We start from the raw sequence: 443,684 nt of genomic DNA, 5'->3' as shown, positions 1-443,684 counted from the left end.
GTCACCATTCTGGGTTTCGTCAAAAACGGCATGGGCTTCTTGGGCCTGTTCTGGGTTTCGTCCGCACCGCTGGCGCTGCGCCCCATTCTGGCATTGATCGAGGTCATCAGCTATTTCGTGAGGCCCGTCAGCCACTCCATTCGTTTGGCAGGCAACATGATGGCCGGTCACGCCGTTATCAAAGTATTCGCGGGCTTCGCAGCCATCGCGGCAATCTCACCCCTGTCCATTCTGGCAATCACCGCCATGTATGGTTTGGAAATTCTCGTAAGCGGTATCCAAGCTTACGTGTTCGCAATTCTAACCTGCGTGTATCTGAAAGATGCGCTGCATCCTTCGCACTAAGGTTACGAAGACTAATCACCTCAATTCCATCGTAAGGAGAAAAGACATGGAAGGCGATATCGCACAAATGGGTCAATTCATCGGCGCAGGCCTGGCTTCTGTTGGCATGGGCGGCGCAGCCGTCGGTGTGGGCAACGTGGCTGGCAGCTATCTGTCCGGCGCGCTGCGCAACCCATCCGCAGCTGCTTCGCAGACTGCAACACTGTTCATCGGCATCGCATTTGCGGAAGCTCTGGGGATCTTCTCGTTCCTCGTAGCCCTTCTGCTGATGTTCGCTGTTTAAGAACCAAGCTATACCATCCTTACGGTCGGGCGGGCCTGAAACGGGCCCGTCCGATGTAAGATCCAAGAATTCAGACACATCTGGGGGCCATCATGGCAACTGAAACCGGTGAAGTAGCGAAAGAAAGCGCGGGCATGCCCCAGCTTGATTTCTCGACCTTTGATAACCAGATCGTCTGGTTGCTGATCACGCTCGTGGTCATTTACTTCGTGCTGTCGCGCGTTGCGCTGCCGCGCATCGGATCGGTTCTGGCAGAGCGTGCCGGCACCATCACCAACGACATTGCTGCCGCCGAAGACCTGAAGCAACAGGCCATCGACGCGGAAGCTGCCTATGAGAAAGCCCTTGTCGACGCACGCGCCGAAGCCGGCCGGATCGTCGGCGAAACCAAAGCTGCCATTCAGGTGGATTTGGACAAGGCCATCGCCAAAGCGGACGCAGAGATTGCGGCACGCGCGGCGGAAGGCGAAAAAGCAATTGCGGCCATCCGTGACAGCGCCGCGACCAGCGCTGCGACTGTGGCCAAGGACATTGCAAAAGACATCGTGTCTGCTGTGGCTCCGGGCAAGATTGACGCCAAGTCGATCACGGCTGCCGTCACCGCTAAGATGAAAGGATAAGAGATGAAGAAACTCCTCGCTCTTACGGCATTGCTGCCCGCACCTGCGCTGGCCGCAAGTGGCCCTTTCTTCTCGCTGCACAACACCAACTTCGTCGTGCTGCTCGCGTTCATCTTGTTCATTGCGGTGCTGTTCTACTTCAAGGTTCCCGGCATGTTGGGCGGTATGCTCGACAAGCGTGCCCAGACCATTCAGGCCGAGCTTGATGAAGCCAAAGCCCTGCGCGAAGAAGCCCAAACATTGCTGGCGTCCTATGAGCGCAAGCAAAAGGAAGTGGCCGAGCAAGCAGACCGTATTGTCGCCGAAGCCAAGCGTGAAGCCGAAGCTGCTGCCACGCAGGCCAAGGAAGATCTGAAGCTGTCGATTGCCCGTCGCCTGAAAGGTGCCGAGGACCAGATCGCTAGCGCTGAAGCCGGTGCTGTACGCGAAATACGTGACCGCGCGATCAACGTCGCCATTGCTGCTGCCGCTGAAGTTGTGGCGTCCAAGACGACTGCTGCGGATCAAAACGGCCTGATCGACGATGCAATTGCGCAGGTTAAAGACAAACTGCACTAAGCGCAGACCGAGATTGTTTAAAAGCCCCGACGCCGTATTGGCCTCGGGGCTTTTTGCTTTTTTGGGGGGCTAGTTGGGTGACAAGCTCTGCGCCAATCGCATCAGTTTCACGGCTTCGGCGCGATAGCCGAATGCGTCATCGCCCTTGTTGGCATTGGCCAGCGCAATGGCATCGGAATACCCCCAGTCGCCAAGTGCCGTGTTGCCGCGTAGCAGTTGCCCGAAGCCCGCGATAGCAGCGCTGAACGCAGCCTCGGAGCCTGCGTCGCGCGTGCCGACCGGCACCACCTCCTCCAGCAGTTTGCTTTGCGTCGCGCCGGGTTCCTTGTAGCGCAGGCGCAAGAAGGCCAGGTCGGAGGTGTTGCCCTCCGCCGCGACGGTGCCAAAGCGCAGCGGGTCGGTCAGCACGGCGTCAGAGCCGACGGGCGTCACCTCGTAGAGGGCGGTCACGGTGTGGCCTGCGCCGATCTCTCCGGCGTCAACTTTGTCGTTGTTGAAATCCTCGCGTTTCAGCGCGCGGGTCTCGTAGCCGATCAACCGGTATTCGGCGACGGTCGCGGGGTTGAACTCCACCTGAATTTTGACGTCTTGAGCGATGGTGAACATCGCGCCGGACAACTGATCCACCAGCACCTTCTGCGCTTCGGCCAGCGTGTCGATATAGGCGGCCTGACCGTTGCCGTTCTGTGCCAGCGTTTGCATTAAGGCGTCGTTTACGTTGCCACGTCCGAAGCCGAACACCGACAGGTAGGTGCCGGATTTACGCTTCTGCTCCACGAAACCTTTCAACTCTGCGTCGGATTGCATCCCGACGTTGAAATCCCCGTCGGTGGCGAGCAGGACGCGGGACACCTCGCCGTCGCGGCTCATCTGGCCTGCCAAGGCATAGGCCGCGCGCAGCCCTTCACCGCCAGCGGTAGAGCCACCTGCGTGCAAGCGCAGTAGCGCGTCTTCAATCTTGCGCCGCTCGGACGCTTTGGTCGGTTCCAGAACCGTGCCAGCGGAGCCCGCATAGGTCACGATCGCCACCTCATCTTCGGGGCGCAGTTGGCCCAGCATCAGGCGGAAACTTTGGACTAACAAGGGCAGCTTGTTCGCGTCCTGCATGGAGCCGGAGGTGTCCAGCAGGAACACCAGATTAAGCGGTGGGCGCTCGGTCACCTGTGCACCTTGGATGGCGATATGCATCAGCTGGGTGTCGGGGTTCCATGGCGTTTCGCTCACCGTCACGGTTTGCTGGAACGGCACGTCGCCCTCGGGGGCGGGGTAGGCGTAGGGGAAGTAATTCACCAACTCCTCGACGCGCACGGATTTGGGGTCGGGCAGCTGGCCGCGCGACAGGCTGGAGCGCAGCCACGCGTAACTGGCGGTGTCCACGTCGATGGAGAAGGTTGAGACCGGCTCCTCGGAGGTGACCTTGAGTGGGTTGGCCGTGGCGTCAGGGAACTGGTCGTTGGATTGGGCGACTTGTGGTTGGGGTAGGCGGTCGCGCATTGAAGAGGCTTGGGATTTGGCCAACCGTTTAGGAGAAGGCGACAGTGGCTCCATTCCTCCGTCTGAATCGCCCATCATTACCGAACCAAAGTCGCCAGAAATGAAGCTAGTTGCGCCGATCTCACTCTGAGCGTCATCAGAACTAAAGTTCTCTCGAGAGAAGATTGCGCCCTCAGCGGGGCCAGAAGGGTCAACTCCTCCAGAAACCTGTTTTGAAGAATTGGACGTTTGGTCACTTCTTAACTGTGCCGTGGAGGCAGGTTGACGAGACTGATCAACTTCAGAGGCAATGGCTTCTGCGACTGGCTCTGTTTTGGCAGTAGGGATGGGCTCTGTACGCATAAGTGGTGTGGTCAACACAACGCCGATGCCCACGATCACCAGCGAGGTGGTCGCCAACATCATCGGCTTCAAATTCGGTTTCATAAACATCTGTCCAAGTCCTTTCAGAAAGCCCGTCCGTTGCGGGCTGGTATCTGTAGGACGTGCGGCGGTGGCCGATCCTTGGAGGTTGGCGAAGTTTTCTTCGGCCACACGTAATGCCGCCTCCTTCGAAGCCTCATCCGGCGCGGGGGTTGCGTCGCGCAGGGCGGCGCGGAGCTTGTCTAGTTCATCTTTAAATTCGGGCATCTATCCGGCCTCCTCTGTGGCCATTTCGCGCAAGTGGCGCTTCACTTCCGACATGCGCCACGCGATTGTTCCTTCTGACAGGCCCATGACTTCGGCGGCTTGGGCTTGGGTCAAATCCTCGCCAAGTGTCAGCGCCACGGTTTCGCGCAGCTCCGCCGGCAAGGCGCGCATCGCATTGGTTAACCAGTCCTGAGCCTGCGCGGCGTCCGCTGCCTCGGCTGCGCGGCGGGTGTAGTCCTGCCCCCAGCCGTCGCGGGCTTTTACGCGCCGTTGCGCCTTGCGGGCGCGGTCGGTGGCGGCGTTCAGCGTGACGCGGTAGAGCCACGTCGTAAATTTGGCGTCCGCGCGGAAGGCGCGTAGCTTGGCGGGTAGGGCGGCGAGGATGTCATGGGTCAGGTCCTCGGCATCGGCTTTATGCCCCGTTAACCGCCATGACAGGCGGAACAACCGGTCGTAGTGACGGCGGACCAGCAGGCCAAAAGCCTCACTGTCCCCGTCGCTGGCGGCTTGCGCCAAGGCCTCGTCGCTGGTTTTCATACGCATAGTGATGGTAGGACGCACGGGCGGCGTCAATCCTTGGAAAAAAGTTGAGAAAAATGACGAAAACCCGACAAGAGCTTGATTTGGAATATGAAAACGGTGGATTTATTCCTGATGCCCAAAGCTATGCAGATGCGTGGGAAGCAGCTTCAGCGGTGTTTCGGGCGGCCCATGCGGGTGAGTATGACGTCGCTTATGGGGAAAATCCGCGAGCGAAGTTTGACTTGATCCGACCTGAGGGCACCCCAAAAGGCCTGTTCGTGTTCGTGCATGGCGGCTACTGGCTTCAGCGGCACAAGGACGACTGGACTTGCTTTGGCGAGGGCGCGTTTCAGGCGGACTGGGCGATTGCGCATCCGGGCTATCCTTTGGCGCCTGAGGCTCGGATCAGCGAGATCACCGCCCATATCGCGCAGGCGATCACGGCGTTGGCGGCAAAAGTCGACGGCCCGATCGTGCTGGCAGGACACTCCGCAGGCGGGCATTTGGTTGCACGTATGGCGATGGCGGGGGTGTTGCCCGACGCGGTGGCGGCGCGGTTGTCTCATGTGCTGTCGATCTCGCCCGTCTCGGACCTGCGCCCGTTGCTGGAGTTGACCATGAACGACACGCTGCGCCTTGATGCGGCAGAGGCCGAGGCGGAAAGCCCCGCCTTGGACAAGCCGCTGGACGTGCCGGTGACGGTCGTGGTCGGATCGCAGGAACGGCCCGCGTTTCTGGATCAGGCGCGCTGGCTGTCGGAGGCATGGGACACAAAGCAGATGGTCCTGCCCGGCCGGCACCATTTTGATGTGATAGACGGGTTGCGGAACGCGGATAGCCCAATGATGAAGGCGGCACTCGGCTAATTTGCCCGCCGCACCCTTTTTCCTATGGCGCGGGGCGGGTTTGGCGTGGCAAACTCTTTAAAACCGCAATTCTTGCCATTATGTAAATGGTAATAACATTTGAACGAGGGGATATTATCTATGGCCAATTTTGACGCGCAAGTCCGTGAAAGCCAAGAGCAAGTAGCTGAAGCGCAAGCGAAAATTGCTGAAATGACAAGCAAGATCGAAAGCGCGCGCGCCAAGATTGAAGCGGGCGACGTGCTGGAATTGGACATCGAGAACGCCTCGCTGGAGGATGTTCACGCGCACACGGCGGCCATGGACGCCAATATCGCCGAGTTGATTATGGGGCTGGACGACGTGACCTCCGGTTTTTCCGAAGACTTTTCCGCCATGCGCGACAAGACGGGCTGGGAAAGCTTTGTCGGTATCTTCTCGCAAGGCAAGTCGGAGAGCCTGCGTCAGGAACGCATGCGCACTGCGTCGATTGACGACAAGCTGCAAGATCTGATTGGCAAATCCGACACCATCGTGGCCTTGCTGCAGGGGCAGTTAGCTGTGCTGAACGAGCAGAAGGAAAAGGTTGAAACCAACTTGACCGCGACCCTTGATGATCGTGAATTTACCGTGGGCGAGTTGGAAACCTTGCGTGCGGAAGTCGTTGCGATGGACCCTGCGATTATCGAGCTAGAGAACAAAATCTCCGTCGAGCAGGACGCTGCCGCACGCACCAAGCTGGAAACCAAGCTGGCCGAGTTGAACACGCTTTATAACGAGAAGGTGCAGGCGGAGCAGGTGAAGCTCGCCAAGTCACAAACTTTGGAGCGCTACATCGAGCAGGGCAAAACCTGGATCGACTCGCTGCAAAACCAGGCGGCGACGCAGATGGTGCTGATCAACAAGCTGGAGACCGACACCAAGCAGCGCGTGGTGCTCTATGATGCGCTGACCAAGTCGTTGAAGACGGCGCAGCAGCAGGACGTGGCGCACAAGATCAATGAGATTGGCGTGAAAACCGACCAAGAGGCGCAATCCGCCATGGCCGGCATTGGTGCCGCCACCAACGCGCGTATGTCCGAGATGATGGAAGCCCACGAGGACCAGATGGTCTTCGCCCGAAAGGTTTTGGAGCAGAAGGCGAAGGCGGATGAGCGCTTCGCGCGACGGTTTGAGAAGATCGTCGAGAAGCACGACAAGAATTTGTATGGGGCTTGATGTTTTGGTTCGTAGTTTATTCTCCGGACCTGTACTGGCCGGGCTGCTCGCACTTGGCACGATGTCTTCCGCTTTTGCGCTAGAGGTGAGCAAGGGAGGGGTACTTGACTGCAGTGCACTGATTCATCTGTACGTCGGTGAAGTCGAAAATCTGAATGGGGGCCTGACTGCGGTCCATGTCCAGATGTTCGAGAACGCTCGCCGCGTGGCAGGGCATCTACCATTCGCTCCAAGCGCGCTGCGAACTTGTAAGGTATCGAAAGTTCCAGAAGCGGTTGATTTTGATCCGGTACGTTTCGATGAAGGCGTATCTACCTGGCGGGCGGAAGAAGGCGGCGTCTTTACCGTTTCACCGAAAAAAGTGCGCCAAATGATCAGGGAGATGACTGGTGGATAAATTCTATATGGCGATATGACTGAAGACCTCAACCTCACCGCCGACCATTCCGGCTTGACCGATGACCTTGCCGCACGGCGGTATTTCTCCAAGTTCGAGCGGATCACCGGCCATCTGGCCCGCGTGGCGGCCGAGATGGAGGTGGAGCGGACGTTCTCCAAATCCGATGTTGGCATCATCTCGGAATATGTGGCGCGGATTGCGCAGACGTTTCGGGCGCTCAGCCACAAGTATTTGCTGACGGGGCGCGATACCGGCGTGTTCTTCGGCTCGCTGTCGATTGACCGCCACGAGAGCGGGTTTCCCGTGTTCGCGGAACTGATGAAGATGGCCAATGACGCGCAGCAGGCCAAGGCGCATCTGTCGGGAATGCGCTCGGTCGAGGAGTTGAAAGACGAGATGGTGCGCCAGATCGTGGGAGACCTGACCGTGCCGACCAAGCTGCAATACGCCATGTCGCAGCGGCTGTATTACGAGGCGCTGGCCAAAGGCGGTTTGTTCTGGGCGACCAATGATCCGCAGGCGCTGTGGACGGGTAACACGGACGACCGACGCAGTTACCTGTTGCATTGGGCGGTCTATGACAGCCAGCAAAATGTGCCGACGATCTATATGATGGATGTTGAGGACACGGGCGAGGTGGCCCTGCCCAAAGACGCGCGGCGCTGGCCGTCTGCACAGGCACATCTGACGGCGCAAGGCTCGGCTGGGTTGAAGCTGTTGACGATTGCCCAAGGGTTTGACCGCGACTTTGATGACCTGCACCCCAAGCGGCTGCGGCGCATCCATGTGGGGCCGATGTATTCGTCGGCCTTCACCCAGCAGTCCGGCCCGATCCGCGAGGTGCTGGAAGAGGCGCAAGGCCCTGTGGGTGAGGACTGGACGCTGGCGTGGACGGTCGAGGACCTGCATTCCGAGCGCACGGAGATGGAGAAGAAGGGCTGGTTCGGCTCGGTCGAGCGCGAGATTTTCAAGCTCGACCCGTTTGGTGGGCGCGGGGCGGAGACGGGGACGACGAGCATCGAACGCTCGATCATTTTGCCACAACGCCCGTTTCAGGTGCTGGCCGAGAAGAACCCCGCCGGATTTCATGACGTGCGCAAGTTCGTTGTTAGCCCTGCGGGGCGTGTAGTTTCTTACAGATAGGTCGGGGGTTTACCCGCCAACGGAGATAGAATGAGCCAATCAGCCGATTTGATGGAATTGACCGAAGACGACATCCGCAAGCATTACGCGGCGGCGGTGGCGATGCTGGAAGGCGTGGACCACACGCCGCGCATCGCAAAGGCGAAAGAGGCCCCGCAGGCGGAGAAATCCGCAGGGCTGGGGACGCGCCGCCGGTTCCGGTCGACCACGCCGGGTCTGGTGACCCGCTCCACCGCGCGGCCCGAGGGCGTGCGTTTGATCGAGCGCGTTGAAGGCGTGGGCGAGGATGTGTTGCCGTCTGCCGTTCAGGCCAGCGTGCTGCGCGGCATCCGCCGCGCCTTGGCGATTGCCTTGGCGGCGGGGGAGGCGTTTTCGGAAGCCACCGGATTGGCGGAGTTGAAGAAGGAGAACCTTGCCGGTCGCGTCGCGGAAGCGCGTCGCGCGGAGTTTGGCGAATTGCTGGCGGCGGAAGCGCTGGCGGTGCTGTTCACTTTCGCCAATGCCACGTCGTTCCTGTTGGCCTCGCAGGCCAGCGAGGCATCGGTAGAGATCGGCGCGGTCGAGGAAATCCTGTCAGACAACGCGCAACTGGCCCTGCACGGCGCGTTGTGGGAGCTGGACCAAGACCTGACCCTGTTCGCCAGCGACGACGCCAAGCTGGTCGCGACCGTGCTGGCCTATGCCGAGCAGGTGATGGAAAAGGTCGCCTTGCGCGCCCAGAACACGCCGCGACTGGCGGCATTCAACTCGGCCTCCTACCGCGTCGAGGCGGACAATCTGACGATCAACGGCTTCACGCCCGCCCACGCGGCCAAGGGCACCAAGCTGACGATGACCTTCAAGAAACCGAACGAGGTCGTCGGCAACCACATCGCCAAATACCAGTCGATGAAATTGGCCAAAATGCTGATGGCCTATGATTTCGACCGCAAGCTGAACCCGTTTGCGGAGCTTGGCGGCTTCATCTTCACCTTTATGGGCGACGGCGCGCCGGGGACGGGGAAAACCACGCTGATCCAGATGATGGCGGGGCTGGTTTCAGGCTATTGCGAGACGGCGGGCTATCCGTTCCGCTACCAGAACCTCTCGACCGACAATATCGACAGCTATCAGGGCAAATCCGGCCAGAACGCCAAGGCGTTTATCAACAATGTGATCGACCCGAATGTGATCGGGTTTGGCACTATTGACGACATTGACCAGTTGGCGGGCAAGCGCGGTGACCGGCAGTCGAGCGCGGGCCAGTTGGAGATCACCGCCGTGCTGATGGAAAGTTTCGCAGGGGCCAACACCGTGGTGCGCGGGAATTGCACGTTTGGGATGTTCTCGAACTACCCCGAAAATGTCGACGACGCCCTGCGCCAGCGTGCGGGCGCTCGGTTCCTTGTGGACGGGCCGATCACGCGGGACGACTATATCGACATTCTGGCGCTGCTGATGGGCAAGAACCACGACATCCCCTTGGGGGACCACACGGTCTTCGCCGCGCAAGAGATCAAGAAAGCCGTCGCCGCGTCGTTCGAGGGACACTCGAAGCCGCATGAGGACGGGCTGCTCAGGGTCTATGAGCGGGTGTCGAAAGACATCGGTAGCTTGGACACGATTGCCAAGCTGGGGACGTATCTCAAGGGCATCCAGGAGGCCGACCACCGCTTCACCGGCCGCGCGATCAAGAATATCACCGACGCCGTGAAGGTGCGGGCGATGGACTTCGAGCTGCCGGACGAATGGATGGAGGAGCCGGACCTGTTCCTGTTCAAACCCTATGATGAGAAGAAGGGTATGATCGAGGAGCTACGCCAGCCGATCACGGTCGACATGGTGATCCAGGAAATCAACCGCTACGCCGACAGCGAGTTCCGCTATGCGGATAAGTCCGATGAGGTGGCGATTGCCAATATGGTGCGGGAGTTTGGTTTGAGCGAAGAGGCGAAGCGGCGGTATTTGGAGAGTAAGGGGTGAGTAACGACTTCACGGGAGTTTTTCTTGGAGTGGTCCCCATAATTTCTGGGTTTCTTGGTGGGTACCTCTCAAGGCTGGTCGTTCTGGAACCGGATGAACGCAACGTGCGATTGCTCATTGGCGGGTTTTTTTCTGGCGTTTGTTGCACGGTCATTTTCTTCTTCGCTACTGTTTACATAGTGTTGACGGGCCACTTTCCTGCAGAGAACTCTTGGGTAACAGTTTTCTTCGGGCTTCCGGTTGCACTCTATTTGAGTGCAGCATTTGCAATTCCTGTCGGAGTGATTTGGCTGCCGGTGGGAGTAATAACTAGTCTAGCTTGCTTGCCGGACATGGAAGCGGTCGACGCCGAAAAGGCTTTGAATGACTGACACCAATCCAATCAACTCCATCGCTGCGCTTGCCACAATGACCATCCTCTCGGCGGCCATTGCGGCAGGGTTTACCCCGCAGAACATGGGGCTGTTCGGCTTAACCCCACCGGATTTCTCGGATCCCGATGCAATAGGTCTCGAGGTGTCGCTGGGCCTGTCTGCCTTCACCGCTTGGGCCAGCGTAATGTTGCTGATTCCTGCGTATGTGGCCGTGTGGTTTCGCAATCGCTCCGCTCGCGCGTGGCAGGCTTGGATGGCCTTTTGGCCGATTGACCTATGGCTCGCCCGCCGACCCGAAACCACGCCTGTCATAGTTCAATGCGTGGTGCTCCATATCGGGGCGCTTGTCTTGCTCTTCGGCGGCTCTGCCTTCAAAGGTGAACTGGGGGCGATCCGTTCCATCGGCTATGCGCTGTTGGTTGCGCCCCTCGTCGGGCTAGCAAAGTGGGTAATATCCCGCCGGGCGTCCGAGTGATCTGGCTGGCCATCACAACATGGATTGCTCCGGTGTTGATCGCCGGTGCCACTGGCTATTGGCATGGTCGCCGTCCTGCGCATTCGCTTCGCGAATTTGCCATTGATGCTGGATACATGGCGATGCTGGCGACCCCGCTGGTGTTCGTATTCCACATGATCTGGCTGCGCGCGATTATGGAGGCGGATGGTGGGGTGCAAGCGCTTGGGTATTGGTCGCTGTATTGGACTGGCCTCACTGCGATAACCTGGGCGCCGTTCATGCTGATCTGTTATATCGTACGCTCAAAACGGAGTGCAGCGTGATCAAGTTAGTGATCCCCATCCTCGTCGCCCCCATCCTGCTGGCATGGGCGGTCACCGCCTACCTGTTCGGCGCACTCACCCCCACTGGGGCGAATTACGCGGGGCATACGGAGGGGTTCGGAGAGATGTTCCTGAGCTTGTCGATCATGTTCTGCATCGCCATATGGGTAGGGGCGCTGTTTAGTTATTTGTTAATCTATCGCCGCGGCGATGGGACGGAGGGTCCAGACACATGATGCGTTTGATCGAAAAAGGCCTGATGTACGGCAATCTGTTCCACGTGAGCGGGCAAGCGATGGCGGACCGCTACAACCGAGCGCTCAAGCATCTGACGGGCAAGGAGACCACGCTGACGGATTTCCACGTCGATATCTCGGGCTATGCGCCGGAGGTCGGCGAAGAGTTGGACGATCATCTGTATCTGAACCCACAGGGGTGTAATCGGCAGTTCATCTTGCTTTCGACAGAGCAGAAAACTGCGCCTTTACTTGAGACAAAGTTTTCGACCTCGCGCGGGATACTTCGGCAGTTCATCGAGGCCAATGAAGCACAGCTGTTTGCCCTGACCGCACGGGATGCGATTGCGGGGGAATTGGTGAACTCGGTCTACAGCGTGACGAAGGCCGCGCATTTGTTCGATATCCGCAAAATCCGCGTTGAGGCTGACACCACGTCGGGCGTTGTTGCAGACGCTGGCAAGCTCGACGATATGATCACCGAATTTCGTACTCGTGATGACGCGTGGTGGGACGATGTGTTGATCGCGGACATGATCACACTGGCCCATAAGACTGGTGACGTGACACGAGTGCCGATCAAGCTGGGCCATGCGGAGTATGAGCAGGGCAACTTCTGGACCGCGCATTTTGGCGGTCTCTACGCCTTCCGTGAGGTGGAAAAGCCCGCGGTGATTTCAACCTCGGATGAGGATTTAGGTAAGCTGCCAGTGGGCAAGGGTGCGGCGGCCATTGGGCTGTCTGATCGTACCAAGATCGCTAAGTTTTTGGATGCCAATGATTTGGTAGAACCGATTGTAAAGGCGCGTGGCGTCGATGCTGTCGCGATCCTTCGTCAGAAACTAGATTTCATCATCGTAGATGTGGCGGCAACAATGGAAGCAGATTTGAGCAAGTTCCGTCGGAAGGATCTACGCGCATTGGGGCGCCGATTTTCAGACCTTTTGCCACCCGAGTTTCATACGCTCGCCAAGCTGTTGCGCTGGGCTGAGGGCGGCGGGGCGTGGCCTCGGATTTCGTCGAATGATCCAGCCTATTTCTACACATTGCGTGCCAAGCCCCACGCGGACCGCGACTTGGTGAACATGTTGTTGTCCGAGCTATCACTTTTGGATGTGCGCCAGCTGTTTATCTGCCACAAGGAGTTATTCTACGCCCGCTATAGAACTTGGCCTGACCAGAAGAAGGCTTTTGTGGCAGATTTCCTCGCAAGGGAGTATCAGATCGACAAAGCTGGAGCGCGCGAGGCCTTGTTTGGTGGTGGCGACGCGCCTATGGAGGAGCCGCTCCAATCCGAACCGCGCGACGTTGTTGCTAAGGTCGGGCCATGGGGCGCAGTGAGGAGAACGCGATGATTTTTGCGGTACTACGTCTGGGGGCGATGGCGTTCATCGTAATGCTTATCGTCTATTTTGTCTTGTCGGCATGGTCGCGTTCAGTGCGGCGCGGCAAGCTGGCCGAGGAATGGGACGAAGAAATCCGCACAGGCGACCGTGAAGCGTTCATCGAGACGGGGCTTGCGGACTATGACGGCTCGTTGCGGCGGAAACTGATTTTGGGTGTCTTCGTGGTGCCATACCTCGTGATCGGCGTGCTGGTCTACGTGGTCAACTTTCAATAAGGAGCCTTGGCTGATGTTGCGTTGGGTCAAATACACAATCGTCGTGCTGTTCTGGCTGCTGGTGGCCACAGTGCTGCATTACACGCTGCCTCAGCGCGACATTGTGCGGGTGGTTGGCACGTTCGAGCAACGGATCGACTATGGCGAGAACTCGTGGTTCTGGGCCTCCGGCGACTCCGGCAGCGACGTGAGCGGCACCAACCGCGACGTGCTGTTCATCCAGACGATCCGTCAAAATGGCAAACCGATGGTTTACCGCAATGAGGATACAAGCTGGGGCTGGCCGCCCTATTTCAAGTTCGACACCAAGAACTTGCAAACCGAGGCGGCGGACCTGATCTCGACCAAGGCGGATCCGCAATGGGCCGTGCTGACACATTACGGCTGGCGCAATGAGTTCTATAGCATTTTTCCAAACGCGGTTGGCATTCGGCCAACAGATAATCCTGATGCAACTCTGATCCCTTGGTTGAATATCATCATTTTGGTCATCCTTGCGGGGATTTGCCTTGGCCTATTCCGAATGTCTCAGTGGTTCAAAAGGTCAAAAATTGATCCCATTACGGATAGCGTAAGTGAGACTTGGGAAGCAGTGGATGACTATGCCGACGATCAACGCTCTGGCTTCCGCGCATGGCTTGACACTTGGAAGGGTAAACCCCGTAGATAGGTCGGAGCCACACGTTACGGGGAACCTTTGTTGTATTCTCCCTCTGTGTTGCACGTGCCAAAACACTACCCGTTAGCGACAGAGCGCGACCTAGATCGCGCCTGAACAATAGGGAAGTGGTCAATGAATAAATATGTAGCTGAAGCCTTCGGCACGTTTGTGTTGGTTTTCTTCGGTGTCGGTTCTGCCGTTCTGGCAGGAGGAGATATCGGATTCACCGGGATTAGTTTCGCGTTCGGTATCTCGGTAATCGCGATGGCGTATTCGATTGGTCAGGTTTCCGGTGCGCATCTTAATCCGGCAGTCTCCATGGGCGCTTTGGTTGCTGGGCGGATAGATATGAAAGATTTCATCGGCTACAGCGTGTCGCAAACTATCGGCGCAATAGTAGCCGCTGCCTTTATTTATATCATCGCAACCGGCAAGACCGCTGGCTACGATGTTGCAGCGAGCGGCTTGGGGCAGAACGGGTGGGGTGCAGACTACCTTGGTGGCTTCGGCATGATGGCCGCATTTACCTTTGAAGTTGTCGCCACGGCTGTATTCTTGGTCGTTATCCTTGGCGTTACTGCCGAGACTGGCAATTCCGCGATGGCGGGCCTCGTCATTGGTTTGACCTTGGTCATGATCCATCTGATCGGCATCCCTGTGACGGGGACGTCCGTGAACCCAGCCCGTTCTATCGGACCTGCATTGTTCGCTGGCCCAACGGCGCTGTCTCAACTTTGGCTGTTCATCGTCGCACCACTTCTTGGCGGTGCACTGGGCGGATTCCTACACAAAGCGCGCATAACCTCGCCATAAGTTAATACACCACTGCGTAGATGCGCCTCGGCAAGCAATTGCCGAGGCGTTTTTCGCTGACCTATTCGCCGTATGGAATCCAGATGTTTTTGACCTCTGTCGCGGCTTCTAGCATTGCCTTGGGTGTGCTTGGCGCGGGGGCTACCAATGTACGCTTAATGTTGCCGGCAGAGCCCGCTTCAATCGCAGCGGCATGGCTTGGGTCCGAGAAGCTCCAGACCGCGTCAATGTCCATATGCGCACCCATGTGAGACGCCACATCGGCATGATGTCCCGTCAGGATGTTCACAACACCGGCAGGAACATCTGAGGTCTCAAGGACTTGAATGAAGTCAGTGGCCACTAGTGGAAAGGCTTCGGATGCCAAGGTGATCACACGGTTACCCATGGCGATGGCTGGGGCCATGACTTCGACCAGACCCGCCAAGGGACGCGGGTCGCACAGGGCGGCGATAACGCCCACCGGCTCCTTCATTGCCAAGGCCACACCACGGATTGGAACGCCGTGCACTTGCCCGTCGTATTTGTCGGCCCACGCGGCATAGGTGAACAGCGTCTGGATCGCGCTCTCAATCTCATCCTTGCCTTGCTTTCCGGTCATCGCTTTTATGCGGTCGGCAAATTCTGCGCTGCGTGCGGCGAGGTTTTCTGCAAGATAATACAGAATTTGCGCGCGCAAGTGGCCGGTGGTTTTGCCCCAACCTTTGGCTTTGTGCGCGGCTTCCACGGCGTTGCGCAGGTCCTTGCGGTTGGCCAGCGAGACCTCGCCCAAGGCATCTCCTTTGGGGCCGTAAACCACACGGGAATAGCCCCCATCGGGTCGTGACTGCTTGCCGCCGATATAGAGCTTCGCAGTGCGGTCGATCGGGTCTGACAGGCCGCCTTTACCCTCAAATGCGGTGACAGGTTTTGCGGGTTTGGGGGCGTCTTTGACCTTGGTATAGCCGGACAGACCCTCCCAGCCCCCTTCGCGGCCAAAGCCGCTCTCGCGCACGCCACCAAAGCCGGCAGCGGCGTCCATCAGGTTGGTGGAGTTCACCCAGACGATACCCGCAACGAGCTGCGGTGCGATGTCGAGCGCCAGATTTATGTTTTCAGTCCAGACAGTTGCGGCCAACCCGTAGCGGGTGTCGTTGGCCATAGCGACGGCCTCGGCAGGGGTGCGGAAGGTGGTGGAGACCAACACGGGGCCGAAGATTTCTTCCTGCATGAGTTTGGAGGAAGTGGTCAGGCCGGTGATCAGGGTCGGCGGGTAGAAGCAGCCTTCGGGGGCGCTGGTTTGATAGGTTTCGCCCTCGTCATTGCTGGCAACCATATCCGCGATGGTGGCGCGCTGGATCGGGTCGACGATGGCGCCGACGTCGATGCATTTGTCCAGTGGGTCGCCGATGCGCAGCCCGTCCATGCGGGACTTGAGTTTGCGGTAGAAACTGTCAGCGATACCCTCCTGCACCAGCAGACGCGAACCTGCACAGCAGACCTGACCTTGGTTGAACCAGATGGCGTCGACCAGACCCTCGACCGCGCTGTCCAGATCGGCGTCGTCGAAGACGATGTAGGGGGACTTGCCGCCAAGCTCTAGAGATAGCGCTTTACCGGAGCCTGCGGTGGCCTTGCGGATGATGCGACCCACCTCGGTGGAGCCTGTGAAGGCCAATTTGTCGACATCTGATGCGGTGATCATTTCGCCCACTGCGCCGTCACCCGTCACGATGTTCACGACGCCTTTCGGCAGGCCCACCTGATCGCAAATCTCTGCAAAGAGCAGCGCTGTTAGCGAGGTGTATTCGGCTGGCTTCAGCACCACGGTGTTGCCCATCGCCAAGGCGGGGGCGATTTTCCACGACAACATGAGAAGGGGGAAATTCCACGGGATGATCTGGCCGCATACACCCAACGCTCCGCGATCGGGGAGTTCATCTTCCATCAGTTGGGCGAAACCTGCGTGGTGGTAGAAATGGCGTTGGGCGAGCGGCACGTCTATGTCGCGGGACTCGCGGATGGGTTTGCCGTTGTCGAGGGTCTCCAGCACGGCGAACAGCCGCGAGTGTTTCTGCAAGGCACGGGCCAACGCGTAGAGGTATTTTGCGCGGGTGTGGCCGGACTTTGCCCATGATTTCTGCGCCTTACGGGCCGCGCTCACGGCAGCATCCACATCGTCTTGACGGGCTTGCGACAGGCTTGCCAGCACCTCGCCATTGGCGGGATTCTTGGAGGTGAAGTCCTGCGTGGGCGCGGTGAAAGTGCCGTCAATGAAATGACCGAACTGGCGGTCCTTGCTGTCGAGCCATGCCATCGCCTCGGCAGCGCTTTCGGGGGCGGGGCCATAGTCCATCGTCTCTAGAATGTTTTTTACGGTCATGTTTTTAGCCCATTGGGTGACGGTAGGAGGCGGAGTAGGCGCCGGTGATGTGATGTTCGAGCTGACGCTCTATGTCGTTCAGAAGCGAGGACGCGCCGAAGCGGAACAGGTTGGGTTGCAGCCAGCGGTTGCCAAGCTCGTCCTTCATCAGGGCCAGATAGGTGATCGCGTCCTTGGCCTTGGAGATGCCGCCCGCAGGCTTGTAGCCGACATGGTAGCCGGTGGCGTCAAAATAGTCACGGATGGCGCGGATCATCACGAGGCTGACGGGCAGGGTCGCGTTGACGCTTTCCTTACCAGTTGATGTCTTGATGAAGTCCGCACCGGCCATCATGCAAATCAGCGACGCGCGCGCCACATTTCGAAGGGAGCCCAGCTCACCCGTTGCCAGAATAGCCTTCACATGGGCGTCGCCGCAGGCTGTGCGGAACGCTTTCATTTCGTCATAGAGTGCCTGCCAGTTTTGCGTCAGCACATGGCGGCGGGAGATGACGATGTCGATCTCGCGCGCGCCAGCTTTCACGCTTTCCTCGATCTCGGCCACGCGCAGGTGGAAAGGAGAGAGGCCAGCAGGGAAACCTGTCGACACGGCGGCGACGGGAATGCCGGAGCCTCTCAGCGCGTCCACGGCGGTCTCGATCATGTCGTGGTAGACGCAGATCGCACCTGTCTGGATGCCGCTGACGCCCAGTGCCTTTTGCATGTCAGCGCGGATCGGTTGGCGGGCCTTGGCGCACAGGCGGCGGACACGGCCCTCTGTGTCGTCGCCCGACAGGGTGGTCAGGTCGATGCAGGTCACGGCCTTCAACAGCCACGCAGCCTGATAGTCCTTCTTGACGCTGCGCCTGCCGGGCAGGGTCGCGGCGCGGCGTTCGATTGCGGAGGTGTTCGCCTGAACCCGCGCGACCCAGTCAAGGTCTAGCGCCATGCCGGGGTTTCGGGGCAGGTGCACTTGCGGCAACTGCGTTTTGGTTTGTGTCAGGGTGCTCACGTCAGGCGTCCTTCGGGTGGAGAAGCACGAAAGGTGGCACGGGCGGGCGTTCGTTGCAAGCCGCAGCCTGCCTTCCCAAGCGAGACCCTGCGCGTTAGGAGAGGACTGTAAACGCATCAGGGGATTCTGCCATGACCATCGACCGTTCCGTAAAAATCGCGCCGTCCATTCTGGCGGCGGATTTCGCCAATTTTGGTGCCGAGATTGACGCAGTCGAGGCGCAAGGTGCGGACTGGATCCACGTGGATGTGATGGACGGGCATTTCGTGCCGAACCTGAGCTTTGGCCCGATGACCTGTGCGGCGATCCGACCCCATATCAAGACGGTGATGGACGTGCATTTGATGATCTCTCCGGTTGACGCCTATATCGACGATTTTGCCAAGGCGGGCGCGGATATTATCACGGCACATGTCGAGGCGGGGCCACATATTCACCGCACGTTGCAAGCGATCCGCGGGGCGGGGGCCAAAGCGGGCGTGGCGCTGAACCCCGGCACGCCGGCTTCGGCTGTAGCGCATCTGCTGGACGTGGCGGATATGGTCTGCGTGATGACCGTGAACCCCGGGTTTGGCGGGCAAAGCTTCATCCCGCTGGAAGGCAAAGTGGCGGAGTTGCGCGCGATGATCGGCGACCGTCCGGTGCATATCGAGATCGACGGCGGCGTGACACCAGCGACAGCACCCGGTCTGGTGAAGGCAGGCGCTGATGTGTTGGTGGCGGGATCGGCAGTGTTCAAGGGCGGCTCTGTCAGCGATCCTGCACCTTATGGCGAGAACATCCGCGCGATCCGCGCGTCTTACGCTTAAAGTTCGAGGAAGAAAGGGTCGCTTTCGCGCCAATAGGCCGTCAAGTCGCGGCTCGACAGGGCGAAGTTTCCGCGTTGCTGCACGTCGTTCGTGGCTCGGGAACACTTCGGACATCTTTTCGACCGCGCGATGGTCGTCGGACGTGTCAGACACTTGCGCTATTGCGAAGTCGATCATCGTTTCGATCTGCTGAAGGCTCGCCTGAACACTGCCCCCACTCATGACATGCTTGATAATGACGCATTATCAATCTGTTGCTCCGCCTAAGGGGAATGCGGCGAACTTGCCGAAAACTGAAAGAAAATCAACGCGGATAGAGGCTTTGCACACCCTATCGCAGCTGTTGCACAGAACTGCGGGTTTTCCTTGGCGGCCGCGCCGCCTACAAGTGCGGCAGGTTTCAAGCGGGGGGCGTATGTCTGCAATCGTATCTGCCAAGGATGTCACGAAGATTTATGAAGGCGGGTTCCACGCGCTCAAGGCCGTGTCGCTGGATATTGAACAGGGAGAGATTTTGGCGCTGCTTGGGCCGAACGGCGCGGGCAAGACCACGCTGATTTCGGTGATCTGCGGAATGGTGAACGCGACGTCGGGTTCGATCAGCGTGGGCGGGCATGACATCGTGGACGACTTCCGTGGCGCACGGAGTCTGATCGGGCTGGTGCCGCAAGAGCTGTCACTGGAGCCGTTCGAGAAAGTCATCAACTCTGTCAGCTTCTCGCGCGGATTGTTCGGCAAGCCCCGTGATGACGCACATATCGAGAAGATTTTGCGCCAGCTTTCGCTGTGGGACAAAAAGGACGCGCGCGTTAAGGAACTGTCCGGCGGCATGAAGCGGCGGGTGCTGATCGCCAAGGCGTTGAGCCACGAGCCGCGGGTGCTGTTTCTGGACGAGCCGACGGCGGGGGTGGACGTGGAGCTGCGAAAAGACATGTGGGAGATCGTGCGCGGGCTGCGTGCGGACGGCGTGACGATCATCCTGACCACGCATTACATTGAGGAAGCGGAGGCGATTGCAGATCGGGTCGGAGTCATCAACGACGGCGAGATTTTGCTGGTGAAAGATAAGGCCGAGCTGATGGCCCAGATGGGGCGCAAGGAGCTGATTATCGAATTGCAGGACCCGATTACGGAGGTTCCAGCCGCTTTGGGCGCGTATGATCTGGTGATCGGTAAGGACGGGCAGAGCCTTGAATACGCCTATGACACACGGGGCGAGCGGACCGGCATCACGGCGCTGCTGAGCGATCTGGCGGCGCAGGGGTTGGTGCTGAAAGACGTCTCGACCTCGCAATCCTCGCTGGAGGACATTTTCGTAGGCCTGGTGGGAGACGCTGCATGAACCTTACAGCAATCAAGGCGATCTACATCTTCGAGATGACGCGTTTTTTCCGCACATTGTTGCAGAGCTTCGTGTCTCCGGTGCTGTCGACCTCGCTGTATTTCGTGGTCTTTGGGGCCGCCATCGGCTCGCGGATCGAAACGGTTGAAGGGGTCAGTTACGGGGCGTTCATTGTGCCGGGGTTGATTATGCTGTCGGTGATGACCCAGAGCACGGCAAATGCCAGCTTCGGGATATATTTCCCCAAGTTTATCGGCACGATTTACGAGCTGCTGTCCGCGCCTGTGTCCTTTGTGGAGATCATGATCGGCTATGTAGGCGCCGCCGCGTCCAAGGCGTTATTGGTCGGGTTGATCATTCTGGGGACGGCGTTTGTGTTCGTCGACCTGAATATTGCGCATCCTGTGGCAATGATCGCGTTTCTGCTGATGACGTGTTTCAGCTTTTCGCTGCTGGGGTTTATCATTGGCATCTGGGCCAAGAATTTCGAACAGTTGCAGCTGATCCCGCTGTTGGTGATTACGCCGTTGGTGTTCCTCGGGGGCTCATTCTATTCGATCTCGATGCTGCCGCCGGTGTGGCAGACGATCACCATGTTCAACCCCGTCGTTTACCTGATTTCTGGGTTCCGCTGGGCATTCTTCGGCGAGGCCGAAGTGTCCATCGGGCTGAGCTTGCTGGCAATCGCGCTGTTCACGGGGGCCTGCATTGCGGTGATTGGCTGGATATTCAAGACCGGCTACCGGCTGAAATCCTAGGAGGCGGGGGCAAGCAGATCGTCCAGTTGCCGCGCGAACCAGCCGCGCGGGATGAAATGCCCGCGCGCGTGAACGTCCAGACGGACCTCGCCTGCCGCGCAATCGGCCCAGATTACCCGCTCGAAATGATCCTTCGCGGTGGTCGAATACGCCTCTGAGCCGGTGGGGTCTGCACAGCCCATGCGTTGGCGCCATAGAGCTACCGGATAGGTCGTGTCGCCATTCTGACCAAAGGGAAAGTCCATGACGTTGTCGCGGGTTCCGTGCACGTGGCGCACCTGCTCCGGGGCGGTCTCGCAGGTCTCGAATTGGTCAAGCGTACCCGACACGGCGAGCAGTGCGCGGACTTCGGCACCGTTTTCGCAGGCATAGCGCCACGCCATCGCGGAGCCGTAGGAATAGCCGGAGATGAAGATATTCGCGCGGTCTATGGGGTAGCGTTTCGCGGCATCTTCGATCACCGCCGCTGCAAACTCTGTGTCGGCGCTTCCTTCGCTCCAGAAGTCCCAACTGCCACCGCGCCCGTTGGGCGCCAACAGCAAGACACCGCGCGGGCGTGTCGCCCCGGCGATGCGGGAATGCTTTACGATGAGGGTGCCCTGACGGCCCCAGCCGTGGAAGTGGAGCAGTACGGGCAAAGGCGTGGTGCCATCCCAATTGTCGGGCGGGAGCAAATGGTATGACCGCGCGCCCATCGGGCGGGGGATATCGGCTGCACAGGGTGGGTTGGAGGCGGCTGCCTTTAGGGATCCCGTCGACATGGTAAAAGAGAGCACGGCGGCGAACGCGGATACCAGTGCGCGAGGACTCATATATGTGCTCCTAACGAGGTCGAATTTCGTAATCAGGTTAGTGATCTGTTCTGGAATTGGCACTGCACAAAGGCGTCAGATTCGAAAGATTCTGGTCCGTATGAGGTGGATGAGTAGCTTACGTGGCGTCGTGCGCCGGCCGTATAGGAGTGACGGGCGTAGAGATGGCGTGTAAGTAATAATTTATTAACTATCTGTAATAAATATATAAAAAAAGAACTCGTGAGGGCGATTTGCACGCTTCAATACTGCTTGCGACCTCCATACCAAGAGGCCGTAAAGGTTTTGTTAATCATTTGAGCGCAATCTTAACAAAGCAATAATGGAATTTTCGCCGACTTAACCAGTTTACTTTTGGTACTCTTACCAAAGATCGAGGTAACCCATGTCTACGGCACTATCCCTTGGCGTTTCGTCGAGTGACAGCTTTATCGTTTATCTATCACCTGAGGGTGCGCGCTCTTACAGTGTTCGCTCTGTTTGGCTGGTTTCCGGCGATATGAGCAACAGCTATTGTTTTCGTGCTGGTCGACCGATCGAAACCATTTTCGTCCCGGAGTTTTACCAAAGTTTCCTTGTGGCACTGAATGCGCAAGCTTTGGATGACCAAACTATCGAGCTTCCAGATTTTGAAGTCTCCCTACCGGGCGTTGGCGTGTCAGGGCTGCGCATTGAGCGCCAGCCCGACGGGGACGAACCCGACGCCCTTAGGTTGAGTTTTCATCGCTACGTGGGTGACGTTACGAGAGTACTTCGGTTCATTCCATCAGCGGAATTGAAACCCGCAACAGTGCGCGAGCGCATAGCGGTGGAAGTCCTTCGCGATATCGTGTCGCCGATTTTTGACATGATGTCTTTGTCCGAACCCAGTTCCCGCGACATTTTAAAAAGCCACAGTGGAGCGATTGAAGCGCGGCTCACCCGTTTGACCGCACAGCAGGAAGAGATCAAGTTTTATACCGGATTGCTGAAACGGTATGTGGCGGGTTGCCAACAAGATGCTGCCGATCTGGGGGGCGGCTCCAGTGACGACATGTGGCCCCCAATGCGTCACAGCGCAGGGCGTTAGTCACGGGCTGGACAGGTGACGCCGGTGAATGGATCTCTGGGATAACCTACCCCTGCCAAATACAATCCGCTTGCCGGACAAACCGGCCCGCAGGCCGCGCGATCAACAGCTTCCAACGCATGCTTCATCTGGATTGGCTCCCAAGAGCCGCAGCCAACACGTTCCAACGAGCCAACAAAGCTGCGCACCTGATTGTGCAGGAAGCTGCGGGCGCGGATGGAGAAGCGGTATTCGGCGCCATAGGGAACGGCAACTTCTTCAATTTCAAGCGCGTCGAGGGTTTTTACCGGTGACAGTGCCTGACAGGTCGACGAGCGGAAAGTGGTGAAGTCGTGCTGCCCGATGAGGTGTTGCGCGGCCTCACGCATCAAGGTGATGTCGAGCGGGTAGTTGATCTGCCAGACAAGCCCCTTGTCATGGGTCGCGGGGGCGCGGCGGGAGAGCAGGCGGAACCAATAGCGCCGCTCGGTGGCGTCGAAGCGGGCGTGCCAGTCGCCGGGGACTTTCGCGATCTCAAGGATCGAGATCGGATGCGGCTTTAGATGGTAGTTCAGCGCCTCGTTCAGGCGAAAGACCTCCCAGTCGCGGGTCATGTCCGCATGGGCGACTTGTGCCAAGCCATGCACGCCCGTGTCAGTACGCCCCGCGGCGGCAATTTTCTCGAAATCGGGCTGCAATTTGCGCAGGGCGTCTTCGATGGCCCCTTGCACGGTGGGTTGGCCATCCTGACGTTGCCAGCCATTGTAAGGCTGGCCGTTGTATTCGATTTTGAACGCGTAACGGGGCATGGCCGACAGGTAGCCTGACTGCGGCGCGGTGCCAAGGGCCTACACATAGCGCAATGCGCCCCTTATGTAGGGATCAACAATCCGAGGGGCAGACTTGATACTTTACGATATTGTTGACGGCATAGGCCGCACGGTGGAAGGCGCTACGCAGTCTGTGACGGGGGTGTTCGAGCCCACGATCAGGCTGGGCGTGACGGGGTTAAGCCGAGCTGGCAAGACAGTGTTCATTACCTCGCTGATCGCCAACCTGATGGACCGCGCTCGCATGGGGCAGCTTCGGGCCGCGGCGGATGGGGGTATCCAGACGGCGTATCTGCACCCGCAGCCGGACGACACGATCCCGAGGTTTGATTTCGAGACGCATCTGGCCGCGCTTACGGGGGCTGATCCGCATTGGCCTGTGTCGACACGCTCGATTTCGGAGTTGCGCCTGTCGATGCGCGTGCAGCCGACGGGGCTTATGGGCATGGTGTCCGGTCCGCGCACGGTGCATTTGGATATCGTGGACTACCCCGGCGAATGGCTGCTGGATTTGGGCCTGATGGACAAGAGTTATGCGCAGTGGTCGGAGGAAGCTCTGACGCGCGCCGATGGGCGCGATGCGGGGGCCGCGTTCGTGGCATTGGCGCGATCGACTGATGGTGGCGTGAAGCTGGATGAGCCGCAGGCGAAGCGGTTTGCTGAAGCTTATACCGCGTATTTGAAGGCCATTCGGGAAGCGGGGTATTCGGACTATACTCCGGGGCGGTTCCTGTTGCCGGGTGATCTGGAAGGCTCGCCCGTTTTGACCTTTGCACCTATGCCGGTGCCGGAGGCCTCGAAGCGTGGCTCGCTTTACCGCGAGTTCGAGCGGCGGTTCGAGGCGTATAAATCCAAGGTGGTGAAGCCGTTTTTCCGCGACCATTTCTCGCGGATCGACAGGCAGGTTGTATTGGTGGACGCGCTAGGCGCGATCCATGCGGGGCCGCAGGCCGTGGATGACTTGCGCAACGCGATGGCTGATATTTTGGGCGCGTTTCGACCCGGTGCGAACGCTTGGTTGTCTCAGTTGTTGTTTGGCAAGCGGGTGGAGAAAATCCTGTTCGCGGCGACCAAAGCCGACCATTTGCACCATTCGCAACACGCGAGACTGACAGCTATCATGGAAGCGCTGTTGCGCGACGCGCGGGATCGTGCGGATTTTGCGGGAGCCAAAACACAGGCGATGTCGATCGCCGCTTTAAGGGCAACGACGGAGGACCATTTGCAAGGGCTTGACGTGGTGCGCGGGCGCTTGGTGGACACGGGCAAGCAGGCGGCGTTCTATCCCGGAGAGTTGCCGTCGGACCCTGGCAAGATCATCGGGGCTGCGCGTGATGGGGCGCAAGGCTGGCTGGAGGGGGAATACTCGGTGATGAATTTTGCGCCTGCCAAGTTGAATTTGGCACCGGGTGAAGGGCCGCCGCATATCCGGTTGGACCGCGCTGCAGAATTCCTGATTGGAGACCGCTTGAGATGAGCAAACGCCCCGTATTGATTGAACTGGATGAACCCGCAGAGATGACGCCCGCGACCGCGCCGGTGATTGCCGACGAGATGCCGCAAGGGCGCGCTATGCAATCGGTGGCAGCCTTGGCTGCGCGCAAGCCGTCGCGGCTGGCAAAGTTCTTCTGGTCGGCGCTGGTGGCGTTGGTGAGCTTTGTGGCGAGCGTTGCGGCTTGGGATTTTGTCAGCGGGTTGATCGAGCGAAGCCCTGTTCTTGGCGCGATTGCGCTTGGCCTGACGGGGCTGTTCGTCTTTGCGTTATTGTTGATCGCTGGCAAGGAATGGCTGGCCATCGGCCGTTTGAAAAAGATCGATGGGCTGCGCAAGGACGCGGAGGCAGCGTTGGCGACAGGCGATTTGAAGGTGTCCCGCGCGGTGTCGGGGCGGCTGATGACTCTTTACGCCAACCGCCCCGAGTTGGAGGCTGGCCGCGCTGCGGTAAAGGCGCGCGACGGAGACGGGTTTGACGCGGATGCGGTGCTGGGCGAGGCGGAGACGCAATTGCTTGCCCCGCTCGATGCGTTGGCGCGTCGGGAAGTCGAGGCGGCGGCGCGGCAAGTGGCCACGGTGACGGCGATTGTCCCGCTGGCGCTGGCCGATCTGGTGGCGGCTTTGACATCGAACCTGCGAATGATCCGGCGGATTGCGGAGATATATGGCGGGCGCTCTGGCACGCTGGGAAGCTGGCGGCTGACGCGCGCCGTGCTGACGCATCTGGTGGCCACGGGGGCAGTTGCTGTGGGCGACGATCTGATCGGCTCTGTCGCGGGCGGGGGCGTGTTGTCGAAACTGTCGCGCCGCTTTGGTGAGGGGGTGATCAATGGCGCGTTGACCGCCCGTGTCGGGGTGGCTGCGATGGATGTGTGCCGTCCGCTACCGTATTCCACGCAAGACCGTCCGTCAGTAACGGGGCTGGTGCGCCGCGCGTTGACGGGACTTTTCCCGACGGGTTAATCGCGCGGGGTGAGCGATGCCATGGGCGGGATCATGTCGCCTCGCACAAGGCGGGTGAGCACCCGTGGTACCGGACCAATCTGGCTAATCGGAAACAGCAGGTGATCCCGAAACGCGGGCAGGATACGGCTGTCTGACTGATATTGTGGCGTGAAGGCCCATGACATCGCCTGATAAATGCGCACATGCCAGCGCCGCGCCATGGCGTAGGCGGGCAGGGCGTCTTGAAGCGGATGCTGCGCGATGGCCTTCGCCAAAGCCGACGCGTCAAGCATTGCCATATTCGCCCCTTGTCCCAACTGCGGAGACGCTTTGTGCGCGGCGTCGCCGATGATCGCGAGGTTGTCCGCATAGGGTTTGCGTAACGTGCCGTGGGCATAGCGGGCCATGGTCATTTGTTCGTGGCTGGTGATCTGCTTGAAGATCGGAACGGCCTCGGGCCAGAGACGTGCTATCTCGGCCTGCCATTCGTTGAGTGGCATGGCTTTCCATGCGTCATAAGCATTGCGTGGCATGGACCAAAAGATGGCGGCTTGCTGCACATCGGAGTCAGGCAAAGTGCCGGAGGGCATGATGCCAATCATCCGATCGGCTCGACGATACACCTGAGTGAGTTGGTCGTTGGGGAGGCCGCACTCGTGCCAACGAACGGTACCCCAGATGGCCCCGTAAGGCAGCGATTTTGCACGAATAGGCGAGAGCGGTGACGACACTCCCGAGCTGTCGATCACCAAATCAAATGGGCCTTGCGGGTCTTTTGAGATGAAGTTGAGGTGACGGTCTTGCAACGCTGTGACCTCGTGCGACGGCATGATTGTGACGCCTGTCGCGACGGCTGCTTGGTAGATCACGTCGAACAACGACGCGCGGTGGATGGCGAGGCCGAAATTTGCGCCTGCAGGATCGTGATCATAGGTGACGTCAAGGACCGCGCGACCGCTGTCGGCCTCGTGACCGAGCATCCGGCGCAGGGGATTGCCCTTGGCACGGGCGGCGTCACCTGCACCGATTTCATCTAGCACCGCTTGGCCGACGGGTTGGATCACCAGGCCGGAGCCCACGGGACGGGGAGCGTCGAACTGGTCGAAAACGGTGATGGTGTGACCCTGTTTGGCCAAAAGCACTGCAGCGGTCAGGCCGCCGATGCCAGCACCGGCGATAGCGATATTGTAACTCATGAACGCAACTTATGCGGTTAAGATGCGGGCGTCATGGGATAAATGAACGCAGCTACAGGCTGGGTGGTGCGCCTATTGGCGCGCGCAAATCCTCGACCCCCATGCGCAAGCCTCGGGCAATGCGGTGCGCAAGGGTCGAGAAGGCAAGCGCGGTTGCCGGAGGGAGTTCCGACGAGAGAACCGTATCGAACAACGACAACCAGCGGGGGAAGTGTTCGCCTTCTACGTCTCGAGCCGCCATGTGCTTTTGCATGGGATTTCCATCGTAGCTGCGCTCCGACAGGATAGCATTGCGCCAAAAGCTGGCGATCTTGGCCTCGTGGGCGGGCCAGCCGTCATCAGGGACATGCGCCGCAAACACTGGGCCAAGCACGGAATCGGCCCGGACCTTTGCGTAGAATTTGGTGACCACTTGGTCGATCTGGTGAGGCGTGATGTCGAAACGGGGTGGCTGAGCGTTCAAAGAACGATCCATACGATTGGAAGCAGAATGCATAGGTACACCAGCATATTGAACATGGAGCGGATCAGGCCCGCGTCATCGGTGGGTTGAATGCCGAAAAACTGACAAATCTTGGTGCCCGGCCAAAGCAGGATTTCGGCGATCTTCTCGGCGGTGGTGGCTACGGACATCGTATATTCCCCTTAATGGGCATTTAAGATGCGCAATATCTAACGCTTTTAATTGCGCATTACAAATGCTAATTATGTCGCATGCAACTGGACAAGTTCACCGACTACGGGCTGCGCGCCTTGATTTACCTGCGGCTATGCGGCGCGCGCAGGGCGTCGGTCGCGGAAATTGCAGCGAAGTTTTCGCTGTCGGAGCATCATCTCTCCAAGGTGGCGACGGCATTGGTTGCGGAAGGATATGTGCACTCTACCCGCGGGCGCACTGGCGGTTTGAGTCTGGCAAAACCGGCGGGTGAAATTCGCGTCGGTGCGGTGGTACGCAGCCTGACGCGGAACCTGTCTGTCGCGGAGTGTTTTGCGGGCAACGGGGCTTGCGCCATCACGCCAGCATGCGGGCTGCGCGGGCCATTGGCCGAAGCGCAGGAGGCGTTCTTTACCGTGCTGGACGGCTACAGTCTGGAAGATGTCAGCGGGCAGGGAGCCGCATTGACGCGATTGCTGGGCTTGGAGGCCGCAAACGCGCTGGACGAACCCGCCTAGCGGGGCGCAAAAGCCTGACGGGCAGTCTGCCAAGGGATGCCCGCCGGGAGAGCGCGACACGCGGTTACTCGAAAGCGCAGCGCAATGTCAGACGTCCATAATAGTCGGTCGTGGGCAACTGGCTATTAACACAACTGCCCGATACCCGCACGGGGCTGCTGCGTGGAACCTGTGTGGTTGCGTCATAAGAGAACGTCTCCTCGAAGTCGCATCCGACCCCTGGCTCGAATGGCCAGCCGCATTGCGCGATCATGGCTTTCGCCCAGCGGATACACACACGGTCTACCGCCTCCACATCAAAGCTTTGGATATTGCTGCGGCCCGCGATCGCATTGCGGCTTCCGTTGATGGTTTGCACGGAGGTGCCTCCGGGGCCTGCCGAGCGCAATTGCTGGATGCCTGCGCTACAACTGGCTTGGGCATACCAGTTGATCTTCAACTCATCCGCCAGCGCAGAGGTGCCGGGATTGATGCGTTCGATCTCGGATGGAAAAGCCTGCCCGGCGACCGGTCGAATGGTCAGCGTGACATCAGCCCCTTCACGAGGGGATTTGAGAAACAGGTAGTCGTTGGAGCCGCCAGAGACGGTCCCTATCTCTGTGTCGTTTGGCGAAAGGTGCTGCCCTGCAACCAATTGGCCTGTTGCGATCAAGGTGGTCAGACCTGCGAAAAGAACTGTCTTAAACATTGTGACCTCCGGGTAGGTGAGGGGTGAAAAGGGATATTGGGGAGTGACGACACTCTAGCGGTCCCCGCCAGATCAGCGTGTGAGAAACCCGTTCAAAAGACGTGAAGCCCGCGCTGGCGGGCGGTCACCTGCTCTGCAATAAGGCGATGGACCAGCGCGCGCAGCGGCGCTATAGAAAGCCCATGACCTATCTTCGCGTCATTATTCGAATTATATCCCCGGCGCTCTGATTCAGATGAGACGCCGGGCAAAGGTGTTTGAGATGCTCGCACCGACCCCACTCCGATTTGCAAATTCGACGACAAAGGACGCCTGACATGTGCGCCGACACCCCTGAGACCATTTCCTACAAAGACACGCTGAACCTGCCGAAAACCGACTTCCCGATGCGCGCGGGCCTGCCCAAGCGCGAGCCGGGCTGGCTGGAGCGTTGGGCCAAGATCGGCGTTTATGAGCGGCTGCGCGAGAAGGCACGGACCGAGACCCGCGAACCCTTCACGCTGCATGACGGCCCGCCCTATGCCAACGGGCATTTGCATATCGGCCACGCGTTGAACAAGATCCTGAAGGACATGGTCGTCCGCTCTCAGCAGATGATGGGCCGCGACGCGCGCTACATCCCCGGCTGGGATTGCCACGGGCTGCCAATCGAGTGGAAGATCGAGGAGAAATACCGCGCCAAGGGCAAAGACAAAGACGCCGTGGACGTTGTGGAGTTCCGTCAGGAATGCCGTGAGTTTGCCGCCGGCTGGGTCGATATACAGCGCGAGGAGTTCAAGCGTCTGGGCGTCACGGGCAACTGGGATGATCCGTATTTGACGATGAACTTCCATGCGGAACGCGTGATTGCCGAGGAGTTCCAGAAGTTCCTGATGACGGGAACGCTGTATCAAGGCTCCAAACCTGTGATGTGGTCGCCGGTTGAGAAGACCGCGTTGGCCGAGGCGGAGGTCGAGTATCACGACCACAAGTCGGATATGATCTGGGTGAAATTCCCTGTCGTGGGTGTTGCTGGAACCGAAAGTTTGGTGGCGGAGATCACTGGCGGCGACGAAAGCAAGACGGCTGCGGCGGCGCAAGAGATCGGCTCGGAATTTACTAACACCAACGTGGTGATCTGGACCACGACCCCGTGGACCATCCCGCAAAATCGCGCGGTGTGTTTCGGGCCGAAGATCAGCTACGGCCTCTATAAAATCACCGAGGCCGCCGAAGACAACTGGGCCAAGGTCGGCGAGAAGTATCTGGTGGCGGATGCGTTGGCGGAAGGCATCTTCGCCCAAGCCCGCGTTGACGGGTTTGAGCGCATGCGCGACGCGTCGCCAGCGGTGCTAGAGGCGTTGACGTTGAAGCACCCGCTGCGCGGCGTGCCGGACGGGCAGGGCGAATGGGACTACGACGTGCCAATGTTGCCCGGCGATCACGTGACCGAGGAAGCGGGTACGGGCTTTGTGCACACGGCCCCTTCGCACGGGGATGACGACTATCAGATCGGCCAGAAATTTGGCTTGCCGATGACGTATAACGTCATGGAAGACGGCTCTTATCGTGCTGACCTGCCGCTGTTTGGCGGCAAGCGCATCCTCAAGCCGAACGGCAAAGAGGGGGACGCGAACAAGGCGGTGATCGACGTGCTGGCATCCGGCAACCTGTTGATGGCTCGCGGGCGGCTGACGCATAGTTATCCGCATTCGTGGCGCTCCAAGGCTCCGGTGATCTACCGCAACACGCCCCAATGGTTTGCGGCGGTCGACAAGGAGGTCGGTGACGGTCAGGACACCTATGGCAAGACGATCCGTGAGCGTGCGCTGCGCAGCATCGACGAGCTGGTAACATGGACGCCACAGACGGGCCGCAACCGCCTGTTCTCGATGATCGAGGCGCGCCCTGATTGGGTGCTGTCGCGTCAACGGGCGTGGGGCGTGCCGCTGACCTGCTTCACCAAGAACGGCGCCTTGCCGGACGCCGACGACTTCCTGCTGCGTAACGAAGAGGTCAACGCCCGCGTGCTGGAGGCCTTCGAGGTCGAGGGCGCGGATGCTTGGTACAAGGATGGCGCGAAAGAGCGGTTCTTGGGCGGCATCGTGAACCCTGACGACTACAATCAGGTGATGGACATTTTGGATGTGTGGTTCGATTCCGGCTCCACCCACGCGTTCACGTTGCGCGACCGTGAGGACGGTAGCGAGGACGGCATGGCCGACCTGTATCTGGAAGGCACGGATCAGCACCGCGGGTGGTTCCACTCGTCGATGTTGCAGGCCTGTGGGACCATCGGGCATGCGCCGTATCGCGGCGTGCTAACCCACGGGTTCACGCTGGACGAGAAGGGCATGAAGATGTCCAAATCCATCGGCAACACCATCGTGCCCGAGAAGATCGTGCAGCAATATGGCGCTGATATTTTGCGTCTTTGGGTAGCACAAACCGACTTCACTTTGGACCAGCGCATCGGGGACGAAATCCTCAAAGGTGTGGCCGACAGTTACCGCCGCCTGCGCAACACGATGCGCTATATGCTGGGGTCATTGAATGACTTTAGCGAGGCGGATCGGGTGGAACCTGCGGATATGCCGGAGCTGGAACGCTGGGTGCTGCACCGCTTGTCCGAGTTGGACGAAGTGGTGCGCGAAGGTTACGCCAAGTACGATTTTCAAGGCGTGTTCCAAGCAATCTTCACCTTCGCGACGGTCGACCTGTCGGCGTTCTACTTCGACATCCGCAAGGACGCTTTGTATTGCGACGGCGACACCGCCCGCCGTCGGGCAGCGCGAACGGTGCTGGACATCTTGTTCCACCGTCTGACCACGTGGCTTGCGCCGGTGCTGGTGTTCACTTGCGAGGAAATCTGGCTGGAACGCTTCCCGGGCGATGAATCGTCAGTGCACCTGACAGACATTCCGGAAACGCCCGTCGCGTGGCGTGATGCAGAACTGGCCGCCAAATGGGCCACCGTGCGCAAAGTGCGCCGCGTCGTGACGGGTGCTTTGGAAGTCGAACGGACAGCGAAGGTTATCGGATCGTCGCTGGAAGCGGCTCCGACCGTGTTTGTCGGTGCAGAGGCCGCCGAGGTGCTGAAAACTGTGAACTTCGACGATATGTGCATCACCTCCGGCATCACGGTGACCACTGATGCGGCACCGGACGGTGCGTTCGCTTTGGAGGATACTGACGGCGTGGCGGTGGTGTTCGACAAAGCGGATGGTGACAAATGCCAACGCTGCTGGAAGATTCTGCCGGATGTGGGCAGCCACACCCATGCAGGTGTCTGCCAGCGCTGCGACACGGCGTTGGAGTAAGCAATGAGCGACGGGGCGCGAGCACGGCTTGAAAGCCCCGTCGGACCGATCACTCTAATTGAGCGGGACGGTGCGATTGTGGAGCTGGAGTGGGATAACTCGGGCGACATAGCACAGACGGGTGTACTGGGACACGCGGTCACCCAGCTGCACGAATACTTCGCCGGAAGTAGGCAGCAGTTTGACCTGCCACTAAAGCCGCGCGGGTCTGCGTTTCAACAGAAATTCTACGCGGCCCTTAGCGCGATCCCGTATGGCGAAACGCGCACCTATGGCGATTTGGCCGCGGACTTGGGCGTGTCGGCTCAGGCGATCGGGCAGGCCTGCGGCGCGAACCCGATTGCCATTTTGATCCCTTGTCACCGTGTTTTGGGTGCCACGGGTTTGGGTGGCTTTTCAGGTGCGGGCGGGGTCGAGGCGAAGGTCGAGTTGTTGAAGCTTGAGGGCGCGGCGTCGCTGCTGATCTAGCCGTCTTTGCCGAACAGAACCTGCTGCGCTACGCCCGCAAAAAGCAGGTATATGGAGGTCACGATCAGTCCCCAATGCGCCCAGCTTTGCGGGTCGAAATCCACCCAAGCGGCCCAGCCAGCGAAGAACGTCCACGCGAGGGCCATGGGCAGGGTGACTGCGCGCCAACGCTCTGTGCGAACCGGATGGACGAATTTAAGCGGTAAGAACATGGCAATGGCCAGAACTGTAACCAACACCAGAATGATCCAGAAATTCGGCTGTAAGGCGAAGACAACAAGGGCCACCATGTTCCAGCACCCGGGGAAACCGGAGAACGAATTATCCTTAGTTTTCATGCGTGTATCGGCAAAGTATAGGGCCGATGTGAAGGTGATCACGATGATGACAAACCAGCCTGTCCAACCTTCGAACAGGCCTGATTGGAATAGCGCGAAAGCGGGGATGAATACGTAGGTGAGGTAGTCAATGATCAGATCAAGCAGCACGCCGTCAAATTGCGGGGCGTATTGTTTGACGTCATATTTGCGCGCCATCGGCCCGTCGATGCCGTCCACGGCAAAGGCCACAACCAACCAGACGAACATCAATGCCCATTCTTCCTCCACGGCCGCGAGCATCGCCAACATGGCGAATACGGCTCCGGTGGCGGTCAGAAAATGGACGGAGAGGGCTTTGATCTGAGGTGTCATGGCCCCTCATGGCCCAAAGTGACGTAAATTGTAAAGTGTAACGAGCGGTCAAATCGCATAAGAAAAGGCGCACCCGATGGGACGCGCCTTTCCAAAAGTTTGTGTGTTAAGGCCTAGTTGCCGACCCGCACCTCTTCGAGGGGGTAGGCGAGCATGTCCTGATCAGGGTAGTTTGCGTGGCAATCATGGCAGAAGCTTTGCTTGATCTTCATCACTTTGCCATTGGGCTGGATGCCGGCATAAAGCCAGTCTGCGGTCTCGGGGATCGCGCCAGCCTCCATTTTGGTCATGATGAAAAGCGGGCCGGTGACGGCCTTCTTTTTCTTCTTTGAAATCTTGATGGATTCTTTTGCGAGCACGGACCCGACTGGCATCACCACGCCCTCTTCGGCGAATTTCAGATACTGCTCGGCGGCGATGTCATTGGCGAAGGTCTGCAACAGGCGGTTGCCATGCGGCCCCGCAACGGCGGGGCGAGTGGAGCTGACCGTCCACGACCGGAAGTTCGACGCGATCTCATCACCTTGCTTTGCGTAGCCTTCGGCCATTGCGTCTTTGAGGCAGTCGTAGATTTCATTGATCTGAGCGGCTTCAAGGTCGAACGGATCTTCAACGTCGACAGCGCAATCGGCAGCACTCGCTGCTGTCGACGTCAAGGCGGTTGCGATGGTCGCGGCTGCGACGAAGGTGCGGATGGTCATGTAACTGTGTCTCCAAAAAAACAAAACTTGGACAGTTTGTCGCAGGGTTGAGCTGGTTCTGCCAATACAAGTTTCCAAACGATTGGACACAATGGCGTGAGGCTTTGAAGGGTTTACCCGTGTTTGCGTCCTTTGGGGTGGGCGTTGTCGTAGACTTCCATCAAGCGCGCGGTATCGACGGCGGTGTAGGCTTGGGTCGTAGAAAGGGACGCGTGACCGAGCAGTTCCTGAATCGCACGCAAATCGCCGCCGGCTTCCAACAAGTGGGTCGCGAAGGAGTGGCGCATAGCATGTGGCGTGGCCGTTGCGGGCAGGCCGAGTTGCATCCGCGCGCTTTCCATTGCTTTGGCGATTTGGCGCGGACTAAGGGCGCCGCCACGTACCCCGCGGAAAAGCGGATCACCGGGTTGCATCGGGAAGGGCTGCGCGGCCAAATAGCGATCCACGGCGACCCGTGCCGGTGCGATGACAGGCACAACGCGTTCTTTGCCGCCTTTACCGATGATGCGTATGACGTCCGGCAGTGGAGCGTCCGCGAAGGTGAGGCCCAAGGCCTCGGATATCCGTAGGCCGCAACCATAAAGCAATGTCAGGACAGCGGCATCGCGGGCGGCGATCCAATCTTTGTTGGCTTGGGTGTCAACGGTGTCGATCATGGCGCGGGCGGCATCAACCGCCAGCGGACGTGGGAGTTTTTTCTGAAACTTAGGCGAGCGGGTGGCGAGGACTGCGGTGGGTTCGAACCCCTCTCGCTCGGCCAGCCAGCGGTAAAAGCTTTTGACCGAGGACAGTTCACGGGCGAGCGACCGCGCGGCAACACCGCGTTTCCGTTCATGAGCCATCCACGCGCGCATGTCGGTGGGTTTGACGCGGGCCAGAGGTTTCAGGCCGGTACTGTCGCCAAAATGCGCTGTAATGAAGTTGAGAAAGCCCAACACATCACTGCGATAGGCCTCAATGGTGTTTGCAGCCACGCCGTCGAGCGATTTGCGGTGGATAAGCCAACCTTCCAGAGCGTCGCGGCAGGCCGGCGAGATTAGCATTACGCCAGCCAGCGTTTGATCGCCCGCTCGAAGGCTCCGCCGAAGAATGTCAGGAGGTCAGTTCCTTGATTGGGGCGGAACTGGTGTGGGTCTTCAGAGCCTAGAACCAGAAGACCCGGCAGCCGACCTTCGCCAAGATCGAGACGTAGCAGAGCTTCGGATTTGATGTAGGAGGCGTTATCGCCGTAAACGTCTTCGGACGCGGGCGAGACTTGACGCAAGCTGACAGGACGCACGGGAATGTCGCGACCTGCGGTGATGTAGTGATCGACTACGCCGGGCTCCACGATAGACAAGACGTCCTCAAACCCGATGGACGGGCTGTCATGCTCTTTGGACTCGAGGATCAAACGCAGGCGCGAAACTCGAAGGGATTCCAGTAGGTCGCCAGACAAGGCGGTTAGGAAGGAAGGGAAGTCTGTCGGCTCCAAAACCTTCAAAATGGCGTTGTGAATGAGATTGGTGCCAGCCAGATTTTCGTAGGCGGCGGCAATCACCGAACGATGGGTGTCTTCTAGCCGGTCAAGACGGCTTTCAAGACGCTCCATCGCGACTCCACGCAGGTCCACGATGTTCCCGCCCAGAGACCGTTCGTTCGCATCGATCAAGGCCCGCATAAGGTCTTGATCTTCCAGAATAACCTCTGGGTCGGTTAGTATTTTGGTGCGCAGCGCGTCCAGCACTTCGGCCTGCTTTATCATGCTCGTTGCCTTTGATTATGGCTTTGTTTTGCGGAACTATAGACCAAGGACCGCGCTTTTTCCACGCTCAGATTGCGCGAAGCGTGTGGTGTCACAAATCTGAATCACCCAGTGCCTACTAGCCCTGACGTTTAGGCGTTTGCCGCTTGGCGAGCTGATTTTCGCGCCAGACTGTGTAAAGGCCGGAGCCGAGGATCAGGGCGATGCCTATCCATGCCACAGTGTCCGGCCATTCGTCGAAAATCAGCATCCCAAGAACGATTGATAGCGGCAGGGCAAGATATTCAAACGGCGCGACCAGGGCCGCCTCGCCCATGCGGTAGGCCAGCGAGATGAAGTAGCCACCGACCGATGCGAACAGGCCAAGGATCAGGATGTAAGGCAGGTCGCTTGGCTCGGGCCAGACCCATGGGCGGAACAGGAATTCCAGCGAGGCGTTATCCGTCGTGGCGAACTTGCCGTCCCCCATGAGCAGACCCAAGGCACAGGTGGCGAGGATGAACATCAGCTGGATATAGAACACCATGGAGACTGTGGTCTCGGTATTGCGCAGGTACCGCGTCATGATGTGCAGGCCGCCGTAGCCAAAAGCGGCAGCGATGGGCAGCAGCGACGCGGGTTGGAAGGCAGAGGTGCCCGGCCGCAGAATGATGAGCACGCCGATCAAGCCAAAGGCGACAGCGCCCCACCTGCGGGCGCCGACGGTTTCGCCCAAGAACAACACTGAGAAGATGGTGATGACGAAGGGCGACACGAAGAACAGCGCCACGGCATCGGCGAGTGGCAGGGCGGCAAGCCCCAGAAAGAACGTCATGTTAGCGAAGAATACCATGCCCGCGCGCGCCATCTGCGCCCCGATGCGTTGTGTTTTGATCGCCGCAAATCCACCTTGAAACGGCACCATGAACAGCATCACCACAGCCATGCCGACGATCGAGCGGATCAGCACGATCTGATGCAGCGCATAGCCGCCCGACAGGAACTTCATAGTGACGTCGTTCAACGAGAACAGCGTCACAGCGATGGCGGCAAACAGCGGGCCAAGGGTCGTGGGAGAGAGCTTCATTCGGGCGACGCTAGGGCAGGGCGCAGGCATGGTCCAGCGGCAAAGCACCTAACGGTTATTTCCCGCGTATGGCCCCCCAAGTCGGGATCAGAATTTTGGTTGCGATGGGGATCAGCACCAAACCAAGCGCAAGGCCGAAAACGCCATCCACCGCGGCTTTGGTGATCCATTGCACCGCACCTTTGGCGGCACCAACAGTATCGGCGGCAGCGTAGGAAATGTCGTGGATTATATGCTCGGGCCAACTGAACCCGAGGCTGTCCAAACCGTGGATCACGATGGAACCGCCGACCCAAAGCATCGCGGCGGTGCCCACGACAAGCAGCATTTGCAGGAAGCCCGGCATAGCCTTTACGATACCGCGCCCCAGAGAGCGGGTTGCCGAGAGGCGTCCGCGCTCCGCCATGGTCAGGCCGATATCGTCGGCCTTAACGATCAACCCCACGGACCCGTAGACCAACGCAGTAATGCCGACAGCGACGGTAAACAGGGTTGCGGCCTCCATGACCAGCGAGCTTGGCGGAATTTCGGCCAGCGCGATTGTCATGATCTCGGCGGACAGGATGAAATCGGTCTTGATCGCTCCGGCGGCTTTTTCTTCCTCCAGATGAGCTGGGTCTTCCGGCAGGTTTTCGGGTTGGTCCGCGTGGTGATCGTCATGGGTGAACAGGTGGGCGATCTTCTCGGCACCCTCGAAACACAAATACCCACCGCCCAGCATAAGCAGCGGCGTGATCGACCACGGGGCAAAGTTCGATAACAGCAACCCGATGGGCAGCAGGTAGAGCAGCTTGTTCTTCAGCGATCCCTTGGCGATGCGCCAGACAAGGGGCAGTTCGCGTGACGCCTCGAAACCGTGCAGATACTTGGGCGTCACCGCCGCATCGTCGATCAACGCACCGGCGGCTTTGGCCCCCGCCTTGGCGGCTTGCCCCATGACATCGTCAACCGAGGCCGCCGCGACTTTGGCGATGCCCGCGACGTCGTCGAGTAGTGCAAGTAGTCCGCTCATAAATGCTCCTAAAGGAAAGGCCGCGTGTTCGGGGTGAACACACGGCCTTTTAGCATAGGATTTCGGTGGCGTTTAGACGATTTTGATGTTCGCCTTGGCGACGTCTTTCATAAAGCCTTCCAGGCCTTTTTCAGTCAGCACATGATCTGCCATTTTCTTGATCACGCCCGGAGGCGCGGTGGCCACGTCCGCGCCAACGGCTGCGCAGTCCGACATGTGGTTGGCGGAACGGATGGAGGCGGCAAGGATCTGCGTCTCGAAGCCGTAGTTGTCGTAGATGTTGCGGATGTCCGCGATCAGCTCCATGCCGTCGAGGTTCAGGTCATCGAGGCGACCGATGAAGGGCGAGATGAAGGTCGCGCCGACTTTGGCGGCCAGCAGGGCTTGGTTGGCCGAGAAGCAGAGCGTGACGTTGACCATGTGGCCTTCGTTCGTCAGCACGTTACAGGCTTTCAGCCCGTCCCATGTCAATGGCACTTTCACGGCAATGTTGTCCGCGATCTTGGCCAGCTTGCGCCCCTCGGCGATCATGTCGTCGGCGTTCAGCGCAACCACTTCTGCGGAAACGGGGCCATCAACAATCGAGCAAATTTCCTTGGTGACTTCCAGAATATCACGGCCGGATTTCGCGATCAACGACGGGTTGGTGGTGACCCCGTCCACGATGCCCAAGGCGTTCAGTTCTTTGATGTCGTCGATTTCGGCGGTGTCTACGAAGAATTTCATGGGAATACCTTTCAGTGGGCGGTTGCTCTGGTTAAGTGTGGCTTTACCTCAGTTCTGTAGGTGAGGGCAAACGGTGAAAGGGCAGTCGTGAGCGGGTTTTTCCATGAAGGCGATTTGGTGGGGGTCGTGACCACCCAGCCTCTGGACCGCATGCTGGACTACAAAGCGCCCGAAGGTGGTTGCCATCTGGGCGCTTTCGTCGAGGTGCCGCTTGGCCCGCGCAAAGTGCTTGGTGTCGTTTGGGGGCCGGGCAAGGGGGATTTCGATTACGCCAAAACCCGCTCGGTCATACGGGTGCTGGACGTGCCGCCCATGCGCGACGAGATGAAGGAATTTCTGACCCGCGCGGGGTTGTACACGCTGACGCCTCTGCACGCGATGGTCCGGCTAGCGACACGCTCGCCGGGACTGGGCGACCCGCCCGCGATGCGCAAAGTATTCCGCATGGGCTCAGGCGAGGTCGACCGCATGACCCCCGCCCGCGAAAAAGTACTGGCGGTGCTGGAAGAGTTCGGCGGGTTGTCGTTCACGTTGAAAGAGCTGGCCGAGCAGGCGGGTGTTGGGACGTCTGTCGTTAAAGGCTTGGCCGCGCAAGGCGCGGTGCGCGAGGAAGACAGCCCGCGCGATTTGCCCTTCATGAAGCTTGACCCGTCGCGCCCCAGTAAGGAGTTGACCGAAGATCAGGCGGCTGCGGTCGCCGCTTTGGACCGTGACGGTTATTCGACGACATTGCTCAAAGGCGTGACAGGGTCGGGTAAAACAGAAGTTTATCTGGAAGCAGTGGCGGCGTGCCTGCGTCGTGGGCGGCAGGCCTTGGTGCTGCTGCCGGAAATTGCCCTGACCTCGGAATTCCTGACCCGCGTGGAGGAACGCTTCGGCGCACGGCCTGCGGAATGGCATTCGGGCGTGACCATGACCGAGCGCCGCCGCGTCTGGCGCATGGTCGCGGATGGCGGGGCGGAATTGATTGTCGGCGCGCGCTCCGCGCTGTTTTTGCCCTATCGCGACCTTGGCTTGATTGTCGTGGATGAGGAGCATGACAGCTCCTACAAACAAGAAGACGGTGTGCTCTACAATGCACGCGACATGACGGTTTTGCGGGCATCCTTATGCGGGGCACAAGTGGTGCTGGCCTCGGCCACGCCGTCGCTGGAAACTTGGGCCAACGCGGAGGCTGGCAAATACGCGCGGGTCGAGCTGACGTCGCGGTTTGGCGATGCCGTCCTGCCGGAGATGCGCGCGATCGACATGCGGCGCGAAGACCTGCCCGGATCGCGCTGGGTGTCGCCGACCTTGCAGCGCGAGATCGCCAAGCGGATCGAGTTGGGCGAGCAGTCGCTGGTGTTCCTGAACCGCCGAGGCTACGCGCCGATGACGTTGTGTCGGGCGTGCGGGCATCAGATCGTGTGTGAACATTGCGACGCGCGGATGGTAGAGCATAGGTTTTTGAAACGCCTGATGTGCCACCAATGCGGCGAGACGAAACCGATGCCGACCGCCTGTCCGTCCTGCGAGGCGGAGGATCGGTTGGCCCCCATCGGCCCCGGCGTGGAGCGGATGGGGGAGGAGTTGGCAGAGCTGTTTCCTAACGCGCGTGTGGTGGTGCTGTCGTCGGATCTTTACGGCACCTCACGCGAGTTGAAGGCGCATATCGAGGATATTGCCGAAGGTGGGGCCGATATCATTATCGGCACGCAACTGGTGGCAAAGGGGCACAACTTCCCGCATCTGACGCTGGTGGGCGTGATTGACGCGGACCTTGGCTTGCAAGGCTCCGACCTGCGGGCCGCGGAAAAGACTTTCCAGCTTATGCGCCAAGTGGCAGGGCGGGCCGGACGCGCGGAAAAGCGCGGGGTGGCGTTGCTGCAGACCTTCCAGCCGGAGCATCCGGTGATCACCTCGATCCTGAACGGCGACGAGGAAGCATTCTGGCGCGCCGAAGCGGCGGAACGGGAACAAGCGGGGATGCCGCCTTACGGGCGCATGGCAGGGGTGATCCTGTCAGGGCCGGAAGTCGGGCCGGTGTTCGATTTGGGCAACGCGTTGGCGCGCAATGACGGGGCGTTGAAGCGCGTGGGTGCGCAAGTCTACGGCCCTGCACCTGCCCCCATCGCGCGGATACGCGGACGGCACCGCGTGCGGTTACTGGTGAAGGCGCCCAAGGGCGTGGCCTTGCAAAGCGCATTGTCGGAATGGATCCGGCCTGTGCGGCTTAAAGGTGACCTGCGATTGCAGATTGATATCGACCCCCAAAGCTTCTTTTAAAGCGGTCCTTTCCAAGCCCGTTCGGGCTGGTTAAAACGGGCGGAACTTTGGGGACAACTGACATGACGATCACGCCGCAGCCGGGGATCATGGAGATCGAGCTATACCAGTCGGGGGCCTCGAAAATCGAGGGCGTCACCGAGGTGGTGAAGCTGTCTTCGAACGAGAATCCCCACGGGCCTTCGAAGCGTGCTTTGGATGCGTTCCGGCAAGCGTCGGGCGAGCTGCATTTGTACCCGTCTACCGACCACGCTGAACTGCGCGAAGCGATCGGCGAGGTGCAGGGAATGGACCCTGCGCGGATCACTTGCGGCGTTGGCTCGGACGAGATCATCTCGTTCCTGTGCTACGCCTTTGCAGGGCCGGGGGATGAAGTCCTCTACACCGAACACGGTTTCTCCATGTACCGCATTTCCGCACTGGCGGCGGGGGCCACGCCCGTGGTCGCGCCGGAAACCGAGCGGCGCACGGATGTTGATAAATTGCTGGCGGCGGTGACGGAGCACACGAAGCTGGTGTTTATCGCAAACCCGAACAACCCGACCGGCACGATGATCGACGAGGCAGAAGTCGCGCGATTGGCGGATGGCTTACCGGAGGGCTGCCTGCTGGTGCTGGACGGGGCTTACGCGGAATTTGTCGACGGCTTTGACGCGGGAAAGGCGGTGATCGACGCACGGGACAACGTGTTCATGACGCGGACCTTTTCGAAAATATACGGGCTTGGCGGGTTGCGCATCGGCTATGGCTATGGCCCGCAAGAGATCATCGACACGCTGAACCGCGTGCGCGGACCGTTCAACCTGAGCGTGCCCGCGTTGAAAGCCGCCGAGATGGCGATGCGCGATGTGGGGTACACCGAGTGGTGCCGCGTTGAGAACGCGCGGATGCGCGACTGGATGACTGCACAGCTGGACGCGATGGGCGTTGCCGTTGACCCGTCCGAAGCGAATTTCGTGCTGGCGCGGTTCGAGGATCAGGCCAAGGCCGAGTCCGTGGACGCCCACCTGAAAACCAAAGGGCTGATCGTGCGGTTGGTGGCAGGCTACGGCCTGCCGAGTTGCCTGCGCATTACTGTCGGGACGGAAGCCGCCTGCAAGCGGGTTGTCGCGGCCATCAAGGAGGTGCTCTGAATGGCACAACTGTACGACCGCGTGGCCCTGATCGGGCTGGGGCTGATTGCGGGATCAATGTTTCATGCCATCAAACGCGCCGGTTTGGCTGGGGAGGTCGTGGGCTACGCCCGCTCCGCCGAGACCCGCGATGTGGCGCGCGAAATTGGTCTCTGCGACAGAGTGGTGGACAGCGCTGCGGAAGCCGTCGAGGGCGCCGATCTGGTGATGCTTTGCGTGCCGGTTGGGGCGATGGGGGCTGTCGCTGCAGAAGTTGCGCCTGCGTTGAAGCAGGGGGCGTTGGTGTCAGATGTCGGCTCCACCAAGGTCGCGGTGATCGAAGCTGTCGCGCCACATTTGCCCGAAGGTGTGCATTTCATTCCTGCGCACCCGTTGGCGGGGACGGAACAATCCGGACCTCGTTCTGGCTTTGCCGAGTTGTTTGATAACCTGTGGTGCCTGTTCACCCCGTTGGAGGGGACCGATCCTGATGTCCTTGCCCGCTACAAATCCTTGTGGAACGGGATGGGGGCGAATGTCGATGAGATGGATGCGCCGCACCATGATTTGGTGCTGGCCGTGACGTCCCATACGCCGCATTTGATTGCCTACACGATGGTTGGCGTCGCCGATGATTTGCAGCGCGTCACCGATAGCGAGGTGGTGAAATACTCCGCCGCCGGTTTCCGTGATTTCACGCGGATCGCAGCGTCGGACCCGACGATGTGGCGTGATGTGTTCTTATCCAACAAAGAGGCGACGTTGGAAATCCTTGGCCGCTTTACCGAGGAATTGTTCGCGTTGCAGCGCGCCATTCGCACGGGCGACGGCGACCATCTGCACGACTATTTCACCCGCACACGCGCCGTGCGTCGCGGCATTATTGACGCGGGGCAGGATACCGACATGCCGAACTTCGGGCGGAACGCCAAATGAGGTGGCTTGCAGTTGCCTTTCTTTTGATCTCCGGGATCGCGCAGGCGAATACGACGACTTCCGTGCGGCCTGCTCCGCGAGTACCGATTGAAACTGCACAAGACCGGGTGGTGATCGTAGAAGTATCCAGTTCTCAACTGGCCCCGCGGCGATCTTTACGACCGTCGGAGCGAGGCGGAGGGACTGTCAGAAAGAGCACGCGACGGAACACGTTTGGCCAACAGCTCAAGCAAGCATTCAAGAAGAAGCCCAATGCGCGCACGCGTTCAGGGACGAAGACAACCAAGATGTCCAAGCGTGTGGCGAAAGGGCTGCAAGGCTCGGTCTGTGGCAATCCGAATATTCGGGGCGAAAAGATCAGCCGTATTCCTGCGAAGCTACGGGGATGTGGGCTGGATAACGGGGTAAAAGTAACCGAAGTGTCCGGTGTGGCGCTGACCCAGCACGCCAAAATTGACTGCAACACGGCCAAGGCGTTGAATGCTTGGGTCGAGAAGGGCGTGAAACCCGCCGTTGGGCGTCGCGGAGGTGGGGTAAAATCGCTGAAAGTTGTGGCGCACTACGCCTGCCGTACCCGTAACAACAAACGAGGCGGTAAGATTTCCGAACATGGTCGCGGCCGTGCGGTAGATATTGCCGCGATCAACCTTAAGGATGGCTCCTCTATGACGGTGCTCAAGGGGTGGCGCAGCGCGAAGAACGGGCCAGCGTTAAAGAAGATGCACAAGGCGGCCTGCGGGCCGTTCGGCACAGTTCTCGGGCCGAATGCCAATCGCTACCATCAAGATCACTTCCACTTTGACACTGCGCGCTACCGCTCCGGCACCTATTGCCGTTAGCGTAGGTTGAGCGTCGGAGCGGTTCCAATGGGGATCGGTCCAAGAAAGATGCGACCGTTCGAGAAACTCAGCGGAGCATCTAGTGAGTTTTCTGCGCCCGATAGTTTTGCCAGAAACCCCAAGCCCAGTTCGGCGGCAGATGCTGCCTCGGTCGGCACTGCACCGGCACTGACGGCAAGGGCTAACATTTCACGCCAATTGCGCGCGTTCAAGGCGACCTCGCCAGTCGGATAGCCCTCGGCGTCTATGGCCAGATCGCCTTTGGCACGGAGTTGTAGTTCGCCCCATGCGCCGCGTGCGTCTTTGATATTGAAGGTGGTCATGTCGGGCCGGTTCTCCTCGATCACGCGAATATCGAGTGGGCGGGCGAAACCGATCTCGGTGTCGAAGTTGATCGCCTCGATAACATCGGGCAGCGTGCCACCCGCATCTAACATGCTGCGAAGGGCATCCCCGGGGATCACTGTGTCGGCCTGCGCAGCGATGTCATAGGTCATTTCCTTTCCAGCTGTTCTGCGGATCGCGGCGTTGACTTTATCTGCACCAGCTTTCCAACCTTCAGAAGACGCAAGCGTTGCGCCTTCGATCACAACCGTCGCGCTGTCGAGTTCCAGCGTGCTGTTTGGCAAAACTTTAAGGGAGGCAGTCATCTTGCTGGTTTCAATATCAATTTTCTGGAAAGGCGTGGCCAGAGTTTGCGTATTCGGCCACGCCGCGATCAAATGGTTAGGCTGGTAGCTAAGTGAAAACAGTTGAAAGAATGGCGCGGACCAGCTTAGGCCGGTCTCGGGGTCGGTTAACTGAACACCGGTAATCGTAGTGTCGAACCGGTTCGGGAAGCCCCGCACTTTGAGGTCGGAATACTCGACTTGCCAGCCTTCGGCGCGGCGCGCCTCCAGCCAGCCCTCGGTTGCTTTTTGCGACGCGGTGGCGCCTACCACCCAGTAGGCTGCCCATGCGGTGGCTGCCACCAATACGACGATCAAAAGCTTGCGCATGTGGAATGTCCTTTTCCCGAAACCCGTGATGCTGTTTACAGGGCCGACGATAGAAGGACCAGATGATGACTGATACGCCACTTTGGGTTTTTGGCTACGGCTCTTTGATGTGGAATCCGGGCTTCGAGCCCGCAGAGCAAGTGCTTGCGCGATTGGGCGGGTTTCACCGGTCATTCTGCATGTGGTCTATCCATCATCGAGGGTCAGAAGAAGATCCCGGTCTTGTGCTGGCGCTCGACGAGTCTGATGCCGTTTGCGAAGGTGTGGCCATGCGCGTGGACGATTCAGAGCGCGACCGCGTTCTCGATTACTTGCGCGAACGCGAGCTGATCTCCGCGGCCTATGTCGAGCAGGTTCATGATCTGGAATTGCGTGACGGGCGGAGGGTGCCAGCACTTTGCTATGTGATCGAGCGCGACCACATCCAGTATTGTGGTGGGTTGGAGCTGGAACGGCAGGCGCAAGTGATCGCCAAGGCCGTTGGCGGGCGGGGTCCGAATACGGAATATCTATACAACACCGCCCAGCAACTGGACGCGTTCGGGATCGAAGATGCCGATATGGATTGGCTTGTGGCACGGGTGCGGCAGCTGGTGGGGTAGTTTCCCCTTTGAAAAGCACCTTTTCGCCCGTATCATGACCACAATAAAAAGAAGTCCGAGCATGACAGAGGCCCCTACCTGATGGACACCCCAGTCGAGCGGGAACGCACGCCGCAATTCACTCAGCCGGTGCGGCAGATCATCGTGATGCTGATCATCCTTGGCCTTGTGGTGGCGGGCGGCTATTTCATTTATCCGGCAGTTTCGTCGGTGTTCATATCCAGCCCGTATCTGAATGGCGTGATCTTTACGGTCTTTGTGGTCGGCGTTCTGGCCTGCTTTTGGCAAGTGTTGCAGCTGACATCCTCGGTGTCATGGATCGAAAGTTTCGCCCAAGATCGCGCTGATCATGACGAGTTTCGTGCGCCGCGCTTGCTCGCGGGGCTCGCGGGGTTGTTGCGCTCGCGTGGGGCGCGGATGCAAATCAGTTCCGGTTCCTCCCGCACGATATTGGATTCGGTAGCATCCCGTATGGATGAGGCGCGTGATATTACGCGCTATATTGTTAACCTACTGATTTTTCTTGGCCTGTTAGGCACGTTCTATGGCTTGGCAACAACGATCCCCGGCGTGGTCGACACCATCCGGTCGTTGAACGTCGAAGAAGGTGAAAGCGGCGCGAAGGTGTTCGGGCAGTTGATGACCGGGCTGGAAGGCCAGCTTGCGGGCATGGGTACCGCGTTCGCGTCTTCGTTGCTGGGTCTTGCCGGATCGCTGGTTGTCGGCCTGCTAGAGCTGTTTGCGGGCCATGGCCAGAACCGTTTTTATCGCGAGATGGAAGAGTGGTTATCCACGATCACCCGCGTCGGTTTCTCGTCAGGAGAAGGCGAGAGCGGCGGCGCGTTTGATCAAGGCGTCGTGGCGACTGTTCTGGATCATATGGTTGAGCAGATTGACAGCCTGCAGGGCCTTTTTGTGCAAGGCGAGGCGAGCCGCGTAGCCACGGCCGAAAAGCTAGATGGGTTGACGGGATCACTGCGGCACCTGACCGAGCGGCTGGATTTGACCATTGACCCGACGGACGCGCTGAACCGCGTCGCCGACGGACAGGAGCGTTTGCTGGCAAAACTGTCTGAGACGAACGAAGACGGTGTCGATCCGGAAAGCCGTATGCGTTTGCGCTCTATTGATGTGCAATTGCTGAAAATTCTCGAAGAGATGTCGTCGGGGCGGCAGGAAAGCCTAGCGCAGCTGCACGGTGATCTGTCACAGGTCACGCAAGCCGTTCGGCAATTGACCCGCGACCGGCGTCCTTCAAATACTCGCAGACTGCCGGACCGCGAGCAGGGGGAGTAGCCGCATGGCGCTGTCCCGACGTAACGGCAAACGGTTCGAAGCCAATATCTGGCCGGGTTTCGTGGATGCGATGACGGCGCTGTTGTTGGTTTTGGTCTTCGTATTGTCGATCTTTATGATCGTGCAGTTCATGTTGAGTGAAACCATCACCTCTCAAGATAGCGAGCTGGACCAACTTACCGGCGAAGTGGCGTCTTTAGCTGAGGCGTTGGGGCTGGAGCAACAGCGCAGCTTCGGGCTTGAGCAAAATATCGAACAATTGGACGTCGAGGCCGCGCAGCAAGCGGCGCTGATCGCTTCGTTATCGGCGCAGAACAACACGCAAGCGGGCCGCATCTCAAGCTTTGAGGAGCAGGTAGCCGGGCTGTTGCGAGACCGTGAAGGATTGCGGGGCCAAGTGGCCTCGCTACGCGGTGATTTGGATGCCTCGCAAGAGCAAGTTGTTGGTCTGAGTGCGCGTATTGAGGATATCGAGGCCGGATTGGCGCGCGAGATTTCGGAGAAAGAAGCGGCGCAACTGGCGTTAGCTGCCGCTCGTGAGGAAATCAGCGAGGGCGAGGAAGCCGCGCGATTGGCTGCGGCGCGGCGCGAAGCGTTGCAGGCCATGGTTGCCGATCTTGAGACGAAGTCTGCTGAACTTGAAACAAAGACCGCGCAACAAGCTGAAGCATTGAGTGCCGCTGAAGCCGCGAAGCTGGTTGATGCGGCAGCGGCGCAGGCTTTGCGGGATCGCTTGCAAAACGCGGATGCTGAATTGACAGCCATGACCTTGGCGTTGGAGGCGCAACGCAAGGAAGCTGAGGATACGTTGACCTTGCTGGCAGCGGCCCGCGTAGCGGAGAAGACGCTGGCCGACGAGTTGTCATCAACCCGTGCGTCGGAGGAAAGCCTAGATAACAAATTGGCGGCGGCGTTGGCCGCACAGGTGCAGGCGAGCGCTAATCTGGAGGCATCGACCGCCGCCGAGGACGCGTTGCGGGCGGAGCTAGAGGCGGCTTTGGCGGCGAAGGCCACGACGGGAGCCAGCCTGGAGGAAACGAAAGCCGCGCAAGAGGAACTGCGCCGCCAATTGGTTGCTGCACTGGCGGCAAAGGTTGCCGCGGAGACCGGCGCCGGGGAAGCGCTGAGTACGGCTGAGCAACGCGCCGCTTTGTTGGCTGCGGCGCGCTCCGAATTAGCGGATGAGAAAGCGATCAGCCTCGAAAGTCAGCGAAGGGTCGAGGCCTTGAACCAACAGGTTGCCGCTTTGCGCACCCAGTTGGGGTCGTTGCAGTCAATCCTAGATGAGACAGATGCGCGCCGCGAGGCGTCGGATGTTCAAGTACAAAACCTAGGATCAGAGTTGAACTCGGCACTGGCACTGGTTGCATCCGAGCAACGCGCACGTGCCAAGCTGGAAGAGGCCGAGCGTTTGAGGCTGGAAGCCGAGGCCAAAGAGCTGAAGAACTATCGTTCGGAATTCTTCGGTCAGTTGCGCGCGCTATTGGGCAATCAAGACGGAATCCGTATCGAGGGCGACCGCTTCGTGTTCTCGTCAGAGGTGTTGTTCCAACCGGGGCAAGCGGTCCTGTCTCCAGCCGGCAAAGGCGAGGTTGCCAAAGTGGCCGCGATATTGTCGCGGGTAGCGGACGATATTCCGGATTCGCTTGATTGGGTGATCCGCGTGGATGGGCACACCGACGATGTGCCGCTGTCTGGCTTTGGCGAATTCAAAGATAACTGGGAGCTCAGTCAAGCGCGCGCTTTGTCTGTGGTCCGTTTCATGAGTGCTGATCTTGGTATTCCACCCGGCCGATTGGCTGCGAACGGGTTCGGAGAGTATCAGCCGATCAATTCGGACGACACGCCAGAGGCGCGGGCGCAGAACCGCCGGATCGAGCTGAAACTCACCGAGAAATAATTACGCTGAGCCGCAGGGAGCTGAGGACGGTGCCGTCTCGAGAGAACGTAACACTTCCCTCATAGTTGCCTTCTGGCCATCCATTTGCCGGGCGCTTGCGCCCCGATGCACGGAAAACTTGGGCTTGGGGTTTGGTGAACTCTACGATTTGATCATGGCGCCAGTCTTCCGGCCCTGCGATCTTGAACTCCATCGTGTCACCAGCGCGAGTGCCAAACGCGTAGCCCCACAACACCAGGCCAGCGGCATCGGGACTTAGCGACGTTGGGTCGAGTAGCCCTGCCTTGATATTCGAAAATTCAGGAACGCCGTCGGCAAAGCCCGCATCCAGAAGGGCGCCGGCCTGATAGGATACATCTTCTTCCCAAAGGGTGTTTTCCGAAGGGCCGCAGGTGCCGTTGGCGTCAGGCGCGAAGGGGTCTACGACCTTGCCATTGTGGCGCAGAGACATGTGGATATGTGGAAACACCGTTTTGCCGCTTAGGCCTACCAGTCCGAGTTTCGCGCCTTTTGCGACACGCGCGCCTTTCTCGACAACAAGTGAGCCGTTTCGCATGTGGCAGTATTGGGTTTCCCATCCACCACCGTGGTCGATGACCAGCCCGTTGCCGCAATTTTTGCCATCAAGGTGAGGCGCATTGGGCGCGTTTGAGGGGATGTCGGCCATGCCATCTCGGGTGGCGCGTATCGTGCCGGAGGCAGAGGCGAGAACGGTGACGCCTACGTCCATCTCGGCCAACGTTGCGACGCGAATGTCGGTTCCCTTGTGGCCATCATAGGTGAGTGGTCCGCAGGTGTGATCGCGTGCCCCCGTGCTTGGGTCGCTGTCCACGTAGTTCTGGATGAAGCAGGTTTTGCCCAGATCGCAATCAATGGGCAGGGAAAACAAAGGGTCTTTCGCGGCCGCAGGGGCCGCGAAAGTTGTAAGTGTTAGAGCCAGCAGCGCCGCGCGCATTACTCGGCAGTGAGCAGTGGCGGCTTCTTCTTCGATGTGATCCGCGCATTTTCCGGCTCAAGGATCGTCAGGTCAATCTTGCCCTTCTTGACGCCTACTTTGACCACACCGCCTTTGGCGAGCTTGCCGAACAACAACTCCTCCGCCAGTGGCTTCTTGATGTGCTCCTGGATAACGCGGCCCAGAGGGCGCGCGCCCATCTTGTCGTCATAGCCTTTATCGCCCAGCCAGTCAGCCGCTGCAGGTGTCAGCTCGATGGTCACGTTGCGGTCCATCAGTTGTGCTTCGAGTTGCAGCACAAACTTCTCAACCACGCGGGTGATGATCTCTTTGCCAAGGGATGCGAAGCTGATCACGGCGTCCAGACGGTTACGGAACTCCGGCGTGAACGTGCGCTCGATCGCGGCGGTGTCTTCGCCCTCGCGACGGTCACGGCCAAAGCCGATGGCTGACTTGGACATCTCCATGGCACCCGCGTTGGAAGTCATGATCAAGATCACGTTGCGGAAGTCCACTGTCCGGCCATTGTGGTCGGTCAGCTTGCCGTTATCCATCACCTGCAACAAGATGTTGTAGACGTCGGGGTGGGCTTTCTCCATTTCGTCAAGCAGCAGGACGCAATGCGGATGCTGGTCGACTTGATCCGTCAACATGCCGCCTTGGTCAAAGCCCACATAACCGGGAGGGGCGCCGATCAGGCGTGAAACGGCGTGCTTCTCCATGTATTCCGACATATCGAAACGCAGCAGTTCCACACCAAGGGTGCTGGCCAGCTGTTTGGCGACCTCTGTTTTACCCACACCAGTTGGGCCTGCGAACAGGTAGTTGCCGATGGGCTTTTCAGGTTCGCGCAGGCCGGCACGGGCCAGCTTGATCGCCGAGGACAGTGCGTCGATGGCGGTATCCTGGCCGAAGACCACCCGTTTCAGAGCTTTCTCCAAATCCTTCAGAACCGCCGCATCGTCTTTGGACACGTTTTTCGGCGGGATGCGGGCAATCTTGGCCACGACAGCCTCGATTTCCTTGGCCCCAATGGTCTTACGGCGTTTGCTTTCCGCAACGAGATGCTGAGCAGCCCCCGCCTCGTCGATCACGTCGATGGCTTTGTCCGGCAGTTTGCGGTCGTGGATATAGCGTGCAGACAGTTCAACCGCCGACTTGATCGCGTCGGTTGTATATTTGATGTCGTGATGCTCTTCGAAATAGGGTTTCAGACCTTTGAGGATTTTGATCGCGTCATCCACTGACGGCTCGTTCACGTCGATCTTTTGGAAGCGGCGCGCCAAAGCGCGGTCTTTCTCGAAGTGCTGGCGGAATTCCTTGTAGGTGGTGGAACCCATGCAACGCAATTTGCCGCCCTGAAGCGCGGGCTTCAGCAGGTTGGACGCATCCATTGCCCCGCCAGAAGTCGCACCAGCGCCGATAACGGTGTGAATTTCGTCGATGAACAGCACCGCGTCGGGGTGATCTTCCATCTCTGTCATCACCGCTTTCAGACGTTCTTCGAAGTCACCGCGGTAACGGGTGCCTGCCAGCAACGCGCCCATGTCGAGCGAGAAGATTGTGGCGCCTGCCAGAACGTCGGGGGTCTCGCCTGCGACGATCTTGTGGGCTAAGCCTTCGGCGATGGCGGTTTTGCCGACGCCCGGGTCGCCCACCAACAGAGGGTTGTTCTTGCGGCGACGGCAAAGCACCTGGATGCAGCGCTCGACTTCTTCCGAACGACCAATCAGCGGGTCGACATCGCCTTTCACGGCTTTGGCATTCAGGTCCACGCAATATTTGGCCAGAGCGGATTCTTTACCTTCGCTCTCGACTTCGCTCGCGTCCGCCGTGGCGTCGTCGTCAAAATCAGATGAGCCGGTGATCGGGCGTGCTTCGCCGAAGGTCGGGTCTTTCGCCACGCCATGCGCGATGAAGTTCACGGCATCATAGCGGGTCATGTCCTGCTCTTGCAGGAAAAACGCTGCATTGCTTTCGCGCTCTGCGAAGATAGCGACCAGCACGTTGGCGCCGGTCACTTCGGTGCGGCCGGATGATTGCACGTGTATGGCGGCGCGCTGGATAACGCGTTGGAAGGCGGCAGTCGGAACAGCCTCAGAGCCTTCGACATCGGTGACCAACGTGGAAAGTTCGTCTTCGATGAATTCGACGAGGGTTGCCCGCAATATATCGAGATCAACACCACAAGCATTCATCACCTTGGCAGCATCTGGCTCGTCGATGAGCGCAAGCAGCAAATGTTCCAACGTCGCAAGCTCGTGGCGGTGGGTATTGGCCTGCGCCAGCGCCGAATGAATTGCCTTTTCGAGAGTGTCTGAGAATGACGGCACCCTATGCTCCTTTATTATCGAGGGCAGATTTCGGGTCGAGGACCCGGTCGCTACCATTGCCTCTTAGACCTTACACTTCGGTTTATATTGCCGATCTTCAAGTCTTTTCTTTTCACAATGAGCGTGATTGGCCCGAAAAGAAAGAGGGGATTGCGCCGGACGGGGCTCCGACGGGTGATGTTCAGGTAAGACGCCCTGACACCTTTGCAAGTGTCTAAAAGAGATGCAGAGTGTGCTCGACGCGCAAAGGGGCTGTTGATGCATCTCGATGTTCAGGATTTGAAGAAGTTCTACTACCGGACGGGGCTAGGCCGCGTTGCGCAACGCGCGGTGCGTGATCAAGTGCGCGCCCTGTGGCCTGACACGAAGGGGCAAACTGTTGTGGGGTATGGGTTTGCGGCGCCTTTGCTGCGCCCGTTTGTCGGTGAGGCACGCCGCGTCGTCGCCTTGATGCCGGGGCCGCAGGGGGTCATGCATTGGCCCGCAGGGCAGGACAATGTGTCGGTGTTGTGCGAGGAAGCGCTTTGGCCACTGCAAACAGGGCAGGCGGACCGGTTGGTAATTATGCACGGGTTGGAGACTACCGAGAATCCGACGGCGTTGCTCGACGAGTGTTACAGGGTTCTAGGGCCAGGCGGGCGGGCAATCTTTGTGGTTCCAAACCGCGCAGGGCTTTGGTCTAGTCGGGATGCGACGCCGTTCGGATTTGGACGGCCATACTCTCTGACGCAACTGGAGACGCAGCTGAAACGCCACTCATTCACCCCAGAAAGTCACCGTGCGGCATTGTTTGCACCGCCGAGCCAGCGAAAGTTCTGGCTGAAATGGGCCAGCACCTTCGAGCGATATGGGCGCAAAATGTCGAGCTATTACGCAGGTGGGGTGTTGATCGTCGAAGCAAGCAAACAGGTTTACGCGCCAAAGAAGCAGGGACTAAAGGTAGACGTTCGGGCACCTTTGCGCATTTTGGACGGTGCCGCGAATCCTGTTGCAGGACGCGAGTTGAACTGCCCCAACTGAATGAACGGCAACGTGAATCGGCGTCGAAAATCGCTCGAAATCTAACGCATGTGCTCAATTATTGTGGCTTCATTCGGTCGCACCTTCGGGTACAACGGCCTGTTCCCCAATAAAAGAAGGGAATACGACAGTATGACGGCGCACTATTATATTAGCCTTCCCTGTTGCGGTAAGCACACCGCTTTGCTAGATCAACTTTGATTTTGAAGGCTGCGGGTTGCGCGGCCTTTCTTGCAACGGCCGTGACAGACTTCGCGAAAAGTTTGCCGGCCTCGTTACGGAAGGGTGGACGTGTCCGAACCAGTCTCGATCTCCACAGGCATTGCCGGTCGCTATGCGACCGCCGTGTTTGAACTGGCCAAGGAAGGCAAGAAGCTGAAGGCGTTGGAAACCGACGTCGACATGCTGGATGCCGCATTGGCCGAAAGTGCTGATTTCCGCGATTTGATCGCATCGCCGCTTTACTCTCGTGAGCAGCAGGCGAATGCGGTGGCGGCAATTGCCAAGAAAATGAAGCTGTCGCCAACAATGACCAACACGCTGAGCGTGATGGCCGGCAAGCGCCGCCTCTTCGTTCTGCCCCAACTGGCCACTGCGCTGCGCGGGCTGATCGCCGACGAAAAGGGCGAAATTACCGCTGATGTCACCGCCGCCAAGGCGCTGACCAAGGCGCAACAGGACAAACTTGCCAAGACGCTGACTGCGACTGTGGGCAAAGATGTGAAAATCAATATGGCCGTCGATGAAAGCCTCATTGGCGGTCTTGTCGTAAAAGTGGGTTCCAAGATGATCGACACCTCGATCCGCTCGAAACTCGCTTCCCTCCAGAATTCCATGAAAGAGGTCGGATAAAATGGCGATCCAAGCTGCAGAAATCTCTGCGATCCTGAAAGACCAGATCAAGAACTTCGGCAAAGAAATCGAAGTTGCTGAAGTCGGTCGCGTATTGAGCGTTGGTGACGGTATCGCCCGCGTTTACGGTCTCGACAATTGCCAAGCTGGCGAAATGGTCGAATTCCCCGGTGGCATTCAAGGCATGGCCCTGAACCTCGAGAGCGACAACGTCGGTGTTGTTATCTTCGGGTCGGACAGCGAAATCAAAGAGGGCGACGTTGTAAAACGGACGAACTCCATCGTGGACGTTCCTGTCGGTGACGAGCTGCTGGGTCGCGTTGTTGACGGTCTGGGTAACCCGATCGACGGCAAGGGTCCGATCAAAACCAAGAAGCGCGCAGTTGCCGAGCAAAAAGCTCCGGGCATCATCCCGCGTAAATCGGTTCACGAGCCAATGGCCACCGGCCTGAAGTCTGTGGATGCGATGATCCCCGTTGGCCGTGGCCAGCGCGAGCTGATCATTGGTGACCGTCAGATCGGTAAAACAGCCATCGCGCTGGATACCATCCTGAACCAGAAATCCTACAACGACGCCGCAGGCGACGACGAGGGCAAGAAGCTCTATTGCGTTTACGTAGCTATCGGCCAGAAGCGCTCCACAGTGGCGCAGCTGGTTAAGAAACTCGAAGAGTCCGGCGCGATCGAATATTCGATCGTTGTGGCTGCGACGGCTTCCGATCCTGCTCCTATGCAGTTCTTGGCACCCTACGCCGCGACAACAATGGCCGAGCACTTCCGCGACAATGGCCGCCACGCCCTGATCATCTATGATGACTTGACCAAACAGGCCGTGTCTTACCGTCAGATGTCGCTGTTGCTGCGTCGCCCACCAGGGCGTGAAGCCTATCCGGGTGACGTTTTCTATCTCCACTCCCGCCTGCTAGAGCGTTCTTGCAAACTGAACGAAGACAATGGCTCCGGCTCGCTGACGGCTCTGCCGATCATCGAGACCCAAGGCGGCGACGTGTCTGCGTTTATTCCGACCAACGTGATTTCGATCACCGACGGTCAGATCTTCCTTGAAACCGAATTGTTCTACCAGGGCATCCGCCCTGCGGTGAACACCGGTCTGTCGGTGTCTCGTGTTGGCTCGTCCGCTCAGACAAACTCGATGAAGTCTGTTGCTGGTCCGGTTAAGCTCGAGCTTGCTCAGTATCGCGAGATGGCAGCGTTTGCTCAGTTCGGCTCCGATCTGGACGCCGCGACCCAGCAGTTGCTGAACCGTGGTGCGCGCCTGACCGAGTTGATGAAACAGCCACAATACTCGCCGCTGACCAATGCTGAAATCGTTTGCGTCATCTATGCAGGCACAAAAGGCTACCTCGACAAGATCGCCGTCTCTGACGTTGGTCGCTTCGAGGCTGGTTTGCTGTCGCACCTGCGTGGCAAGGGCAAAGCGGTTCTGGACATGATCACCAAGGATGACCCGAAAATTAAGGGTGATGCCGAGGCCGCCGTTAAGGCCGAGATCGACGCGTTCGCAGCTGACTTCGCATAAGGGGGGCTTAGGCAGATGCCAAACCTCAAGGTTCTAAAAAATCGGATCGCGTCGGTCAAATCGACCCGCAAGATCACGAAGGCGATGCAAATGGTCGCCGCCGCGAAACTGCGCCGTGCGCAGGAAGCGGCGGAGGCTGGCCGCCCCTACGCTGAACGGTTTAACGCCGTTATGGCGCAGTTGGCCGGTGGCGTGTCTGGCGACAGTGGCCCCAAGCTGCTGGTCGGCAACGGCTCCAATCAAACGCATCTGCTGGTTGTCATGACTGCAGAACGCGGCTTGTGCGGCGGCTTTAACGGCAACATCGCCAAGCTGGCCCGTGTTGCTGCAAACAAACTGCTGGCTGAAGGCAAGACGGTGAAAATTCTCACCGTTGGCAAGAAAGGTCGCGAGGCGCTGAAACGCGAGCTTGGGTCCCATTTCATTGGCCATGTCGATTTGTCGGAAGTCAAAAAGCTTGGCTATGACAACGCGGCGACGATTGCTCAGGATTTGCTGACACGCTTTGATGCTGGCGAATTTGACGTGGCGAAGATCTTCTACTCGACCTTCCAGTCCGTCATCAGCCAGACCCCGACCGAGCAGCAGATCATCCCCGCCGACTTCAGCCACGTTGAAGTAGGCGAGCAAAGCACGGTCTATGACTACGAGCCCGGCGAGGAAGCCATCTTGGCCGACTTGCTGCCGCGCGCAGTTGCCACGCAAATCTTCTCGGCCCTTTTGGAAAATGGTGCCTCGGAGCAGGGTGCTCGGATGTCCGCAATGGACAACGCGACCCGCAACGCAGGCGATATGATCGACAAACTGACCATCCAGTACAACCGGTCGCGTCAGGCTGTCATCACCAACGAGCTTATCGAAATCATTTCGGGCGCGGAAGCGCTCTAGACCCCGGAGAACCTCAACATGGCCAATGTTAAAGGCAAAATTACACAGGTTATCGGCGCGGTCGTCGACGTCCATTTCGACGATGACCTGCCTGCGATCCTCAACGCGCTGACAACAGACAACAACGGCAAGACGCTGGTGTTGGAAGTTGCGCAGCACCTTGGCGAAAACACCGTTCGTGCGATTGCTATGGACGCCACCGAAGGTTTGGTGCGCGGTCAAGAAGTGATCAACACCGAAGGTCAGATCACCGTTCCAGTGGGCCCCGGCACGCTGGGTCGCATCCTGAACGTGACTGGCGATCCGGTGGACGAGCAGGGTCCGGTTAAAGCAACCAGCCGCCGCCCGATCCATGGCGACGCGCCTGCGTTCGAAGACCAGTCCACTGCAACTGAAATTCTGGTAACAGGCATCAAGGTTATCGACCTGCTGGCCCCTTACACCAAAGGCGGCAAAATTGGCCTCTTCGGTGGTGCGGGTGTTGGTAAAACAGTTTTGATCATGGAGCTGATCAACAACATCGCGAAGGTGCACTCCGGTGTGTCCGTGTTCGCGGGGGTTGGCGAGCGGACCCGTGAAGGCAACGACCTTTACCACGAGATGATCGAGTCCGGCGTTATCGTTCCAGACAACCTCGAAGAGTCGAAAATCGCGCTGGTCTACGGCCAGATGAACGAGCCTCCAGGTGCGCGTATGCGGATCGCTTTGACCGGTCTGTCCTTGGCAGAGCAGTTCCGCGATGACACCGGCTCCGACGTTCTGTTCTTCGTGGACAACATCTTCCGCTTTACACAAGCGGGCTCCGAAGTGTCAGCGCTTCTGGGTCGTATCCCGTCTGCTGTGGGCTACCAGCCAACGCTGGCCACCGACATGGGTGCAATGCAGGAACGGATCGCGTCGACCAAAGCTGGCTCCATTACATCGGTGCAAGCCGTGTACGTGCCTGCGGATGACCTTACCGACCCGGCCCCTGCTACGTCCTTTGCCCACCTTGACGCTACAACGGTTCTTGACCGTGCGATCTCGGAAAAAGGCATCTACCCTGCGGTTGACCCGCTCGACTCCACGTCGCGCCTGATGGACCCTGCCGTTGTTGGCGAGGAGCACTACGGTGTAGCTCGTAGCGTTCAAGGCATCCTGCAGCGCTACAAGTCGCTGCAAGACATCATCGCCATCCTTGGCATGGACGAATTGTCCGAGGACGACAAGCTGGCCGTGGCGCGTGCCCGTAAGATCGAGCGCTTCCTGTCGCAGCCATTCGACGTTGCGAAAGTGTTCACCGGGTCCGACGGTAAGCAGGTTTCCTTGGAAGACACGATCGCGTCGTTCAAGGCAGTTGTCGCTGGCGAGTATGATCACCTTCCGGAAGGCGCCTTCTACATGGTTGGCGGCATCGACGAAGTGATCGCCAAAGCCGAGAAAATGGCTGCTGACGCAGCCTAAGTTCAAGGAGGCCATCACATGGCTGAGATGATGCAATTCGACCTGGTCTCGCCCGAGCGGCGGCTGACCTCTGTGCAGGCCTCCGAGGTGCAAATCCCCGGGGCCGAGGGTGACTTCACCGCTATGGCGCAACATGCGCCGGTGATCACTACCCTGCGCCCCGGCGTCCTGAAGGTTGTGACGACGTCTGGCACCGAGGAATATCTGGTGACCGGCGGTTTCGCCGAAGTGGGCGCTGCCGGCACATCTGTGTTGGCGGAACGTGCTTTTGCCAAAGCGGATGTCACACCCGAGCTGCTGGAGGACCTTATCAAAGAGGCGAACCTGCAGCGTGATGCAAGCAATACGGATATGGCGGCGAAATATGCCGATGATCTGGTCGCAGCAAGCACCCAGATTGCAGGTTAATCTTGTGGTCTAGCGCCGTTTGCGCAACGAGTTTGAAGAAAGCCCCGCTTTGTCGGGGCTTTTTTTTGGATTTGCCGGCACGTAGAGCTTACCCTAAGGAATATCGTCATAGTGTCGCCGAAATTAATGAGTATCACCGCCGCGTAAGGGTAGTTTATGCAACGTTTAACCAGCAACAATATTGGAATTACGCAGGGCTCGCGTGTCTTGTTTTCCGACTACATCGACGGCGGTCCTATGTGGACTGGCACCGGCCCGCGAGAGCACCGTTTTAGTGTGGAATTCGCCGAGACCTACGCTGCTGTCCCGAATGTTATGGTGTCGATTGCCATGTGGGATAGCGACACGAAGACCAACCAGCGTATGGATATCTCTGCCGAGAACATCACAGAGACCGGTTTTGATTTGGTCTATCGCACTTGGGCTGACAGCCGCGTAGCGCGTGTGCGCGCCAATTGGATGGTAATCGGACCGTTGCCAAATCAAGATGATTGGGAACTTTACTAGGCGAGAAGTGACCAGCGACAACCGCCCCCGGCCCGAAGAATTTTAGGCGCTCGGGTAAAGGCTTTCGTAAATTGGCTCCAACGTCGTGTTGTCGAACAGGGACGACACCGACATTCCCCCTGAAATATTCAAGATCGCTTGCGCGAACATTGGCGCAGTTGGCACGATGCGGATGTTTTTGCACCCTTTCACGGCGTCCGTCGGTTCGATGCTGTCCGTGATCACGAGGCTTTTCATCACAGAATTGGTGATACGTTCCACTGCGGGGCCAGACAGAACGCCGTGCGTAATATAGCTATGCACCTCGGTCGCGCCCGCATCCATCAAAACTTCGGCGGCTTTGCATAAGGTGCCAGCCGTGTCGCAGATGTCGTCCACGATAATGCAGCGCTTGCCTTTGACGTCCCCGATAACGGTCATCTCGGCTATTTCGCCCGCTTTTTCGCGGCGTTTGTCCACAATCGACAGCGGCGCCTTGATCCGTTGTGCCAATTCACGTGCACGCGCCACACCGCCGACGTCGGGGGAGACGACCATGACGTCTTCCATGTCTTTGAAATAGTGCAAGATATCGAGCGCAAATATTGGCGAAGCGTAGAGGTTGTCCACCGGCAGGTCGAAGAAGCCTTGGATTTGGGCCGCGTGCAGGTCCATGGTCAAAACCCGCTCCACTCCAGCTTCGGCGATCAGGTTAGCCACCAGCTTGGCAGAGATCGGCGTGCGGGCCTTGGTGCGGCGATCCTGGCGGGCGTAGCCAAAGTACGGGATCACAGCAGTAATACGTTGCGCAGATGAGCGACGCAGCGCGTCGGTCATGATCAAAAGCTCCATCAGGTTGTCATTGGCGGGGTTCGACGTGCTCTGGATGATGAACATGTCCTCGCCACGGACATTCTCGAACACCTCTACGAAAATCTCGCCGTCATTGAACCGCTCCACCCGCGTGTCGATGGGTTTGACCGCCTGCCCGCGATGCATCGACATGCGCTTGGCGATGGCGTTGGCCAGCGGCTTGTTCGAATTACCGGCAATGAGTTTTGGATCGGTGTTGACTGGCATGTGGTGTCCCCGTTTGGCAGCTATCACGGCTCGGTGTTCCCCAACCGGACCGCGTTGCGATCCCCGTAACACCCGACTAGGATTCGCGCAAAGACTTAACCCCCAAAGGACGTCCAAATGCCACATGTAGACTATTATTTCGCGACTTTGTCCCCCTACACCTACATGGTGGGGTCGCGGCTAGAGGCCGTGCTGGCCAAACACGATGCCACGGTCACCTATAAGCCGATGGATATTATGGCGCTGTTTGCGCGTACCGGCGGCACGCCGCCGCCGCAACGGCACCCGAACCGGCAAGAATGGCGGCTGCAAGAACTGCGCCGCTCGGCCAAGAAGTTGGACATGCCGATCAATCTGAAACCCGCCCATTGGCCGACCAATCCTGCGCCCTCATCCTACGCGATTATCGCAGCGCAGGAAGCCGGTGGCGATATCGGCGGCTTGGTTCACGCCTTCACCCGTGCCTGCTGGGCCGAGGATCGCGACATCGCCGATGACGCAGTTGTGCGTGACGTGCTGGAGAAATGCGGCTTTGATCCTGCGCTGGCAGATAAGGGGCTTTTGGCAGGAGCAGAGCAATATGGCCGCAATCTAGAGGATGCTGTGAACTCGGGTGTTTTTGGCGCGCCAACCTTTGTCACCGACACGGACGAGCGGTTCTGGGGGCAAGACAAGATCGAGGACTTGGACCTGTTCTTGTCCGGCAAGCTGTAAGCGCCAAAGGCCCCGTTTCTTTAGCCGCGTAGGAGGTCAACCAGCTGGTCGATCTCCGCGTCGGTTTTATTCCAGTCGCACACCATGCGGCAGCGGATCAGCTCGTCATCGGGGCCATCCAATGGGGCGTCGGAGGGAAACAGGTAATACTGCGCACCGGCGCCTATGGCGCGGCGGTGAGCCGCGCGAGGCAGATGGGCGAAGACCATGTTGGCCTCGGGCATATCGGGGATTTCAGCGCCTACGATGGTTTCCAACCCACGAACGAGGCGTGCGCAATTGGCGTTGGCCTTGGCGCCAAGTTCCAGCCACAGGTCATCGGTCAGATAGGCCTCCATCTGCGCCGACAGATAGCGGTGCTTGGAAAACAGATGCGCGCCGCGTTTGCGGCGCAACTCGAATTCCCACGCCTTTTCGGGATCAAAGAAGATCACCGCCTCAACGCCTGCGCATCCGTTCTTGGTGCCGCCGAAGGACACCATGTCGATGCCCGCTTTCCACGTCATTTCTGCCGCAGTGCAGCCGAGCGCTGCGCACGCATTGGCAAAGCGTGCACCGTCAAGGTGGGTCTTCAACCCGTATTCCTTGGCGATGGAGGTGATTTGCGCGATCTCTTCCAAGCTGTAGAGCGTGCCAACTTCGGTGGCTTGCGTGATCGTCACAGGCCCGCGCTGAACGCAATGCACATCTTTCTGGCCTGTGCCTGCTATCGCTTGGCGTAGCGCATAGGGGTCCATTTTGGCACCTGCGCCCTCGACCAAAGTCAGCTTTGCACCGCCCGCGTAGAATTCCGGCGCGCCGCATTCGTCTTCTTCCACGTGGGCCACGCGGTGGGCAAAGATCGTGTCCCACGGGTTGGTGTAGGTGGCGAGGGCAAGCGCATTGGCCGCTGTGCCAGTGGCCACGAGGTAGACGGTGGCCTCGGGTGCTTCGAAAGTGGCGCGGATCTTGTCGCGGACGCGGGCCATGATCGTGTCGTTGCCATAGGGCATCTCGTAGCCGGTATTGGCTTTTACGATGGCGTCCAGCACGCTTGGGTGCATCGGGCCGGCATTGTCAGAGGCAAAATTCATGTCACTGGTCCTCGATTATATAGTTTTCCCACTCGTCCTCTGACACTTCGAATTCCGGCACGCTCCAGCCCTGCACGGAAATACCTGCGTCATGGACGGTTTGGGCGGTGCCGGAAATCAGCGGGTGCCAGTCGTACAATGCTTTGCCCTCGTTGAGCAGCCGATAGGCACAGGTGGGGGGCATCCAGTAGCCGATTTCGTCGATGTTCTTTGGCGTCAGCATCACGCAATCGGGCACGAACTGCTTGCGGATGTCATATTGCGCGCAGCGGCAGGTGTCGCCGTCCAACAGTCGGCAGGCAACGCGGGTGAAGGCAATCTCGAACGTGTCTTCGTCTTCAAGCTTGTTCAGGCAGCAGCGCCCGCAGCCGTCGCACAGCGCCTCCCATTCCTTTGGGGCCATGTTCTTTAGCGGGACTTTTTCCCAGAACTTGTGGCGCAATCCGTCGCGCTCGATCGGGTCTTTCATAGTGCGGCCAGAATGGCGCGCGCGCGGGTGCAATCCGCATCCATTTGGGTGATCAGCGCGTCGAGGCTGTCGAACTTCTCCTCACCGCGCAGGTAGTCGACCAAGGCCACCGACAGCGTTTCGCCATAGAGATCGCCTTTGAAGTCGAACAGGAAACTTTCGCAATTGGGCCTGTTCACGCCAAACATGGGGCGTACCCCGATGGAAGCCGCGCCGTGATAGTTGCCCTTGTGCGGTCCCGTCAGCACGTCCACCAGAACGGCATAAACGCCGAACTTTGGCGGGTGCAGGCGGTCAATCGACATGTTCGCGGTAGGGTAGCCCAGCTCGCGGCCCCGTTGATCGCCCTGGATCACTTCGCCCTCGATGCGGTGCCAATGGCTGAGCATTTCGGCGGCGTCACGGGGGCGACCTTCGGACAGCGCTGTGCGGATATTGGTCGAAGACACCTGCGCCGTGTCCTGGGTTACCAACTCGGCAATGGTCACGCCAAACCCGTATGTCTCGCCAAATGCCTTGAGCATCTCCACATTGCCCGCGCGCCCTTTGCCAAAGCAGAAATCGGCGCCAACGACGACATGTTTCAGGCCAAGGCCTTTGGCGATCACGTCACGGGCGAATTCCTCGGCGGTCAGGCTCGACAGAGTGGTGTTGAAGTTCAACTGGTACAGTCGTTCGACACCCAGTTTTTCAAGGCGGTTGGCCTTGGCCTCGGCGTTCATCAGGCGGAAGGGCGGTGCATCCTTGGCGAAAAACTCGCGTGGATGCGGCTCGAAGGTCACGATGCCCAATGGTGCATCGGGGGCCGCTTGGCGCGCAATGTCGATCACCGCGCGATGGCCAATATGAACCCCGTCGAAATTGCCAATGGCCGCGGTCGCCCCGCGGTCCTCTGGTCGCACAAACTGGTAGTCTCGGATAATCCTCATGGCGTTTGGGTAAACGCCGTGCGGCAGGGGTGCAAGGGCTAGTCGAACTTGCGCGAGGGGGCCAAAACCACGGCCTCGCCTTTCAGCACGTTCTTGCCATCCACTTCGCAGCGGGTGTGCATAGTCACGCGACGTTTGGCGTGGTCGATCTCGATCACTTCGACCTCGGCCATGACCATGTCACCGGGGCGCACAGGGGCAAGGAACTTCAGTGACTGGCCCAGATAGACCGTGCCGTGGCCGGGCAATTGTTCGCCAATCACGGCAGAGATCAGGCCCGCCGTCAGCATCCCGTGCGCGATGCGGCCTTCAAAGATAGTGTCTTGGGCGTAGTCATCGTCCAGATGCACAGGGTTGTGGTCGGTCGAGACCTCAGCAAACAATTCGATGTCGCGGTCGGTCACCTGTTTGCGCAGATGCCGTTTCATGCCGATTTCGATATCCTCGATGCAGATGGTGCCGCGGGGAAGGTTGTCTGTGCGATGAACGTCGAGCATGGCGCGTAACTTTCAAACAAGTAAATGGACAGGTTTGAAAGATAATTACTTTGCACTTGCAGCAAAGTCCAGCTTTTTCTGCCCTAGCGCAGGTAGCCAATAGTATAGGTTGGCGACGACATTTCCGTTTCCAAATAGGCTTTTAGAGCCTCCGGATCAGGCTGGTGCGTGGTTTTCGTCTCGGCTGCGGCAAGGCCGCCCGAGATGAACAGGGAATCAATATCCTCCCCCATCGCGCCACGGATATCCGTCAACACACCGTCGCCGATGCATAAAATCCGGTCATCCGGAACGGCTAGGCCCAATGCCGCGAGCCTGCGGCGAGCAAGGTCATAGATCGGTGGATGCGGCTTGCCAAAATACAGGCTTTCGCCGCCCATCTCGGTGTAAAGCTTGGCCAAAGCGCCAGCGCACCATTCGCGGGTCTCGCCGCGATCCACCACGATATCGGGGTTCGCGCAAAGCAGCTTCATGCCTTTCTGTTTGGCGTAAAGAAATTCCGGTCGCATGACGTCAGGATCGGCCAGCGGATCGAAAGGGCCGCAACAAATGATGCCTTCGGCCTCTTCCAGTGGCACCTGTTCAATCGCGACAGGGTTCTCGACGATTTCCAACGGATCAAAGAAGGTCTGATCATGCGGTTGGCCAATGAAATAGACCTTAGAGCCGACCGCACCGTTGAACATCGCAAAGCGGGCGCTGTCGCCAGAGGTGGCGATGGCGTCCCAGCTGTCCTCGGCTACGCCGATTTTGCCAAGCTGCAAAGCGACGGAGCCACGGTGGCGCGGGGCGTTGGTCACGAAGATTACCTTGCCGCCTTTGGCGCGGTAGCTTTGCATGGCCGTGACGGCCTCGGCAAAGGGCTCCAGCCCGTTATGGATGCACCCCCAAAGGTCCACGAACAGCGCGTCGTAGCGGTCGGATATTTCGGACAGTTGGGTGATGATCTGGGACATTTTGGCCTCGAAATTGGGTGTCGGATACTTGTCGGCTTTCCGTCTGCATTCCGTCGGGCGCCGCAGGTCGGAAATTGCAGCGCCCGAGGGTGGGTGTGTGGAGGCGGGATCAGACCTTCAGGGAAGGAATGATCTGCTTCTTTCGGCTCATGATACCGGGCAGCACAACCGTGTTGCCAGTGACATTCGCGCCGAATGACTTTTCCGCCACGCGCTTGGACAGGTCGTTGGGGATCAACATCGTTGCTTCTTCGTTCAGGATATCCACGACGAAGAGCAGGACCTCGTTCACCTTGTCCTCACCGGCGACGGCTGGCATCGCTTCCATGATTTCAGCCGTGCGGTCCAGAACCATCTTGGGGCTGGTGGTCTCCAGCACCGAGACGCGGAACTTCACGCCTTCGACCTCGTATTCCTTGCTGTCCATGCGTAGCAACTCGGCGGCAGAGAACGCGGAGACGTCAGATTTGGCCGCGAACATTTCGGACGCATATTCAGGGATGTTGATGCCCAGTTCGCCCGCCAGCTTTTCGGCCAAGGCACGGTCGGTGTCAGTGGTGGTCGGGGAACGGAATTCAAGCGTGTCCGACAAGATGCAAGACAGCATGGCACCTTTGATGGCTTCGGGCATGTCGGCGGCGTGCTCACCCATCAGGTCGTGCATGATGGTGGCAGTGCAGGCCAGCGGACGAATGGTGATGTCGATCGGGCCAGCCGTTTCCAAGCCGCCGACCAGCTTGTGGTGGTCGATGATGGCTTGGACGTCCGCGCCGTTGATGTTTTCAGGCAACTCGGCAGGGTTGTTGGTATCGACGATCACGCAAGGTTGGCCGTCGGCGATGTTGTCGATAATCTCCGGCTTGGGCAGGCTCCAGCGTTCCAGCATGAAGGCGGCTTCGGTGTTCGGCTCGCCCAGCAGCTTGGCGGATGCACGGCCGCCGGTGTGGTTGATAAACCATTCCCAGATCAACGGCGATCCGGTGCTGTCAGTGTCGGGGGATTTGTGGCCAAAAACAAAAGTGGTCATTGCGGATGTGTCCTCGTGATATGTGCGATCTTTGCGCGCCTTATAGGAGCCGTCACGCGGGTTGTCACGTCAGCACGGATGCGGCGAATTGGGCGACGATGGATGGATCTTCTAGAGGCGCTTTTGTTACGTTGATGATACACCAAGGTTCTGGCACTTGGCAAAACCTTGTTGCATGTGACGTAGCCCGTGTAGCGTCTACGTTATGACCAAAGAGACAGAGCTATACGGTCCTGTAAAATCCTTTCTAGAGGGGCAGGGTTACGAGGTGAAAGGCGAGATCGGTGCATGCGACGTCGTTGGCGTGCGCACGGGTGATGATCCGGTCATTGTTGAGCTGAAAACCGCGTTCTCCCTAAGCCTGTTTCATCAAGGTGTTGCACGCCTGTCCGTAGCGGATGATGTGTATCTCGCGGTGCCGCGCAAGTCGGGAAAGCTTTTTCAAAAAGCACTGAAGGAAAACACTGCACTCTGTCGCAGGCTGGGGCTTGGACTGATCACGGTGCGCCTGTCTGACAAGCTGGTGGAAGTGCACACTGACCCAGGGCCCTACGCCCCGCGCAAATCGAAAAAGCGCAAGGGTCGGTTATTGAAAGAATTTGCGCGACGGGTCGGTGACCCCAATGAAGGCGGAGCCACTCGGCACGGGCTTATTACGGCCTACCGGCAAGACGCCATCCGCTGCGCGCGATTTCTGGCGGTGCATGGGGCCTCTAAGGGGGCAAAGGTCGCGGCATGGGCCGAGGTGCCCACTGCGACGCGGTTAATGCGCGATAACCATTACGGCTGGTTTGATAAGGTGGAGAAGGGGATCTACGCCTTATCCGCACAGGGCCATAAAGGCCTAACCGACTATGGCGATCTGTCAGTCTGAAATCATGCAAATTTCTTGCAAGCAGCGGTTGACTCACCTGAGGCGCATCCTTAGCTAACCGTCGTTGGCACTCGCATTGGATGAGTGCTAACGGCTCCGGTCAAACGGGGCCTTGGGAGTAACATTGGAGCTAAGGAGCACCAAAAGATGGCATTAACACCGCTTCACGACCGCGTTCTTGTAGAACGTGTTGAAGGAGAAGAGAAAACCTCAGGTGGTTTGATCATCCCTGAGAGCGCAAAGGAAAAACCAGCAGAAGGCATAATCGTTGCCGTTGGTGAAGGCGCGCGCAAAGACTCGGGCGAACTGATCCCGATGGCCGTCAAAAAGGGCGACAAAATCCTGTTCGGAAAATGGTCCGGCACAGAAGTCACTGTCGACGGCAAAGAGCTGCTGATGATGAAAGAAAGCGACGTTCTGGGCATCATTTCCTAAAGGAAATGGCGGGGTCAAACCTGTCCTAAGAATATCTCGCACACGTAACGAAATTCAAAGGAGCACATGCAAATGGCTGCTAAAGACGTCAATTTCGGCACCGAAGCCCGGAACAAGATGCTTAAAGGTGTCAACATTCTCGCTGACGCCGTAAAAGTTACCCTCGGCCCTAAAGGCCGCAATGTGGTACTCGATAAATCCTTCGGCGCACCGCGCATCACCAAAGACGGTGTATCCGTGGCCAAGGAAATCGAACTGGAAGACAAGTTCGAGAACATGGGCGCCCAGATGGTAAAGGAAGTTGCTTCCCGTACCAATGACGAAGCCGGCGACGGCACCACCACTGCCACCGTTCTGGCCCAAGCGATTGTTCGCGAAGGTCTGAAGTCGGTTGCTGCTGGCATGAACCCGATGGATCTGAAACGTGGTATCGACATGGCGACAACCACTGTCGTTGAAGCGATCAAAGCGGCTGCTCGTCCAGTCAACGACAGCGACGAAGTTGCGCAAGTTGGCACCATCTCCGCCAACGGCGAAGCAGAAATCGGCCAGCAAATTGCTGACGCGATGCAAAAAGTCGGCAACGAGGGTGTTATCACCGTCGAAGAAAACAAAGGCCTGGAAACAGAGACCGATGTTGTCGAAGGCATGCAGTTCGATCGCGGCTACCTGTCGCCTTACTTCGTGACCAACCCAGAGAAGATGACCACCGAGCTGGAAGACTGCCTGATCCTGCTGCACGAGAAGAAGCTTTCTTCCCTGCAGCCAATGGTTCCGCTGTTGGAAACTGTCATTCAATCCGGCAAACCACTGCTGATTATCGCTGAAGATGTTGAGGGCGAAGCCCTTGCAACTCTGGTTGTGAACAAACTGCGTGGCGGTCTGAAAATCGCAGCTGTTAAAGCACCTGGTTTCGGTGATCGCCGCAAATCCATGCTGCAAGACATCGCGATCCTGACCGGTGGCCAAGTCATCGCCGAAGATCTGGGCATGAAGCTTGAGTCCGTGACAATCGACATGCTTGGTACTGCCAAGAAGGTTCAGATCACCAAGGACGAGACCACCATCATTGATGGCGCTGGCGAGAAAGCTGAAATCGAGGCACGCGTGTCCCAGATCCGTCAGCAGATCGAAGAAACCACGTCTGACTATGACCGTGAAAAGCTGCAAGAACGTGTTGCCAAACTGGCAGGCGGCGTTGCTGTGATCCGCGTTGGTGGCATGACCGAAGTGGAAGTCAAAGAGCGTAAAGACCGCGTTGACGATGCTTTGAACGCGACCCGTGCGGCCGTGCAAGAAGGTATCGTTGTCGGTGGTGGCGTTGCTCTGGTTCAGGCTGCTAAAAAGCTGGCTGAGTTGGCTGGTGCGAATAACGACCAGACGGTTGGCATCAATATCGTGCGCAAGGCTCTTGAAGCTCCGCTGCGTCAAATCGCCGAGAACTCCGGTGTTGATGGCTCGGTCGTAGCTGGCAAAATCCGCGAGTCCGACGATGCGACTTTCGGCTTCAACGCACAGACCGAAGAATATGGCGACATGTTCAAGTTCGGCGTGATCGACCCTGCCAAAGTGGTACGCACTGCGTTGCAAGACGCGGCCTCCATCGCTGGCCTGTTGATCACCACCGAAGCTATGGTCGCTGACAAACCGTCGAAAGACGGCGGCGGTGCTGGCGGCGGCATGCCTGACATGGGCGGCATGGGCGGCATGATGTAAGCTGATTTTGCTTCTGCAAAATCTGCCGATCCGGCAACAGGCGCATTTCTGTTAGAAAAGCTGCCGAAAGCCGAACCGCCTGACATAATCAGGGCCGCCCAGCCGGGCGGCCCTTTTTTGTTTTCTTGATTTCCCATTGCTCCCAATTCGGCCTAAGCATCCCTCATGCGTCTTTTCCTTTTGACTGCCCTCACCATGGTGGCGTTCGCCGCCAATTCAGTCTTGAACAAGCTAGGTGTCTCTCAGGGCGGAATGGAGCCGTTGGGTTTTGCCATGCTCCGCCTTTGGAGTGGTGCATTCATGTTGATGCTATTGGTGTGGGTCCGACATAATCCTGTTCCTGAGACCGGCAGCATGATCGGCGCTGCATCGCTGCTCGTTTATATGCTCGGCTTCTCACTAGCCTATGCGACGTTGGAGGCTGGTGTCGGCGCATTGATCCTGTTCGGAGTCGTCCAGATTACCATGTTCGCGGCCGCCGCGATCGCGGGGGAGCGGATTCCGTTCCTGCGCTATCTAGGCTGCGGTGTCGCGTTTGCGGGCCTTGTCGCGTTGCTTTGGCCGGTTGGAGGGGCTGTGCCCGACATCTGGGGAGCTTTACTGATGGCAGCTGCCGGTGTGGGCTGGGGTGTCTATACATTGCTGGGGCGCGGTGCGGTTGCTCCGTTGTTGCGAACTGAACGTAACTTTCGATACGCGGCGCTGTTCATGCTCGCCGTCGCGGTGGTGCTCGGTCCGCCAACCGGGGCACCCTTGGGGTATGTCGCGGCGGTGGCGTCTGGTGCTATCACTTCGGCGCTGGGGTATGCATTGTGGTATCGCGTGTTGCCACTGTTGCCGACCACCACGGCGGCGACAGCGCAACTGACGGTGCCTGTTATTGCTTTGGCAGGTGGCATGGCGTTTCTGGAAGAGGCGCTTACACTGCGCTTTGCCCTCGCCAGCGTGTTGGTGCTTGGCGGGGTCACCATGGCGTTACGCAGACCCCGCTAATTCAGCCGCGCCAGCAATCCGCCCGGTTGACGCTCGATCTTGCCTTCCAGCTCCAGCAAAGTCAGCTGTGGGGCAAGCGCGCCTGCATCGACGTTCAGATCGCGAAGCAATTGGTCTTCCGCCACAGGTGCCGGCCCGAGCAGCCCGAGAATTTGGGCATGGGCCGGCCCATGAGGGTGGACGGGTGTATTGGCCAACTGTTCGGCAGCCCGAGGGGCTTCGCGCATGTGCGGCGCGCCGACCCCCGCCAGCACATCCTGCGGTGAGCGTACCAAACTGGCCCCATCGCGGATCAACATGTTGCACCCCGCGGCGCGGGCATCCAGCGGGTGGCCCGGCACCGCCATGACGTCGCGCCCTTGGTCCAGCGCGTTGCGCGCGGTGATCAGGCTGCCGGACTTGGCAGCGGCTTCCACCACGACGACGGCACGCGCGAGGCCTGAGATGATCCGGTTGCGGCGCGGAAAGTCCCGCGCTTGTGGTTGCAGTCCCAACGGGCGCTCCGACAGGATCAGGCCCTGTTTGGCAATGTCGTCATGCAGTTTGGCATTTTCGCGCGGATACACCACGTCGAGTCCCCCCGCGACGACGGCGATGGTTCCGTGGGGCAGGGCGGCGACATGTGCGGCGGTGTCGATGCCGCGTGCCAGACCTGAACTGATGGCGTAGCCCGCATTGCCCAGATCGTTGGCCAAGCCTTGCGCCATGCGTGTCCCGAGCGAGGACGCGTTGCGCGCGCCGACCATCGCGATGCAGGCGCGGTTTGGCAGTGACACATTCCCCAACGCCCAAAGCAGGGGCGGGGCGTCATCCAAATCCATCAAAGCCTGCGGGTAGTCCGGCGCACCGTGCAGCAAAAGCTTCGCGCCAAGCTTTGCCCCCTGATCCAACTCACGTTGGGCGACCTCGGGCAAGCAGGGGGTGTAGCGCGCCACACCTGCGGCGGAGGCGATGTCGGGCAAAGCCTCAAGTGCTGCTTCGGCGGTGCCGTGTTCATCCAGAAGCCGGAAAAAAGTGCTCACGCCAACGCGGTGAGACCTGATCAGACGGAGCCAAGCGGACACATCGCCCTGTAGTCTTGGGGGTGCGAGGGGGGGTGGGGTAGACAGCAGGTCGCTGGCCATACTTCGCTCCGTCTAATCAGTGGCCTCACTTTGACGCGACGGAGTTAAAGGAAAATGAATGCGGGCAATAAGATGAGATATTTCTGATAAGCTGTTGAGTACAGTTAATTTAAAATTCTAGAGAAGCCGTATCGGACAGGTTGCAGGGATTGCAAATCCCTGCCTCAAGCCGACTCGCTTAGGTGGCCGAGCCACCCACTGTCAGCCCGCCGATTTTCAGCGTGGGTTGGCCCACACCCACCGGCACCCACTGGCCCGCCTTGCCGCAATTGCCCATGCCTGGGTCCAGCGCCATGTCGTCGCCTATGGCTTGGATGTGCTTCAGCGCAGTCGCCCCGTCACCGATCAGCGTCGCACCGTTCACCGGCTCGCCCACAACGCCATTTCTGACGCGGTAGGCCTCTGTGCAACTGAACACGAACTTGCCGTTGGTGATATCCACCTGCCCGCCGCCAAAGCCCACGGCGTAAATCCCGTCTTTCAGGTCACGCACAATCGCCTCCGGTTCCGCATCGCCGCCGAGCATATAGGTGTTGGTCATGCGCGGCATCGGTGTGTGGGCATAGCTTTCGCGGCGTCCATTGCCCGTTGGCTCCACCCCCATCAGGCGGGCATTCTGGCGGTCCTGCATGTAGCCGACAAGCACCCCGTCCTCGATCAAAGTGTTCTTGGCCGAAGGCGTGCCTTCGTCATCCACGGTGATCGAGCCACGGCGGTCGGGGATCGTGCCGTCATCCAGCACGGTGACGCCCTTGGCGGCAATCTGTTGCCCCATCAACCCCGCAAAGGCGGAGGTTTTCTTGCGGTTGAAGTCACCCTCCAACCCATGCCCAATGGCCTCGTGCAGCAAAATTCCGGGCCAGCCGGGGCCAAGCACTACGTCCATGACACCCGCAGGAGCTGGAACCGCGTCGAGGTTAACCAGCGCGATGCGCAAAGCCTCGCGGATCAGGCCCTGCCAATGCGCTGGCTCCAGCAACCCGTCCAGCATGGTGCGCCCGCCGCCGCCTGCCGTGCCGCTTTCGCGCCGCCCGTCTTTTTCTGCGATCACCGAGACATTGATGCGGGTCATCGGGCGGTCATCGGTGACCAAGGTGCCGTCGGGCCGCAAAATCGCGACCTCCTGATGGGACGCGGCCAGCGAGGCGGACACTTGCACCACGCGCGGGTCCAATGCGCGGGCAAAGGCGTCGATTTCGCGCAGGGTGTCGACCTTGGCGGTGAACGCGATGCCCTCCATCGGGTCCATGTCGGAATAGAGCTTGCGGTTGGTGCGTGCGGGGGCAGGGGCCAGCGTGCCGCCGCCTGCGCCGACCGCAAGGCGGGCGGTCTCAGAGGCGCGGATCATCGCGTGTTCGGAAATCTCGGTGGCGTGGGCGTATCCGGCGGTCTCGCCGCGCACCGCGCGCAGGCCGAACCCTTCGGAGGCGTCGTAGCTGGCGGTTTTCAGGCGGCAGTCGTCAAAAGCGAAAACCTCGCCGCGTTTGCGCTCCAGATACAGCTCGCCATCGTCGGCTCCGGCGGTCGCAGCACGGAGAATCTCTAAGGCGCGGTCTTGGTCCAACATGGTCTCGAACGGGCGGAACGGGGCGGCGTTAGCGGAGGTCATTGGTGATTCCCTTGATTTGGCGCAAAATTGTGTGCGGCATCGTGGCGCTTTCAACGTGTCTGCGCTTGCCCCTTGCATGGTAATATGGTTTCTCACAGGCCAGACGCAAGCGGGGGAGCCGTGCCGAAAGTGCATGGCCCTGACAACGACGGGAACAACAGATGAGAATTGCAAAACTTTTTGCTGGCTTTGCGGGCCTTTTTGCCGCCACTGGCGCATATGCGCAAGCAGCACTCGAGAACTTGAACTTGGAGATTGTCGGCAAGCCGAACGCCGAGACGACATTGAGTTTTCAACCTGCAGTCACCGAGCTGGCTCGCGACCTGCATTGGCTGGACCATTTTGTCTTCGTGATCATTACCGTGATTACTGTGTTCGTAACCGCTTTGCTGCTTTGGTGCGCCTATCGCTTCAACGCCAAGCGGAACCCGAACGCGGCGACGTTTACCCACCATTCCACCCTAGAGGTGGCTTGGACCATGGTTCCCGTGATCATTCTGGTCATCATCGGCGCGTTCTCGGTTCCGGTCCTGTTCAAGCAACAGCGCATTCCTGAAGGCGACATCGTGATCAAGGCCACTGGCTACCAGTGGTATTGGGGCTACGAGTATGTTGACCACGGCTTTGGCTTTGACAGCATCATGATTGGCGCTGGCGAAAACCGCCTGACACCGGACGTCGAGGCCGAGCTGGTCGAAGCGGGCTACAGCAAGGATGAGTTCCTGCTGGCCACCGACACTTCCGTCGTCGTTCCAGTGAACAAAACCATCGTGATGCAGGTCACCGGCGCGGACGTGATCCACTCTTGGACAATCCCCGCCTTTGGTGTGAAGCAAGACGCCGTTCCTGGCCGTCTGGCAGCGCTTTGGTTCAAGGCCGAGAAAGAGGGCATCTATTTCGGTCAATGCTCCGAGCTGTGCGGCCAAGCCCACGCCTACATGCCGATCACCGTGAAAGTGGTCAGCCAAGAGGTGTATGATGCATGGCTGGAAGGCGCGATCGAAGAATTTGCAGGGACACCCCTGTCCGTGCAGGTTGCTTCCGCTAACTAATTTAGGTGTGGCGGGGTGAACCCCGCCCTACCGCTTCCTCTCTTTCTTGGGTGTAACGCCACATGACTGACGCGACACAAAACATCGGGACGACTGCTGGCGAAGGCCAGTTCGGCGACTATTGGGCGTTGCTCAAGCCGCGCGTGATGTCGTTGGTGGTGTTTACCGCCGCCGTTGGTGTGTTCGTGGCCCCCGTCAGCGTGCACCCCTTCATCGCCATGGTGTCGATCCTGTTCATCGCCTTGGGTGGCGGCGCGTCCGGCGCGCTGAACATGTGGTACGACCACGACATCGACACCATCATGAAGCGCACGGCCAACCGTCCCGTCCCGTCGGGCAAGGTGGCCCCGGGCGAGGCGCTGACCTTGGGTCTGTGGCTGTCGTTCATCTCGGTCACCATGTTGGGGCTGGCCTCCAACTGGGTCGCCGCTGGCTTGCTGGCTTTTACGATTTTTTTCTACGCCGTTGTTTACACCATGTGGCTGAAACGCTGGACCCCGCAAAATATCGTGATCGGTGGCGCGGCTGGTGCGTTCCCGCCGATGATCGGCTGGGCCGTGGCTACGGGCGGCGTTTCGCTTGAGAGTGTCTTGCTGTTCTGCCTCGTGTTCATGTGGACGCCGCCCCATTTCTGGGCCTTGGCGCTGTTCATGAACAACGACTACACCAATGCGGGCGTGCCGATGCTGACCGTGACCCACGGCAAGCGCGAAACCCGCAAGCAAATCTTCATCTACGCCGTGCTTCTGGCCCCGCTGGCCATCGGAGCGGCCTTCACCTCCATCGGTGGCTGGATTTACTTGACCGCGGCTCTCTACTTGAACGCAAAATTCGTGTGGGGTGCGTGGAAGTTGTGGCAACGCGAGGAAGCCGACGCCGAGGCTGATATCTATACCGCCGAGAAAGCCTATTTCCGCTTCTCGCTCGTCTATCTGTTCGCCAGCTTCAGCGCCCTGCTGCTGCAAGCGGTTTGGGTTAAAGCCGGCATGGGGGCTTGGTAGAAATCATGGCACTCAGAGTTGAACATGAGCTGCACAAGCGCCGCTTCGGCCGCAACCTTGGTGTGGGCCTGCTGCTGGTTGGCTTTGTCGCCATCGTCTTCGGGCTGACCGTGGTGAAGGTGCAAAACACCGGCTTCGTCGAGGGCTATGACCACGTGGCCCGTCCGGCGCTGATCCCTGACGAGGGCGGCAACTGATGGCGCGCAAGCTCGATCCCAAGCAACGCACCATGGCGGTGCTGGTCGGTGTTGTGCTGACCATGGGCGCGCTCGGTTTCGCCTCCGTGCCGCTTTACGATCTGTTCTGCCGTGTCACAGGCTATGGCGGAACGACGGCGCAGGCGGATGCAGACTCCGACGTCATTCTGGACCGCACCATCAACGTGCGCTTCGACGGGTCACTGTCGTCCAACATGGCGTGGGAGTTCAAACCGGTGCAGCGCGAAATGACCGTGCGCATCGGCGAGACCGGTCTGGCCTTCTACGAGGCCTACAATCCGACTGATCGCCCGATTGCAGGTCAGGCCAGCTACAACGTCTTCCCGTTCACCGCGGGCGGCTACTTCAACAAGATCGCGTGTTTCTGCTTCACCGAGCAGGTTTTACAACCCGGTGAGCGCATCCAGATGCCCGTGACTTTCTTTGTCGATCCGGAAATCGTCGACGATCCTGACGCAAAGTTTGTCGAGGAAATAACCCTCAGCTATACCTTCTACGAGATCGACCTGCCGGACGGGGGCGCGCAAGCGGCCCTGACACCCGAGCAGCCCGCAAAAACAACTGAATATAACTAAGCCCACCACGAGGGAGCCCAACAAAATGGCACATGCCAAGAACCACGATTACCACATTCTGCCGCCGTCGATTAATCCGTTCCTCGGTGCACTCGCGGCGTTCGTTATGCTCACCGGCGCTGTGCTGTGGATGCATGACGGCGGCCCATGGCTGTTCGCGATTGGCTTCGCCACCGTGCTGTATACCATGTTCAGCTGGTGGTCCGAGATGGTCGACGAAGGCCAGCAAGGCGATCACACCCCGGTGGTGCGTATCGGCCTGCGGTATGGCTTCATCTTCTTCATCATGTCCGAGGTCATGTTCTTCGTGGCTTGGTTCTGGTCCTTCTTCAAACACGCCATGTACCCGATGGGCCCCCTAAGCCCTGCGGTCGATGGCCAATGGCCACCCGCAGGCATCGAGACGTTCGACCCTTGGCACCTGCCATTGATCAACACGTTGATCCTGCTCTGCTCCGGTGCCGCCGCGACTTGGGCGCACCACGCGCTGGCCCACGAGAACAACCGCAAAGACCTGAAAAACGGTCTGATCCTCGCGATTGCATTGGGCGCGTTGTTCACCGCGTTCCAAGCCTATGAGTATAGCCACGCAGCCTTCGGCTTCTCGGGCAACATCTATGGCGCCAACTTCTTCATGGCGACAGGCTTTCACGGCTTCCACGTTCTGGTCGGGACCATCTTCCTGCTAGTCTGTCTGATCCGTGCTTACAAAGGTCACTTCACGCCGGAACAACATGTCGGCTTCGAGGCTGCCGCTTGGTACTGGCACTTCGTGGACGTGGTCTGGCTGTTCCTGTTCGCAGCGGTCTACATCTGGGGCGGCTAATTTTCTGCCCCAGAAAATTGACAAAAGTTTGCAGACAAACTTTTTGGCGCGAGGGGAAACCCTCGCGCTTCTTCATTGAGGTGACATGACCAAACGAATGATCCTGCCTTTGCTGTTCGGCCTGATCGGTTGCGCTATTCTGGTGAGCCTCGGGACATGGCAAGTGAAGCGCCTTGCGTGGAAAGAGGCGATGCTGTCCGAAATCGACGCACGGATCACGGCGCAGGCCGTGGCCTTGCCCGCAAGTCTGGGCAAGCAGGACGACCTGTATCTACCAGTGCAAGCAACAGGCACATTCGGTGCGGATCGCATCCGCGTGTTGGTCAGCCAGAAGAAGGTCGGTGCGGGCTACCGGATCATCAGTCCCTTCACGACACAAGGCCGCACGATCATGGTGGATCGTGGCGTCATCCCGATTGCCGACATGTTGCCAGAGCCCCCGACGGGCGAGGTGACGGTGACCGGCAATATCCATTGGCCGCAAGAGGTCGATAGCTACACGCCGGACCCCGACGAAGCGCGTGACATTTGGTTCGCCCGCGACGTCGCCCGCATGGCCGCCAAGCTGGGCTCTGAGCCTGTCTTGCTCATCTTGCGCTCTGCAACGCCGGCCACCCCCGAAATCACCCCGCTCCCCGTCAGCCGCGCTGGCATCCCCAATGACCACCTGTCTTATGCGATCACATGGTTTTCGCTCGCAGTGATATGGTTTGGGATGACAGTCTTTTTGCTTTGGCGTATCAGGCAGCGGACCGTTTGAAGGAACACCCCATGCGTTACATCTCGACCCGCGGCAAAGCTCCTGTCCTGACATTCGAGCAGGCCATGCTCACCGGCCTTGCCCGCGACGGTGGATTATACCTGCCGGAGAGCATTCCGACGCTGGACCATGACGCCATCCGCGCCATGCGCGGGGCTTCTTACGAGGATGTGGCCTTCACCGTGATGCGCCCCTTCATTGGCGACACCTTCACCGATACCGAGTTCCGCGAGATCATCGCCAAAGCATACGCTGGCTTCGGCCACGACGCCCGCGCGCCTTTGGTGCAGTTGGGGTCAAACCACTACCTGCTGGAACTGTTCCACGGCCCGACCTTGGCGTTCAAAGACTTCGCCATGCAGATGATCGGCCAGATGTTTCAGGCCGCATTGAAACGTTCCGGCGAGCGGGTAACCATCGTGGGGGCGACCTCCGGTGACACGGGCTCCGCCGCGATCGAGGCGTTCCGTGGTCTGGATGCGGTCGATGTGTTCATCCTGTTTCCGCAAGGCCGCGTCTCGGATGTGCAGCGCCGCCAGATGACGACGCCGTCCGAGGACAACGTGCACGCCTTGGCTATCGAAGGTGACTTCGACACCTGCCAAGCCGCCGTGAAGGACATGTTCAACGATTTCGATTTCCGCGACGGGGTGCGCCTTGCGGGGGTCAACTCGATCAACTGGGCGCGGGTGTTGGCGCAGGTGGTGTATTACTTCACCTCTGCCGTGAGCCTCGGCGCGCCCGACCGCGAGATCAACTTCACCGTGCCGACAGGCAATTTTGGCGACATCTTCGCGGGCTATATCGCCAAGCAAATGGGATTGCCTATCGGCGATCTGGTGATCGCCACCAACCAGAACGACATCCTACACCGCACGCTGGAAACGGGCGCTTATACGACCGATGGCGTGAAGCCGTCGATCAGCCCGTCGATGGACATTCAGGTGTCGTCAAACTTCGAGCGGGCGCTGTTCTACGCCTATGGCCAAGATGGTGCTGCGGTGTCGGACCAGATGGACGAACTCAAAGCCAGCGGCGAATTCAAGGTCAGCCAAGGCGCCTACGAGGCGTTGAAGGAAACCTATGCGTCGGGTCGTGTCAGCGAGCAGGAAACCTCCGCCATGATCACCCGTGCCAATGCGACGATGGGCGAGCTGCTTTGCCCGCACTCCGCCGTGGGCGTGAAAGTGGCGATGGACCATCTGGGCGCAACCCCGATGATCACGCTGGCCACTGCGCATCCCGCGAAATTCCCGGCCGCCGTGGAAGCCGCGTCCGGCCACCATCCAGGCTTGCCCGACCGTATGTCGGACCTGTTCGAGCGCGAGGAGCGCATGACCGAATTGCCAAATGACATCGAGAAGATCAAAGCGCTGATCCGCGAGCGTATCAACGCATGACGCAGCAACTGACAGCCCTGTCCAACGGGTTTCGCATCGTCACCGAACATATGCCCTCGCTGGAAAGCGCCAGCGTGGGGATTTGGGTCAATGCAGGCGGACGCCATGAGCGGATCGAGCAAAACGGCATCGCGCATTTTCTGGAACATATGGCGTTCAAAGGCACCAAGCGGCGTAGCGCGTTGCAGATTGCCGAGGCGATTGAGGACGTGGGCGGCTACATCAACGCCTACACCTCGCGCGAGGTGACGGCTTACTATGCCCGCGTGCTGAAAGACGACGTGCCGCTGGCGATGGATGTGATCGGTGACATCGTGCGCCATCCGGTGTTCGACCCGCGCGAGATCGAGGTCGAGCGCGGCGTGATTTTGCAGGAAATCGGCATGTCGCTGGACACGCCCGACGATGTGATTTTCGACTGGCTGCAAGAAGCGGCTTACCCCGAACAGCCCATCGGGCGCACCATTTTGGGGCCGACGGAGCGGGTCTCGAACTTCTCCCGCGCCGACCTGTCTGCCTTTGTGGCGGAGCATTACGGCCCGCAAAACCTGATCCTGTCGGCGGCAGGCGCGGTGGATCACGACGAGATCGTGCGCATGGCTGAAGACATGTTCGGGGACATGCCGGCAGGGGCCGCATTGACCGCGGAACATGCCAGTTTTGCCGCGGGCGAGCGGCGCGAAGTAAAAGCGCTGGAGCAGGCGCATTTCACCTTGGCGCTCGAAGCGCCGGGGTATCGTGATGATGATTTCTATACAGCGCAGGTTTTTGCTTCTGCTTTCGGTGGCGGCATGTCCTCGCGCCTGTTCCAAGAGGTGCGCGAAAAGCGCGGGCTGTGCTACTCGATCTACAGCTCTATCGGCAGCTATTCCGATACCGGTATGATGACCGTCTATGCTGGCACCTCCGGCGACGATATCGCCGGGTTGGCCGATATCACGGTGGACGAGTTGAAACGCGCCGCGGGGGATATGTCCGAGGCGGAAGTGAACCGCGCGCGTGTGCAGATGAAAGCAGGCATGCTGATGGGGCTGGAAAGCCCGTCGTCGCGGGCGGAACGTCTGGCGCGGCTGGTCGGCATCTGGGGCCGCGTGCCGCCCTTATCCGAGACCATTGCCAAGATCGACGCGGTCGATGTCGCACAGGTACGCGGTTTCGCGGAGAAACTGGCCGGAGCCGAGGCGGCGATGGCCCTGTATGGTCCGGTGGAAAAAGCCCGCGATCTGGCCCATGTCGCCCGTAGGCTTGCCGCGTGATGCTTGGGCGCAAACGTAAAGTCCGTATCGAGACGGAGCGGATGGCGTTGCGCTTGCCCCAGCACGGTGACTTTCGCGAATGGGCGGCGCTTCGGTCGTCGTCGATCGAATTTCTGACCCCTTGGGAGCCATCTTGGGCATCCGATCATCTGACCCGGAAAAGCTTTACCAACCGCGTCTACTGGGCGCAGCGCTCCGTGAATAATGGCAATGCCATTCCGGTGTTTCTGGAGAGACGCGAAGACAAGGCGTTGCTGGGCGCAATTACCCTGGACAATATCCGCCGTGGCCCTGCGCAGGCGGGGACGTTGGGCTACTGGATGGGCCAGCACTTTGCGCGCCACGGGTATATGCAGGAAGCCATCCTCGGGCTGGTACATTATGCGTTTACGACGCTGGATTTGAGCCGCGTCGAGGCGGCGTGCCTGCCGGAAAACACCGCGTCGCGCGGGGTGCTGGAGAAATCGGGTTTCAAATACGAGGGTGTGGCGCAGAGCTATTTGCAAATCAACGGGCGCTGGCGCAATCACGTGTTGTTCGCCAATTTGCGCGGCGACCGTCGGGGTAAAACGGATGTTGGCTAGCGGCGCTGGCGTGGGCTCTTTGAATATTTTTACCAAGATGAAGACCATTTGATTTTGCACTGAGCCCCGTATGACCTAGCTTTGAGCTATGCGTTGGGTGTTTCTCTTTTTGATGATGCCGCTTGCGGCACTGGCTCAGGACCGCAGACCGAGCCATTGTATTGCCTTGGCCGACGCGCCGGGGGTCGAATATATAAAGCGCGCAGCGTTCGGGGAGGCGCTGGACGACTACACCGTTCGGCTCAGCTACATTGCCCATGCCACGTTCATTCTGGAGACCTCAGGCGGGCTGACGGCGGCCACCGACTATACCGGATTTTTCGGCGTGCGGGATTTTGTGCCGGATGTCGTCACGATGAACCACGCCCATTCGAGCCATTGGACGCCAAGCCCTGATCCGCGTATCAAGCATGTGCTGCGCGGCTGGCAGCAGGATCATCATCTGGACCTTGGCGAGATGCTGGTGCGCAATGTGTCGACGGATATCCGTGGGCAGTTTTCCGGCGATGTGGAGAAGAATGGCAATTCCATCTTCGTGTTCGAGGTGGCGGGGCTGTGCATCGGGCATCTGGGGCATTTGCATCACGAGCCGGATCAGGCGCAATACGCAGCACTCGGGCGGCTCGATGTCGTGATGGCCCCCGTGGATGGCGGGCTGACGCTGGATTTGCCGACCATGGTGAAGGTGCTGAAGCGGCTGAAATCCTCGGTGGTGATCCCGATGCATTGGTGGGCGGATGGATCGCTGGGGCGGTTCGTGGCGGGCATGTCGGATGAGTTCGCCATTGACCGGCGCCGCGACAGTTCGCTTGAGGTATCGCTGCGCACGCTGCCGAAGCGGCCCACCGTGATCACCTTGCGGCCAGCCTATTTGCGAGCCGCGATTGAATGAGCTTTCCCTTGCCGAATAGCCGCGCAATAAAGACCCCATGCTGAATTCTGTGACTGACGCCCTTCGGGCAGAGCTGACCTCGAAACTTCCCGCAGCCGCGTTTCGCGAGCTGACCGATGCCTACCTGCACGAGCCGCGCGGGCGCTATCACGGGGGCGACGGCTTCCTGATTGCGCCCGATTGCACGCAGGATGTCGCATTGGTGGTGCGCGCTTGCGCTGCGGCAGGGGTCGGGATCATTCCTTATGGCGGTGGCACTGGTCTTGTCGGCGGGCAGGTGCTGGAGAGCGGCCCGGTGCCGGTGATCCTGTCGCTGGAGCGGATGACCAAAATCCGCGACGTGTTTCCGAACGAGAATGTGCTGGTGGCCGAGGCGGGAACGATCCTCGCGTCGGTTCAGGACGCCGCCGAGGCGGTTAATCGCGTGTTTCCGTTATCATTGGCCTCCGAAGGGTCTGCGCGGATTGGCGGCAACCTGTCGACCAATGCGGGCGGGGTGAATGTGCTGCGCTACGGCAATGCACGGGATTTATGCGTGGGGCTGGAGGCGGTGCTGCCGGACGGCGCGATCCTGAACGGGCTGTCGCGGCTGAAAAAGAACAATACCGGCTATGACCTGCGCCATCTGATGATCGGGGCGGAGGGGACGCTGGGGATTATCACCGCAGCATCGCTGAAACTGTTCCCGAAACCCGCAGGTGAAGGGGCCGCTTTGATGGTTGTGCTGGACCCGCAGGCCGCCCTCGACCTGCTGTCTTTGGCGGGGGATTTGCTGGGGCATCAGGTCTCGGCCTTCGAGTTGATCAACCATATGGGGCTGGATTTCCTGCGAGAGGTCGGGCCTGACGTCCGAATACCTTTCGCGCAGGCACCGGAGTGGATGGTTCTGATTGATGTCGGCTGTGTCGCGGGGGTGGAGCCGTCGCAGGCGCTGGAGCGATTGTTTGAAGCCGGAGCGGAACGGGGGTTGGTGAGCGACGGAGTGATTGCGCAATCCGGCGCGCAGCGGGAGGCGTTCTGGACCATCCGTGAAAGCATTCCGGAGGCGAACCGCCGGATCGGCTCGGTCTCGTCGCATGACACGTCGGTTCCGGTGGGACGCATCCCCGAGTTCATCGACCGCGCTGGCGCGGCGCTGGCGCGGGTCGACGATTTCCGGATCAATTGCTTTGGCCATGTGGGGGACGGCAATCTGCATTACAACGTATTTCCACAAAAGGGGAAGTCGCGGGCGGACCATGACCACCAGCGCGCCGAGGTGAAGCGGATCGTGCATGATCTGGCGGTAGACATGGGAGGCTCGTTTTCGGCAGAGCACGGGATCGGGCGGCTCAAGGTTGATGACTTGAACCGGTATGGCGACCCGACAAAGCTGGCGGCGATGCGGGCGATCAAGGCGGCGCTGGACCCGAAGGGTATTATGAACCCCGGCGCGGTGGTTGCAGGGTAGGGAGATTAGTGGGGTTCTGCGCCACGCGCGGCGAATTCAGTGGGGCTCTGCCCCACACCCCGAGGTATTTTTGAAGCAATGATGGGGGAAGCTGTGGGTTAGTCGCCTTCGAACTCGCACAGCACATGGACATCTTGCCCCATGGCTTCCAGCTTGGCGCGCCCGCCCAGATCGGGCAGATCGATGATGAAGCTACACCCGATGACCTCTGCCCCGAGTTTTTCGATTAGTTTGATACCTGCCTCGGCGGTGCCGCCGGTGGCCAGAAGGTCGTCGATCAGCAGGACCTTCTCACCGGGTTGCAGGCTGTCATCATGCAGCTCCATCGTCGCCTCGCCATATTCGAGCTTGTAGCTTTGCTCGATGGTTTTGCCAGGCAGTTTGCCCTTCTTGCGGATCGGGACGAAGCCCACGGACAATTGGTGCGCGATGGCACCGCCCATGATGAAGCCGCGCGCCTCAAGACCTGCCACTTTGTCGAAGCGTTGCCCTGCATAGGGGTGCAGCAACTGGTCGACCGCCATGCGAAAGCCGCGGGCGTCCAGAAACAGGGTGGTGACATCGCGGAACATGATCCCCTCATGAGGGAAGTTCGGGATGGTGCGAATGTAGTCTTTGACCTGTTTGGTGTTTGGCATGACCGGCTCCGGAGATTGCGTACATCTCCGGATACCGCAGGGCTGCCGTGGTTAAAAGCCTTTAACCCAAGCGCGCGGCTTGCACATGCATCCAGTCGAAATTCTTGATGCGACCAAGCGAGGTCCAGCCTTGCCGCTCCCAGATTTCCCAGAAGTCGGCGCAGTCGGGATGCGCGAAGCTGGCGCGGCCACGGCCCCATTTCAGGCGATTGCGTTCGGGGTCGAAGTCGATGGCGATGCCCCAGCTATGGGTGGACCAGCTGCTGCCGCCGCGCATTTTACGCGGGTTGTAGTCGCCGCCGAACAGATCGAAGCCGAGGCGTTCGATTTCCTTGAGGCCATAGTGGTCGTGCACCCGCTCAACGACCTCGCCCAGACTGTCGGCCACTTTGCGGTGGACCCTGAAGCCGGAGCGGCGTTGCGCCTTGTTCCACGCGATTTTGAGCGGCCAGGGGCAGGGGACCGACACCAGATCGGGAGAGCGCCCGCCGGGGACACCGTGCGGTCCGTAGAAATTTGTCATCTGGGACTGCTTGGGGAACTGGTGCGGGTTGGCGTCGATTGGCTCCACGTCGCGCCACGCATGAATGAAGCCATTCTGCAGCTTTTCCTCCAATGCGTCGGCGGCCCATGCGGTTTGCGGGCCCCAGAAGCCGTCAATCGCGCCGGCATTCACGTCGTTGGCGTGGCAATAGAGTTGTAAGAAGATGAGGGTTTGTCGCTTGCCGCTCAGGGTTTTCCATCCCGCAGGTGGCGTGCCGTCGATCTGCGGGATGCCCTTCTTGACGGCCGCATGGGTTTTGGCGCCACGATCCCCGTCAACGCGACCCGAGTAGTGACCCATTTCCTTGAGCTTGGACTGCACAAGTTTGATGGCTGCTGTGTCCATGCGAAAATCCTCCTGTCCAATATTAGAATGGTTGAAATGAGCCTAGTTTACGTCAGGGCAATCTTTCACGTGAGTGAAATCGTAAGCGATTGTAATAAAATAGAAAATACTTAACTGCGCAAGCCTTTGGTCACAGTTTTCTCACGGCTGAGGCGCAGGTGGGTTGTGGTATACTTTGGCCACTTTCTTTCGTTTTTGCCAAAAAGGAGTTTGTCTTATGCGCGTATTGTTAGCCGTCATTCTGGGCCTGTGCTTGGCCCTTCCTGCCGCCGCCAAGGAGTGTCCTGATGGATACTACAACTGCGGTGGCGACCTATGCTGCCCGAAGTAAGGGGGTCGCCATGAAACTGAAGCTTTTGCTTTGGCCGCTCGGGTTATTCCTGACCGGTGTGCTGGTGGCTTTCGCAACCACCCTATTTCTAACAGTGACCTTCGAGGATGTGCTCTACCAGAAAAAGCGTATCCACGCGGGCCAGTTGAACCAGCCTTGGCCGGGTAAGGCCTATGCCTATTACAAACCCACCCGCCAATTCGTCCCCACGCCGTTATGTTCGAAGGAGCTAACCGAGGTGTCTGTCTCCAAGCTTTCTGAGACTCTAGAGGCGCATAACAAACTGGGCCTTCAATTCGCCGAGGCGATGGCCTTCGTCATGGGCAGCGTCGGCATGAAGGGCGACGGTGGGTTTGAGGTGAAGGCCGTGTCGCTGGTGATGCCGCTCGAGAAGCAATTCTCCACCACCAGCCAAACCGCCTATCTTGAGTATTGTATTCAGGACGTGGTGGATATGGCGGCCGACCCCGACTTTCTGGTGCTCATGGTCGAGAATGCTTATTTTGCCAAGAACGAGACCACTGGTCAGCACGAGGGCAAGATGGTGGCGTTCAATCCTAAGCCGATTACCTTTACCTTTTGCGATCCCGCCACCAATGCGGTGGAGTGCGATTTTGAAGAGCTGTCGGTGGACTATTTCGACGCGCGGTGGGTGACACGGGTGAAATACGTTCTGAACCTGATCTCGATCTCCTAAAGCACCCGACCTGCAACCGCGTCGAGCTTGGATGCAATTTTCGCGTCTCGGGCGTCCGGCGCGGTGAGGATCGCATATTCCAGCGCGCGGTCGCAGCCATGGGGGCAGGGCGCGCGCTCTGATCCCAGCAGCGCGGGCAGCTTGGCCACCATGCCCCGTGCCTTGTCGGCATTGCCCATCAGTGTGGCGATAATCTGCGTGACGTCCACCTCGCCATGGTCGGGGTGCCAGCTGTCGTAATCGGTGATCATGGCGACGGAGGCGTAGCACAGCTCCGCCTCGCGGGCCAGTTTGGCCTCGGGCATGTTGGTCATGCCGATCACGTCCGCGCCCCAGCTATCGCGGTACATTTTGCTTTCGGCCAGTGTCGAGAATTGCGGGCCTTCCATCGCCAGATAGGTGCCGCCGTTGTGGACATTGATGCCGGTGTCTTTGGCTGCCTCCAGACAGGCCGCGCCCAAGCGCGGGCAGGTCGGATGCGCGACCGAGACATGGGCGACGCAGCCCGTGCCGAAGAAGGACTTTTCGCGGGCAAAGGTGCGGTCGATGAACTGGTCGACGATGACGAAATCACCCGGCGCCATTTCCTCGCGAAACGAGCCGCAGGCGGAGACGGAGATCACATCCGTCACGCCGATACGTTTCAAGGCGTCGATATTGGCGCGGTAAGGAACCGTGGTCGGCGAATGCACATGGCCGCGCCCGTGGCGGGGCAGGAACGCCATTTTGACGCCGTACAGGGTGCCGGTCAGGATCGCGTCAGACGGCGCGCCCCATGGGGTTTCCACGGTTTGCCATTCAGCGCCGTCAAGCCCGTCGATCTCGTAGAGGCCGGAGCCGCCGATCACACCGATCATCGTATCTGCCATTTTGGTGTCCTTCATTCGTGAAATGCATCATTTGGCGGCATATTGGCGGAAGGTTAACCGGATGGAAATGCACCGGACCGCACTTCACGCAAGTGTTGGGGCAACTAATCCGTGCATTCCGCGACTGTGTGCGCTAACAGGCCCGCAACTCAAAGACATATGTGACCTGAACAAGAGGCAGCAGCGTGACCAACAAGCTGATGGCGTCCCTCGCCAACAATCCGATTTTGAACGAACTGAGCCTTGCGCCCTCCGGCCCGATGGGGGCTGCGCGCTGGCGTATCGAAATTTTGTCCGGCCTGACCGTGGCGCTGGCCTTGGTGCCGGAAGCCGTGGCCTTTGCCTTCGTCGCGGGGGTTCACCCGCTGGTGGGGCTCTATGCGGCCTTCATCGTGGGCCTGATCACGGCGTGTATCGGCGGGCGTCCGGGGATGATCTCCGGTGCGACGGGTGCTTTGGCCGTGGTCATGGTCGCTTTGGTGGCAGCGCACGGGGTCGAGTACCTGTTTGCCACGGTGATCCTCATGGGCCTGATGCAGATCGCGGCGGGCATCTTCAAGCTGGGCAAGTTCATCCGGCTGGTGCCGCATCCGGTGATGCTGGGCTTCGTGAACGGCCTCGCGATCGTTATTTTCCTCGCGCAAATGAGCCAGTTTCAGGTGCCCGGCACCGCCACGAGCGGCGGTCACGGCATTGCAAGCGGCCAATGGATGACGGGGTGGCCTCTGGCTATCATGCTCGGGCTGACGGTGCTGACCATGGCTATTATCTGGGCGACGCCCAAGGTGACCTCGCTGATCCCTGCGCCGCTTGCGGGCATTGGTATCGTGGCGTTGCTGGTCATCGGCTTCGGTATCGACGTCCCTCGGGTCGGTGATCTGGCCTCCATCAAGGGCGGCTTGCCGCCGTTCCACATCCCGTTCAGCTTCGGCGGTGAAGGTGGCACGGGCCTCTATGGCGACATGCTGGCGCCGTTCAACCTGAAGACCCTGTGGATCATCTTCCCTTACGCCCTGATCCTTGCGGCCATCGGTCTGATCGAAAGCCTGCTGACGCTGAACCTTGTGGGCGAGATCGTCAACAAACGCGGTGGTGCATCTCAGGAATGCGTGGCTCAAGGCGTGGCCAACACCGTGACCGGCTTCTTCGGCGGCATGGGCGGTTGCGCGATGATCGGGCAATCCATGATCAACGTGAAATCCGGCGGTCGCACCCGTGCAGCGGGTATCGCGGCGGCGCTGTTCCTGCTGGCGTTTATTCTGGTGGCCTCGCCGCTGATCGAGCAGATCCCGCTGGCCGCCTTGGTTGGCGTGATGTTCATGGTCGTGATCGGCACCTTCGCGTGGAACTCGTTCAACATCATGCGCAAGGTGCCACGTCTGGACGCCTTCGTGATCGTCTTGGTGACCATCACGACCGTGATGTATGACCTCGCCATCGCGGTGGTTGTGGGCGTGATCGTCTCGGCGCTGGCCTATGCGTGGCAGAACGCCCGCCGCATCCATGCCGAGACCGAAATCATGGATGACGGCACGAAGGTTTATAAGGTCGAAGGCCCGTTGTTCTTCGGCTCTGCCGAGGGTTTCTCCGAGCTGTTCACCCCGAAGGATGACCCCGACGAAGTCATCATCGACTTCGCACGCAGCCGTGTCGCGGACCAATCTGCGTTGCAAGCTATCGAGGCGGTTGCTGGCAAATACGAGACCGAGGGCAAGTCTGTGCACCTGCGCCACCTCAGCCGCGACTGCCACGAGTTGCTGACCAAGGCTGGCCAGTTGATGATCGACAGTGACGACGACCCTGATTACGAGATTGCTGTGAACTACTCGGTCAAAACCGGTGTCATGGCGGGCGGGCATTAGGCAACGCACGCTGACGTAGCGAAAGATTAACGGGGGGCGGCTAGAACCTGCCCCTCGACGTCGAACATAGCTCGTGGAATTCAGGGCCTCTGTTATGGGGCAATCTGCATGACGCATGCGTTTAAGATGCAGGGGGTAACGCCCCTGTCTGGCTCACCCCGCGACAGGCGGCGCCGCCATTTATGTATCCAGCGACCCGATTTGAGGGCGCTTTTTCCCAGATAGAGATGCCTCACCACCCCGCGCCGCATTCCGGCGGCTCGGGGCTTTTGGCGTGGCTACTCACCACGTTATTCGCCAGGGCGGGTCAGGCTGAACACGTCTTTGACATGGGTGTAATCCTTGTATCCCAGTCGTGCCAAAGGCTGGAAGGTGGTCACGTCGAACACGCCGTCCACGATGCAATCGTCGCGCATATGCACGCCGATGACTTCCCCGAACACGGCGAAATTCGCCTCGCCCGGAAGCTGCACGATTTGCGTCAGCTTGCATTCCAGATTGGCGGGGGCATTCACCACGCGCGAGCAGGCGATGGTGTCACAGTCGACCCGCTCGATCCCTGCCTTGGCGAACTCGTCCACCTCTTTGTCCCAAGGGCCGGATGTCACATTCATCACATCGCGCGCCGCGTATTCCACCACGTTGACGCAGAACACGCCCGTGTCACGGATGTTGGCGACGCTGTCCTTGGTGCCGTCGCGGTCCGGCTTGGCGGAGGTGGAGGCGAACATGACCTGAGGCGGCACATACGCCACCGCGTTGAAAAACGAATAGGGCGCAAGGTTCTCCGAGCCGTCAGACCCACGGGTGGAAATCCAACCAATAGGGCGCGGCGTCACAATCGCGTTGAACGGGTTATGGGGCAGCCCGTGGCCGTCTTCGGGGCGGTAGAACATCGGGGGCGTCTCCTTCTTGGTTGCCCAAGGGGTAGCGCCATGTAGACTGCACCGAAAGGGTAAAAACGGGCAGGGCAATTGGAACTCAGGGTCGAGACTCCGCAAGACTGGTGGGCAGTCGAGGCGCTTTACGATCTGTCGTTTGCGCCCGGACGTACCGCGCTGTCGTCCTACCGTTTGCGTGACGGGGTCGATCCGGTGCCGGACCTGTCCTTGGTGGCAAGCGACGAGGCGGGCATCATCGGTGGCGCGATCCGCTATTGGCCGATCCGTGTGGGCGCGCATGACGCGCTGCTTCTGGGACCGGTCGCCGTTCACCCGACCCGTCAGGGCGAGGGGCTTGGCGGGGCCTTGGTGCGCGACAGTCTGGCCCGCGCCGAGGCGCTTGGCTGGAAACGGGTGCTGCTGGTGGGCGACGCGCCATATTATGGGAAATTCGGCTTTCAAAAGCTCAACGGGATTGAAATGCCGCCGCCTACCAACCCTGACCGCGTGCTGGGTCTTTGGGACTGGAGCGGGGTCAGGGGGCAGGTGACCTCCTTGAAAAAATAGCCAACTGGCAGCATTTAACACATATGAACCAGTCAATTTTACCCCCGACCAAACCTGCCGTTCCCCCTTTGGAGGTGCAGATAAAGGCGCTCGCTGTTCGTTATCGCAATGCACGAGGGGTGGGGCTCAAGGTGTTGGGCGCGCTTGGCGCGCAGGCGGACGGGTTGCTGGACAAGCTTCCGGCACCCGCACGTGACGGCTTGGACGGTGCCACACTCAAGGCGCTTGAGTTCAGTTTCGAGGCCGCCGCGAAGACCCGCGCGACTGTACCGGATTCCGGTCAGTGGATGACCCGTGCCCTGACTATGGGGACGGGCGCGGCGGGCGGTTTTGGTGGCCTGCCGTCTGCGTTGGCAGAATTGCCGGTCACAACCACGGTGATCCTACGGGCAATCCAGACCATTTCGGAAGAGCACGGGTTCGACCCGTCTCATCCGGACACACGGGCGGAATGTTTGCAGGTCTTCGCCTCCGCCGGTCCGTTGGCCGAGGATGACAGCACTGATCTCAGTTTTTTGACGTTAAGGGTTAGCGTCACTGGCGCGACACTTCATACGCTGATCAAGCAGATAGCCCCCAAACTGGCCGTAGTGCTGGGCCAAAAGCTGGCGGCGCAGATGGTGCCGGTTCTGGGTGCGGTGACAGGTGCTGCAATCAACTACAGCTTCACCAGCTATTATCAGGAAATGGCGCATGTGAGCTTTGGCCTTCGTAAGCTGGCAGAGGAAACCGGATCTGACCGCGCGGCTTTGGTCGAGCTGTTCAGGCAAGAAATTTCCGGCGGCGAGGTGCCGCGTTAACCATATCGTAATGCCAAGGCTGTTATCTGCTCTGGCAACAGGCTGACAGTCGTTCAGAACAAATGCCTAAGGCACGCGTATGTAACCAGTTTCCTTCCAGTAGGTTTTCCCTTCTACTGTTGCGGCCTGCCTCTTGGATAGCTCTGGGTGGCAGGTCGCCGCAGATCAGGCCTTCCCGTTACGCCCCGTCAACCAATCCATGACCGCCGTGCGTACAGATTGTGCGCCAGACGCCCTCGCCGCATCAATAACCTGCTTGGCCTCCCCCAGATCACAGCGACGCAGCAGGCTTTTGACCGGCCCGATCGAGGCGGGACGCATGGACAGCGACCGCATGCCGATGGCGGCAAAGCACAGCGCCTCGACAGGGCGGCCCGCGTCCTCTCCACAGAAACTCATTGGGGTGTTGGTCTCTTTGCAGCGTTCGGAAATCTGTTCCAGAAAGGTCAGGAAGCTGACATTCAGCGTGTCATAACGTTTGCGCACGCGCTCGTTCTCGCGGTCGGCGGCGAAGAAGAATTGTTTCAGGTCGTTGCCGCCAATAGAGATAAAATCAGCCATCTCGAAGAACTGCTTCGGCGCAAACGCCAGTGACGGGGTCTCCAGCATGGCACCAATTTTCACGTCCGATGGTAAGGCGTGGCCCAGCTTTTTTTCGCGCTCCAGCTCATCCAGAAGGTGTTGCCGTGCTTCGCGGAATTCATCGAATTGAGCGACAAAGGGGAACATCACGGACAAGGGGCGCCCATTAGCCGCGCGGATCAGGGCTTGCAGCTGCATCCGCATCACGCCCTTCTTGTCCAGACCAACACGGATCGCCCGCCAGCCCATCGCCGGGTTCGGCTCCTCGGTGGGTTTCATGTAGGGCAGCACCTTGTCGGACCCGATGTCGAGCGTGCGGAAGACCACCTGTTTGCCTTTGGCCGCATCCATAACAGAGCCGTAAATCGAGGCCAGCTCCGAGCGGCGCGGCACCCGTGCACGGGTCAGAAATTGAAGCTCGGTTCGGAACAGGCCAACGCCTTCTGCACCAGAGCTGACCAGCGACGGTAGGTCCGCCATCAAACCCGCATTCATGTGCAGTGAAACCGTATGGCCATCCAGCGTTGTGGCGGGTTTTTCGCGGATCGACGCATAGCGTTGCTGCGCCTGCGTTTGCATAGCAATTTTGTCGCGAAATGCGGTGGCCACGGTGTCTTCAGGGCGCAGATGGACCACACCCTGATCGCCATCCACCAAGATGTGGTCGCCGTTCAGGGCCTCGGTCAGGATGCGCTTGGCGTTAATCACCAACGGAATAGCCCATGCGCGCGCGACGATCGCCGCGTGTGAGCCGACCGAGCCTTCTTCAAGCACGATGCCCTTCAGCTTCTTGCCGTAGTCTAGCAATTCGCCCGGTCCGATGTTCTTAGCCACAAGAATGGGGTTTTCGGGCATCTCGGCACCCGTGTCGCTGCCTTGGCCGGTCAACAAACGTAGCAGGCGGTTGGATAGGTCGTCGAGGTCATGCAGCCGGTCCCGCAGATAGGCGTCGGGCACGCTTTCCATACGGGCGCGGGTGGAGGATTGCTCTTTCTCGACGGCGGCTTCGGCGGATAGGCCCAGCCCTACGTTTTCTTGCATCCGCCGCACCCAGGAACGGGAATTGGCGAACATGCGGTAGGCTTCAAGAACTTTGACCTGCTCTTTATCGGTATTCTTGCTCATAGCGCCCAGCATCTCGTCTACCGAGCCGCGCAAGGTTTCCATGGCATCTTCGAGCCGTTTTAATTCCACATGGGGGTCGTCTGCGATCGGATTGGTCACGACAACGCGGGGCTCGTGCAAATAGACATGGCCCTCCGCCGCGCCTTCTTGGGCGGTGCCACCGCGGAATAGCGCTTGTTGGGTGTGACGCGCGCCCATCGCGGCGCCTTCGCCCTGAAACGCGCCAAGTTCGGTCATTTCGGCCAGCACCATCGCCACGACTTCCAGCGCGTAAACTTCATCCTCGGTGTAGCCGCGCGCGTCTTTGGATTGAACAACCAGAACGCCCAGCGTCTCGCCAAGCCTTTGGATCGGCAGGCCAAGGAACGATGAAAAAATCTCCTCCCCCGTCTCCGGCATAAACCTGAACCCTTTGGCGGATGGGGCGTCGGGCGTATTTACTGGCGTCTTGGTGCGGGCAACGCGTCCCACTAGACCTTCGCCAATGCGCATCCGCGTTTGGTGGACGGCCTCTTTGTTCAAACCTTCCGTGGCGCAGAGTTCAAGGGTGTCTGCGTCACGGAACAGATAGATCGAGCACACATCAGTGCCCATGGATCCCGCGATGATGCTGGTGATCCGGTCAAGCCTTTCCTGCCCTGCGCCTTCCTCGGCGAGGGTATCGCGCAAGCGGCCTAGCAGCTTGCGGCTTTCACTTTCATATCTCTCGGGCAAATTCGTCGCCCTCCCTGGTGGTCTCAGTATTTGCTATACGGGGTTTTGGTGGGGAAGTGGAGAGGAGAGAACTGCGCCGAGGCGGGAAAATCGCCTATGTCCAGCTGGCAATTGGGATGGCGCTCTTATTGAGTAAATAAGTCTCATTCAGGCTCCAAATCGTGCAAAAACCAATCAGATTGTCGCCAAAGCCAGCAAGCCAAAAGCAAACGCCCGCGGCACGGCGCGGGCGTAACAAATCATGACCTATTCAGGCGCGTTTCTGCGTCGTTAGGCAGCCTTGTCCAGATCAAAGGCGTCATGGAGGGCTTGAACGGCCAGCTCCATGTATTTGCGGTCGATCAGCACCGAGATTTTGATCTCCGAGGTGGTGATAACCTTGATATTCACGCCTTCGGCCTGAAGGGCGGCGAACATCTTGGCGGCCACGCCCGCATGGCTGCGCATGCCAATGCCCACCACCGAGACTTTGGCCACATCCGTGTCGGCCACCAGATCGTGGTAGTTAATAGAACCCGATGCTTTGGCTTCCGCCATCGCGTGCTCTGCACGGGGCACTTCGTTGACGGGGCACGAGAAGGTCATGTCGGTGCGACCCTCTTCAGAGATGTTCTGCACGATCATGTCCACATTCACACCTGCCTCGGACAAAGGCCCGAATATGGCGGCCGCGATGCCCGGACGGTCAGCGACCGAGATAAGGGTCATTTTGGCTTCGTCTCTCACGAAGGCCACGCCTGCGACTACGTTGCTTTCCACGATATCCTCCTCGGCACACACAAGCGTGCCCGCGTTGTCGTCCATTTCTTCAAAGCTTGATAGAACCCGCAGCTTCACGCCAAAGCGCATGGCCAGTTCGACCGAGCGGGTTTGCAGCACTTTGGCGCCCAGCGACGCCAGCTCCAGCATTTCCTCATAGGCGATGCGGTCCAGCTTGCGGGCCTTGTCCTCGATGCGCGGGTCGGTGGTGTAGACCCCGTCTACGTCGGTATAAATATCGCAGCGCTCCGCATCGAAGGCAGCGGCAAACGCCACGGCTGTTGTGTCGGACCCGCCACGACCCAGCGTGGTGATGCGGCCCTCGTGGCTGATGCCTTGGAAGCCCGCGACCACGGCAACTTTCATGCCTTCGGCGAACTTTGCGTCCAGATTGGCGGTCGGAATTTCCTCGATACGGGCGGAGCCATGGGCGTCCGTCGTCATCAACGGCACCTGCCAGCCCTGCCAGCTGCGCGCAGGCACGTCCATCTGCTGCAAGGTCAGCGCCATCAGGCCAGCGGTCACGTTCTCGCCGGACGAGACAATCGCGTCGTATTCGCGGGCGTCATACAGCGGCGAGACATCCTCGACCCAGCCGACCAACTCATTGGTCTTGCCGGACATAGCCGACACGATGACGATCACTTCGTAGCCTTTGGCCACCTCGACGCCCACGCGCTTTGCAGCGCGGCGGATGCGGTCCGGATTGGCGACGGACGTGCCGCCAAATTTCATTACCAGTCTTGGCATGGTGTTTGCCCTTTGTCGTATCGTGCTGCGTCTTATGACGCAGCGACACGAAGGGCAAGGGGGACGGGGTCAGTAAGGCATCGCCTCGCCGTTCCACATCTCGAAACAGCCGGTGGTTTTCGGCCCAAGCGCGTCGAAGCGCTGGATCAGGCCGGTGGCGGATTGGTCGACCGTGATCGCGGCGGTTTTCCCGCCCATATCGGTCTGTACCCAGCCGGGGTGGTAGATGCCCACGGCCACGTTAGGGGCAAGCTCCTTGGCCAGATTGCGCCCGAGGTTCAGCGCCGCCGCCTTGGAGGCGCGGTAGACGAACGCATTGCCACCCGCCCGCTTGCTGGACCCCATCTGTGACGAGATGATCGCAACTTTGCCGCCCGCCGCGCGCAGGTTCGGCAAAAGCGCCTCGATGGTCAGGAACACGCCGGTCACATTGGCGGCGAAAGTGTCGGCCCAGACGTCTGCGCCGTATCCTGCGCCAAGCTCGTGGCCTTTGTCCAAGTAGACGCCCGCGTTGCAGACCAGCAGATCAAGTGGCTGACCGTTCAGCCGGCCCGCCATCGCAGAGACCGACGCGGGGTCCGTGACATCCAGTTGCAGCCAACCGTTCGATGCGGCCCCACGGGTTGTGCCGGTAACATCGTCACCACGCGCTGCGTAGCCGTCAAATAGCGCGCGCCCGATGCCCCGGTTCGCGCCTGTGATCAGAACTTTCATGGTGGCGATCCTTTAGTTGTTCTTGCGGCTTGGGCCGAACGGCAATGGCACCACGGGAACCCCGTCTTCAACCAGTGCCTTGGCGTCTTCGATCTTGGCCTCGCCATAGATCGAGCGCTCCGGTGCTGTGCCGTCATGCATGGCGCGGGCTTCCTTGGCGAAATTGGTGCCGACATGTTCGGAGTTGGCCTCCACCTTGGCGCGCAACTCCTTCAACGCCTGCTCGGCAGGGGAGGCGGGGGCGGAGAGCGGTTTGTCTTCCGATGTGCGCACGCGCGGTGCCATGATGGATTTCTTGACCTCCTGCGTGCCGCAGACCGCGCAGGTGATCATGCCCGACGACAACAGCTTGTCGAACGCGTCTGCCGACTGAAACCAGCTGTCGAAGCTATGGTCTTTGGCACAGGTAAGGGCGTAGCGGATCATCGGGGTTTGTGGTCCTTATTGCGTCCTATAAATCTAAGCACGCGCGGGACGAAGGCAAGCCTCAATCGGGTTAGGCCTTCAACAGGGACGCGTCGAAATTTTTGATAATCTTGCGCAATTCCGGCTCGCGCACGCGGGCGGCGGCCTTTTTTATGCTGAACCACTTGCGGGTGCGTTCCTTGCTTTCAGGCCAGACCTTATGGGTTTTCTGCACCTTCAGCGGGAACACCGAGACCGCGCAGGGCAGGTCATCGGACTTGTCCATGACCTTGGTGTAGGAATAGAGGCCCAGACAGATGTTGTAAGCCTTACCCTCGACGCCCGCTTCCTCGAAAGCCTCGATGGCGGCGGCCTGGGCGGGGGACTGGTCTTCCATCGGCCAGCCCTTGGGAATGATCCAGCGCCGTGAATTGCGTGACGTCACCAAAAGCACCTGCGTCTCATCGCCCTGCACGCGGAAACACAGTGCCCCGAACTGGGTGCGCACGTCCCGCTTTTGGGACCCCTCCATCCGGAGGGCGGGGTGTTTCATTTTGATCAGCGACATGCTCTGCTCCGACGGCGCGATTACACGCCCTTTTCCCTAAGTTAGCCCGCAAATGTGGATAATTAAAGAGTCTTGCGCCGAAACGTCTGTTCCTTCAGCGCAGAGCCGCTAGGTATATGCCCCATGTTGACACACCCGCTTTTCATCGGCTCCGAGATTTATCGCGGCTCCTCCTATGGCAAGAAACACCCGCTTCGGGTGCCGCGCGTCTCGACCGTGATGGACCTCAGCCGCGCTTTGGGCTGGCTGCCGCCCGCGCAGTTCATCACCTCGCCCCGCGCCAAGCCCAAGGCGTTGGAACTCTGGCACAGCCCCGATTACATCGCCGCGTTGCAGGCGGCGGAGGAGGCGCAGCATGTCAGCGCGGAAACCCGTACCCGTCACCGCATCGGCACGCTGGACAATCCGGTCTTCCCCGAGATGTTCCGCCGTCCTGCCACCTCGGCCGGAGGTGCCATGTTGGCGGGGGAGTTACTGGCAGATGGCGGCGTGGTCTACAGCCCCGCAGGTGGCACGCATCACGGGTTTCCCGACCGTGCGGGGGGCTTTTGCTACCTCAACGATCCGGTGCTGGCGATGCTGTCCCTGCGCCGCCAAGGCGTCCGCCGCATCGCCTATGTGGATATCGATGCCCATCACCCCGACGGGGTGGAGCATGGTTTCGCAGGCGATCCCGACACTGTCATGGTGTCGGTGCATGAGGAAGGCCTCTGGCCCCGCACCGGCGCGGTGGAGGACACGGCAGGCGGCTCGGCCTTGAACCTGCCGGTGCCGAGGGGGCTGAACGATACCGAAATGGCGCTGATCCTCGACCGCCTGATCCTGCCCGTTGTGACCGCGCATCGGCCCGACGCCGTAGTGCTGCAATGCGGGGCGGATGCGGTGGAGGAAGACCCGCTATCGCATCTGAGCCTGTCGAATAACGCGCATCTGCGCGTGCTGCGGGCGTTGCGACCGCTCGCACCGCGCCTGCTGGTGCTGGGCGGGGGTGGCTATAACCCGTGGAGCGTCGGGCGCTTGTGGACTTCTGTTTGGGGCGAGTTGGCGGGGCATGAAGCCCCCGACCGTCTACCACCCGAGGCCGAAGCAGTCCTGCGGGCGCTAAGTTTCGAGGGCAACCGCCATGGCCGCAATCCGCCGGAACATTGGTTCACCACCCTGACAGACGCCCCACATGAAGGCCCGATACAGGACGAGCTGCGCACGCGGCTGGATGTGCTGAGCGCGCGGTTGAAGGCGTCGTATTAACCGCCGCTAAACCTTCGGCGTCTTGCCTGCCATGACCTGCAAGAACCAGTCCGTGTCGATATTGCCGCCGCACAGGATCACCGCGCAGTCCTTGCCGGCCATGCGCTCTTTCTCCTGCAACAGCCCCGCCAGCGGGGCCGCGCCCGCGCCTTCGGCCAGATTGTGGGTGCAGGTGTAGTAGGCGCGGATCGCCTCGGCGACCTCGTCATCGCTGACGGTGATGATCCGCTCCGCCCCTTTGGAATAGATGTCGTAGGCCTCCTGCACCGGCAGGCGGACGGCCATGCCGTCGGCGAAAGTGTTGGCGCTGTCGGTCTCGACCATGCGGCCCGCCTCGACCGATAGCTTGGCGGTGGGGGCATTCTCTGACACCACGCCCACCACCTTGGTTTTCAGCCCCAAAGCATCGCGCGCCAGAATGGTGCCGCAGATGCCGGAGCCGCAGCCGATGGGGACATAGATCGTGTCCAGATCGGGTTGAGCGGACAGCAACTCGAAGGCGTAAGTCGCCACGCCGCGCACCAGTTCCTTGTGGAATGGCGGCACGATGAACAGGCCTTGTTCCTCGGCCACGCGGAAGGCTTCGGTCTTGGCCTCGTCGAAATCCTGCCCGTATTCGACCAGTTCCGCCCCGAAGGCCCGCATGGCGGCGTTCTTCTCGACCGAGTTGCCGTGGGGGACGTAGATCAGCGCCCGCAACCCCGCCGCAGTCGCCATCCGCGCCTGTCCCTGCCCGTGGTTGCCCTTGGTCGCCGTGCAGATGCCCGGCACGTCGGGATGCGTGCGGGTCAGCCAGTTCATAAATGTGATCGCCCCGCGCATCTTGAACGCGCCGGTGGGGCCATGGTTTTCGTGCTTCACCCAAGTGGGTGTGCCGGTGCGGGCGTTCAGCATGGGCCAGCTATGTTGCGCCGTGGCGGGCATGTGGCGGTAGACGAGGGCGCAGGCGTCCTCAAGCTCGGATTTGGTGAATGTCATCATAGGGGCCAGCCTAACGCGCTTATGCGCCGCTGCAAGAAGCATTTGGCCTTGCGCCTGCGCGCGCATTGCCCACAATCGGCGGCCATGATCCGTCGTGTTTTCATAGCCTTGGCGTTTTGCCTTACCGCGTTGCCCGCAGTGGCGGAAGACGTGGTGATCTTTGCCGCGTCCAGCCTGAAGACGGCGTTGGACGAGGTGACCGAAGGCCTGCCCGTGCGCATCTCCTACGGTGGCAGCGGACTGTTGGCGCGGCAGATTATTCTGGGCGCTCCTGCGGATATTTTCTTTTCGGCCAATGAAGTGTGGATGGACGCGGCGCAGGACGCGGGCGCGATCCGGCCCGAGAGCCGCGTGGAGTTGTTGTCCAACGCGTTGGTGATCGTCGGCCATAAGGTGGTGCCGTTCGAAGACCTGCTCGCAAGCGATGGCCGGGTCGCGACGGGGTTGATTGCCTCGGTGCCGGTGGGGATTTACGCGAAAGCTTATCTGGAACGCGCGGGCCACTGGGACGCCATGGCGCCGCGCATTGTCGAGACCGACAGCGCCCGCGCGGCGCTGGCTTTGGCGGCGCGTGGCGAGGTGCCGTTCGCGGTGGTTTACGCAAGTGATGCGGCTGCGGAGCCTGCGGTCCATGTGATCCACGTCTTGCCCGAATTGCCCGATCAGCCGATCCGCTACCCCGTGGCTTTGACAGCCAGCGCGGGGCCTGCGGCGGACGTGGTGATGGAGGTGCTGCAAAGCGATGCGGCGAGCGCTGATTACGCGGCGCATGGGTTTGGGCTGCCGTGATGCTGGGGCTGGGGCCAGAGGAATGGGCGGCGGTCTGGCTATCGTTGCGGGTGTCCATTGTGGCGACGCTGGCGATCCTGCCCTTGGCGATCTGGGTGGCGCATCTGCTGGCGCGGCGTGAGTTTGTGGGCAAGGGCGTGGTGAACGCGCTGGTGTTGCTGCCGCTGGTGTTGCCGCCCGTGGTCACCGGCTACCTGCTGCTTTTGACCTTCGGCACGCAAGGGGCGGTCGGCGGGTTCCTCAGCAATCTTGGCATCGTCTTCGCCTTCCGCTGGACGGGGGCGGCCTTGGCGGCGGCGATCATGGCGTTTCCGCTGATGGTGCGCGCGATCCGGCTTGGCTTCGAGGCGAGCGACCCGAAACTGGAACAAGCGGCCACGACGCTGGGCGCGTCACCATGGCGGGTGTTTCGGACGATCACTTTGCCCGCCGCGTTGCCGTCGGTCATCGCTGGCGCAGTTTTGGGGTTTGCCAAGGCCATGGGGGAGTTCGGGGCCACGATCACCTTCGTCGCTGCCATTCCGGGGCAGACGCAGACCATCCCCTCGGCCATTTACGCGTTCTTGCAGGTGCCCGGCGGCGAAAGCCAAGCGGGCAAACTGGTGTTGGTGTCGCTGGTCATCGCGCTGGGCGCGGTCGCTGTGTCCGAATGGGTTGCGCGTAAAGTGGCGGGGCGGCGGGTATGAGCGTTTCTGTCCAGATCACGCAGCGCCTTGGGGATTTCGCGCTGGATGCGTCGTTTGAGAGCGCAGGCGGGGTGACCGCGCTGTTCGGGCCGTCGGGCTGTGGCAAAACCTCGGTCATTAACGCGATTGCTGGGCTGAGCAAGCCTGACGCGGGGCATATTCGCCTCGGGGATCAGGTGCTGTTTGACAGCGAGACGGATGTTTTCGTGCCGCCACACAAGCGCCGGATCGGCTATGTATTCCAAGAGCCGCGCTTGTTCCCGCATATGAGCGTCGGACAAAATATCGGCTACGGGCGTCCAAACCAGCTGTATTCCACGCGGGGCGATGGGGGATTGGCCGTGCTGGGTATCGAGCACCTGTTGGAGCGGTATCCGCGTGACCTGTCAGGTGGTGAAGCGCAACGTGTGGCGATTGGGCGGGCGCTGACGAGCCAGCCCAAAGTGCTGTTGATGGACGAGCCGCTAGCGGCGCTGGACGATGCGCGAAAGGCGGAGTTCCTGCCGTATTTGCAAGCGCTTGTCGCCAAGACCAGCGTGCCGGTGTTTTATGTCAGCCACGCCATGTCGGAGGTGGCGCAATTGGCGGATCATCTGGTGGTGATGCGGGACGGGCGGGTGGCGCGGTCTGGTGAGCTGGCACAAATTTTGTCCGATCCGGCGGCAATCTCGGACATCGGGGTGCGCGAGGCGGGGGCCATTTTGAACGTCACCGTGGCGCAGGCCGACGCCAGCGACGGGTTGAGCGTTTTAGCAACCAGCGCGGGCCGCCTGTTTCTGCCAAGGGTGCAAGCCGAGGATGGACGGGCCATGCGGGTGCGTATTCGTGCCAGCGATGTGATTTTGTCGAAGGACAAGCCGGACGGCTTGTCGGCGCTAAACATCCTGCCTTGCACCGTGACGCAGTTGCATGAGGGGCAAGGACCGGGGGTGGCGGTTGCGTTGCGCTCGGGCGAGGATGCGTTGATGGCGCGGATCACCCGACGCTCTGCCAGAACGATGGGGCTGAAGGCGGGCTTGAGCTGCTATGCGGTGATCAAATCGGTCTCGGTCGCGCCATCGGATATGGGCGAACGCGGGGCGGGCTAGTTCTGTTGCGTAGAAGTCGTGCTGCGGCAATCCCCATATGGTGCGCCTTGTGCCAGAAGGTCGGTTTGCGGATAACGACCTGAGTTCTGTCAATGAGGCTTCATATGAACATTCCGCGCGTCTTTTGCATGACCCTTACGTCGCTTGCTCTGGCTGGTGCGGCCTGTGCCGAGGGAAGTCACTCTTTAGGGTGGGGAAGCTTGTTCAACAATGATGCTCTTGGCGACAACAAAGACCGTTGGCGCAGTGCATCGCTGGTGGTGTCGCATCTGCGTGGGGCGGAGTGGTTGGGGCACAGGCCGGAGCGTGTGGGCGCGTTGATCGAATACCGGTTCCGCACCGAGATGATTACACAAGCGAACGTGGCCAACCCGAGGGTGGCGGACCGGCGGTATGTGGGCGCTCTGTCCGTCGGTGCGCATACGCATTTCCAAAAAGGCGCAACAGAGATGAGCCTTGGGCTGGACCTGATATTTGTTGGCCCGCAAACCAAAGTGGACCAGCTTCAGGACGAACTGCATGGGGTGTTTGCATCGTCGGGTGTCAACGTGGACGGGTTTCAAGTGGCTAGCGCCGTTTACCCGACGGTGACATTCGAAGCGGGCCGCGCGTTCGAGCTTGGGACATCGGGGCAGGTGCGTCCCTTCGTAGAGGTTCAGGCAGGCGCCGAAACGCTCGCGCGTATCGGGACCGACATTACGTTCGGCGGATTCGGGAAAGGGGCGCTGCTGGTGCGCGACAGCACGACGGGGCTGCTTTACACGGGTATTCAGGGAGATCGCTCCACCGGTTTGTCGCTTTTGCTGGGTGGCGACGTCGCCTATGTGGCGGATAGCAGATATCTGGATACGCCGGGTATTGTGAAAAAGGACATGCGAGCGCGGGTTCGTGCAGGGCTGCATCAGCAGTTCCGGCGCGGGGCGCTATTTTACGGCGCGACCTATCTGAGCGAGGAATTTGAGGGCCAGCTGGAAGGCCAAGTTGTCGGCTCGCTGAGTGCCAGCTTCCAATTTTGATCTCGAAATCCCCCGGCGAAGCGAGTCCTTGGCGCAACAGGTGAGGTGCGCGTCTTAACGAGTTGTTAACGCACGCTATCCAGACGTTACGGTTCGTGGTAGGGCTTCAACAAAAGACGACCAAAAAAATAAAAATTGAGCAGGTAACGGACATGAAAACGGGCTTTACAGGCACGTATGTCCTCACGTCAGACCAAATTCAGCTGGATGGGGCCGCGGGTGGCCTTGGGCAGCTGCCGCAGGCCGGTCAGGTCTGGTCATGGCATGGGGACGCAGTGCGTCTAGACGGGGCGGATTCTCCTTTGCTCCTGACAGATGAGATAGGCCGCGAGGAATTTCGCCGCCGCGTCGTGCGTGTTGTGCAACGGAAATTCGACCTTCCCGAGGGCGAAGACATGCGCATCGGCGACAACACCCATTCCGGGCCCGAGGGCTATGTGCTGTCCGATGGCGAGATGCGGTTTACACTTGTGCCGATCCGCCCCTCCCGAACGGCAACTGTTTTGTGGTGGTGCGCGGACGGTGTGCCACTTGCGGGGCGGGACTATCGAGTGATCTCGGTTCCCGAGACGCCTACCGTACAACGTCGCTCCAGTGATTTTGGGGGTGATGTGATTTGCTTTACGGAAGGCACGCGCATCCGCACCCCTGACGGCGAGGAGCATGTCGAACACCTGAGCGTGGGCGATGTGGTGCAAACCAAAGACGATGGTCCGCAGGAAATCTTGTGGGTGGGCCGCCGCCGCATGTCGGGTGCGCGGCTATATGCGATGCCGGAGCTGCGCCCTGTGCGTCTGCGCGCTGCCGCACTGGATCAAGACGTGCCAGACGAGGACCTGCTGGTTTCCCCTCATCACCGGATTTTGTTCTCTGGCCCGAATGCGCAAGCGCTGTTCAATCAGTCGGAAGTACTGGTCGCGGCGTCGGATCTGATCAATGATACGACTGTATTCGTGGATCATTCCATCAAAGAGGTGACCTACGTCCACCTGCTGCTGTCGTGCCATCAAGTGCTGTGGGCCAACGGGGTCGCGACGGAAAGCTACCATCCGGCGAATACCACGCTGAAGACTGTTGATGCAGTACAGCGCGCCGGGTTGCTGGAACTGTTCCCCGAGTTGCGACGTGACCTGCACAGCTACGGCCCCTTTGCGCGGCGCAATCTGGACCGCTCCGAAGCTGCGATCCTGATGCACGACATGGTGTGAGCCCGTGGCCTTTGTGAAAGGCCATTGGCAGTTGCTTGCGCTGGTAGCGGTGATCTTCGCGCTTTGGTCAACGCCGATTATGGTTCCGTTGAAAATTGTGGTCGTGTTGCTGCACGAATTGTCCCACGGGTTGGCGGCGATGCTGACAGGTGGCTCGATCGAGCAAATCACCATCTCCCCGGAACAAGGTGGGCAGGCTTTGACCCGTGGAGGGTCTCGCTTCGCGACCTTGACCGCGGGCTATCTTGGCTCGCTGCTGCTTGGAATGGCGCTGCTTTTCGCGGCCTTGCGCAGCACCGCTGACCGCGCGGTCGTTGCGGGATTGGGACTGCTGTTGCTGTTGGTCTCGGCGCTGTACCTGCGCGACCTGTTTGCTTTGGCTTTCTGCGTCGGGTTGGCTGTGGTGCTATTGGCCGTGGCGCGTTGGCTGGATCACAGCGCCAATGATCTTGTTCTCAGGGTGATAGGGCTGACCTCGATGATCTACGTGCCGTTCGACATCTTCTCCGACACCATCGCGCGGTCGCATTTGCAGTCTGACGCGTGGATGATGGCCAACGAGTTCGGCGGGGCCACCGTGCTGTGGGGTGGGCTTTGGTTGGTAGTAAGCTTGTTGGCGATTGCCGCTAGCCTTCGGTATGGCTTGGGCGCGTCGAGCAATATCGTGTTCGACAAATCTACACCGCCGTCTGTCTAAAGAGGTTTCTGTTATGAAAACACTTCTTGCGCTCGCCCTTGCCTTGACCATCGCCAATGTAGGATGGGCCGCTACTCTGAGTTACGACGGCGTTACTGTCACGGTTCCGACCCCGCGTGGATATAAGGACGTGTCCGCGGCGAAGGGCGCGCCGGAAGATGTCGCCGTGTTTGAGACCCGTGCTGTGGAAGAATTGGAACGGGCCGGAGAATTCAATGACACGATTGTCGCCTATGTTGCGCGTGCAGACGCGCAGGCGGGCAGTGGGACTGAAGCCGAGTTTGACGAGATGTTCCGCCTGTTCTTTGGCAAAGCGCAGGCGCATGTCAAGGGACAGAGGTTTACGGTTCCCAAGCAGGCAAAGTCGGCCAGATGGGTTCAGGCGGTGTTCGGCTATTCCAGCGGCATGAAGAACGTACGTACGATCACGGCTACGGAGAATGGACCCAGATCGAAGGCTTTGCAGCTGGTGACGGGCCTGGTGATGCCCGGTGTCACGACTATTCCAGTGGTCGAAGAAATCTCGTTTGTGCTGGTTGGCGATGCGCTTGTGACGTTCCATACTGTTCGCGCTGATCTGGACGGACGAATGGGAAAACGGGTGCGCCAATCGAGTGCTCGTTTGCGTCGTGAAATTGCAAAGGCTGCGCGGTAGCGCGGGGCCTGTTGACTCTGCCCCGAAGCCCTCTATAAGCGCGGCTTCATTGGTGTTGGTGGCCCTCGCAAGAGGAACCCTGTCACTCCGGCAAAATCCGGGGGAAGGACAACGCCCTTCTGAAAATGCAAGAAGGAGATCAGACGGTGACTAAACGTACCTCTGCCAAATACAAAATTGACCGCCGGATGGGTGAAAACATCTGGGGTCGTCCAAAATCCCCAGTAAACCGTCGTGAATATGGCCCCGGTCAGCACGGTCAGCGCCGCAAGGGCAAACTGTCGGACTTCGGTCTGCAGCTGCGCGCCAAGCAGAAGCTGAAAGGCTATTACGGCGATCTGACCGAGAAACAGTTCAAGCGTACTTACGTTGAAGCTGCTCGTGTCAAAGGTGACACTGGTGAAAACCTGATCGGCCTGCTGGAGCGTCGTCTGGACGCCGTTGTGTACCGCGCCAAGTTCGTTCCAACCGTCTTTGCTGCACGCCAGTTCGTGAACCACGGCCATGTCACAGTGAACGGCAAGCGGGTTAACATCCCGTCTTACCGTGTCAAAGAAGGCGACGTTGTTGAAGTGCGCCAGAAGTCCAAGCAAATGGCGCTGGTTCTGGAAGCATCGCAACTGCCAGAGCGTGACGTTCCTGACTATCTTGACGTTGATCACTCCAAAATGGTTGCGACCTTCGTGCGCACACCGGGTCTTGGCGATGTGCCATACCCCGTCATGATGGAACCAAACCTCGTGATCGAATATTACGCGCAGAACTAAGGTTCTTTGCCTCTCAGCTACAAAGGCCGCCCCTCGGGGCGGTCTTTTTCGTTGGAGGTCGTGCGATGGCCTGCGATTGCGACGTCGAGAATCGCGGTAAAGCCAGTTGTGGCACGCTGCCTTCCGTTACGGCACTCCGCGCCAACTTGTCGCGCGACTAAGGTCTGGTATGGCCCTGACGGCAAGTCGAATTAGTCCCGTTTTGCGGGTGCTGCCACGTGTTGCTGCATTGCGGCAAGTTGATGGGCTGACAATAAATTTACCAAATTTACAGTTTTGATTTTAGATTTATGCCCCGGAAGACAAACAAATTTACAAAATTATCTTTCAATACCCGATGCTTGGCGGCAATTATCAAACTTGCGTGCTATAAGCTCGGGCGAGGGAGCGTTTTCTATATGTTAGAGCGCGGGGCTGGGATGCCCTTGCGTCATGCTCCTTACACAGATTTTGCGGAGGACCACTATGACGACCCCATCCAATCCAGACACGACCTATGCCCCGGATCCAGCCTTCGCCAAGGCCGCCCATGTGGACGCGGCGGGCTATGAGAAAATGTACGCAGCCTCCATGGCCGACCCTGACGCCTTCTGGGCAGAGCAGGGCAAGCGGCTGGACTGGATCAAGCCGTTCAGCCAAGTGTCGGACGTGGATTTCACCTTGGGCAATGTCCATATCAACTGGTTCGCCGATGGCACCCTGAACGTCGCCGCCAACTGCATCGACCGCCATTTGGCGACCCGCGGTGACCAGACCGCGATCATCTGGGAGCCGGATGATCCCACCAAGGAAGACGCCAAGCACATCACCTATAAGCAGCTGCACAAATCCGTGTGCAAAATGGCCAATGTGCTGGAAAGCCTTGGCGTGCGCAAAGGCGACCGCGTTGTCATTTATCTGCCAATGATCCCCGAAGCGGCCTACGCCATGCTGGCCTGCGCGCGCATCGGGGCGATCCACTCCATCGTGTTCGCAGGTTTCTCGCCTGACGCGTTGGGTGCGCGGATCAACGGCTGTGACGCCAAGGTGGTGATCACGGCGGATCACGCGCCACGGGGCGGGCGCTCCACACCGTTGAAATCAAACACCGACCAAGCATTGCTGCACTGCAAGGACAGCGTCAAATGTCTGGTGGTTAAGCGCACGGGCGCGCAGACCACATGGACGGACCATGACTACGACTACAACGAGATGGCGATGGAGGCGGATGACAGCTGCCACCCCGCCGAGATGAGCGCCGAAGATCCGTTGTTCATCCTCTACACCTCCGGCTCGACCGGCCAGCCCAAGGGCGTGGTCCACACTTCCGGCGGCTATCTGGCATATGCGGCCATGACGCATGAGATCGTCTTCGACTACCATGATGGCGACGTGTTCTGGTGTACCGCGGATGTGGGCTGGGTTACCGGCCACAGCTACATCGTCTATGGCCCACTGGCCAATGGCGCGACGACGATCATGTTCGAGGGCGTGCCGACCTTCCCCGACGCAGGCCGGTTCTGGGACGTGTGCGAAAAGCACAAGGTAAACCAGTTCTACACCGCACCCACCGCGCTGCGCGCGTTGATGGGGCAGGGCGACAGCTTTGTCGAAGGACGCGATCTGAGCGATCTGAAAGTGCTGGGCACTGTGGGCGAGCCGATCAACCCTGAGGCGTGGACGTGGTATTACAACATCGTCGGCAAGGGCAAAGTGCCGATCGTGGACACATGGTGGCAGACTGAAACCGGCGGCCACCTGATGACCCCGCTGCCCGGTGCGACGAATTTGAAGCCGGGATCGGCGCAGCAGCCGTTCTTCGGGATCAAGCCGCTGGTTCTGGACCCGCAATCTGCCGAGGTGATCGAAGGCAATGACGTGGACGGCGTGCTGGTTATCGCCAACTCGTGGCCCGGCCAGATGCGTACCGTTTGGGGCGATCATGAGCGGTTCGAGAAGACCTATTTCAGCGACTACCCCGGCTACTACTTCACCGGTGACGGCTGCAAGCGCGATGCGGATGGGGACTACTGGATTACGGGGCGCGTGGATGACGTGATCAACGTGTCCGGTCACCGTATGGGGACGGCCGAAGTCGAAAGCGCGCTTGTGGCACATGCCCAAGTCGCCGAGGCCGCAGTTGTGGGCTACCCGCATGACATCAAAGGCCAAGGCATCTACGCCTATGTCACCTTGATGAACGATGTGGAGCCGACCGAGGAGCTGCGCAAGGAGCTGGAGAAATGGGTTCGCACCGAGATTGGCCCGATTGCCAAACCGGACCTTATCCAATGGTCGCCGGGCCTGCCGAAAACGCGCTCCGGCAAGATCATGCGCCGTATCCTGCGCAAGATTGCCGAGGATGATTTTGGCGCTTTGGGCGACACCTCCACGCTGGCGGAACCTGCGGTGGTCGATGACTTGATCGCCAACCGCATGAACCGGAAGGACGCGTGATGGATGGGTCCAACATTTCCGATGCGGCACCTGTTCTGATCCTGCTTGGACCTCCGGGTGCGGGTAAGGGCACGCAGGCGCGTAAACTGGAAGAGGACTTCGGCCTTGTACAGCTGTCGACGGGTGATTTGCTGCGCGCCGCAGTTGCCGCTGGCACCGAGGCGGGCAAGCAAGCGAAGGCGGTGATGGAATCCGGTGGGCTGGTCAGCGACGAGATCGTGCTGGCGATCCTCAAGGATCGCTTGGCGGAGTCTGACTGCGCCAAGGGCGTGATCCTCGACGGCTTCCCGCGCACCACGGTGCAGGCGGAGGCGTTGGATGATCTGCTGAAGGCGTCAAGCCAACGTATCAACGCGGCTATTTCGCTGGATGTGGATGATGCGGAGATGGTCACGCGTATTGCGGGCCGCTTCACCTGCAAGGGGTGTGGCGAAGGCTATCACGATACCTTCAAAGCCCCTGTTGTGGCCGACACCTGTGACAAGTGCGGCAGCACGCAGATGGTGCGCCGCGCGGATGACAATGCGGAAACGGTCGCCTCGCGTCTAGAGGCTTACCACGCGCAAACCGCGCCGTTGATTGACTATTATGACGGCAAGGGCGCTTTGGTGCGGGTGGATGCCATGGGTGACATTGACGCCATCGCGTCGGACCTTGGGGCCATCGTGAGCCGCGTGTCGGCCTAAGCCTAATCCCGCCTAAGGGCGGTCACAATAAATATGAAGGGCGCGCCTCGGTGCGCCCTTTGCTACGCTCGGGGCATTGTTTAGTCATTTCGAGGTGCTCTGATGTTGAAATTTCTGCCGCTGACCTTGTCCCTTCTGGCCGCCCCTGCCGCAGCCCAAGACGTGGAGGCTTGGTTCGTGATCATCAACCAGAACGACGGGCGGGTTGTTGATGAAGCCGCTTGGAACGCGGCTGTGGCCCAAGAGGGGCTGGAGGCAAGCACCCGCACGGTGATCGACACGGACTTCTATGCCATCGACCGCACCATCGAGACGGCGAAGACCGAAGGTGGCACGGTGGCTTTCTTTCTTGCGACCAATGTGCCGACGACCGACCCGGCCAAATTCGATCAGGTCGTGAAAAGCTTCCTCAGCTCGAGCGCGCAACAGCCGCTTCTGGAAGGGTTGGAAGTACTGTTGGACCAGCCCGAATGCAGATTGATCCGCAAGCCGTTGACGGGCCGTGAGTTCATCTACACCGACACGATTGTCACCATGGACAGCCCGCAGTTGCGGCAGGACTGCTATGCGATGTCGATGCGCTACATGATGAACAACCTTGAGCAGTTTGGCCCCCGCACACCGTTTGACCAGCAAGTCGACGAAAACGCCGCTGTACAGCAAAAGGCGTTGCCGCCGATGGCGATCAAGTCGAAAGCGTTAGTGGATGAGGCCGCGCGGCAACCGGATGGCCCACCCGTGCGCAGGGCGAGCAACGTGTACAAGGCTGGTGAAAAGATGTCGTTTCACGCCAATTTGCTCAATGTTGGACGTTTCGATCCGGGCACATCCAAAGCGCGGTTCGAGATTAATATGGATTTGGTGGTGACCCGGCTCGACGAGCCTGGAGAACAGCGGCTGCCCTCTGCCTACGTCTACAAAGGTCAAAGCACGCACCGGATTCCGGTTGCAGACAACTACTTTGACAACTTCATCACCGCCGGGTTCTCGTTGCCGCAAGCTGGAAAATACCGCGTAGAGCTGGTTTTGACCGATTTGTCGCGACCGAAGGCGGCTGGGACGTCCGTGACCGTACCCTACGAAGTTGAAGTGGTGGAGTAACGCCGCGCGGCGGGTTGGGTTGCGCAATACGCGATTTCTGCTCGCCATCCACGGCGGACAGGCGTAAGCCTTCGCCATGTTTGGGGACAAGATAAGACGTATGGATTTGGACGAGGCGAAGGCGCTGCCCTTCCTACGTCAGCCCGTGTTCTTGCTGTTCCTTATGGCTTTTGCCATGCCCGTTGCGTTTGCCACATGGTCCGCATTGCTCAATAACTTCGTGATTGAGGTGGCCGGATTTACTGGCGTCGAGATTGGCTGGCTGCATACGGTGCGTGAGATTCCGGGGTTTTTGGCAATCGGGGTGATCTTCCTGATCATCTTCATCCGCGAGCAGGTGCTGGGGTTGATTTCGCTGATCCTTTTGGGCGCCGCCACGGCGATGACGTCCTATTTCCCGCAGTTCGGCGGCATTTTGATGCTGACGCTGCTATCTTCCATCGGGTTCCATTATTACGAGACGGTCAACCAGTCGCTGCAATTGCAGTGGATCGACAAGGCCAAAGCCCCGCAAACGCTGGGCTGGCTGACTGCGGCGGGCAGTTTCGCGTCGCTGATCGCTTATGGCTTGCTGGTGCTGACGTGGAAAACCTTCGATCTGAGTTATGAAGTCGTTTACCTGATGGCTGGCGGCATCACCGTTCTTATTGCGGCCTTTTGCTTGCTCTATTTCCCGCAGTTCGAGACCCCCCACCCGCAAAACAAAACCATGGTCTTGCGCAAACGCTACTGGCTGTACTACGCGCTGCAATTCGTGTCTGGCGCGCGACGTCAGATATTTGTGGTGTTCGCGGCCTTCATGATGGTCGAGCGGTTTGGCTTCGAAGTGCATGAAGTGACGGCGCTGTTTTTGATCAACTACGTCGCCAACATGATCTTCGCCCCGCTGATCGGGCGGGCGATTGGCGTCTACGGCGAGCGCCGGATGCTGATCTTCGAATATGTCGGCCTGACGATTGTGTTCCTTGCCTATGGCGGCATTTACTATTTCGGTTGGGGCGTGGTGCTGGCGGCTGGGCTTTATGTGGTGAACCACCTGTTCTTCTCCATGGCGTTCGCGTTGAAGACTTATTTCCAGAAGATCGCTGACCCCGCCGACATCGCACCCACCGCCGCCGTGGCGTTTACCATTAACCATATCGCCGCCGTGTTCCTGCCGGTGGTGCTGGGGTATATGTGGATCAACTCGCCCGCGTCTGTGTTTGTGGCGGCGGCAGGCATGGCGGTCACGTCGCTGGTGCTGTCGATGCTGATCCCGCGCCATCCTGAACCGGGCCGTGAGACCATCTTCGCCCGAGGCAAAACCGCAGCGGCAGAGTGATCGGCGGGGGTTGCGCCGGGGCCGGCAGCGGCCTAATCGAACGGCGAACCCAAGGAGAGCCAGCCCATGCCAACATATACCGCCCTGACGACCCTTATGGGGGAACCTGCCGCCCAAGCCTTGGGTGAGGCGCTGGAGGCACTGGAGCCCGCACCGACCGGTGTGGGTGTGTTCGAGGTTGAGGATGGCTCGGGGCTTTGGGAAGTGGGCGGCTATTTTCTGGACGAACCGAACGATATCGAGCTGGCATTGCTGACCGCGGCGCATGAGGCGAAGCCGTTTGTCGTGTCTGAAATACCTGAAACGGACTGGGTGGCCCATGTGCGCCGCGAACTTGCTCCCGTGGAGGCGGGGCGTTTCTTCGTCTACGGTGCCCATGATGCCGACAAAGTTCCTTCCGACAAGGTATCGCTGTTGATCGAGGCCGCGATGGCGTTCGGAACGGGGCATCACGGGACAACGCAGGGCTGCCTTTTGTCGCTGGAAGACTACCTGAGCGAAGGCGGTCGCGCTGAAAATGTAATCGATGTGGGCTGTGGCACAGCGGTTTTGGCTATGGCTGCGGCTGCAGTTTGGGATCAGGTGGTGATTGCGTCTGATATTGATCCGATTGCGGTCGAGGTCGCGCAGGTCAATGCGCAGGCCAACGGCATGGCCGACAAGATCACCTGCCGAGAGGCGATTGGCTTCGGGCATGATGATATTGCCGTAAAGGTGCCATTTGACTTGATTTTTGCCAATATTTTGAAGGGGCCGCTGATCGACTTGGCGCCGGATATGGCCGCGCATTGTGCCGATGACGGTACGGTTATTTTGTCGGGATTGCTGACAGATCAGGCCGATGAAGTGCAGTCAGTTTACGTGCAAAACGGTTTCCAACTGTCGCAAAGACGTGACATTGGTGAATGGACTGCGTTGCGAATGTGCAAGAAATAGCAATTTTTGTAGGAGATTGTTCACGAACCTGCTACCGAAGATCGGAAATGTGCAATACATAAGCACTGGGATCAGGTTTTGGCAGACGTTAACAAAGATCGCTTTATTGAGCGGTTGAATGCGATTCAGCAAAAAGGCGACCCGAATAAAAAGGTCGTTCGCAAGGTTAGCAAAGATGGCCTTGTCGTTGAGGTCGTGAAGCCTCGCCGCAAGAAGCTTGTGCCAGTCAAAAGCATTCTCACCACCGGACTAATCCTCATCATGTTCAAGGGCTTTCTTTTTGCGCAATTGGGTGGCACCGAGTATGAGCGCCGGATTGATACGCTTAAAAAAGGTCATAGTGGCGAGGTTTTGGCGGCCTTTCTTTTGTATGCGGATCCTGCAACGCAAACCATGGCGCGCGGGATCGACGTCGTTCTACGCAACAACTAAACACCTTGAGAAACGAAAAAAGCCACCCCGAAGGGCGGCTTAGCATTTCGCAACCTAAGGCTTTAGGGCTTAGACGTTGAAGATGTCACCACGGTTCAAGCCGATGTCTTCCAGCTCGCGAGCGGTCAAAGCGGAAAGAGCGTTGCGGGTTGCGCGGCGATCATTCCATGCCACAACGGCACCGATGAAAGAGGCGAGAAAGCCAGAAGCATTGGCGCGGACGCCTTCGTTCAGCGAGCGGGAGGTTTCATATACAGCCATGCGAGTCGTCCTTTTTTGAGAGTGCCCAATTTCGAGCAGTGAGTGTCTGTCTGAGCCGCATCTAGGGTTCGGCCACGAGTCCCACAAGAATGATTTTTGCATGTCCCCTATGCATTTTTTGCATATGTCCTAACGTCACCTAAATCCCTAAAAAATATGGCAAAATAAGGCATTTCGGTGTGTCGCAAACAGAGCTTGGGGCGGCGATTTTGAACCCCAGATACGGCGTTTTCGGGGGAACTGGGTGAAAGCTGGTCAAAACGGCCCTGCACGTATCATCTTGGCAAATGTTCTTGTTTCGTGCTACTTGTGGCGAAAGAACAACAAAAAATGAGCAGGACATGCGCGTCATAGGGATTGACCCGGGATTGAGAAACCTTGGTTGGGGGGTGATCGACACCGACGGATCGCGGATTTCGCATGTTGCCAACGGCACGTGCCATTCCTCAACAGGAACTGAACTTGGCGCGCGGCTTCTAAGCCTGCATGCGCAACTTACCGAGATATTCACCCGCTTCGCGCCCGATACAGCCGGGGTAGAGCAGACCTTTGTCAACAAGGACGGAGCCGGCACCTTGAAGCTGGGACAAGCGCGTGGGATCGCGATGCTGGTGCCCGCGCAAGCAGGGCTGAGCATTGGCGAATATGCCCCGAACAAGATCAAGAAGACTGTTGTGGGTGTTGGCCACGCCGACAAGACCCAAGTGGCGCATATGGTGAAGATGCAGCTGCCGGGGGTGATTTTGACGGGACCGGACGCGACGGACGCTTTGGCGATAGCGCTATGTCACGCGTTTCATGCGCGGGCCGGAAACAGATTAGACGAAGCATTGGCGAGGGCAGGGGCATGATCGGCAAGCTTACAGGGCGATTGGATTACCGCGCTGCGGATCACGTTCTGATCGACGTGGGCGGGGTGGGCTATATGGTCTACTGCTCTGAGCGCACGATGGCGGTGCTTCCCGGGCCGGGGGAGGCGGTATCGCTGTTTACCGAGCTTTTGGTGCGCGAAGACCTGTTGCAGCTTTTCGGCTTCACTTCACTTGTCGAGAAAGAATGGCATCGTCTTTTGATGACAGTGCAGGGCGTCGGCGCAAAGGCGTCGATGGCTATTTTGTCGACCTTGGGGCCGGATGGCGTGTCGCGTGCAGTAACCTTGGGCGACTGGAACACCATCAAAGCAGCCAAGGGTATTGGTCCCAAAACAGCGCAAAAGGTTGTGCTTGAGTTGAAAGACAAAGCACCAAACGTCATGGCAATGGGCGGCAGTTTAGCCGCGGCGCAAGGCTTGGTCGGGACGGGGTCAGATAGTGATGCCGTGATCGAGCCGATCTCTGCCCCAACCGCTTCGGCGCAGGCGGAGGCTTTGTCGGCGTTGGTGAACCTTGGTTACGCCCATGGAGATGCGGCCGGAGCGGTGGCGCAGGCCGCAGGTGATGGTGCAGCGGAAACTCCTGCACTGATCCGTGCGGCGTTGAAACTGTTGGCGCCGAAGGAGTAAGGTGTGAACCTTCCTCTGGAAGAACGACCTGCCCTGCGGCATAGAGATGTATATGAACGAACCTGATCCAACATTGCGCCCCGAGAAGCGTCCGGAAGATACGGACCGCGCGTTGCGTCCTCAGGGGCTGGACGAGTTTATTGGTCAGGCCGAGGCGCGGGCGAACCTGAGGGTGTTTATCGAGAGCGCCAAGACACGTGGCGAGGCGATGGACCACACGCTGTTCCACGGACCTCCGGGCTTGGGGAAAACCACGCTGGCGCAGATTATGGCCCGCGAGTTGGGTGTTAACTTTCGCATGACCTCCGGTCCGGTGCTTGCCAAGGCGGGCGATCTGGCGGCAATCCTGACCAATCTGGAAGCCCGTGACGTGTTGTTCATCGACGAAATCCACCGGCTCAACCCCGTGGTTGAAGAAATCCTGTATCCCGCGCTGGAAGATTTCGAGCTGGATTTGGTGATTGGCGAAGGGCCTGCGGCGCGAACCGTGCGTATCGAGTTGCAACCGTTCACGCTGGTGGGTGCGACCACACGGCTTGGGTTGTTGACGACGCCCTTACGCGACCGCTTCGGTATTCCGACACGACTGCAATTCTACACCGAGAGCGAGCTGCACGAGATCGTGCGCCGTGGCGCGCGGCTGTTGGGTATTCCCACAGAAGATGATGGCGCGCTAGAGATTGCGCGGCGGGCGCGGGGGACGCCGCGGATTGCGGGTCGTTTGCTGCGGCGGGTTGTGGACTTTGCCGTGGTCGAAGGCGGCGGAAAGATTACGCGAGCCTTGGCGGATAGCGCTTTGACGCGTCTGGGTGTCGATCATCTTGGCCTCGATGGCGCGGACCGGCGTTATCTTCGGTTGATTGCTGAAAACTACCAAGGCGGGCCGGTGGGGATTGAAACGATGTCTGCCGCCCTGTCGGAGAGCCGCGACGCAGTAGAAGAGGTAATCGAGCCGTATCTGCTGCAACAAGGCCTGATCCAGCGCACCCCGCGCGGGCGGATGTTGGCGCAAAAAGCGTGGACGCATCTGGGGCTGGACGCACCTCAGCGTAGCACGGACCTGTTCGGAGACTGAGACCATGTGGCGTGTGCTTGTTATACTCTTCGCACTTTGGGGCAGCGCCGCGTCGGCGGACTACACGGCGGGCGGCTATACTCAGGCGCAGACCCGGTTCGGGGTGTTGCAGGTGGTAGGGCAGTTGGGCCAGCAGCGGGTGTTGTTTAACGGCTCTGATCTGGGAATAGAAAATCACGCGTATTCCATTGACGGCGTCTGGGCTGTGCAAGGCGGCACGCAGGATTGGGCGGTTCTGACCTCGCGCCATGGTGGCAATATGTGCGGCGGGGCCTCGCAGATCGCGATCATGCTGACAGCGGGGGCCGCGGCACGTACGGATGAATTCGGGGTTTGTCAGGGTGGGCCCATTGATTTGCGGGTGACACCAGAGGCGTTGGAGGTTGATATTTCCGACCCTACGCCACGAGTGGCGCATCAGACCTTCCGCTTTGACGGGGCGCAGTTGAGCCAAGTCGCAGTGGCCGAGGCGACCGCGCCCGCCGCTGGGGCGGGGCAAGCGGTCACGCGCTGGCTGGGCCAGCATCCGCAACGCCTGACCCAAGACCCCAGCGAGCAGGCGCGGTTTGCCCGTGTGCTGACACCGCTGCAAATGGACGAGCTGAGCCGCAGGATGTCGGGGCCGGGCGACACACGGCAGGAGGGTGGCTGGATTGTCGGCCGCGCCTGTCAGGCGCACCAATGCAACACAGCGGCAGCGGCTTGGGCGGTACGGATCCGCGACGGCGCGCCATTTGCGGTGTTCTATAATCGCGGTGGACCTATCGTCTTCGCGGGCGATCAGCAGTTTGCTGACCCCGTTATCACGTCGCTATTGAGATGGAGTTTGCCATGATGCACGACGCTTCGCCCGAAGCGGTGACCAAGCTGTTCACCCGCTCCGACGGGTCCTACCTATTTGCCCGCTGGGGGAGGCCGATTGCACCCGTGGCATTTGGCGTTGAAGATAGCACGGTCGGCATCATCAAGGGCGCTATCGAAGCAGTGTGCAGATTGGCGGGCCACGAGGTGGCCGAGACAGACCCGGAGTTGGGCTCCAACCTCATGGTGTTTTTCCTGCGCGAGTGGCAAGAGCTGATCGACACGCCGAACCTTGACCGGATGATTCCGGAACTGGGGCCATTGGTCGAACGGCTGAAAGCGGCGGACGCCAACCAGTATAGACTGTTCCGGTTCGAGCCTGATGGCGGAATCAAGGCGTGCTTCGTTTTTGTGCGCATGGATGACGTCATGTCGGATATTCCCGCCGAGACCATCTGTCTGGGTCAAGCTGTGCAGTCCATCCTGCTTTGGTCCGATGAGGCGTTTTTGGGGTCGTCTCCGCTGGCGTTGACCGGTGACAACGTGGCGATTTTGAAACCAGACGTGGCGAATGTAATCCGTGCTGCCTACGATCCTGTGATGCCGGTGGCCGCCGATGATGCGTCCCATGCGCTGCGTCTGGCAGCGCGGATCGGGGCATTGGTATCTTGAGGCCGAGATGAGAGACAGTTTGCGACGCCACGCCATTGCGATTTGCACAGATAAGATTGCCAAGAAGGGTGACGGGGTGGGGCTGTCTTTCTACGCCTTCTTCGCCAACAAGAACGACACACCCGACGCGCTAATGGAGGCTGCAAGATGGTGGATCGAGACCCACAAGCTTGACCATTTCGAGAAAGCCGTGAAAATTCGCGCGATGATTGAGGCGGGGGAGTAATATGACACATAGTTTCTCACTGCGCGTCTACTACGAAGACACCGACCTTGCGGGCATCGTCTATTACGCCAACTACCTGAAGTTCATCGAGCGCGCCCGCAGCGAATGGGTGCGCGAGATTGGCGTGGATCAAGTGGCGCTGAAAGCCGAGCAGGGGATTGTTTTTGCCGTGCGGCGGGTCGAGGCGGACTACCTGTCGCCCGCGAAGTTTGACGACGTCTTGAGCGTGACAACGGACGTGCAGGACATTTCGGCGGCGCGGATCACGCTCACGCAAGATGTCAGTCGCGGCAATGATGTGCTGTTCAAATCGGTGGTGACGCTTGTTTGCTTGGGCGTGGATGGCCGCCCGCAGCGGCTTCCGGCGGATATTCGCCAACAGATGCAACGGTAACGGGAATTTTTATGCCCTTGCGACGTGATATGTAGCAAAGCAGTTCCGTTGCGGCTATTCTATGGCCAATCAAGCCGCACAAAGCGGTAAAAACAAGGCGAGCAGGTTTTATGGAAGCTGAGGCAATCGGCCTAGCCAGCGACGTGGACTTTTCAGTCACGGCGCTTTTCTGGCGGGCAACACCAACTGTTAAAATAGTCATGCTGATGCTGATCGGGGCCTCGTTCTGGGGCTGGGCGATCATCGTTCAGAAGTTCATCAACTACCGCGCGGCACGCCGCGAGGCGGAAGAGTTCGACCGTCTGTTCTGGTCGGGCGAACCGCTGGACGAGCTGTTCGACAAGGTGGGCGCTGATCCGGACGGGGCGGCGCAGAAAATTTTTGCCGCAGGCATGAGCGAATGGCGACGGTCGCACCGCGACGACGGCCAGCTGATCGCGGGGGCCACCGCGCGGATTGACCGCTCGATGGATGTGGCTATTTCCAAGCAGGAAGAAAAGCTGAACTACGGTTTGGGTTTCTTGGCAACGACAGGTGCGACAGCCCCGTTCATCGGGCTGTTTGGCACGGTTTGGGGTATCAAACACGCGTTCGAGCAAATCGCGATCTCGCAAAGCACCAATTTGGCGGTTGTGGCCCCTGGTATTGCGGAGGCGCTGGTCGCCACGGCACTGGGTCTGGTCGCGGCTATTCCGGCAGTTATTTTCTACAACAAGCTGAGCGCTGACTCGGACCGCATCATGTCGGGCTACGAGGCGTTTGCCGACGAGTTTACCACCATCCTGTCACGTCAACTGGACGCTTGAGCCATGGGTGCAAGTGTTCAACAAGGCGCGTCTTCGGGCGGGCGTCGGGGCAAGCGGCGTAAGAGCGGCTCCAAGCCGATGTCGGAGATCAACGTCACGCCCTTCGTCGATGTGATGCTGGTGTTGCTGATCATCTTCATGGTGGCGGCCCCGTTGTTGACGGTCGGTGTGCCGGTGGAGTTGCCGAAGACCGCAGCCTCTGCCCTGCCGACCGAGCAGGAGGAACCGCTGACCATTACCGTCGAGGCGGACGGGCAGTTGTCGATCCAGAATACACCGATCGAGGATGATGCGTTGATTGGCCGACTGCGTGCCATTGCCGCCGAGCGGAATGACGACAAGGTTTTCCTGCGCGCCGATGGCTCGATCCCTTACGAGCGGGTCGTGCAGGTGATGGGAGCGCTCAACAAGGGTGGCTTTTCCAACATTGGTTTGGTGACGGACATCGGCGGCCCTTCGCTTGACGGGCAGGGCGGGTAGGCGCGCATGCGCATGTCCCCAAATACCGGCACCTATGTTTCCGGCGCAGGCCACGCGGCCTTCATCCTCTACCTGATCGTAGGGGGGCTTTTTGTTGCGCGGGACACGGATTTTGAAGTGAAGGTCAGCAACGTCTCGATTATCTCGGGCGAAGAATTTGCGTCCATGCAGGCCCAATCCCCGGGTGAAGGGGAATTGCCGCCCGCGCCGGAAGTGCCCGCTGACGTGGACCAACCCGCCCCCGCCGTGGAGCCGGAAACACCAAGCGCGCCGCCGCCAACCCCGCGTCCGGTGGAAGAGGTTGCACCTGAGCCCGAGCCTGTGATCCCCGAACCAGCGGAGCCTGTCGAGGCACCCGTGGTGCCGGAGCAACCAGAAGCACCCGATGTCGATGGCGATCCGGGGGCGACTTTGATCGTGCCCGATGCTGTGGCTGTTCCGCGCCCTGCGGAGCGGATTGCCGAAGAGGTGGTCGAGCAGCCTGACCCGGAGGTTGCGGTTGGCGACACCGATCAAGCGGCGACTGCGCCTGCGGCTGATCCAACCCCCGTGCAAGAGGCGCAGGACGAGACCGCCCGCGAAGAGGCCACGACCGAGATCGTGACCGAAGCGGACGAGCCGTCGACCTCTGCGCCGACCAAATCGACGCGGCCCGGCCGCAAGCCAAAGCCGCCCGCGCCCCCTGCGCCGCAGGTTGCAGAAACACCGACCGAGACCCCCAGCGAAGCACCGAGCCTTGCGGATAGCATTGCGAATGCGGTGGCCGAAGCCAACACATCGACCGCAGTGGCAGACAACGCCAATCCCGGTGGCGGCACGTCCTCCCCGATTACGCGGTCCGAAAAGGGTACCTTTATTCTGGGTATTCAGAAGTGCTGGAATGTCGGCGCGTTGGGCACGGATGCCTTGGCGGTTTCCGTGGTTGTCGGCTTCCAGATGGAGCAAAATGCCAAGCCGATTGTGGGCTCGATTCGGATGATCTCGTCTACAGGTGGCAGCGGCGATGCGGTGACGCGGGCCTACGAGGCGGCACGCCGCGCGATTATCCGTTGCGGGGCAAGCGGGTACAACCTTCCCCTCGACAAATATGACCAATGGCGTGAAGTGGAAGTAAGCTTCAACGCGACGAAGAAAGAAATCAGATGACCAAAATGGCGCAAATACGCCGAAGTGCGGCCACGCAGGGCGAGAACGCCTTGCAATGTACCGTCTGCGTGAAAGGATAAGACCATGATGAAGATGCTTCTCACCTGTCTTGCGTTTGTGATGGCGGTCTCCGCCGCGCAGGCCGAACCTTTGCGCATCGAGTTGGACAGCCCCAATATCGAGCCGTTGCCATTTGCGGCCCCTGCGTTCATCGCGGAAACTGCGGGTGCAGACCAATATGCCCGCGATCTGGCGGCTGTTGTGTCGTCGGACTTGCAAGGCTCCGGCCTGTTTCGCGCGATCAGCCAAGATGCGTTCATCAGCCAGATCACCAGCTTTGACAGCCCCGTCCAATATGCGGATTGGAAGGCGATAAATGCGCAGGCGCTGATTACCGGCGCTGTCTCCACAACAGGTGACGGGCAGATCATCGTGAAATTCCGCCTGTTTGATGTGTTTTCCGAAGACCAGTTGGGCGAGGGGCTGCAATTTGTTGGCTCCACCAATGGATGGCGCCGCATGGCCCACAAGGTGGCGGACGCCGTGTATTCGCGGATCACCGGAGAGGGCGGATACTTTGACAGCCGCGTCGTGTATGTGTCGGAAACCGGCCCGAAGAACGCCCGCCTGAAACGCCTCGGCATCATGGATTATGACGGAGCCAACCAGCAATTCCTGACCGATGCGCAGGCGATTGTGCTGGCACCGCGTTTCTCGCCCAATGGCGACCGGGTGATCTACACCTCGTACGAGAGCGGGTTCCCGAAGATTTACGTGTTGGACGTGGCCTCGGTCGGGCGTCGTGTGCTGCAAGACCAGCCGGGCACGATGAGCTTTGCGCCGCGTTTCGCGCCGAACGGGCAGGATGTCGTGTTCTCGCTGACCACAGGGTCAAACACGGATATCTACAAGCTTAATCTGGATAGCGGGCAGCGCACGCAGCTGACCTCCAGCCCCGCAATCGAGACTGCACCCAGCTATTCACCAGACGGCACTCAGATCGTGTTCGAGAGCGACCGCTCCGGCACCCAGCAGCTTTATGTAATGAGCGCGGGGGGTGGCGAGGCGACGCGGATTTCCTTCGGGCAGGGCCGCTATGGTACGCCCGTCTGGTCACCGCGTGGCGACCTGATCGCGTTCACCAAGCAAAACCGTGGCCGGTTTCACATCGGCGTGATGCGCACCGACGGGTCGGGTGAGCGGCTGCTGACGGCCTCGTTCCTGGATGAAGGCCCGACATGGTCGCCGAATGGCCGTGTGATCATGTTCACCCGCGAAACGGCAGGCTCTGGCGGGTCGTCAACGCTGTATTCGGTGGATATTTCAGGGCGGAACCTGAAGGCCGTGCAAGCGCAGGCGTCGGACCCGAGCTGGTCACCGTTGCTGAAATAAACCGTGAGATTCCCTTTGCGCCGCGCACATGCTAAGTTCGGCGCAATCGAGCTAACATATAATGACCCATAAGGATCAAACCCCATGAAGACGTTTACCAAGGTTGTAGTGCTGACCACCACGCTGGCGCTTGCCGCTTGCGCCAAAAGCCCGTTTGACCGCAGCGGCAATGGTGCCGGTGCAGGTGCTGGCAGTCTAGATAACGGCGGAATTTCCAGCTCCGCACTGGACGCGAACAGCCCAGCCTATTTTAACCAAACCATTGGGGACACAGTGCTGTTTGCCGTGGACCAATCCACGATCAACGACACAGCCCGCGCCACGTTGAGCCAACAAGCCAACTGGTTGAACAACAACACGACCTATAGCGCGATCGTTGAAGGCCACGCCGACGAGCAGGGCACGCGCGAGTATAACCTTGCACTGGGCGCGCGTCGTGCCGCCGCCGCCCGTGACTACCTTGTGGCGAACGGTGTCGCCGACAACCGTCTGCGCACGGTGACCTTCGGCAAGGAGCGCCCGCTTGCGGTCTGTTCAACGGAAGAATGTTATGCGAAGAACCGCCGTGCGGTGACAGTGATCTCCGCAGGTGTTGGCAGCTGATAGGCTAAGATTATGCGCAAGGTTCTGATGTGTTTGAGTTTCGCTCTGAGTGTGGGGCCGCTGGCCGCGCAGGACTCGAGCCTTGCGGATATTCGCGCGGAGTTGGGGCAGCTGAATGCTGCTCTGGTTCAACTGCGCTCTGAGGTGTCGAGCGGCAATACTGGTGGTTTGACGATCACCGGTGACACATTGCAACGCATCGACATTATCGAGGCATCCTTGGCAAAACTGACCTCCAAGGCCGAAGACCTTGAGAACCGTATCAACCGTGTGGTGACCGACGGCACCAACCGCGTGGGAGATCTGGAATTCCGCCTGTGCGAGTTGGAAGAAGGCTGCGATCTTGGGTCGCTTGGGGAAACCCCGACTTTGGGTGGAGACACTGGTAACGCGCCCGTTGCTGTTGCGCCGACCGCTTCGCCTGATACGGGCGGGGCAGAACTGGCCATTTCCGAGAAAGCCGACTTCGAGCGGGCGCAGGAGGCGCTCGCAGCCGGTGACTTTCGCAGCGCCGCGGAGCAGTTTGCGGCCTTTAATGAATCCTACCCGGGGGGGCCTCTAGCCTCCGACGCCTATTTCTTGCGCGGCCAGGCGCTGGCGCAATCGGGCGACTGGAACAACGCAGCGCGGTCTTATCTGGAAAGCTTTTCCGGCTCACCTGATGCCCCGCGCGCGCCGGAAGCGCTATTGAGGCTGGGGTTGGCGTTGTATGAGCTGGGTCAAGCAGAAGAAGCCTGCCTGATGCTGCAAGAAGTTGGCGTGCGCTATCCCGGATCGGATCAAGTGCTTCCGGCGAACTCGTCGATGCGCAATCTTGGCTGCCAGTGACCGCCTCGGCGCTTCCTGAAGATTTTTTAACCTCATTGAAGCCGGACAGCGTTCTGGGCGTTGCCGTCTCTGGCGGCGGCGACAGCATGGCGTTGTTGCATATGCTGTTGCAAGCCGGAGTGCTGGTTCGGGTCGCCACCGTGAACCACAATCTTCGCGATGAAGCCCAAGCAGAAGCGCAGGTGGTCTCCGCGTTTTGTGTGACGCATGGTGTTTCGCACGATGTGTTGCACTGGCACTGGGACGGCACGGGCAACCTGCAAGATCAGGCGCGGCGAGGGCGCTACCGGTTGCTGTCGGATTGGGCCGCCGAGGCCGGACTGGACTGCGTGGCGCTTGGGCATACCGCCGACGACAATATCGAGACATTTCTGATGGGCTTGTCGCGGGGGGCGGGCTTGGACGGGTTGTCCGGAATGCAGGCTTCGTTCTCGCGTGGTGGGATCGCGTTCCATCGCCCCTTGCTTCACGCCCGCCGGTCGGAATTGCGCGATATCTTGCAAGGCGCGGGGATCACTTGGCGTGATGATCCGAGCAATGACGACCCCGGCTACCAGCGCATTCAGGTGCGCCAGAGTATGAGCGCGCTGGAGACCGCAGGTATCTCTGCCGAGCAAATCCTGATGTCTCTAAGCAACCTGCAAGCGACTCGCCGCGACTTGAATGCTGAGCTAGCAGCGGAGGTGGAAGACCATGTCCGGCTGGATCGGGGTGATCTGTGCTTTGACCTTCACTGGCTGGAGGCAAAGTCAGCTGAGTCGCAGCGCAGATTGCTCAATTCGGCTTTGCAATTCGTCGCGGGGCAGGATTATCCGCCGCGTGGCGTGAAGATGATGCGGGTACTGGCGGATTTGCGCCAGAAATCCGTGCTGCATGGTTGCTTGATCACGTCCGACGACGCGGAGCTTCGCGTCGGGCGGGAATTGAACGCGGTCGCGGAGCTTCGCGTGCCGTCAACCGAGGTTTGGGACCAGCGATGGAGCGTGGCTGGTACGCATAGCAAAACCACTGAAATACGGGCTTTGGGAGAGGCAGGATTGTCCCAATGTGCGGTCAATTGGCGTGATACCGGATTGCCCCACGCTTCGGTGCTTGCCTCGCCTTCGGTGTGGGAGGGTGACAGGTTGCTGGCGGCCCCATTGGCCGGATGGGCCAATAATTGGAGCCTGACGCTGCGACAACATGACTGTGAGTACCTAGAGTTCGTTTTATCGCATTGAACATGCGCCACTTATCCCTATTTTAACACCAACGGCTGTAAGTGGCGTAAGTGTCTGCGTCAAAGCCGAGCTGATTTAGGAGAACTCCCTTGGGCAACGCGAGAAACATCGCTTTCTGGGTCGTATTGTTTTTATTGATCCTCGCTCTTTTCAATCTGTTTAACGGCGGTCAGACCGCTGCAGACTCCCGCGTGATTCCTTATTCGGACTTCATTTCGCGGGTTGAGTCGGGCGATGTAAGCCAAGTGACGCTGGATGGTGAGAATATCATCATCCGTTCCGGCAATGAGCAGTTCGCGACGATTAAGCCGGAGGGTGTAGATGTAACCCCTGTGCTGCTTGAGAATAAGGTCGCAATCGAGGCCAAGCGTCAGGAACAAAACGGAATTTTGGCTTATGTCGGGACGTTGCTGCCATTCCTTGTGATCATCGGCATCTGGATTTTCTTTATGAACCGGATGCAGGGCGGCGGCAAAGGCGGGGCTATGGGCTTCGGCAAATCGAAGGCCAAACTGCTGACCGAAAAGCAAGGCCGTGTGACCTTTGACGACGTGGCTGGCATCGACGAGGCGAAGGATGATCTGGAAGAGATCGTAGAGTTCCTGCGCAACCCGCAGAAATTCTCGCGCCTTGGTGGCAAGATACCCAAAGGTGCATTGCTGGTGGGCCCTCCCGGGACCGGTAAAACGCTTCTGGCACGCGCTGTTGCTGGCGAAGCCGGCGTGCCTTTCTTCACCATTTCCGGCTCCGATTTTGTCGAAATGTTCGTTGGTGTCGGTGCATCACGCGTTCGTGATATGTTTGAGCAAGCCAAAAAGAACGCGCCTTGCATCGTGTTTATTGACGAGATCGACGCTGTTGGCCGCTCCCGCGGGGCTGGCTATGGCGGAGGCAATGACGAACGTGAACAGACGTTGAACCAGCTTTTGGTCGAGATGGACGGTTTTGAAGCCAACGAGGGCATCATCATCGTTGCTGCAACCAACCGTCCTGATGTGCTGGACCCTGCGCTGCTGCGCCCCGGTCGTTTCGACCGTCAGGTTCAGGTGCCAAACCCAGATATCAAAGGACGTGAAAAAATCCTGCGGGTTCATGCGCGCAAGGTGCCGCTTGGACCAGATGTAGATCTGCGGATCATCGCGCGTGGCTCGCCTGGGTTTTCTGGTGCGGATTTGGCTAACCTTGTGAACGAGTCCGCGTTGACGGCGGCCCGGGTTGGACGTCGCTTCGTGACGATGGAAGATTTCGAGAACGCCAAGGACAAGGTCATGATGGGTGCGGAGCGCCGCTCTATGGTAATGACCGAAGACGAGAAAAAACTGACCGCCTACCATGAAGCAGGGCACGCGATTGTGGGGCTAAATGTTCCGCAGCATGATCCAATTCACAAAGCGACAATCATCCCCCGTGGCCGTGCCTTGGGTCTGGTGATGAGCTTGCCCGAGCGTGATCAGTTGTCTGTGTCGCGTACCAAATACACCTCCAAAATCGCTATGGCGATGGGCGGCAAGGTTGCGGAAGAACTGAAGTTTGGACCTGAAAACGTAACCTCGGGTGCAACCTCGGACATTCAACAAGTCTCCAAGATCGCGCGTGCAATGGTGACCCAGTTCGGTTTCTCCGAAGAGTTGGGTCATGTCGACTACGCCAATGAGCAGCAATCCCATCTGGGGGCTTATGGTGGTGGTACCAGCCATTCGCAGGAAACTCAGAAAATCATTGATCAGAAGGTTAAGGAGCTGATTGATGACGGCTATGAGACCGCCAAGCGCGTCCTGACCGAGAAGAACGAGGAATGGGAACGTCTGGCGCAGGGCCTGTTGGAATACGAGACCTTGACCGGCTCGGAAATTGCTAAGGTGATTGCGGGTCAGCCGCTGAACCGTGGTGATGACGAAGAAGACGACACGCCTGATAGTGGCACGACGTCAGTTGCCGCGATCCCGAAGACACGTAAGCCCAAAACGCCGAAATCTGATGGCGGTATGGAGCCGGAACCTTCTGCTTAACGGCGTGAGATTGACGTTTAAGATATAAAACGCCCTGCCAATTGGTGGGGCGTTTGCATGTTACGTGCCATGTCACAGAGTTTGATTGGACGGCGTTGGCATTGTTGCCCATTGTCTCCGAGCACTATGATTGGAGACCAACTCTATGCCCGCTTTGAAGAAGACAGAATACACCGGTACGATCGTGTGGTTGGGACGGGTGGCGAATAGGGCGGCAGCCTTGCGGTCGGCTCCTTTGAACGAGGTCGCCGCCAGGTTCGACGGCATCGAGTGCGAAGACCATGGTGGGCTGACGCGCGAGTCTTGCAGCCGCGTAATTTCTCAATATCCCAGAGGGACACCAATTAAAAATACGCGCCAGATTTGCATCGTTTCAATGGAAGAGATGGCGGCAGTCGCGTCTGCCATTGGTGTTGAGGAATTTAACCCCGAATGGTGCGGAGCCGGTATTGTGATTGAAGGCATTCCAGATTTTACACATATTCCCCCGTCCTCTCGGTTGCAGACCCAAGACGGCACCACGATGACTGTCGATATGGAAAACCGCCCGTGCCATTTGCCAGCCCCCGTCATTGAAGAAGATGCGCCAGGGCATGGCCGCGCCTTCAAGGAGGCGGCGAAGGGACGCCGTGGCGTGACCGCATGGGTAGAAAGAGAGGGCATGTTGCGTGTTGGTGATATGGTCACGCTGCATATCCCCGATCAACGTCCATGGTCCGAGATCGCGGGCTAATCGCAGTGGGCAGTCCCATTTTTGGCGGCTGTTCTCCATCTGAAACTCATAACGGGATAGAGGCCGATTCCGGGGCCATAAATGTCGGAAACGCAGGATGCGATCAGCCGTATCCCCGATATAGGCGATGGTACACAATCGTGCCGATGCGCATGTGCGCGGGCCAAGGGGAGACAAGCCATGAGTTTCAAGACCGATATCGAGATTGCCCGCGAGGCCAAAAAGCGCCCGATCCAAGAGATTGGTGCCAAGTTGGGCATTCCGGAAGCGGACCTTCTGCCCTTCGGCCACGATAAGGCAAAGGTGTCGGCAGATTTCATCGCCGCACAGCGCGGTAAGAAAGACGGTAAGCTGATCCTTGTGACTGCAATCAACCCGACCCCTGCGGGCGAGGGCAAGACGACGACAACCGTTGGTCTTGGCGATGGCTTGAACGCGATTGGCAAGAAAGCTGCGATTTGTATTCGCGAAGCGTCGTTGGGCCCGTGTTTCGGGATGAAGGGCGGGGCCGCTGGTGGCGGATACGCGCAAGTCGTGCCGATGGAAGAGATGAACCTGCATTTCACGGGCGACTTCCATGCGATTACCTCCGCGCATAACCTGCTGTCGGCGATGATCGACAATCACATCTATTGGGGCAACGAGCTGGAAATCGACGAGCGCCGGGTGGTTTGGAAGCGGGTTCTGGACATGAACGACCGTGCGTTGCGCGATTGCGTGACTTCTCTGGGCGGGGTTGCCAACGGCTTCCCGCGTCAGACGGGGTTCGACATCACTGTGGCCTCCGAAGTTATGGCGATCCTGTGTCTGGCGCTTGATCTGGACGATCTGCAAAAACGCCTTGGCGACATCATTGTGGCGTATCGCCGTGACCGCTCTCCAATCTATTGCCGTGATATTAAGGCCGACGGTGCGATGACGGTGCTGCTGCAACAAGCGATGCAGCCAAACCTTGTGCAGACGCTGGAAAACAATCCGGCTTTCGTACATGGCGGCCCGTTTGCCAATATCGCCCATGGCTGTAACTCGGTTGTGGCAACCACGACGGCGCTGAAATTGGCCGATTTCGTGGTCACCGAAGCGGGTTTCGGGGCTGACTTAGGCGCCGAAAAATTCATGAACATCAAGTGCCGCAAAGCCGGGCTGGCGCCTGACTGCGTGGTTCTGGTTGCGACCGTCCGTGCGATGAAAATGAACGGTGGTGTGCTGAAAGCCGATCTGGCGGAAGAAAACGTAGATGCGGTGAATGCCGGTTGTTCCAACCTTGGTCGCCATATCGAAAACGTTAAATCATTTGGCGTGCCGGTTGTTGTGGGCATCAATCACTTCTCTGGTGACACGGACGCGGAAGTTGCCGCGGTTATCAACTATGTCGAGGCGCAGGGATCTGAAGCTATTCTGTGCAAACACTGGGCACACGGCTCGGAAGGCATCAAGGAGATGGCGACACGCGTAGCGGAAATCGCTGAAAGCGGCGCGTCGCAATTCGCTCCGCTTTACGCCGATGATTTGAGCTTGATGGAAAAAATCGAAACTGTCGCCAAGCGAATCTACCGCGCTGACGAAGTTCTGGCGGATAAGAAAATCCGCGACCAACTGCGTCAATGGGAAGAAGCGGGCTACGGCCATCTGCCAGTGTGTATGGCCAAGACACAATATTCGTTCTCGACGGACCCTAATTTGCGTGGTGCGCCAGTTGGTCACTCGTTGCCAGTGCGCGAAGTGCGACTGTCAGCTGGGGCAGGGTTCGTGGTTGTCGTCTGCGGCGAGATCATGACCATGCCGGGCCTGCCACGGGTTCCGTCCGCAGAAGCGATTATGCTAAACGACGCGGGCGAAATCGAAGGCTTGTTCTAAGACATGGTGCGGGCGTAGCGGCCATCGAGGCCGCCACGCCCGCGTCGCAGCTTTGGCTGCTTCCCGCGCGTGTTGCGGGTTTTGAAATCAATAAGGAGACTGCGGGCATGAGCGCACAGGTAATTGACGGAAAGGCCTTTGCGGCCAAGGTGCGCGGGCAAGTCGCGGAAGGCGTGAGCAAGTTGAAAACGGATCACGACCTTGTGCCGGGGTTGGCTGTCGTTCTGGTGGGTGAAGACCCGGCAAGCGAAGTTTACGTGCGCTCCAAAGGCAAGATGACCGTTGAAGTCGGCATGAAGTCGGTCGAGCACCGGCTGGACGCAGATACCTCCGAGGCGGACCTTCTGGCGATCATCAAATCCTTGAATGAAGACGCAACGATCCATGGCATTCTGGTACAACTTCCATTGCCGAAGCATTTGAATGAAGATTTGGTGATCAACTCGATTGATCCGGCCAAGGATGTGGACGGGTTTCATATCTCCAATGTCGGGCTTTTGGGCACCGGACAGAAGTCGATGGTGCCTTGTACGCCCTTGGGCTGTCTGATGATGCTGCGTGACCACCACGGGTCTCTTTCCGGGTTGGACGCGGTGGTTGTCGGGCGCTCGAACATCGTTGGCAAGCCTATGGCACAGCTACTGTTGGGCGATAGCTGCACGGTGACGATTGCGCATTCCCGCACCAAGGATTTGCCAGATGTCGTGCGCCGTGCCGACATTGTCGTGGCCGCTGTCGGGCGTCCTGAAATGGTGCCGGGTGACTGGATCAAACCGGGCGCGACGGTGATCGACGTGGGCATCAACCGGTTGGACGCACCCGAGAAAGGCGAGGGTAAGACCCGCCTTGTCGGGGACGTGCATTATGAAAGCGCGGCGGCTGTTGCCGGCGCGATCACACCGGTTCCAGGCGGCGTCGGACCAATGACGATTGCTTGTCTGCTTGCCAACACCCTGACCGCGTGTTGCCGTGCCAACGGGTTGCCGGAGCCGGAAGGCCTGACCGCTTAAACCGGCACCATGGTGCCCTGCAGGGCGGCGATGTGGGTCTCCACTTCGCCGTCGATTGCGTAGACATCCGACTGCACCACAACCAACCGACGCCCCGCCTTCAGGACCCGCCCGACCGCTTTGAGGTGCTCGCCCTTGGCCGGTGCGAGCAGGTTTATCTTCATCTCGGAGGTCAGAACTTCTTGCCCCTTTTCCATGAGCGTGAGGGCGGCATAACCCGCCGCACTGTCGCCCAATGCGAAGGTTAAAGCTGCGTGGCCGAACCCGTGTTGCTGCGTCAACGATGCGCGGATCGGGGCGGAGATTATGCACTGCCCAGCGGACACTTCGGTGAGTGTTGCCCCGGCTGTGGCCATCATCGCCTGACGCGCGAAGCTGTCCTTCACCGTGGTTTCATAATCTGGGTTGCGCGGGAATGACGGCATGGGGGCTCCGGGATTTTTCGAAAGCCTAGCTGCGTGGCATCGGGATTTCCACCGCTGATGCACCGGTGAGAATGGCGCGGGCATCTTGTGCCATCAGCGATTGCAGGGTGGCCGCATTCGTGCGCAAGCCGCCAGTGTAGGTGCCGTAAGCGGGCAGGATCAGGCGGGTCTGATCATACAGAAAACAGGGCCGCGTGACAGTGCGCCCGCGTGTGCGCAAGCTGGCTTTGGGGTGGTAGTGGCCTGAGACCTCGCCCGATGTTGGGGCTGGTTGGGCTATATGGCGGAAGGTCAGGCGTGCGATGGATTGTTGCGCACGGTGGCTGCCACCAAGGTTTAATGGCCCCGGATCGTGGTTGCCTTCGATCCATGTCCAGCTTCGGCCAGCCATTAGCCGCGTGATCCAGTCGGTGATATTTTCGGGCATATGCGCGCCGGCTTCCAGATCGTCAAAGCTGTCACCAAGGCAGATGACATGTTCGGGCGTATGGGCGTCCAGATCGGTCTGTAGACGCGTCAACGTGTCTAACGTCTCGTAGGGGGGGAGCATTTGGCCGCTTCGGCGCGCGATACGTTCTGATTTGCCAAGGTGTAGATCGGAGACGGTCAGTAGATTTTGCGCGGGCCAGAGAAGCGCGCCAGAGGGCAGGGCCACAAGGTCGGCCCCGCAAAATGAAAACGGCTTCATTCCAGGCCAGCCTTTGCCATCAATAGCGACGCTTCTTCGGCCACAAGCCGCTCTTCCGCCGCGCCTTTGATCGGGACACGCCCGATTTCCAGAAAGAGAGGGGCTGCCAGCGGCGTGACGCGATCCAGCTGCAGATGATCAATTGCGCCGCGGGTTCTGGTGATCATTTCCTCAATGCGGCCAAAGTCGATGAGGCCCTTCATCGCCTCTTCCCGCGTGATGTCGAGCATGAGGTGATCGGGATCGTATTTACGCAGCGTGTCGTACAGGATGTCAGAGGAAAACGTCGCCTGCCTGCCGGATTTGCGCTTGCCTCGTGTCATGCGGTCAATGAGGCCGGAGATGATGGCGGAGGCGCGAAAGGTTCGCTTCATCACGGCGTTTCCAGCCAACCAGTCCTCCAAGCCCTGCCGCAGGTTGTCCATTTTAAACAATGGCGTCGCGTCGGATACAGGCTGCAAGCTCCAGATCATGGTGGCGTAATCGGTCGCCAGAAACCCGAGCGGGCCGAGGCCCTGTTCTTCCATCCGTTGGGTCAGAAGCAGCCCCAGTGTCTGCATCGCGTTGCGACCAGCGAAGCCGTAGATGACAGTATACTCGCGGCTGTCTTGCGGGAAGCTTTCGATGAGTAGTCGTGAAGGCTCGGGCAATTTCGAGCGCTCGCGTTGCAGGGTCAGCCATTGGGCCGTGTGGGCGGGCAGGTCAGGCCAGCTGTCTTGCTGCAAAAGCCGCATGATGCGCTGGCTGAGTTGCGTGGTGTTGGCGAATTTGGTGCCGGAGAAGACTGCAACCTTCGGGTTGTCGGATGCGCGGCGGGTGACCTCGACCGTCATCTCGTTCAGGCCTTCGTAGCGCACGATCTGTCCGCCGATCAGGAACGTGTCACCTTGGCTTAATGTCGAGGCAAAGGCTTCTTCAACCTCGCCCAGAGCCGACCCGCCGCGCCGTCCTTTGAGCCGGACTTTCAGCATTTCAGTGTCGATGATCGTGCCGATATTCATGCGGATTTGAGCCGCGGATCGCGGGTCGCGGAGTTGCCATTTTCCGTCTCGTTCCACGATGCGCTGATAGCGGTCATAAGCGCGCAACGCGTAGCCGCCGGTTGCGCAGAAATCGAGACAGCGGTCGAAATCGTCGCGGGTCAGCTTGGCGTAAGGGCCTGCGGTGATGACTTCCCCGTAAAGATCATCGGCAGCAAACGGGCCGGACGCGGCGCTGGCCAGAATGTGCTGGCACAAGACGTCGCGCGGGCCTTTGCTTCGCGGCTCCTCCCCGTCTAGGTCATGTTCCTTCACCGCATCCAGGGCAGCTTTGCATTCGACGATTTCGAAGCGGTTTGCGGGCACGAGCAACGCTTTGGACGGTGCGTTGTAGCGGTGATTGGCGCGACCGATGCGCTGCACGAGGCGTTTGACGTTTTTCGGAGCACCAATTTGGATCACGAGATCGACGTCGCCCCAATCAATGCCCAGATCAAGGCTACCAGTGCACACGATGGCCTTGAGGCTGCCTTCGACCATTGCCTGTTCCACTTTCATGCGCTGTTCGCGGGCGAGGGAGCCGTGGTGGATGCCGATGGGCAACTGGTCTTCATTGGCGAGCCAGAGGTGGTGGAAGAAAATCTCTGCCTGCGCGCGGGTGTTGTGGAAAATCAGCGTCGTGTTGTGCTGTTTCACCTGCTCCAGCACGGCGGGGATAGCGTATCGCCCCCCACCGCCAGACCATGGCGGGGCCACGTCTGTTTCCAGCATGGAGATGTCGGGGGCAGGACCGGGGTCCGCGTGGATGATCTTGGTGGGTTGCGGATGATACGCGAGGAATCTGGCGATAGCTTCGGGGTCCTCGACGGTGGCGCTAAGTCCGACGCGGCGCAGGTCCGGTGCAAGGGCTTGCAGGCGGCTGAGACCAAGCATGAGCTGGTCGCCGCGTTTGCTTTCGGCAAGGGCGTGGATTTCGTCGACCACCACACGCTGCAACCCGTTGAAGATGCGCGGCGCATCTTCGTAGCTGAGGAGCAATGCCAGACTTTCAGGGGTGGTGAGCAGGATGTGCGGCGGGTCCGCGCGTTGCTTTCGCTTCTGGGTATAGGTGGTGTCGCCGCTGCGATCCTCGATGCGGATGTCCATGCCGATCTCCTCCACGGGCGTGCGGAGATTCCGTTTGATATCAGCGGCTAAGGCTTTGAGTGGCGAGATGTAGAGCGTATGAAGCCCTGCGCGGGGCGACATATGCAAGTCGGCGAGCGTGGGCAGGAAACCCGCCATGGTTTTGCCGCCCCCCGTGGGGGCGATAAGCAAGGTTGACGGCGCGTGTGCGGCATCGAGCATCGCTTGCTGATGCGGGTGAATCTCCCAGCCTCTGGCGGCGAACCAATCGTGCAGGGGCTGGGGCAGTTGAGTCATGCACCAGATATAGCCCGACCGGTGGTCTTGGTCAGTGCTTAATCTCTTCGTCTTTCACATACATGTTCGCCCATGCGCGATCGACCAGCTCTGGCGTCATTTGGTTGGGGATGCCCTCGTATTCACATACGGCGATCATCTGGTCGATCAGGAAGTTCGCATGGTAGTTGGCGTAGACGTTGTCGATGGTCGGATATCTGACCTTCAACAAGTGGATCAATGCGGCCTCATTCAGCGGCATTTTCTTCTTCTTGGCGACCATGGCGAACACTTTCAGGAAATCTTCCTGAGTGGGGCCGTCAATTTTGATCTTGAAGAAGATACGACGCAAGGCCGCGCCGTCGAACATCTCGTTGGGGTGGAAGTTGGTCGAGAAGATGACGAGCGTGTCAAATGGCACTTCGAACTTCTCGCCCGATTGCAGGTTCAAGATATCGTACTCGGCTTCCATTGGAACAATCCAACGGTTGATCAGTGCCTGCGGTGGTTCTTCCTGACGACCAAGGTCATCCACGATGAACACGCCGCCAGTCGACTTTAGCTGAAGCGAGGCTTGATAGGTGCGCGAGGTCGCGTTGTAATTCAGGTCGAGCATGTTCAACATAAGCTCACCACCCGTCATAACCGTAGGCCGTTCGCACATCAGGTAACGTTTGTCATATTTGTTGTCGGTGCGGCGCAGCGAGGACGTTTGCTCGGCAACTTCTTCGATGGGAGTGTGCACGATCGGATCAAACAAAGTCACAACTTGCCCTGCATATTCAATGCATTGTGGGATATAGATCATATCACCAAGCGCGTCGCGGATGCCGTTGGAGATTGCCGATTTCCCGTTGCCGGGAGGGCCATAAAGCAGAATGGAGCGGCCTGAACTGACGGCGGGGCCGAGGTCGTTGAGCAAGTTGTCCGGCAGGATCAGGTGACCCATGTTGCCCAGCAGCTTTTCGCGGGTGATCTGGATGTTGCGAACGGATTGCTTCTTCACTTGTTGTTTGTACAACTCCAAAGGAACGGGCAATGCGCCATAGTATTCGGATTGTGCCAAAGCATCGAGCGCGCGCGCTTTACCTGCGTCCGACAGCTGGAATGCCATTTCTGAACCGGAACCTGCATGAAGCGTACCTTGTGCTTCGATCAGCTTTTGTTCCCGCGCGATCTCAACCAATTGTTGGGTCAACGGCAAAGACAAGCAAATGGCCTGAGACATGTCCGACACGTGTTCCAGGTTTTTGCGAAAAACGGTTTTCAACAGGATATCCCGCATCAGCACGATGCTAAGGCCCGTTTCTTTCAATGTTTTAGGGGGCGCAGGCGCTTGAACGCCCGTGGTTGTGTGCATATTCATGTGCTCTGCCTTGCGTGCCGATTTTTCGGCATCCTTCCACCTGATTGATCGGCTTTGCCGCGTCCGGACAACAAGACCGATCTTGCTTCAAAAAGCAGGCCAGCTGCGCTAGCCTTCCCAAATAATGAACACCGCCAATTAGGGCGGGACATGGGGACAATGGGCATGGACGACGGTATGGATAAGGCCGGAGCAAGGCTTTTTCTTGTTTATCTGCTAGGCTTGGTCGCACTTATGGGCGGTCTGGCCTTGGCAAAGGGCGGTCTTTATGTGGACCGCCATGAGGGCGATACCCTTCATTTGATTGAAATTGTGCTGCGGATGGCCGAGGGGCAATGGCCCCATCTGGACTTCGTTACACCGCTTGGCGTCCTCTGTTTTATTCCGATTGTTGCCTTTATTTGGATGGGTTTCGGTATCGGAACAGCGATACTACTGGCGCAAATCACCGTGGCACTGATGCTTGTTCCGATGGTCTGGTGGCTTGGACGGAGTCGCCTGACCCGCGGCATGGCTTACGGCGTCGGTGCTTTGGTGATGGTACTGGCATTGGCCATGATCCACGGCGAGGCATCTGCGTCGCTATCGCTTTCGATGCACTACAACCGCTGGGCGTGGGCCTTCGCGTTCGTGGCAATTCTGATTGCAGTGTTGGAGCCGAAGCAAGGTGCGAACCAATTGGTGGACGGTATCATTTTGGGCGTGGCGTTCAGCTTCTTTATGTTCGGAAAAATCACCTATGGCGTGGCCTTTGCTCCCGGGGTTGCGCTGGCCCTTGTTCTTCGTGGCCAGTGGCGGGTGATTGCGGTGACGCTGGTGGTTGTGGCCTTGTTTGCCGCGGCTCTTACCGTCATGGCAGGGCCAGCACTATGGCCTGCCTATCTTGGCGACCTTGCATTGGTGGCAAGCACAGACATCCGCCCACGAGCAGGCGTCGATTTGGGCACGCTGCTTACTGCGCCGCAATATGTGCTTGGGAATGCAGTTTTGGTGCTGTCGGTGGTGGTCCTGCGGCGCGGAATTGATCCGCGCTTGGGGCTGGTGCTGATGCTTCTTGGCCCAGGGATGATTTACGTCACATATCAGAATTACGGAAATGATCCCAAATGGTTGGCATTGCTAGCGGTGATGATTTTAGGCGTGTCGCGAGCCCCGCAGATTATCGCCTTGGCTGTGGTGTCTTGCACATTGATAGCCCCGTCCTTCTTTAACATGGCCACCAGCCCGGCGCGGCACTTTGTGGCCAAAGAGGGCACATATAGCGCGCTATTCGCGGGCACGCCCTATGCTGACGCCCACGGAGATTTCTACACCAAAGCGGAGAGAGTGAACCGTATCCTAATGCGCAAGCCAATGCTGTTTGAGAGCGAAGAACTCGCCTATATGAACGCGCTCGCGGGGCATCTACCTCCAGCGGAATTTCAAGGTGAGATTCTGCCGTCTTGTGGACAACAGCTGGGATTGATCGGAGTGTCGCGTGCGATGGCGCGCGATCTGGATCAGGCGGGGATGTCAGCGGGCAAATCCGTGTTTGTTGCGGACACGTTCGGAAATCTGTGGATGTTTGGCGATCTAGAGCCCACTCGGGGCGCGGCCCCTTGGTATTATGGGCGGCTGACCGGTTACGACAATGCGGATTACCTCTTGATTCCGACTTGTCCGACGACACCCCATGCGTATCGTTCAATCCTAGAGGACGTTCAGGCGCGGGGCGAGGTGCTTAAGGAAGTGCGGCGTACCGAACTCTATATTCTGTTTGCGCGGCCCTAGATGAAGGCGGCGCGGGCCAGATAGATGATCAGGGTTACTGCCAGTGGCAGTCCCATCGGAAAGTCTCGTGTCCGCTCCCAGCTTTCCCAGTTTGGCGCAAGTTTGCGCAACGGGGAGACGCGTGCCAATCGGTGCAGGATGAATGCCAAAATGGTCGTTACGGCGAAGATAGCCGCGACTGCCGTGCTATCAATTGCAGCAACAAACGGGGCCATCGCCGCGGCGAACTTGGCGTCGCCCGCACCGACCACGCCCGTGATCGTCATGAGGAATCCCACGGCAAGAACAATCGCAAAATGGGCGTAACGCCACGCATAGACTTCTAGCGGAAGGGTTAGGACCCCGACAACGGCGAATACCGCGAGCAAGGCCAAGACGGCCTTGTTAGGGATTTTCATGCGGGCGAGGTCGCTCCAAGCGACCCACATCGCAATGATAGTCGCCAAGGGCAGGGACCATAACGCAAAAGTCGTCACAATCTTAGCTTTCGAGCGTGCGCAAGGAACGGATGGCCGCTTCGAAGTGCTGAGGGTGCGTTTCGATCGCTTCTTCCAGCAAGGTTTTACCGGTTTGAGTATCGCCCTGCTTGATGGCCGTCAGGGCCATTGTGTGCAGTAGTTGTGCGCGTTCGACCTGCGTGATTTGAATGATCGGCAGCGTGTAGTTTTTGCGCGCGCCACGGGCAAGTACCAGATTGTTCTTCGCGGTAAACAGGCTTGGATCATAGGTGATTGCTTCGCCGAACAGCCGCTCTGCTTCGTCATAGTCACCGCGGGTCAGTTTCGAGAAGCCCCAATTGTTTAGAACGGAGCCGGGAGTGGTGGTCAATCCAACCGCAGTTTGGTAGAAACTATCGGCTTTTTTCCACTCTTTGTTGGTGTCGGCGATGATTGCTTCGAGCCGATAGCGCTCAAACGTCTCATAAGTCGGTGGAACCTCATCGAGCGCTTTTTCGGCCTTCTTCCATTCGCCCTGGCGAACCAAAGAGTTGGCGTAGAAGACTTTATCGTCGTTGTTTGCTTCCGGGTGCTTGACGATCTTTGCCCAGATCACGCTTGCTTCGGTCGCGCGTTTCGCGCGCAGAAGCGATTGGCCAAGGCCGCGTTGCAGGTCAAGCCTCTCAGGATCCTCGAGACTTGCCTTTTGGAAGTAGGTTACCGCTTCGTTCGGGTCTGCGACCGTCAACATGATGTCGTTGAGATTGCTCTCATCGATTACATTGACGTTTTTGAGGGTTCTACTGTATTCACCCTTGCCGCCTTTATCGCACGCGGTTAGGGCTACAACGCTGATAAAACACAGCATTCCTGTCTTGATATGGCGCATGGGGCGTCCTCTACTCTGCTCTCAATGGCCGTTGATCAGGGCGCCTGAAGGATCAGGTAGCGGCCGTTACCGCGTCTCACCAAGTCAAAAGCTCTTTCGTCTTTTTCTAAACTATAGGCAGGGTTTTCAATTTTTGCGAGCGCGCGGCGCAGGTTTTCCCTGATTTCGTCAGATTTGCCACTATCGAGCGCGAAGGCGGTTTTGAAAATACGGCTTGCTTCTCCCACGCGCCCCGTTTCCATCAGCACGACGCCAAGATTATTCCATGCTGGGACAAAGGTCTGGTCGACCTTAATTGCGCGGCGCAGCTGCTTTTCGGATTGACCAAGACGGCCAAGGCGCAAATTCGCGGACCCCAATGCACTAAGGACGTCCACGGTGGTTCCCTGTTCTCCAGCAGCGCGCAGGTAGGCTTTTAGAGCTAGTTCAAACTGGCCTTCAGCCATCAGGCGGTGTCCGACGCTTAGTCCGTCGACAGATTGCAGGCGGGAGACATCACCGGTGGGTGGAAAAGGACCAGCCCCCTCGTCAAACGGGGGGGCCTTTTCCTCGCATCCCGCGAGGGTAAGTCCAATTGCTATTGCGCCCACCCAAATTCGCATGTTTATCCGCCGCCACCGTTTAGGTTCTTATAGATGTCATAGATCGAAGGGCCGATCAAAATAATCAAAAGCGGGGGCAAACAGAACAACATGGTGCCAAGGGTGAGTTTGGTCGGCAACACGTTTGCCTTCTCTTCCGCACGCATCACACGTTTGTCGCGCATTTCGGAGGCGTAAACCCGTAGGGCGTCAGCGATGGATGTACCGAAGCTTGTCGACTGGATCAGCACGGTTACGAAGCTGGACACGTCGGGCACGCCCGCCCGCTCAGCCATGTCGCGCAGAACCGTGATCCTGTCTTTACCGGCTTTCATTTCGTTGGCGACCATTTGAAACTCGTCCGCCAGCGCCGGATAGCCCGCGCGAATTTCTGCGGCCACGCGGATGATCGACTGGTCCAATGCTTGGCCGGCTTCAACGCATACCAGCATAAGGTCGAGACTGTCGGGAAAGCCGCTTTCGATTTCGTCTTGGCGTTCCTGACGGCGGCGCTCGATCCAGTATTTGGGCAGATAGTAACCAGCGCCACCAGGGATCACGATTGCAAGGATCAGATCGCGGGTCGACATATCGTCGGCCGCAAGGATCAGCACATAGAGCAAGCCAAGAGTCAGGAAGAGTAGGCCAAGCGCAAATTGCGCAAAGTGGAACGTGCGTACCGCAGTTTTCTGTTTGTAGCCCGCTTGAAGCAATTTGAGCTTCATGCCTGCCAGTTCTTCATCGTCCTGCGGCTCGAGGAAGTTGGCGAACTTGTCCAGCTTGTCGGTGCCGTTTGCCGTCCGAAGGGCACCTTCGCCGTTTTTTGACGACCGGTTACTGGCGCGTTCCTTTTCTTCGCGGATGCGGTCCAGGGGGTCTTTTTGTTTCTTGAGCATGGTGGGCAATGTGACCAACACCATGATGAAGCCCAGCATGCCGACTGCAAGCAGGGGGCCTAACTCTCCAAAGTTGTCGACCAGCAAGGCGTTGATTGTTTCAATAAACTGCATCTCATTACACCTTGATGTTGACCATGATGCGCATGAAAACCATGTTCACCACAAGGAACACGCCCACCACGATACACGCGGGAATGAAGAATTCGGTTTCTTTGACCTCGGTGTAGTAGTCCGGCTCCATGATGTTGATGCCGACCAGTGCCAGAAGGGGGAAGACCGACAGGAACATGCCTGACCACTTGGCTTCTGCCGTGATGGCCTTCACGCGACGGAACAGTTTGAAGCGTGCGCGGATCACCTGAGACAGTCCGTGCAAGATCTCTGCCAAGTTACCACCGGAGGTTTGTTGAATGGTCACCGCCACCGCGAGGAAACGCAAATCCTGCATATCCATGCGTTCTGCCAAATGCTTGAGGCTCTCGGAGACGTCACGGCCATAAGCGGATTCGTCTGCAATAACGCCAAATTCTGTACCCAGCGGATCAGCGACTTCTTTCGCAACGATATTGATGGCGGAGGCAAACGGGTGTCCAACACGAAGGGACCGTACCATCAACTCAATAGCATCAGGCAATTGCTCTTCCATCAGGGCGAGGCGTTTTTTGCATTTGTTGTTCACCCAGACAAAAACTGCACCAATCCCCATCGCAAGCGCTATGAGGCCACGCACCGGGGCAGCGGCTTCGGTCATTTGGCTCAAAATCGCAAAAATGACGCCTGCGAGGACGAACATCATTCCGATCAACGCCATGGGTGTGAAGGCGATATTGGCGCGCAACGCCTTGTCGGCCAGCATGGAATAGAGCGGAATACCGCCCGAATTCATGTGCTGGTTCATCTCTTTGCGGAGCTGCTCAAGAACCTTTTCGCGCGACCCGCCCTTCGAGATCATATCGAGTCGGCGGTTGACCTTGCTGTTAAGGCTGATCGATTTGCCGAATACGACAAGGTAAATCCCCTCGATCAACATCAGAACGGCAACAAAGATTATGCCGTACAGGAGTGGCTCAAAACTGATTTCCATAACTGGTTACTCCGCTGCGACTGGTTCGTAAATCGACGCAGGCAGGTCGTAACCCCACTGCTTGAACCGGTCGGAATAGTGCGAGCGCACGCCCGTTGGCGTAAACTGGCCGATGATCTTCCCATCAGGTTGGAGACCCAAGCGCTGATAGCGAAAGACCTCCTGCATGGAGATAACATCGCCTTCCATGCCAGTAATCTCTGTGATCGACACCATGCGACGCGAACCGTCTTGCAGGCGCGACGCCTGCACAATGAGGTTCACAGCCGAAGAGATTTGCGCGCGGACGGCCTTGATCGGCATCTCGATACCAGCCATGGCGATCATATTTTCTAGACGGGACACCCCGTCACGCGCCGAGTTGGCGTGAATTGTCGTCATTGAGCCGTCGTGACCCGTGTTCATGGCTTGCAACATGTCGATAACTTCTTCGCCACGCGTCTCACCCACGATGATGCGGTCAGGGCGCATACGAAGGGCGTTTTTAAGACAATCGCGCTGGGATACAGCACCCTTGCCTTCGACGTTGGCAGGGCGGCTTTCCATCCGGCCGACATGAACCTGCTGAAGTTGAAGTTCCGCCGTATCCTCGATCGTCAGGATGCGTTCTGAATTGTCGATAAAGGATGACAATGCGTTCAGCGTGGTCGTTTTACCCGACCCCGTACCGCCTGAGACGATGACGTTTAACCGACATGCAACTGCGGCTTGTAGATAGGCGGCCATTTCTTCGGAAAAAGCGCCAAACTTGACGAGATCGTCGATCGCCAGCTTCTCTTTTTTGAATTTCCGGATCGAGACGAGCGAGCCATCTACGGCAATCGGTGGCACCATAGCGTTGAAACGCGAGCCATCTTTCAGGCGCGCATCCACGTAAGGGTTCGATTCATCAACGCGACGACCAACGGCGGACACGATCTTGTCGATGATCCTTAGCAGGTGTTTTTCGTCTTTGAAGCGGGTGTTGGTCAGCGACAGCTTGCCGTCGACTTCCACGAATACGCGATTTGGGCCATTGACCAGAATGTCGTTGACGGAATCATCTTTGAGAAGCGGCTCAAGCGGACCAAGGCCCGTAACTTCGTCGAAAAGCTCCGAATGAAGTGTCTGACGCTCTTCCTTGGTCAGGATGATGGCTTGTTCTTCAAGTCCCTCGGCGCAGATGGAAACAATCTCCGCTTTGAGATCTGCTTCAGGCGCGTTTTCCAACGCGGCAAGGTTCAAGTTGTCGAGCAAGCGATGGTGCAGTAACGAGCGGACCTCTTCTAAACGCTGGCGGCGCTTAAGCTCTTTGTCTTGTGCAATGGCCTCAGCGGGGGCGACAGGCGCTTTGATCTCGGCCTTGCGCATAGATTTGGGCGCTTTGATCTTTGGGGCCGCAGCTTGCTGTAGGGCGGCTGGGTCGGCTTGCGCCTTAGGATCGGCACCTGGTTTTTTGTAGCGCGAAAACATGGTGGTAACCTCTTGTTATCCTGTGGCTTCCGCCAAGTTTGTTTCGTGCAGAGATTGCGCCAGCTTGGCGATCTCCTTGCGCAATGGATTTTTGGCGGCGGTGTCCACAAGGGGCAGGCCATGATCGCAGCTTTGTGCGACCTGCTTGCCACCATCAGGCATGTGCAGCTCGATAGAGATATCAAGACTTTCCGCCATGCGTTTAGCGCGGCTTTTGCCGGACAAATCGGTGAACTTGGGCGCTCGGTTGAGCACGTAGCGGATTTTCTCGTATGGCAGGTCTTCGGATTTGAGAGCGCGGATCATACGCAGCGTGTTTTGGGCGGAGCGCAAATCAAGCTCCAGCAAACCGAAATACACATCAGACATGCCCAGAACCGTTTCGGTCCATTGAACAAGCGTCGACGGCATGTCGATGATGACGTAGTCGAAGTTGCGACGGGCGGTATTGACCAGCTTTTCGATTTCTTCCGGTCCGATCATGTCCAACGGGATCATGTCAGCGGGCGCCGTTAGGACCTGAAGCTTGTCGTTGAACGTCAATAGCGTTGAGCGGAATACAGCATCGTCCATGCTTTCGATGTCGGACAGCATTTCCAGAACCGCGTCACGTCGTGGCAGATCCAGATAGGTGGAGCTTGAGCCGAACTGGAAGTCCAGATCTAGCAAGCACACAGTTACCTCTGATTTTTTTTCAACTGTCGCCAATTCCCAAGCCAGATTTACCGCGAACGTGGAGGCACCTGCGCCGCCAGCAAGGCCGTGAACAGGTAGAACAACACCATCATTCGTGCCAATGGGGCCTGCAGTTACGATCGGTGCTTCGACTGTTTCTGGCAGTTGGACTGCTTCGGCGATTTCGGCTGGCTTATTAATGCGCTCGATAGAATCGTGCAACGCACCTTCTGGAAGAGGGTAGGGGACAAAGTCATCCGCGCCCAACTTCAGCAATTGGTGAAGCGCTATAGGCGATACGTCTTCGGCAATCAGGATGACCTTAACACCGGCGTCTTTGGCGCGACCTATTACGTCGCCCACAAGTGTCAGGTTGCTTTCGTCTGAGTTATCAACGGCGACGGCGATAAACTGCAAATCCGAAGCGTCAGGCTGAGACAGGTAAGCGTTGGCGTCTTCGAAGCTCAGGTCCCCCCATGCTTCGCCAAGTTCTGTTTCCATGTCCTCAATCAGTAGATCGAAGTTCTGTACGTCGCGAGCGACGGTACAGGCGGAAATCGGTGCCGGTTCGGTTTGTAAAGCTACACTGCTCGTCATGCCTAAGAATCCCATTTGGCCAAAACAGGGCCGGGTTCGTGTTAACGAGGGCACCTTTGTTAAGGGTTAGCGCCCCCGCCAACTGTTTGCGGTATTTAAACCAACACGCCGTTTTAACGCGGATTGTGGCTTAACTCATGACAAGGAATGCTTAGGAAAAGGGGCGAGAATGGGGCTAAATTAGCGAAAAACTGAGGTATTATTTCCGTTATTGCACTATTCGTTCCCGTGCGAGCGTTTCTGCGCTCTTTGCGGTCTGAACATACTCGCGTTGGACAATGATACCGTACTTGCCGTTCAGCAACATCGGATTGTTAGGCACGAACCCACTTACCTCGGTCACAGTGCGACGATTGCGGCGTTCCCGGTTTTCTGTCGCGATGATTGGCTTGGTTTCGCCAAACGAAGCGACGGCCTCGAGACGGGAGCGGCTGATACCCTGTGACGTCAGAAAGCGAACGACCGCATTTGCCCGGCGCAATCCAAGAGATTTGTTCGAGGCATTTGAACCAACGAGATCGGTATGACCATAGACGCGGAAGCGAACTTCCGGGAACTGGCTGATCCAATTTGCTTGCTCAAGCAATGCCGCGCGTGCGTTTGCATCCAGCTCGGACGAGTTGAATTCGAAATTCACCTGCGTATTGACGTCGCTGGCAAAGCGATGGCCAAGCGTTTCGGCGACCGAGATCGAGCCATTGGCAATCAACGTGTTGGTCATTGTGGGATTGCCGAAGCCACCTTCATCAAGTTCACCGCCAGCCTCACGCTCAAAAACTGAGCGAGAGTTGGAACATGCGGAGAGACCAACCGTCAGAGCGGCGATCAGAGCGATGGAAGAAGAAGTTTTAAGCATCTGATATTACTCCAAAACATAGCCATAGGAGCCAGAAAAGTCCTGGCGGGCCACTTCACCTGTCGATGTGCGGCGTGTCCGAACTTCGCGTGCGACTTTCCCGTTCAGGAAGAACTCACGCTCGGTAGGGGGGCGAATGCGGTCGGTCGACACCACGAGGCTGTTGCCGCGTGTTGGTGACACAAGGTGAGCGGTCACGATAACGACCAGCTCGGATTGACGGCGCTCGAAGTTTGCGCTGCGGAACAAAGCACCCAGAACCGGGATATCCCCAAGCCATGGAACCTGTCCGGCAAGATCCTTGAAATCGTCCTCGAGAAGGCCAGCGATCGCGAAGCTCTCACCATCCCGCATTTCGACAACCGTCGAGGATGCGCGTTTGGAGAAAGCGTTAACCGAGAAACCTTGGTTTTGGACAACGACCGTTGGGTCAATACCAGAAACTGCCGTATCAAGTTTAAGATTGATGATGTCTTCATCCAACACGGTTGGCGTAAACTTCAGCTCAACACCAAACGGCTTGTAGCTAATGCTGACTGTGCCATCGTCCACGACTGGAATCGGATATTCACCGCCAGCAAGGAAGGTTGCTTCCTGACCGGAGAGGGCGGTCAGGTTTGGCTCGGCCAATGTGCGCACGAGACCCTTGTTTTCAAGGGCTTCCAGAACAACAAGAGCGCGAAGGCTGCCACTGCCGAAGCCGAAAGAGAACACACCGTTTCGTTCACGTGTCGATATAGATGAACCCGCGCCGCCACCGACGGGGAAGGTTGTGACTGGATTGTTGCCGGCTTGGAGTGTGTTGGTAAAGCCGTTGGCGCCAAACCTGCCACCACCAGTCTGAAAGCCTAAGCTGGCAGACAGATCCTTGGACACAGACCGGCGCATCTCAGCAAAACGGACTTTCAGCATGACTTGCTGAGTTCCACCAACGCTCATGAGGTTTGATACAGCGGACGGCGCGTAGCGCTCCGCCAAATCAAGAGCGCGATCAAGCTTGGCGATGCTTGAGACCGTGCCAGACAGGACGAGACCGTCATTTGCGGTGCGTACTTCGATTTTCTCACCTGGGAGGATTTCGCGCAGGCGCTCTTTGAATTCCGACAAATCCGGCGATACCCGCACGGACACGTTAGTGATCAAGCGACCATCCGGTCCAAGAAGCGTCAAAGTTGTACGCCCGGGCGATTTGCCCAAAACGTATATTGTACGATCCGACAATGTCGCGATGTCCGCGATAGCCGGATTTGCAACGGAAAGCTCGGCAAAGGGGACGTCGCTTTCGACGACCACCGCGCTGTTGATTGCAACATTAAGTTTGCGTGCCGTTGACTGGTTGGTCACCTTCAGGTTCTGCGCGAACCCTGTCTCAGGTACAATTGTAGTAAGTGCGAGGCCGAATAAGCCTGCGCAGAAAAACTGCTTCATTTTCATGTGATCCTGCCTCTCTGATCACTAAGTGGAACGGGTCTTTTGCCCATTTTCACCGGAACCATGCGCGAATTCCGTTTTTATTGCAAGAATCAGGTGTTTACCACGCGTCGTTTATGTGGGCCTGTCGCAACACAACGCAAATTGTGGTAGCTAAATATGAAGCGGCACCCAATATAGGGTGCCGCAAGGTCATTCTTACATTGATGTTTTTTAGTCGGCGCAGGGAATTGGGATTTCCACAACCTCTGCACCTTTGCGGGTTTTGATCGTGCAAACCCGCGCTGCTTGGGCTTCGACAGCCTTTTCTTCGAGAATGCCCAAAAGCTGGTTTTGGTCGATCTCTACAGCGGCCACTTCTGTGTCGTCTCCTGCCCCGACAAGGGACAAGGACAGTCGACCGGAGGACTGGGCTTGGGCCAAGGCACCGACTTCAGCAGGTGAGGCCGCAACAGTTACAGTCCGCGCGATGGTTGGCGCGGAGCGGTCGCCGTCAGCGATCTGGTCAACTGCAAGAAGTTGTAGGCGGGTGTCGATCAGCTTCGTAACTTCGCGACCTTGGCTGTCGCCAGTCCAATATACGTCTACGTGGTCGCCCGGGCGCAGGAAGCCGGACACGCCGGAGGACACGTCAACGCGTAACGCGAAAGCGCGCATCCCTTTGGCCAATCGAGAGGAGACGCCTGCATCTTCGCCGGGCGCGGTCACTTTTGACGCCATAACGGCTTCGTCTTTTTCCATCACACGCAGAACCGTACGAAGTGCGCCATTGACAGGAAACAAATCCTCACCTTTCTGAAACGCACCTTCAGGTATAGCGTTGTTTGGCCAAGCGATGATTTGAACATCTTCTTTGGTCAGCGTTTCACCATATGCGAGCTGACGCTTGACGGTGAACACAGCTTCTAATGGAACGTTGCTTTTCAGCAATTTCTCTTGAGCTGTCACTTTGGCCTGATATTGGTCGAACCTGTTTTTTGCCATATATGCCGCGAAGCCCGCTAAGGCGACGCCAAGTACCAGCACTAACCCGAATACCAATCGCATGTTTGCCCCTTTTCAAATTTGTAATGTCCTGCCGCTTTAATCGGACAGGCTCACTCGTATGGCCCTGTCATGCAGGGTGAATACGGCAGAAAGTGGGAGATGGCGTGGATTTACGGCGGCGGTTCGCGCGCAGCGTTGAAATTAGAACGCCGTACTGATCATCGGGCTGCTGAGAGTTGCTTCGACATCGCCGGTTAGATCTTCCGTGCCGTCAATGACGACGCCCATCGACGCCAAAGCCAAGCCAATAACACCTGCGGCCAAGATAACCCAGTCAACGGTCACTGCACCGGAGTCTTCTGCCCAAAAACGGGATACTAAATAATTCATTTTACTCTCCGGCGGAACAGGCGCGGGGCCTTGATTACAACGTGTTTTTTATCGCAATGAATTTAGGCGAAATTTAGAAGAAATAAGGCAATTCTGCCACATTTAGCTACGAAGTCAGAAACTTACCGTTTCCGCCTCCTACCTTAACGAATCTGAGATGCAAGTAATGAGAAGAGGGACCGCGTTCATTGAACGCGGTCCCTCGTCGATACTGCTATGCGGGAACGAACAGCTTAGAATGTCGTAACTTTTTCTTGAACCTTCAGCTGATAGCCAGTGTCGTCCTCCAGCTGCTCCACGCCGCCGAGAACATAGACCATGGCGGCGATGCTCAAGAACCCACCTGCAGCTGCGATCACCATCATCTCTTGGGTCACGGCAGCTGTTTCGTCCGCAGCGAAGTTTTTTATGAGAGTGTTCAATGTCATAGTCTGTCCCTCCAACGATTTTGCGTCGTCTTAGTCTATTGAATTAAGTCAGCGTTGCTTGCGGCCCTGGCCAACGTCGAGTCCGAGTTGTGCCGCTGTAGTGATAAGCACGAAGTGTCGCACGCAATCGGGGCGAGAATTTGACATGAATGGTTCTTTGTTGGTGCGCTGCTTGAGCGAAGGAATAGGCCTCTAAACGCGAAAAGGCCGCGTTCATGATGAACGCGGCCTTAACTTGAAGTCGCCGGGTGGCGACGATCAGCTTAGAAAACAGTCGAGATACCTTGGCCAGTCAGCTGGTCTTCGATGTCGCCGGACAGGTCTTCCAGACCGTCGGAAACAGAAGCCATAACTGCGATGCCCAGGCCAACGATGGCTGCGGTCAGAACAACCCAGTCAACGGTTACTGCGCCAGATTCGTCAGCTGCGAAATTTTTGATCATTGCGTTCAGTGTCATTGTGTATCCCTCCAAGGATATAAGTTTAGTTTCCAAGTTAACCGTAACGTTTGTTCGACCTGGCCAGCCTCTGTTCTAGACCGTGTCGCCGTCTTGGTATGCAGCATGTATCGCCCTCAATCGGGGCGAGAATTGGGCGCGAATGGTTCCTTTTCACAGCATGGTAAAAAATCTATCTAAAATCTTATAATTTATTGATTATAAACAATAAATATTTAAAGATGAGTGTTTTTTCCGTGAAAACTGTCGCATGACCTGCGTCAATGCTGGCACAGGTTTTTGATTGTTTCTCAGGACTGGTGGAATTGACCTGCATTTTCTGGAAGAGTCTAAAAAAAGAATAACACCAACGGCAAGTCGGGCAGGCTCATGTCGATATCAATTCGCGAGATTCTTCTCCTGATGTGCTTGAGCATTGGGTTCTCTGCCGAGGCGGCAGAGCTAAAACCCGCTTTCGGCGGGAATTTTACGTTCAAAAAAATTGCGCCACCGAAACATGGTGCCAAGAAGTTGATAACAATTCAGATCGAACCGAAGCCCGCAGCGGTTAAGGCACCCGTCGCGCCTAAAGCGGGGGCTTCCGCTGCATCTCCATCTCAGCTGGAATGGTACTGGCAAGCCGTGTCCCCTTCTATAGACGCCTCAGGCCCGGGCCGCTTCACGAGTGCGGTCGCAGGCCTCAGTAAGGCACCGAAAGGGCAGGCGGTTCGTGCGCCACGTCTGGAGACGATGCAATCGATCGCGTCGCAACATGGGACGACTATTCTATTAGAGACTCTGAACAAGAAAATATCGCCGGCCTTCGTGCTGGCACTGATCTCGGTTGAGTCTGGCGGACGTGTTTCGGTCGAAAGCAACAAAGGCGCGCAAGGATTGATGCAGTTGATCCCAGATACCGCCGCTCGCTTCGGCGTGACCGATAGCACTGATCCGGCGCAGAACATTAAGGGTGGGGTGGCTTATCTGGAATGGTTGATGAACGAATTTGAAGGCGACCCGATCATGGCGCTTGCCGGATACAATGCAGGCGAGAACGCGGTGAAGAAGCACGGAGGCGTGCCGCCCTATGCCGAAACACGCAATTATGTACCCAAAGTGCTTGCCGCGTGGAAAGTCGCCAAGGGGATGTGTATGTCGCCACCCCAGCTTGTATCTGATGGCTGTGTTTTCCGTACGAAAGGCTAGGCCATGACCAGCAAACCCCTGATATTGGATGTCGATGGCACCTTTTTGCGCACCGACATGCTACTTGAGACCTTTTGGTCGGCCATGGGGTGCGCGCCAATCCAGGCCTTGAAGCTGGTCGTCACGCATTTCACTGATAGGGCGCAGCTGAAATCAAAACTTGCCGAGCTGGCTGATTGCCGCGTTGATTTGATGCCGGTAGATAAGAACGTAGCCGAGCTTGCTGCTCAGGCTGCCGCACAAGGACATGAGGTTATTCTTGCATCCGCTTCGGATACGTCTCTGGTGAGTGCGTTAGCGAGGCATCATGGATTGTCGGACCGGATTTTCGCGTCTGACGGGATGAAAAATCTTAAGGGTGAGGCCAAGGCCGAGGCGTTGGTTGCCGCTTTCGGCACACGCGGGTTCCATTACGCAGGCAACGAAGCGGTTGATATGGCCGTTTGGAAGGACGCCGACGACGTCATCATGGTACAAGACCACCCTGCCGAGCGAGCCAACCTGGCTGCCGACGGGCATGCGGTCACCGTGCTACCCGGTGGCTGGTCTTGGGCCAGCCTGTTGAAGGCGATGCGCCCGCATCAATACGTGAAAAACGTGCTGCTGCTGTTACCGATTATCGCCGCGCATAATTTTGGCCTGTCGGCGCTTCTTCCGGTGCTGCTGGCGATGGTGTCATTTTCGGCGGCCGCCTCATGTATCTATCTGGTGAACGATTTGCTCGACATTGATGCAGACCGAATGCATCCGACCAAGTGTCGTCGCCCATTTGCCAGCGGGGCGTTGCCCATAAAGGTTGGAATGGCCGCGATGTTCGCGCTTGCGGTAATTGCCCTTGGCGTCGCCGCCAGTCTGAATATGGCATTCTTGGCGGTGGTTTCTGTCTACATGATACTGTCGCTCGCCTATTCGCTGAAGCTAAAGCGGATGCGCTGGGTCGATATCGCGACCTTGGCGTCTCTATATACTTTGCGTGTTGTAGCGGGGGCCGCCGCAGCGGAGGTGTACGTCACTGGCTACATGCTAGTATTCATCTTCCCGGTGTTTGTGACCTTGGGATGCGTGAAGCGCTTAACCGAACTGACCCTGGCCACGTCCGATGAGCGTTTGCCCGGTCGTGGTTACGGGCGACCTGACCGCTCGGACCTGCTTAACGTCGCGGGGCTTGGCATGTTTGGCGCATTGCTGGTGTTTTTCTTATATACATTCACCGACCAGGCGCGCTCGCTGTATCCAACGCAATGGCTGCTTTGGGTCGCAATGCTACCCATAGGGGGGTGGCTGTTTCGAATGGTGTCGCTTGGGTACAAGGGCAAGCAGGACTACGATCCGATCGTTTTCGCAATGCGCGACCGGCACGGGATTTCGTTGATCCTATTCACCCTGACACTAATGTTCTACGCGGCAGGGTTGTTTCAGAACGCGTTCGGCTTCTAAACGCTGAGCTTTTTGAACACACGTTCGGGGATGGCTGTGATGATCCCCATGATCAACCGCCAGAACCCCGGCGTGTAGATCACGTCCTTGCGTTTTTCCACGGCCTTCAGGATGTCATCTGCAATCTTGTCGGGGGTTGCAACGAGGAACATGCCTTCAATTCCCCATGTCATCGCCGTATCGACAAAACCGGGCTTGACCGTAACTACATGCCCGCCGGATCGCGTAAGACGATTGCGCAGGCCGCTAAGATAGGTGTGGAACCCTGCTTTCGCGGAGCCGTAGACATAGTTGCCGATGCGTCCACGATCACCTGCCACTGACCCCACGCCAACGACAGTCCCGCCGCCACGTTCTTCCATGGCAGGTGCAATCATCTGAAGAAAGGTTGCAGGGCCTGCATAATTGTCTGTCACCGTGCCTGCGATAAGGGATGGGTCGGCGTCGATCTGGTCCTGAGACGGCATTGAACCAACGAAGACTGCCACGTTTATCATGCCTTCTAGCTTTGAGGCGTTATCTATGATGGGGGCAAAGGTGTTTGCATCCCGCGCGTCAAAACGGATGGCTTCGGCGGCGATAGCACCCTGTAGGGAGCAATCGGATGCGCTGGCCTCAAGGTCTTTCATGTCACGGCCCGCAAGCAGAACCTGTGCGCCATTTCGGGACACGGCGCGGGCAAACGCGCGGGCCATGGAGGAGGTGCCCCCGAGGATGATCCATGTATCGGTCATGCGTGGCTCCGAATGTTCAGGCGGCGAGTTTGATCAGTTTCGTACATTCCGTCCGGATCAATTTCGCTGATAAGTTTCGCAAACTTGTGGAGGTCCGGGTACATTTTCATCAGATGCGAGGGATCAAGTGTAGCGTCTTTGGCCAAATAGACACGCCCGCCAGCGTTTTTGGTGATCTCCTCCAATTCGGCGATCAGCGGCTCGACTCCCGCGCGGTTCGGGAAGTCGATGGCAAGTGTGTAACCTTCCATCGGGAAGGACATCAGTCCGGCGCGACCTGCGCCCATACGTTTGAGCACAGCCAGGGGCGAGGCGAGGCCTGCATTGCCGATTTGATCAAGCATTACACGCAGGACGGCTGCTTCCGACACCGGAACCACACATTGAAATTGGTGAAAGCCGCGTTTGCCGTAGAGGCGGTTCCACTCAAGAAGCTTGTCGAGTGGAAAGAAAAATTCGGTGATTGGTTTAACGCTGGTCCTGCCACGCTCGGGGACGCGCCGCAGATATGCGGCATTAAACAGGCGTACCATTGGGTTGGACAACGCCCAGCCCGGCGCATTGAAAGGCACGGCGCGGGAACGCTTTGCGTCCGGGACCAACCCGTAGCCCGTTTCGGCCTCTTCTAAGATGCCGCGACCAAGCGCTTCCCCCTTCGCCGTCGCGTCGACCCAACCGACCGTGTAGGTGGATTTGGAATTATCCAATGCTTCTAGGAAATGGTCCAGATTTTCGATCCTGCGCTCTGTGACCGTCATTATATCGCCCTTGCATGGAAGCAGTTGAAGCTTGGCGGCAACGATAGCGCCGGTTTGCCCCATACCGCCAATGGTGGCACGGAACAGCTTCACATTCTTCGATGGGCTTATCTTTTGCAGTTTGCCGCCGCTCATCAGGCTGATCTCGACCACATGTTGGCCGAACGATCCGGCACCGTGATGGTTTTTGCCATGCACATCATGCGCAATGCAGCCGCCAACAGTTGCAAAGCCCGTTCCCGGCATAACGCTGGGAAGCCAGCCATCGGGTGCAAAGCGGCGTGCGATATCCCCGATACGTGCGCCGGCCTCGACTTCCAAAACTCCATTCTCGGTATCAAACCCAAGCAATCGATCCACGCGGGTCATGTCTATCGCGTGACCGCCGTCATTCAGACACGAGTCACCATATGACCTGCACATGCCTATCGCGGGCGCGCCGGTGTCAGCTTGAATGGCAGCGAGGGATGATATCCGTTCGGGGCGGGCCACTTGTGCCGTGGCGCGGTGGACCCGGCCCCAGCCGGTGTAGGTAAGCGTATTCCAGATCATAGTATTTTCGATTTATTTGAAAGGGCTTCAGCAAAAGGGAAAGCCAGTGCGCCTACGGCGATAGCAAACCAAAGCGTGGTAATGCGGATAACAGTGGTTGCGGCGAGGGCCACGTGAAGCGGCGCGCCGTTCATCGCCAGCAAGACCATCATGGTAGCTTCGGCACCGCCCAGTCCGCCGGGCGCGCCTGTTAAGCCGCCTGCGAGTGTGGAGAACAAAAAGATGACGGTCGCTGTTGCAAGACTGACCTCGGCCCCCATCCAGTGCAGCAGCAGATAAAGTGCGAACCCTTCCGCCATCCAACCGACGGTGCTCAGGATCAAAGCGGGGCCGGTTACGCGAGTGTCGCTGAACCGACCCATAGAGCGCGCAGCTTGGCGCAGTCGCGCGAACGGGCGGGGCCAGCGATGCAGAGCACCAAACAGTACCTCGACGAGTTTGATGAGCAGTTTCGGGCGCGTTATGATGATCGCGCCGGCGATTGCGGTGAGTGCAATGGGTGTCGCGCCCATGCTGCCCTTTCCAGAAAGAAAAACGGCCACGCCCAGAACCAACCCCATCGCGGCCATATCAAAAGCGCGGTCAGCAAGGGGAAGGGGGGTAACGCGTTCCACAGTCCATCCGGTCATTCGTGTAATCCAGCGCAGCCTGACAAATTCACCAATCCGAGCAGGTGTAATTGTCATCGCAAACCCGCCGATGAAATGCAAAAGCGAATAGCGCAGGGGCAGATCTAGTCCGAGACGGCGCGCCAAAAAATGCCAGCGCACTCCGCGGATCAGGTAATTGATCATCGACAATGCCAGCAATACGCCAATCTGCCAAATCGCAAGCTTCCTAAGCTCCCCCCAAGTTTCTTGCCAACCCGTTGCAGTGACAAGGCCAAAGAGGCCAAAAAGAAAGAGTGCAATGAACCCCCAAAACAGCGCCCGGTCACGCCACGCGCGCCGGTGTGTCCCCGATACGGCGGCGGGGGGAGTTGGAATGCTGTCAACCAAAGTCATGTCCCCCGTGCGCTAGCAACAGAATAGGGCAGCATTATGAAACTGTTTCTAAATGAAAAATACCAATGACGTTCACGCTACTGAATTCTTAAGAAGCGGGAGGTGCCAGAACTGTTATCAAAAAATGGGACGCTGTCTGGTGGCGCTTTGGTCTTCGACAACGCCTCGACCTCGGCAAGGACCACTTCGGTAATGAAAGGCAAGTTCAGCGCGCGCGCCTCGGGAAGCGGAACCCAATGAAGATGGCGCAATTCGTCGCTGGCCTTTGAAAAGTCGTCGAGATCAGTGTCGGACATGGTGTTTGCATCTGCCAGAAAAAATCTGGCGTCAAACCGGCGCGGGCGACCGGGTGGGGTAATTGCGCGGAAAAAATAGAGTAGGCCCTCGCATTTGCGCAAGGTAAGACCAGTTTCTTCCCAGGTTTCGCGCAAAGCCGCTGCCAGCAATGCAGGGCCGATATCACCGAGGCGCGACAGGCATTTTACCGAAGGCGTGCCGGGTAAAACGGCTTGGGCATCCTCCGGATCGACTGCACCACCCGGAAACACGTATTTGTTGGGCATGAAGGCAGCGTTCTTGCCACGCTGCCCCATAAGCACTTTCGGCGCGCTGTCGGCGTCGCGCAAAAGCACGACGCTTGCGGCGTCTCTTATTGGAACATCTGTCATGATTGCACTCTGGCCCGAGTGCCGGGTGGCTTCAACTCTATTCGCTTGTAAGGATTATGCTGTTCGCCCGCCAAATCCGTGCATCCGTTTGGCCCATTGCAAGGCCACAACTGCGCCTTTCAGGCGGGGCAGCAAATATAGCGATAAGGCCACGCAGCCAATTGTAAATATGGTCGCTACAACCAATGGATCCGGCTCGAACTCGAAAAAGGTCCACAACAACAGCGGCGCCATCACGTGTCCTACGATCAGGATCGTAAGATAAGCTGGACCATCATCGGCACGGTGGTGGCTCATGTGTTCATGGCAAACCGCGCATTCGTCACGCACCTTTAGATAGCTTGAAAACAGGGGCCCCTGACCACAGGAGGGGCACCGGCGACGCCATCCACGCAGCAATGCAGGTTTCAACTCACGTTCGATTTCTTCAGCCAAAGTATCACTCGCCATTATCAAGTACCGTTATCGTAAAGGGATACTCTATTCGCGGTCAGGTGTGAATGCAGGGTGACAGGATGTCTCGGGGGGCGATATTGCGATTTTTTTTTAGCAACGAGCGACGGAGTGGGCATCTTGGTTCGTTAAAGGTGCATATCGGCGGCCAAGTTGGGTCGGTGAATGAACCATAAACGGAGATTTAGAATGGCAATATTGGCAGGTAATCTGAAAACGAAACTGGCTCTGGCCAGCGTTGGCCTTGCGTTGGCGCTGACCCCAATGATCGCGCACGCCAAAGGTGGGCACGGTCCGCGGGTCACGTTTGAGGAACTGGACGCCGACGGCAACGGCAGCGTCACGGAAGCGGAAATGCGGGCACACCGAGCCGCTCATTTCGCTATGGCTGACGCCGACGGTGATGGCTCGCTGTCACGCTCTGAGCTTGAAGCGCAAATGAAATCAGGCAAGGAAAGCCGCATGGAGCGTCGTTTGGACCGGATGATGGATCATCTGGATGCCGATGATAATGGTGTCCTGAGCCAGGAAGAGCTGGCCGATGCGGGCGGCAAGCGCAAAGGCCACGGTTTCTCGCGCATGGATAAAGACGGCGACGGGGCTGTTTCCAAGGCAGAGTTCGAAGAGATGGGCAAAAAACACCACGGCAAACGCCACGGTGATCGCAAGCATCAGGACTGACGCGGGCGTGGGCGGCCTGAGAAGGTCGCCCCGTTACCCGAATTGGGGTATGAACACGCAGGATGGGTATGGCTCTGGACCAATCGGATCACCTCGACGATGACGCATTGATCGTACTGTTTGCCAATGGCGACCGCACGGCAGCCGAGACGTTGACCCTGCGTCTTTCCCCACACGCACTTAGCTTTGCGCGTCGCATGTTGGGAGATCTGGCGGAGGCCGAGGACGTTGTTCAAGAAGCGATGCTACGCCTGTGGCGTGTGGCCCCAGACTGGAGACCCGGTGAGGCAAAGCCCGCGACTTGGCTATATCGCGTGGTGAACAATCTATGCATTGATCGATTGCGCAAACGTCAGCGGGTCAGTGTCGGATTGGAAGATATGGCCGAGCCTGCGGACCCCGCACCTTCGGCCGAAACGCGGTTGATCCAAACGGACCGGATGGCGGCACTTGATGCTGCACTCGCCGAGTTGCCGGATCGACAGCGGCAAGCTGTGATTCTGAGACACATAGAGGGGCAGTCGAATCCCGACATAGCACGGATAATGGACATAAGCGTCGAGGCCGTCGAAAGTTTGACGGCCCGCGGGAAAAGGATGCTGGCAAAGCTGCTGGCCTCTCAAAAGGAAGAGTTGTCGTCATGACCGATAAACTGAACATGACCCCTGATACGGGTGCGGAACTGGATGCCCTCTTTGCGCAAGCGCGTGACGAGGCTCCGATGCCTTCGGCCAGTTTGCTCGCGCGGGTGGCAGAGGATGCGAAGCAGACGCAGGAGGGTTTCGGGCGCAAAGCTGGCATAGCTCGGACTCCGCGCATTTCATGGTGGGCGCAATTCTTCGACGATATCGGCGGCCTTCCCGCGATGGGCGGGTTGGTCGCATCTGCCTGCACGGGCATCTATTTGGGATTCGTGAATCCGGACTTCGCAACCAGTTGGGGCAGCACTGACACTGAAATAACCGTCGAGGCCGAAGGCGTCATGAGCCACGCGCTACTTGGTGATCTCTATTGGATTGAGGAAGGGTGATGGATATGGACAAAACAATTCCGCGCGCTCCGCGAAGGGTGAAGGTCGCCTTGGCGATCTCTGTTGCGATTAACCTGTTGGTCCTCGGGGCCGTAGTCGGTGCAGGGATGCATGGCGACCGAGATCGGAAAAGCTTTGGCAACCGAGGCGGGGATATTGCTGCGATTGGTATTTATGGTCGCGCGCTGGACAGACCTGACCGTCGCGCAATCAGTCAACGTTTGCGCGAAGGACGCAATGATCAGGGGCGGGAAATTCGGGCTGAATTGGGCGAGTTTGCACTCGAAGCGTCAGAGTTTCTGAAGCAAACGCCTTTCGACAAGGACGCGTTCGCAGGGGTGTTGCAGCGCCAGCAAGGTTTGATAAAGGGGCGCTCGGACATGATGCAAAACGCGTTGGTCGAGCAAATCGCGTCGATGACCACTGAACAGCGCATTGAATACGCCAATCGGTTGCAGGAGTTGCTCGATCATGGGGGGCGGCGGCGCAAGCATGATCGCGATTAACGGGATTGTGGCTTTGCGCTTGAGCTAGGCGGCGGCGGCAATCGCAACCAGATTTCGGCCGCAGGCTTTGGCTCGGTAAAGTGCACGGTCCGCTTGTTCCATCATTTCCTGAATTGGCACGTGCCCGTTCTGAATGGATAGCCCAACGCTCACAGTGACCCGCAAGGGGGTAGGGCTGTTTTTCACAGCAATGTCCAAGGCGCCGACTGCCCTGCGCAACCGGTTTGCAGTGGTCCTAGCGCGAGCTTCGTTGGTGTGCGGCAATGCGACCAAAAATTCCTCCCCTCCTGTCCGACAAATTAGATCACCGTCGCGCAGGTTCTTGCGCAGCGTCTGGGCAAGCGTCGTGAGAACCGCATCACCCATCGCGTGACCGTAGCGATCATTCACGCCCTTAAAGTGATCAACGTCAAAGGCGAGGATCGCGAAATTTTTACCTGTGGCAAGGCAGTCCCGCTGCATTTCGATCAGGCGACTGGCTGCGTATCGACGGTTGTAGAGCCCCGTTAACGGGTCAGTGATCGCTTGTAGTAGACTATCACGAACAACGCGCTTTCTTTTGCAAATGCTTCGGTGAATTTGTGCCTGACTGTTGATACGGGCGACTAAATCAAGCGGCGGTATATCCAATGGGACCGCATCATGTGCGCCAAGCTCGAACGCGCGCGCAAGCTGTGAGGTTCCGGGGTTCTTTTGGATCACGATCACGCGGACGTCCTTGGTGCGCGCATGTGAACGCATTTGCGACATGATGGAGAGCGCACGCTCAGCCGCACCGGTTTCAGCGACAAGCAAAACAACATTTGGCTCATTGGGCGCGGCGTCTGGTTGCGTGAGCAAGGATAAAGGGACGTGTTCGACGTTCAAGGCACCTGGCTTGCCTCGCGCGGGTTTATGAAAATTCGTGATAAACTCGGTTACAGGTTGCGAAGGGGTGCCAGTACCGACAAGTGCGATCGCAACATTGGCGGGCGGCGGCGGCGCCTTCAGTTCATCTATTGATAACCCGTGCTGGATAGCGGGCGAGTGCAGTTCCTGATTAGCGGCGTTGTCTCTCATCAGATTTTGTATGCGCGCGAGCAAAACATCTTCAGCGAATGGCCGGTTCAAAACGTCATCTGCGCCAGCCAGCAGGCATTTCCTTAAAAGTTTACAGGCTGCCGTGGAGTTGGGTTGGTCTCGCATGACGATAAATGTAGTCGCCATTCCTTTGGTGGTGCGTGCCGTGCGCATCCATTTAAGCACGCAATCGGCGGAGCGATCTACTAGCACAGACGATGCCAATACGACATCGAACACACGCGCGTTAGCCATCGCACGCGCCTGCTGAACGCCATCAGCGAGGCTGACATCGTAGTGAGCCAATGACAGTTTGACTTTCAAGACCATACGATTTGTTGGAACCGGGTCGACTATGAGTATGCGGCCAGCCATCTTTGGGTCTTCTCCTGAAAGCGGGAATCGCCTCTTGATCGCCATTAGTGTGTTCTGCCAAGAGTTAAGAAATATTTACTATGTTGGAGCGCTGAGATGACCCCGCAGAATGCCGAAGAGATCGCCCTATCTGCGCTGGGCTGGATTGCGGCTTCGGACGACCTTATGGGCGTGTTTCTGGGCGCGACCGGGTCGTCATTGGAGATAGTGCGTGCGCAAGCATCTGATCCGGCATTCTTGGGGTCCGTTTTGGACTTTATGCTTATGGACGACAGTTGGGTTTCGGAGTTTTGTGACGCCAATTCTCTAGACTACCGCCAACCGATGATCGCGCGTCAACTGCTTCCCGGTGGCGATGTGCCGTACTGGACTTAAGGCGATATTCACGACCCCACCTAACGAAGCACGGGGGTGGCGAACTTACGACAGTTTTCCCGAGCGGCTACCGGTGAAAACACTTGGAGGCGAGTAGGAGAATCGAACTCCTGTACACGGATTTGCAATCCGCTGCGTAACCACTCCGCCAACTCGCCTTACTGGTGTTCCGGCTCTCTAGACCAAGCTTATGGGTCGCGCAAGAGCCTACAGTTGAGCCGCTGTCCTTTTGCGCACTACCGATATCGTGGATGGTGAAAGAACGAAAATGGGCTGTGCGTCTGCCGCTTCCATGAGGAAAATGCTCAAATTTCCGGTACCAACCGCTGCTTGGATTACTTCGGCGTTGCCGCATCCGTCGATCTGTGTCAAACCAGCTTTAACTGAAACTAGACTAATGAGTTTAGTATGCTCGACAACGCTACAAACCGAACAATGATGGTCGACACGCAAGTGCGGCCCTCTGATGTCACCAAGTTCCCGATTATCGACGCCATGCTAACGGTACGCCGAGAGGCGTTTGTGCCCGAAAGCAAGCGGAACGTCGCATATGCCGGGGGAAATATCGACCTCGGTGGTGGACGCGTTGTTCTTGAACCACGCACATTTGCGAAAATGCTTGATGCTCTAGATATTCAACGCAGCGATGTCGTGCTCGATATCGGCTGTGGGCTTGGGTATTCATCAGCCGTTTTAGCGCATATGGCGGATGCGGTTGTCGCGGTCGAAGAGGACGAAGATTTGGCGCGCGACGCAGAAGCGGCCTTGGCAGAGCAAGGGATCGACAATGCGGTTGTGATTTCCGCGCCACTGGCCAAGGGAGCTGCTAAACATGGTCCTTATGATGCCATTTGCATTGAGGGAGCCGTATCCCAAATCCCAGACGAGGTGCTGGGGCAGCTCAAGGAAGGGGGACGCATTCTTGCGATCTTCGGCCAGAGTAAACTCGGCGAGGCGCGCTTGGGCCGTAAGATTGGCGATAAAGTGAGCTGGACTCTTTCGTTTAACGCGGGTGCACCGGTCCTTCCGGGCTTTACCTCCGAGGCCGTGTTCGCGCTTTAATAGACGACTTAAGGGTCTGCATGGCCCGTCTCCGTGAGGTCAAACTCGCGGGTTTTGGGCATACAGGTAGGTTCGCATGAAACAACGTTTTCTGAGCAGTGTATTCTTTGGGATAACTTTGAGTTTGTCTCCTGTTCAGGCCTCGGCGGAAACGCTCGCGGGCGCGTTGACGGCGGCATACGATAATTCGAACTTGCTGGAACAGAGCCGCGCCACGTTGCGTGCCGAAGATGAGGACGTTGCAATTGCCTTGTCGGGATTGCTGCCAAATATCAACGCCCGCTCGACAATCACTTTAAGCAATCCCACCGCCGCGAGGGACAATCTATCCTCGACGATCGCGCTGACGCTGGAGCTGCTGCTCTGGGACGCTGGGCGTACCCAGCTTGCGGTCGAGTCTGCCAAGGAAACGGTCCTAGCGGTTCGTGCCGAGCTTAGTCAGCAAGAGCAGGTGGTGTTGCTGGATGCTGTGAATGCCTACGTGCAAGTTCTGCGGGACCAGCGCGTGGTTCAGCTGCGTGAAAGCAACCTTCGCTTGATCACTCAAGAATTGCGCGCGGCCCGTGATAGGTTCGAAGTCGGGGAGGTAACCCGCACGGATGTGGCGCAGGCTGAAGCAAGGCTAGCGCAGGCACGGGGTGCATTGGTCGAATCGCAAGGCAATCTCCAGATCACGCAGGAATTGTATACAGTCTCAGTTGGGCGCGCGCCCTCTGGCCTGAAGGGCATCTCGAGACTGCCGAAACTGCCTAAGTCCTTGAACGCCGCGAAAGCGACGGCCAAGCAGGTCAGTCCGTTGATCGAACAAGTGCAACACCTGATCAAGGCGAATGAACTGAACTATGCGGCGGCCAAGGCAGGGACGCGCCCTCGGATTACGTTTAACAGTGGGCTTTCGCATTCGTCGGTGAATAACAATACCTCCAGCATCGGCTTGGAGATGAACGTGCCAATCTACCAAGGCGGGCAACTGTCCGCGTTGGTGCGAAAATCCTTGGCGGCAGTACATGGTTCGAAAGCAGCATTGAACCAGACAGCTATTGTACTGGATCAAAATGTTGCCAACGCGTGGTCACGGCTTGCGGTGGCGAACGCTCAAGTAACGTCGGCTGATCGCCAGATTCGTGCAGCACAGATTGCGTTTGACGGTGTGCGCGAAGAGGCAAAACTCGGAGCTAGGACGACATTGGACGTTCTGGACGCCGAGCAGGCCTTGTTTGATGCACGCACGACGCGTGTCGTGTCGGAAACACAGGTTTATTCAGCGGCTTACGGCCTGTTGGCTTCTATGGGGTTGCTAACTGCGGACAACCTCAAGCTTAATGTGAAGCGCTACGATCCTGCCGAGTACTATAATGCGGTCAAGAACGCCCCAGTACCAAGTTCCAAGGCAGGCAAGAAGCTGGACCGCATTTTGAAACGTTACCAAAAGAACTGAAGAGTCTAACGATCGGTTGTCAGGCCGACACGTGACGGGTATCTTACGTCAAAAGTGTAGAGGCTGAGCAAATGTCTGATCCGGGGACCAACGTAGACGTGGAAGATGTCCTGTCGTCCATTCGCAGGCTAGTGTCGGACACCAAGCCAGACGATCGCCAAGAAACTAAAGCGCCTGAGGTGTCATCAGAGGTACCTTCCGACGTGGAGCAGGAAGCTGCGAAACCAGTAGATGCGCTGATTCTTACATCTGCCCTTCGGGTGAAAACCCTTTCTGAGGATTCGGTGCCCGAGTTCCGTCATGCTGACATGACGAATTTCCGTCAAACCCTGACAGACGATACCCAGTCTGAGAGGGACGGCTCTAAGGAACCCGCTGCGCATCATGCGGACTGGTCTTCGTTGGCGAATGACGACTATTACGAAGATGACGTTCAGCCTGAGCCTACGCCAGTAATTGATTTCATCCGACACAGCCGCCGAACAGAACCCGCTGCCGCCGGGTTTTCGGATGCCAACAACACCTGGGAGCCGGAACTCGTTGATGAGGTTGAGCCGGAGCAAGGCAACCCTGTTGATAAGTTGATTGAAGATGCGGCTAAGACTTCTGAGATGTCATCTGACGAGCGCGCGAGCGAAGGCACCGTTGCTGAGACTGTAAAAGCTGAAACTACGGATATTGCTGGCTCTGAACAGAAATCTCGTGAGACCGACGCAGACGAGGCAAGCGATGAGTGGCGCGTTACGAATGACGCTGACCCGACAGATGATGCGTCTTTGATAGACGAATCTGTTTTTGCTTCTGCAGCTGCCGCGTCGGTCATTGACGGCGACGGTGATCATGACACGCCGAACGCCAGTCTCGCTGATTTCGATGATAGCGTGATTGATGAGGCCGTATTACGTGACCTCGTCGCCGAGATTGTGCGTCAGGAACTTACAGGTGAATTGGGAGAGCGGATTACCCGCAACGTCCGCAAACTGGTCCGCCGCGAAATTCATCGTGCTTTGCTAACCCGCGAATTTGAATAGCGTTTAGCTGTTTTTGACGTCTTCGGCTAAGTCGAAGATCTTTTCTATATCCAAATGTACTTCCAAATGGTCGGCCAAAGCGTCCAATGCCGCATCAACAGATGCGCCGTAGTCGCTGATTTGTGATGTGCCGCCCAGCTGTTCCAAGTAGGTCCGCCTGAAGTCGTCGGACGTAAACAATCCATGAATGTAGCAACCCTGAATCTTCCCATTGTTGGACGCGGCCCCGGCTACCTTTCCGTCGATCTGCAACCAAGCACTTTCCGTATCGGGGCCATCGGTGGTGCCGATGTGGATTTCGTAACCGGTAACAGCCGCGCCGGATTTCAGATGTACACCTTTCACATCGGCCAGATGTTTCTTTGGCGCCATGGTGGTTTCGACGTTCAGTAATCCCAGCCCCTGCACGGAGCCTTTCGCACCCTCGATGCCATCAGGATCAGAAATTGTGTGGCCAAGCATTTGATAGCCGCCACAAATCCCCAAAACATGCCCGCCACGCCGGACATGGCCATATAAGTCGACGTCCCAACCTTGAGCGCGAAAAAATGCTAAATCACCGATGGTGGATTTCGATCCGGGGATCAGAACCAAATCTGCATCAGAGGGCAGGGGGCGACCGGGTTCTATTATCTCGACTGAAACACCGGGCTCTATTGCCAGCGGGTCAAGATCGTCGAAATTTGCGATGCGGGACAGCTTGGGTACGACAACCTTCAAGACGTCACCGCTGCGGCTGGTTGATGTGATGTCCATCACGTCCTCCGCCGGAAGTTGCCATGCATCAGCAAACCATGGCAGGACACCAAGTGGTGTCCAGTCAGTGCGATCGGTTATCTCGGTCATGCCGTCGTCAAACAAGCTGACATCGCCTCTGAACTTGTTGATCATGAAAGCTTTAATGCGATCTCGGTCACAGTCAGGCAACACGCAATGAGTGCCAACGATCTGTGCGATAACACCGCCCCGGTCGATGTCGCCCACCAAGATTACGGGGATGGCGGCGGCCTCGGCAAATCCCATATTGGCAATGTCGCCGCTGCGCAGATTTATTTCGGCGGGGCTCCCGGCCCCTTCGATGACAATCAGCTCGGCGGTTTTGGCAAGGCGATGAAAACTCTCTAGGGTTTTCGAGAGCAGTTCGGGTTTCGCCTTGGCATAGTCGCGCGCTTTTAGCGTGGCGAACCGTTTGCCCTGGACGATCACCTGTGCGCCAACATCGCTTTCTGGTTTCAACAGGACGGGATTCATATCGGTATGCGCGGCGGTACCGCAGGCAAGGGCCTGCAAGGCTTGCGCGCGCCCGATTTCACCACCATCTGACGTTACTGCGGCATTGTTGGACATATTTTGAGGCTTAAAGGGACGGACCGTCAGGCCGCGCCGCGCGAAAACGCGGCAAAGCCCGGCCACGATCATGGACTTGCCCACATTTGAGCCAGCACCCTGTATCATGATTGCCTTGGTCACATGATTTCTCCGTTCACCCGCTTAACCGAGGTGCCGCGAAAGGGCGGGGAAGTAAAGGGCGCTTAGATTGCCTCTTCCTTCACCGCTTCCATAACCACGTGGGTTGACGTGTGGGCGACGTGGGGCAGCGCGCTTACACGCTCGCCCAGAATTTTCCGGTAGGTCTGCATATCCGAGGTGCGCACCTTGAGAAGATAGTCGAACTTGCCCGCGATCATATGGCACTGTTCGATCTCTGGCACCAATAGCACGGCCTCGTTAAAGCTTTTCAACGCATTTTCACGGGTGTCGTCAAGTTTGACTTCGACAAAAGCGATATGGGCCAATCCAAGTTTGACCGGATTCAATTGAGCGGTGTAGCCGCGAATGTATCCAGCTTTCTCCAACCTGCGCAGCCGGGTCTGGGTCGGAGACTTGGACAGGTTTATCCGCTCCGCAAGGTCCGTCACAGTGATCCGTCCATTGGCAGAGACGGCTTTCAATATAGCTGTGTCGTAGGTGTCTAGTTCATCGGTCATTATGCCTGCGTTTTCTCGAATCTACGGGAAAGAATCTTCGTTAAATTTGAACGACGGGACTCATCTTTGCAATAGTGGGTGTAAGCTGGCTAAATATCCCGCTGAGAGGACTCCGCTATGACCCATGCAACTGCCACAGACCTGCGCCGCGAGATGCGTGCACATATGCTTCCTAATGAGCGTGACGTACTGGATCAATTGATCGCAACGGCCAATCTCTCTGGTGCCGACCGCGATCGCATCGCCGCTGCAGGAACCAAGCTGGTCGAGCAAATTCGCAGTTCTGCCAAGCCGGGCTTGATGGAGGTGTTTCTCGCGGAATACGGCCTGTCGACCGATGAGGGCGTGGCTCTCATGTGTCTTGCCGAAGCGTTACTGCGGGTGCCCGATGCCGACACCATGGACGCGCTGATCGAAGACAAGATCGCGCCGTCGGACTGGGGCCGTCACTTGGGCCATTCCGCGTCATCATTGGTGAACGCTTCGACATGGGCGCTGATGCTGACCGGCAAGGTTCTTGAAGACGAGTCCCGCGGCATTGCTGGGCAAATCCACGGCATGGTCAAGCGGTTGGGCGAGCCTGTTATCCGTACCGCCGTTGCACGTGCTATGAAGGAAATGGGCCGTCAGTTTGTGCTGGGGGAAACCATTGCGAAAGCCATGACCCGTGCCGAAGCGCAGCAGGCTGTTGGCTATACTTACTCCTACGACATGCTTGGTGAGGCGGCGCGGACCGACGGGGATGCTCTGGGCTACTTTGACGCCTATCACAACGCTATCGAGGCCATTGCTAAGGCGGCCACGCAGGGCGACATCCGCTCCAACCCCGGTATTTCCGTAAAGTTGTCGGCGCTCTATCCGCGCTACGAGGCGCCGCAAAAAGACGGGGTGATGGGCGTGCTGTTGCCGCGTCTGACAACGCTGTGCCGGCTGGCGGCAAAGGGTGGTGTTGGCCTGAATATTGACGCCGAGGAAGCTGATCGTCTGGATCTGTCATTGGATGTGATCGAGGCCGCGTTGTCGGATGAGGCGCTGGCTGGATGGGACGGCTTTGGGATTGTGGTCCAGGCTTACGGCCCACGCGCTAGCTATGTGATCGATTGGCTCTATGCACTCGCTACGCGGTTGGACCGGCGCATCATGGTGCGCCTTGTGAAAGGTGCATACTGGGACACGGAAATCAAACGCGCGCAGGTCATGGGCTTGAATGGGTTTCCAGTTTTCACCCATAAACAGGCCACCGACGTTTCCTACATCGCTAACGCCCGCAAACTTCTGAGCCTCACGGATCGAATTTATCCGCAATTCGCCACCCACAATGCTCACACAGTGGCTGCTATCCTCGATATGGCCGACGACCGCGACGCGTTCGAGTTCCAGCGCCTTCATGGCATGGGGGAGCGGCTACACGACATCGTTTTGCGTAATGAAAAAACCCGTTGCCGGATTTACGCCCCTGTCGGAGCGCATCGCGATTTGCTGGCCTATCTGGTGCGCAGGTTGTTAGAGAATGGCGCGAATAGTTCATTCGTGAACCAGATCGTAGACGAAGCCGTCCCCGCCTCAGATGTCGCCTCTGATCCGTTTTCGGAACTTGAAGGCTTGAGCTTCCCTGCCGTGACGTTGCCGGTGGACATTTTCCCGGGCCGGACGAATTCCCAAGGCTGGGACTGGACTGACCCGCGCGACATGGACGCGATTGACGGTGCGCGCAACGACTTCAAGTTGGCGCAATCCGACGCCGGGCCACTCACCGTTGGTGCGAGGTCGGGGGCAGGGCAGACTAGCGTGATATCGCCTTTTGCCCCCCAAGATTGCGTAGGCACCGTTCAGTTGGCGTCGGGCGATGACGCCGCGGAGGCCGTGATCGCGGCTAAGCCATGGGGCGCTTCGGCGTCCACGCGTGCCCAAGTGTTGCTCAAAGCCGCAGACCTTTACGAGGCAAATATGGGTCGCATCTTTGCGCTTTTGGCGCGTGAAGCAGGCAAAACCATGCCCGATTGTATCGGTGAAATGCGTGAAGCCGTGGACTTCTTACGCTTCTACGCAGGCGAAGCCGCAGCGCTGAAAGGTGACGCGCGAGGCCGGTTCGTGTGTATCTCGCCGTGGAATTTCCCATTGGCTATTTTCACGGGGCAGATTGCGGCTGCGCTGGCCGCGGGCAACGCCGTATTGGCAAAGCCAGCTGAGCAGACGCCCTTGATCGCGCATTTTGCGACGTCGTTGCTGCATGAAGCCGGCGTGCCGAAAGCGGCACTGCAACTTCTTCCGGGAGGTGGTGAAGTAGGTGCGGCTTTGACCGCGCAGCCATTGGTCGATGGGGTTTGCTTTACAGGGTCTACTGCGACAGCCATGCGCATCCATCAAAGTCTTGCAGAGAGCGGCAATGCGACCGCACCGCTTATTGCCGAGACGGGTGGGCTGAACGCCATGATTGTCGACAGCACCGCACTGCCGGAGCAGGTCACGCGCGACGTTATTGCGTCGGCGTTTCAATCGGCGGGGCAGCGTTGTTCCGCCTTGCGCTGCGTTTATATTCAAGAAGACGTGGCGGATGGGCTGGTCGAGATGCTGCGGGGTGCAATGGACGCGCTGAGAGTAGGTGATCCTTGGGATGTCAGCACCGATGTCGGACCAATCATCGACGCCGCCGCGCGCGGCAAAATCGCCGCCTATATAGATACCGCGCGCGCTGAGGGCAGGGTGTTGCACGAAGTGCAGGCCCCATCCGAAGGAACGTTCATCGCACCCACTTTGCTACGGGTCGATGGCATCGCGCAGATGGAGGAGGAAATCTTCGGTCCGGTACTGCATGTGGCGACCTTCAAGTCGCATCAGTTGGACGACGTAATCGACCAGATCAACGCGACGGGGTACGGGCTGACCTTTGGTCTTCACTCGCGCATTGATGACCGCGTGCAGTCAGTGGTCGACCGCGTTCATGCGGGCAACGTCTACGTGAACCGAAACCAGATCGGTGCGGTTGTAGGCTCGCAACCGTTTGGCGGCGAAGGCTTGTCTGGTACAGGCCCCAAGGCAGGCGGTCCGCTTTATCTGACCAAATTCACCCAAAGCAGTGGCGCGCCTGTGCCCGCTGATGTTCAGGAGATGCCCGGACCAACCGGTGAGACCAACCGCCTGTCTACGCAACCCCGTGCGCCATTCCTGTGCCTTGGCCCCGACCACTCCGCCCAGATCAAAGCGGTGCAAGCGGCAGGTGGCACAGCGCGGCAGGGCATGATCGAGGAGGTCGCAACTACCCCCGACATCTCCGGTGTGCTCTGGTTCGGCGATGCTGATACAGCCCGCCGTATCCGGCGGGATTTGGCAAGCCGAGACGGCCCGATATTGCAGCTGATCACCGAGGCCCCACGCCCCTGCGATACGCTCGCTGAGCGGCATGTGTGTATCGACACGACGGCGTCAGGCGGTAACGCGGCGTTGTTGGCGGAGGTGGGCGCTTGACCCTCATCGCCCAATCCGTCAGCGTCGCGGCATGTTTCCAATTCGTGACCATAACCCGTCTGAGCGCACGCCTTATGTGACCTATACGCTGATCGCGTTAAACGTGGTGATTTTCGCGAGCTATTGGCCCTTGTTTAGCGATGAGCCTGTCTTGGGTTCCTTCTTTCAGACATGGGGGATGCAACCGATTGAGGTTAGCTCGGGTGCGAAAACCTATACGTTGGTGACGTCCATGTTTTTGCATGGCGGGCTGATGCACCTTGCGGGTAACATGCTGTTCTTGTGGATTTTCGGGGACAACCTAGAAGATCAGATGGGCCATATCGGCTTTGCGATTTTCTACCTTGCTGCGGGTATCGGTGCTGATATCGGGCAGCTGTTGGCGGACCCGAGCAGCCAGGTTCCTGTCGTAGGCGCGTCAGGGGCCATCGCTGGGATCATGGGCGGCTATCTTCTCCTGTTTCCGCGCGCGCGCGTCGATATTGTTGTGATCTTCGTGATCTTCTTCAAGATATTTACCGTGCCCGCTTGGGTCATGCTCGGCGTTTGGTTTGCTTTACAGCTTTTTAACGGTGTCGTAAATTTGGGCGGCGACGGCGTGGGTGTCGCCTACTGGGCGCACGCGGGTGGCTTCCTGATTGGGTTGCTGTTGTGCCTGCCGCTCTGGTTGAAGCGCGGTGGGGCTGGGTATTGGCAGGAAACCGATGGTCATCCGCCACATCCGGAGGCCACATATAGCTCCAGTATTCCAGTTGTGAAGCGACGCAAATGACCAGTTCTGCATACGCTGTGGTTCCCTATGGCCGCTGGCCGACTTGGGGCATCGCCAAAATGTCCTTGGACAATCTGGCCTGGCCGCTTGGACGCCCCGATCGCTTATTGCAGGGTACGGTTGCTGATCTGGGGCCGGATGATCATCTGATCACGTTTCCGCGCAAACCGATGTTCTATCTTCCGTGGGTTGGCGTGAGGGCGAGGGTGTCGGTTATGATCGTGGAACCCGATATCGTACATGATCACCACCTGAAGAATGCGCGCCGGATGCGTTGGCGGTTTCAGCATATCCTGACCAAAAACGAAGACCTCTTGTCGGCGGCCCCGAATGCTCTGCACTATGTGTTCGGCTTCACCTTCATCGAGGATATCGACGGCATCGTGGTCGACAAGACCCAAATGACCTCGCTGATCGCGTCGGCCAAACGTAATCTTGACAGTCACAAGCTCCGCCACCAGATCGTAGATCATGTGCGCGAAGAGGGATTGAATGTCGATGTTATGGGGCGCGGGTATAAGCCGTTCGAGCGCAAGCAAGACGGCCTCGCCCCTTACCGATACTCCGTTGTCATCGAAAACATTCGCGAGGCGGATTATTTCACCGAGAAAATGGTCGATGCGGCCTTGTGTGAAACTGTGCCGATCTATTGGGGCTGTCCCAACATCGACGCTTATTTCAACCCCAAGGGCATGGTAATCTGTAATTCCGAGCTCGAAATCCGCGACGCCTTAAGTCGTGTTAGCGACGAAGACTATGCCGCTAGAAGCGCCGCAATCAAGGAGAACGCCGAGCGCGCAAAATTCTATGCCGACTACCTGCACCGTGCCGCGTTAACAGTCCAAAGCGGCCAGCCCTGTCATTACAATTAAGTGCGGTGCCACTCTTCCCACACAAAAGGATAGCACCACGCCTCTGCATGAGTTTTTGCCAAGTCAGCGCGGACGCTATCACGAAGTGCGCCGTCGCTTTCGCGGAACTGATGGAACTGCACTTGAACGATACCGAAACGACCAAGGTCGCCAGAGGCCGCTAGCGCGGGTAGCAAATCATACTCGCCGCCTTCGATGTTGATCTTCATTAAATCAATCTGGTCGGGCTCGAACGTCTTCATAAACTCCGCCACCGCACGAACTTCGCCTGACACGGCGCCAGCAACATCATTCACCGCCGAGGACGCATCCCCGTCGTCGGACAAATGCAACTGTCCGGCTTCACTGCCCAACGCGAAGGCGTGGACAATAAACTTGGGATTGCCTTCAAACCGCTTAACAAGTGCTGCCGCGAATGTCGGATGCGGCTCGAACACATGGACCGTCGATCCGTAACGGTCGTGGATGTCCTGCGCCCAGTTTCCTTCGAACCCACCAACGTCGAACACGACACTGTCGCCGTTCAAGCCCTCGAATATGTAGCGTTTGGCTTCCATCTTGTCGCGTTTCCATTGACGGTAGGCATCATAGAACACTTTGCGCCAGGGGTCGCGGCGCAGGCGAAGCCAGTGCTTGAGGGAAATTCGCATTTCAGGTCCGTTCGCATTTGGGCTAATGGGTCGCATAGCTATGACAAACGCAGTCGGGCAGGGCAAGCCTTGCAGAAAAAGAGGGCGGGATATGATCTACAGCAGAATTTTCGGAGGCTTGGGTAACCAGCTGTTCCAATATGCCGCCGCTCGAGCGGTATCTCTGCGGCAGGGGACCGAGCTTTTGCTTGACGCTAGGCTCGCTCCTCCGGGGTCGCATTGGGCGTTTGCGTTAGATCATTTCAACATCAGTGCCCGCATTGCGGAGCCGTCTGAGCTGCCGCCTGCCAAGGACAGCCCCTTCAACTACGCCATATGGCGGGCTTTCGGGAACAGTCCGAAATTCATGCGTGAAAAGGGCCTAAGATATCAGGACCGCATCGCGTACGCCCCTGATGGCACCTATCTGCACGGGTACTTCCAGTCCGAACGCTATTTCGCGGACGTGCTTGATCAGCTGGAGGACGAATTGCGGATCATCACCCCCCCCGATACCCAAAACGCTGAATACGCCGATCGCATTGCCAGCGCGGGCCACACCGTTTCGCTGCACATGCGTCGTGGGGATTATCTGGGGTCGCCAAAATCCAACTCTACCTATGCCACATGTGACGAGGCCTACTACCTGCGCGCGCTGGAGCGGCTGTCCGAGGGACAAGATGACCTCAAGGTTTTTGTATTTTCCGATGATCCGGATTGGGTGCGTGACAACTTGAAACTGCCCTATGACATGACCGCCGTCGGCCATAACGGCCCTAACAAGCACTACGAGGACTTGCGGCTTATGTCATGCTGCTCGGATCACGTTATCGCCAACTCCACCTTCTCGTGGTGGGGCGGTTGGCTGGATCGCAGGCCGGACGCGCGTGTGGTCGGGCCTGCGAAATGGTTTAACGATCCTAAGTTGGCCAATCCGGATGTGTTGTCGGATCGCTGGATCGCCGTCTAAGCCCTTAAGCGCGTTCGGAATATTCCATCGACTCTGTGTCGACGATGATGTCTTCGTCAACGCCTACAAACGGCGGGATCATCAGGCGCACGCCATTATCCAGAACAGCTGGTTTGAAGCTTTTGGAGGCGGTTTGACCTTTGATTGCCGGCTCGGTCTCGACGACTTTGCAGGTGACTTTCTGGGGCAGAGATGCGTTCAAAGCTTCGGCTTCATGGAACTCGACCACCGCAATCATACCGTCCTGCAGGAAGGGACGGCGGTCGCCCAGCAGGTCAGCTGGCAACTCGATTTGCTCGTAAGTTTCAGTGTCCATGAAGGTCAGCATGCCGTCGGTTTCATACAAAAACTGCTGGTCTTTTTGCTCAAGACGAACGCGCTCAACTTTGTCGGCGCTGCGGAATCGTTCGTTCAATTTTGACCCGTTACGCAAGTTTTTCATCTCGACTTGGGCAAAAGCACCGCCTTTGCCGGGCTTTACATGGTCCACTTTCACCGCGACCCAAAGGCCACCATTGTGCTCCAATACATTGCCACCGCGGATTTCATTTCCGTTAATTTTGGGCATTGTGTCAATTCCTTGGCAAAAGGTTGATAGATGTCGGAACAAACCTATATCTGGGGAGTTATACAGAGGCAAGGAGACTAAATACGGTTAAGCATGACGTCGAGTTATGCGTCAGGCGCATGGGTGGTATTCCCAGAACGCAATGACGAATCGGATAGTTTCTGTCACAACCGTCTTCACGCCCGAAGATACAAGAGCAAAAACAAAGGAAACGAAATGGCTGCTGATTTCGTTGATGGCAACGCTTTCAACTTTGAACAAGGTCAACGCGCACGCAAACTTTTTGCCGCCGTGGTCTTGGCTGCACTCGACGATGCGATTGCAGATGACAAAAAATACGGGAATGGCCCCGAGCAGATCGCCCGCTGGGCGCGCTCTCGTGATGGCCGCGAAGTTCTGAGCTGCGCAGGCATCGACCCCAACGAGCGGGTTGTGTCCGGGCTAATGGCTTTTGTTGGCAATGGTGTGCGGACATCCGTTGCCCTGTCTCGCGAAGAGAGCGAACGCCGGAGCCAAGCCGAAGCTGCATAAAGTTTGATCCGAACCAAATTTTGAAGCGCGTCCCATCAGGGGCGCGTTTTTTTCGTGCGCATTTTGCATCTGGGATTGGGTGGTACCCGCGGCCGGACTCGAACCGGCACGGCCTTGCGGCCCAAAGATTTTAAGTCTCATGTGTCTACCATTCCACCACGCGGGCACGGGGGGTGGCGAGACCATAACGGCGTGCCGCGAGGGCTTAAAGATCAAAGGTCAGTCTCAACGTCGTTTTCTTCTGTTTCCGGCAGCGGCGTGACACGGTTTCGTTCGGGCAACCAAGGATTCAACAGCAATGCCCTCCGCAACGCGATTTGCCCTTCACGCACCTGCCCGAGTTCAATGAGCGCTAACGCCCGCCCGACGATCGCGCCAATGTGGTCTGGCGTTAGTTCAACGGCGCGATTCAGGTCTGCCAACGCAGTTTTATAGTCCTGACGGATGAAATTCACGAAAGCCCGTTGGTTATAGCCCTCCGCGTAATCTGGACAGTAGGCAATCAAGGTGTCGAAATCCTTCAACGCGCCGGCAAAGTTGTACGACGCCCGCTGGTTCATGCCGCGATCAAGTATCTCTTGCGCGGTTTCATCAGGCGCGGTGGCCCAAATTCCCCACAGTTCATTTGTATAGCCGCGCGCGACCATCTCGTTTGGCGCTTCCGCGACCAATTCCATTAGCTCGGCGTGGCGCACACTGCGCTCAGGCGACGGCGGGCAGTCCGCGAAGGCGGTCAGCGGCAAAATAAGCGGCAGAAGACATAAAATACGCATGCGTGAATGGTGCGCCTGCTGCGGCTCAGGTCAAGGGGCAGGTGGTAAGGTTTTCGTTAACACGCCGTGCAAAAGCTGCGTTCCAGCAGGCTGGCACCTCTCCACATCCGCGCGGCGGGGTGATAGCCGTAGCCCATGCTAACGCCGCCAACATTCCCCGCCCTTGGGCTGTCGCTCCTTTCGCTCGCAGTTGGCGCGGCTGGTGCCCTGCTGGGCTATTGGGTGAGTCTTCCGCTTTATATGCTGACAGGGCCTGCGGTGCTGGTCTCGGTGTTGTCGTTGTTCGGGCTTCGTTTGGAGGTCGCACCCATGCTGCGCGACATTGCGTTCTTGTTCATTGGCATCGGAATTGGCGCTGGTGTGAACGCAGAGGCCGCCGCCGCGATGCTGCGCTGGCCACTCGCTTTCGTGGCACTGGCGATCATGCTCGTGTTGGCCATGGTCCTGTGTCGGGCCTTGTTGGTGAAGGGGTTCGGTTTCGATCAACGCAGCGCGGTTCTGGCCTCAGCCCCCGGTCACCTCAGCTTCGTGATTGCCTTGGGCGAAACTTATGGCGTCAATCTAACACGCGTAACCGTCGCGCAATCCGTGCGGGTGTTGCTGCTGACGCTGACCGTTCCGGCACTCGCGGCACTTATGGGGCTGGATATGTCGCAAGGCCTTATCCCGAATGGCGAGGTTTTGGGCGTTGCCTATGTCGCAATATTGGTGGTCCTGTCGCTCATTACCGGATGGGTGCTGGAGCGGCTGCGCGTGCCTGCACCGCTGCTGATTGGTGCGATGCTGGTGTCGTCAGCGGGGCATCTGTCCGACCTGTCGCCCGGAATTCTGGAGCCGAAGATTACCATGGCCTGCCTTGTTCTGATGGGCACTCTTATCGGCTCACGCTTTGGCGGCACCAGCCCCGCGACGTTGTTTCGATATGCGGGCGGCGGGGTGGCGATTACCGCGCTGACCACCGTGCTTGCACTTGGCTTCGCGGTGCCTGTGTCGATGCTTTTGGACATGCCGCTGCCCCATGTTCTGGTCGCCTTCGCGCCTGGGGGGCTTGAGACGATGATCGTTATGGGTGCGGTTCTGGGGGCCAATCCGGGCTTCGTGGCGGCCTGCCATGTGGGCCGGTTGCTGGTCCTCAGCGTGCTTATCCCGATTTTGGCGGCACGGGCAGGGGACAACAGGTGATCGCCTACTTCGGTCTGTTCGCGTCAGCACTGATCGCGGCAACAATCCTGCCCATGCAATCCGAGGCCGTGTTGGTGGGGCTGCTCACGACCCAACAATATCCCGTGGTCGCCCTCCTGCTGGTGGCAACCGTCGGCAATGTGTTGGGCGCCGTCATCAACTGGGCGCTTGGCCGCTACCTGCTCCGGTTCCGCGACAGGCGCTGGTTCCCCGTGTCGGAGCAGCAGCTTGTGCGGGCCGAGGGGTGGTATCGCCGCTATGGTCGCTGGTCCTTGCTGGGAAGCTGGCTGCCCATCATCGGGGATCCGCTGACTGTTGTTGCAGGCGTCTTGCGCGAGCCTATTGGCCCGTTTCTATTTCTAGTCACAGTCGCAAAACTCGGGCGCTACCTTGTGTTGGCCATGGTAACGCTCGCTTGGGTCTAGTCGCGCACACCTGAAAATTTCTCTGCCCATTCTTCGCGTTGATCGTCGGTGATCTTGGCAAACAGGACCTCCGGCACGGTGAACTCATGGCCTACAGGCAACGCGCCAAGGGCCGCTTCGATGTCATCGGGCCAACTCATGTCCAGCGTGTTCATGCCCGATAGTATTTGCGCCGAGGCGGTCGGGATAAACGGCGCGGACAACACCGCGTAGACGCGGATCAGGTTCAGCGCCAGCCGGATTTGCGCGGCTGCTTGTTCGGGGTTCTCTTTGAAGGTCGACCAAGGGGCGACCTCTTGCAGGTACTCGTTGCCCGCCACCCAGATGGAGCGCAGCTCTGCCGCTGATTTGCGCACATCCATCGCAGCCATGTGGCCTTCGTAGGCACGGATTTTGGTGGTGAGGTCGGCGATCAAAGCTTGTTCACGTTCGCCGTATGCGCCACCTTCCGGCACCGCAGGACTGAATTTGGAGTTGCAGAACTTGGTAACGCGGGACACGAAATTGCCCAGCACATCGGCGAGGTCTTTGTTGACCGACGCTTGGAAGTTCTCCCATGTAAATTCAGAGTCTGACGTCTCCGGCGCATGGGACAGCAACCACCAGCGCCAGTAATCGGCGGGTAGGATGTCCAGGGCCTGATCCATGAACACGCCGCGCCCCTTCGAGGTCGAGAACTGGCCGCCGTCATAGTTCAGATAGTTGAACGATTTGATGTAATCGACCAGCTTCCATGGCTCGCCGGAGCCCATGATCGTGGCGGGGAAGCTCAGCGTGTGGAACGGTACGTTGTCCTTGCCCATGAATTGCACATAGCGCACGTCATCTGCGCCCTTGTCGGTGCGCCACCAGCTTTCCCACGCGCCGTCGTCTAAACCACGCGCGTCAGCCCATTCCTTGGTCGCGGCGATGTATTCAATGGGTGCGTCGAACCAGACATAGAAGACCTTGCCTTCCATGCCGGGCCAGTCTTTCTCGCCATCCTTAACTGGCACGCCCCAATTCAAATCGCGGGTGATCCCGCGATCGCGCAGCCCGTCGCCGTCATGCAGCCATTTCTTGGCGATGGATGTGGTCAGCACGGGCCAATCGGTTTTGGAATTGATCCAGGCGTCCAGCTGATCCTTCAGCTTTGACTGGCGCAAATAAAGATGCTTGGTCTCGCGCACTTCCAGATCGGTGGAGCCAGAAATGGCAGAACGCGGCTCGATCAGATCGGTCGGGTCCAGCTGCTTGGTGCAGTTTTCGCATTGGTCGCCGCGGGCGCTGTCATAGCCGCAATTGGGGCAGGTGCCCTCGATATAGCGGTCGGGAAGAAAGCGGCCATCGGCGTTAGAATAGACCTGCTTCTCAGACACTTCCTCGATATAGCCTTCGGCTTTCAGGCGCCCCGCAAAGTGCTGTGTCAGCTTGCGGTTCTGGGGGCTGGAGGAGCGGCCAAAGTGGTCAAAGGACAACCCGAAACGATTGGCGATGTCCGCCTGAACCTCATACATTTCGGCGCAGAACTCCGCGACGGGTTTGCCTGCTTTCGCGGCGGCCAGCTCGGCCGGAGTGCCGTGCTCGTCGGTTGCGCAAATGAACATGACCTCGGCCCCGCGTGCGCGATTGTAGCGGGCGTAGAGGTCGGCAGGCAGTTGCGAGCCCACAAGGTTCCCGAGATGCTTGATCCCGTTGATATACGGAATGGCAGAGGTGATGAGGATACGGGTCATTTGGTCGTCCTTGGCCGGTGTTGGGTTGGTTTAGCCTAAGCCTGTGCTGCCTGCCAGTGACGGATTTTGAATATTTTTGCCAAGATGAAAGTCTATTTGCGGTCCCTGTGTCGTTTCAGGAGCCGCCCGATGGTGAAGGAGGTACGCGGCGCGTTGACATAAGAGGTGCGTTTGGTCGGCGTGGCGCGGATGCGCATCCGGCTTAGGCCAAAGATGACAAGGACCGCATGTCCAACAGCCATCAGGATAAAAAGGGCGGTGGGGCCGAACGCCTCCATCAGTTTTGATGCCCCCAGCGGTGAGGCGATTGCGCCGACCGCGTAGAAGAACATCAAGGCTGCCGACAGCTCCACCCGCTCTTCTGACGAGGCGAAGTCATGGGCGTGAGCGGCGGCGACGGAATAGATCGGGAAAGTGGTGAAACCGAATACTGCCGCGCCCAGCAGGACCATTGTCGTACCGCCTGTTGCGGAGAAGACCGTGAAAGCGCTCGAGATGATGGCCGCGACCGACAGCGAAATCAGGACCCAGCGGCGATCATATTTGTCGGCAACCCAGCCAGATGGAATTTGCGCCAAGGCACCACCCGCGACGAAAGCAGCCAGAAAGATACCGATCTGGTCCGGGCGCAGGCCGACTTCTTGACCATATACAGGTCCGACCATTCGAAACGCCGCACTGTTGAGGCCCGCAACCATAACGCCCGCGACGGCAAGGGGGGATCGTGCAATGGCCAGCATCGGGCGCAGGCGCGGAGCCGACGGGGTTTCGGGGGGACGGGCTGTCGTCAGGGTCAGCGGCAAAATGGATGCGCAACACAACAACGCCAGCAGGTTGTAGGAGACGTAGGAAGCGGGTTCCAACACGCCGATCATCAGCTGCGCGACCAAGGACGCCCCCATATCTACCGAGCGGTAGGTGCCCATCGCTCGGCCACGGGTTTCGTTGGTGACTTTGGATTGCAGCCACGCCTCGATCACCGTGTAGCAGCCTGCCACACACAGCCCCGATGCAATCCGCATCAGCGCCCATGCGTAGGGATTGACGATCAGCATATGCGCCAGCAAGCCGATGGCCCCTGTTGCGGTAAAGGCGGCGAACGCGCGGGAGTGTCCGACGGATCCCATGGCTCGTGGCGCCCACCAGCAGCCAATGAAGAAGCCAAAGAAATGCGCCGAGCCGAGCAGGCCGACCTCGGATTTGGTGAAATCCAGCGTCAGCCCCGATAGCGCGTCCAGCGGACCGACCCCGCCGGAGGAAAGTTGCAATAGCACGACCGACAGGAAAAGGGCCGCGAAAGATATCATGAGGCGCATGGGGTAGCCTTTTGGATTGCCCCACGCTCGCCTCCTTGCTTGGGGGCTGCAAGTGGTTTCGCGTCATATCCGTGTCGCTTGCGGGAAAAATGGCCGGGTTTGCGTAGGAAATTTGGAAATGCATCGATCACTAGGCGTCAACAGGGCGTTTTGTGAACCTTGCCTGTTATAGTCTCGCCTGAGCGTCGCTTCGGGTTTTCCGGTTGCCCTTATCAGCCATGCCGTTAGTCTCTCGCGCAGCAAAACCGAGAGATTTCCGCAATGAAAACAGTTCGCCTTGGCCGCACCGACCTGATGGTGTCGCAGCTTTGCCTTGGCTCCATGACATGGGGCACCCAGACGTCGGAGGTCGACGCACATGCGCAGATTGATGCCAGCCTTGAAGCTGGCATCAACTTCATCGACACCGCCGAGGCCTATCCGGTGAACCCGATGACCAAGGAGGGCGCAGGCCGCACCGAGGAGATTATCGGCAATTGGTTTGCCAAGTCAGGGCGTCGCAATGATGTGTTTTTGGCGACCAAGGTGGCGGGTGCGGGGAATTATATTCGCGACGGGGAGGAGATTTCCTCCAAGAGCATTCGCGAGGCTGTTGAAGGCTCGCTGAAGCGCTTGCAAACCGATGTGATCGACCTCTACCAGCTGCATTGGCCCAATCGCGGCAGCTACATGTTTCGCCAGAACTGGTCCTACGACCCGTCGGGTCAGGATCGTGCCGCCACGGTGGCCCATATGGAGGATGTGCTTGGCGCGCTTCAAGCACTGGTCGCTGAAGGCAAAATTCGCCATTTCGGCCTGAGCAATGAAAGCGCGTGGGGCACGATGATGTGGCTGCAAATCGCCGAGCGCATGGGTGCGCCAAGGGTGGAAAGCATCCAGAACGAATACTCGCCGCTGTGCCGTCTCTATGACACCGATCTGGCCGAACTGGGTCATAACGAGGACATCTCGCTGCTGGCATTCTCGCCCTTGGCGGCAGGGTTCCTGACGGGCAAATACCAAGGCGGTAAAATCCCCGAAGGATCGCGCATGTCGATCAACGACAAGATGGGCGGGCGTGCATCGGACCGCGTGTTGGACGTGGCGCAGGTGTATCTGGAAATCGCGGCAAAGCACGGGTTGGATCCGGTTCACATGTCACTGGCGTGGTGTTGCCAGCGCCCGTTTCCCGTGATCCCGATTTTTGGCGCGACGACGATGGATCAGCTTGAGCATGTGCTGGCGGGCAAGGATCTGATTCTGGGCGAGCAGGTCATGGCTGAGATAGATGCGGCGCACAAATCCAACCCGATGCCGTATTAGGCGAGTGCAGGGTGCCTCCGGCGGGAATATTTTTACCAAGATGAAACTATGACGTATTCAGGCTATATCCGCGCGTAAACAGGGTTGCCAAACGCCACCAACATAACGTCCGCTGCACCAAAAGGGAGAACACCATGCCGCTAGAAATGAACCGTGAGGTGTTTATCACCTGTGCTGTGACGGGCTCCGGCGCGACGCAGGACAAAAGCCCGCATGTGCCGCGTTCGCCCCAGCAGATCGCCGATAGTGCGATTGCGGCGGCCAAGGCGGGGGCGGCGGTGGTGCATTGCCATGTGCGCGACCCTGAGACGGGCGCGCCGTCGCGCGATCTGAAGCTCTACCGCGAGGTGACCGACCGCATCCGAGATGCCGAGGTGGATGTAGTGCTGAACCTGACCGCAGGGATGGGGGGCGATATCGTCTTTGGTTCCCCAAGCCCGCTGCCGACGCAAGCCGGCACTGACATGGTCAGCGCCGAGGAACGCGTGGCCCATGTGGCCGAGTGCTTGCCGGAGATTTGCACGCTCGACTGTGGCACAATGAACTTCGCCGAGGCCGACTACGTCATGACCAACACCCCCGGCATGCTGACCGCCATGGGTCGGATGATGACGGAGCTTGGTGTGAAGCCCGAGATTGAGGCGTTTGATACAGGCCATTTGTGGTATGCCAAGCAGTTGGTGAAGGATGGCGTGCTGGACTCACCGGCTTTGGTGCAGCTGTGCATGGGCGTCCCGTGGGGCGCGCCGGATGATCTGAACACCTTCATGGCGATGGTCAACAACGTGCCGGACGATTGGACGTTTTCGGCCTTCGGGTTGGGGCGCAACCAGATGCCGCTGGCTGCCGCAAGCATCCTTGCAGGTGGCAACGTGCGTGTTGGGTTGGAGGACAACCTGATGCTGGATCGCGGCGTGCTGGCCACCAACGAAGCACTGGTCGCCCGCGCGGTAGAGATCACCGAACGCTTGGGTGCGAAGGTGATCGGACCGGAAGCTGTGCGCGAAAAGCTGGGGTTGGTGAAGCGGGCGCCTGCGTGATACGTGCGCTCGCCTGCGCGGGGTTAATGGCGCTTGCCGCTTGCACCCCGAAGCCTCAATTTGTGCCAGACGGCTACCGCGACCAGCGCGTCGCCATCACCTCGTCCACGCGGTTTGACGCCGAGCGCTTCGCCGGTGACTGGCGGGTGATCGAGAGCTTCGAGCAGACTCCGCGCGAGGTAACTACCAGCCGTCTGTCGTTCCAACCCGCACCGGCCGGCTATGTCTACGTAGCCCGCGCCAACCCGTCACCACTGGATGCGACCGTAGAGCTATCGCCTTGGCCGACCCTCAAGATCGGCGCATTTGGGCGGCTCACCTACGCCACCCCCTATGATGCTGTCGATCCGATCTGGGTGATCTGGGTGGACGAGGACCATCGAACGGCGGTGCTCGGCACGCCGTCGGGGCGCTTCGGGATGATCATTAACCGCACCGCGAATCTACGCTCCGACCGCCTGAAGGCGGCCCGCGAAATTCTGGCCTTCAACGGCTATGACGTCACCAAACTCAGAAAGGTGTCCCCATGACCCAAACAGCAGCAATTCTTGGCGGAGGTGTCATCGGTGGCGGCTGGGCCGCGCGGTTCCTGCTCATGGGCTGGGACGTGCGGGTGTTCGACCCCGATCCAGAATCTGAACGCAAGATTAACGAAGTGCTGGGCAACGCGCGGCGCTCGCTGCCCGGTCTGTCGGACACCGCCATGCCCGTCGAGGGCGCTCTGAGCTTCCACGCCGATCTGGCCGAGGCCGTCGGCCCCGCCGACTGGATACAGGAAAGCGTGCCGGAGCGGTTGGAGATCAAGCACAAAGTCTTCGCCCAAGTGCAGGCCGCGTGCCGCGAGGAGGCGATCATCGGCTCGTCGACCTCCGGCTTCAAGCCGTCCGAGTTGCAGGAAGGTGCTGCGCGCCCTGCGCAGATCGTGGTGACGCACCCGTTCAACCCCGTCTACCTGTTGCCGCTGATCGAGCTGGTGCCAAGCCCTGCGAACGATGCCGCTATGGTGCAAAAGGCCAAGGACATTTTGACCTCTATCGGGTGCTTCCCGCTGCATGTCCGCAAAGAAATCGACGCCCATATCGCCGACCGCTTTCTTGAAGCCGTCTGGCGCGAGGCGTTGTGGCTCATCAAAGATGGCATCGCCACCACCGAGGAAATCGACGAGGCCATCCGCATGGGCTTTGGCCTGCGCTGGGCGCAGATGGGCCTGTTCGAAACCTACCGCATCGCGGGCGGCGAGGCGGGAATGAAGCACTTTATCGAGCAGTTCGGCCCCTGCCTCTCGTGGCCATGGACCAAGCTGATGGATGTGCCGGAGCTGACGGACGAGCTGGTCGACCAGATCGCCAGCCAGTCGGATGCGCAATCCGGCATGCACTCGATCCGCGAGTTGGAGCGTATCCGCGACACCAACCTTGTGGCGATGCTGCGTGCGCTGAAGGCGCAGGACTATGGCGCAGGCGCAGTGCTGAACCGTGCGCAGGCCGCCAAACCGCAACTTGAGGACAGCGCGCTGCCCATCGTCACCGTGCAACGCGCGGTGCCGTTGGATTGGACCGATTACAACGGCCACATGAACGAGGCGCGGTATTTGCAAGCCTTCGGCGATGCCACCGACCGCTTCATGGAAATGGTCGGCTGCGACGCGGAGTACATCGCGTCGGGCGGCAGTTATTTCACCGCCGAGACCCATATACGCCACTTGGACGAGGTCCATGCTGGTGCCGTTATCCGCGTCGAGACGCAGGTGCTACTGGGGCAGGGCAAGAAGATGCATTTGTTCCACCGCATGTATGAAGGCGGCCGGCTGCTGGCGACGGGGGAGCATATGCTGATCCACGTCTCGCTAGAGACCCGCCGTGCATCCGAGCCGTCCGCCACCATCGCCGCAAAGCTGGGCGAGATCGCGGCGGCCCATGCGTCCCTGCCCGAGCCAGAGGGTGCGGGCGCTGGGGTCGGTAAACGGTGAGGGTTCTGATCACCGCAGGCGGCTCGGGCATCGGATTTGCTATGGGGCAGGCGTTTGCCTCAGCCGGGGCAGAGGTCTGGGTGACGGATCTGGACGTCAGCGCGGTGCCTGATAATTGGCGCTCCAGTACCGTGGACGCCAGCAGTGAGAACGCCATGGCGGCCCTATTCCAAGAGGTCGAAACCACTTGGGGCGGGGTCGATGTGCTCTGTGCCAACGCGGGTATCGCGGGGCCGACGGCGGCAGTTGAAGACGTGGCGCTGGAGGAGTGGAAAGCTTGCGTTTCGGTGAACCTCGAAGGCGCGTTTCTGGCGGCGAAATTTGCGGCGCCAATGATGAAGCGGCAAGGCTCTGGCGCGATGGTGCTGACCTCCTCCACCGCAGGCATTTACGGCTATCCCAATCGCGCGCCGTATTCGGCGGCGAAGTGGGGGATCATCGGGTTGATGAAAACCTTGGCGATGGAGTTGGGCCCGCACGGTATCCGCGCCAACGCGATCTGTCCGGGGGCGGTCGAAGGGCCACGGATGGAGGGTGTTTTGGGGCGCGAAGCGGCGGCCAAAGGCATGACCCGCGACGAGGTTTATGAAGGCTACGCCAAGGGCACCTCCATGCGGTCCTTTGTCGAGGCGCGGGACGTGGCGAACATGGCGGTATTCCTCGGCTCCGACGCCGCGCGGCTTGTGTCGGGGCAGGTCATTGCGGTGGATGGACACACGGAAAATCCGGACCCGAAGCTGTAGGTGCGGAGGTTCCCCTCGGGGAACCGTTCAGAGTTTGTTAGGATTTTTTAAGATTTTATAATTGAAATAATTGATTTATTTCAATCTATTATAGATTATTTTTTATCTATTGAGTTAACGAATTTTTCCAACAACTCCGGCATATCCCGCGACGACAGCTCTGCTTCGCGCACCAGCCCGTCGAAGTGCAAGGTGATGGCCTGCACCCGCTCGCGGTCGCGAAACGCAAGGTAGTTGCGCCCCAGATAGATCACCGCCAGCTTCGGCCCGAAAATTGTCACCGGAGCAGAATAGAGCTTGCGCGCGTCGAAGGCATGCAGCCGGAGGGTCGGATAAAGCTGGTCGTGGAGTTCCAGCAAACGGGTGAGTTGAGCGTGGCGGATTTGAGACGGCAGACCTTCGTAATATCCATGCCCTTTGGCCATGGCGTGAAGCTCGTGCAGCGGCACGGCGATCTCGTAGTCCGATCCTGCGCTGCGCATCCATTCCAACCGATCTTCGGATGCGCCGATGGCTTGTTCGGTGGTCCGACCCAGATGCGGCGAATATTCCCATTCCAGCAACTCGCGGGTCTTGAGCATGTCAGGCAGACCTGCGGGGACGTGCCGGATTTTGTATCCTTCCGCCTCGCGGTGCCAATTGAAGATCTGTTCGTCGACCAAGGCGCGGGGCGCTTCGGTGAAGGTGAGCGCCGAGGCCATGAGATCAGCGGCCAGTTCGGGCCGATCGGTCAGTCCCAGTAACCAGTCCGCAGAGACCCCCAAAACGCGTGCGCACTCACCAACGACTTGGGCGTTTGGCAGGCGGGCGGTTTCGGCCTTGAGCAGTTGAGATACGGTTGAGCGGTCCACACCGATGGCCCGTGCGAGTGCACTTTGGGTGATGTGACTGGTGTCCATCGCACTGGCAACTCGCGCGCGAAACAGCTCTGCACGGTCACGTTTGTCCATAATATCTATCATTTGATGATTTGTATCACCATTGCTGGAAAATGTGAACTATCCACAGAATGGTCTACCGGCCCCTTACCGCGTTACCTCCGGTGTAAGGAGAAGGTGCTTTATGGAAAGTAAGACGCGCAGTTTGGTGAAAGCCGTGCTTTGGACACTCATGGGATTCCTGATGATGATTGTGGTCGGGTATGTCTCGACCGGATCAATGGCATTGGGCAGTGGAATGGCGTTGGCGAACTCGATTCTGGGGCTGGTCAACTATATGATTTACGAGCGGGTTTGGGCACGCGTCTCATGGGGTGTGCTCAGGGTAAATCACCAAGATGTCTGACCGCAATAATACCGTCGAATGGCGGACACTTGCTGTGATGGCGGTAACCTATGCCGTTTGGGGCGGGGCGGTGTTCTGGATGTCAGCTTGGTCGATGCCGCTGGCTGTGATCTTCACGGCGCTGGCGATCGCGCAGCAGTCGTCGTTGCAGCACGAGGTTTTGCACGGTCACCCGCTGCGTTGGCAGTGGCTGAATGAACTGATGGTAAGGCCGTCTTTGAACCTGTTGATCCCCTATGGTCGCTTTCGCGATACCCATCTGGCGCATCACCGCGATGCCAATCTAACAGACCCTTACGACGACCCCGAAAGCAACTTTCTGGCCGGTCGGGACTGGGCAGCGTTGCCTGAGTGGGCAAAATTGCTTTACCGCGCCAACAACACATTGGCAGGACGCATGCTGATCGGGCCTGCGGTCGGACAATGGGCGTTTATGCGCGCTGACATGAAGACGCCGAGCCGTCGGATCGCGATGAGCTGGCTGGCGCATGTGGTCACTGCGGTGCCGGTGATCTGGCTGGTGCTTCAGTCGCCGATACCGCCGTGGGCGTATTTGATTGCGGCTTATCTGGGCGTGTCGCTGCTGAAAATCCGCACCTTTCTGGAGCACCGCGCGCATGAGCAGAGCCGCGCGCGCACGGTGATTGTCGAGGATCGCGGACCATTGGCGTTTTTATTCCTGAACAATAACCTGCACGCGGTTCACCATATGCATCCGCAGGTACCGTGGTATGATTTGCCCGCGCTGTACCGTAGTGGGAAGGATCGGTTTCTGGCGTGCAATGACAGCTATATCTATCCCTCCTACGGCACGATCTTCGCGCGGCATCTGGTGCGGGCCAAGGACCCTGTCGAGCACCCTTTGATGCATCGCGCGCTGGACGACCGCACGCCGCCCGCGTAGACACGCCATACGTCGCAACTGGAGAGACTTATGGCCCTGTGGATATACGTCTCGGTGTTTGCGGCCTTCATGCAAAACCTGCGGTTCATGCTGCAAAAGCACCTTAAGGCGACGAAGCTGTCGACTGGTGGTGCGACGTTCTCTAGGTTTCTGTATTCCAGCCCGTTGGTGGCGCTTGGCATCTGGGCGTATATGAGCGTGACGGATGCACCGTTTCCGGGTTTGAGCGGGAAGTTCTGGGCCTATGCGTTGTCCGGCGGGATCGGGCAAATTCTTGCGACCGCCTGCGTCGTGGCGCTGTTTGCAGAGCGCAACTTTGCCGTGGGCATCGTGTTCAAGAAAACCGAAGTCGTGCTGACCGCGCTGTTGGGGCTGGTGGTGCTGGGCGAGGGCGTGTCGCCCCTTGGCGTGGTCGCCATCGCCATCGGGTTCGCGGGCGTTGTGTTGCTATCCGACCCGCCAAAGGGCGGCGCGCGGTTTTTCAACAAGGCGGCAGGGTTCGGACTGGGCTCGGGGCTGTTGTTCGGGGTCTCTGCCGTGGGCTATCGCGGGGCCGCGTTGCAGATCGACAGCCCCGATGTGATTGTGCGGGCAGGCGTTAGTCTGGCCGTGGCCACGGCGTTCCAGACGTTGATTATGGCCGCGTGGCTGGCCTGGCGCGACAAGGGCGAAATCGGACGCGTCGTTGCCTCGTGGCGGGTGTCGTCGCTGGTCGGTGTGACGTCGATGTGTGGCTCTTTCGGGTGGTTCGTGGCGTTTGCGTTGCAAAACGCAGCCTATGTGAAAGCAGTGGGGCAGGTGGAATTGGTGTTCACCTTTCTGGCGTCCTACTTCATCTTCAAGGAGCGCAGCACGCCCAAGGAGCTGGCGGGGATTGCGTTGATCGTGGTCAGCATTCTGGTGCTGGTTGCGGCACTATAGCGGAGGACGGGACATGGCTTTGAAGGTAACGGCAGCGCAGATGGTGGAGCGCGCACGGGCGCGGATCGAAGAAGTCGAGACCGTGGACGCGATTGCCATGGTGGACGACCCTAACGTGGTGATCGTGGATTTGCGCGACGTGCGGGAGCGGCAACGCAGCGGCTACGTGCCGGGCAGCTTTCACTGCCCGCGCGGCATGGCGGAGTTTTGGGTGGACCCTGACAGCCCTTATTTCAAAGAGGTCTTCGCGCAGGACAAGAAATTCGTGTTCCACTGTGCATCCGGCTGGCGGTCTGCGCTGACGGTGGCGACACTGAACGACATGGGGTTCGAGGCGGCGCATCTGCGCGAGGGGTTTTCCACATGGGAAGCGCAGGGCGGGCCGGTCCAGCGCGACACGTAACGTACAGGGGGTCAATTTCCGGCGTTCACTTGTTTTTGAAACTCCCTCTCTTGACCCTGAGGTTGGCCATCCATATCTAAACCGAATAGTTCAATTTTGAACCGAGGGACTTTAGATGGGCAAGCAAACCGAGCGATTTTGGCTAAATCCCGAGCTGGAAACAAAGACGCCAGCACTGCTTGCGCATTCCAGTCTTGATGGGCTCCTGCGCTTTGAATATCGCGAAGACGAACCGGGCTCGCTGCCCCCGCAGGTGCATGCGCATAACAGTCTGATCATTTCCGTGCAGGACACGCCCATTCGGGTCATCGCGGACCGTGACGGGCGTACTGAACGCTTCACCATGGAGGCGGGTCATATTGCTGTGGCACTGGCTGGATCGTTGACCGCCTGGCAATGGCTTGACCCTGCGAAGGTGATCATAATCCATGTGAACCCGACCGTGATGCGGCGGTTTGTGCAAACCGAGCTGAAAGTTGTTCCGAACGGGCATCGTTTTGAAAATACGATCTTTTTCCATGACGCTGACGTCAGACATGCCGCCGAGCGCATGAAGGATACTTTGGAGGCTGACGAGCTGGGTTCCAGCGTTGTGTTCGACGCCTTGGCGCGGATGTTTCTTGTGCTGATGGTCAAACGCTACTGCAAAAAAGACCACACCGACGCGGCATTTGACCAGCGCTTTGGTCCGGAGCAATACGCGCAGGTGGTCACCTTTGTTGAGGACCATCTGGCGGAGAAGATAAATCCGGCGCAACTGGCCTCGGAACTGGGAATGAGCGAGGCTGCGTTCTCGCGTAAATTCAAAGCGACGGTCGGTGAGACTCCGATGCGCTTTGTGACGCAAGTCCGCCTTGAGGTCGCGAGCCGCTTGTTGGGGGAAGGTGTGCAGTCGCTGGCCCAAATCGCGGCGCAGTGCGGCTTTGCCGATCAGGCGCATCTGTCGCGCAGTTTCAAACAGCATCTGGGTGTCTCCCCCAGCCAGTTTCGCGCCGATCAAGTGCACGCATAAATAAACCCCGGTTGATGTGAACCAACCGGGGTTTTTTCGACTGACCGTGTACTACTCGCGTAGTGCTGGGGAAGGTGATCAGTCGTATGCGCCGATGAACATCTTAGCCAGTTCAGCGTTTGTGTAGGCGTCAGGGGATACGCCCATGTTCTTGGCAAGCTGCAAGTGACCTTGCGAGTTGCGGGTCGTTTGTGCAGGGGCTGCGATCACGATCTGGTTGTCGATATCGTCGCCGGACAGTTTCTTAACGGCGATTGTTTGAGCCGCTTCAGATGCGTTTTGGCCCGCGCGCTGTGCGCCAAATTTTTCGGCAGGCGTTTCTGCAAGAACAGGTGCAGCGGCGAGGGCGAGAGCGGCTGTGAGGGTGATCAGTTTCATGTCTAGGGTCCTTTTCTTCGGTTTACATCGCGGTGGGGAATGTTCGGCCCGCTGTTGATGATTTGAAGATAGCGATCGCGGCGACGTTTGCCTTGAACGGCAGCCGCAACGATTTGAACCAGAGCGTCAAAGTGAGGTTTTAGGAGAAAAAACTTTCCAGTTCGGTGATGAATTCGCTGTGCATACGGACAAGCCGCTCGGACGGTTGGCGCAGCGCGAAGGTCTCGCCAAGCGGATCTTCGGCGGTGATCGAGCTGCCTGACAATTGTTGCAGCACGTTGTGGCCACAGAACGGGACGTAGACTTCGGAATATCCGCCCTCATGGACGAGCACGAGCCTGTCGTCGCACAGGTCTGATGCGGCTTCCATCGTCATTTCGGTTAGGGTGCGGAAGGTCTCGGCGGTGGCCATCATGCGTGACAACGGGTCGATGGCCGCAGCGTCATAGCCGCAGGCGACAATAATTACGTCGGGTCGAAAATCGGTGAGCGCAGGTAGCACAAGGCGTTCCATGGCCTCCAGATATAGCGCGTGTCCGCCGCCAGGGGGCAGAGGTATGTTCATGTTGTAGCCGTCACCTGCACCCACGCCGCGATCTTCCGCATCGCCCGTGTCCATGGGGTAGTTGCGTTCCTGATGCAGCGAGATCGTCAACACGTCGTCGCGGTCATAGAAAATCGCCTCGGTCCCGTTGCCGTGATGCACATCCCAGTCGATGACCGCGACGCGGTCCGTCAAACGGTGCTCTAAGGCGGCCTCGACGGCGATGGCGATATTGGCCAGCAGGCAAAAGCCGTTGGGGAAGTCCGGCAGGCAGTGGTGGCCCGGTGGACGGGACAGGGCGTAAGAGTTGGTCATGTCGCCTTGCAGGACCGAGAATAACGCGCCTTTGGCGAGGCCCGCCGACAGCGTTGCAATCTCGAACCCGCCTTGGGCAAATGGTGTGCGCAACCCCATGCTGCCACCACCTGCGTCGGACTTTTCTTTGAACTTGCGCAGGAATGTTTCTGGATGAACACGCAGCAAGTCGTCCCAAGACGCGTTCGCGACGGAGCGGGAGTGAAGCTCTTGGGTAAGCCCCGTGACGTCGAGCAGGTTTTTCAACCGTCGCTTGGTTTCAGGGTTTTCAGGCAATCCACCTGCCGCCAAGGGTTGAACCAATCCGCCAATTGGCACGGTGAACGCAAAGTCGCCGCCCGCGTGCCAGAAGCATTTCTCGTCCCAGAAAAAGCCGGTTTTGGTCATGGCTTACCCTCCAAGCGATAACTTCCTTCCGGTAAATCCAAGGCCGCAGCCAGATCGCGGAGCTGTTGCAGCGAAAACGTCAGTTTCTGAATGCGGTCCGTGTGCGGGTCGAGTTGCTCCACTGTTATGCAATCGTCAAAGGCGTTGATCGATACGTCTCCCTGCAAGTGATGCTCGCCTTCATCTATGAGCGTGATCAGGGTGGCGTCGAACTCGTGCTCGATGGTGAACATTGGGCCTCCGGCAAGGTTTGGTCTGAGCTCACCGTAGGGTGGGACGGCGCAAAATTGCAAATGCTGATCTCTGGGCTTGGCGCGGCAGAGCTGGGGGGGTACATTCAGGAAAAACGTGAAGAGGGTTATCGATGCGCTTAATGCTATCATTTATTGCCGCCACCGCTTTGGGGGCGTGTACGGTCGAGACTGCTGACACGCCTGCGTCCCAGCCAGCACCCGCGCCAACGGCCACTGCTAAAAAGGCGTCACCCCCGAAAGTGTCATCGCGCACGGCGGTTGCAAACTTCAAAGCGGTGGTCCGTCAGGTTGAGCCCGTCGCGGAGAGCCAGTGTCGGGCGCGTGCTCCTGACTTGAACTGCGATTTCAAGATCGTGGTGGACGAGCGGACCAATCAACCTCCCAACGCTTTCCAAACGCTCGACAAATCCGGCCGCCCTATTTTGGGCTTTACCATCGCGCTGATCGCGGATGCGCGCAACCGTGACGAAATCGCCTTTGTTATGGGCCATGAAGCGGCGCACCACATTTCCAAGCACCTTGCCAAGCAGCAGCAGACCGCCATTGGCGGGGCTATTATTGGTGGCATTATCGCGGCGTCCGTCGGCCTTGATGTGAACGCGGGCCAGCAACTGGGTGGCACTGTGGGCGCGCGGGCCTACTCTAAAAACAACGAGCTGGAGGCTGACGCCTTGGGCACGGTGATCGCCAAGCGGGCAGGGTACAACCCTGTGCGTGGGGCCGAATTCTTTACCCGCATCCCTGATCCGGGCGACCGGTTCCTTGGGACGCATCCGCCCAACGCGAGCCGCATCGAGACGGTGCGCAAGGTGAATTCCCAGCTTTGAGCAGCTTTGTCCCGCGCGAGTGGCGGCGCTTGCTGAACCGCTGCCTCTGGTCGTGGGAGGGCGTCGTTGCAATCTGGCGGGAGGAGCCGAGTTTTCGGTTCTGGTTTACCGTCAACATTTGCTCCGTAGGGCTGGCATTCTGGTTGCCGTTGAGTGTCGAGGGGCGGGCGCTGATTGTGGCGCTTGGCCTTGTTTTACTGGCTGCGGAGGCGCTGAACACTGGCGTGGAGGCGGCGGTAGACCGCTCTGGCATGGCGCATGACGCTTTGGGGAAATACGCCAAGGATGCAGCCAGCGCGGGGGTGGCATTCGCCGCGATTGCGGCGGGACTGGCTTGGGTAATCCTGATCTATGGGTTGCTGTGATCCAGCTTGAAAATATCCTGACAGATCGTGGGTCCAAATACGCTGTGTCGGGTGGCCCTGTGACCACGCGAGAAGACGCGGCGGGGTTTGTTAAGACGCTGAAGCGCAACAAGAAATACGCCAAGGCCACGCATAATACGTGGGCGGTGATCCTGCCTGACGGCACGCCGGTGAAGAACGATGATGGCGAGGCGGGGGCGGGGATGGTGATCCTGCGGATGCTGGAGCGCGAAGAGGTCACGGGCGAGGTCGTCGTGGTTACGCGCTGGTTTGGCGGGGTCAAATTGGGCGGGGACCGGTTCCGTCGGGTGCAGGATTGCGTGCGGATGTATTTGGACGCGCGGAAGGGTTAACGCACCGCGCGAGGGGTCGGCAAAGCGTCTGCACAGTGTCGGCTATGCGTCGGGCAGGATTTCGGAGTGTTCGGCGGCGTTAAGGTTTGAGGGTGTGGCGGGGGTGACCCCCGCCCTAAATGTTATACGCGCCAGTCGGCCACGACGTCATAGGTGTGGGTCGTGGGCTGCTCCACCAGATACTCCGAGAACGCGCCCCAGAGAGCTTTGATCTTCTCGAGCGTCTCGGGGCTGCTTTCCGCGTTGTCGGTGGTGGAGATCACATAGCCGGTGCCGTCGGTGTCATTGGACACATTCAGAAAACTGTGCTGGCCTTCCAGCGCCATGATCTTGTCCTTGAGGGCATTCATGACCTTGGTCGCGGCGGCCTGCGAGCCGGGCTTCATTTTGTACGGGGTAATACGTGCATACATGGTGTCTTCCTTTGTCATGCAAATGAACATTAGAGACGTATGCCCCGCGAGCATGAAGGCGCGGGACACGGGGGAGTGTAGCACGAAATTGGAGTTCGGTGTGTGAGTTCGGCGGGGGTGGCGGGGTGAACCCCGCCCTACAGCTTGTTGTGGGTGCCGTCGCAGGTGACGGGGGTGGCGGAGTGTTTGCAGCCGCAGAAGAAGACTTTTTTGGTTTCCGTGGCTTCGAATTTCACCGGAGTGAACTCGGAGCCTTTGTGCGAGCCGTCACAAAACGGCTGCTTGGCGGACTGGCCGCAGGCGCACCAGAAATAGGATTTGCCAGCCTCGACCTCGACGGGGAAGGGGGCTTTTTGGGTGATGGTTGGGGGTGGCATGTTGGGGTGCTCCTTTGTGGGGTGAAGTCAGCTTACGGCGTTGGGAGCGGAATGGAAGCGTGGTGAGTAATGCAAGACATTGAGATGAAATGTTTGGCGAAGAACCCTTCAATACGACAACTAAACTAAATGCCAAGTTTCTACTGAGTCTTGTGCAAAGTTTCTCAAAGTATCTTCGTAGACATCTGAAGTGAAACCTCCAAAAGCATTCCGTGTTTGATCTAACGTTTTTTCATCACATGGGAACTGCGTTAATCGCGTCCATAGCGACCAGATCAACATTTTTTGGTGGTTGTATTTCGGGGATGCGCTGTCCACTGTTGGGCGATTGAATTCGGTGTTTTGATCGCAGTATCCATACAAAACCCCTATGTCGGTTACTGTCACGGTACCAGCCAGTATTTTCTTATAGATTGGCGGAGCGAACTGTCTCGCAATTATACTTGTTACGGAAATTTCTTGATACCCATGGTACATGTCCGAGATATTTGATGGTAGTAAGCTAAGTGCAAAACAGAGCTGATCGATATCGCGCAAGCTTACGTACTTTTCTCGAGTTAGCTCGCCTATACGTCTTGAGGTCAGCTCTTTGATATCAGAGGGGATATCGTATTTCTCACAGCATTTCTCAAGGTATTTTTTGGGATTGGAGTTTTTCTCATGCCGCTGATAGTTACTTGACTCAATGTTGCTAGTGACATTGATAAATTTCTTTAAGTACTGAGTAGCGTCAATGCCTGCGCCGTATCGTGCAGTAACAGCATTCTCAAGCATTGAAAGATTGACGCCAAGAATGAAGTGTATCCGTGGTTGATCGAAAAAGTGCTTGATATGTTCAAGCAATAACAGAGCATAATCAGGTCTACATCGATCAAGTTCGTCAATAATTATCGTTAATTTGGGTTCTTCGCCATCTTTTCCTGATACAAGTTCGCTTAGAGCTTCTTTGAATGTCTCCATCGCTTTTATTTTTGTTTCGTTACCTTCCCATAGCGAGCCAATTTTATTATCCACTTCTTTAGCGGTAGCCTTGATGGCCTCGTCGACTGCGGCACCTGCAAGCTCAGTTGCGCCATAACTAGCGATAGCTAAGCCAATCCTAGCGACAGGCTTCACTATGGCCTTGGTTGCAGTCTTCAATTTCGTAAGAGACGAACTTTTTCCGTAACCTTTCCGTTGGTCAATTATGCGGTAGACCAAACTGGTTAGTGGATCATCCAGAAAGTCGTGTTCGAATGCATCAAAAAAAACTAGTTTTGAAACCCCCTCAAAATCGGTTTCGTGTGCGTTTTTCCACATGTGTAGGAAGGTGGTTTTGCCACTTCCCCAATTGCCGTCAAGGGCAAGTACCAAAGGTTGCTCTGCATTATCTACTAGATCGGTTAGGCGCTTAGCGAATTCGGAGCGTCCCAATACGTCATTCTTAGAAAAGGTACTTTTAGAAATACTGTTTTGATCTGACTCGCTCAAGCCAACGTCCCCCACAAATCATACTCCCCAGCCTCATCCACCAGAACGTCAACCATATCTCCAGCCTTCAACCCCTCGAACCCTTCGTCGATGAACAGGTTCCCGTCGATCTCGGGCGCATCTGACGTGGTGCGGCATGTGGCTCCGTCGTCCTCCACCTCGTCCACGATCACCTGAATAGTGGTGCCGACTTTTGCGGCGAGTTTGGCCTCGGATATGGCTTGGGCCTTTTCCATGAAGCGGTCCCAGCGGTCTTGTTTGACCTCGGCCGCCACATGGTCGGGCAGAGCGTTGGAGCGGGCGCCGTCGACGTTTTCGTATTGGAAGCAGCCGACGCGGTCCAGTTGCGCCTCGTCCAGCCAGTCGAGGAGGTGCTGGAACTCGGCCTCCGTCTCGCCGGGGTAGCCGACGATGAAGGTGGAGCGCAGCGTGATGTCGGGGCAGTCGGTGCGCCATGCGCGGATCTCGTCCAGCGTGCGGGACGCGGCGGCGGGGCGGGCCATGCGTTTGAGCGTGTCGGGATGGGCGTGCTGGAACGGGATGTCGAGATAGGGGAGGATCGCGTTCGCGGGATCGGCCATCAGCGGGATCAGCTCGCGCACATGGGGGTAGGGGTAGACGTAGTGCAGCCGGACCCACAGGTCCTTTTGCGCGCCTAGTTGGCCCAGCTCGCGGGCAAGGTCGAGGATCGGGGCCTTGGACGGGCGGTCGGCCCAGTCGGTGCCATAGGCGGAGGTGTCCTGGGAGATGACGAGCAGTTCCTTGACGCCGGCCTCCACCAGCTTTTCGGCCTCGCGGATCACCGCCTTTTGCGGGCGGGAGGCGAGGCGGCCGCGCATGTCGGGGATGATGCAGAACTTGCACTTGTGGTTACAGCCCTCGGAGATTTTGAGGTAGCTGTAGTGGCGCGGCGTGAGGGTGACGCCGGTGGCGGGCAGCAGGTCGATGAAGGGATCGGGGGAGGGCGGCACGGCGGTGTGGACGGCGTCGAGGACCTGCTCGTACTGGTGCGGGCCGGTGACGGCGAGGATGGCGGGGTGGTGCTCGCGGATATAGTCGGGCTCGGCACCTAGGCAGCCGGTGACGATGACCTTGCCGTTTTCCTGCAGGGCCTCGCCGATGGCGTCGAGGGATTCCGCCTTGGCGCTGTCGAGGAAGCCGCAGGTGTTGACGATCACCGCCTCCGCGCCCGCGTAGTCGGGGGAGATGGCGTAGCCTTCGGCGCGGAGTCTTGTGAGGATGCGCTCACTATCCACCAGCGCCTTGGGGCAGCCGAGGGAGACCATGCCGATTTTCGGCTGGTCGTCGCGGGTGGGTTCGCGCAGCTGGAGCTTCGGCGCAAGGTCGGGGCGGAGGTTTGGGGGGTTCTGGGCCATGAGGGGGCGTATACGACGGACTGGAGGTGGGGGGAAGTGGGAGGATTTCTATCGAATTGCGTTAGTCTTAATCGTTATGCGGTATTAGAAACGTAAATACCCCAACTTATCAACGCAGCGGGTAAAACAAATGCCGCTGCAACAAATATGCGGTGCCCTAAGCTATCTGCGGGCAGTAGTTTTGCCAGATTCCCGACAAACTGGCCCAGTCCTATGAGAAAAACCAAAGCGAGGAAGAGGAGGGGGAAAACAAGAATGAATCCGCCGGAGCTGGTAACGCTCTGCGCAAATAGCCAAAGTGGTGTGGCAATAGCGCCGGATACCATCATGATGGCGATACCGTAGATGAAACGAGATCTAACAGTAGATATGAGAGCTGCGCTTAACCCAGCATAAAATGGGAGCAGGATTATGGCGGCAATGATGAGAGTAACCATGGATATCATTTAAAATTTTATTGTGGCGAAACAAAAGCAACTATTCATACAAAAGACAATAAACCAAACGGAGGCTGACTAAGAGACAGGCGCCTCGATGAAAAGTGAAATGCCTTTTCTTGGTTACTCTAGTTTGTTCAGCACTTAGCTATCGCATATATTATGCAAAGGTCATGAACCTCTGAAATTGAAGGCGGGCATATTTTCAGCAATTTTAAATTTTTCATGATCCGCTGTCATAATTTCAGCATAATTAGTCAGTACTACTTACCCAATCTTCATTCTGCTTGAAAAGGAGGCTTCAGCGGCCCTAGGCCGCGTGTTATGGGACTTATTATTAAATCATTCACTCTTTCGTTTGGCGTCTTAGGGCGCATGATCCTTCCACTCTTTGCCATCGTGATCGCGTCGTCCATTGTGTGGGGCTTGCTAAGCTTCGCCACAGCTGGATATGCAGATTACTTGAGCGGACCAATCACGGCGACCTTCATCAGCCTGTTTGGCATTCGCACGGCCCTTTCTCTCATGGGTGATCACCGCCGCACGGGATATGACATTCTGGCTCTATACTCTGTTTTGTACGGCGTATTCATCCTTGTCGCCAAAGGTGGAGTGCTTTTGCTGTCTAACATTGTCGCTGTGGTCTACGCGGATTGGTCGCTTGGCGACGCCATATCGCTTCGCAGTTTTAAGAGCGCGGAAGAGTCGCTTCAGTTTTTATTTGCGTTTCAGGCTTTTAGCGCGAAAGCGATTGTGTCTTTGGTGATGTATACGATTGTCTATGTGGTCATGGCCGTACCGCTCGCCAATGCTGCACGTGCTGCGGGTCAAGGAGCAACGAGTGTCGGCTTTTTCAGCGGGTTTGGACGCAGTTTTGTCCCGCTGTTTTGCATCTTCGCCGTGGTGTTTTTCCTTCAGTTTTTCTTCAACATGTTCACGTTTTTCCTTGCGATTGTGCCTCTCTTTCTTTCGGTCATATCAATTGTCTTATTTCAAACCGTTCCTAACATTGATCTCGATACTATTTTGAGAGGAATAGCAGCGAGTGCTGGTTTGTTATGGCTTCATTCTTGGGTCTGGACGGCTTCGGCAGTGGCGCTAGTAAAGAACGACGAAAGCTCTCCGCAGCCGCGTGAGGTATCGCCTCCTCAGGAGACGGTGGCCGTCGACATACAGGCTTTGCGGAAATCGCGTCAGGCGGGGCTGCGCTAAACCGTTGTAGCTTGGCGGGGGACGTCTTACCTTGGGGGAAAGCCCATAAGAGGAGCAGGCCCCATGCGTTGGATTATCCGGATTGCGATTACGTTGATCACCCTTGTGGTGCTCGCCGTGGCGGGGTTGTTTTTGATCCCCACGGCCAAGATCGCGCGGTTTGCGGAAGGGCAGTTCGAGAAGAACACGGGCCGCGCGCTCAGCATTGCGGGGGATGTGTCGCCGCAGATATTCCCGCGCTTGGGGGTGAAGCTGGAGGACGTGGCGATCTCCAACGCGGAGTGGTCGGGCAAGGGGCCGATGCTGGAAGCGGCGTCGATGGAGATGGGTGTGGGGTTCTCGGCGTTGCTGGGCGGCGATATCGTCGTTGAGGCGTTCGACATCCAGTCGCCGGTGATCCGGTTGGAGAAGTCTAAAGACGGCAAAGCCAATTGGGATTTCGTGAGCGAGTTGGGCGGCGGCGAGGATGGAGGCGGCTCGGCGGATGTGTCGCTGCCTTTGGCGCAGATCACCAATGGCTCGGTCGAGTTTGTCGACGCGCAGGCGGGGCAGTCTTACGCGCTGACCGCACTGGATGCGACGGTGAAATTGGTGGACCTGAAGGGGGCCGGACGTGTGGAGTTGTCGGCGCTGTATAAAGGCCAACCGGTGAAGCTCGCGGGCGTGGTTAATGGCGTGCAACAGTTACTGGACGGCGGCGTGCAGGGCGTGGACCTGACCGCAAGCGCAGGCGGGAACACGGTGACGTTCAAGGGCAATGCCGGACTGGACCCTATGCAGGCCAAGGGCGCTGTGACGGGGGCGGTGGGCGATCAGGTGGCGCTGTTTGCGCTGATGGATCAAGTGGCACCGCGTATTCCCGAGGGGTTGGGGCAAAAAGTCAAAGTGACGGGTGACCTGACGCTGACGGCGGACAATCAGGTGTTTTTGCGCGGCGCGACGATTGATCTTGACCAGAACCAACTGACCGGCGCGCTGGATGTGGCGCTGAAAGACACGCCCTATGTGACCGCGCGGCTGGTGGCGGGGAGTTTGGATTTCTCGGCGATGAGTACGGATACGTCCGAGGGCGATGGCGCTGCCAACGCCGGTGCGGGCGGCTGGTCCGACGCGCGGCTTGATGTGTCGGGCCTGTCGGGCGTGAACGGGGAGTTCTCGCTGAAGGCGGACGCGATTGATCTGGGGTCGCTGCAACTGGCGGGGACGGACATGAAAGGCACGCTGAACCAGTCGCGGCTGGTACTTGATTTGACCAATGTGGGCGTGTTCGACGGGGCGGTAGCGGGCCAGTTCGTGGTAAACGGGCGTGGCGGCTTGTCGGTTGGGGGCGACCTGAAAGCGTCCAGCGTGGCGATGCAAAAGCTGCTGACGGATTTCGCGGGCTTTGACCGGCTGGTAGGGGACGCCTCCATGTCGCTGAAATTTCTGGGCGTCGGTGACACGATGAACGAGATCATGAATGGGCTGAAAGGCTCTGGCCGCATGGATGTTGGCAGCGGGGAGTTGCTGGGGCTGGATATTGCGGGGATGATCAAGAACCTTGATGCGTCCTATCGGGGCGAAGGCTCCAAGACGGTGTTTGATGATATTACCGCCAGCTTCACGATCGAGGGCGGGGTGCTGAGCAACTCGGACCTGAATTTCGCGGCGGAGCTGTTGACGGCGACGGGCAACGGGGTGGTCGATCTGGGGGGGCAGACGATTGAGTACCGGCTTGTCCCGGTGGCTTTGGCGGGACGTTTGAAAGACGGCATCCGCGTGCCGGTGATCATCGAGGGGCCTTGGAGTGACATCCGCTTCCGCCCTGACCTGAAAGCGCTGATTGATACCGAACTTGAAGCGCAGAAAGAGAAATTGAAAGCGCAAGCCAAGGCAAAGGAAGAAGAGCTTCGGGCCAAGGCGAAAGTCAAAGAAGAAGAGCTGAAGGCCAAGGCTGCCGCCAAGCTACAGGACGAGCTGGGAGTGGAGCGCACCGAGGGCCAAAGCGTCGAGGATGCGTTGAAGCAAGGGCTTGAGAACAAGGCGAAAGACGCGTTGCGGGGATTGCTGGGGGGGAACTAGCGCCCGCTACTTCCTGCGCCACTTATTGGTGACCGATGTGGCAAAGACAAGGTATTCTCCGAGCACCATGTAGCCCGCGGGGGCGACCCAAGGCTTTGGGGACGGGTACTTGTATTCGCGGGCACTCGCTGACGCGCTTTTCGACTTCAGCAACCCGTCCCAAGGTTGCGGCCCCACAAAGCTGGGGGCGGCGTTGGACTGGACCTCGGGGGTGTAGAGCTCGTCAATCGTTTTGGCACCATCCTTTATATAGGCATCATAGAAGAATGTTTGGCGCATGTTGGTTTCTGGATTTGGTGTTGGCATCATCGAGACGCGCCCGACGATCAGCACGCCACCGTGCATTTTGATGCCAGCAACGATCTCGTCCGACATATTCTGCAGGGTTCTCCAAAGCTTGTCGTTTATGGAGTTCAAATGATGGCGCGATATCGCCATTAAGCCGACCTCGGCTGCGGCAGACGTTGCGCCTTGGCCAACGCCAACCCGACGCTGGGCGCTTGTATGTGGCACTGCGGGTTTGGCGAATGGATTCCTCATCGGAGCGATTTTTCCAGATACGCGTTTGCCGCGTGGCAGTTTTCCGAACTTTTTAGTGGAATCCGCGCCTGTGGGGCCTTTGGGGTTGTAGTTGTGTTCGCCAAAAAACTTGATGTCCTCACCCGGAACATAGGCCGATGATGTAGGGCTTTGCAGCATCGAGTAGCGAATGCCACCTACTTCTTTCCACAGTATGGAAACCCGTTCGTTGCCCATGGAGCACCTATAAATTTTTTAATCAATTAGGCAGAAAAAAAACGCCACACCCGAAAGGGTATGGCGCTTTGTTTCATTTGACAAGCTTGCGTGACGCTACCGGCGACGGTCGCGGCGGGCGGACATGGGCTGGAACGCGACGCCGACATGGGCCTCGCAATAGGGTTTGCCTTGTTGGGCTGGCAGGCCGCAGAACCAGAAATCCTCGGTCGCGGGGTCGCCTACGGGCCATTTGCAGGTCCGCTCGGTCAACTCCATGACGGACAGTTTCTTGGCCTTTTTTTCGACTTCGCGCACGGAGGCCAGCGCCTCGGGGCTGATTTCGTTGGCGGAAGGCTGTGGCGGTAGGGGCTGGCCCGCGGTCACGATCAGCTTGGGGCGGCCAAGAGGGCGATTGACCGGAGCGGCCGGTTTTGCCTCGGTTTCGGCTGCTGCCTTGGGTTTCTCGGCCGGCTTGGGCTTGGGCTTGGCTGCGGGCTTTGCCTTGGGTGTGGAGGCAGCTTTGGCCGGGCTTGCGCCGCCGGAGCGGTTGGACAGGCCCAAACGGTGCACCTTGCCGATCACCGCATTGCGGGTCACGCCGCCCAATTCCTTGGCGATCTGCGAGGCGGATTTTCCCTCGCCCCACATCTTTTTCAACACTTCGACGCGATCATCGGTCCATGACATGCGGTGTAGCCTCTTCAAACGACAAACCGCCCTACAGAATTGCGGGGGCGGTGTGTTCTTTTCCAGTTGCCCCTAATTTAGAGGCCAATGCGTCGGGATACAAGTTTGGATCAGTCCGCGTCTTGCGGGGGCGGTGCGAAAGGGGCGCGATGCGGGCTGGAGGGATGTTGAGGGAGTCAGATAGTTGGGCCTTCAGGCTGACAAATGAACCAACAAAGGTCTTCGAGTTTCGTGCGGGGAATGACGGTTTGAGCCCAGAGCAGATATATTTGGGTTGCGGATCTTTAGTTGCTTAAATGCTTGAATTGCTCAGGATTTTTCTCCACAAAATCTAACACTTTTGTTTCTAGCTCAGTGAACCAGTTATTCGCATCCTCATTCCTGTTTTTAGCGTAAGCAGAAGTGTCGATCTCTTCAACAGCAACGGAGTCAATCAACTCATCTGCTGTCTCTAACGCTTTCCAGAAATCGCCTAGATCGCCCCCTTGAGCGATGGGAGACAATTCGGCATGTGTCTCTATCACGTCGAGCAATGGTGATGCCGCGGTCTTGTAAGAGGCCAAGAACTCTGCTGGAGCCCAATCCTTAAGCACGGTCTCAGCATCACGTATAAGGCCCGGACAATTGGAGAAAAACTGTTCTGCGCCACCATTCAAAACCTGTCCACTGAAACAAACGGTTGTATATAGAAGCCATTGACCCTCCGTCATGTTTCCAGCAGCGACTTGCGATCTAAGGGTCGCCAATGGAAAAGTCTGATTCAACTCACGGACATGCTGTTCGATTGGTCTAGGGAAGTAATCTTCAAAGTAGTCATGAATCTGATAGCTGATTGGCTCACCCGATTTACGTTTAAGCCTTGTGTTCGAGTCAACTTTCAGTACCGCCATCAATCTCTCCAAATTATAAGATGCGTTGCAAGTAACGTACTCGTCTATCTACGGGCCAACAATGCAGAAACCTTCTGTCTTGGACGGCAGCAATGTCCGCATAGCTGACCTCTACATGCTGTGTGTCGAGAATCCGGCGGAGTGGTATTTGGCGGGGCATGAGAAAAATCTGGACAGCGTGCGCGGCGGGGCTTAGGTGCGGTCCCATGATCAAGACCGCACATATCATTTCGCTGCGACGCCGACGCTAATCTAGCGTCCGATCATCCGTGCGCATGGCGCACCTCTCTACCCTCATTCAAATTGACTTGCTCCGGAACATCCTCAATATCTGGATTTCCTCTGCGTAAAGGATACCCACGCGATGATACCTGCCGTACTGCCGACCTATTCACGGGCGAAAATGAGCTTTGAGACTGGCGAAGGAAGCTGGCTTATAGATCGCGATGGCACCCGATATCTGGACATGGCCGGCGGCATCGCGGTGACGGGCTTGGGCCATGCGCACCCGACCTTGGTGAAGGTGGTGCAAGATCAGGCGGCGAAGCTGTGGCATACGTCGAACCTGTATCACATCCCGCATCAAGAGGAGTTGGCAGATAAGCTGCGCGAGGCGACGTTTGCGGATACCATGTTCTTCACCAACTCCGGTGCGGAGGCGATGGAGTGCGCGATCAAGATGGCGCGGAAATACTGGTATGACAAAGGCCAGCCGGAGCGGGTGAATATCATCACCTTTACGGGCTCCTTCCACGGGCGGACCTTGGCGACGATCTCGGCGGCGGGATCTGAGAAGCTGACCAAGGGGTTTGGCCCTTTGTTGCCGGGGTTCATCAACCTGACCGCGGGCGACCACGATGCGTTGCAAGAGGCGTTGGACGACACGATTGCAGCGGTGATCGTGGAGCCGGTGCAGGGCGAGGGCGGGATTATTCCGCTGCCGGATGCCTGCCTGAAAGGTCTGCGCGATATGTGCGACAGCACGGGCGCGCTGCTGATTTTCGATGAAATTCAATGTGGTATGGGCCGGACGGGCAAGCTGTTCGCGCATGAGTGGTCTGGTATCACGCCCGATATCATGGCGGTGGCCAAGGGCATCGGCAACGGCTTCCCGCTGGGCGCGTGTCTGGCCACTGAAGATGCTGCGAGCGGGATGACGGCTGGCACCCATGGCTCGACCTATGGGGGGAACCCATTGGCCTGTGCTGTGGGCTGTGCGGTGATGGATATTGTCGCGGATCACGCGTTCTTGGAGGACGTATCGCGCAAATCTGGCCTGTTGCGTCAGAGCCTTGAGGGGCTGGTGGCGTCTCACCCGACGATTTTCGAGCTGGTGCGTGGGGCTGGTCTGATGATCGGGGTCAAGTGCGTGGTGGCGAACACGGATGTGGTGCAGGCTGGTTATGCTGAGCACCTGCTGACTGTTCCGGGCGGCGACAATGTGATCCGGTTGTTGCCCGCGATGACCATCTCTGACGACGAAATCAAGGAGGCCGTGGCGCGGTTGGATAGGGCGGCGACAGCCTTGGAGGGCGCGGCATGAAGCATTTTCTGGACATCCACAAAACCGACCCTGCCGACCTGCGGCAGATCATCGACACCGCGCTTTCGGTGAAGAAATCCCGCGCGGGCCGCCCCAAGGGGGCTTTGGATGACGAGCTGCCGCTGAAAGACCACATGGTCGCGCTGATCTTCGAGAAACCGTCGACGCGGACGCGGGTGTCGTTCGACGTGGGCGTGCGGCAGATGGGGGGGCAGACGATGGTGCTGTCCGGCTCCGATATGCAGTTGGGCCATGGCGAGACGATTGCCGACACCGCCCGCGTGCTGTCGCGCTATGTCGATCTGATCATGATGCGGACCTTTGAGGAAGACACGCTGCTGGAGATGGCCGAATACGCCACCGTGCCGGTGATCAACGGGCTGACGGACCGCACGCATCCGTGCCAGATCATGGCCGATATCCTGACATTTGAGGAGCTTAACGGGCCGATCAAAGGCAAGAAGGTCGTGTGGGCCGGTGACGGGAACAATGTGTTCGCCAGCTTCGCCCATGCGGCCAAGCAGTTCGAGTTCGATCTGGTGTTCTCCGGCCCACCGCCGTTGGACCCGGAGGCGTCGCTGGATGGCTTGTATTCCATCGAACGCAACCCGCAGACGGCTGTTGAGGGGGCGGATTTGGTGGTCACCGATACGTGGGTTTCCATGCATGATCCGCAATCGGCGCGGGAGCGGCGGCACAACCAGCTGCGCGGCTATCAGGTCAACAAGGAGTTGATGGACCACGCCAAGCCAGACGCCTTGTTCATGCATTGCCTGCCAGCGCACCGCGATGATGAAGCAACGTCCGAAGTTATGGACGGACCAAACTCGGTGATCTTTGACGAGGCTGAAAACCGCCTGCACGCGCAAAAGGCCGTGATGCGGTGGTGTCTGGAAAGCTGATCGGAGCCGATGCGTCAAAGTTACGCCTTTGAGAGGAGTGCACCATGATCGAAGAACCCAAATCTCTACGGATCGGGCCGGATGTGGGGCGCAGGCCATCGGTTGAACAAGTCGCTGCGTTTCAAGGCGTGCCTACCGGGTTCGTGGTGGATGCGATGTTCGGGGTGGGCGCGATGTGCGTTGATATTTCGCCGCTGGACACCAGTAATGTCCAAGTGGCCGGCCCGGCGTTGACGGCGGAGAACAGGCCGTCGGATATATTGGCGACCTTGGGATGCCTGCGATACCTCAAGGCCGGCGACGTGCTGATCGGCTCCGCGCAAGGCTGGCAGGGCTGTGCCGCTGCGGGGGACCGCGTTGCGGGCATGGCGAAGAACGCGGGGGCTGTGGCCTTCGTGACCGATGGGCCGATGCGCGACTATGACGGGATTTTGGAGGTGGGACTGCCGTGCTGGTGTACCGGGCTCAATCCGGGTTCGCCTTTTGGCACGGGGCCGGGGCAGGTTGGTACGCGGGTCATGGTGGGCGGACAGCCGGTCGAGACCGGAGACATGATCGTGGCGGACCGTGACGGCGTCGTGGTTGTTCCCTTTGCCAAGATCGACGACGTCGCCGCGCGCTTGGGGGCGATACAGGATATGGAACTGGAGCTTGATGCCGAGGTTCGGAAGGGGTTGGTTTTGCCCGACCCGATAGCCGCCCTTCTCGATAGCGACAAAACCGAAGTGATGTAGAAGGTTGCGGACAGGGCCACATTTGGCAAGCCGCGCGCGGCCCTGTCTGCCTCCCTGCTGTGCAGTGGAGTACGCCTTACAGATACGTGGTGCTTCGTAAATTAACAGGCGTATTGACGAACACGTGATGCGCAAATCTGCCTAACATCTTGGTCACGACATATAACAGGGCCGTGATCTGGTGATCCCAATCAACGGCCAAGCGTATTCCCTTACACATGCCAAAAGCGTGATTGCAAAAAGGGAAACAAGATCAATGAAAAATATCCTCAAGACTTTGACCATCGTGACGACCATGGCCGCAGGGAGCGCGTCCGCCGAAAACATTGTGGAGATCGCTTCGGGCGACGAGCGGTTCTCGACCTTGGTGGCTGCTGTCGGTGCCGCCGGGTTGGCTGAAACACTGTCAGGCCCCGGTCCATTTACCGTCTTTGCCCCGGTGAATGATGCATTCGCCGCGCTGCCCGCAGGTACTGTCGAGACGCTGCTCAAGCCCGAAAACAAAGCCCAGTTGACCGACGTGCTGCTTTACCATGTGGATGACCGCAACTTGACGGCCGAGAAAATTCCAAACGGCTCCAACTACTTCAAACCCATTCTGGCGTCCCAGCGTTTGTGTATCACCAAAGGTTCCGGTGGTGTGTCCATCGCGGATGGCACGGGAGACACGGCGAATGTGGTGATTGCCAACATCAAGGCCGATAATGGTGTGATCCATGTGATTGATAAGGTGTTGTTGCCGGGCAAACGTCCGGCTTGCCACTAATTTTTGCTAAGATCGTACCCCGCCAAAGCAGCGTCTTTGGCGGGGTATTTGCGACGCTTTCTGTTCTATTTTGGCGTCATGATGATGCAAGTCGTGGAGCCTGTGGCGTAGAGTTTGCCGTCGTCCACGCCGATGATTTTACCTATGGCGACGCCTGTGGACCGGCCTGCGTGCTCGACCGTGCCGATGCAATCCACCATCATGCCGGACGGGATCGGGCGGATGATATTTACCTTATATTCCAACGTCGTATAGACTGACCCCTTTGCGACGCGGGTCATCACCGCGCAGGCCATCGCGCTGTCGAGCAGGGTGCCGTACCAGCCGCCGTGGACAGTTCCACTGGGGTTCATGTGGTCAAACTTGGGAGCGCCGCGAAAGACGACCTCGTCGAGTTTCACACTGTGCAATCGGTAGTTTAGCCCCGTGGCGATTGGTGCCATTGGCAGCTCGCCATTCAGTACCCTTTCCATGAAATCCAAGCCGGACATGGACAAGATCGTCTCGCGGGTCGGGAGCTGGTCCGGGCTTTTTGGAAAGAATTGTTCGGGCATCTGGGCGGGCCTGTCTTCTTGGGAGTGTCGGGGAGACGGTAAGAGACAGGCCCGCGCGGTGCAACCGGCAGGGTTATGCCACTTGCGCCAAAGCCACTTTCTGGGTCACGCCAAGGGCCGCGCAGATGTCGCGGGTCAGCTCGGGGCGGTTCAGGGTGTAGAAGTGCAGGTGGTCCACGCCGCCATCGACAAGGTCGGAGCACAACTCGGTCACCACGGATTGCGCCAGCAGGTCGTGGCGGTCGTCGCGGATGGCGGTGGCGAAGGCTTCCTCCAGCCATGCGGGCACATGCGTGCCGCAGCGTTTGGCGAAGTTGCTGGCGCGGGTCCAGTCCTCGATCGGGAAGATGCCCGGCAGGATCGGCTTGTCGATGCCTGCTTTTACGCAGGCATCGCGGAAGCGGAAGAAGGTGTCCGCCTCGAAGAAGAACTGGGTGATCGCCGCATCTGCGCCCGCATCGAATTTGCGCTTCAGGTAGGCGATGTTGGCGTCCATGGAGCCCGCCTCGGGGTGGCTGTCAGGGTAGGCACCGACGCGGATCGTGGCGTCGGTCTCGGTTTTCAGCGCCTCGATCAACTCGATGGAGGAGGCGAAGCCGTTATCGGTGGCCGTAAAGTCCTGACCTTTGGGCGCATCACCACGCAGTGCGACGATGTCGGTCACGCCCGACTTGATGTAATCGCGGGCGATGGCGAGGGTTTCCTCGCGGGTGGCGTCAACGCAGGTCAGGTGAGCCGCGACGCGCAGGTCGGTGGCTTTGTGCAGGGCGGTGACGGCCTCGTGCGTCAACTCGCGCGTTGTGCCGCTTGCGCCGTAGGTGACAGAGACGAAGGTCGGGTCCAGCGGGGCAAGCGTCTGGATGGTGTCCCAGAGGCGGAAGCTGGCTTCGACGGATTTAGGCGGGAAGAATTCGAACGAGACGTTGGGGCGGGTCATGGCGGGTATCCTATTGGGGTTGATGCCTTGTGCCATGCCGTGCCATGTGAGACAAATTCATAACTTTCACCATCATTATGAGGATCGTATGCATATCGAGTTTCGCCACCTCCGTACCGTGCGTGCCATTCACGAGGCGGGCGGTCTGGCCAAGGCCGCCGACCGGCTGAATATCACCCAAAGTGCGCTGAGCCATCAGATCAAAGGACTTGAGGATCAGGCGGGGGTGGAGCTGTTTATCCGCCGTGCCAAACCGATGAAGCTGACCTCGGCGGGGATGAAGCTGCTGCGCTTGGCGGAACGCATCTTGCCGGAGGTCGAGGCGATGCAGGCGGATTTCGAAGGGCTTCGGGTTGGCAAGACGGGGCGGCTGCACATCGCGATTGAGTGCCATGCCTGTTTTGAATGGCTGTTTCCGGTGCTGGAGGGCTTCCGCAAGAACTGGCCCGACGTGGATGTGGATATCCGCCCCGGTCTGTCTTTTGACGGGTTGCCGGCATTGATGCGGGAAGAGGTCGACTTGGTTGTATCCTCGGACCCGGAAGACCTGCCGGGCGTGGATTTCACCCCGTTGTTTGACTACGAGCCGGTGTTCGTCGCGTCCTCGCAGAACCCGTTGGCGCAGAAAGAGTATATCGAGGCAGAGGACTTTCGCGACCAGTTACTGATCACTTATCCCGTGGACCGCACGCGGCTGGACGTGTTCACCGAGTTGCTCGCCCCAGCGGGGGTGGAGCCGAAAGCTATGCGGCAAGTGGAACTGACGGCGGTGATCTTGCTGCTGGTCGCGTCCAACCGTGGCGTTGCGGTGCTGCCCGATTGGGTGGTGCGGGAGGTGCGCTATAATTCTGATTACGTCACGCGGCCTTTGACCAAGGGCGGGCGCACCAAGCGGCTTTATGCGGCGACGCGGACCGAGGATACGTCGAAGCCGTTTATGGCGAATGTGATCCGGCTGGCACGCACCGAGCCTTTGAAGCTGCAACGCCAGCCCGAAAAGGCCTAAGCCGCGGGCGGCACCAGTTTGGCCAAGTTACGCTCCCGCATCAGGATGTAGAGGCCTGCGGCCATGGTGATGCAGATGCCGAGCATCGCGAGACCGTTGGGCCAGTCGCCGAAGACCGCGAAGCCGACCATCGTGGCGATGGGGATTTCCAGATACTGGATCGGAGCGACGGTGGCGGAGGGTACGAAGCGCAGGCTCCACGTCATGACCAGATGCGCGAAGGTGCCAAGCAGGCCGATGGCCAAGAGCATGGACCAGACATTGGTCCCTTCGGGCATGACAAGCTGGAATTGCTCAATCGTATCCGTGCCGGGGATGAAGTACATGGCGGCAAGAATGATGGTGGCGACGATGCCGCTGACGGCTTGGAGGCTGATCGGGTCGGCATGTTTGGCGACCTGCCGCGTGACCAGCATGAACAGGGCGAAAACTACGGCGACCACCAGAGGGAGCAAGGCAGGGGCGCCGACGGCGGCGAAGCTGGGCTGGATCACGAACAACGTGCCGATGAAACCCACGACACATGCCAAAAGACGGCGCACGCCGACTTCTTCGTCCAGCACGTATTTGCCCAGCAGCAGCATGATGAAGGGCATGACGAAGGCGATAGCGACCGCGTCGGCCAAGGGCAGGAAGCGCAAGCTAGAGAACATCGCCCCGATGCCGATGATATGGAGCACCGAGCGCAGCACGGTGAGCCGCAACACGCGGCCTGACATCAGCAATGTGCGGCCTGTGAGCAGCGCTAGCGGGATTAGCACCGCCGTTTGTACCCCGAAGCGGGTCAGAAGCAGCTGGCCCAGTGGAATACTTTCGCCCAACAGCTTCGCCAGCGCATCGCCCATGGGGGCGAGGATGCAAAAGCCGATCATGAGCATGATGCCAAGAAGGGGACGGTCAGCGGACATGACGCGACGCTCGTTCAAATGCGTCGCATCTGCAAGGGCTTTCCCTATGCGGTGGATGGGTCTATACGCGCCTCCAAACCTCTCCACAGGATGATGACCCATGCAAGGCAGCGCAAACCTTAACGTAATGATCAAAGCCGCACGCGTGGCTGGCCGGTCGCTGGTAAAAGACTTTCGCGAAGTCGAGAACCTTCAGGTCTCGATGAAGGGGGCGGGGGATTTCGTGTCCCGTGCGGACACCGCTGCGGAGGCCATCATCAAGGAACAACTGATGGATGCGCGCCCGACCTATGGTTGGGTTGGCGAGGAAAGCGACCCGATCGAGGGTACGGATCCGACGCGGCGCTGGATCGTCGATCCGCTGGACGGCACGACCAACTTTCTGCACGGCATGCCGCATTTTGCGGTGTCGATTGCGTTGGAGCATAAGGGCGAGATCGTTTCCGCCGTTGTGTATGACCCCGCCAAGGACGAAATGTTCGTCGCTGAAAAAGGCGAGGGCGCGTTTATGAACGAGCAGCGCCTGCGCGTGTCGGGGCGTCACAAGATGATCGAAAGCGTGTTTGCGACGGGTATCCCGTTCGGTGGCAGCAAATACCTGCCAGCCGCGTTGCAAGACCTTGCGCGTCTGGCTCCGCAATGTTCCGGCATACGCCGTTGGGGTGCTGCTGCCTTGGATCTGGCTTACGTCGCTGCTGGCCGTTACGACGGCTACTGGGAGCGGGGCCTGAACATCTGGGATATCGCGGGTGGTGTGCTGTTGGTCCAAGAATCCGGCGGCTTTATCGAGCCGATCCGCGAAGGCCAAAGCCTGCTGGAAGGTGGCCAGATGATCGCGGCCAACCCTGACATTTTTCCGGCGTTTGCCAAGACAATCCGCGAACGGGGCTAAGTCCCGTTTAGCGAACTGAGCATGACCATCGGGCGGGTGCATAGCGCCCGGCCCAATGGCCGACTTTGTTGCAGTGCCACACGAACTTGCTTTGTAGTGTCATTCGAGCGCGAACCGGCGGACGGATAGCGCTCCTTTGATGTGAACGCTGTCTTTGTTCACTCGATCATTTATGCATATCCGATCTTAATAAATGCGCAATTTCGCATTCGGTCCACGCCACTTATACCAAACGGAATCAAACTTGTACGCGGGACGACGTCATCTACTGACGCGTTGACCCGCAACGATGGCGCGAACAATCGGGCCATCGGTCCGGCTCTTTACCGAAAAGGTATCCTATGAACACGCAAACAAGACGTGAGGCGGGCCTCTTCGCCCTGATCTGCGTATATTCGTTCATTCCGGTGATTGGTGGGTTGATACGTCTTCTTGAGCTCTCGGGCGGCCCCGCAATTGCACCGGAAAATCTGCGGGCCTTGTCCAACCCAATACCCATTTCGGTTCACATTCTTAGCAGCGCTCTGTTTTGCATCGGTGGTGCGCTCCAGTTCTTACCGGAGTTCAGACGTCGCCACCCCAAAGCGCATCGTGTGATGGGCCGCTACATTGCCGTTTCCGGCCTTCTCTCCGCGATGACGGGGGTGTGGATGACGCATTTCTACCTGTTCCCGGAAGACCTCCAAGGGAACCTGCTTTATTGGGTTCGAATGGTGTTAGGCCCCACGATGATCGCGCTGATCATTTTCGCCGTGGTCGCAATCAGGTCGCGTAACGTCTTCCTGCACAGCAGTTTTATGCTGCGCGCCTATGTGATCGGTCAGGGCGCATCGACACAGGCCATCTTGGGCATTTTCTGGATCATCATCACGGGTGCGGAAGCCACCGGGCCAATGCGGGATTTCATCATGATATCCGCATGGGGGCTCAACCTTGCCGTCGGAGAAATGCTGATTTGGACGCTACTCAAGCCCATGTGGCTGCGGCGTCAACGGCGGGCCGTGTAGGAGCGGTCTTTTCCAAAAGTTCGACCTGGAGTGAACTCACGTGACAAGCGGTCTGCCAGATCACTCCCGTATGTAATCCACCCGAGCGTCGCCCGCCGTCATCCCTTCGGTCGCGCGGTCGAAGCGGAGGTAGGCAATCGCCCGCCCGCCCGACTGGGTGTAGAGCGTGCCGACCGCTTTGTTGTTCGCGTCGATGGGGCTGCGCACAGGGGCTTCGCCGTCGATATTTACTAAAGCCAGACCTTTGCGCAGCGCGGTCTTGTGCTTCATGCGGGCGGTGACCTCCTGGCCGACGTAGCAGCCTTTGCGGAAGTCGACGCCGTTGAGCCGGTCGAAGCCCATTTCCAGAATGAAGCTGTCGTCGGCGACCAGTTCTATGCCCATCTCGGGGATGCAATGGGCTACACGGATCGCGTCCCAATCCACATCCGTTTGATCGACAAACGCAAAGCCCGGCCCGTAAGCGCGCCAACCGAGCGCGTCGTGGCGCGGATCGGGATAGGCCCCGTCCGGCATGTTGCCCACACCGCGTGTCACATCAACCTTCAACTCCTGCAGCTTCACATCGGCGCGCAGCTTGTAGAAGGTCAGCCGCCGCATCAGCGCCTCGCCGTAGGCGGCAGCGACGTCGATCAGGATCGCGTCCTTCCACGGTACCAGAAAGAAATCGACCTGAAACTTGCCTTGCGGGGTCAGCAATGCCGCATAGACGATACCATCCGACAACTTGGCCAGATCATTGGTGACCAGTCCTTGCAGGAAATCCTCGCGGTCGCTGCCGCTTACTTCGATCAACATGCGTGTGCTGTCTGGCATTTGGTTCTCCGTGTTCTCTTTGCTCTGTCATATAGGAGGCTGGGGTGGGTATAACAGCCCTGATATGTCTGCACCGTTTTCCATCGTGATCCCGACCCTGAATGCGGCGGCCCAACTGCCGGAGACCCTGAACGCCCTGATGCCGGGGTTGGAGAGGGGTATGATCCGAGACTTGATCGTGTCGGACGGAGGCAGCACCGACGCGACGATCCGCATCGCCGAGCAAGCTGGGGCAGAGATCGTCAAAGGCGCAAAGGGGCGTGGCGGGCAACTGCGCCGCGGGGCCGAAGCCGCGAAGGGCGAGTGGTTGTTGTTCCTACATGCCGACACACATCTGGCGCGCGATTGGGTCGGGGCTGCCGCCGTTCACCGCGCAGAGCATCCAAACCTTGCTGCTGCATTCCGGTTGCGGTTCCGCGCCAAGGGGTTGGCCCCTCGCGTTGTGGCGTCATGGGCCAACCTTCGCAGTGCTGCGCTGAACCTGCCTTACGGCGACCAAGGCTTGCTGATGTCGCGTGAGTTATACGACTATTCCGGCGGCTACCCTGACCAGCCCTTGATGGAAGACGTGGCTATGGCGCGGGCGCTGAAAGGGCGCATACGGTTGCTGGATACACATGCCGCAACAGGCGCCGATCGGTACGAGAAAAACGGCTGGCTGCGCCAAAGCCTGCGCAATTTTGACACGCTGACACGCTACAGCTTCGGGGCTGATCCTGAAAAGTTGTCCAAGCGCTATCACAAAGGCTGATCCGCCGCATAACTGATAGCGAATTGACGGCCCCTTCGGACGGCTCTACCTCTTGGGCTCAAGTCGTTGCTCTGGTTTCCAAAAGGCCCGTTTCATGTCCAATTTCCCCAACCTGTCCCATGGCCGTCATACGCTGGCCATTCCCGGCCCTTCCGTGATGCCGGAGCGTGTGTTGCAAGCCATGCATCGCCCCGCGCCGAACATCTATACGGGCGAGTTGATCGACATGACCTATTCACTGGTTCCCGACCTGAAAGCCGTGGCGAAGACTGATGGTCACGTTGCCATGTATATCGGCAATGGCCATGCCGCGTGGGAGGCGTCGCTGGCCAATGTGCTGGCGGTTGGTGACAAGGTTCTGGTGCCGGGGGCGGCGCAGTTTTCCAACGGCTGGGCCGAGACGGCGCGCAAGCGTGGGCTGGTGGTGGAGCAGTTAGATTTCGGTCGCCGCGCACCGATTGACCCGCAAGCGGTGGAAGACGCGTTGCGCGCGGATGCTAGCCACGAGATCAAGGCTGTTCTGGTGGTGCAAACCGACACCGCCAGCTCTGCCAAGTCCGACCTTGCAGCTATTCGAGTGGCCATGGATGCCGTAGGCCATCCGGCGCTGCTGATCGTTGATAGCATCGCCTGCCTGGGCTGCGACGACATGCAGATGGGTGCGTGGGGAATTGATGTTGTGGTGACCGGAAGCCAAAAGGGTCTGATGGTGCCGCCCGGTATGTGCTTCGTGTTCTTCAACGACAAGGCCGCCGCTGTCCGCCAAAAGATGGAGCGGGTTTCGGACTATTGGGACTGGCACCCGCGCGCCAATCCCGAAGGCTATTATCAGATGTCCTGCGGCACCGCACCGACCCACCACCTTTACGGCTTGCGCGTCGCACTTGATATGATCTTGCATGAGGAGGGGCTGGAGAATGTGCTGGCCCGCCACGCTACACTAGCCCGCGCCTTGTGGGCGGCATGTGACGTTTGGGGTGAAGGCGGCCCGCTGGAACTGAATATCACCGACCCTGCAGCGCGCAGCAACGCGGTGACGTCACTGCGAATAGGTGCGCCACATGGCACCGATTTGCGCAACTGGCTGATTGAACAGGCTGGCCTCACGCTGGGCATCGGCCTTGGCATGGCGACCGAAGATGACCCGATGTCCGATGGTTTCTTCCGCATCGGCCATATGGGTCATGTGAACATGCATATGCTGATGGGCACGCTCGGCTCGATTGATGCGGGGTTGAAGGCGCTGAACATCCCTCACGGGGATGGGGCTTTGGCGGCGGCGGCACGAATTTGCGCAGGGAAGTAGCTATTCGCGCCTTGGGACTTTCTGCAATAGGACATGCAAAAACAGGCTGGTAAGCAGCGATATCGCGTAGCCGAACGCGGCCCATAAGATGAACAGCCCTGTGAAAAGCACCACATAGGCCATGACCAGAAACGGCTTGGTGAAATCCTCGACCCGACCGGGTGGCTGTGACATGGACGCGTCCTTTCTCCTTCCTTAGCCTAGCGCGGCTTTTGGCAAAGAACAGTCGCGTTTGCGTTATCCGGCGGCGGTCAGCGCTTTCGGCAAGGCATCTGCCAGCAGTTTCATGTCCTGCTCGGTGCCGCAACTGATGCGGATGGCGCGGTCTTGCGGGGCGACGAAAGGCATCCTGGCGAACAGGCCCTGAACCAGCAATCCGGCGAGCACCTTGCGGGCGTAGTCGCCGTCCTTGCCGCAATCAATTGCGACGAAATTGGTGGCCGAGGGCAGGGGCGTCAGCCCGTTGTCACGCGCGATTTTCGCAATCCGGTCACGGGACGCGGCCACCTTGGCACAGATTTCGGACAGGTAGCCCTGATCGCGCAAGGCGGCCAAAGCGCCTGCTTGGCTGATCCGGCACATACCGAAATGGTTGCGTATCTTGTTGAAGGTGCTGATGTTTTCCGCCTCGCCCAACGGATAGCCCACCCGCGAACCCGCCATGCCGTGCCCCTTGGAGAAGGTGCGCATGCGGATCACGTTGGGGTTGGACATGTCGAGCGCTGGCGCAGTGCCTTCGGGGGCCAACTCAATATAGGCTTCGTCCAATATCAGCAGGCAGTCGTCCGGCACCGCGTCGATCATCCGTTGCACCGCGACAGCGTCATGCCAGCTGCCCATCGGGTTGTCGGGGTTGGCGAAATAGATCAGCCGCGCACCGGTCTCGCGGGCTTTCGCCAGCAATGCGTCAGGGTCTTCGTGGTCGTCGCGGTATGGGACCATATGCAGATCGCCGCCGAACCCCGCCACATGGTAGTTGAAGGTCGGGTATGCCCCTGCTGAGGTCACGACAGCCGTTCCTTGTCCCACGTAAAGCCGCACCAGATAGCCCAGCAATGCGTCGATGCCTTCGCCGACCATGACATTTTCAGGGCCGACGCTGTGACGCGCCGCCAGCGCATGGCGCAAGTCATAGCTCTCGGGGTCGCCATATTGCCACACCTCGGAGGCGGCGATCTTCATTGCGGCAATCGCCTTGGGTGACGGGCCAAAAACGCTTTCATTCGCACCAAGGCGGGCTTTGAAATGCGTCCCGTTCGCCCGCTCTATGGCCTCAGGCCCCACGAATGGAACGGAGGCAGGAAGGCTTTCGGCAAGCGGGGTAAGGGGCGGTCTATTCATGCGTCAGAGTTTGACCGCGTTTTGGCGTTGCTTGCAAGTGGGCGCGCGGACCCCCATCTAGAAAGGACGGAGGGTTTATCCATGCCACACCTCACACGCCGCGGCTTCATGGCCGCAACTCTGGCCACAAGTGCCAGCCGCGCGGTTCCGATCGCTATCAAAGCCCGCAAACCGCGGGTCATTCTGGAGTTGGTCTATGACAAGGCGCTCGGCATGATGCGTGCGGTGGAGCGTATCGTTAGGTAACACTGGCCTGCGCTAAACCTTGCCGCTACGCTTTGCGCCATGAGCTTGGTTACAACCGATATTGCCGACGGCATTGCAAGGGTGACGTTAAACCGCCCTGAGAAGATGAATGCCATTTCTCTGGATATGCTGGATGAGGTTCTTGCCGCCGCCGAGGACTTGCGCGGTGCGGATGTGAATTGCGTAGTGCTGTCGGGAGAGGGGCGCGCGTTTTGTGCGGGGATCGACATCACGTCTCTCTCCAGCCTTTTGGGTCAGGACATGGACGAGGTCATCATCCGCCGCACCCATGGGGATGCCAACCGGTTTCAGGAATTTTCTCTCGCGTGGCGCAAGCTGGGGGTGCCTGTCATCGCGGCACTTCACGGGGTTTGTTTTGGTGCTGGGATGCAGTTGGCCATCGGCGCCGATATTCGTGTGGCCGGGCCCGAAACCAAACTGTCGATCATGGAAATGAAATGGGGGCTGGTGCCTGACATGGGCGGCATGACGCTGTTCCCACAGGTGCTGCGCGATGATGTGTTGCGCAGGCTCACTTACACGGCGGAGATTGTGGAGGCCGAGCAGGCGCTTGCCTTCGGGCTGGTCACAGAGGTCTCCGAGGATCCGCTGGCCCGTGCGATGGAGCTGGCAAAGCAAATCGCCGCGCAAAGCCCAAGCGCCGTTCGCGCCGCAAAGCGGCTGATCGCGGGGGCGCAAACGGGCACGACATCCAGCATTCTGATGGCTGAATCCGTAGAACAGGCTGCCCTGATCGGTAAACCGGATCAAATGGCCGCTGTCATGCGAGGCATGTCCAAGAAATCTTAGGAAAAGGCGGCTGAGGTATCCCCCAGCCGCACTCCGAAGATCGCGCTTGGCGGTCTCCATCCGGTCCGGCCATCGGCTCTCCAGCCTGTACCGGACCTTAGGTGAAGCACGATTCCTGTTTCCATTTGGTTAAAAATACTCAAATCGCGACGCTTTTTGCAGGCGATGGAGTTTGAGTATTTGAGACCAAATGGAGACAGGGCGTCATCCCAATTCAGCCAGCCTTGCGAGTGCGGTTTTCAATTTGCCCTCTTCTTCCTCGCGCGCAGCAAGGTTTTCGCGAGCCTCTTCGACCACGTCGGCGGGGGCGATTTCGGCGAATTTGGGGTTGTTGAGGCGGCCTCGCAAACCGCCTAACTCCTTGGCCAGTTTACCTAAAGTTTTCTCCAGCCGCGCTTTTTCTTCATCCACGTCGATGATGCCCGCCAGGGGCAGCGCGAAGCTGCCGCCCGCCACGGGGATCGTGACGGAGCCTTTTGGCGCGGGGCCTTCGGTGACGCCTTCGATGCGGGCGAGCTTGAGGATCAAGGCGTCGTTATTAGCGAAAGCGGTGCGGCCTGCGGGGTCGAGATCGACCTGAACCAGCGGCACCTTGAGGCCAGCGGGGACGTGCATTTCACCGCGTGCAGAGCGAACTGTGTCGATGAGTGAGATCACCCAGTTCATTTCCGCGTCGGCATTTTTATCAACTAATTCAGCGCCATAAGTGGGCCAATCCTGATGGACAAGCATATTGTCGCGCTTGGCGGTCTCGCCCCAAAGCTCTTCGGTGATGAAGGGCATGATCGGGTGCAGAAGGATCATGCACTGGTCCAGCACCCATGCCATGGTCGCGCGGGTCTCAAGCTTTTCGGCGTCGGTTCCATCGAGCAGAAGCGGCTTTGAGAACTCCACATACCAGTCGCAGACCTTGCCCCAGACGAACTTGTAAAGGGCGTCCGCGGCGTCGTTAAAGCGGTAGCTTTCAAGCGCCTGATCGACCTCCATCCGGACCTTGGCGGTCTCTCCCACGATCCATTTATTGACCGTAAATTCGAGGTCTGCGGGGCGTCGGCTTTGCGTCGGCTTTGTGTCGGGCAAGCCGTAGGCCTCGTTCATTTCGGCGAAGCGCACGGCGTTCCACAGTTTGGTGCCGAAATTGCGGTAACCGGCGATGCGTTGCATATCCATTTTCAGCACGCCGCCGAGCGACGCCATGGCCGCGTTGGTGAAGCGCAGGGCGTCGGCGCCGTATTCGTCGATGATCTCCAGCGGGTCGACCACATTGCCGGTGGATTTCGACATCTTCTTGCCTTTGGCGTCGCGCACGAGGCCATGCAGGTAGACTGTGTCGAACGGGATTTGGTCCACAACCGCAAGTTGCATCATCATCATGCGAGCGACCCAGAAGAACAGGATGTCCTGCCCCGTGACCAAGGTGGAGGTCGGGAAATATTTCGCGAGTTCCGGCGTCTGTTCGGGCCAGCCGAGCGTTCCGATGGGCCAGAGGCCAGAAGAGAACCACGTGTCCAGCACGTCTGCGTCGCGCCAGATCGGGTAGACCAGCTTCGTCGGGTCTTGGGTGACGTTATATTCCGCCAGACCTGTCGCGAACTGGTGCAGCGCCTCGGCGCGGTCGGCGACCTCGACCGGGCGCGCGTGGTTCAGGGGCATCGGCAGCTTTGCCAGAATGTTTTCGAACTGTCCGGTGACGCCGTCAAATTCTGTCGCGCAGTGATGCACATCGGGGTTGGCGGCGATGGCGTCGTTGGTTAGCAAACGGCCAATCTCTACCGAATCCAGATCGCCGTCGCCTTCATCGTCCTTGAAGCCTGCGGCATTCAGGTCGAAGCCGTACCAGACGGGGATTTGATGGCCCCACCAGAGCTGGCGTGAAATGCACCAAGGCTCGATGTTTTCCAGCCAGTGGAAATACACCTTCTCGCCGCTGTCGGGCATGATCTTCACGTCGCCATTGCGCACCGCATCCAAAGCAGGGCCGACGATCTTGTCGGTCTCCACGAACCATTGGTCGGTCAGCATCGGCTCGATCACCACCTTCGAGCGGTCGCCGAAGGGTTGCATGATCGGCTTGTTTTCGACGTAAGGCACCAGCTTGGAGCTTTCCTGCCCGTCCTCCTCGTCGATCACGGGGACGGAGACCATGACGGCCAGCCCTTCGTTGGTGATATCCTCGACCACGGCTTTGCGGGCCTCGAACCGGTCCATGCCGCGATAGGCGTCCGGGACGAGGTTCATTGCGGCGACCATACGCTCGCCGAACTCGCGCTCGCCATTGGCGATCTCTTGCGCCACGGCGGCTTCCTCAGCGTAGGGCTTGCCGTCAGATCGCATCGCGCCTTTCGTGTCCATCAGGTTATACATCGGGATGCCGCCGCGCTTGGCGACCTGGTAGTCGTTGAAGTCATGCGCGCCGGTGATTTTCACCGCGCCGGAGCCGAAATTCTTGTCGGGGTATTCGTCGGTGATGATCGGGATCAGGCGGCGATGCTCTTTCGGTCCAACGGGAATTTCGCATAGTTTTCCAACGATTGGCGCATAACGCTCATCTGTTGGATGAACCGCAACCGCGCCGTCGCCCAGCATGGTTTCGGGCCGCGTGGTGGCGATGGAGATGTAGTCGCGGGTCTCGCGCAGGGTGACGTTTCCGTCCTCGTCCTTCTCGACATATTCGTAGGTTTCGCCGCCCGCCAGCGGGTATTTGAAGTGCCACATATGGCCGGAGGTTTCGATATTCTCGACCTCCAGATCGGAGATCGCGGTCTCGAAATGCGGGTCCCAATTGACGAGGCGTTTGCCGCGATAGATCAGGCCTTTGTTATACATCTCGACGAAGACTTTGATCACCGCGTCGGGGAAGTTGCCGGACATGGTAAAGGCTTCGCGCGACCAATCACACGACGCGCCGAGGCGTTTGAGCTGATCTCGGATGGTGCCGCCGGATTGTTCTTTCCACGCCCAGACATGCTCCAGAAACTCGGGGCGGGTCATGTCGGTGCGCTTCTTGCCGTCTTTGGCCAGTTCACGCTCCACTACCATCTGGGTCGCTATACCTGCGTGGTCGGTGCCTGCCTGCCAGAGCGTGTCGTAGCCTTGCATGCGTTTCCAACGGATCAGGATGTCCTGCAACGTGTTGTTGAAGGCGTGACCCATATGCAAGACGCCGGTGACGTTGGGGGGCGGGATCATGATGCTGAAGGTTTCGGCGCGCTTGGCGTTGGCACCGGCGGTGAAGCAGCCCGCCTTGTCCCAAGCGTCATAGAGCCGGCTTTCGGCTTCGGCTGCGTTGAATGTCTTTTCCATGGCCATGATATCGGTCCCCTTTTGGAGTTACCGAGGTCATACCGCGACGGGGCGGGGTGGAAAAGGGCTGATCGGGTGTTTTGGTGGGGGCGGCTTTGGTTGCGTCCGGCGCGGGGGGCGATACCATGCGGTGATCGTCACATTCAGGAGCACGCCGCCATGACCACGGACACCCCGTATGACCCCGCCGAGGAAGGCGCGCAGATGCGTTTTGACGGGCGGATGTCGTATAACGACTACCTTCGGCTGGACATGGTGTTGGGGGCGCAGGAGTGCCTGACCGACACCCATGACGAGATGCTGTTTATCATCCAGCACCAGACGTCTGAATTGTGGATGCGACTGGCCTTGCATGAAATTGGTGCTGCGCGGGACGCCATTCGCGCAGATCAGCTGCAACCGGCGTTCAAGATGCTGAGCCGCGTGGCGAAGATATTCGAGCAGTTGAACAATGCTTGGGACGTGCTGCGGACCATGACGCCCAGCGAATACACGGCGTTTCGTGATGATCTGGGGCAGTCCTCGGGGTTTCAGTCTTGGCAGTATCGGCTGATTGAATTTGCGGTGGGGAACCGCAACCCCGCGATGATCAAGCCGCATGCGCATCGCGCGGATATTATGGAGAAAATTGACGCGGAACTGGCGCAGCCGTCGCTGTATGATGAGGCGGTGCGGGCTTTGGCGCGGGCAGGGCTTGATGTGCCGCGGGAGGTTTTGGAGCGTGACGTGTCTGGCACTCATGTTTTTAGCGACGGGGTGATGGCGGCGTGGGCGGAGGTTTACCGCGACCCGCAGGCGCATTGGGCGCTGTATGAGCTAGCCGAAAAGCTGGTGGATTTCGAGGACTACTTCCGCCGTTGGCGGTTCAACCATGTCACCACGGTGGAGCGAGTGATCGGTTTCAAACGTGGGACAGGCGGGACGGGGGGCGTCAGCTACCTGAAACGTATGCTGGAGGTGGAGCTGTTTCCGGAGTTGTGGCGCGTGCGCACGGAGCTTTAGCCGCGCGAGGCGGCTTTGAGCTGCGCCTTGCTGGCGGGCACGAAGCCTTGCGGGCTGTTGACGACGCTTGGGTGCAACCGCTCCGACGGGTCGCGGCCGACCACGCGGGCGCGTCTTTGCCAGAACAGTTTGCCCCAGTGCCGCCACGTGCCCACAGACGGGGCTTCGACGTCGCGCGGGAATCGTGCGCGCCAGTCATCGGGCAGGGGCAGGCCGCAGGTTTCGGCTTTCTCCAGCATCCAGACGAGCGAGATATTGGCGAGGGGTCGTGCTTTGTCATAGCCCATCAAATGGCCGCCCACATCGCCATGCGCGCCTTTGAACCAGACCTGCTCCAACACGCCTTCAAAGCCTTCGCGGCTTTCCCACATCACCGGCTCGAACACGCGGCGGGTCTCGTTGAGCGCCAGCGCGTGGAAGCCGTTCTTGACCGCACAGCCAAGCGAGTGGTTGTGGAATTCATGCTCCACCGGTGAGAACCGCCACAGGAACGGCGCGCGGAAGCCCAAGGCGCGAACGGTGTCCCAGATGCCGATCATCTCGATATTGGCTTCCTTGTGACAATGCTGTTCGTGAAATGCCTTGCAGGCCTTCGATGTCGGGCTTCTGCGGTAGTGGCGATAGGCTTGGCGCACGTTGCGTTCGGTGGCGCAGTCGGCGCGCAGCAGGCCGACCTGATCGATGACGCCCGCAAGGCTGCGCACGGCATAGGCCCCGCGTGAATAGCCGAACAGGAAAATGCGGTCACCGGGGCGGTAGCGCGAGGCGATGAAGCCATAGGCGTTGCGGATCTGGCGGTTGATGCCGACGCCCGCCATAATGTCTATTGCGCGGCGTAAGCCTTGCCACTGGAGGCCGGCTTCGTATTTCAGCGACAGCGCTTTGTTCGGGGCCATCTCCGACAACAGCCGGAAGGTCATTCCGGCGTGGGTTTCAAAGCCGCTTTCCAAGGTGGACATGGTTCCGTCGAGGATGATCACGTGGGTGACTGGCCCGCGGGTGCCTTTCGGGTGAACCGAACGCGGTTCCGGGCCGAAGCCCACCAGGGATTTGAGACGGTCAGACATGGGGCGGACATATCCGCCAAGCCTTTCCATTCCCTTATACCAGCGCACGTTACTCACTCCAATTCGAACCTTTTACTAATCCTAGGAGGAACCGAGAACGGCTTCCAGTCAAGGTGCTTCACATATTATTCATGGATGTTACGCCCGACGGAACACAGCCAGATGGCCTTTGTCATGTGTGTGGGCGCGGTCACCGTTCGCTCCGTAGATCGACACCGTGCGCAGATGGTAGTCGGTGATCTTGGGTGCGAGCGCTTCGAACTTCGCCGCGAACCCCCGCGCCTCGAAATGTTCCGCGTTGACCGACAGAACGAACACCGCATCAGGACGCGCGAGCGCGATCAGCTTGTCCAACGCATCCGGCCCGACATGCCCGTGGGTAAAGGTGCCGGAGCTGACGATGCCGCCATATTGCGCGGGCTCAATCGGCAGGGTCTTGGTCAGGTCGGCTTGGATCAGCGTGCGGTAAATTCCCTTCTGGCCAGCCATCGCCAACATGTCCGCGGATAGATCCAGCGCGTCGATCACGACGTCACTGCATGTGCTTAGAGCCTTGGCCAGCAGCCCTGTGCCTGCGCCGACATCCAGTACGGGACCGATCCCGCCAAGCTCCGTAAACACCCGCGCCACATGGGCGGGCAGTTGGTAGTCCATGTTTTGCGCAAAGCTCTGGTCGTAGGTCTCGGCCCAATCGCCATAGAGCTGCCGGTTGTCCTCTGGCGTTTCCAGCGCGTAGGCAGCGTCTAGATTTGGTTTGTCTTTTGGGTCACGCGCCATTGCTTGGGGCTTCCAGAAACTCGATCTCGATGAACGCGCATTCGAAGTCATTGGCGCTGAGCACATCGTGCTCGACGCCCAACTCGCGAAAATATGGCACGCCGTTTTGCATGGGCGCGGTGATCACCTCGCCATCCGGCAGCCTGATTTCCAAAGCGCCGTCGAACAATGGCACCACCACATAATCATAGTCGTGCCTGTGCCAGCCCGTGTTGTCGCCGCGTGTCTTGAAGCGCCATTCGGTCACGCGGGTGCGGGCGTTTTCGATCTGGACGGTGCCGATTGCAGTGCCTGACGCGTCGCACATCTATGTGCTGCCCAGCATCTGCCACACCCGTTGCGGGGTGAACGGCATATCTGCGTGACGCACGCCGCGTTCCCACATGGCGTCCAGCGCACCGTTGGCTACGGCGGCCAAGGCCCCCACGGTTCCCGCCTCGCCGCAGCCTTTCATACCAAGCACGTTGGCGGTGGATGGAACCGGCTCCGAGTGGAACGCGATCATCGGCATGTCCGCCGCGCGGGGCATGCCGTAATCCATGAACGTCGCGGTCAAAAGCTGGCCATCTTCGTCGTAGACCACATGCTCGCTGATCGCCTGCCCGATGCCTTGCACCACGCCGCCATGGACCTGGCCTTCGGCCATCATCGGGTTCATTAACACGCCGAAATCATCCACCACGGTGTATTTGACCACCTCGGTCACGCCGGTGTCGGGGTCGATCTCGACCTCCGCCACGTGGCAGCCATTGGGGTAAGAGCGGCCGGGCAGGGTGGTGCTGGCGGAGATATTCAGCAAGTCGTCGCGGCCCTCGTTGCGGGCGGCGTCTGCGGCCTCGATCAGGGTCATTACCGTGTTGGAGCTTTCGGTGCGGAACGCGCCGTCCTCGAAGGCGACTTCATGTGCGCCCAACTGCTCGGCTACAAAAGGTCGGAACGTGTCGATGGTCTTCTCCGCCACCGCCTTGTTTGCGGTGCCTTGCGTGGTGACCGAGCGGGAGCCGCCCGTGCCGCCGCCGTTGGCGATCCGGTCGCTGTCACCTTGGATGATGTCGATCAGGTCAATGTCGATGCCGGTGTATTCGTGCAGCATCTGGGCATAGACGGTCTCGTGGCCTTGGCCGTTGCTTTGGGTGCCTACGTAAAGGTTAACGCGGCCTGTGTCTGCGAACTCCACATGCGCGGTTTCGTCGGGACTGCCGAGGATGCTTTCGATGTAGTAGCACACGCCAAGCCCGCGCAGTTTTCCCGCCCTGGCTGAGGTGGCTTTGCGTGCGGTGAAGCCTGCCATGTCGGCCTCTTGCTCGGTGCGGTTCAAGACCTTGTGGAAGTCGCCCACGTCATAGAGTTCACCGGTGACCGAGGTGTAGGGGAACTTGTCCGCCGGAATGAAGTTCTTGCGCCGCAGCTCCATCGCGTCCACGCCCAATTCGCGGGCTGCGTAGTCGATGGCGCGTTCCAGCACATAGATCGCCTCGGGGCGGCCTGCGCCGCGATAGGCGTCGACTTGGGTGGTGTTGGTATAGATGCCTTGGTTCGAGAAATACGCGGCCTGCACGTCATAGCCGCCCATCAAAACCTTGGAGGCCAGATCGCTTTGGATGAACTGCGCGAAGGTTGAATTATACGCGCCCATGTTGCTAACCGCGTTGACGCGGTAGGCGGTGATTTTGTGGTTTGCGTCGAATGCCAGCTCTGCTGTGGACACCAGATCGCGGCCCGCGTTGTCGGTTAGCATCGATTCCGTGCGGTCGGCTTGCCAGCGCACGGGGCGGCCAAGGGTGCGGGCTGCTTGGGCCACCATGAAATATTCGGGGTAGTCAAACGCCTTCATCCCGAAGCCGCCACCCACGTCGGGGGTGGTCACATGCACGTCCGTTTTGTCGATCCCCAGCGTAGAGGCGAGCGAGCCTTTCAGGCCCCAGACGCCTTGGCCGGAATATTCCATGCGCAAGCGGTCCTCCTCGATCGCGGCCCAACAGCCCCGCGGCTCCATGGAGTTGGCGATGATCCGGTTGTCGCCGATTTCGACCTTGGTGGTGAAGGCTGCGGCCTTGAATGCGGCGTCGGTTTTTTCCGCATCGCCGATCCCCCAGTCATAAGCGACGTTGTTCGGGGCCTCCGGGTGGATCGCCGCGCCGCCTTCGGAGACGTCCATATGAACGTCCAAATCGTCATAGTCGAACCCGATCAACTCGGCGGCGTCCTTTGCTTGCTCCAGACTGTCCGCCACGACCATCGCAATCGCCTCGCCCACAAAACGCACGCGCCCCGTCGCCAGAATGGGCCGCACGGGGGCGGCGCCTTGGGTGCCGTCACGGTTGGAAATGATCGACGCGCCCATTTTGTTGGTGCCACCTGCGGCCTCGAAGCTGTCGGCTGTCAGGACCAGATGCACGCCCTCTGCGGCCTCCGCTTCGGTGGTATCTAGATCGGTGATTTCGGCATGAGCAACGGAGGAGCGGAACACGAAGCCGAACAGCGCCCCGCTGGGCACCGTGTCGTCAAGATAGCGGCCATGGCCGGTCAGGAAGCGTGAATCCTCAAGGCGTTTCACAGGTTGAGCGGTGCCGAATTTGCTGTTGGCGAGTGTCATGACGCGGGCCTCCGAATTTGGGTCGCCTCAAACACTAACGGTCGGTGCCGCACTGTCCAGCCCGCTTACGTCCCGCGCGGCTTGGCGCGCAAGGTGGGGTCGGCGACGGTGGGGTCCTCGGGCCATGGGTGGCGCGGATACCGCGCGCGCATGTCCTTGCGCACGTCGGCGTAGGAGCCAGCCCAGAACCCCGGCAAATCGGTGGTGACCTGCACGGGTTTTGACGCGGGCGACAGGAGTGTGATTTTCAACGGTAGCCGGTCCGGCCCCGTGCGCGGGTGCTGTGTGACGCCGAACATCTCTTGCAGGCGCACCTCAAGGGCAGGGGTCCCGTGTGCGTAATCCAGCGCCAGATCACGCCCCAAGGGCGTGGTGAATTTCGCGGGCGCACCTGCGTCCAATGCCTGCATCTGGTCCCAGTTGAGCGCGGCGCGCAGGGCTTCTGCGACGTTGACGCCTTTCAAATCCTCCGCCGAGCGGACGCCTGACAGATAGGGCAGCAGCCAGTCTTCTAGGCTGTTCAACAGCCCTTCGTCCGACCAGTCCGGCATGCCGTCGCGCATATAGAGAACCCGCGCCCGTAGGTAGCGCGCGGGTTTCGACCAGTTGAGCGATGTGAGGCCCAATTGGCGTATCCCTTCCAGCATCGCTTGCGCCATATGGTTGGGGTCCGCGTCTTTCCACGTGCGGTCGTCCAGCACCAACGCCCCGAAGCGTTCCTGCCTGCGGGCCAGCACCTTGCGGTCGCGTTTCGACCATTCGCACAGCTCGACCCACTCGATCTGGTCCGCATAGAGGCCGCGTAACTCTGCCTCGCTTAAAGCGCAGGCCAGCCGCACCTTGGCTTCCCGCGCATCGCCGTCCAGATCAAGCGCCACGATCAACCGTTGCCCCGCCAGTGCGTCGCCGTTGTCGATCATCGCGCCTTTGCCACCTGACAAAACATAGCGCGCGTCCTTACCCGCACGCCGCAATCCGATGCGGTCGGGGTAGGCGAGGGCGGCCATCTCGCCCAAGCTGCGCTCGGAGCTGCCAGCGAAGCGCTTGAGGCGTTTGGCCTCTGCTCGTACCCGTTCCAGCACGCCGCGATTGGCGTGGGGTGGCACCGTGCCGCTGAGTAGCTTCATGCGTGCTGCGATGTCCGTCCCCGCGCTGCGCCCCAGCGGGTCGCGTTCCGCCAACAGAGCCGCCAGCGCAGGCCCACGCCCACCGGACATCGCCAGCATATGCCCCAAGCGCGGATGCAGCGGCATCGCGGCCAAGCTGCGCCCGTGGTCGGTGATCCGGTCGCTGTCCAACGCCCCCAGCATCCGCAAAAGGGCTTTCGCTTCGTTGAACGCACCCTCCGGCGGAGGTGTCAGGAATGCCAACTCCTCCGGTGCCGCGCCCCAGTTCGCCAGCTCCAGCGCCAGCCCCGTCAAGTCCGCCGCTTCGATCTCGGCAGGCGGGAAGGCAGGCAACGCGCCTTCCTCGGCCTTCGTCCACATCCGGTAGCACACGCCTGCCTGAACCCGTCCCGCGCGGCCTTGGCGCTGGGTGGCCTCGGCGCGCGATACTTTCTCGGTGACCAGCCGCGACATGCCGGAGCCGGGGTCGAACCGCGCCCGCCGCGCGCGTCCTGCGTCCACTACGACGCAGACGTCCTCGATGGTTAGGGAGGTTTCGGCAATCGAGGTTGCCAGCACGATCTTGCGCACGCCGTCCTCTGGCGCAATCGCCGCGCGTTGCTCTTTGAACGGCAGCGCGCCGAACAGCGGGCGCACAACGGCATCTTTCGGCACATGGAGCATGCCCATCACGCGCCGGATTTCGCCTTCGCCGGGCAGGAACACCAAGACGCCGCCTGTGGTCTCACTTACCGCGTGGTTCACCAGATCGGCGGTTGCCGTCTCGAAGCGGATGTCCTTGTGCAACGGGCGGTTCAGCCAGCGGGTCTCGACCGGATGCGCGCGCCCGTCGGAGGTCACGACTGGTGCGTTGCCCAACAATTTCGCCACGGGTTCCGCGTCCAAGGTGGCCGACATCACCATCAGTTTCAGGTCGGGCCGTAACGCCCCGCGCGCTTCCCACGTCAAGGCCAACCCCAAGTCGCCATTCAGGGACCGCTCGTGGAATTCGTCGAACACCACGCAGCCCACGCCCGCAAGTTCAGGATCGCTCTGGATCATGCGGGTCAGGATGCCTTCGGTCACCACCTCGATCCGCGTTGTTTTCGATACCTTCGCCTCGCCGCGCATCCGGTAGCCGACGGTCGCGCCAACAGGTTCGCCCAAACTCTGCGCCATCCGCTCGGCGGCGGCGCGGGTCGCAAGCCGTCGCGGCTCCAGCATGATCAGCCGCCCGTCAAAGGCACCCGCCTCCAGCAGCGCCAGCGGCACCCGCGTGGTTTTGCCCGCGCCGGGCGGGGCCTGCAAAACGCAAACGCCCCTATCGGTCATGTGACCGACAAGGGCGTCTACTACATCTTCAATCGGAAGGCTCATGCCCCCGCATAGCGCGCCTTGGCGCGAAGGTCTATTTCCGCTTCATCACTGCGTTGCCGTAGAGCGTGTGGGTCACAACCTTTTCCACGCGATAGCGGCCATCGGCGGTCTTGGCGTAGTATAGGTTAAAGGGAAAACGCGATTTCTCTGCCATGTCTTCCGATGAAAATCCGGCCAATCGGCGGTACTCGCCGTCGCATTTGATCATGTCGCCGTCGGCGCGTGGGGTGGCCAGCTTCACTTGCGAGCGGCGCTTTCCGTCATACATTTTGACGTCCAGCTTGCAGACCTCGTCCTTGTTAACGTCGCGGAACGCAGCATAGAGCGCGGTCATCGGGTCCACGGTGCCTTTCTGGGTCGATGGTTTCACCACATTCGGCCCTGCCACATAGTCCGACACGGAGGGCACACCGCCCTTATAGGTCATCGAGGCGGAGGATTTGCGCTTGCCGGTATCCGCCTTCTCGTCATAGCGCGAAGGGCTGAACGTGTTGCCTTTGACCCGTCCGCTGGCGCTGGCGGTGTATTTCACTTTGGCCACCAACCCGACGAGCCCGCCGCTTTGCAAGACGCCGGACGCCTTGTAGGAGCCACCACTCTCGGAGCCTTTGACCGTCAGAGTGCCTGCGGTGATCCCGCGAATGGCGACGGAAAACACAGCATCCGTGGCCCCATCAGCCGCAGCCATTTGGGGCGCGGTGAGTGTTAGCGGCAGAGCGCAGAGGCCCAGAATTGTCAAAAATCGCTTCATATTTTAGCCTCGTTGCATCACTTATGCCTCTCAGGGCATATTGGTCCTCAAACCACCGGATAACACCCCAAGTTACGGGGAAAACAAGCGAAAGATCGCCCATCCTTGAAACATATTGAAGACATGGCGGCAAAGATACGGGGCGGCGACAGGCGGGCCTTGGCCCGTGCAATCACCCTTGTGGAAAGTGGCCGCGCCGATCATCGGGCGGAGGCTTTGGCCCTAATTGACACCTTGCGCGTGGATGCACCGCAAGCCTTGCGCATCGGGTTGTCCGGTACGCCGGGCGTCGGCAAATCCACCTTTATCGAAGGGTTCGGGCTGCATCTGACGGGGCAGGGGCTGCGGGTGGCGGTGCTGGCGGTGGACCCAAGCTCGACACGTTCGGGGGGATCAATTCTTGGTGACAAGACCCGTATGGACCTGCTGTCGCGTGATCCGAACGCGTTTATCCGGCCCTCGCCATCGCAGTCGCATTTGGGCGGGGTGGCCCGCCGCACCCGTGAGGCGGTGACCTTGTGCGAGGCGGCTGGCTTTGATGTGGTGCTGATCGAAACTGTTGGTGTCGGCCAGTCCGAGACCATGGTGGCCGAGATGTCGGACATCTTCATCCTGCTGCTGGCCCCCGCTGGCGGGGACGAGTTGCAGGGCGTCAAACGTGGCATTATGGAAATCGCCGATCTGATCTTGGTGAACAAGGCCGATGGCGACCTGAAGCCCGCCGCGGTGCGCACGCAGGCCGACTATACCGGCGCGCTGCGCTTGTTGCGCAAACGCGCCCAAGACCCTGAAGGGTTCCCCAAGGCGCGGATCGTGTCGGCGTTGACCGGTTTGGGGCTGGAGGAGGCGTGGCAGGACATGCGGACGCTCAGCGACTGGCGTAAGGAGCATGGTCATTGGGATACCCGCCGTAAGGCGCAAGGGGTACATTGGTTCGAGGAAGCGGTGCGCGCAGGGCTTTTGGCGCGGATCAGTTCGGACAAGACGGCATCAGCGTCCATGAGAACTCTCGCGCAACAGGTCTCGGAGGGGGCATTATCCCCCGATCGCGCTGCGGCCAGAATGTTGGATAGCTTATGATAATTGGGGTTTTTACAGGCGGTGTGGGTGTGAATCGAAGCTGACTCGTGCCCAAGAGTGTATATCGGCCAGAAACAAGGCGTTTCCCACGTCAAAACACCCTTTCCCCTCTTGACCCTCCAAGAATCTCCGCCTATTCCACGCAAACCGAATTCAGGGCATCGCACGCGCGGTGCCTTCATCTGTTTTGAGACCCGGAAGGAAACGCACATGTCGCGCGTCTGTGAACTCACCGCCAAAGGCCCGATGTCTGGCAACAATGTCAGCCATGCTAAAAACCGGACCAAGCGCCGCTTTCTGCCGAACCTGAACGACGTCACCTTGATGTCCGAGACCTTGGGTCGCGGCTTCAAGTTCCGCATTTCTGCTGCTGCCCTGCGCACAGTTGATCACCGTGGTGGCCTTGACGGCTTCATGGCAAAAGCCAAAGACATCGAGCTGTCTACTAAGGCGCTCAAAGTCAAAAAAGACATCGCGAAGGCGCAAGCCGAGGCCTAAGCCTTACCGCGTATCGCTTTAGAAGCGGCCTCGTCCTTTAAATGGGCGGGGCCGTTTTCGTTTGATCTGGAACAACGTCACGTGAGGTGCGATTTGGCATATTGGCTCTGTTGCCAACGCACCGTATGGATAGATCCATGATCCACATCCGCCGCCTCTTTGCTGCATTCCTCGTGCTCACCATGGTTGCCACCACTGGCTCAATGGCGGTGATGCGCGACCGCGATGCTGGCACGCCGGCGATGGTGATCTGCAACGGATCCGGGTTGCAAACCATTTTACTCAACGCGCATGGCGATCCCGTCGATCCCGCACCAATCTGCCCCGATTGCACTATGGTGATGCTGGCCGATGGCCCGCCGCCGGTCATGGTGTTGCGCGGCGATGCGCAAAAGATGGACCTCGTGCTGGCGCAGGCCAGCCAATCTTACGTCCAGACGAGCAAGGGCGCCCTGAACGCCCGCGCCCCGCCTGTTGGTTGATCTAACCCAAACGTTCACATCTACAGACAACCAATCAGATGAAAGGGCATAGTTATGTCTTTGAAATTTATCTCTGCGGCCTTGCTTGCCGCCACCCTCTCTACCACTGCCTTTGCAGGCGACATGGCCTTCAAGGTCACCGATTCCTACGCACGCAGCGCCAGCGCGAACGCCAAGACCGGCGCGGCGTTTATCACCTTAATGAACATGTCCGACACTGATGACCGCCTTATCGGTGCGACTTCCCCTGCGGCCAAGCGCGTCGAGTTGCACACCCACCTTGAAAATGACGGTGTCATGAAGATGGTCCATGTCGAGGAAGGCTTCCCCGTCGAGGCTGGCGAGATGATCGAGATGCAGCGCGGCGGCAAACACGTGATGATGATGGGCCTGAACGGGTCGTTGGAGCAGGGCGCAATGGTTCCTGTGACGCTGACCTTCGAGAAGGCTGGCGATATGGAGGTGATGGTGCCGGTTGATCTGGAGCGTAAGCCCATGAAAGGTCACGGCATGATGAAGCACGGGGCGTCTAACGACAGCTAACAGCACGATATCACTCATAGTTAAGGCGGCCTTTTTGGGCCGCCTTTTTTGCGCGTGGTCGAAAGGGGACGTTACGGCACTCTAGTACATTCAGGGCAAAAGTCTTGATCCATACCCACAATTGACGCACAAAGGCGTATAGCTGGGGAGCTACTATAGTGAGTAATAGACTTTTGTTTGCCTGTTTGGGCAACATATGTCGTTCGCCATTGGCGGAAGGCATTGTGCGGGCTAAGGCGCAAAGCGCCGGGCTTGAACTGGAAATTGATAGCGCCGGTACAGGCGGTTGGCATATCGGTGATCCGCCTGATGGGCGTGCTATCGTGGCCGCACGCCTCAAGGGCTACGACATCGAAAACCAGATATCACGCCGGATTGGCCCCATCGATTTCGATGCCTTCGATCTGATAGTCGCGATGGACGAGACCAACCGTCAGGACATTGAAGCCCTGCGCCCGTCGGGTTCGGTCGTGCCGGTTGTCTTGATGTCGTCTTTTGCGTCAGGTGATGTGCCTGTCGAGGTGCCAGACCCGTATTACACAGGCAAGTTCGAGCCGGTTATCGCGATGCTGGAGACCTGCGCCGACGCGCTGGTGGCTCAGCTCCTCACGGCGCGGCAGTAGCTCTCGGCGTTTGCGCCAAACTGCTTGTAACGCTTCCAGAACTTCTCGTGGCCGCTATTGTCGGACTGGCGGATAACTTGCGCACGGTGCGGGTCGGAAAAGAAGGTGGCCGCCAAGCGCTGGTCGCCAGAGCTCAAAGTCAGGTCCGCGACCTGTTGGACGCAATTGCACAACGGACGAGACGCCGCCTTGCGATCTGCTTTCAGGCAGGCCCGCTCAATTGGTCCGGCGAGGGCCGCACTGGTGCAAAGCCCCAATACAATTGTAGTCACTGCCAGTTTGAAACCCATATTCCCGCTCCATGATCTGCGGCGCGATGTATCCCGCGCTCGGTCGTTGGTCGATCATAGGGCAAACGCCGTGACGAATTCAATCGCCACGGCGTTCACGTTTTCAAAGCTGACGGGTACCCGAACGCTGGGGGCGTGGATTTCCCTGCGGAACCAAAAGCAAAAGGCGGGTTCAGTTTAGTGCTGGCAGGTTCTCAACGAATATCTCGGTCACAGGTCCGTCGGATTCGATCGAACCCGCGCCGGAAACCGTGCGCGACACGTATTTGGTGTTCGCTTCGGAATAGCCAGTTGAGCGCACAATCTCGGCCTCCACAAACCCGCGCCCGTAGTTGTCGCCGGCGGCGTTGTGGGGGCGGTAGTTGATCGGATTGGTGTAGCTGGCAATGACTGGCGTGTTGGTGTGAACATGCGGATAAAGCGACTGATCGCCCGCGAACGCAGGGGCGGTGACGGTCAAGCAGAGGCAAGCGAGTACTAAGCGAAACATTTAACAACATCCTTTGGAGGGGCAGCAGAACAGAGAAGTTAACTGTCCATTAATGCCATGATTTCGTCAAGTTGTTGCCATTATTCAATATGTTAGAGGCTATATATGGTGTGATGCATGAACCAAACCGCTAGAGGAGGCATCATTGTTTCCGCTGAAGCAACGCTCGCCACATTGTTGCCATGATTTGTTGGGGTGGTGATTCTGAGGAACTTGAAGATTTAGAGCGACATCAAATAGGCAGTCCACTCAGGGCTTGAAGCCAACTTTCCAACGCTTCAATAATTTTTCCAGCCTGTGAAACTACAACAACAAGCCCTGCAGTTGCGCCTGCTTTGAGGCCATCAACGGCTAGCTGTTTCCCACTTTCCTCAAGTAAATCGCCAAGCTCTCTCTGCACTTTCTTTAAATTCACTAGGATAGCGTTTAGCAATCCGATACGGGCACGTTCTTCATTAAGCTCTTGCTCGACGTCCTGCGTTAGGTCTTCGAATTTCGAGAGATCGTCTAGCGTTTCAGGCGGAAGGTTATGGCCTGGCTTGGCGAGGTTGAACTCCGCGCTAGTTTCATCCCAGGTGTGCAGCTCATTGGTGAGCTGAATTCGGGCTTCGAGTTCTCGAATTTGCAGTGCGATCTCGTCCGGCCCCTTACGCCAGCTGACATCATCGACTTGAACAATTCGTGTTAGGATGTTTCGAGCAAAAGGATGTCCGTCTAGATGACCGAGATACCAAGACCGCCAAAATCCCCACGTACCGTCGTGCGAATAGCTACTTCCTGAGAATTTCCGCCAGCAGGACTTTAGCTCGGGAGGAAATGGGCTTTCACACCAAAGGTGCACTGTTTTCAGACTACTGCCCCCAGAGGCCATGACCCTTTCCATATCGGAAAGGGCCTCGCCTCGAAGAATGCTGCGCAACTCTTGATGCCGAGTGGGAGCGTTAGATAGACGCGCAGCCGATCTAGCGGCATGATCCACAGCGAAGCACGTGCCTTCAATTTGCTTTTCCCGATTTGCGTCTGGAAGCTGCAGTAATTCTAGGCTGTCGATACAAGAAAGCATCGATAGCCTAGCGGCTGTGTTTGCTCCAAAATAAGATGCCGCTTGGGCGCAATCTCTGAGGCAGTTCGATATTTTCTGTCCGTTATCATTTTCGTCGCCGTCATTGGTTGTCGTTACGGTTACCAGAGTTCTCAGCGCCGCCAACAGTATTTGAGGATGATTGCCGGTGCTGACACCGGCTAAGATCGCGGGAAATACTCTTAGTGCGGATCTGCTCGCAATCTCGAGCATTTCCGATTTTGAAAGTTCGCTACAAGCTTGGATAAAGTCAGCTTTGAAGTTCGTAGTCATGGCGGGTCCCGAAAAGTATCTGTTCTTTGGATGCTGCCAGCCCATTGACCAACCCTGCAAACCAAATCATATCCTGCACCATGACCGAGCTTTCAAAAATCCGCAATTTCTCCATCGTGGCGCATATCGACCACGGTAAATCGACCCTTGCTGATCGCCTCATCCAAGAGACGAACACGGTTGCCGCGCGCGACATGAAGGAGCAGATGCTCGACAGCATGGATATCGAGCGCGAGCGGGGCATCACTATCAAGGCCCAGACCGTGCGGATCGACTATGTGGCCGATGATGGCGAGGCTTACGTCCTCAACCTGATCGACACCCCCGGTCACGTCGACTTCGCTTACGAGGTTTCCCGCTCCATGCGCGCCGTCGAAGGCTCGCTGCTCGTGGTGGACTCCTCCCAAGGGGTCGAGGCGCAGACGCTCGCCAATGTTTACCACGCCATCGACGCCGACCATGACATCGTGCCGGTCCTGAACAAGATCGACCTGCCTGCCTCCGACTGCGACCGCGTGGCCGAACAGATTGAGGACGTCATCGGCATCGACGCCTCCGGCGCTATTCAGGTCTCCGCCAAAACGGGGCAGGGCATCCACGAAACGCTGGAGGCCATCGTCACCCGTCTGCCCGCGCCCAAGGGCACCCGCGACGCGCCGCTGAAAGCGATGCTGGTGGACTCATGGTACGACAGCTATCTCGGCGTCATCGTCCTTGTGCGCATCATTGACGGCGTGCTGAAAAAGGGCGAGCGGATCAAGATGCTCTCCAACAACTCGACCCACCATGTCGACCGCATCGGTGTGTTCAAACCCGCGCTCACGGAAATCCCCGAGCTTGGCCCCGGCGAAATCGGCTTCCTCACCGCGTCCATCAAGCAGGTGCGGGACACCCGCGTGGGTGACACCATCACCCACGAGAAGAAGGGCACCGAAAACGCGCTCCCCGGTTTCAAGCCGTCCCAGCCCGTGGTGTTCTGCGGCCTGTTCCCCGTGGACAGTTCCGAGTTCGAGGACCTGCGCGACGCCATCGAAAAACTGGCCCTGAACGACGCGTCCTTCTCCTACGAAATGGAAACCTCCGCCGCGCTTGGCTTCGGCTTCCGCTGCGGCTTCCTTGGCCTGCTGCACCTCGAAGTCATTCGCGACCGGATCGAGCGCGAGTATGACATCGACCTGATCACCACAGCACCTTCGGTTATTTACCACGTCTACATGCGCGCAGGACCCGGTGAAGTGGGCGAGAAGATCGACCTGCACAACCCCGCCGACATGCCCGACCTGACCCATGTGGATCACTTGGAGGAGCCGCGCATCAAGGCGACGATCCTTGTGCCGGACGAATACTTGGGCGACGTGCTGAAACTGTGCCAAGACCGCCGCGGCATCCAGTTGGACCTGACCTATGCCGGCACCCGCGCGATGGTTGTCTATGATCTCCCGCTCAATGAAGTTGTGTTCGACTTCTATGATCGCCTGAAATCGGTAACAAAGGGTTACGCCAGCTTCGATTACCAGATGACCGGCTACCGCGAGGACCGCTTGGTCAAGATGCAGATCCTGGTAAACGACGAGCCGGTCGACGCGCTGTCCATCATGGTCCACCACGACCGCGCCGAGACCCGTGGCCGCGCCATGGTCGAGAAGCTGAAAGACCTGATCCCGCGCCACATGTTCAAAATCCCGATCCAGGCCGCCATCGGGGGCCGCATCATCGCCCGCGAAACGCTGGCCGCCATGCGCAAGGACGTGACCGCCAAATGCTACGGCGGCGACGCGTCGCGCAAGAAAAAGCTGCTGGAGAAGCAGAAGGCCGGTAAAAAACGGATGCGCCAGTTCGGGAAAGTGGATATCCCGCAAGAAGCGTTTATTTCGGCGCTGAAGATGGATAGCTAAGGTTTCAACTTTGCGATCAGGTCTGTGATCTTTTCGAGCTGATCTAATTGTAGACCTGTTTCTTTTCCGAACATCACTGTGTCGGAAGAAAATATTTTGACCAATTGCTCAATTTCACCGACTTTAGCATCGGCGAGGACTAGCGATATGGCCTTCGATTGATAAGAATTCGACAGTCTCAGGCTATAACGATAAAGAGTAATTAGTGCCTGAGCGAAAAATAGGAGCACGGCGATAACCCCAAATCGTGTTACTGCTGATGCAATTAACGCTTCTCTCGCTTCGGTACTCGAAGTTGTACTTCCTAACAAAAGTAGTTGATCTCGCTTAATCTGATCCAACAAATCCTCTGCATCCGTAAGTCGCCTTTTAGAGACATTTGATCGCTCGATGAGTTCTTCTTTCTCCAGCGTAAGTCCTGAAATCTGTCTTTCAATTTCCTTGAATTCAAACGTTTCTTGTTGCCTGTCTCTTCCGAAATTAAACTGGACTTGGAGGCGAGCAATCTGCAGATCTATATCTTTCAGCGCTTGTTTTCTGTTGGAGTTTTCCACTTGGATATCGCGAAGATAAGAAGCTGCATTACTTTCTCGATCAGCGCTTCGTAGATCAATGTTGGTGATAATTCCTGCGAACAAAATTACGTTTACGGCTAAAAAAATTATGCACCCCACACCAAACAGCGCCCAAAAAGATGTCTTCTTTGTTGCGTTTGACTCATACAGTAATTGGCGAGCGGCATTTTCGACTGTAGCGTTATCAGTTGAGCGGCTTATCCATCCGTAGTCAGCAACAAAATTACCTTGAGAGACCGATAGCGAACTGACCGTTCGAATGGACAAAAAGCCTAGCATCAATACTAAGGCCGCCACTAGCATCATAAGGGCATAATCTTCTGACTTAGTGCCATATGTATCTAGTAGAAATGACCCAACTACTGGCAACACGGGCATTAGGAACGCGACACGCTTGAGCCAGAAAGGAAGAAAGCGAATTTTTATTAGCCAGAAGTAACCTAACAATATCGGTGCCGATGCAGCGAGAATAAATTGGGATATCGTTTCAGACAAAAATAGTCCGATTGTGACAGCTAAGCCTATCAATATTGGTAAGCAAAAGAGCTCGAGCGTCCAGTGGGTCTGTTTCGTTGGTGTCATACTTCTTTACCATTCTTGATGGTCTAGGCGTATTTATAAATAGATGTCCGAAATTACGAAAGTAAGAACTAAATGAGCTTAGGAGATTTGTATTGTGAGTTCAATGAACAGTTCGCGCCATCTCATATGATGGTCGAAAGAAGCAGATAAACCCTTCTGTTCAACTTAACCAATTTACCTGATGGGTATTCCACGTCGAGGTGACGCATTCATGGGATGGCAAACTTCCCAGCACTCCCCCGACTACAACGCCCGCTTCACCGCCCGCGCCGCTCCGCTGACGTCTTGGCCGATGCCGTCAACCGTCTCGCAGCCTGCCAGCGCGAACACTAAAGCTAGGCCTATCAAACTCAATCGCGTGATCATCTGGGTGATCCTTTCTGCTTCTTCCTCGGCCAAGTTTACCAAGCTCCGCGCGTGAATTCCAGCGGCGTCACGCGCTGCTCGGTATGACCTCGCCACCGTGTGTCCCCCGCATGACCCAGATCAAAGTTTCACGACACGCGGCGCGCTATAGACTGCCGCGTAAACCACGACCAAGGAGTAAGCCCCATGTTCCGTCTCGCCGCAATTCTCTTTTCGATGACCTCCACCACCCTTGCGGGGATTGGCGTCATCGCGGTGTTGTCCATGGGCTACGACACGTGGATGCCGATCGTAATTGCCGCCGCCGTGGGCTTCGTGATTTCCATCCCCGCGACGTGGTGGCTGGTCAAGCAAATCACCGCCAAGATCGTCTAGGCCCGGTCCAGAAACGCCCTGACATTCGCCTCGAACTCACGCGGCTTTTGCGCGTGCAGCCAATGCCCCGCGCCGGGGATTTTGGCGAATTTGGCGTTCGGGAACAGGGGCTTGATGATCGCGCGGTGGTCCCGCGTGACATAGTCGGATGCGCCGCCGGACAGGAACAGCGTGTCGCCGTCAAAGCTGCCTGCTATATCGGGGAAGCCGATGATCTTGCCCATCTCGGCGGTCAGGACATCAAGGTTCAGTCGCCATTTCTTCTCGGCAACGTCAACGGATTGCGCCAGAAATTCAGGCAGACCAACCTCCAGTTGCGTCATCTGCTCCAACACGTCCGAGCGCCGCTCGACCGACGCAAAGTCCACCTGCCGCATCGCCTCGATCGGACCCATCTGGGTATGCGCGTAGGTCACCGGCGCAATATCCGCGACGACCAGCTTGTTCACCAGCTCAGGCCGCATCACCGCCAGCACCATCGCCGCCTTGCCGCCCATGGAATGGCCCAGCACATCTGCCGGAGCGCCTGTCTTTTCAACGACTTGCGCCAGATCGGCGGCAAGGGCCTCGTAGCTGTGGCTGTCGTCCCAAAAGCTATGCGCATGGTTGCGCATGTCGACGGTGTTTACCTCTCCACGGTCGGACAAGCGCTTCGCAATTACCCCCCAATTGCGGCCAGAGCCGAACAATCCGTGGGCAATAAGCAGGGGCCGCGCAGCGCCCGTTGCGCCATATGTGGTGTAATTAAGCATAAACAAAGCACTAGCAGCTTCCCGCCGCCCGTGGAAGTGGGCTAAGAGGAGATATGGAAAAGGTAGTCGTTGATCAATTGGTAGCGCGGATTTCGGCGCTGTTGCACGAGAAACTCGGGATGCGTGGCGCGTCGCTTGAGGCGCGTGTGCGGCGTGCTGGTCGTGCTTTGCCACGCCGCGTGAGGCGGGCAGCGAAAGAGCTGGTGAACGCGGAAAGCATGGCCCAAGAGCCAAAGATGCTGCTACGCCTTGATCCGCAGCAGGTCAGCGCCGCCTATGATACCTGCTTGATGTATTTGGAAAACATCGACGAGAGGGCCCTGAAAACCAAGGCCCTCTTCGGGTTCGCTGCCAGCGTGATCGTGCAGGTCATCTTGATCGCAGCCGTCGCCCTCGCGGTGCTGCGCTGGCGCGGCTACATCTAACGCGCCGGTTTAATGAACGTGTCGCTACGCACGACCCGATCGCGAGCGCATAGTGTCGGCTTTGGGATAGACCGGTCGCTGGTCGTCTTTCATTTTCGCGTTGGAAATCAAGGAGGCGGATTATGCGAATAGGGTTTATCGGGTTGGGTAATGTCGGGGGCAAGCTGTCGGGCTCGCTTCTTCGCAACGGGCATGACGTCACCGTGCGCGATCTGGACGAGGGGTTGGTGGCAGCCGCCGTAGCCAAGGGCGCGAAGTCCGCGGACAGCCCGCGCGCGCTTATGGAAGCCTGCGACGTGGTGGTAACCTGTTTGCCACACCCGACAATTTCGGCCGAAGTGGTTGAAGGTGAAGGCGGATTGTTGGAAGCCACCGGTCCCGGCAAAATCTGGCTCGAGATGTCCACGACTGATGAAGCAGAGGTGAAACGCTTGGGGGCCAAAGTCATGGTCACCGGTGCGGCGGCGGTGGATTGCCCTGTCTCGGGGGGCTGTCACCGTGCCGATACTGGCAATATTTCGATCTTCGCTGGCTGCGACCGCGCCACGTTCGAGCGGATATTGCCCTTGTTGACCACAATGGGTCGCCGAGTTTTGCATACCGGGGATTTGGGATCTGCTTCGGTCTTGAAAGTTCTGACCAACTATCTGGCGACCGCCAACCTGATCACCTGCGCAGAGGCATTGACTGTCGCCAGAGGCGCGGGAATGGATCTGAACGTGGCCTACGAGGCGATGAAGATCTCCTCTGGAACGTCCTTCGTCCATGAGACTGAAAGTCAGGTTATTCTCAATGGTTCGCGCGATATATCTTTCACCATGGACCTTGTCTTGAAGGATATCGGGCTGTTTCAGAATGTTGCGGACCGCGCTGGTGTGCCATTGGAAATGAACCCGCTGATGATCCAGATCCTTAAAGACGGGATCGAGCGCTATGGCCCGCGCGAGTTGTCGCCGAATATCATCAAGCGGCTCGAGGACGTGACGGGCCTCGACGTCACAACGCCCGGCTTTCCGGCGGAAATGGTGGATGATGAGCCGGAGGAGGAGGGCTACGAGGTGGTCCCGAACCGCGGTTGAAGGGCTGGCATCTAGCGGTGCCGCGCGCTAAGCGGGACGGGCGCAACAGGAAGTGAACTCATGTCTGACCCTAAGACCGACACCCCCTCCGAGGTTATTGCCGGATTAATCCCGTCGGCGCCGCGCCGCATGTTTGGCACGGTGGTTCTATATGCGTTGGGTGCGCTGCTGTTTTATCTCGTGATCGCGCAGCCGCCGGAGGGGCTTCACTTGGTCTTTCTGCTGGTCGCGATTGGCGCCGCTTCGATCTACGGTGGCTACAAAATGTGGGACGTCACGGGCCACATGATTGAGCTGACCGAGGAAGAATTGCGTTTATCTGACGGCAGGGTGATTTTCCGCATGGAGGATGTGCTGAAGGTGGACCGCAGTTTCTTCGCGTTCAAGCCGTCAAACGGGTTTCTGGTCACGTTGAAGGTCGCTTATCCGAACACATGGGCACCGGGTTTGTGGTGGCGTTTTGGCAAGCGCGTCGGTGTCGGCGGGTTAACGTCTGGTGCAGAAGGCAAGTTGATGGCCGACACGATGGCGGCGATGATCGCGACCCGAGACGGGTTGGTTGATCTGGACGGCATTAGGTAGGGTCGGGCAGGGCGCTGTCGCACCCCGCCCGGATTGATTTACAGACCTTTGGCGCGATAGCTGCTTGCGATGCGATCTATCGCCACAAGATAGGCCGCGATCCGCAGGTCTTCGACATCATCACGCCCGTGCCACACGGCGCGCATCGCCTGATAGGCAGTGCGCATCGTGTCATCTAGGCCGGAGCGCACCAGCTCGATCTCCCCCGCGCCGCGCAGGAAGCGGGTTTTGAAGTCGGGGCTTAGCTCCCAGCCAAGTTCCTTATCCGCAGACAGGCGCTCCAATTCGTTGATCAGCAGCAGGTGTTGCGCCTCTTCTTGACGTTTGCCCATCCGGCCAAAGCGGATGTGGCTCAGGTTCTTGACCCATTCGAAATAGGACACCGTCACACCGCCTGCGTTTGCATAGAGGTCGGGGATGATGACGCAGCCTTTCTTACGCAAAACTTCGTCGGCGCCAGAGGTGATCGGGCCATTGGCGGCCTCGATGATCAACGGGGCCTGCACGCGGGAGGCGTTAGACAGGTTGATAACCCCTTCAAGTGCCGCCGGGATCATGATGTCGCAAGGCGCTTCAAGAATGCTTGCGCCATCCTCGACATAAGTACCCTCAGGGCAATCTTTGACGCCGCCATGTTCGGCGATCCACGCGCGCACGGCTTCAACATTCAGGCCACTCTCGTTGGTCAGGGCGCCGTCGCGTTCAATGATGCCAACGATGATGGAGCCGTCTTCCTCAGACAGGAACTTCGCGGCGTGGTACCCCACATTTCCGAGGCCCTGAACGATGATCCTCTTGCCCTCAAGTGACCCGGAGAGGCCCGCCATGGCGATATCCTCGGGATAGCGGAAGAACTCCTGCAACGCATATTGAACGCCACGACCTGTGGCTTCCACGCGCCCCGCGATACCACCGGCATTCAGCGGTTTGCCCGTCACACAGGCGCGGGCGTTGATGTCAGTGGTGTTCATCCGCGCGTATTGGTCGGCGATCCACGCCATTTCGCGCTCGCCGGTGCCCATGTCGGGGGCGGGCACGTTTTGGCTGGGGTGGATCAGGTCGCGCTTTGCCAATTCATAGGCAAAGCGGCGGGTGATCTGTTCCAGTTCATGCTCGTCCCATTCGCGGGGATCAATACAAAGCCCGCCTTTGGACCCGCCGAACGGTGTTTCGACCAGCGCGCATTTGAAAGTCATCAACGCCGCAAGCGCTTCGACCTCATCCTGGTGGACGTTGGGGGCAAATCGGATGCCGCCTTTAACCGGCTCCATATGCTCGGAATGCACCGCGCGGTAGCCGGTGAATGTGTGTATCTGCCCCCGCAACCGGACGCCGAAGCGGACGGTGTAGGTCGCGTTGCAGACTCTAATTTTGTTTTCCAACCCCGGCTTCAGGTCCATCAGGGCGACAGCCCGATTGAACATCAATTCGACGGATTCACGGAAGGAGGGTTCGTTTGGTGTGCTCATGGCATCTCTCCTGTCACGGCAGGTGTTAATAAATCGCTTAAGAAATAGGCGATATAAAAAATCAGCCTAGAGAGGGTCTCCTAGTAAAGTAAGTGGTTATTAATATTTATGTGATGTGTTGAACTGATTCCGTGGATAACCCTGCCCATTGGTTCGCTTGCGGGAACAATGCCCGCTAAACCACTGAAAAGTTGCTGAAAACACCTGTTAACGGCCCTAATTTCGCCCAAGTTCGTCAAATTATAGCCATAGTACTCATGCTTATTGGCTGTTGGACGAATTGCGTCCGGGGACATCGGTGCGTGCTGGCACCAAGGAAGGGCAGTCATGAGTGACATGCGTAAAGTTAGTGACAACGCCCCTGTGAATGCGGGGCAAAAATCTGGGCTGCTCGGCCAGATAAAGCAACGGCTCACCGGCCGTACGCGCGGTTTTGCGCGTGAAGAAAATGGCACGATGCTCATTTTTGGACTGGTTATTTTTCTCATGACGCTGATCGCGACGGGCATGGCCATCGACTTCATGCGCCATGAAAACATGCGAACGCGATTGCAGGCCACTTTGGACCGCGCCGTTCTTGCGGCGGCTGATCTGGACCAAACCAACGACCCAGAGGATGTCGTCGAAGACTATTTCGCGAAATCAGGGCTCACCAATTACGACCTGACGATTGATGTTCAGCAGGGTTTGAACTTTCGCACTGTGACGGCCAATGCCTCCAGTACAGTGGACAGCATGTTCCTCAACATGGTGGGCATCGAGAGCATTGATGCGCCTGCCGGTGGTGCCGCCGAAGAGCGGATCAACAATGTCGAGATTTCACTGGTGCTCGATATTTCGGGCTCAATGGATGACAATGACAAGATCGAAAACATGCAAAGCGCGGCGGAAGAGTTCGTCGATACGCTGATCACGCCAGATACCGAAGACTTGGTGTCGATTTCCATGATCCCTTACACGGGTCAGACCAATGCCGGCGAGAAATTGTTTAGCGCGCTTAACGTCGACCAGGTGCATGACTACTCTTATTGTATTGAATTCGAAGCGAGCGACTTCACCTCGGTGCCGCTCAGCTTCTCCAAGCAATATGAGCAGGCGCAACACTACGAATATTCCAGCAAATACTACGGCTCTGCTTATAACTACAAAATTCAGAACCCTTGGTGTTCGGACAAAGGCAGCGAAGAGATCAAGGCGTTCCAGAACAACAACAACTCGCTGAAATCTGTGATTGCCTCTTATGAGCCGCGGACCGCGACAGGCATCCACTATGCGATGAAATGGGCTGCTGCGCTGCTGGATCCGAACATGCGTCCGGTTGTCTCGTCGATGATTGCAGACGGTGATGTCGATGCGAGTTTTTCTGGCCGCCCTGCAAATTATGACGATGAGGAAACCGTCAAGGTTATCGTGCTGATGACTGACGGGATGAATGTAAACCAGTATCGTATCAAGAACTGGGCTTACAACTCGACGTCGGAATACGCGCACTGGGCCAAGTACACCTTGTGGTACTACCTCTATAACTACGTCTACTCGAACAGCCGCGGCGACTATTACTTCCGCAAACACAATTCTGGCACGGCGGATAACCGTTTGGCAGCTATCTGTGAGGCGTCGCGTACCGCTGGTATTGTCATCTTCTCCATCGGGTTCGAGATTAACAACAATCCGTATGCCAAGGGCGTGATGAGCAATTGTGCAACTTCGGACAGCCACTTCTACGCTGTTGAAGGTGTTGAAATTAGTGATGCATTCGGTGCCATCGCCCGTACCATTAACCAGTTGAGGTTGATCCAATGACGCAACGCAAGCCTTCCCGGCTCGTCCGGACATGGCGCCGCCTTATGGGACGTGAAGACGGCAACGCCACCATCGAATTCGCCATCATCTTTCCCGGGTTCTTCTTAATCTTCATGGTCATCTTCGAACTGGGTATGCTGATGACGCGCTACATGATGTTTGATCGGGCCTTGGATATTTCGGTACGCGAAATGCGTCTGTCCGAGAACCGCGCTTTCACCAAGCAGCAGGTGAAGCAATTGTTGTGCGCGCAGACCGTTATCTTGGCCAACCACTGCCTGAACGACGTGACGATCGAGCTGGTGCGCCTGTCTGACTTGTCTGGCGCGAGCTGGACGTTTCCTCCTGAAACTGCGCAGTGCAGAGACTATGGAAATGACGTAATTCCGGTCACGCAATTTGATAGCCCGACGAAAAGTAACGAAGTCGTATTCGTGCGCGCTTGTATGTCGATCAAGCCGTTCTTCGAGTCTGCCGGCCTTGGCGCATTCCTGACGCGCAACTCAACGCCTGACCGCTTGAACATGATCGCGATGTCGGCCTTTTCGGTCGAGCCGAACAACTGGGTCGGGAGCGGATCATGAAACATTTGATGTCTCGTTCACTGGCCCCGTTCGCACGATTCATTCGTGATACACGGGCATCCGCGACGGTCGAGGCCGTTCTGATCATGCCCCTGCTACTGGCGTGGTTCGTCGGCAGCTTCGTGTTTTTCGACGGCTTCAAGAACCGCAACATGGCTCTTAAAGCGACTTATACCATCGGCGATATTCTGTCGCGGCGCACCGAGGGCGTTACGACAGGATACATCGGCAACCTTCAGCAGTTATACGATCGGCTTGCCTATACAACCGGCAGCTCCGCGCTGCGTGTGACCAGCCTGACCTGGGACGGGACTGATCACGAGGTGCTGTGGTCACGGTCAAGCAAAGGGACATTGTCGACGCAAACCAACGCAAAGGTCAGAACAGCCGCGTTTAAGGACCGGGTTCCATTGATGGCGGATGGCGAAACGGTGATTTTGGTGGAAACCTTCACCGACTATAACCCCGCCTTCGACGTCGGTTGGAGCCACCGCGTGTTCGAAAACTTCGTGGTAACCTCACCGCGCTTCGCATCTTGCCTGTCATGGGATGACGGCACCAACGTGCCAAGCTGCTAAGCGTAAGCGGCGTTTTCGTCGCTGCACAACAAATCAATGTCGGGCAGGGCCTTTCGCTCTGCCCGTTTTGCTGTTTTTCTACCCGTGGTGATCACGGGAGACTTCCATGGGCTACAACGCCTTCCAAATCCTCAAAGAGGGGCTGACCGGAAACAAGGGCTGGCGCCCCGTCTGGCGTGACCCCGAACCGAAATCCGAATACGACGTGATCATCATCGGCGGCGGTGGGCATGGCTTGGCGACCGCTTACTATCTGGCCAAGAACCACGGCATCAAGAACATCGCGGTGCTGGAGCGCGGCTATATCGGCGGCGGCAACATTGGCCGCAACACCACTATCGTGCGCGCCAACTATTTCATGCCGGGCAATTCCGAGTTCTACTCCCACTCCCTCAAGCTGTGGGAAAACATGGAGCAGGATCTAAACTACAACACCATGCATTCGGGGCGGGGGCTGATTAACCTGTTCCACTCCGACGGTCAGCGCGACGCCTTCGCGCGGCGCGGCAACATGATGTGCAACCAGGGCGACGACGCGATCCTGCTGGACCGCGAAGGCGTGCGCAAACACCTGCCGTATCTCGATTTCGAAAACCACCGCTTCCCCGTCTATGGCGGCCTCTACCACCCGCGCGGCGGTACCGCCCGTCACGATGCGGTGGCATGGGGCTACGCCCGCGCGGCCGATCAGCTTGGCGTTGACCTGATCCAGCAATGCGAGGTCACCGGCATCGACGTGAAAGACGGCGTGGTCCAAGGCGTCCAAACCTCACGCGGAGCAATCCGCGCCAAGCGCGTCGGCATCGTCGTCGCAGGCCGTTCCTCCCAAGTCGCCGCGATGGCGGGCCTCGACGTCCCTATCGAATCCCACATCCTGCAAGCCTTCGTCTCGGAAGGCCTGAAACCCACAGTCGATCACGTCGTCAGCTTTGGCATGGGCCACTTCTACCTCAGCCAATCCGACAAGGGCGGCTTGGTCTTCGGCGGCGATCTCGACTTCTACGCAAGCTACGCCCAACGGGGCAACCTGCCGATGATGGAGCATGTGATGGAGGCCGGAATGGCCCTCGTCCCCGCCCTCGGCAAGGCCAAAGTGCTGCGCTCTTGGGGTGGGATCATGGACATGACTCCCGATGGCTCTTTCATCATCGACCGCACCAAGGTCGACGGCCTCTACATGGATTGCGGCTGGTGCTACGGCGGCTTCAAAGCTGTCCCTGCGTCCGGCTGGTGCATGGCGCATCTGATGGCCGAGGACAAACCCCACGAGGTCGCCAAGAAACACACATTCGAGCGCTTCCGCACAGGCCACGGCCTGATGGACGAAGAGGGCACCGGCTCTCAACACAACCTGCACTGAGGACGAAACATGCGTATCAACTGCCCCATCTGCGGTGACCGTGACCGGCGCGAGTTCTATTACCTCGGTGCCTCCGATTACCTCAATCGTCCTGCCGAAGGCGATCTGGACGCGATCCATACATATCTCCACATCCGCGAAAACCCAGCGGGCGTGACGAAAGACCTCTGGCACCACGAGGCGGGCTGCTCCAGCTGGCTGGTGGTGGAACGCAACACCTCCACCCATGAAATTCACAGCGTCACACTCGCCAGTGAGGTGACGAAATGAGACATGACACCAAGGGCCTCATCGACCGTGCAGAGCGGCGCAGTTTCACTTTCGACGGCAACACCTATTCCGGTTTCAAAGGCGACACGCTCGCGTCAACGCTCCTTGCAAATAACGTCCACCTTGTAGGGCGCTCCTTCAAATACCACCGCCCACGTGGCCTCATGTCCGACGGAACCCAAGATCCGAACGGCTTGGTCGAGCTGCACCAAGGCAATCAGATCACCCCGAACCTACGGCTGACAGGTCAAGAACTCGTAAACGGCCTCGATATTCGGTCGCAAAACCACTGGGGAAGTCTCGACTGGGACGTGCTGGAGTTGAACGACCTCGTGTCGCCCTTCCTCAGCGCGGGCTTCTACTACAAGACCTTCATGTGGCCCAAAGCCTTCTGGGAAAAGATATACGAGCCGATCATCCGCCGCGCCGCAGGGCTTGGACGCCTGTCGATGGAGAACAACTCCGACCGCTACGACAAAGCCTTCGCGTTTTGCGATGTGCTGGTCATCGGCTCCGGCCCCGCTGGCATTATGGCGGCACTCACAGCCGCCAAAGCTGGCGCGCAGGTGATTTTGGCCGAGGAGGATTTCATCTTCGGCGGTCGCCTAAACTCGGAGACTTTCGAGATAGGCGGCAAGCCCGGTCACATCTGGGCGCAGGACCAAATCGCCAAACTGGCGGCGATGGAAAACGTCCGCCTGATGAAACGCACCACGGTGACGGGGGCCTATGACGGCGGCACTTACGGCGCGGTGGAGCGTGTCTCCCATCACGTCCAAGACGCGGGCGACGCCCCGTTGGAGACTTTCTGGCGCATCGCCGCCAAAGGCTGTGTCTACGCGGCAGGGGCGATGGAGCGCCCGATTGCGTTCCAGAACAACGACCGCCCCGGCGTGATGATGGCGAGCGCCGTGCGCGGGTATCTGAACCGCTATGGCGTGGCCGCAGGCAAGCGCGTGGCATTGTTTGGCAATAACGACGACGCCTTCCGCACCGCGCAAGATCTGGCCGCAGCAGGCGTGCATATCGTGGCCTATGTCGACAGCCGTGCGGATGCCGACATCACCGGCGACTTCCCGATCTACAAAGGCGCGCATGTCACCAATGTCAAAGGCCGCAAGCGGGTCGAGGGCGTCACGATCTCCGGCGCAGGCGACATCATGGCCGATTGTCTGGGCGTCTCCGGCGGCTACAACCCGACGGTGCATTTGCCCTGCCACATGAATGGGCGTCCGCAATGGAACGAGCAAATCGCCGCCTTCATTCCGGTGCCGAACATGGTGCCGGGAATGGAGGTGGCAGGGGCGGCTGGTGGCACCTTCTCCACCCATGGATGCCTGAAATCCGGCGTGTTCCGCGCTAAGGAAGTGTTAAAGTCTTTGGGGCTGGAAGGCCGCGCACCTGCCATACCGAAAGCCGACGCTTCGCAGACGCAAATCCGACCGCTCTGGACGGTCCCCGGAAAGGGCCGCGCATGGCTCGATTTCCAGAATGACGTGACCGTCAAAGACGTGAAACTCGCGGCGCAGGAGAACTTCAAATCCGTCGAGCATATGAAGCGCTACACCACCCAAGGCATGGCGCCGGATCAGGGAAAAAACAGCAACGTCAACGCGTTGGCCGTACTTGCTGATGCAACCGGTCGTGGCATCCCCGAAACCGGCACAACCACCTTCCGCCCGCCTTATACCCCCGTCGCAATCGCCGCGATGGGAGCCTACAGCCAAGGCCACGGCTTCGCCCCTCAACGCTTCACCACCAGCGACGAATTATCCCGTGAAATCAACGCCCCGATGATCGAAGCGGGCTTGTGGTACCGCCCCAGCTACTTCCCCAAAGACGGCGAAACTCACTGGCGTCAGTCCTGTGACCGAGAGGTCAACATGGTGCGCTCGGCGGTGGGGATTGCCGATGTGTCCACCTTGGGAAAAATCGACATTCAGGGGCCGGATGCAGGAAAATTCCTCGATTTTCTTTATATAAATACGTTTTCCACCCTCAAACCCGGCAAGGTCCGCTACGGCATCATGCTGCGCGAGGACGGCCATGTGATGGACGACGGCACCACCTCCTGTATCGCCGAAAACCACTACGTGATGACCACGACCACCGCCGCCGCAGGGCAGGTGATGCGGCATTTAGAGTTTGTTTCTCAATGCTTACGCCCCGATCTTGACGTACAGTTTCTCTCCGTGACGGAAGCATGGGCGCAGTTCGCGGTCGCTGGTCCCAAGTCGAAAGACCTGTTGTCGCAGGTGCTAGACGCGGCACCTGACTTGCCTTTCATGGGCTGCGGCGATGTTGCCATCGGCGGTGTCAAAGCCCGCCTGTTCCGCATCTCGTTTTCTGGCGAACACGCCTACGAGTTGGCCGTTCCTGCCCGTTATGGAGAGAGTTTTTTCAAAGGCTTGCTAGCCAAAGCTGAAGCGATGGGTGGTGGGGCTTACGGGATGGAAGCGCTCAATGTAATGCGCATCGAGAAAGGCTTCCTCACCCATTCCGAAATCCACGGTCGCGTGACGGCGGGTGATGTCGGCATGGGCATGATGATGTCCAAGAAGAAGGATTTCATCGGCAAAACCGCCGCGATGCGACCCGGCCTGATGGAGGACCGCGAGGAACTCGTTGGCCTCAAACCGGTCGGTGCGGTCAAGGAGCTGAACGCAGGCGCGTTCTTCTTTGCGTCTGACGCCGACCCCATCCGTGAGAACCAGCAGGGCTACACGACCTCGGTGGGCTTCTCGCCACAGCTGGGGATGATCGGTCTGGGCTTCCTCAAGAACGGGCGCGAACGACATGGCGAACAGCTAAAATTGGTCGACCATCTGCGCCATGTCACCACGCAGGTGGAGATTTGCCACCCCGTGTTCCTCGACCCTGAAGGGAGCAAAGCCCGTGATTGATCTTATCGCAAAATCCGCCGCCGATGGGCTGCTTCCGGTCACCATAGGCTCAATGACATTGACCGAACTGCCACTGCGCGAGATGCACTCTATCGCGCCGTTCAAGGGGGCGAAAGTCTCCGCTGCGTTGAAGAAAGCTACTGGTGTTGGTTTGCCAGATGTTGGTCGAGGGACTGCAAAAGGCGGCGTTGAAATTCTGTGGACCGCCCGCGGGCAATATTTCTTGATAGGTGCAACTCCGCCCAAACTGTCTGCCGCGATCACCGACCAATCCGATGCGTGGTGTGCGGTGGTGCTGTCGGGCGAAAGCGCTCCACAGGTCATGGCGCGGGTCTGCCCCCTCGACTTGGGTCGAATGGGCGAGGGCGACGTTGCCCGCTCTCTCGTCGGCCACATGACAGCGATCATTGTTAAACGAGCAGATGGCTTTGAAATTTTGGTCTTCCGCGCCTTCGCCAAAACGCTGGTGCACGAGTTGCGTGAGGTCATGGTGTCGGTCACTGCGCAGGCGGCTTTGCCCGACTAAGGACGCGACGAATAATAAACTGCATCACTGGACTTTGGGGCCGCGCGGCCCGATATTCTGGTCCATGAGCTTGCCACCCGGTTTCCTTGACGAATTGCGCGAACGCACCTCCATCTCTCAGGTGGTGGGGCGCAAGGTCATGTGGGACACGCGCAAGTCCAATCCGGGCAAGGGCGACATGTGGGCGCCATGCCCGTTCCATCAGGAAAAATCCGCCAGCTTTCACGTCGACGACCGCAAGGGCTATTACTATTGCTTCGGCTGCCAAGCCAAAGGCGACGCGCTCGGGTTCATTCAGGAAACCGAAAACGTCTCCTTCATGGAGGCGGTCGAGATCATGGCGCGGGAGGCGGGTATGACCATGCCCGCCCGCGACCCGCAGGCGCAAAAGAAATCCGACCGCCGGACACAACTGGCCGAGGTGATGGAGCAGGCGGTCCAGTTCTACCGGTTGCAACTGAAATCTGGCGCGGGGGCGGCGGCCCGCGATTACATCAACAACCGTGGGCTTTCGCAGCAGACCCAAGACCAGTTCGATATCGGTTTCGCCCCCGATGGCTGGCAAAACCTGTGGGACCATCTGACCGGCAAAGGCGTGTCGGAGGAGTTGATCCTCGCCGCAGGTCTGGCCAAAGCCTCGACCAAGGGCGGCAAGCCTTATGACACCTTCCGCAACCGCATCATGTTCCCAATCCGCGACCCTCGCAAACGCTGCATCGCGTTTGGTGGCCGCGCGATGGACCCTAATGACAACGCCAAATACCTGAACTCGCCCGAGACCGAATTGTTCGACAAAGGCCGCAGCCTCTACAACCACGGCCCCGCCCGTGAGGCCGCAGGAAAAGGCGAGCCACTGATCGTGGCCGAGGGCTATATGGACGTGATCGCATTGACGGCGGCGGGGTTAGCGTCGACCGTGGCGCCGTTGGGTACGGCCGTGACCGAGACGCAGTTGCAGCTTTTGTGGCGTATCTCGCCCGAGCCGATCATCGCCCTTGATGGTGACACAGCGGGCCTCAGGGCCGCCATGCGCCTGATTGATCTGGCTTTGCCGATGCTGTCTGCCGGTCAATCCTTGCGCTTTTGCATCCTGCCGGAAGGACTGGACCCCGATGATCTGATCAAGGAGCAAGGGGTCGATGCCATGCGGGCGCTGGTCGAAAACTCCAAGCCGCTGGTGCATTTGCTTTGGCAACGCGAGACCGAAGGCAAGGTTTTCGACAGCCCTGAACGCCGATCTGCCCTTGACCAGTCGCTGCGGGCGGCGCTGACCAAGATTTCCGATGGCAATTTGCGCAGCCATTACGGTCATGAGATCAAACGCTTACGGGCGGAGTTGTTCAACCTGAACCCTGCACCCCGCGAAGGCGAGTGGAAGCCAAATCGTGATCGCGGGCCGTGGAAGGGCAAAGGGAAGTTCCCCGACAAGGGGGTGGCCGTCCAGTCGACCAAGAACTCGCTTCTGGCGCAAAGCACCGATGTTGAGGAACGGATGCGCGAAGCGGTGATCCTCGCGATTCTGATTGCGCATCCTGATCTGCTTAACCATTTCCTGTCCGATCTGGAGACGCTGGATTTTCACGGGGAAGACCATCGCAAGATGCTGGCCGCGTTGTTGCGACATAGTGACGAGACCGACGCGGAGCATCTTAAGAACATTCTCACCGCCGAGATCGGTGACGCCCCCCTTGAAAAGCTGTGGTCGCTTAGCCATGTGCAAATTGCTCCCGCAGTAAGGGCAGGGGCGGACCTGAAACTTACCCGAATGACGATGGCCGAAGAACTGGCAAAGCTGGAGGCCCGTCGTGGGGTCCAGCGCGAGATTGAAGATGCTGTTGAAGACCTTGCAGGCGTGGCCGATGAGGCGCTGACATGGCGTGTTGGACAAGCCGCCGAAGCCCGCAATGCGTCCCTGCGCAGCAAAGGTATATCATACGGGGGGGACGGCGAGGATCGCGGCTCTATGTCTGACTACTTGCAGTCGCTCATCGATGGCGAGATTTGGGTGAAGAAGGGGCAGTGAGCCCCGCATATAAACCGACGTGCGAATCACTCTGATTCGCGCTATTGATTCGGGTAGATTCGCGCGAATCACCCCTAGGCGCTTTTTTGGAGGCATTTCATGGCCAAAGACACCGACGATCAGACGCAAGCGCGCGAGGATGCCGCAGCGGGCCTCGATATGAGCCAAGCCGCCGTCAAGAAGATGATCGCCGAAGCGCGGGTGCGCGGCTACATCACCTACGAACAACTCAATCAGGTGCTTCCTCCCGATCAGGTGGCGTCCGAGCAAATCGAAGACGTGATGTCGATGTTGTCCGAAATGGGCATCAACATTATCGAGGAAGAAGAGGCCGAGGACGACGGCACCAAGGATTTGGTCGAAGTCGACAGCGCTGCCAAAGAGGTGGTTCTCTCCACGTCGACGACCGAAGTGCTGGATCGCACCGACGACCCTGTCCGCATGTATTTGCGCGAAATGGGGTCGGTTGAGCTTTTGTCCCGCGAAGGCGAAATCGCCATCGCCAAGCGTATCGAAGCTGGCCGCAACACCATGATCGCGGGGCTTTGTGAAAGCCCGCTGACCTTTCAAGCTATTACCATCTGGCGCGACGAGCTTTTGTCCGAGGACATTTTGCTGCGTGACGTGATCGACCTCGAGACCACGTTCGGCAACACGCTCGAAGAAGAAAGCGAAGAGACCGAAGCCGTAGTCGCGTCCCCGGTGGTCAGCGGTGAAACTAAGACCGGCGAAGCCACGCAAGAACTCGACGCAGACGGCAACCCGATCGCCACAGAAGACGATGATGATGATGACGAGGACGAGCAAGCCAACATGTCGCTTGCCGCGATGGAGGCCGCACTCAAGCCGCGCGTGCTCGAAACTCTCGACATAATCGCCAACGACTATCTGAAACTGGCCGATATGCAGGACCTGCGGATTTCGGCGGCGATTAACCACGACGACACCTTCTCCAAAAAGGAAGAGGGCGCGTATCAGGCGCTGCGGACGGAAATCGTGACGATGGTGAACTCGCTTCACCTGCACAACAACCGTATCGAAGCGCTGATCGACCAGCTCTACGGCATCAACCGCCGCATCATGTCCATCGACTCGAGCATGGTGAAACTGGCCGACCAAGCCCGCATCAACCGTCGCGAGTTTATCGACGAGTATCGCGGCTACGAGCTGGACCCCGGCTGGGTAGAACGCATCACTGCGAAAACCGGCCGTGGCTGGACTGCGCTGATCGAACGCTCCCGCGAGAAGGTGGAAGACCTGCGCGCCGAGATGGCCCAAGTCGGTCAATATGTCGGCGTCGACATCACCGAATTCCGCCGTATCGTGCAGCAGGTTCAAAAGGGCGAGAAAGAAGCCCGTCAGGCCAAGAAGGAAATGGTCGAGGCCAACCTGCGTCTCGTGATCTCCATCGCCAAGAAATATACCAATCGCGGCCTGCAATTCCTTGACCTCATCCAAGAGGGTAACATCGGCTTGATGAAGGCCGTGGACAAGTTCGAATACCGCCGCGGCTACAAGTTCTCGACCTATGCGACATGGTGGATCCGTCAGGCAATCACACGCTCGATCGCCGACCAAGCCCGCACCATCCGTATTCCGGTCCATATGATCGAGACGATCAACAAGCTGGTTCGCACCGGTCGCCAGATGCTTCACGAAATCGGTCGCGAGCCGACGCCGGAAGAATTGGCCGAGAAGCTGCAAATGCCGCTCGAAAAAGTGCGTAAGGTGATGAAGATCGCGAAAGAGCCGATCAGCCTTGAGACGCCAATCGGCGACGAGGAAGATTCACAGCTTGGCGATTTCATCGAGGACAAGAATGCCGTGCTGCCTTTGGACAGCGCCATTCAGGAAAACCTCAAAGAGACCACAACCCGTGTGCTGTCATCCCTGACCCCGCGCGAGGAACGAGTTCTGCGGATGCGGTTCGGGATTGGCATGAACACCGACCACACTTTGGAAGAAGTAGGGCAGCAATTCTCTGTGACCCGCGAACGTATTCGCCAGATCGAGGCGAAGGCGCTGCGAAAACTTAAGCACCCGTCGCGGTCGCGCAAACTGCGCAGCTTTCTGGACCAGTAAAACAAAAGCGCCCCGCGGGGCGCTTTTTCCGTTCGTGGCGACAAATCCTCAAAGAGGATTTGTGTCCAGACTTTCCTCGAAAGTCTGCGGCCCACTCACTTGGCGCAATCGCGACAAAACGGGGTGTAGGGCAAAAGCTCCAACCGCTCCGCACTGATCTGGTCATCGCATTTGACGCAAAAGCCGAACTGGCCTTCTTCGATCCGCTTGAGCGCCGCATCGATGCGGATGATCTCGGCGGCAGCGTTGTTGCCAAGGCCCTCCAGCACTTCGTCGGTTTCGCGCTCTACTGCCAGTTCTTCCCAATCCTTGGAATTATGCGCGTCCAGCTCGGCCTCTACTTCTTCGCTGCGCTCGACCAATTCAGCGCGACGCGCGAGGAGTTTGGCCTTATACTCAGAAGTCATTGTCATAGTGGTATCCTCCTTTTCACCCAAGCCTACGCGCGGCTGAGAGCGTCGACTTTGACCGAAATCAAGCTGCCTGATATGTTTGATAAGCAGCCATTGGAGCATCCACCATGCGCCGTCACCTGATCTTTGCATTTGCACTCTGCGTTCCGGCCAGCGCGGTCGCCGACTGCGCGCCCAACATGACCACCCTCGTGAGCTGCACCTCCGGTAAAGGTGCTAAAGCCTTGGACCTCTGCACCGATGGCGCGAGCGTTCTTTACAGGTTCGGCAAAGTGGGCAGGTCTCCCGACCTTGAACTGGTCCGCAGGGTCCTGCAGGTCGGCTACACCCCTTGGCCCGGTGTGGGCTCGGCGATTTGGGAAGCGGTGACCTTGGACAACGGAACATATACCTATGAGGTCTCAAGTGCCGTTGATCGTACTCCGGAAAACGCGCAGGTCAGGGGCGGGGTAGAGGTGTTCCAAAACGGGCAACATATCGCCTCCGTGCAATGCGATGCAGGGAGCGTTGTGACCAATATCGACGCGCTCTATGCTATGCGCGAGGCGGCAGGGTTGTGCTATGACCCTGCGTCCTTTGCGTGGGACGACTGTAAGTGACCTGCGACACCGCCCCACATGCAAATGCTGCGTGTGCCACCCTATCTGATTGATATGGCACAGTTTGATCCTGACCCCCATGTGACGGCGTTGACCAAAGGCGCGGATGTGGTCGTGTTTGATGGTGTCTGTGTGCTGTGCTCGGGGTTCCTGAAATTCATGCTCAGGCATGATCATGCCGGACGGTTCAAATTCGTGATTGCCCAATCGGAACTGGGCGAGGCGCTCTACGCCCATCTTGGTCTGAAATCCGCGGATTACGATACGAATGTTGTCATCGTGGAGGGTCGCATTTACACCAAGCTCGATGCGTTTGCCGCCGCCATGGGCGCGCTCGGCGGTGTATGGCGCGTCGCCCAAGTGGTGCGCGTGCTACCGCGCCCTGTTGCTGACTGGCTTTACAACCGCATTGCGCGCAACCGCTACACAATCTTCGGCAAAACCGATACATGCCTTGTACCAAAGCCGGATGTGCAGGATCGCTTCCTTGCCTGAACCCGTCCTCCTTCTCGGGGCCACTGGCCTGTTCGGGGGCCATCTTGCCCGCCAGTTGAGCACACGCGACGATATAGCCCTGACCGTTGCTGGCCGCACCCTGAGTGCGCTCACCCCCTTGGCTACAAAACTGGGGGCCATGCCACTTGCGTTTGACCGCACGGATTTGAAAGCGGTGACGACCGCTCTGACGCAACTTAAGCCATTCGCCGTCATCGACTGCTCCGGCCCGTTTCAAAGCTACGGCGCAGCACCTTATGCCTTTGCCGAGGCCGTGCTGAACTCAGGGGCGCATTACCTCGATATTGCGGACGGCGCGGAGTTTGTGGCGGGGATCATTGCTCTGGACGCCTTGGCAAAGGAAAAGGGCCTTTGCGCTTGGTCGGGCGCGTCGACGACGCCTGCCTTGTCGTCCGCCATTGCTGCGGATTTAAGCGTCGGTCTCGACGACATCGAGCTGATTGAGACCTCCATCGTCCCCGGCAATAAAACCCCGCGGGGTCTGTCTGTCATGCAGGCGATCTTGGGGCAGGTGGGCAGACCGTTCCCGCGCAGTCGTGGCGTGCGGATCGAGACCGCCTATGGCTGGGCAGACAGCACCCGCGTGGCACCGCAGGTTGGCGACACAAAGCTGAAGCCACGCCTCGCTGCACTGGTGAACACGCCGGATGCTGCCTTGTTTCCACAGTATTTCAACGCAGCGACTGTCACGGCACGCGCAGGGCTGGAGCTGCCGCTGTTCCACCGCGCCCTGAGCGTCGCGCGCTATATCGTCCCCACCCTCGGTATCACCTCGCTGGACCGTCTTTCGAAACCGTTGCTTGCGCTGTCCAACCAGTTCCTAGGGTTTGGCTCCGACGCGGGTGGTATGAGGGTGCGCGTGCAAGGTCGTGTCGGGGGCATCCGTCAAGAACGCGTCTGGGACATGATCATCCCTGATGGCCACGGCCCCAAGACACCCGTGCAACCCGCCGCGATCCTGCTGGATCAGCTTCTTTCCGGACAAGCCCCCGCTGGTGCGCACCCCGCCTTGGCCGCATTCACCCGTGCGGAGGCCGAAGCGCAGTTGGCGACCATCTACGCAAGGTTCGAGCGGCGTGACCGCGACCTGACCCCGATTTTCGCGCAAGCGCTGGGCGTAGATTTCGACGATCTGCCGCAGCCCGTGAAGGCGTTGCATAGTCCGGCCCATGTGGCACGGTTCAAAGGTGCGGCGAATATCGAGACGGCCACGACGCTGTTTGGCAAGATCGCGGCCATCTGCGGGGGGGTCCCGCTCAAGGGCGGTCAAGTGCCAGCAAAGGTCGAGATTGTGGCTGACGGGCAATCCGAAAAATGGACGCGCGATATGGGGGGCAAAACCTTCCGCTCCGTTCTGCGCTACGATCCGCTCACGGGTATGACCGAGACGTTCGGCCCCCTGACCTTCGGGCTTGATCTGACCGTGAGCGACGGTGAGCTGCTCTTCCCTGTCACCAAAGGACGCGCCTTCGGGATCATCCCGATCCCGCGCTTCCTCACCCCGATCAGCGAGACCCGCGAGAGCGTGGATGCCGAAGGCCGTTTCCGCTTTGACGTGCGCCTCAGCTTGCCCACCGGTGCGTTGATCGTGCACTACAAAGGTCACTTGGAGCCGCAATGACCACATTCACCATCGCTACCCAAGGGCAGGGCCTGTACGAGTTTACCCGCGACGTGCAGGGCTGGCTCGCCAAGCAACCCGCCAAAGACGGGCTGCTCACGCTGTTTGTGCGCCATACCTCGTGCTCGCTGCTTATTCAGGAAAACGCCGACCCCGAGGTGCAAACCGACCTGCGCAACTTCTTCGCGCGTCTGGTGCCGCCCACGACCGATCCGGCCATGTCCTACCTGACCCACATCTATGAAGGCCCCGACGACATGCCCGCCCATATCAAGGCCGCGATGATGCCGGTGTCGCTGGGTATTCCGGTGCAGCAGGGGCAACTGGCCTTGGGTACATGGCAGGGTCTCTACCTGTTCGAGCACCGCGACCATCCGCATCAAAGGCAGGTCGTGGCGCATCTGTCTCACTAGGCTTTGGGGGGTGAAATCCCCACTACCCAAACTGTAGCGGACTGCCTATAGTGCCTGTGGATAACTGGGGGACAACACCCAGGCTGAGGATAGAGGGAAAACAACGATGCGCTGTCCATTTTGCGGTAATGTAGACACCCAGGTGAAGGACTCCCGTCCCGCCGAAGATCACGTGGCGATCCGCCGCCGCCGGTTCTGTCCGGCTTGCGGGGGCCGTTTCACCACCTATGAACGTGTGCAATTGCGCGATCTGGTGGTTATCAAATCCTCCGGCAAACGCGAAGACTTCGACCGCGACAAGCTGGAACGCTCTATTCGTATCTCCATGCAGAAGCGTCCCGTTGATCCGGAGCGCATCGATCAGATGATTTCCGGCATCGTGCGCCGTTTGGAAAGCATGGGCGAGACCGACATCCAGTCCACCGCCATCGGCGAGATCGTGATGGAAGCGCTGGCCCGCATCGACACGGTCGCCTATGTGCGCTTTGCCTCGGTTTACAAAAACTTCCAGGCTGCGGATGATTTCGAGGACTTCGTTCACGAGCTTCGCCCCCCTGTAGGCAAAGACGACTGACATCATGACACAGCCCGAAGACCAGCGGTGGATGGCCTTGGCGCTGTCGCTGGGCACGCGGGGGCTGGGCCAGACTTGGCCCAACCCCGCGGTAGGCTGTGTGATCGTCAAAGATGGCCGCTTGCTTGCACGAGGATGGACCCAAGCGGGGGGCAGGCCCCACGCAGAACAACTCGCCCTGTCAAAACTGCCGGAAGGTGCCGCGTGCGGCGCCACTGCCTATGTCACACTTGAGCCGTGTTCGCATACTGGCCAAACACCCCCCTGCGCCTCTGCATTGATCAAGGCGGGGCTTGCGCGTGTGGTCGTCGCCATCGGCGACCCTGATCCGCGCGTCTCGGGCAGGGGGCTTGCCATGCTTCGCGAGGCTGGCATCGAGGTCGTCACGGGCGTTCTTGAAGGCGACGCGCGCCGCATCCAGCAAGGCTTCTTGATGCGGGTCACCAAAGGGCGGCCCATGGTCACCCTCAAGCTGGCGTCGTCGTTCGATGGACGTATCGCCACCGCCACGGGTGAAAGCCAGTGGATTACCGGCCCCCAAGCCCGGCTTCAGGTGCAAGCCCTGCGTGCCAGCCATGACGCCGTGATGGTGGGCGGCAGCACTGCGCGCGAAGATCTGCCCTCACTGACCCTTCGCGGTATGGGGGATCGTCGCCAGCCGGTTCGGATCGCGGTCAGCGCTGGCTTGGACATTCCCATGCACGGCCCGTTGGCCGAGGACGCCAGCGGCGCGCCGGTTTGGTTGATCCACGGCGGCAGCGCCCCGCAATCTGCGCGGAATTTCTGGACCGCACGGGGCGCAACGTTGCTTGAAGTGGCCGCTGGCCCGTCTGGCCTCGACATGGCAGCCGCGTTTCAGGCGTTGGGGCAAGCGGGCCTGACCCGCGTGCTTTGCGAGGGCGGAGGCTCCTTGGCCGCGTCCTTACTGGCGGTGGATGTGGTTGATCATGTGGTCGGCTTCACTGCGGGCGTAATGCTGGGCGCGCGCGGACTACCGAACCTCGGTGCGCTGGACTATCCGGCACTCGCCGACGCACCAAGATTTTCGCTGACCGAGACTCGCCGTATTGGCGAAGATGTCATGCATGTTTGGCAGCGAGTCGTCTTTTAACACCGCGTGACACTGAGAATTTCACCTACATTTCATCGATCTCACAGTTTGTGAGCGACTTCTCACGTGCCCGTGACGCTATGGGCTGACGCGAAGGTCAGTTGTTCACATGTGAACAGAAGTCTGGCATTTATCCGGTATTTGAGCGTTGAGGCGCAGACCGAGAAGCCTCATATTGGTTTCATCAAACGGCAACACGCCGACACATAAACAAACACTTTGGAGTACACACAATGAAAACGATCATCGCAATCCTCGCCCTGTCCGCTGCTGCACCTGCTTTTGCTGACGTATCTGACGCACAAGCCTTCTTCGCATTGGGCAATGACTCTGCCGCCGAGCGTATTGTCGGCGAAACTTCCACTGGCGATTTGAACGCCGCCTTGTGGTCCGGCGTTTCCGCCAACGAAAGCGCCGCCGAGCAAAACATTGTTCTGGGTGGCAATGAAGTTAGCCGCAACGTGCAAGCTACATTCGCACTGGGTAACGACTCCGCTGCAGAGCGTTTCGTAAAATAATCCCCTACCGGTCTCCTCCCCGAGTACCAAGGCCTCCTCGTGTCCCCACGAGGGGGCTTTTTAACGCCAAAGATGTGCGTAGCCCGCCAACGCGCCTTGAGCTTTCGCGAGCAATCGATTGCGCAGTCCGGCTTGGGGCAGGGAGCCTTCGGCAAGGCGATCAACCACAACCTCGGCAGGGCAGGGTTGTCGGGTAACGGGGTCGTAGTAGCGTGGATAATCGATCAGCGTGGCATGCACCAACCCATCTAGACTGGCATCAGGTCCGCGTCGCGCGGGGACTGGGCCACGATCATCGGTCAACCCCCACCCTGCATAAAACGGCGCGCCGTAGCAGGTCACTGCTACGCTGCGCAAAAGGGCCTCGAAGCCCAGAAGCGACGTCATGGTGCACACCCGATCCGCCTTCGTTATCAATTCGATAGCATCACCATTCTCCGCGATCAGGTCTGCCTCATCTGCCGCAATCTTACCGTCCCTCAGGCCAGCCTCGACGTCAGGATGGGGTTTGTAGATCACAAACGCTTTAGGGAAGTCTCGGCGCACCGCGGCGAGTAATCCTTCATTCGTGCAGATGTCTTTGGTTCCCAACTGGATCGAGGCATCATCCTCGACCTGTCCCGGCACCAAAACGATTTCTCGATCGCCCGCGGCCACGTCGAACGTGGCGCCACCGAGGTTGTACTTGCTCAATCCCGTTTTCACGATTGCAGCCCGTAGCCGCTCGGACCGGAGCAACGCGCCAGGTCCAAGCGCACCGCTGGCCGAGATCAACGTCTCCAATGCGCTTGGCCGTGTCGGGTCGTAGTAGATGCCTCTATCATCGGTCACCAAAGATAGGGGGGCGATCAGGTCCGCGCCTAACCCACGAGAGCGCAAAAAACCGTCTTCCACCCGCAGCAACGTCGTGTTCTGGGTCTTGGCGCGTAACGCGTAGCCCTCAGGCTCCAGTCCGGCCCAAACCAGAAGCGAGCCGCCCCGGGCGTCCCGCAACGCAACTTCCGCGTCGGCTGCAAAGGCCACTTGGGCGTCTTTTCCGAACCTGCGACTGCCGAATATTTCTTGTATGGGCCCGCGCTTCCACAGGCGCATGCCAAGGGCGACATGGCCACCCCTGTCTTGGCGCTGCGCACGGGTCAGCGCCTCCAGCGTGTCGATCACCTGTTCCAACTCGCACAGCCGGTCGCGGTAGGGATCGTACCATGTGCAATACCGCAGCATGACCCCCGCAAACAGCTGGTGCCGTGTCAAAACGCGCTGCCGTCGGTCAATCGGTTGGCGGTCGTCACTTAGGCCCCATCCAGCGTAGAAGGGTTGCCCGAAGACCACCGGTTTGTGCCCTGCCAGGATTGCTTCGAACCCCATGCCGGAACTGACGGTGTAGACCGCGACGGCCCCTTCCATCAGCGCGTAGGGGCTGGCCTTGTGCTCGTAGAGTGAGATGTTGCCGCCCACGTCGCCAAGCCCGAAATGGCCGTCCCGGTGGCCCGCACTGCTCTCCGGGTGCGTCTTGATCAGGATGCGCGCCTTAGGATGCTCTTCTTGCGCATAAGCCAGCATTTCGCGGAAATGGTTTGCGTTGGCGGCGCCGTGTTTGATCGACGCGTCACCGCGTGTCTGGTCGATTACCAGCACATACCCGGGGTTGGGAATGGGGGCCGCAGGGTCAAAATCGTTGTATTTTGAGAGGTTTAGCGCCCTCATCCGCTCCATGGCGTCGCGCGCGCGGGACAGCTCGTGGGCGTCGTCAAACGCTTCGCGTGCCAGCAGAACTTCCAGATCGGACGGACCTGCGCTGTCAAAATAGGGGCGTTGGTGGTCGATGGTCAGCCCCAACGGGGGCTCCCCGTCGCGTCCCGGTTTTAACGATCGCAAAAAGGCGTCTTCAATATGGACCAACTGCGCGTCGGTGTAGTCGGCTACCTTTTCACCGCGGGCGGCTGTGGGGCTTTTGCCCCAAACGGCGATCAGGTCATCATCAGCCGGTTTTCCTAGCTTTAGGTCATACCCCGCTAGCCCAAGAATGCGGCGGACACGCGACTGGGTGAAAAAACCCCCATTGAAATAGAAAAGCCGCGGGCGGAGGGAGGGGCCGCCCACGGCTTCTTCTGAGCTTGGTGTTTTAGTTGCCACCAATGCTCGAAATGGCGTCGACCGAAGCAAGGGAGCCGGTCAGCGCCGAAATAGTTTTGTTCCAGGTCACGAATGGGGCTTCGGTCACGTAAACCGTGTCGTCGTCGCGGACCACGAAATCGCGGGCCTCGAACATGCCGGTGGGCTGGGTCAGGTCCAACACATAGGCAAAACGCTGGGTGCCTTGCAGGTCTGTACGTCCCAGTACCGAGTTGGCGATCTCCGCGGGCTCGTTGCGGAATACGAAAACACCTGTGGGATCGGCCAGATTGGAATTCAGGCCGCCCACTTGCGCGATGGCTTCGATAGCCGACAAGGTCTGGGTGACGAATTCGATGCGGTTCTGCGTGCCGGTGGCCCCCAGAACTGTGAACGCCCGGCTATCCTCTTCAACCAGAATGCGATCGCCGGGGCGTAGTGCGATGTCGAAGTTCGGATTGGAATACAGATCTTCAAACCAGATCTTGGAGCGATGTTTTCCACGGATCACGGTGATCTGCGCCACTTCCGGCTCGATCGAGATGCCGCCCGCGCGGGCGATCATCGACGAGAGCGTGCGAGTAGGGCGCTCGATTGCGAACAGGCCCTGCTGTCCAACGCCGCCAACCAGCGACACGGTCGCGCCGTCACCAGCCACGCGGCGCACGATGACTTGCGGGTCGGGGGTCTGAGTATCCAGCTTGCCGGTGATAATGCGGCGCAGGGCTTCTGGCGTGTTGCCGGAAGCCTTGATGCGGCCTGCATAGGGGACAAAGATAAAGCCTGCGCCGTCCACCTGTACTTCGTTCAGGTCGGTGGCATTGGCGCCTTCGGGGGCCAAAAGTCCGTCATCGACGTTTTCCCAGATGGCAAGACCAAGGGTATCGCCGGGGCGGATGATGTCAGAGCCAACAACGCCCGCGTTCATGAACGCAGCGCTGAAACCCAAAACAGGCTGCACCGAAGTGGCCTGCGTCACGCGGCTGTTGACGGCCACGATAAAGGCGTCGCCCTGCTTTTGGACGGAGCCAGCGTAGATTTGGCGCTTGCCGGGGCCGGATTTCGGCAAACCGCAAGATGCGGCCATCACGGCCACAAGCGTAAAGGCTACGATTTTCGTAGCTTTGGGACCCAAGTTTTTCACCGGTGTCCTCCTCGATTATGAGACTGCCTCAAGTTTTTCTTTTTACCCTATCGAATGGCAGCCCGATTGCTAGCCCTCGGCATGGTTAGGCGGCGTAAGTGTTGCCACCGCGTCGCAGTGGCGGCCTCCTGCGCAACTCATCAAACGGTGTGGTGGGTGCTTAGGTCACCACGTGAAGCTGTTGGCGTGGTGTTGCGGTGCCAGCAACCAAGGCATCATACGGGTCGTCGGCCGCCAGCATCATGTCGACCACTTGGCGCAGCAACTGGCGGCGTCCGCGTGACGAATAAAATCCGCCCGGTATTTGCGAAGTTTCCAGCAAATAATGGCGATAGTCGCGATAGGCGCGGCTGTCAGGCCGCGTCGGGGTGGTGAAAAATTCCGGCAGACTCTGGGTCGAGACGAACTCGGGTTTGTTGTAGACTGCGTCGCCAAATACCTTGAGCGGAAGGCCACGCCACAACACCTGCTGTGCGGCGGTGGAATTGACTGTGACGGCAGAGCGTGCGGTGTTCAGTAGCCCCGCCAATTTACCGCCGCGAACGTAATGTACACGGTCTGACACGCCTGAATTTTTGGCGATCCGCTTGATCTCGTGGCGCAGCGGTACGCGGCCATCTTCTAGCGGGTGGGCTTTCAATACCAGATGGTGGTGGGTCGGCGCGCCTTTTGCGAAGCCCTCAATCGTCAGTTCCAGAAAATCGGTCATCGTGGTGAACGGCGAGTGCATCTGGAAGCTTGCGTCATGCTCCAACTGGAGCAGTGCTAAATGATAGGGAAACCCCCCGTGTTTGATGCGGAAGGTTGCCAACCCACGCTCCATTGCGGTGAAAGGCATGGTCACCAACCGTTTCAGGTACAGCCGGAATTCCTTTGTCACGCTTTGGGCGCGGTGTGGACGGAAATTGCGATACTTTCCGTTTCTGAGGAACACAAAGTAGTGGTAGGCCATGCCATAAAACACGTGCTGGCGCATGTCGCCCCAGCGGGCGGGGGCGTCCGGCAGGTCCAGATCAAGCCCTTCCAATGCTGTCCGCATGTCGCCCACGGACATATCCATCAGCCGCGAATGCCCGTTAGAGCCGCCGCGCTCGTAGCTTACCCAGTAGGGGCGCAGGTAGCCTTCCTCGAACACATGGATGCGCACGCCCATGGTCCGCGCGCGCTCAATCGCTTGGGCATGAATGGGGCGTGTGTCGCCATAGAGCACCAGATCGGTAATGGATTTTTCCGTCACCATTTGCGCGAATTGATCTTCCCACTCATCGTGGCTACCCAGATAAGGAATGTAGGTCTTGTTGGAGAACCAGAAGGCGTCATCGCCCTTGTTGAAACCCACGCGCCATATATCTGCGCCGGCCGCCGTGAGCATTTTGCCCAAACGGTAGAAGAAAGGCCCGTGCGGGCCTTGCAGGAAAAGGAATGTTTTGTCCTTGCCGGACAGGGTCATAGTGCGGCCTTTACGTCGTTCACCAGTTACTCATACAAGTTTGCACCAGTTTGCCCAGCCTGTGGGGCAGGGGTATGGCCCGTTTTCGACGCAACTGTGGCGGGGCGCGATCTTGCTGTCAGGGGGAATCCTTGCAGCTATCGCTCCGCCGCGCTAATTCCACTGAGAACAGATAAGGGGACGCCGCAATGTTTACAGGCATTATCACCGATGTAGGCCGGGTCGCGAAGCTTACGCAAGAAGGCGATCTACGCGCCCGGATTTCCTGTGCCTATGACCCTGAGGGGATCGATATTGGTGCTTCCATTGCCTGCAATGGCTGCTGCCTGACTGTGATTGAGCGTGGCGAGGACATGGCACCGTGGTTCGATGTCCAGATTTCCGCTGAAAGCGTATCAAAGACCAACATTGGCGACTGGACAGACGGCACCCGTGTCAATCTGGAACGCGCCTTGAAACTTGGTGACGAACTTGGCGGTCATATCGTGTCGGGCCATGTTGACGGCGTGGCGACGGTGGTTGCGATGACGGATGAAGGCGACAGCACCCGCGTCCTGTTCGATGCGCCGGAAGATCTGGCGAAGTTCATCGCCCCCAAGGGCTCGGTTGCCTTGAACGGTACATCCCTGACGGTGAACGAGGTGGACGGCACCCGCTTCGGCGTCAATTTCATTCCGCACACCAAGCTCGCGACCAATTGGGATGACACAAAGGTGGGTGATCGGATCAATCTGGAAATCGACACGCTCGCCCGCTATGTCGCGCGGTTGCAAGAATGGGGCAACTGATCGCCCCAAACCTGCGCGCGGCTGAAGTTGCGGACGCCTCCAGCCTGACGGCTCTGGCGCTGGAGGTCTGGTTCGCCACTTATGTCCGCCATGGCATCAACGCGCATTTTGCCGACTACGCTCTGTCCCATTTCACGCCGGAGCGTTTCCGGCAGTGGATTGACGACCCGGATCGCAGCCTCATCGTGTCGCAAAACCGCGACGGCATCGACGGGTTTGTGCTGATGGACCGCAACAGCCCGGATCCGGTGAACGGCACGGTGCAGACAGAGCTGACCTCGCTCTACATCCAGCCGCGCCATCAGGGCAGGGGGCTGGGGCAGGCATTGCTTGAGGCTGGTTTGGCGGCGCAAGACGGGCCGGTCTGGCTGGCGATGAATAGCCAGAACAGCACGGCCCGGGCTTTCTATCATGCCCATAATTTCACCAAACTGGGCGAAATTGCTTTCAAAATTGGCGATCAGAGCTACCCGAACGACGTCTTCGTTCACGCCTAGTGTGGTGAGGTGCAGTCTTCGATACAGTTCGGGGATGACACACGCCAAGAACGGTCACAACAACGGTCCCACGATGGAGGCAGGTTTTGCCTTCCGCAAACATGCGTGGGCCAAGGCCCGCGCTGACCTGCTGCCGACGTTGCCAATCGAAATCTTGCGCAACCGTGTCAACCGCGCCAAGTCGCTTGGCCTGCCGTATAAAACTTATGCCTCTATACGCGCGTCTACGGGGCGCGACGTGGTGGGGTTTCTTTTTTCAAACAACGCGTTGCGGATGATGCGGGACGGGCAACCCAGCCCGCGTGCTCAGGCACTGTCTTGCGTGCGGGCCGACTTCGCAGCGTTGATCCACGCGCCGATGTCACCTGTCCAAACCCGATCCGTTCTAACTGCACAAGGCATTGACACAACCACCGCCCGCGCCCCGCATTTCGCCCAAAGATGGTCCGATATTCGCGCGGCCGTGCAGGCCCCGCTGCGAGACATGCGATTGCCCCTCGACGGCGTCCTTGTGATCGGCGACACCACCCATGAACGCGACTGGTCCGTCGCGGCCCGTTTGGCGGGATTTCTCCCATCAGATGCCTATTTCGCGGCCTGACATCGCCCAAACTTTGCCAAATAATGCAGTCATAACCGCTCCAACATGAAGTTGGAGTAGTCCCGAATGAAGCGCCTGATCGTCATTTTAAGCCTCTTCGCAGCCCCCGTTCATGCAGGGCAGCCGATCTACGTTTCAATGGCGGAATGTGCTGGTATATTTGATGCGCTGATTTCGCAGATCAGCCCATCCCCCAGACGCGCTCGGATTGAAGGGGCGCAAGAAAACTGGGCTAACGCGGCCCACGCCGAGGCTGGTCGCGATGTCAGCACTTTGATTTCTGAGAAGTCCGCGCATTGGCTCGCGAAGGGCCCATCCGTTGTGTACACAGAGGAATTCGAGGATTGGGCGAAGTATTGCCGTTCGCTGGCGAAGCATAAGAATCTGGTGATCGTTCCGAAGAAGTAGGGCTGCGACGTCACGACTTTCCCCTGCACCCTTCCCAAGCCGCTCCAAACCCTCTAATTGGCAGGCCATCAAAGGATGCTGCCAATGAACGATTACGCCGAAGCAATTTCGCCCACCGAAGAGATCATCGAGGACGCGCGCAACGGGCGGATGTTCATTCTCGTGGATCACGAAGACCGCGAGAACGAGGGTGATCTGGTGATCCCGGCCCAAATGGCGACACCCGAGGCTGTGAACTTCATGGCGACCCACGGGCGGGGCCTGATCTGCCTGACGCTGACGTCCGAGCGGATCGACGCGCTTGGCCTGCCGCTCATGGCGTCCTACAACTCGTCCCGCCACGAAACGGCGTTCACCATTTCCATCGAGGCCCGCGAGGGGGTGACCACCGGCATCTCCGCCCATGACCGCGCCCGCACCGTCGCGGTGGCCATCGACGCAGGTAAAACCGCCGCCGACATCGCCACCCCTGGCCACGTTTTCCCGCTGCGCGCCCGCGATGGCGGTGTTCTGGTCCGCGCGGGCCATACAGAGGCCGCCGTGGATGTGTCGCGTCTGGCGGGCCTGAACCCGTCCGGTGTGATCTGCGAGATCATGAACGATGATGGCACCATGTCCCGTCTGCCCGATCTGATCAGCTTTGCGCAAAAACATGCCCTCAAAATTGGCACCATATCTGACCTCATCGCCTATCGCCGCCGCCATGACAATCTGGTCAAGGAATCCGCACAGCAGCCCGTCAATTCCGAGTTCGGCGGCGACTGGATGATGCGCGTGTTCACCGACGAGACCCAAGGCGCGGAACACATCGCGCTTACCAAAGGCGACCTGACCACCGACGCACCCGTTCTGACTCGCATGCACGCGCTGAATCCGGTCGAGGATGTGCTGGGTCTTGGCCCCAGCCCCGCGTCGGAGATGGCGCAAGCGATGCACACCATCGCCAAGGAAGGCCGCGGCGTCGTGGTCCTGCTGCGCGACACGCAGATGAAGATTGACCCCGAAGGCGGCCAGTCCCCCAACACGCTGCGTCAATACGGCCTAGGTGCGCAAATCCTCGCCGCGCTTGGTCTGTCGAAGCTGGAACTTCTGACCAATTCCCCATCCCCCAAGGTCGTCGGTCTCGACGCCTACGGGCTGTCGATCACCGGCACCCGCCCCATCGAAGGAGCCTGACCTATGGCCACCGTAGAACAACATCACATCATGGATACGCCCGCGTTCGACAAACCGGTCAAACTCGCCATCGTCGTGTCGCCCTATTACAAGGACATCGCCGACAACCTGATCGCCGGTGCGAAGGCCGAGGCCGAGAAGGCCGGCGCCACCGTGGAAATCATCAACGTCCCCGGTGCGCTGGAAATCCCACCTGCCATCCGCATCGCCTTCCGCCAGTCCAATTTCGACGGGTTCGTCGCCCTTGGCTGCATCATTCGCGGCGAGACCACGCATTACGACACCGTCTGCAATGACAGCTCTCACGGGCTGATGTTGCTGGGCTTGCAGGGCGCAAATATCGGCAACGGCATCCTGACCGTGGAGAACCGCGGCCAAGCGGAAGTCCGCGCCGACCCGAAAAATCAAAACAAAGGTGGCGGAGCCGCGGCTGCGGCCTTGCATCTCATTGCGTTGCAGCGCAAATACGGCGCTTCCAATTCGGGCGTGGGATTCTTGCCGCGCTCCAACGACGATGATGAGAGTTTCCAGATCGCATGACCACTTCCGGCAACCAAAAACGCGCCATGCGCTCCGCCGCGCGGCTTTACGCCGTGCAGGCCCTGTTCCAGATGGAGCATAGCGACCACAGCATCGACAAAGTGCGCGCGCAGTTCGAGGACCACCGTTTCGGCGAGGTGATCGACGACAACGAAATGGTCGAGGGCGACGTCAACACCTTCCGCGCGTTGCTTGAGGGCGCCGTGGCGGAGCAATCGACAATCGACCAGATGACCGACCGTGCGCTGGTCGCCAAATGGCCTATCGACCGCATCGACCCGACCCTGCGCGCGCTGTTCCGCGCAGCGGGGGCCGAGCTGGTCGCGGGTAAAACGCCCCCCAAAGTGGTGATCGTGGAGTTCGTCGACGTGGCCAAGGCGTTCTTCGCGGACGGCAAAGAACCCAAATTCGTCAACGCCGTTCTGGACCACATGGCCCGTGAGGCGCAGCCCGACGCGTTCGGCGCTTAAGCCTTCCGCGCCACGACATAGCGGCTGCCGTAATCGGCGGCCTCTACGATCTCGAAGCCTGCATCGACGATTGCCCGTTCCATTTTCGCAGGCGTGAAAAACCGCACCTCCGGCGCTTTGCCAAACCGCTGCATGACCCAGACCAGCGGGCCGAACAGCCACTTCTTGGACCCGAGGCAGGGCGTCTTGCTGATCAGCAAGCCACCGTCGCGGGTGATGTCATGAATATGGCGCAGCGTGGTGGGCAGGTCGTCCACCAGATGCAACAAGTTATGCGCCAGCACCGCATCATAGCCGGTGCCAAGCGCATCGCTATCCGCATCCGCCACGATGAAATCAAGGTTGCTTTGTTCGACCTCCGCCAGCTTGCCATCAGCGATCCCGATCATCTCCGGCGACACGTCCGAGCCGGTGTAAAGCGCCACACTTGGGGCCAGCAGCAGCGCGGTGGAGCCGGTGCCGCAGCCCAGTTCCAGCACACGGTCGCTGTCGCGCAGGTAGGATCGCGTGCGCTCCAGCGACAGGTGATATTGCTCGGGGTTGCGGATCGCCATTTTGGCGTATTTCGCTGAAACGCCGTCCCAGAATGTTGCAGGTGTCATAATATGTCTCCTTCGTTGGAGATGTCATACCCATACGTCAATCATATAGAAATTGCCTAAATCTGGCGATCACCTATACACATCTGTATGAATTGGTCAGCCATATCCTTCGACTGGAATCATGTGCGGGCTTTCCTTGCGACTGTCGAGGAAGGCTCGCTCTCCGCTGCCGCCCGCGCCACGGGGCAGACGCAGCCCACGCTGGGCCGTCAGGTCGCGGCGCTGGAGGACGCCATTGGCGTGACCCTGTTCGAGCGGGCCGGACGCTCCCTCATTCTGACCAAGTCCGGCGCGCAGCTGGTCGATCACGTCCGCGCCATGGGCGAGGCAGCCAGCCGCATCTCGCTCGCCGCATCGGGCCAGTCGCAAAGTGTCGAAGGGCTGGTGCGGATCAGCGCCAGTGATGTGCTGTCGACCTATCAGCTGCCTCCGATCATAGCCCAATTGCGTGACACCGCGCCCGGGATCGAGATCGAAGTCGTCTCGTCCAACGCCATATCCGACCTTTTGCGCCGCGACGCCGATATCGCTGTGCGCCACGTCCGCCCGGAGCAGCCGGAGCTGATCGCCCGAAAACTGGCCGATAGTGACGCCTATCTATACGCGACGCCGGAGTACCTCGCGCGCGTGGGAAATCCTGCGACACTGCAAAATCTGAAAAACGCCAACTTCATCGGCTATGGCGCACCGGACGAGATGCTACCGCATTTCGTGGCGATGGGATTGCCGCTGATCCGTGCCAATATCCGGTATCATTCCCAAAGTGGTGTCGTCGGTTGGCAAATGGCGTGCCAGGGTCTTGGGGTTGGTGTCATGTCCGAGCGGGTTGCGGCCTTGTCACCCGAAGTTGTGCGCGTGCTACCCGATCAAACACCGGTGAGCTTTCCCACATGGCTTGTCAGTCACCGCGAGTTGATTACCAGCAGCCGTATCCGGCTGGTCTTTGACCATCTGGCTGCAGCGTTGAGCTAGATCCGTTAGGCTCGGCCTTTGCCCTTGCCCCCTGATCGGGTGTATAATGGTGACGAAACGCGACTCAACGGAGGACCGCTCATGCCCAAGCACATCAAACTTCTGCTACGTCACGCCCTTGGCGGTGCCTTTGCCGGTATCGCGTTCTCGGCCCTTCTGATCTGGTCGAACGTCGCGGGTCTGCGTCATCTGGTGTTGGAAACCGCCGACGGACCGCTGGCGGCGGGCATCATGACGGTGTTTTTCGTCATCACCTTCGCCTCGGTCCAGATGGGCCGCGCCATCATGGCCATGGCGGAGCCCGAGGACGATAACGACCTCACCCCGCCTAGAAATGGCGAGTTGGTTGCTGTGCGGGTGCATGATCGGGGGTAGGTGACGGAACCACCACAACCGTGGGACGCTTATTCCCGCAGACCTGTATGTACAGGTGGGCACCAGGTAACTGAACCAGGGTCCAGACAGAGCCAGCTCCCGAGGAATTGCTTAAGGCAGCTGGAATGTAGCCTCCATATTACGAGGAGGGCAGAACCGTCACCCTTGCAGATAGGCCTGCTTGGTCAGCAAAGCAAGGGGAAGCCCGTGGCAAAATCGGAAAACAAGACCAAACCGGAGCCTGTTGACCCCGCCGCCATGATTGCAGCTGTCGAGCATCCCCAACGCCGTGCGGATGCGGAGGTTTTGCTGCCGTTCTTTACCCGCATCACCGGCTGGCCCGCGCAAATGTGGGGGCCGTCGATCATCGGTTTCGGGCGCTACCACTACAAATATGACAGCGGGCGGGAGGGCGATTTCTTGATCGCCGGCTTCAGCCCCCGCAAAAGCTATATCTCCGTCTACATCCTGCCGGGCTACCGCGACCTGTCGGAGCCTCTGACGCGTCTGGGCAAGGTCAAACACGGCAAATCCTGCCTCAATATCAACAAGCTGGCCGATATTGACATGGACGTTCTGGAAGAAATGGTACGCGACGGCGTGGCCTATATGACGGCCAATTACACCACCGCCGCGCGCTAGGGTTACTCCGCGTGGGCGTCCGTGCGCATCCGTGCCAGATGCTCGTCCCAGCCCTTGTCGAGCGCCAGTGTCAGGCCGAACGCTTCGGCACCTTGCGGCAGGCCGGAATGCTCCAGAGACAGGCGCGTTCCGCCAGCGACATCTTCGAGCGTCCATTTGACGGTGCTGGTCGCGTCGCCCATTGGTGCGATGGTGAAGGTGTATTCAAGATAGTCATGCGGGCGGGCTTCGTTGACCTTGCCCCACATCAGTTTGTCGCCGCTTTCGGTGCCGAACATCGCGTAGTCTTGCCCATCGGCCAGTGCCACTTTGGGTTTATGAAACCAGATCGCCAGCTTGTCCGGCTCTGTCAGGTAGTCCCAAACTTTGGCCTTGGCTGCGCGTAGGTAGATGGATTTCTGAATAATGGTGTCAGTCATTGGAGTGGTCCTTTTCAATGGCGGTTTTCAAATCGGTGAGGCGATCGTCCCAGAATTGCTCGAAGAAGCCGAGCCAGTCGCGGACGGGGGCGAAGCCCTCGGGGTTCAGAGCGTTGATGCGTTCGCGGCCTTTGGTGCGCACGGTGATCAGGCCACCATCGCTCAGTACGGTCAGGTGCTTTTTGACAGCGGCGCGAGTCATGTCGAAATTGTTGCTGACTTGCGCGATGGTCATGTCGGCATCGGCAAGTTGGCGTAGGATTTCGCGCCGCGTCGGGTCTGCCAGCGCTTTGAAGGTGGGTTGTTGAGCGGCCATCATGGTTGGGTCACCGGTAAGAAGTCGAACTGACCGTCTTGATAGAGGAATGCCACGCAGGGAATCTCCGAGACGCAGCTGGACACGTGGGCCAAGTCTTTGGGAACTTTGTAGAATGCACCGGTTCCCAACACCGTTGCAGTTTCGGTGCTTTGATGTGGCGCATGCGTCATCATGCCTTCCACAACGATGCCATACATGTTGGCCGTCTTGACGTGCGGCGGGCTGATCAAACCAGCGGGAAGGCGCACCATGGCCATGTAAGACGTCTCAAACCGGTTCCCGTCGAGGGCGGCAAAGGCAACGCCTTCCGGGGTGGTTTGCCAGTCAAGTTGGGATGCTGGAACGTTCGTGATCTGGGGCTCGGCAAAGGCGGGTGCTGTCATTAGCAGGCCAAGTCCCAATATGGCGTAGTTCATGTTTGTCTCCAAATTGCGAAACCAAAAGGTATCATTTATATATGAAACCATTTGGTATTACGTCAAGGAATTTCTTGCTCTTGATTCTTGTTTACCTTTTGTTCACATTTCAAATATGCCCGATGATCTGACACTTCCGCTTCAACCCGGCCAGCTTCTGGCCCGCGGCGTCGCACGGCACCTGACCTCGCATGGATTCGCCTGCCTTGAGGAATTCGTGCCGGAACGCGGCAAGCGGGTCGACGTGATGGGGCTTGGCCCCAAAGGCGAGCTGTGGGTGGTGGAGTGCAAATCCTCACGCGCTGATTTCATGTCGGACAGCAAGTGGGAGGGGTATCTGGACTGGTGCGACCGATATTTCTGGGCGGTCGACGAGAACTTCCCGACCGAGCTTTTGCCCGACGGCACCGGCCTGATCATCGCGGATGCCTATGACGCCGAGATCATCCGCATGAGCCCCGAAGACAAGCTGGCGGCGGCGCGGCGCAAGGTGATCATCCAAAAATTCGGGCGGGTCGCAGCGCTGCGGCTGAACCTGTTGCGCGATCCGGATTTGGGGCGCTTTTCCTAATCAAATCAAGATCCGCGGTAATTTGATTTAATTAAATTAACTCTTTGAAAACAGGTGTAAAAGCGTTCGGTGCTTTGGTCTGTTCTCATTCACAAAAAGAGTTAACACGCAACGGCTGGAGGTAACCCATGGGTTACCCTGTCGTGGCTCTCAATCGACCGCGCATCCTGTGCCACCGATGCCGTCATCCTCGCCCGGAACGCAGTCTTCGATCTTGGCTTTAGGCGCCCCAGCTTCGGCGGCCATTGGCTCTGCCATCACCGGCTCAACAACGACGACCTCGTCTTGGGGCATCGCACAGCCCGCCAAAGCCAGTGCCAAAGCCGCCGCTGCAATCCGCCTCATGTCACGTCCTCGTGGTAGAAATATCCGCCTGCGCGGAACCTGACGGCCAATTTGGAGGTGGGTGCGTCGGAAGGCAAGGCCTTCATCGCGGCGGCCTCTTTGTTGATTTGTTCCAGCAATGCCATCTGGCCCTCGCGGAACTGTTGTTCCAAGGTCGCGATCTGCGCGGGTGACAGCGCCGCATAGTGCACCGCGCGCTCGTAGAATGGGGCTGCGTCGGAGGTGATATTTGTGGTGGCCGCGCTCAGGTGATCGCCCATGTTGCGGGCGAGATAGGCCATTTGATCCTCGGATCCGGCCAGTGGTTGATAGGATGTTTCCAGCAAGGTGACCGTTTCCCCCTCCACCAAAACGGTGCCAGCGGCCAGCAACGTATCCAGCATCGTGCGCGGGTGGACGTCGCGGCGGACCTCCCATGCCAGTGCCTCGAAGGACGGCGCGGGGCCGCTTTTGGGCAGGGGTTTGCCTGCGTAGTCGTCTTCCGTCTGCCACAGCGAGACGAGGCGCGACAGGTGCGTCAGGCGCGGCTCGTTCGGGTGGAAGTCGCGCAGCCGCGCCACGTCGCGGCGCTGCAATCCGGTCATTACAGACAGGCGGCTGTCGGTGGGTTTGCCGTCGCAAGTTTTCCGCGCGGCTTCGACGTAATGCGCCTTCAGCCGCTCCGCCAGATCGGGGAAGGGCACGCCAAGCGCCACCATCAGGCGGGCGAAGGGGGCGAGGAGGGCATCGAGTACATCCAGCATATGCGCAATATGCACATTTTTCTTGACGGGAGCAAGCGGATTTGAAATATGTGCAAAATACACATTAAATGGAGCACCCCCATGACCAAGATATTTTCAGCCCCCCGTGCGGCCCTTTTGGCCGCAACATTTCTAGCCGCCTGTGATGCGCCGAGCAGTTATTCGGGTGATGTTTTAGAAGAGCCGATTGTCGTCGTGGAAGCCGCTCCAAGCGCGAAGGTTAGCACAACGATTGCCCCACGACCGCTACCGGTTCCTGTGCCGTCCCATCAGGGTGCTGCGCGGCGGGGTGTGATCACGGCGGGCGACATCGACGACGCGCTGAACCTGGCGGCCTTTGCCCGCTATCAAGCGAAGTCCCGCAAGGACTTGAAGCTGCCGATGGCAAATCTGGCGACGCCGGTATTGGCGCAGCTGCGCGGGGCGGATGGCAAAGCGGCCCCCGGCGTGCGGGTCACCTTGCGCAAACCCGGTGCGGCGGAGCCGTTTTATTCGGGCTATTCCGGCGTGGACGGGATGATCTCGGTCTTTCCGGCGAGCCTTGGGGCGGGGCGTCTGCGCGAGGTGGAGCTGCGCGCGATCCCTGACGGGCAGGGCGCGCCGATGGTGCAACAGCTGAGGACAGGGCAACGCGCGCAGGTGCAACTTCCGTTTAACGGGGAGTGGGCGCCGGACTTTCTGGATTTGGCATTCGTTGTCGACACGACCGGGTCCATGGCGGACGAATTGGCGTGGCTGACCAAAGAGTTGAAGGGCCTCGTGCGTCAGGCCAAACGGGCGGCTCCGGGTGTGGATATCCGCTATGGATTGGTGGTCTACCGCGATGACGGGGATGCCTATGTAGTGAAGAATTACGGGTTCACCAAGAAGCAATCGCAGATGCAGGGCTGGCTGCGCGCGCAGTCTGCGGGCGGCGGCGGCGACTATCCCGAAGCGGCGGCACGGGCTTTGGCGTCGGCTGCTGGCATGCAGTGGCGCAGTGGCAAGGGCGAGCGGTTGATGATCCATGTGGCCGACGCGCCGGAGCATGACCACCGTGCAAAGGCGTATCTGCAAGCGGCCCGTAATGCTGCGGCGAAGGGCGTGCAGGTGTTCGGGCTGGGGGCCAGTGGGGTCGGGCCGGAGGCGGAATATCTGATGCGTCAAGCGGCGGTGCAGACCGGCGGGCGGTATATGTTCCTGACCGACGACAGTGGCGTCGGCTACGGCCATATGGAGCCTACGGTGTCGTGCTACCGCGTCACCGCGCTGTCTGATCTGGTGAGCCGCGTGCTGCGCTCGGAGCTATCCGGAAAGCGCATCGAGGCCGCCCCGTCCAAGGTGGTGCGCACGGTGGGCAGCTACCGCAACGGTGTTTGCGTGAACTAACGCTTCTTGCCTTTTGAAGTCATCGCGCGGGCGCCCTGAGCGGCCGCGCGGATTTCCTCGGCGATTTCCTCGGCCTCTTCGGGATCAAAGTCGAACGGCAGCTCGATACCGTCCGCCTCGACATAGATGCGCACCATGCCGTCGGTGGTCGGACCGATTTGCAGGTTGCCCGCAATTTCGCTTTCGCTGTTGATACCCATTGGACCCTCTTTGCCTTGGCTGGGTCTTGAGGTATCCCTGATGCGGCTGTGAGGCAAGGGGGCAGGACAGGGTCGAGCAAGAGTCCGAACTTTCACTTTAAGCGGAATTAATCGCCATAGCGGTCTTGCAATCGTGCGCCCCTATGGGTAAATCCCACGAAGTGTGCCGCCTTAGCTCAGTTGGTTAGAGCACTGGTTTGTGGAACCAGGGGTCCCCCGTTCAAGCCGGGGAGGCGGTACCATCCTCCCACTTCATAACCGCACACCGACCAAGCTGCGTTATTGGGCTGCGGGTACCTGAACCATCTCCACGACCCCCTTGAGGTTTTGCTCAAAGGCAACAAAACCTGTTCCCGAGTTCAAGGTTGCAGCGAACAGGGCTTCCACACCGAAGACGCGCCGCATCCTGGCCGCATCTGGCAAGGGCGAGCCGTCAATCCGCGCGCCCTTCAGCATGTCAGCCACCAAGACATTCATATAATTTTCAATCGGCCGGCTGTCCCAAGCGCCGCCGGGCGCAATTTCAACCTGAACTGTCGCGATATCCTCGGGTTCTGGACCCGGGCTCAACTCGATCATGGAGGCCGGCTGGTCTGCATCCCAAATCTTCGCAATAAAAAGAGCGTCAGGATCAGCGGCGACCAATTGCACTGCGTTTGCCCCTGTATTGACGATACGCACATGCAGAGCGGCACTGCTCAGGTTTGTGGTCTGGCCACTGCTCTCAAGACAAAGTTCCTTTGCGATCCAGAGCTCAATCTGCAAAGCGCCTTTCTTGACCACTTGGTTTTGGGTCGGGGTGATATCACAAGGTGAAGTCATTTGAGCCTCCTCGGCAGGCATGCAGGACGTGGACAGAAGCGCCAATGCAAATGCGCTCAGGATGGGTTTAAACAATTGTGACAGTGGACGGTGCCCCCTCTGCGGCCAATATTTTCTTAACCTCGATCGCGACCCAAAAGAACAAGTTCATCGGGTAAGTCGTATTTCCATCTCGTCCCATAACCGACGGGTTGTCGAAAAGGTATTTTGTCGGGCGTCGTGGGCTAACGCGTCGTGGGGTCAGCGGGAACGTGACATTAGCCTGCGGTGGTGCGCCAATATAGGTCGTCGTAGGAGAAACGCTTGGAGGAGTTATAGTTGGCGCACCCGGCGTCGTCGGTGGGGGGACGATAGGAACGCCTAAAATCTCAGCATATTCATCGGGTAAACCAAAGGTATGTCCCACTTCATGCGTCATTGTCCAACTCACGCTTCCAGAGCCGTTTAGGAAGATCGTCATACGCACCCCGCCCGATACAAATGTGGGCCGAGGAGGGGGGGTACTTCCATCCACCGTGACAGCCACATCGCCACCGCTGGCCACGATTGAAGACCGGAAAACCATGGTCAGTTCTTGCGGGTCGCACCCGGGTTGCTCGATCTTTACCTTGTATGCGGAAGCGCCGCTTGTCCAGTTGGACATAGCCGATGCAATGGCACTGGTCGCAGTCGCCTTAGCTGCTGTGTCGGTTAATGCTGTCCCCAAATTCGCTGTCGAGAGATCAAATGACTTGGTGAGCGTCACCGTACCATCAGTAGCTGTGCGGACGATGTCAATCTCGCACTTGTTCACAATCGACGGCATCGGATAGTCCGTAGTGGTGAAGTAGGTGCCGTTGCCGTTTTGGCTAATGGTATCGCTGGCAGGACAAGCGCAACAAAGACCCGTACCACCTGTTGTGCCTCCGGGGGGGCTGCCTGGTACTTCGCCGGGGTCGTCGGCGTTACATCCACACATCAGGCTGCTCCTTTCTGGAAGTCAGCGAGCATCTTGCGGCCACGTTTCATGGCGTAGTCCCCAATCTCGGGGAGCGCGGCCTCCAATGTGTCATGCTCCGCTGCGATCTCGATGGCCCATGGGAAAAGCGGATCCGAGAAGAAGCCGTGGCCCATCATGTAGGACAAGAGCAGCGAGATGCCGCGCGCCGCTGGGCTAAGGATATGGCGTTGATCACAATCTAACTCGACGCGGCTCAGGAAAACGTCGAGCCGTGTGCGATCCTCGTCACCCAAATGGCGTGTACCTGATGCGATCAATCGACGGGCGGCGTTGGGGGTAAAACCTTGCCAGCCGCCGCGTTTTTGCAGATGTGCCTCCATGCGGCCGAAAAGCACGGCCCATCCGGCATAGGTTTGGCGGGCGTTGCCGTAGAGGGCCGTAAAGGTCTTTGGAAACTGCTTTTTCAGGTTGGGCTGGCGGCCCTGCGCGTCCTCGACCAGAATGCGGGAGATGTCCGGCATACGGCCGGATTTGTGAAACCAACCGCCAAAATAGGTCATCATGTTGATCAGGTAGACGTATTCTTCCTTGAAGGTGAATTTGTAAGCGTCGCCCTCACGCAACCCGTGATCCACCAGCGCGTAAAGCTGTTCATCAGAGAAGGGTTTGAACCGCGGCTCATCCATACGCAGCAGCCATTCGGCCAGTTCTTGGCGGAAACGGGGTCGGCGGGCGGAGGTGAATATCTGTGCGTCGCGGGCTTGGAAAACAAAGGCATGTGGCCGCGTTTGTGGCATGTTGGCGGGATCCGGGGCGAAGATATGGGCGGTATTCGCAATGGACGAAACCGCGATGATCCGGTCCACCAAAATGCCGTCAGGCAGCCTGTAGAACTGCACCATGCGATCGGGCCAAGCACGGATTGCGTTGAAGTAGAGCGCGGCCTGCTCAGGCTCGTAGAAGCGGAAATACTGCCATTCGGCACGGTCACCTTCGGGCACGCCGTCCATACGCACCTTGGTGAACTTGCGAAAATGGGCGTGCAGGGCTGTTAGCGGCGCGGTCGAGCGCAGATAAATGCCCGCGTCCTTGGCCCAATGTGTCCACGGGCTGGGCGGGTCGGTGAGCGTGAACAGGCTGCGGGTAAAGGTGTCGTCGTCCTCAAGGGCGACAATCCACGGGGCGACGTGACCCAACTCTTCTAATGCGTCGCCGGTAAAAAGGCACTGATGCTCCAACTCTGTGCTTGCCAAAATCTCCGGCAGGTTTGGAATTTTCGCAGCGTCCAGAATGGCAAAGGTCGCTGGTGAGCCCTGACCTATCGGACCGAACAATTGCGCACGCAGTGCGTCAGGGACCGACTTGCGTTGAGTTGTGTCTGTCTGTGCGTCGAGCGGTGCCAAGTCCGAAATTACATCAACCGTGCCCGTTTGATCTACGTTGGCGGTACGGTCCGCGGAGGCATCGCTGGCGGCGGAGAGCTGCCAGATATCTTCCATGTCAAAACCCGAGTATTCAATTCAATGCGTAAAATGCCCCTCAAGCATGCGCCTCGGAGTTCGGTCTGGCAATCATTTGATCTGCCTTGTTTTCAAGGGTTTGGAGCAATGAACGGTTTATTCACGGGCGTGAATTAACGGAAATTTCCTGTGTTAGCTCCCCGCTGTCGCGGTTGAAGATGAGAATTTTATCATCGTCAGTCACCACTGCGTACCAGTTCGGGGTCTGCGTGAAGGCGGTCGCGCGGGTGCCGTCGGGCAGGGTGAGATAATCGGGCAAAGCAAGCTGTGGTGTTGCACCGTTCAAGCGGATGACAACCAGTGTAATCATCACTACAAGGCCCACAATCATCGTTGCGGTCAGGGTTGTTACCAGCCGTCGCAGAAACTTCAGGTTGGCGGGCTCTTCCGCCGGAAATTCGGGATCACTGTCCATGTCGCCTCAAACTATCGCGGTCGAGATCACTGACGCCCCGCCTGCGCGTCTTGATAAGGCATTGGCCTTGTTTGCACCAGTGGAGGCGCAGCTCAGCCGATCGCGCTTGGTCAAACTGATCGAGCAGGGGGCTGTGTCCTTGGATGGAACCGTGGTGACGGAGCCGAAGACCAAGTCCCAACAAGGTCAGGTGTGGATGGTGACCATTGGGGAGGCGGTGGATTATGACACGGTGGCCGAAGATATTCCACTTGATGTGATCTTTGAGGATGACGCGCTGATCGTGGTGAACAAGCCGGCGGGGATGGTGGTGCATCCGGCCCCCGGATCGCCCAATGGTACGCTGGTGAACGCGCTTTTGCATCACTGCGCCAACAGCCTGTCTGGGATCGGTGGGGAGAAGCGTCCGGGCATTGTGCATCGCATCGACAAGGAAACGTCCGGCCTGCTGGTAGTTGCAAAGACCGATATCGCGCATCAGGGGCTGGCCAAGCAGTTCGAGAAGCACACGGTGGAGCGGCGCTATAACGCGCTGGTGTATGGCGTGCCCGAAGCCTCTGACCCGCGGATCAACGGGCTACCGGGGGTGGCGTTCGAGCAGGGGAACATCCTGCGGGTGATTGCCAACCTTGCGCGCCATAAAACCGACCGTCAGCGTCAGGCTGTGGTCAAAAACGCGGGCCGCCATGCGATCACCCGCGCGCGGGTGCTGGAGCGGTTCGGCACGCCTGCGGTAGTGTCCTTGCTGGAATGCTGGCTGGAAACGGGGCGCACGCATCAGATCAGGGTACATATGGCCCATGTGGGGCATTCACTTGTGGGTGATCCGGTCTATGGCGGGCGGCGGAAGCTGGCCAAAAATGCCCTGCCGGAAGCGGCGCAAGAGGCCATTCGGGCGTTCCCACGTCAGGCGCTTCATGCCGCTACACTTGGGTTTTCACACCCCGTTTCGCACGAAATGTTGCGGTTTGAAGCGCCTTTGCCGCCCGATTTTCACGCGCTTTTGAAGGAATTGGGCTGATTCACTGACATTTATGTGAATACTCGTAACATACCCCTTTTGGAACCAAACCCGAGTTCCTACATTAAATCATAAGTAACCCGCACAGCGTATGTGCGCACCAAAAGCTTGAGCAGGGCGAAACCTGCTCGTATATTCGATATCCGAATAGGCAAACCTTTTAAGGGGGGCACGAAGAAATGGCGAATTATACTGGTTTACCAGCTCCGAGCCCGGAGCAAGGCCTGAACCGCTACATGCAAGAAATCCGCAAGTTTCCATTTCTGGAACCTGAGGAGGAATACATGCTGGCCAAGCGTTGGGTCGAAGACGAAGACACCGATGCTGCGCATCAATTGGTGACGTCTCACCTGCGCCTCGCAGCCAAGATCGCCATGGGCTATCGCGGCTATGGACTGCCAGTGGCCGAAGTGATTTCCGAGGCCAATGTGGGCCTGATGCAAGCCGTAAAGAAGTTTGACCCCGAAAAGGGCTTCCGCCTCGCGACCTACGCGATGTGGTGGATTCGCGCATCCATTCAGGAATATGTTCTGCGGTCGTGGTCGATGGTTAAACTTGGCACCACCAGCGGGCAAAAGAAGCTGTTCTTCAACCTGCGCAAGGCCAAGAACCGCATCGGCGCGCTGGAAGAGGGCGATTTGCGCCCTGAAAACGTGGCCCGCATCGCCAACGACCTGAACGTCACCGAGAAAGAAGTAATCTCGATGAACCGGCGCATGTCGGGCGGGGATGCATCGCTGAACGCTGTGGTCTCGGCCGATGGCGAGGGTGCTACGCAATGGCAGGACTGGCTGGAGGACGAGGACGCTGATCAAGCTGGCGACTATGAGGCCAAGGACGAGTTGGAAACACGTCGTGAATTGTTGGCGGAGGCGATGGAAGTCCTGAACGACCGCGAAAAAGACATCCTTGTGCAGCGCCGGCTGCAAGACAAGCCGATCACCCTTGAGGAACTTTCGGGGCAATATGACGTCTCGCGCGAGCGTATCCGTCAAATCGAGGTTCGCGCCTTCGAGAAACTGCAAGAGCGCATGCGCGCGCTGGCTGATGAAAAAGGCCTGCTTGAAAGCGCCTAATTTTTGCCAAACTGAAATGCCAGAAGGGGCCGTGCAACGCGCGGCCCTTTTTTATTGACCGCCGTGGAGGGGCTATGAGCCAAAGCCTGACGGAACGGAAGGAGCGTAAATGATGTTTTCGCGCGCGGCGCCTGTGGTGCTGTTTACTGTGTTTTGCCTAAGTGTGGCAGGGGCTTACGTAACCGAAGGAGCCCGACCTCTCACCCGTCCGGGAAGCATGAGCGATGCGCAGTTAAAGGCGCTCGATACCTATTACACCGAAATGAAACTGGCCCTTCAGGTGGGCGACACTGCCCGTTTTGAGGAACTGATTGAGCTACAAATCCAAGACATGCAGAACGGAAGCACGAGTTTGGTGCAGCCCGATATGCTGCCTTCACCGTATGGTGAATTGCGCGAGCTTTTGTTCGACGGCAGCGTTACCTCTACCAAGGCGCTTCTTGCGCGCCACCCTGACCTTGAATTGAATAGCCCACAGGGACGCTACGGTGCGGTGCCGCTGATTTGGGCGATGGGGCATGTGGAGTTCATGCCGGAACTGGTTAAGCTGTTGCTTGAACACGGTGCCGACCCCAATTTCCAAACCTCGCAGGGCTACACATTGCTGCACGCTGCCGCGTCACCGTTCAACTATTACGGGCGCGAGCAGGATATGGACGAAGTGCTGGATATGGTGCCGCCGGAACTGGTCTCTTTGCCCAATCGCATGGGGCTGACGCCTCTACATCTGGCCTTGATCAATTCGCAATCGGCACAGGTCGACGGGTTGCTTGCCCACGGGGCAGACCCAAACATGCCGCCACCGTCACATGTGCCGTTGGATTTCTTGCCGGGGCAACCACCATTGATGATTGCTGGCGGGAATGTCGGGATGGTTCAGGCATTGTTGGGGGCAGGGGCTGATCCGACCGCAACGGATTTGAGAGGGCGCAGGATACTTGATGTTGTCAGCGAGGGAGCTGCGGCGTCCGAGCGTGACTTGCAAGACCGCCTTAGCACAAGCGCCGCCGAAGAGAGTGACCGAGCATACGCCGCCGACTACGCGCGAGCGCGTGACATGATCCGCGCGGCCGTGGACGGGCGCTTGGCGCGCGGCAATTAACGTCCTAGTCTTTGGCGAACCCGCCAAGGAGACGACCATGACCAAACCGCTAAACTGGGGCATCCTCGGGGCTGCCAAATTCGCCTATGAGCATATGGGGCCTGCCATTCACGCAGCCCGAGGGGCGCGGTTGGTGGCTTTGGCGAGAGGGTCGGACGATAAGTTCGCTGCGTTTTCTGACAAGTTTGGCGATCTACGCCATCATGCCAGCTATGATGCGCTTTTGGCAGATGGCGGCATCGATGCGGTCTATATCCCACTGCCCAACAGCTTGCATGTCGAATGGGGGCTGAAGGCGCTGGCGGCGGGGAAACATGTGCTGATCGAGAAGCCGGTGGCGATGAAGGCGAGCGAGATCAATGCCTTGATCGAAGCGCGGGATCTCACCGGACTGATGGCGACCGAGGCGTATATGATCGTTCACCACCCGCAGTGGCAAAGGGCAAAAGCGCTTCTGGCGGAAGGCGCGGTGGGGACGTTGCGGCACGTGTCCTGTGCGTTTTCCTTTGACAATCAAGACCCGAATAACATCCGCAACAAGTCCGATATGGGTGGCGGGACGTTGCCGGATATCGGGGTCTACGCGCTCGGATGTGCGCGGTTTGCGACCGGGGCGGAGTTTGAAGACGTCACCGCCCAGATTGAATGGGAGCATGGGGTCGATACGTTTTCGCGGGTTCAGGCACGGATTTCGGGGGCGGAGTATAGTGGCTATGTTTCGACAAGATTGCATGCGTTTCAGGAGGTTAGATTCCATGGCGACGCAGGAGTGATGCGGCTGAGTGCGCCGTTCAACCCCAACGTATATGGCATGGCCCAGATTGAGTTGCAGCAGGGCGGGGAAACTCGATTTGAGCGCTTTCCAGCGGCAAATCACTACGTAAATCAAGTCGAAGCGTTTTGTGCGACAGCGCGGGACGGGGCCGCGTACCCGTGGTCGCTGGAGGACGCCAAAGGCACGCAGGCCGCGATTGATGCAGTCTATGCCGCCGCGGGTTAAATGCCCAATTCTGTTCGATTTTTCTTGGTAAGCTTGGCTGCAACCATGTCGTAGGAGGCGCGGATATGCGCCTCAAGCTCGGCGTCGGACAAACCGGGGGCTTCGTAGTGTTGTATCCACTTCATGCCGCGTGAGGCCAGGTAGGGGGCGGGGCGCAAGCCGGGCATTTCGGGAAGAACTTCCCAGGCAATATCTGAGACCTTGAAGGTGAACGCGTCCACGCCATCAGCCCAACCACCAACCGCGAAGAGCTTGGGGCCGACCTTCCAGACGTCGGAATTGCCCCATTGCACCACATGATTGGTGGCGGGCAGGGAGGCGCAGAAGGCATTGAATTCGTCTCGGGTCATGGGCTGAGGCTCGATCAGTTTGTATGACTTATACGGCTTCTAAAGAATATTAGACAGTTTGAACAAAGAGGAACACCAATGGAAACGCGACGACGCGCCTTAGGGGGCTAGGAACCGCAGGAGTGTATTTGCCGTCAACGCAGCCTCGCGCAGAGCGAAGCCTTGTTCAATGGATTGGTATTCAAGATCTGCAGCCTTGAGGTATGTCGCCATCACGATCGAGTTGTTCATGGTCAGGTCCATTCCGGCGATGCAGGGCAGTTCTTCGTGGCGTAGATCATTTGGAAGCGGGCCGATAAGGCGCTCAAAGGCGACGGGGGACAGGACTCGAAGGATGCCGTTCGCGGTCTGATATTGAAACCAACCGTCGCGCTCTGTGTAGCCGCCATACAGTCCACCCAAGCGCGTTTTCAAGTCGGTGTGGAAGCTCTCATGGGCAAGTATGTTCACGCCACAAATACCACTGACCTTGTTCGGGTGTTCCAGCCATTCGGGAACATAGATCAGGTCCGGGCGATGTTGTTGGCACAAGAAGAATGACAGGCGTGGAAATTGTGCATCCGGCAGCAGCGCCAGCGTGGTTTTTGTGCGTCCCGCCGTCCCGTCGGGAAGGGTCACATCACGCCCGAATTCCAAGTGTCCGGCGACGGTGAAACCTGCGGCCTCTGCCATTTGCGCATCAGCAAGCGAATTGGTGCTGTGCAGGGCAGATAAGGCGACGCCTTCGCGTTGTTGCAGATGATCATGAACGTGACGCCCGAAGCGGAACTCACCTGCAGGAACTTCATCGAGACGCGTATCGTCATAGATGCCCATGATCTCGATCAGGCAGCCGTCGAACATGGCGAGGCTGGTGCTTGTTCCCCACGGGTGCTTGCCTATGGGGGTCATGTTGAAACCGAGCGATATCAGCCTAGCGCGCAAGCCATCGATGTCGTGAGTTGCCAAAAGCGGATGGTCGATCCCGAATGACGCGTTCATGGGGACGGCTTTCCACTGTTCACAAAGCTGACTTGAGCGGTGCCGCGCTCTGTGGCCTTGGCGCCAACAACAAGCGCGTTTTGTGGGACATCTCGAATGACAATTGCACCTGCCGCGATGTTGGCATGTGCGCCGATATTGATGCCGCCCAAAAGAATGGCCCCCGCGCCGATGACAGCACCCGTTTCTACATGTGGATGCCTACGCGGCCCGCTATCGTTCAGTGTGCTGCCAAGGGTGACGTTGTGCCAGATGGAGACATCTTCTTCGATGATCGCGGTTTCACCCACAACCAAACCCAAGCCGTGATCGAGCCAGAGGCCGGCACCAATCTGTGCTGCCGGGTGAATGTCGGTCGACAGGGCCCGCCCGAAGGCGGCCTTCAACGCCAAGGACAGGTCGGGATCGCCGTCGCTCCACAGTTTGTGGGCGACACGGTGACCCATGATCGCCTGCGCCCCGCGTGAGAATAAGAAAGTCGCGGGAGACCCTCCTGGCTCGAAGTTTCTACGTGCGGTTTCGGCAATGTCGTAAGCCGTGATCTCTACAAGGGCGTTGTCGCGGTAGGCGTTGGTAACGGTCCGGCCAATGGCGGGGCTGTTGGTCAGACTGGCGAGCAAGGACCCTGCCAGTTCGGGAAAATCCGTAAACGGCTCTAGATTAAGGATCGCAGCCAGCTCGGGTGAGGCGTTGAGCAGAGTGTGGACGTCTTCAACGAGCTTCATGACACATAGCCGAATGCGATGCGCGGCGTGGGGGCGCTGTCGAGCCAGACGCTTTTCGCGGACGTGTATTCCATCAGACCGTCGGTGCCGCTTGACCGCCCGAAGCCGGAATTTAATGAGCCGCCGAAGGGTGAGGAGACGTGGATCGCCTTGTAGCTGTTGATCCAGAACGTGCCAGCGCGCACGGCCTCGGCCACGCGATGGGCGCGACCAACGTCGGATGTCCACACGGCACCGGCCAAACCGAACGAGGTGTCATTGGCGAGGGCTATGGCGTCGGCCTCGTCTTCAAAGGGGATGGCGGTGACGACCGGGCCAAAAATCTCCTCCCGCGCAGGCGTTGATGTGTTCGAGAGACCGCGCAGGACGGTTGGGGCAACGAAGTACCCGCTATTGTGTTTTTCCGTGCGTGACAGGACAGATGCGCCTTCGCCTTCGGCCTGCGAGATCATGCTGGTGACATGGGCGAATTGGCGGGCATTGCTGATCGGGCCGATTTCGTTGCGCTCGTCCAGCGGATCGCCGAGGGAGATGCTGTTCATGCCGGTAGACAGCAGTGAGACGAATTTCTCATAGACCGATTTTTGGACCAGCAGACGTGATCCCGCCACGCAGCTTTGCCCCGCGCCGGAAAAGATCGCCGCCTGCGCGCCAAGGCAGGCATGCTCCAGATTGGCGTCATCAAACACGATGTTGGCTGACTTTCCGCCCAACTCTAGCACTACCGGTTTCAGGGCAGAGGCGGCAGCAATCGCCACGCGACGGCCCGTCTCGGGCGAGCCGACAAAGACCACCTTACGGATAGCAGGATGTTCAATCGCGGCTTGGCCAGAAGTTGGGCCAAGGCCGCACAGCACATTCACGAGGCCACGTGGCAGTCCGGCCGCTTCGGCTAATTTTATAAGGGCAACGGTGGTGATCGGGGTCAACTCGCTGGGTTTGATCACCACGCCATTTCCGGTGGCGATGGCGGGCGCGATTTGCCAGCCTGCAGTGAAGACTGGGGCATTCCAAGGGGTGATCTGGAATACGACCCCAAGGGGTTCGCGTAGGGTATAGTTGAGGTGGCCAGACGGCACGGGTATGACCTCGCCATGCAGCTTGTCGGCCCAGCCCGCGTAGTAGGCAAACATCTCGGCCACCTTGGCGACCTCGATGCGGCAGTCGCGGATCGGTTTGCCTGCGACGATTGCCTCGATGGTGGCAAGCGGCTCGACATTGGCGAGGACGGCGCGGGAGATGTCTTGCATTACCTGACCACGCGCGGCGGGGGAAATGCCCTTGGCCCACGCGGGTTGGGCGGATTGCGCGGCATCGCAGGCCTTATTCGCCAGTGCGGTGTCTGCGTCAGGGTACGTGAACAACTCTTCTTCCGTGAACGGGTCGATCAAGGTCACGGCGGCTCCGGCACCGTCTACAAGCTCACCGTTAATGATGCTTTGTGGCTGTTGGCCCAATCCAAGGGTGGCCATTGCTTCCAATAGTCTTTGCTTGCGATCAGACATCGTTGCCCACCTTCTGCCCGTGTTTGACGATCTCGTTAAAATCCGCGCTGTCTGAGATGGCGCTGGATGCGTTTAGCCAAATATCAGCGATGCCAGCGAAGCCGTCCAGCGCCACGTTTGATGTCTTTGCCAGATCAAGTGAAAGCCCGACATCTTTGCGCATCAGGCCCATAGTGAAGCCTGAATCATACGTATCGTTCAGTATCCATTTGGGAAAATTAACCTCGCTCACGCCGCTACGGCCCGAACCCGCGTTGATCCCTTCCAGCAAGTCCTCGGGGCGCACACCCGCGGCCTTGCCCAAGCGGATTGCCTCGCCGACCAAGACCAAGTTGGCGGCGCAGAGCATGTTGTTGGCTATTTTGGCGGCGTGACCCGCGCCGGACCCGCCGACGATCACGGTTTTGGAGGTGAGGATGTCGAGCAAAGGACGCAATCGTGCGATGGCCTCATCCATGCCGCCCAAGAGCATGGTCATGGTTCCGGCGTGTGCGGCGGCGGGACCGCCGCTGACGGGGCCATCGACGAAGGAAAAGCCCTGTGCCTCGCCAAGCTTGGCCATAGCTTGCGACGTCGTAGGCTCGGATGTGGAGGTGTCCAGAATGATGGAGCCAGACTGAATGTCGGGCAGCATGTCACGCATGACTGCGTCCACAACTTCTGCTTTTGGAAGGGATAGAATTATCATTTCAGTAGCTTGCGCCAACGCAGATGGCGTGGGCGCGGTTTTTGCGCCAAGGGCGCTCATCTTGTCACGGATGTCTGGATTGGGGTCGTGGCAGGTGAGTTGGCAGCCGTTGGACAGCAGTTGCGTTGCCATCCCGCCACCCATGTTCCCGCATCCAATAAGACCGATATGCATGGCTGCATCCCCTTCCGTTCCAATGAGTCGCGGGAACCATGCACCAAATTAGGCGGGCGAGGAATGGGGGTGTTAGCGGGCAACCCTGCGCTCGCCACGACTGCAGCGCATGTGAACCGGGCGAACAGACCAGAGCTGTCTCGGTTGTCTTGACAGAAACGAAAAACGCCCCGCTATCAGCGGGGCGTTGATCAGAAAACTAAGCGAAGGTCTTTAGCTACGACGCTTGCGTGTCAATGCCAGGGCACCGACACCTACAAGCAGCAACGGCAGGCCAGCTGGCAGCGGAACGGCAGGTACCGGTGCGCCAGAAACCAAATCCTGCGATGTGCTGGATTCATAGAACGACAACTTGTAAGAGCCTGCGTCGGTGCCAAGATTGCTCAACCAGTTTTGAGCAAGGGACGTGACTGCGGTGTTATCACCGGCGCGGAAATCACCAGATCCGACGTCGTAGGACGAACCGGTCTCATACACGATTTCCCAGACTGCGACTTGGAAGGCTGCGGAGTTTACAGCGTTGTCAGTGGCGATCGAGCGGTTGTTCGAGAACAGACGGTTCAAGTCAGCTTCTTCGCTGTCGGACACCTGAGCCGGACGCGTTTGATCGTAGACTGCCGAGCCAATTGTGTCGAACAGGTCAATGCACCAAGCCACAAAGCTGTTGGTGCCGTCGGACATGTTGAAACCACCGGCGCGCAGATTGTTGAAGCTTCTCGGGGAATACAAATCTACCGTCTCTGCCGGATTAACCGAAAGACCACTGTAGGTCAGAGTGACGGGGGAGGCATAGGCTGCGCCGGATAGGATCGACGCTGATGCGGCTGCTGCCGCGAAGATATTCTTACGTTTCATTTCTAGCACCAATTAAAACTTAACATTAATGCTTTTTTTAGCAGTTCGGCTGGGGCAGTTCCAGCATATTCCCGCTGATTGTTGCATGACGAAGCGTCACCCATGGTGCGTATAGCCTGTAGTGAATTGATTTAAATGTATTATATGCTGGATAGTGAGGGCGGAAACAGACTGTATCCATGCTCTTACCCGTGCAAATTAGGATCGTTTTGGCCTTCTCTCCGGTCATGGTGAACCGCATTTGTGCAGGGGTGTATAAGCCAATACAGCAAAGGCATGAAGCCGGAGGGATCGGGGGTTTTCTAGGTTCGTACGTCTATTTTGGAGGCTTGGGTGGCGTGAACGGAAATTGGGGTCCGCGCGCATGTCCTCCTGCTCAGTTGTCACGCGTACCAACGTCTGACGAGCGAATGTTGCACCGGAATCCACGATGTATTCGGGATCAATAGCCTGCCTTTGCCCGACTGGTTTCTAATCAATTCTAAAACTCTGCCTGTAGTCGGACGGCGATACGCGCAGCAAGCGCATGAAGGCGCGGCGCATGCGTTCTTCGTCATTGAACCCACATCGGGCCGCAATTTGCTTTATACTCAGGTCAGTTGTTTCTAGCAGACCTTGCGCCACTTCCGCTCGGATCGCCTCGACCGCCTTTGCTGGTGTCAAACCCATTTGACCTGAATAGAGTCTGGAAAAATTACGCGCGCTCATATTCATCTGCGCGGCGAGGGTTTCAACTGAAAGGGTCTTTTGCAGGTTGTCTGATATCCAATGATGAAGGTGGTCAAACCGCCCCGTTGCATCTGACAACTGGCGTTGCAAAATGGGGCTGAACTGGGACTGCCCGCCAGAACGCACCATATTCGTGACCATCGAGCGCGCAATTTTTAGCGCGGCAGTGCGCCCTAGATCTTCTGCTACAATCGCCAGTGACATATCCATGCCGGCCGTTATGCCCGCAGAGGTCCACACATGGCCGTCCTTTAGGTAAATAGGGTCAATTTCGACATGAACGCTTGGAAATTCGGTTGCGAGCGCCTTGCAATCTTCCCAGTGCGTAACGGCCCTGCGCCCGTCCAGAATTCCGGCTGCTGCCAAAATCAAGGCGCCCGAGCAGACCGAGCACACCCGCTGTGCCCCAGCCGCAAGCGCCGTCACCTCTTGCAAGAATGCGCCGTCGCGCATGGCGCTGTACGCACCATCGCCGCCGACAATCACAACCGTATGGATTTGACGGTTCATGTAGCGGGACATCGCTTCGCTGGGAATCGGAACCACGGTGTTGGTCTGCACCATGCCGCCGTTGAGCGACGTGACTGCGCAGCTATATCCATGTGCGTTGGTTTTTTGGTCGATCGCATGGCTGAAAACCTGAAGAGGCCCGACGAGATCAAGAAGAACAATATCTCGGTACACCACGAACACCACCAATTTGGGTTCATCAACTGTTTCTTTGTGTTTGGCTGTAAATGAGGCCATGCTGGCATTCATGCCAATAAAATTGCTGTTAGTCTACAAACAGTTTCATAGGAGAATTGATGATGCTGGCCCTCAAACCGAATTGCGAGTGTTGCGACAAAAACCTGCCTCCGGCGGCGACCGATGCACGGATATGCACATATGAATGTACGTTTTGCGCCGATTGTGCGGGTAACCGGTTCGAAAACACGTGCCCCAACTGTGGCGGCAATCTTGTGCCACGGCCAATCCGCACTGAAAAACAGCTGCTAAAACATCCTGCGTCCACCAACAGGTTTACGAAGGCACATCCCGAATGCGCTGACCTGCACGGCTAAGAGTTGGAGAACCCCATGCGCGATTTACCCGAAATTCTGAATTGGAGACGGCTCGATCATCGGATCACTCTGTCCGGCCAGCCAACGGAAGACCAGCTTGCCGAGATACGAGCTTTGGGCGTGACCCATATCATCAATCTTGGACCGCATCACAACAAGGGTGCGCTTGCGGATGAGGAGGGCACCGTAACAGCGCTTGGCATGGAGTATATTTATATCCCTGTAGAATTTGATGCCCCGACGGATGAGGATTTTGACAAATTCCGCGCCGCGATCGGCCGTCTTGATGGTAGGCAAGTCCACGTGCATTGCATCTACAATGCGCGCGTGACAGCCTTTTTCTACCGGTACGCCAAGACCGGATGCACCATTCCCGAAGCAGACGCGTTTGCTCTCATGGATGGCATCTGGAGACCAGGAAGTGACTGGGCTAGATTTATTGAGCGCAAAGAGGCGTCAAATCAGCCAAACCGCTACGCTGGCGATGACTACTGAATCTCGACCGGAGCAAGTCCCTGTCGCAAAAATTAACTTGGCCCATTTAGCTTCGACAAGGAAATGCCCCGCTCAGAAGCGCGGAGTTGCTTCGGCAAACTACCCCTCCATAGCCTCCAACTCGTCGATCATTCCAGAGATCATCGACAGGCCCTTGTCCCAGAATTTCGGGTCACTCGCGTCCAACCCAAATGGGGCCAGCAGCTCTTTGTGGTGTTTGGAGCCTCCGGCTTTGAGCATGTCGAAATACTTGTCCTGGAAGTCGTCGCCGCCTTCCTCGTAAACGGCATAAAGCGCGTTTACCAAGCCGTCGCCGAAGGCGTAGGCGTAGACGTAAAACGGCGAGTGGACGAAGTGCGGGACGTAGGACCAGAAGGTCTCGTAGCCGTCCATGTATTCGAACGCGGGGCCTAGGGATTCCGCCTGCACGGACATCCACAAAGCACCGATATCGTCGGGGGTCAGCTCGCCATGGCTGCGGGCTTCGTGAAGTTTGCATTCGAAATCGTAGAAAGCGATCTGGCGGACGACGGTGTTGATCATGTCCTCTACCTTGCCCGCGAGCAGGATTTTGCGCTCGGCTTGGGTTTTCGCCTTGGAGAGCATTTTGCGGAAAGTCAGCATCTCGCCAAAGACGGAGGCGGTTTCGGCCAGCGTGAGGGGGGTGGAGGACAGCAGTTCCCCCTGACCGGCAGCGAGGACCTGATGGACGCCGTGGCCCAGTTCGTGCGCGAGGGTCATCACGTCGCGGGGTTTGCCGAGGTAGTTCAGCATCACGTAAGGATGCACGTCGGCGACGGTGGGGTGGGCGAAGGCGCCGGGGGCCTTGCCGGGCTTGACGCCTGCGTCGATCCAGCCGCGTTTGAAGAACGGCTCGGCGATGCCGGCCATCTCGGGGGCGAAGTCGTGATAGGCCTCCATGACGGTATTCTGGGCCTCGTCCCAGTTGACCAAGCGCGGGTCTTCATGCGGCAGGGGCGCGTTGCGGTCCCAGACCTGCATGACGTCAAGGCCCAGCCATTTGCGCTTCAACTCGTAATAGCGGTGCGACAGCTTGGGGTAGGCGGCGACGACGGCGTTGCGCAGGGCCTCGACCACCTCCGGCTCCACATGGTTGGCAAGGTGGCGGCCGGTTTGGGGCGTCGGCATGCCACGCCAGCGGTCCTCGATCTGCTTTTCTTTCGCCAGCGTGTTGTGGACGCGGGAGAAGAGTTTGACGTTGTCTGCGAAGACGCGCGACAGCTCGCGCGCACCGGCCTCGCGCTTGGCGCGGTCGGGGTCGGTAAGCAGGTTGAGGGTGCCTTCGATGCCAAGCTCTTCGCCGTCGACCGTGAATTTCAGGCCGGCGATGGTTTCGTCGAACAGCCGGTTCCATGCCGCCGCACCAACCGCGGACTGGTCATGAAGGAACTTCTCCAACTCGTCGGACAGCTGGTAGGGGCGCATTGCGCGCAGACGATCAAAGATGGGCTTATAGCGGGCAAGGTCGGGGTCTTGGGCAAACAGCGCGTCGAGTTGCTCGTCGGGGATGCGGTTGATTTCCAGCGAGAAAAACACCAAAGGCGTGGAGAACGCGGTGATCTTGTCCTGCGCGTTGGCCATGAATTGGGCGCGTTCGGCGTCGGTGGTGTTCTGATAGTAGCGCAGCCCCGCATAGGACATGATGCGGCCGGAGACAGTGTCGATCTTCTCGTAGCGCAGCACGCAGTCGAGCAGGCCTTTGGCGTCCAAACCGGCCAGATTGCCCTCGTAATCTTCGGCGAACTCGGCGCAAGCGTTCTCCAGCCAGTCCATGTCGCGCTTGAATTCCTTGGCGTCAGGGGCGGTGTAGAGGTCACTCAGATCCCAGTCGGGCAGGTTGCCCAAACCGCCGCCGCCCTCGGCCAAATCGCGAAGGGGAGTTTTGGGGACGGGCAGGAATGGGGTGCGCATGGGAAGTCCTTTGTTCGAGTTCCCCCGCAACTTATGTGCGGGGGGCAGGGGCAACAAGGCGAAGGTGATCAATTCGTGGAGATCAGGCGGAATGACCGTCCACTGTGGGCGCACCGCGCGGGGCAAGATCATCGTTATGGACGATGACACCGTCATCGGTGAACAAGACGACGCCGTAGCCACCCGCCTCGTCAATGGAATGATCGCTACCAGCGACACCCAGATACATCGGTGTTTGGTGGCAGGTGCCCTTGAAGGTCGCGTAAGGGGTGCCGCGCGCGCCGCCGGAGATCGTGCGATGCACGTGACCGCATAGCAGCTGCACCACGTTGGAAAACTCCGCAATCAGGGCATGCAACTCGTCCTCGTTGCGCAGGCGAATGTCGTCCATGCCGTCTAATCCGGTCAGGAAGGGCGGGTGGTGCAGCGCCAATGTGACCGGCGCGCCGTCGGCAGCCTCCAGAGTTTTGCGCAGCCATGCCATGCGCGCTTCACACAGAATGCCGGAATGACGGGGGGTCGCATCCGCGTCGAAACTGTCGAGGCAGATCAGACGATGGCTGCCAAGCTCGACCACATGCTGGACATGGCCGGACGCCGTCATTGGGGCTTCCGGAAATTCAGCAATAAATGCGGCGCGGTCGTCATGGTTGCCCAGCATAAGCGAGACCGGAATGTCCACGCGCGCCAGCACGTCTCGCAACTGCGCATATTGGGCAGGGCGGCCGTGATGGGTCAGATCCCCAAGGATAACGATCCGTGCGGCATCGGGATGATGCTCCACTGCATGGTCCAACACACCGGCGAGCCGCTCGGAGGGGTTGAGCCCTATGATATTCCCATCGGCCTCAACCAGATGAGTGTCTGTTAAAACTATTAATTTCATCTTGGTTCAAATATTCCCGCCGGAGGCTCCGAACTGAGCCACAAACGAATCCTAGCGGGCCATTTCACAGGCCGCTAGTCCAAGTTTCCCAAAATATGATGCCGCCCGCAGAGCGGGCGACAATTAGGTCAGACCTCTTCGAACTCGATCAGCAGGTCTTTGGCGTCGATTTGCCCGCCGGGGACGACATGTACGGCCTTGATAATCGCGTCGCGTTCGGCGTGGATGCCGGTTTCCATTTTCATGGCTTCGATGGTCAGCAGCAGATCGCCCTCTTTGACCTCGGCCCCGGCACGGGCCGCGACGGTGGCCACAACTCCGGGCATCGGCGCGCCGATATGGTTGGGGTTGCCAACCTCGGCTTTCGGCATCCGCGCGGTGGCGGAGGCGGCTTTTCGGTTGGGGACGCGAACCACGCGGGGCGCACCGTTCAGCTCGAAAAACACCTTGGCTTCACCGGCGTCATTCGTCTCGCCCACCGCCTGCATGCGGATTTCCAGCGTCTTGCCTGGGTCGATCTCGGCGCTGATTTCCTCGCCCGACTCCATGCCATAAAAGAAGGTCCGCGTGGGCAGGGTGCGTACAGGGCCGTAAATCTCGTGGCGCTGGGCGTAATCGGTGAAGACCTTCGGGTACATCAGGTAGCCGTTCAGATCCTCGTTATCTATCTCTTGCCCGTCCAGCTTGGCTGAGATTTCGGCGCGGGCCGCTTCCAGATCGACCGGCTCCAACTTTTCGCCGGGGCGGTGGGTCATCGGTTTCTCACCCTTGAGGATTTTTGTCTGGATCGCCTTGGGCCAGCCGCCGGGAGGTTGCCCCAGATTGCCGCGCATCATGTCGATGACGCTATCGGGGAAGGCGACGTCGGTCTGCGGGTCTTCAACCTCCACACGGGTCAAGCCTTGGGACACCATCATCAACGCCATATCGCCCACCACCTTGGAGGATGGCGTGACCTTCACGATATCGCCGAACATCTGGTTCACATCGGCATAGGTCTGCGCGACCTCGTGCCAGCGTTCTTCCAAGCCGACGGAGCGGGCCTGCGCTTTGAGGTTGGTGAATTGCCCGCCGGGCATTTCGTGCAGGTAGACCTCGGAAGCGGGAGCCTGCATGCCGCTCTCGAAGGCTGCATACTGACCGCGCACGGTCTCCCAATAGTCGCTGATCTGGCGCACGGTTTTGATATCGAGGCCGGTGTCGCGCTCGGTATGGGCCAGGGCTTCGACCACAGAGCCGAGTGTCGCCTGCGAGGTGTTGCCCGACAGTGCGTCCATGGCGCAATCGACGGCGTCCACACCCGCTGCGGAGGCCGCGAGGATCGACGCAATCGCCCCGCCGGCAGTGTCGTGGGTGTGGAAGTGGATCGGCAGACCGACCTCTTCCTTCAGCGCCTTTACAAGGATCGTGGCGGAGGCAGGCTTCAGCAGCCCCGCCATATCCTTCAATCCCAGCACATGCGCACCCGCGTCTTTGAGCTGTTTGCCCATGTCGACATAGTATTTCAGGTTATATTTCGCGCGGTCTGGGTTTAGAATGTCGCCGGTGTAACAGATCGACCCTTCGCAGACCTTACCGGACGCGTTCACCGCGTCCATCGCCACGCGCATATTCTCGACCCAGTTCAGGCTGTCGAACACGCGGAAGACATCGACGCCGGTTTCCGCCGCTTGGCGCACGAACTCCTGCACGACGTTGTCAGGGTAGTTGGTGTAGCCGACGCCATTCGACGCGCGCAGCAACATCTGAGTCATCACGTTGGGCATGGCCGCGCGCAGGTCGCGCAGGCGCTGCCACGGGCATTCCTGCAAGAAGCGGTAGGCCACATCGAAGGTCGCGCCCCCCCAGCATTCCATGGAGAATAGCTGCGGCATGTTCGCGGCATAGGTCGGGGCCACGCGGATCATGTCGATGGAGCGCATTCGGGTCGCCAGCAACGACTGGTGACCGTCGCGCATTGTCGTATCGGTGATCAGCAGTTGTTTTTGGTCCTGCATCCAGTCCGCCACGGCTTGGGGGCCGTGATCCTCCAGAATGTTGCGCGTGCCATATGCGGGCTCCCCCGCAGGCTGTGGTGCCTTGGGGATGCGGGCCTCGGCGGGCACGGGGCGGCCTGCGGTCTCGGGGTGACCGTTGACGGTAATGTCGGCGATATAGGTCAGAATTCTGGTGGCCCGGTCGCGGCGCTGCTTGAAGTCGAACAGCTCGGGCGTCTCGTCGATGAATTTGGTGTGGTACTCGTAGTTCAGGAAAGTCGGGTTCTTGAGCAGGTTTTCCACGAAGGCGATATTGGTCGACACACCACGAATACGGAACTCACGCAGGGCGCGGTCCATGCGGGCAATGGCGGTCTCGGGCGTGGGGGCCCATGCGGTGACCTTTTCCAGCAAGCTGTCGTAGAAGCGCGTGATCACCGCGCCGGAATAGGCGGTGCCGCCGTCGAGCCGGATGCCCATGCCGGTGGCCACGCGGTAGGCGGTGATGCGGCCATAGTCGGGGATGAAGTTGTTTTGCGGGTCTTCCGTGGTGATGCGGCATTGTAGGGCGTGGCCGTCAAGCTTCACGTCATATTGCGACGCGCAGCCGGTGGCCTCGATCAGCGACTTGCCCTCGGCGATCAGGATTTGCGCGCGCACGATGTCGATGCCGGTGACTTCCTCGGTGACGGTGTGCTCTACTTGGACGCGGGGGTTGACCTCAATGAAGTAGAATTCGCCGCTGTCCATATCCATCAGGAATTCGACGGTGCCGGCGCATTCATAGTTCACATGCTCGCAGACTTTTTTCCCGAGCTGGCAAATTTGTTCGCGCTGCGTGCCTGACAGATAGGGGGCGGGCGCGCGTTCCACGACCTTCTGGTTGCGGCGTTGGACCGAGCAGTCGCGTTCGTACAGGTGGTATATCTCGCCGTGGCTGTCTCCGAGGATTTGGACCTCTACGTGGCGGGCGCGAACGATCATTTTCTCTAGGAAACCGGCGGAGTTGCCAAAGGCGGCTTCGGCCTCACGGCGGCCTTCCAGCACCTTTTCTTCCAGTTCGGCTTCTGAATTGATGGCGCGCATGCCCCGCCCGCCGCCTCCCCATGAGGCCTTGAGCATCAGGGGGTAGCCAACGTCGGCCGCCTCTTTCTTAATGGCCTCCATGTCGTCGCCCAGCACATCCGTGGCGGGAATGACCGGCACGCCCGCCTCGACGGCGACGCGGCGCGCGGAGGCTTTGTCGCCAAGCGCGCGCATGGTCGCGGCCTTGGGGCCGATGAACTTGATGCCGGCGGCGTCACAAGCGTCGACAAAATCGGGGTTTTCGGACAGTAGACCATAGCCAGGGTGAATCGCGTCCGCACCGGACATTTTGGCGACGCGGATGATTTCCTCGATGCTCAGATAGGCGGCCACGGGTCCAAGACCTTCACCGATTTTGTACGCCTCGTCGGCTTTGAAACGGTGCAGGCCCAGTTTGTCTTCTTCCGCGTAGACGGCGACGGTTTTCTTGCCCATTTCGTTGGCGGCGCGCATGACGCGGATGGCAATTTCACCGCGGTTGGCGATGAGGATTTTCTGAAACTCGGCCATGGCAGGGGGACCCTTCTTTGTGCAGTTGCAGCATGAATAGGGGCAAAGGGACGTTGCGTAAACTAGCTACGACTGGGTAGTTGCAAATTTTTGTTGGCGCTAACAGAGGGTCGAAGTCCTTGTTTGTCTGCGCTCATAGCAACCTAGCTGGCAGTTCTTTTAGTGTTTTCGTGCCCAGTTGGCCCATGTTGGAGACCATGTCCTTGGCCAATATATCTGCCAAATGGGCGGGTCCGGCATCGCCCAATGCGCCAAGTGCATAATGCCACGGGCGGCCCATCATGACGAAATCTGCGCCAAGCGCTATGGCGCGCAGAATATCCAGACCGCCCTCGATGCCGCTGTCGAAGATCAGCGGCAGGGTGGTGGCCGCGCGGACATGGGGCAGGGCCTCGATCGTGGACAGCCCGCCGTCGAACTGGCGGCCTGCGTGGTTGGAAACCCAGAGCGCGTCAACGCCTTCGTCTTGCAGCCGCGCGGCGTCGTCGGCGTTGCAGACGCCTTTGATGATCAACGGCCCGTCCCATTCGTCTCGCAGGTATTTGACGTAGTCCCAGTCGGGCGAGGTGCGGAGCAGGTAGCCGACGTGTTCCGTGGAAGACAGGCTGGTGGTCTGCTCGGCGTAGCTGTCCATCAGCTTCATGCGCGGCATACCGGTCTTGCGGATGCCGTTGAGCCAAGTGGGGCGCAGGGCCGCCTGCATCGCCAGCCGTCCGGTCAGGCGCGGCGGTTGGGTCAGCCCGCCACGGGTCTGGCGTTCGCGGCGCGACGCGACGGGGACGTCGACGGTCAGGATCAGCGTGTTGAAGCCAGCGGCCCTGGCGCGGGCCATTATGTCTTTACGAATGTCGGGGTCGCGGGGGGGATACATCTGGAACCACGCGTCCTCGCCCAGATACGGGGCCACGTCCTCGGGCGTTTGGGTGGCGACGGTGGACATGGAATAGGGGATGCCTTGGCGGGCGGCCTCTTGTGCCAGCAATCGCTCCGCGCCGGGCCAGATTAGGCCGGACATGCCGACGGGGGCGACGCCGAAGGGCAGCTTGTAGTCGCGACCAAGGAAGGTGGTGGACAGATCAGGCGTGAACTCGCCATGCAGGATTGAGGGGCGCAACAGCACCTCGTCCAGCTTGGTGCGGTTGCGCTTGAGCGTAGCCTCATGACCAGTCGCGCTGTCGAGATATTCCCAGACGAAATGGGGGATGCGCTTGCGGGCGCGGGCCTTGAGGTCGGACAAGCCGGGGTATTTGGCGTGGTGATCCATTTGATGCGGCCCTCAAAACTGGCGTAGAAACTTGTAGAGACGGCGCTGCGCATCGCCGGTCCACATATTGATATGGCCCGCGCCCTGTACTGGGTAAAGCTCCTTTTGTTTGGAGCCAGCGGCGTCGAGGATGGCGCGGCCCATGGTGGGCGGGATCAGATCGTCTTTGGTGCCGTGCAAAATAAGTAGCGGGGCTTGCAGCTTTGGCGCGCGGTCGATGCTGGGCCAGCGACTGAGCATGAGGCCCGTTGCAAGCGGCAATTGCGGGTGCATATGTGCTGCGACGTCTTTGAGTGACGTGAACGGAGCCTCAAGTACGATTGCACGGGGACTGGAGGTCGTGGCAAGATTGATAGCGATGGCGGCTCCGATACTCTCGCCATAAAGAATTGGAATTGTTGGATTTCCAGTGAGCTGCCCGCTGGTTAGCGCAGCATAAAGTGCGGCAATATCTGACGTGATGCCTGCCTCGGTTGGCCAACCCTTGCTGCCGTTCCCGCCGCGCAAGGACGGGGCGACGATGCCGTAGCCGCGATCCATCAGGCGTTGGAAGCGCGCTGTGCGCTTGGCGATGTGACCCGCGTTGCCGTGTAGGTAGAGGACTGTCGGCTTGCCGCGTTTGGGCGGCGCGGTCCAAACGACCATGCCGTCGAGCTTGCTTTCGGTGATGCGAGCGTCGGAGGGGGCGATGGCGCGAGGGTCGAGGGGGTATACGACGAGCCGCTCCAGTCCGAAATACGCACCAAAGAAAAGCGCCAGCAGCAGAATTGGGCGCAGCAGGTAACGCATTATTCGACGGTGTAGGGCAGTGTGCCGCGCTGATCGTGGTCGACAGTGAGTTTGCTTTCGAGCGGCGGGACAGAGCGTTGGTGGCAGTCACGGCGCGGGCAGATGCGGCAGGATATACCAATAGGTTCAAAGGCTTGTGGGCTGGCTGGAAGCAAGTCGTCAGTATAGACTAAAGCGCCAGCATGGGTCATTTCGCAGCCTAGGGCGATTGCGTAACGACGGGTGGGCGCAGTGAAGCTGCCGCCGGGCTTGGAGACGTCGCGGGCGATGGAGATGTAGCGTGCGCCGTCAGGAGTTTCGGCCAGTTGCCGCAGGAACCTGCCAGGCGTTTCAAACGCGCGGTGGACGTTCCAGAGGGGGCACGGGCCGCCGAAGCGGGCGAATTGCAGCCGGGTGGCGGAGTGGCGTTTGGTGATAGTGCCCGCCTGATCGACGCGGACGAAGAAGAACGGGATGCCCTTGGCACCGGGGCGTTGCAGCGTGGACAGGCGGTGGGCGACCTGTTCGATCGACGCGCCGAACTGGTCGGCGAGTTGTTCAAGATCGTGACGAGCCGCCTGAGCCGCCTCAAGGAAGGCGGAGTAGGGCATGAGCGCCGCACCGGCGAAGTAGTTTGCCAGCCCGATCTTGGCGATATGCCGTGCGGCGTCGGTTTGGAAGCGGGCAAGGTCCAGCGTGGCCTCTAGAAGCTCGTTTTGTTCGAGAAGTGCAATCTGGTGCAGTAGTTGGAATCGCTGGGTCGAGGGCGCAGAGCTTGCTGCAAGGCGCAGGGTGTTGCTGGCGGGATCATAGCGGCGCAGGCTCTTGCTGTCCGTGAACTCAAGGTCGAACTTTAGATTGCCGGCTCGTAGAATGTCACCTTCGGCGGTTTTTGCAAAGCGTTCGGCGGCGCGGTCGACTGCGTCGATGTAATTGTCGCAATAGTGAAAGAAGTCACGGACCTCTTCCCATGGACTGGGCTGTAGATTGGTGGCTTCCTGACCCAACACTTCGTCGAGAGAGGCGAGGCGTTCATGGGTTTGACGGTAGGCGCGGTGCAACTCGATAAACGCGCGCGATAGGGCAGGCGCATTTGAGGCGGCGAGGCGCAGGTCCGCAAGAGGCGGCGCGATTTCGGCGAATATCGGATCGGACAGCGCTTCTGCCATGTCGGTGACCATGCGCTCGGCGTCGCCGGTCGACAGCTCGGTCACGTCGAAGCCAAACTCGCTGGCCATGGCAAGGACCACGGAAGTGGACACGGGCCGGTTGTTGTTTTCCATCTGGTTGAGGTAGGGTAACGACACGCCCAACTTGGCAGCAAAAGCCTTTTGTGTCAGTGCCATGCGGGTCCGAAGTTCCCGCAGCTTGGTACCAGCATAGAGTTTCCGTGGGGCCATATCCGGCGTGCCTTTGCAGTTTTGCTATATAGCGTCATAGCCTTTGCAAAGCCGGTACTCAAGCGTGCCGGACTGCTTTCTCGCGACGTAGGACGAGCAGAATGCATACGAGGCTCGCAGCCGCGCTGAGCAGCATGACCCATTGTAGCGGATAGCTGCCATGGCCGTGTTCTAACAAGGATCCGGAGAGGGCGGCCAGTGCCGCGCCGCCGCCGATCATGATTGCACCGCCGACCCCAGAAGCTGTGCCTGCCAGATGCGGACGGACGGACAGCAGGCCTGCAGTGGCGTTTGGCAGTACCATGCCGTTGCCGAGACCAACAAAGGTGCAGAAAGCAAAGAAGGTGAAGGCGGAGCCGTAACCGATTGCTGTGACCGCCAAAGATGCGGCCATACCGGTCACCAGCAGGATGGAGCCGATCAGGATCATTCGGTTCACTCCAATGCTGACAGAGTAGCGGCCGGAGATCATGTTGCCGATGAAATAGCCAATGGCGGGAACGCCGAAAAGGTAGCGCGTGGTGGTGGGTGGTAATTCGTAGACGACGGAAGCCACGTAGGGAGAGCCGCCAAGAAAGGCGAAGAATGCGCCGGATGCAAAGGCGGCTGATAGTGCGTAGCCCCAAAATCTTTGAGAGGTGAAAAGCTCTGGATAGTCAGCGAATTGCGCCATGAAGCTAACAGATTTAGCCCGATTGGTTTCGCCTTGATCGGCCCAGCACAGCAGGGCAAGCCCCGCCCCGAAGGCGAAGGTGAAAAGGAAGATCGCGCGCCAGCCGAATATCTCGTCGATGAAGCCGCCGATGGTGGGTGCAAACATCGGGACCAATGACATGCCCATGGTAACGTAGCCAATGGTGGACGCGGCTTCGGCCATTGGGACTACATCGCGCACGATTGTACGTGACATCACCATGCCGACCGCAACCGACGCTGAGATCATGCGGAATGTCAGGAACATCTCGATCGAGGTGGACAGGTAGCAGCCGATTGACGCGAGTGCGGAAATAGCGAGCGCACCGATCACGATGGGGCGGCGACCATAGCGGTCGGATAGCGGGCCGATGATGATCTGTAGCAGGGCGGTGAAGGCCAGATACAGCGAGATCGACAGCTGCATGACACCGTATTCTGTGTCGAACGCTTCGGTCATAGCCGGAAGTGACGGCAGAAAAACCGACATGTTCATAGCCGACACTCCGGCTAGGAGGACCAGCGTTATGATATGTGGCGGAGTGGCGCGATCAAATAAGCGCGCGGACGTGTAACTCATAGGATGGACGATAGGGTGACGCCTTTGGAAGGTGAACCCTTTAGTTCAGTTTATTTGCAGTTTTGCAATATGCTGCAAGACGACTTTGCTCTATTTGCAAATTTGCCGTTTGTTCCTTTGCCGCGACGCGGCGCGGGTGTAGGTTCTTGCCAACTTATTTGGGAGGCCCGCGCCATGAAAGATATCCTAAGCGAACTGGAAGACCGCCGTGAAACGGCCCGCCAAGGTGGCGGAGAGCGTCGCATCGCATCTCAACACGCCAAGGGTAAACTGACGGCGCGAGAACGGATCGAGCTGCTGCTGGACGAAGACAGCTTTGAAGAGTTCGACATGTTCGTGGCGCATCGCTGCACCGAGTTCGGGATGGAGAAAGACCGCCCCGCAGGCGACGGCGTTGTGACGGGGTGGGGCACCATCAACGGGCGGCTGGTTTATGTGTTTTCCCAAGACTTTACGGTGTTTGGCGGCTCGCTGTCGGAAACCCACGCCCAGAAGATTTGCAAGATACAGGACATGGCGGTGCAGAACGGCGCGCCGGTCATCGGGATCAACGACTCCGGCGGCGCGCGTATTCAAGAAGGCGTGGCGTCTTTGGCGGGATACGCCGAAGTGTTTCAGCGCAATATTATGGCATCCGGCGTGGTGCCGCAGATCAGCCTCATCATGGGGCCGTGCGCGGGGGGTGCTGTGTATTCACCAGCCATGACCGACTTCATCTTCATGGTGAAAGATTCGTCCTACATGTTCGTTACCGGCCCTGATGTGGTGAAAACCGTGACCAATGAAGTGGTCACGGCAGAGGAGTTGGGCGGAGCGTCGACGCATACGCGCAAGTCCTCGGTTGCGGATGGGGCGTTCGAGAACGACGTGGAGGCATTGGCCGAAACGCGGCGCTTGGTGGATTTTCTGCCGCTCAACAACCGCCAGAAAGCGCCTGTGCGTCCGTTTTTTGATGATCCGGCGCGCATTGAGGCCAGCCTTGATACGCTGGTGCCGAGCAACGCGAACAGCCCATATGATATGAAAGAGCTGATCGCCAAGCTGGCGGACGAAGGCGACTTCTTTGAAATACAGGAAGATTTCGCCAAGAATATCCTGACCGGATTTATCCGCCTTGAAGGGCAGTCCGTCGGTGTTGTCGCCAACCAGCCGATGGTGCTGGCGGGGTGCTTGGATATTGACAGCTCGCGCAAGGCCGCTCGGTTCGTACGGTTCTGCGATGCGTTTGAAATCCCGATCCTGACGCTTGTGGATGTGCCGGGCTTCTTGCCCGGAACGTCTCAGGAATATGGCGGCGTGATCAAGCACGGCGCGAAGTTGCTGTTTGCCTATGGCGAGGCGACGGTGCCGAAAGTGACGGTGATTACTCGCAAAGCCTATGGCGGGGCCTATGACGTGATGGCGTCCAAACACCTGCGCGGCGACTTCAACTACGCATGGCCCACTGCGGAGATTGCGGTGATGGGGGCCAAAGGGGCCGTTGAAATTCTGTACCGTGCCGAGCTGGGGGATTCCGAGAAAATTGCAGATCGGACTGCCGACTATGAGGACCGCTTTGCCAACCCGTTTGTGGCCGCAGAGAAGGGCTTCATTGACGAGGTGATCATGCCGCACTCCACCCGCAAGCGCGTGGCGCGGGCTTTTGCGTCGCTGCGGGGCAAGTCGGTGACGAACCCGTGGAAGAAACACGATAATATTCCGTTGTGAGGCTGTGATGACCGAATTTCACAACATATCCAACGCACCGACACATGTGGCCCCGTTTTCCCATGCGGTCGAATCAGATGGCTGGGTGATCCTTACCGGACAGATGCCGACCAAACCGGGCGGGGCCACTACCGACCCGCTGGACGAGGGCGTGGAGGCGCAGACGCGGCAGGTGATGTTGAATCTCGAAACCGTGCTGAAGGGAATCGGGCTGGACCTGAGCCATGTCGTGCAGTGCCGCTGCTTTCTGACTGAGTTCGAGCGGGATTACGCGGTGTTCAATGAAACCTACAAAAGCTTCTTTCCCGCTGATCGGCTGCCAGCGCGCACCACAGTGGGGGTAACGGCCTTGGCCGTGGGGGCTTTGGTCGAAATCGACTGTATCGCGAGGCGGCCCGGATGAAATCGGCCGCGCTGGCAGTTTTGATCGCGACGGGGACGGCTTCGGCCGAGGCAGTTCCCTTGCGCGGTCTGTCGGCGGTGGACTATTTACCCCATGAGGTCCTTTTTGAACCCGCTGGCGCCTATGACGCTGTGCGTCGCTTGGTGCGAATGCGGCTGGTCGCACCGCAAATCGCGGATCAGGAGCAGTTCGGCTTTGATGTGGTAGAGCCAGACTTTCAGGCGCTCTGCGATGGTGAAGGGCTTCGAATTGTTGCTGAATTTGCACCCAATGCCCGAGAAATCGTAGTGTCTGTTGCGTCGGAAGCGGTGCCATTCGGCGAATCTGCGCCGAATGTGGTGCAATACTTCGATTTATTCGGTGTCGAGGGCAACACCTGCGTTTGGGGTGGATTATGACCAGAACACAATATGTTGGCCGGAATAGCTCAAGCTGTGGCAGGGATGTTTCATTTGCAGTTCATCGCGCTTTAGCCACATCGAAGATATATTTTTTTACTAATGGAACGGCTACCTTGCAGGCAGGTTACATTTCTGTGACCCCTAACGTGTGCGAGGAAGGAGTGGGGATTAGCCCCGCTAATGATTCGTCAGACCAAAACAGGAGACTCAGATGTCCAAGAGCATCAAAGCACTCGCAGCCTTTGGCTTCGTTGCAATCGTCGCAGCATGCGGCGGCCAGCAAGAAGAAGAAGTTGTTATCATTGAGCCAGTTGCTGCTGAGCCAGCATACAACAAGTACTAAAACTACATTTGCGGGGCGGGCTTTCCGCATCGCCCCGCAAAACCTTACCGGCCTGACAGCGCAGACAGCGCGTGCGGCCCCCCTCATTTTCAAAAGTGATACACGTCCCGTAGCTCGCGCCCGCGCGACCCGTTCGCATGCGCGCATGCCAGAACGCGGGATGCACGACTTTCGCTCAAAGGTGACACCATGTTGAAACACAAGGGATTTCCCTCGCGGCTACCGGGAACGGATTACCAGTTTACCATCCGTCGCGATAACAAGGACGGGGCCACTCCTTTAACCAAACGCGAACGGTATGCGGACCGGCGTCCGATGGACCGGCGGGCTGATGCCGGATTCATGTGGGCTTTGGTGCAGCATTTTGGTGAGGAGCCGTTCGAGCGTGGCAACCTTGATGCGGGGCGGTTGAACTGGCTTTTCGGTCGCGAAGTCGTCCCGGCGGAAGATCCGTTCGACCCAGCAAGCTACGAAGCACTGCTGCGCATCGACATCCGCCGCGTTCAAGGGACGTTCCCGAACGCATTTGCAGAAGAATTCATCGAATAATGGGCAAAATTACGCTGACATATGAGCGATTTAAGCGATTTAATGCTCAAATTGACGCTGGGGCAGTAATCGAGTTTGCTCAGCCTGCTGAGTGTCGCATCGTGGCTGAGCAGGTTAATCCCTCCAGCACAGAGATGCGCCTGCATGTACAAAACCGTTACCCTTCCCCTCTGAAGAGGTCTGCTCGTTTGGGCAGACCTCTTTTTTTCTGTGCGGGCGGGCGCGGGCGGCAAAGTGCCGATGCTTCCCCTGCGGTTCGCGCAGAATTCCGCCAAATTCAGCGTTCTAGAAAGTTTTTGAAACTTTCTCGCGCATTCGGGTGTTGGGTCTCCAAGAGCAATCAAGGAGAATTCCAATGCGTAAGACATTCCTCATCTCGACTCTTTTTGCGGCAGCCTTTGCGCTGTCAGCCTGTGATTCCGACGCCGAACGCGGCCTTGTTGGGGCAGGCGCAGGCGCAGCCGTTGCCTCGGCCACAGGTGGCAACGTCGTTACGGGTGCTGTCCTTGGTGGCGCGGCAGGCGTGTTCTGCGACGACGCAGGCATCTGCAAGTAACAACCAGACAACCATTAACCAGACCAACAGGGCCGGGACGCGCAGATGCGCGCCCCGGCCTTTTTTGATGCAAGACCCCCGGCCGATGGGCTGGGCAAGAGGGGACCTGACCTAATGTTCAAGAAAATCCTGATCGCCAACCGTGGTGAAATCGCCTGCCGTGTCATCAAGACCGCCCGCAAGATGGGCATCAAAACGGTAGCGATTTATTCTGATGCCGACGCGCAGGCGATGCATGTGCAGATGGCGGATGAGGCGGTGCATATCGGGCCACCCCCAGCTAATCAGTCCTACATCGTAATCGACAAAGTGATGGCGGCGATCAAGGAGACTGGGGCAGAGGCCGTGCATCCGGGTTACGGGTTCTTGTCGGAAAACTCCAAGTTTGCGGAAGCACTGGAAGCCGCTGGCGTCGCCTTCATCGGGCCACCTGTTGGCGCGATCGAGAAAATGGGGGACAAAATTACCTCCAAGAAGATCGCCCAAGAGGCCAACGTGTCCACGGTTCCGGGCCATATGGGGCTGATCGAGGATGCTGAAGAAGCGGTGAAGATTTCCAAGGAAATCGGCTATCCAGTGATGATCAAAGCCTCCGCTGGTGGTGGCGGCAAGGGAATGCGGATTGCGTGGAATGATGACGAGGCCCGTGAAGGGTTCCAGTCATCGAAGAACGAAGCCGCGAATTCCTTCGGTGATGATCGCATTTTCATCGAGAAGTTCGTCACCCAGCCGCGCCACATCGAAATTCAGGTTTTGGCTGACGCGCATGGCAACTGCATCTATCTGGGCGAGCGGGAATGCTCGATCCAGCGACGCCAGCAAAAGGTGATCGAGGAGGCGCCGTCGCCGTTTCTGGACGAGGCGACCCGCAAAGCTATGGGCGAGCAGTCATGTGCATTGGCGCAGGCGGTTGGCTATACCTCTGCCGGTACGGTGGAGTTCATTGTCGATGGTGACCGCAATTTCTACTTCCTTGAGATGAACACCCGTTTGCAGGTGGAACATCCTGTGACCGAGTTGATCACAGGCGTGGACTTGGTCGAGCAGATGATCCGCGTGGCTTATGGTGAAAAACTGAAGCTGAAGCAAAAGGACGTAAAGCTGAACGGCTGGGCGATGGAATCACGGCTTTATGCGGAAGACCCGTATCGCGGCTTCCTGCCGTCGATTGGCCGCCTGACCCGCTACCGCCCACCGGCTGAGAAGCACAATGACAAGCGCGCCGTGCGCAATGATACGGGCGTTTATGAGGGCGGCGAGATTTCGATGTATTACGACCCGATGATCGCCAAGCTGTGTTCTTGGGGGCCAACCCGCGCAGAGGCCATCGAGCACATGCGCGTAGCGCTGGATAGTTTCGAAGTGGAAGGCATTGGCCACAACCTGCCGTTCTGCGCCGCTGTTATGGATCATCCGAAGTTTGTGTCCGGCGACATCACCACCGCGTTTATCGAGGAAGAATACCCTGAGGGCTTCACGGGAGTAGAGCTGCCGAAAGAGACCTTGGCACGCATCGCGTCCTCGGCGGCGGCTATGCACCGCGTTGCCGAAATCCGCCGCGCGCGAATTTCCGGCACCATGGACAACCACCGCCGCAAGGTGGGAAAGGATTGGGTCGTGACCCTGCAAGGCGAGCACTTTGAGGTGAAGATCAAGGCCGACAAAAAGGGCGCGACCGTGAAGCACGCCGACGGCACCAAGCAACGTGTCTCCTCGGATTGGACGCCGGGCGACAGCCTTGCCAAGCTGAAGGTCGATGGCGAGAAGCTGGTGCTGAAGGTCGAAAAGATCTCCGGCGGGTTCCGGATGCGCCACCGTGGCGCGGACCTGAAAGTGCATGTGCGCACGCCGCGTCAGGCTGAACTGGCATCCTTGATGCTTGAGAAAACGCCGCCTGATACTTCCAAGCTGCTGCTCTGCCCGATGCCGGGTTTGATCGTCAAAGTGGACGTGGAAGTCGGTGACGAGGTGCAGGAAGGCCAAGCGCTATGCACTGTCGAGGCGATGAAAATGGAAAACATCCTGCGTGCGGAGCGTAAGGGCAAGGTGTCCAAGATCAACGCGTCCGCCGGCGACAATCTGGCCGTGGACGACATCATCATGGAGTTCGAATAATCCGCGATGGCCGTTTTCGACAACATCATCGACCCAAGAGTGCAGCAGGCAATTGTCGGCGGGCTCTTCTTGGCGGTGGGGTGGGTCTATAACGGCCATCGCAACCGCTTGCGGGAACGGCGGCGGCGTCTGGAGAAGATGCAGGATGTGCAGACCGCGTTGATTGCGGAGATCGACCACTACGTGGTGACGTTGAAGCAGTTTGACCTGACCGCCACATGGCAGCGCATTGTCGGGGCCATGGAAGATGACGACAGCTACACGCCCGTGGTGCCCAGCGAGCGTAACGATACGGTGTTTTCGGCGCTTGTCGCAGAAATTCATCTTCTGCCGGAGGAGGTTATCCAGCCGGTCGTAGGCTATTACAATCAGGTGTTCGCGGTGGATGCGATCATTGACGACTTGCGCTCCGATTTGTTTCGCGAAATGGACCAAGTGCAGCGCATCGGCATGTATACCGACTACATCGCCCTAAAGCAGGAAGCATTGGCACGTGGAGAAACGGCCCTGCGCGCGTTACGCGTCAGCACGGGCCGTGAACCTAACCCTAGTAGCCGGGTCGCGGACCCGTCTGACCAGTCATAGGGGGAGGAGATTTTGGCGTCTTGGACATATCACTCACCTCTTGGGTCTACGGTCGGGCAGAATGCCGTTCCTGCGACTAATATAGGTACCTTTGCGTTAATGCGCAATGAAGCAGGCGCTCAATCGTTCAATTCGGCGTCTTGCGCCGCCCGTCTGTCGCGGAGTTCCTGCAAGCGCAGTGGCATTTTGTCGATGGCGCGGGTGATTTCGCGCACATCCCACGGGGACGGCTTGCGCAGTTCCACTTCGCCGTCTTTGCCGATTAGCACCATCATGAACCCGCGCGGACGCAGTGTGTTGCGAATTTCGGACGGGTTTTTAGGGTCTGAGTCGATCAAGATCACCACATCGCGGTCAATCAGGGGGTCCGGTCGCGCCTCCAAAAGCTCGATCTGGCGGGTGAAGCGCGGATCGGCTGGGGTGTCGGCAAACACCACAACGGCGCGTCTGAGCCAGAGAAAATCGCTCAAATTCGCCTCAACTGCATCATATGGGCCGATTGCGGTGGGGTCGTCCAACACGTTTTCGGGCAACCCTGCGGCCAAGGTCTGGGTGGCAAAAAATGCAGATAAAACAAATAAGATAGCGTGTTTCATGAAGGCTCCCTCTGCCCCTAATATAGGGGGCAATTTCGGGAATGGAATGGTGCGCTTGCGCACAAATGCGCCAGCCTTGCGTGTTAAGCCAATGGTCAGCCTTTGGGCTGACAACAAACGCTCCAGTCGGTCGCACAGGGCGACAGGTGCTACAGGGGCGTTTGTTGTGGATATTTGCCTGCATCTTGGGGCGCATCGGACCGGATCGACCGGTTTTCAGGTCATGCTGAACGGCCAGCGGCCCGCGCTGCGGCGTGCCGGACTTGCCTATTGGGGGCCGGAGCGCACCCGTGGTGGCCTGCTGGCAGGGCTTGTGAAGAACCCGCATCATCTGAGCACGCGCGATACACAGCTTGGACAACGCTCCTGCGGGCGGTTGCGCATGGAATTCACGCGGCTGGAGCATGCGGGTGTCCAGCAGCTTATCCTGAGCGAAGAAAACCTTATCGGCACCATGGCGCAGAACTTGGAGGCGGTGCGTCTTTATGGTCAGCTTTCGGGTCGTCTTGAACGGGTTAGCCCCGCATTTGAGGGGCGTGGTTTGCGCATCGGTATCGCTATCCGTGCCTATGATCTGCATTGGGCCTCGCAGCTGGCGTTCAGGGTGAAGGCAGGGGCGGCTTTGCCGTCTGCCGCCGATTTGGACCGGCTGGCCACCCAACCACGTCGCTGGCACGATGTGATTGCCGATATTGGCGACGTCTTCCCCATGGCACAGCTTGTGGTCTGGCCGTTTGAAGGCTGGGTCGCTAATCCAGCCCCGCTGGTTGCCGCACTTGCCGGTCGGCCTGTGGCACTTGGACCAATGGCAAAGCCGTATAAATCCAACGCCTCTGCGCCAGCAGCAGCGCTCGCGAAGATTGCTGCGGAACGCGGTGATCTGGATGGCGCCTTGCGGCTGGCTACAGCACGGCATGGCGCCCGCTACATGCCGTTTGACAGTGAACAGATTTGGAAGCTGCAAGAAGATTACCGCGCGGACATCGCTTGGCTAAAGGCCGGAGCGGGGCCGCGTGTGACCTACCTCGACCCGACCGAAGATACATTCTGCGGGGCAGACATGACAGAAGGAAGCCACCATGACCGAGAAGAAAGAAGCGTGGGAAGCGCGCGCTGAAAAAGAGCTGCGCGGCCGCCCACTGAACGAATTGACATGGGACAGCCCTGAAGGGATCGCGATCCAGCCGGTTTACACCGAGGAGGACGCGGCGGGTCTAGAGCATATGGGCTCCATGCCGGGAGAGGGGCCATTTACCCGTGGCCCGCGCTCGACCATGTATACGGGGCGTCCTTGGACGATCCGGCAATATGCGGGGTTCTCGACCGCCGAAGAGTCTAACGCGTTCTACCGCAAGGCTTTGGATGCAGGGCAGCAAGGGGTGTCGGTCGCGTTCGATCTGGCGACGCACCGCGGCTATGACAGCGACCACGCGCGTGTAGAGGGCGATGTGGGCAAGGCCGGCGTGGCGATTGACAGCGTCGAGGATATGAAGATCCTGTTCGACGGCATCCCGCTGGACAAAGTGTCGGTGTCGATGACCATGAACGGCGCGGTGATCCCTGTGCTGGCCTCGTTTATCGTCGCTGGTGAAGAGCAGGGCCATGACCGCGCGGTGTTGTCCGGCACCATCCAGAACGACATTCTCAAAGAATTCATGGTGCGCAACACCTACATCTACCCGCCGGAGCCCTCCATGCGGATCGTGTCGGATATCATCGCGTTTACCGCGTCGGATATGCCGAAATTCAACTCGATCTCGATTTCCGGCTACCACATGCAGGAAGCGGGCGCGAATTTGGTGCAGGAGCTGGCATTCACGCTGGCCGACGGGCGCGAATATGTGCGCGCAGCGATTGCTAACGGCATGGACGTGGATGCGTTTGCGGGGCGGCTGTCGTTCTTCTTTGCCATTGGGATGAACTTCTTCATGGAAGCCGCCAAGCTGCGCGCGGCGCGGTTCCTGTGGCACAAGATCATGAGCGAGTTTAACCCCAAGAAAGAGGGTTCCATGATGCTGCGAACGCATTGCCAGACCTCTGGTGTGTCGTTGCAGGAACAAGACCCCTACAACAACATCGTGCGCACGGCCTATGAGGCCATGTCAGCGGTGTTGGGCGGGACTCAGTCGCTACACACAAACTCGTTTGACGAGGCCATCGCGTTGCCCACCGCGTTTTCCTCGCGGATTGCGCGCAACACGCAACTGATCTTGCAGAACGAAACCAAGGTCACCAAGGTCGTCGATCCATTGGCAGGGTCTTTCTATGTTGAAAAACTGACCTCTGATCTGGCGGACGAGGCGTGGAAAATCATCGAAGAGATCGAGGAAATGGGCGGCATGACCAAGGCCGTGGCCTCCGGCATGCCCAAGCTGCGTATCGAGGAAGCGGCGGCTCTGCGTCAGGCGCAGGTGGACCGTGGCGAGGAAGTGATCGTCGGGGTCAACAAGTTCCGTTTGGACAAGGAAGACCCGATCGACATTCTGGATGTGGACAACGTCGCGGTGCGGCTGAGCCAGATCGAGCGGCTTGATAAGATCAAAGCGTCGCGGGACCAAGCGGCCTGCGATGCGGCCTTGGCGGCGTTGGAAGAGGGCGCAAAATCCGGTGAAGGAAACCTTCTGGCGCTGGCGGTGGATGCCGCGCGGGCACGCGCAACTGTGGGAGAAATCAGCATGGCTATGGAAAAAGCGTTTGGCCGCCACCGCGCGGAGGTGAAGACTTTGGCGGGCGTGTATGGCGCAGCCTATGAGGGCGACGCAGGCTTCGCGGCTATCCAGAAAGATGTCGAGGACTTTGCCGAGGAAGAAGGTCGTCGTCCGCGCATGTTGGTCGTGAAAATGGGTCAGGACGGACATGACCGCGGGGCAAAAGTGATCGCGACGGCCTTTGCCGATATTGGCTTCGACGTCGATGTGGGGCCATTGTTCCAGACGCCGGAAGAAGCTGCACAGGACGCGGTGGACAATGACGTGCATGTCATCGGCATCAGTTCTCAGGCGGCGGGGCACAAGACATTGGCCCCGAAACTGGTGGAGGCGCTGAACGCGGCAGGTGCCGGGGACATTCTGGTGATTTGCGGCGGGGTAATCCCTCAGCAAGACTATGACTTCCTCTACAAAGCTGGCGTGAAAGCGATCTTCGGGCCGGGGACAAATATCCCGGAGGCAGCGAAGGATATCCTCGCGCTGATCCGCAAGGCGCGCGATTGATGGGAAAGCGGGCGCTCATCCTGATGGGGATGGGTGCCGGCGCTGTTTGGGCGCTGGCGGTGATACCGTTGGCGCGGGCGGCCTCGCGACAGGTGCAAATGCCGCTGGCCGACGCGCTGGCTTTGGGGCTTCTGCCAGCTGGCATTGTGCTGCTCTTGATGATTGGTCGTTTGGCCCAACGGCGGTTCTTTGATGATCAAACCATCGACGGAGATCCCTATCAGGCTGGGTCCGTCGCCGAGATCGATCAAAGAGTACTGCATAACTCTATCGAGCAAACCGTGCTTAGCATTGCGCTTTGGCCCTTTATCGGTATGGCACTGGGGGCGGGCCCTGTCCTACTTTTGGGGCTGTCTTTTGCCGCAACACGGCTGTTGTTTTGGGTCGGTTACCACGTCTCTCCATCTCTGCGGGCATTCGGTTTTGCTGCAGGGTTTTACCCTACCATCACACTTTTGGTATTTGCGCTGGTTCTGGGGTATCAGGAGGGGCGATTTAATGTCGTAGCGTTCTGACAGGGGCCGTCAAAGTCTCAATGGTCGTGATCACGTCACGGAAAATGATGTCGGAAGCCTTGAAACCGGCCTCTCCATAGGTCACATCTGAGCCTGAAAGAGAGAATTCTATGGCGCTACCGGTCCGCGATCAGGCGAAATATTGGGGCATCGCCACAGCGGCGTTCCTGCTGGCATTGTGGTATCTGGGCGACGTCATGCTGCCGTTTATTGTGGGTGGGGCGATTGCCTACGGGTTGGACCCGTTGGCCGACCGGCTGGAGCGCATGGGGGCGAGCCGTGTCGTAGCGACCACGATCATTAGTTTAATTGCAATTTTTGTGTTCATCTTGATGGCGGTTTTGATCATCCCGATGATTGTCAGCCAAGCGGCTGGACTGTTTGAAAGCGCCCCGGATTTATTCGCGCGCTTGCGTGACTTCCTGTCGGAGCGGTTCCCTGAATTGGGCGATGCAAACTCGACCCTGCGCCAGTCGTTGTCGTCCATCGGGGCGACTATTCAGGAACGCGGAGGGGAGTTTGCCCAAAGCGTGTTCTCCTCAGCGCTTGGCGTCATCAACGCCGTTGTGTTTATCGTCGTGGTGCCTGTTGTGGCGTTCTACATGCTGCTGGATTGGGACAATCTCGTGGCCAAGATTGATACCTTCCTGCCACGTGATCATGCGCCGCAAATCCGTAAGATTGCGGCCGAGATCGACCTTACCCTTGCCAGCTTTGTGCGCGGCCAGCTGACGGTTTGCGCTATTCTTGGTGTGTTTTACGCCGTGGGATTGATGCTGGTTGGTCTGCAATTTGGACTTGTTGTCGGGTTCATTGCCGGGCTGATTTCGTTCATCCCGTATATCGGCGCAGTGATTGGCGGGGTGCTGGCGGTAGGTTTGGCCCTGTTCCAGTTCTGGGGCGAGCCTGCGATGATCGGCGCAGTGGCGGCAGTGTTCGTAGCTGGGCAGTTCCTTGAAGGCAATGTTTTGACCCCGAAACTGGTCGGCGAAAGCGTCGGGTTACACCCCGTCTGGTTGATGTTTGCACTGTCTGTTTTTGGCACATTGTTCGGCTTTGTGGGCATGCTGGTCGCGGTTCCCGTGGCCGCGTCGCTGGGTGTGGTGGCCCGCTTTGGGACTGAACAATACCGCACCAGCCGTCTCTATAGTGGGCTGGACAGCGACGACGACCCGGAAGGCACTGCATAAACTTATGTCGGAACAATTGGCATTTTCCCTACCCGCCAAGGAGGCGTTGGGGCGCGAGGACTATTTCGTGTCCGATGCGAACGCACTGGCTGTGGCTGCTGTTGAGAATTGGACCAACTGGCCGTTGAGAAAACTGGTTCTGGTTGGTCCGTCGGGATCCGGAAAAACTCATCTGGCGATGGTTTGGGCGCATGAAACAGGCGCGCGGGTTATGTCGGCTGATGTGCTGGATGATCCGGCCGCGTTGGCGAATGGCCCGTTGGTGGTTGAGGATTTGCACCTGATTTGCGGCGATCGTTCGGCAGAAACGCAAGCGTTCCATCTGCATAACCTTATGCAGGAAGGGGGGCATCCGTTGCTTGTAACCTCTGCCACCGCACCTGCGCGTATGAGTTTCGCGTTGCCTGACCTCAAAAGCCGGATGGAAGGGACGTCCATCGCAACCTTGGAAGCGCTGGATGACGCATTGTTGATGGCACTGGTGATGAAGATGTTTTCCGACAGGCAGATCGCAATTAAACCCGATTTGCTGAACTACGTGATGCCGCGCCTGCCACGAAGCTTTGACGCTGTGCGCGGGTTTGTGGAGACCGTGGACGCCCGCGCCTTGGCCGAAAAACGGCCTATCGGCAAAGGGCTAGCGCGTGACGTTTTAGCCGAAATTACGGGTGATTAAGCGCAGACCGTCTGGACACTTCGAGGCATTATCTCCACATTCGTCATCGTGACCTTACATTCTCAAATCAAAACGCTGCCTATGTGCGGCGCTGACTTCTTGACTTCTGGCTACCCCGAACCCGTGGAGATCGCCGATCTTGACGCTCAGGGGCCAGAGCGTTTTTTCAATCGCGAGTTGAGCTGGCTCGCGTTCAATTGGCGTGTGCTGGACGAGGCGGCGAATCCGCGTGTGCCGTTGATGGAACGCGTGCGGTTTCTGGCGATTTCATCCACCAACCTTGATGAGTTTTATACCGTGCGCGTTGCAGGCCTGCGCGAGTTAGCCAACGCCGGAAACCGAACGCCGTCTGCGGACGGGCGCACGCCGGCAGAGCAGTTGGTGCTGATTGACCAAAACGCCCGCGCCCTAATCACCAAGCAAGACGCGGTGTGGGAAGCTCTGAAAGACGAGATGGAAACCAGCGGTATCTGGCTGTTGGATGCCGAGGATGTAACGGCGCCGGATCGCGAGTTCCTCGATAGCTATTTCATGTCGAACGTGTTCCCGGTGCTCTCGCCGCTGGCGATTGACCCCGCACACCCATTCCCTTTCATCCCGAATGAAGGTTTTTCACTAGCGTTGCAACTGGAGCGCCCAAGCGATGGCCGCACCTTGCAGGCCTTGCTGCCGATTCCGGCGCAGATCGAGCGGTTTATCTCGATGCCTTGCGAGGCGGGGCAGCAGCGGTTTTTGCCAATGGAGCAATTGCTGACCCTCAAAATCAGCGAGATGTTTCCGGGCTATCAAGCCGTCGGCCATTGCGCCTTCCGCTTGCTGCGCGACAGCGACCTAGAGGTTGAGGAAGAGGCCGAGGACCTAGTGCGCGAGTTTGAAGTCGCGTTGAAGCGGCGTCGCCGTGGTGAAGTGGTGCGGCTGAAGATCAGTTCCGGCGCGCCTACCAAGCTGCGCACGCTGGTGATGAAGGCGCTTGAGGTGACCGAGGTCGACGTGATCGAGATTTCGGGGATGATCGGTCTGTCTGATCTGAGCGAGCTGGTCTCCGCAGCGCCCCCAGAATTGTTGTGGCCCTCGTTTAGCCCGCGTGTACCCGAACGGGTGCAGGACAATGATGGTGATATGTTCGCGGCCATTCGCCAAAAAGACATGCTGTTGCACCATCCATATGAGAGCTTTGACATGGTCATCCGCTTTCTGGCGCAAGCCGCGCGGGATCCCAATGTGGTGGCGATCAAGCAGACACTATACCGGACATCAAACGAAAGCCCGATTGTTGACGCGCTATGCGAGGCCGCCGAGAATGGCAAATCCGTCACCGCCTTGGTGGAACTGAAAGCACGCTTTGATGAAGCCGCAAACATTCGCCAGTCGCGCAAGCTGGAGCGTTCTGGCGCGCATGTGGTCTACGGGTTTATCAATTACAAAACCCACGCGAAGATCAGCACTGTGGTCCGCCGTGAGGGCGACACGCTGGTGACCTACACGCATTACGGCACTGGCAACTATCACCCGATCACGGCGCGGATATATACGGACCTGAGTTTGTTTACGTGTGACGCATCACTCGGGCGTGATGCCACGAAGGTGTTCAACTATATCGGTGGATATGCGCAGCCCGAGCGCCTTGAGAATCTGTATTTGTCCCCGACTGGTATGAAGAAAAAACTGATCCGGATGATCGACAAAGAAGCGGGTTATGCCTCCGAGGGCAAGCCTGCCGAGATTTGGGCGAAGGTGAACTCGGTGGTCGAAGTCGACGTGATCGACGCGCTGTACCGCGCGTCTCAGGCGGGGGTGAAGATCAGCCTTGTGGTGCGCGGGATTTGCGCAGTGCGACCAGGTATCAAGGGGTTGAGTGAAAACATCCGTGTGAAGTCCATTGTGGGTCGTTTTCTAGAACATTCGCGTATTGTTTGCTTTGGCAATGGGCATGGTCTGCCATCCAAGAAGGCCAAGGTTTATATGTCTTCGGCGGACTGGATGAGCCGCAACCTGAACCGTCGGGTGGAAACCTTGGTAGAGATTACCAACAAGACGGTTCAAGCGCAGGTGATGAGCCAGATCATGGCCGCCAATCTTGCGGACACGGCGCAAAGCTGGATTCTGTCGCCGGATGGCTCTTATGTGCGGGCTGACGTAGAGGGGCAGGAGAACCCGTTTAACTGCCACCGGTTCTTCATGGAGAACCCGTCGCTGTCTGGCCGCGGGTCAGCAGGGGCGGGGGATGTGCCCGAACTGACCCACACGCCTGATTAAGCCGGAACGGCAACCGCATTGGGTGACAGCGCGCGGCTGGTGGCCCAAGCCCCGGCGACAATGCTGACAAGAGCCAACAACGCGGCGATGCTAAGAGACGCGGACCCGCTGAGGCCTGCGCCAACGGTACAACCGCCAGCCAGAACGCCCCCAAAACCCATCAGAACCGCGCCCAAGGCGTAGCGGCCTGTTTGTGCGGCGCTTTCGAAGGACGCGGTCTGCAACTCACCACGCAATGCGGCGCTAGCGAAACTGCCGAACAGGATGCCGCCGATGAAGCCAGTGCCGAAACCTGCGGGAACTGCCGTGGAGGCGATCACCCAGAACAGCGTATCAGACCAAGGCAACGTAAAGGCGGCGGATTGGACGGCAAGCGGATCGAACTCGTCGAACAGCAGCACGCTTGTGGTGGCCCAGCCCAGAACGGGGACAAGTCCGATGACAACACCAAGTGCCACATGGTGCCTAGACGGGCGGAAGCGCTGGATCAACCACGCTGCGACGATGACAGCAACCGCGCCGCTGAGGGCCGCACCACCTGACAGCTCCGCGATGGAGGCGAAGGGCAGGTCGATAGTGACCGAGCCCAAAGCCGTGCGAACGGGGGACAGCACGCCTTTCAACATGGCGTGGGCGGTAATTGCGAAGATGATCAGTACCGTGGCGGCACGCATGTTGCCGGTGGCGCTTAGCACCGTCAGGCGGGAGACGCAGCCGCGCGTTAGAACCATACCCGCCCCGAACGCTGCTCCGCCGACAACGATGGCAAGAACCGCAAGATCGCTCGCAAGGAAGCGGTGGTCTTCAATGGCGATGAAGCCGTAAGCACTGGCCAGTTGGAAGCTGAGGATGGCCGCCGCAAATGCGCTGAGCCATACGGCGCCCGCCGATCCACGGTCTTCGCTGTCGACCGCCACCGCGCGACGCAGGCAGAACCGTGAGATTTGTGCAGCAACGCCAAAGACAAGGCCAAGCCCCAGCCCGAACAGCAATTGCAGAGTGCGGGCCTCAAGGCCCCAATCATAGGTTTCCAGCAGCATGGTGTCTCTCCGAATTAATCCCGTGCGGGATATCTGCCTAAATGGCTCGCTGTCAAACGGGAGAAGTGGAACAAAATGAGTAAAATATCGAAATTGGCGGAAAATAATTCCCACAGGAGCAGCCTCGCCTCTAACGCGTGCTGCTTTCGTCGCGCATTCCTCTTCTTGGTTCCTTTCTTGCCGCTTTCGCATTGACGCCGCGCCCCGCCAGCCGCCATTGTCGCGGCCAACGCAAGAACCGGCAGCGAGACGAGCTTTGGACGGATATAACGACGAAGACGGCCCCTTCGGGCGCCCCCTGTTCAACGACCCGAAGTCCAAGGCCCTGAAGCGGGTGGGGGCAATTGATGTGGGCTCCAACTCGGTGCGGATGGTGGTGTTTGACGGGGCTGCGCGCAGCCCTGCGTATTTCTTCAACGAAAAAGTCATGGCGGGATTGGGCGCTGGTCTGTCCGAGACTGGCCACCTGAACCCAGAAGGGCGCGACCGCGCGCTGGCGGCGTTGCGGCGCTTTGCGCTTTTGGCGCAGGGAATGGGCGTATCGCCGATGACCTGTGTGGCGACCGCAGCCGTACGCGACGCATCGGACGGTGTCGAGTTTCGCGCCGAAGTCGCTCGTGAAACAGGGCTGAACCTATGGGTCGCGGAAGGTGTCGAAGAGGCACGCTTGTCGGCGCAAGGGGTGTTTCTGGGCTGGCCCGAAGCACGCGGGTTGATGTGCGATATCGGTGGCTCTTCCATGGAGCTGGCTGAGCTTGGCGACGGTGTTGTCGGGCGCCGTGTCTCTTCGCAGATCGGCCCGTTGAAGCTGATGAGCATGAAGGGTGGGGCGAAGGCCCGCAAAGTGTTTATCGACGAGACACTTGATGATCTTCGGGTGCAGATTGACGGAGATTACGAGACCTTGTTCCTTGTCGGTGGCTCGTGGCGGGCCATTGCGCGGCTGGACATGGAACGTCGCGGCTACCCGCTGAAAGTGCTGCATGAATACCGGATGACCGCCAAATCGATCCTGCAAACTGTCAAATGGATCAACAAGTATTCTGTGGACGAATTACGGGCGATGACAGGCAATTCCGAGGCGCGGATGCGGCTGGTGCCGATCGCGTCACAGGTGCTCAAGTCTTTGATCCAGCGGTTTAAACCCAAGTCTGTTGCGGTGTCCAGCTACGGTATCCGCGAGGGGCTGCTTTACGAGCAAATGCCGTTCGAGTTGAAGCGCCGCGACCCGTTGATCGAGGCTTGTCGCTATGACGAGGCGATGAACGCCCGAATTCCGGGGTTCGGGAAGTTCCTGTACCGGTTTATCGAGCCGCTCTTTGATAAAGCGTCGCCGGAACGCATCCGTCTGGTGAAGGCGGCCTGCTTGCTGCACGACGTCAGCTGGCGCGCGCATCCCGACTACCGTGCGGAGGTGTGTTTCGACAACGCGACCCGTGCAAATCTGGGCGGGCTGGACCATCCGGGACGTATTTTCCTTGGGACCGCCTTGCTGCACCGGTACAAAAACTCCCGTTCTGGCACCCATTTCCAAGAGCTGTTCGACTTGCTGTCCGAACGCGAATTGCGTGACGCGGAAGTGTTGGGCAAGGCCATGCGGTTCGGGGCGATGTTCTCGGTCCAGCGGCCCGAATTGATGGGGCAGCTGAAGTGGCACCCGAAGAAGCGATTGCTGAAACTGAAGCTGCACCCCGACACCAAAGCCTTGTTCGGGGAGGTGGCGCAGGCGCGGTTCGCCTCGCTCGCATCGTCGCTGGACGCGGAGACGTTGGTTTCCTAATCGCGCGTACCATCCACAAATATTGAAAAACCGCGCCCCCCAACTTGGCAAGGGGCGGGCATTGGCGTAACTCGTGGGTAACCACTCATGAGAGAGACCCAGTACCCATGCGCATGTCCCGCTATTTCCTGCCCGTCCTGAAAGAAACCCCCTCGGAGGCGCAGATCGTGTCGCACCGCTATATGCTGCGTGCGGGGATGATCAAGCAGTCCTCTGCGGGCATCTATTCGTGGCTGCCGTTGGGCTACAAGGTGTTGAAAAAGATCGAGAATATCGTGCATGAAGAGCAGTCGCGGGCAGGGCACCTGCCGATGTTGATGCCGACGATCCAATCAGCGGACCTGTGGCGCGAAAGTGGTCGCTACGAAGCCTTCGGTGATGAGATGCTGCGCATCAAGGATCGCCACGACCGCGACATGCTGTTCACACCCACGGCGGAAGAACTGATCACCGACATCTTCCGCTCCCATGTGAACAGCTACAAGGACCTGCCGCTGACCATGTACCAGATCCAGTGGAAATTCCGCGACGAGGTACGGCCACGATTTGGCGTGATGCGGGGCCGCGAGTTTTACATGAAGGACGGCTACAATTTTGACCTGACCAAAGAGGACGCGCTGCACGCCTATAACCGTCACCTCGTCAGCTACCTGCGCACCTATGAGCGGATGGGCTTGCAAGCGATCCCCATGCGCGCGGATAGCGGTGCGATGGGCGGGGACAACACGCACGAGTTTCTCGTGTTGGCGGAAACGGGCGAGTCCGAAGTGTTCTACGACAGCGCCGTGACCGATCTGACCTTTGGCGATCGCGAGATTGACTATGATAATGTCGAGCAATGCGCCGGCGTGATGGAAGAATTCACCACCAAATATGCCCGCACCGACGAGACCCATGACGAAGCGCTGTTCAATGAAGTGCCAGAGGAGCGCCGCAAGGTGGCGCGCGGGATCGAGGTCGGTCAGATTTTCTACTTCGGGACCAAGTATTCCGAAGCCATGAAGGCGACCGTGCAAGGGCCGGACGGCAAACCCGTTCCGGTTCATATGGGGTCGCACGGCATCGGCGTTTCCCGCCTGTTGGGCGCAATCATCGAGGCCAGCCACGACGACAAGGGCATCATCTGGCCAGAAGGCGTGACGCCGTTCCATTGCGGGATCGTGAACCTCAAGCAAGGTGACGAAGAAGCTGATGGCGCGTGCGAGGCTTTGTATAAGTCGCTGACCGCATTGGGCCTTGAGCCGCTCTATGACGACCGCAACGAGCGGGCAGGCGGCAAGTTCGCCACCATGGACCTGATTGGCCTGCCATGGCGCATCACCGTTGGCCCGCGCGGGTTGAAGAATGGCGTAGTGGAGCTGACATCGCGCCGCACGGGCGAGAGTGAAGAGATGCCGCCGGAAGATGCCGTCAAAAAGATCGCGGCAATTTACGCGGAACACTAATGCGCTCGGTTCTGGCCTTTGGTGACAGCCTGACATGGGGCTCGTGCCCTGACGGGGGCGGGCGACACGCTTTTGCGGACCGCTGGCCGAACGTGTTGGCGAAGTTGACCGGGCTGGAGGTAATTTCCGACGGTCTGCGTGGGCGAACGACTGCATTTGATATGCCAGTCAGCCCTGCCGAGATGAGTGGCGCGATGATGTTGCCAACGGTCCTGCACACCCATGCGCCTGTTGATCTGGTGATTTTGATGCTGGGGACCAACGATTCCTATTGCGGAGTGGAGCCTGAGATGGCTGCGCGCGGCATGGCGCGACTGATCGAGATTGTGCGTCATCATCCCTATCGCACACCGTGCAAGGTGCCTCAAATCCTGGTCGTAGCCCCGCCTGTAATCGTTCCGAGCGAAGGCGTCACCCAGACCATGATCGATGCAAGCCACACCTATCGCGAGTTGGTCGAGCAGGTGGCGCAGGCCAGTGACGTTGCGTTTTTCGATAGCAACTTGGTGGCCTCGTCGTCAAATTCGGACGGCTTCCATTTGAATGCAGAGAATACTCGGGCCATCGGTAAGGCGCTGACTCCTTTGGTTGTGCAACTGATGGCCTGACGTCATCCTGCAACAGCAACGATCTTGAAACGTCACTATGGCGTCACATTTTCTAAACAAACCTATATTGTGAGACACCGGCCGTTTTAGTCAGCAATCAAGTGAAGGAATTCAGATGAGCGTAGAAACCCCTAACCTATCCGAAATGGGAATCCGCAATCCTAGCCAGATTGTACACTATTCGCTTGTGCGGATCGCAGACGACATGGACGTGTTGAAAATCAACTATGGCCGCCCGCGCGGTTCGTTCCTGCCCAAACGTCGTAGTTACGAATTCAAGCGAATGGGAAAGCCGATGCCGGGGGCCGAAGCAACTAATGCAAATAGCGTTAGAATGGAGATTTCTCCCCTATTGTCCGGCGCGATCGCCGAATTGGATCATCTACTCGCCGACGGCAAGGCGATTGTGGCTACTAAGCAAGAACTACAAGACGAAATTGCTGTGATCAGCAAAGAGCTGAATGCGCGATTGGCCCACCTGTCCGAAGCGATTGATGCTTTGGAATAAATACGGCCCATCAGCATCGGGGCGTCGCGCTTGATGCCGATGTTGCCGGTATGACGGGCCAAGACAATGCAGGATGTGGCAATAAAAAGGGGCGCCCGAAGGCGCCCCGATGTGTTTTGGGTGTTGCTCGACTTAATGCTCGAACTTCTTGATCTCACCTGAGTTGAGACGCGCGGCGTAGGACGCCAACTCGGTCTTTACGAGCTTCATCAGGAAGTAGAGGCAGAAGATGTTGACCACCGCCATGGCGAAGATTGCCGCGTCGGAGAAGTCGATTACCGGACCAAGCGACGCTGCCGCACCGATCACGATGAACACGCAGAAGATCAGCTTGAACACCAGCTCGGAGGTTTTGCCTTCGCCAAACAGGTAGGTCCATGCTTTCAAGCCATAGTAGCTCCACGAAATCATGGTGGAGAACGCGAACAGAACAACCGCGATGGCCAGTACATATGGGAACCAGCTGATGCCGGACCCGAAGGCTGCCGAAGTCAGTGAGACGCCGGAGTTGCCGTCAACCGTTGCGATTGCTGTACCAGCTTCATTGAGCACATAGTTGCCCGTGGCCGGATCGATGATCAACTGCTGCGAGATCACGATGACCAAGGCGGTCATGGTACAAATTACAACGGTATCAATCAGCGGCTCCAGCAAGGATACGAACCCTTCGGTGATTGGTTCTTTGGTTTTCACCGCAGAGTGCGCAATCGCCGCAGAGCCAACGCCCGCCTCGTTTGAGAAGGCCGCCCGTTTGAAGCCTTGGATCAACGCGCCGACCATACCGCCTGCAACGCCCAAGCCGGTGAAGGCCCCGCCGAAGATCTGGCCAAAGGCCCAGCCGATTTTGTCGTAGTTGACGATTAGGATAATCAATGCCGCGCCGACGTAGAGAATGCCCATGAATGGCACGATTTTCTCGGTGACAGCCGCGATAGATTTCACACCACCGACGATCACGACGAACACGATGAAGGCGAAGATGAAGCCGGTAATCAGGCCCGAGAATTCGAACCCGAGCACTCCTTGGATTTGCGCGTGCGCTTGGTTGGCTTGGAACATGTTCCCGCCGCCCAAAGCACCAAGGATACAGAAAACCGAGAACAGCACCGCAAGGATTTTACCACCCGGAAGACCCAGCTCGGTGAAGCCCTTGGAGATATAGTACATCGGGCCACCCGAGACAGTTCCGTCTGGATATTCGTTGCGGTATTTCACGCCCAACGTACATTCGGTGAACTTGGACGCCATGCCCAAAAGACCCGCAAGGATCATCCAGAACGTGGCCCCCGGTCCGCCGATACCCACGGCAACCGCCACACCGGCGATGTTACCAAGGCCCACAGTGCCTGACAGCGCCGTTGCCAGCGCTTGGAAGTGGCTGACCTCACCCGCGTCGTTCGGGTCGGAGTAGTCACCTTTCACCAAAGCAATGGCGTGGCTGAAAAAGCGGAACTGCACAAAGCCGAAGTAGATGGTGAAGATTGTGGCGGCGACCACCAGCCACATCACGATCCATGGAAAGGCTGTGCCCGGAAGGGGCGCGAAGATAAAACTGACGAACGGTCCGGTGGCTGCCGCAAAGGCGGCATTTACGCGGGCGTCTAGGCTTTGGGCCTCTTGCGCCAGAGCGGGGCCGGCGGTTGCCGCCAGCAATGCGGCAGAGGCCGCGGCTTGGTTAAATCGTTTCATATCAGCCCCCTTAATTGACGACCGTGACGGGCACGCTGGCCTCCATCACGAGGTTCGCGGTTGAGCTGCCAAAAATGCGCTTGGACAAGCCGGATTCGGTGGAGCGACCAACGATGATCTGTGCCGCGCCGGTTTCCTTGGCGATGTCATTGAGCGTGTCGGCAACGTTGCCATGCCGGACCTTGCCCGTGGCTGACAAGCCACCATCGGTCAGCTTTTTGATCGCCGGAGTTACGACGCGGTCTTGTGCTGTGGAAATTTCTTCCTCGCGACGCTTGTGGCGTTGGGCGTTTTCTTCAGCGGTTTGGAAGGAATAAGGCGACCATTCGATAACATAGACTACCAGCAGTTCGCAGGCGCCGATCTGGCCTGCGAGAGTCTTCGCGAACTCTAGCGCGCGCTCCCCCGAACTGTGCCCATCAAGGCCAATTACCAATTTAGTTGACATAATCTGTCTCCACATTGCGACCGCCCTTAACAATCCTTGCGTCTTGGCGAGAGACCTGCGGCTTCTAAGATGAAGGCCAAGGAGCAAGCAGGCGGACTAGTTTTTTTATGGTCTCTCAAGCGTAAGTGTAGTCGATTCCCAAAATCTGCGAAGGCTATTCCTTTCGGAACGCGGTGAAATTCCCTAAATTGGGACCGGAGCGCGGGACAAATGACCTTTCATGCACGTCGCAGATAGGATTGTCATGCGCCGTGCGTCATCGGCAACACTTTGCTGCCGAAGGCTTGACCAGTCACGGAGATCAGCGCAAACGTGGCGAGAAAATCGAGCAGGAGAGCGCAGTTGAGCAGCAACAGCCCCACCTCTACCCCCCCGTTTGCGGGGTTTGAATGGATGATCGCGTGGCGCTACCTGCGCGCCAAACGCGCCGAGGGCGGCGTGTCAGTGATGACGTGGATCAGCCTTATCGGCATCACGTTGGCGGTGGCGGCGTTGATTATCACCTTGGCTGTGCGTTCGGGATTTCGATACGAGTTCGTCGACACGATCTTGGGCGCGAATGCGCATGTCACGGTATACTCATCGGGGAAGACGTCTGAGACGGGGACCTATGCGCGGGTCATTGAAGACTATGACGGGCTGACAGCCAAAATGGCCGAGGCTGATGGTGTCATTCGAGCCGCGCCGCTGGTAAAAGGGCAGGTTATGGCCGCAGCCCCGTCGGGCAATGCAGGCGTCGAGGTCTACGGCATCCGCGCCGACGATTTGGCGGGCGTGCGCCGCGTTGTGGAGCCGGAGCAGCGCTTGGGCGACCTGTCGCAGTTTGGCGTGGCTAATAATGGCATGACGATTGCGATTGGCTGGGGTGTGGCCCGCAGCCTTGGTGTCTCGGTCGGGGATAAAGTGAAGTTGATTTCACCCAATGGCACCAAGACAGCCTTCGGCACGTCACCGCGCATTGTGGCGTTCGAAGTTGTGTATGTCTTCCAAGTGGGCCGCTACGACATTGATCGCACACGGGTCTATATGCCGTTCGAAAAGGCACAAGAATATTTCAACCGCGAAGGCGTAGCCGACGAGATCGAGGTGATCCTTGATGATCCCGAAAACGTCAGCAAGCACGAGCGCGCATTGCTGAGCGCTGCCGGTGACGGGGCGTTGCTCTGGACATGGCGCGACAGTTCGGGCGCCTTTTTGCAGGCGTTGGAGATGGAAGACAACGTGATGTTCCTGATCCTGTCAGTGCTGGTCTTGATCGCGTCGATGAACATCGTCTCGGGGCTGATCATGCTGGTGAAAAACAAGGGTCGTGACATCGGAATCTTGCGGACCATGGGCCTTAGCGAAGGTTCAGTGTTGCGGGTGTTCTTTATCTGCGGCGCGTCGATCGGGGTGATAGGCACCATTCTCGGGATGATCCTCGGGTGCTTGTTCGCCATATACATAGACCAGATATTCGGCATCGTTAACTGGTTCGCGGGTGGGGGTGTGTGGGATCCATCCGTTCGCCTTATCTCTAAGCTTCCAGCCCGATTGGAATGGGGCGACGTGCTTTCGGCGATTTCGCTGTCGCTGTTCCTGAGCTTTGTCGTGACGATCTTTCCGGCCCGCCGTGCGGCCCGCATGAACCCTGTAGAGGCCCTGCGCTATGAGTAACGCCGCTTTGCTGCTCGACGGGGTCGAGAAGATTTACAACAAGGGTAAGCCGAACGAGATCGCCGTTTTGCGCGGCGTTCATCTTGAAGTCGCACCAGGGGAGGTGGTCGCTATGGTCGCGCCGTCAGGTGCCGGAAAGTCGACACTGCTGCATATGGCGGGGCTTCTGGATACGCCGGACACCGGCCATGTCGTCATCGATGGGGATGACCTGAGCGGCAAAAGCGACCGTGCGCGGACCGCTGCACGGCGCTCCAAGATCGGGTTCATCTACCAGTTTCACCACCTCCTGCCGGAATTCACCGCGCTGGAAAACATCGTGTTGCCGCAACTGGCGGCAGGCGTGTCTAAGCGCGATGCCGAAGCGCATGCGCTTGATCTGTTGGGGAAAGTGGGGGTCGCCGAACGCGCGTCCCATCGTCCGGGGGAACTGTCGGGCGGGGAGCAGCAACGGGTCGCCTTCTGTCGCGCGCTGGCGAACAAACCGGGGTTGTTGTTGGCGGATGAGCCGACGGGTAACCTTGATCCCGGCACGTCCGATCAGGTATTCGATGCGTTGATGACGCTGGCGCGCAGCACCGGCTTGGCGGCACTTATAGCCACTCATAACCTGGAACTGGCGGGTCGCATGGACCGCATGGTGCGTTTGGAAAATGGCGTATTGGTCGACGCTTAGGCGTCTTCCAACACACCCAAGAACAGTTCGACCGCAGCGTCATAGACTTCGGTTTGCACCTTGGGCAAATCCATAGCGACCTCGTGTTCCCCGCCATCGATCATGCGTAGCTCGCCATTGTGCCAGCGCGCCATACGGTCGTGGATCGCCTTAGTGTCAACGATGCGCTCGTTGGTGCCGAGGAAGGTAATCGTCGGCACGTTCGGCGTTGGGTTGAGCGACAGCGCGCGGCATTCTTTCAGCGCTTCGTTGAGCCAAGCAAATGACGGTCCGCCAAGTGCCAGATCGGGATACGCGTTAAGCTGTTTGCGCATCCCTTCATACATATCCGCGTCGCGGGTGAGCAGATTGTCTTTGAACGGTTGTACCAGAACGTAAGATTGCTCCGACGTTCCCGGGGTCATCATGTTTTCAAACTTGGTCTGTCGCGCGAGCGTCGACAACGCCCAGCCAGCGCTACGGCGCATAGGATCAAGGGCGATGCCCCACATCGGGCCGGTAAATACCGCCGCATCCACCGGCAAACCTTCCATCAACGCCCGCAGCCCAATGCAGCCGCCCATGGAGTGACCAAGAAGGCCCATCGGATCAGGCAAATCTAGCTCCGGCAAAGCGGCGAGAACGGCGGCGACGTCATTTTGGTAGTCCTTGAAATCAGCCACATGGCCGATGAGCCGGTTCTCCAATGCGCGATCTGCCAGACCTTGCCCACGCCAGTCGATGGCCACCGTTGAAAAACCACGGTCCATGAAGCCTTTTGCGGCGGCGCCGTATTTCTCAACAAATTCTGTGCGGCCCGGGAAAAGCAGCACCGTGCCTTTGTCCCCGCCGCCCCACACACCCATGCGGATGCGGACGCCGTCAGACGTCGTCAGCCAATAGGCGCAACCACCATCAGGGCCGTTTGCAACATCGGCGTGGAAGGGGGCGGGGGTAAGACTCACGACAGAACCGAGCCCAGTTTCATAGCTGCGCCCATATCGCCGTCCACCGAGAGTTTGCCGGACATGAACGCGGCGGTCGGGTTCATCTCGCCATCAAGGATCGCCTCGAAGGTTTCCGCATCTGCTGTCATGGTGCATTCAGCCTCTTCGTCGCCTGCGCGCACGCCGTCGCCGTCAACCATGATGGAACCCTCGCCTTCGATTACGAATTTCACGGAGCCATCAAAGCCGCCGTCCATTTTGCCTGCAAGGGCCGTTACGGCTTGATTAATTACGTCGCTCATGAAGAGGTCTCCTGAAAAAGTGATGTGGTGGATGACTGCACCTTTTGATTTTTGCAGATCACCCGCTAGAGTTAAAGGCGTTATGAAAGTTTCAAGCACCCTCCTCAATATTTTCGTTACGGCATTTCTGTCGGTTTCGTGTTTTGCCCTGCCAAGTGTGGCGGATGAGACGAAGTTGGACGGACTTTACGCCGAACTGGCCCAACCTGATTTGGAGGATTGGGAGAAAGTTGAGAGGCAAATTTGGCGCGAATGGTCGCGCTCCGGCTCCGCGTCGATGGATTTACTTCTACGTCGCGGGCGCAACGCCATGGAGAAAGGTGATTTTGCCAAAGCGATTGAGCATCTGACGGCGCTGACAGATCACGCACCGGATTTTGCCGAAGGATGGAATGCCCGTGCCACCGCGTTTTTCAACGCTGAAAAATTCGGGCTTTCCATCGCCGACATACAGCGCACATTGGCGTTGAATCCACGCCATTTCGGGGCGCTACAGGGTCTTGGCCGCATCCTTGAAGAACTTGAGCAAGAAGAAGACGCGCTTTCCGCCTACAAGGCCGCCGCCGCTATACATCCCCACCGCGAGGGCCTAAAAGAGGCCATCGAGCGGTTGGAGAGAACGGTCTCCGGTCAAGACATCTAATTCCACAGCAGGCTGGCTCATTCCGGCCTCTGAGCACTAAGGGCCAGATATGAGCCAACAGGCACGCATCACGGCGGTTCTTGGCCCGACCAACACCGGCAAAACCCATTACGCGATAGAGCGGATGCTGGCGCATCGTACCGGCATTATCGGCCTGCCGCTGCGCCTTTTGGCGCGGGAGGTTTACGACAAGATCGTCGCCTTGCGTGGCCCGTCCGTCGTGGCGTTGATCACCGGTGAGGAACGGATTGTTCCTGACCGTGCGGCCTATTGGGTCTGCACCGTCGAGGCCATGCCCGAAGGCATGGGGGCGGATTTCCTCGCGGTTGATGAAATCCAGCTATGTGCTGATCCAGAGCGGGGCCATGTCTTTACCGACCGGCTTTTGCGGTCGCGCGGGTTGCTTGAGACGCTGTTTATGGGCTCCGACACGATGAAAAGTGCCATCGCCGCGCTGGAGCCGAAGGCGCAGTTCTTGCGGCGGGAGCGATTCAGTGAATTGACCTACACAGGTTCGAAAAAGATAAGCAGACTGAAGCCACGCAGCGCGATTGTCGGGTTTTCGGTTGAAAATGTATATGCCATCGCCGAGCTGATCCGCCGCCAGAAGGGCGGTTGTGCCGTGGTGATGGGCGCACTTTCCCCCCGCACGCGCAATGCACAGGTCGAAATGTACCAAAACGGCGACGTAGACTACCTTGTTGCCACCGACGCCATCGGCATGGGGCTGAATCTGGATGTGAGCCACGTGGCGTTCTCGGCCTTGTCGAAATTCGACGGACGGCGGATGCGGCGCTTGCAGCCCAACGAGTTGGCCCAGATCGCAGGCCGCGCGGGGCGCTACATGCAGCCCGGCACCTTCGGCGTGACAGGCGAGGCACCGGATTTGGAAGCGGAGGTGGTGGAGGCCATCACGTCGGCGCGCTTCACCCCGATTAAAAAGCTGCAATGGCGCAATGACCGCCTTGAATTCGGATCCATCGGTCGCTTGTTGCAAAGCCTTGAGATGCGCACAGATGAAGACTGGTTGAGCCGTGCGCGTGATGCCGACGATGTCGTCGCCCTGAAATCGCTGCGCGACGTCACGGAAGTGGACGCGCGCGTATCGACACCTCATGACGTCAAATTGCTCTGGGACGTCTGCCGCATTCCTGATTTCCGCGGGATCAGCCAAGGGGAACACGCCGCGCTTCTTGAGGTTATTTTTGGCTACCTGCACGACAAAGGGCAGGTGCCGCGCGACTACATGGAGCGCCAGATTGCCCGCATCGATCGCACCGATGGGGACATTGATACGCTGTCAAAGCGACTGGCATATATCCGCACATGGACCTATGTGGCGCAACGCAAAGGCTGGGTGCAGGACGAAACCCATTGGCGCGGGGAAACCCGTGCTGTAGAAGACCGCCTGTCGGATGCCCTTCACGGGGCGCTGACGCAAAGATTTGTCGACCGGCGCACTTCAGTGTTGTTGCGGCGGTTGAAGCAGAAGGAGAGCCTCGTGGCTGACGTGAACGACAAGGGTGAAGTGACGGTTGAGGGCGAAATGATCGGCCGTCTTGATGGGTTCCGCTTCCGGCAGGATCAAACCTCCAGCCCGGACGAGGCGAAAATGTTGCGCCAAGCAGCCCTTGCGGCGCTGACACCGCATTTCAACCTGCGCGCGGACAAATTCTACAACGCGCCTGACACCGAGATGGACTTCACCGAGCAAGGTGGCCTGATGTGGGGCGAAATGGCCGTTGGCAAACTGGTTAAAGGCGCAAGCGCTTTGAAGCCGGAAGTCGACGCCTTCGTGGATGAAGAGGCCGGTGCGGACGTGGCCGAAAAGGTCAAGCGCCGCCTGCAACACTTCATCGACCGCAAAATTGCGGCGGCGTTCGAGCCGATGATGGCGTTGGCGAATGACGAAACAATGACGGGCCTTGCAAAAGGCTTTGCGTTCCAGATGTCGGAAGCGTTGGGCGTGCTGACCCGCGAGTCCGTCGCCAATGACGTGAAAGCGTTGGATCAAGACGCACGCGGCGCGTTGCGCAAGCATGGCATTCGGTTCGGCCAATTCACCATATTCATGCCGCTGCTGCTGAAACCTGCGCCGACACGGCTGCGTCTGGTGTTGTGGTCGCTTCAAAAGGATTTGGCGGAGTTCCCTGAATCGCCGCCCCCTGGTTTGGTGACCGTTCCTGCGGTCAAAGATGCACCAGACGGGTACTACACCCAAGCGGGTTACCGTCTTGCCGGCGATCGCGCGATCCGTATCGACATGCTGGAGCGCCTCGCGGATCAACTGCGCTCTGAGGATAGCCGTGGCGGGTTTGAAGCCAAGGCCGACATGCTGTCAATTACCGGCATGACGCTTGAGCAGTTCGCCAACTTGATGGGCGGGCTTGGCTACAAAGCCGAGAAGGGCGAGCGTGCAAAAGTGAAGGCGTCTCCGACCCCTGAAAAAACGCCAGAGGTACCTCCACAGGAAACTCCAGTACAAAAACCCGACGAAAGCCCGACCGAAGCTCCGGTTGAAGCGCCGGACAATGCTCCATCGGAAATGCCTCCGGCTGACGTTCCCGTAGAAGTGCCGGAAGCTGCGGTTCCGTCCGCTGAAGCGCCAGAGATGGAGGTGTTTTATACCTTCACATGGGGCGGATTTGGTACACGCAAGCCGCGTGAAGGTAGCCGCCCACAGGGTGACGCTCCGCGTGGCAAACCCAAACCTCGTGGCAAACCCAAGGGCAAAGGTGGTCCGCCTCGCGATAACAAATCTCAAAACTATCAGGCGCGCCCTCCCAAGAAGGAAAAAGCCATCGACCCTGATAACCCGTTTGCGGCAGCCCTTATGGGGCTGAAAAAAGACTGACCGAGGACGCATCAAAAATCCGCCTCGACAAGTGGCTCTGGCATGCGCGGTTTTTCAAGACGCGCACGCTTGCTGCTAAGCAGGTGAGTGGCGGCCATGTGAGGGTCAACTCGAACAAAGTCGACAAAGCTGCCACCAAGGTGGGGGCCGGGGATACGCTGACTTTTCCACAAGGCAGCCAGATCAGGGTTGTAGAGATCGCGGCTTGCGGCACCCGCCGCGGGCCAGCGCCAGAGGCGCAGGCGCTCTATCTGGACAAGACAACGGTGCAGGAGGCCAAGCCGAAAGCCTTTGGCGCGGACCGTGTCGGGGGCCGCCCAACTAAGAAAGATCGCCGCAGTCTGGACCTTTCACGGGATCGTGGCCTTGAATGATCCGTCAGTCAGGATTAGGAAAAACGCGACAAGCTAAATCGGACACTGCTCATGACATATATCGTCAACGACGCCTGCATCGCCTGCAAATACACGGATTGTGTTGAAGTCTGCCCCGTAGATTGCTTCTACGAGGGTGAGAACATGTTGGTTATCCACCCTGACGAGTGCATCGACTGCGGTGTGTGCGAACCTGAATGCCCCGCTGACGCAATCCGTCCGGATACCGAGCCGGATATGGAGAAATGGGTCGAGTTCAACCGCAAGTATTCCGAAATGTGGCCAGTCATCATTACCAAGAAAGACCAACTTCCCGAAGCAGAAGAGCGTGACGGTGAAGAAGGTAAGCTGGAGAAATACTTCTCCGAGAAGCCCGGCGAGGGTGGCTGAGGCGTATTACGCGCCGAAAAAACACGAAATCAACGGCTTGGTGGCACCCAAAATCGACATGGCTTTCGATAGGGGCGATTCTGTGATATGGTGTTGTCAAAGGACAAGTAGCATCTACACGACGTTTCACTCAGATGCTTGAACTCAGATATGATCGAAGATTGACCGGAGGCACTTCTCCGGCCCGTCTTTTTCGCTGTTTAAGAAGGGCGTTTCCAAGCGGGAACGAATATGAATGAGCAAGAAAAAACAAGACTTTAGCCCGAATGAATTCGTTGTTTACCCAGCACATGGCGTAGGCAAGGTTGTTAACGTTGAGACACAGGAAGTCGCCGGTATCGAACTGGAACTTTTTGTCGTGGCGTTCGAAAAAGACAAGATGACCCTGCGGGTGCCCACTCACAAAGCGATCGAAGTCGGCATGCGTCCGTTGTCGACTCCTGACTTGGTTGCTCAGGCGTTCAAGACCCTGAAGGGCAAAGCCCGCGTAAAGCGCGCCATGTGGTCGCGCCGTGCGCAGGAATATGAGCAAAAGATTAACTCTGGCGATCTGATCGCTATTGCCGAAGTCGTGCGCGATCTGCACCGCCACGGCGACCAGCGCGAGCAAAGCTATTCCGAGCGCCAGCTGTATGAGGCTGCGTTGGAGCGTCTGACCCGCGAAATCGCGGTTGTGCAGGGTAAGGACGAGCCGTCTTCGATGAAAGAAATTGACGACGTGTTGGTCAGCCGGACGGTAACCGCAGCCTAAGCCCCGCTTTAGCCGAAATTGAAAGCCGTTCGCCAAACTTGGCGGGCGGCTTTTTCCTTGAGGTGGCTTAAAGTACCAGCACGCAAATCGCGCCAAGGATCGCGATTTCTGCGACCTGTTGCGTGGCTCCGAGAATGTCACCGGTTTGGCCGCCGATTTTGTGTCGGGCCAGGGTTGCGCAAACTGTCAGTGCCATGACGGCGACCAGCAATAGCCACAAACCCGAAAGACCGAACCCAAGCACCGCCGCGACGGTGCTTAAACCCGCAGCAATGCGGGTCGCTGGCTTTCCGGGGCGGCCCGTGAGGCTGGAGAGTCCCGACTCGCGGGCATTGGGCAAAACATCCATCACGTAAGCCATTGCCGCGCGCGAGGTGATTGCGGCCACCAGCACCGGCGTCCACAGCCATCCCGCTGCCAATAGTGCTGAGAGTGCGCTCCAGCGCAGGGCGAAGCCCGTGACCAGCGCAATGACGCCGTAGGCCCCGATATGGCTGTCTTTCATGATTTCCAATCGGCGCTCGGCGGTGCCGCCGCCCCAAAGCCCGTCAGCGGCATCGGCCAACCCGTCTTCGTGCATCGCGCCTGTCAGCATGGTGAGGCTTAGCAAAACGGCTGCCGCGACCATGCCATTGGGCAGGCCGATGCGGGCAAAACCTGAACCAATAATGCAAGCCAGCACTCCGACCACGAGGCCGACCACGGGGTAAGCCCAAGCTGCCATCGCTGCTGGGCGGGCTTCATTCCAGTGGCGTTCGGGCAGGGGCAGACGGGTCAGCAGGCCAAGGGCTACCCAAATATCGCCGCCTTTCGCGGGGGTCGTGTCGGAATTGTCCATAAGGTGACGCGGCCATCTACTTGTGTCTGTGTCTCTCAGGGGTAAACAGTTGCAACAGTTATTACAATTGCGAGCAGACCATGGCCCAGTTTTCCACCCTGTCCGAATTCGCGGCGCTTCTGGCGGCGGCGCCTGATGTCGATGCGCAAGCTCTTGTCGGCGCTCAGGAGCGCAACGCTCAGTTGACCAAACCACCCGGAGCTTTGGGCCGATTGGAGGAGCTGGCAATATGGTATGCCAGCTGGCGCGGCGCGGAGCGACCCAGCCTTGACGCGCCGCAGATCGTTATATTCGCGGGCAACCATGGGGTTTGCGCACAAGGGGTATCGGCGTTTCCGCCGGAGGTGACCGAACAAATGGTGGCGAACTTCGAACACGGTGGCGCTGCAATCAACCAATTGGCGAAAACATTTGGGGCGAAGATGGATGTGCACGCACTGGAGTTGGACCGGCCGACCGCTGATTTCACCCAAGAGCCTGCAATGAGCGAGGCAGACTGTGTTGCCGCGTTGCTGACCGGTTGGAACGCGGTGGACGCGTCGGCAGACCTATTGGTTACGGGCGAGATGGGGATCGGCAATACCACGACGGGTGCAGCAGTGGCCGCTGCCCTGCTTGGTGGTGCGGGTGCTGACTGGGTCGGTCGCGGCACCGGCGTGGATGACGCCGGAATAGCCAACAAAGCACGCGTAGTTGACGAGGGGTTGGCGCTGCACAAGTCTCGTGTGCCATTAGACGTCCTGCGCTGTTTGGGCGGTCGCGAGTTGGCCGCGATGGTAGGGGCGATAGCGGCGGCACGGGCGCACCGCATTCCGGTTATCCTTGACGGGTTCATCTGTACGGCGGCGGCATCGGTGTTGGAAAAGACCCGTGCAGGCGCGTTGGATCACTGCGTGGCAGGGCACCTGTCCGCAGAAGGGGCGCACGGAAAAATGTTGGACGCACTTGGCAAAAAGCCGCTGCTGTCGCTTGGCTTGCGTCTTGGCGAAGGCTCTGGCGGTGCTGCGGCGATTGGTGTTTTGAAGGCGGCGGTGGCTTGTCATTCCGGCATGGCCACATTCGCCGAAGCAGGAGTCAGCGACGGCTGATTATTCCGCGGCCTCTGCCGTTTCCGGTTTGGTCAGTTTCGCCAAAAGCTCCACTTCCAAATCACGGTTCAGGGCCTTGGCGCGCTCCAGATAGGCTTCGTTTTCGCTGACAGGTGTGTTGGGGTCCCACAGCTCGGCAAGGTCCGACATGGCGTGGCGGTCCATGCGGAAGAAGGCCACTTCTTGCTCGTGGGCATCGTGTTCGGTCAGGCCCAACTCCTCCAAAACGTATCGTCCTGCACGCAGCGAGCTGTCGAACATTTCCCGCACGATCTTGTCTGCCCCCGCTTTGTAGAGCTCAAACACGTGAACACGGTCACGCGCACGGGCGATGATTTTCAGGTCGGGACGCTCTTTACGGGCAAATGCCACAATTTTGACGGCAGCCTTGGGATCGTCCAAGGCCACAACCAGCACCTTGGCCTCGGCTAAGCCGGCAGCATGAAGCATTTCGGGTCGTGTGGGGTCGCCAAAGTAACCTTTAAAGCCGAACCGCCGCATCAACTGGATCAGGGGAAGATCGTGGTCGAGCACCGTTGTTTGAAAGCCAGAACTTTGCAGCAGCCTATTCACGACCTGACCAAAGCGGCCAATGCCTGCAATGATGATCGGTTGCTGGTCGTCGATATCGTCATGAGGCACCGCGTCGGCTTGCTCCAGAAAGCGGTGTTGCAGTTTGTCGTACGCGATGAACAGCAGTGGCGTCAGCAGCATCGATAAGGCGATGACCAGAAGCAGGGTTTCCGACATGTCGGTGGGCAACACGTTTTGTTGCACGGTAAAGCTGGTTAACACGAAGCCAAATTCACCAGCTTGCGCCAACCCAAGGGTGAACAGCATCCGGTCCCGACCTTTGATCTTGAACAAGATAGCCAGCACAAAGAGGACACTGGCCTTGATCGCCATCATCCCGAGGGTCAGCCCGATGATCACGAACGGGGCGTTCATTAATGTGCCAAAGTTAATGCCCGCGCCGACTGTGATGAAGAACAACCCCAGCAGCAGCCCTTTGAAGGGCTCGATGTCGGCGGCCAGTTCGTGGCGGAACTCGCTGTTGGCCAGCACCACGCCGGCAAGGAATGCCCCAAGGGCGGGGGACAGACCCACCAGTACCATCAACGCCGCAACCCCTACGACGAAGAGCAGCGACACAGCCGTATACATTTCGCGCAGCCGCGCGCGGTGGATGTAGCGAAAGATCGGACGGGTCAGATAGTGGCCACCGACCACGATGAGGATGATTGCGGCCAGCGTGACCAATGTGACGCCCCATCCCGGCAAACCTTCCAGCATGTGCATGACATCGCTGGCCGCGCCATGATCGGTGTCCTGATGGGCATCTGTCATGGCTGCCCGTGTGTTCAGTCCGGGCCAAACAAGCAGCGGAACCAGCGCGAGCATCGGGATGACGGCAATATCTTGAGTGAGCAACACCGAGAAGGCGGAGCGCCCGCCATTGGTTCCCATCAACCCCTTTTCATTGAGTGTTTGTAATACGATAGCGGTCGAAGATAATGCAAATATAAGTCCGATTGCGGTGGCGCCTTGCCACGGAACGCCCAAGGCCATGGCTGCGGTGAGGATCAGACCAGTGGTCAGGCTGACCTGCAGCCCTCCAAGTCCAATCAGCCGGTGTCGCATACCCCAAAGGGTGCGTGGTTCCAGCTCCAACCCGATTATGAACAACATCATCACGACACCGAACTCGGCAAAGTGTTGCAGGTTTTGGGTCTCTGATCCGACCAATCCCTCTAACGGGGCGATTATGATGCCTGCAGTCAGATATCCCAAGACAGACCCCAATCCCAGACGCACAGCCAAGGGAACCGCCACGCAGGCGGCAAGTAGATAGAGCGTTGATGCGAAGAGGAAGGAGTCCATTTATTTACCTTGTGTCGAGCTTGTCGGAAGCAAACGCTATTTAACGCGGAGCGTCCACGCGGAATATAGCAAGATTTGTAACACCTGTGTGGGTTAGGATTGTGTTACGTAAGTAGGAAGTGATCATGGCCACAAAAGATGCTCTCCCCGCGGAAGTTGCAAAAGCGTTCGCTGCCATGCCGGATGGTATCGCAGATATTCTTCGAAAAGCACGGCTGGATATATTGCGCATAGCAAGCACCGCCGAAGGTATCGGCCCGCTCACCGAGACCTTGAAACGGGGCGAGCCTGCGTACCTGACCAACGCGCCCAAAACGGGAACGACTTTGCGGCTGGGCCTGATTGGCGGACGGGCCGCGGTCATGGTTCCGTGCAGTACTACGATTCTAGAGGACGCCCGCGCGGTGTTCGGCGAGTTGCCAGAGTTTTCGGGCAAACGGGGGGTGATCCTCGGGGGTGAGCAACAGGTGTTCGACTATATCGTCAACGCGGCGTTGAGCTACCATATGCGTAAGCGCCGCTAACAGCCCCCAAGGACCTTTTCCATATGAAAGTTCTCAATGTTTTGCCCGTCTCGCTGAACGACACGAGCCTCGACGACGGACCAACCTTGACGCAAGAAAAACGGGCGGGCTAGATGGCTGGCTTCGACGGATAGAACCCGGTGGCCGTGCCTGTGGGCCGCGGCTTCGATTTCCTCATAAAGCTGCGCGGCGACCCCGACTCCCATCACATTCGGACGCACAAACGCCATGTCTATAAGCCCGTTCCGCGTTAGCGTCATAAACCCAATAATTTCGGTGCCCTGCAGTGCAATAAATGCCGTGGTGGCGCGATGTTTCGCCTCCCAGCCTTCGGGCATTTGCGCAGTAGGTACCCAAGCCGCTTGCTGGGCGGGGGTGTAGTGATCGCCAGTGCCAGTGTGGACGGCCTGATAAAAGACGTCGAAGGTCGCTGGTCCGTCACCCTTTGCGAACGGCCGTAGCGTTAGGTCACGCGGGAGCGTATTCTGTAGGCGTCGCGGTCCCAAAGCTGTCCCTCCATGATCTCTTGCAGGGTGGTCGCGGCGCGCAGGATATCGTCCTCGCCCACATACAGGGGGGTGATGCCAAATCGCAGAATATCCGGCGCGCGGAAGTCTCCGATAACCCCGTGGGCGATCAGCGCCTGCATGATGGCGTAGCCCTCTTCATGTGCGAAGGACACCTGACTGCCACGCTGCGCCGCGTCGCGCGGGGAGGCGAGCGTCAGCTCGGGGCAGCGGGCCTCGACCTCGTTGATGAACAACTCCGAGAGCTCGACAGCGCGGGCGCGCACGTCTGCCATATCGACCATCTCCCAGATATCCAGTGCGGCTTCCAGCGCCGCGATCTGGATCACGGGTGGCGTGCCGACGCGCATCCGTTCGATCCCCGCGCCGGGCTTGTAGTTCAAGTCAAACGCAAAGGGGGCTTCGTGGCCAAGCCAGCCGGACAGGGCGGGGTTCACCACCTCTGCATGGCGCGGGGCCACATAGATGAACGCCGGGCCGCCGGGACCGGAGTTGAGGTATTTGTAAGTGCACCCGACCGCGAAATCGGCATTTGCAGTTGCAAGATCAACAGGCACTGCACCTGCCGAGTGCGCCAAATCCCAAACGGCAATCGCCCCAGCCTTATGGGCCAATTCGGTGAGGCGGTTCATATCGTGCATCCGGCCAGAACGGTAATCGACCTGCGTCAACATCATCACCGCGATGTCGTCGCCAATGGATGCCTCAACGTCCTCCGGTGCGACGACGCGCAATTCCAAGCCGCGATCCAGCATCCGGATCAGCCCTTCGGCCATATACAGATCAGTCGGGAAATTGCCGCTGTCGGACAGGATCACCTTGCGGTCGGGTTTCAGCTCCAGCGCGGAGGCCAGCGCCTGATAGACCTTGATCGACAGGGTATCGCCCAGCACAACATGGCCCGCTTCCGCGCCGATCAGTTTGCCCACGCGGTCGCCCACGCGGGTCGGTTGCTCCATCCAACCCGCCTTGTTCCATCCGGTGATCAGCATCTCGCCCCATTGGTCGCGCATCATCGCGTCGACGCGGTCTTGCGCCGCATAGGGCAGGGGACCAAGGGAGTTGCCGTCCAGATAGGTCATGCTCTCGGGCAGGTGAAACATCGCGCGTGTTTTCTTGAAGATTTCCATTGTCGTGTCCTTAAACCTGTCCGCCTGCGATTTCGATTGTCTGCCCGTTGACCGAGCCTGATCCCGCGCCACAAAGCCAAAGCGCCGCAGCCCCGATCTCGTCCGCTTTGATCAGCCGCTTGTGGCGGTTGGAGCGGACCATGGTGCCAAGCGCATCTTCTTCGCTCAACCCCGCGCGTTTGGCAATCTCGGCGGTGTTGCGGGTGACGATTTCAGTGTCGACATATCCAGGGCACAGCGCGTTGAACGTGTAGGGGCCACCCATATAATCCTCGCTCAGGCCACGGATCAGGCCGATCAACCCATGTTTGGAGGCGGTGTATGCGGGCGCGCCACGCAATCCGCGAACACCGGCAATCGACGACACCGCGATGACCCGTCCCCAATCGGTTGTGAGCATCGAGGGCAGGCAGGCCTGAATGGTCAGCATTGCGCCATCAAGGTTGGTCGCCATGGTGCGACGCCAAAAATCGAGATCCATCTTTGTGATGCTGCGCCCCTCGGCGATACCGGCGTTCGGCACGCAAATCTGGACCGGACCACGGGCTGCGACGGCGTCTTCGACACCCGCGACCACTTGCTGCGGCTTTGTGACGTCCATCACCAGCGGGTGTAGCCCGTCGGTTGCGACGTCTTGCAATACATCCATGCGGCGACCGGAAATCGTGACCTGCGCCCCTGCGCCTGCCAAAGCCTGCGCAATCGCCAAGCCGATTCCTGTTCCGCCACCTGTGACGAGCGCGTGTTTGCCTGAAAGCTCCATAAGATCCCCCTTGTATTGCCCTCACCCTAACGTGCCAGAAGGGCGCGTCCAGCAAGACATATTCTTGCAATGTGACGTTGGGTCCGCGAAGTATACTTTCGTAAGCGTCAAGACCGACTTGTGATTTTCCGGTTGCGACGATATTGACGCTCATCTGTGCGTGACATTCACTTAGACGATGGGGGACCCTCTATGAAAATCGGGGCACCGAAAGAAACATTCGAGGGCGAGGCGCGTGTCGCCATGACGCCTGAGTCTGCGTTGCAAATCCAGAAGCTCGGCCACAGCTGTGTGATCGAAACTGGCGCTGGCGCATTGGCAGGCTTTTCCGACAAAGCCTATAAAGATGCGGGCGTAGAGGTCGTAAAGACCGCCGCCGCATTGTGGAAGGCCGCCGACGTCGTCGTCAAAGTGCGCCAGCCTGATGCGACCGAGAGCAAGCGGCTTCGCGAAGGGCAAACCCTGATATCGTTCTTCAACCCTGCCGCCAACGAGGCCGGCATGGAAGCCGCCAAGAAGGCGGGTGCACGGGTCATCGCCATGGAAATGGTGCCGCGTATTTCGCGTGCGCAGAAAATGGACGCACTGTCCTCCATGGCAAACATCGCCGGTTACCGCGCTGTCATCGAGGCTGGCAACAACTTTGGCCGCTTCTTTACAGGGCAGGTGACTGCCGCTGGTAAAGTGCCACCCGCCAAGGTGCTGGTTGTCGGCGCAGGTGTGGCTGGCCTTGCCGCCATCGGCACCGCGACCTCGCTGGGTGCCATTACATACGCGTTCGACGTGCGGCCGGAAGTGGCCGAGCAAGTTGAATCGATGGGCGCAGAATTTGTATTCCTCGACTTTGAAGAAGAGCAGGCGGACGGCTCCACATCGGGCGGTTATGCCTCGGTGTCGTCGCCAGAGTTTCGCGAAGCACAGCTCGCCAAGTTCCGCGAGTTGGCCCCAGAGATCGACATCGTGATCACAACTGCGCTGATCCCGAACCGCGAAGCGCCAGAGCTTTGGACCGAAGACATGGTGAAGGCCATGAAGCCCGGTTCTGTCATTGTGGACCTTGCCGCCGAGAAGGGTGGCAACTGCAAACTGACAGTCATGGACGAGAAAATCGTGACCGACAATGGTGTGACCATCATCGGCTATACCGACTTCCCGTCGCGGATGGGCGCGCAAGCGTCTACGCTTTATTCCAACAATATCAGACACATGTTGTTCGATCTTACGCCGGAAAAAGACGGCGTGATCAATCACAACATGGAAGACGACGTGATCCGTGGTGCGACCGTGACCTTTGATAAAGAGATCACCTTCCCGCCACCGCCACCAAAGATCGCAGCTATTGCGGCAGCGCCTAAGAAGGCGAAAGCCCCTGAACTGACACATGAGGAGAAGGCCGCCAAAGAGGTCACCGAATTCAAGCAACAAACCAAGACGCAAGTCACCTTGCTTGCAGTTGGTGCGGTGCTGTTGCTGGGGGTCGGCCTTGTCGCCCCTGCCAGCTTCATGCAGCACTTCATCGTGTTCGTGCTGGCAGTCTTCGTCGGTTTCCAAGTGATCTGGGGCGTGGCGCATTCGCTGCACACACCGCTGATGGCCGTGACCAACGCAATTTCGTCGATCATCATTTTGGGCGCTTTGATGCAGATCGGGTCAGGGTCGTTCCTTGTGATCTTGCTGGCGGCGTTGGCGGTCTTCATGACCGGCATCAACATATTCGGCGGCTTCCTCGTGACACGGCGCATGCTCGCCATGTTCCAGAAATCGTAAGTAGGGGTAGAGATCATGGAATTCGGATTTACCACCGCGGCTTACGTAGTTGCCGCAGTACTTTTCATCCTTTCGCTAGGCGGCTTGTCGGGGCAAGAAAGCGCTAAACGCGCTGTTTGGTACGGCATTGCCGGCATGGCTTTGGCCGTGGCGGCGACGATCATCGGGCCGGGCTCCGGCTATTGGCTGTTGTCGCTGATCCTGATCGCGGGCGGCGGGGCCATTGGCTACCAGCTGGCGACCAAGGTTCAGATGACACAAATGCCAGAGCTTGTCGCAGCGATGCACTCGCTCGTTGGTCTGGCCGCTGTGTTTGTGGGCTTGATTGCCCATATCCAGATCGGAAATGTAGCGACCGCCGACCCCGAGACATTCGGCACCTTTGCCAAGCTCATTGCCAAGAAATCGGGCGTTGAGATTTCGATCCTGCGGGTCGAGCTGTTCTTGGGCATCTTCATCGGTGCCGTGACCTTCACCGGCTCCGTCATTGCCTATGGCAAACTGGCGGGCAAAGTGGACTCGGCGGCGAAAAAGCTGCCCGGCGGCCATATGCTGAACGCAAGCGCGGCGGCACTCTCGCTGATCTGTCTGGTCTGGTACTTCAACACAGGCGGCTTCTTCCCGCTGTTCTTGATGACCTTGGCGGCGCTGTTCATCGGCTATCACCTGATCATGGGCATCGGCGGCGCGGACATGCCTGTCGTTGTGTCGATGCTGAACAGCTATTCCGGCTGGGCCGCGGCGGCGATCGGCTTCTCGCTTGGCAACGATCTGCTGATCGTGGTCGGCGCGTTGGTCGGATCAAGCGGTGCGATCCTGTCCTACATCATGTGTAAGGCGATGAACCGGTCCTTCGTGTCGGTTATCTTGGGTGGCTTCGGCGGCGCGGCTGGCCCGCAGATGGCGGTTGAAGGCGAACAGGTTGCGATTGATGCGGACGGTGTTGCGACGGCTTTGAATGAAGCTGACAGCGTCATCATTATCCCGGGCTACGGCATGGCCGTGGCGCAGGCGCAGTCCTCGGTGGCTGAACTCGTCCGCAAGCTGCGTGCCAAGGGCAAGAACGTGCGCTTCGCCATTCACCCCGTTGCAGGGCGTTTGCCGGGTCACATGAACGTGCTGCTAGCGGAGGCCAAGGTGCCTTACGACATCGTCATGGAGATGGACGAGATCAATGACGACTTCCCCAGCACGGACGTCGCTATCGTCATCGGCTCCAATGACATCGTGAACCCTGCGGCTCAGGACGATCCGAACTCGCCCATCGCTGGCATGCCAGTGCTGGAATGTTGGAAAGCCAAGCAGGTGTTTGTGTCCAAGCGGGGGCAAGGCACGGGGTATTCGGGTATCGAGAACCCGCTGTTCTTCAAGGACAACACGCGGATGTTCTACGGGGATGCGAAGGCATCGCTGGACACCTTGCTACCCAAGATTGATTGAGTGTGCGGCGGGGTGTACCCGCCCTACGCATGAAAACGGGCGCTCCGAGGGGAGCGCCCGTTTTTTGTTTCGGGGACCGGCGATGGCCGGCCCACGTATTACTTAGTTGGAAGCAGCGGCCTCAGCGGGGCTGTTCATCGGTGCGGTCTTGCGCAGGGCGATTAGCTCCGCCATGCGGGACTCTTCGTCCATTTCGAAGAACACTTTGCGCTCAGCCGCGCTCATGTTGCCCAATGCAAACTTAATCTCCGCGGCTTCGACGTCACCGGTGGATGTTTCCTCGACCATACGATCGGCAGCAGAATTATTTGACAACGCCAGATACTCTTCGACGTTGATATCCGCGGCGAATGCCGGTGCAGAAAGTGTCAGCGCGAGTGCGGTCGTTGTGATGAACTTGGTCATGTTGTGTCTCCTAGTAGTCAGTTCCTATGCGTCAGGACGTGTTCCGGACGCTGTATGAAGAGACAACGGATGCCTTTGTTGGAAAGTTCCGAGAAACTTTAGGAACTTCCACTGCCGCGTGCTAACTGCCTACCCAAAGCTCAATGAAGAATGTGAGCATGATTGCATTTTTAAATTTATTATTATCAGATGGTTAGCTAGCTATGGGTTTCACCTTCTCGCCGCCCTGTCATTGCCCACCATAACGTCTGAAAGTTTTTCGGTTTGCACCTTCCGCCGCGAGGGGCTTTGGTGTGCGTAAGCGAGACAAGGAAGGAAAATCACATGACTGAAGAGTATATCCCGCCCACGGTTTGGACATGGGAGAACGAGTCTGGGGGCACCTTCGCCTCGATCAATCGACCCATTGCGGGGCCGACCCATGACAAGGATTTGCCCGTCGGCAAACATCCCTTGCAGCTCTATAGCCTCGCCACGCCCAACGGGCAGAAGGTCACTATCATGCTGGAGGAACTGCTGGAGTTGGGACATTCCGGCGCCGAATACGACGCTTGGTTAATCAAGATCGGGGACGGGGATCAATTCTCCAGCGGCTTCGTAGACGTAAACCCGAATTCCAAGATCCCCGCGATGTTTGACACTACCACTCTGACGCGCGTGTTCGAAAGCGGCTCAATCCTGTTCTATCTGGCCGAAAAGTTCGGGGAGTTCCTGCCCACGGAGCCTGCCGCCCGCGCGGAATGCATGAACTGGCTGTTCTGGCTGCAAGGGTCTGCGCCGTATCTGGGCGGGGGCTTCGGCCATTTCTACGCCTATGCGCCAACCAAGCAGGAATACCCGATCAACCGTTTCGCGATGGAGGCCAAGCGCCAGTTGGACGTGCTGAATCAGCATCTGGAAGAAAACGAGTATCTGGCAGGGGACACCTATACCATCGCCGATATGGTCACATGGCCGTGGTATGGTCGCATGGTGACCGGCGAGGCGTACGACGCAGGAGAGTTCCTGAGCGTGCATGAATACGATCACGTCATCCGCTGGGAACAACAGATCGCGGCGCGTCCGGCTGTGCAGCGGGGCCAGATGGTCAACCGCACATCCGGCCCGTTGGAAGGCCAGTTGCACGAACGTCATGACGCGTCAGACTTCGACACCAAAACGCAGGACAAGCTGGAAAGCTGATCCGCAGGATACTGAAGCAAAAATGCCCTGCCATGGCGGCGGGGCATTTTTTTTACCGCCACGCAATTTTCCGTATTGCAACGACTCACGTTTGGCCCGATACGGCCAGAATAGACGCCAACGCACGCGCCTCTGGCCTGTAGCAGTCAACGCAACACGTGTTTACGTAGCGACGGTAACGTCTCCCCTTGGAAGTGAGCGGTCTCGCACGGGTAATCCCCGTTATGGCCGGGTCTAACTGGAGATGACCATGACTGTACAATTCTCGGACGCGCAGGCGTCCGCTCAACCTGTTGTCCGTAACCGTCTGGATGCCTTTGTTGCATCGCACGAGTTTGACCGCCCAACACTGGTCGTCGACACCGCTCTGGTTGCACAGCAATACCGCGCATTGAAAGCGGGCCTTGGCCGCGCCGACATCCACTACGCCGTCAAAGCAAACCCAGAACGCAAAGTCATCGAGACCCTCGTGAACCTCGGGTCCCACTTTGACGCAGCATCGCGCGGCGAAGTTGAATTGTGCCTGAGCCTTGGTGCTGATCCTGCTGACATCTCGTTTGGCAACACTGTCAAACGCGCCTCCGACATCGCCTTCGCGCACGCCGCTGGTATCACGCTGTTTGCTGCGGACGCCGAAGAAGAGCTGGAAAAGATCGCAGAGCACGCCCCCGGCGCACAGGTATATATCCGCCTGATCGTTGAAGTCAGCCAAGCCGATTGGCCGCTGTCGCGCAAGTTCGGTTGTGACCGTGATACCGCGCTGCGCCTTCTGGACTACGCCAAAGAGCTGGGTCTGAACCCTGTTGGTTTCTCGTTCCATGTCGGCTCGCAAACTCGCAAGGCTGAGATGTGGGCACCGACTTTGGACGCGCTGGCCCTGATCTGGCACGACGCCCGTGATGCTGGCCACGACCTGAGCCTGTTGAACATCGGTGGCGGTTTCCCTGCGTTCTATGGCGAGGCTATCGAGGCCCCGACCGCATACGCGGCTGCTGTCATGGCGCAAGTGACCTCGCGTTTTGGCAATGTCGCCCGCATCATGGCAGAGCCGGGTCGCGGTATGGTGGCCGAAGCTGGCGTTATCGTCGCCGAAGTCATGCTGGTGTCGCGTAAGTCGGACCGTGACATGCACCGCTGGGTCTATCTCGACATTGGCCGCTTCTCCGGTCTGGCCGAAACCGAAGGCGAAGCCATCCGCTACCAGTTCGAGACCCCGCGCGACGGCGAAGAGTGTGGCCCTTGCGTCATGGCTGGCCCAAGCTGCGACAGTGCGGATGTGCTGTATGAAAAGCGACCGATGCAGTTGCCGCTGTCTCTGAAAGCGGGCGACCGCGTGCTGATCCGCAACACAGGCGCGTATACATCCGCCTATTCGTCTATTGGTTTCAATGGGTTCCCGCCCCTCGCGGTCGTAACCATTTAGGCCAATTCCGCGCTCCGGAGTGGGGAGGCTCCGGGGCGCGACAATTTCCGATAGGTGGAACTGTATGCCGTTGCACACCGCTAAACCTATGATTTTGATGAAAAATTTGTTTTCATGAGCGCCGTGTGGCTCTATGCCTAGGTGAAATTCACTTACGGTTGACCGCATGACCCCGATAGAAGACCACCCGCTGCGCTACACTTTGGCCAACGAGCTGCACGCGCGTCCTTTCCCGTCGCTGGAGGCGCCCTGCGGGGCGATCTACCTCGCCATCAAGCGTCCCGAGGACGCCGCCGAGCGCGACCGCGACGCGGACCGTGCGCATCTGACCCAATTGCTCGACCGCTATGGCGCACCGCATCCGCAACCCGGTGCGACCCATTGGTTCGGGGAGGTGGGCAAATTCAAGCTCAAATGGGAGCAGCATACCGAATTCGTCACCTACACGATGTTCATGCCTACGCTTGAAGACCGTCCGTTCGACCCAAAAGCGTTCGAGACGTTTCCCGCCGACTGGCTGGCAAACGCACCGGGCGTGCGCATCACATCGGCCTTGATCCGTGTTGAGGCCGATCCCGGTGCCGACGAAATCGTCACGCGTGTTGAAGATTGGTTTGTGCCTGAAAGCGTTGCGGTCAGCACCGTTCTGGATGGCGCTGCGACCGTCGCAGGCGATTTTCGCATTGATGCTGCGGGTCATATGCGGCTGGCCATTTTCGTGGCCGACATCACGGGCGAGCGCCGCATTGGTCGCATTGTCCAGCGTCTATGCGAGATCGAGACTTACAAAAGCATGTCGATGCTGGGCCTAGCGCGCGTGCGGGACATGGGGCCGCGTTTGGGCGAGTTGGACACAATTTTGTCTGGCCTGATGAGCGCCATGACCAAAGGCGATACTGGGGCAGAGGACACGTTGAGGGAGCTTCTCGCGACCTCCGCCGAGTTGGAAAGCCTGCTGGCGCAATCGTCCTTCCGGTTTGGGGCAACGGGGGCCTACGAGGCGATCGTGAACCAACGCATCGAGGTCTTGCGCGAAGAACGCTTCAATGGCCGTCAAACCTTCGCCGAGTTTATGATGCGCCGGTTTGATCCGGCGATGCGCACGGTGAAAGCCTCTGAGCGGCGTTTGCAAAACATGGCCGAACGCGCCACGCGGGCAGGGGACTTGCTGCGCACGCAGGTGGATGTGGAACGCTCGTCGCAAAACCAGAAACTGCTGGAAAGCATGGACAAGCGCGCCGATTTACAGCTGCGCCTGCAAAAGACGGTGGAAGGATTGTCCGTGGTGGCGATCAGCTACTACGCGGTCAATCTGGTGCTCTATATGGCGCAGCCCGCCGCTTACGCCCTGGGGTTGTCCAAATTGCTGCTTGCAGCGGGTGTGACGCCGCTTGTCGTTCTCGCGGTGTGGTGGATGGTGCGCCGCATACGAGAGAAGATGGGGTAGGCGTTACGTCAACATGCACTAAATGTTGACTTCATTGCCTAAAAAATGATCACTTCCCTCAACCCACAGGCAAAGACCAGTGGGACAACAGAGCGAGGGATCCTTATGGAAGCACTTATTTCACAACTGATCGGTGGTGCCGTTGGCGGCATGGCCGGCGGGAAGATCAATTCTGGCGGCAGCATGGGCAACATTGGCAATCTTGTTGCCGGCGCTGTTGGCGGTGTTGGGGGCGGCTCGCTGCTGGGCGGCCTCTTGGGCGCGGCTGGCGGTGATGCGGCAGGCGGCATGGACATCGGCGCGATCGCAGGCAACCTTGTCGGTGGTGGCGTCGGCGGCATGGTCGTTCAGATGGTTGTTGGCATGATCATGAAGAAGATGAAGGGCTAAACCTTTCTATTCTGATTAGACTGAAAAGGCCCGGTGCGCATCGTAACCGGGCCTTGACGCGCGATCCTGCGAGGCTCAACCTCTCGACTTGGACTCCAATTTGCAAAGGTCACTCCGTCATGGATGCGCGCGCCATTCTCGATAAGCTGGTGTCATTTCAAACCGTCAGCACTGTCAGCAATCTGGACCTTGTGAATTGGGTCGAAGATTATCTGAAGGGCCACGGCGTCTCGCCCACCCTCGTTTATAACGATGAGGGAACCAAAGCCTCGCTCTATGCAAATGTCGGCCCTGAGGTGGAGGGCGGTGTCGTGCTGTCTGGCCATACCGATGTCGTTCCGGTCGAGGGGCAGGCTTGGGACACGGACCCGTTCACTGTGACCGAGAAAGACGGCAGGCTCTATGGCCGCGGCACCTGTGACATGAAGGGGTTTGATGCGCTGGCTTTGGCCGCTGTTCCGCTGGCGCTGAAGCGCGGGATAAAGCGGCCCCTGCAAATCGCTCTGAGTTATGATGAAGAGGTGGGTTGCCTTGGCGCGCCACCGATGATCGCCGAGATGCGCAAGCACTTGCCCGCGGCGAGCGCTGTTGTGGTGGGTGAACCGTCGATGATGAAGGCCGTGTCTGGACATAAAGGCAGCTATGGTTGGTGGGTGCATGTGCACGGGTTCGAGGTCCATTCGTCATTGCTCCATACCGGGGTCAACGCGATAATGTATGGCGTGAAGTTGATCGAATGGGCCAATCAGGTGAATGACGCGAACATGGCCGCGACGCCATCGCCATTGGCGGCGCAGTTTGATCCGCCGTTTACCACCGCCCATACTGGTAAAATCTGGGGTGGCACCGCGCATAACATCACGGCAAAGGATTGCGAATTCGGTATCGACTTCCGTTTGGTCCCCGGTGAGGATATCAACGCCTATCGTGAGGCAATGCTTGCCCGCGTCGCAGAGGTCGAAGCCCTCATGCAAGACGTGGTGCCTGAGACGCGCATCGAGATTACACCACGCTTCCATGTCCCGCCCTTACAGCCGGAGAATGAGGGAGAGGCGGAACGTCTGGTGCGTCAGCTTACGGGTGATAATGCCTCCCATGTGGTCAGCTACGGCACCGAGGCGGGCCAATTTCAGGAAAAAGACTACTCTGCCATCATCTGTGGGCCGGGCGACATAGCTCAGGCGCATCAGCCCAATGAATTTCTCGAAATATCACAGTTCGAAGCGGGACAGGTGTTTATGGAAAAACTGGTGGACCATCTCGCCGAATGACGCATCGTTGATATATCAGATAGATCAACCATCCCGAAAAGGACTGCCTATGCCTGTGAAGAACCGCTTTGCCGAACTCTTGCCGGAAATTACCGAATGGCGTCGGGATATTCATCAAAACCCCGAAATCCTGTTCGAGACGCACCGCACCTCGGCTCTTGTGGCCGAGAAGTTGCGTGCGTTCGGGTGCGACGAGGTGGTCGAGGGCATTGGACGCACCGGTGTTGTTGGCGTCATAAAAGGTAAGTCGGATAAGTCGGGCAAGACCATTGGGCTGCGTGCCGATATGGACGCGCTACCGATCCTTGAGGCAACGGGGTTGGACTATGCCTCCAAGACCCCTGGCGCCATGCATGCCTGCGGACATGACGGTCACACGGCAATGTTGCTCGGGGCGGCTAAATACTTGTCCGAGACGCGCAATTTTGACGGCACTGTCGTGGTGATTTTCCAACCCGCAGAAGAAGGCGGCGGTGGCGGTCGTGAGATGTGTGAAGACGGAATGATGGACCGCTGGTCGATTGACGAGGTGTACGGCATGCACAACTGGCCCGGTAACCCTGTGGGAAGCTTTGCGATCCGCCCCGGCGCGTTTTTCGCGGCGACCGACACCTTCACTATCGCGGTCAAGGGGCGCGGTGGACACGCGGCCAAGCCGCACGAGACAATTGATACCACTGTTATGGCATCACATTTGGTGCTGGCATTGCAAACGATAGCGTCACGCAACGCGGACCCTGTGGGGCAGATTGTTGTGTCCGTCACCAGCTTCGAGACCGAAAGCAAGGCGTTCAACGTGATCCCCGAGACAGTGACGCTCAAAGGTACCGTGCGTACCCTGTCGCCAGAAATGCGCGACATGGCCGCTGCTCGCTTGAAGGAGATCGCGGGAGGGATTGCGGCCACATTCGGCGGCGCAATTGATGTTGATTATATGAAAGGCTACCCCGTCATGGTGAACCATGGCGAGCAGGCAGAGTTCGCAGCGTCCGTTGCTGCTAAAGTGTCCGGCGGTTGCGACGAAGCCCCGTTGATCATGGGAGGCGAGGACTTTGCTTTCATGCTGGAAGAACGCCCTGGTGCCTATATCCTTGTCGGCAACGGCGACACCGCGAGCGTTCACCACCCGGAATACAATTTTAATGATGAGGCAATTCCGGCAGGGTGCAGCTGGTGGGCAGAAATTGTGGAGCAGCGCTTAGCGGGTTGATGGCACCAAAGCGGGGCCTACCCCGACCTGGTCCTTAGAGGTCAAAACAATTAGTGGGCGTCGCCACGCCCGATAGGCCTGATACCCGTTGATACATCCGAGCAGCAGGTTGAACAGCAAAATAGGCATCAATTGCAGCGCGAAACCGTAGGCTATGAAAAATAGATTGGATGTGAAAAGCGCGACACGTAACCAACGAATATCGTTAGTCGATGCGGATAAGAGAACGAATCCGTAAGCAAGAAAACCAAGGCTGTCCATCAGACAGAACTCCAAAAAAACATGATCTGAGGCACTGAAATAAAGCTGTGCCTGATCCTTGCTTAGAGGAGGAAATATCGCCTGAATATACGCGCGGGGCCGTATTCACGGTCCCCACACGGTTTTCTCACGCTTGGTGAGTGTTGGCGCTAACCGCCGATGAAAACGCGGTAGAAAAACACGGCGCTCATCACGAAGCCGACGGTTGCGACAATGGCGCGAACGACAGACATTGGCAGCGCTTTGGAAATTGGCGCACCCGCGTAGCCCCCCGCAGTGGAGGCGACCATCATCATCAGGCCTGCTTGCCACTCGATAATCCCTGCACCCGCGAAGATTGCGACCGAGATCACAGATAGAATAAAACTCATCGCGGTTTTCAGTCCGTTCATCTGGTGGATATTCGTCATCCCCCACAGCGAGAACAGCGCCAGCAGGATGATCCCGAGCCCGCCGTTGAAATATCCGCCATAGGTCGACACCGCGAACATGCCGACAAAGCCGAACGGTGTGACCGATTGCGACCGCTTGGCCGCCCACGCACGGATGCGCGCGCCGAACAGGAAGACCAGCGTGGCCAGCAACAGCAAGAACGGCACAAGGGCCGAGAACGCGCGGTCCGACGAGATAAGCAGCAGGAATGATCCAACTGCGCCCCCGAGCAGCCCGATCCCGATCAGACGGATCAGCTGCTTGCGGTCAAACTCCATAACTTCTTTGCGAAAGCCCAACGCACCACCCAGATAGCCGGGCAACACGGCCACGGTCGAGGTTGCATTGGCCACCACTGGCGGGATGCCGACAAAGACGAGGGCAGGGAAGGTCAGGAATGTGCCGCCACCCGCAATGGTGTTCAGAACGCCAGCGCCGAAGGCGGCGGAGAGGAGCAGCAGAATTTCGAAAAGGGTCATGGCGGTCCGAGGTTCTTGGAATGTGTGCTTCATCCAGTGCCACAAGACGACGGCGCTGACCAGCGGGCTTAATTACGCACCACAACGGCGAGTGTACCCGATTGAAGCTTCAGTATAACTGCCAGAGGTAAATACCGTGCCAGTTATTAGCCACCCGTATGGCTCATATGCCTTGTCATCTGGCCGCCAAGCTCTTGGCGGGAGTAGTCGAAATCGTGGCCCTTGGGCTTCAGGCCGATGGCGGCGCGAATGGCCTCTTCCAGCGGCACGTCGCTTTCGGAGGACCGCAAAGGTCCGCGCAGGTCGGATTTCCCTTCTTGGCCAAGACAGGTGTAAATCTCGCCCGTGCAGGTGATCCGCACGCGGTTGCAGCTTTCGCAGAAATTGTGCGACAGCGGCGTGATCAGGCCAATCTTTTGGCCCGTTTCCTCCAGCCGCATGTAGCGGGCAGGGCCGCCCGTGCGATCCGACAGGTCGGTCAGAGTGAACTGTTCGGCCAATGTCGCGCGCAAATCGTCAAGCGACCAAAATTGACCGATCCGGTTTTCGTCGCCGATATCACCCATAGGCATCACTTCGATGAAGGTCAGGTCCATCCCCAGATCGGCGCACCACGCGGCCAGATCGAACAGCTCGTCCTCGTTGAAGCCTTTCAGCGCCACGGCGTTGATCTTGACCCGCAAGCCCGCTTTCAATGCGGCTTCTACACCGCGCAAGACTTGGGGCAGGCGGCCCCAGCGGGTGATTTCGGCGAATTTTTTCTCGTCCAGTGTATCAAGCGAGATGTTCACCCGACGGACACCAGCCGCATACAGGTCAGCCGCGTATTTTTCCAGCTGGGAGCCATTGGTGGTCAGCGTCAGCTCTTTCAAAGTGCCGCTTTCCAGATGTCGCCCCATGCCTTCGAAAAAGCTCATGATGCCGCGCCGCACCAGCGGCTCCCCGCCGGTAATGCGCAGCTTTTCAACGCCGAGACCAATAAATGCGGTGCACAGGCGGTCCAGTTCTTCCAGAGTCAGCAATTCTTTCTTCGGCAAAAACTGCATGTTCTCGGACATGCAATAGACGCAGCGAAAGTCGCAACGGTCCGTGACGGACAGGCGCAGATAGGTGATGGCACGCTGGAACGGATCGACGAGAGGAGTTTTCATGCGCCCAAGGTAGTCCCCGACGCGCCTCGCGACAACCCAACTTAGGTCGTTGATGAACGGTTTCGGAGCGGCTAACCTTTTTGGCATGAAACACCATATCCTCTCCGCAGCCCTTGTCGTGACGCTTTCCGCATGCGGGGGGCAGTTTTCAAACCCGTTTGAAGGGCTGGGCGCTCAGTCCGAACCCCCGATCGACGAGCCGTTAAACGATGTCGACGGCACCGATCTACCAACATCGGCGGAACCATCGGTGGTCGAAGTCGGGGCAGGTGGTCAAAGCGCCGCGTCGCTGGACAAAACCACCGAAGCCGAGAAGGAAGCCGCCACTGCCGCACCTGCGGGCGGTTCCGTTCTTGGCAAGACCGTGGCCAGCTTGGGCGACCCGACGGAGCAGGGTTTCTGGCTACGTACGCCATTGGTCAGCGCCGAAACGCAAGGCTCGGTCGAGACAGCAGGCGGCGCGGTGGTTCAGGTCAAACTGATCCCGATTGATGGTCCTGCCACTGCGGGCAGCCGCATCTCACTTGCAGCCATGCGGGCGCTGGATTTGGGACTTACCGATCTGGCGACGTTGACCGTTTCTAAAAGCTAGCTCTGACGCTTGATCATCTGGGCCGCTTCGCGACGGGCGGAGCGGGTCATCCGCTCGCCATGCTCCTCCAGAAACGCTTGCACCCGTGGCACATCGAACCGCGACAGGTCCCGCAGCCACCACGCCACGGCGCGTTGGATCAGCGGGTCATGGTCTTCGGCATAAAGCGCGGCCCAGCCCAGAACACGGTCGCGAACGGCCTCGTCCTCCAGTTTGGAGCGGCTTTGTTTGGTCCATGGCTGGGTGAAATCCATCACCGCGCGGCGCGTCCACACATGCTCGGATGCCGTCCACGCGTCCATCTGGCCCAGCCTTGAGGTATCCCAAACCACGCGTTTGGCTCCGGCATTGGCAACTTGGTCGGCGATGGCGGCACAATCCACATCCGGCAGCCAAGACACGATCAAGTCCCAAGCGGGCCCGTCGTCAGGGCGCAACCTTGCCTGTGTCAGCAGCTTCGCCGCACAAATGCGCGCCTCGTGAATGTTGCTGTCCCACAGGGCTGCGGCAAGGATTAGGCGGGCGGCAAGATCGTCGCCGCGCCAGTCTTTCGCCAGTGTATCCAGCGTCGGGGTCGGGATGCCCAGATACCGACGCTCCACCCCGTGATGGGCGGCGAGGTCGCGGGCCTTGCTCTCATCGGCAAGGCTTTCGAGATGGGCGAGTGCGGCGTCAGGGCTCATTCTACTGTCACCGATTTTGCGAGATTGCGGGGCTGGTCCACATCGGTGCCTTTGGCAACGGCGGTGTGGTAAGCCAGAAGTTGCGCCGGAACCGCATACAAGATGGGCGCGAGGAAGGGGCTGATGCCGGGCATCACCACAGTCTCCCAAACGCCGTCGCTGGCTTCTTTCGCGCCTTCGGCGTCGGTGATCAGCACGACCTTTCCGCCGCGCGCCATGACTTCCTGCATGTTGGATACGGTCTTGTCGAACAGCTCGTCCGTCGGGGCCATCACCACGACCGGTACGTTCTTGTCAATCAGCGCGATGGGGCCGTGTTTCAATTCGCCTGATGCATAACCTTCGGCGTGTATATAGCTGATTTCTTTCAATTTTAACGCGCCTTCAAGGGCCAGTGGATACATCGGGCCGCGCCCCAAAAACAGCACGTCCTGTGCCGAGGCGATCTTCCGCGCCACGCGCTTGATGGATTTCTCCAGCGCAAGGGATTGGTTCAAAATGCCCGGAAGCAGGTTCAGGTCCGCCATATGCGCGGCCAAGGCTGCATCGTCCAGATGACCGCGTTGATGACCTGCCTTCGACGCCAGCGCCGCCAGCGCCAGAAGCTGGCAGGTAAACGCTTTGGTGGAGGCCACCCCAACCTCGACTCCCGCCATGATCGGCAACGCCAGATCGCTTTCCCGGGCGATGGAGCTTTCGGGGACGTTCACCACCGACAGGATCATCGCGGCGCGGTCCTTGGCGTAGCGCAGGGCGGCCAAGGTATCTGCCGTCTCGCCGGATTGGGACACAAACAACGCGTAGGACTTGTCCGAGATCACCGGCTTGCGGTAGCGGAATTCAGACGCGATATCGACGTCGACGGGCAGGCCCGCGATCTGCTCGAACCAGTATTTCGCCACCTGACACGCAAGGTTTGCCGTGCCGCAGGCCACCATGGTGATGCGGTCGCATTTGGTGAAATCCAGCGTGCCGTTGGGCAGCTCGATGCCTTTGCCGTCCGCGGTGCTATACGCCTTCAGCGCATCCGCCAGCACGATGGGCTGCTCGGCGATTTCCTTGGCCATGAAGTGTTTGTGGCCGGCTTTCTCGATCCGCGCTTCGTCAATTGCCAGCGTCTTCGCCGCGCGGTTCGTCAGCTTGCCGTTCGCATCGTAGATTTCGAGGCTGGTGCGGGTGAGCACCGCGCGGTCGCCCTCTTCCAGATAGGTCACGCGGTTGGTCATCGGGGCCAGCGCAATGGCGTCTGATCCGACATACATCTCGCCGTCGCCATGGCCGATCGCAAGGGGGGAGCCTTTGCGCGCCGCGATCATCAAATCTTCTTCACCATGGAACAGGAAGCACAGCGCAAATGCGCCATCCAGCATTGCGATGGTTTGCTCGGCGGCGTCGCGCGGGGCAAGGCCTTGCTCCAGAAACCGGCGCGCCAGCAGTACCACTGTTTCCGTATCCGTCTCCGTCTCGCTGACATAGCCGTCCGCTGCAAGTTCGGCGCGTAACTCTTTGAAATTCTCGATAATTCCGTTGTGCACAACTGCAACCGGACCCGATTGATGCGGGTGGGCATTCACCACGGATGGCGCGCCATGGGTGGCCCAGCGCGTGTGGCCGATGCCGGATTTCCCTGCGAGCGGTTCGTGGACCAGAAGGTCCGACAGGTTCACAAGTTTGCCCACGGCGCGGCGGCGGTCCAACTCGCCGTTATTGACGGTCGCGATCCCTGCGCTGTCATAGCCGCGATATTCGAGACGCTTCAGCGCTTCGACTATGATCGGTGCAACTTCATGAGTTCCGAGAACTCCAACGATTCCACACATTTAAGCGTCCTTCTTCATCTTTTCGGCGCGCAGCATTTGCATCAGCTTTCGGGCAAGCCCCGCCTTGTTGGTCTGCCGGACCCGCGACAGGGCAAGGTCGCCATCAGGCACATCCTCGGTCACCACGGTGCCAGAGCCTGTCATGGCGTCCGCACCTACGTCTACAGGGGCGATCAGCAAAGTATTCGAGCCGATGAACGCCCCCGCGCCGATCGTCGTGCGGTGCTTGAACACGCCGTCATAATTGCAGGTGATCGTGCCTGCGCCGACATTCGCGCCAGCCCCAACATGGGCGTCGCCCACATAGGACAGGTGGTTGACCTTCGCGCCCTCGGCCAGCGTGGCGTTCTTGATCTCGACGAAGTTGCCGACTTTGGCACCTTCCTCCAGCTCCGCACCGGGGCGCAGGCGGGCGAAGGGGCCAACGACCGCACCTTGCGAAACGTGGCAGCCCTCCAGATGGCAGAACGCCTTGATCTCGGCACCGGATTCGACGGTGACGTCTGGGCCAAACACCACATTCGGGCCGATCACCGCATCGCGGCCAAGCACCGTGTCATAGGCGAAATAGGTGGTTTCGGGCTGGGCGAGGGAGACGCCGTTCTCCAGCGCGTCCGCCCGCATCCGCGCCTGAAACGCGGTTTCGGCGGCGGCCAGCTCGGCGCGGGTATTGATCCCCAAGGTTTCCGCCTCGTCGCAGGTCACTGCGGCGGCGCTCATGCCGCCAGCACGGGCGAGGCCGACGATGTCGGTCAGGTAGTATTCGCCGCTGGCATTGTCGTTGCCAACGCGTGAAATGAGATCAAAGACAGTCCGCGCATCGCACATAATAACGCCTGAATTACAAAGCGTTACAGCAAGTTCTTCAAGGCTGGCATCCTTGGCCTCAACGATTTTTTCCAGCGTGTCGCCCTTGGTGATCAACCGGCCATACCGGCCGGGATCAGCGGCATCGAACCCCAGTACGACCACATCCGCGGTGGCGCGGGCTTCGGCCATCCGCTCCAGCGTATCGCCAGAGACGAAGGGCGTATCGCCATACAAGACCACCACGTCGCCTTCGAAATCGCCCAAGACGTCACGGGCTTGGTCCACTGCGTGCGCGGTGCCGTTTTGCTCGGTCTGGCGGGCGAAGGTGAGTTGGTCGTCATGCTTTGCCAGCACTTTTTCGACCTGATCCGCGCCGTGGCCTGTGACAACCACGGTTTTCTCCGGCTCTAGCACCGACGCCGCGCGCAGGGCGTGGATGGCCAGCGGGGCCGCGCCGATCTGGTGCAAAACCTTTGGTAGGTCGGAATTCATGCGGCTGCCTTGTCCGGCGGCCAATAGGATTAATGCGACTGGTTTACTGCTCACGCGTGAGGCCTTTCCCGGTTGCCCGGCCTTTCCTTCTTGGTGGCCCCGTTCTATCCGTATCGTGCTGCGGCGCAAGGTGCGCTACGTCACAACAGGTTTCGCCGCGTTACAGGAGGCAACTATGCGCACGGTTATTTTTGATCTGGACGGCACTTTGGCCGATACCAGTGGCGATCTGCTTGCCGCTGCCAATGTCTGCTTTCGCGGATTGGGCCATGGTGACGTGCTGACAACTGCCACCGATGGCGGGACAGCGGTTAAAGGTGTGCGGGCGATGCTGGCGCTCGGATTTGATCGGCTCGGACTCAATTACACTGATGCCGACATTGACGCTCATTTTCCGGTGGTCGTTGATGCCTATGGCAAGGATATTTCCAGCCGTACCACGATTTACCCCGGCGCACGCGAAGCCGTGTCTCGGTTGCGCGATGCGGGTTATAAGGTTGGCATCTGTACCAACAAACCCGAAGGACTGGCCGAGCAGCTTATGGCGGCGCTGGATTTTCGCGATGTGTTCCACAGCCTTGTCGGGGCTGATACCTTGCCAGTCCGCAAGCCGGACCCGCTGCCATTTGTCGAAGCGGTAAAGCGGGCAGGGGGCGATCCGGCCCGTGCCGTGTTGGTGGGCGACACCCAAACCGACCGCGACACCTCGACCAATGCCGGTGCCCCGTCGATCCTCGTGACCTTCGGGCCCGGCAATTTCGACGTGTCCACTTTGAAGCCCGAGGCGCTGCTGGATCATTTCGACGACCTAGACGGGATTGTCGCGCGGCTCATCGCTTGACTGTCTATCTGCGCCCGCCCAATGTCAGGGCCGCAACATGCCGGAGGCATTGGTGATGTTCGAAGTTTTTGACGGCAGCTTTACTCAGCAAGAGCCAATCCCCGACGAAGGGATTGCCGCCGCCATGGCCGTTCTTCAGCACGGGCGGCTGCACCGCTATAATGTGGCTGAGGGCGAGCTTGGCGAGACGGCGCTTCTGGAGCAGGAATTCGCGGCGTTCACCGGAGCGAAATTTGCGCTGGCCGTAGCTTCGGGTGGTTACGCCATGGGCTGTGCGTTGCGCGCCGTCGGAGTGAAGCCCGGTGACACCGTTTTGTCCAATGGCTTCACACTGGCCCCTGTGCCCGGCGCCATTGCCTCGGTTGGGGCAGAGGTGTTGTTCGTGGAGACCTCAGACAACTTGACCATCGACCTTGATGATCTGGAAGCGCAGATTGAGGCCTCGGCGGCCAGATTTTTGCTACTGTCACACATGCGCGGGCATCTGTGTGACATGGATCGACTGATGGCAATTTGTGACGCGGCGAACGTCGTCGTGATCGAGGATTGCGCACATACGATGGGGGCTAGCTGGCAAGGCACGCCCTCGGGGCGGCACGGCGTTGTCGGGTGCTATTCTTGCCAGACCTATAAACACGTCAACTCCGGCGAAGGTGGCTTTCTGGTCTCTGATGACCCGGAAGTCATGGCGCGGGCGATTATCCTGTCCGGCTCCTACATGCTCTATGAACGCCATGCGGCGGCTCCACCTGCCGAGGTGTTCGAGCAGGTGAAATACGTCACTCCGAACATATCGGGTCGCATGGACAATCTGCGCGCTGCAATCCTGCGCCCGCAGCTGGCGAAATTGCCAGCGCAGGTGCAGGCGTGGAACGACCGCTATGCCGCCTTGGAAAACGGCTTGCGCAATGCGCCGGGCCTTGCGGTTATCGAACGCGACCAGCGCGGGGTGTATGTCGGCTCATCCATCCAGTTCCGCTTGCCGGACGCCACGGGGATTGAAGTTGAGGAGTTTACCTCCCGCTGCGCCGCCCGCGGCGTGGAGCTTAAGTGGTTCGGCGCGGCCGAACCCAAAGCCTTCACCTCGCGCTATGACAGCTGGCGATACGCGCGGCCGCAGGCCTTGGCGCGGACGGACGAGATTTTGTCCGGCTTGCTGGACATGCGCCTGCCTTTGACCTTCTCCGTCGACGACTGCGAGTTGATTGCACGCATTATTCAAAGCGAGGCCCGCGCCTTGCAGGGCCGCGCGGCCTTGGCGGGCTAACGCGGACAGACCGGTTGCCGGATAGCCCGGCTGGTTGGCGGGCGCTGGCGATGTGGCAGGCAACTCTGTGGACACACCATGCGCGGGTGCCGCGTGGCTCGCGGCCATATGGGCCATGCGGTACACGCGGTTATGCTCTTCAACGATCCGTTTCAGGTCGCCGGGCGCATAGGTGTGCGCCTCCGACAGCCCGAGTGCTTGCGCGCACAGCTTGGAACAGAACCAACGGTCTTCGACATGGCGGCGCAGGTTGATGAACTGGCTCATCAGCAGGCCCCAGTAGTCATAGCCGCGTCCGGTGTGGCTGGCAGCGCGTTCGAACGTGTCATGTGGTGCCCAAGGCACTTGCACAAATTCGTAAGCTCCCTCACGGAAGTGCAGGTCGCGCACGCAGACGCCGCCGTTCTTACCTTGAGCGGTAACGCAACGGTGGGTTTCGCCGGTTTTGGGCGGTCGGGAACTCACTAACAACTCACAATGCGAGAACTCGGAGCGGGTGACCCACTTGACGAGCGTATCGCTTAACGGCCGACCCTCTCCCCTATAGAAGGCTAGATAGATCATTTTTGATAACTCAGTTTGACGGGTTCTGTAATATGACGAAAATGGGGCAGAATCAGCTTCCAACGCAAGGTAAATGCTGATTTGGCAATGGGTTACGGTACGTAGGGTACGCGGAAGGTAAGGAATTCCTTACTTATTGTTGCCACAATTGGCAATTCCTCCCTTTGTTTAGAGGGGCTTATTGTCTTTCTTTCCCCTTTACGGCGGGTTAATTTTTTGCTGCGTATGGCCGCTGTTGACCCGTGAGAGAGCTGTGGCTATTATTTGAACGCGCGTTCAATAACGGGAGAATCGGCATGTTTAACGCTTCGATGAAATTCGATTTGGGTGAGGATGTTAACGCGCTGCGCGATATGATCCATCGCTGGGCGCAAGAGCGCGTCAAGCCCTTGGCCGCCGAGATTGACGCCACCAACGAATTCCCAGCGCATCTCTGGACCGAAATGGGTGAGCTTGGCCTTCTGGGCATCACCGTCCCCGAGGAAGACGGCGGCTCCGGCATGAGCTATCTTGCCCATGTGATCGCGGTCGAAGAAATCGCCCGCGCCTCCGCCTCCGTGTCGCTGTCTTACGGCGCTCATTCCAACCTCTGCGTGAACCAGATCAAGCTGAACGGAACGCCAGAGCAGAAAGCGAAATACCTCCCCGGCCTCATGTCCGGCGAGCATGTCGGCGCCTTGGCAATGTCCGAAGCGGGCGCAGGCTCCGACGTAGTGTCCATGTCCCTTAAGGCGGAAAAGCGCAACGACCACTACCGTCTGTCCGGCAACAAATACTGGATCACCAACGGCCCCGACGCCTCCACCTTGGTGGTCTACGCCAAGACCGACCCCGAGGCTGGCCCCAAAGGCATCACCGCCTTCATTATCGAGAAGTCGATGAAAGGCTTCTCCACCTCCCCACATTTCGACAAGCTTGGTATGCGCGGCTCCAACACCGCAGAGCTGATCTTCGACGACGTGGAAGTCCCGTTCGAGAACGTGCTGGGCGAGGAGGGGCGCGGCGTGCGCGTCCTGATGTCCGGCCTCGACTATGAACGCGTGGTTCTGGCGGGCATCGGCACCGGCATCATGGCCGCCTGTCTGGACGAGGTCATGCCCTACATGGCCGAGCGTAAGCAGTTCGGCCAACCCATCGGCTCGTTCCAGCTGATGCAGGGCAAGATCGCGGATATGTATACGGCGATGAACTCCGCCCGCGCCTATGTCTACGAGGCGGGCCGCGCTTGTGACCGTGGGGATATCACGCGAGCCGATGCCGCCGCGTGCTGTCTCTATTCCTCCGAACAGGCGATGGTCCAAGCCCACCAAGCCGTGCAAGCCATGGGCGGCGCAGGGTTCTTGGCCGATGCTCCCGTGGCGCGATTGTTCCGCGACGCCAAGCTGATGGAGATTGGTGCCGGCACCTCCGAGATCAGGCGGATGCTTGTCGGTCGGGAGCTGATGGGGGCGATGGGGTGAAAATACACCGCCCCCTAAAACGCTTGGGGCACATGAGGTCCAGCAAGCGCGACAATTTGTTGCTCATCAGCCCAAACCAAAGGGCCGGGTCTGTGCGATCTTATTTCGGCAACGGGCGTCCCAAGTTCGCCCATCAACCACCCCGCATAACGCGCGCGACGAATGCAGACTTGCGCCGTGTCGCGGAACCAACAAACGCCACTTCGCGGTCCATGGCGACCGAACCGACGGGCAACAGCATCAGGCGCATCGAGGTGATCGTTGAACCAGTCGATCTCACGCCTCAACTCACATCGCTCCCAGCACTCAAGGAATCTTTCGTCAGCAAAAATCTTAAAGGCACCATAGAAAAAGCCAAGCTCCGCGCGGCATCTTGTGTCGCGCACAGGAATTACAAATCGAATATACATCTACACTTCCCGCGCAATGCACGGGCCTATCTGCTATTAATGGAAAAGGTGAGGAGCATCGCCCCGCAGGCGAGATTAGGCGCGTGCGGGTGGTTTTGGGATCGCGATGTGCGAAATGAAAAACATGTCGCCCTCGAAAATAGGTTGCGTAGACTCGGATCTCTTAGTCGGGTTGGAGGTGTGCTTCAATATTGGAAGAAAACGCAAGCGGACTCGATGCGCGTCGTGTTGCATAATTGCGTTTGCAATGGTGTCGTACAATGACCCTCCGCCCCCTCCACTACGCAGGTCTCGCCCTGCTCTGCCTCGTCGGCATCCTCGCCGTCGCGCAATACCAACGCGCCACGCTCAAACTCACCGAAGCGCAGATCATCGAAACTTACGCCGCCCGCTATCTCGACACCCACCCAGCAGCCAAACGCACCGACTGCCGCGCACGCCCTGCACTTGTCAAAACCACACGCATGGTTGTCATTTGCGGCCCGGAGCCGTTTGATGCCGCACGGCACTACGAATATCACGTCGGCCCCCTTGGCGGCTTGATTGCTCAAAACGGCCCCGCCGACTGGGCCACGCAAACTCCCGTCGCCCCGCGCGACGCGGCTTAAAGGATCGCCCATGAAGTACCTCCCCCTCATCGCCGCACTGGCTGCCACCCCCGCCATGGCGCAAGACACCATCGCGCAGGACAAAGTCCTCGTGCTGGCGTGTTTGGAAACCATGGAGGCGGGCACCACATGGCCCCAATGCGTGGAATTGATGTTCCAGCCCTGCGTGTCCCACGAGGTCGGCACCGACGCCCATGCAACCTGCCTTGGCGGCGTGCGAGAGGAATGGTCCGGTACGGTGAAAACCTTGCAAGACGAGGTTATTGATGCCGTGACCACCAGCGGGTCGTCCCAATTGCTGGACCTTCTGGGCCAGTGGACAAGCTATGTTGTGCAGAAATGCCAAGAGGTCGCAGCCTCCAAGCAGGAAGGCGCAGAAAGCGCGCGGCTGGGTTGCGAGATCAGTGAATTTGCGGGGCTATCAGGCGAGTTCGCGGCCTGCCTAGAGGGGCGCTCCAAGGCGGGGTATTGCGAGTTCAGGGAATGATGTGTCTCAGTGTGCAACTTGAGGGTATGACATGAAATTAACCTCCAACATCGCCGCAGGCTCCGAGGCGTTCCGCGCCAACGAAGCCGCGAATCTAGACGCCTTGCGCGTGGTTCAAGAGGCGGCACAGCATGCCGCACTTGGCGGTGGCGAAGGCCCGCGCGAGCGCCACGAGAGCCGTGGCAAAATGCTGCCCCGCGACCGTGTCGCGAACCTGCTCGACCCCGGCTCGCCGTTTCTGGAGGTCGGCGCGACCGCAGCCCACGGCCTCTACGACGGCGCGGCCCCTTGTGCGGGGGTGATCGCGGGCATCGGCTTGGTGCAGGGCCGCCAAGTCATGGTCGTGTGCAACGACGCCACCGTGAAGGGCGGCACCTACTATCCGATGACGGTGAAAAAGCACCTGCGCGCGCAAGAGATTGCCGAGGAAAACCACCTGCCTTGCGTCTATCTCGTGGACTCAGGCGGGGCGAACCTGCCCAATCAGGACGAGGTCTTCCCCGACCGCGACCATTTCGGACGCATCTTCTACAATCAGGCCCGAATGTCCGCCAAAGGCATCGCGCAGATCGCCGTGGTCATGGGCTCCTGCACCGCAGGCGGCGCTTACGTGCCCGCCATGTCCGACGTCACGATTATCGTGAAAGAGCAGGGCACCATCTTCCTCGCAGGCCCACCCTTGGTGAAGGCCGCAACGGGCGAGGTCGTCACGGCGGAAGACTTGGGCGGCGGCGATGTCCACACGCGCCTGTCAGGTGTGGCGGATTATCTGGCCGAGGACGACGCGCACGCTTTGGCTTTGGCGCGGCAGGCGGTCGGGAACATTGGTGGCGGGATTGACGGCGCGACACAGGGCGAGGCTCCGGCCTATGACCCGTCTGAACTGCTCGGCGTGGTGCCAGCCTCCTTGACCACCCCCTACGACATCCGCGAGGTCATCGCGCGGATCGTTGACGGCTCCCGCTTCGATGAGTTCAAGAAGCGCTTCGGCGAGACTTTGGTCACCGGCTTTGCGGAAATCTGCGGCATGCAGGTCGGCATCATCGCCAACAACGGCGTGCTGTTCTCCGAGGCCGCCCAGAAGGGCGCGCATTTCGTGGAACTCTGCTCGCAACGCCGTATCCCTTTGGTGTTCTTGCAAAATATTACCGGCTTCATGGTCGGTCGCCAATATGAAAACGAAGGCATCGCGCGGCACGGGGCCAAGCTGGTGACCGCTGTTGCAACGACCTCGGTGCCGAAAATCACCATGGTGATCGGCGGCTCCTTCGGGGCGGGGAATTACGGTATGGCGGGCCGCGCCTACCAGCCGCGCTTCATGTGGTCCTGGCCCAACTCCCGCATTTCGGTCATGGGCGGCCCGCAAGCTGCGGGCGTTCTGGCAACGGTCAAACGCGACGGGATCGAGCGCAAGGGCGGCACATGGTCCGCCGAAGAGGAGGCCGCATTCAAGCAACCCACGATTGATATGTTTGAGGAGCAATCCCACCCCCTCTACGCCTCCGCACGGCTATGGGACGACGGCATAGTTGACCCCCGCAAGGCCCGCGACGTGCTGGCGTTATCTTTGCGTGCCGCGCTGACCCCCCCGATAGAGGAGACACGCTTCGGCGTGTTCCGGATGTGATGGTCTGGGAACGAGTATTTGGATGCGGTGGAAGCACTGTAGCTATTTTGTGCCTGCTAACCAGTGCGTCTTTAGCCGATGAATGGTGGACTGCTGTGGGTTACGGTTGTGACGAAGAACTTGGGCAACTTACGGTTTTTCCGATTTCATTTGACGCAAATAAAACTCACCCAATCTCGCGTGATGGATTATTTGTTCAAACGGAAGATTTACGCGACCCCATCGTCCCAAACGAGATTGTTTCGTGCGCGTTGACGCCAAACCGCGTCGCGTCGCTGCACCGGATTTATCAAAATGTGCCGAAGCCCACAGGAATGTGCGGTGGAGCGCCTTGGGCAAAATACGAGTTGAAACTAAACGACCAAATCGCTGCCACCTTCCCTATGGGCTGCGGCACCACAATGCTTGTAGCCCACCAAAACTATGTGACGGTGTGTGGGTTTGGCGATCAAGGATGCAAAATGTTCCAAGATCAACCTTTGAGCCTGAGCTTCACTGGTCAATGGGAGACGAAGTAGGATGGTAATGTTCAATAAAATCCTCATCGCCAATCGCGGCGAAATCGCTTGCCGGATCATCGACACCTGCCGTCGCCTCGGTGTTGGCACTGTGGCGGTCCATTCTGACGTGGACGCAAACGCCCGCCATGTGGAAATGGCCGACGAAGCTATCTCCCTTGGCGGCGCTACCCCTGCGGAAAGCTACCTGCGCGGCGACGCGATCATTGCGGCGGCTAAAGCTACAGGCGCGCAGGCGATCCATCCGGGCTATGGCTTCCTGTCGGAAAACCCCGATTTCGTGGAAGCGGTGGAGCAGGCGGGCCTGACCTTCATCGGCCCCTCCGCCCACGCGATCCGCGCCATGGGACTGAAGGACGCCGCCAAGGCGTTGATGGTCAAGGCGGGCGTTCCCGTGGTGCCGGGCTACCACGAGGCGAGCCAAGACAATCTGGCCGCCGAGGCTGACAAAATCGGCTACCCCGTGTTGATCAAAGCCGTCGCTGGCGGCGGTGGCAAAGGCATGCGCCGCGTCAACGCCGCCAAGGACTTCGCGCAGGAGTTGGAAGCCGCCCAGACCGAGGCGCAAAAGGCCTTCGGCAACGCCGCTGTGCTCATCGAGAAATACGTCTCCACCCCGCGCCATATCGAGGTGCAGGTCTTTGGTGACGGCACGAAAGCCGTGCATCTGTTCGAGCGCGACTGCTCCTTGCAACGCCGCCACCAGAAGGTGATCGAGGAGGCTCCGGCCCCCGGCATGACGCCCGAGATGCGCGACGCCATGGGGCAGGCGGCAGTGCGCGCAGCGGAAGCTGTGGGCTATGCGGGCGCGGGCACGGTGGAGTTCATCGTGGACGCCTCGGACGGACTACAGGCGGACCGGTTCTACTTCATGGAAATGAACACGCGGCTTCAGGTCGAGCATCCCGTGACCGAGGCCATCACCGGCGTCGATCTGGTGGAATGGCAGCTGCGTGTGGCGTCGGGGCAGGGGCTTCCGGCGCAGCAGGACGACCTGTCGATCACCGGTCATTCCTTCGAGGCCCGCATCTATGCCGAGGACGTCCCCGCAGGGTTCCTGCCCGCCATCGGCACACTGCACCAATTGCACTTCGCGGACGGCGCGCGGATTGATACCGGCGTGCGGAAGGGTGACGAGATCAGCCCGCATTACGACCCGATGATTGCCAAGCTGACCGTGCACGGCCCCGACCGCGCCACCGCTTTGGCGCAACTGACGCGGGCGCTGAAAGCCACGCGGATCGGCGGGACGGTGACCAATATCGGCTTCCTCGCGGCACTGTCGGAACACTCCGGGTTTGCGGCGGGTGACGTGGACACCGGACTGATCGAGCGCGACTTGGAGGCGTTGACCAAGGCCACCGCGCCCTGCACCAAAACCCGCGCGCTGGCAGCGGTCGCAACCCTCGGGTTGCACCGCACGGTGCCTGCGTTCGCAGGGGTGTCGCTGTGGGGCGGGGTCGAACAGACCGCTCGGTTCGCCTTTGACGAGGACGAGACCGCACAGGTCGAGACGCTGTCGCCCACACAATTCAGGGTCACGCTGGCGGACGCCATCCATGACATCATTCACACCGACGGCACATGGCGCGTTGACGGCGCCAAAACCGCCGCTTCGGTTTGGTGCAATGGTGACCAAGGTGCTGTGTTCTGGGGCGAGACCTATCCGTTCACCGTAGTGGACCCGCTGGATCGGGCTGCCGTTCAGGGCGCAGGCGACGGGGTCACCCGTGCACCGATGCCGGGACTTGTACGCGTCGTGGACGTGGCGGCAGGGGCGCAGGTGAAAGCGGGCGACCGCTTGCTGGTACTGGAGGCCATGAAGATGGAACACGCCTTGCGGGCCGAGGCGGACGGCACCGTTGCCGAAGTCATGACAAGCGCCGGCGATCAGGTGACGGCGGGGGCCGCCTTGGTGCGGATGGAGGCCGATGACTGAGATCACGCTGCATCACGCGCACCAGACCCGCTCTATGCGCAGCCTGTGGTTGCTGCACGAGCTGGGCGTGCCGTTCGATATCGTCGTGCATCCGTTCGGCAAGAACCTGCGGTCGGAGGCGTATCTGAAGCTGAACCCTTCGGGCCGCGTTCCAGCTTTGGAGATCGACGGGCAAACGCTGTTCGAAACGGGCGCGATCACCGAATATCTGTGCGAAACCTTCTCCGACGCGGGGCTGGGTCGTGCAGCGGGCGATGCGGAGCGGGCCGACTGGCTGGTCTGGGTGCATTTCGCCGAGACTATCACCCAGCATTGCGCCGCTCTGACCCAACAGCATATCGCGCTGTATGAAGACCATATGCGCAGCCCCATCGTGATGAAGCTGGAGGCGGCGCGGATCGCCAAATGCTACGCCGCGTTGGAGAGACGGCTGCAAAATCGCGACTATCTGTTGGAGAGCGACTTTTCCGCAGCCGACATTTCTTGCGGGTATTCAGTGTATTCTGGCCGCCATTTTACACATATCGAACCTTTCCCGCGTCTATGCGACTGGTACGCCCGCATCACCGCCCGTGAGGGCTTTCAAAAGTCTCTGCCGCCGGACGGGGAGCGTCTTTACCCCAACGAGTTCTATGAGGTGCCTGCATGAGTGCGGTCGAAATTTTCGAGGTCGGCCCCCGCGACGGGCTGCAAAACGAGAAAGCGCAGATCGCCACCGCCGACAAGATCGCGTTGGTCGACCTGCTGTCCACGGCGGGCTTCAAGAGGGTCGAGGTGGCCAGTTTCGTCTCGCCCAAATGGGTGCCGCAAATGGCCGACAGTGCAGACGTGCTTGCGGGCATCAAACGCGCCAAAGGCGTGTCCTACGCCGCGCTGACCCCGAACATGCGGGGGCTGGAGGGGGCGATTGCGGCGAAGGCGGATGAGGTGGCGGTGTTCGCCAGCGCCTCGGAGGGGTTCTCCAAGGCCAATGTGAACGCCACGATCGAGGAGAGTATCGCGCGGTTCGTGCCGATCATGGAGGCAGCCCCGATGCCGGTGCGCGGCTACGTGTCCTGCGTGGCGGAATGCCCCTATGACGGCCCGACGGACCCTGCCGATGTGGCCCGCGTGGTGGCGCGGTTGTTCAAGCTGGGCTGCTACGAGGTCTCGCTGGGCGACACCATTGGCCGTGCCACGCCGGAACAAATTGACGCGATGCTGACGGCGGTTACGCAAGTCTGCGCGGCTGATAAGTTGGCAGGTCACTTCCATGACACAGCGGGGCGCGCCTTGCTGAACATCGACGTGGCTCTGTCCCACGGAGTGCGGGTTTTTGACGCTGCGGTCGGGGGCTTGGGCGGGTGCCCCTATGCGCCCGGTGCGGCGGGCAATGTCGCGACGGAGGCGGTTCTGGCCCATCTGGAAAGCGCAGGCCACACGACCGGACTAAACGCAGAAATTATTGCACAAGCGGGCCGCATGGCCCAAGCGATGCGCGGATAAGGAGACGAGCCGATGTATGAGACCTTGCTGGTAAAAACCGACACGCGCGGCGTAGCGACGGTCACCCTGAACCGCCCCGACAAACGCAACGCCATGTCTGGCGAGATGATTGCGGAGTTAACGGATTGCGCAGCAACGCTCGGTGCTGATGATACCGTGCGTGCGGTGGTGTTGCGCGGCGCGGGGGCGCTGTTTTGTGCGGGCGGTGATCTGAACTGGATGCGCGCGCAGATCGACGCGGATGGCGAGACCCGTGGTCGTGAAGCCGGCAAGCTGGCCGCAATGCTGGGCGCATGGAACACGCTGCCCAAACCCGTCATTGGCCGCATCGAAGGCGCGGCCTTTGGTGGCGGCGTCGGCCTCGCCTGCGTCTGCGACGTGGCGCTTGCGGCACTGGACACCAAGTTCGGCCTGACCGAAACCAAACTGGGCCTGATCCCCGCCACCATCGGCCCCTATGTGGTCGCCCGCATGGGCGAGGGCAACGCGCGGCGGGTGTTCATGTCCAGCCGTGTTTTTGGCGCAGATGAGGCGCAAGCGTTGGGCATCATTGCCCGCGTATCCGACGACCTAGACGCCGCCGTCGACGCGGAAATCACCCCCTATCTGGCCTGCGCGCCGGGTGCTGTGGCCGAGGCCAAAGCACTGGCCCTGCACCTTGGCGGCGCGCCGGGGCAGGCGGAGGTGGATCATTCCATCAAGGCACTGGTGACCCGCTGGGACAGCGCCGAGAGCGCCGAGGGCATCGCCGCATTCTTCGACAAGCGAAAGGCGGCTTGGGTGCGTTAAGGGCTGTTTCACGGCATGTGGGAATGCGCTAACGTGGCGCAAAACAACCCCATAACAGAGGGAGCAGCTCGATGATCAACCGCCGCCATTTTATTGCCCTGACAGGGGCCTCAGCCCTACAGGCGTGCAGCACCGGCGGGGGTGTCTCCGCACCGACCGCAACCCCGACGATGCGCGCGTTGCCCAACCCTGCGTTCGATGCTTGGGTGGCGAATTTCAAAACCCGCGCGCTGTCCAAAGGCATCACCGCCAGCACCCTGCAAACGGGGATGCGCGGTGTGGGCTTCCTGCCCGAGGTGATCGAGCGCGACCGCAACCAGACAGAATTCAAACGCAGCTTCGAGGATTATCTGGCCATCGTCGCCTCGGAGGAGAAAATCCGCGCCGGCCGGGTGGCCTTCGCCCGCGAACGGTCCCGCCTGAACGCGATCGAGGCGAAGTATGGCGTGCCCGCCAATGTGGTCGCGGCCATCTGGGGGGTGGAGAGCAATTTCGGCACCCGTCGCGGCAATGTTCCTGTGGTCTCGGCCACGGCGACGCTGGCCTTTGAGGGGCGGCGTGGCGCGTTCTTCGAAAAGCAGTTGATCGCCGCGTTGAAGATTTTGCAAACGGGCGACACGACGCCGAGCCGCTTGGTCGGGTCTTGGGCCGGGGCGATGGGGCATACCCAGTTTATCCCGACCTCCTACCAGCTGTTTGCGGTGGATTTCACCGGCGACGGGCGGCGCGACATCTGGTCCGAAGATCCATCTGATGCGCTGGCATCGACCGCCGCCTATCTGGCGCGCTCTGGCTGGCAACGCGCGCAGCCTTGGGGGCGCGAAGTGGCCTCCGGCGGGTTGCAGCCCGACCCCGGCGGGCCGCGCTTCGAGGTGGGACAGAACTTCCGCGCGATCAAGCGCTACAACAATTCCGACAACTACGCGCTGGGGGTGGGCCATCTGGCGGACCGGCTGGCAGGCGGCGGGCCGCTGAAGACGCCGTTCGGGCCGGATAAATACGGGCTGAGAATAGACGACCGCAAGCGCCTGCAAACCCGCCTGACGGCCAAGGGCTTCGACACGGGCGGGGCGGACGGGGTGCTGGGGCCAAAGTCCAAAGCCGCCATCGCAGCCTATCAGCGCAGCGTCGGTCTGGAGGCCACGGGCAACCCGTCTCCGGCGCTTTTGCAGCGGCTGGGGTAGGGGGCGACTCAGCGTGCTGGTGCTGGCGAAATCGGCCTGCTTGTTGCGCTGCGTCAAATGCCAACCAAAACAACCGTCCTAAATGCCGCAAAAATTAGGACTATTCGGTGACAAGTGGGGGGGTCCATCGGTTGACCCCCTGCGCGCTCGGGCGTAAAGATCACCGCAGCAATTACTTCCTGTGTGTCGTGACATGCAGGCGAGAAGGAGACTTACGTGGACGAGCTTCTACGCGAATACCTGCCCATCCTGATATTTTTGGCAATAGCCATTGGCCTCGGGTTGGTTCTGATTCTTGCAGCGGCAGTCGTCGCAGTGCGGAACCCAGACCCCGAAAAAGTGTCTGCCTACGAATGTGGCTTTAACGCTTTCGACGATGCGCGAATGAAGTTCGACGTGCGGTTTTATCTGGTGTCGATCCTGTTCATCATCTTCGACCTTGAAATCGCCTTCCTGTTCCCCTGGGCGGTTGCTTTCAAGGATGTCGGGTTGCTTGGCTTCTGGTCGATGATGGTCTTCCTCGCCGTGCTGACCATCGGCTTCGCTTACGAATGGAAAAAGGGAGCACTCGAATGGGAGTAGCAACCGGTCTTAACACAGCTGGCTGGGACAAAGACGTCGCCACCGCGCAGCTGAACTCCGAGCTTCAGGACAAGGGCTTCCTTGTCACCTCGACCGAGGACATCATCAACTGGGCGCGCACCGGCTCGCTGCACTGGATGACCTTCGGGCTGGCGTGCTGCGCCGTCGAGATGATGCACACCGCGATGCCGCGCTACGACATGGAACGCTTCGGCACGGCCCCTCGCGCCTCCCCGCGCCAGTCGGACCTGATGATCGTGGCCGGCACGCTGACCAACAAGATGGCCCCTGCGCTGCGCAAGGTCTACGACCAGATGCCGGAGCCGCGCTACGTGGTCTCCATGGGGTCGTGTGCCAATGGCGGCGGCTACTACCACTATTCGTATAGCGTTGTGCGCGGTTGCGACCGGATCGTTCCGGTTGATCTGTACGTGCCCGGGTGCCCGCCCACAGCGGAGGCATTGCTCTATGGCCTGCTCCAGCTGCAACGCAAAATCCGCCGGACGGGGAATATCATTCGATGACCGCTGCCCTTCAAGAACTCGCGGCTCACATAGAGCTGAAACGCCCTGATTGCGTGCTGTCCACCGAGATCGCATTTGGCGAACTGACCGTGCATATCGCGCCCAGCTCGCTTGTGTCGTTCTCGGAGTTTCTGAAAACCGACCGCGCTTGCCGCTTCTCCACCATGGTGGATATCACGGCGGTGGACTACCCGACCCGCGACGCGCGGTTTGATGTCGTTTATCAATACCTGTCGATGTACCAGAACCACCGCATCCGCGTGAAAATGGCGATCCGCGAAGACGAGATTGTACCGTCCCTGCACGAGGTCTATCCGGCGGCCAACTGGTTCGAGCGCGAGATTTTCGACATGTTCGGCATCATGTTCTCCGGCCACCCCGACCTGCGCCGCATCCTCACCGATTACGGCTTCCGCGGCTATCCGCTGCGCAAGGACTTCCCGACCACGGGCTATGTCGAGGTCCGCTATGACGAAGCCGAAAAGCGCGTTGTCTATGAGCCGGTGAAGCTGGTTCAGGAATACCGCCAGTTCGACTTCATGTCCCCATGGGAGGGCGCGGAATACATCATGCCGGGTGACGAGAAAGCTGAAGAGGCGAAGAAATGATGGAATTTGCGACCGAATTTCTAAGCTTGTTTGCTGCGGTGTTGATGGTGTTGCCTGCAATGCCCTTTTTTAAAAAAATCGCGGATGTCGAAATGCTCGACATTGGGATTGGTCAAGCTGTTCGGGAGACTAACACATGATGGACGGCTCCAAGTTCGACGACGCCCTGACGGGCGAACAGAAGATCCGGAACTTCAACATCAACTTCGGGCCTCAGCACCCTGCGGCGCACGGCGTGTTGCGCTTGGTACTGGAACTTGACGGCGAAATCGTGGAGCGTTGCGACCCGCATATCGGCTTGCTGCACCGTGGCACGGAAAAGCTCATGGAGAGCCGGACCTACCTGCAAAACCTGCCGTATTTTGACCGCCTCGACTATGTGTCGCCAATGAACCAAGAGCACGCTTGGTGCTTGGCCATCGAGAAGCTGACAGGCACCGAAGTGCCACGCCGCGCATCCTTGATCCGTGTGCTGTATTCGGAAATTGGCCGTATCCTGAACCACCTGCTGAACGTCACCACGCAGGCCTTGGACGTGGGCGCGCTGACACCGCCGCTTTGGGGCTTCGAGGAGCGCGAAAAGCTGATGGTGTTCTACGAGCGGGCTTGCGGTGCACGTTTGCACGCCGCGTATTTCCGTCCCGGCGGGGTACATCAAGACCTGCCGGAGGATTTGCTCGACGACATCGAGGAATGGACGACGACCTTCCCGCAAGTTCTCAGCGATATTGACGGGCTGCTGTCCGACAACCGTATTTTCAAGCAACGCAACGCCGATATCGGGATCGTGACCGAGCAGGATATCCTCGATTACGGCTTCACCGGCGTGATGGTGCGCGGCTCCGGCCTTGCATGGGACCTGCGCCGTGCGCAGCCCTATGAGTGCTATGACGAGATGGAGTTCGAAATCCCCGTCGGCAAAAACGGCGACTGCTTTGACCGCTACCTGTGCCGCATGGAAGAGATGCGCCAGTCGCTGTCGATCATGCGCCAGTGCATCGAAAAACTGCGGGTAGAGAAGGGCGACGTGATGGCGCGGGGCAAAATGACCCCTCCACCACGCGCGGAGATGAAAACCTCCATGGAGGCGCTCATCCATCATTTCAAATTGTACACCGAGGGCTTCCACGTGCCGAAAGGTGAGGTCTACGTGCCCATCGAAGCCCCTAAAGGTGAGTTTGGCGTGTATCTGGTGGCGGACGGGACGAATAAACCCTACCGCGCCAAAATCAAGGCCCCCGGGTTCCTGCATTTGCAGGCGATGGATTATATCTGCAAAGGCCACCAGCTTGCCGACGTGGCCGCGATTATTGGAACAATGGACGTAGTTTTTGGAGAAATTGACCGATGAAAAAGTTTTCTGCTGTTGCCGTTGCTGGCGCCATGACTTTGAGCGCCTGCCTTCCCGCCCCTGAACTCAGCGTCGATGATTTTGATCTGGCGCGTTACGCGTCGGCGATGGCGCAAGTGGGCTGCATTGATTTTGACGGCATCACCCACGCCGAAATCCGCAAAATCACTGGCTGGAAAGATATGAAGCTCGATAAAGTGCAGGAAGAGGCCGTAGCCCAACTGCAAGCGATCGAGCAAGCCGGCGGCGGTATCCGCTCCACCGTAGGGGCTTGCGCGTAAGCGCTGCCCTAAACGCACAGATAAAGGCCACAGACCTCCATGCTTCGTAGACTTCACGCAGACCAGCCTGACAGCTTCGCTTTCACCCCCGCAAACCTTGCGTGGGCGGATGCGCAGATTACGAAATACCCCGAGGGGCGTCAGGCCTCGGCGATTATCCCGCTGCTTTGGCGGGCGCAGGAGCAGGAGGGTTGGCTGACCCGCCCTGCCATTGAACACGTGGCGGACAAGCTGGGCATGGCCTATATCCGTGCGCTGGAAGTGGCGACGTTCTACTTCATGTTCCAGCTGCAACCTGTTGGGTCTGTGGCACATATTCAGGTTTGCGGCACGACGTCCTGCATGATCTGCGGTGCGGAAGACCTGATCGGGGTCTGCAAGGAAAAGATCGCCGAGAAGCCGCATCAGCTGTCCGCTGACGGCAAGTTCTCGTGGGAAGAGGTCGAGTGCCTCGGCGCTTGCGCCAACGCGCCCATGGCCCAGATCGGCAAGGACTATTATGAAGACCTGACCGCCAAAAGCATGGCGCAGATTCTCGACATGCTGGCGAAGGGCGACGTGCCGACACCCGGATCGCAAAACGGCCGTTACGCCGCCGAGCCGCGTAAAGGCCTGACATCGCTGACAGAATTCGACAGCGGCAAGACGCAGTACAACGCCTCCGTGCAATTGGCGGCCGATATTGGCGACACGGTGAAACGCATCGACGGCACCGAAGTGCCGCTGCTGGCCCCGTGGCAACATGGCGGCAAAGCCAAGGGTGGTGCCGCGAACAAGGCGTCTGTACCAGCCAAGTCGAAGACGGAGGCGGCGAAAAAAGACGCACGCCAAGTCGACGCGACCAAGGCCGAGGTCGATGCCAAAAAAGTGGCGCGTCCGAAGACCGGCACGGTGGCTCCGAAAACCAAAGCCCCCGCAAAACCCAAGGGCGCGGCAAAAGCCAAGCCGGTCGCTGCGGACGGCAAGCCCGAACTGCTGAAAAAGGCGCGGGCAGGTGGGCCAGACGACCTCAAGATGATCAAGGGCGTTGGCCCCAAACTCGAACAGCTTTTGCACAAGCTGGGTGTCTTCCACTTCGATCAGGTCTCGTCCTGGCGCAAGAAGGAAGTCGAGTGGGTTGATGAGAACCTCGAAGGCTTTAAAGGCCGCGTTTCCCGGGACGAGTGGGTGAAGCAAGCCAAGGTGCTGGCCAAAGGTGGCACTACGGAATTTTCAAGCCGCGTCAAAAAAGGCGGCGTCTACTAGTCTGAAACAGACGGGGAGTACGAAGAATGGGACAGAACAACACAAACGGGGGAAGCTGCAAAACGGTTTGCTGGCTTGCTGCGTTGATCGCGGGCGTATTGGTTGCCGCATTGCTGATGTCGATGCGCGACTTTGGATTTTTGGGGGCCGTCTTTTGGGGCCTCGTGATACTGCTCGTCGGGGGCTTCGTGTTGAACTGGGCGTTCTGCGGCAAGGCAGAAGCGGAAGTGTCTTCGGTTCCTGCCGCGTCCCGCGCGGATGTGGCGACCGCCGCCGCACCGCTGGCCAGCACCGATGCTGCGACCACATCCTCGCCAGTTGCCGAGAATGCGGGCGCCGCCGCCGCCAGCTTGAGTCCTGCGGCTGCAAGCAGCGCGCCGAAGGTGAAGCCTGCTGCCAAAAAGCCAGATGCGAAGAAGCCCGCTGCGAAGAAGGCGACAACGACCAAAACCGCCGCGAAATCCGCAACCAAGGCTGATGCAACGGCCAAGGCAGAGCCGAAGGCCAAGGCAGAGCCAAAGACCAAGGCAGCCGCGAAGCCGAAGGCCGCGCCAAAAGCCAAGGCAGCGGATGCGAAACCTGCGGCCAAGGCGAAAGCTTCGCCGAAGGCCAAAGCAGCTGCTGCGAAACCGGCACCGAAAGCAAAGGCGGCAACCGCTGCCAAGGCCAAGCCAGTGGCCGCTGACGGTAAGCCGGAACTTCTGAAAAAAGCCCGTGCGGGCGGTGCTGATGATCTCAAGCAGATCAAAGGCGTCGGTCCGAAACTCGAAGGCGAGTTGCACAAAATGGGCGTCTACCACTTCGATCAGGTCGCCAGCTGGCGCAAGAAAGAGGTGGACTGGGCTGACAACAATATCGAGGGCATCAAAGGCCGCGCCTCTCGTGACGAATGGGTGAAGCAGGCCAAGTTGCTTGCCAAAGGCGGCGAAACCGAGTTCTCGAAGAAGGTAAAAAAGGGCGGGGTCTATTGATCCCGACTGAGACGAAACGATGAGCGGGCCCTCGCAAGAGGACCCGCGTATGGTCAGACAGGCCCGACAGGCGGCGATCGTGATTTTTGCCACGATGCTGATCTGGGTCGGGGCGCAGGTGATCGGGGGGCAGCTTGGCTGGCCCGCACGCTTTGCCTTCCTGTTCGACCTGATGGCAGGGGCCGCGTTCATCTGGGCGTTGGTCGTTTTATTCCGGGTGTGGCGCGCCAGAAGCTAGGCGCGCGACACCGCACATGAAGAAGCAGACAGGACGCGAAAGCTATGTTGGCAGACAAGGACCGCATCTTTACCAATCTCTACGGGATGCATGACCGCTCCCTGAAGGGCGCGAAAGCCCGTGGGCATTGGGACGGCACCGCCGCGATCATCAAGCGTGGCCGTGACAGCATCATCGACGAGATGAAGGCCTCTGGCCTGCGTGGACGCGGGGGCGCTGGCTTCCCGACGGGGCTGAAATGGTCCTTCATGCCTAAAGAAAGCGACGGGCGCCCCAGCTATCTGGTGGTGAATGCAGACGAGTCCGAGCCGGGCACCTGCAAAGACCGCGAGATCATGCGCCACGATCCGCACACGCTGATCGAAGGCTGCCTGATCGCGAGCTTCGCGATGCAAGCGAACGCCTGCTACATCTACATTCGCGGCGAATATATTCGCGAGAAAGAGGCGCTGCAAAACGCCATCGACGAATGTTACGAGGCTGGCCTTGTCGGCCCCAACGCCGCGAAATCCGGCTGGGACTTCGACATCTACCTGCATCATGGCGCGGGCGCGTATATTTGCGGTGAAGAAACCGCGTTGCTGGAAAGCCTTGAGGGCAAAAAAGGGATGCCGCGGATGAAGCCGCCGTTTCCTGCGGGGGCTGGCCTCTATGGCTGCCCGACCACAGTTAACAACGTCGAATCCATTGCCGTTGTGCCGACCATCCTGCGCCGTGGCGGGGAATGGTTCTCGGGCTTCGGCCGCCCGAACAACGCAGGCACCAAGCTGTTTGCGATTTCCGGCCATGTGAACAACCCCTGCGTGGTCGAAGAGGCCATGTCGATCCCGTTCAAAGAGCTGATCGACCGCCATTGTGGTGGCATCCGTGGCGGCTGGTCCAACCTGAAGGCGGTGATCCCCGGTGGCTCGTCCGTGCCGATGTTGCCCGCCGAGATGATGGAAAAAGAATGCATCATGGATTTCGACTGGCTGCGCGAGCAACGCTCCGGATTGGGGACGGCTGCCGTCATTGTGATGGACCAGAACACCGACATCATCAAAGCCATCTGGCGTCTGTCGAAGTTCTACAAGCATGAGTCATGCGGCCAATGCACCCCGTGCCGCGAAGGCACCGGCTGGATGATGCGCGTGATGGATCGCTTGGTGACTGGTGAGGCGGAAGTCGAGGAAATCGACATGCTGCTGGACGTGACGAAACAGGTCGAAGGCCACACGATTTGCGCCTTGGGCGACGCGGCGGCTTGGCCGATCCAGGGTCTGGTGCGCCACTTCCGCGACGAAATCGAAGACCGCATCAAGCACAAACGAACCGGCCGCGTGTCGGCGGTAGCGGCAGAATGATGCGCGCTCTGTTCCTCATCCCCGTCGCGGCGGTTCTTGCCGCTTGTGTGCCAGCAGGACCGGTGTCCGAGAAACCCAAAGGCCCGCCCATCGACATCGTCGAAGCGGCCCGCGCCGGTGATACCACCCGCGTCGTCTTGCGCTACAAGGACGGGGCCGCCATTCCTGCGGCGGACGAAAATCGTGCCGTGATCCGTGCGATGGAAATTGCTTGCCAAGAGGGCGAGAGCGCCATTCCCGACACCCGCACACGTGCGGATGGTTTGTTGACCGTCAAAGTGTTCTGCGTCGGCGTGTTGCAAAGTGATCAGGTGATTGATGGCTCGAGGCTGAAAACATGATCCGACTACTGCTCATCATATCGCTGGTGCTTGGTACAGCCTCTTGTTCGCGGCTCAGCCGTGACAAGTCGCGCAACGCTTCGAGCGAACGCGCGTTACCGTTCAAAGCCAAGCTGTCGAAAGGTGAGGACAAGCGCGATATCGCGATTGCCGTGGTCAACAAGGGCGCTGGTGTCGAGGAAGTACGTGAAAGCGTGCGGTTCGAGGCCACCAAGTATTGCCTCCTGAACTATGGCGGCTCCGACGCCGAATGGCAGATCAGCCCAGTCAGCGACGATTGGGCGTTCACCCAAGACGGCGACAAGCTGGTGTTCAACGCGCGCTGTATCGCGCGGTAGGATGGAATTGAGAATGTCGAGCGTAGTGAAATTCGGACCTGTCGTTGTCGCCCTTCTGGCGGCTGCGCCTGTGATGGCCGATACGCGCCCGATGCCGGATTACTTCGTCTCGGCCCTTGTGGCGACGTCTGCGGCGCAAGCCTTGGCGCTGTCCTGCGCGGAGCTGAGCGTGGATCCTGTGGCCATCGTCAAAGCATCCGAGACGCTGTTCACGCAGTTGGAAGAAGACGGGTTCGACCCGAATGACCCCTCTGCTGGTATGGACAATGGCGATGCCGAACTCGGCGCCGCCCAACAGGCGTTCATGGACAAACACAAGCTTGAGGGCGCTGGCAGCGATGATGTGTGTGCGGCTGGCCGTGCCGAGATGTCGGAAGGCACCGAGATCGGGCTTTTGCTGGTGGAGGTGCCGCAATGAAGGGTCACCATCTGGCAGAGCTGAATGTCGGCAAGCTGCTCGCCCCTGTGGGTGATCCGCGCGTGGCCGAGTTCATCGACAATATCGAGCGGATCAACGCTTTGGGCAAACGGATGCCGGGGTTTGTGTGGATGCTGGAAGGCTCCGGCTCGCCGGGTGCGACCGAGCACGCGATTGCGGGCGATCCGCTCTATGTGCCGAACCTGACCGTGTGGGAAAGCGCCGAGGCGTTGGAAACCTTCGTCTGGGGCACGCTGCACAAGAAATTCTACGAAAAGCGCCAAGAGTGGTTCGAGGTGCTTGGTAAAATGCACTTCGTCATGTGGTGGGTGCCGATTGGGCATGAACCAACACTGGCCGAGGCGCTGGAGAGACTTGAGATGCTGCGGGAGCAGGGCGACAGCCCCGACGCCTTCGGCTGGGACTATTTGAAAGACGCGACCATGTGGAAAACACATGGCTGCCAAGTGGCTGCGGAGTGAATGAGATGGAAATTGACAGCCGCCGTTTCTCACGCACTTGTTTGGTGCCTGATAGTAGCCGTCTATTGGACGGATTGGGACAATGGCAATTTTCTGGCTTGCGCTCATTTGTGGTTGCTGTTTCCGCCCTTTATGGCGTTTTTCATATTGTATCGGATCGCAATAATAGGGCTAGCGATAGCAACGGTGATCAGCGCACTGTTTTTCAGGGACAAGCTTCAAGAATTCGCATGGCCCTTCGTTCATACGATCATTTTGACTGCGGGACTTTCGGCAGCTCGGATGATCGACGCTGCGGGGGCGGGGTCCTGCCTGTGATTCCACTTCATAACAATTCGACGGTTCATCCTGTCTTGTACGAAAAACGAAAGGGTACGGCGTATGTCTGACCTAAAAAAAGTAATCATCGACGGTAAAGAGGTCGAGTGTGACGGGGCGATGACCCTGATCCAAGCGTGTGAGCAAGCGGGCGTCGAAGTGCCTCGGTTCTGCTATCACGAGCGCCTGACGATTGCGGGCAACTGCCGCATGTGTCTGGTCGAAGTGGTTGGTGGCCCGCCGAAGCCTGCCGCATCTTGTGCGATGCAGGTGCGCGACTTGCGCCCCGGTCCGGAAGGCCAGCCGCCCGTGGTGAAAACCAACTCGCCCATGGTCAAGAAGGCCCGCGAAGGGGTGATGGAATTCCTGCTGATCAACCACCCGCTGGATTGCCCGATTTGCGACCAAGGCGGTGAATGCGATCTGCAAGACCAAGCCATGGCGTATGGCGTCGACTTCTCCCGCTACCGCGAGCCGAAACGCGCGACGGATGATCTGGACCTTGGCCCGCTGGTCGAGACCCATATGACCCGCTGCATTTCCTGCACCCGCTGCGTGCGCTTCACCTCCGAGGTCGCGGGCATCACGCAAATGGGCCAGACTGGTCGCGGTGAGGATGCGGAGATTACGTCTTATCTGGGCCAAACGCTGAACTCCAACCTGCAAGGTAACATCATCGACTTGTGCCCTGTTGGGGCTTTGGTCTCGAAGCCTTACGCTTTCACGGCACGCCCGTGGGAGCTATCCAAAACGGAAAGCATCGACGTGATGGACGCCCTTGGCTCCAGCATCCGCGTGGACACCAAAGGCCGCGAAGTCATGCGCTTTTTGCCGCGCAACCATGACGGCGTGAACGAGGAATGGATTTCCGACAAGACGCGTTTCGTGTGGGACGGCCTGCGCCGCCAGCGGCTGGACACGCCTTACATCCGTGAGAACGGCAAGCTGCGCAAAGCAGGCTGGGGTGAGGCGTTGGAAGCTGCTGCGAAGGCGATGAAAGGCAAGAAGCTGGCTGGTCTGGTGGGCGATCTGGCTCCTGTAGAAGCCGCGTTTGCCCTGAAGCAGATGATCGAAGGCCAAGGCGGCGTCGTGGAATGCCGCACCGATGGCGCGAAGCTGCCTGCGGGCAACCGCTCCGGCTATGTTGGCACCGCGCGTATCGAAGACCTCGACACCGCCAAGCATATCCAGCTGATCGGCACCAACCCCGCCGTGGAAGCGCCCGTTCTGAATGCGCGTATCCGCAAGGCATGGACCCTTGGTGCAAATGTAGGTTTGGTCGGGCAAGCTGTTGATCTGACGTATGAATATGCGCATATCGGCACCGACCGCGCGGCGCTGGAAGGCTTGCTGAGCCACAAGTTCGATAAGGTTCTGGACGAGCCGTCCGTTATCATCATCGGCATGGGTGCCTTGGGCGAGGCCGATGGCGCTGCCGTTCTGGCTGCCGCGATGGAGCTGGCGGAAAAAACCAACTCCAAATTCATGGTGCTGCACACCGCCGCTGGCCGTGTAGGCGCAATGGATGTGGGCTGTACGAATGACGCTGGCATGGACGGGATCAAGGACGCGGAGGTGATCTATAATCTTGGCGCCGACGAGATCGATATCGAGGCGGGTCCGTTCGTGATCTACCAAGGCTCCCACGGGGATCGCGGCGCGCATCGTGCCGACATCATCCTGCCGGGGGCTGCCTATACTGAAGAACAGGCGCTGTTCGTGAACACCGAAGGGCGGCCGCAACTGGCGCTGCGTGCGGGCTTTGCTCCGGGTGAGGCGAAAGACAACTGGGCCATCCTGCGCGCGCTGTCCGCCGAATTGGGCGCGACATTGCCTTACGACACGCTGGCGCAACTGCGTCAGGCGCTGGTCGCCGAGGTTCCGCATCTGGCGGGTGTCGACATCGTGCCGGAGAACGCATGGACGCCGCTGAAAGCCAAAAAGATGGGCAAGGCCGACTTCCGCCACGCCCTGACCGATTTCTACCTGACCAACCCGATCGCCCGTGCGTCTGAATTGATGGCCGAGCTGTCGGCAAATGCCAAGGCGCGGGCCAGCGCCCCGATGGCAGCGGAGTAACATGACATGCGCACGCGCATATCCTTTCTGGGGGCAGCCATGCTAGCGGCCTGCACCCCGACCGAGGACCCGACGCAGGAGTATTTTGCGCCGGATTACCTTGGCATCGAGACCAGACGGCTTGACGATGACCTCGTCAGCTTTCTGGTGCGGATGAGGGGCGCGCGGACCAAAGCCGATGTGGCGGATTACGGAAAATGCGCCGCGGCGCAGTACGCACTGATCCGCGGCTTCGGATTTGCGCGACATGTGCGCACAAACGTACAGGAAGAGGGTGGCCTTTGGGCCGGAGATGCGGTTTACACCATCTCGGCTGCACTACCCGACGGATTGCAAACAATCGACGCCGAAGTGGCCGTCGCAGAATGTGCCGAAACCGGCATACCAACAGTTTGAGGGACCATGGCTGAATTTCTTTCATCTGGACTGGGGATCACCCTGATCATCGTTGCCCAATGCCTGGCAATGATCGCCTTCGTGATGATCTCGCTGCTGTTTTTGGTTTATGGCGACCGGAAAATCTGGGCCGCCGTGCAAATGCGGCGTGGCCCGAACGTGGTCGGGGTCTTCGGGCTGCTGCAATCTGTGGCCGACGCGCTGAAATATGTGGTCAAAGAGATCGTCATTCCCGCAGGGGCCGACAAGTTCGTGTTCATGCTGGCCCCGATGCTGGCTTTCGTGCTGGCGATCATCTCGTGGGCGGTAATCCCGTTCAACGACACATGGGTTCTGGCCGATCTGAACGTCGCCATCCTGTATATCTTCGCCATCGGCTCGCTTGAGGTCTACGGCGTGATCATGGGGGGCTGGGCGTCCAACTCCAAATACCCGTTCCTTGGCTGCTTGCGCTCTGCGGCGCAGATGATTTCCTATGAGGTGTCCATCGGCCTTATTATCATCGGTGTGGTGCTGTCGACCGGTTCGCTGAACTTCGGTGACATTGTCCGCGCGCAAGACGGCGATTACGGCTTCTTCAGCTGGTACTGGCTGCCGCATTTCCCGATGGTATTCTTGTTCTTTATCAGCGCCTTGGCTGAAACCAACCGCCCGCCTTTCGACCTTCCCGAAGCGGAATCGGAACTGGTTGCAGGCTATCAGGTCGAATACTCCTCGACCCCGTTCCTGCTGTTCATGGCCGGTGAGTATATCGCCATCTTCCTGATGTGCGCGCTGATCTCGCTGCTGTTCTTCGGCGGCTGGCTGTCCCCGATCCCGTTCCTGCCGGATGGCCCGTTGTGGATGGTCGGCAAAATGGCGTTCTTCTTCTTTATGTTCGCCATGGTGAAGGCCATCGTGCCGCGCTACCGCTACGACCAGTTGATGCGCATCGGTTGGAAAGTGTTCCTGCCGCTGTCGCTGGGCTGGGTCGTTCTGGTGGCATTTTTTGCGCAATACGGTGCTTTCGGCGGGGCCTATGCCCGCTGGGCAGTAGGAGGTTAACCCAATGGCAACTTCATTCGCACGCAAGGCCAAGTACTTCCTGCTGATGGACATGTTCAAAGGCATGCAGCTGGGCCTGAAGTATTTCTTCGCGCCAAAGGCGACCTTGAACTACCCGCACGAGAAGGGGCCTTTGTCCCCACGTTTTCGTGGGGAGCATGCCTTGCGCCGCTACCCCAACGGGGAAGAGCGTTGCATCGCGTGTAAACTGTGCGAGGCCGTATGCCCCGCGCAAGCCATCACGATCGACGCGGAGCCGCGCGATGACGGCTCCCGCCGCACCACCCGCTACGACATCGACATGACGAAATGCATCTATTGCGGGTTTTGCCAAGAAGCCTGTCCTGTAGATGCCATTGTTGAGGGCCCGAATTTCGAGTTCGCCACCGAGACCCGCGAAGAGCTTTTCTACGACAAGGACAAGCTGCTGGCGAACGGTGACCGTTGGGAGGCCGCGATTGCCCACAACCTAGAAATGGATGCACCGTACAGATGAGCGTCCATGCCACATATCCTTTTGATCCGGGCATTCTGGACGACTTGGTCGACATGATCGAAGACATGGGCGCCGAGTTTGCCATCGGCACGCTTGATGCTGTCCTGTCGGAGAGCAACGGCGTGATCGTCTCCGAAGGCGTCACACGGGACATGTATGAAGGACAGGTGATCACCGCTGTTGTCGCTGCGGATGCGATCGCCGTCAGCCATGGCGAGATGCAGTCCGTTCTTGACGAAAAGCTGATGCGCGCCGTCACGCCGTTTGCCGAAGATCTGCGCGACACCGATGGCGTGGTTGATCTGGCGGCGAAAGCGCTCGCCGTGATCATGGACGATTCCAGCCCGTTTTATGGCACCATGACAGGCGAGCTTGCGACGCGCTCCGAGTTTCTGGAGATCACGTCCAAGGTTCAAAGCTCGGTCGCCGCTGCCAAGGATCGCAATCCTGGCGAACGGATCGAAATAACCGGTGATGGCACGTTCGAAATCACCATGTACCCCGAAGATGGAGAAGCCAATGTCTGACCCCAACAACCCCTTCGAGGCCATGATGAAGATGGGCCAGGATATGGCCAAGAACATGAACCCTGCGCTGGAGGCGTTCACGCCGAAGGGCTTTGAAAACATGATGCCCACCATGTCTGCCGAGATCATGGAGCAGTTCATGGGCAAGGGGATGAACCCTGAAGGTCTCGACGCCAAGACGCGACTGTTGCTGACCCTCACAGGGCTGACCATTCAGGGCGCACAGGCTGAAAGCCAGATCAGGATCACCGTGCGCCACCTTGTTGAGGCGGGTGCGACGAAACAAGAGATTGCCGAAACCATCGCCCAAGCAGCGATGTTTGGCGGCGTTCCGGCCATGTCGAAAGCGATGGAGCTGGCGACAGAGGTGCTGGACGGAGAAGGAAAAGACTGATGGGTTTCGCTGATTTCGCATTCTACCTGTTTGCCATCACGGTCGTGACCGCCGGCCTGTTCGTCGTGGTGTCGCGCAACCCCGTGCACTCGGTGTTGTGGCTGATCCTCGCGTTCCTGTCCTCGGCCGGCTTGTTCGTGCTGCTGGGCGCGGAATTCGTCGCAATGCTGATGATCATCGTCTATGTCGGCGCGGTCGCCGTGTTGTTCCTGTTCGTGGTGATGATGCTGGACGTGAACTTCGCGGAGTTACGTGGCGAGTTGGCAAAATTCGTACCACTCGCAGGGCTGATCGGCGTTATTTTGTTGATGGAACTGGCGCTGGTCTTCGGCACATGGACAGGCGCGGAAAATGCAACTGCGTTGCGTGACGCCGTGGCCCCCGCACTGGAAGAGACCCACAATACGGCGGCCTTGGGCCAGCTGATCTACACCAAATACATCTACCTGTTCCAAGCGGCGGGCCTGATCCTGCTGGTCGCCATGATCGGCGCCATCGTGCTGACTTTGCGCCACCGTCCGGACATCAAACGCCAGAACGTCCTAAGCCAAATCTACCGCGATCCAGCGGAGCAGATGGAGCTGAAAGACGTGAAACCGGGGCAGGGGTTGTAGGCCGGATGCACGCAGCGCGTCATATCACTTTGTCCAGCGCTCTTGTCGCGCTGTGTGCAGGGCAGGCCTTTGGCCTGACGCCCCCACCGCCGCCTTGCGCGTATAGCGGGGACATGGCGGAAGGTCGCGAAATAGCATCAACGGGCAATTGGTCCAATCAGTTCGTTTCCTATACGACCTACGACAAAGCGGATCGCACGTATTTCTATCTTGAGCATTGTCCCAGCGGCAGAGTTTTGCGGAGCAAGTCGCAACCACATTCTTTGACGTCGACCGGCCCAAGGGACGCCAGCGAAATCTCAGCCACCGTGTATGATGCATTGGCCTCCGAGACCCCTTACACAATGGGCGACTTGCAGGCGCTGCTACGCGATCAGGGCGTTCCCACGAAACGCTTTACCTCCAAGCGCGAAAGCTGCGCGTGCCAGACTTACTTTCCCGACACTGTCGGGTCCAAGACACCCTACAAGAAAGATGCAAAATGATCGGACTTGAACACTACCTCACAGTTGCGGCGGCCCTTTTCGTCATCGGCATTTTCGGCATCTTTGTGAACCGCAAGAACGTCATCATCATTCTGATGTCGATCGAGCTGATGTTGCTCGCGGTGAATATCAACTTCGTGGCCTTCTCCAGCTACCTCGGCGACCTCGCAGGGCAGGTGTTTACCTTGTTCGTGCTGACGGTCGCGGCGGCTGAGGCGGCGATCGGGCTGGCCATTCTGGTCTGCTTCTTCCGTACCCGCGGCTCCATCGCCGTGGAAGACGTCAACGTGATGAAGGGCTAAGTCACTATGGAAACCATCATCCTCTTTGGTCCCCTGATCGGCGCCTTGATCTGCGGCTTCGGCTGGAAGTTCATCGGCGAGCAAGCGGGCTGCATCATTGCAACGGGGCTTTTGTTCCTGTCGGCTTTGCTCAGCTGGATCGTCTTCCTGACCTTTGACGGGACGACAGAAACCATTGAAATCATGCGCTGGATCCAATCCGGCACATTGGACACGTCTTGGGCCATCCGCATGGACCGTTTGACGGCGATCATGCTGATCGTGGTGACCACGGTGTCCAGCCTCGTGCACCTGTATTCCTTCGGCTACATGGCCCATGACGAGAACTTCGGCGAAGGCGTCAGCTACAAGCCGCGCTTCTTTGCCTACTTGTCGTTCTTTACCTTTACGATGCTGATGCTGGTGACCTCGGACAATTTGGTCCAGATGTTCTTTGGCTGGGAAGGTGTAGGCGTCGCATCCTATCTGTTGATCGGCTTCTACTACAAAAAACCGTCGGCCAATGCCGCCGCGATCAAGGCGTTTGTGGTCAACCGTGTGGGTGACTTCGGCTTCGCGCTTGGTATCTTCGGTCTGTTTTTCCTGACCGACAGCATCAACCTGTCCGACATTTTCGAGGCCGCCCCGACTCTGGCCGAGACACAGTTGCACTTCTTGTGGACCGATTGGAACGCCGCCAACCTGCTGGCCTTCCTGCTGTTCATCGGGGCCATGGGCAAATCGGCACAACTGTTCCTGCACACGTGGTTGCCCGACGCGATGGAAGGCCCGACACCTGTGTCGGCCCTGATCCACGCGGCGACCATGGTTACCGCTGGTGTGTTCCTCGTCTGCCGCATGTCGCCGCTGATCGAGTTCGCACCAGAGGCCAAGACCTTCATCGTGATCATCGGTGCCTCGACCGCGTTCTTCGCCGCGACCGTGGGCCTTGTGCAAAACGACATCAAACGCGTGATTGCCTATTCGACTTGCTCGCAACTGGGCTATATGTTTGTGGCCGCAGGCGTCGGCGTCTACTCGGTCGCGATGTTCCACCTGCTGACCCACGCGTTCTTCAAGGCGATGTTGTTCCTTGGCGCAGGCTCCGTCATCCACGCGATGCACCACGAGCAGGACATGCGCAACTACGGCAACCTGCGTAAGAAAATTCCGTATACGTTTGCGGCGATGATGATCGGCACGCTGGCCATTACCGGTGTCGGCATTCCGTTAACGCACATTGGTTTCGCGGGCTTCCTGTCCAAGGACGCGATCATCGAGAGCGCTTGGGGCGGTGGCTCCGGCTATGCCTTCTGGCTGCTGGTCATCGCGGCTGTGTTCACCTCGTTCTATTCGTGGCGTCTGATGTTCATGACCTTCTACGGCACCGAGCGCGGCGACAAGCACACCCATGAGCATGCCCATGAAAGCCCGAAAACCATGCTGATCCCGCTGGGTGTTCTGGCTGTTGGTGCGATCTTCTCAGGCATGGTTTTCTTCAAGCCGTTCTTCGGCGATCACCACGACGTCGAGAAGTTCTTTGGCATTACCCAAGGCGAGCAACATGCGCTTGTGGACCCTGACGTGCTGAGCATGGCGGCGGTCGCCGCTGGCACCGAAGAAGCGGCGGAAGGCCACGTTGAGGGTGGCGAAGGCGAAGCCGCGCTGCCGGGGCAGGGTGCGATCTACATGGCCCCTGACAACCACACGATGGACAACGCCCACCATGCGCCCGCTTGGGTCAAGGTGGCTCCGTTCATTGCGATGCTGATCGGCTTCTTCACGTCCTGGTTGTTCTACATCAAAAGCCCGAGCCTGCCGGGACGTCTGGCAGCGAACCAGCCACATCTGTACCAGTTCCTGCTGAACAAGTGGTATTTTGACGAGCTGTATGACGTGATCTTCATCCGCCCTGCCAAATGGCTTGGCAACTTCCTGTGGACCCGTGGCGACGGCAAGATCATCGACGGCTCTATCAACGGGGTCGCCATGGGCGCTGTGCCGTTCCTGACACGTCTGGCAGGTCGCGCGCAGTCCGGCTTCATGTTCCACTACGCCTTCGCCATGGTCATCGGCGTGGTGCTGATTATCACATGGTTCGCCATCGGCGGCCCGAGCATCGGGGGGGCCGAATAATGGACAACCTGCTTTCCGTTATCACCTTCATGCCGCTTGTCGCGGCGCTGATCCTCGCGCTGTTCCTGCGTGGCGACGATGAAGCGTCACAGCGCAACGCCAAATGGCTGGCCTTGATCGCCACCAGCGTGACGTTCCTGCTGTCGATCTTCGTCTATACCGGCTTCGACGCCTCCAACACCGGCTTCCAGTTCGTGGAAGAGCGCGACTGGCTGATGGGCCTGCAATACAAGATGGGCGTGGACGGGATTTCCGTCACCTTCGTGTTGTTGACCACGTTCCTGATGCCGATTGTGATCGCCAGCTGCTGGGATGTGAAATCGCGGGTGAAGGACTATATGATCGCCTTCCTGTTGTTGGAAACGCTGATGCTTGGCGTGTTCTGCGCGCTGGATCTGATCTTGTTCTACCTGTTCTTCGAGGCGGGCCTGATCCCGATGTTCCTGATTATCGGCATCTGGGGCGGGGTGAACCGCATCTATGCGTCGTTCAAGTTCTTCCTCTATACGCTGCTCGGCTCGGTGCTGATGCTGGTCGCCATGATCGCCATGTATATGGACGCAGGCACCACCGACATTCCGACATTGTTGACCCACACCTTCGCGTCCGAGACGTTCAGCGTTGCGGGCGTGACCGTCGTGGGCGGCTTGCAGACCCTGATGTTCCTTGCGTTCTTTGCCAGTTTCGCGGTGAAGATGCCGATGTGGCCTGTGCATACATGGCTGCCTGACGCGCACGTTCAGGCACCGACCGCAGGCTCGGTCGTGCTGGCGGCGATCCTTTTGAAAATGGGCGGTTACGGCTTCCTGCGCTTCTCGCTGCCGATGTTCCCTGTCGGGGCAGAGGTGCTGGGCATCTATGTGCTGTGGCTGTCGGCGATTGCGATTATCTACACCTCGCTGGTGGCACTGGCGCAGTCGGATATGAAAAAGCTGATCGCTTACTCGTCTGTTGCCCACATGGGCTACGTGACCATGGGTATCTTTGCGGCCAACCAGCAAGGCGTGGACGGGGCGATCTTCCAGATGATTTCCCACGGGTTTATCTCGGGCGCGCTGTTCCTGTGTGTCGGCGTGATCTACGACCGCATGCACACTCGCGAGATCGACGCCTATGGCGGGCTTGTGAACCGCATGCCGGCCTATGCGCTGATCTTCATGTTCTTCACCATGGCCAATGTCGGCTTGCCGGGTACGTCCGGCTTTGTCGGGGAATTCCTGACGCTGATGGGCGTGTTCCAAGTGAACACATGGGTTGCCATGTTCGCGACGACGGGTGTGATCTTGTCGGCGGCTTACGGGCTGTGGCTTTACCGCCGCGTGGTCATGGGCGACCTGATCAAGGAAAGCCTGAAATCGATCACCGACATGACCACCCGAGAGCGTGCGATCTTTGCGCCATTGGTCTTTATGACCATCCTGCTGGGCGTCTACCCCGCGCTGGTGCTGGACCTGATCGGGCCAAGCGTGGAAGCGCTGGTCTCCAATTATGATACCGCGTTGCTTGATAGCGGCGTGACCACGGCTGTGGCCGGACACTAAGGACGGATAAGATGATCCAAGCTGACCTGAATAACGTTCTGCCCGAAGTTCTACTGGCGGTCTTCGCCATGCTGGCGCTGATGGGCGGGGTCTACACGACCAAGGACAAATCCGCACCGGTGATCCTGTGGGCCACCAGCCTTGTGTTTGTGCTGCTTGCCGCATGGATCGGGGTCAACGGGGAGGGCACGAACGCGGCCTTCGGCGGGGCCTTCGTCGATGACGGGTTCTCGCGCTTTGCCAAGGTGACGATCCTGCTATCCGCCGCGGCAATTCTGCTGCTGAGCCAGGACTTCATGACCCGCCAAGGGTTGCTGCGGTTCGAGTATCCGATCCTTGTGGCCTTGTCGGTTGTCGGCATGATGATGATGGTCTCGGCAGGCGATCTGATGGCGCTGTATATGGGGCTGGAGCTGCAATCGCTGGCCTTGTATGTCGTGGCCTCCCTGCGCCGCGACTCGGTGAAATCCACCGAAGCTGGCCTGAAATACTTTGTGTTGGGGGCCTTGTCGTCGGGCATGCTGCTCTATGGCTCCTCGCTGGTTTATGGCTATGCGGGCACCACGTTGTTCACAGGTATCTTCTCGACCGTGAATGCGGGCGATATCTCACTTGGCCTGCTGTTTGGTCTGGTCTTCGTTGTGTCCGGTTTGGCCTTCAAGGTCTCCGCAGCACCGTTTCATATGTGGACGCCGGACGTCTACGAAGGCTCCCCCACGCCGATCACCGCGTTCTTTGCGACCGCACCGAAAGTGGCGGCCATGGGCCTGTTTGCCCGCGTCGTGCATGACGCGTTTGGCGGGGCCGTGGCGGACTGGAGCCAGATCGTGGCGTTCCTGTCGGTGGTGTCCATGTTCCTTGGCGCAATCGCGGCCATAGGCCAGCGCGACATCAAACGCCTGATGGCCTATTCGTCGATTGCCCATATGGGCTTCGCACTGATGGGCTTGGCCGCTGGCACTGCCGAAGGTGTGCAGGCGATGCTGATCTATATGGCGATCTATGTGACGATGAATATCGGCACCTTTGCCTTCATTCTCTCGATGGAGAAGGACGGCCAACCGGTAACCGATATCGACGCGTTGCAGAACTATTCCAAGAAGGAGCCGCTGCGGGCGCTGGCGATGCTGGTGTTGATGTTCTCGCTGGCCGGTATTCCACCGCTGGTGGGCTTCTTCGGCAAGTTTTATGTGCTGAAAGCCGCCGTGGACGCCAACATGGCGTGGCTGGCCGTGGCCGGTGTGATCGCGTCGGTGATCGGTGCGTTCTACTACCTGCGCATCATCTACTACATGTATTTCGGCGAAGAGCGCGACGCATTGAACGGCTCCATGCCGATGGTCAACTGGCTGCTGCTGGTCGGCTCGGCCGCTGTGATGGTGCTGGGTGTGATCAACCTGTTCGGCATCGAGGGGCTGGCGATGGCCGCCGCAGGTGCGCTTGTCAACTGATCTGTGGCCCGAAGGTGTCGACCGCATCATCCTTGATGAGGTCGGCAGCACTATGGCCGAAGCGGCGCGGCTTGCGCCGGAACTGAAACATCCGACATGGATTATGGCCCGTCGCCAGACCGCCGCCCGCGGGCGGCAGGGGCGCGCTTGGCAAAACCCCGAAGGCAATCTGGCCGTAACATTGTTGATGCGTCCGTTGGGTGGCCCTGCGGACGCGGCGTTGCGCTCGTTCATGGCGGCGAATGCGTTGTTCGAGACGCTGGCGCTGCATGTGGATCGCACCAAGCTGGCGGTGAAATGGCCCAATGACGTGCTGCTGTCTGGCGGCAAGGTCGCGGGCATTCTTTTGGAAAGCATGGGGTCCGCGCAGGGCGTGGACTGGCTGGCGGTTGGCATCGGCGTCAATCTGGCGGCGGTGCCGGATGGCGTGCAGGACGCAGCCTTCCCACCGACCGCACTGGCAGAGCACGGCGAGGCGGTCAGCCCCGAGGAATTCCTGGAAGAACTGGCGGCGAACTTCGCCACCGAGGAGGCGATTTTTGCGGAACTGGGCTTTGCCAGAATTCGCGAGGATTGGCTGAAACGCGCCGCGCGGCTGGGCGAGGTGATCACTGCACGCACGTCGCGCGAGGAAATCACCGGCACGTTCGAGAGCATCGACGAAGCAGGCAACCTGATCCTGCGCACGCCGAAAGGCGCGCAGGTGATTGCTGCGGCGGATGTCTATTTCTCGTGAGGATAGTGGGTTGAAAACCCACCTTGCGGGGAAAGGGAAAGGCGGCGCCGCCCGAGCTTATATCGGACGCTGCACATGGGTCAGCCTTGTCTCACCGGTGATTGCGGCTTGCGTGCAATCTGGTCCTTTGGGTGGCCACGTCGGGTTTAAACTCCGTCGGCGGCCAGTGCTAACGGGGCAGGGTATAGCGCGGAACAGGTTAACGGCGCGCAAAAGCAGCGCGCGGTGCGCTTTGACCCTGACGGTTGCGCACTGTAGAGACGGGGCAAGAGGCGAAAGGGCTTGAGAGATGCTACTGGCGATTGACTGCGGCAACACCAACACCGTGTTCTCCATCTGGGATGGGGAGCGGTTTATCGCGACGTGGCGGACCTCGACCGAGTGGCAGCGCACGGCGGACCAGTATTATGTCTGGCTGTCCACCTTGATGCATTTCCAGAAGATCGAGGCGGACATCACCGAGGTGATCGTGTCGTCCACCGTGCCGCGTGTGGTGTTCAACCTGCGGGTCTTCGCGGACCGCTATTTCAACACCCGCCCCATCGTGGTCGGCAAGGATGGCTGCGTGCTGCCAGTGGATGTCCGCGTGGATGAAGGCACCGCCGTCGGACCCGACCGCCTTGTAAATACGGTCGCGGGCTACAATCTGTATGGGGGCGACCTGATCGTCGTCGACTTCGGCACCGCGACCACCTTCGATGTGGTGGACACAGACGGCGCCTATATCGGGGGTGTTATCGCGCCCGGTGTGAACCTGTCGCTTGAGGCACTGCACCAAGCGGCGGCGGCGTTGCCGCATGTCGACATCACCAAACCGCAGAACGTCATCGGCACGAATACGGTTGCGTGTATGCAGTCGGGTGTGTTCTGGGGCTATATCGGGCTGATCAAGGAGATCTGTGCCCGCATCAAGGCCGAGCATGGCCGCGATATGAAAGTAATTTCTACCGGGGGGCTGGCGCCGTTGTTCCAACAGGCCGAGGCCCTATTTGACGAATTTAACGATGACCTGACCATGCACGGCTTGGTGGTCATCAACGAGCATAACAGAAAGAATATCTAAAATGGCAGGCGAACGATTGGTCTACCTTCCCCTAGGCGGGGCGGGCGAAGTCGGCATGAACATGTATCTCTACGGCTACGGGAAACCGGGCAAAGAGCGGTTCATACTGGTCGACGCGGGGGTGACCTTCCCCGATATGGACGGCACCCCGGGTGTCGATCTGATTTTTCCGGACATCGAGTGGATTGCGGACCGCGCAAAGCAGCTGGATGCGATCTTTATCACCCACGCGCATGAAGACCATGTCGGCGCGATCGGGCATCTGTATAGCCGCTTGAAAGCGCCGATCTATGCGCGCAAATTCACCGCCCATATTGCGGCGCTGAAAATGGCAGAGCATGGCTATGACGGATCCGAGATCAACGTGGTCGACAAGATGCCTGAGCAGGTTCAAGTGGGTAAGTTCAAGGTCGGCTTCATGCCGATCTCGCACTCGATCCCCGAAAGCTCCGGCCTTGTGATCGACACGCCGGACGGGCGTGTGGTGCATTCGGGCGACTTCAAGATCGATGTGACCCCCGGTGTGGGCGAGCCGTTTGACCATGACGCCTGGGCAGCTTTGGCGCCCGTGAAAGCGCTGATCTGCGACTCGACCAACGTGTTCTCGCGTCACGAAGGCCGCTCCGAGGCGACCGTTGGCCCGAACATTGTGCCGATCGTGCGCGAGGCGACAGGCATGGTCGTGGCGACCACGTTTGCGTCCAACATTGCGCGGGTGAAAACCTTGGCGGAGGCTGGCCGCGAAGCGGGACGGTCTGTCGTGCTGATGGGCCGCTCCATGCAGCGCATGGTGAAGGCGGGCGTGGAGACTGGCGTGGTCAAAAACTTCCCGCCCTACATCCTGCCCGAAGAGGCGCGCGACGTGCCGCGCGAAAACCTGATGATCCTTGCCACCGGATCACAGGGCGAGCGGCGTGCGGCGACTGCGCAACTGTCACGGGGCAAGTTCCTTGGCATATCCTTGCGCGAAGGCGATACGGTGCTGTTCTCGTCCAAAACCATTCCGGGCAACGAGACGTCCGTGGGCCAGATCGTCAACAATTTCAGCGAGTTGGGCGTCGATGTGATCGACGACAAGATGGCGGATATTCACGTCTCCGGCCACGCCAACCGTCCTGATCTGGAAGAAATGCACCGGCTGTTGAAGCCGCAAATCCTGATCCCGAACCATGGCGAGCACCGCATGTTGCGCGAGCACGCCAAGGTGGGCGAGGCCAATGGCATCGCGTCCGTCGTCGCCCCGAACGGCACGATGGTGTCGTTGTCTGGCAACCGGCCCGAAGTGGTCGAGTTTGTCGAGACGGGTCGCCTGTATCTGGATGGCTCCGTGCAGATCGGCGCGTTGGACGGGGTCGTGCGCGACCGTATCCGCATGGCGCTGAACGGGCAGGCGGTGATTGGCATTCTGATCGACGAAGATGACGAGCCGCTGACGGATGCGTGGTGCGAACTGCGCGGATTGCCGGAAAAGGGTCGCTCCAACGCGCCTTTGCAGGATGTTCTGGAAGAAGAGGTGGGACAGTTCCTGGGCCGCGCCGATGCCAAGACGGTTGCCAATGACGACAAGCTGGAAGAGCAGATCAAACGGATCGTGCGTCAGGCGTCACAAAAGGAAATCGGCAAGAAGCCCGAAGTGGTGGTGCTGATTTCGCGGCTGACTGCGTAACTGTTTAGGCCGTTGAGACAAAAAAGCCCCCGAAGCAGTGCGTGCTTCGGGGGCTTTTCTTTTGCTATTCAAGCGCGCCTAGTCGGTGCGGCGGTCGGCGAAACTTTTCTCGATAAAGGTTGGCAGGTGATCGCCAAGGCCCACAACTTTCGGTCCACGATCCTCATTGCGGCCACGCCCCTTGCCACCGCGAGAGCGGGATTGGTTTTCGCGGGGCTGGTCATGTGATGCGGCTTCAGAGGCTTTCGGCTCCGGTTTCGCGCGTGGTTCCGGTTTTGCCTTGGGCTCGGACTTCGCCTTCGGCTCTGCCTTGGGTTCCTGCTTGGGTGCGGATTTGGACTCCGCCACCGTTTCCGGCGCGTCAGCCTTTGCCTCGTCTTTGGGTTTCGAGCTGCTACGCGAACGAGAACGGGAGCGCGACTTGGGACGCTCTTCCTTGTTCTCCGCCGCCGCGTCAGCCTCGGACGCCTTGGAAACAGGCGCTTGCTGCTCGCCAACCTCCCCACGCGGGATGGTGGATTTGATCAAGCTTTCAATGGCAGCTAACAGCTTGTCGTCTTTTGGGGTCGAGATCATCATTGCAGCGCCTAAGCGGCCTGCGCGACCTGTGCGGCCAATCCGGTGCACGTAGTCTTCGGCATGGCTCGGGACGTCGAAGTTGAACACGTGGCTCACGTTCGGGACATCCAAGCCGCGTGCGGCGACGTCGGAGGCTACAAGGAAGCGTATTTCGCCATTGCGGAAGCCTTCGAGTGTGCGCGTGCGATGGGATTGGTCCAGATCGCCGTGGATCGGCTCGGCGTCGTGGCCGTATTTTTTCAACGACTTAGCGACGACATCCACGTCAACCTTACGGTTGCAGAAGATGATGCCATTGGTGACTTTTTCACCCTCTTGGTCGATTAACTTGCGCAGGAAGTCGCGTTTTTGCTTGGCTTGAGCGTCGCGGCGGGTGCCGGGCAGCTCAAACAGCTGCTGCGTGATTGTGTCAGAAGTCGTCGCCTGACGGGCCACTTCGATCCGCTCGGGATTCGACAGGAAGGTGTTGGTGATCCGCTCGATCTCGGGCGCCATAGTGGCAGAAAAAAACAGGGTCTGGCGGGTGAAGGGCGTCATCTGGAAGATGCGCTCGATATCAGGGATGAACCCCATGTCGAGCATCCGGTCGGCTTCGTCGACGACCATGACTTTCACGTCCGACAGGATCAGCTTGCCACGCTCGAAATGGTCCAGAAGGCGGCCTGGTGTCGCGATCAGAACGTCCACGCCACGGTCAATCTTGGCGTCTTGTTCCTTGAACGACACGCCGCCGATCAACAGCGCTTTGGTTAGCTTGGTGTATTTTGCGTAGGTGTCGAAGTTTTCGGCCACTTGTGCCGCAAGCTCGCGGGTCGGGGCCAGCACAAGGCTGCGCGGCATCCGGGCGCGGGCGCGGCCACGGTTCAACAAGGTAATCATCGGCATGGTGAAGGCGGCGGTTTTACCAGTACCCGTTTGGGCAATGCCAAGTACGTCGCGGCCTTCCAGTGCGGGTGGAATAGCACCAGCTTGAATGGGGGTGGGGGTGGTGTAGCCAGCGTCGTCAATTGCTTTGAGGACTTTGGCGTGTAGCTTCAGGTCTGAGAATTTTGTCATGTATATCCAAGTTGCGCAGCCCCGTGATGAGGCAAGATGCGGCAGAATTTGGGGACGCAGGTTTCAACGCGTCCCTGCGTCGACCTGCGGACGTTTTCCACAGGTACGCAGCATTTAGCCCGAGTGGACCGGAACGTCAATAAATACAGGGTAGACGGCCAATGAATGCGATAAAAAGCACCCAATTAGCGCAATCAACGGTTATTTAACACAAAACAGGGAGTGTCATGCCCGAGAGAATCGGCGGGTTGCGACCAAAACGCCAATCACAACGAGGCCCACTGCCAGCCAATTGACCCCGATGGCGTTCTCCTTGCCCAACCCGACCATCGCCATGACGACCAAGCCCGAGCAGGTCATCAAAGCGCCCAGCACCGCTTGCCATGGACCGGGGCGCATCTCAGCCGTTGTCTTACTGCCGGCTTCAAAGCGCACGAAGATCAGCACAAACGGGATCAGGACGAGGGTGAACAGCACGACCCAGATCGGGCGCATGGCCCACCAAAAGCCGGTTCCGGGAGGCTCGTGCAATCCGGCCCCGCCAAACACATAGGCGGCGATGCCGGTAACGATGAGCAGGGCGGTCATGTGCCAGAGGTAGATCGACATGATCATCTGGTTGAACACGATCACCCACGCCCAAATCTGCTCGTTACGGAGCCATTTTTGCGCCAGATCCGTGAGCAATAGAATGACGCCAATTTGCACGCTCCCCACAGCCAGCATGGCAGTTGTCGGCGGGCGGGTGTTGGACATCTCGGCCCCCGGAACGCTGACCATGGCGACGGGGAAGTCGAATTGGACGATCAGGATATACAGCCAGAGGACACCCAAGGCGATGAAGCCAAGTGCCCATGACTTTGGCCGCTCGGCGCTGCCCCACCAGTAACCAAGCTGGTGCACGGCGAGCCAGACGAAGGCGTAGTTTGACCAGCGCAACCAGCCCTGATCCGCGCCGAATGCGATGGCGTCCACGGCGATTGCAGCGAGGGCCAACAGACCAACGGAAAGGACGCCGAGCCTGTCCCACAGCGCAACCGTCACGGGAACTGCCATGGTCATGATGATATAGACGGCAAGGAACCACACCGGCACGAGGGCGGCTTGCGACGCGTCCGAGATGAGGTCGACAGACACGCCCATGGCATGGGCAACTAGGCCCGCAAGGGCCCAGACCAGAACAACCGGAACTGTTGGTTTTAGCAAGCGCGACAGGCGGGAGGCGGCCCAAGCGCTCTTTTTCACAGGGTCCTTGCGGGCCGACGTCCAAGACAACCCGTTGGAGAAGCCGCCGACAAAGAAGAAGACCGGCATGACTTGGAACAGCCAAGTGGCGTAATGGGTCCAGCGTTGTTCGGCGAGCAGGATGACGAAGCTCAATTCGCCGTCACGGATGACGCCCGCAACCAACAACCAATGGCCCAAGATTACGAACATGATCGCAATGGCGCGGTAGAGGTCAACTGCACGATTGCGCGATTCTGGTGTGCGTTCTGCTGCCCAACGGGCTGCGGCCAAGAGGCCCTTGGGCATCTTCTCTTGTGTGTGGGGTGTGGTCACTGTCGCTGCTCTATCTATTTGTTGTTATTATGTTTTGACCGTTTTCCGGCCTTGATACAGCAAACATAGCAGATGTGCTTGCGCAAATCGACACTGATGCGCGGCGGAACCGTGTGGCCTTGGCAGACGTTGGCTTATGAACCTGACCCAAGTTAAGGAGATCACCATGTCAGTTAATACAGGATCGGCCGAATGGTCCGGCACCCTCAAAGAGGGCAAAGGCCACGTGTCCACGAAAAGCGGCGCGCTGAACGATCAGCCCTACGGCTTCAACACCCGCTTCGAGGACGCGCCCGGAACCAACCCCGAAGAGCTGATTGGTGCGGCGCACGCGTCGTGTTTCTCCATGGCGCTGTCGATGGTGCTGGGCGAGCACGACCTGACCGCAGACAGCATCGAGACGTCTGCCGATATCACATTGGAGCAGCAGGCAGGTGGGTTTGCAGTCACCAAATCGCATCTGACAGTGAAGGCGGATATCCCTGACGCTTCGGAGGAAACATTCATGGAAGCGGCCAATGGCGCGAAGGAGAACTGCCCGATTTCCAAGCTGCTGGACTGCGACATCACCATGGACGCCAAACTGGTCAGCTGACCGGTTGGCCTTGCTCAGCGCGCCAAGGGCTTAGACCATCATCTCCTTGGTCGCGCTGAGCGTCACGTCGGGATAGTCCCGTGCCACGCGGTCGATGTCCCATTGCAGCCGCGTCAGGAAAACGACGTCGCCGTCATTGTCGTGACTGATATGCTGCTTGTTGGCCTCGATGAACGTGTCCACGGCGGCTTTGTCGCCGGTGACCCACCGCGCGGAGGTGAATTGCGATGCCTCGAAACGCACGGGCAGGCCGTATTCCAGCTCGATCCGTGAGGCGAGAACCTCGAATTGCAGCGCGCCGACGACGCCGACGATGAAGCCGGAGCCAAAGGCAGGTTTGAACACTTTAGCGGCCCCTTCCTCGGCGAATTGCATCAAGGCCTTTTCCAGATGCTTGGCCTTCATCGGGTCACCTGCGCGGCAGGTTTGCAGCAGCTCCGGCGCGAAGGAGGGGATGCCCGTCGCACGGATCGCTTCGCCCTCGGTCAGTGTGTCGCCGATGCGCAGCTGGCCGTGGTTGGGGATGCCCATGATGTCACCGGCCCACGCCTCTTCGGCCAACTCACGGTCTGATGCGAGGAACAGCACGGGGTTGGTGATCGCCATCTGCTTTTTGGAACGCACATGGGTCAGCTTCATGCCCCGTAAGAAATGCCCCGACGCGAGGCGCACGAAGGCCACGCGGTCGCGGTGCTTGGGGTCCATGTTGGCCTGCACCTTGAAGACAAAGCCGCAAACCTTTGGCTCTTCAGGGGAAATCGCACGCGGGCTGGCTTTTTGCGGCTGCGGCTGCGGGCCGTAATCCGCGATGCCTTGCATCAGCTCCTGCACCCCGAACGAGTTGATCGCAGAGCCGAACCAGATCGGCGTCAAGGTGCCGTCAAGGAAGTCCTGGTGATTGAACTCGGGCATCAATTCCTTTGCCATTTCAATCTCTTCAAGGAACTGGCTCAACTGCGCGGCGGGCACATGTTCGGCCAGTTTTGGATCATCCAAGCCGTTAATTTCGATACTCTCAGCGACCTTGTTACGGTCGGCGCGGTCCATCAATTCAAGGCGGTCGTTGATCAGATCATAACAGCCCATGAAGTCACGACCCACGCCGATGGGCCAAGAGGCGGGTGTGACGTCGATTGCCAGATTTTCTTGAATTTCGTCAATAATCTCGAATGTATCGCGGCTTTCGCGGTCCATTTTGTTGCAAAAAGTCAAGATAGGAAGGTCGCGTAAGCGGCAGACTTCAAACAGTTTTTGCGTTTGGCTCTCGACACCCTTGGCCCCGTCGATGACCATCACGGCAGCATCCACCGCCGTGAGCGTGCGGTAGGTGTCTTCCGAGAAGTCGGAGTGACCGGGGGTGTCGACAAGGTTGAAGCGGTGCCCGTCGAAGTCGAAAGACATGGCGGAGGCGGAGACCGAAATCCCGCGGTCCTTCTCCATTTGCATGAAGTCGGAGCGGGTGCGCCGCGCCTCGCCTTTGGCGCGCACTTGGCCAGCCATCTGGATCGCGCCACCGTAAAGAAGGAACTTCTCGGTCAGCGTCGTCTTGCCCGCATCGGGGTGCGAGATGATGGCGAAGGTCCGGCGCCGGGCAATCTCGGGCGGAAGTTCTGGCTGGTTATGTGCGCGGTCTAACATGGGACGGGATATAGAGGCGTCGGCGGGGTTCCGCAATCGGTCACAACACGCGTCTTGATCGGGAAGGAGGAGTTGGTCATAGTGAGAACATAGATAGAACACATGTGGGAGAGTGAATATGAAAATGATGGATGTCGCGCACGAACTGGTCGCGGGATGCCGGGAAAACCGTGAGTTGGCAAATCTGGATAAGCTCTATGCCAAGGATGCCGTGTCGGTCGAAGCGATGGACATGGGCAACGGGCGCGAAATTACCGGAGTCGAAGGCATCAAGGGCAAACATGCGTGGTTCGACAGCATGTACGAGATTCTGGACGGCGAAGTCTCCGACCCCTTCCCGCATGGGGATGACCGGTTTGCGGTGATCTTCGAGATGAACGCCAAAAGCAAGGAAACAGGCGAGATGGAGGTGATGAAAGAGGTCGCTATCTATCACGTCGCGGACGGGAAGATCGTACGCGAAGAATTCTTCTACGCTGGCGGCTAGGTTAAAGCCGTCCCGTTTGCCTCAACAAGTTTGCCGCGTCTTTGCTTTCTAGCGGGACGCGGCTGAATTTTGGCTCGGAAGACGGCAAGTCCGGGAAAAGTTGCAGCACTTGGGTTGCGATGTCTTCTGGCAAGTTTTTGAGTATTTGCTTCGACATATGCAGGCTTTCGGTCGGGACGCCCTCGGCATAGAGAATCTGGTGCTGGTCGAAGACCAGTTGCGTGTATTCCACGAAGCCACCCTTGCGGATGAAGATCGTGTCGTCATTGACCAGATCAATCGCCGAAATCAGCACGTCACGAGAACCTACCATAACCTCGGCCCGCCAGTCGGAAACCAGCATGCGGTGTTGCTGGCTGACGGTGATGTCCTCGGCGTTGCCCATGGCACCTTGGGAAATCACCACCGGCGCGAAGTCGCCTGCACCTTGCACAGTACGGTTGCCGACCCACCGGATGTCTTGCATGCCGTTGTCCCGGGTCAAAACGCGATCGCCGGTTTTCAGTTGCTCGACAGGGCATTGAGAGCCGTCAGACATTGTAATGCGGGTACCACGCCCGAAGCTCATGCCGGTTAGATCGGCTAATGGAATCTCACGGGGGAAGTCTTCTGCGGCGATCAGGGTGTATTCCACACCGGATTCAATCGGTCCCAGAGGGTAAAGGTAGTCGCGCGATACAGGAGAGTCACAGCTGATGATTAATGCATCCACGGATGCACCAATCTGGGTCATGAAGGTCAGACGGGCGGAAATACGGGTATGTGTGCCGGGTGCCTCGATCTGGCTACCAGCGGACACCGAAAAGACAGGGTGCGCGCTTACGCCGACACATTCAGCAAGATCCATCGAATATATCTGGGCGCGGCGTTTCAGGCTGTAACCGTCGCCGAAACAAACATCATTCACGCCTGCAACTGGATCGCCGTGGTTCACACCGCTTATCACGCGAAACTCCGCAGCCGGGTAAACCAGAAACGCATGGTTGGCGACGAAATCGGTCGGCAGATGGTGTTGCATGTGACAGCTCACTCATAAACATACAGTGGTAAAACGCTTCTTCAGATCAAAATACCGAGCGTCCCCACGCCGACATTTTCTGACGAACCCCACCGCCATAGTAAGGAAATACTTACCCTGTATGACTGACGAATAGCAACGATTTCAGGGGAATTTGGTTAAATCTGTAGCAAATCCAGAAGAAGCCCGAAAGAATGGGGAAACAATTCACAGTTATCATCAGCTTTGGTCATATTGCTCGGGAACTCGGGTGGCGCTCCACCATGTTTCCGCGAATCAAGTACATCGGACTGTGGCTCTTCTCCCTGCCGCGCTTAGTTGGTAGGCATAGGCGAGAGTAAATAATTGCAACAAATTGAACAGGGTTGAGATGGATCTAGGTATCAAAGGGAAGCGCGCCTTGGTGTGCGCGTCGAGCAAGGGGTTGGGCCTTGGCTGCGCCGAGGCGTTGGCGGAAGCAGGCGTTGATCTGGTGATGAACGCGCGCACCGACGGCCCGCTGCAAGAGGCCGCACAAACTATTCGCGACCGGTTTGGCGTCGAGGTGGTGGCCGTTGCCGCTGACATCACCACCGAAGACGGCCGCGCCAAGGTGCTGAAGGCCGCAGGGGAGGTGGACATCTTGGTGAACAATGCAGGCGGGCCGCCTCCGGGCATGTGGACCGACTGGGAGCGTGACGATTTCATCGCGGCGCTGGATGCCAATATGCTGACGCCAATTGCGTTGATCAAAGCGCTGGTGCCCGCGATGATGGAGCGTGGCTGGGGCCGCGTGGTCAACATCACTTCGCAATCGGTGAAGGCACCAATTGCGGTGCTGGGACTGTCGAATTCCGCGCGCGCGGGGCTGACGGGCTATGTTGCTGGAACCTCGCGGCAGGTTGCGCCTTCGGGTGTGACGATGAACAATCTGTTGCCGGGGATTCACGCAACGGACCGCGCGGTGTCGCTGGACACGGGCGTCAGCACGCAGCAAGGGATCACCATGGACGAGGCCCGCGCGGCGCGTGAGGCCACAATACCTGCCCGCCGCTATGGCACCCGCGAGGAATTCGGCGCGACCTGCGCGTTTCTGTGCTCAAAACATGCGGGGTTCATCGTCGGGCAGAATATCCTGCTGGACGGGGGCGGGGTAAACTCAACCCTCTGATCCATCACGTTTTTGTTGGAACGGCTCTAAAGCCTCGCCCATCGGGCGGGGCTTTGTTATGCGCGTCTATCCGCAAATTTTCCATTACGGGACCGTTTCATGCTCAGCCTTTACGTTATCGCTGCCTTCGGGGCGGTTATTGTGGTCTCGTTCCTGATGGCCCCGCGCCGCGCCTCGGTCGAAGGGTTCTTTGCAGGGCAGGTTGCGGGACGAGCGCCGGGGCTTTGGACGATGGTATTGAGCCAAGTGACCACATGGATTTTCGCCCGCTCGCTGATGAACTCGGCGATCCTCGGTTACTACTACGGCGCGGCTGGGACGCTGGCCTACGCGGCCTACTACCTGTCCTTCCTGACGGGCGGCTATATTATCGGCCAGTTGCGCACCCGCGATGCGACCTCGGTGCAGGACTGGCTAAGGGCGCTGTTCGGGGGTGTCGGCACGGGCACCTACAACGCCGTCATCGCTTTGCGGCTGCTGTCTGAGGTGTTCGCGAACCTGCTGGTGGTCGGGCTGATTTTCGACGCCGTCCTGCCGGAAGTCGCGCAGGCGGGGACTTATGCTATTGTGGTGGTCGCATTGCTGGGCTTGGCCTATTCCGCATGGGGCGGGCTTAGTGCTGCACTGCGCACCGATGTGGTGCAGATGGTGCTGTTTCTGGCGGTGTTCGGCGTGGCGTTCGTGTACCTGATCGCGTCACCGGAGTTTTCACTGACCGCGATTGTCACATCCGAGGGCGCGTCGGGGTCTCGCCAAGGCTGGGTGCTGCTGATTGTGGCGCTGTTGCAGGTGTTTTCATACCCGGCGCATGACCCCGTGATGATGGATCGCGGCTTCATTGCGGACCGCAAAACCACGCGCAACTCCTTCCTGCACGCGTTCTGGCTGTCGGCGCTGTGCATTCTGGCCTTTGGCGTGTTCGGCATTCATGCGGCCAATCTGGGTGCGGTTTATGAGGGGCAGTTGCTGACCACATGGGCGGGTATGTTCCCGTCTTGGGTGTTTGTGGCGCTTTTGGTGTCCTTGCTGGTCTCGGCCTTGTCGACACTCGATTCCGCGCTGTCCTCCGCCGCGCGGTTGTGTGTGGAGGAACTGCGCCTCGCGCCGCGCTCGTTGGCGGGCGGGCGAGCCGTTATGGTGGTGTTCATGGTCTTGGGCGGCGCGCTGACCCTGTGGGGCAACGCCACGCTGTTCGACGCGGTGGCGGTGTCCGGCACCGCGTCGATGTTCCTGACGCCGGTTATGGTTGCGATCTTCGTGTTCGGATGGTCGGTGCCGTTGTGGTCCTACCTCGTGTCCTTCACCGCGGCTATCGCAGGTGCGGCGACATATTTCCTGCGCGGGACGGAGGTCATGGCGATGGTGCTGCCGGATGCGCCCAAATACGAGCAGTTGCTGGCGATTTGCATTGTCGTGCTGGTGGTCGGCTTTGCCGCAGTGCTGATCGGCGCGCGCAGGGTTGCCGACTAGGGGCGGGGCTGTTACCAAAACCCCCGAGTTTTCCGATTGTTTTGATCGGGTAAGAGGCGGCAAGTGACGTGACCCCAAGGCTTCAGTTGAAGAATATCTGCAAGGAATTTGCAGGCAAGCGGGTCGTGTCAGACCTGTCGCTAAGCGTGGCACCGGGGCAGGTGACCTGCCTTTTGGGGCCATCGGGCTGCGGTAAATCCACGACCTTGCGGATCATCGCTGGGGTCGAACGCCAGACCAGCGGCGAGTTGTGGGTCGACGGTAATCTGATCTGCGGCGACGGGGTTCGTGTGCCGCCGGAAGGCCGCTCCATCGGGTTGATGTTTCAGGATTTCGCGCTGTTCCCGCATCTGAGCGTCGCGCAGAACGTGGCCTTCGGGCTGACGGGGGGCAAATCCGAGACGCATAGCCGCGTGATGGAACTGCTGGACCGCGTTGGGTTGGACGGCTTCGAGGCGAAATACCCGCATGAATTATCCGGCGGTGAACAGCAGCGCGTGGCCTTGGCGCGGGCACTGGCTCCTCGTCCGAAAATTATGCTGATGGACGAGCCGTTTTCGGGCCTCGATGATCGCTTGCGCGATGGTATTCGTGACCAAACCTTGTCGGTGCTGAAGGAAGAAGGCACCGCCGTTTTGCTGGTCACCCATGAGCCGCATGAGGCGATGCGCATGGCTGACGAGATCGCGCTGATGCGTGGCGGGCGGATCGTGCAGCAAGGCAATCCCTACAACATCTACAACGCACCGGTGGACAAGGAGGCCGCAGCTTTCTTTAGCGATATCAATGTGATACGCAGCCAGTCCAATGGTGCGTTGACGGATACGCCGTTCGGACAATTCCTGACACCGGGGCATCCGGATGGTGGCGCGGTTGAAATCGTGATCCGCCCACAGCATTTGAAAATCGACTTTGACCGCCACGGGCAGGGACCGAACCCGACGCCGGAAGACGGCACGCCCGCGCGCGCCATCGTGGAGCGTGCCCGCTTCATGGGCCGCGAGAGCTTGGTGGAATTTCGCATGGACTCGGACGGATCGCATCTGAAGGCCACCGTGCCGGCGGTGTTTTTGCCGAAAGAGGGCACGACCTTGTGGCTCACTATGCGCCGCGAGCGCTGCTTTGTTTTCCCGGCCTGACCTAAATGAGCCGCTGCGCGGCGCGACATTTTGATTGGCGCTTAGCTGACCGTTTAGCGCGTGACCATCAGGCGGGTTAGCCCGTGGAAATGGTAGCTGGTGGCGTATTCAGGCTCTTCCGCCAGTGCCAGATCGGGGCAGCGGTCAAACAGCGTTTTGAGCGCGATTGACAGCTCCAGCCGTGCCAGCGGGGCACCGACACAGAAATGCAGGCCGGAGCCGAAACTGGAATGTGGCACCAATTCGCGGGCGGGATCGAAGCGGTTCGGGTCTGCGTAAACTTCAGGGTCGCGATTGGCGGCCCCCAGCAATAGCCCGACTTGCTCGCCCTTTTTGAAGTGGTGACCGAAGGCGTCCATGTCATCCGTCGCGTATCTGGTGAACATGTGCAGCGGCGGGTCAAAACGCAGGACTTCTTCGGCGAACAGGTCGGAATCGTCGGGGCGCAGGCCCGTTTGCAGCGCGGTCTTGACGCCGTTGCCAAGGGTGTGGACCGTCGCCTCGTGACCCGCGTTCAGCAGCAGGATGCAGGTTGTGATCAGCTCGTCCGTGGTCAGGCGCTCGCCGTCTTCTTCTGCCGCGATCAATTGGGTGATCAGGTCATCGGCGGGGGCCGCGCGGCGGGCTTTGACATACTCCGCAAGGTAGGCCGAGAAATCCTGTGCGGCTTGCGCGGCGGCCTCTTCGTCGGCGCGGGTGCGGGCGGCCATATACATGCGCACCATGGCGTTGGACCAGCGCAGCAGGTCGGGGGCTTTGTCTTCGGGGACGCCGAGCAGGCGGGCGATGATGATCACCGGAAGTTGTTGGGCTAATCCGGTCAGCAGGTCGAAAGGCTCATCGGGGAACGCGTCGATCAGCTGGTGGCAGAGGGCCTCGATTTCAGGAGCCAGCGCCTTGATCCGCCGCGAGGTGAACGCCCTCAAGACCAAGCCGCGAAGGCGGGTGTGACGGGGCGGCTCCAGCTCCAGCATGGAATGCGCCTCGATCGCGTAGAACGGTTTCTGGTGGTCGGGAATGACCGGCGGCGTCGGGTTTTCACGCCCGAAGCGGCGGTCGCGCAGCAGCGCCGAAACTGCAGGCTGTGAGGCGGCGACGGGCATGTTGTAATCCTCCCACCAGACAAGCAGCCCGAGCGGGCGGATGCGGTCATAGAACGGGTAGGGGTTCTGGTTCAGCGCCGGATCGGTGGGCGACTGCGTCACGCGTTGCATTTAGATGGCGTCTTCCAAGGCTTTGATAATGCCGGAAAAGTCGCTTGCCTTCAGGGAGGCACCTCCGACCAATGCACCGTCCACGTTCGACACCGCAAAGATGTCGGACGCATTGCTTGGCTTGACCGAGCCGCCGTAAAGCAGCCGGATGGAACGGCCCACGCCCTCGCCAAAGCGGGCTTCGAGCTTGGTGCGGATAAAGTCATGCACGTCGCCAATCTGGCCCAGTGTCGGAACCTTGCCGGTACCAATCGCCCAGATCGGCTCGTAGGCGATGACCGTGTTTTCGCCGGTCAGCACGTCGGGCAGCGAGCCCGCCAACTGGCCTGCGATGATGTCGAGCGTGTTGGCGGCTTCGCGTTCTTCTAGGCTTTCGCCAATACAAATCACGACCTTCAGCCCGGCGGCCAGTGCGGCGCGGGCCTTGCCGCGCACATCATCGTCGCTTTCACCGTGGTCTTCGCGGCGTTCAGAATGGCCAAGGATCACGTGCGACGCGCCCGCGTCTTTCAGCATTTGTGCCGAGATGTCGCCGGTATGCGCGCCGCTTTCTTCCGCGTGGCAGTCTTGGCCTGCGATCGCAAGGCGGTGATCCGAGGCGGTGACCACCATGGACGAGATCAACGTCGCAGGGGGCGCGATCAACAGATCGACCTTGGGATCAGGGTGGGCCGCGCACAGCGCTTCAACCTCGGTCAATTGGGCCGATAGCCCGTTCATTTTCCAGTTTCCGGCGGCGAGTTTGCGGCGCATAAGCAGTGTCCTTCAGAGATTTTCCAAAGCGCGGGCGGCAAGGGCGCTGGCCTCGGACGGGTCGTCGAGAAACTGGTCGGGCAGCGACCAGTAGGGCATGCCTGTCACTTTGCCGTCCTTGCGCGTGTAGGTCCAGCGTGTTCCGCCAAGCGCCTCAATTTCTGGGATAAAGTCGCCCTGCGCCTTGAGGAATATCTGACCGTCGGAATGCAGAAGGGCGAAAATTTGCCCGTCCGAATAGAGGCAGAGCCCACCCATCATTTTGCGGGTCGATATGGCGGGGATGGCGGCGAAAAGCTCGCGGGCGAAGGCGATATCTGCTTCGCCGACGCTCATTCTTTGGCGAACAGGCTTTCGTCGAACTTGATCGACTCGCCGCATCCGCAGGCCTCGGAGACATTGGGGTTGATGAACTTGAACCCGCTTTCCAGCAGGCTGGTTTCATAGTCGATTTCGGTGCCGAACAGGAACATCTGTGCCATGGGCGCGATGATCACGCGGGCGCCGTTTTGCTCGACCACCTCGTCGTTGGGCGCGACTTCATCCACGTAGTCCATGGTGTATTCCATGCCTGCGCAGCCACCTTTTTTGACGCCTATTTTCAAAGCCTTATGCCCGTCGCGCGCCATCAGCTTGGCGATCTGGGCAGCGGCCCGATCAGTGATGGAGACCGCTTGTTTGCCGGGAATGGAAAACATCACATGAACCCCAGTTCCAGACGGGCCTCGTCCGACATCATTTCCATGCCCCAAGGCGGATCCCATGTGATGTCCACATCAACCTGTTTCACGCCCGCAAGCGGTTCCACGGCTTCGGCGAGCCATCCGGGCATTTCGCCTGCGACGGGACAGCCGGGGGCGGTCAGCGTCATGATGATCGACACCTCGTTTTCGGCGCTGATCTCGATAGTGTAAACCAGTCCGAGATCGTAGATATTGACTGGAATTTCAGGGTCATAGACCGAGCGACACGCCTCCACGACATTATCATAAAGCGGGTGGTCGGTGGAGGACGGCTTGATCAGCGGCGCCCCTTCAAGTTGTTCTGTTGGCTGGTTCATTTCTTACATCCATCAGGGATAGTTGAGTAAAGATATAAGGATTAGCTGTGGCATCGTCCAGTGCTGCGCCTGAACCATTTTGTCGCCATGGTGGGATAAGCTCTCCTTTTACACCTCAAGCTACAAAGAGAACCTCACGTTTTTGCCATGACATGCATAATTCATGGCGTGGTCTTACGTCTCTTTTTTAGTGGGGCAGGGCGAACACGCATTTCGATTTGGTCGAACAGCAATGCCGCGATGTTCTTACCGGAGGCTTTTTCGATGCCCTCCAGGCCGGGGGACGAATTGACCTCCAGCACTTTAGGGCCTTCAGACGACCGCAACAGGTCCACTCCGGCCACCCCTAGCTTGAACGCTTTTGCAGAGCGGGTGGCGACGTCGCGTTCTGCCTTGGAAATACGGGTCACCTCCGCCGTTCCGCCGCGATGCAGGTTAGATCGGAAATCATCCCCGTCCGATGTGCGTTTCATCGACGCCACGACTTTGCCTCCGATTACGAGGCAACGAATATCCTCGCCTGCGGATTCTTTCACGAAATCCTGCACGAGGAAGTTGGCTTTCAGGCCCCGAAAGGCGTCGATTACGGACTCGGCAGCTTTTTTTGTTTCGGCCAGTACCACGCCCTTTCCTTGGGTGGATTCCAACAGTTTCACAATCAAGGGAGCGGTGCCCACAAGGTCCATCAGGTTCTTGGTGTCCTTCGGCGACGCGGCAAAGGCGGTCGTCGGCATGCCGATGCGGTGGCGGGCCAGCACCTGATGCGCGTGCAGCTTGTCGCGGGACGCGGCGATGCCTTCGGAGCCGTTGACGCAATAGGTGCCGAGCGTTTCAAACTGGCGCAGAACGGAACATCCATAGGTGGTGATCGACGCGCCAATGCGCGGAATCACGGCGTCGAAGCGGGGCAGGCGTTTGCCGTCGTAGTAGACCTCCGGCGCCTTGGCGTTGATCGCCATGTAGCAGCGGGTGGTGTCGATGACCTCGACCACGTGGCCGCGTTGCTCCCCCTCGGACACCAGCTTGGCGGTGGAATAGCTGCCAGCCTCGCGTGACAGAACCGCGATGCGCAGGGCTCGCGCTTTAGTCGCGGTGCGTAGTTTGGAGGCGGTATAGACGTCGTAACTAAGGTCTGGCTGGCAAAAGCGCTCGGATGGAGCGACCATGGTGTTTTCGCGGAGGGCCTGACGCCCCAACAACATGCGATAGGCCATGGAGCCGCGATCGGTGAGCGTTACCTCGATGGGCCAGCTTTGGCCGCCCACTTCCAGCGTTGTCTCGATGACGTAGCGCAATTCAGACTCGCCATTTGACGAGATAACGTCGCGACGGTCGATGATCGGTGCCGAGCATGGGATGATCAGCGAGTCGTTGCCGGGAATCGGGTGAACTGCAAAGCGAACCTTGGGACGTGAGGCGGAGCCGAAAGGCTCGATGTCAAACGCGTGCAGCGCCGAGGTTTTGGCCCCCGTATCCACCTTTGCTTTGATTGTCGGCAAGGAAAGATCGGGCAGGCTTAGCCATTCTTCCCAACCCAGTTTAAGAACTGAATCATCATTCATTCGCGACTGTCTCCCTTGCGCAGAACTCACTTTTACCCCTAAAGCGGCGGGCATGACACAGAGATTTCAGTTTGACATTCACGCCGTTGACGGAAAGGCCCGCACCGGCACGATTTCCACCCCGCGTGGCGACATCCGCACACCGGCCTTCATGCCGGTGGGGACTGCCGCCACCGTAAAGGCGATGATGCCCGAAAGTGTGCGCGCGACCGGGGCCGATATCCTGCTGGGCAACACCTATCATTTGATGCTGCGCCCGACCGCGGAGCGGATTGCCAAACTTGGTGGCCTGCACAAATTCATGAACTGGGACCGCCCGATCCTGACCGATAGCGGCGGGTTTCAGGTGATGAGCCTTGCGGAGTTGCGCAAACTGACCGAGGAAGGCGTGACGTTCAAATCGCATATCGACGGCTCCAAGCATATGCTGTCGCCGGAACGGTCTATGGAAATCCAAAAGCTGCTCGGCTCCGACATTGTGATGTGCTTTGACGAATGCCCCGCACTTCCCGCAGATCGGGAGCGGATCAACGAGAGCATGCAATTGTCGATGCGGTGGGCCGCGCGGTCGCGTGAGGCATTTGGCGACCGGCCCGGCCACGCGTTGTTCGGCATCCAGCAAGGCGGGTTGGAGCAAGACATGCGCGCGGAAAGCGCCGCAGCGCTGACCAAGATCGGTTTTGACGGATATGCTGTGGGTGGCTTGGCTGTGGGCGAAGGGCAAGAGGCCATGTTCGGCTGTCTCGACTACGCACCGGAGCAGTTGCCGCAGGACAAGCCGCGCTATCTGATGGGCGTGGGCAAGCCTGACGACATTGTGGGCGCAGTGGAGCGTGGCATCGACATGTTCGACTGCGTGCTGCCGTCACGATCCGGCCGCACGGGGCAAGCGTTCACGCGGCGCGGCGTGGTCAACGTCAAGAATGCGCGGCACATGGACGACCCGAGGCCGCTGGACGAGGACTGCACCTGCCCGTGCTGCTCGCACTATTCGCGGGCCTATCTGAGCCATGTGTTCAGGGCGCAGGAGATGATCTCGTCGATGCTCGTGACATGGCATAACCTGCATTACTACCAGGAACTATTGGCAGGTTTGCGCGGCGCGATTGCTGAGGGAAATTTGGCCGACTTCGTGAAAACCTTCCACGAGACGCGCGCGCTTGGGGATATCGAACCCGTGTAGTCGTCAGGTCCAGCGCATCTTTGCGCGGGGGAGGTTGGCGGTGATGGTGTCGCGCAGGGTTTCAATCTCCCAGTCGTCCTTGCACGCACGTTTTGGAATGATCGACAGCCCGCGACGTGGGAGCAGCAGGAAGAAGTAGTCCGGTGTTTCGGCGTATTTGGTAAATGTTGTCCAAGGCAGCTGCGATTGACCCTCGGCAGATTTGGTTTGCACCTCGTCTGACGTGAAGCTGGCGGTAATGGGCGCGCTGTATTTTATCATTTTCCGGTATGCACGCCGCCACAGAAAGTTGCGCAACAGCGTAATCGCCGGAAAGACGGCGCCCGCGCCGATCCAGATCCACCCAACGCCGAAGCCCCAGATCAGCAACCCTGTGCCCGCGATCAGGGCGAAGGCCGTCAACAGCCAGTTGCCCAGATCACCGATACCCCGATAAGACCAGAACGCACGGGCCGCGTGCATGAATTCCGCTTCGTCAATTTGGTACGTGAGGGTAGTCATGGAGCGCAAGCTAGACCAGTTTCACCTGCTTGCACCAGACGCGTCTTGCCGGTGAATTATTCGACGGCCATCATGCTTGATTTGCGTGTTCCATAGGTCTCGCCGTAGAGCGTTTCGAGCTTTTCCAGTAGCTTGTCGTGCTGGTAGCCAAGTGCGTCATCAAACCAACGCTCCACCAAGCTGCCGATGCTCAGGCCCGACCGCTCTTCGACGCAGGACAAGAAACATGTATCGCGCTCCAACACGGTCGCCCGCAATGAGAAGATTCCGTCGACAACAGTGCCATCCGCCTCGGTGCCTTGAAAAAAGAATCGGCAGGCTGACGGCTGGTCGCGCTCAAGGAAGGTTAGTGTGTATTGCGCTGCACGGTTTTTGCGGCCCTTGAAGGTCACGTGAACCGTGTCCGGATCTTCGTCGTCTTCTTGATAGTGTGCCATCATGCCGGTGCAATGTGCATCAGGCTCCGCGGCGCCGGGAACTACGTGTCGCCAGATCAGGCGGGCAGGGAAAGGCACATGCCCCGAATGGCGGTCGCGCCAAGTAGTTTCGGCACCGATTTTGCGGGATAATTTGCTGTGAAGTCCGGCCCAGATCAATCCGGCCAGCAGAACAAGAACTACACCACCGCCGACACCCTGAAGGTAGCCGTCGAAGTTATATCTGAGTGCGTAAAACAATAGCGCCGCAGTCGCAAATGCGGCCATCCCGATGATTTCCAGAAATCCGCGGCGGCGTGGGATAAGTGCGTAAACGCCGACCGCTGCGATCGAGAAGGCGATGAAAGATATCAAGAATGTACCGACATAGCTTATGGTTGGCAGGGCTGGCATCGTTCCGGCCAATTCTGCCGTGCAGAACAATGCCAAGCCGCCGGAAAACACGGCGAAGCGGCGGTAATGACGTAGAAGAAGCGTTAACATTCAGATTTGCCCGTAGTCGTTGTTTCTTTTGTTATTCGACCAATCTAGCCGTGCAATGGGGCATGAGTGAGGCTGGATTTAGCATTTCCAATGGCTGAGTTCGGGTGAATTTGGAACAAAATTACCCAGCGATCCGCTTGTATCCACCGCGCCGCACGTTCACACTGGCGTCAACCAAAACGGTGGATGGTTGAAAGAGGTACGGGGGGTCCCCACCTCTGAGTCCGATACCGGAGATTACCTAACGGTTGCTGCCTCGGCGGGACCACGGCGATCTTGCCAAAAAGGAAATATAATGACCGAGCAAACAACCTTGTCTTATCCAGTCCTGCCGCTGCGCGATATTGTGGTGTTCCCGCATATGATCGTTCCGCTGTTCGTGGGTCGTGATAAGTCCGTGCGCGCCTTAGAAGAGGTGATGAAAGACGACAAGCAAATCTTGTTGTCGAGCCAGATGGACCCCGCCGAAGACGACCCTTCGTCCGACGGCATTTATGAAGTCGGTGTACTGGCGAATGTGCTTCAATTACTGAAATTACCCGACGGTACCGTGAAAGTGCTGGTCGAAGGACGCTCCCGTGTTCACATCGTGGAATACCTTGAAAATGAAAACTTTTTCGAGGCGCAAGCGGTTGAGTTGGAAGAAACCTCCGGTGATGAAGCGACAATTGTAGCCTTGACCCGATCTGTTGGGGCCGAATTCGAGCGCTATGCCAAAGTGAAGAAAAATATCCCTGAAGATGCGTTGGCTTCTGTCGCGGAAACCGAAGCACCGGAAAAGCTGGCAGACCTCGTCGGCGGGCATTTGGGTGTCGAAGTGCACCAGAAACAAGAGCTGCTGGAAACGCTGTCCGTGGCCGAGCGTCTGGAGAAGGTTTACGGGCTGATGCAGGGCGAAATGTCCGTGCTTCAGGTCGAGAAAAAGATCAAATCCCGCGTCAAGAACCAGATGGAGCGCACCCAGCGTGAATACTATCTGAATGAGCAAATGAAAGCCATTCAGAAGGAGTTGGGCGACGGCGAAGAAGGCCAGAACGAAGTGGCCGAGCTGGAAGCGAAAATCGCTAAGACCAAGCTGTCCAAAGAGGCCAAGGAAAAGGTCGATGCAGAGCTGAAAAAGCTCAAGAACATGAGCCCGATGTCTGCGGAAGCCACGGTTGTGCGCAACTATCTGGACTGGATTCTTGCCATTCCATGGGGCGTGAACTCGCGCACCAAGAAAGATTTGGTCAAAGCCCAAAAGGTTCTGGATGACGACCACTACGGCCTTGAAAAGGTTAAAGAACGCATCGTCGAATATCTGGCTGTGCAGCAACGCTCCAAGAAGCTTAAAGGCCCGATCATGTGCCTTGTGGGCCCTCCAGGTGTGGGTAAAACCTCCCTTGGGAAATCCGTGGCCAAGGCAACAGGCCGTGAATTTATCCGAATCTCTCTCGGGGGCGTGCGCGACGAATCTGAAATCCGCGGTCACCGCCGGACCTATATCGGCTCCATGCCCGGTAAGATCATTCAGGCGCTGAAAAAGGCGAAGACGACCAACCCACTGATCTTGCTTGATGAAATCGATAAGATGGGGCAGGATTTCCGTGGCGACCCTGCGTCGGCCATGCTTGAGGTGCTGGATCCGGAGCAAAACAGCACGTTCACCGACCACTATCTTGAGGTGGAATACGACCTGTCCAACGTGATGTTCCTGACCACGGCGAACAGCTACAACATGCCGGGGCCACTTTTGGACCGCATGGAGATCATTCCGTTGGCGGGCTACACCGAGGACGAAAAGTCCGAGATCGCCAAGCAGCACCTGATTGCCAAGCAGATCAAGAACCACGGCCTGAAAAAGGGCGAGTTCGAGCTGACCGACGAGGCGTTGATGGAAATGATCCGCACCTATACCCGCGAAGCGGGCGTGCGGAATCTGGAGCGTGAGATCGGCAAGCTGGCGCGGAAAGCCGTGACCCAGATCGTCCGCAAGGACGAGACGTCGATCAAGATCACGCCGGATAATCTGGGTGACTATCTTGGCGTCAAAAAATACCGCTATGGATTGGCCGAACAGGATGACCAGATCGGTGTCGTGACGGGCTTGGCTTACACGTCTGTTGGCGGCGAATTGCTGTCCATCGAGGCGCTGCGCCTGCCGGGCAAAGGCCGGATGAAGACCACCGGTAAGCTGGGCGATGTGATGAAGGAATCGATTGATGCGGCGTCGTCCTATGTGCGCTCCATCTCGCCGAAGATTGGTGTGAAACCACCGACCTTCGACAAAATCGACATCCACGTGCACGTGCCGGACGGGGCGACTCCGAAGGACGGCCCGTCCGCTGGTTTGGCGATGGTCACGTCGATCGTGTCGGTTCTGACGCAGATTCCGGTGCGCAAGGATATTGCGATGACGGGCGAGGTCAGCTTGCGCGGCAATGCGATGCCTATCGGGGGCTTGAAAGAAAAGCTGCTGGCAGCGCTGCGGGGCGGTATCAAGACCGTTCTGATCCCGGAAGAGAACGAGAAGGACTTGCCGGAAATCCCGGACAACGTGAAAGCGGGTCTGGAAATTATTCCGGTCAGCCATGTCTCGGAAGTGCTGAAACTCGCGCTTGTGTCCGAGCCGGAAGAGATTGATTGGGACGAGGCGGCGGAAGAAGCTGCGGCTGCGGCCTTGGCTGCCAAAGGTGGTGAAGGATCGGGCGCTGTCGCGCATTGATTCTGCACGCCAAACATGAGCTTTAGAGATTGGGGCGGGCCTGTATGGGTCCGTCCTTTTCCGTATCTGCAGATTCAAAAAAAGGCGGCGTAATGATTGAAGGATTGCACCATATCCAACTGGCGATGCCTACGGGGTGCGAGGACGAGGCGCGGGAATTTTACTGCGGTGTTTTGCACTTCACGGAAACCCCAAAACCCGAAATGTTGCTAGGGCGCGGTGGCGTCTGGTTCGAAGCGGGGCAGGTGCGGGTGCATCTGGGCGTCGAAACGCCCTTTACCCCAGCCAAGAAAGCGCATCCCGGATTTCAGGTCGCGTCGTTGGACGCCGTTATCCAGCATTTAAAAACGCACGGGATAGAGCCACGCACGGACACGGATTTGCCGGACATTAGGCGCGTCTATGTGAATGACCCGTTCGGAAACCGAATCGAACTGCTGGAACTCCGCTAGGCGTCTTCTTCTATTGTGATCAGGGTTATGTCGCCCGATTCCTCCAACTGACGGATCGCGGCGGTCAGCTTGCCCATCGCCGCCTCTGCGGCCTTGCCGGTCAGCGGGGATATCTCGACCAGCTCTTCGCGGATTGCGTCGGCCATACGTTTGGACAGGTTTTCCAGAATGAAATCGACGACGCTGCTGTGCTCTTCCGAACCGGTCTTCAAGGCCGCGTTCAACTCGTCGGCTGGCAGGACGCGGATAAGGGCTGGCACATCCGTCGGCTGCACCCGTGTCAGGATGTCGGCAAAGGTGAAGATGGCCTTGCGGACCTGTGCGGCAAACACGGCGTCGAGCGTTTCCAATGCGTCGAGCACTGCGTCGCGCTGGGTTGCGCCCGCCGCGTTGAGCAGTGAGGCCGCGCGGGCCACAGGTTTGGCTGTGAAAGCCCCGGCTTCGGTGCCGGATTTGCCGCTTTCAAGGATGGTTTGCGCAACAATATCAACGGTCTCAGGCTGAACCGCTCCTGTTTCCGATATGGCAAACGTCACGGCGTTTGCCGTCTCTAAGTCAAGCAGATCCATCACATTGGTGGAGGCGGCCGGGGGCAATTTTGACATGATGATCGCGGCCACGCGCGGGCTTTCCGTGGTGATACGTTCGGCCAGTTCCTTGGGTGGAATCTCGGCAATCATTTCCCATGTGTTCTTGGGCAGGGTTGGGCTGTGGATCTGGCGCATCCGCACCAACAGGCTGTCGCTGAGATTGCCTTCGAGCGCGTCCAGCGCGGCGGAGGTGTCGACCGGAAAGCTGAGCCCATGTGCGTCCAGATGTTCGGCGAATTCTGCCAGCACGGAGGCCACTGTCGCCTTGTTGATCGGGCCCATGGAGGCATAGACGCGGGCCAGATGCACCTGCGTCGCCTCGGACATAACCGAAAGCGGGATTGCCCCGCCCGCATGCAGGATCATCTGCACAATCACCGCCGCCTTCTGAGCGCCGCTGAGGTGCAGCGGCTTGTCCGACCCATCAAATGCAAAAGCCGTGCTGGCCACCTTGCCGCCAATGCCAAATCCCGCGCCCGCACGCGGTTGTGCTACCAAATCCATGGCTTGTCCCGTCCCCAATTATATTCTCGCACTGCGCAGTAGATCGGGCAGGCGTTAACGGATTGTGAGGAGAGCGGGGGGAGATAGGCGGGGTTTTAGCCAAATGCAGCAAAGGCGGCGCGAGATGAACCACGCCGCCTTTATGTTGCAGTGTTCTAGCCGGTTGGCTGGGCCACGCAGGTGCCTGTTTCAGCGTCCCATGTGGACCCCGCTTGGCAAGACGCGGCCTGCTTGTGCTGGCCAAAGGCGCACTCTGCCGAGGCGAGTGCGGGTGTCAGGGTGAGGGCCAGAGCGGCCAAGAGCGTTTTGGTCTTCATCTGAAAGTCTCTCCTGTTGGTGTGTGACAAGAAAGATAGCACGAGGTCGTTAAAAATCAAAACGCCCGCGCAGATGGCGGGCGTTTTGGGCAGAGTATTGTCGTGGCGGCTTTAGCCAAACACGCGCTTGAAGATCGTGTCGACATGCTTGGTGTGGTAGCCCATGTCGAACTTCTCTTCGATCTCATCGGCACCAAGGGCGGCCACAACGTCTTTGTCGGCCAACAATTCCTCTTTGAAATCAGTGCGATGCTCCCAGACTTTCAGCGCGTTGCGTTGGACCATCGCGTAGGCGTCCTCGCGGCTGACACCAGCTTGCGTAAGAGCAAGCAACACGCGTTGGGACATCACCAGACCGGGAAACTTGTTCATGTTGTCGAGCATGTTGTCCGGAAAGATCAGCATCTTGTCGATCACACCCGTCAGTCGCGCGAGGGCAAAATCCAGCGTGATCGTGGTGTCGGGGCCGATCATCCGTTCGACCGAGGAATGGGAAATGTCGCGCTCATGCCAGAGCGCCACATTTTCCATTGCGGGGACAACGGCCATACGAATGGTGCGCGCCAGACCCGTGAGGTTTTCCGTCAGGATCGGGTTCTTCTTATGCGGCATGGCCGAGGAGCCTTTCTGGCCCATGGAAAAGAACTCCGCGCCTTCCAGAACTTCGGTGCGCTGCATATGACGGATTTCCGTCGCGATGTTCTCGATGGAGGAGGCGACAACACCAAGCGCCGCGAAGAATGCCGCGTGGCGGTCGCGCGGAATGACCTGGGTGGAGATCGGCTCGGGCGTCAGGCCCAGCTTCTCGCAGACATGTTCCTCAACGCGAGGGTCCACATTGGCGAAGGTGCCGATGGCACCAGAAATGGCACCGGTGGAAATCTCGTCTCGGGCGGTACGCAGGCGGGTCAGGTTGCGGTCCATCTCGGCATAAAAGCGCGCGAAGGTCAGGCCCATGGTCGTGGGCTCTGCGTGAATGCCGTGAGAGCGGCCCACGCGCAGGGTGTCTTTGTGCTCTAGCGCGCGACGTTTCAAGGCAGTCAGCAGACCTTCCACATCAGCGATCAGGATATCGGCGGCGCGTACGAGTTGGACGTTGAAGCACGTGTCGAGCACATCCGAGGAGGTCATGCCCTGATGCACGAAGCGGGCTTCATCAGACCCTACATGCTCTGCAAGATGGGTGAGGAAGGCGATGACGTCATGCTTGGTGACCGCCTCAATTTCGTCAATGCGCGCCACGTCAAATTCGACGTCCTTGGCTTTCCAAACTGCGTCGGCGTTCTCGCGCGGGATTACACCCAGATCGGCCATCGCGTCGCAGGCATGGGCCTCGATCTCGTACCAGATGCGGAATTTGGTCTCGGGGGACCAGATGGCAACCATCTCGGGGCGGGAATAGCGAGGGATCATATCAAGCGCTCTCAGAGTTTGTGTGGCGGATGGTGGCGTCTTAGACTGACCCTGCGTGAGGAACAACCGGAGATAGGCGACATGAGACAGGGCGTCGCTGCCCTTGGGGCGGCTTTTGTGCTATGCTTACCAAGTTGGGCCAATGCCGATTGGCTACCACTGACCGGTGCCGAGATTGATACGGCACTGCGCGATAGAGGTTTGATCTATGAAAATGCGACCCAGCATTTTTATGCTTCCGGTCGCACGCTCTATACAAGTGGGCGCGACAGTTGGGGCTATTGGCGTGTGGAAGAAGATACGTATTGTAGTCAGTGGCCCCCTGCTGATGGCTGGGCGTGTTACAGCGTCGCGCGGCGGGCGGATAACGGGGCTTTAAAGTTTATTGGCGACAGTGGAGCCGAAACTGTCGGAATTTATAGTGACTAAGAGGACCGGATGCACAGAGGTTTGGACCAGTTCGAAGGTGAGTGGCAATTGTCCCGCATTGTCAAAGACCGTCGCAACGAAATCGAAGGGCGGCTGACAGGAACAGCGCGGTTTACCCGCACAGGGCCTCTTGAGCTGCATTACGATGAAGAGGGGGAACTGGTCTACGGCCAGCAACCCGCAATGCTCGCTACGCGTCGCTATATCTGGCGGGGGTTCGAAGGCGAGAATTCAGACAAAATTGCCGTTGAGTTCGAGGATGGCCGCCCGTTCCATTTGATCGCCCTAGATCGCTTGATGCCTGATGATAACCACCAATGTGATCCTGATTTTTATCATGTGAGCTATGATTTCACCCGCTGGCCGGAATGGGAGTCGGTTTGGCGGGTCGTTGGTCCGGCCAAGGACTACCGGATGATTTCGCGCTATACGCGGGGCTAGCAGTTGGCTTTTTGCTGGGTGATGAAGTCCGCGAGTGACTTGCCCTGTTCTTCGACGAACAGTTCAGCCATTGGCTTTAGCGCACGGATGCGATCCGCGCGGAACACGCGAAAGTCGCCGCGCAATTCGCACCATGCCGACACCGTCCAGACGCGCCCCCAATACTCCATTTGCAACGGGCGAATGACCCGCTCGCTCGGAGCGCCTTCGGCGGTGGCATATGCAATGCTGAGCTTTTGTCGCGTGCGGATCGCCGTGCGCAACTGCGGCATGAACCGGAACCCGCCCGCCGCGTCCTTGAACGGATAGACCGCGAAGCCCCAGCCGGTCGGGGGCGTCGTGCGGTCTTCAGGCAAAACAGCGTCGATCTTCGCAGACAGGCTTTGCGCCGCCTTTTGCAACTCCTCGTCAGCGACTTCGCCCACGATCGCCATGCCAAGATGCAGCGCTTCCAGCTCAACCAAAGTCAGGTTCAACGGGGGCAGGGTGATGGGGGCCGTCATCATATAGCCCATGCCCCGTTCCCCCTCGACCGGCACGCCGGACAGTTGCAGGGTTTCCATGTCGCGGTAGATGGTGCGCACCGACACCTCCAGCTCCCGCGCCAAGTCCTCGGCGCGGTGCAGGCGACCATCCCTGAGCAGCAGGATCAGGTCGAAGAGGCGGTCAGTGCGTCTCATCTACGCGTCATGGCGCGGCCATAAATACGGTCTCGTGGCGCATTTCCAGAGTTTCATGGTTCAACGCCTCGCCCATATCCGGCGCGAAGTCCTGCTGGCCGAAGCTGTCTTGCGCGGCTTTCGCACAGGTCGCGTCGGTCCATAGGATGTGATCTGTCCAGCGCCCGTCGGGGCCGCGTGTCACTTGGCGTCCCAGAAAGCCGGGCATGCCATCCACCCAGCTTTGGGTGGCACGCAAGGTCTGGAGAAACGCGCCTTCATCTGTGCCGTCTTTAAGCGAGAAGGTCACGATTTCTGCAACCTGAGGTTGGGCGGTTTTGGTCATAGGGTAGCTCCTGAAGTGATTCTGTTTCGATATGAGCTTTGTGACACCCCACAACTGACATAAAACTGTCAGGAGACTTCTCGCAAGCACTGCCACGTGACATTTCGTACGGATTTCCCCGCACCAGCGGCGTTTTGCGCCTTTTCCCCGCCCGTCCAAGCCCCTAGATAGAGGGCAGACACATTCATCCGCGCGTCCAAATCTACGCGCGCGACCAAGGGAGACCTCAATCATGTTGAACAATATTGGACTGCCGGGCCTGCTGCTCATCGCTGTCGTTGTGCTGGTCCTTTTCGGCCGTGGCAAAATCTCGGGCCTGATGGGCGAAGTTGGCAAGGGCATCACGGCGTTTAAAAAGGGCGTTGATGACAGCACTAAAGAGCTCGACGAAGCTGATGTTGCCGTCAAAGACGTCACACCCGAAGATGAAAAAGACAAAGCCTGATCTTCGTGAGCTGGGCGGTTAAGCGAACCGAAGGCATACGCCATGTTTGACATCGGCATGACCGAACTGTTGGTGATCGGGCTCGTGGCACTGATCGTGGTGGGTCCGAAAGACCTGCCGGGGATGTTTCGTACGCTGGGACAATTCACCGCCAAGGCAAAACGCATGGCACGTGAGTTCAGTCGTGCCATGGAAGACGCCGCCGACGAGGCGGGCGTTAAGGATATGGCCGACACGGTTAAGGCCGCGGCGAACCCCAAGAAGATGGGGTTGGATAAAATCCGCGAGGCCACCAATTTCGACAAATTCCCAGACGGCTCAGAGACCAAGAAACTAGCGAAAGACCGCGCCGAGGCTGCGGAGAAAATCCGCAACTCAACTGCGAAAGCCGCGGAGGCGCGTAAAGCTAAGGAAGCGGCTGCCGCCGAAGCACCAAAACCCGCACCCAAACCAAAAGCTACCGCTAAGCCTAAGACGACCGCCAAGCCGAAGTCAAAGAAAGCTGACACATGAGCGCCGAGAGCGATATCGAAGACAGCTCCGCCCCGTTGATCGAGCATCTGGCCGAGCTGCGCACCCGCGTGATCCGCGCCGCATTGGCGTTCTTGGTCGGCATGGTCATCTGCTTTACTTTCGGAAGCGCCATTCTCGACTTCCTGCTGATTCCGATCGAGAACACCATGCGGTCCTTGGGCAACCCCAATCCGGTGATGCAATACACAGCGCCGCAGGAGTATTTCTTCACACTAATCCGCATTTCCATGGTTGGCGGGCTGTTCGTGGCCTTTCCGGTGATCGGCTACCAGCTGTGGCGCTTCGTGGCACCGGGTCTCTACAAGAACGAAAAGAACGCGTTTTTACCCTTCATGATCGCGTCGCCCATGTTGTTCACGCTGGGCGCGGCCTTCGCGCATTACATCGTGGTTCCGCTGGCCATGCAGTTTTTCCTCGGCTTTGCCGACCTGCCATCTTTCTTCGCGGCAATGGTCGCCTCGGGCGAGGTCGCAGAGGCGACCAGAGATTCCGGAATCGACATTGTCTTTAACGGCAAGGTCAATGAAAGCCTTGATATTACACTGAAAATGATCGTGGCCTTTGGTCTGTGCTTCCAGCTTCCGGTTTTGCTGACCCTGATGGGCAAAGCTGGTCTGGCCACCGCTGATGGCCTGCGGAACACGCGTAAATATGCTGTTATTGGCATTTTGGTCGTCGCCGCTTTGGTGACCCCGCCGGATGTGACAACTCAGCTGATCCTGTTTGTAGTGGTCTATGGCCTTTACGAGATTTCCATTTTCCTTGTCGCACGCGTCGAGAAAGACCGCGAAGTTAAGCTGCGCGAGGAAGGTCTGTGGGATGACGACGACGATCTGGAATCTCGGGCCGATGAGGTCGATAGCGAAGATCACCCAGAAGACCGCGGCCCGTAAGGTGCAGGGTATGATCGACGACCCCATGGACCGTATTGCGCAGGCGTTGGAACGTATGTCCCCGCCGCCCGCAGATGCCCCCGATTTTGACCGCGCATCCGCCTTCTTGTGGCATGTCGAACCCGACCACCTTGTGCCCGTACACAACGTCAATGGCGTCGCCCTTGATCTGCTGATCGGGATCGAGCGCGTCCGCGACACGCTGCACGCCAACACGCTGCAATTCGCCAACGGGTTTGCCGCCAACAACGCGCTGCTCTGGGGCTCGCGCGGGATGGGGAAGTCATCGCTGGTGAAGGCAGTGCATGGCGACATCGTAGCCGCTGGTCTGCCGCTGAAACTGGTTGAGGTTCAGCGCGAAGATCTGCCCTCCATCGGGCGATTGCTGAACCTGCTGCGCGCGTCCGACCACCGCTTCGTTTTGTATTGTGACGACCTGAGCTTCAGCCATGACGACCAGCATTATAAATCGCTGAAGGCGGTACTTGACGGTGGCATCGAGGGCCGCCCTGAAAACGTGATCTTCTATGCGACTTCGAACCGCCGCCACCTGATGCCGCGCGACATGATCGAGAACGAGCGGGGCGGAGCGATCAATCCGTCCGAGGCGACCGAGGAGAAGGTCTCGCTGTCGGACCGCTTTGGTCTCTGGCTGGGTTTCCACCCCTGCACGCAGGATGAATATCTCGACATGATCCGTGGCTACTGCGCGGCGCATGAGGTGAAAATCGACGACGATACACTGCATGCCGAGGCTATCGAATGGCAGCAAACCCGCGGTGGCCGCTCTGGTCGGGTGGCTTGGCAGTACTTCACGGATCTGGCGGGGCGGCAGGGGCTTTCTGTCTAGGCAGACACGTAGCGTCCGTTCGGAACCCACGTTGCTAAACTTGCCAACCGATGGTTGTGAGCCGATTCATTCTCTTCATTCCGTAAAAATGCCTTATTCCGCGCATATGGTCCTAACCACGCGGAATAGAAATCGCGTGGATTTTAACTATTTCGCCAGTGTTTATGGAGGTTAGAGAAATGGAACACACACGTCTTCAACCGATCAAGGGCGCCTCGGCTCGGGAAAAAACCGCCTTTACGATGAAAACGATCAAGGAATTGCTGGCCGAAGAAACTGCGCGCGCCAGCCAAGAGCCTGTGTCGCCTGACCCCGAACCTGCGCCTGAAGCCAAAGATGCACCCGCAGTTGAAGCGGAACAGGCTGCTCCGCCGACGCCAGAAAAGGCCAAGTCCAAGGCGGCAGCACTGCCTCCGATTACGCCTGCACCTGGGGCGAAAGCGGCTGAAAAGCCTGCCCAGAAGCCACGCTCATTTCTGGGACGCTTGATCGGTAGCTGATCTTGCACCAAGGCGGGTTTGATACCCATGTTCAGCTATTTGCACTAAAGCGAGCCCGAGTTTCGCGACGACGCGCCGTTTCATGGCCATGCAGCCGTTCGATCCATGGGATCGGGTGGCTTGGTGGTCAAGCCTTCCCCCCTAATTCAACAAGCACTCGGCTTCGAAGCCTTTCAGGCTCATCCGCGCGGCGGGCATGGAGGGGGCTGTAATGCTATCCAGATCAGGGAACAGGCGGATCAGTTCGTCGCACGTGCCTTGGTCCAACGCGCCAAGGGCGTGCGGTCCGGGATGGAAGCTTTCTGACGCTGCCCCTTCCGCAAACACCACTTGGTGATCGTCGAACAGGATGTGGTGATAGTTGACCTTACCGCCGCGCCGTACATAGATCGTGTCGTCGTTCACAAGATCTTTGGCCTTCACAAAAACTTCCGTCTCACCGAACCAAAGTTCGGCCTGCCAACCCTCGATCAACATCCGGTGCTGGGGGGAGACGACGAGATCGCGGCTGTTGCCCAATGCGCCCTTTGTGATGATAACGGGTGCAAGATCACCCACAGCATTCACACGGCGACTACCGGTCCATGTCAGCTCTTGCAGGCCCGCGTCGCGGGTCATGACCCTGTCGCCGGGTTGCAGAAATTGCACCTCAACCGGGCCGGTTTCCGTTTCAATCAGCGTGCCGGCGGCGAAGCAAACCACTTGTGCGCCAAGGCCGGTATGAGGGGTGGAGCCGTCATTTTCTACAATGCTGCCAATGGTATAGCTCACACCTGCGGGCGGCACGCCATCAGGGAACACCAGATAGTAGCCGTCCTCTGATGCGCCGCCCACGACGTCATTCAGATCGTCATCATTGTTCAGGTCAACGTCGATGACTCCGATGCGGTAGACCGTGAAGTCTGGTCCGGGGCCCGTGACCTCAAACGTGTAATCCCAAATCGTTTGGTAATAGGTACCGCCGATCTCGGTGACCTGTTCCCAAGTCCCGCCCAGTTGCTCGTTTGCACCGATCTGCTCGTTGGTGACGTCACCATTGTAAACAGTCGCACCGGTGTTTTCGCGGACATGAAAGTTGGTGGTCACACCCGACCATGTCCATGTTCCGCCTGTCGGGGGGGCAAAAGAATAGTTCTGCGCCGAGCCGTTTACAGTGCTCTGCGTGCCGAAGATGGCGTTTGAATATCCGTAATATATGGGCACTAAGGGCCTCGATCACTGTTTAAATTTTGGTAACAATGCCCTAAAAATCAGAGCATTAAGGGGCGAAATTAAGACAAAAGCGAGGAGTTGGTCTTCTGCCCCCCGCTTTCGCCTTATTCGCTACTTCAGGAACGGCGCCGGGTCGACGCTTTCAAACCCTTCGCGCACCTCGAAATGCAAGAAGCTCGGAGACCCTTTTCCGACCTTCGCAATCGTCTTGCCGCGAGAGACCTTATCGCCTTTTTTCACTGTGATATCAGAGATATTGGCATACACGGTCAGCAGGTTTCCGGCGTGACGCAGCACCAAGATTGGCACTTGATCAGTGTCACGGGTGATAGCGGCAACCTCGCCATCTGCGGCGGCCTTGACCGACGTGCCAGTTGCCGCGGAAATGTCGATACCCTCATTTTTGCGCTTCTTGTAAGGGCGCAACACGCTACCGGATACTGGCGTTAGCAATTTTGCAGTTTTGCTCGACGCCGCGGGCTTCGCTTTAGCAGCGGCTGCCGCCGGAGTGACCTTTGGCTCGATCTTTTCAGCCGGAAGCGGTTTGGTTGCCGAAGGTGGCTGTGGCGTCGGCGTGCCGGCGCCCGGAGCGATAACAGCGGCCTCTTGAACCGCGGGCCGTTTCGTCGTGGGGGAGCCATCCTTGGCCACTGGGATCAACAGGTATTGCCCCTCACGAACTTCCAGATCGGGACCAAGCCCGTTCCATTCGGCCAGCGAGCGGGCCGAGACATTGTAAAGCCGCGCGATAGAGTAGGCGGTTTCGCCACGACCCACCTGATGGCGGATCGGCTCTGGCCCGTCGATGCGCTTGGACGGCGTCCCTTGGTTGATCTGTGATTGCGGTGCACGCCCGATGGCGGTGGTCGCGATCTGTGTAATATCAAGCGGTTGCGTCCCCGTGCCCGCCGTCGTGGGGGCGGTCGCCACCGTGCCGCGCAGGGCAAGAACTTCGCCCTTGTTCAGCCGGTCATTGGCGCGCAGGCCGTTGTAGCTGGCCAGCTCTTGCGGGCTAACGCCGATACGGTTTGCTACGGTGGTGACGGTGTCGCCACGCTCCGCCACGGCCACTTGGTAATTCGGGTAGGAAATAACGCCCCTGTTGTCAGGTTGGGGGCGCGTCCCCGTAGCCTGTCGTGCAGCACTTGAGGTGTCCAAACCGCCTGCTGTGCCGCGCAAATCTAGATCCAGATTAGCAATGCTTTGCCCAATCTGGCCGTCGCAGGCTGATAGCCCGAAACCCAATGCCACCATAGGCAATAACTTGCTGAAACGCCTGTTCCGCATATTCTTCTTCCTCAATCCATGGCCCTTATGTCTGGGCCTTTTGGTTTAGTCCCGCCCCAAACCCTCTAAAAGAGGGACGAAGCGGACCGGCATTAGTTCTTCGTAGTCAAACCCTTGCGGGGTCTTTGTTACCTTGATCAGGCTTTGCACCGCGTCGGACTGCCCCACCGGCACAACCATGATACCGCCCTCGCGCAGTTGCGCCAAGAGGGGTCCGGGGGGGTCTTCGGCCGCAGCGGTCACAAGAATGCGATCAAACGGTGCCTGCTCGGGCAAGCCGTAACTGCCGTCGCCCGTGACGATGGTAACATTGGTGATGTCGAGATCTTGGAACAACTTGCGCACTGGTCGTGTCAGGCGCGCATGGCGATCCACGCTATAGACGCGGCGGGCGAGGTGGCTCAGCACCGCCGCTTGGTAGCCGGAGCCGGTGCCGACCTCCAACACCTTGTTGCGCGGCTGCACGTCCAGCGCCTGCGTCATCAGCCCCACAACCGACGGCTGTGAAATGGTCTGCCCGCAAGCAATCGGCAGGGGCATGTCCTCATAGGCGCGGTCGGCGAATGTGCCGGTGATGAACGCGCCACGGTCGACCTTTTCCATCGCAGTCAGAACGCGCGCGTCCATAACCCCCTTGGAGCGCAGACCGTAGAGAAACTGCATTTTGCGTTCCGCTTCAGAGGTCGCCGCGTCATTCATGCCAAGCGGCTCTCCAGATCGTCCAGCAGATCATGCGCCGTCAGGTCACAGCGCATCGGCGTGACAGAAATCCAGCCGTCGATGTTGACCGTGGCATCCGTATTCTTGCCCGAACAGGTGTTCTGCGGGTTGCCCTTTATCCAGAGGTACTTGCGTCCGTTCGGCGGCATGTGGCTTTGCACGCCCATCCCGCCGGTTTTCCGCAATCCTTGACGCACGACGCGGGTCCCTTTGACGTCCGCACCGGAAACGGGCGGAAAGTTGACATTGTAGAAGGTTTGGTAGCCTTCACCGCCCCAAATGCCGTTTTCAAGCAGGTTTTTGACAAGTGCCGCACCATGCTGAGCCGACGCTTCGAACTGGTTTTCCAGCTTCACATTGGCGGGGCCGAAATATTGCGACATGGCAATCGACTTCACCCCCTGCAGCGCGCCTTCCATGGCAGCGCCGATGGTGCCGGAATAGACGGTGTTCTCGGCCGAGTTGTTGCCTTTGTTAACCCCCGACAAGATCAGGTCCGGCTTAGCCAACCCCATCACTTCATGTACGCCCGCCAGTACGCAATCCGCAGGCGCACCCTCGGCGGCGAAGCGGCGTTCGCCCAACTCTACAATCATCGTGGGGTGGGCGTAGTTGATACAATGGGCGACGCCGGATTTCTCGAAGGCGGGGGCCACGGTCCAAACCTCGCCACCCGCACCAGCGACCTCGGTGGCGATGGCGTGGATGACCTCTAGGCCCGGTGCGTTGATGCCGTCGTCATTGGTAATGAGAATTCGCATGGATGTGACCGCCCTTTTTTAGCCTAGCTTTAGGGAAAACTGGGCGGTCGGTAAAGCGGGGTCAGGCTTGGGTGCGCAACTGACGCAAGGCCAGTCCCGAAATTACAACAACTCCGGCCAAGGCGAGCAGCGTGACGGACAAGGTCTCGGCTCCATTGCGGACCATGACGCCCACCAAGGCCCAAGCCAGCGCCAGCGCGTAGGTCCAGATGCCGAAGGCTTGTTTTTGCACCAGCACGCCGACCAGCATCGCCACGCCAACCATGAGCAAGGCCCACATGACCGCGTTTCCGCCAAAGCCATACCCAGCCCCTAACAGGCCGATGGACACGCAGGACGCAGCCGTCAACCACCCTGCATATAGCCCGACGGGCAGGGCGAACGCCCAAGCAGGCTTGATCGCGCGCCCGGCAACCAGCGCCCAGATCGCGGTCAGCAGCATGGCCCAGATCAAAACGGTCGCCCAGATGACAGAGAGCGTGGCCACCTTGATCCAGAACGCCCCGATGGCGAGCGACAGGATCAACGGCAGGCGAGCGGCGTCCCAAGCCGGATCGTCACGATGCTTCCAAATTCCGATCACGGCGGAGACCAGCAACCACAGATAGATCAACGACCAGATGGAAAAGGCATATCCCGCTGGCTGAACCGGCGCGTTATCCTGCGGGATCGGGAATTGGTCAGGCCGGAAGCCTGCGAAGCCTTCGGTAACCAATGGCGACACAACAAACGCTATCGCCGCGATTAATACTGCCCAAGCCTTCATAAGTCTTCCATCCTTCTCCAGCCCGCGTCTGGCTTATGCCCGACTGTCCAGTCAAACACCTGCCCACCGCCGCCCGGGCCTTGGTCATAGCGGCGGTCGATCTCTACACCGCGCAGGGCGCAGAACAGCAAGGTTCCGACCCCGCCATGCCCCACAAATAGCGCGTCCCCAGAGATGTCCAGCAACGCGGATTGCACGGCGTCAACGATCCTCGCTTGTGCGGCACGGGCAGTTTCCCAACCCCGCACGCTCACATCCGGTTCCGCGAAAAAGCGATCCGCTGTGGCCTCGAACTCGGCAGGGGGCAAGAAACCGGTGGCGGAGCGGTCGTTCTCGCCCATCTCCGCACAATTCACCAATGGGCAGCCGAGTGCATCCGCCAACGGGCGGGCGGTCTCCAATGCCTTCACTTCCAAGGAAGAATACACCACGCCGATATCTGGCAGGCCGCGGGCGATGAGACCTGCGACCCGCGCATGGCCGATATCCGACAGCCCCCACGTCTCAATCGCCAGATCAGGATCAATCCGAACCTGCGGGTGGCTGAGGTAATAGGCGCGACGGGCCATAGGCGCTTAGATCAGCGTGCCAAACGGGTCCAGCGTGGTTTTGCCACCCAGATAGGGGTGCAGCGCCACGGGAAGCTCAACGGAGCCATCCGCCTGCTGTCCGTTCTCCAGCACCGCAATCAGGCACCGCCCGACCGCAAGGCCGGAGCCGTTCAGCGTGTGGACATATTCAGGCTTGCCGCCATCCGCAGGCTTGAACCGAGCATTCATCCGCCGCGCTTGGAACGCGCCACAAACCGAGATCGAGCTGATCTCGCGGTACAATTGCTGACCGGGCAGCCAAACTTCGATGTCATGGGTGCGCTGCGCGCCGAAGCCCATGTCGCCGGTACACAAAACCACCGTGCGGAACGGCAAAAGCAGCGTTTCCAGAATGCTCTCGGCGGCGGCGGTCATGCGGTCCAATTCGGAGCGCGAGTCCTCCGGCTTGGTAATCGACACCATCTCGACTTTCTCGAACTGGTGCTGACGCAGCATGCCCGACGTATCGCGGCCCGCGCTGCCAGCTTCCGAGCGGAAGCATTGCGAATGCGCGCACATACGCATCGGCAGCTTGGCCTCGTCCACGGTCTCGCCGTTGACAATGTTGGTCAACGTCACCTCGGAGGTCGGGATCAGCCATTGGCCGTTCGTCGTTTGGTAGCTGTCCTCGCCGAATTTCGGCAGCTGACCCGTGCCATACATCATCGCCTCGTTCACCAGAACGGGGGTCCATGTCTCGGTCAGGCCGTTCTCGACATGGGTATCCAGCATGAACTGCGCCAGCGCGCGGTGGATGCGGGCGGTCGCCCCTTTCAGCAGCACAAAGCGCGAGCCGGACAGTTTGGCCGCGGTCTCGAAATCCATCCCCGGCACGACGCCCGGCAACTCGAAATGTTCTTTCGGCGTAAACGGAAAGCGGCGCGGGGTGCCCCAGCGGTTGATCTCGACATTGTCGTCCTCGCTGTCACCCTCGGGAATACCCTCCATTGGAATGTTGGGCAGGCCCATCAGCAATTCGTTGAGCTTGTCGTCCTCGGCCTTGGCCTCGTCATTCAGACGCGCCACTTCGGCCTTCTTCTCGCCCACCAGTGCGCGCAGCCGCTCGAACTCCGCTTCGTCGCCTTTGGCCTTCGCGGCACCCACTTCCTTGGAGGCGGCGTTCTGTGCGGCCTTGGCCTCCTCGGCCGCACTAATCTTGGCGCGGCGGGCGGCGTCGATGGCTAGAACGTCCGCAGAGGACACATCCGATTTGCGCTGCTTCATGGCGGCGTCAAAGACCTCCGGGGTCTCGCGGATCATGCGGATGTCGTGCATGGGTTAGTCCTCTTGATATGGTTGCAGTGAGGAGCGTATGCCCGAAGGTCAGGCGAAATTGAAGGGCCTACTGTTGCTGCTCCGCCAATTTCATAGCACTTAGCCTGCCACGGTCCGCTTGGGCGACCAGCGCGCGCACCTCTCCCTTGCCCAGCACTTGCGAGGAGACGATGCCAACGACCTCCCAGCCTTGCAGTCCGGCCATAAAAACCGGGGAGCCGGAGACACCCGAAACCACCGCACAATTCAGCCCTAGCAACTCAGGTCCGATTTTTTGCGCAAGACAATCATCGTAGTCAGACAGTATTTCCGGCCGGTCCCCTCGGTAGGCCAGCAGGCGCACAGGCGTCGGGTTAAGTAATTTTTTGTCACCCAATGGGGCCGCGACAGGGAGAGGCGGGATGTCTAACGCGTTCTTCAGGCGCACCAAAGCGAGATCATTGGGAATATAGTCCATCCGCACGCGATTGGTTTGAGCGAGTTGTGTCAGGTCATAGTCGGGATGCACCTCGATATCTGCGGCGCTCGCGGATCCCAGATGCGTTCCATTGTGCCAACCTGCCATAAACTGCACGCGATAAAACGGACGGATGCGCCCTGTTTTGCGGTTCACCACGCAATGGGCAGCTGTCAACACCAAGTCCGGCGCGATCAGCACCCCCGTGCAGCCGCCGTTGCCCTTTTTGTTTAGTATTCCGATCCGCCCGACGGCTTGCCAATTGGCGCGATTGTGCTCCGATATCGTCGGGGGCTTTTCCTGCGCTTGTACGGGCAGGGCAAACAACAGCGCAAAAAGCAGGCGGATTGTGTGCTTGCCCGCCATGGCGAGCCATGCCGTCCGGCAATAAGCTGTCGCTGCTGCACTACATCGGGTCCATTCATTCCAAGTGTTCAAACTGTTCTCTCTTTAAAGCGGGGAACCAGCCCCTATCTGCAAAAGATAGGCGGCAACGAATAGGCCGTAAAGCCGTTGCACCCCCCGCAACCCCAAAGTAGGGTGCGCCGCAACTGACAAAGGCCACTCTTGGCCCATAGATAAAAGGACTGCAGATGTTCGTCACACCTGCCTACGCACAGGCCGCCGGAGGTGCTGGAAGCGCTTTCACTTCTTTCATTCCGCTCATCCTGATTTTCGGGATCATGTATTTCCTGCTGATCCGTCCACAGCAAAAGAAGCTCAAAGACCATCAGGCCATGGTTGAAGCCGTGCGTCGTGGCGATCAGGTGATCACCCAAGGCGGCATCGTGGGCAAAGTCTCAAAGGTCAAAGAAGACGGCGAAGTTGAAGTCGAAATCGCAGATGGCGTCAAAGTACGCGTGATCAAATCGACCTTGGCTTCCGTGGTCAGCAAAACCGAACCGGCGAAATAAACCATGCTTCAGATGTCTTCCTGGCAGCGGGTGATGATCCTGCTGACGGTGCTTGTGGGGTTGGCGTTGGCGCTGCCCAACGGGTTCTATCCGACCGTTGAAAAGCACAACGACGCCGTAACCGCGCTCGACGCGGGGGCGGCGGCCACCCCAGAACTTACTGCGGACGCCGCTGGCTGGCCGGGGTTCCTGCCGTCAGGGCTGGTCAATCTGGGTCTCGACCTGCGAGGCGGGGCACATTTGCTGGCCGAGGTGAATGTGGAAGACGTCTATGACAGCCGCATGGACGGCTATTGGCCGGAGGTGCGCGATACGTTGCGCGACGCTCGTGACACGGTTGGCACCATCCGCCGCCAACCCGCTGCTCCGGGTGAGCTGAGTGTTAAGATATCGGACCCTGCCGGATTGCAGCAGGCCATAACCCTTGTGCGTGGCCTTGCGACCCCCGTGGTCAGTCTAACTGGTGCAGGGAGCAACGATATCGAAGTGTCGGGACAGGGCGATATTATTACGCTGACCTTGTCGGATGCCGAACGTGTCGCCACCGACGACCGCACCATGCAGCAATCGCTCGAAATCATCCGCCGCCGTGTGGATGAGGCGGGCACCCGTGAGCCCACCATTCAACGCCAAGGCGACCGCCGCATTCTTATTCAGGTGCCGGGCATTGGCTCTGCAACCGAGTTGAAAGAGCTGATCGGCACCACCGCCAAGCTGACATTCCATCCGGTTATCACACGCACCTCTAACCCCAACGAGCGCGTCTCGGGCCGCCAAATTCTGGTGCCGTCCATCGACCCGCAGGAGCAGGGGACCTTCTATATTCTGGAACAAACTCCCGTCGTCACGGGTGAAGACTTGGCCAACGCGCAACCCGCATTCGATCAGAACGGGCAGCCGTCTGTGACTTTTCGCTTCGACACCTCCGGTGGTCGCAAGTTCGGCGTCTTCACCAGCGAGAACGTCGGCGCGCCGTTTGCCATCGTACTTGATAACGAAGTGATCTCCGCACCTGTTATTCGCGAGGCAATCCTTGGCGGCTCCGGCCAGATCAGCGGCAATTTCACGGTGGAAGAATCCACCAACCTCGCCGTGCTGCTGCGCGCTGGCGCGTTGCCTGCCGAAATGACCTTCCTTGAAGAACGCACCGTCGGGCCGGAATTGGGCCAAGACAGCATCGACGCCGGCAAGATCGCCTGTATCGTCGCCTTTATCGGCGTGCTGGTCTTCATGTTCCTCAGCTACGGCACCTTCGGGCTGTTCGCCAACATTGCGCTCATCATCAACGTGGGGCTCATTTTCGGCCTGCTGTCCCTGATCGGGGCCACGCTGACCTTGCCGGGCATTGCGGGCATCGTGTTGACCATCGGTATGGCGGTCGACGCCAACGTGCTGGTGTTCGAGCGTATCCGCGAGGAGCTCAAGACCTCCAAAGGCCCCGCCCGCGCGATCGAGCTGGGCTACGAGAAGGCCCTGTCGGCCATTCTTGACGCCAACATCACCACCTTCATCGTGGCTGTTATCCTGTTCGTGATGGGCTCCGGCCCTGTTCGCGGCTTCTCCGTGACGCTGGGCCTTGGTATCATGACATCGGTGTTCACCGCGATCTATGTGACGCGGCTGTTCATCGTGTTCTGGTTCGAGCGCCGCCGCCCCAAAAAGATCGAGGTCTAAGCCATGCGATTGAAACTCGTCCCCTCCGAGACGTCTTGGGATTTCTTCGGCAAATGGAAACTCTGGCTGGGCATCTCTGCGTTGCTGATCGTGATCGGCTTCGCGTCCTTCCTGATCCAAGGCCTCAACTACGGCATCGACTTCCGGGGCGGCACAACGATCCGCACCGAAAGCGCGCAACCCGTCGACGTCGCGGCCTATCGCGCAGCGCTGGAGCCTGCGGGCTTGGGCGATGTGTCAATCACCGAGGTATTCGATCCGACCTTCGCCGATGACCAGAACGTCGCCATGGTCCGCATCGAAGCTCAAGAGGGCGACGAGTCGGTCACGGCAGAAACCATCGCCGCGGTCGAGGCGGCCCTGCAAACCATTGATCCGCAGATCACCTTCCCGTCGGTCGAATCCGTTGGCCCCAAGGTCTCGGGCGAGTTGATCCAGACTGCCGCCATCGCCGTTATCATGGCCATCACCGCCGTGCTGATCTACATCTGGCTGCGCTTCGAGTGGCAGTTTGCCGTCGGTGCCGTGGTTGCATTGGTGCATGACGTGGTGCTGACGCTTGGCATCTTCTCGGAGCTGCAAATCAAGTTCGACCTCGCCATTATCGCAGCCCTGCTGACCATCGTCGGCTATTCGATCAACGATACGGTGGTGGTCTTCGACCGCGTTCGCGAAAACTTGCGCAAATACAAAACCAAGGACCTGTCCGAGGTGTTGAACCTGTCGATCAACGAAACCCTGTCGCGCACCATGATGACCTCGGTCACTACGCTTTTGGCGCTGATCGCGCTGTTCGTGCTGGGCGGCGACGTGATCCGTGGCTTCGTCTTCGCGATGATCTGGGGCATTATCGTCGGGACATACTCGTCGATCTTCGTGGCCTCCACGATCCTGTTGTTCCTTGGCGTCAAGCGCGACTGGTCGAAGAAAGACCCGAACGCTGGCGGGCAATACGCCAACATTGATGCTTGATTTTCTGGCTCCGGCCCTTGCCCAACCGGGCTTGGGCTGGGTCACCTGCATCACCATCATCGCGGGCATCGTCTACGGCTTCGCAGGCTTCGGCGCGGCGCTGATCTTCATGCCGGTCGCCACGATCTTCTGGGTGCCGGAGCTTGCGGTCGCCTCCTTCTCCGTCTCCGCCCTCGCGTCCTTGGTCACGCTGGTTCCACGCGCGTGGCCGCAGATGGACCGACCGTCCGTGTTGACGATGATCGCGTTCTCCGTGCTCGGTGCGCCCATCGGCATCTACCTGCTGCGCACCAGTGACATCACCCATATCCGCTGGGCGGTGCTGATCGTGGCCGCGATAACACTTGCCGCGTTGATGAGCGGTTGGCGGCAAAAACTGTCGTCACTGCGCAGCACGCAAGCGGGCATCGGGGTCGCCACAGGCTTCATCGGCGGGGCCACGGGGCTCTTGGGGCCGGTGATGCTGCTCTTCCAGCTCAGCGGCTCCGAGCCGGTCGCACGGGTCCGCGCCAACTCACTGGTGTTCCTGACCATCAGCAGCCTGTTGCTGCTCCCCAGCATGGCGCTGCAAGGCATTCTGACCACCGAGGCGATTATCCTCGGGGTGATCCTGCTGATCCCTTACGGTATCGGGGCCAAGTTGGGGCAGGCGATCTTCATTCCGCGTTTTGAGGTGTTTTACCGCAATATCGCTTATGCCATAATCGCGGCGGCCATCCTTATGGGCCTGCCACTCTGGGACTGACACCATGCGCCTGACAGAAATCACCTATGACAACGCCCCCCCGATTGACGGCTACGGTCCGGGGTTCTTTCGTATCGGCGGCGAGGTGGTGCAGGGCGGCCAGTTGCTGCTCCCGACCGAGCGCTTCGCATGGGGCGGCTTCGACGACCGTGAAACGATCCTGAGCCGCGCCAAGCTGCTCGACGTATTGTTCATCGGCACCGGCCCCGAGATCACACACATCCCCAAAGCCCTGCGCGACGCGCTGGACGAGGTAGAAATCGGCGTGGAACTGATGGCAACCCCAACCGCCTGCCGAACCTACAACGTGCTGCTCTCCGAAGGCCGCCGCGTCGGGGCTGCGCTTATTCCGGTTTAGGGATGTCTTAAGAAGACAGGATATTCCACCAAGGGGGTCAAATTCTGGCCCGAATGTCGTGTGTGGATGGCTCCTGCATAGCAAGACTTTTTTGATCCGATTTGTGCATTTGTCAGAAGCAGTCATGTGTCCGGCCTGTTTGCGCGGTTTTGACCGCTGGCCCTGATGGGTTCCGCAAACCAAGTCCCTTACAGCTTAACGGGCAGTTGCGCCCGGGACATTCGACGGGGTGTCTTGGTTTTGGCGGCAGATTTATGCACCATCATCTCGCAGGTCTTGCTAACTCGTTGTTCTTTCTCCCTTAGGCAGTGTGCGGTGTGTAAGGTTCGTTGCGCGTCAAAACTGCCCATACGATCCGAGCGGTCTTGTTGGCCATGGCGACAGTTGCGACGCGTGCCGGTTTGCGTTCCAGCAACGACGTCAGCCACTTACTTGCCCGTTCCGGATGCGACTTGGTCTGTCGGACGAGCGATGTCATGCCAACGACCAACAAGGATCGTAAGTATTGATCACCCATCTTTGTGATGCGCCCGAGCTTCTCTTTACACCGCTGGACTTGTTTGCGGGCGTCAGACCCAGCCAAGCGGCAAACTCACGTCCATTACTGAACTGATGTCCGTCACCAATGCTGGCGATAATCGCGGACGCGGTCACAGCACCAACGCCTGGGATCGTACGCAACAGCCGCACCCGCACATCTTCTTTTGCGACCTGCTTCAGGCGATCTTCATACCAGCGGACGCGTGCATGCAATGCCATAAGATGTTCGCACATGTTGTGGATCACCTCGTTCGCGATATCAGGCAGGTCTAGAACTTCGCCAGCCAATATGTCCTCAGCAAAACCGATGATCCGAGCGAGGCCTCGCGCGATATACACACCAAATTCGGCGACCATTCCGCGTAGACCATTGATCAACTGGGTGCGCTGGCGAACCAAGAGGCTCCGCGCTCGGTGGACTGACAATGAGGATTGCTGTTCGACCGTCTTGATCGCAACAAACCGCATTGTGGGTCGGGTAACTGCCTCACAAATGGCTTCTGCATCAATGGCATCAGACTTGCCGCGCTTTACGTATGGCTTCACATAAATCGGTGGGATCAACCGAACCTCATGACCAAACTTCGTCAACTCGCGTGCCCAATGGTGCGCGCTGCTGCAAGCTTCCATGCCAATCAGACAGGGTTCAATCTTGGAAAAGAAAGGCAACAACTGCGCTCGTCTCAAAGGGCGATTGAACGCAACTTCGTCAGCTTCAGTGATCCCATGAATCTGAAAGACGTTCTTGGCCAGATCAAGGCCGATTGTGGTAACTTGCATTGGGTGGCTCCTCCTATAAGCAGATATGGACATCTACAGTATGGCGCATTGCGACGCCGATTGGAGCAGGAGCCATCCACCCCATCAGTTTAGCTAAGCCAAAATGATGTTGATCCTGCGCTTTCTCTGGGAACTTGCCCTACGCCTTCTAATCGCAGCGCCGTTCGTTTTGGTCGTTGGGGCTCTGTCTTTCTGTTCGTTTCAGCCAACTCAAGAAGAACGGATGCAGGAGATACGAGACGCCTGCACCTATGTGCCAAAGGTCGAGGTTACCTTTCGCGGCCAGACATTGCGCCTTCCGGCTAACTTGCTGTTCAGAATATATTTACCGGCGAAGGATGATCCTCGGAGGGAGTCCCAGCACTATCCACCGGTACTCGCGGGCCTTAAAAATTTGGGTTTCTGCAAGGAAGACGTTACCGATCGCGGGGATGTCTCTTTCGTAAAAATCAAAGATGGCTCCGCCGCTCTGGTTGCAGAAGACTTGGACCTCGCATCATTTGCAACAATCAATCGACTCTCGTTCGGAACAGAACGGATGAACATTTGGCTTGGCCCGCCTACACCCAAAGTTACTGAGGGTGATCCATCGCATTTACGTCAAACGCGCTCGGAACTTTATGGTCCTAATGTTTGGCAGTTTGCACAAACGCGCGGTTATCTAGCCAGCGGGTATCACATGTCGTCCTGGTGCGCTGACTTTACGCTTCGCGACGAGATTTTTTGCAACTTGCGCCTTACGCATCGCGACGGGCGGGTTTTCGAGGTTTGGCACTTCAAAGTCGCAACAATGCCCGAGATTGACGCCTCGCCACCTCCCATTTTTATGGAAATGATGGAGCGACTTCCTGCGGTTGTTTCGCTGTTCACACAGGACGACCCCAAGTGACCAGTGCTCTAGGCGCTCGCAGGGGCGTCGATGAATCCCGCCACGGTGGCCTTTAATGCGTCCCAATCGGTGAACTCGTGGCTCTCCGCACCGGGATCGAACTCGCGGTCGCGCAGCACCACATGGCGCAGCACTTGGCTGGCGTAGTAGTCGTAGCGGTGGTTGCGCACAGCGCCTGCGACCAGCGCGACGGTGTCGGGTTTCACCCCCGTGCGCAGCATCATCTCGTCAACATAATCCTGAGCCTCCGCATGACCTTCGGGGAACGCCGCGTTCATGCTGATCGACAGCAATAACGTGTCCCGCTCCTCCAGTTCGTTGAGCACGGATGTGACCAGCGTTTCGAACGGCTTGGGATGCCGCCGCTCATGCACGGGGGCTGCCAGAATGACTTTGTCCACGCCGTCAAAAGACACATCGACCAGCTTGTTTGTAGCATCGACCACATGTGTCCCGTGGCCGGCTTTCTCGATTTGTTCCTCGATAAACCGGGCGATCTTGCCGGTCTGTCCTTCTACGGTCGCATAGATGATTAAAACAGTCATATGGGCCTCCTCCGCTGGGGTGTCCCCCAAGGCGTTCAGTTTGACGTCACAGCAACAAATAACAGAGGAAAGGCGGTGCCTCTTTGCTCAAGATCAAAGTGGGCGGGGCCGCTCGTGATGGACAACTTGTCGTGTGCGATGCCGTTTTCCATCGCGTTTGAGCGCCAGTTAGCCGATCATCGTGGTCGTTAGTCTTGGTGATGCCAGGAGGCCAAACGCATGAAAAACAAACTGCTCGGGCTTGGTGTCGGTGGGACGATCCTTGCCGCCTTGTGCTGCTTTACACCGCTGCTTCCGCTCGCTTTTGGCGCGTTAGGTCTGACCGGTTTGCTTGGGGTGGTCTACAACGACGCCGTTTTGCTGCCCGTATTGGCAGGGTTTCTATGTCTCACGGGGTATGCCCTATGGCGACAAACGCAACAAAAGTAGTTCTGCAATCCACGCTTACCTGTCCCAGCTGCGGCAATGTCGCAACCGAGACGATGCCAACAAATGCCTGCCAGTGGTTCTATGAATGCAGCGCCTGCCACATAGTTCTCAAACCGCTCGACGGGGATTGCTGTGTTTTCTGCTCCTATGCAACGGTGCCATGCCCGCCGATCCAAGAGGGCAAATCCTGCTGCTGAAGTCACGTATTAAGGGGTCACATCCAGCGCTCCGAATACCAAGCTTTCCAGCTCTCTCAGCAACTTGCGCTCCATCGCGCGTTGGTAGTCCTCGAAACCCAACGCCACCTCGATAAAGGCGTCGGGGCCGTGGATCACGCGCCTGCGGTAATAGGCCGACAGATCCATGATCTCCATCTGGCGCTCGTCACGTCCAACGGTGTCGTCCGAGCCAATCACCAGCCCGTTGATCGTCACCTGATCAAATGCAGAATTTTTGCGGATCACCTCGGGGGTGGGGCCGTTGTTGTTCTTGCCGTCGCCCGACAGATCCAGCGTGCGCGCCCAGCAGTCGGGGCCTTGCCGGAACAGGGCGTCGGCATATTCCATGGCGCGGCCAATGGCTGTGGCACCTTTGCGCGACAGCCGCCGCGTGGCGCGCAACGTGGAGGCGACCTGCGCCAGATCAGCTTGCGAGCGTAGCGCCGTCCACGTGACCAAAACCCGTTGTTTGGTCTGTCCGGCCCACTCGTAAACGGTGATAAATACGGGCGTCTCCGGTGAGGCCAACGCCTTTTGCGCAACATCTGGGGCCAGCAGCGCCGCTGCCAAGCCGTCCAGTTGCAGCCGGTACTCCTGCGCATCAACCGAGCCGGAAATGTCCAAGCCCAAGGCCAAGGCTTGGCGGCACGCGGCCTCGGCCCCGCCAGACAGCAAGGCCAGGGCCAAAAGTGCGGCTTTTACCAATGGCCGGTGTTTTCCATCGACGCCCACGGTTCTTGTGCGGGCAGGGCCTCGCCCATCTGCAACAGCTCGATCGAGATATTGTCGGGCGAGCGCACAAACGCCATATGCCCGTCGCGCGGTGGCCGGTTGATCGTCACGCCCGCGTCCTGAAGTTGCTGACACATCTCGTAGATGTTCTCGACGCGGTAGGCGAGGTGGCCAAAGTGGCGCCCGTCGGACGGCAAGCCGTCATCGCCATCCCAGTTGTAGGTCAACTCCACATCCGCACGCCCGTCGGCTTGATCCGGTGGGCACAGGAATACCAACGTGAACCGCCCGCCCTCGTGCTCCATGCGGCGACGCTCGATCAGGCCAAGCATTTTGTAAAATTGGATGGATTTATCCAGATCCTTGACGCGGACCATGGTGTGCAGAAATTCGACTTTCATTGGGGGCTCCTCGTTTGCGGTCGCCCTTAGTTTAGCGCTTCTTGCGCGGATGGCGAGGACCGAACGCTTGGCTGTACGGGATCACGTGATAACGCCCCGCGCGAAACCAAGGTCACGGTCACAAAGGCTACCCACAGCAGCAAGTACCAAGACCCCATTTTGGAAAAGCTCACCATCTGTAACGCTGATTGGCCCGCGTAAATCCAGGTGCCGGTCATGGTGCCGACGTTTTCGGCTATCCACACCACGAAGGCGCATAGGAATGCGGCCAAAGGCATAGGCATCCAGCGCGGGGTTTGTCCTGCGTAGAACCAAATGCGGGTGCGGGCGAACAGAATCAACGAAGCAGCGAACAGTCCAAGCCGGATGTCGATCGTGTAGTGATGCGCGAAGAAATTCACATAAATCGCCGCGCCGAACACGAAGCTTACCCACAAAGGCGGGTAGGGGGCGAAGCGCATGTCAAAGATGCGGATCACCCGCGCGATGTAGCTGCCGATGGAGGCATACATGAACCCCGAAAACATCGGCACCCCACCCAGCACGAACAGCCCCGGCTCGGGATAGGACCAGCTGCCCATGCGGATCTTGAACAGCTCCATCGCGGTGCCGGTTAGGTGGAACAGCAAGATCACGCGGGCCTCGTCCCATGTCTCCAGTTTGAAATAGAGCATGGCAATCTGGGTGGTCACGGCGAAGATAAACAACCCGTCATAGCGTTGCAGCGCCCAGTCGTCCTGCCAGACCAGCTTGGTGCCGATCAGGGCAATAATGAACAATAAGCCGAACAGTGCCGCCCAGCCCTGCTTGAGGAAAAACATGAGCAATTCGCCCATGGCCCCTTGCATCCGAGTGCGGACGAGGTCGCCGAGAAATCGCTCTAGTCGGCGGGTGGTGGGGATGCGGGGTTGCGTCATGTCAGAACGTGGAACGCAAACCGATTTTCACCCCAAGGTCGTCGAGGCTAAACTGATTTAGTGTAGACGTCGTGCGCTTGGCGCTGATCTCGGCCGTGGGCGCGAACCCCATATAATCGAGGTTGTTAAAGATCATCGTCGCCGAGGCGCTGACCGTGTCGTCCACACGTCGCGCGAAGGGCGCAGCGGCGCGATCAAAGCTCTTTACCTGATAACCCAAAGACAACTCCAGCTTGGTGTCCCCGAAGATGGGTTTGTCATGGGCGTACCCAACGGTCGCACCAATGGCGTCGTGGGCTACAACGATGGAGTCGGACGCGGTGTCACTGACATGGGCCCTTGCCCATAACACCCCGCCTTTGGATAGGTCATGCGCCCAAGTTACCGACAGGCTTAGGACATTTGCGGACCGGATATCGTAATCCTGACGCCACTGACGCTCTGCATCCGCGCTGAACGACAGGCTGGAGCGCGCACCGGCTTTGATCCGACGCCCGATGCCGACACCCAGATAGTTGGAGAGTGCGTTGCCGCCATACCAGTTCGCGCCAACTTTTATGCTGGCCCAAGTCGCAGCCTCGCCGTCTTCATCTGCTCGAAAGGTCCGCAATCCGGCCTCGATCTCTTGGAAGGCGTAATCAGAACCGGAGACCGTCGGGGCCAAGGATTTCGCTCCTGACGAAAGAGAGAAATACTTGGCATCGACACTGGTGAACGCAGTTAAGTTCCAAGCGCCCACTTTGGGAAGCTGATAGGACAGACTTGCGCCGACGTTGTACTCGATACCGGACAACGCCCGCGCGTCTCCACGCAAGGCGATGGTTAGCCCGGCAACCTCCACTGTTTCAGATTTTGAGCCGTTGTTAATGTTGGAGGAGGGGGTAATCGAAAATCGCAAATTTACCTGAAGTGGATTGACCGATTTCACATATTTGAAGTCCCGCTTGGCACGGGCCTTAAAGGTGTCGTTCGGGGCGTTCTGCGCCGCGCGTCTGAGCCAGAATTGCGCACGTTGTTGTTTGCCATCAGTGCTGAAAGCTTGTGCCGCAACAATTGCGGAAGAATATTTCTCCGCTTCGGTATCTGATACCCGCCACGCGGCTTTTGCTGCCTTGATGGCTGCTCCGTTGCGTCCTGCACCACTTTCGGCTTGTGCTAAAGCCAGCAAGGCCGCCTGATCCCGTGGATCGCTCTGCAATATGGTGCGCGATAATTCGGCGGCAGTGTCATATTGGCCAGCAGCCACAAGCTTGAACGCCAGTAGCCGTGCATCGTCGAGGTCGATTTGCGTTTGTGCGCTCACCGGTGAAAGCGCAGCGCAGAAAAACGCAACTGCGCAGCCTAACCCTGCCATTGCAGGCAAGGTCTTACGCCTCGCCGCACCAATCATCGGGTCGCGATAAAGCCGCCGGTTTCGCGTCCTGTGACGACCGGGTTTGCGAGGTTGGTGTCGAAGCTCGGATCGCGGTCCGAGATGCTGCCTTCCAGCAGCACGAACCCAACCACTTCCTCACCATTCGGGCCGGACACAAGGCCCGTCCACGTACCGGTTTGGGCACGAAGACCCGTGGAATTGGCCGTGTTGGTCACACCGTCGATGGTTGTCAATGTCACCGGATCCAAGTCGGCAATAACCAACTCGAACGAGTCCATATTGGAGATGAAGTTGCCGTTCAGATCATATAGCCGGCGACCGGTCACAAGGCCGCGAATAGAGCCTGAGTCGAAGTCCTGAAGGTCGATGTTTACCTGCGCATTGCCGGTGGTTAGCTGGATGGTATTGTTGGGCGATCCGGCAACGGCCTGACGGAGCACGCGGATGCCGTTGTATGAGCCGTTATAAATGTAGGCCTGTGGGCGCGTGGCGGGCAGGCCGCGACTGGTCCGGCTGGCATAAGCACCGCCATAGCCGGAACCGGCATAAACGTTGGTGGCCACAGCACCGACAAGGGCGCCCGTGCCGTTGGGCGAGGTCAGGACCACCGCGAAATAGGGGTCTTCTGCGGCGCTGCTCGGGGTGTTTTGGTAAACTTCGCCGCTCGGCAGGGTGACACCTGCGCGCGGGGTATACGCGCCGCCTTGGGAGCTTACACCGTCAAAGGGCAGGTTGTTGATGGAGATCGTGCCGGTTCCCGGCGTGGTGCCGGGGGTGAATATAAAGCTGTTGGCCACAAGGTTTTTGCCGGAGTCGAACAAGAACGCGGCGTCGGTGGTGCTGGGGTCGGTGCCCGGATCGGTGATCACGCCGTCATCCGCCGCTCCCCCCGTCAGCGGGTTGGATCCAGAGCCGCCACAAGCGATCAGCGCGGAGATGGAAAGGAGACCAAGGGCCTTCACGGCGGATTTAAGGATCATAGCTATATCTCACTGCCCGAATATGCGCCCTCGGCGCGTTTTGACAGAAAATCCGTTGGTGGCGACCAAAAGTCAACGGCGCAGCTTGGGGGTAGGGGGTGAAATTGTGGAGTGTTGCTAAACAATCGCCAGATCGGGGGGTGAATTGGGATTACCCTGTGGATAACGCTAACATCATCTTGATGCGAAGCCCCCTTGTGACGCAATATGTGGCCTCAACCCACGAATCCCCTTACGCCGGAGAGCCGCAATGCCCATTTCCCCAGATCAAGCTCAGGAAATCGCCGACGCGCGGTCCCAGCAGAACACCACCATGCGTGCCACCGTGCCGGGGATGGAGGCGCATCTCTACACGGCCCACGAGGTGCTCGACCACGGCTTCATCCGCGTCATCGACTATATGGGCGACGATTCAGCCATCTGCCAAGCCGCCCGCGTCTCCTACGGCAAGGGCACCAAGTCCGTGCAAAACGATGAAGGCCTGATCCGCTACCTGATGCGCCACTGGCACTCGACGCCCTTCGAGATGTGCGAGATCAAGCTGCACGTCAAACTGCCCGTCTTCGTCGCCCGCCAGTGGATCCGCCACCGGACGGCCAACGTCAACGAATACTCCGCCCGCTATTCGATCCTCGACCGCGAGTTCTACATTCCCGCGCCCGAGCATATCAACGCGCAAAGCGTGGTGAACAACCAAGGCCGCGGCAAAATCCTCGAAGGGGAGGAGGCCGCCCGCGTCCTCGAAATCCTCAAGGCCGACAGCACGCGCGCTTACGACAACTACGAGGCGATGATCTCCGACGACGGCCAAGACGGTCTCGCCCGCGAGCTGGCCCGCATGAACCTGCCTGCTAACATCTACACTCAATGGTACTGGAAGGTGGACCTCCACAATCTGTTTCACTTCTTGCGCCTGCGTGCAGATAGCCATGCACAATATGAAATAAGGGTTTACGCCGACGCGATTTGTAACATCGTCGCCGATTGGGTCCCCGCCGCATACTCCGCCTTCGAGGACTACCGCTTGGGCGGCGCGCAACTCAGCGGCAAAGCCGTCGACTGCGTCCGCCGGATGCTCAAGGGCGAGGAGGTCACACAGGAAACTTCCGGCATGTCCAAGGGGGAGTGGCGGGAGTTTCAGGGGGTTGTTGAAGCTTGAGCGACGAGGATCAAGACCTAGACTTACCAGAAAACCTTCCCACTTCGGGACGAGGAAAGGCTGGTCGGGCTGTGCTCAATTCCTTAGGAGCGGTTCCATTTGCTGGCGGCCTGTTCTCTGCGGCTGCGGGCTATTGGGGAGAACAAGAGGAAGCAAAAGCAAACGAATTTCTCAAAAATTGGATCGATATGCTTCACGATGAAATTCGTGAAAAAGAAAAAACGATCATTGAAATCACAGCGAGACTTGATCTCCATGATCAGAAAATATCAGATCGCATTACGTCAACTTCCTTTCAGAGCTTAGTAAAGAAGAGTTTTCGCGAGTGGCCAGCAGCCGAGAGCGAAGACAAAAGAATACTATTGAGAAACCTGCTTTCTAATGCCGCTGCCTCGTCCGTTTCGAGTGACGATGTAGTCCGTCTATTCATAGACTGGCTGGGCCTATACTCTCCATTTCATTTCGAAGTTATCGCGGCAATCTACAACTCTGACGGCGTTTCCCGAGGAGCCATCTGGGACAAAGTCGGCCGTGATCGCGTACCGGAAGATTCAGCTGATGCAGATCTGTTTAAGCTCTTGATCCGCGATCTTTCGATGGGGTCTATTATTCGCCAGCACAGAGAAACCGACTACAGGGGAAATTTCATCAAGAAGAAACCCCGTCCCAAAGGGAGTGGTGGCAGCACAATGGTTTCTGCATTTGACCGAGAGGAAGGGTATGAACTGACTGCCTTAGGTCAACAATTCGTCCACTACGCGATGTCAGAGCTGCCGCCAAAAATCGGATATACAGCTTCAGAGGAAGATAGCTGATTAATTCGTACGATCAAATATCGTACCGCGCCCGAACCGCCCCTACGGGATGGGCGCTGCGTAGCTTCCCCAATCACATTCCCCTAGGTAAACCTCCCCACACCCTGCTAGCCTCCCTCGCATCATTCCTTGGGAGGACGGATCAATGAGCGACGTAATCGAATGGGTGCTGGAGATGGACGTGCAGGACGGCCAAGTGGGGCAAGTTGGCGCGCTCCTCAAAGAGATGGTCTCGGCCACCAAAGCCGACGAACCCGGCGCGCTGCATTACGAATATTTCACCAATGATGACGGCTCCAAGGTCACGGTGCTGGAACGCTACGCCGACAACGCCGCCGTAATGACCCATCTGGGCAATTTCGGCGATAAGTTCGCAGGCCGCTTCCTCGCCGCCTTTGCCCCCACACGCTTCACCGTCTATGGGCCGGCCGATGCCACTGTGCGCGAGGCGCTCGCCCCGTTTGGAGCGACTTACATGGACATGCTTGCGGGCTTCCACCGCTGAACGCGCCGCTCATAGTGTCCGACAGTTTGCCGACGCAATGCCGACGCTGTGCCGACGGCAGATAATCGGGGCAAAACCGGCCAGAACGCGCGCTGGCGGGGCGGGGATTAACTGTCCCTTAATCTCTACCCGACCCTCCCAAAGATCGCCTATGGGCAATTTTCCGCCAGAGAACTGGCAATTTGCCGCCTGCGTGGTTTTGACAACGGCGCGGCTCTCCCGTCCAATCATGCCACTGATCCCTCAATTTAGGTGGCTATCATGAAGCATTTTTATCCCCAAATTCTTACCCTCTGCGCCCTGACATCCGCACCACTCTGCGCCGCACCGGTCCCCGCCAGCCTGATCGGCCAGACCGTCGCGCTAAGCTATGATTTTTCTGCCGAAATTACGCAGCTGACCGACGATATCCCCTTCGGCGGCGTCAACCCGCCAATCGAGCCACCCAGTGCAGCCAAGACGCCCTATTTCGGGCTGTCCAACGGCGATGTAGTCGGCGGGTTGCTCACGCTCGACTTGACCTTCGGGAGCCGGTATAACACAGCCAATTCAGTCGCTTGCCAGTTTGGTGGCTACGATTGCCTATACACGGATTTCTTCGATTTCGAGCTTCTGGATTTCGCCACCGGCGCTGCAGAGTTTGAATCCACCGACTTCACCAGCGGGACGTTCCTGAGCTTCGGCACAGGCCTTAGCGGCGACATCGCAGCCGAGTGGGTCGGGACCAACGACTTTATCATCCGCAACATTCAGTTCGACATTCTGGACTATTCAGTCGCAGGCCTGCCCGCGCTGGGCGTGGTGCCCGTACCGCCAAGCCTCGTACTTCTGGGGGGCGGAGTGATCTTGTTGGGCGCCGCAGGTGCATCCCGCCGACGCCGCAAGCCAAGGTAAATAAAGACCGCCCCGGCGGCGATCTTTAACGCTTTAGCAACCTAGTCTAGGGCAACCAAATCCCCAGCCGAAGCCCGCCCATCGCGCCCTTCGATCATTTCGTACTGAACCTTCTGATCGTCGCGCAGGCCGGTCAGACCAGCGCGCTCGACCGCGGAAATATGGACGAAGACGTCCTTGCCGCCATCGTCAGGTGCAATAAAGCCGAAGCCTTTGGTGGTGTTGAACCATTTTACGGTGCCAGTGGCCATTCCGTGTCTCCTTCTAGTCTCCGTCCGCGGTATGCGACGGGGTGGTGCAGCAGTGTCTTCAAGTTAGGCGTCTGCATCCGTAGAAGTAGGCCGAAACTAAAGTCTGTCTCACAATCAATAGATTAGGCAAGGTTTTTGAAACTTCAATGACAGAAGTTAATGCCCCCGTTTTCGGCGAAGTTACGTTAGGTAAGTCTTTGATCTTCAAACATTTCAGATCGGCGAATTCTGGACAATTTTTGTGACAAACCCCATAAAACCTAAGGAATCAGAAGGGAAAACCGCATGAAACTCTATGGCATCAAGACCTGCGACACCTGCCGCAAGGCGCTGAAAGCCCTGCCGGATGCGCAGTTCATCGACGTCCGTGCGACCCCTTTGGACCGCGCCGAGTTGCAGC

471 protein-coding genes, 3 tRNA genes and 1 pseudogene (2 of these 475 cut by a window edge) are annotated in these 443,684 nt (G+C 58.9%); 290 read left to right on the top strand and 185 right to left on the bottom strand.

All coding sequences use genetic code 11. The features are described from left to right. The 4 genes from BCF46_RS04485 to BCF46_RS04470 form a co-directional block, all read left to right on the top strand. Positions 1 to 345, top strand: partial view of a F0F1 ATP synthase subunit A gene (locus BCF46_RS04485; protein WP_121022094.1) — the 3' end only. 414 nt of this gene lie to the left of the window's left edge; the window shows 345 of its 759 coding nt (coding positions 415-759); its start codon lies off the left edge, out of view; the stop codon is at positions 343 to 345. Positions 346 to 391: 46 nt separating this feature from the next. Continuing rightward, positions 392 to 628 (top strand): F0F1 ATP synthase subunit C, encoded by a 237-nt coding sequence (locus BCF46_RS04480; RefSeq protein ID WP_073142444.1) that lies wholly within the window; start codon positions 392 to 394, stop codon positions 626 to 628. Between the two features lie 92 nt (positions 629 to 720). Further along, positions 721 to 1,248 (top strand): F0F1 ATP synthase subunit B', encoded by a 528-nt coding sequence (locus BCF46_RS04475; protein WP_121022092.1) that lies wholly within the window; start codon positions 721 to 723, stop codon positions 1,246 to 1,248. Positions 1,249 to 1,251: 3 nt separating this feature from the next. Then, the gene (locus BCF46_RS04470; protein ID WP_121022090.1) at positions 1,252 to 1,806 is read left to right on the top strand and encodes a F0F1 ATP synthase subunit B; all 555 of its coding nucleotides are present in this window, start codon (positions 1,252 to 1,254) and stop codon (positions 1,804 to 1,806) included. 69 nt (positions 1,807 to 1,875) lie between these two features. Here the strand turns inward: BCF46_RS04470 and BCF46_RS04465 are convergent, their stop codons facing one another. Both BCF46_RS04465 and BCF46_RS04460 read right to left on the bottom strand, forming a co-directional pair. After that, complete coding sequence (locus BCF46_RS04465; RefSeq protein ID WP_121022088.1) at positions 1,876 to 3,930, bottom strand: vWA domain-containing protein; 2,055 nt, start codon at positions 3,928 to 3,930, stop codon at positions 1,876 to 1,878. Continuing rightward, positions 3,931 to 4,467 carry an RNA polymerase sigma factor gene (locus tag BCF46_RS04460; protein ID WP_121022086.1) on the bottom strand — a complete coding sequence of 179 codons (537 nt, stop codon included), beginning with the start codon at positions 4,465 to 4,467 and terminating at the stop codon, positions 3,931 to 3,933. It abuts the gene before it with no gap. A gap of 59 nt (positions 4,468 to 4,526) precedes the next feature. Here BCF46_RS04460 and BCF46_RS04455 point away from each other — a divergent pair, with 59 nt between their 5' ends. The 13 genes from BCF46_RS04455 to aqpZ all read left to right on the top strand — a co-directional run bounded on the left by BCF46_RS04455 (position 4,527) and on the right by aqpZ (position 14,505). Further along, positions 4,527 to 5,318 carry an alpha/beta hydrolase gene (locus tag BCF46_RS04455; protein ID WP_121022084.1) on the top strand — a complete coding sequence of 264 codons (792 nt, stop codon included), beginning with the start codon at positions 4,527 to 4,529 and terminating at the stop codon, positions 5,316 to 5,318. Positions 5,319 to 5,438: 120 nt separating this feature from the next. Then, entirely contained in the window at positions 5,439 to 6,515 is a 1,077-nt protein-coding gene (locus BCF46_RS04450; RefSeq protein ID WP_121022082.1) for a coiled-coil domain-containing protein, read from the top strand. After that, entirely contained in the window at positions 6,505 to 6,912 is a 408-nt protein-coding gene (locus tag BCF46_RS04445) for a hypothetical protein (RefSeq protein WP_121022080.1), read from the top strand. Before BCF46_RS04450 ends, BCF46_RS04445 begins: the two co-directional genes overlap by 11 nt. 15 nt (positions 6,913 to 6,927) lie before the next feature. Then, positions 6,928 to 8,058 carry a hypothetical protein gene (locus BCF46_RS04440; protein ID WP_121022078.1) on the top strand — a complete coding sequence of 377 codons (1,131 nt, stop codon included), beginning with the start codon at positions 6,928 to 6,930 and terminating at the stop codon, positions 8,056 to 8,058. A 30-nt stretch (positions 8,059 to 8,088) separates the two neighbouring features. After that, positions 8,089 to 10,020, top strand: a complete 1,932-nt coding sequence (locus BCF46_RS04435; RefSeq protein WP_121022076.1) for an ATP-binding protein — start codon at positions 8,089 to 8,091, stop codon at positions 10,018 to 10,020. Next, on the top strand, positions 10,017 to 10,391 hold the full coding sequence (locus BCF46_RS04430) for a hypothetical protein (RefSeq protein WP_121022074.1): 375 nt from the start codon (positions 10,017 to 10,019) through the stop codon (positions 10,389 to 10,391). The genes BCF46_RS04435 and BCF46_RS04430 overlap by 4 nt, the downstream gene beginning before the upstream one ends. After that, positions 10,384 to 10,869, top strand: a complete 486-nt coding sequence (locus tag BCF46_RS04425; protein ID WP_121022072.1) for a hypothetical protein — start codon at positions 10,384 to 10,386, stop codon at positions 10,867 to 10,869. The genes BCF46_RS04430 and BCF46_RS04425 overlap by 8 nt, the downstream gene beginning before the upstream one ends. After that, on the top strand, positions 10,839 to 11,174 hold the full coding sequence (locus BCF46_RS04420; RefSeq protein ID WP_147435944.1) for a hypothetical protein: 336 nt from the start codon (positions 10,839 to 10,841) through the stop codon (positions 11,172 to 11,174). The genes BCF46_RS04425 and BCF46_RS04420 overlap by 31 nt, the downstream gene beginning before the upstream one ends. Continuing rightward, a complete protein-coding gene (locus tag BCF46_RS04415) occupies positions 11,171 to 11,410 on the top strand; it encodes a hypothetical protein (RefSeq protein ID WP_121022068.1) in 240 nt (79 codons plus the stop codon). Before BCF46_RS04420 ends, BCF46_RS04415 begins: the two co-directional genes overlap by 4 nt. Continuing rightward, positions 11,407 to 12,765 carry a DUF6638 family protein gene (locus BCF46_RS04410; protein ID WP_121022066.1) on the top strand — a complete coding sequence of 453 codons (1,359 nt, stop codon included), beginning with the start codon at positions 11,407 to 11,409 and terminating at the stop codon, positions 12,763 to 12,765. Before BCF46_RS04415 ends, BCF46_RS04410 begins: the two co-directional genes overlap by 4 nt. Then, positions 12,762 to 13,031: a hypothetical protein gene (locus BCF46_RS04405; protein WP_342768410.1), complete on the top strand. Its 270-nt coding sequence runs from the start codon at positions 12,762 to 12,764 to the stop codon at positions 13,029 to 13,031. Before BCF46_RS04410 ends, BCF46_RS04405 begins: the two co-directional genes overlap by 4 nt. Before the next feature lie 13 nt (positions 13,032 to 13,044). Beyond that, complete coding sequence (locus tag BCF46_RS04400) at positions 13,045 to 13,701, top strand: DUF1523 family protein (protein ID WP_425454404.1); 657 nt, start codon at positions 13,045 to 13,047, stop codon at positions 13,699 to 13,701. A 123-nt stretch (positions 13,702 to 13,824) separates the two neighbouring features. Then, entirely contained in the window at positions 13,825 to 14,505 is a 681-nt protein-coding gene (gene aqpZ / locus BCF46_RS04395) for an aquaporin Z (protein WP_121022064.1), read from the top strand. A 61-nt stretch (positions 14,506 to 14,566) separates the two neighbouring features. Here aqpZ and BCF46_RS04390 read toward each other — a convergent pair whose 3' ends face one another. Both BCF46_RS04390 and deoC read right to left on the bottom strand, forming a co-directional pair. Further along, positions 14,567 to 16,867, bottom strand: coding sequence for an aldehyde dehydrogenase family protein (locus BCF46_RS04390; RefSeq protein ID WP_121022062.1), 2,301 nt, complete (start codon positions 16,865 to 16,867; stop codon positions 14,567 to 14,569). Between the two features lie 4 nt (positions 16,868 to 16,871). Continuing rightward, on the bottom strand, positions 16,872 to 17,858 hold the full coding sequence (gene deoC, locus BCF46_RS04385; RefSeq protein WP_245989778.1) for a deoxyribose-phosphate aldolase: 987 nt from the start codon (positions 17,856 to 17,858) through the stop codon (positions 16,872 to 16,874). A 131-nt stretch (positions 17,859 to 17,989) separates the two neighbouring features. Here deoC and rpe point away from each other — a divergent pair, with 131 nt between their 5' ends. The 3 genes from rpe (at position 17,990) to BCF46_RS04370 (ending at position 20,767) form a co-directional block, all read left to right on the top strand. Further along, positions 17,990 to 18,667 (top strand): ribulose-phosphate 3-epimerase, encoded by a 678-nt coding sequence (gene rpe, locus BCF46_RS04380; RefSeq protein WP_121022060.1) that lies wholly within the window; start codon positions 17,990 to 17,992, stop codon positions 18,665 to 18,667. A 415-nt stretch (positions 18,668 to 19,082) separates the two neighbouring features. Next, complete coding sequence (locus BCF46_RS04375; RefSeq protein ID WP_121022058.1) at positions 19,083 to 20,009, top strand: ABC transporter ATP-binding protein; 927 nt, start codon at positions 19,083 to 19,085, stop codon at positions 20,007 to 20,009. Further along, positions 20,006 to 20,767, top strand: coding sequence for an ABC transporter permease (locus BCF46_RS04370; protein WP_121022056.1), 762 nt, complete (start codon positions 20,006 to 20,008; stop codon positions 20,765 to 20,767). The genes BCF46_RS04375 and BCF46_RS04370 overlap by 4 nt, the downstream gene beginning before the upstream one ends. Here BCF46_RS04370 and BCF46_RS04365 read toward each other — a convergent pair. After that, positions 20,764 to 21,579 (bottom strand): CE1 family esterase, encoded by an 816-nt coding sequence (locus tag BCF46_RS04365; protein ID WP_245989776.1) that lies wholly within the window; start codon positions 21,577 to 21,579, stop codon positions 20,764 to 20,766. The genes BCF46_RS04370 and BCF46_RS04365 overlap by 4 nt on opposite strands. A gap of 385 nt (positions 21,580 to 21,964) precedes the next feature. Here BCF46_RS04365 and BCF46_RS04360 point away from each other — a divergent pair, with 385 nt between their 5' ends. Continuing rightward, complete coding sequence (locus BCF46_RS04360) at positions 21,965 to 22,648, top strand: hypothetical protein (RefSeq protein WP_121022054.1); 684 nt, start codon at positions 21,965 to 21,967, stop codon at positions 22,646 to 22,648. On the opposite strand, the gene truA is transcribed toward BCF46_RS04360, so the two are convergent. Then, positions 22,645 to 23,436, bottom strand: a complete 792-nt coding sequence (truA, locus tag BCF46_RS04355) for a tRNA pseudouridine(38-40) synthase TruA (RefSeq protein WP_121022052.1) — start codon at positions 23,434 to 23,436, stop codon at positions 22,645 to 22,647. The two genes, BCF46_RS04360 and truA, sit on opposite strands and share 4 nt — an antisense overlap. Positions 23,437 to 23,530: 94 nt before the next feature. Here truA and BCF46_RS04350 point away from each other — a divergent pair, with 94 nt between their 5' ends. Together BCF46_RS04350 and BCF46_RS04345 are read left to right on the top strand one after the other, a co-directional pair. Beyond that, the gene (locus BCF46_RS04350; protein ID WP_121022050.1) at positions 23,531 to 24,934 is read left to right on the top strand and encodes a YcjX family GTP-binding protein; all 1,404 of its coding nucleotides are present in this window, start codon (positions 23,531 to 23,533) and stop codon (positions 24,932 to 24,934) included. Next, complete coding sequence (locus tag BCF46_RS04345; RefSeq protein ID WP_121022048.1) at positions 24,931 to 25,914, top strand: YcjF family protein; 984 nt, start codon at positions 24,931 to 24,933, stop codon at positions 25,912 to 25,914. Before BCF46_RS04350 ends, BCF46_RS04345 begins: the two co-directional genes overlap by 4 nt. Here BCF46_RS04345 and BCF46_RS04340 read toward each other — a convergent pair. Genes BCF46_RS04340 through BCF46_RS19705 form a run of 3 tightly spaced genes read right to left on the bottom strand, consistent with a single transcriptional unit; the run spans position 25,911 to position 27,725 of the window. Beyond that, complete coding sequence (locus BCF46_RS04340; RefSeq protein WP_121022046.1) at positions 25,911 to 27,092, bottom strand: FAD-dependent oxidoreductase; 1,182 nt, start codon at positions 27,090 to 27,092, stop codon at positions 25,911 to 25,913. The two genes, BCF46_RS04345 and BCF46_RS04340, sit on opposite strands and share 4 nt — an antisense overlap. Before the next feature lie 52 nt (positions 27,093 to 27,144). Further along, the gene (locus BCF46_RS04335; RefSeq protein ID WP_121022044.1) at positions 27,145 to 27,567 is read right to left on the bottom strand and encodes a group III truncated hemoglobin; all 423 of its coding nucleotides are present in this window, start codon (positions 27,565 to 27,567) and stop codon (positions 27,145 to 27,147) included. Beyond that, positions 27,552 to 27,725 carry a hypothetical protein gene (locus BCF46_RS19705; protein WP_162848068.1) on the bottom strand — a complete coding sequence of 58 codons (174 nt, stop codon included), beginning with the start codon at positions 27,723 to 27,725 and terminating at the stop codon, positions 27,552 to 27,554. The genes BCF46_RS04335 and BCF46_RS19705 overlap by 16 nt, the downstream gene beginning before the upstream one ends. An 81-nt stretch (positions 27,726 to 27,806) precedes the next feature. Between BCF46_RS19705 and BCF46_RS04330 the strand changes: the two genes are divergently transcribed. Next, positions 27,807 to 28,265 (top strand): RrF2 family transcriptional regulator, encoded by a 459-nt coding sequence (locus BCF46_RS04330; RefSeq protein ID WP_121022042.1) that lies wholly within the window; start codon positions 27,807 to 27,809, stop codon positions 28,263 to 28,265. 64 nt (positions 28,266 to 28,329) lie between these two features. Here the strand turns inward: BCF46_RS04330 and BCF46_RS04325 are convergent, their stop codons facing one another. Continuing rightward, complete coding sequence (locus tag BCF46_RS04325) at positions 28,330 to 28,953, bottom strand: hypothetical protein (RefSeq protein ID WP_121022040.1); 624 nt, start codon at positions 28,951 to 28,953, stop codon at positions 28,330 to 28,332. 317 nt (positions 28,954 to 29,270) lie between these two features. Between BCF46_RS04325 and ileS the strand changes: the two genes are divergently transcribed. Continuing rightward, positions 29,271 to 32,252, top strand: a complete 2,982-nt coding sequence (ileS, locus tag BCF46_RS04320; RefSeq protein WP_121022038.1) for an isoleucine--tRNA ligase — start codon at positions 29,271 to 29,273, stop codon at positions 32,250 to 32,252. A 3-nt stretch (positions 32,253 to 32,255) separates the two neighbouring features. Next, the gene (locus BCF46_RS04315) at positions 32,256 to 32,720 is read left to right on the top strand and encodes a methylated-DNA--[protein]-cysteine S-methyltransferase (protein WP_121022036.1); all 465 of its coding nucleotides are present in this window, start codon (positions 32,256 to 32,258) and stop codon (positions 32,718 to 32,720) included. Here the strand turns inward: BCF46_RS04315 and BCF46_RS04310 are convergent. From BCF46_RS04310 to fsa, 7 genes are all read right to left on the bottom strand, one after another. After that, positions 32,717 to 33,412, bottom strand: a complete 696-nt coding sequence (locus BCF46_RS04310; protein WP_121022034.1) for a CDP-alcohol phosphatidyltransferase family protein — start codon at positions 33,410 to 33,412, stop codon at positions 32,717 to 32,719. The two genes, BCF46_RS04315 and BCF46_RS04310, sit on opposite strands and share 4 nt — an antisense overlap. Before the next feature lie 113 nt (positions 33,413 to 33,525). Then, complete coding sequence (locus BCF46_RS04305) at positions 33,526 to 34,113, bottom strand: cytochrome P460 family protein (protein ID WP_121022033.1); 588 nt, start codon at positions 34,111 to 34,113, stop codon at positions 33,526 to 33,528. A gap of 113 nt (positions 34,114 to 34,226) precedes the next feature. Further along, entirely contained in the window at positions 34,227 to 35,156 is a 930-nt protein-coding gene (locus BCF46_RS04300) for a tyrosine recombinase XerC (protein ID WP_121022031.1), read from the bottom strand. After that, positions 35,156 to 35,857, bottom strand: coding sequence for a DUF484 family protein (locus tag BCF46_RS04295; RefSeq protein ID WP_121022029.1), 702 nt, complete (start codon positions 35,855 to 35,857; stop codon positions 35,156 to 35,158). Before BCF46_RS04295 ends, BCF46_RS04300 begins: the two co-directional genes overlap by 1 nt. Before the next feature lie 118 nt (positions 35,858 to 35,975). Beyond that, the gene (locus tag BCF46_RS04290; protein WP_121022027.1) at positions 35,976 to 36,923 is read right to left on the bottom strand and encodes a DMT family transporter; all 948 of its coding nucleotides are present in this window, start codon (positions 36,921 to 36,923) and stop codon (positions 35,976 to 35,978) included. Positions 36,924 to 36,978: 55 nt separating this feature from the next. Continuing rightward, positions 36,979 to 37,935 (bottom strand): DUF808 domain-containing protein, encoded by a 957-nt coding sequence (locus tag BCF46_RS04285; protein WP_121022025.1) that lies wholly within the window; start codon positions 37,933 to 37,935, stop codon positions 36,979 to 36,981. A 72-nt stretch (positions 37,936 to 38,007) separates the two neighbouring features. Beyond that, positions 38,008 to 38,661 carry a fructose-6-phosphate aldolase gene (gene fsa, locus BCF46_RS04280; RefSeq protein ID WP_121022023.1) on the bottom strand — a complete coding sequence of 218 codons (654 nt, stop codon included), beginning with the start codon at positions 38,659 to 38,661 and terminating at the stop codon, positions 38,008 to 38,010. An 87-nt stretch (positions 38,662 to 38,748) separates the two neighbouring features. On the opposite strand from fsa, the gene BCF46_RS04275 reads away from it, so the two are divergent. The 4 genes from BCF46_RS04275 (at position 38,749) to BCF46_RS04260 (ending at position 43,813) form a co-directional block, all read left to right on the top strand. Next, positions 38,749 to 40,926, top strand: coding sequence for a primosomal protein N' (locus BCF46_RS04275; protein ID WP_121022021.1), 2,178 nt, complete (start codon positions 38,749 to 38,751; stop codon positions 40,924 to 40,926). 62 nt (positions 40,927 to 40,988) lie between these two features. Further along, positions 40,989 to 42,059: a histidinol-phosphate transaminase gene (gene hisC, locus BCF46_RS04270; protein ID WP_121022019.1), complete on the top strand. Its 1,071-nt coding sequence runs from the start codon at positions 40,989 to 40,991 to the stop codon at positions 42,057 to 42,059. Beyond that, positions 42,060 to 42,974, top strand: a complete 915-nt coding sequence (locus BCF46_RS04265; protein ID WP_121022017.1) for a prephenate/arogenate dehydrogenase family protein — start codon at positions 42,060 to 42,062, stop codon at positions 42,972 to 42,974. It abuts the gene before it with no gap. A gap of 287 nt (positions 42,975 to 43,261) precedes the next feature. Beyond that, positions 43,262 to 43,813 carry an extensin-like domain-containing protein gene (locus BCF46_RS04260; RefSeq protein ID WP_245989769.1) on the top strand — a complete coding sequence of 184 codons (552 nt, stop codon included), beginning with the start codon at positions 43,262 to 43,264 and terminating at the stop codon, positions 43,811 to 43,813. Here the strand turns inward: BCF46_RS04260 and BCF46_RS04255 are convergent. Next, positions 43,810 to 44,811, bottom strand: coding sequence for a DUF2125 domain-containing protein (locus BCF46_RS04255; RefSeq protein ID WP_170157858.1), 1,002 nt, complete (start codon positions 44,809 to 44,811; stop codon positions 43,810 to 43,812). The two genes, BCF46_RS04260 and BCF46_RS04255, sit on opposite strands and share 4 nt — an antisense overlap. Before the next feature lie 65 nt (positions 44,812 to 44,876). Between BCF46_RS04255 and BCF46_RS04250 the strand changes: the two genes are divergently transcribed. The 3 genes from BCF46_RS04250 to BCF46_RS04240 all read left to right on the top strand — a co-directional run bounded on the left by BCF46_RS04250 (position 44,877) and on the right by BCF46_RS04240 (position 48,609). Next, positions 44,877 to 45,413, top strand: a complete 537-nt coding sequence (locus tag BCF46_RS04250; RefSeq protein ID WP_121022296.1) for a gamma-glutamylcyclotransferase — start codon at positions 44,877 to 44,879, stop codon at positions 45,411 to 45,413. Between the two features lie 81 nt (positions 45,414 to 45,494). Beyond that, entirely contained in the window at positions 45,495 to 46,709 is a 1,215-nt protein-coding gene (locus BCF46_RS04245; protein WP_121022012.1) for a biopolymer transporter ExbB, read from the top strand. A 4-nt stretch (positions 46,710 to 46,713) separates the two neighbouring features. Next, a complete protein-coding gene (locus BCF46_RS04240) occupies positions 46,714 to 48,609 on the top strand; it encodes a peptidoglycan -binding protein (RefSeq protein WP_121022010.1) in 1,896 nt (631 codons plus the stop codon). Here the strand turns inward: BCF46_RS04240 and BCF46_RS04235 are convergent. Further along, a complete protein-coding gene (locus BCF46_RS04235; RefSeq protein WP_121022008.1) occupies positions 48,596 to 49,564 on the bottom strand; it encodes a M23 family metallopeptidase in 969 nt (322 codons plus the stop codon). The two genes, BCF46_RS04240 and BCF46_RS04235, sit on opposite strands and share 14 nt — an antisense overlap. Continuing rightward, positions 49,564 to 51,897 (bottom strand): ATP-dependent Clp protease ATP-binding subunit ClpA, encoded by a 2,334-nt coding sequence (clpA, locus tag BCF46_RS04230; RefSeq protein WP_121022006.1) that lies wholly within the window; start codon positions 51,895 to 51,897, stop codon positions 49,564 to 49,566. The genes BCF46_RS04235 and clpA overlap by 1 nt, the downstream gene beginning before the upstream one ends. Positions 51,898 to 52,155: 258 nt before the next feature. On the opposite strand from clpA, the gene BCF46_RS04225 reads away from it, so the two are divergent. The 7 genes from BCF46_RS04225 (at position 52,156) to BCF46_RS04195 (ending at position 58,555) form a co-directional block, all read left to right on the top strand. After that, on the top strand, positions 52,156 to 52,917 hold the full coding sequence (locus BCF46_RS04225; RefSeq protein WP_121022004.1) for a class I SAM-dependent methyltransferase: 762 nt from the start codon (positions 52,156 to 52,158) through the stop codon (positions 52,915 to 52,917). A gap of 291 nt (positions 52,918 to 53,208) precedes the next feature. Then, positions 53,209 to 53,769: a F0F1 ATP synthase subunit delta gene (locus BCF46_RS04220; RefSeq protein WP_121022002.1), complete on the top strand. Its 561-nt coding sequence runs from the start codon at positions 53,209 to 53,211 to the stop codon at positions 53,767 to 53,769. Position 53,770: 1 nt separating this feature from the next. Beyond that, a complete protein-coding gene (gene atpA, locus BCF46_RS04215; protein WP_121022000.1) occupies positions 53,771 to 55,309 on the top strand; it encodes a F0F1 ATP synthase subunit alpha in 1,539 nt (512 codons plus the stop codon). Positions 55,310 to 55,324: 15 nt separating this feature from the next. Then, positions 55,325 to 56,197, top strand: a complete 873-nt coding sequence (locus BCF46_RS04210) for a F0F1 ATP synthase subunit gamma (RefSeq protein ID WP_121021998.1) — start codon at positions 55,325 to 55,327, stop codon at positions 56,195 to 56,197. Positions 56,198 to 56,215: 18 nt separating this feature from the next. Further along, the gene (atpD, locus tag BCF46_RS04205; protein ID WP_121021996.1) at positions 56,216 to 57,640 is read left to right on the top strand and encodes a F0F1 ATP synthase subunit beta; all 1,425 of its coding nucleotides are present in this window, start codon (positions 56,216 to 56,218) and stop codon (positions 57,638 to 57,640) included. 18 nt (positions 57,641 to 57,658) lie between these two features. Beyond that, complete coding sequence (locus BCF46_RS04200; RefSeq protein WP_121021994.1) at positions 57,659 to 58,048, top strand: F0F1 ATP synthase subunit epsilon; 390 nt, start codon at positions 57,659 to 57,661, stop codon at positions 58,046 to 58,048. A 156-nt stretch (positions 58,049 to 58,204) separates the two neighbouring features. Next, positions 58,205 to 58,555 carry an H-type lectin domain-containing protein gene (locus tag BCF46_RS04195; RefSeq protein WP_121021992.1) on the top strand — a complete coding sequence of 117 codons (351 nt, stop codon included), beginning with the start codon at positions 58,205 to 58,207 and terminating at the stop codon, positions 58,553 to 58,555. Between the two features lie 42 nt (positions 58,556 to 58,597). Here the strand turns inward: BCF46_RS04195 and BCF46_RS04190 are convergent, their stop codons facing one another. Then, a complete protein-coding gene (locus tag BCF46_RS04190) occupies positions 58,598 to 59,614 on the bottom strand; it encodes a ribose-phosphate pyrophosphokinase (RefSeq protein WP_121021990.1) in 1,017 nt (338 codons plus the stop codon). 117 nt (positions 59,615 to 59,731) lie between these two features. Here BCF46_RS04190 and BCF46_RS04185 point away from each other — a divergent pair, with 117 nt between their 5' ends. Beyond that, on the top strand, positions 59,732 to 60,328 hold the full coding sequence (locus BCF46_RS04185; RefSeq protein ID WP_121021988.1) for a 2-hydroxychromene-2-carboxylate isomerase: 597 nt from the start codon (positions 59,732 to 59,734) through the stop codon (positions 60,326 to 60,328). A gap of 20 nt (positions 60,329 to 60,348) precedes the next feature. Here BCF46_RS04185 and BCF46_RS04180 read toward each other — a convergent pair whose 3' ends face one another. The 6 genes from BCF46_RS04180 to BCF46_RS04155 all read right to left on the bottom strand — a co-directional run bounded on the left by BCF46_RS04180 (position 60,349) and on the right by BCF46_RS04155 (position 65,279). After that, positions 60,349 to 61,401 (bottom strand): threonine aldolase family protein, encoded by a 1,053-nt coding sequence (locus BCF46_RS04180; protein ID WP_121021986.1) that lies wholly within the window; start codon positions 61,399 to 61,401, stop codon positions 60,349 to 60,351. 1 nt (position 61,402) lies between these two features. After that, positions 61,403 to 61,870 (bottom strand): YcgN family cysteine cluster protein, encoded by a 468-nt coding sequence (locus BCF46_RS04175; RefSeq protein ID WP_121021984.1) that lies wholly within the window; start codon positions 61,868 to 61,870, stop codon positions 61,403 to 61,405. Next, positions 61,867 to 62,799 carry a bifunctional riboflavin kinase/FAD synthetase gene (locus tag BCF46_RS04170; protein ID WP_121021982.1) on the bottom strand — a complete coding sequence of 311 codons (933 nt, stop codon included), beginning with the start codon at positions 62,797 to 62,799 and terminating at the stop codon, positions 61,867 to 61,869. Before BCF46_RS04170 ends, BCF46_RS04175 begins: the two co-directional genes overlap by 4 nt. Positions 62,800 to 62,837: 38 nt before the next feature. Next, on the bottom strand, positions 62,838 to 63,296 hold the full coding sequence (locus tag BCF46_RS04165; protein ID WP_121021980.1) for a MaoC family dehydratase: 459 nt from the start codon (positions 63,294 to 63,296) through the stop codon (positions 62,838 to 62,840). 83 nt (positions 63,297 to 63,379) lie between these two features. Further along, complete coding sequence (locus BCF46_RS04160) at positions 63,380 to 64,252, bottom strand: TIGR01459 family HAD-type hydrolase (RefSeq protein ID WP_121021978.1); 873 nt, start codon at positions 64,250 to 64,252, stop codon at positions 63,380 to 63,382. A gap of 109 nt (positions 64,253 to 64,361) precedes the next feature. Continuing rightward, positions 64,362 to 65,279 carry a manganese-dependent inorganic pyrophosphatase gene (locus tag BCF46_RS04155; protein WP_121021976.1) on the bottom strand — a complete coding sequence of 306 codons (918 nt, stop codon included), beginning with the start codon at positions 65,277 to 65,279 and terminating at the stop codon, positions 64,362 to 64,364. A gap of 205 nt (positions 65,280 to 65,484) precedes the next feature. Here BCF46_RS04155 and BCF46_RS04150 point away from each other — a divergent pair, with 205 nt between their 5' ends. From BCF46_RS04150 to BCF46_RS04135, 4 genes are all read left to right on the top strand, one after another. Further along, a complete protein-coding gene (locus BCF46_RS04150; RefSeq protein WP_121021974.1) occupies positions 65,485 to 66,153 on the top strand; it encodes a DUF2161 domain-containing phosphodiesterase in 669 nt (222 codons plus the stop codon). 147 nt (positions 66,154 to 66,300) lie between these two features. Further along, complete coding sequence (locus BCF46_RS04145; protein WP_121021972.1) at positions 66,301 to 66,588, top strand: co-chaperone GroES; 288 nt, start codon at positions 66,301 to 66,303, stop codon at positions 66,586 to 66,588. 72 nt (positions 66,589 to 66,660) lie between these two features. Continuing rightward, entirely contained in the window at positions 66,661 to 68,304 is a 1,644-nt protein-coding gene (gene groL / locus BCF46_RS04140) for a chaperonin GroEL (protein WP_121021970.1), read from the top strand. A 165-nt stretch (positions 68,305 to 68,469) separates the two neighbouring features. After that, positions 68,470 to 69,297, top strand: coding sequence for a DMT family transporter (locus tag BCF46_RS04135; protein WP_121021968.1), 828 nt, complete (start codon positions 68,470 to 68,472; stop codon positions 69,295 to 69,297). Here the strand turns inward: BCF46_RS04135 and dprA are convergent. Further along, positions 69,294 to 70,421: a DNA-processing protein DprA gene (dprA, locus tag BCF46_RS04130; protein ID WP_121021966.1), complete on the bottom strand. Its 1,128-nt coding sequence runs from the start codon at positions 70,419 to 70,421 to the stop codon at positions 69,294 to 69,296. The genes BCF46_RS04135 and dprA overlap by 4 nt on opposite strands. 178 nt (positions 70,422 to 70,599) lie before the next feature. Continuing rightward, positions 70,600 to 72,030, bottom strand: coding sequence for a metalloprotease TldD (tldD, locus tag BCF46_RS04125; protein WP_121021964.1), 1,431 nt, complete (start codon positions 72,028 to 72,030; stop codon positions 70,600 to 70,602). Positions 72,031 to 72,191: 161 nt separating this feature from the next. Here tldD and coxB point away from each other — a divergent pair, with 161 nt between their 5' ends. From coxB to BCF46_RS04070, 11 genes are all read left to right on the top strand, one after another. Beyond that, the gene (gene coxB / locus BCF46_RS04120) at positions 72,192 to 73,082 is read left to right on the top strand and encodes a cytochrome c oxidase subunit II (RefSeq protein WP_121021962.1); all 891 of its coding nucleotides are present in this window, start codon (positions 72,192 to 72,194) and stop codon (positions 73,080 to 73,082) included. 62 nt (positions 73,083 to 73,144) lie between these two features. Continuing rightward, positions 73,145 to 74,083: a heme o synthase gene (gene cyoE, locus BCF46_RS04115; protein ID WP_121021961.1), complete on the top strand. Its 939-nt coding sequence runs from the start codon at positions 73,145 to 73,147 to the stop codon at positions 74,081 to 74,083. 5 nt (positions 74,084 to 74,088) lie between these two features. Further along, the gene (locus BCF46_RS04110; RefSeq protein WP_121021959.1) at positions 74,089 to 74,280 is read left to right on the top strand and encodes a hypothetical protein; all 192 of its coding nucleotides are present in this window, start codon (positions 74,089 to 74,091) and stop codon (positions 74,278 to 74,280) included. Further along, complete coding sequence (locus BCF46_RS04105) at positions 74,280 to 74,876, top strand: cytochrome c oxidase assembly protein (protein ID WP_121021957.1); 597 nt, start codon at positions 74,280 to 74,282, stop codon at positions 74,874 to 74,876. The genes BCF46_RS04110 and BCF46_RS04105 overlap by 1 nt, the downstream gene beginning before the upstream one ends. A gap of 25 nt (positions 74,877 to 74,901) precedes the next feature. Next, positions 74,902 to 75,702: a cytochrome c oxidase subunit 3 gene (locus BCF46_RS04100; RefSeq protein ID WP_121021955.1), complete on the top strand. Its 801-nt coding sequence runs from the start codon at positions 74,902 to 74,904 to the stop codon at positions 75,700 to 75,702. An 85-nt stretch (positions 75,703 to 75,787) separates the two neighbouring features. Continuing rightward, entirely contained in the window at positions 75,788 to 76,462 is a 675-nt protein-coding gene (locus BCF46_RS04095) for an SURF1 family protein (protein ID WP_121021953.1), read from the top strand. 11 nt (positions 76,463 to 76,473) lie between these two features. Then, positions 76,474 to 77,862, top strand: a complete 1,389-nt coding sequence (thrC, locus tag BCF46_RS04090) for a threonine synthase (RefSeq protein WP_121021951.1) — start codon at positions 76,474 to 76,476, stop codon at positions 77,860 to 77,862. Further along, complete coding sequence (locus BCF46_RS04085) at positions 77,859 to 79,118, top strand: M16 family metallopeptidase (RefSeq protein WP_121021949.1); 1,260 nt, start codon at positions 77,859 to 77,861, stop codon at positions 79,116 to 79,118. The genes thrC and BCF46_RS04085 overlap by 4 nt, the downstream gene beginning before the upstream one ends. After that, entirely contained in the window at positions 79,118 to 79,702 is a 585-nt protein-coding gene (locus tag BCF46_RS04080) for a GNAT family N-acetyltransferase (protein ID WP_121021947.1), read from the top strand. Before BCF46_RS04085 ends, BCF46_RS04080 begins: the two co-directional genes overlap by 1 nt. An 88-nt stretch (positions 79,703 to 79,790) precedes the next feature. Then, on the top strand, positions 79,791 to 80,594 hold the full coding sequence (locus tag BCF46_RS04075) for an MBL fold metallo-hydrolase (protein WP_121021945.1): 804 nt from the start codon (positions 79,791 to 79,793) through the stop codon (positions 80,592 to 80,594). A gap of 37 nt (positions 80,595 to 80,631) precedes the next feature. Further along, positions 80,632 to 82,044 carry an FAD-binding oxidoreductase gene (locus tag BCF46_RS04070; protein WP_121021943.1) on the top strand — a complete coding sequence of 471 codons (1,413 nt, stop codon included), beginning with the start codon at positions 80,632 to 80,634 and terminating at the stop codon, positions 82,042 to 82,044. A 98-nt stretch (positions 82,045 to 82,142) separates the two neighbouring features. Here the strand turns inward: BCF46_RS04070 and BCF46_RS04065 are convergent, their stop codons facing one another. Further along, a complete protein-coding gene (locus BCF46_RS04065; protein ID WP_121021941.1) occupies positions 82,143 to 82,682 on the bottom strand; it encodes an adenine phosphoribosyltransferase in 540 nt (179 codons plus the stop codon). Positions 82,683 to 82,743: 61 nt separating this feature from the next. Beyond that, on the bottom strand, positions 82,744 to 83,571 hold the full coding sequence (locus BCF46_RS04060) for a M15 family metallopeptidase (protein ID WP_121021939.1): 828 nt from the start codon (positions 83,569 to 83,571) through the stop codon (positions 82,744 to 82,746). A gap of 341 nt (positions 83,572 to 83,912) precedes the next feature. On the opposite strand from BCF46_RS04060, the gene BCF46_RS04055 reads away from it, so the two are divergent. After that, positions 83,913 to 84,599, top strand: a complete 687-nt coding sequence (locus tag BCF46_RS04055; RefSeq protein WP_121021937.1) for a hypothetical protein — start codon at positions 83,913 to 83,915, stop codon at positions 84,597 to 84,599. Here the strand turns inward: BCF46_RS04055 and BCF46_RS04050 are convergent. Next, the gene (locus tag BCF46_RS04050; protein ID WP_121022294.1) at positions 84,596 to 85,468 is read right to left on the bottom strand and encodes an S-methyl-5'-thioadenosine phosphorylase; all 873 of its coding nucleotides are present in this window, start codon (positions 85,466 to 85,468) and stop codon (positions 84,596 to 84,598) included. The two genes, BCF46_RS04055 and BCF46_RS04050, sit on opposite strands and share 4 nt — an antisense overlap. A 260-nt stretch (positions 85,469 to 85,728) precedes the next feature. On the opposite strand from BCF46_RS04050, the gene BCF46_RS04045 reads away from it, so the two are divergent. Continuing rightward, positions 85,729 to 87,330, top strand: a complete 1,602-nt coding sequence (locus BCF46_RS04045; protein ID WP_425454407.1) for a SulP family inorganic anion transporter — start codon at positions 85,729 to 85,731, stop codon at positions 87,328 to 87,330. A gap of 290 nt (positions 87,331 to 87,620) precedes the next feature. On the opposite strand, the gene BCF46_RS04040 is transcribed toward BCF46_RS04045, so the two are convergent. Continuing rightward, positions 87,621 to 88,226 carry a flavin reductase family protein gene (locus BCF46_RS04040; RefSeq protein ID WP_121021935.1) on the bottom strand — a complete coding sequence of 202 codons (606 nt, stop codon included), beginning with the start codon at positions 88,224 to 88,226 and terminating at the stop codon, positions 87,621 to 87,623. A 78-nt stretch (positions 88,227 to 88,304) separates the two neighbouring features. Between BCF46_RS04040 and BCF46_RS04035 the strand changes: the two genes are divergently transcribed. Both BCF46_RS04035 and BCF46_RS04030 read left to right on the top strand, forming a co-directional pair. Then, a complete protein-coding gene (locus BCF46_RS04035; RefSeq protein WP_121021933.1) occupies positions 88,305 to 88,778 on the top strand; it encodes a GNAT family N-acetyltransferase in 474 nt (157 codons plus the stop codon). A 23-nt stretch (positions 88,779 to 88,801) separates the two neighbouring features. Beyond that, complete coding sequence (locus BCF46_RS04030) at positions 88,802 to 89,578, top strand: EcsC family protein (protein ID WP_121021931.1); 777 nt, start codon at positions 88,802 to 88,804, stop codon at positions 89,576 to 89,578. 165 nt (positions 89,579 to 89,743) lie between these two features. Here BCF46_RS04030 and ptsP read toward each other — a convergent pair whose 3' ends face one another. The 5 genes from ptsP to BCF46_RS04005 all read right to left on the bottom strand — a co-directional run bounded on the left by ptsP (position 89,744) and on the right by BCF46_RS04005 (position 95,195). Beyond that, positions 89,744 to 91,999 (bottom strand): phosphoenolpyruvate--protein phosphotransferase, encoded by a 2,256-nt coding sequence (gene ptsP / locus BCF46_RS04025; protein ID WP_121021929.1) that lies wholly within the window; start codon positions 91,997 to 91,999, stop codon positions 89,744 to 89,746. Positions 92,000 to 92,269: 270 nt separating this feature from the next. Further along, positions 92,270 to 93,508, bottom strand: coding sequence for an aspartate kinase (locus BCF46_RS04020; RefSeq protein WP_121021926.1), 1,239 nt, complete (start codon positions 93,506 to 93,508; stop codon positions 92,270 to 92,272). Positions 93,509 to 93,577: 69 nt separating this feature from the next. After that, positions 93,578 to 94,222, bottom strand: a complete 645-nt coding sequence (locus BCF46_RS04015; RefSeq protein ID WP_121021924.1) for an SDR family NAD(P)-dependent oxidoreductase — start codon at positions 94,220 to 94,222, stop codon at positions 93,578 to 93,580. Positions 94,223 to 94,234: 12 nt separating this feature from the next. Further along, a complete protein-coding gene (locus BCF46_RS04010) occupies positions 94,235 to 94,648 on the bottom strand; it encodes a DUF1178 family protein (RefSeq protein WP_121021922.1) in 414 nt (137 codons plus the stop codon). A gap of 70 nt (positions 94,649 to 94,718) precedes the next feature. Further along, positions 94,719 to 95,195: an NUDIX hydrolase gene (locus BCF46_RS04005; protein WP_245989767.1), complete on the bottom strand. Its 477-nt coding sequence runs from the start codon at positions 95,193 to 95,195 to the stop codon at positions 94,719 to 94,721. Between the two features lie 123 nt (positions 95,196 to 95,318). Between BCF46_RS04005 and BCF46_RS04000 the strand changes: the two genes are divergently transcribed. Next, the gene (locus BCF46_RS04000) at positions 95,319 to 96,443 is read left to right on the top strand and encodes an acetoin utilization protein AcuC (RefSeq protein ID WP_121021920.1); all 1,125 of its coding nucleotides are present in this window, start codon (positions 95,319 to 95,321) and stop codon (positions 96,441 to 96,443) included. A gap of 6 nt (positions 96,444 to 96,449) precedes the next feature. On the opposite strand, the gene BCF46_RS03995 is transcribed toward BCF46_RS04000, so the two are convergent. Beyond that, a complete protein-coding gene (locus tag BCF46_RS03995; RefSeq protein ID WP_121021918.1) occupies positions 96,450 to 97,424 on the bottom strand; it encodes a threonine dehydratase in 975 nt (324 codons plus the stop codon). 84 nt (positions 97,425 to 97,508) lie between these two features. Between BCF46_RS03995 and modA the strand changes: the two genes are divergently transcribed. The 14 genes from modA (at position 97,509) to BCF46_RS03925 (ending at position 111,242) form a co-directional block, all read left to right on the top strand. After that, positions 97,509 to 98,213: a molybdate ABC transporter substrate-binding protein gene (gene modA, locus BCF46_RS03990; protein WP_245989764.1), complete on the top strand. Its 705-nt coding sequence runs from the start codon at positions 97,509 to 97,511 to the stop codon at positions 98,211 to 98,213. Continuing rightward, positions 98,213 to 98,899 carry a molybdate ABC transporter permease subunit gene (gene modB, locus BCF46_RS03985; protein ID WP_121021916.1) on the top strand — a complete coding sequence of 229 codons (687 nt, stop codon included), beginning with the start codon at positions 98,213 to 98,215 and terminating at the stop codon, positions 98,897 to 98,899. The genes modA and modB overlap by 1 nt, the downstream gene beginning before the upstream one ends. Beyond that, positions 98,896 to 99,987, top strand: coding sequence for a molybdenum ABC transporter ATP-binding protein (gene modC / locus BCF46_RS03980; RefSeq protein ID WP_121021914.1), 1,092 nt, complete (start codon positions 98,896 to 98,898; stop codon positions 99,985 to 99,987). Before modB ends, modC begins: the two co-directional genes overlap by 4 nt. A 104-nt stretch (positions 99,988 to 100,091) precedes the next feature. Next, a complete protein-coding gene (locus tag BCF46_RS03975) occupies positions 100,092 to 101,003 on the top strand; it encodes a lipid A-modifier LpxR family protein (protein WP_170157857.1) in 912 nt (303 codons plus the stop codon). 152 nt (positions 101,004 to 101,155) lie between these two features. Beyond that, on the top strand, positions 101,156 to 102,211 hold the full coding sequence (locus BCF46_RS03970) for a Hint domain-containing protein (protein WP_121021910.1): 1,056 nt from the start codon (positions 101,156 to 101,158) through the stop codon (positions 102,209 to 102,211). 4 nt (positions 102,212 to 102,215) lie between these two features. Next, positions 102,216 to 102,908: a M50 family metallopeptidase gene (locus BCF46_RS03965; RefSeq protein ID WP_121021908.1), complete on the top strand. Its 693-nt coding sequence runs from the start codon at positions 102,216 to 102,218 to the stop codon at positions 102,906 to 102,908. Positions 102,909 to 102,921: 13 nt separating this feature from the next. Then, positions 102,922 to 103,563 (top strand): hypothetical protein, encoded by a 642-nt coding sequence (locus BCF46_RS03960; protein ID WP_121021906.1) that lies wholly within the window; start codon positions 102,922 to 102,924, stop codon positions 103,561 to 103,563. Between the two features lie 146 nt (positions 103,564 to 103,709). Continuing rightward, entirely contained in the window at positions 103,710 to 104,330 is a 621-nt protein-coding gene (gene rpsD / locus BCF46_RS03955; protein ID WP_121022286.1) for a 30S ribosomal protein S4, read from the top strand. Positions 104,331 to 104,795: 465 nt separating this feature from the next. Continuing rightward, the gene (gene acs, locus BCF46_RS03950) at positions 104,796 to 106,766 is read left to right on the top strand and encodes an acetate--CoA ligase (protein ID WP_121021904.1); all 1,971 of its coding nucleotides are present in this window, start codon (positions 104,796 to 104,798) and stop codon (positions 106,764 to 106,766) included. Further along, entirely contained in the window at positions 106,766 to 107,452 is a 687-nt protein-coding gene (locus BCF46_RS03945; RefSeq protein ID WP_121021902.1) for an adenylate kinase, read from the top strand. Before acs ends, BCF46_RS03945 begins: the two co-directional genes overlap by 1 nt. 102 nt (positions 107,453 to 107,554) lie before the next feature. Beyond that, positions 107,555 to 108,553 carry a hypothetical protein gene (locus BCF46_RS03940; RefSeq protein WP_121021900.1) on the top strand — a complete coding sequence of 333 codons (999 nt, stop codon included), beginning with the start codon at positions 107,555 to 107,557 and terminating at the stop codon, positions 108,551 to 108,553. A 100-nt stretch (positions 108,554 to 108,653) separates the two neighbouring features. Continuing rightward, positions 108,654 to 109,874: an MFS transporter gene (locus BCF46_RS03935; RefSeq protein WP_245989759.1), complete on the top strand. Its 1,221-nt coding sequence runs from the start codon at positions 108,654 to 108,656 to the stop codon at positions 109,872 to 109,874. Positions 109,875 to 109,940: 66 nt separating this feature from the next. Continuing rightward, positions 109,941 to 110,810: a 50S ribosomal protein L11 methyltransferase gene (locus BCF46_RS03930; protein ID WP_121021898.1), complete on the top strand. Its 870-nt coding sequence runs from the start codon at positions 109,941 to 109,943 to the stop codon at positions 110,808 to 110,810. Between the two features lie 78 nt (positions 110,811 to 110,888). Beyond that, positions 110,889 to 111,242 (top strand): hypothetical protein, encoded by a 354-nt coding sequence (locus tag BCF46_RS03925; protein ID WP_121021896.1) that lies wholly within the window; start codon positions 110,889 to 110,891, stop codon positions 111,240 to 111,242. Positions 111,243 to 111,311: 69 nt separating this feature from the next. Here BCF46_RS03925 and BCF46_RS03920 read toward each other — a convergent pair whose 3' ends face one another. Continuing rightward, positions 111,312 to 111,503: a DUF1127 domain-containing protein gene (locus tag BCF46_RS03920; RefSeq protein WP_121021894.1), complete on the bottom strand. Its 192-nt coding sequence runs from the start codon at positions 111,501 to 111,503 to the stop codon at positions 111,312 to 111,314. A 341-nt stretch (positions 111,504 to 111,844) separates the two neighbouring features. On the opposite strand from BCF46_RS03920, the gene ruvC reads away from it, so the two are divergent. The 18 genes from ruvC to folD all read left to right on the top strand — a co-directional run bounded on the left by ruvC (position 111,845) and on the right by folD (position 128,256). Further along, complete coding sequence (gene ruvC / locus BCF46_RS03915; RefSeq protein ID WP_121021892.1) at positions 111,845 to 112,354, top strand: crossover junction endodeoxyribonuclease RuvC; 510 nt, start codon at positions 111,845 to 111,847, stop codon at positions 112,352 to 112,354. Next, complete coding sequence (gene ruvA, locus BCF46_RS03910; RefSeq protein WP_121021890.1) at positions 112,351 to 113,004, top strand: Holliday junction branch migration protein RuvA; 654 nt, start codon at positions 112,351 to 112,353, stop codon at positions 113,002 to 113,004. The genes ruvC and ruvA overlap by 4 nt, the downstream gene beginning before the upstream one ends. Positions 113,005 to 113,056: 52 nt before the next feature. After that, positions 113,057 to 114,079 (top strand): Holliday junction branch migration DNA helicase RuvB, encoded by a 1,023-nt coding sequence (ruvB, locus tag BCF46_RS03905; protein ID WP_121021888.1) that lies wholly within the window; start codon positions 113,057 to 113,059, stop codon positions 114,077 to 114,079. Positions 114,080 to 114,083: 4 nt separating this feature from the next. After that, on the top strand, positions 114,084 to 114,914 hold the full coding sequence (locus BCF46_RS03900; RefSeq protein ID WP_121021886.1) for a hypothetical protein: 831 nt from the start codon (positions 114,084 to 114,086) through the stop codon (positions 114,912 to 114,914). Further along, the gene (locus BCF46_RS03895; RefSeq protein ID WP_121022282.1) at positions 114,914 to 115,552 is read left to right on the top strand and encodes a hypothetical protein; all 639 of its coding nucleotides are present in this window, start codon (positions 114,914 to 114,916) and stop codon (positions 115,550 to 115,552) included. The genes BCF46_RS03900 and BCF46_RS03895 overlap by 1 nt, the downstream gene beginning before the upstream one ends. A gap of 7 nt (positions 115,553 to 115,559) precedes the next feature. Beyond that, the gene (locus BCF46_RS03890; protein ID WP_121021884.1) at positions 115,560 to 115,778 is read left to right on the top strand and encodes a DUF6500 family protein; all 219 of its coding nucleotides are present in this window, start codon (positions 115,560 to 115,562) and stop codon (positions 115,776 to 115,778) included. Position 115,779: 1 nt separating this feature from the next. After that, complete coding sequence (ybgC, locus tag BCF46_RS03885; RefSeq protein ID WP_121021882.1) at positions 115,780 to 116,172, top strand: tol-pal system-associated acyl-CoA thioesterase; 393 nt, start codon at positions 115,780 to 115,782, stop codon at positions 116,170 to 116,172. Positions 116,173 to 116,282: 110 nt separating this feature from the next. Then, complete coding sequence (gene tolQ / locus BCF46_RS03880; protein ID WP_073142679.1) at positions 116,283 to 116,978, top strand: protein TolQ; 696 nt, start codon at positions 116,283 to 116,285, stop codon at positions 116,976 to 116,978. A gap of 3 nt (positions 116,979 to 116,981) precedes the next feature. Next, positions 116,982 to 117,458, top strand: a complete 477-nt coding sequence (tolR, locus tag BCF46_RS03875) for a protein TolR (RefSeq protein WP_121021880.1) — start codon at positions 116,982 to 116,984, stop codon at positions 117,456 to 117,458. 12 nt (positions 117,459 to 117,470) lie between these two features. Continuing rightward, positions 117,471 to 118,604, top strand: a complete 1,134-nt coding sequence (locus BCF46_RS03870) for an energy transducer TonB (RefSeq protein ID WP_121021878.1) — start codon at positions 117,471 to 117,473, stop codon at positions 118,602 to 118,604. An 84-nt stretch (positions 118,605 to 118,688) separates the two neighbouring features. After that, the gene (tolB, locus tag BCF46_RS03865; protein WP_121021876.1) at positions 118,689 to 119,996 is read left to right on the top strand and encodes a Tol-Pal system beta propeller repeat protein TolB; all 1,308 of its coding nucleotides are present in this window, start codon (positions 118,689 to 118,691) and stop codon (positions 119,994 to 119,996) included. 84 nt (positions 119,997 to 120,080) lie between these two features. Beyond that, entirely contained in the window at positions 120,081 to 120,599 is a 519-nt protein-coding gene (gene pal / locus BCF46_RS03860; RefSeq protein ID WP_121021874.1) for a peptidoglycan-associated lipoprotein Pal, read from the top strand. A gap of 12 nt (positions 120,600 to 120,611) precedes the next feature. Further along, positions 120,612 to 121,427, top strand: a complete 816-nt coding sequence (ybgF, locus tag BCF46_RS03855) for a tol-pal system protein YbgF (RefSeq protein WP_121021873.1) — start codon at positions 120,612 to 120,614, stop codon at positions 121,425 to 121,427. Positions 121,428 to 121,462: 35 nt separating this feature from the next. Further along, positions 121,463 to 122,647, top strand: coding sequence for a tRNA lysidine(34) synthetase TilS (tilS, locus tag BCF46_RS03850; RefSeq protein WP_147435940.1), 1,185 nt, complete (start codon positions 121,463 to 121,465; stop codon positions 122,645 to 122,647). 89 nt (positions 122,648 to 122,736) lie between these two features. After that, the gene (gene ftsH / locus BCF46_RS03845; protein WP_121021869.1) at positions 122,737 to 124,656 is read left to right on the top strand and encodes an ATP-dependent zinc metalloprotease FtsH; all 1,920 of its coding nucleotides are present in this window, start codon (positions 122,737 to 122,739) and stop codon (positions 124,654 to 124,656) included. A gap of 145 nt (positions 124,657 to 124,801) precedes the next feature. Next, positions 124,802 to 125,389 (top strand): MOSC domain-containing protein, encoded by a 588-nt coding sequence (locus BCF46_RS03840; protein WP_121021867.1) that lies wholly within the window; start codon positions 124,802 to 124,804, stop codon positions 125,387 to 125,389. A 180-nt stretch (positions 125,390 to 125,569) separates the two neighbouring features. Continuing rightward, a complete protein-coding gene (locus BCF46_RS03835) occupies positions 125,570 to 127,246 on the top strand; it encodes a formate--tetrahydrofolate ligase (protein ID WP_121021865.1) in 1,677 nt (558 codons plus the stop codon). A 107-nt stretch (positions 127,247 to 127,353) separates the two neighbouring features. Beyond that, entirely contained in the window at positions 127,354 to 128,256 is a 903-nt protein-coding gene (gene folD / locus BCF46_RS03830; protein ID WP_121021863.1) for a bifunctional methylenetetrahydrofolate dehydrogenase/methenyltetrahydrofolate cyclohydrolase FolD, read from the top strand. Here folD and BCF46_RS03825 read toward each other — a convergent pair. The 4 genes from BCF46_RS03825 to BCF46_RS03810 are packed head-to-tail and all read right to left on the bottom strand — an operon-like array spanning position 128,253 to position 133,116. After that, on the bottom strand, positions 128,253 to 128,681 hold the full coding sequence (locus BCF46_RS03825) for a PaaI family thioesterase (RefSeq protein WP_121021861.1): 429 nt from the start codon (positions 128,679 to 128,681) through the stop codon (positions 128,253 to 128,255). The genes folD and BCF46_RS03825 overlap by 4 nt on opposite strands. 25 nt (positions 128,682 to 128,706) lie before the next feature. After that, positions 128,707 to 129,369, bottom strand: a complete 663-nt coding sequence (pdeM, locus tag BCF46_RS03820) for a ligase-associated DNA damage response endonuclease PdeM (protein WP_121021859.1) — start codon at positions 129,367 to 129,369, stop codon at positions 128,707 to 128,709. Next, positions 129,366 to 131,771, bottom strand: a complete 2,406-nt coding sequence (locus BCF46_RS03815) for a ligase-associated DNA damage response DEXH box helicase (RefSeq protein WP_121021857.1) — start codon at positions 131,769 to 131,771, stop codon at positions 129,366 to 129,368. The genes pdeM and BCF46_RS03815 overlap by 4 nt, the downstream gene beginning before the upstream one ends. Positions 131,772 to 131,802: 31 nt before the next feature. Further along, positions 131,803 to 133,116: an ATPase gene (locus BCF46_RS03810; protein WP_121021855.1), complete on the bottom strand. Its 1,314-nt coding sequence runs from the start codon at positions 133,114 to 133,116 to the stop codon at positions 131,803 to 131,805. A 165-nt stretch (positions 133,117 to 133,281) separates the two neighbouring features. Between BCF46_RS03810 and BCF46_RS03805 the strand changes: the two genes are divergently transcribed. Continuing rightward, positions 133,282 to 134,886 carry a hypothetical protein gene (locus BCF46_RS03805; RefSeq protein ID WP_121021853.1) on the top strand — a complete coding sequence of 535 codons (1,605 nt, stop codon included), beginning with the start codon at positions 133,282 to 133,284 and terminating at the stop codon, positions 134,884 to 134,886. Here the strand turns inward: BCF46_RS03805 and BCF46_RS03800 are convergent. From BCF46_RS03800 to BCF46_RS03740, 13 genes are all read right to left on the bottom strand, one after another. Continuing rightward, positions 134,883 to 135,314, bottom strand: a complete 432-nt coding sequence (locus BCF46_RS03800) for a prepilin peptidase (protein ID WP_121021851.1) — start codon at positions 135,312 to 135,314, stop codon at positions 134,883 to 134,885. The genes BCF46_RS03805 and BCF46_RS03800 overlap by 4 nt on opposite strands. Positions 135,315 to 135,366: 52 nt before the next feature. Continuing rightward, positions 135,367 to 136,212 (bottom strand): tetratricopeptide repeat protein, encoded by an 846-nt coding sequence (locus BCF46_RS03795; RefSeq protein WP_121021849.1) that lies wholly within the window; start codon positions 136,210 to 136,212, stop codon positions 135,367 to 135,369. A 35-nt stretch (positions 136,213 to 136,247) separates the two neighbouring features. Beyond that, complete coding sequence (locus BCF46_RS03790) at positions 136,248 to 136,814, bottom strand: tetratricopeptide repeat protein (protein ID WP_121021847.1); 567 nt, start codon at positions 136,812 to 136,814, stop codon at positions 136,248 to 136,250. A gap of 2 nt (positions 136,815 to 136,816) precedes the next feature. Further along, on the bottom strand, positions 136,817 to 137,803 hold the full coding sequence (locus tag BCF46_RS03785; RefSeq protein ID WP_121021845.1) for a type II secretion system F family protein: 987 nt from the start codon (positions 137,801 to 137,803) through the stop codon (positions 136,817 to 136,819). Positions 137,804 to 137,807: 4 nt separating this feature from the next. Further along, complete coding sequence (locus BCF46_RS03780) at positions 137,808 to 138,776, bottom strand: type II secretion system F family protein (RefSeq protein ID WP_121021843.1); 969 nt, start codon at positions 138,774 to 138,776, stop codon at positions 137,808 to 137,810. 6 nt (positions 138,777 to 138,782) lie between these two features. Next, complete coding sequence (locus BCF46_RS03775; RefSeq protein WP_121021841.1) at positions 138,783 to 140,228, bottom strand: TadA family conjugal transfer-associated ATPase; 1,446 nt, start codon at positions 140,226 to 140,228, stop codon at positions 138,783 to 138,785. A gap of 15 nt (positions 140,229 to 140,243) precedes the next feature. Further along, complete coding sequence (locus BCF46_RS03770; protein WP_121021839.1) at positions 140,244 to 141,500, bottom strand: CpaE/TadZ family protein; 1,257 nt, start codon at positions 141,498 to 141,500, stop codon at positions 140,244 to 140,246. Between the two features lie 208 nt (positions 141,501 to 141,708). Beyond that, positions 141,709 to 142,356 (bottom strand): OmpA family protein, encoded by a 648-nt coding sequence (locus tag BCF46_RS03765; RefSeq protein WP_121021837.1) that lies wholly within the window; start codon positions 142,354 to 142,356, stop codon positions 141,709 to 141,711. A 6-nt stretch (positions 142,357 to 142,362) separates the two neighbouring features. Then, positions 142,363 to 143,790, bottom strand: a complete 1,428-nt coding sequence (locus tag BCF46_RS03760; protein WP_121021835.1) for a type II and III secretion system protein family protein — start codon at positions 143,788 to 143,790, stop codon at positions 142,363 to 142,365. 210 nt (positions 143,791 to 144,000) lie between these two features. Continuing rightward, positions 144,001 to 144,834, bottom strand: a complete 834-nt coding sequence (cpaB, locus tag BCF46_RS03755; protein ID WP_121021833.1) for a Flp pilus assembly protein CpaB — start codon at positions 144,832 to 144,834, stop codon at positions 144,001 to 144,003. Between the two features lie 141 nt (positions 144,835 to 144,975). Continuing rightward, on the bottom strand, positions 144,976 to 145,164 hold the full coding sequence (locus BCF46_RS03750) for a pilus assembly protein (RefSeq protein ID WP_121021831.1): 189 nt from the start codon (positions 145,162 to 145,164) through the stop codon (positions 144,976 to 144,978). A 233-nt stretch (positions 145,165 to 145,397) separates the two neighbouring features. Further along, positions 145,398 to 145,592: a hypothetical protein gene (locus tag BCF46_RS03745; protein ID WP_121021829.1), complete on the bottom strand. Its 195-nt coding sequence runs from the start codon at positions 145,590 to 145,592 to the stop codon at positions 145,398 to 145,400. A gap of 263 nt (positions 145,593 to 145,855) precedes the next feature. Next, on the bottom strand, positions 145,856 to 146,050 hold the full coding sequence (locus BCF46_RS03740) for a Flp family type IVb pilin (protein WP_121021827.1): 195 nt from the start codon (positions 146,048 to 146,050) through the stop codon (positions 145,856 to 145,858). Between the two features lie 402 nt (positions 146,051 to 146,452). Here BCF46_RS03740 and BCF46_RS03735 point away from each other — a divergent pair, with 402 nt between their 5' ends. Both BCF46_RS03735 and BCF46_RS03730 read left to right on the top strand, forming a co-directional pair. Next, positions 146,453 to 147,235: a lytic transglycosylase domain-containing protein gene (locus BCF46_RS03735; protein WP_121022280.1), complete on the top strand. Its 783-nt coding sequence runs from the start codon at positions 146,453 to 146,455 to the stop codon at positions 147,233 to 147,235. Positions 147,236 to 147,238: 3 nt separating this feature from the next. Then, a complete protein-coding gene (locus tag BCF46_RS03730) occupies positions 147,239 to 148,672 on the top strand; it encodes a UbiA family prenyltransferase (protein ID WP_121021825.1) in 1,434 nt (477 codons plus the stop codon). Here the strand turns inward: BCF46_RS03730 and BCF46_RS03725 are convergent. The 5 genes from BCF46_RS03725 to BCF46_RS03705 all read right to left on the bottom strand — a co-directional run bounded on the left by BCF46_RS03725 (position 148,669) and on the right by BCF46_RS03705 (position 152,838). After that, positions 148,669 to 149,406, bottom strand: coding sequence for an SDR family NAD(P)-dependent oxidoreductase (locus BCF46_RS03725; RefSeq protein WP_121021823.1), 738 nt, complete (start codon positions 149,404 to 149,406; stop codon positions 148,669 to 148,671). The two genes, BCF46_RS03730 and BCF46_RS03725, sit on opposite strands and share 4 nt — an antisense overlap. Continuing rightward, entirely contained in the window at positions 149,403 to 150,716 is a 1,314-nt protein-coding gene (locus BCF46_RS03720; RefSeq protein WP_121021821.1) for an FAD-binding oxidoreductase, read from the bottom strand. The genes BCF46_RS03725 and BCF46_RS03720 overlap by 4 nt, the downstream gene beginning before the upstream one ends. After that, on the bottom strand, positions 150,713 to 151,720 hold the full coding sequence (locus tag BCF46_RS03715; protein ID WP_121021820.1) for a lysylphosphatidylglycerol synthase transmembrane domain-containing protein: 1,008 nt from the start codon (positions 151,718 to 151,720) through the stop codon (positions 150,713 to 150,715). Before BCF46_RS03715 ends, BCF46_RS03720 begins: the two co-directional genes overlap by 4 nt. Before the next feature lie 77 nt (positions 151,721 to 151,797). Continuing rightward, on the bottom strand, positions 151,798 to 152,388 hold the full coding sequence (locus BCF46_RS03710; RefSeq protein ID WP_121021818.1) for an NUDIX hydrolase: 591 nt from the start codon (positions 152,386 to 152,388) through the stop codon (positions 151,798 to 151,800). Positions 152,389 to 152,442: 54 nt separating this feature from the next. Further along, positions 152,443 to 152,838, bottom strand: coding sequence for a DUF983 domain-containing protein (locus tag BCF46_RS03705; protein WP_121021817.1), 396 nt, complete (start codon positions 152,836 to 152,838; stop codon positions 152,443 to 152,445). Positions 152,839 to 153,030: 192 nt separating this feature from the next. On the opposite strand from BCF46_RS03705, the gene BCF46_RS03700 reads away from it, so the two are divergent. The 4 genes from BCF46_RS03700 to BCF46_RS03685 all read left to right on the top strand — a co-directional run bounded on the left by BCF46_RS03700 (position 153,031) and on the right by BCF46_RS03685 (position 155,058). After that, entirely contained in the window at positions 153,031 to 153,522 is a 492-nt protein-coding gene (locus tag BCF46_RS03700; RefSeq protein ID WP_170157855.1) for an EF-hand domain-containing protein, read from the top strand. Between the two features lie 62 nt (positions 153,523 to 153,584). Next, the gene (locus tag BCF46_RS03695; protein WP_121021813.1) at positions 153,585 to 154,166 is read left to right on the top strand and encodes an RNA polymerase sigma factor; all 582 of its coding nucleotides are present in this window, start codon (positions 153,585 to 153,587) and stop codon (positions 154,164 to 154,166) included. Continuing rightward, positions 154,163 to 154,552: a hypothetical protein gene (locus BCF46_RS03690; RefSeq protein WP_121021811.1), complete on the top strand. Its 390-nt coding sequence runs from the start codon at positions 154,163 to 154,165 to the stop codon at positions 154,550 to 154,552. Before BCF46_RS03695 ends, BCF46_RS03690 begins: the two co-directional genes overlap by 4 nt. 5 nt (positions 154,553 to 154,557) lie before the next feature. Further along, positions 154,558 to 155,058 carry a periplasmic heavy metal sensor gene (locus BCF46_RS03685; RefSeq protein WP_170157854.1) on the top strand — a complete coding sequence of 167 codons (501 nt, stop codon included), beginning with the start codon at positions 154,558 to 154,560 and terminating at the stop codon, positions 155,056 to 155,058. 24 nt (positions 155,059 to 155,082) lie between these two features. On the opposite strand, the gene BCF46_RS03680 is transcribed toward BCF46_RS03685, so the two are convergent. After that, complete coding sequence (locus BCF46_RS03680) at positions 155,083 to 156,492, bottom strand: diguanylate cyclase (protein WP_170157853.1); 1,410 nt, start codon at positions 156,490 to 156,492, stop codon at positions 155,083 to 155,085. Between the two features lie 96 nt (positions 156,493 to 156,588). Between BCF46_RS03680 and BCF46_RS03675 the strand changes: the two genes are divergently transcribed. Continuing rightward, the gene (locus BCF46_RS03675; RefSeq protein ID WP_121021805.1) at positions 156,589 to 156,867 is read left to right on the top strand and encodes a DUF3572 domain-containing protein; all 279 of its coding nucleotides are present in this window, start codon (positions 156,589 to 156,591) and stop codon (positions 156,865 to 156,867) included. An 84-nt stretch (positions 156,868 to 156,951) separates the two neighbouring features. Here BCF46_RS03675 and BCF46_RS03670 read toward each other — a convergent pair. After that, a tRNA-Cys gene (locus BCF46_RS03670) sits at positions 156,952 to 157,025 on the bottom strand. A gap of 250 nt (positions 157,026 to 157,275) precedes the next feature. On the opposite strand from BCF46_RS03670, the gene BCF46_RS03665 reads away from it, so the two are divergent. From BCF46_RS03665 to BCF46_RS03655, 3 genes are all read left to right on the top strand, one after another. After that, entirely contained in the window at positions 157,276 to 157,929 is a 654-nt protein-coding gene (locus BCF46_RS03665) for a protein-L-isoaspartate O-methyltransferase family protein (RefSeq protein ID WP_121021803.1), read from the top strand. A 76-nt stretch (positions 157,930 to 158,005) separates the two neighbouring features. Continuing rightward, a complete protein-coding gene (locus BCF46_RS03660) occupies positions 158,006 to 159,367 on the top strand; it encodes a TolC family outer membrane protein (protein ID WP_121021801.1) in 1,362 nt (453 codons plus the stop codon). A gap of 71 nt (positions 159,368 to 159,438) precedes the next feature. Beyond that, a complete protein-coding gene (locus BCF46_RS03655; protein ID WP_121021799.1) occupies positions 159,439 to 160,398 on the top strand; it encodes a hypothetical protein in 960 nt (319 codons plus the stop codon). 3 nt (positions 160,399 to 160,401) lie between these two features. Here BCF46_RS03655 and BCF46_RS03650 read toward each other — a convergent pair whose 3' ends face one another. Further along, the gene (locus BCF46_RS03650) at positions 160,402 to 161,868 is read right to left on the bottom strand and encodes a cobyric acid synthase (RefSeq protein WP_121021797.1); all 1,467 of its coding nucleotides are present in this window, start codon (positions 161,866 to 161,868) and stop codon (positions 160,402 to 160,404) included. A 62-nt stretch (positions 161,869 to 161,930) separates the two neighbouring features. Then, entirely contained in the window at positions 161,931 to 162,386 is a 456-nt protein-coding gene (locus tag BCF46_RS03645) for an Lrp/AsnC family transcriptional regulator (RefSeq protein WP_121021795.1), read from the bottom strand. A 117-nt stretch (positions 162,387 to 162,503) separates the two neighbouring features. Here BCF46_RS03645 and putA point away from each other — a divergent pair, with 117 nt between their 5' ends. From putA to BCF46_RS03630, 3 genes are read left to right on the top strand one after another with little or no spacing between them, the layout of a single operon-like run. Next, positions 162,504 to 165,851: a bifunctional proline dehydrogenase/L-glutamate gamma-semialdehyde dehydrogenase PutA gene (putA, locus tag BCF46_RS03640; protein WP_121021794.1), complete on the top strand. Its 3,348-nt coding sequence runs from the start codon at positions 162,504 to 162,506 to the stop codon at positions 165,849 to 165,851. 31 nt (positions 165,852 to 165,882) lie between these two features. Further along, complete coding sequence (locus tag BCF46_RS03635; RefSeq protein ID WP_121021792.1) at positions 165,883 to 166,623, top strand: rhomboid family intramembrane serine protease; 741 nt, start codon at positions 165,883 to 165,885, stop codon at positions 166,621 to 166,623. Then, positions 166,620 to 167,495, top strand: coding sequence for a glycosyltransferase family 10 domain-containing protein (locus BCF46_RS03630; protein WP_121021790.1), 876 nt, complete (start codon positions 166,620 to 166,622; stop codon positions 167,493 to 167,495). Before BCF46_RS03635 ends, BCF46_RS03630 begins: the two co-directional genes overlap by 4 nt. Here BCF46_RS03630 and BCF46_RS03625 read toward each other — a convergent pair. Then, positions 167,492 to 168,145 (bottom strand): FkbM family methyltransferase, encoded by a 654-nt coding sequence (locus tag BCF46_RS03625; protein ID WP_121021788.1) that lies wholly within the window; start codon positions 168,143 to 168,145, stop codon positions 167,492 to 167,494. The genes BCF46_RS03630 and BCF46_RS03625 overlap by 4 nt on opposite strands. A gap of 91 nt (positions 168,146 to 168,236) precedes the next feature. Between BCF46_RS03625 and BCF46_RS03620 the strand changes: the two genes are divergently transcribed. Then, positions 168,237 to 169,094: an alpha-1,2-fucosyltransferase gene (locus tag BCF46_RS03620; RefSeq protein ID WP_170157852.1), complete on the top strand. Its 858-nt coding sequence runs from the start codon at positions 168,237 to 168,239 to the stop codon at positions 169,092 to 169,094. Positions 169,095 to 169,098: 4 nt separating this feature from the next. Here BCF46_RS03620 and efp read toward each other — a convergent pair whose 3' ends face one another. After that, positions 169,099 to 169,662, bottom strand: coding sequence for an elongation factor P (gene efp / locus BCF46_RS03615; RefSeq protein ID WP_121021784.1), 564 nt, complete (start codon positions 169,660 to 169,662; stop codon positions 169,099 to 169,101). Positions 169,663 to 169,878: 216 nt separating this feature from the next. Between efp and BCF46_RS03610 the strand changes: the two genes are divergently transcribed. Beyond that, complete coding sequence (locus BCF46_RS03610) at positions 169,879 to 170,193, top strand: DUF6280 family protein (RefSeq protein WP_021099617.1); 315 nt, start codon at positions 169,879 to 169,881, stop codon at positions 170,191 to 170,193. Positions 170,194 to 170,273: 80 nt separating this feature from the next. Here the strand turns inward: BCF46_RS03610 and BCF46_RS03605 are convergent. Both BCF46_RS03605 and BCF46_RS03600 read right to left on the bottom strand, forming a co-directional pair. After that, positions 170,274 to 170,359: transfer RNA gene (locus BCF46_RS03605), tRNA-Leu, on the bottom strand. 46 nt (positions 170,360 to 170,405) lie between these two features. Then, positions 170,406 to 170,966, bottom strand: a complete 561-nt coding sequence (locus BCF46_RS03600; protein ID WP_121021782.1) for a tetratricopeptide repeat protein — start codon at positions 170,964 to 170,966, stop codon at positions 170,406 to 170,408. Between the two features lie 135 nt (positions 170,967 to 171,101). On the opposite strand from BCF46_RS03600, the gene BCF46_RS03595 reads away from it, so the two are divergent. Together BCF46_RS03595 and BCF46_RS03590 are read left to right on the top strand one after the other, a co-directional pair. Further along, the gene (locus BCF46_RS03595; RefSeq protein ID WP_121021780.1) at positions 171,102 to 172,148 is read left to right on the top strand and encodes an AbrB family transcriptional regulator; all 1,047 of its coding nucleotides are present in this window, start codon (positions 171,102 to 171,104) and stop codon (positions 172,146 to 172,148) included. Next, entirely contained in the window at positions 172,145 to 172,573 is a 429-nt protein-coding gene (locus BCF46_RS03590) for a YqaA family protein (protein ID WP_245989756.1), read from the top strand. Before BCF46_RS03595 ends, BCF46_RS03590 begins: the two co-directional genes overlap by 4 nt. On the opposite strand, the gene metG is transcribed toward BCF46_RS03590, so the two are convergent. Both metG and BCF46_RS03580 read right to left on the bottom strand, forming a co-directional pair. Beyond that, complete coding sequence (gene metG / locus BCF46_RS03585; protein ID WP_121021778.1) at positions 172,570 to 174,288, bottom strand: methionine--tRNA ligase; 1,719 nt, start codon at positions 174,286 to 174,288, stop codon at positions 172,570 to 172,572. The genes BCF46_RS03590 and metG overlap by 4 nt on opposite strands. A 92-nt stretch (positions 174,289 to 174,380) precedes the next feature. Further along, on the bottom strand, positions 174,381 to 175,604 hold the full coding sequence (locus BCF46_RS03580) for an MFS transporter (protein WP_121021776.1): 1,224 nt from the start codon (positions 175,602 to 175,604) through the stop codon (positions 174,381 to 174,383). 261 nt (positions 175,605 to 175,865) lie between these two features. Between BCF46_RS03580 and BCF46_RS03575 the strand changes: the two genes are divergently transcribed. The 5 genes from BCF46_RS03575 (at position 175,866) to BCF46_RS03555 (ending at position 180,658) form a co-directional block, all read left to right on the top strand. After that, a complete protein-coding gene (locus BCF46_RS03575) occupies positions 175,866 to 176,906 on the top strand; it encodes an aldo/keto reductase (RefSeq protein ID WP_121021774.1) in 1,041 nt (346 codons plus the stop codon). A gap of 134 nt (positions 176,907 to 177,040) precedes the next feature. Next, a complete protein-coding gene (gene bcoG / locus BCF46_RS03570) occupies positions 177,041 to 177,946 on the top strand; it encodes a 3-dehydrocarnitine:acetyl-CoA trimethylamine transferase BcoG (RefSeq protein ID WP_121021772.1) in 906 nt (301 codons plus the stop codon). Next, positions 177,943 to 178,476 (top strand): lipocalin family protein, encoded by a 534-nt coding sequence (locus BCF46_RS03565; protein WP_245989754.1) that lies wholly within the window; start codon positions 177,943 to 177,945, stop codon positions 178,474 to 178,476. The genes bcoG and BCF46_RS03565 overlap by 4 nt, the downstream gene beginning before the upstream one ends. Then, complete coding sequence (locus tag BCF46_RS03560; RefSeq protein ID WP_121021768.1) at positions 178,473 to 179,915, top strand: carnitine 3-dehydrogenase; 1,443 nt, start codon at positions 178,473 to 178,475, stop codon at positions 179,913 to 179,915. The genes BCF46_RS03565 and BCF46_RS03560 overlap by 4 nt, the downstream gene beginning before the upstream one ends. A 41-nt stretch (positions 179,916 to 179,956) precedes the next feature. After that, complete coding sequence (locus tag BCF46_RS03555; protein ID WP_121022276.1) at positions 179,957 to 180,658, top strand: SDR family oxidoreductase; 702 nt, start codon at positions 179,957 to 179,959, stop codon at positions 180,656 to 180,658. A 95-nt stretch (positions 180,659 to 180,753) separates the two neighbouring features. Here the strand turns inward: BCF46_RS03555 and BCF46_RS03550 are convergent, their stop codons facing one another. Beyond that, positions 180,754 to 181,620 (bottom strand): helix-turn-helix domain-containing protein, encoded by an 867-nt coding sequence (locus BCF46_RS03550; RefSeq protein ID WP_121021766.1) that lies wholly within the window; start codon positions 181,618 to 181,620, stop codon positions 180,754 to 180,756. A 100-nt stretch (positions 181,621 to 181,720) separates the two neighbouring features. Between BCF46_RS03550 and BCF46_RS03545 the strand changes: the two genes are divergently transcribed. The 5 genes from BCF46_RS03545 to BCF46_RS03525 all read left to right on the top strand — a co-directional run bounded on the left by BCF46_RS03545 (position 181,721) and on the right by BCF46_RS03525 (position 185,182). Beyond that, a complete protein-coding gene (locus BCF46_RS03545) occupies positions 181,721 to 181,942 on the top strand; it encodes a DUF2061 domain-containing protein (RefSeq protein WP_121021764.1) in 222 nt (73 codons plus the stop codon). Continuing rightward, positions 181,935 to 182,846 carry a fatty acid desaturase gene (locus BCF46_RS03540; protein ID WP_121021762.1) on the top strand — a complete coding sequence of 304 codons (912 nt, stop codon included), beginning with the start codon at positions 181,935 to 181,937 and terminating at the stop codon, positions 182,844 to 182,846. The genes BCF46_RS03545 and BCF46_RS03540 overlap by 8 nt, the downstream gene beginning before the upstream one ends. A gap of 30 nt (positions 182,847 to 182,876) precedes the next feature. Then, a complete protein-coding gene (locus BCF46_RS03535; RefSeq protein ID WP_121021760.1) occupies positions 182,877 to 183,767 on the top strand; it encodes a DMT family transporter in 891 nt (296 codons plus the stop codon). Positions 183,768 to 183,780: 13 nt separating this feature from the next. Beyond that, positions 183,781 to 184,170 (top strand): rhodanese-like domain-containing protein, encoded by a 390-nt coding sequence (locus BCF46_RS03530; RefSeq protein ID WP_121021758.1) that lies wholly within the window; start codon positions 183,781 to 183,783, stop codon positions 184,168 to 184,170. A 115-nt stretch (positions 184,171 to 184,285) separates the two neighbouring features. After that, a complete protein-coding gene (locus BCF46_RS03525) occupies positions 184,286 to 185,182 on the top strand; it encodes an AraC family transcriptional regulator (RefSeq protein ID WP_121021757.1) in 897 nt (298 codons plus the stop codon). A gap of 78 nt (positions 185,183 to 185,260) precedes the next feature. Here the strand turns inward: BCF46_RS03525 and BCF46_RS03520 are convergent, their stop codons facing one another. From BCF46_RS03520 to BCF46_RS03510, 3 genes are all read right to left on the bottom strand, one after another. Then, entirely contained in the window at positions 185,261 to 185,560 is a 300-nt protein-coding gene (locus tag BCF46_RS03520) for a hypothetical protein (protein ID WP_121021755.1), read from the bottom strand. A 139-nt stretch (positions 185,561 to 185,699) separates the two neighbouring features. Continuing rightward, positions 185,700 to 186,806 carry a class II histone deacetylase gene (locus BCF46_RS03515; RefSeq protein WP_121021753.1) on the bottom strand — a complete coding sequence of 369 codons (1,107 nt, stop codon included), beginning with the start codon at positions 186,804 to 186,806 and terminating at the stop codon, positions 185,700 to 185,702. Next, complete coding sequence (locus tag BCF46_RS03510) at positions 186,803 to 187,039, bottom strand: hypothetical protein (RefSeq protein WP_121021751.1); 237 nt, start codon at positions 187,037 to 187,039, stop codon at positions 186,803 to 186,805. The genes BCF46_RS03515 and BCF46_RS03510 overlap by 4 nt, the downstream gene beginning before the upstream one ends. A gap of 131 nt (positions 187,040 to 187,170) precedes the next feature. On the opposite strand from BCF46_RS03510, the gene BCF46_RS03505 reads away from it, so the two are divergent. From BCF46_RS03505 to BCF46_RS03495, 3 genes are read left to right on the top strand one after another with little or no spacing between them, the layout of a single operon-like run. After that, positions 187,171 to 187,887 (top strand): M48 family metallopeptidase, encoded by a 717-nt coding sequence (locus tag BCF46_RS03505; RefSeq protein ID WP_121021749.1) that lies wholly within the window; start codon positions 187,171 to 187,173, stop codon positions 187,885 to 187,887. Then, positions 187,884 to 188,252 (top strand): diacylglycerol kinase, encoded by a 369-nt coding sequence (locus BCF46_RS03500; protein ID WP_121021746.1) that lies wholly within the window; start codon positions 187,884 to 187,886, stop codon positions 188,250 to 188,252. The genes BCF46_RS03505 and BCF46_RS03500 overlap by 4 nt, the downstream gene beginning before the upstream one ends. Further along, on the top strand, positions 188,249 to 188,605 hold the full coding sequence (locus tag BCF46_RS03495) for a YigZ family protein (RefSeq protein ID WP_121021745.1): 357 nt from the start codon (positions 188,249 to 188,251) through the stop codon (positions 188,603 to 188,605). The genes BCF46_RS03500 and BCF46_RS03495 overlap by 4 nt, the downstream gene beginning before the upstream one ends. Positions 188,606 to 188,727: 122 nt before the next feature. On the opposite strand, the gene BCF46_RS03490 is transcribed toward BCF46_RS03495, so the two are convergent. From BCF46_RS03490 to BCF46_RS03470, 5 genes are all read right to left on the bottom strand, one after another. Next, positions 188,728 to 189,018, bottom strand: coding sequence for a hypothetical protein (locus BCF46_RS03490; protein ID WP_121021743.1), 291 nt, complete (start codon positions 189,016 to 189,018; stop codon positions 188,728 to 188,730). A 137-nt stretch (positions 189,019 to 189,155) separates the two neighbouring features. Next, entirely contained in the window at positions 189,156 to 189,395 is a 240-nt protein-coding gene (locus BCF46_RS03485; RefSeq protein ID WP_121021741.1) for a CDGSH iron-sulfur domain-containing protein, read from the bottom strand. Between the two features lie 120 nt (positions 189,396 to 189,515). Continuing rightward, complete coding sequence (locus tag BCF46_RS03480) at positions 189,516 to 190,865, bottom strand: KAP family P-loop NTPase fold protein (RefSeq protein ID WP_170157851.1); 1,350 nt, start codon at positions 190,863 to 190,865, stop codon at positions 189,516 to 189,518. After that, positions 190,862 to 192,241, bottom strand: a complete 1,380-nt coding sequence (gene rimO, locus BCF46_RS03475) for a 30S ribosomal protein S12 methylthiotransferase RimO (protein ID WP_121021738.1) — start codon at positions 192,239 to 192,241, stop codon at positions 190,862 to 190,864. Before rimO ends, BCF46_RS03480 begins: the two co-directional genes overlap by 4 nt. Positions 192,242 to 192,315: 74 nt before the next feature. Further along, on the bottom strand, positions 192,316 to 192,678 hold the full coding sequence (locus tag BCF46_RS03470; protein ID WP_147435938.1) for a hypothetical protein: 363 nt from the start codon (positions 192,676 to 192,678) through the stop codon (positions 192,316 to 192,318). 426 nt (positions 192,679 to 193,104) lie between these two features. On the opposite strand from BCF46_RS03470, the gene BCF46_RS03465 reads away from it, so the two are divergent. Both BCF46_RS03465 and BCF46_RS03460 read left to right on the top strand, forming a co-directional pair. After that, the gene (locus BCF46_RS03465; RefSeq protein ID WP_147435936.1) at positions 193,105 to 193,890 is read left to right on the top strand and encodes a hypothetical protein; all 786 of its coding nucleotides are present in this window, start codon (positions 193,105 to 193,107) and stop codon (positions 193,888 to 193,890) included. Positions 193,891 to 193,953: 63 nt separating this feature from the next. Further along, on the top strand, positions 193,954 to 195,951 hold the full coding sequence (locus BCF46_RS03460; RefSeq protein WP_121021730.1) for an AsmA family protein: 1,998 nt from the start codon (positions 193,954 to 193,956) through the stop codon (positions 195,949 to 195,951). Between the two features lie 6 nt (positions 195,952 to 195,957). On the opposite strand, the gene BCF46_RS03455 is transcribed toward BCF46_RS03460, so the two are convergent. The 3 genes from BCF46_RS03455 to BCF46_RS03445 all read right to left on the bottom strand — a co-directional run bounded on the left by BCF46_RS03455 (position 195,958) and on the right by BCF46_RS03445 (position 198,266). Further along, complete coding sequence (locus BCF46_RS03455; RefSeq protein ID WP_147435935.1) at positions 195,958 to 196,707, bottom strand: hypothetical protein; 750 nt, start codon at positions 196,705 to 196,707, stop codon at positions 195,958 to 195,960. A 96-nt stretch (positions 196,708 to 196,803) separates the two neighbouring features. Beyond that, complete coding sequence (locus BCF46_RS03450; RefSeq protein WP_121021725.1) at positions 196,804 to 197,376, bottom strand: GcrA family cell cycle regulator; 573 nt, start codon at positions 197,374 to 197,376, stop codon at positions 196,804 to 196,806. A 284-nt stretch (positions 197,377 to 197,660) separates the two neighbouring features. Continuing rightward, entirely contained in the window at positions 197,661 to 198,266 is a 606-nt protein-coding gene (locus BCF46_RS03445) for a DMP19 family protein (protein ID WP_121021723.1), read from the bottom strand. Positions 198,267 to 198,327: 61 nt separating this feature from the next. Between BCF46_RS03445 and BCF46_RS20060 the strand changes: the two genes are divergently transcribed. The 5 genes from BCF46_RS20060 to BCF46_RS03425 all read left to right on the top strand — a co-directional run bounded on the left by BCF46_RS20060 (position 198,328) and on the right by BCF46_RS03425 (position 202,211). Beyond that, on the top strand, positions 198,328 to 198,462 hold the full coding sequence (locus BCF46_RS20060) for a hypothetical protein (protein WP_281272081.1): 135 nt from the start codon (positions 198,328 to 198,330) through the stop codon (positions 198,460 to 198,462). A gap of 168 nt (positions 198,463 to 198,630) precedes the next feature. Next, positions 198,631 to 199,809, top strand: coding sequence for an aspartate aminotransferase family protein (locus BCF46_RS03440; protein ID WP_121021721.1), 1,179 nt, complete (start codon positions 198,631 to 198,633; stop codon positions 199,807 to 199,809). Beyond that, positions 199,806 to 200,711, top strand: a complete 906-nt coding sequence (argF, locus tag BCF46_RS03435) for an ornithine carbamoyltransferase (RefSeq protein WP_121021719.1) — start codon at positions 199,806 to 199,808, stop codon at positions 200,709 to 200,711. Before BCF46_RS03440 ends, argF begins: the two co-directional genes overlap by 4 nt. A 44-nt stretch (positions 200,712 to 200,755) precedes the next feature. Continuing rightward, the gene (locus BCF46_RS03430; protein ID WP_121021717.1) at positions 200,756 to 201,445 is read left to right on the top strand and encodes an RraA family protein; all 690 of its coding nucleotides are present in this window, start codon (positions 200,756 to 200,758) and stop codon (positions 201,443 to 201,445) included. A 256-nt stretch (positions 201,446 to 201,701) separates the two neighbouring features. Then, positions 201,702 to 202,211, top strand: coding sequence for a fasciclin domain-containing protein (locus tag BCF46_RS03425; RefSeq protein WP_121021715.1), 510 nt, complete (start codon positions 201,702 to 201,704; stop codon positions 202,209 to 202,211). A 65-nt stretch (positions 202,212 to 202,276) separates the two neighbouring features. Here BCF46_RS03425 and BCF46_RS03420 read toward each other — a convergent pair whose 3' ends face one another. Together BCF46_RS03420 and metF are read right to left on the bottom strand one after the other, a co-directional pair. Then, complete coding sequence (locus BCF46_RS03420; RefSeq protein ID WP_121021713.1) at positions 202,277 to 202,765, bottom strand: PaaI family thioesterase; 489 nt, start codon at positions 202,763 to 202,765, stop codon at positions 202,277 to 202,279. Positions 202,766 to 202,838: 73 nt separating this feature from the next. After that, the gene (gene metF, locus BCF46_RS03415; RefSeq protein WP_121021711.1) at positions 202,839 to 203,702 is read right to left on the bottom strand and encodes a methylenetetrahydrofolate reductase [NAD(P)H]; all 864 of its coding nucleotides are present in this window, start codon (positions 203,700 to 203,702) and stop codon (positions 202,839 to 202,841) included. An 88-nt stretch (positions 203,703 to 203,790) separates the two neighbouring features. On the opposite strand from metF, the gene BCF46_RS03410 reads away from it, so the two are divergent. Next, positions 203,791 to 204,708: a LysR family transcriptional regulator gene (locus tag BCF46_RS03410; protein WP_121021709.1), complete on the top strand. Its 918-nt coding sequence runs from the start codon at positions 203,791 to 203,793 to the stop codon at positions 204,706 to 204,708. Here BCF46_RS03410 and BCF46_RS03405 read toward each other — a convergent pair. Further along, a complete protein-coding gene (locus tag BCF46_RS03405) occupies positions 204,705 to 205,616 on the bottom strand; it encodes a DMT family transporter (RefSeq protein WP_121021707.1) in 912 nt (303 codons plus the stop codon). The genes BCF46_RS03410 and BCF46_RS03405 overlap by 4 nt on opposite strands. Positions 205,617 to 205,716: 100 nt before the next feature. On the opposite strand from BCF46_RS03405, the gene BCF46_RS03400 reads away from it, so the two are divergent. After that, a complete protein-coding gene (locus tag BCF46_RS03400) occupies positions 205,717 to 206,508 on the top strand; it encodes an inositol monophosphatase family protein (protein ID WP_121021705.1) in 792 nt (263 codons plus the stop codon). A 341-nt stretch (positions 206,509 to 206,849) separates the two neighbouring features. Continuing rightward, the gene (locus BCF46_RS03395) at positions 206,850 to 207,515 is read left to right on the top strand and encodes a DUF2306 domain-containing protein (RefSeq protein WP_121021703.1); all 666 of its coding nucleotides are present in this window, start codon (positions 206,850 to 206,852) and stop codon (positions 207,513 to 207,515) included. A 60-nt stretch (positions 207,516 to 207,575) separates the two neighbouring features. On the opposite strand, the gene ygfZ is transcribed toward BCF46_RS03395, so the two are convergent. Next, on the bottom strand, positions 207,576 to 208,331 hold the full coding sequence (gene ygfZ, locus BCF46_RS03390; protein ID WP_121021701.1) for a CAF17-like 4Fe-4S cluster assembly/insertion protein YgfZ: 756 nt from the start codon (positions 208,329 to 208,331) through the stop codon (positions 207,576 to 207,578). Between the two features lie 64 nt (positions 208,332 to 208,395). On the opposite strand from ygfZ, the gene BCF46_RS03385 reads away from it, so the two are divergent. Together BCF46_RS03385 and BCF46_RS03380 are read left to right on the top strand one after the other, a co-directional pair. Next, complete coding sequence (locus BCF46_RS03385; protein WP_121021699.1) at positions 208,396 to 209,082, top strand: TIGR04283 family arsenosugar biosynthesis glycosyltransferase; 687 nt, start codon at positions 208,396 to 208,398, stop codon at positions 209,080 to 209,082. Positions 209,083 to 209,176: 94 nt separating this feature from the next. Next, a complete protein-coding gene (locus BCF46_RS03380; RefSeq protein ID WP_121021697.1) occupies positions 209,177 to 210,388 on the top strand; it encodes a pyridoxal-phosphate-dependent aminotransferase family protein in 1,212 nt (403 codons plus the stop codon). Here the strand turns inward: BCF46_RS03380 and BCF46_RS19700 are convergent, their stop codons facing one another. Next, positions 210,389 to 210,562: a hypothetical protein gene (locus BCF46_RS19700; RefSeq protein WP_170157850.1), complete on the bottom strand. Its 174-nt coding sequence runs from the start codon at positions 210,560 to 210,562 to the stop codon at positions 210,389 to 210,391. It lies immediately after the preceding gene. 63 nt (positions 210,563 to 210,625) lie between these two features. After that, complete coding sequence (locus BCF46_RS03375; protein ID WP_121021695.1) at positions 210,626 to 211,729, bottom strand: pyridoxal phosphate-dependent aminotransferase; 1,104 nt, start codon at positions 211,727 to 211,729, stop codon at positions 210,626 to 210,628. Between the two features lie 81 nt (positions 211,730 to 211,810). Here BCF46_RS03375 and BCF46_RS03370 point away from each other — a divergent pair, with 81 nt between their 5' ends. Then, positions 211,811 to 211,975, top strand: coding sequence for a Tat pathway signal protein (locus BCF46_RS03370; RefSeq protein WP_121021693.1), 165 nt, complete (start codon positions 211,811 to 211,813; stop codon positions 211,973 to 211,975). A gap of 39 nt (positions 211,976 to 212,014) precedes the next feature. Then, on the top strand, positions 212,015 to 212,785 hold the full coding sequence (locus tag BCF46_RS03365) for a crotonase/enoyl-CoA hydratase family protein (protein ID WP_121021691.1): 771 nt from the start codon (positions 212,015 to 212,017) through the stop codon (positions 212,783 to 212,785). A 204-nt stretch (positions 212,786 to 212,989) separates the two neighbouring features. Here BCF46_RS03365 and BCF46_RS03360 read toward each other — a convergent pair whose 3' ends face one another. Next, on the bottom strand, positions 212,990 to 216,094 hold the full coding sequence (locus BCF46_RS03360; protein ID WP_121021689.1) for a valine--tRNA ligase: 3,105 nt from the start codon (positions 216,092 to 216,094) through the stop codon (positions 212,990 to 212,992). A 153-nt stretch (positions 216,095 to 216,247) separates the two neighbouring features. Here BCF46_RS03360 and kynA point away from each other — a divergent pair, with 153 nt between their 5' ends. Then, a complete protein-coding gene (kynA, locus tag BCF46_RS03355; RefSeq protein ID WP_121021688.1) occupies positions 216,248 to 217,090 on the top strand; it encodes a tryptophan 2,3-dioxygenase in 843 nt (280 codons plus the stop codon). On the opposite strand, the gene BCF46_RS03350 is transcribed toward kynA, so the two are convergent. From BCF46_RS03350 to BCF46_RS03325, 6 genes are all read right to left on the bottom strand, one after another. Further along, positions 217,087 to 218,157 carry a DUF2235 domain-containing protein gene (locus BCF46_RS03350; protein WP_121021685.1) on the bottom strand — a complete coding sequence of 357 codons (1,071 nt, stop codon included), beginning with the start codon at positions 218,155 to 218,157 and terminating at the stop codon, positions 217,087 to 217,089. The two genes, kynA and BCF46_RS03350, sit on opposite strands and share 4 nt — an antisense overlap. A gap of 138 nt (positions 218,158 to 218,295) precedes the next feature. Next, a complete protein-coding gene (locus BCF46_RS03345) occupies positions 218,296 to 218,934 on the bottom strand; it encodes a class I SAM-dependent DNA methyltransferase (RefSeq protein ID WP_121021683.1) in 639 nt (212 codons plus the stop codon). Continuing rightward, complete coding sequence (locus BCF46_RS03340) at positions 218,924 to 219,241, bottom strand: cupin domain-containing protein (protein ID WP_121021681.1); 318 nt, start codon at positions 219,239 to 219,241, stop codon at positions 218,924 to 218,926. The genes BCF46_RS03345 and BCF46_RS03340 overlap by 11 nt, the downstream gene beginning before the upstream one ends. After that, positions 219,242 to 221,530, bottom strand: coding sequence for a xanthine dehydrogenase family protein molybdopterin-binding subunit (locus BCF46_RS03335; RefSeq protein WP_121021679.1), 2,289 nt, complete (start codon positions 221,528 to 221,530; stop codon positions 219,242 to 219,244). A gap of 65 nt (positions 221,531 to 221,595) precedes the next feature. Further along, a complete protein-coding gene (gene hrpB, locus BCF46_RS03330; RefSeq protein WP_121021677.1) occupies positions 221,596 to 224,013 on the bottom strand; it encodes an ATP-dependent helicase HrpB in 2,418 nt (805 codons plus the stop codon). A gap of 31 nt (positions 224,014 to 224,044) precedes the next feature. Beyond that, positions 224,045 to 224,764, bottom strand: coding sequence for a DUF3108 domain-containing protein (locus BCF46_RS03325; RefSeq protein WP_245989752.1), 720 nt, complete (start codon positions 224,762 to 224,764; stop codon positions 224,045 to 224,047). Positions 224,765 to 224,887: 123 nt separating this feature from the next. Between BCF46_RS03325 and meaB the strand changes: the two genes are divergently transcribed. The 5 genes from meaB to BCF46_RS03300 all read left to right on the top strand — a co-directional run bounded on the left by meaB (position 224,888) and on the right by BCF46_RS03300 (position 227,990). Next, entirely contained in the window at positions 224,888 to 225,844 is a 957-nt protein-coding gene (gene meaB / locus BCF46_RS03320; protein WP_121021676.1) for a methylmalonyl Co-A mutase-associated GTPase MeaB, read from the top strand. A 210-nt stretch (positions 225,845 to 226,054) separates the two neighbouring features. Next, positions 226,055 to 226,342 (top strand): 50S ribosomal protein L28, encoded by a 288-nt coding sequence (rpmB, locus tag BCF46_RS03315; protein ID WP_121021674.1) that lies wholly within the window; start codon positions 226,055 to 226,057, stop codon positions 226,340 to 226,342. Positions 226,343 to 226,479: 137 nt separating this feature from the next. Next, on the top strand, positions 226,480 to 226,824 hold the full coding sequence (locus tag BCF46_RS03310; protein ID WP_121021672.1) for a hypothetical protein: 345 nt from the start codon (positions 226,480 to 226,482) through the stop codon (positions 226,822 to 226,824). A gap of 54 nt (positions 226,825 to 226,878) precedes the next feature. Further along, positions 226,879 to 227,367 carry a copper chaperone PCu(A)C gene (locus tag BCF46_RS03305; RefSeq protein WP_121021670.1) on the top strand — a complete coding sequence of 163 codons (489 nt, stop codon included), beginning with the start codon at positions 226,879 to 226,881 and terminating at the stop codon, positions 227,365 to 227,367. A gap of 158 nt (positions 227,368 to 227,525) precedes the next feature. Further along, positions 227,526 to 227,990, top strand: coding sequence for a low molecular weight protein-tyrosine-phosphatase (locus BCF46_RS03300; protein ID WP_121021668.1), 465 nt, complete (start codon positions 227,526 to 227,528; stop codon positions 227,988 to 227,990). Here BCF46_RS03300 and BCF46_RS03295 read toward each other — a convergent pair. The 3 genes from BCF46_RS03295 to BCF46_RS03285 all read right to left on the bottom strand — a co-directional run bounded on the left by BCF46_RS03295 (position 227,966) and on the right by BCF46_RS03285 (position 230,124). Beyond that, positions 227,966 to 228,280 carry a hypothetical protein gene (locus BCF46_RS03295; RefSeq protein ID WP_121021666.1) on the bottom strand — a complete coding sequence of 105 codons (315 nt, stop codon included), beginning with the start codon at positions 228,278 to 228,280 and terminating at the stop codon, positions 227,966 to 227,968. The two genes, BCF46_RS03300 and BCF46_RS03295, sit on opposite strands and share 25 nt — an antisense overlap. A gap of 172 nt (positions 228,281 to 228,452) precedes the next feature. Further along, complete coding sequence (locus tag BCF46_RS03290) at positions 228,453 to 228,770, bottom strand: hypothetical protein (protein ID WP_121021664.1); 318 nt, start codon at positions 228,768 to 228,770, stop codon at positions 228,453 to 228,455. A 232-nt stretch (positions 228,771 to 229,002) separates the two neighbouring features. Then, complete coding sequence (locus BCF46_RS03285; RefSeq protein ID WP_147435933.1) at positions 229,003 to 230,124, bottom strand: hypothetical protein; 1,122 nt, start codon at positions 230,122 to 230,124, stop codon at positions 229,003 to 229,005. A gap of 80 nt (positions 230,125 to 230,204) precedes the next feature. Between BCF46_RS03285 and lepA the strand changes: the two genes are divergently transcribed. After that, positions 230,205 to 232,019 (top strand): translation elongation factor 4, encoded by a 1,815-nt coding sequence (gene lepA, locus BCF46_RS03280; protein WP_121021660.1) that lies wholly within the window; start codon positions 230,205 to 230,207, stop codon positions 232,017 to 232,019. Here the strand turns inward: lepA and BCF46_RS03275 are convergent. Next, the gene (locus tag BCF46_RS03275) at positions 232,016 to 233,176 is read right to left on the bottom strand and encodes a hypothetical protein (protein ID WP_121021658.1); all 1,161 of its coding nucleotides are present in this window, start codon (positions 233,174 to 233,176) and stop codon (positions 232,016 to 232,018) included. The genes lepA and BCF46_RS03275 overlap by 4 nt on opposite strands. 243 nt (positions 233,177 to 233,419) lie before the next feature. After that, positions 233,420 to 233,638: a hypothetical protein gene (locus BCF46_RS20155; protein ID WP_121021656.1), complete on the bottom strand. Its 219-nt coding sequence runs from the start codon at positions 233,636 to 233,638 to the stop codon at positions 233,420 to 233,422. Positions 233,639 to 233,728: 90 nt separating this feature from the next. On the opposite strand from BCF46_RS20155, the gene BCF46_RS03265 reads away from it, so the two are divergent. Further along, positions 233,729 to 233,917 (top strand): CTP synthetase, encoded by a 189-nt coding sequence (locus tag BCF46_RS03265; protein ID WP_121021654.1) that lies wholly within the window; start codon positions 233,729 to 233,731, stop codon positions 233,915 to 233,917. On the opposite strand, the gene BCF46_RS03260 is transcribed toward BCF46_RS03265, so the two are convergent. Continuing rightward, positions 233,914 to 234,669: an alpha/beta fold hydrolase gene (locus BCF46_RS03260; RefSeq protein WP_121021652.1), complete on the bottom strand. Its 756-nt coding sequence runs from the start codon at positions 234,667 to 234,669 to the stop codon at positions 233,914 to 233,916. The two genes, BCF46_RS03265 and BCF46_RS03260, sit on opposite strands and share 4 nt — an antisense overlap. A gap of 53 nt (positions 234,670 to 234,722) precedes the next feature. Between BCF46_RS03260 and BCF46_RS03255 the strand changes: the two genes are divergently transcribed. The 3 genes from BCF46_RS03255 (at position 234,723) to BCF46_RS03245 (ending at position 236,755) form a co-directional block, all read left to right on the top strand. After that, positions 234,723 to 235,094 (top strand): hypothetical protein, encoded by a 372-nt coding sequence (locus BCF46_RS03255; protein WP_121021649.1) that lies wholly within the window; start codon positions 234,723 to 234,725, stop codon positions 235,092 to 235,094. Positions 235,095 to 235,216: 122 nt separating this feature from the next. Then, positions 235,217 to 236,173: an NAD(P)-dependent oxidoreductase gene (locus tag BCF46_RS03250; protein ID WP_121021647.1), complete on the top strand. Its 957-nt coding sequence runs from the start codon at positions 235,217 to 235,219 to the stop codon at positions 236,171 to 236,173. A gap of 60 nt (positions 236,174 to 236,233) precedes the next feature. After that, complete coding sequence (locus BCF46_RS03245; protein WP_121021645.1) at positions 236,234 to 236,755, top strand: hypothetical protein; 522 nt, start codon at positions 236,234 to 236,236, stop codon at positions 236,753 to 236,755. Positions 236,756 to 236,793: 38 nt separating this feature from the next. Here the strand turns inward: BCF46_RS03245 and BCF46_RS03240 are convergent, their stop codons facing one another. Continuing rightward, on the bottom strand, positions 236,794 to 238,224 hold the full coding sequence (locus BCF46_RS03240; RefSeq protein WP_121021643.1) for a Glu/Leu/Phe/Val family dehydrogenase: 1,431 nt from the start codon (positions 238,222 to 238,224) through the stop codon (positions 236,794 to 236,796). A 327-nt stretch (positions 238,225 to 238,551) separates the two neighbouring features. On the opposite strand from BCF46_RS03240, the gene BCF46_RS03235 reads away from it, so the two are divergent. From BCF46_RS03235 to rpoD, 9 genes are all read left to right on the top strand, one after another. Beyond that, positions 238,552 to 240,027 carry a TadE/TadG family type IV pilus assembly protein gene (locus BCF46_RS03235; RefSeq protein WP_121021641.1) on the top strand — a complete coding sequence of 492 codons (1,476 nt, stop codon included), beginning with the start codon at positions 238,552 to 238,554 and terminating at the stop codon, positions 240,025 to 240,027. Positions 240,028 to 240,071: 44 nt separating this feature from the next. Next, positions 240,072 to 240,611: a TadE/TadG family type IV pilus assembly protein gene (locus BCF46_RS03230; protein WP_170157849.1), complete on the top strand. Its 540-nt coding sequence runs from the start codon at positions 240,072 to 240,074 to the stop codon at positions 240,609 to 240,611. Next, positions 240,608 to 241,189: a TadE/TadG family type IV pilus assembly protein gene (locus BCF46_RS03225; protein WP_121021637.1), complete on the top strand. Its 582-nt coding sequence runs from the start codon at positions 240,608 to 240,610 to the stop codon at positions 241,187 to 241,189. The genes BCF46_RS03230 and BCF46_RS03225 overlap by 4 nt, the downstream gene beginning before the upstream one ends. A gap of 106 nt (positions 241,190 to 241,295) precedes the next feature. Beyond that, positions 241,296 to 242,549, top strand: coding sequence for a sarcosine oxidase subunit beta family protein (locus BCF46_RS03220; RefSeq protein WP_121021635.1), 1,254 nt, complete (start codon positions 241,296 to 241,298; stop codon positions 242,547 to 242,549). A gap of 9 nt (positions 242,550 to 242,558) precedes the next feature. Next, a complete protein-coding gene (locus BCF46_RS03215; protein ID WP_121021633.1) occupies positions 242,559 to 242,819 on the top strand; it encodes a sarcosine oxidase subunit delta in 261 nt (86 codons plus the stop codon). After that, the gene (locus BCF46_RS03210; RefSeq protein WP_121021631.1) at positions 242,816 to 245,722 is read left to right on the top strand and encodes a sarcosine oxidase subunit alpha family protein; all 2,907 of its coding nucleotides are present in this window, start codon (positions 242,816 to 242,818) and stop codon (positions 245,720 to 245,722) included. The genes BCF46_RS03215 and BCF46_RS03210 overlap by 4 nt, the downstream gene beginning before the upstream one ends. After that, positions 245,715 to 246,248 carry a sarcosine oxidase subunit gamma gene (locus BCF46_RS03205; RefSeq protein ID WP_170157848.1) on the top strand — a complete coding sequence of 178 codons (534 nt, stop codon included), beginning with the start codon at positions 245,715 to 245,717 and terminating at the stop codon, positions 246,246 to 246,248. Before BCF46_RS03210 ends, BCF46_RS03205 begins: the two co-directional genes overlap by 8 nt. A gap of 64 nt (positions 246,249 to 246,312) precedes the next feature. After that, on the top strand, positions 246,313 to 248,271 hold the full coding sequence (gene dnaG, locus BCF46_RS03200; RefSeq protein ID WP_121021626.1) for a DNA primase: 1,959 nt from the start codon (positions 246,313 to 246,315) through the stop codon (positions 248,269 to 248,271). A 99-nt stretch (positions 248,272 to 248,370) separates the two neighbouring features. Continuing rightward, positions 248,371 to 250,353 carry an RNA polymerase sigma factor RpoD gene (rpoD, locus tag BCF46_RS03195; protein ID WP_121021624.1) on the top strand — a complete coding sequence of 661 codons (1,983 nt, stop codon included), beginning with the start codon at positions 248,371 to 248,373 and terminating at the stop codon, positions 250,351 to 250,353. Positions 250,354 to 250,448: 95 nt separating this feature from the next. Here the strand turns inward: rpoD and BCF46_RS03190 are convergent, their stop codons facing one another. Next, on the bottom strand, positions 250,449 to 250,766 hold the full coding sequence (locus BCF46_RS03190) for a TraR/DksA family transcriptional regulator (protein ID WP_121022273.1): 318 nt from the start codon (positions 250,764 to 250,766) through the stop codon (positions 250,449 to 250,451). Between the two features lie 107 nt (positions 250,767 to 250,873). Between BCF46_RS03190 and BCF46_RS03185 the strand changes: the two genes are divergently transcribed. The 7 genes from BCF46_RS03185 (at position 250,874) to BCF46_RS03155 (ending at position 256,118) form a co-directional block, all read left to right on the top strand. Continuing rightward, a complete protein-coding gene (locus BCF46_RS03185) occupies positions 250,874 to 251,365 on the top strand; it encodes a hypothetical protein (protein WP_121021622.1) in 492 nt (163 codons plus the stop codon). 18 nt (positions 251,366 to 251,383) lie between these two features. After that, the gene (locus BCF46_RS03180) at positions 251,384 to 251,860 is read left to right on the top strand and encodes a thiol-disulfide oxidoreductase DCC family protein (RefSeq protein WP_342768406.1); all 477 of its coding nucleotides are present in this window, start codon (positions 251,384 to 251,386) and stop codon (positions 251,858 to 251,860) included. After that, positions 251,853 to 253,502, top strand: a complete 1,650-nt coding sequence (locus BCF46_RS03175) for a saccharopine dehydrogenase family protein (RefSeq protein WP_170157847.1) — start codon at positions 251,853 to 251,855, stop codon at positions 253,500 to 253,502. Before BCF46_RS03180 ends, BCF46_RS03175 begins: the two co-directional genes overlap by 8 nt. Further along, positions 253,499 to 253,915: a secondary thiamine-phosphate synthase enzyme YjbQ gene (locus BCF46_RS03170; RefSeq protein WP_121021618.1), complete on the top strand. Its 417-nt coding sequence runs from the start codon at positions 253,499 to 253,501 to the stop codon at positions 253,913 to 253,915. Before BCF46_RS03175 ends, BCF46_RS03170 begins: the two co-directional genes overlap by 4 nt. 106 nt (positions 253,916 to 254,021) lie before the next feature. Further along, positions 254,022 to 254,489, top strand: a complete 468-nt coding sequence (nrdR, locus tag BCF46_RS03165; protein ID WP_121021616.1) for a transcriptional regulator NrdR — start codon at positions 254,022 to 254,024, stop codon at positions 254,487 to 254,489. 4 nt (positions 254,490 to 254,493) lie between these two features. Continuing rightward, complete coding sequence (gene ribD, locus BCF46_RS03160) at positions 254,494 to 255,600, top strand: bifunctional diaminohydroxyphosphoribosylaminopyrimidine deaminase/5-amino-6-(5-phosphoribosylamino)uracil reductase RibD (RefSeq protein ID WP_245989751.1); 1,107 nt, start codon at positions 254,494 to 254,496, stop codon at positions 255,598 to 255,600. A 233-nt stretch (positions 255,601 to 255,833) separates the two neighbouring features. Beyond that, positions 255,834 to 256,118: a hypothetical protein gene (locus tag BCF46_RS03155; RefSeq protein WP_121021614.1), complete on the top strand. Its 285-nt coding sequence runs from the start codon at positions 255,834 to 255,836 to the stop codon at positions 256,116 to 256,118. A 60-nt stretch (positions 256,119 to 256,178) separates the two neighbouring features. Here the strand turns inward: BCF46_RS03155 and BCF46_RS03150 are convergent, their stop codons facing one another. From BCF46_RS03150 to BCF46_RS03140, 3 genes are all read right to left on the bottom strand, one after another. Then, positions 256,179 to 258,251, bottom strand: a complete 2,073-nt coding sequence (locus tag BCF46_RS03150; RefSeq protein WP_121021612.1) for a capsular polysaccharide biosynthesis protein — start codon at positions 258,249 to 258,251, stop codon at positions 256,179 to 256,181. Then, positions 258,241 to 259,317 carry a polysaccharide biosynthesis/export family protein gene (locus tag BCF46_RS03145; RefSeq protein WP_121022267.1) on the bottom strand — a complete coding sequence of 359 codons (1,077 nt, stop codon included), beginning with the start codon at positions 259,315 to 259,317 and terminating at the stop codon, positions 258,241 to 258,243. The genes BCF46_RS03150 and BCF46_RS03145 overlap by 11 nt, the downstream gene beginning before the upstream one ends. A 217-nt stretch (positions 259,318 to 259,534) precedes the next feature. Next, on the bottom strand, positions 259,535 to 260,824 hold the full coding sequence (locus BCF46_RS03140) for a capsule biosynthesis protein (protein ID WP_121021610.1): 1,290 nt from the start codon (positions 260,822 to 260,824) through the stop codon (positions 259,535 to 259,537). A gap of 188 nt (positions 260,825 to 261,012) precedes the next feature. On the opposite strand from BCF46_RS03140, the gene BCF46_RS03135 reads away from it, so the two are divergent. The 7 genes from BCF46_RS03135 (at position 261,013) to nusB (ending at position 265,304) form a co-directional block, all read left to right on the top strand. Beyond that, a complete protein-coding gene (locus tag BCF46_RS03135; protein ID WP_121021608.1) occupies positions 261,013 to 261,612 on the top strand; it encodes a riboflavin synthase in 600 nt (199 codons plus the stop codon). Further along, complete coding sequence (locus tag BCF46_RS03130) at positions 261,600 to 262,109, top strand: GNAT family N-acetyltransferase (protein ID WP_121021606.1); 510 nt, start codon at positions 261,600 to 261,602, stop codon at positions 262,107 to 262,109. The genes BCF46_RS03135 and BCF46_RS03130 overlap by 13 nt, the downstream gene beginning before the upstream one ends. 34 nt (positions 262,110 to 262,143) lie before the next feature. Then, positions 262,144 to 262,710, top strand: coding sequence for a hypothetical protein (locus BCF46_RS03125; RefSeq protein WP_121021605.1), 567 nt, complete (start codon positions 262,144 to 262,146; stop codon positions 262,708 to 262,710). Positions 262,711 to 262,776: 66 nt separating this feature from the next. Next, entirely contained in the window at positions 262,777 to 263,118 is a 342-nt protein-coding gene (locus BCF46_RS03120) for a hypothetical protein (RefSeq protein ID WP_121021603.1), read from the top strand. Between the two features lie 84 nt (positions 263,119 to 263,202). After that, positions 263,203 to 264,294, top strand: a complete 1,092-nt coding sequence (ribB, locus tag BCF46_RS03115) for a 3,4-dihydroxy-2-butanone-4-phosphate synthase (RefSeq protein ID WP_245989749.1) — start codon at positions 263,203 to 263,205, stop codon at positions 264,292 to 264,294. Between the two features lie 3 nt (positions 264,295 to 264,297). Then, positions 264,298 to 264,834, top strand: a complete 537-nt coding sequence (locus tag BCF46_RS03110) for a 6,7-dimethyl-8-ribityllumazine synthase (protein WP_121021599.1) — start codon at positions 264,298 to 264,300, stop codon at positions 264,832 to 264,834. Next, positions 264,831 to 265,304, top strand: a complete 474-nt coding sequence (gene nusB, locus BCF46_RS03105) for a transcription antitermination factor NusB (protein ID WP_121021597.1) — start codon at positions 264,831 to 264,833, stop codon at positions 265,302 to 265,304. The genes BCF46_RS03110 and nusB overlap by 4 nt, the downstream gene beginning before the upstream one ends. On the opposite strand, the gene BCF46_RS03100 is transcribed toward nusB, so the two are convergent. After that, on the bottom strand, positions 265,301 to 265,906 hold the full coding sequence (locus BCF46_RS03100) for a class I SAM-dependent methyltransferase (RefSeq protein ID WP_245989747.1): 606 nt from the start codon (positions 265,904 to 265,906) through the stop codon (positions 265,301 to 265,303). The genes nusB and BCF46_RS03100 overlap by 4 nt on opposite strands. Before the next feature lie 87 nt (positions 265,907 to 265,993). Between BCF46_RS03100 and BCF46_RS03095 the strand changes: the two genes are divergently transcribed. The 3 genes from BCF46_RS03095 to BCF46_RS03085 all read left to right on the top strand — a co-directional run bounded on the left by BCF46_RS03095 (position 265,994) and on the right by BCF46_RS03085 (position 267,895). Continuing rightward, positions 265,994 to 266,878: a LysR family transcriptional regulator gene (locus BCF46_RS03095; protein ID WP_211332764.1), complete on the top strand. Its 885-nt coding sequence runs from the start codon at positions 265,994 to 265,996 to the stop codon at positions 266,876 to 266,878. An 81-nt stretch (positions 266,879 to 266,959) separates the two neighbouring features. After that, positions 266,960 to 267,253, top strand: a complete 294-nt coding sequence (locus BCF46_RS03090) for a hypothetical protein (protein ID WP_121021592.1) — start codon at positions 266,960 to 266,962, stop codon at positions 267,251 to 267,253. A 207-nt stretch (positions 267,254 to 267,460) separates the two neighbouring features. Further along, a complete protein-coding gene (locus tag BCF46_RS03085) occupies positions 267,461 to 267,895 on the top strand; it encodes a DUF1801 domain-containing protein (RefSeq protein ID WP_245989740.1) in 435 nt (144 codons plus the stop codon). A 2-nt stretch (positions 267,896 to 267,897) separates the two neighbouring features. Here the strand turns inward: BCF46_RS03085 and BCF46_RS03080 are convergent, their stop codons facing one another. The 3 genes from BCF46_RS03080 to BCF46_RS03070 are packed head-to-tail and all read right to left on the bottom strand — an operon-like array spanning position 267,898 to position 269,049. Then, on the bottom strand, positions 267,898 to 268,314 hold the full coding sequence (locus BCF46_RS03080) for an SRPBCC family protein (RefSeq protein ID WP_121021590.1): 417 nt from the start codon (positions 268,312 to 268,314) through the stop codon (positions 267,898 to 267,900). Then, a complete protein-coding gene (locus tag BCF46_RS03075; protein ID WP_245989737.1) occupies positions 268,307 to 268,633 on the bottom strand; it encodes an ArsR/SmtB family transcription factor in 327 nt (108 codons plus the stop codon). Before BCF46_RS03075 ends, BCF46_RS03080 begins: the two co-directional genes overlap by 8 nt. After that, positions 268,630 to 269,049 carry a cupin domain-containing protein gene (locus BCF46_RS03070; protein ID WP_170157846.1) on the bottom strand — a complete coding sequence of 140 codons (420 nt, stop codon included), beginning with the start codon at positions 269,047 to 269,049 and terminating at the stop codon, positions 268,630 to 268,632. Before BCF46_RS03070 ends, BCF46_RS03075 begins: the two co-directional genes overlap by 4 nt. Before the next feature lie 115 nt (positions 269,050 to 269,164). Here BCF46_RS03070 and BCF46_RS03065 point away from each other — a divergent pair, with 115 nt between their 5' ends. Beyond that, positions 269,165 to 269,620, top strand: a complete 456-nt coding sequence (locus BCF46_RS03065; RefSeq protein ID WP_121021586.1) for an MmcB family DNA repair protein — start codon at positions 269,165 to 269,167, stop codon at positions 269,618 to 269,620. A gap of 150 nt (positions 269,621 to 269,770) precedes the next feature. On the opposite strand, the gene BCF46_RS03060 is transcribed toward BCF46_RS03065, so the two are convergent. Next, positions 269,771 to 269,965: a hypothetical protein gene (locus tag BCF46_RS03060; RefSeq protein WP_121021584.1), complete on the bottom strand. Its 195-nt coding sequence runs from the start codon at positions 269,963 to 269,965 to the stop codon at positions 269,771 to 269,773. Then, positions 269,962 to 270,708 (bottom strand): DUF6502 family protein, encoded by a 747-nt coding sequence (locus BCF46_RS03055; protein WP_121021582.1) that lies wholly within the window; start codon positions 270,706 to 270,708, stop codon positions 269,962 to 269,964. The genes BCF46_RS03060 and BCF46_RS03055 overlap by 4 nt, the downstream gene beginning before the upstream one ends. A gap of 81 nt (positions 270,709 to 270,789) precedes the next feature. On the opposite strand from BCF46_RS03055, the gene BCF46_RS03050 reads away from it, so the two are divergent. After that, positions 270,790 to 272,076 (top strand): vWA domain-containing protein, encoded by a 1,287-nt coding sequence (locus tag BCF46_RS03050; RefSeq protein WP_170157845.1) that lies wholly within the window; start codon positions 270,790 to 270,792, stop codon positions 272,074 to 272,076. On the opposite strand, the gene BCF46_RS03045 is transcribed toward BCF46_RS03050, so the two are convergent. Then, a complete protein-coding gene (locus BCF46_RS03045) occupies positions 272,073 to 272,276 on the bottom strand; it encodes a DUF6324 family protein (protein ID WP_121021578.1) in 204 nt (67 codons plus the stop codon). The genes BCF46_RS03050 and BCF46_RS03045 overlap by 4 nt on opposite strands. A 165-nt stretch (positions 272,277 to 272,441) precedes the next feature. On the opposite strand from BCF46_RS03045, the gene BCF46_RS03040 reads away from it, so the two are divergent. Continuing rightward, positions 272,442 to 272,518 (top strand) — tRNA-His (locus BCF46_RS03040). A 37-nt stretch (positions 272,519 to 272,555) separates the two neighbouring features. On the opposite strand, the gene BCF46_RS03035 is transcribed toward BCF46_RS03040, so the two are convergent. The 4 genes from BCF46_RS03035 to BCF46_RS03020 form a co-directional block, all read right to left on the bottom strand. Beyond that, a complete protein-coding gene (locus BCF46_RS03035; RefSeq protein WP_121021576.1) occupies positions 272,556 to 273,098 on the bottom strand; it encodes a hypothetical protein in 543 nt (180 codons plus the stop codon). Positions 273,099 to 273,165: 67 nt separating this feature from the next. Beyond that, positions 273,166 to 274,056 (bottom strand): hypothetical protein, encoded by an 891-nt coding sequence (locus tag BCF46_RS03030; protein WP_121021573.1) that lies wholly within the window; start codon positions 274,054 to 274,056, stop codon positions 273,166 to 273,168. Beyond that, a complete protein-coding gene (locus BCF46_RS03025; RefSeq protein WP_121021571.1) occupies positions 274,056 to 275,537 on the bottom strand; it encodes a DUF4123 domain-containing protein in 1,482 nt (493 codons plus the stop codon). The genes BCF46_RS03030 and BCF46_RS03025 overlap by 1 nt, the downstream gene beginning before the upstream one ends. Positions 275,538 to 275,658: 121 nt before the next feature. Beyond that, positions 275,659 to 275,973, bottom strand: coding sequence for a DUF6476 family protein (locus tag BCF46_RS03020; RefSeq protein WP_121021569.1), 315 nt, complete (start codon positions 275,971 to 275,973; stop codon positions 275,659 to 275,661). Between BCF46_RS03020 and BCF46_RS03015 the strand changes: the two genes are divergently transcribed. The 4 genes from BCF46_RS03015 (at position 275,972) to BCF46_RS03000 (ending at position 280,172) form a co-directional block, all read left to right on the top strand. Beyond that, complete coding sequence (locus BCF46_RS03015) at positions 275,972 to 276,994, top strand: RluA family pseudouridine synthase (protein WP_121021568.1); 1,023 nt, start codon at positions 275,972 to 275,974, stop codon at positions 276,992 to 276,994. The genes BCF46_RS03020 and BCF46_RS03015 overlap by 2 nt on opposite strands. 179 nt (positions 276,995 to 277,173) lie before the next feature. Continuing rightward, a complete protein-coding gene (gene rpoH, locus BCF46_RS03010) occupies positions 277,174 to 278,070 on the top strand; it encodes an RNA polymerase sigma factor RpoH (RefSeq protein ID WP_121021566.1) in 897 nt (298 codons plus the stop codon). A 109-nt stretch (positions 278,071 to 278,179) separates the two neighbouring features. Beyond that, complete coding sequence (locus BCF46_RS03005; RefSeq protein ID WP_121021564.1) at positions 278,180 to 279,172, top strand: ankyrin repeat domain-containing protein; 993 nt, start codon at positions 278,180 to 278,182, stop codon at positions 279,170 to 279,172. 37 nt (positions 279,173 to 279,209) lie between these two features. Further along, positions 279,210 to 280,172, top strand: a complete 963-nt coding sequence (locus tag BCF46_RS03000) for a Gfo/Idh/MocA family protein (RefSeq protein ID WP_121021562.1) — start codon at positions 279,210 to 279,212, stop codon at positions 280,170 to 280,172. Here BCF46_RS03000 and BCF46_RS02995 read toward each other — a convergent pair. From BCF46_RS02995 to BCF46_RS02965, 7 genes are all read right to left on the bottom strand, one after another. Further along, complete coding sequence (locus tag BCF46_RS02995) at positions 280,169 to 280,522, bottom strand: MmcQ/YjbR family DNA-binding protein (RefSeq protein WP_121021560.1); 354 nt, start codon at positions 280,520 to 280,522, stop codon at positions 280,169 to 280,171. The two genes, BCF46_RS03000 and BCF46_RS02995, sit on opposite strands and share 4 nt — an antisense overlap. 99 nt (positions 280,523 to 280,621) lie before the next feature. Next, positions 280,622 to 281,503 carry a VOC family protein gene (locus BCF46_RS02990; RefSeq protein ID WP_121021558.1) on the bottom strand — a complete coding sequence of 294 codons (882 nt, stop codon included), beginning with the start codon at positions 281,501 to 281,503 and terminating at the stop codon, positions 280,622 to 280,624. Beyond that, positions 281,500 to 282,228: a serine O-acetyltransferase gene (locus BCF46_RS02985; RefSeq protein WP_121021556.1), complete on the bottom strand. Its 729-nt coding sequence runs from the start codon at positions 282,226 to 282,228 to the stop codon at positions 281,500 to 281,502. Before BCF46_RS02985 ends, BCF46_RS02990 begins: the two co-directional genes overlap by 4 nt. Next, entirely contained in the window at positions 282,225 to 283,733 is a 1,509-nt protein-coding gene (locus tag BCF46_RS02980) for an aldehyde dehydrogenase family protein (protein WP_121021554.1), read from the bottom strand. The genes BCF46_RS02985 and BCF46_RS02980 overlap by 4 nt, the downstream gene beginning before the upstream one ends. After that, entirely contained in the window at positions 283,726 to 284,595 is an 870-nt protein-coding gene (locus tag BCF46_RS02975; protein WP_121021552.1) for an NAD(P)-dependent oxidoreductase, read from the bottom strand. The genes BCF46_RS02980 and BCF46_RS02975 overlap by 8 nt, the downstream gene beginning before the upstream one ends. A 213-nt stretch (positions 284,596 to 284,808) precedes the next feature. Then, on the bottom strand, positions 284,809 to 285,450 hold the full coding sequence (locus BCF46_RS02970; RefSeq protein ID WP_121021550.1) for a VPLPA-CTERM sorting domain-containing protein: 642 nt from the start codon (positions 285,448 to 285,450) through the stop codon (positions 284,809 to 284,811). Between the two features lie 471 nt (positions 285,451 to 285,921). Beyond that, the gene (locus BCF46_RS02965; RefSeq protein ID WP_245989728.1) at positions 285,922 to 286,926 is read right to left on the bottom strand and encodes a GlxA family transcriptional regulator; all 1,005 of its coding nucleotides are present in this window, start codon (positions 286,924 to 286,926) and stop codon (positions 285,922 to 285,924) included. A 59-nt stretch (positions 286,927 to 286,985) separates the two neighbouring features. Here BCF46_RS02965 and BCF46_RS02960 point away from each other — a divergent pair, with 59 nt between their 5' ends. Further along, complete coding sequence (locus BCF46_RS02960; protein WP_342768405.1) at positions 286,986 to 287,243, top strand: DUF1272 domain-containing protein; 258 nt, start codon at positions 286,986 to 286,988, stop codon at positions 287,241 to 287,243. A gap of 15 nt (positions 287,244 to 287,258) precedes the next feature. Further along, the gene (locus tag BCF46_RS02955; protein ID WP_121021546.1) at positions 287,259 to 287,738 is read left to right on the top strand and encodes a protein tyrosine phosphatase family protein; all 480 of its coding nucleotides are present in this window, start codon (positions 287,259 to 287,261) and stop codon (positions 287,736 to 287,738) included. A gap of 99 nt (positions 287,739 to 287,837) precedes the next feature. On the opposite strand, the gene BCF46_RS02950 is transcribed toward BCF46_RS02955, so the two are convergent. The 7 genes from BCF46_RS02950 to BCF46_RS02920 all read right to left on the bottom strand — a co-directional run bounded on the left by BCF46_RS02950 (position 287,838) and on the right by BCF46_RS02920 (position 298,833). Then, a complete protein-coding gene (locus BCF46_RS02950) occupies positions 287,838 to 289,670 on the bottom strand; it encodes a M3 family oligoendopeptidase (protein WP_121022259.1) in 1,833 nt (610 codons plus the stop codon). 82 nt (positions 289,671 to 289,752) lie between these two features. Further along, on the bottom strand, positions 289,753 to 290,556 hold the full coding sequence (locus BCF46_RS02945; RefSeq protein ID WP_121021544.1) for a phosphodiesterase: 804 nt from the start codon (positions 290,554 to 290,556) through the stop codon (positions 289,753 to 289,755). A 128-nt stretch (positions 290,557 to 290,684) separates the two neighbouring features. After that, positions 290,685 to 294,128 (bottom strand): pyruvate carboxylase, encoded by a 3,444-nt coding sequence (locus BCF46_RS02940; protein ID WP_121021542.1) that lies wholly within the window; start codon positions 294,126 to 294,128, stop codon positions 290,685 to 290,687. A gap of 133 nt (positions 294,129 to 294,261) precedes the next feature. After that, the gene (locus tag BCF46_RS02935) at positions 294,262 to 295,392 is read right to left on the bottom strand and encodes an alpha-hydroxy acid oxidase (protein WP_121021540.1); all 1,131 of its coding nucleotides are present in this window, start codon (positions 295,390 to 295,392) and stop codon (positions 294,262 to 294,264) included. Between the two features lie 12 nt (positions 295,393 to 295,404). Then, positions 295,405 to 296,181: an alpha/beta hydrolase gene (locus BCF46_RS02930; RefSeq protein ID WP_121021538.1), complete on the bottom strand. Its 777-nt coding sequence runs from the start codon at positions 296,179 to 296,181 to the stop codon at positions 295,405 to 295,407. Beyond that, positions 296,181 to 297,560 carry a helix-turn-helix domain-containing protein gene (locus BCF46_RS02925; protein WP_121021535.1) on the bottom strand — a complete coding sequence of 460 codons (1,380 nt, stop codon included), beginning with the start codon at positions 297,558 to 297,560 and terminating at the stop codon, positions 296,181 to 296,183. The genes BCF46_RS02930 and BCF46_RS02925 overlap by 1 nt, the downstream gene beginning before the upstream one ends. Positions 297,561 to 297,618: 58 nt before the next feature. Then, positions 297,619 to 298,833: a multidrug effflux MFS transporter gene (locus tag BCF46_RS02920; protein WP_121021533.1), complete on the bottom strand. Its 1,215-nt coding sequence runs from the start codon at positions 298,831 to 298,833 to the stop codon at positions 297,619 to 297,621. Between the two features lie 174 nt (positions 298,834 to 299,007). Here BCF46_RS02920 and BCF46_RS02915 point away from each other — a divergent pair, with 174 nt between their 5' ends. The 8 genes from BCF46_RS02915 to BCF46_RS02885 all read left to right on the top strand — a co-directional run bounded on the left by BCF46_RS02915 (position 299,008) and on the right by BCF46_RS02885 (position 305,492). Next, entirely contained in the window at positions 299,008 to 300,540 is a 1,533-nt protein-coding gene (locus BCF46_RS02915) for an acyl-CoA carboxylase subunit beta (RefSeq protein ID WP_121022257.1), read from the top strand. 7 nt (positions 300,541 to 300,547) lie between these two features. Continuing rightward, positions 300,548 to 300,943 (top strand): RidA family protein, encoded by a 396-nt coding sequence (locus BCF46_RS02910; protein WP_121021531.1) that lies wholly within the window; start codon positions 300,548 to 300,550, stop codon positions 300,941 to 300,943. Further along, complete coding sequence (locus tag BCF46_RS02905; protein ID WP_121021529.1) at positions 300,940 to 301,341, top strand: DUF6497 family protein; 402 nt, start codon at positions 300,940 to 300,942, stop codon at positions 301,339 to 301,341. The genes BCF46_RS02910 and BCF46_RS02905 overlap by 4 nt, the downstream gene beginning before the upstream one ends. Before the next feature lie 214 nt (positions 301,342 to 301,555). Continuing rightward, positions 301,556 to 301,687, top strand: coding sequence for a hypothetical protein (locus BCF46_RS20055; protein ID WP_281250176.1), 132 nt, complete (start codon positions 301,556 to 301,558; stop codon positions 301,685 to 301,687). A 189-nt stretch (positions 301,688 to 301,876) separates the two neighbouring features. Then, on the top strand, positions 301,877 to 302,236 hold the full coding sequence (locus BCF46_RS02900; RefSeq protein ID WP_121021527.1) for a hypothetical protein: 360 nt from the start codon (positions 301,877 to 301,879) through the stop codon (positions 302,234 to 302,236). A gap of 355 nt (positions 302,237 to 302,591) precedes the next feature. Further along, complete coding sequence (locus BCF46_RS02895; RefSeq protein WP_121021525.1) at positions 302,592 to 302,792, top strand: hypothetical protein; 201 nt, start codon at positions 302,592 to 302,594, stop codon at positions 302,790 to 302,792. Positions 302,793 to 302,906: 114 nt separating this feature from the next. After that, positions 302,907 to 304,907, top strand: coding sequence for an acetyl-CoA carboxylase biotin carboxylase subunit (locus tag BCF46_RS02890; protein WP_121021523.1), 2,001 nt, complete (start codon positions 302,907 to 302,909; stop codon positions 304,905 to 304,907). Between the two features lie 6 nt (positions 304,908 to 304,913). Further along, positions 304,914 to 305,492, top strand: coding sequence for a hypothetical protein (locus BCF46_RS02885; RefSeq protein WP_121021521.1), 579 nt, complete (start codon positions 304,914 to 304,916; stop codon positions 305,490 to 305,492). 119 nt (positions 305,493 to 305,611) lie between these two features. On the opposite strand, the gene BCF46_RS02880 is transcribed toward BCF46_RS02885, so the two are convergent. Continuing rightward, positions 305,612 to 306,088, bottom strand: coding sequence for a DUF4174 domain-containing protein (locus tag BCF46_RS02880; protein WP_121021519.1), 477 nt, complete (start codon positions 306,086 to 306,088; stop codon positions 305,612 to 305,614). On the opposite strand from BCF46_RS02880, the gene BCF46_RS02875 reads away from it, so the two are divergent. From BCF46_RS02875 to BCF46_RS02850, 6 genes are all read left to right on the top strand, one after another. Next, positions 306,087 to 307,205, top strand: coding sequence for a hypothetical protein (locus BCF46_RS02875; protein ID WP_170157844.1), 1,119 nt, complete (start codon positions 306,087 to 306,089; stop codon positions 307,203 to 307,205). The two genes, BCF46_RS02880 and BCF46_RS02875, sit on opposite strands and share 2 nt — an antisense overlap. Beyond that, on the top strand, positions 307,168 to 309,300 hold the full coding sequence (scpA, locus tag BCF46_RS02870) for a methylmalonyl-CoA mutase (protein WP_121021515.1): 2,133 nt from the start codon (positions 307,168 to 307,170) through the stop codon (positions 309,298 to 309,300). The genes BCF46_RS02875 and scpA overlap by 38 nt, the downstream gene beginning before the upstream one ends. Beyond that, positions 309,300 to 309,815 (top strand): MAPEG family protein, encoded by a 516-nt coding sequence (locus BCF46_RS02865; protein ID WP_121021513.1) that lies wholly within the window; start codon positions 309,300 to 309,302, stop codon positions 309,813 to 309,815. The genes scpA and BCF46_RS02865 overlap by 1 nt, the downstream gene beginning before the upstream one ends. 110 nt (positions 309,816 to 309,925) lie before the next feature. Next, the gene (locus tag BCF46_RS02860) at positions 309,926 to 311,005 is read left to right on the top strand and encodes an AI-2E family transporter (protein ID WP_121021511.1); all 1,080 of its coding nucleotides are present in this window, start codon (positions 309,926 to 309,928) and stop codon (positions 311,003 to 311,005) included. A 4-nt stretch (positions 311,006 to 311,009) separates the two neighbouring features. Next, positions 311,010 to 311,681: a P-loop NTPase family protein gene (locus BCF46_RS02855; protein WP_121021509.1), complete on the top strand. Its 672-nt coding sequence runs from the start codon at positions 311,010 to 311,012 to the stop codon at positions 311,679 to 311,681. Positions 311,682 to 311,762: 81 nt separating this feature from the next. Next, the gene (locus BCF46_RS02850) at positions 311,763 to 313,937 is read left to right on the top strand and encodes an RNA degradosome polyphosphate kinase (protein ID WP_121021507.1); all 2,175 of its coding nucleotides are present in this window, start codon (positions 311,763 to 311,765) and stop codon (positions 313,935 to 313,937) included. On the opposite strand, the gene BCF46_RS02845 is transcribed toward BCF46_RS02850, so the two are convergent. Continuing rightward, complete coding sequence (locus tag BCF46_RS02845; protein WP_121021505.1) at positions 313,934 to 314,977, bottom strand: YeeE/YedE family protein; 1,044 nt, start codon at positions 314,975 to 314,977, stop codon at positions 313,934 to 313,936. The two genes, BCF46_RS02850 and BCF46_RS02845, sit on opposite strands and share 4 nt — an antisense overlap. Before the next feature lie 256 nt (positions 314,978 to 315,233). Between BCF46_RS02845 and BCF46_RS02840 the strand changes: the two genes are divergently transcribed. From BCF46_RS02840 to BCF46_RS02825, 4 genes are all read left to right on the top strand, one after another. Continuing rightward, positions 315,234 to 316,757, top strand: coding sequence for a Ppx/GppA family phosphatase (locus BCF46_RS02840; RefSeq protein ID WP_121021503.1), 1,524 nt, complete (start codon positions 315,234 to 315,236; stop codon positions 316,755 to 316,757). Between the two features lie 107 nt (positions 316,758 to 316,864). Then, complete coding sequence (gene proS, locus BCF46_RS02835; protein WP_121021500.1) at positions 316,865 to 318,202, top strand: proline--tRNA ligase; 1,338 nt, start codon at positions 316,865 to 316,867, stop codon at positions 318,200 to 318,202. Then, positions 318,202 to 318,810 carry an SGNH/GDSL hydrolase family protein gene (locus BCF46_RS02830; protein WP_121021498.1) on the top strand — a complete coding sequence of 203 codons (609 nt, stop codon included), beginning with the start codon at positions 318,202 to 318,204 and terminating at the stop codon, positions 318,808 to 318,810. The genes proS and BCF46_RS02830 overlap by 1 nt, the downstream gene beginning before the upstream one ends. 115 nt (positions 318,811 to 318,925) lie before the next feature. Next, positions 318,926 to 319,318: a DUF3461 family protein gene (locus BCF46_RS02825; RefSeq protein ID WP_121021496.1), complete on the top strand. Its 393-nt coding sequence runs from the start codon at positions 318,926 to 318,928 to the stop codon at positions 319,316 to 319,318. 132 nt (positions 319,319 to 319,450) lie between these two features. On the opposite strand, the gene BCF46_RS02820 is transcribed toward BCF46_RS02825, so the two are convergent. Then, a complete protein-coding gene (locus BCF46_RS02820) occupies positions 319,451 to 321,007 on the bottom strand; it encodes an alanine/glycine:cation symporter family protein (RefSeq protein ID WP_121021494.1) in 1,557 nt (518 codons plus the stop codon). Positions 321,008 to 321,017: 10 nt separating this feature from the next. Continuing rightward, complete coding sequence (locus BCF46_RS02815; protein ID WP_121021492.1) at positions 321,018 to 321,455, bottom strand: universal stress protein; 438 nt, start codon at positions 321,453 to 321,455, stop codon at positions 321,018 to 321,020. A gap of 393 nt (positions 321,456 to 321,848) precedes the next feature. Here BCF46_RS02815 and BCF46_RS02810 point away from each other — a divergent pair, with 393 nt between their 5' ends. After that, positions 321,849 to 323,111, top strand: coding sequence for a lipoprotein-releasing ABC transporter permease subunit (locus BCF46_RS02810; protein ID WP_121021490.1), 1,263 nt, complete (start codon positions 321,849 to 321,851; stop codon positions 323,109 to 323,111). Continuing rightward, a complete protein-coding gene (locus BCF46_RS02805) occupies positions 323,104 to 323,787 on the top strand; it encodes an ABC transporter ATP-binding protein (protein ID WP_121021488.1) in 684 nt (227 codons plus the stop codon). The genes BCF46_RS02810 and BCF46_RS02805 overlap by 8 nt, the downstream gene beginning before the upstream one ends. Here BCF46_RS02805 and BCF46_RS02800 read toward each other — a convergent pair. Together BCF46_RS02800 and BCF46_RS02795 are read right to left on the bottom strand one after the other, a co-directional pair. Beyond that, positions 323,784 to 324,731: an alpha/beta hydrolase gene (locus tag BCF46_RS02800; RefSeq protein WP_121021486.1), complete on the bottom strand. Its 948-nt coding sequence runs from the start codon at positions 324,729 to 324,731 to the stop codon at positions 323,784 to 323,786. The two genes, BCF46_RS02805 and BCF46_RS02800, sit on opposite strands and share 4 nt — an antisense overlap. Next, complete coding sequence (locus BCF46_RS02795) at positions 324,728 to 325,015, bottom strand: SCP2 sterol-binding domain-containing protein (protein ID WP_121021484.1); 288 nt, start codon at positions 325,013 to 325,015, stop codon at positions 324,728 to 324,730. The genes BCF46_RS02800 and BCF46_RS02795 overlap by 4 nt, the downstream gene beginning before the upstream one ends. An 82-nt stretch (positions 325,016 to 325,097) precedes the next feature. Between BCF46_RS02795 and BCF46_RS02790 the strand changes: the two genes are divergently transcribed. The 5 genes from BCF46_RS02790 to BCF46_RS02770 all read left to right on the top strand — a co-directional run bounded on the left by BCF46_RS02790 (position 325,098) and on the right by BCF46_RS02770 (position 330,027). Further along, positions 325,098 to 325,658 carry a tetratricopeptide repeat protein gene (locus tag BCF46_RS02790; protein ID WP_121021482.1) on the top strand — a complete coding sequence of 187 codons (561 nt, stop codon included), beginning with the start codon at positions 325,098 to 325,100 and terminating at the stop codon, positions 325,656 to 325,658. A gap of 49 nt (positions 325,659 to 325,707) precedes the next feature. Beyond that, positions 325,708 to 328,512 (top strand): helicase-related protein, encoded by a 2,805-nt coding sequence (locus BCF46_RS02785; protein ID WP_121021481.1) that lies wholly within the window; start codon positions 325,708 to 325,710, stop codon positions 328,510 to 328,512. Beyond that, positions 328,509 to 328,886, top strand: coding sequence for an RNA-binding S4 domain-containing protein (locus tag BCF46_RS02780; RefSeq protein ID WP_121021479.1), 378 nt, complete (start codon positions 328,509 to 328,511; stop codon positions 328,884 to 328,886). Before BCF46_RS02785 ends, BCF46_RS02780 begins: the two co-directional genes overlap by 4 nt. A gap of 51 nt (positions 328,887 to 328,937) precedes the next feature. Continuing rightward, a complete protein-coding gene (gene fdxA / locus BCF46_RS02775) occupies positions 328,938 to 329,276 on the top strand; it encodes a ferredoxin FdxA (protein ID WP_089944108.1) in 339 nt (112 codons plus the stop codon). A 235-nt stretch (positions 329,277 to 329,511) separates the two neighbouring features. Beyond that, positions 329,512 to 330,027 (top strand): CarD family transcriptional regulator, encoded by a 516-nt coding sequence (locus BCF46_RS02770; RefSeq protein WP_121021477.1) that lies wholly within the window; start codon positions 329,512 to 329,514, stop codon positions 330,025 to 330,027. Between the two features lie 67 nt (positions 330,028 to 330,094). Here the strand turns inward: BCF46_RS02770 and cobS are convergent, their stop codons facing one another. Further along, positions 330,095 to 330,865, bottom strand: a complete 771-nt coding sequence (gene cobS, locus BCF46_RS02765) for an adenosylcobinamide-GDP ribazoletransferase (RefSeq protein WP_121021475.1) — start codon at positions 330,863 to 330,865, stop codon at positions 330,095 to 330,097. An 80-nt stretch (positions 330,866 to 330,945) separates the two neighbouring features. Here cobS and cobT point away from each other — a divergent pair, with 80 nt between their 5' ends. After that, the gene (cobT, locus tag BCF46_RS02760) at positions 330,946 to 331,953 is read left to right on the top strand and encodes a nicotinate-nucleotide--dimethylbenzimidazole phosphoribosyltransferase (RefSeq protein WP_121021473.1); all 1,008 of its coding nucleotides are present in this window, start codon (positions 330,946 to 330,948) and stop codon (positions 331,951 to 331,953) included. Here cobT and BCF46_RS02755 read toward each other — a convergent pair whose 3' ends face one another. Further along, the gene (locus BCF46_RS02755) at positions 331,954 to 333,834 is read right to left on the bottom strand and encodes a cation:proton antiporter domain-containing protein (RefSeq protein WP_121021471.1); all 1,881 of its coding nucleotides are present in this window, start codon (positions 333,832 to 333,834) and stop codon (positions 331,954 to 331,956) included. It lies immediately after the preceding gene. 125 nt (positions 333,835 to 333,959) lie between these two features. On the opposite strand from BCF46_RS02755, the gene BCF46_RS02750 reads away from it, so the two are divergent. Beyond that, positions 333,960 to 334,358 carry a DUF1801 domain-containing protein gene (locus BCF46_RS02750; RefSeq protein ID WP_121021469.1) on the top strand — a complete coding sequence of 133 codons (399 nt, stop codon included), beginning with the start codon at positions 333,960 to 333,962 and terminating at the stop codon, positions 334,356 to 334,358. Here the strand turns inward: BCF46_RS02750 and BCF46_RS02745 are convergent. The 3 genes from BCF46_RS02745 to BCF46_RS02735 are packed head-to-tail and all read right to left on the bottom strand — an operon-like array spanning position 334,355 to position 336,778. Beyond that, positions 334,355 to 334,864 carry a GNAT family N-acetyltransferase gene (locus BCF46_RS02745; protein WP_147435931.1) on the bottom strand — a complete coding sequence of 170 codons (510 nt, stop codon included), beginning with the start codon at positions 334,862 to 334,864 and terminating at the stop codon, positions 334,355 to 334,357. The genes BCF46_RS02750 and BCF46_RS02745 overlap by 4 nt on opposite strands. Continuing rightward, complete coding sequence (gene kynU / locus BCF46_RS02740; RefSeq protein WP_121021465.1) at positions 334,822 to 336,015, bottom strand: kynureninase; 1,194 nt, start codon at positions 336,013 to 336,015, stop codon at positions 334,822 to 334,824. Before kynU ends, BCF46_RS02745 begins: the two co-directional genes overlap by 43 nt. Positions 336,016 to 336,025: 10 nt before the next feature. Then, positions 336,026 to 336,778: an SDR family NAD(P)-dependent oxidoreductase gene (locus BCF46_RS02735; RefSeq protein ID WP_121021464.1), complete on the bottom strand. Its 753-nt coding sequence runs from the start codon at positions 336,776 to 336,778 to the stop codon at positions 336,026 to 336,028. 192 nt (positions 336,779 to 336,970) lie between these two features. On the opposite strand from BCF46_RS02735, the gene BCF46_RS02730 reads away from it, so the two are divergent. Together BCF46_RS02730 and BCF46_RS02725 are read left to right on the top strand one after the other, a co-directional pair. Continuing rightward, the gene (locus BCF46_RS02730) at positions 336,971 to 338,545 is read left to right on the top strand and encodes a Re/Si-specific NAD(P)(+) transhydrogenase subunit alpha (RefSeq protein WP_121021462.1); all 1,575 of its coding nucleotides are present in this window, start codon (positions 336,971 to 336,973) and stop codon (positions 338,543 to 338,545) included. Positions 338,546 to 338,560: 15 nt separating this feature from the next. Beyond that, on the top strand, positions 338,561 to 339,985 hold the full coding sequence (locus tag BCF46_RS02725) for an NAD(P)(+) transhydrogenase (Re/Si-specific) subunit beta (RefSeq protein WP_121021460.1): 1,425 nt from the start codon (positions 338,561 to 338,563) through the stop codon (positions 339,983 to 339,985). Between the two features lie 102 nt (positions 339,986 to 340,087). Here BCF46_RS02725 and BCF46_RS02720 read toward each other — a convergent pair whose 3' ends face one another. Next, the gene (locus tag BCF46_RS02720; protein WP_121021458.1) at positions 340,088 to 340,390 is read right to left on the bottom strand and encodes a hypothetical protein; all 303 of its coding nucleotides are present in this window, start codon (positions 340,388 to 340,390) and stop codon (positions 340,088 to 340,090) included. Between the two features lie 324 nt (positions 340,391 to 340,714). On the opposite strand from BCF46_RS02720, the gene yghU reads away from it, so the two are divergent. The 6 genes from yghU to BCF46_RS02690 all read left to right on the top strand — a co-directional run bounded on the left by yghU (position 340,715) and on the right by BCF46_RS02690 (position 347,313). Next, a complete protein-coding gene (gene yghU, locus BCF46_RS02715) occupies positions 340,715 to 341,572 on the top strand; it encodes a glutathione-dependent disulfide-bond oxidoreductase (protein ID WP_121021456.1) in 858 nt (285 codons plus the stop codon). A gap of 244 nt (positions 341,573 to 341,816) precedes the next feature. Continuing rightward, a complete protein-coding gene (locus BCF46_RS02710; protein ID WP_425454403.1) occupies positions 341,817 to 342,995 on the top strand; it encodes a type III PLP-dependent enzyme in 1,179 nt (392 codons plus the stop codon). A 166-nt stretch (positions 342,996 to 343,161) separates the two neighbouring features. Further along, positions 343,162 to 344,442 (top strand): DUF3422 family protein, encoded by a 1,281-nt coding sequence (locus BCF46_RS02705; protein ID WP_121021452.1) that lies wholly within the window; start codon positions 343,162 to 343,164, stop codon positions 344,440 to 344,442. Between the two features lie 105 nt (positions 344,443 to 344,547). After that, positions 344,548 to 344,832 (top strand): hypothetical protein, encoded by a 285-nt coding sequence (locus BCF46_RS02700; protein ID WP_121021450.1) that lies wholly within the window; start codon positions 344,548 to 344,550, stop codon positions 344,830 to 344,832. Between the two features lie 119 nt (positions 344,833 to 344,951). Beyond that, positions 344,952 to 346,103: an acetylornithine deacetylase gene (argE, locus tag BCF46_RS02695; RefSeq protein ID WP_121021448.1), complete on the top strand. Its 1,152-nt coding sequence runs from the start codon at positions 344,952 to 344,954 to the stop codon at positions 346,101 to 346,103. 49 nt (positions 346,104 to 346,152) lie between these two features. Further along, positions 346,153 to 347,313 (top strand): M20 aminoacylase family protein, encoded by a 1,161-nt coding sequence (locus BCF46_RS02690; protein WP_121021446.1) that lies wholly within the window; start codon positions 346,153 to 346,155, stop codon positions 347,311 to 347,313. On the opposite strand, the gene BCF46_RS02685 is transcribed toward BCF46_RS02690, so the two are convergent. The 3 genes from BCF46_RS02685 to moaA all read right to left on the bottom strand — a co-directional run bounded on the left by BCF46_RS02685 (position 347,302) and on the right by moaA (position 349,636). After that, positions 347,302 to 347,574 (bottom strand): hypothetical protein, encoded by a 273-nt coding sequence (locus BCF46_RS02685; RefSeq protein ID WP_121021444.1) that lies wholly within the window; start codon positions 347,572 to 347,574, stop codon positions 347,302 to 347,304. The two genes, BCF46_RS02690 and BCF46_RS02685, sit on opposite strands and share 12 nt — an antisense overlap. Before the next feature lie 149 nt (positions 347,575 to 347,723). Then, positions 347,724 to 348,485 carry a sulfite exporter TauE/SafE family protein gene (locus BCF46_RS02680; protein ID WP_121021442.1) on the bottom strand — a complete coding sequence of 254 codons (762 nt, stop codon included), beginning with the start codon at positions 348,483 to 348,485 and terminating at the stop codon, positions 347,724 to 347,726. A 146-nt stretch (positions 348,486 to 348,631) separates the two neighbouring features. Then, entirely contained in the window at positions 348,632 to 349,636 is a 1,005-nt protein-coding gene (gene moaA / locus BCF46_RS02675) for a GTP 3',8-cyclase MoaA (RefSeq protein ID WP_121022255.1), read from the bottom strand. A gap of 85 nt (positions 349,637 to 349,721) precedes the next feature. Here moaA and BCF46_RS02670 point away from each other — a divergent pair, with 85 nt between their 5' ends. Further along, complete coding sequence (locus BCF46_RS02670; RefSeq protein WP_121021440.1) at positions 349,722 to 350,228, top strand: hypothetical protein; 507 nt, start codon at positions 349,722 to 349,724, stop codon at positions 350,226 to 350,228. Here the strand turns inward: BCF46_RS02670 and BCF46_RS02665 are convergent. From BCF46_RS02665 to glmU, 3 genes are read right to left on the bottom strand one after another with little or no spacing between them, the layout of a single operon-like run. Continuing rightward, on the bottom strand, positions 350,225 to 350,911 hold the full coding sequence (locus BCF46_RS02665) for a DNA alkylation repair protein (protein WP_121021438.1): 687 nt from the start codon (positions 350,909 to 350,911) through the stop codon (positions 350,225 to 350,227). The genes BCF46_RS02670 and BCF46_RS02665 overlap by 4 nt on opposite strands. Beyond that, entirely contained in the window at positions 350,908 to 352,731 is a 1,824-nt protein-coding gene (glmS, locus tag BCF46_RS02660) for a glutamine--fructose-6-phosphate transaminase (isomerizing) (protein WP_121021436.1), read from the bottom strand. The genes BCF46_RS02665 and glmS overlap by 4 nt, the downstream gene beginning before the upstream one ends. Further along, positions 352,732 to 354,087 (bottom strand): bifunctional UDP-N-acetylglucosamine diphosphorylase/glucosamine-1-phosphate N-acetyltransferase GlmU, encoded by a 1,356-nt coding sequence (glmU, locus tag BCF46_RS02655; RefSeq protein WP_121021433.1) that lies wholly within the window; start codon positions 354,085 to 354,087, stop codon positions 352,732 to 352,734. It lies immediately after the preceding gene. Positions 354,088 to 354,208: 121 nt separating this feature from the next. Between glmU and BCF46_RS02650 the strand changes: the two genes are divergently transcribed. From BCF46_RS02650 to BCF46_RS02635, 3 genes are all read left to right on the top strand, one after another. Next, entirely contained in the window at positions 354,209 to 354,874 is a 666-nt protein-coding gene (locus tag BCF46_RS02650; RefSeq protein WP_121021431.1) for an HAD-IA family hydrolase, read from the top strand. A 55-nt stretch (positions 354,875 to 354,929) separates the two neighbouring features. Next, complete coding sequence (locus tag BCF46_RS02645) at positions 354,930 to 356,141, top strand: DegT/DnrJ/EryC1/StrS family aminotransferase (protein WP_121022253.1); 1,212 nt, start codon at positions 354,930 to 354,932, stop codon at positions 356,139 to 356,141. An 860-nt stretch (positions 356,142 to 357,001) separates the two neighbouring features. Next, positions 357,002 to 358,165 carry an isovaleryl-CoA dehydrogenase gene (locus tag BCF46_RS02635; RefSeq protein WP_121021427.1) on the top strand — a complete coding sequence of 388 codons (1,164 nt, stop codon included), beginning with the start codon at positions 357,002 to 357,004 and terminating at the stop codon, positions 358,163 to 358,165. Between the two features lie 133 nt (positions 358,166 to 358,298). Here the strand turns inward: BCF46_RS02635 and BCF46_RS19695 are convergent, their stop codons facing one another. Next, positions 358,299 to 358,445, bottom strand: a complete 147-nt coding sequence (locus BCF46_RS19695) for a hypothetical protein (protein WP_170157843.1) — start codon at positions 358,443 to 358,445, stop codon at positions 358,299 to 358,301. A gap of 390 nt (positions 358,446 to 358,835) precedes the next feature. Between BCF46_RS19695 and BCF46_RS02630 the strand changes: the two genes are divergently transcribed. From BCF46_RS02630 to BCF46_RS02445, 39 genes are all read left to right on the top strand, one after another. Next, positions 358,836 to 359,183 carry a hypothetical protein gene (locus tag BCF46_RS02630; protein ID WP_121021425.1) on the top strand — a complete coding sequence of 116 codons (348 nt, stop codon included), beginning with the start codon at positions 358,836 to 358,838 and terminating at the stop codon, positions 359,181 to 359,183. A 10-nt stretch (positions 359,184 to 359,193) separates the two neighbouring features. Next, positions 359,194 to 359,670: a hypothetical protein gene (locus BCF46_RS02625; RefSeq protein WP_121021423.1), complete on the top strand. Its 477-nt coding sequence runs from the start codon at positions 359,194 to 359,196 to the stop codon at positions 359,668 to 359,670. A gap of 31 nt (positions 359,671 to 359,701) precedes the next feature. After that, on the top strand, positions 359,702 to 361,297 hold the full coding sequence (locus BCF46_RS02620; protein ID WP_121021421.1) for a carboxyl transferase domain-containing protein: 1,596 nt from the start codon (positions 359,702 to 359,704) through the stop codon (positions 361,295 to 361,297). Then, positions 361,294 to 361,815 (top strand): hypothetical protein, encoded by a 522-nt coding sequence (locus BCF46_RS02615; RefSeq protein ID WP_147435929.1) that lies wholly within the window; start codon positions 361,294 to 361,296, stop codon positions 361,813 to 361,815. The genes BCF46_RS02620 and BCF46_RS02615 overlap by 4 nt, the downstream gene beginning before the upstream one ends. A 7-nt stretch (positions 361,816 to 361,822) precedes the next feature. Beyond that, entirely contained in the window at positions 361,823 to 363,754 is a 1,932-nt protein-coding gene (locus BCF46_RS02610; protein WP_121022251.1) for an acetyl-CoA carboxylase biotin carboxylase subunit, read from the top strand. Next, on the top strand, positions 363,747 to 364,403 hold the full coding sequence (locus BCF46_RS02605; RefSeq protein WP_121021417.1) for a glutathione S-transferase family protein: 657 nt from the start codon (positions 363,747 to 363,749) through the stop codon (positions 364,401 to 364,403). Before BCF46_RS02610 ends, BCF46_RS02605 begins: the two co-directional genes overlap by 8 nt. Then, positions 364,400 to 365,239, top strand: a complete 840-nt coding sequence (locus BCF46_RS02600) for a hydroxymethylglutaryl-CoA lyase (RefSeq protein ID WP_121021416.1) — start codon at positions 364,400 to 364,402, stop codon at positions 365,237 to 365,239. The genes BCF46_RS02605 and BCF46_RS02600 overlap by 4 nt, the downstream gene beginning before the upstream one ends. A 12-nt stretch (positions 365,240 to 365,251) precedes the next feature. Then, on the top strand, positions 365,252 to 366,028 hold the full coding sequence (locus BCF46_RS02595; protein WP_121021414.1) for a crotonase/enoyl-CoA hydratase family protein: 777 nt from the start codon (positions 365,252 to 365,254) through the stop codon (positions 366,026 to 366,028). 71 nt (positions 366,029 to 366,099) lie between these two features. Next, a complete protein-coding gene (locus tag BCF46_RS02590) occupies positions 366,100 to 367,212 on the top strand; it encodes a lytic murein transglycosylase (protein WP_121021412.1) in 1,113 nt (370 codons plus the stop codon). A gap of 216 nt (positions 367,213 to 367,428) precedes the next feature. After that, positions 367,429 to 367,794 (top strand): NADH-quinone oxidoreductase subunit A, encoded by a 366-nt coding sequence (locus tag BCF46_RS02585; RefSeq protein ID WP_073139988.1) that lies wholly within the window; start codon positions 367,429 to 367,431, stop codon positions 367,792 to 367,794. Beyond that, positions 367,785 to 368,318 (top strand): NuoB/complex I 20 kDa subunit family protein, encoded by a 534-nt coding sequence (locus BCF46_RS02580; RefSeq protein ID WP_073139985.1) that lies wholly within the window; start codon positions 367,785 to 367,787, stop codon positions 368,316 to 368,318. Before BCF46_RS02585 ends, BCF46_RS02580 begins: the two co-directional genes overlap by 10 nt. Beyond that, a complete protein-coding gene (locus BCF46_RS02575) occupies positions 368,315 to 368,926 on the top strand; it encodes an NADH-quinone oxidoreductase subunit C (RefSeq protein WP_121021410.1) in 612 nt (203 codons plus the stop codon). Before BCF46_RS02580 ends, BCF46_RS02575 begins: the two co-directional genes overlap by 4 nt. Continuing rightward, positions 368,926 to 369,066, top strand: coding sequence for a hypothetical protein (locus BCF46_RS19690; RefSeq protein ID WP_211332763.1), 141 nt, complete (start codon positions 368,926 to 368,928; stop codon positions 369,064 to 369,066). The genes BCF46_RS02575 and BCF46_RS19690 overlap by 1 nt, the downstream gene beginning before the upstream one ends. After that, entirely contained in the window at positions 369,066 to 370,277 is a 1,212-nt protein-coding gene (locus BCF46_RS02570) for an NADH-quinone oxidoreductase subunit D (RefSeq protein ID WP_211332772.1), read from the top strand. Before BCF46_RS19690 ends, BCF46_RS02570 begins: the two co-directional genes overlap by 1 nt. Further along, complete coding sequence (locus tag BCF46_RS02565; RefSeq protein WP_121021406.1) at positions 370,274 to 370,558, top strand: hypothetical protein; 285 nt, start codon at positions 370,274 to 370,276, stop codon at positions 370,556 to 370,558. Before BCF46_RS02570 ends, BCF46_RS02565 begins: the two co-directional genes overlap by 4 nt. 39 nt (positions 370,559 to 370,597) lie before the next feature. Further along, positions 370,598 to 371,803 carry an NADH-quinone oxidoreductase subunit E gene (locus tag BCF46_RS02560; protein ID WP_121021404.1) on the top strand — a complete coding sequence of 402 codons (1,206 nt, stop codon included), beginning with the start codon at positions 370,598 to 370,600 and terminating at the stop codon, positions 371,801 to 371,803. Positions 371,804 to 371,829: 26 nt separating this feature from the next. Next, on the top strand, positions 371,830 to 372,774 hold the full coding sequence (locus BCF46_RS19860; protein ID WP_211332762.1) for an NADH-quinone oxidoreductase subunit E: 945 nt from the start codon (positions 371,830 to 371,832) through the stop codon (positions 372,772 to 372,774). A 19-nt stretch (positions 372,775 to 372,793) separates the two neighbouring features. Further along, a complete protein-coding gene (locus BCF46_RS02550) occupies positions 372,794 to 373,012 on the top strand; it encodes a DUF5337 domain-containing protein (protein ID WP_073139965.1) in 219 nt (72 codons plus the stop codon). A gap of 44 nt (positions 373,013 to 373,056) precedes the next feature. Continuing rightward, positions 373,057 to 374,355 (top strand): NADH-quinone oxidoreductase subunit NuoF, encoded by a 1,299-nt coding sequence (gene nuoF, locus BCF46_RS02545; protein ID WP_121021402.1) that lies wholly within the window; start codon positions 373,057 to 373,059, stop codon positions 374,353 to 374,355. Further along, positions 374,352 to 374,696 (top strand): hypothetical protein, encoded by a 345-nt coding sequence (locus BCF46_RS02540; RefSeq protein WP_147435927.1) that lies wholly within the window; start codon positions 374,352 to 374,354, stop codon positions 374,694 to 374,696. The genes nuoF and BCF46_RS02540 overlap by 4 nt, the downstream gene beginning before the upstream one ends. Then, entirely contained in the window at positions 374,693 to 375,034 is a 342-nt protein-coding gene (locus BCF46_RS02535) for a hypothetical protein (protein ID WP_121021399.1), read from the top strand. The genes BCF46_RS02540 and BCF46_RS02535 overlap by 4 nt, the downstream gene beginning before the upstream one ends. Before the next feature lie 13 nt (positions 375,035 to 375,047). Further along, positions 375,048 to 375,452 (top strand): DUF5333 family protein, encoded by a 405-nt coding sequence (locus BCF46_RS02530; RefSeq protein ID WP_121021397.1) that lies wholly within the window; start codon positions 375,048 to 375,050, stop codon positions 375,450 to 375,452. After that, the gene (locus tag BCF46_RS02525) at positions 375,449 to 375,934 is read left to right on the top strand and encodes a DUF3291 domain-containing protein (protein ID WP_121021395.1); all 486 of its coding nucleotides are present in this window, start codon (positions 375,449 to 375,451) and stop codon (positions 375,932 to 375,934) included. The genes BCF46_RS02530 and BCF46_RS02525 overlap by 4 nt, the downstream gene beginning before the upstream one ends. A 5-nt stretch (positions 375,935 to 375,939) precedes the next feature. Next, on the top strand, positions 375,940 to 376,323 hold the full coding sequence (locus BCF46_RS19685; RefSeq protein ID WP_170157841.1) for a hypothetical protein: 384 nt from the start codon (positions 375,940 to 375,942) through the stop codon (positions 376,321 to 376,323). Next, positions 376,316 to 378,331: an NADH-quinone oxidoreductase subunit NuoG gene (gene nuoG, locus BCF46_RS02515; protein WP_121021391.1), complete on the top strand. Its 2,016-nt coding sequence runs from the start codon at positions 376,316 to 376,318 to the stop codon at positions 378,329 to 378,331. The genes BCF46_RS19685 and nuoG overlap by 8 nt, the downstream gene beginning before the upstream one ends. Before the next feature lie 6 nt (positions 378,332 to 378,337). Then, a complete protein-coding gene (locus tag BCF46_RS02510) occupies positions 378,338 to 378,727 on the top strand; it encodes a hypothetical protein (protein ID WP_121021389.1) in 390 nt (129 codons plus the stop codon). A gap of 6 nt (positions 378,728 to 378,733) precedes the next feature. Beyond that, a complete protein-coding gene (gene nuoH, locus BCF46_RS02505; protein WP_121021387.1) occupies positions 378,734 to 379,771 on the top strand; it encodes an NADH-quinone oxidoreductase subunit NuoH in 1,038 nt (345 codons plus the stop codon). Between the two features lie 4 nt (positions 379,772 to 379,775). Beyond that, a complete protein-coding gene (nuoI, locus tag BCF46_RS02500) occupies positions 379,776 to 380,267 on the top strand; it encodes an NADH-quinone oxidoreductase subunit NuoI (RefSeq protein ID WP_121021385.1) in 492 nt (163 codons plus the stop codon). After that, complete coding sequence (locus BCF46_RS02495) at positions 380,264 to 380,794, top strand: hypothetical protein (RefSeq protein WP_121021383.1); 531 nt, start codon at positions 380,264 to 380,266, stop codon at positions 380,792 to 380,794. The genes nuoI and BCF46_RS02495 overlap by 4 nt, the downstream gene beginning before the upstream one ends. Beyond that, the gene (locus BCF46_RS02490) at positions 380,787 to 381,188 is read left to right on the top strand and encodes a carboxymuconolactone decarboxylase family protein (protein ID WP_121021381.1); all 402 of its coding nucleotides are present in this window, start codon (positions 380,787 to 380,789) and stop codon (positions 381,186 to 381,188) included. Before BCF46_RS02495 ends, BCF46_RS02490 begins: the two co-directional genes overlap by 8 nt. Next, positions 381,188 to 381,802 (top strand): NADH-quinone oxidoreductase subunit J, encoded by a 615-nt coding sequence (locus BCF46_RS02485; RefSeq protein WP_121021379.1) that lies wholly within the window; start codon positions 381,188 to 381,190, stop codon positions 381,800 to 381,802. The genes BCF46_RS02490 and BCF46_RS02485 overlap by 1 nt, the downstream gene beginning before the upstream one ends. A 29-nt stretch (positions 381,803 to 381,831) precedes the next feature. Further along, positions 381,832 to 382,287, top strand: a complete 456-nt coding sequence (locus BCF46_RS02480; RefSeq protein ID WP_170157840.1) for a hypothetical protein — start codon at positions 381,832 to 381,834, stop codon at positions 382,285 to 382,287. Continuing rightward, positions 382,284 to 382,589 (top strand): NADH-quinone oxidoreductase subunit NuoK, encoded by a 306-nt coding sequence (gene nuoK, locus BCF46_RS02475; protein ID WP_073139920.1) that lies wholly within the window; start codon positions 382,284 to 382,286, stop codon positions 382,587 to 382,589. Before BCF46_RS02480 ends, nuoK begins: the two co-directional genes overlap by 4 nt. Before the next feature lie 6 nt (positions 382,590 to 382,595). After that, entirely contained in the window at positions 382,596 to 384,704 is a 2,109-nt protein-coding gene (gene nuoL, locus BCF46_RS02470) for an NADH-quinone oxidoreductase subunit L (RefSeq protein ID WP_121021375.1), read from the top strand. Further along, complete coding sequence (locus tag BCF46_RS02465) at positions 384,704 to 386,245, top strand: NADH-quinone oxidoreductase subunit M (protein ID WP_121021373.1); 1,542 nt, start codon at positions 384,704 to 384,706, stop codon at positions 386,243 to 386,245. Before nuoL ends, BCF46_RS02465 begins: the two co-directional genes overlap by 1 nt. An 11-nt stretch (positions 386,246 to 386,256) precedes the next feature. Continuing rightward, entirely contained in the window at positions 386,257 to 387,696 is a 1,440-nt protein-coding gene (gene nuoN, locus BCF46_RS02460; protein WP_121021371.1) for an NADH-quinone oxidoreductase subunit NuoN, read from the top strand. Then, entirely contained in the window at positions 387,686 to 388,432 is a 747-nt protein-coding gene (locus tag BCF46_RS02455; protein ID WP_121022249.1) for a biotin--[acetyl-CoA-carboxylase] ligase, read from the top strand. Before nuoN ends, BCF46_RS02455 begins: the two co-directional genes overlap by 11 nt. Positions 388,433 to 388,721: 289 nt before the next feature. Continuing rightward, positions 388,722 to 389,495: a type III pantothenate kinase gene (locus tag BCF46_RS02450; RefSeq protein WP_121021369.1), complete on the top strand. Its 774-nt coding sequence runs from the start codon at positions 388,722 to 388,724 to the stop codon at positions 389,493 to 389,495. 1 nt (position 389,496) lies between these two features. After that, entirely contained in the window at positions 389,497 to 391,161 is a 1,665-nt protein-coding gene (locus BCF46_RS02445; protein ID WP_121021367.1) for a ribonuclease J, read from the top strand. 78 nt (positions 391,162 to 391,239) lie between these two features. Here the strand turns inward: BCF46_RS02445 and BCF46_RS02440 are convergent, their stop codons facing one another. Both BCF46_RS02440 and BCF46_RS02435 read right to left on the bottom strand, forming a co-directional pair. Then, on the bottom strand, positions 391,240 to 392,796 hold the full coding sequence (locus tag BCF46_RS02440) for a DEAD/DEAH box helicase (RefSeq protein WP_121021365.1): 1,557 nt from the start codon (positions 392,794 to 392,796) through the stop codon (positions 391,240 to 391,242). A 225-nt stretch (positions 392,797 to 393,021) separates the two neighbouring features. Then, entirely contained in the window at positions 393,022 to 394,356 is a 1,335-nt protein-coding gene (locus tag BCF46_RS02435) for an acyltransferase family protein (RefSeq protein WP_147435925.1), read from the bottom strand. Between the two features lie 166 nt (positions 394,357 to 394,522). Here BCF46_RS02435 and BCF46_RS02430 point away from each other — a divergent pair, with 166 nt between their 5' ends. Further along, complete coding sequence (locus BCF46_RS02430; RefSeq protein ID WP_121022247.1) at positions 394,523 to 394,951, top strand: OsmC family protein; 429 nt, start codon at positions 394,523 to 394,525, stop codon at positions 394,949 to 394,951. 30 nt (positions 394,952 to 394,981) lie between these two features. On the opposite strand, the gene BCF46_RS02425 is transcribed toward BCF46_RS02430, so the two are convergent. Then, the gene (locus BCF46_RS02425; RefSeq protein WP_121021361.1) at positions 394,982 to 396,589 is read right to left on the bottom strand and encodes a peptide chain release factor 3; all 1,608 of its coding nucleotides are present in this window, start codon (positions 396,587 to 396,589) and stop codon (positions 394,982 to 394,984) included. A 118-nt stretch (positions 396,590 to 396,707) separates the two neighbouring features. Here BCF46_RS02425 and BCF46_RS02420 point away from each other — a divergent pair, with 118 nt between their 5' ends. Beyond that, entirely contained in the window at positions 396,708 to 397,076 is a 369-nt protein-coding gene (locus BCF46_RS02420) for a nuclear transport factor 2 family protein (protein WP_121021359.1), read from the top strand. A 1-nt stretch (position 397,077) separates the two neighbouring features. Here the strand turns inward: BCF46_RS02420 and BCF46_RS02415 are convergent, their stop codons facing one another. Further along, a complete protein-coding gene (locus tag BCF46_RS02415) occupies positions 397,078 to 398,094 on the bottom strand; it encodes a Hint domain-containing protein (RefSeq protein WP_121021357.1) in 1,017 nt (338 codons plus the stop codon). Between the two features lie 370 nt (positions 398,095 to 398,464). Here BCF46_RS02415 and BCF46_RS02410 point away from each other — a divergent pair, with 370 nt between their 5' ends. The 3 genes from BCF46_RS02410 to BCF46_RS02400 all read left to right on the top strand — a co-directional run bounded on the left by BCF46_RS02410 (position 398,465) and on the right by BCF46_RS02400 (position 401,853). Further along, a complete protein-coding gene (locus tag BCF46_RS02410; protein ID WP_121021355.1) occupies positions 398,465 to 399,244 on the top strand; it encodes an SDR family oxidoreductase in 780 nt (259 codons plus the stop codon). 99 nt (positions 399,245 to 399,343) lie between these two features. Beyond that, positions 399,344 to 400,714, top strand: a complete 1,371-nt coding sequence (locus BCF46_RS02405; protein WP_121021353.1) for an SLC5/6 family protein — start codon at positions 399,344 to 399,346, stop codon at positions 400,712 to 400,714. Positions 400,715 to 400,782: 68 nt separating this feature from the next. Then, on the top strand, positions 400,783 to 401,853 hold the full coding sequence (locus BCF46_RS02400) for an ABC transporter ATP-binding protein (protein WP_121021351.1): 1,071 nt from the start codon (positions 400,783 to 400,785) through the stop codon (positions 401,851 to 401,853). A gap of 53 nt (positions 401,854 to 401,906) precedes the next feature. Here BCF46_RS02400 and BCF46_RS02395 read toward each other — a convergent pair whose 3' ends face one another. From BCF46_RS02395 to rimK, 6 genes are all read right to left on the bottom strand, one after another. Continuing rightward, a complete protein-coding gene (locus BCF46_RS02395; RefSeq protein ID WP_121021349.1) occupies positions 401,907 to 403,067 on the bottom strand; it encodes a cytochrome P450 in 1,161 nt (386 codons plus the stop codon). Continuing rightward, positions 403,068 to 403,820, bottom strand: a complete 753-nt coding sequence (gene tpiA / locus BCF46_RS02390; RefSeq protein WP_121021347.1) for a triose-phosphate isomerase — start codon at positions 403,818 to 403,820, stop codon at positions 403,068 to 403,070. It abuts the gene before it with no gap. 12 nt (positions 403,821 to 403,832) lie between these two features. Further along, a complete protein-coding gene (locus tag BCF46_RS02385) occupies positions 403,833 to 404,156 on the bottom strand; it encodes a TfoX/Sxy family protein (protein WP_121021345.1) in 324 nt (107 codons plus the stop codon). After that, positions 404,153 to 404,518 carry a HesB/IscA family protein gene (locus tag BCF46_RS02380; protein ID WP_121021343.1) on the bottom strand — a complete coding sequence of 122 codons (366 nt, stop codon included), beginning with the start codon at positions 404,516 to 404,518 and terminating at the stop codon, positions 404,153 to 404,155. Before BCF46_RS02380 ends, BCF46_RS02385 begins: the two co-directional genes overlap by 4 nt. After that, positions 404,518 to 404,880, bottom strand: coding sequence for an SUF system Fe-S cluster assembly protein (locus tag BCF46_RS02375; protein WP_073139864.1), 363 nt, complete (start codon positions 404,878 to 404,880; stop codon positions 404,518 to 404,520). The genes BCF46_RS02380 and BCF46_RS02375 overlap by 1 nt, the downstream gene beginning before the upstream one ends. 161 nt (positions 404,881 to 405,041) lie before the next feature. Then, on the bottom strand, positions 405,042 to 406,442 hold the full coding sequence (rimK, locus tag BCF46_RS02370) for a 30S ribosomal protein S6--L-glutamate ligase (protein ID WP_121021341.1): 1,401 nt from the start codon (positions 406,440 to 406,442) through the stop codon (positions 405,042 to 405,044). 52 nt (positions 406,443 to 406,494) lie between these two features. On the opposite strand from rimK, the gene tgt reads away from it, so the two are divergent. Next, entirely contained in the window at positions 406,495 to 407,625 is a 1,131-nt protein-coding gene (gene tgt, locus BCF46_RS02365; protein WP_121021339.1) for a tRNA guanosine(34) transglycosylase Tgt, read from the top strand. Between the two features lie 3 nt (positions 407,626 to 407,628). Here the strand turns inward: tgt and BCF46_RS02360 are convergent, their stop codons facing one another. Both BCF46_RS02360 and BCF46_RS02355 read right to left on the bottom strand, forming a co-directional pair. Then, positions 407,629 to 408,126, bottom strand: coding sequence for a YcxB family protein (locus BCF46_RS02360; RefSeq protein ID WP_121021337.1), 498 nt, complete (start codon positions 408,124 to 408,126; stop codon positions 407,629 to 407,631). Positions 408,127 to 408,182: 56 nt separating this feature from the next. Continuing rightward, positions 408,183 to 409,046 carry a hypothetical protein gene (locus BCF46_RS02355; protein ID WP_121021335.1) on the bottom strand — a complete coding sequence of 288 codons (864 nt, stop codon included), beginning with the start codon at positions 409,044 to 409,046 and terminating at the stop codon, positions 408,183 to 408,185. 295 nt (positions 409,047 to 409,341) lie between these two features. Here BCF46_RS02355 and lon point away from each other — a divergent pair, with 295 nt between their 5' ends. Next, positions 409,342 to 411,750 carry an endopeptidase La gene (gene lon, locus BCF46_RS02350; RefSeq protein WP_121021333.1) on the top strand — a complete coding sequence of 803 codons (2,409 nt, stop codon included), beginning with the start codon at positions 409,342 to 409,344 and terminating at the stop codon, positions 411,748 to 411,750. Positions 411,751 to 411,842: 92 nt separating this feature from the next. After that, on the top strand, positions 411,843 to 412,202 hold the full coding sequence (locus BCF46_RS02345) for a VOC family protein (RefSeq protein ID WP_121022245.1): 360 nt from the start codon (positions 411,843 to 411,845) through the stop codon (positions 412,200 to 412,202). Here BCF46_RS02345 and BCF46_RS02340 read toward each other — a convergent pair. The 3 genes from BCF46_RS02340 to purB form a co-directional block, all read right to left on the bottom strand. After that, positions 412,199 to 413,296, bottom strand: coding sequence for a FliG C-terminal domain-containing protein (locus tag BCF46_RS02340; protein ID WP_121021331.1), 1,098 nt, complete (start codon positions 413,294 to 413,296; stop codon positions 412,199 to 412,201). The genes BCF46_RS02345 and BCF46_RS02340 overlap by 4 nt on opposite strands. A 155-nt stretch (positions 413,297 to 413,451) precedes the next feature. After that, positions 413,452 to 413,613, bottom strand: a complete 162-nt coding sequence (locus BCF46_RS19680; protein ID WP_162848056.1) for a hypothetical protein — start codon at positions 413,611 to 413,613, stop codon at positions 413,452 to 413,454. A 111-nt stretch (positions 413,614 to 413,724) separates the two neighbouring features. Continuing rightward, positions 413,725 to 415,026 (bottom strand): adenylosuccinate lyase, encoded by a 1,302-nt coding sequence (gene purB / locus BCF46_RS02335; RefSeq protein ID WP_121021329.1) that lies wholly within the window; start codon positions 415,024 to 415,026, stop codon positions 413,725 to 413,727. A gap of 81 nt (positions 415,027 to 415,107) precedes the next feature. Between purB and BCF46_RS02330 the strand changes: the two genes are divergently transcribed. Continuing rightward, positions 415,108 to 415,455: a hypothetical protein gene (locus BCF46_RS02330; RefSeq protein WP_121021327.1), complete on the top strand. Its 348-nt coding sequence runs from the start codon at positions 415,108 to 415,110 to the stop codon at positions 415,453 to 415,455. Between the two features lie 9 nt (positions 415,456 to 415,464). Next, positions 415,465 to 415,896 carry a DUF6314 family protein gene (locus tag BCF46_RS02325; protein ID WP_121021325.1) on the top strand — a complete coding sequence of 144 codons (432 nt, stop codon included), beginning with the start codon at positions 415,465 to 415,467 and terminating at the stop codon, positions 415,894 to 415,896. Here BCF46_RS02325 and BCF46_RS02320 read toward each other — a convergent pair. Further along, positions 415,893 to 416,576, bottom strand: a complete 684-nt coding sequence (locus tag BCF46_RS02320; protein ID WP_121021323.1) for a helix-turn-helix transcriptional regulator — start codon at positions 416,574 to 416,576, stop codon at positions 415,893 to 415,895. The two genes, BCF46_RS02325 and BCF46_RS02320, sit on opposite strands and share 4 nt — an antisense overlap. A gap of 7 nt (positions 416,577 to 416,583) precedes the next feature. Next, positions 416,584 to 416,901 (bottom strand): antibiotic biosynthesis monooxygenase family protein, encoded by a 318-nt coding sequence (locus BCF46_RS02315; RefSeq protein ID WP_121021321.1) that lies wholly within the window; start codon positions 416,899 to 416,901, stop codon positions 416,584 to 416,586. Positions 416,902 to 417,133: 232 nt separating this feature from the next. On the opposite strand from BCF46_RS02315, the gene BCF46_RS02310 reads away from it, so the two are divergent. The 5 genes from BCF46_RS02310 (at position 417,134) to BCF46_RS02290 (ending at position 420,123) form a co-directional block, all read left to right on the top strand. Next, positions 417,134 to 417,346: a twin-arginine translocase TatA/TatE family subunit gene (locus BCF46_RS02310; protein WP_121021319.1), complete on the top strand. Its 213-nt coding sequence runs from the start codon at positions 417,134 to 417,136 to the stop codon at positions 417,344 to 417,346. Between the two features lie 42 nt (positions 417,347 to 417,388). Further along, the gene (gene tatB, locus BCF46_RS02305; RefSeq protein WP_121021317.1) at positions 417,389 to 417,859 is read left to right on the top strand and encodes a Sec-independent protein translocase protein TatB; all 471 of its coding nucleotides are present in this window, start codon (positions 417,389 to 417,391) and stop codon (positions 417,857 to 417,859) included. Further along, complete coding sequence (gene tatC, locus BCF46_RS02300; protein ID WP_121021315.1) at positions 417,856 to 418,773, top strand: twin-arginine translocase subunit TatC; 918 nt, start codon at positions 417,856 to 417,858, stop codon at positions 418,771 to 418,773. Before tatB ends, tatC begins: the two co-directional genes overlap by 4 nt. Positions 418,774 to 418,783: 10 nt before the next feature. Next, positions 418,784 to 419,623 carry an ATP-binding protein gene (locus BCF46_RS02295; RefSeq protein ID WP_121021313.1) on the top strand — a complete coding sequence of 280 codons (840 nt, stop codon included), beginning with the start codon at positions 418,784 to 418,786 and terminating at the stop codon, positions 419,621 to 419,623. A 179-nt stretch (positions 419,624 to 419,802) separates the two neighbouring features. Continuing rightward, on the top strand, positions 419,803 to 420,123 hold the full coding sequence (locus BCF46_RS02290) for a hypothetical protein (RefSeq protein ID WP_121021311.1): 321 nt from the start codon (positions 419,803 to 419,805) through the stop codon (positions 420,121 to 420,123). Between the two features lie 141 nt (positions 420,124 to 420,264). On the opposite strand, the gene BCF46_RS02285 is transcribed toward BCF46_RS02290, so the two are convergent. The 8 genes from BCF46_RS02285 to BCF46_RS02250 form a co-directional block, all read right to left on the bottom strand. Next, positions 420,265 to 421,326 (bottom strand): Hint domain-containing protein, encoded by a 1,062-nt coding sequence (locus BCF46_RS02285; protein WP_121021309.1) that lies wholly within the window; start codon positions 421,324 to 421,326, stop codon positions 420,265 to 420,267. A 120-nt stretch (positions 421,327 to 421,446) separates the two neighbouring features. Next, positions 421,447 to 422,589 (bottom strand): M23 family metallopeptidase, encoded by a 1,143-nt coding sequence (locus BCF46_RS02280; protein WP_245989721.1) that lies wholly within the window; start codon positions 422,587 to 422,589, stop codon positions 421,447 to 421,449. A gap of 78 nt (positions 422,590 to 422,667) precedes the next feature. Continuing rightward, positions 422,668 to 423,321: a protein-L-isoaspartate(D-aspartate) O-methyltransferase gene (locus BCF46_RS02275; protein ID WP_121021305.1), complete on the bottom strand. Its 654-nt coding sequence runs from the start codon at positions 423,319 to 423,321 to the stop codon at positions 422,668 to 422,670. Beyond that, the gene (surE, locus tag BCF46_RS02270) at positions 423,318 to 424,103 is read right to left on the bottom strand and encodes a 5'/3'-nucleotidase SurE (protein ID WP_121021303.1); all 786 of its coding nucleotides are present in this window, start codon (positions 424,101 to 424,103) and stop codon (positions 423,318 to 423,320) included. The genes BCF46_RS02275 and surE overlap by 4 nt, the downstream gene beginning before the upstream one ends. 61 nt (positions 424,104 to 424,164) lie before the next feature. Continuing rightward, positions 424,165 to 424,869: a hypothetical protein gene (locus BCF46_RS02265; RefSeq protein WP_121021301.1), complete on the bottom strand. Its 705-nt coding sequence runs from the start codon at positions 424,867 to 424,869 to the stop codon at positions 424,165 to 424,167. Further along, on the bottom strand, positions 424,866 to 425,438 hold the full coding sequence (locus BCF46_RS02260) for a histidine phosphatase family protein (RefSeq protein WP_121021300.1): 573 nt from the start codon (positions 425,436 to 425,438) through the stop codon (positions 424,866 to 424,868). Before BCF46_RS02260 ends, BCF46_RS02265 begins: the two co-directional genes overlap by 4 nt. A gap of 6 nt (positions 425,439 to 425,444) precedes the next feature. Further along, positions 425,445 to 426,734 (bottom strand): serine--tRNA ligase, encoded by a 1,290-nt coding sequence (gene serS / locus BCF46_RS02255; RefSeq protein ID WP_121021298.1) that lies wholly within the window; start codon positions 426,732 to 426,734, stop codon positions 425,445 to 425,447. A 67-nt stretch (positions 426,735 to 426,801) separates the two neighbouring features. Continuing rightward, on the bottom strand, positions 426,802 to 427,629 hold the full coding sequence (locus tag BCF46_RS02250) for a trypsin-like serine peptidase (protein WP_147435923.1): 828 nt from the start codon (positions 427,627 to 427,629) through the stop codon (positions 426,802 to 426,804). A 155-nt stretch (positions 427,630 to 427,784) separates the two neighbouring features. On the opposite strand from BCF46_RS02250, the gene yajC reads away from it, so the two are divergent. The 5 genes from yajC to BCF46_RS02230 are packed head-to-tail and all read left to right on the top strand — an operon-like array spanning position 427,785 to position 431,854. Next, entirely contained in the window at positions 427,785 to 428,105 is a 321-nt protein-coding gene (gene yajC, locus BCF46_RS02245; RefSeq protein WP_121021294.1) for a preprotein translocase subunit YajC, read from the top strand. Between the two features lie 3 nt (positions 428,106 to 428,108). After that, complete coding sequence (secD, locus tag BCF46_RS19910) at positions 428,109 to 429,779, top strand: protein translocase subunit SecD (RefSeq protein WP_245989719.1); 1,671 nt, start codon at positions 428,109 to 428,111, stop codon at positions 429,777 to 429,779. Positions 429,780 to 429,782: 3 nt separating this feature from the next. Further along, entirely contained in the window at positions 429,783 to 430,751 is a 969-nt protein-coding gene (gene secF, locus BCF46_RS19905) for a protein translocase subunit SecF (protein WP_245989717.1), read from the top strand. Further along, the gene (locus BCF46_RS02235) at positions 430,744 to 431,496 is read left to right on the top strand and encodes a sulfite exporter TauE/SafE family protein (protein WP_121021292.1); all 753 of its coding nucleotides are present in this window, start codon (positions 430,744 to 430,746) and stop codon (positions 431,494 to 431,496) included. The genes secF and BCF46_RS02235 overlap by 8 nt, the downstream gene beginning before the upstream one ends. A gap of 4 nt (positions 431,497 to 431,500) precedes the next feature. After that, positions 431,501 to 431,854: an Mth938-like domain-containing protein gene (locus BCF46_RS02230; RefSeq protein WP_121021290.1), complete on the top strand. Its 354-nt coding sequence runs from the start codon at positions 431,501 to 431,503 to the stop codon at positions 431,852 to 431,854. A gap of 301 nt (positions 431,855 to 432,155) precedes the next feature. Here BCF46_RS02230 and BCF46_RS02220 read toward each other — a convergent pair. Then, a pseudogene (locus BCF46_RS02220) lies at positions 432,156 to 433,174 on the bottom strand (IS110 family RNA-guided transposase). Positions 433,175 to 433,277: 103 nt separating this feature from the next. On the opposite strand from BCF46_RS02220, the gene BCF46_RS19675 reads away from it, so the two are divergent. After that, the gene (locus tag BCF46_RS19675; RefSeq protein ID WP_121021288.1) at positions 433,278 to 434,063 is read left to right on the top strand and encodes a hypothetical protein; all 786 of its coding nucleotides are present in this window, start codon (positions 433,278 to 433,280) and stop codon (positions 434,061 to 434,063) included. A gap of 8 nt (positions 434,064 to 434,071) precedes the next feature. On the opposite strand, the gene BCF46_RS02210 is transcribed toward BCF46_RS19675, so the two are convergent. Beyond that, complete coding sequence (locus tag BCF46_RS02210; protein ID WP_121021285.1) at positions 434,072 to 434,608, bottom strand: flavodoxin domain-containing protein; 537 nt, start codon at positions 434,606 to 434,608, stop codon at positions 434,072 to 434,074. A 219-nt stretch (positions 434,609 to 434,827) separates the two neighbouring features. Between BCF46_RS02210 and merF the strand changes: the two genes are divergently transcribed. Beyond that, positions 434,828 to 435,037 carry a mercury resistance system transport protein MerF gene (gene merF / locus BCF46_RS02205; protein ID WP_121021283.1) on the top strand — a complete coding sequence of 70 codons (210 nt, stop codon included), beginning with the start codon at positions 434,828 to 434,830 and terminating at the stop codon, positions 435,035 to 435,037. After that, on the top strand, positions 434,992 to 435,234 hold the full coding sequence (locus BCF46_RS19900; protein ID WP_425454402.1) for a GDCCVxC domain-containing (seleno)protein: 243 nt from the start codon (positions 434,992 to 434,994) through the stop codon (positions 435,232 to 435,234). Before merF ends, BCF46_RS19900 begins: the two co-directional genes overlap by 46 nt. A gap of 9 nt (positions 435,235 to 435,243) precedes the next feature. Here BCF46_RS19900 and BCF46_RS02195 read toward each other — a convergent pair whose 3' ends face one another. The 5 genes from BCF46_RS02195 to BCF46_RS02175 all read right to left on the bottom strand — a co-directional run bounded on the left by BCF46_RS02195 (position 435,244) and on the right by BCF46_RS02175 (position 439,660). Next, complete coding sequence (locus tag BCF46_RS02195) at positions 435,244 to 435,987, bottom strand: DUF1194 domain-containing protein (protein ID WP_245989715.1); 744 nt, start codon at positions 435,985 to 435,987, stop codon at positions 435,244 to 435,246. Then, positions 435,954 to 436,388 (bottom strand): VOC family protein, encoded by a 435-nt coding sequence (locus tag BCF46_RS02190; RefSeq protein ID WP_121021277.1) that lies wholly within the window; start codon positions 436,386 to 436,388, stop codon positions 435,954 to 435,956. Before BCF46_RS02190 ends, BCF46_RS02195 begins: the two co-directional genes overlap by 34 nt. A gap of 26 nt (positions 436,389 to 436,414) precedes the next feature. After that, positions 436,415 to 437,305 (bottom strand): DUF817 domain-containing protein, encoded by an 891-nt coding sequence (locus BCF46_RS02185; protein ID WP_121021275.1) that lies wholly within the window; start codon positions 437,303 to 437,305, stop codon positions 436,415 to 436,417. 1 nt (position 437,306) lies between these two features. Then, positions 437,307 to 438,608 (bottom strand): surface lipoprotein assembly modifier, encoded by a 1,302-nt coding sequence (locus BCF46_RS02180; RefSeq protein ID WP_170157839.1) that lies wholly within the window; start codon positions 438,606 to 438,608, stop codon positions 437,307 to 437,309. Positions 438,609 to 438,691: 83 nt separating this feature from the next. Beyond that, positions 438,692 to 439,660, bottom strand: coding sequence for a hypothetical protein (locus tag BCF46_RS02175; RefSeq protein ID WP_121021271.1), 969 nt, complete (start codon positions 439,658 to 439,660; stop codon positions 438,692 to 438,694). A 250-nt stretch (positions 439,661 to 439,910) separates the two neighbouring features. Between BCF46_RS02175 and thyX the strand changes: the two genes are divergently transcribed. From thyX to BCF46_RS02155, 4 genes are all read left to right on the top strand, one after another. Continuing rightward, positions 439,911 to 440,819: an FAD-dependent thymidylate synthase gene (gene thyX / locus BCF46_RS02170; RefSeq protein WP_121021269.1), complete on the top strand. Its 909-nt coding sequence runs from the start codon at positions 439,911 to 439,913 to the stop codon at positions 440,817 to 440,819. Then, positions 440,816 to 441,634: a hypothetical protein gene (locus BCF46_RS02165; RefSeq protein ID WP_121021267.1), complete on the top strand. Its 819-nt coding sequence runs from the start codon at positions 440,816 to 440,818 to the stop codon at positions 441,632 to 441,634. Before thyX ends, BCF46_RS02165 begins: the two co-directional genes overlap by 4 nt. A 145-nt stretch (positions 441,635 to 441,779) precedes the next feature. Then, positions 441,780 to 442,139, top strand: coding sequence for a putative quinol monooxygenase (locus tag BCF46_RS02160; protein ID WP_121021265.1), 360 nt, complete (start codon positions 441,780 to 441,782; stop codon positions 442,137 to 442,139). 261 nt (positions 442,140 to 442,400) lie between these two features. Then, positions 442,401 to 443,033, top strand: coding sequence for a hypothetical protein (locus BCF46_RS02155; RefSeq protein ID WP_121021263.1), 633 nt, complete (start codon positions 442,401 to 442,403; stop codon positions 443,031 to 443,033). 41 nt (positions 443,034 to 443,074) lie between these two features. Here BCF46_RS02155 and BCF46_RS02150 read toward each other — a convergent pair whose 3' ends face one another. Then, on the bottom strand, positions 443,075 to 443,284 hold the full coding sequence (locus BCF46_RS02150; RefSeq protein WP_121021261.1) for a cold-shock protein: 210 nt from the start codon (positions 443,282 to 443,284) through the stop codon (positions 443,075 to 443,077). A gap of 285 nt (positions 443,285 to 443,569) precedes the next feature. On the opposite strand from BCF46_RS02150, the gene BCF46_RS02145 reads away from it, so the two are divergent. After that, positions 443,570 to 443,684 carry the start of an arsenate reductase family protein gene (locus tag BCF46_RS02145; RefSeq protein ID WP_121021259.1) on the top strand. Its footprint extends 194 nt past the window's final position, so 115 of the gene's 309 nt are visible here — the first part of the coding sequence; the start codon lies at positions 443,570 to 443,572; its stop codon lies beyond the right edge, outside the window.

Origin of the sequence: Litoreibacter meonggei, from assembly GCF_003663885.1 — a bacterium.
In the GTDB taxonomy this organism is placed as follows: domain Bacteria; phylum Pseudomonadota; class Alphaproteobacteria; order Rhodobacterales; family Rhodobacteraceae; genus Litoreibacter; species Litoreibacter meonggei.
This window is presented reverse-complemented; position numbering and strand designations above follow the sequence as displayed.

Bases quoted from the DNA above. Each gene is read 5' to 3' on its own strand.
- BCF46_RS19675 (WP_121021288.1), top strand. From the start codon at position 433,278: ATGATGTTGATCCTGCGCTTTCTCTGGGAACTTGCCCTACGCCTTCTA.
- BCF46_RS03515 (WP_121021753.1), bottom strand. From the start codon at position 186,806: ATGACCAAAACCGGCTTTTTCTGGGACGAGAAATGCTTCTGGCACGCG.
- tatC (WP_121021315.1), top strand. From the start codon at position 417,856: ATGAGCGCCGAGAGCGATATCGAAGACAGCTCCGCCCCGTTGATCGAG.
- BCF46_RS03140 (WP_121021610.1), bottom strand. From the start codon at position 260,824: ATGACCCTGTCCGGCAAGGACAAAACATTCCTTTTCCTGCAAGGCCCG.
- BCF46_RS02945 (WP_121021544.1), bottom strand. From the start codon at position 290,556: ATGAAATTAATAGTTTTAACAGACACTCATCTGGTTGAGGCCGATGGG.
- BCF46_RS03975 (WP_170157857.1), top strand. From the start codon at position 100,092: ATGAACATTCCGCGCGTCTTTTGCATGACCCTTACGTCGCTTGCTCTG.
- ruvC (WP_121021892.1), top strand. From the start codon at position 111,845: ATGCGCGTCATAGGGATTGACCCGGGATTGAGAAACCTTGGTTGGGGG.
- BCF46_RS02600 (WP_121021416.1), top strand. From the start codon at position 364,400: ATGAGTGCGGTCGAAATTTTCGAGGTCGGCCCCCGCGACGGGCTGCAA.
- moaA (WP_121022255.1), bottom strand. From the start codon at position 349,636: ATGAAAACTCCTCTCGTCGATCCGTTCCAGCGTGCCATCACCTATCTG.
- BCF46_RS03005 (WP_121021564.1), top strand. From the start codon at position 278,180: ATGATGTTTTCGCGCGCGGCGCCTGTGGTGCTGTTTACTGTGTTTTGC.
- BCF46_RS02355 (WP_121021335.1), bottom strand. From the start codon at position 409,046: ATGTTAACGCTTCTTCTACGTCATTACCGCCGCTTCGCCGTGTTTTCC.
- BCF46_RS19700 (WP_170157850.1), bottom strand. From the start codon at position 210,562: ATGTCACAGCCACCCGGTCGGGTCGAGGATTTCACCAAGCCGTTTCTG.
- rpoD (WP_121021624.1), top strand. From the start codon at position 248,371: ATGGCCAAAGACACCGACGATCAGACGCAAGCGCGCGAGGATGCCGCA.
- BCF46_RS03710 (WP_121021818.1), bottom strand. From the start codon at position 152,388: ATGACAGATGTTCCAATAAGAGACGCCGCAAGCGTCGTGCTTTTGCGC.
- BCF46_RS03215 (WP_121021633.1), top strand. From the start codon at position 242,559: ATGCGTATCAACTGCCCCATCTGCGGTGACCGTGACCGGCGCGAGTTC.
- tolB (WP_121021876.1), top strand. From the start codon at position 118,689: ATGATGAAGATGCTTCTCACCTGTCTTGCGTTTGTGATGGCGGTCTCC.
- BCF46_RS04195 (WP_121021992.1), top strand. From the start codon at position 58,205: ATGCAACGTTTAACCAGCAACAATATTGGAATTACGCAGGGCTCGCGT.
- BCF46_RS02185 (WP_121021275.1), bottom strand. From the start codon at position 437,305: ATGACGCAACCCCGCATCCCCACCACCCGCCGACTAGAGCGATTTCTC.
- BCF46_RS02970 (WP_121021550.1), bottom strand. From the start codon at position 285,450: ATGAAACGTAAGAATATCTTCGCGGCAGCAGCCGCATCAGCGTCGATC.
- acs (WP_121021904.1), top strand. From the start codon at position 104,796: ATGACGACCCCATCCAATCCAGACACGACCTATGCCCCGGATCCAGCC.
- BCF46_RS03305 (WP_121021670.1), top strand. From the start codon at position 226,879: ATGTCTTTGAAATTTATCTCTGCGGCCTTGCTTGCCGCCACCCTCTCT.
- BCF46_RS04040 (WP_121021935.1), bottom strand. From the start codon at position 88,226: ATGTTCTACCGCCCCGAAGACGGCCACGGGCTGCCCCATAACCCGTTC.
- BCF46_RS03775 (WP_121021841.1), bottom strand. From the start codon at position 140,228: ATGTTTTCGCGCTACAAAAAACCAGGTGCCGATCCTAAGGCGCAAGCC.
- BCF46_RS04240 (WP_121022010.1), top strand. From the start codon at position 46,714: ATGGCGCTGTCCCGACGTAACGGCAAACGGTTCGAAGCCAATATCTGG.
- BCF46_RS04450 (WP_121022082.1), top strand. From the start codon at position 5,439: ATGGCCAATTTTGACGCGCAAGTCCGTGAAAGCCAAGAGCAAGTAGCT.
- BCF46_RS04445 (WP_121022080.1), top strand. From the start codon at position 6,505: ATGGGGCTTGATGTTTTGGTTCGTAGTTTATTCTCCGGACCTGTACTG.
- BCF46_RS03460 (WP_121021730.1), top strand. From the start codon at position 193,954: ATGCGTTGGATTATCCGGATTGCGATTACGTTGATCACCCTTGTGGTG.
- BCF46_RS03125 (WP_121021605.1), top strand. From the start codon at position 262,144: ATGACACACGCCAAGAACGGTCACAACAACGGTCCCACGATGGAGGCA.
- BCF46_RS02485 (WP_121021379.1), top strand. From the start codon at position 381,188: ATGGGTTTCGCTGATTTCGCATTCTACCTGTTTGCCATCACGGTCGTG.
- BCF46_RS03635 (WP_121021792.1), top strand. From the start codon at position 165,883: ATGTTTCCAATTCGTGACCATAACCCGTCTGAGCGCACGCCTTATGTG.
- BCF46_RS03155 (WP_121021614.1), top strand. From the start codon at position 255,834: ATGAAAACGATCATCGCAATCCTCGCCCTGTCCGCTGCTGCACCTGCT.
- dnaG (WP_121021626.1), top strand. From the start codon at position 246,313: ATGAGCTTGCCACCCGGTTTCCTTGACGAATTGCGCGAACGCACCTCC.
- BCF46_RS02880 (WP_121021519.1), bottom strand. From the start codon at position 306,088: ATGAAACACGCTATCTTATTTGTTTTATCTGCATTTTTTGCCACCCAG.
- BCF46_RS02940 (WP_121021542.1), bottom strand. From the start codon at position 294,128: ATGGCCGAGTTTCAGAAAATCCTCATCGCCAACCGCGGTGAAATTGCC.
- yghU (WP_121021456.1), top strand. From the start codon at position 340,715: ATGACTGAAGAGTATATCCCGCCCACGGTTTGGACATGGGAGAACGAG.
- BCF46_RS03370 (WP_121021693.1), top strand. From the start codon at position 211,811: ATGCCACACCTCACACGCCGCGGCTTCATGGCCGCAACTCTGGCCACA.
- BCF46_RS03695 (WP_121021813.1), top strand. From the start codon at position 153,585: ATGGGTATGGCTCTGGACCAATCGGATCACCTCGACGATGACGCATTG.
- BCF46_RS02440 (WP_121021365.1), bottom strand. From the start codon at position 392,796: ATGACAAAATTCTCAGACCTGAAGCTACACGCCAAAGTCCTCAAAGCA.
- BCF46_RS03055 (WP_121021582.1), bottom strand. From the start codon at position 270,708: ATGCTGGATGTACTCGATGCCCTCCTCGCCCCCTTCGCCCGCCTGATG.
- BCF46_RS03045 (WP_121021578.1), bottom strand. From the start codon at position 272,276: ATGGGTATCAACAGCGAAAGCGAAATTGCGGGCAACCTGCAAATCGGT.
- BCF46_RS03790 (WP_121021847.1), bottom strand. From the start codon at position 136,814: ATGCGAATTTGGGTGGGCGCAATAGCAATTGGACTTACCCTCGCGGGA.
- BCF46_RS02805 (WP_121021488.1), top strand. From the start codon at position 323,104: ATGAGTAACGCCGCTTTGCTGCTCGACGGGGTCGAGAAGATTTACAAC.
- BCF46_RS02635 (WP_121021427.1), top strand. From the start codon at position 357,002: ATGTTTAACGCTTCGATGAAATTCGATTTGGGTGAGGATGTTAACGCG.
- BCF46_RS04425 (WP_121022072.1), top strand. From the start codon at position 10,384: ATGACTGACACCAATCCAATCAACTCCATCGCTGCGCTTGCCACAATG.
- BCF46_RS03420 (WP_121021713.1), bottom strand. From the start codon at position 202,765: ATGCCCGAACAATTCTTTCCAAAAAGCCCGGACCAGCTCCCGACCCGC.
- BCF46_RS04010 (WP_121021922.1), bottom strand. From the start codon at position 94,648: ATGATCCGCTACGCCCTTACCTGTGCCAAAGACCATAGCTTCGACAGC.
- BCF46_RS02645 (WP_121022253.1), top strand. From the start codon at position 354,930: ATGTTCGAAGTTTTTGACGGCAGCTTTACTCAGCAAGAGCCAATCCCC.
- BCF46_RS02980 (WP_121021554.1), bottom strand. From the start codon at position 283,733: ATGTCTGATCGCAAGCAAAGACTATTGGAAGCAATGGCCACCCTTGGA.
- BCF46_RS02580 (WP_073139985.1), top strand. From the start codon at position 367,785: ATGGGAGTAGCAACCGGTCTTAACACAGCTGGCTGGGACAAAGACGTC.
- BCF46_RS04365 (WP_245989776.1), bottom strand. From the start codon at position 21,579: ATGAGTCCTCGCGCACTGGTATCCGCGTTCGCCGCCGTGCTCTCTTTT.
- BCF46_RS03555 (WP_121022276.1), top strand. From the start codon at position 179,957: ATGGGGCAGGCGTTTGCCTCAGCCGGGGCAGAGGTCTGGGTGACGGAT.
- bcoG (WP_121021772.1), top strand. From the start codon at position 177,041: ATGCCGCTAGAAATGAACCGTGAGGTGTTTATCACCTGTGCTGTGACG.
- BCF46_RS04300 (WP_121022031.1), bottom strand. From the start codon at position 35,156: ATGCTAATCTCGCCGGCCTGCCGCGACGCTCTGGAAGGTTGGCTTATC.
- BCF46_RS02865 (WP_121021513.1), top strand. From the start codon at position 309,300: ATGGGAAAGCGGGCGCTCATCCTGATGGGGATGGGTGCCGGCGCTGTT.
- pdeM (WP_121021859.1), bottom strand. From the start codon at position 129,369: ATGAAGCCGTTTTCATTTTGCGGGGCCGACCTTGTGGCCCTGCCCTCT.
- BCF46_RS02560 (WP_121021404.1), top strand. From the start codon at position 370,598: ATGCTTCGTAGACTTCACGCAGACCAGCCTGACAGCTTCGCTTTCACC.
- BCF46_RS04340 (WP_121022046.1), bottom strand. From the start codon at position 27,092: ATGAGTTACAATATCGCTATCGCCGGTGCTGGCATCGGCGGCCTGACC.
- BCF46_RS03485 (WP_121021741.1), bottom strand. From the start codon at position 189,395: ATGCCACCCCCAACCATCACCCAAAAAGCCCCCTTCCCCGTCGAGGTC.
- BCF46_RS03220 (WP_121021635.1), top strand. From the start codon at position 241,296: ATGGGCTACAACGCCTTCCAAATCCTCAAAGAGGGGCTGACCGGAAAC.
- BCF46_RS02930 (WP_121021538.1), bottom strand. From the start codon at position 296,181: ATGCGTTACCTGCTGCGCCCAATTCTGCTGCTGGCGCTTTTCTTTGGT.
- BCF46_RS04055 (WP_121021937.1), top strand. From the start codon at position 83,913: ATGAAACTGAAGCTTTTGCTTTGGCCGCTCGGGTTATTCCTGACCGGT.
- BCF46_RS03725 (WP_121021823.1), bottom strand. From the start codon at position 149,406: ATGACCGATACATGGATCATCCTCGGGGGCACCTCCTCCATGGCCCGC.
- nuoL (WP_121021375.1), top strand. From the start codon at position 382,596: ATGGAAACCATCATCCTCTTTGGTCCCCTGATCGGCGCCTTGATCTGC.
- BCF46_RS02230 (WP_121021290.1), top strand. From the start codon at position 431,501: ATGCGCCTGACAGAAATCACCTATGACAACGCCCCCCCGATTGACGGC.
- BCF46_RS03070 (WP_170157846.1), bottom strand. From the start codon at position 269,049: ATGAACTACGCCATATTGGGACTTGGCCTGCTAATGACAGCACCCGCC.
- thrC (WP_121021951.1), top strand. From the start codon at position 76,474: ATGCGTTACATCTCGACCCGCGGCAAAGCTCCTGTCCTGACATTCGAG.
- BCF46_RS04100 (WP_121021955.1), top strand. From the start codon at position 74,902: ATGGCACATGCCAAGAACCACGATTACCACATTCTGCCGCCGTCGATT.
- BCF46_RS02395 (WP_121021349.1), bottom strand. From the start codon at position 403,067: ATGCAACGCGTGACGCAGTCGCCCACCGATCCGGCGCTGAACCAGAAC.
- tldD (WP_121021964.1), bottom strand. From the start codon at position 72,030: ATGACCTCCGCTAACGCCGCCCCGTTCCGCCCGTTCGAGACCATGTTG.
- BCF46_RS03735 (WP_121022280.1), top strand. From the start codon at position 146,453: ATGTGCTTGAGCATTGGGTTCTCTGCCGAGGCGGCAGAGCTAAAACCC.
- BCF46_RS02605 (WP_121021417.1), top strand. From the start codon at position 363,747: ATGACTGAGATCACGCTGCATCACGCGCACCAGACCCGCTCTATGCGC.
- BCF46_RS04190 (WP_121021990.1), bottom strand. From the start codon at position 59,614: ATGCCAGTCAACACCGATCCAAAACTCATTGCCGGTAATTCGAACAAG.
- merF (WP_121021283.1), top strand. From the start codon at position 434,828: ATGAAAAACAAACTGCTCGGGCTTGGTGTCGGTGGGACGATCCTTGCC.
- BCF46_RS04225 (WP_121022004.1), top strand. From the start codon at position 52,156: ATGCATCTCGATGTTCAGGATTTGAAGAAGTTCTACTACCGGACGGGG.
- BCF46_RS03225 (WP_121021637.1), top strand. From the start codon at position 240,608: ATGAAACATTTGATGTCTCGTTCACTGGCCCCGTTCGCACGATTCATT.
- BCF46_RS02415 (WP_121021357.1), bottom strand. From the start codon at position 398,094: ATGCAACACCATCTGCCGACCGATTTCGTCGCCAACCATGCGTTTCTG.
- metG (WP_121021778.1), bottom strand. From the start codon at position 174,288: ATGACCCGTATCCTCATCACCTCTGCCATTCCGTATATCAACGGGATC.
- coxB (WP_121021962.1), top strand. From the start codon at position 72,192: ATGAGAATTGCAAAACTTTTTGCTGGCTTTGCGGGCCTTTTTGCCGCC.
- BCF46_RS04260 (WP_245989769.1), top strand. From the start codon at position 43,262: ATGTCCAAGCGTGTGGCGAAAGGGCTGCAAGGCTCGGTCTGTGGCAAT.
- tgt (WP_121021339.1), top strand. From the start codon at position 406,495: ATGACACAGAGATTTCAGTTTGACATTCACGCCGTTGACGGAAAGGCC.
- cobT (WP_121021473.1), top strand. From the start codon at position 330,946: ATGGCCCAGTTTTCCACCCTGTCCGAATTCGCGGCGCTTCTGGCGGCG.
- BCF46_RS03325 (WP_245989752.1), bottom strand. From the start codon at position 224,764: ATGAAGCGATTTTTGACAATTCTGGGCCTCTGCGCTCTGCCGCTAACA.
- BCF46_RS03210 (WP_121021631.1), top strand. From the start codon at position 242,816: ATGAGACATGACACCAAGGGCCTCATCGACCGTGCAGAGCGGCGCAGT.
- BCF46_RS03510 (WP_121021751.1), bottom strand. From the start codon at position 187,039: ATGTTCACCATCGAGCACGAGTTCGACGCCACCCTGATCACGCTCATA.
- BCF46_RS02590 (WP_121021412.1), top strand. From the start codon at position 366,100: ATGATCAACCGCCGCCATTTTATTGCCCTGACAGGGGCCTCAGCCCTA.
- BCF46_RS04475 (WP_121022092.1), top strand. From the start codon at position 721: ATGGCAACTGAAACCGGTGAAGTAGCGAAAGAAAGCGCGGGCATGCCC.
- BCF46_RS02650 (WP_121021431.1), top strand. From the start codon at position 354,209: ATGCGCACGGTTATTTTTGATCTGGACGGCACTTTGGCCGATACCAGT.
- BCF46_RS04080 (WP_121021947.1), top strand. From the start codon at position 79,118: ATGCTTGGGCGCAAACGTAAAGTCCGTATCGAGACGGAGCGGATGGCG.
- BCF46_RS03680 (WP_170157853.1), bottom strand. From the start codon at position 156,492: ATGGCTGGCCGCATACTCATAGTCGACCCGGTTCCAACAAATCGTATG.
- BCF46_RS02420 (WP_121021359.1), top strand. From the start codon at position 396,708: ATGAAAATGATGGATGTCGCGCACGAACTGGTCGCGGGATGCCGGGAA.
- BCF46_RS02320 (WP_121021323.1), bottom strand. From the start codon at position 416,576: ATGAGACGCACTGACCGCCTCTTCGACCTGATCCTGCTGCTCAGGGAT.
- BCF46_RS02465 (WP_121021373.1), top strand. From the start codon at position 384,704: ATGGACAACCTGCTTTCCGTTATCACCTTCATGCCGCTTGTCGCGGCG.
- BCF46_RS03395 (WP_121021703.1), top strand. From the start codon at position 206,850: ATGAACACGCAAACAAGACGTGAGGCGGGCCTCTTCGCCCTGATCTGC.
- BCF46_RS03890 (WP_121021884.1), top strand. From the start codon at position 115,560: ATGAGAGACAGTTTGCGACGCCACGCCATTGCGATTTGCACAGATAAG.
- BCF46_RS04000 (WP_121021920.1), top strand. From the start codon at position 95,319: ATGTTGACACACCCGCTTTTCATCGGCTCCGAGATTTATCGCGGCTCC.
- BCF46_RS03675 (WP_121021805.1), top strand. From the start codon at position 156,589: ATGACCCCGCAGAATGCCGAAGAGATCGCCCTATCTGCGCTGGGCTGG.
- BCF46_RS02875 (WP_170157844.1), top strand. From the start codon at position 306,087: ATGAAGGCTCCCTCTGCCCCTAATATAGGGGGCAATTTCGGGAATGGA.
- BCF46_RS02860 (WP_121021511.1), top strand. From the start codon at position 309,926: ATGGCGCTACCGGTCCGCGATCAGGCGAAATATTGGGGCATCGCCACA.
- BCF46_RS03110 (WP_121021599.1), top strand. From the start codon at position 264,298: ATGGCCACCGTAGAACAACATCACATCATGGATACGCCCGCGTTCGAC.
- BCF46_RS02280 (WP_245989721.1), bottom strand. From the start codon at position 422,589: ATGGTGGCATTGGGTTTCGGGCTATCAGCCTGCGACGGCCAGATTGGG.
- BCF46_RS03870 (WP_121021878.1), top strand. From the start codon at position 117,471: ATGTCCCCAAATACCGGCACCTATGTTTCCGGCGCAGGCCACGCGGCC.
- BCF46_RS02315 (WP_121021321.1), bottom strand. From the start codon at position 416,901: ATGACCAAAACCGCCCAACCTCAGGTTGCAGAAATCGTGACCTTCTCG.
- BCF46_RS02450 (WP_121021369.1), top strand. From the start codon at position 388,722: ATGCTACTGGCGATTGACTGCGGCAACACCAACACCGTGTTCTCCATC.
- BCF46_RS03260 (WP_121021652.1), bottom strand. From the start codon at position 234,669: ATGCTTAATTACACCACATATGGCGCAACGGGCGCTGCGCGGCCCCTG.
- ygfZ (WP_121021701.1), bottom strand. From the start codon at position 208,331: ATGCCAGACAGCACACGCATGTTGATCGAAGTAAGCGGCAGCGACCGC.
- putA (WP_121021794.1), top strand. From the start codon at position 162,504: ATGACCCATGCAACTGCCACAGACCTGCGCCGCGAGATGCGTGCACAT.
- BCF46_RS04285 (WP_121022025.1), bottom strand. From the start codon at position 37,935: ATGAGCGGACTACTTGCACTACTCGACGACGTCGCGGGCATCGCCAAA.
- BCF46_RS03625 (WP_121021788.1), bottom strand. From the start codon at position 168,145: ATGCGAATTTCCCTCAAGCACTGGCTTCGCCTGCGCCGCGACCCCTGG.
- BCF46_RS03750 (WP_121021831.1), bottom strand. From the start codon at position 145,164: ATGAATTATTTAGTATCCCGTTTTTGGGCAGAAGACTCCGGTGCAGTG.
- secF (WP_245989717.1), top strand. From the start codon at position 429,783: ATGCGATTGAAACTCGTCCCCTCCGAGACGTCTTGGGATTTCTTCGGC.
- BCF46_RS02820 (WP_121021494.1), bottom strand. From the start codon at position 321,007: ATGAAACGATTTAACCAAGCCGCGGCCTCTGCCGCATTGCTGGCGGCA.
- purB (WP_121021329.1), bottom strand. From the start codon at position 415,026: ATGATCCCTCGCTATTCCCGCCCCGAGATGGTTGCCATCTGGTCCCCC.
- BCF46_RS04065 (WP_121021941.1), bottom strand. From the start codon at position 82,682: ATGCCAAACACCAAACAGGTCAAAGACTACATTCGCACCATCCCGAAC.
- BCF46_RS02375 (WP_073139864.1), bottom strand. From the start codon at position 404,880: ATGAACCAGCCAACAGAACAACTTGAAGGGGCGCCGCTGATCAAGCCG.
- BCF46_RS03075 (WP_245989737.1), bottom strand. From the start codon at position 268,633: ATGATGGCCGCTCAACAACCCACCTTCAAAGCGCTGGCAGACCCGACG.
- fdxA (WP_089944108.1), top strand. From the start codon at position 328,938: ATGACATATATCGTCAACGACGCCTGCATCGCCTGCAAATACACGGAT.
- BCF46_RS02925 (WP_121021535.1), bottom strand. From the start codon at position 297,560: ATGGCCCCACGGAAACTCTATGCTGGTACCAAGCTGCGGGAACTTCGG.
- tolR (WP_121021880.1), top strand. From the start codon at position 116,982: ATGGGTGCAAGTGTTCAACAAGGCGCGTCTTCGGGCGGGCGTCGGGGC.
- BCF46_RS02735 (WP_121021464.1), bottom strand. From the start codon at position 336,778: ATGGAGCTTTCAGGCAAACACGCGCTCGTCACAGGTGGCGGAACAGGA.
- BCF46_RS03540 (WP_121021762.1), top strand. From the start codon at position 181,935: ATGTCTGACCGCAATAATACCGTCGAATGGCGGACACTTGCTGTGATG.
- rpe (WP_121022060.1), top strand. From the start codon at position 17,990: ATGACCATCGACCGTTCCGTAAAAATCGCGCCGTCCATTCTGGCGGCG.
- BCF46_RS03705 (WP_121021817.1), bottom strand. From the start codon at position 152,838: ATGGCGAGTGATACTTTGGCTGAAGAAATCGAACGTGAGTTGAAACCT.
- BCF46_RS02495 (WP_121021383.1), top strand. From the start codon at position 380,264: ATGAGCGTCCATGCCACATATCCTTTTGATCCGGGCATTCTGGACGAC.
- BCF46_RS02670 (WP_121021440.1), top strand. From the start codon at position 349,722: ATGAAACACCATATCCTCTCCGCAGCCCTTGTCGTGACGCTTTCCGCA.
- BCF46_RS02535 (WP_121021399.1), top strand. From the start codon at position 374,693: ATGATCCGACTACTGCTCATCATATCGCTGGTGCTTGGTACAGCCTCT.
- BCF46_RS02685 (WP_121021444.1), bottom strand. From the start codon at position 347,574: ATGGACAGCCTTGGTTTTCTTGCTTACGGATTCGTTCTCTTATCCGCA.
- BCF46_RS03645 (WP_121021795.1), bottom strand. From the start codon at position 162,386: ATGACCGATGAACTAGACACCTACGACACAGCTATATTGAAAGCCGTC.
- BCF46_RS19900 (WP_425454402.1), top strand. From the start codon at position 434,992: ATGTCTCACGGGGTATGCCCTATGGCGACAAACGCAACAAAAGTAGTT.
- BCF46_RS03035 (WP_121021576.1), bottom strand. From the start codon at position 273,098: ATGACTTCACCTTGTGATATCACCCCGACCCAAAACCAAGTGGTCAAG.
- BCF46_RS02410 (WP_121021355.1), top strand. From the start codon at position 398,465: ATGGATCTAGGTATCAAAGGGAAGCGCGCCTTGGTGTGCGCGTCGAGC.
- ruvB (WP_121021888.1), top strand. From the start codon at position 113,057: ATGAACGAACCTGATCCAACATTGCGCCCCGAGAAGCGTCCGGAAGAT.
- metF (WP_121021711.1), bottom strand. From the start codon at position 203,702: ATGACCCGCCCCAACGTCTCGTTCGAATTCTTCCCGCCTAAATCCGTC.
- BCF46_RS02360 (WP_121021337.1), bottom strand. From the start codon at position 408,126: ATGACTACCCTCACGTACCAAATTGACGAAGCGGAATTCATGCACGCG.
- BCF46_RS03350 (WP_121021685.1), bottom strand. From the start codon at position 218,157: ATGTCTGACCGTCTCAAATCCCTGGTGGGCTTCGGCCCGGAACCGCGT.
- BCF46_RS04175 (WP_121021984.1), bottom strand. From the start codon at position 61,870: ATGAAAGACCCGATCGAGCGCGACGGATTGCGCCACAAGTTCTGGGAA.
- BCF46_RS02345 (WP_121022245.1), top strand. From the start codon at position 411,843: ATGATTGAAGGATTGCACCATATCCAACTGGCGATGCCTACGGGGTGC.
- BCF46_RS03550 (WP_121021766.1), bottom strand. From the start codon at position 181,620: ATGATAGATATTATGGACAAACGTGACCGTGCAGAGCTGTTTCGCGCG.
- BCF46_RS02935 (WP_121021540.1), bottom strand. From the start codon at position 295,392: ATGGATCACCACGCCAAATACCCCGGCTTGTCCGACCTCAAGGCCCGC.
- BCF46_RS03365 (WP_121021691.1), top strand. From the start codon at position 212,015: ATGAGCTTGGTTACAACCGATATTGCCGACGGCATTGCAAGGGTGACG.
- BCF46_RS04400 (WP_425454404.1), top strand. From the start codon at position 13,045: ATGTTGCGTTGGGTCAAATACACAATCGTCGTGCTGTTCTGGCTGCTG.
- BCF46_RS04480 (WP_073142444.1), top strand. From the start codon at position 392: ATGGAAGGCGATATCGCACAAATGGGTCAATTCATCGGCGCAGGCCTG.
- BCF46_RS03685 (WP_170157854.1), top strand. From the start codon at position 154,558: ATGGACAAAACAATTCCGCGCGCTCCGCGAAGGGTGAAGGTCGCCTTG.
- efp (WP_121021784.1), bottom strand. From the start codon at position 169,662: ATGCCCAAAATTAACGGAAATGAAATCCGCGGTGGCAATGTATTGGAG.
- BCF46_RS03100 (WP_245989747.1), bottom strand. From the start codon at position 265,906: ATGACACCTGCAACATTCTGGGACGGCGTTTCAGCGAAATACGCCAAA.
- BCF46_RS03805 (WP_121021853.1), top strand. From the start codon at position 133,282: ATGGACGACGGTATGGATAAGGCCGGAGCAAGGCTTTTTCTTGTTTAT.
- BCF46_RS03025 (WP_121021571.1), bottom strand. From the start codon at position 275,537: ATGGAAGATATCTGGCAGCTCTCCGCCGCCAGCGATGCCTCCGCGGAC.
- rimK (WP_121021341.1), bottom strand. From the start codon at position 406,442: ATGAATGATGATTCAGTTCTTAAACTGGGTTGGGAAGAATGGCTAAGC.
- tatB (WP_121021317.1), top strand. From the start codon at position 417,389: ATGTTTGACATCGGCATGACCGAACTGTTGGTGATCGGGCTCGTGGCA.
- kynA (WP_121021688.1), top strand. From the start codon at position 216,248: ATGACCACGGACACCCCGTATGACCCCGCCGAGGAAGGCGCGCAGATG.
- BCF46_RS03090 (WP_121021592.1), top strand. From the start codon at position 266,960: ATGCCCAAGCACATCAAACTTCTGCTACGTCACGCCCTTGGCGGTGCC.
- BCF46_RS03020 (WP_121021569.1), bottom strand. From the start codon at position 275,973: ATGGACAGTGATCCCGAATTTCCGGCGGAAGAGCCCGCCAACCTGAAG.
- BCF46_RS03700 (WP_170157855.1), top strand. From the start codon at position 153,031: ATGGCAATATTGGCAGGTAATCTGAAAACGAAACTGGCTCTGGCCAGC.
- BCF46_RS04325 (WP_121022040.1), bottom strand. From the start codon at position 28,953: ATGTTTAAGACAGTTCTTTTCGCAGGTCTGACCACCTTGATCGCAACA.
- BCF46_RS04005 (WP_245989767.1), bottom strand. From the start codon at position 95,195: ATGTCGCTGATCAAAATGAAACACCCCGCCCTCCGGATGGAGGGGTCC.
- BCF46_RS03930 (WP_121021898.1), top strand. From the start codon at position 109,941: ATGCCAACATATACCGCCCTGACGACCCTTATGGGGGAACCTGCCGCC.
- BCF46_RS02825 (WP_121021496.1), top strand. From the start codon at position 318,926: ATGAGCGTAGAAACCCCTAACCTATCCGAAATGGGAATCCGCAATCCT.
- BCF46_RS03050 (WP_170157845.1), top strand. From the start codon at position 270,790: ATGACCAAGATATTTTCAGCCCCCCGTGCGGCCCTTTTGGCCGCAACA.
- BCF46_RS04030 (WP_121021931.1), top strand. From the start codon at position 88,802: ATGAACCAGTCAATTTTACCCCCGACCAAACCTGCCGTTCCCCCTTTG.
- BCF46_RS02785 (WP_121021481.1), top strand. From the start codon at position 325,708: ATGAGCCAACAGGCACGCATCACGGCGGTTCTTGGCCCGACCAACACC.
- BCF46_RS02260 (WP_121021300.1), bottom strand. From the start codon at position 425,438: ATGGCCCGTCGCGCCTATTACCTCAGCCACCCGCAGGTTCGGATTGAT.
- BCF46_RS03275 (WP_121021658.1), bottom strand. From the start codon at position 233,176: ATGACACCAACGAAACAGACCCACTGGACGCTCGAGCTCTTTTGCTTA.
- BCF46_RS02770 (WP_121021477.1), top strand. From the start codon at position 329,512: ATGAGCAAGAAAAAACAAGACTTTAGCCCGAATGAATTCGTTGTTTAC.
- BCF46_RS03730 (WP_121021825.1), top strand. From the start codon at position 147,239: ATGACCAGCAAACCCCTGATATTGGATGTCGATGGCACCTTTTTGCGC.
- BCF46_RS03770 (WP_121021839.1), bottom strand. From the start codon at position 141,500: ATGACGAGCAGTGTAGCTTTACAAACCGAACCGGCACCGATTTCCGCC.
- BCF46_RS04455 (WP_121022084.1), top strand. From the start codon at position 4,527: ATGACGAAAACCCGACAAGAGCTTGATTTGGAATATGAAAACGGTGGA.
- BCF46_RS03575 (WP_121021774.1), top strand. From the start codon at position 175,866: ATGAAAACAGTTCGCCTTGGCCGCACCGACCTGATGGTGTCGCAGCTT.
- BCF46_RS03385 (WP_121021699.1), top strand. From the start codon at position 208,396: ATGTCTGCACCGTTTTCCATCGTGATCCCGACCCTGAATGCGGCGGCC.
- BCF46_RS02900 (WP_121021527.1), top strand. From the start codon at position 301,877: ATGTTGAAACACAAGGGATTTCCCTCGCGGCTACCGGGAACGGATTAC.
- BCF46_RS02330 (WP_121021327.1), top strand. From the start codon at position 415,108: ATGAGACAGGGCGTCGCTGCCCTTGGGGCGGCTTTTGTGCTATGCTTA.
- BCF46_RS04110 (WP_121021959.1), top strand. From the start codon at position 74,089: ATGGCACTCAGAGTTGAACATGAGCTGCACAAGCGCCGCTTCGGCCGC.
- BCF46_RS02445 (WP_121021367.1), top strand. From the start codon at position 389,497: ATGGCAGGCGAACGATTGGTCTACCTTCCCCTAGGCGGGGCGGGCGAA.
- BCF46_RS04020 (WP_121021926.1), bottom strand. From the start codon at position 93,508: ATGCCAAGACTGGTAATGAAATTTGGCGGCACGTCCGTCGCCAATCCG.
- BCF46_RS19685 (WP_170157841.1), top strand. From the start codon at position 375,940: ATGGAAATTGACAGCCGCCGTTTCTCACGCACTTGTTTGGTGCCTGAT.
- BCF46_RS03340 (WP_121021681.1), bottom strand. From the start codon at position 219,241: ATGTGCGACGCGTCAGGCACTGCAATCGGCACCGTCCAGATCGAAAAC.
- BCF46_RS04245 (WP_121022012.1), top strand. From the start codon at position 45,495: ATGGACACCCCAGTCGAGCGGGAACGCACGCCGCAATTCACTCAGCCG.
- rpoH (WP_121021566.1), top strand. From the start codon at position 277,174: ATGGCGAATTATACTGGTTTACCAGCTCCGAGCCCGGAGCAAGGCCTG.
- BCF46_RS04050 (WP_121022294.1), bottom strand. From the start codon at position 85,468: ATGGCAGATACGATGATCGGTGTGATCGGCGGCTCCGGCCTCTACGAG.
- BCF46_RS03970 (WP_121021910.1), top strand. From the start codon at position 101,156: ATGAAAACGGGCTTTACAGGCACGTATGTCCTCACGTCAGACCAAATT.
- nuoH (WP_121021387.1), top strand. From the start codon at position 378,734: ATGGCTGAATTTCTTTCATCTGGACTGGGGATCACCCTGATCATCGTT.
- BCF46_RS02950 (WP_121022259.1), bottom strand. From the start codon at position 289,670: ATGCGCACCCCATTCCTGCCCGTCCCCAAAACTCCCCTTCGCGATTTG.
- BCF46_RS04200 (WP_121021994.1), top strand. From the start codon at position 57,659: ATGGCTGAGATGATGCAATTCGACCTGGTCTCGCCCGAGCGGCGGCTG.
- BCF46_RS02815 (WP_121021492.1), bottom strand. From the start codon at position 321,455: ATGTCAACTAAATTGGTAATTGGCCTTGATGGGCACAGTTCGGGGGAG.
- BCF46_RS04310 (WP_121022034.1), bottom strand. From the start codon at position 33,412: ATGACACCTCAGATCAAAGCCCTCTCCGTCCATTTTCTGACCGCCACC.
- BCF46_RS02720 (WP_121021458.1), bottom strand. From the start codon at position 340,390: ATGACCAAGTTCATCACAACGACCGCACTCGCGCTGACACTTTCTGCA.
- BCF46_RS02730 (WP_121021462.1), top strand. From the start codon at position 336,971: ATGAAAATCGGGGCACCGAAAGAAACATTCGAGGGCGAGGCGCGTGTC.
- BCF46_RS02610 (WP_121022251.1), top strand. From the start codon at position 361,823: ATGTTCAATAAAATCCTCATCGCCAATCGCGGCGAAATCGCTTGCCGG.
- ybgF (WP_121021873.1), top strand. From the start codon at position 120,612: ATGCGCAAGGTTCTGATGTGTTTGAGTTTCGCTCTGAGTGTGGGGCCG.
- secD (WP_245989719.1), top strand. From the start codon at position 428,109: ATGCTTCAGATGTCTTCCTGGCAGCGGGTGATGATCCTGCTGACGGTG.
- BCF46_RS04070 (WP_121021943.1), top strand. From the start codon at position 80,632: ATGCTGAATTCTGTGACTGACGCCCTTCGGGCAGAGCTGACCTCGAAA.
- BCF46_RS02855 (WP_121021509.1), top strand. From the start codon at position 311,010: ATGTCGGAACAATTGGCATTTTCCCTACCCGCCAAGGAGGCGTTGGGG.
- BCF46_RS04435 (WP_121022076.1), top strand. From the start codon at position 8,089: ATGAGCCAATCAGCCGATTTGATGGAATTGACCGAAGACGACATCCGC.
- cpaB (WP_121021833.1), bottom strand. From the start codon at position 144,834: ATGCGATTGGTATTCGGGTTAGTGCTGGTACTTGGCGTCGCCTTAGCG.
- BCF46_RS04185 (WP_121021988.1), top strand. From the start codon at position 59,732: ATGCCACATGTAGACTATTATTTCGCGACTTTGTCCCCCTACACCTAC.
- BCF46_RS03185 (WP_121021622.1), top strand. From the start codon at position 250,874: ATGCGCCGTCACCTGATCTTTGCATTTGCACTCTGCGTTCCGGCCAGC.
- BCF46_RS02275 (WP_121021305.1), bottom strand. From the start codon at position 423,321: ATGAATGACGCGGCGACCTCTGAAGCGGAACGCAAAATGCAGTTTCTC.
- fsa (WP_121022023.1), bottom strand. From the start codon at position 38,661: ATGAAATTCTTCGTAGACACCGCCGAAATCGACGACATCAAAGAACTG.
- BCF46_RS03815 (WP_121021857.1), bottom strand. From the start codon at position 131,771: ATGACTCAACTGCCCCAGCCCCTGCACGATTGGTTCGCCGCCAGAGGC.
- BCF46_RS03135 (WP_121021608.1), top strand. From the start codon at position 261,013: ATGTTTACAGGCATTATCACCGATGTAGGCCGGGTCGCGAAGCTTACG.
- meaB (WP_121021676.1), top strand. From the start codon at position 224,888: ATGGCGGCAAAGATACGGGGCGGCGACAGGCGGGCCTTGGCCCGTGCA.
- BCF46_RS02150 (WP_121021261.1), bottom strand. From the start codon at position 443,284: ATGGCCACTGGCACCGTAAAATGGTTCAACACCACCAAAGGCTTCGGC.
- BCF46_RS02985 (WP_121021556.1), bottom strand. From the start codon at position 282,228: ATGAAGCTCGTTGAAGACGTCCACACTCTGCTCAACGCCTCACCCGAG.
- BCF46_RS02725 (WP_121021460.1), top strand. From the start codon at position 338,561: ATGGAATTCGGATTTACCACCGCGGCTTACGTAGTTGCCGCAGTACTT.
- rpmB (WP_121021674.1), top strand. From the start codon at position 226,055: ATGTCGCGCGTCTGTGAACTCACCGCCAAAGGCCCGATGTCTGGCAAC.
- BCF46_RS04160 (WP_121021978.1), bottom strand. From the start codon at position 64,252: ATGTCCCAGATCATCACCCAACTGTCCGAAATATCCGACCGCTACGAC.
- BCF46_RS03440 (WP_121021721.1), top strand. From the start codon at position 198,631: ATGATACCTGCCGTACTGCCGACCTATTCACGGGCGAAAATGAGCTTT.
- argF (WP_121021719.1), top strand. From the start codon at position 199,806: ATGAAGCATTTTCTGGACATCCACAAAACCGACCCTGCCGACCTGCGG.
- BCF46_RS02960 (WP_342768405.1), top strand. From the start codon at position 286,986: ATGATGCTGGCCCTCAAACCGAATTGCGAGTGTTGCGACAAAAACCTG.
- BCF46_RS03285 (WP_147435933.1), bottom strand. From the start codon at position 230,124: ATGACTACGAACTTCAAAGCTGACTTTATCCAAGCTTGTAGCGAACTT.
- BCF46_RS02235 (WP_121021292.1), top strand. From the start codon at position 430,744: ATGCTTGATTTTCTGGCTCCGGCCCTTGCCCAACCGGGCTTGGGCTGG.
- BCF46_RS03190 (WP_121022273.1), bottom strand. From the start codon at position 250,766: ATGACAATGACTTCTGAGTATAAGGCCAAACTCCTCGCGCGTCGCGCT.
- BCF46_RS03825 (WP_121021861.1), bottom strand. From the start codon at position 128,681: ATGCCGTCATTCCCGCGCAACCCAGATTATGAAACCACGGTGAAGGAC.
- BCF46_RS03920 (WP_121021894.1), bottom strand. From the start codon at position 111,503: ATGGCTGTATATGAAACCTCCCGCTCGCTGAACGAAGGCGTCCGCGCC.
- ribD (WP_245989751.1), top strand. From the start codon at position 254,494: ATGACACAGCCCGAAGACCAGCGGTGGATGGCCTTGGCGCTGTCGCTG.
- BCF46_RS02430 (WP_121022247.1), top strand. From the start codon at position 394,523: ATGTCAGTTAATACAGGATCGGCCGAATGGTCCGGCACCCTCAAAGAG.
- BCF46_RS02850 (WP_121021507.1), top strand. From the start codon at position 311,763: ATGTGCGGCGCTGACTTCTTGACTTCTGGCTACCCCGAACCCGTGGAG.
- lon (WP_121021333.1), top strand. From the start codon at position 409,342: ATGACCGAGCAAACAACCTTGTCTTATCCAGTCCTGCCGCTGCGCGAT.
- BCF46_RS04410 (WP_121022066.1), top strand. From the start codon at position 11,407: ATGATGCGTTTGATCGAAAAAGGCCTGATGTACGGCAATCTGTTCCAC.
- BCF46_RS03665 (WP_121021803.1), top strand. From the start codon at position 157,276: ATGCTCGACAACGCTACAAACCGAACAATGATGGTCGACACGCAAGTG.
- BCF46_RS03895 (WP_121022282.1), top strand. From the start codon at position 114,914: ATGCACGACGCTTCGCCCGAAGCGGTGACCAAGCTGTTCACCCGCTCC.
- dprA (WP_121021966.1), bottom strand. From the start codon at position 70,421: ATGGCCAGCGACCTGCTGTCTACCCCACCCCCCCTCGCACCCCCAAGA.
- BCF46_RS02665 (WP_121021438.1), bottom strand. From the start codon at position 350,911: ATGAGCCCTGACGCCGCACTCGCCCATCTCGAAAGCCTTGCCGATGAG.
- BCF46_RS03065 (WP_121021586.1), top strand. From the start codon at position 269,165: ATGCCCGATGATCTGACACTTCCGCTTCAACCCGGCCAGCTTCTGGCC.
- rimO (WP_121021738.1), bottom strand. From the start codon at position 192,241: ATGGCCCAGAACCCCCCAAACCTCCGCCCCGACCTTGCGCCGAAGCTC.
- BCF46_RS02325 (WP_121021325.1), top strand. From the start codon at position 415,465: ATGCACAGAGGTTTGGACCAGTTCGAAGGTGAGTGGCAATTGTCCCGC.
- BCF46_RS02990 (WP_121021558.1), bottom strand. From the start codon at position 281,503: ATGAACGCGTCATTCGGGATCGACCATCCGCTTTTGGCAACTCACGAC.
- modB (WP_121021916.1), top strand. From the start codon at position 98,213: ATGCTGGGGCTGGGGCCAGAGGAATGGGCGGCGGTCTGGCTATCGTTG.
- BCF46_RS02625 (WP_121021423.1), top strand. From the start codon at position 359,194: ATGAAGTACCTCCCCCTCATCGCCGCACTGGCTGCCACCCCCGCCATG.
- BCF46_RS03430 (WP_121021717.1), top strand. From the start codon at position 200,756: ATGATCGAAGAACCCAAATCTCTACGGATCGGGCCGGATGTGGGGCGC.
- BCF46_RS02385 (WP_121021345.1), bottom strand. From the start codon at position 404,156: ATGAGCGTCGGCGAAGCAGATATCGCCTTCGCCCGCGAGCTTTTCGCC.
- BCF46_RS03245 (WP_121021645.1), top strand. From the start codon at position 236,234: ATGTCTGACCCTAAGACCGACACCCCCTCCGAGGTTATTGCCGGATTA.
- BCF46_RS03295 (WP_121021666.1), bottom strand. From the start codon at position 228,280: ATGGGTTTCAAACTGGCAGTGACTACAATTGTATTGGGGCTTTGCACC.
- BCF46_RS03030 (WP_121021573.1), bottom strand. From the start codon at position 274,056: ATGTGTGGATGTAACGCCGACGACCCCGGCGAAGTACCAGGCAGCCCC.
- BCF46_RS20060 (WP_281272081.1), top strand. From the start codon at position 198,328: ATGCAGAAACCTTCTGTCTTGGACGGCAGCAATGTCCGCATAGCTGAC.
- scpA (WP_121021515.1), top strand. From the start codon at position 307,168: ATGACCGAGAAGAAAGAAGCGTGGGAAGCGCGCGCTGAAAAAGAGCTG.
- BCF46_RS03405 (WP_121021707.1), bottom strand. From the start codon at position 205,616: ATGTCCGCTGACCGTCCCCTTCTTGGCATCATGCTCATGATCGGCTTT.
- BCF46_RS03935 (WP_245989759.1), top strand. From the start codon at position 108,654: ATGGATTTGGACGAGGCGAAGGCGCTGCCCTTCCTACGTCAGCCCGTG.
- BCF46_RS02210 (WP_121021285.1), bottom strand. From the start codon at position 434,608: ATGACTGTTTTAATCATCTATGCGACCGTAGAAGGACAGACCGGCAAG.
- BCF46_RS02160 (WP_121021265.1), top strand. From the start codon at position 441,780: ATGAGCGACGTAATCGAATGGGTGCTGGAGATGGACGTGCAGGACGGC.
- BCF46_RS03690 (WP_121021811.1), top strand. From the start codon at position 154,163: ATGACCGATAAACTGAACATGACCCCTGATACGGGTGCGGAACTGGAT.
- BCF46_RS02510 (WP_121021389.1), top strand. From the start codon at position 378,338: ATGCGCACGCGCATATCCTTTCTGGGGGCAGCCATGCTAGCGGCCTGC.
- nuoF (WP_121021402.1), top strand. From the start codon at position 373,057: ATGTTGGCAGACAAGGACCGCATCTTTACCAATCTCTACGGGATGCAT.
- BCF46_RS03745 (WP_121021829.1), bottom strand. From the start codon at position 145,592: ATGACATTGAACACTCTCATAAAAAACTTCGCTGCGGACGAAACAGCT.
- BCF46_RS03000 (WP_121021562.1), top strand. From the start codon at position 279,210: ATGACCAAACCGCTAAACTGGGGCATCCTCGGGGCTGCCAAATTCGCC.
- BCF46_RS02975 (WP_121021552.1), bottom strand. From the start codon at position 284,595: ATGCATATCGGTCTTATTGGATGCGGGAACATGGGTGGCGGGATGGCA.
- nuoK (WP_073139920.1), top strand. From the start codon at position 382,284: ATGATCGGACTTGAACACTACCTCACAGTTGCGGCGGCCCTTTTCGTC.
- truA (WP_121022052.1), bottom strand. From the start codon at position 23,436: ATGCCCCGTTACGCGTTCAAAATCGAATACAACGGCCAGCCTTACAAT.
- BCF46_RS02680 (WP_121021442.1), bottom strand. From the start codon at position 348,485: ATGACCCTTTTCGAAATTCTGCTGCTCCTCTCCGCCGCCTTCGGCGCT.
- BCF46_RS03715 (WP_121021820.1), bottom strand. From the start codon at position 151,720: ATGACTTTGGTTGACAGCATTCCAACTCCCCCCGCCGCCGTATCGGGG.
- BCF46_RS04095 (WP_121021953.1), top strand. From the start codon at position 75,788: ATGACCAAACGAATGATCCTGCCTTTGCTGTTCGGCCTGATCGGTTGC.
- thyX (WP_121021269.1), top strand. From the start codon at position 439,911: ATGCCCATTTCCCCAGATCAAGCTCAGGAAATCGCCGACGCGCGGTCC.
- BCF46_RS03375 (WP_121021695.1), bottom strand. From the start codon at position 211,729: ATGAATAGACCGCCCCTTACCCCGCTTGCCGAAAGCCTTCCTGCCTCC.
- BCF46_RS02710 (WP_425454403.1), top strand. From the start codon at position 341,817: ATGACCATGACTGTACAATTCTCGGACGCGCAGGCGTCCGCTCAACCT.
- BCF46_RS04265 (WP_121022017.1), top strand. From the start codon at position 42,060: ATGGCACAACTGTACGACCGCGTGGCCCTGATCGGGCTGGGGCTGATT.
- BCF46_RS04210 (WP_121021998.1), top strand. From the start codon at position 55,325: ATGCCAAACCTCAAGGTTCTAAAAAATCGGATCGCGTCGGTCAAATCG.
- BCF46_RS03760 (WP_121021835.1), bottom strand. From the start codon at position 143,790: ATGAAAATGAAGCAGTTTTTCTGCGCAGGCTTATTCGGCCTCGCACTT.
- glmS (WP_121021436.1), bottom strand. From the start codon at position 352,731: ATGTGTGGAATCGTTGGAGTTCTCGGAACTCATGAAGTTGCACCGATC.
- BCF46_RS02915 (WP_121022257.1), top strand. From the start codon at position 299,008: ATGAAAGATATCCTAAGCGAACTGGAAGACCGCCGTGAAACGGCCCGC.
- modC (WP_121021914.1), top strand. From the start codon at position 98,896: ATGAGCGTTTCTGTCCAGATCACGCAGCGCCTTGGGGATTTCGCGCTG.
- BCF46_RS03535 (WP_121021760.1), top strand. From the start codon at position 182,877: ATGGCCCTGTGGATATACGTCTCGGTGTTTGCGGCCTTCATGCAAAAC.
- BCF46_RS02890 (WP_121021523.1), top strand. From the start codon at position 302,907: ATGTTCAAGAAAATCCTGATCGCCAACCGTGGTGAAATCGCCTGCCGT.
- proS (WP_121021500.1), top strand. From the start codon at position 316,865: ATGCGCATGTCCCGCTATTTCCTGCCCGTCCTGAAAGAAACCCCCTCG.
- BCF46_RS03945 (WP_121021902.1), top strand. From the start codon at position 106,766: ATGGATGGGTCCAACATTTCCGATGCGGCACCTGTTCTGATCCTGCTT.
- BCF46_RS04470 (WP_121022090.1), top strand. From the start codon at position 1,252: ATGAAGAAACTCCTCGCTCTTACGGCATTGCTGCCCGCACCTGCGCTG.
- BCF46_RS03180 (WP_342768406.1), top strand. From the start codon at position 251,384: ATGCAAATGCTGCGTGTGCCACCCTATCTGATTGATATGGCACAGTTT.
- BCF46_RS03445 (WP_121021723.1), bottom strand. From the start codon at position 198,266: ATGGCGGTACTGAAAGTTGACTCGAACACAAGGCTTAAACGTAAATCG.
- lepA (WP_121021660.1), top strand. From the start codon at position 230,205: ATGACCGAGCTTTCAAAAATCCGCAATTTCTCCATCGTGGCGCATATC.
- atpD (WP_121021996.1), top strand. From the start codon at position 56,216: ATGGCCAATGTTAAAGGCAAAATTACACAGGTTATCGGCGCGGTCGTC.
- BCF46_RS02750 (WP_121021469.1), top strand. From the start codon at position 333,960: ATGGCCACAAAAGATGCTCTCCCCGCGGAAGTTGCAAAAGCGTTCGCT.
- BCF46_RS03960 (WP_121021906.1), top strand. From the start codon at position 102,922: ATGAAAACACTTCTTGCGCTCGCCCTTGCCTTGACCATCGCCAATGTA.
- BCF46_RS04235 (WP_121022008.1), bottom strand. From the start codon at position 49,564: ATGCGCGCGGCGCTGCTGGCTCTAACACTTACAACTTTCGCGGCCCCT.
- nuoG (WP_121021391.1), top strand. From the start codon at position 376,316: ATGTCTGACCTAAAAAAAGTAATCATCGACGGTAAAGAGGTCGAGTGT.
- BCF46_RS04170 (WP_121021982.1), bottom strand. From the start codon at position 62,799: ATGAGGATTATCCGAGACTACCAGTTTGTGCGACCAGAGGACCGCGGG.
- BCF46_RS02965 (WP_245989728.1), bottom strand. From the start codon at position 286,926: ATGGCCTCATTTACAGCCAAACACAAAGAAACAGTTGATGAACCCAAA.
- BCF46_RS04075 (WP_121021945.1), top strand. From the start codon at position 79,791: ATGCGTTGGGTGTTTCTCTTTTTGATGATGCCGCTTGCGGCACTGGCT.
- BCF46_RS02295 (WP_121021313.1), top strand. From the start codon at position 418,784: ATGATCGACGACCCCATGGACCGTATTGCGCAGGCGTTGGAACGTATG.
- BCF46_RS04335 (WP_121022044.1), bottom strand. From the start codon at position 27,567: ATGGATCGTTCTTTGAACGCTCAGCCACCCCGTTTCGACATCACGCCT.
- BCF46_RS04250 (WP_121022296.1), top strand. From the start codon at position 44,877: ATGACTGATACGCCACTTTGGGTTTTTGGCTACGGCTCTTTGATGTGG.
- BCF46_RS02690 (WP_121021446.1), top strand. From the start codon at position 346,153: ATGCCTGTGAAGAACCGCTTTGCCGAACTCTTGCCGGAAATTACCGAA.
- BCF46_RS03765 (WP_121021837.1), bottom strand. From the start codon at position 142,356: ATGCTTAAAACTTCTTCTTCCATCGCTCTGATCGCCGCTCTGACGGTT.
- BCF46_RS04460 (WP_121022086.1), bottom strand. From the start codon at position 4,467: ATGAAAACCAGCGACGAGGCCTTGGCGCAAGCCGCCAGCGACGGGGAC.
- atpA (WP_121022000.1), top strand. From the start codon at position 53,771: ATGGCGATCCAAGCTGCAGAAATCTCTGCGATCCTGAAAGACCAGATC.
- modA (WP_245989764.1), top strand. From the start codon at position 97,509: ATGATCCGTCGTGTTTTCATAGCCTTGGCGTTTTGCCTTACCGCGTTG.
- BCF46_RS03400 (WP_121021705.1), top strand. From the start codon at position 205,717: ATGCAAGGCAGCGCAAACCTTAACGTAATGATCAAAGCCGCACGCGTG.
- BCF46_RS03600 (WP_121021782.1), bottom strand. From the start codon at position 170,966: ATGCGTATTTTATGTCTTCTGCCGCTTATTTTGCCGCTGACCGCCTTC.
- tpiA (WP_121021347.1), bottom strand. From the start codon at position 403,820: ATGCGCCGCAAACTCGCCGCCGGAAACTGGAAAATGAACGGGCTATCG.
- hrpB (WP_121021677.1), bottom strand. From the start codon at position 224,013: ATGAGCCTTCCGATTGAAGATGTAGTAGACGCCCTTGTCGGTCACATG.
- BCF46_RS03900 (WP_121021886.1), top strand. From the start codon at position 114,084: ATGTGGCGTGTGCTTGTTATACTCTTCGCACTTTGGGGCAGCGCCGCG.
- BCF46_RS04145 (WP_121021972.1), top strand. From the start codon at position 66,301: ATGGCATTAACACCGCTTCACGACCGCGTTCTTGTAGAACGTGTTGAA.
- BCF46_RS04360 (WP_121022054.1), top strand. From the start codon at position 21,965: ATGTCTACGGCACTATCCCTTGGCGTTTCGTCGAGTGACAGCTTTATC.
- BCF46_RS02885 (WP_121021521.1), top strand. From the start codon at position 304,914: ATGGCCGTTTTCGACAACATCATCGACCCAAGAGTGCAGCAGGCAATT.
- BCF46_RS03840 (WP_121021867.1), top strand. From the start codon at position 124,802: ATGCCCGCTTTGAAGAAGACAGAATACACCGGTACGATCGTGTGGTTG.
- BCF46_RS03620 (WP_170157852.1), top strand. From the start codon at position 168,237: ATGATCTACAGCAGAATTTTCGGAGGCTTGGGTAACCAGCTGTTCCAA.
- BCF46_RS02575 (WP_121021410.1), top strand. From the start codon at position 368,315: ATGACCGCTGCCCTTCAAGAACTCGCGGCTCACATAGAGCTGAAACGC.
- BCF46_RS04150 (WP_121021974.1), top strand. From the start codon at position 65,485: ATGACCAAAGAGACAGAGCTATACGGTCCTGTAAAATCCTTTCTAGAG.
- BCF46_RS03235 (WP_121021641.1), top strand. From the start codon at position 238,552: ATGAGTGACATGCGTAAAGTTAGTGACAACGCCCCTGTGAATGCGGGG.
- BCF46_RS03060 (WP_121021584.1), bottom strand. From the start codon at position 269,965: ATGAGGCGGATTGCAGCGGCGGCTTTGGCACTGGCTTTGGCGGGCTGT.
- BCF46_RS03740 (WP_121021827.1), bottom strand. From the start codon at position 146,050: ATGACACTGAACGCAATGATCAAAAATTTCGCAGCTGACGAATCTGGC.
- BCF46_RS19690 (WP_211332763.1), top strand. From the start codon at position 368,926: ATGGAATTTGCGACCGAATTTCTAAGCTTGTTTGCTGCGGTGTTGATG.
- BCF46_RS04165 (WP_121021980.1), bottom strand. From the start codon at position 63,296: ATGCTCGACGTTCATCGCACAGACAACCTTCCCCGCGGCACCATCTGC.
- BCF46_RS04045 (WP_425454407.1), top strand. From the start codon at position 85,729: ATGGGGGCTGCGCGCTGGCGTATCGAAATTTTGTCCGGCCTGACCGTG.
- BCF46_RS02705 (WP_121021452.1), top strand. From the start codon at position 343,162: ATGACCCCGATAGAAGACCACCCGCTGCGCTACACTTTGGCCAACGAG.
- BCF46_RS02955 (WP_121021546.1), top strand. From the start codon at position 287,259: ATGCGCGATTTACCCGAAATTCTGAATTGGAGACGGCTCGATCATCGG.
- BCF46_RS03425 (WP_121021715.1), top strand. From the start codon at position 201,702: ATGAAAAATATCCTCAAGACTTTGACCATCGTGACGACCATGGCCGCA.
- BCF46_RS03360 (WP_121021689.1), bottom strand. From the start codon at position 216,094: ATGGCCATGGAAAAGACATTCAACGCAGCCGAAGCCGAAAGCCGGCTC.
- BCF46_RS03145 (WP_121022267.1), bottom strand. From the start codon at position 259,317: ATGGCCGCATCTTGCGGTTTGCCGAAATCCGGCCCCGGCAAGCGCCAA.
- BCF46_RS04085 (WP_121021949.1), top strand. From the start codon at position 77,859: ATGACGCAGCAACTGACAGCCCTGTCCAACGGGTTTCGCATCGTCACC.
- BCF46_RS03345 (WP_121021683.1), bottom strand. From the start codon at position 218,934: ATGGCGCGTGACCCAAAAGACAAACCAAATCTAGACGCTGCCTACGCG.
- BCF46_RS03580 (WP_121021776.1), bottom strand. From the start codon at position 175,604: ATGCGCCTCATGATATCTTTCGCGGCCCTTTTCCTGTCGGTCGTGCTA.
- nusB (WP_121021597.1), top strand. From the start codon at position 264,831: ATGACCACTTCCGGCAACCAAAAACGCGCCATGCGCTCCGCCGCGCGG.
- BCF46_RS03455 (WP_147435935.1), bottom strand. From the start codon at position 196,707: ATGGGCAACGAACGGGTTTCCATACTGTGGAAAGAAGTAGGTGGCATT.
- BCF46_RS02795 (WP_121021484.1), bottom strand. From the start codon at position 325,015: ATGAGCGACGTAATTAATCAAGCCGTAACGGCCCTTGCAGGCAAAATG.
- BCF46_RS03170 (WP_121021618.1), top strand. From the start codon at position 253,499: ATGACCACATTCACCATCGCTACCCAAGGGCAGGGCCTGTACGAGTTT.
- serS (WP_121021298.1), bottom strand. From the start codon at position 426,734: ATGCACGACATCCGCATGATCCGCGAGACCCCGGAGGTCTTTGACGCC.
- BCF46_RS03720 (WP_121021821.1), bottom strand. From the start codon at position 150,716: ATGATCTGGAATACGCTTACCTACACCGGCTGGGGCCGGGTCCACCGC.
- BCF46_RS20055 (WP_281250176.1), top strand. From the start codon at position 301,556: ATGTCCAAGAGCATCAAAGCACTCGCAGCCTTTGGCTTCGTTGCAATC.
- surE (WP_121021303.1), bottom strand. From the start codon at position 424,103: ATGCGAATTCTCATTACCAATGACGACGGCATCAACGCACCGGGCCTA.
- BCF46_RS04135 (WP_121021968.1), top strand. From the start codon at position 68,470: ATGCGTCTTTTCCTTTTGACTGCCCTCACCATGGTGGCGTTCGCCGCC.
- BCF46_RS03450 (WP_121021725.1), bottom strand. From the start codon at position 197,376: ATGTCATGGACCGATGATCGCGTCGAAGTGTTGAAAAAGATGTGGGGC.
- BCF46_RS03490 (WP_121021743.1), bottom strand. From the start codon at position 189,018: ATGTATGCACGTATTACCCCGTACAAAATGAAGCCCGGCTCGCAGGCC.
- BCF46_RS03560 (WP_121021768.1), top strand. From the start codon at position 178,473: ATGACCCAAACAGCAGCAATTCTTGGCGGAGGTGTCATCGGTGGCGGC.
- BCF46_RS02155 (WP_121021263.1), top strand. From the start codon at position 442,401: ATGAAGCATTTTTATCCCCAAATTCTTACCCTCTGCGCCCTGACATCC.
- BCF46_RS03630 (WP_121021790.1), top strand. From the start codon at position 166,620: ATGACCAGTTCTGCATACGCTGTGGTTCCCTATGGCCGCTGGCCGACT.
- BCF46_RS19705 (WP_162848068.1), bottom strand. From the start codon at position 27,725: ATGTCCGTAGCCACCACCGCCGAGAAGATCGCCGAAATCCTGCTTTGG.
- BCF46_RS02830 (WP_121021498.1), top strand. From the start codon at position 318,202: ATGCGCTCGGTTCTGGCCTTTGGTGACAGCCTGACATGGGGCTCGTGC.
- BCF46_RS02810 (WP_121021490.1), top strand. From the start codon at position 321,849: ATGATCGCGTGGCGCTACCTGCGCGCCAAACGCGCCGAGGGCGGCGTG.
- nrdR (WP_121021616.1), top strand. From the start codon at position 254,022: ATGCGCTGTCCATTTTGCGGTAATGTAGACACCCAGGTGAAGGACTCC.
- BCF46_RS04390 (WP_121022062.1), bottom strand. From the start codon at position 16,867: ATGACCGTAAAAAACATTCTAGAGACGATGGACTATGGCCCCGCCCCC.
- BCF46_RS03240 (WP_121021643.1), bottom strand. From the start codon at position 238,224: ATGAGCACACCAAACGAACCCTCCTTCCGTGAATCCGTCGAATTGATG.
- BCF46_RS03530 (WP_121021758.1), top strand. From the start codon at position 183,781: ATGGCTTTGAAGGTAACGGCAGCGCAGATGGTGGAGCGCGCACGGGCG.
- BCF46_RS02995 (WP_121021560.1), bottom strand. From the start codon at position 280,522: ATGACCCGAGACGAATTCAATGCCTTCTGCGCCTCCCTGCCCGCCACC.
- BCF46_RS03470 (WP_147435938.1), bottom strand. From the start codon at position 192,678: ATGGTTACTCTCATCATTGCCGCCATAATCCTGCTCCCATTTTATGCT.
- BCF46_RS03230 (WP_170157849.1), top strand. From the start codon at position 240,072: ATGGGACGTGAAGACGGCAACGCCACCATCGAATTCGCCATCATCTTT.
- BCF46_RS03410 (WP_121021709.1), top strand. From the start codon at position 203,791: ATGCATATCGAGTTTCGCCACCTCCGTACCGTGCGTGCCATTCACGAG.
- BCF46_RS04255 (WP_170157858.1), bottom strand. From the start codon at position 44,811: ATGCGCAAGCTTTTGATCGTCGTATTGGTGGCAGCCACCGCATGGGCA.
- BCF46_RS02905 (WP_121021529.1), top strand. From the start codon at position 300,940: ATGAAATCGGCCGCGCTGGCAGTTTTGATCGCGACGGGGACGGCTTCG.
- BCF46_RS02570 (WP_211332772.1), top strand. From the start codon at position 369,066: ATGGACGGCTCCAAGTTCGACGACGCCCTGACGGGCGAACAGAAGATC.
- BCF46_RS02265 (WP_121021301.1), bottom strand. From the start codon at position 424,869: ATGAAGGCTTGGGCAGTATTAATCGCGGCGATAGCGTTTGTTGTGTCG.
- BCF46_RS02425 (WP_121021361.1), bottom strand. From the start codon at position 396,589: ATGTTAGACCGCGCACATAACCAGCCAGAACTTCCGCCCGAGATTGCC.
- BCF46_RS04290 (WP_121022027.1), bottom strand. From the start codon at position 36,923: ATGAAGCTCTCTCCCACGACCCTTGGCCCGCTGTTTGCCGCCATCGCT.
- BCF46_RS04375 (WP_121022058.1), top strand. From the start codon at position 19,083: ATGTCTGCAATCGTATCTGCCAAGGATGTCACGAAGATTTATGAAGGC.
- BCF46_RS03800 (WP_121021851.1), bottom strand. From the start codon at position 135,314: ATGTGGGTCGCTTGGAGCGACCTCGCCCGCATGAAAATCCCTAACAAG.
- BCF46_RS02175 (WP_121021271.1), bottom strand. From the start codon at position 439,660: ATGATCCTTAAATCCGCCGTGAAGGCCCTTGGTCTCCTTTCCATCTCC.
- BCF46_RS03505 (WP_121021749.1), top strand. From the start codon at position 187,171: ATGCGCTTAATGCTATCATTTATTGCCGCCACCGCTTTGGGGGCGTGT.
- BCF46_RS02895 (WP_121021525.1), top strand. From the start codon at position 302,592: ATGCGTAAGACATTCCTCATCTCGACTCTTTTTGCGGCAGCCTTTGCG.
- BCF46_RS03335 (WP_121021679.1), bottom strand. From the start codon at position 221,530: ATGACACTCGCCAACAGCAAATTCGGCACCGCTCAACCTGTGAAACGC.
- BCF46_RS02910 (WP_121021531.1), top strand. From the start codon at position 300,548: ATGACCGAATTTCACAACATATCCAACGCACCGACACATGTGGCCCCG.
- nuoN (WP_121021371.1), top strand. From the start codon at position 386,257: ATGATCCAAGCTGACCTGAATAACGTTCTGCCCGAAGTTCTACTGGCG.
- BCF46_RS02525 (WP_121021395.1), top strand. From the start codon at position 375,449: ATGAAGGGTCACCATCTGGCAGAGCTGAATGTCGGCAAGCTGCTCGCC.
- BCF46_RS04155 (WP_121021976.1), bottom strand. From the start codon at position 65,279: ATGACCACTTTTGTTTTTGGCCACAAATCCCCCGACACTGACAGCACC.
- BCF46_RS04405 (WP_342768410.1), top strand. From the start codon at position 12,762: ATGATTTTTGCGGTACTACGTCTGGGGGCGATGGCGTTCATCGTAATG.
- BCF46_RS04015 (WP_121021924.1), bottom strand. From the start codon at position 94,222: ATGAAAGTTCTGATCACAGGCGCGAACCGGGGCATCGGGCGCGCGCTA.
- ybgC (WP_121021882.1), top strand. From the start codon at position 115,780: ATGACACATAGTTTCTCACTGCGCGTCTACTACGAAGACACCGACCTT.
- BCF46_RS03660 (WP_121021801.1), top strand. From the start codon at position 158,006: ATGAAACAACGTTTTCTGAGCAGTGTATTCTTTGGGATAACTTTGAGT.
- BCF46_RS03255 (WP_121021649.1), top strand. From the start codon at position 234,723: ATGGAAAAGGTAGTCGTTGATCAATTGGTAGCGCGGATTTCGGCGCTG.
- BCF46_RS02490 (WP_121021381.1), top strand. From the start codon at position 380,787: ATGTCTGACCCCAACAACCCCTTCGAGGCCATGATGAAGATGGGCCAG.
- BCF46_RS02620 (WP_121021421.1), top strand. From the start codon at position 359,702: ATGAAATTAACCTCCAACATCGCCGCAGGCTCCGAGGCGTTCCGCGCC.
- BCF46_RS19860 (WP_211332762.1), top strand. From the start codon at position 371,830: ATGGGACAGAACAACACAAACGGGGGAAGCTGCAAAACGGTTTGCTGG.
- argE (WP_121021448.1), top strand. From the start codon at position 344,952: ATGGATGCGCGCGCCATTCTCGATAAGCTGGTGTCATTTCAAACCGTC.
- groL (WP_121021970.1), top strand. From the start codon at position 66,661: ATGGCTGCTAAAGACGTCAATTTCGGCACCGAAGCCCGGAACAAGATG.
- BCF46_RS03595 (WP_121021780.1), top strand. From the start codon at position 171,102: ATGCTAACGCCGCCAACATTCCCCGCCCTTGGGCTGTCGCTCCTTTCG.
- BCF46_RS02310 (WP_121021319.1), top strand. From the start codon at position 417,134: ATGTTGAACAATATTGGACTGCCGGGCCTGCTGCTCATCGCTGTCGTT.
- kynU (WP_121021465.1), bottom strand. From the start codon at position 336,015: ATGGAAATCTTCAAGAAAACACGCGCGATGTTTCACCTGCCCGAGAGC.
- BCF46_RS02595 (WP_121021414.1), top strand. From the start codon at position 365,252: ATGTATGAGACCTTGCTGGTAAAAACCGACACGCGCGGCGTAGCGACG.
- BCF46_RS02190 (WP_121021277.1), bottom strand. From the start codon at position 436,388: ATGAAAGTCGAATTTCTGCACACCATGGTCCGCGTCAAGGATCTGGAT.
- BCF46_RS03780 (WP_121021843.1), bottom strand. From the start codon at position 138,776: ATGGAAATCAGTTTTGAGCCACTCCTGTACGGCATAATCTTTGTTGCC.
- BCF46_RS03940 (WP_121021900.1), top strand. From the start codon at position 107,555: ATGTTGAAATTTCTGCCGCTGACCTTGTCCCTTCTGGCCGCCCCTGCC.
- ruvA (WP_121021890.1), top strand. From the start codon at position 112,351: ATGATCGGCAAGCTTACAGGGCGATTGGATTACCGCGCTGCGGATCAC.
- yajC (WP_121021294.1), top strand. From the start codon at position 427,785: ATGTTCGTCACACCTGCCTACGCACAGGCCGCCGGAGGTGCTGGAAGC.
- BCF46_RS04330 (WP_121022042.1), top strand. From the start codon at position 27,807: ATGCAACTGGACAAGTTCACCGACTACGGGCTGCGCGCCTTGATTTAC.
- aqpZ (WP_121022064.1), top strand. From the start codon at position 13,825: ATGAATAAATATGTAGCTGAAGCCTTCGGCACGTTTGTGTTGGTTTTC.
- BCF46_RS03310 (WP_121021672.1), top strand. From the start codon at position 226,480: ATGATCCACATCCGCCGCCTCTTTGCTGCATTCCTCGTGCTCACCATG.
- BCF46_RS04465 (WP_121022088.1), bottom strand. From the start codon at position 3,930: ATGCCCGAATTTAAAGATGAACTAGACAAGCTCCGCGCCGCCCTGCGC.
- BCF46_RS03545 (WP_121021764.1), top strand. From the start codon at position 181,721: ATGGAAAGTAAGACGCGCAGTTTGGTGAAAGCCGTGCTTTGGACACTC.
- nuoI (WP_121021385.1), top strand. From the start codon at position 379,776: ATGGCAACTTCATTCGCACGCAAGGCCAAGTACTTCCTGCTGATGGAC.
- BCF46_RS19680 (WP_162848056.1), bottom strand. From the start codon at position 413,613: ATGAAGACCAAAACGCTCTTGGCCGCTCTGGCCCTCACCCTGACACCC.
- BCF46_RS03520 (WP_121021755.1), bottom strand. From the start codon at position 185,560: ATGAAACTGATCACCCTCACAGCCGCTCTCGCCCTCGCCGCTGCACCT.
- BCF46_RS02755 (WP_121021471.1), bottom strand. From the start codon at position 333,834: ATGGACTCCTTCCTCTTCGCATCAACGCTCTATCTACTTGCCGCCTGC.
- BCF46_RS02290 (WP_121021311.1), top strand. From the start codon at position 419,803: ATGGAACACACACGTCTTCAACCGATCAAGGGCGCCTCGGCTCGGGAA.
- pal (WP_121021874.1), top strand. From the start codon at position 120,081: ATGAAGACGTTTACCAAGGTTGTAGTGCTGACCACCACGCTGGCGCTT.
- BCF46_RS04305 (WP_121022033.1), bottom strand. From the start codon at position 34,113: ATGACCATCCGCACCTTCGTCGCAGCCGCGACCATCGCAACCGCCTTG.
- BCF46_RS02920 (WP_121021533.1), bottom strand. From the start codon at position 298,833: ATGAGTTACACGTCCGCGCGCTTATTTGATCGCGCCACTCCGCCACAT.
- BCF46_RS03130 (WP_121021606.1), top strand. From the start codon at position 261,600: ATGGGGCAACTGATCGCCCCAAACCTGCGCGCGGCTGAAGTTGCGGAC.
- BCF46_RS03265 (WP_121021654.1), top strand. From the start codon at position 233,729: ATGTTCCGTCTCGCCGCAATTCTCTTTTCGATGACCTCCACCACCCTT.
- BCF46_RS03080 (WP_121021590.1), bottom strand. From the start codon at position 268,314: ATGACTGACACCATTATTCAGAAATCCATCTACCTACGCGCAGCCAAG.
- BCF46_RS03380 (WP_121021697.1), top strand. From the start codon at position 209,177: ATGTCCAATTTCCCCAACCTGTCCCATGGCCGTCATACGCTGGCCATT.
- BCF46_RS02530 (WP_121021397.1), top strand. From the start codon at position 375,048: ATGTCGAGCGTAGTGAAATTCGGACCTGTCGTTGTCGCCCTTCTGGCG.
- tolQ (WP_073142679.1), top strand. From the start codon at position 116,283: ATGGAAGCTGAGGCAATCGGCCTAGCCAGCGACGTGGACTTTTCAGTC.
- BCF46_RS03835 (WP_121021865.1), top strand. From the start codon at position 125,570: ATGAGTTTCAAGACCGATATCGAGATTGCCCGCGAGGCCAAAAAGCGC.
- cobS (WP_121021475.1), bottom strand. From the start codon at position 330,865: ATGGACAATTCCGACACGACCCCCGCGAAAGGCGGCGATATTTGGGTA.
- BCF46_RS03810 (WP_121021855.1), bottom strand. From the start codon at position 133,116: ATGAATATGCACACAACCACGGGCGTTCAAGCGCCTGCGCCCCCTAAA.
- BCF46_RS02380 (WP_121021343.1), bottom strand. From the start codon at position 404,518: ATGTTTTCCATTCCCGGCAAACAAGCGGTCTCCATCACTGATCGGGCC.
- BCF46_RS03785 (WP_121021845.1), bottom strand. From the start codon at position 137,803: ATGCAGTTTATTGAAACAATCAACGCCTTGCTGGTCGACAACTTTGGA.
- BCF46_RS02405 (WP_121021353.1), top strand. From the start codon at position 399,344: ATGCTCAGCCTTTACGTTATCGCTGCCTTCGGGGCGGTTATTGTGGTC.
- BCF46_RS03795 (WP_121021849.1), bottom strand. From the start codon at position 136,212: ATGCGCCATATCAAGACAGGAATGCTGTGTTTTATCAGCGTTGTAGCC.
- hisC (WP_121022019.1), top strand. From the start codon at position 40,989: ATGACGATCACGCCGCAGCCGGGGATCATGGAGATCGAGCTATACCAG.
- BCF46_RS02565 (WP_121021406.1), top strand. From the start codon at position 370,274: ATGAAAAAGTTTTCTGCTGTTGCCGTTGCTGGCGCCATGACTTTGAGC.
- BCF46_RS03250 (WP_121021647.1), top strand. From the start codon at position 235,217: ATGCGAATAGGGTTTATCGGGTTGGGTAATGTCGGGGGCAAGCTGTCG.
- BCF46_RS02550 (WP_073139965.1), top strand. From the start codon at position 372,794: ATGAGCGGGCCCTCGCAAGAGGACCCGCGTATGGTCAGACAGGCCCGA.
- ileS (WP_121022038.1), top strand. From the start codon at position 29,271: ATGTGCGCCGACACCCCTGAGACCATTTCCTACAAAGACACGCTGAAC.
- BCF46_RS02700 (WP_121021450.1), top strand. From the start codon at position 344,548: ATGGAAGCACTTATTTCACAACTGATCGGTGGTGCCGTTGGCGGCATG.
- BCF46_RS03655 (WP_121021799.1), top strand. From the start codon at position 159,439: ATGTCTGATCCGGGGACCAACGTAGACGTGGAAGATGTCCTGTCGTCC.
- BCF46_RS03120 (WP_121021603.1), top strand. From the start codon at position 262,777: ATGAAGCGCCTGATCGTCATTTTAAGCCTCTTCGCAGCCCCCGTTCAT.
- BCF46_RS03095 (WP_211332764.1), top strand. From the start codon at position 265,994: ATGAATTGGTCAGCCATATCCTTCGACTGGAATCATGTGCGGGCTTTC.
- BCF46_RS03525 (WP_121021757.1), top strand. From the start codon at position 184,286: ATGGGCAAGCAAACCGAGCGATTTTGGCTAAATCCCGAGCTGGAAACA.
- BCF46_RS03015 (WP_121021568.1), top strand. From the start codon at position 275,972: ATGTCGCCTCAAACTATCGCGGTCGAGATCACTGACGCCCCGCCTGCG.
- BCF46_RS04060 (WP_121021939.1), bottom strand. From the start codon at position 83,571: ATGGACACAGCAGCCATCAAACTTGTGCAGTCCAAGCTCAAGGAAATG.
- BCF46_RS03290 (WP_121021664.1), bottom strand. From the start codon at position 228,770: ATGTTTCGCTTAGTACTCGCTTGCCTCTGCTTGACCGTCACCGCCCCT.
- BCF46_RS03610 (WP_021099617.1), top strand. From the start codon at position 169,879: ATGGCTGCTGATTTCGTTGATGGCAACGCTTTCAACTTTGAACAAGGT.
- BCF46_RS04180 (WP_121021986.1), bottom strand. From the start codon at position 61,401: ATGAATTTTGCCTCTGACAATGCCGGCCCGATGCACCCAAGCGTGCTG.
- BCF46_RS04105 (WP_121021957.1), top strand. From the start codon at position 74,280: ATGGCGCGCAAGCTCGATCCCAAGCAACGCACCATGGCGGTGCTGGTC.
- BCF46_RS02340 (WP_121021331.1), bottom strand. From the start codon at position 413,296: ATGGATTTGGTAGCACAACCGCGTGCGGGCGCGGGATTTGGCATTGGC.
- BCF46_RS04345 (WP_121022048.1), top strand. From the start codon at position 24,931: ATGAGCAAACGCCCCGTATTGATTGAACTGGATGAACCCGCAGAGATG.
- ribB (WP_245989749.1), top strand. From the start codon at position 263,203: ATGAACGATTACGCCGAAGCAATTTCGCCCACCGAAGAGATCATCGAG.
- BCF46_RS04315 (WP_121022036.1), top strand. From the start codon at position 32,256: ATGAGCGACGGGGCGCGAGCACGGCTTGAAAGCCCCGTCGGACCGATC.
- cyoE (WP_121021961.1), top strand. From the start codon at position 73,145: ATGACTGACGCGACACAAAACATCGGGACGACTGCTGGCGAAGGCCAG.
- BCF46_RS02630 (WP_121021425.1), top strand. From the start codon at position 358,836: ATGACCCTCCGCCCCCTCCACTACGCAGGTCTCGCCCTGCTCTGCCTC.
- BCF46_RS04440 (WP_121022078.1), top strand. From the start codon at position 6,928: ATGACTGAAGACCTCAACCTCACCGCCGACCATTCCGGCTTGACCGAT.
- folD (WP_121021863.1), top strand. From the start codon at position 127,354: ATGAGCGCACAGGTAATTGACGGAAAGGCCTTTGCGGCCAAGGTGCGC.
- BCF46_RS04295 (WP_121022029.1), bottom strand. From the start codon at position 35,857: ATGATAAAGCAGGCCGAAGTGCTGGACGCGCTGCGCACCAAAATACTA.
- BCF46_RS04370 (WP_121022056.1), top strand. From the start codon at position 20,006: ATGAACCTTACAGCAATCAAGGCGATCTACATCTTCGAGATGACGCGT.
- BCF46_RS02540 (WP_147435927.1), top strand. From the start codon at position 374,352: ATGATGCGCGCTCTGTTCCTCATCCCCGTCGCGGCGGTTCTTGCCGCT.
- BCF46_RS03995 (WP_121021918.1), bottom strand. From the start codon at position 97,424: ATGATGACATTCACCAAATCCGAGCTTGAGGACGCCTGCGCCCTCGTC.
- BCF46_RS02790 (WP_121021482.1), top strand. From the start codon at position 325,098: ATGAAAGTTTCAAGCACCCTCCTCAATATTTTCGTTACGGCATTTCTG.
- BCF46_RS02845 (WP_121021505.1), bottom strand. From the start codon at position 314,977: ATGCTGCTGGAAACCTATGATTGGGGCCTTGAGGCCCGCACTCTGCAA.